The sequence below is a fragment of the Streptomyces aurantiogriseus genome, from assembly GCF_014649375.1.
Classification (GTDB): Bacteria; Actinomycetota; Actinomycetes; order Streptomycetales; family Streptomycetaceae; genus Streptomyces; species Streptomyces aurantiogriseus.
In genome coordinates this window covers 111886-484372 of sequence record NZ_BMSX01000005.1, presented here as the reverse complement: position 1 = coordinate 484372, position 372487 = coordinate 111886, and the positions used below count along the sequence as shown (strand labels likewise).

Here is a 372487-nt window from a genome sequence, read left to right as displayed (position 1 = left end):
CCGCTGCTGGACGTGTTCGGGCGTGGCGGGGCGCTGAAGTCGTCCTGGTACGGCGACTGCCTGCCCTCCCGGGACTTCCCCATGCTGATCGACCTGCATCTGCAAGGCCGCCTGGATCTGGAGGCGTTCGTGACCGAGACCATCCAACTCGACGAGGTGGAGAAGGCGTTCGAGCGGATGCACCACGGCGACGTGCTGCGCTCGGTGGTGGTGCTGTGATGACCGCGCGCATCGAACGCCTCGTCACCTCCGGCCAGTTCAGCCTCGACGGCGGTACCTGGGACGTCGACAACAACGTCTGGATCGTCGGCGACGACCACGAGGTGATCGTCATCGACGCCGCCCATGACGCCGAGGCCATCGCGGCCGCCGTCGGGGACCGCCGGCTGACGGCCATCGTGTGCACCCACGCCCACAACGACCACATCGGCGCCGCTCCCGCCCTCGCGGACCTGACGGGCGCGACGATCTGGCTGCACCCCGACGATCTGCCGCTGTGGAAGCTGACCCACCCCGACCGCGAGCCCGACGCCCATCTGGCCGACGGCCAGGTCATCGAGGCCGCCGGCGCCGACCTCACCGTCCTGCACACGCCCGGGCACGCGCCCGGCGCGGTCTGCCTGCACGACCCCGGCCTCGGCGTGCTCTTCACCGGAGACACCCTCTTCCAGGGCGGCCCCGGCGCCACCGGCCGCTCCTACTCCCACTTCCCGACGATCATCACCTCGATCCGCGAGCGCCTCCTGACCCTCCCGCCCGAGACGAAGGTGCTCACCGGCCACGGCGACGCGACCACCATCGGCGCGGAGGCACCCCACCTGGAGGAGTGGATCGCGCGGGGCCACTAGGCAGGGCCCTTCGGCCGGCCCGACCCGGAGCCGCGGCGGCGGGGGCACCCGGGTGATCCCGCCGGAAAAGGCGACAGGAGATGTCCGGCTTCCGCGCGATCCTCGATGACGGCATCGACGGAACACGCACAGGAGGTCGGACATGTCGGGTCCGCTGGAAGGCAAGGTCGCGCTGGTCGCCGGGGCGACGCGGGGGGCGGGGCGGGGCATCGCCGTGGAGCTGGGGGCGGCCGGCGCCACCGTCTACGTCACCGGCCGCACCACCCGCGCCCGCCGCTCGGAGTACGACCGCCCCGAGACGATCGAGGACACCGCCGACCTGGTCACCGAGGCCGGCGGCCACGGGATCGCCGTACCCACCGACCACCTCGACCCCGCCCAGGTGCGCACGCTCGTCGACCGGATCGCCGACGAGCAGGGCCGTCTGGACGTCCTGGTCAACGACGTCTGGGGCGGTGAGCACCTCTTCGAGTGGGACACCCCCGTCTGGGAGCACGACCTCGACAACGGCCTGCGGCTGCTGCGGCTCGCGGTCGAGACGCACGCGATCACCAGCCACCACGCGCTGCCGCTCCTCCTGCGTCACCCCGGCGGACTGGTCGTCGAGATGACCGACGGCACCGCCGACTACAACCGGGACACCTACCGCAACTCCTTCTTCTACGACCTCGCCAAGGCGTCCGTCCTGCGCATGGCGTTCTCCCTCGGCCACGAACTCGGCCCGCGCGGCGCCACCGCCGTCGCCCTCACCCCCGGCTGGCTGCGCTCGGAGATCATGCTCGACACCTTCGGCGTCACCGAGGACAACTGGCGCGACGCCCTCGACCGCGTCCCGCACTTCGCCATCTCGGAGACACCCCGCTACGTCGGCCGCGCCGTCGCCGCCCTCGCCGCCGACCCCGATGTCTCCCGCTGGAACGGCCGGTCCCTGTCCAGCGGCGGCCTCGCCCCCGTCTACGGCTTCACCGACCTCGACGGCAGCCGCCCCGACGCCTGGCGCTACCTCGTCGAGGTCCAGGACGCGGGCAAGCCGGCGGACACGACGGGATACCGGTGAGGACCGCTCTCCCACCCGAGGCCCCGTCACTGTTCAGAGATACTCAACAGTCCGTGAAGATCTTTTCACTTGTCCTCCGAGGACCCCCTCGGGCAGCGTTCCTCCGTGCAGACCCCGACACCGCCCTCCTCGCCCTGGCACGTCCCCGACTTCCGCGTCCTGTTCTCCGCCACCGCGCTGAGCCAGCTCGGCACACACGTCAGCTACGTCGCCGTGCCCCTCGTCGCGGTGACCGCGCTCGACGCGAGCCCCGGGCAGGTGGGTGCCCTGGCCACGCTCGGCACCGTGGCGTTCCTGCTCATCGGGCTGCCGGCCGGGGTCTGGGTGGACCGGATGCGGCACAGTCGCCTCCTCGTCGGCGCGGACCTGTGCCGCGCCGTCCTGTTCGCGTCCGTGCCCGTGGCCTGGCAGCTCGACGCGCTCACCCTCGGCCACCTGTACGTGGTGGTGCTGCTCAACGGGTGCGCGACCGTGTTCTTCGACGTCGGCTCGCAGAGCTTCTTACCCCAACTGGTCGGCCGCTCGGCCCTCGTGCGGGCCAACGCGGCCGTGGTGGGCCTGCAGGCCATGGGCAACGTCGCCGGACGCGGCGCGGGCGGCGGACTCGTCCAGTTGCTCACCGCGCCCCTGGCCGTGCTCTGCGCGGCGGGCGCGTATCTCGCCTCCGCGCTCCAGCTCCTGGCTGTCCGGCACCAGCAGGCCGCGCCCCGCCCGCCGCGCGAGAGCCGGCTGGGCGAGCAGATCGCGGAGGGCGTCCGGCACGTCCTCGGCGACGCGGAACTGCGCGCGCTGGCGCTCACCGCCGCCCTCACCAACTTCGGCTCGCAGATCGTCACCACCATGCTGCCGATCCTCTTCGTCCGTGAACTCGGCCTCTCCGCAGGTGCGTTGGGCCTTTACTGGGGCGCGGGCGGTCTTGGTCTGCTGCTCGGCGCCTGGTGTGCCCGCCCGCTGGCGGGGCGCCTCGGGCACGGTCGTACGCTCGGCCTGGCCGGGCTGGTGCTGGCGCCCGCGGGACTGCTGGTGCCGCTGATCGGGCAGGGCCCCTGGCTGTGGATCGCGGGGGCGGGCTGGGTGCTGGCCCTGTTCAAGACCGGTGTGGACAACGTCCTCGGCGTGAGCCTGCGCCAGCGGATGACGCCGGACGCCCTGCTCGGCCGTATGAACGCCACGTTCCGGTTCCTGCTGACGGGGGCGCTGGCCGTCGGTGCCGCCGTGTCGGGTCTGCTGGGTGAACTGGTGGGGGTACGGGGGACGTTGTGGGTGGGCGGGGCCGTGCTCGCGGCCGCGTTCCTGCCGGTGTTCCTGTCCCCGGTCCGCACCCGCCGCGAACTCCCGGAACAACGGCAGGCTCACCCTGCGGAAGTGGACCTGGCGGACCGGAAGTTCACCGTTTCGTCACAGCTCGACCAGTACTACAACCGACGCCCCCGCCCGCCTGTCTAAGTTGACGAGACCGCACAACCGTGCCAGGGAGAGGGCGGACATGGGGGACATACGCAGACGAGGGGCAGTCGTGCTCGGGGTCACGGGGCTCGTCGCTCCACTGACACTCGCGCTGGGCGCGGCACCCGCGCAGGCCGCGAGTTGCACGACGCAGGCGGGGCCGTACCAGAAGCAGGTCGAGAAGTTCCTCGGCCGGCCCGTCGACGGCAGGCAGTCGACCGCCGACTGCAAGGCCATCCAGGCCTTCCAGAACAAGCACGGCATCAAGCCGAACATCGGCTACGCGGGGCCCGTCACCTGGGGCGTGATGGATCTCATGAACAAGCAGAAGGCGGTGGGCAACAAGCCCAACAAGGACGGCAGGTGCCCGACCAACAAGGGCCGCATCGCCTGCGTCAACCTCACCCTCCAGATCAGCTGGATCCAGGACGGCAGCAGGCTCGTCTACGGGCCCGTCCCGGTCCGCACCGGCCGCAACGGCTACGAGACCCGCACCGGTCTGAAGAAGATCTACTGGCGCAACATCGACCACGTCTCGAGCATCTACAACGTGCCCATGCCCTACAGCCAGTTCTTCGACGGCGGGCAGGCCTTCCACTCGGTCGGCGTCAGCATGTGGAACCCGCCGGGCTCGCACGGCTGCGTCAACATGACCACGACCGCCGCGAAGAAGTACTGGTCGCTGCTGAAGACCGGCGACGACGTCTTCGTGTACGGCCGCAAGCCGGGCACCTGACAGGGCGCGAACGGCAGATGAGCGGGCAGACGGACGTGATCAGTGACACGTCCGTTTTGTCCATTTAACTAGGGTATTACTCACGTCGCCTTCACCTCCGACATCGTAAGATTCACACCATGTCCACCACTGTTGAACCCCTCTCCGAGCGATCGGCCGAAGAGGTCAACGAGGAGATCCGGGCCCTGTGGCTCCGGTCGGGCGGGACACTGAGCGTCGAGCAGCGCGAGGAATACCAGCGGCTCGTCATGGAGTGGGCCGCCGCGGCCCCGCATCCGGTCGGGGCGGCCTGACAGCCGCCCGCCGGCGGGGCCGATCCGCATCGGAGCTCCGGCCCGGGGCACCCCCCAGCACATGGGTGCCCTTCTCGCACTGACCTCGGCCGTCCTCTACGGCCTCGTCGACTTCGCCGGCGGGATCCTCTCCCGCCGCACCCACTTCGCCACCGTCACCGTTCTCGGCCAGATCGGCGGCCTGCTGCTCGCCGCGGCGGCCGCCCTTCTCGTGCCCGCCGAGGCCGTTCACCGCACCGACCTGCTGTGGGGCGCCCTGTCGGGCGTCGGCAGCGGGGCCGCCATGCACTTCCTCAACCGGGGACTCAGCCGGGGCGCGATGAGCGTGGTCGTGCCCGTGAGCGCGGTCACGTCCGTCGCCCTGTCCGTCCTGTGCGGTGTCCTCCTTCTCGGTGACCGTCCCGGCGCCCTGGCCTGGGCCGGCATCGCCGTCACCGTGCCCGCGCTGTGGCTGGTCGCCGGCGGAGGAGCGGACGGTGCGGCCGGCGGCGGGGTGCGCGACGGGCTCCTCGCCAGCGCGGGCGTCGCCGTGCAGTACCTCGCGCTCGGTCAGGCGGGGACGGTGAGCGGGCTGTGGCCCCTGGCGGCCGGGCGGGTGGCCGCGGTGGCCGCCGTCGCCGTCCTGCTGCCGGGCGCGGTCCGCCGTACGCGATGGCCGGCGCCGCGACTCGGCGTGGCGGCCCTCGCGGTCGGCGCCGGGGCGGCCCTGGGGCTCGCCCTCTTCCAACTCGCCGCCCAACGCGAACTGCTGGCCGTCGCCGTGGTCATCGCCTCGCTCTACCCGGCGCTCCCCGTCGTCCTCGGACTGGCACTGCTGCACGAGCGGGTCACCGCAGGGCAGGCGGTGGGACTGGTGGGTGCGGCGGCGGCCACCGTGCTGCTGGCGGTCGGGTGACGCCACCACCGCCGTACGGCGCCTCACCCCCAGGTCGCCGAGTAGTACCGCTGGTAGGCCTTGCGGTCCTGCTCCGCCCGGATGTACCTGGTCGCGGCGAGCGCCACCAGGCTGCCCGCGATCACCAGCAGACCGGGGCCGACGTTCCGGGGGTCGGTGAGACGGGAGACGAGGGTCGCCCCGTCCACACCGCCCGTCACCGGAGTCGTCGAACCCGGGGTGGCCGCGCCCGGGGCGACCGAGGACTCCGACGGCGAGGACGAGGGCTGGGCGCCGCCGGACGGCGCGGGCGAGGCGCCGTTCTGCGCGATGTCGGACGGCGCGGCCACGATCAGCTGCACACCGAGCTGGGCCAGCGCCTTCGTCACCGGCTGGAAGTACGTCGTACCGCCCGCCGTGCAGTCGCCGCTGCCGCCCGAGGTGATGCCGAGCGCGATGCCTTCGGAGAACATCGGGCCACCGCTGTCGCCGGACTCGGCGCACACGTTCGTCTCGATCAGTCCGGAGACGGTGCCCTCCGGGTAGTTGACCGTCGCGTCGAGGCCCGTGACCTCGCCGTCGCGCAGCCCGGTCGTGCTGCCGCTGCGGAACACCCGCTGGCCGACGGCCGCGTCGCCCACGCCCGTGATCCGCACGCCGTTGCCGTCGCCGATGGCCACGATGTCGGCCCCCTGGCCGGCGTCCCCGCTCGCGTACTCCACCAGGGAGAAGTCACTCCCGGGGAAGGTGGAGTTGACCGTCTGGCCCACCTGCCGGTCGGCCTGGTTGTCCGCGAACCAGGCGGACCCGTTGGGCCCGCAGTGCCCGGCGGTGAGGATGAAGTCGCTCGACCCGTTGGTCACGTTGAAGCCCGCCGAACAGCGCCCGCCCGTCGACAGGATGGGCTGGGCGCCGTTGAGGCGGGTGGTGAAGGTGCCGGAGGTGCGCTCCATGCGGACGAAACTGCCGATGCCCGACGCGACCTTCGTCAGATCGGACCACTCGGCGGCCGACACCGTCTTGTCGCCCCGCACGACGATCTGGTTGGACTTGTAGTCCATCACCCACGCGGTGCCGGGGACCCTGGGCGCCGAACGCAGCGTCGCCGTCGCCGACTTCAGCTCGTTCATGCTGTGCCCGACGACCTTCGCCTCGGCGCCCGCCTCCCGGACCGTAGCGGCGGTCTTCTCGTCCGTGACAGCGACGACCGGACGCCCGTCGGAACCGATCCAGGTGCCCGCCGTCCGGGAGGTGCCGAGCTTCTTCACCAGGTTCACCCCGGTGCCCGCGACGGACTGCGCCGCATCGTCCGGCACCGCCGAGGTGGCGGGCGTCTCGCTCGCCATGGCCGCCTGCGTGACCATGACGCCTCCCAGGAGGAGTCCGCCGACGGCCGCCAGCCGTGTCACTCGCCGGACGATCCGTCGTCGTACGTGCCTCATGCATGGCTCCCGAAAACCCCGAACGCGCGGTCCCAACCCGCGGAGGCGCTCCGGTCGTTGAACGCCCTTACCTCCATACGTGCCGGGACCCCGCCGTGTTCACCCCGGGAGTGATCACCTCATGACTTGCGGGCCACCCCGCCGAACATGGCGACCTCCTCCGGCTCCGCGCCGCCGGTCGCCTCCGGCCGCCAGCGCGAGCAGGACACCACGCCCGGCTCCAGCAGGTCCAGGCCGTCGAAGAAACGGGCCACGTCCGCGGGGGTGCGCTGGGTCAGCTTCGGTGTGCCGTGCTCGTTCCAGAACTTCACGGCCTCGTCCACGTCCGGCATCGCCGGGGAGGTGATGGTGTGCGACAGCACCAGGTGGCTGCCCGAGGGCAGTTCGTCGACCAGCCGGCGCACCAGGCCGTACGGGTCCTCGTCGTCACCGATGAAGATGACCACGCCGAGCAGCATCAGCGCGACCGGCTGGCTGAAGTCCAGGGTCTTCGCGGCGTGCTCGAGGATCGCGTCGACGTTGCGCAGGTCCTCGTCGAGATAGTCGGTACGGCCTTCGGGCGTACTGGTGAGCAGGGCGCGGGCGTGCGCCAGGACCAGCGGGTCGTTGTCGACGTAGACGATCCGGGAGTCCGGGGCGGCCCGCTGGGCCACCTCGTGCGTGTTGTCCGCGGTGGGCAGGCCGGTGCCGATGTCGAGGAACTGGCGTATCCCGACGTCGGCCACCAGGTGGCGCACGGCACGGCCCAGGAAGAGGCGGTCGGCGCGGGCGTACTCACCGATGCCCGGGTGGAGCTGACGGATCTGGTCGCCGGCCGCGCGGTCGACCTCGTAGTTGTCCTTGCCGCCGAGCCAGTAGTTCCAGATGCGGGCGGTGTGCGGCTGGGTGGTGTTGATGCGCTCGCGCAGCGACTGCGCCGCCTCGTCCACGGCCGGCGGATTCTCGGTCACGGATCAGCTCCTGGGATGCCCGGTGCGGTGATGGTTCAGGTCAAGGAGCAATCTAGACGGCCGAGTTGATCCCCGTGCAACGTCCCCCGGTTTCCGTCGCCGGGCCCAGCCGGCCCCAGCTGCGCTCATCGCCCCAGACCGCCCGCGGGCCGGTGTACGGGCGCAGCAGCGTGGTGAGCGCCGGTTCGCCGAGGCCGTTCAGCTCGTCGGAGGCGATCTTGCGGGCGATCCCGGCGAGGAAGTCGGCGAGCTGCACGCGGGCGTCCTCCCGCGCGGCGACCAGGCGCACTCCGGCGAGCGCGATGCCCTGCCGGTGTGCCGTGTCCTCGATCCAGGCGATGCGGTCCGGGGTGAGCATGTTCTGCCGGTCGTGCGCGAGCAGGACCGGACGTCCGCCGGCGCTCCAGTGCGCGGCCGTGCGCACGACGGACGGAAGGAGCGGATTGAGCACCGGAACGAGCGGGGCCCGCCCGTCGTCGATCTCCGACCGGTAGGAAAGCGCGCGGGAACGGGCCGCCGCGAGCCGCTCCAGAATTCCCGCCGGCACCGATCCGGAATGCGCCCGGCGCAGCCGGTCGACCGTATGGAAGAAGTCCTCGACGGGTGCCTGGGCGCCCTCTGCCTGGCGCACCCGCAGCAATCGGTTGGCCGCCGTCAGGAACTCCCGCCATTCCGCGTCCCCGAAAGTCCGCCGGCCCTCGCGGAAAAGCGTCACGGCCGCATCCGGATCATCGAGCAGCAGGTCGACGGCCCGGTCCACGACGAAGAACGCCTTCTCCACGAGATGCACATGGGCGTGCCCGTACAGCGGCCCCTCGGGCGAGAGCAGCCATTCCAGAACGGCCCGGTGTTTCTCCCGCAGCAGATGGTTCGCCTTGTATTCCACGGCCGGTGAACGGATGCGATCGCGGATCTCCTGTACGTGCGCGGCAGCCGTTTCCACCGGCAGTCGCACACTGGCGTGCGCGAACACGAGCGTGTTGCCGCCGGTGAGGTTCTCCCCGTCCGATCCCGACTCGTCGCAGGCGACTTCCGCGATGTCGGTCACCTCCGCCACGGATGTCCCGTTCACGTGATCCCAGGTCACACCACAGCCCCCTATCTTGTGCCCATGACCAGGATCCCGCACGAAACGTCCGGCGAACCGAATCCCCTCCACGCCCTCACCCTCGACCGCCTCCGCTGTCGTACGAGCATGAAGTGGCGCACCTATCCCGAGGACGTCCTGCCGCTGTGGGTCGCGGAGATGGACGTGCCGCTCGCCGAGCCCGTCGTCCGCGCGGTCACCGACGCGCTGGCGCTCGGCGACACCGGCTACCCGGCGGGCACCGCCTACGCGGAGGCGCTGTCGGCGTTCGCCGCCAAGCGGTGGGGCTGGGCCGGGCTCGCGGTCGAGCGGACCGCGATCGTGCCCGATGTGATGCTGGGCGTCGTCGAGATGCTCAAGCTGGTGACCGGGCCCGGCGACCCGGTCGTCGTGAACCCGCCGGTGTATCCGCCGTTCTTCCAGTTCGTCGCGCACATGGACCGCCGGATCGCCGAGGCGCCGCTCGGCCCGGACGGACGGCTCGACCTCGGTGTGCTGGAGGAGACCTACCGGCGGGCCGTCGTGGGTGGCGGGCGCGCCGCCCATCTGCTGTGCAGTCCGCACAACCCGACCGGCACCGTGCACACCGCCGATGAACTCGCCGCCGTGGCGGCCCTCGCCGACCGGTACGGGGTCCGCGTGGTCGCCGACGAGATCCACGCACCGCTCACGGCCGCCGGCGTCGACTTCGTGCCCTACCTCAGCGTGCCCGGCGCGGACAGCGGCCTGTCGCTGATGTCGGCGTCGAAGGCGTGGAACCTGCCCGGCCTCAAGGCCGCTCTCGCCGTCGCGGGCCCCGCGGCCGCCGCCGACCTGGCCCTGCTGCCCGAGGAGGTCGGTCACGGCCCGAGCCACGTCGGGGTCCTCGCCCACACCGCCGCCCTGCGTGACGGCACGGCCTGGCTGGACGCCCTGCTGACCGGCCTGGACACCAACCGCCGCCTGCTCACCGACCTGCTGGCCGAGCACCTGCCCGGTGTCGTGTACCGCCCCGGCGAGGCCACCTACCTGGCCTGGCTCGACTGCCGGGCACTGAACCTCGGTGACGACCCGGCCCAGGTGTTCCTGGAACGCGGCCGGGTTGCCCTCAGCGCCGGGCCGGATTTCGGCACGGGCGGGGCGGGGCACGTACGGCTGAACCTGGCGACCTCGCCGGAGATCCTGACGGAGGGGGTACGACGGATGGCGGCAGCGGTGCGCTGACGTCCGGGGTCAGGTGACGTCGCCCTTCCGGTACGAGCTGTGCCCGCGCAGGTGGTGACCGGGGAGGCACTGCCTAGACTGCCTGACATGGACGCAACGGCGCTCGACACGCTGGCGGCGGGCAAGTACCTGCTGATCACCAGCTACCGCAAGAACGGGACCCCCGTCGCCACCCCGGTGTGGGTGGTGCGGGACGGGGACACGCTCGGGGTCTGGACGGCCGCCGACTCCTGGAAGGTCAAGCGCATCCGAGCCCGTGGCGACGTCCTCGTCGGCCCCTGCGACCTGCGGGGCCGGCCGACCGGCAAGCAGATACCGGCCACCGCCGAGATCTGCGACCCGGAGACCACCGCCCGCTACCGCACGCTCATCGCCCGCAAGTACGGCCTCACCGGACGCCTCACCCTCCTCGGCAGCCGGCTGCGCAGAGGCCTGGACGGGACGGTCGGCATCCGCGTCACGCTGTGACACGACAACGAGCGGACGGAAACGGGGCACGGACCGACCGGCCCGTGCCCCGTCCTCACAGCCGGGTCACGACGCGTCCAGCACCGTGCCCGTCATGACCGGCGTGCCGGGCTTGGGCTCGCCCTCCCAGTCGGTCACCTCCAGCCGCACCGACTCCGCCGGCTCGGTCACCTGGTCGGTCACCGTCGGCACGGTCAGGTCGACACTGCTGTTGCCGGCCCTGATGTCCACCGACAGCCAGAAGTCGAGCGCGGACAGCGCCCGCTCCGGGTCGGGCTTCTCTCCGGTGAACTCGTCCAGCCAGCGCGGGTCGACGTCCTTGGTGGACAGCTCCGCGCCCTCGGTGACGGGCCGCACCGCGACGGGGTACCACAGGTCCACGGCGGGCGCCTCGGACAGCGACACGCGCCAGGTCAGTGCCTGCCCCTCGGTCACCCGGTCCGCGACCGGCGTCACGCTGATCGTGGGCTCGGGGTCGTCGTTCTCCGCGGTGACGCCGCCCCGGTGCGAGCCGACGACGGCGTTGTGCACCGCCTTGACGACGATGTCGTTCTGCACGTCGTACGCGAAGCGCGTGTCGCCCTTCACCTCGACCGGTACGTCGATGGCGTTGCTGCCGGGCCGTACCGTGACCAGCTTGTCCTTGCCGAGCCCGGTGGCCGGGTCGAGGACGTAGACGCGGACCTGGCCGGTGCCCTTCCCGGAGATCCTGACCGGGACCCGGTAGGTGCGGGTGCCGGAGTCGCCCTCCTTGACGGTCGTACGGCCGACGTCGACGCGCGGCAGGGCCGCCGTCTTCACCGCCGGGGTGCCGGGAGCCCAGCCCCAGGCGTCCATCAGCCAGGCCTGGCCGGATCCCGAACGCGGCGTCATTTCCAGGGACTTGACGTGCTTCAGGTCGAGCCTCGCCCGGGTCGCGGCGGTCAGCGGGACGCGGACCTCGCGCGCCCAGTAGGAGGCGGTGCGCTCGCTGCCCGGCAGCCCGTCCACCTGGACCCGGCCGAGCGTGGCCCGGCGTCCGGAGGTGTCGGTGACGGAGACGTCGAGCTTCGTGCCGGTCGTGTTCGGCGGCACGAAGACACGCAGCGCCAGATCCTTGGAACCGGAGAGCGAGAGCGGCTTCGCCGGGCTGACGCGGGCCGCGGTACCCGGAGACGACCACTTCAGCGCGACCGCCCGGCGGCCGGTCTCCCGTTCCGTCTCCCACCACGCGAAGTGCGGTGAGGACCCGCCGGTCTCCCGGTCCAGGCAGGAGACGGCCGGGTCGGGGTCGATCGCCGAGCACAGCTTGGCGCCGCTCACCTTCACCGGGCCGTCCGGCAGGAAGCCGGCACCCCGGCGCGCGCCGACCGCGTGGGTCAGGACCCGGGCCGGGTCCGCGGAGGGGGCCCGCTTGCCCGTGCCGTCGAGCAGCGGACGCACCTTGTCGTCCCCGCCGACGAACAGCCGGGCCGCGGCGGCGATGTAGGTGGCGCCCGCCTTGTGCTGCTGGTCGGCGGTCAACCGGGTCGCGGTGCCCGTCGAGCACACCGGGTCGCGCTGCTCCTCGTCCTCCCAGAAGTCGTCCCAGGAGGGCGCCTCGGACGTGCCCGGGGTCCACTCGCTGTTGAAGAAGTTGTGGTTGGCGCCGACCATGTAGACGGCGCTGTGCAGCGCGGTGCCGTTGCTGATGCCGCGTGTCCCGTCGACGTACACCTCGCCCTGGAGGTCGGAGACGTCGCCGTCGCAGCCCGGCAGGATCGTCGCCGACGGAACGTCGGCGACCGGATTCTGGCCGAAGACCGTCGGTCCGATGAGGACGGTGCCGCGGATCTTCCAGCGGACCGGGCCCTTGTAGCCGTCCTGGGCGGCGGGCGCCGGGTAGAGGCTGTCCATGGCGGCCCGGTTGACGCCCTCACCGCCGCGCGAGTGGCCCACGAGCAGGACACGCGAGAGGTCGGCCTTCGGCGCCTTGCGGACGGCGGCCGGGGCGGAGGCCGGCTGGGAGGCCCAGCCGGCCCAGCGGGCGAGGTGCTGCCGGACCAGCGAGGAGCGGGCCTGGGCACCGCCGTCCTCGGCCGCGAAGTCCTGGCCGTTGATGCCGTTCGCCGAGATCGACACCGTGACATAGCCCTGGGAGGCCAGCAGCTTCTGGTCCTGCAGGTAGCCCTTGTAACTGGGGATGGACTTCGTGCCGGTCGGGCAGGGCCACTCACCGGACGCGTACTCGTCGTCGCCCGGCTTGTAGCAGGTCGAGTGGCGGCCGTGCAGGAACAGCGCGAGCGGCCGCTTGCCGATGGCTCCGGCGGGCGCCACCACGACCGCCTGCATCTCCACGGGGGCGGAGAAACCGGGCAGCTTCACCGGGTCGAGGGTGTACTCGCCGGTGACTGTGCGGTACGAGCCGGGCTTGCCGGGGTCGACCGCGTTCGCCGGGGCCTGGGCCGCGGGCCGGCCGGCGATCGAACTCCGGTCACCGGAAGGGGAGGTGTCGGCGGGCGCGTCCAAACGGCGCCCGCCCGCCCGTACTTGCAGGTCCTTCAGGGGCGCGTTGCCGGCGTCCTCGAGCGCGAGCCGGAAGGTGCGGCCGTCCTTCGCCGCCTTCGGTACGCCGAGCAGGCGGTTCGCCGCGTGGAACTCCACCCGGGCGTCGCCCATGGGCACGGGCGTGGCCGACCGCCACACCAGTTCGCGCGCGTTGCCCTCGCCGGTGACGCGCCACCCCGGCGGCAGCGCGCTGTCGGCGGAGTTGGTCAACGGTCTTGTCTCGGACGGTTGCTGAGCTTGTGCCAGTCCCGGTGTTCCCGCCAGGGCCGCGAGCGCGGCCACGGCGGTGACACCTATTCGCCGGGCACGGATCAAGGGTCCACTCCTCACCACTTGGAGCGCGGGAGCCCCGTCCGTACCGGGAGCCCCTCGCGCTACCAAGGAGGCGAAAGGGGACCTGTGGGTTGCCTGTGGTGGGGAACCGAGTCGGAGGACCGCAAGGATCCGGTCACCGGGACTGGCGCGCGGGCCTTCGGGAAAGGCCACCCCCATGAGCCGAACTCCCCCTCTCCGCACGGCCGTCGTCGGCACCGGACACCGCGCCCAGACCTTCACCCGGGACCTCGCCGCCCGCCCCGGCCACCGCGTCGCCGCCCTCTGCGACCCCAGCCCGACCCGTATGGCCTTCCACAACAGGCTGCTGGCCGAGTCCGGCGAGCCGCCCGCCACCACCTGGGAGCCGGAGCACTTCACCGACCTGCTCGCCAAGGAGGGCATCGACGAGGTCGTCGTCACCACCGTCGACGCCGAGCACGACCGCTACATCGTCCCGGCCCTCGAGGCGGGCTGCCGCGTGGTCACCGAGAAGCCGATGACCGTAGACGCGACCCGCTGCGCCCGCATCCTCGACACCGTCCGCGCGACCGGCAACTCCCTCACCGTGGCCTTCAACTACCGCTTCAACCCGGTCCACGAGAAGGTGCGCGCCCTGCTCGCCGAAGGCGCGGTCGGCGAGATCCTCTCCGTCCACTTCGAGTGGCTGCTCGACACCCGGCACGGCGCCGACTACTTCCGCCGCTGGCACCGCGAGAAGCGGCACAGCGGCGGGCTCATGGTGCACAAGGCGAGCCACCACTTCGACCTCGTCAACTGGTGGCTCGCCGACACACCGGCCGAGGTCTTCGGCTACGGCCGGCTCGCCTTCTACGGCCCCGAGGCGGGCGCCCGGCACGGCCTGCGCCGCGACTACGACCGCGCCCACGGCGCCGAGGCGGCCGCCGACGACCCGTTCGCGCTGGACCTGGCGGCCGACGCGACGCTCAGCGCCCTCTACCTCGACGCCGAGCGGGACGACGGCTACCACCGGGACCGCAACGTCTTCGGCGGCCCCGTCACCATCGAGGACGACATGGCGGTGCTGGTGCGCTACGCACGGGGCGCGACGATGACGTACCACCTCACCGCGTACTCGCCGTGGGAGGGCTACCGGGTCATGGTCAACGGCAGCGCCGGGCGGCTGGAGCTGGAGGTGGAGGAGAGCCGCTGGCAGGCGCCCCGGACCCGGATCACCTCGACGCGCGGCGCGCTGCACGGGGACACGGCGGCCGAGCACGCGGGCGGAGTGCGGCTGACGCTGCGGCCGTTGTGGCAGCCGCCGGTGGACGTCCCGGTCGCCGTCGCGCACGAGGCGCACGGCGGGGGAGACACCCGGATGCTCGACGCGCTCTTCGGCGGGGCCGGGGCGGAAGCCGGGATGGCCGGCCGTCCCACCGCCACCGAACACGACGGCGCGCTCGCCCTGGCCGTCGGCCTCGCCGCCAACCGGTGCTTCGAGACGGGTGAGCCGGTGCGGATCGACGACCTGGTCCCCGGCCTGGGGGCGCAGGTCACCTGACGGCAGATGTCAGTGCCAGGCCCGGTACGGCTCGTCGACGAGCTGGAAGACCGGCTCGCCCCGGACCGGGTCCTTGGCCGTGGACAGCCGGACGCGGTCACCGCTGTGGATGCCGATGGGCGGGCCCATGACCCGGCCGCGCACCACGAACCCCTCCGCCATCTCGATGAGGGACACGTTACGGGCGGAGGGGGTGTTGCGGTGCACCACCGTGGAGTGGCGGACCGTGCCCGTGCCCTCGCTGCGCTCCGTGCGCAGGTCGCTGCCCTGGCACACCGGACACAGCAGCCGGTGGTACATGGCGGTGCCGCACCAGGTGCAGCGCTGGAAGTGGATCGCCTCCGTGTCCGTGGTGCCCCGGTCGAGGACGCCCGCCGGGGAGCCCGCTGCCTGCTGTACGGCGCTTCCTGAGTGGTGGTACACGCTGGTCAACTCCCTGCACTCGGCCGGAATCCCACGTGCGCGGCTCACCCGTGCACGGACGTGCGCGGTTCACCGTGCCACCGTGCACGGCCCCAGGGTATGGCACTCAGTGCCACAGGTAAAGGCACTGCGTACCCCCAAATCTGCGGACGCGGCAAACCGCCGGTGGGACTCGGGTCCGGCCTGTCCGGCTCAGTCCCGCCCGAGCGTCGTCTCGATCTCCTGCACCACCCGCCACAGGGGCGCCCCGCGCCGGGACACGACCACGACCACGTCCTCCGGGTGCTCCTCGGCCGGGGCCGCGGGCGGCGCGCCGAACGCCGACTGCACGTACCCCAGCGCGTGGTCCACCGCCGCGCTCGCGTCGCCCTGACCGTCCGAACGCAGCCAGGAACGCAGGGCGTTGTTGTGCGCGGCGACCACGGCGGCCGCGATGACGTCGGCCCGGAGGTTCCCGTCGCGCCGGCCGGCGAAGCGGCCCCGCAGGTACTCGGCGAGGGCCCGCTCATAGCGCCACACCACCGACAGCTCGTACGCCCGCAGCCCCGGCACCTGCTTGGTGAGCCGGTAGCGCTGCACGGAGAAGGAGGGGTTCTCTGCGTACATCAGCAGCACCAGGCGGGCGGCGTCGCACACCCGGCGCACCGGCTCGTGAGCGGCGTCGCTCGCGGCGAGGAAGGCGGTCATGTCGGCCAGGCACCGCTCGTGGTCGGGGAAGACCACGTCCTCCTTGGACGGGAAGTAGCGGAAGAAGGACCGCCGGCCGACGCCCGCGAGGGCCACGATGTCGTCGACGGTGGTCTGTTCGTAGCCCCGCTCCAGGAACAACTGGAAGGCCGCCGCGACCAGGGCGTCCCGCATCGAGGGCTTCGCGGACGCCGTCTCCGTGCTGTCACTGGAGCTCATGGCAGGGAACGTAACACCTGAGCGGCGGCCGATGGCACTCAGTTCCCTCCGAGCGGGGAACTGAGTGCCTCCTCCTGCCGGCATCAGGCGTGCGGCGGTACCTTCAGGACGTCGTCGGCCGTCAGAGCCGCTCGGCCGCCTCCACCACGTTGGTCAGCAGCATCGCCCGCGTCATCGGGCCCACCCCGCCGATCGGCGGCGCGAACGACCCGGCGACGTCGCTGACGTCCGGGTGGACGTCACCGAGGATGCCCTCGACCGTGCGCGTGAGGCCGACGGACAGCACGGTCGCGCCCGGCTTGATCCAGTCCGGCGTCACCAGGTGCGCCACACCGGCGGCCGCCACGACCACGTCCGCCACGCGTGCGTGCGCGGCCGTGTCCTGGGTGGCCTCGTGGCACAGGGTCACGGTGGCGTGCTCGGTGGCGCGGGTCAGCATCAGGCCCAGAGGACGGCCCACCGTGACACCGCAGCCGATGACACAGAACTGCTGGCCGGTGATCGGGACGTGGTTGCGGCGCAGCAGGTCGATGATGCCGCGCGGGGTGCAGGGCAGCGGCGCCGGGATGCCCAGCACCAGACGGCCCAGGTTCGCCGGGTGCAGACCGTCGGCGTCCTTGACCGGGTCGATCAGCTCCAGCACGGCATGGGTGTCGATGTGGGCGGGCAGCGGCAGCTGCACGATGAACCCCGTGCACGCCGGGTCCGCGTTCAGCCGCAGCACCGCGGCCTCGACATCGGCCTGGGAGGCGTCGGCGGGCAGCTCGACACGGATCGAGGCGATGCCGACCTGGGCGCAGTCACGGTGCTTGCCGCCGACGTAGGAACGGCTGCCCGGGTCGTCGCCGACCAGGATCGTGCCGAGCCCCGGGGTGATGCCGCGCTCCTTCAACGCCTGCACACGGAGGGCGAGTTCGCTCTTGATGTCGGCCGCTGCGGCCTTGCCGTCGAGCAGTGTTGCGGTGGTCACGGGAGTCGCGAGCCCTTCAGGAGAACAGGAGAGGACGACGGTCCGGAACCGGTCGTACGATCCGATCCACGGCCCTGTCATCGTACGTGCCGCCCGTCCCGCGTCCGCCGGGAGTCCCGCCCGCCGCAGATCTCACGTCCGGGGCCGGCGCCCACTGCGGCGCGGCGCCGGTTCCGCGCCGTCGAGCAGGGCGCGGCGGCGCTCCTCGCCGTGCTCCTCGACCTGGAGCACGATCCGGCGCAGCGAGTGCGCGAGGGTGCGGCACTCGTCGTCGGAGAGCTGCGTGGTGTCGGGATCCCGCCGAGCTTCGCCGAGGCGAGCCTCTCGGCCTCGGTGAGGGAACGCCGGCCGGGCACGGGCGGCTCCTTCGCATCGCTTCCCTGGGAGCCCGTCGAGGGCCCGGTCGTTCGGCTTCAAACGGTACGGAGGTCAGGACCTGGCGCGGGATCCGCCCGCACCCGGCTGAACCCCGCCGCCCGTCGGCACGTATCTCTCCCCGGGGACAACGGGACGGAGGGAGACCAGGGTGCCGACACCGGCCGAACCCGGACAACCGCACGAACGCCCGGTCCTGGAACCCATCCGGGTCCTCAGGCCGCGCAACACCGACGCCCTCGCGGAGCTGTTCCGCGAGATGACGCAGGAGACCGGACCCTACGAAGCCGTCCGCCTGCCGACCGGGCAGCCGGGCACCGAGGCGGACACCCAGGAACTTCCGCCGGTCGGCCGCAGGAGGCCGCCCGCGGAACGGGGCGGCGGGGTGCACCGCGTCGCCGTCGCTGCGGTCGCCGTCCTCGCGGCGGCGCTGCTCGGCTTCGCCTGCGCCCTCCTGCTGCCGGGCCGCGGCGGTCAGGCGGCCGCGCAGACACCCCCGGCCACCACCCCCGCTCCGGCCACCACCCCGCCGGCCGCCACGACCGACCCCGACGGCCCCGGCACCCTCCGCGAGGGCGCCACCGGCCCCGAGGTCATCGACCTCCAGCAACGCCTGCGCCGCATCCCCAACGTCTACGACGACGGCGCCACCGACGGCCGCTACGACACCGTCCTCACCGAGGCCGTGGCCCGCTTCCAGCTCTGGTACGGCATCCGGGGCGACGAGACCGGCGTCTACGGCGACGACACGCGCCGCGATCTGGAGTCCCGCACCGGCTGACGGGATGACGCCCAGTGCGTCCAGGGCCTGTCCGGCAGATCACGCTCCTCCACGCTCGAACAACCTCGCACGGGGGCACCCCCACCGCCCCGCTCACCCGCGTCGACGAGTCATCGCCGGTTTCCTGCGGCCTGATCCGCCGGACAGCACACCTAGTCCGTCGCCAGGTCACCGTCGTCGGGGACCTGGATGTCGAGCACGCACACATCGTCCCGCCGCTCGGGCTCCAGCAGCGCGCCGAGCAGCCGGGCCAGGGGAGCCAGGCCGGCCACGGCGGGCTGTGTGGCGGCCCGGGAGAGCCGCTCCAGGCCCCGGTCGATGCTCTCCGCGGGCCGCTCGACCAGCCCGTCGGTGTACAGCACCAGCCGGTCGCCGGGGGCGAGGCGGCACTCCGCCTCCTCGTAGCGCGGGGTGTCCGTGGCGCCGAGCAGCACGCCGAAGGGACGCGCGAGGTAGCGGGCCTCGCCGTCGCGCAGCAGCAGCGGCGGCGGATGGCCCGCCTGCGCCCACACCAGCCGCCGCTCGCGCGGGGTATAGCGGGCCAGGACCATGGTCGCGGTGCCGTGCGGGTCACGGGAGTGCAGCAACAGTGCGTTGAGCCGGACGAGCGCCCCCGTCAGCGACGACCCCGTGATGACCATTCCCTTGGCGGTGAAGCGCAGCAGGGCCATCGCGGCGACGGCGTCCATGCCGTGCCCGGCGACGTCGCCCACCACGAACAGGGCGTCTCCGTCGGGCAGTTCGATGGCGCTGAACCAGTCGCCGCCGACGTTGAGCCCGGACTGCGCCGGCAGGTAGGCGATGTCGACACGCAGCCCGGCCAGCCGGACGGGCTTCTTCGGCAGCGGCAGCAGCGCGTCCTGGAGCCGGGCCGCCACCGTCCGCTCGGCCTGCAGCACACCGTGCTGGGTGAGGATGGCCCGCTCGCTGGCGACGAGGGCGAGTTCGGCGTTGCGCTGCGTGGTCAGGTCCTGGACGAAGCCGTGCACCTCGACGGGCGTGCCGTGGACATCGGCGACCGCCTCGGCGACCGCCCGCAGATGACGGACGCCGGTACGGGTGACGATCCGGAACGGCACGTCGAACGGCCGCCCCTCCCGCACCAGGTCCCCGATGGCGCGGGTGAGCGTCGGAATCTCCTCCGGCAGCGCCAGGCCCGGGAGTTGGGCGAGGGGCACGGCACCCCGCGCGGGATCCCGGTCGAAGATGGCGAAGACCTGGGAGGACCAGTTCGCCTCGCCCGTGACCAGGTTCCAGTTCGCCCAGCCCAGATTGCCCAGCCGCTGCACGTCGGCGAGCCGCTGCTCCTGCCGGTCCGAGGGGTCGTGCCGGATCCAGCTGAGGACCAGCCCGTCACCCAGCCGCGCCACCCGCGCCGAATACGTCGACAACTCGCTGACCCCGTCCACCACTTGCTGCCCGGCGAACGGCTCGCTCTCGTACGGCTGTCCGGAGACCAACGCGGCCAGACAGCCCTGCCACAGCGGCTCGTCGGCCACGGTCGGCCAGCACTCCAGGAAGCGCAGTCCGACCAGTTCACGGCCGGTGCGGCCGACGGTGTCGGACGTGTCGGCGGTCGCGGCGTCGATCCGGAAGTCCTCGACCCGGCCGGAGGCGGTGCGCAGCGGGGTGAGCAGGACCGCGGCGACCGGCAGGCGGTCGAAGACCGTCTGCACGGCGTCCGCGGCCGCGCCGATCGCGGGGTCCTGCCGGGGGCCGAACATGCGCAGCGGGCCCGCGCACAACCGGGCGGCGGCCAGCAGCCGTTGACGGACTTCGGGGGTGAACGGGCCCTCGCGACGCCGGAGTATCCCGAGGGCGACGTCGGCCGGCTTCCCGGTCGTCACCGGCAGCCAGGCCCGGGTCGGCCACTGCTCGGGCGGATTCCCTATCAGCAGATACCGCTTCCCGGCCTCCTGGAGGTCCTCCAGCCAGTACGCCTGCCCGGCATTGAGGGCGTCCAGCGCGGCGATCCCGCTCAGCGGCGGCACGCGGGCCCACTGGTCGGCCAGTGTGTCGTCGATGCCGGCGTGCCCGACGAGTTCCAGGCCGCCGGAGGGCAGCCGCGCGAAGAGCAGCACCGCGTCGGCGCCGGTCTCGGGGGCGAGATGGTCCAGCAGACAGCGGGCCAGGTCCTGCGGACTGCCGACACGCACGAGCGCCTGAGCCAGCCGGCCGAGGGACACGGCATCGGCCTCCGCCGACTCCGGGCGGGCGTCCGGACCGGCGCCGGTGACGACGTACGACGAGGGCGCCTCGGAGGCCGTACGGGCCGGGGAACCCAGGGCGCCGAGGGTGAGCCAGCACTCCTCGAGCAGGGTCCGCCGCGCGTCCTGCGCCCGCTGCTGCAACTCCTCCTGCGCGGCGTCCGGGGGGCACCCGGTCTGCGCCATCACGGCGCCCTTGGCCCGCTCCAGCACGGCCGAGGTGGCCGCCAGGTCCTGCAGCCGGTCCATCTCGGCGCGCTGGCGCGCCACGACTCTGGTCAGGGCGGCCATGTCGGGCACGGCGCCGGACTCCGCGGGCCGGGCGGGTTCGCTCGTCACGCCACGAGCATGGCACACGGGCCCGCGTTTGATCGCGGTCTTGCGGCAACGCCCTCGCCAGCGGCGATGCCCGCCGGGGGCGCGGAACGGAGGACGCCGCTCAGCGCCCGGAGCCGCTGTCCACCAGCGCCTCGGTGACCGCGCGGACGCTGCGGGCGATGTGCTGCAGTTGCAGGACCTCGGCCGCGTACAGCTTGATCGTGTGCTCGATGACCGACTCGGGCATCCCGAGGCGCGGCAGGTCCGCGCGCGCGGTCTGCAGGGCGGTGCGGGCCACCCGGATCTCGTGCTGGACCTGGATCTGCGCATGTCGGGCGAGCAGGACGGGGTGGCGCAGCAGCGCCGGGTAGCTCGCGTAGCGCGCGGGCACCAGCTCGCGCAGCCACTTGGTCGCGGAGCGCTCCCAGTCGTAGCTCCCCGGGGTCTTGACCTGGCACGGCCAGTCCGGGCTGATGCGCGTCGTCGTCAGGGGCATGATCATCGCTTCCGGGTGTGCGGCGTCGTGACGGGTGGTCCGACGTTGTGGGGCGGCCCCGGTCTAGGGGATGACCGGGGCCGCCACGGGCCCTCGCGCCGGCGAGGCCCCGGACACCCTGGGCGCCGACGTGGGTAGGGAACGGCGGCTCGGGTGCCCGTACTCGAGCCCTTGGCGGGCGGGTGCGACCGTGAGCAGTATTTATATATGCCGTCGCCTTTGCAAGACGTATGAAAACATTCATGCGTGAAATGCCTGAATTGCTCCGCCTGTGCGTTTTTGTGGCGGGGGGGGTGCGGGGTAGGTGATGCCGAGGCGGGGCTACTCCCGCAGGAAGAACTGATGCTGCTCGGCTATCTGTTCGTACTCCTCGAGACGCGCCTGGGTGCGCTCGGGGCCGGCGTCCGTCATGGCCTGGAGCAGCGCGGCGGCCATCACGCCGGGGGCGGCGTAGGAGTCGAAGACGAGGCGGGAGCCGGTGCCGGTGGCGAAGGTGACGTCGGCCTCGTCGGCCACCGGTCCCAGCGCCAGGTCCGTCACCAGCGCGACCTGGAGGCCGGCACCGCGCGCGACCCGCACCGCGGTGAGCGTCTCCTGCGCGTGCCGGGGCATCGAGAACGCCAGCACCCACGTCCCGCCCGCCTCCCGGGACTGCAGCAGCGCGTCGTAGGCGACGCTGCCGCCCCGCGTCACCAGCCGCACATCCGGGTGGATGCGGCGCGCGGCGTAGGCGAAGTACTCGGCCAGCGAGGCCGAGATGCGCAGGCCGAGGATGGTCAGCGGGGTCGAGGCCGACAACTGCCGGCCGATGTCGATGACCTGGTCGGGGTCGGCGAAGTCACGGCGCAGGTTCTCCAGGTTCTCGATCTCCGCGTCGACCGCCGCCTGGAGCTCGTTGCTCCGGTTCACCTCGGGCGGCGCCGGCCCGCCGGCCAGCGTGCCGAGCGCGATCGACTGGAGCTTCTCCCGCAGCGCCGGGTAACCGCTGAACCCCACCGCGGCCGCGAACCGGGTCACCGAGGGCTGGCTCACGCCGACGCGGTCGGCGAGATCGGTGATCGACAGGAACGCCGCCTCGGTGATGTGCTCGATCAGGTACTGGGCGATGCGCCGCTGCCCCGGGGACAGCTGGGGCCCGTCGAAGAGCGCCCGGAGCCGGGTGGTCGGGGACACCTCCGCCTCCGGAGCGGTCTTGCCCGAGGTGATCGTGGTCGCCTGTGCGCGTGCCTGCTGAGGCGATGGCACCGGTCCTCCTCCTTTGTCTCCCACGAAGCTCAACATAGCCCACGGACCGTGTCGGACCCCGTGCCCCGAGAGCCCGTACCTGCGCCCACCGCCGGTACGGATGACCGGGGGGACGGCGGGTGGGGCATCGAGGCGGGACGGTGCCCGCGGGATCGCGGGCGAAGGAGAGGACGCTCGCCCGAAGGAGGGGGTGATCGTCATCGTCCGCCCCGCGGTGACACCGCCGGGGCGGTGACGGGAGCCGCTGCGGAAGGGCCCCTCAGCCCGCTCCGGTACCGGCTCCCGCCCCGAGGGCGCTACCGCTTCAGGAGTCGTACCGACAGACCGTCTGCCGTGTGGACGGGTACGGCCCGCAGCGTGTCGGAGTTCAGCTCGACGCGGTCGAACTGGCCGCGCAGGGCCGGGGCGCCGATCACGCGGACGGTGCTCCCGGCGGCCGGGGGCTTCTCCTCGTCGAGGCGCAGGGACAGCACGCTGCCCTTGCCCAGCACGACCCGGCGCGTCACGGTCAGGACCGCCTTGTGCCGGCCCGCGCGCAGCGTCGGCTCCAGCGTGCCGGCCTCCTGCGCGAACACGCCGTGCACCTGCACCGGTTCGTCGATCCGCACGGTGCCGCCCAGGACCCGCACGTCACCGTGGCCCAGCGCGTGGGCCGAGGCCGACACCAGTACGCCGTCCTCCACCACGGTCCCGCCCGTGTACCGGTTGTGCCCGGTCAGGGTGAGCGTGCCGGTGCCCTTCTTCGTCAGACCGCCCCGGCCGTCGATGTCGTTGCGCCAGGCGTCTGCCGCGTGGAAGCCGCCGGCCGCCGCGTCCAGCGTGACCGTCACGTCGGAGTCGAAGGAGCCGTAACCGTCCGCCGCCGCGAACAGGTTGAGGCGGCCCCACTGCTCGAAGCCGTCCAGCAGCACGTACCCGGCGGGCAGCGCGGTCGTGCGCAGCACCTCACGGCGCTGGGCCGCGTCCAGGTACGGCAACCGGGTCTCCAGCAGCACCTCCGCGCCCTTGGGCACGGTCAGGGGCTGGTTGCGGCCCTCCCGCGTGAGTACGTAGGTCAGACGCGGCTCGACGGCACGCGCGTTGGCGCGCCGGTCGGCGTAGCGGTCGGCCGCGTCGGAGTGGGCGTACGTGAACAGGGTGTCGGCGGTCGTGCCGGTCTTCCCGGTGAAGTACGCCAGCGCCTGCGCCCGCGCGGCCTTCTTCAGCTCGGCGTTGGCAGGGTCGGCGAGCGCGGCCGCGGCGAGGGCGGTGGCCATGACGCGGCCGCCGATGACGTCGACGGTGGAGTGCATGCCGGAGACGATCCGGGTGTGGCTGAGCTCGAAGGCGCGGGTCACCAGTTCCTGGAACCGCTCGGGCACCGCGTACGCGAACGCCAGGGCGGCCAGGTGGATGGCGTTGGTGTGCCCGCTGGGATAGCCGCCGTCCTCGGCGGGGGAGGAGCCGCGCTGGCGCAGCAGCTGCGGGGCGACGATCACCTTCGAGTCGTAGACCGGGAAGCCGAACGCGTCGGTCCTGCCGGTGTCGACGACCTGGCTGTCCTCGTTCATGCGCCACGGACGCGGGTACTGGTAGGCGAACTTGCCGGGGTTGCTGGAGGCGAAGGGGCCGCGCACGGTGTCGACCAGCTTGGCGACCTGCCCGAGGTCCGAGGTGTGGGAACCGGCGCCGATCGCCGAACCGGCCGGGGCGCCGGCGGGCACGGCGTCGCTGATCGTGGTCGGGGGCGTGGTGTCCGGAGCGCTGGTGATCGAGGTGACCGCCTTGGCGCCCGCCTTGTAGAGGTCGGCGAGCGGGCCCAGGCCGGCGATCACCGAGTAGCTCTGGTGCTGGCGGTCGTAGAGGAACGCCTCCTTGGCCTGCGCCTCCGTGCGGGCGGAGGTGACGCGGGCGCAGTAGCGCATGTTGGCGCGCAGCACCTCGGGGCGCAGGGGCGCGCCGGTGTTCCAGGCGGAGCCGGTCTTCCAGACCTCGGCCATGCCGCCGAGGATTCGCACCACGGCGTTGGTCTCGGGCGTGAGGTTCGTCAGGACGTTCGTCTTGTAGTCGTCGACGAACGCGAGCGGCGCCGTGGCGGCCTTCGCGTCGGCGGCGCCCAGCCAGGAGACGAGGGTCGGCGCGGCGACCAGCGCGGCCGAACCGCCCAGGGAGGTCTTGAGGAAGCCTCTTCTGTTCACGGCCGAGGGCGTGCGGTGCCCGGCGGGTGACGGCATGGGTGTGCCTCTCTTGAGTTCTTCGGCCGAGCGGCCGGGAGGACGTGGGATCGGAGAAGTGCGATCCGGTGCGACTCTGACGGTTTTTGACGACCAGTGAGTCGAATGGTGCGTACGAGCGAAGATCTACGGCCGAGTTGTGTCCCATTGGCGAGGACTCGGCGACGGCTGGATGTCCTGCGTGTGAACGGGGGGCCGCGGCTACCAGGTAAGCGTCGGCGGGCGTTTCCGAGTGCGCCTGCTGGTGGTGCCAGTGGGCGGATCGGGGTCGGGGTCGGGGTCGTGGTGGTGCGGCGAGCCCGTCGCGTGTGGGGCGTACTGCTGCCTGCTGCCACAGTCCGAGTTGGCTGTGACGAGCTGAGCGACGGGCTCCAGCCGCACCACCACGACCCACTCCCGCCGGAGGGCGGCTGAGGGAGCGTTGTGGCTGGGGTGTGCCGCCGCGGCCTGTTCCCGCTGGAGGGTGGTTGTGGGAGCGTTGTGGCTGGGGTGTGCCGCCGCGGCCCGTTCCCGCTGGAGGGCGGCTGCGGGAGCGTCAGGCCCCGCTCGGGAACCAACGGCCCGCGGTCCCCGGCCGCCGTCACAGCAGCGCCCGCGCGAGGGCCACCGCCCCCTGAACCGGCGGTACTTGCAGGGGCCGTGCCCGTGCTCCGGGTACGGCATCCGCGAGCGCGGTGGTGAACGCCTCGTACAGCGCGGGCTGGGCGAGGATCGTGCCGCCCGCTACGACGACGTCGTCGACCGGGACCCCGCGGGCGTCGAGCCGGGCGACGAGCGCGGCCAGCGCCTCACCCGCCTCGGCGATCACGGTCCGGGCGAGCGCGGAACCGTCGGCGGCGGCCGCGAAGACGGCGGGGGCGTGCCGGCCCCACTCGGCGGAGATGTCGGAGGCGCCCTCAAGCGCCGCGCCGAGCGCCGGCACCTCGGGTACGCCGAGCGCGGCGACGAGCCCGAGCGCGAGGGCGTCGGGCCGCTCCCCGCGGTCGTGCGCGGCCCACACGGCCCGTGCCGCCTCCCGGACCAGACCGGCGGCGCCACCCTCGTCGCCGAGGGCCGCGCCCCAGCCGCCCACCTGGACCCGGGTGCCGTCGGGCAGCCGGCCCACGGCCACCGAGCCGGTGCCGGCGACCAGACCCGCGCCCTTGTCCAGCCCGGCGGCGGGCACGAGGAGTTCGGCGTCGCCCACGACCAGCGCGGGCGCGTCGAAGTGGAGTTGGAGCGCGGTGCGTATCTGCGCGCACTGGCGCGGGGTCTCGCAGGCATGCCCGCCGACGGCCACGGCGGCCGGGCGTGCGCCCGCCGGAAGGGCTTCGGCGACCAGCGCGGCCAGCCATCCGGCGGCGGCCACCGGGTCGTGCGGCCGCCAGCCGCTGCTCGGGCGGACGTGATCGGCCACGGGGGTGTCGCCCGCGAGCGCGCGGAGATGCGACTTGGTGCCGCCCACGTCGATACCGACCACGAGAGGGCAGGAGGAGGGGGAGTCCTGCACGGATCCTCTTTCGTCGTTGCGCTGTGCTGCGACGGCGGGCGAACCGTGCCTGGAGGACGGGCAGTCGAAGAACTCGGGAAGCCCCGGGACGGGCTTCTGGCGGAGTACGGCAGGCGAGTACCGTGATGTTCGTTAGGAAGTTAACTAACGAAGTACAGTGCGTCAAGAGTCGTCGCGCACCGACCGCCGAGGGCGGCCCGTCCGGGCCGCCGCGGGCCGGGCACGCGCGACGCAGGCGCATTCCATCGCCGCATCCCGCAGAGACGATCGACGCGGGAGCGCGGCCCGTGACCTGAGTGGGGGAACTGTGGAACACGACGTGGCAAGAGCCCCCCGCCTGACCGAGAGCGCGAGTGCGGTGTTCGCCGTGCTGGCCGAGGCGGGCAGCGCGACCCGGCCGCAGCTCGCGAGCCTGGCGGGCCTGTCCAAGCCGACGGTGTCCTCCGCCGTCGCGGAACTGGAGAGCGTCCGGCTCGCCGCCCACTCCGGCACCGCCTCCAGCGGCACCGGCCGCTCCGCCGCCGTCTACCGTCTGGGGCCGGCCGCCGGGGCGGTCCTCGCCGTCGACCTCGGCCCGGTCCACACCCGGGTCCGCGGCTGCGCCCTGGACGGCACCCTGCTCGCCGAGGCCACCACCTCCCGGGCGGACGCCGCCGAGGCCGTACGCGAGGCCCTCGCCGCGCTGCCACCGGACGCCCCGCTGCGCACCATCGTCGTCGCCGTGGGAGACGTCACCGCGCGGCAGGGGGAGGGCGCCGGTATGCGCCCCGCGACGGCCAAGGCCGGGCCCCTCTTCGACGCCATGGCGGTCGCGCTGCCCCCGGGCGTCCCCGTCCACCTCGAGAACAACGTCAACTGCGCCGCGCTCGCGGAGCTGCACGAGGGCGCGGCCCGTGGCCGGCGCACCTTCGGCTATCTGCGGATCGGCGTGGGCATCGGCCTCGGCATCGTCGTCGGCGGTCAGGTGCTGAGCGGAGCCAACGGAGCGGCCGGAGAACTGGCCCGGCTGCCCTACCCCTGGGACGACGGCCGCGAGCCGCGCCACGAGGCCCTGGAGGAGTACATCGGCGCCCGCTCCCTCCTGCGGCGGGCCGCCGAGGCGTGGCAGGACGCCGACGGGCCGTGCCCCGACACCGTCGAGCGGCTCTTCGCACTCGCCGCGGAGGGCCGTGCCGCGGCCCGTGCCGTCGTGGGCCGGCATGCCGCGGACGTGGGCCGCCTCGCCGCCGCCGTGACCGCCGTGCTGGACCCGGGGCTGATCGTGCTGGGCGGCATCACGGGCGCGGATCCGCAGCTCCTGCCCGGGGTGCGCGCCGAGCTGGCGCGGCTGAGCTGGCCCACCGAGGTGGTCAGCAGCACGGTGGGGGACTTCGGTACCGTCGTGGGCGCGGCGCGGCTCGCGGTCGCCCGGGGAGTCCAAACCGTGACCCAGGCCGCGGGGACGAAGGATTGACGGCCTCCGACTCGGTCTGCCAATGTCCGGACAAGCGCTTTCTAAGTTGGCCGGGACGCCGACTTGGGGTGAGCGTCCCGCCCGTACGCGAAGTACGGCAGCCGCACGAGGGCGTGCTTGTGCGACGACGGCCCTCATGGCCGGGGATCCCACCCGTGAAGGCGGCGCGGCCGGGCGAGGCCGCGCCCCCCCGGAAAGCGAAATCTCCTGCAAAATGCACCCGTGCCGCCTCGGCTGGCGCCGTGCTCCGTCCAGTACGACGAAAAGGGATCGAAAATGACCAGTGTGGGTGTGCGGCGCTCCCGCCGACTCGGCCGCGGCGGCATACGCCGCGTGGTTCCCCTCGCTGCCGTGGCCACGGCAGGTGCCCTTCTGCTCTCCGCCTGCGGGTCGGATTCCGGCTCGGGCGGAAACTCCAAGTCGCTGACGTTCTGGATCTCCACGGTTCCGGGGCAGGACGCGGGCTGGAAGAAGATGGTGGCGCAGTACAAGAAGGAAGCCGGCGTCGACGTCAAGCTCGTCAACATCCCCTACGACGGCTACGACGCGAAGCTGCGCAACGCCGCGCAGGCGAACTCGCTGCCCGACGTGGCGGCAGTGCCGAAGCTGGACCCGATCTGGTCGAACAAGCTGATCGACCTCAGCTCCATCGCCAACAACAAGAGCAACAAGATCAACGCCAACTTCGTCGCCAAGGACTCGTCCGGGAAGGTGCTGTCCATCCCCTCGGACGTCACGGCGTCCGGCCTGTTCATCAACAAGACGCTGTTCGAGAAGGCCGGCGTCTCCTTCCCGACCTCGCCCCAGAAGACCTGGACCTGGACCGACTTCATCAAGGCGGCGGACGAGGTCCGGGAGAAGACCAAGGCCAAGTACTCCCTGACCTTCGACCAGTCGCCGTCCCGGCTGCGCGCCATGGTGTACGAGATGGGCGGGAAGTACGTCCACGCGGACGACTCCGGCAAGTTCTCGGTGGACGAGGCGACCAAGAAGGCCGTGAACTACTTCGTCGGACTGAACGACGACAAGACCATGCCGAAGTCGGTGTGGACCAGCGGCGCCGACCCGTCGGCCATGTTCCAGAGCGGTGACGTGGTCGCCTACTGGTCCGGCGTGTGGCAGGTTCCCGCCTTCGCGGAGAGCATCAAGAAGTTCGAGTGGGCGAGTGTCCCGACTCCCGCCCAGCCGGTGCAGGCCAGCGACGTCAACAGCGGCGGCATGACGGTGGGCTTCAACAACAACGCCGACGCGGCCACCGCCGCGCAGAAGTTCCTGTCCTGGCTGTACGAGCCGGCCCACTACCAGGCGCTGTGTGAGGCGTCCGGGTTCCTGCCGGTCGAGAGCGGTCTGAACCCGAAGTACCCCTTCACCTCCGAGGCGGCGCAGGCGGCGTTCAAGCTGTACAACGAGTCGATCCCGCTCTACGCCCCGATCTCCGGCTACTTCAACACCGCGCAGACGAACTGGGTGCTGAAGGGCAAGAGCCTCACCGAGGACCCGACCAAGACGGAGCTCGGCAAGGCGATCAACGGCCAGCAGTCGGCCGACAAGGCCCTGCAGAACATCGTGGACGGCTACAACCAGCAGGTCGGCGGCTGATCGTAGGCCGGCAGGCCCGGGCGGCGGGGTCGAGACACCGCCGCCCGGGCCTCAGGACCCCACGTGATGCCGCTCATGGCCTGAGCCCACAGGAACCCATTCCACCAGCACGGAGTCAGGAAGATGACAAAACGCGCCTCGGACGTGTCCGCGAGCCCGCCCAGGAGACGCAGCAAGTACACCGTCGCGCCGCTCGTCCTCATCGCGGCCAATGTCGTGCTCTTCGCGCTGTTCTTCGTCTGGCCGGCGGTGATCGGGCTCGTCTACTCCTTCACGAACTACACGGGCGTAGGGGCGTTCCAGTTCGTCGGACTGGACAACTACAGCAACCTGTTCGGGGACTCCACCTTCTACGGCGCGCTGACCCGGACGCTGCTGTACACCGTGCTCTTCGTTCCGCTGAACTTCGTGTTCTCGCTGCTCATCGCCAACGTGCTGGTGAGCAAGCACGCCAAGGGCGTGTCGGTCGCCCGCGTCTTCTTCTTCATTCCGTGGCTGCTGTCGCCCATCGTCGTGGGTGTCCTGTGGCGGTGGCTGTTCGGTGAGAACTTCGGACTGGTCAACTACCTCATCGAGAAGGTCGGCGGAAGCGCCGTTCCGTGGCAGTCGAACGCGGACCTGTCGCTGCTGGTGGTCGTGGTGGCGGCATCCTGGGCCTGGACGGGCTTCTCCATGCTGCTGTTCATCGCGGCGATCAAGAACGTACCGCAGTCGTACTACGAGGCGGCCGCGCTCGACGGCGCCGGTCCGTGGCGCCAGTTCATCAGCATCACACTGCCGAGCATCGCGCCCACCTCCTTCATCGTCATCCTGCTCAACACGATCCACGGGATGAAGGAATATCCGCTGTTCGCCTCCCTCAACAACGGCGGACCCGGAACGTCGAACAACCTGCTCGTCCAGTACATCTACCAAACCGGCTTCAAATCGGGCCAGATCGGCTACGCGAGCGCCGCGTCGTTCGTGCTCATGCTCATCCTGATGGCCGTCGCGATCATCCAGCTGATGGTCAACCGGCGGGTGGAGAACCGATGACAACCACAGACATGCCGCGCAAGGTCGACGCCGGTTCTGTACGGGCCGCCTCCAAGAAGCGGCCCAGCAGCGGCCGTAGCGGTGGGCTTCGGCGTGCGGTGCCCGCGACGACCCTGCTGTGGGTCCTGGCGGCCCTCTACGGGATTCCGGTGCTGTGGTTCGTCCTCAGCTCCTTCAAACCGGCGGGAGACCTGTTCTCCCTTCCGCTGACGCTGTTTCCGCACGACCCCACCGTGTCGGGTTACCAGGCGGCGTGGGACAGCGCCAACTTCTCCCAGTACTTCATCAACACGACCATCGTGTGTGTGATCGCGACGATCCTCACGGTGGGAGTCAGCTGCTGCACGGGGTACGCGCTGGCGAAGTACGACAACAAGTGGCTCAAGGTCTTTTTCGTCGGCATTCTGGCCACCACGATGCTGCCGTCCGAGGTCATGCTCGCCCCGCAGTTCCTGGTGGTCCGCGACCTCGGCCTCTACAACTCGCTCGCCGGCATCATCCTCCCGGCCGTGCTCACCGCGACCGGGTGCTTCATGTTCCGCCAGTTCTTCCTGACGGTCCCCGACGAGCTCATCGAGGCCGCCCGCATCGACGGCGCGCGTGAGCTGTCGATCTTCCTGAGGATCATGGTGCCGATCTCCCGGCCCATCATGCTGACGCTCGCCATCCTGTCGTTCCAGTGGCGGTGGAACGACTACATCTGGCCGCTGCTGATGCTCAACGACCCCGAGAAGTTCACCGTGCAGATCGGCATCCAGAGCCTCGTCGGGGCGCAGAACATCAACTGGTCGGTGGTGCTCGGCGGATCGGTCATCTCCATGATTCCGCTGATCGTCGTCTTCCTGGTGTTCCAGCGTTACGTCATGAACGCCGACATCAATGCCGGACTGAAGGACTGACCTTGCCCACCCCGCTCGACCAGGAGTTCGTCCGCGCGGCGGCGCGCGCCGCCGACCGGTCGGCCGCCCCGCTGGCGGCCGGCCCCGACGAGGAACCCGCCGGTGTGCCGCACCGTGGTCTGGCGCGCCGGGTGAAGACCCTGGTCGCGGCGTACCGTTCCCCGGACTCGGTACTGCACGGCAGCGGGCAGGCCGTCGCCGCCGCGATGACCCACCTCCGCGCCCTGCGGGCCGCGCAGACACCCACCGGCCTCTTCGCCGGCGGCGACAACGTGCAGTCACCGCCGGACTCCGCGTTCACCGTCAACGACGTGTGCGACGCGCACGTCCTCGCCGTCGGCGCGGGGCCGGAACTGCGCGAGGTCACGGCCGCGCTCGCCGAGATCGCCGGCGCCTCTGCGGGCAGTCTCCTGGCCGGTGGGGTGCACACCCCGAACCACCGCTGGGAGCTGTGCGCGGCGCTGGCCCGGCTGCACCGGTCCTTCCCCGACGACCGGCTGCCCGCCCGCGTCGAGGAGTGGCTCGCCGAGGGCGTCGACATCGACGCGGACGGCCTGTACTCGGAGCGCAGTGCCGTCTACGCGTCCATCGTGACCAACCCGGCGCTGCTGTTGCTGGCCGAGGTGCTCGGGCGTACCGACCTGCTGGACGCCGTCGAACGCAACCTCGCCACGACCCTGGACCTGATCAGGCCGGACGGCACAGTGGAGACCGTCCACTCGCGCCGCCAGGACCAGAAGCTTTCGTTCCCGCTGTGGCCCTACCTGCCGCACTACCGGCTGCTCGCGATCCGCACAGGCCGGGGCGACTTCGCCCGCGCGGCCCGCCTGGCGGCCGCCGACGGCATCGACGACCCCGACCTGCTCGCCCAGACCCTCCTCACCCCGGACCTGTGCCGCGCACTGCCCGACCCCGTCGCGGAGACACTTCCGCGCGACCGGTACCTCACCACCGCGCGCCTCGCCGCACACGCCTCGGCCACCGCGCACACGGTGGTGTACGGCGGCTCCGACGTGCCCGAGCACCGGCGCATCCGCTCGGGCCTCGCCTGCAACCCCACCTTCCTGCGCATGTTCGCCGGTGCCGCCGTCCTCGACGCGGTCCGCCTCTCGCGGGTGTTCTTCGACCTGGGCCCGTTCCGCGCCGCCGACATGGAACAGCTCGCCGACAACCGGTACCGGCTCACCCAAACCCTCACAACCGCCTACTACCAGCCGCTCCCGAAGGACCGGAGGCGCGACGACGGCGCCTACCGCCTGCTGGACGAGGGCCGTTTCTCCGCGGCGATGGCCTTCCCCGACCGCCCCCAGGACGAGGTCTCCCACACGACTCGAGTCGAGGTCGACCTGCGGGAGGACGGGGCCGACCTGCGGATCGACATCGGCGGACCACCGGTGCCCTGGGCCCTCGAACTGACCTTCCGGTCGGGCGGCGAGCCGCAGGGCGCCGTACCGCTCGGCGAGGGACGCTGGTGCCTGACGACCGAGCCGTTGACCTACCGGGCCGGCGACGACGAGATCCGGGTCGAGGCCGCCGTCGAGGCGGGCGAACCGCTCGCTGGACCGGACCGGGGCGACATACTGCGATACGACCCGGGTCAGGACTACACCGTGGCGGGCGGCACCGATGCGACGAGCGGGAACCACGTCTACATCGGTGGACATGGCCCGCACACACTCACTGTCGCGCTGCGCGCCCGCCGGCCCGCACCTGTCGTGTGACCCCGACGACCCATGCCATGGCGACCTCCGGCCTGAAGGGCTGATCCCCTTGCACCTCACGCCCCCTCCCGTGCACCTCACGCACCAGCGCGGCCCGCTGCACGACCTGCCGGACAGCCCGCAGGCATACGACGCCGTCCTCGCGGACGTTGTCGAGCAGGCCCTTGCGCGCCTGACGCCCGAGGGCAACCTCGAACACCCCGACTGCGTCGACGACATCGGTGACACCTCCCTCGGCATCACCTCCCTGCTCGCGCTCGCCTGGCAGCGCACCAAGGACCCGCGGCTGCCGGAGGCGGTCCGCCGCAGCCTCGCCTTCCATCTGCGAGAGCGGGTGTACACCCAGGACAACCCCGGCTACCCCAACCTGCGAGCGCGCAACTCCGGTCTGCCGTATGCCCGTTACACCCTCGCGGCCGGCGCGCACCCCATCGGGGACTGGCCCAGCACGGTCTGGGCGCTGCTCCAGGCGGTCAACCTGCTGGACACGGCGGACGGCCTCGTCGACGACGAACGGCGCGGCGAACTGCTCGAAGTGGCGCGTGGCTACTGGAGCTGGCTGACCGAGGCGACGTTCTTCAACCCCCAGGAGGCGGGCAACCAGGCGATCGGCTGCATCGTCGGCGGGCTGATGCTGGCGAGCCATCTGCCGTCCCCCGAGCGGGAGTCGGTCCGTGCGCGCGCCCTGGAGCTGTACACCGACGAGATCCTGGCCCACCGCGTCCGCGACCGCGGTGCCCTGCTGCCCCCCGAGCACGGCGGCGCCTACGACAACAACTACGGCCCGATCTCGCTCTCCTTCCTCGCCCAGGCCCACCGGGTCAGCGGCGAGGAGGTCTTCGCGCAGGACGGTGACGCGCTCGCCCGCTACATCGACGCCCGGCTGACCAACGGCGGCTTCGACAACGGCGGCCCCCGCTACAGCGAGCAGCACTCCGGCTTCGAGTCGGTCCTGGGCCTGCGCTACTTCAGCCGCCGTATCGGCTCCGACCTGGGCCGCTACCGGGGCGACACCCGCTGGGGCCGGCACGCGGTCAAGGCGGACGGCGGGATCGACGGCCACTTCGCGTGGATGCTGGTCTGGCAGATCCAGGACGCCACCCGCTGGCATCGCGAGCCCTCCAGCACGGCCGCACGGCACCAACTGCGCGCGGGCACCGTCTCGGTGGCCTTCGACGACCGGATGACCCCGTCCCTGGTCGAGGCCGGCGGCACCTACTACCTGCCCGCGGCCGTCGGCCGCCAGCACGGCTTCGGACCGGTCACCGACGGCTTCCTCCTGTGCCGCCCCATGGGCGAGGTCCGCGTCCGCGACGTCCGCGCCGACGGCCTGACCGCCAAACTGGTCACCAAGCCGGTCGTCGGCCGCGACCACGTCCTGCGGCATGTGCGCTCCCTGTACGTCACCGACGGCACGACCCTGTGGACGACGGTGGCCGTGGAACGCCTCGACGGCACGCCCTACCTGCTGGCCGGACTGCCGTACGCCGAGGACGACGGCGACCGGGTGCGGCGCACGGCCGAGGGCGCGGTGGCCTCCGCCGGCGCCCTGCGGCTGACGCACCCCGACGCGCAGGGGCCGGACCACTTCGACGCCCGCGCGGAGACCACCCAGGAGCAGGCCGCCTTCGCCCTCGCCGCCGACCCGCGCGGTTACGGCAACCCCGACGAGGGCTGGCGGCACCTGATCAGCTCCACGGCCCTGGAGGTGGGCCCGGCCCCGGACGCCCCGGACGACCTGCACGTCTTCGCCGTGCGCTACGGCTCGGAGGAGAAGCTCACGGTGTCCGTCGAGCGCGGCGAGGAGGGACTGACCGTACGGACGGCCGCCTTCACCGCCGTGCTCGGCGACGCGGACGCGCAGGGCGAACCGGAACTGGCGCTGCGCGCCGCCTGAGCGCGTGCCGGGTCAGCCGTCGAGGGTCATCCGCGGGGTGCCGCGCACCGCGTAGGCGGGCAGCCGGGCGTCGCGCAGGTACGCGGGGGAGAGGGACAGCCCGAACCTCCGCTCCAGGACGCCCAGGCTGCGGCGGTAACCGGTCTGGTAGTCCTCGTCCTCCGGCGGGAGATATGTCTTCCCGTCGGGGGAGAGGACTCCGGCCGCGACGAGGTCCGGCAGGAGCAGATCGGGCTCCTGCCCCCAGCGCCATATCTCCTCCCGCAACCCGAACCCGCACAGGAACACGCCGTCGCGGGCGTAGTCCACCATGGCGGGCGGATGTTCCTGGATCGGCACGTACCGCACGACCTCGACCCCGTCCCGGGAGACCTCCTCGAGCAGGTCACCGCCGGTCGGGTCCCAGTACTCCAGGGCGAAGGACCATCCGCCGCACTCGCCCACCCGCACCACACCGTCCCCGTCGTCACCCGGCCGGTACCACTCGACCCCGAGGTCCTCCACCTCCCGGTCGGTGATCGGCTCCGTCGCCCCGTCCGGGGCCCCGCCCAGGCGCACGGCGAGTTCCTCGGGGGAGATGCCGCGCGCGAACACGACGCTGGACATCCAGCCCTTGAGGTCGACCAGCCACACGATTCCGTCACTCATGCGGGCGACTGTAACGGGCGCCACTGACAACGGGGTTGAGGCGGCGGCCGCGTTCAGAAGGGCAGCCCGAGGACACCCCAGCCTCGCCGGTCGGCCTCGGTCACGACGACGGACCACTCGCGCACCAGCGCGTCGAACCGGTCGAAGTCCTCGATCCACCCGCCCGGATCCGCCGCATGCCGGCCGTACGGTTCACGCAGCCCCTCCAGCAGGGGCTCCGCTCGCGCCCAGTGAGCGGTCAGCGCGTTCACGGCCGCGGGCGGGCAGGCGACCAGCACGCTGGGCGACGGGGAGTGGACGAGGCCGTCCATGGGCGGTACGAGCGGGTCGTCGTGCCAGAACAGCCCGCGCAGGAAACCGTCCAGGGCTTCCCGCAGCACGGGATCGGCGAAGTCCCGCACGTCCTCCCAGCCCTTCCCGGCCCAGAAGTGCGGCTTGTAGGAGCCGCTGGTGCAGTGGAACGTGTACCGGCCGCTCCAGGGCACCCTCGGTGACGCGGGGACCAGCCAGCCCGGGACCGGCCCCGTGGCCCGGTCGTCGTCCTCGTCCTCGGGCCAGGTGGCCTCCTCCAGCACCGCGAGCCGCTCACCCGCCGGCGTCCGCTCCAACTCCCCCCAGTCCAGCCCCAGCACGGTGATGTCCAGCCCCATACGGCCACCCTACGACGTCCCGGACCACCAGGTCCGCGCGCTCCCGAGTCGTCGCCACCAGCTCGGCGTTGTGCTGGTCCGTGCCCAGCACCCAGGCCACCGCCTCCCGGTGTCCCTTGCCGAACTCCTCGTGCCGGGCGACCAGCCGGCGGACGCGCTCGTCCTCCTCCGCCTCGCAGAACCACACCTCGTCCAGCGCGGGCCGGACACGCGCCCACGCGTCCGTGTCCAGGAGCAGGTAGTTGCCCTCGGTCACGACCAGCCGGGCCGTGGGCGGCACCGGGACGGCACCCGCGAGCGGCTGCTCCAGGACCCTTTCGAAGCCGGGCGCGTACACGATGTCGTCGCCGTCCGTCTCCTCGCGCAACCGGCGCAGCAGGGCCGCGTACCCGGCCGCGTCGAAGGTGTCGGGCGCGCCCTTGCGGTCGCGGCGGCCGAGCCGGTCGAGCTCGACGTCCGCCAGGTGGAAGCCGTCCATCGGGACGTGCGCCACCCAGGGCTCCCCGGTGCCGTTCAGCTCCCGTACCAGGTGCTCGGCGAGGGTCGTCTTGCCGGCGCCGGGGCTGCCGGCGATGCCGAGGAGCGCGCGCCGGCCGCCCGCGGCGAGGGAACGGGCGCGCAGGAGCAGATCGTCGAATGTGAGCACACAGCAGAGTGTCGCAGGCTGGAAGGGGACCCGGACCGGGAGGGCCGAGAGAGGAGGAGGACATGTCCGAGGACGAGACGCGGATCCGCGCCCTGATCACGCGCTGGGCGGACGCGGTGCACCGCGGCGATCTCGACGCCGTCCTCGCCGACCACGCCGAGGACCTCCTCCTGTACTACGTGACGCCGCCCCACGACGGCCTGCGGGGCCTGGGCCCCTACCGGGCGATCTGGCCGCCGTTCTTCGCGTGGCAGGCGCAGGGCGCGCTGTTCGAGATCGACACGCTCGACGTCACCGCCGGCCCCGAGGTCGGCTACGCGCACGCCCTGTTGCGCGTCGGCACGCCGGAGGAGCTGGCCGAGCGGCCCACCCTGCGGCTGCGGCTGACGTTCGGTCTGCGCAAACAGCGCGGCCGGTGGGTCATCGCGCACGAGCACCACTCGTTCCCGCACGACTGACCTCTTGTTCCCGCTGACCGTGTGGCGCGTCGATGTGGCGCGCGCCACTCGGTGGGCACCCCCATGCGGGGGAACGGGACCTGTATGACGACGACGCTCGGTCTCCCGGACACCATCCAGGCCTGCCTCTTCGACCTCGACGGGGTGGTCACCCGGACGGCCGTGGTGCACGCGGCCGCCTGGAAGGAGACGTTCGACGCGTTCCTGCGCGAGCGCGACGGCGAGGACTTCCGGCCGTTCGACACCGCCGACGACTACGACGAGTACGTCGACGGACGCCCGCGCGCCGACGGCGTCCGCACCTTCCTCGCCTCCCGCGGCATCCACCTGCCCGAGGGCCGGCCCGACGACCCACCGGACGCACCGACCGTCCACGGCCTCGGCAACCGCAAGAACGAGCTGCTGCTGGAGAAGATCCGCACCCAGGGCGTCGAGGCCTACGAGGGCACCCTGCGCTACCTGGAGGCCGTCCGTGCCCGGGGTCTGCGCACGGCGATCGTCTCCTCCAGCGCCAACACCCGTGACGTGCTGCGCTCCATCGACGCCGAGGACCTCTTCGAGGTGCGGATCGACGGCGTGGTCGCCGCCGAGCGGGGACTGCCGGGCAAGCCACACCCGGACACCTTCCTCGCCGCCGCCCGCGATCTCGGTGTCGAGCCGTCCCGGGCCGCCGTCTTCGAGGACGCGCTGGCCGGGATGGACGCGGGCCGCGCCGGGCACTTCGGGTACGTCGTGGGCGTTGACCGGGTGGGGCAGACCGACGCCCTGTACGCGCACGGCGCGGACGTCGTCGTCAAGGACCTGGCCGAACTGGGGGGAAACGAGTGATCACCGACCGGTCCTACGCCGTCGAGCCCTGGTGCGTCCGCGAGACCCACCTCGACCTGGACGTCCTCGCCCAGAGCGAGTCGGTGTTCGCCCTGTCCAACGGGCACGTCGGCTGGCGCGGCAACCTCGACGAGGGCGAACCCCACGGCCTGCCCGGCTCCTACCTCAACGGCGTCCACGAACTGCACCCCCTGCCCTACGCCGAGGCGGGCTACGGCTATCCGGAGTCCGGCCAGACGGTCATCAACGTCACCAACGGCAAGATCCTGCGGCTGCTGGTCGACGACGAGCCGTTCGACCTGCGCTACGGGCGGCTGGAATCCCATGAACGCGTGCTGGACCTGCGCCGGGGCGTGTTGGAGCGCACCTGCGAGTGGACCTCACCGGCGGGCTCGACGGTCCGGGTGCGCTCGACCCGGCTGGTCTCCCTCACCCAGCGCGCCATCGGCGCCGTCGCCTACGAGGTCGAGGCCGTCGGCAGCCGCTCCCGGGTGGTCATCCAGTCGGAGCTGGTGGCCAACGAGAGCCTTCCGGAGCCGAACGGCGACCCGCGCGCGGCCCGGGCACTGAAGTCGCCGCTGGAGCCGGAGGAGGACGTGGCCGTCGGCAACCGTCTGCGGCTGGTGCACCGTACGAAGCGCAGCGGTCTGCGCGTCGCCGTGGCCGCCGACCACACCGTCACGGGCCCCGAGCGGACCACCACCAGCAGCGAGAGCAACGCGGACCTGGCCCGTCTGACCGTCACCTCCGTGCTGGAGCCCGGCGAGCAGCTGCGCGTGGAGAAGCTCGTCGCGCACGGCTGGTCCGGCGCCCGCTCCCGGCCCGCGATGAGCGACCAGGTGGAGGCGGCCCTCGCCGCGGCCGGACACAGCGGCTGGCAGGGCCTCCTCGACGACCAGCGGACCTACCTCGACGACTTCTGGGCCCGCGCGGACGTGGAGGTCGACGGCGACGAGGAGATCCAGCAGGCCGTCCGCTTCGCCCTCTTCCACGTCCTCCAGGCCGGCGCCCGCGCCGAACAACGGGCCATCCCCGCCAAGGGCCTGACCGGCTCCGGCTACGACGGCCACGCCTTCTGGGACACCGAGACCTTCGTCCTGCCCCTGCTCACCTACACCGCGCCCGAGGCCGTCTCCGAAGCCCTGCGCTGGCGGAAGAACACCCTGGACGCCGCCCGCGAGCGCGCCGCCCAACTCGGCCTGAGCGGCGCCGCGTTCCCCTGGCGCACCATCGAGGGCTCGGAGGGCTCCGCCTACTGGCCGGCCGGCACCGCCGCCTTCCATGTCAACGCCGACATAGCCGACGCCGTCGTCCGCTACGTCGCGGCGACCGGCGACACCGACTTCGAACGGGACACGGGTGTCGAACTACTGGTGGAGACCGCCCGCCTGTGGCGCTCCCTCGGTCACCACGACGCGCACGGCACCTTCCACATCGACGGCGTCACCGGCCCCGACGAGTACAGCGCGGTCGCCGACGACAACACGTACACCAACCTCATGGCCCGGGCGAACCTCCTCGCCGCCGCCGACGTCGTCGAACGCCACCCGGAGGAGCCCGCCGCGCTCGGCGTCGACGCGGAGGAGAGCGCCGCCTGGCGGGACGCCGCCGCCGCCGTGCACATCCCCTACAACGACGAACTGGGCGTCCACGAACAGCACGCGGGCTTCACCCGCTACCAGCGCTGGGACTTCTCCGGCACCCGCCCCGACCAGTACCCCCTGCTGCTGCACTTCCCCTACTTCGACCTCTACCGCAAGCAGGTCGTCAAACAGGCGGACCTGGTCCTGGCGATGTACACCTGCGGCAGCTTCTTCGACGAGGAGCAGATCGCCCGCAACTTCGCCTACTACGAGCCGCTGACCGTCCGCGACTCCTCGCTGTCGGCGTGCTGCCAGGCCGTCGTCGCCGCCCAGGCCGGCCACATGCGCCTGGCCTACGACTACACGGCCGAGGCCGCCCTGATGGACCTGGCGGACCTGGAGCACAACACCCGCGACGGGCTGCACATCGCCTCCCTCGCCGGTACCTGGATGGCGCTGGTCGCCGGGTTCGGCGGGCTGCGCCGCGACGGCGACAGCCTGCGCTTCGCACCCCGTCTGCCGGAGATGTTCAGCCGCCTCGCTTTCTCCGTCCAGCTCCTCGGCCGTCGTCTGCATGTGGAGGTCGGCCCCGACAAGGCCACCTACACCCTGCTGTCCGGCCCACCCCTGACCATCAGCCATCACGGCACCCCGGTGTCCCTCAACGGCGACGGCCCGGCCGTGCGCACGGTCCCGCCGGTTCCACAGCGCCCGTCACCCGAGCAGCCCCCGCACCGCCGCCCAGGCGCCCGCTGATCGCCTGACCTGTCGGGCACTTGGCCGGTCTTCACCCTGCGTATCCGCCCGAGGCGGGTTACTTTTGCCGTGTTTTCCCGGTTTGTTCCGGTTTTACGGTGAGGGGTGGAGATGGCCCACGGCACGGACGCCCTGCTCGTCGGGGCGAGACGAGGCACATCGGCGGCCGCGCCCGGCCTGTCCTGGCAACGGCGCGGGGAATGGCTCCTCGCCGCCGTGGCCGTCGCCTTCACCGTGGCCCAACTGGTCCTCGTCCGCCCGAGCCTGGGCCTCGGCTGGGACGAGACCGTGTACGTCAGCCAGTCGAGCGCCCAGGCACCCCCGGCCTTCTTCAGCGCACCGCGCGCCCGCGGGGTGGCCCTGCTCGTGGCGCCGGTCACCTCCTGGTCGACCTCCACGGAGCTGCTCCGCGTCTACCTCGCGGTCCTGTCCGGCCTCGGCCTCTACCTGGCCCTGCGCGTCTGGCGCGGCTACTTCCCGGCCCGCGTCCTGGCCGCCGCCGGCGCCCTCTTCGCCTCCCTGTGGGTGACGCTCTTCTACGGCCCGGCGGCCATGCCCAACTACTGGGTCGCGCTCGGTGCCCTGGCCTGCGTCGGCTGCTGCCTGCGGGCCGCCGCCGACCACCGGGACCGGGCCGCGCTGGGGGGCGTCGCGGTGGGCGCCGCGCTGATGGCGTGGATGCGGCCCACCGACGCCGTGTGGATCAGCCTGCCGCTGCTCGTGTGGATGGCGGCCGGCCGGCGGATGCGCCTCGCGCTCGTCCTGCTCGCCGGGCTCGCGACGGGCATCGGGCAGTGGGTGATCGAGGCCCACCTCGCGTACGGCGGCCTCACGCAGCGGCTGTCCGAGGGATCCCGCATCCAGGGCGGACTCGGCTGGAACATCGCCGTCGACGACCAGCTGCGCAGCCTGATCGGCCGGACCCTGTGCCGCCCGTGCACCGGATCGCTGCCGCACCCCGCCGTCATGGCCTGGTGGTTCGTCCTCCCGCTGCTCGCCGCCGTCGGCCTGACGGTCGCGGTCCGCGCGCGGCGCACCGGACCCACCGGCCTCCTGCTCGCCTGCGCCACGACGGCCGCCGTGCCGTACCTGTTCATGATCGGCTACGCGGCACCGCGCTTCCTGCTCCCCGCGTACCTCCTGCTCGCGATCCCGGTCGCCGACGCCCTGTTCCATCTGGTCACCTCGGCGAGCGGCCGGTGGCGCCCGGCCGCGCTCGTGGTGCTCGCGCTGGGACTGGCGGGACACCTGGCGGTGCAGTACGTCGTCCTGGACCGCACCGTGGACCGCACCACCGCCGACCGCCGGAACTGGAGCCGCACCGCCGGCCACCTGCACCGACTGGGCGTCCGCCCGCCCTGTCTGCTCACCGGAGCCAATGCGGTGCCCCTCGCCTTCTACACCGGCTGCTCCTCGGCCAACCCGGGCGGCCACGACGCCAACACCACCGTGGCGGGCATCCTGAGCACCGCCCGCCGGATCCCGACCGCCGCCCTCTCCCGGCCGGGCGTCCCGCCGCCCCCGTACGCCCGCGACTGGAGGACCCACCCGTCCGCCGGTTTGGACCTGCACATCGCGCCCCCGCCCCGCGTGAACGGACCCGCATGACGTCCGAGCAGGTCACCGTCGCGGCGACGCGAAGAGGTGCCTACTGGCAGACCGCCCTCACGCTCGGCGTCCTCGTGGCCGCCGTCCTCCTGGCCCGCCGTCACTGGCCCGTGCTGGAGTCCGGTGCCCTCCGGCTCGTGGTCGCCGACCAGGGGTGGCTGCTCGTCGGTGCGGTCGCCGCGTGCGGGACCTGGCTGTGCGCGGCCCTGGCCCAGCAGGGCGCCGTGCTCAGGCCGCTGCCTCCGGGCCGGCTCGTGGCCGCGCAGTTCGCCGCTTCCGCCGCCAACCACGTTCTGCCGGCCGGGCTCGGTGCCGGCGCCGTCAACCTGCGCTTCCTCATGCGCTGCGGACTGCCGGCCGGGCGCGCGGCGACCGCCGTCGCGGTCAAGGCCACGGCCGGCGGGGTGGCGCGGGCCGCCCTGGTCGTCGTGTTCGCCGCCGTCTGCCCGGGGATCCTGCGGATCCCGCACGACTGGGGCGGTGAAGCGGCCGTCGCCGTCGCGGTGGTGGGAGTGTGCGTCCTGGTGGCCGGCCGGCTGTGGCCACGGTGCCGACGGGCCCTGACCGGGGCGGTCGCGGACATCAGGGCCGTCCACGCACAGCCGCGACGGGCGGCGGCCCTGTGGGGCGGGTCGGCGGCGTTCGCCGGGCTGCACGCGTGCGTGCTGATCGCCGTCAGCCGGGCCGTCGCGCTGCCCCTGCCACCGGCCCGGGTGGCGCTGCTCTATCTCGCCGCGAGCAGTGCGGCCGCCCTGCTGCCCACACCGGGCGGACTCGGCTCGCTCGACGCGGCGCTCGCCCTCGCCCTGGCCGCCGCCGGGGCGCCGGCCGCCGCGGCCGCCTCCGCCGTGCTCGGCTACCGGCTCCTGACGATGTGGCTGCCGCTGCTGCCGGGCCTGCTGGTGCTGGGGATCCTCATCCGCCGCAAGGCGCTGTGACCCGGGCCCGCGTTTCCCGCCCGCCGGCAACTGGTAGGAGTCCGATGGCCGGACCGGGAGACGAGGGGGAGTGTCATGACGTGGAACGAGAACGGCGGGCGGTTGGGGGAGGAGTTCTTCACCCCGGGGACCTCGTCCTTCACCGAGTTCCTTGCGGAACACCGCCCGGAGCTGCTCAGCACGCGCCGGATCCTCCCGGACGGCGTACGGGCCGCGCCCGGCCAGGTGCCGCACGGCACCACCGTCCTCGCTCTCGCCTACCGCGACGGCGTGCTGATCGCCGGCGACCGCAGGGCCACCATGGGCAACCTCATCGCCCAGCGCGACCTGGAGAAGGTGCACCCCGCCGACGACCACACGGCCGTCGCCTTCGCCGGCACCGTCGGACTCGCCCTGGACATGGTGAAGCTCTACCAGGTCGAGCTGGCGCACTTCGAGAAGATCGAGGGCACCGCCATGACCCTCAACGCGAAGGCGCGCCGACTGGCCGGCATGATCCGCGAGAACCTCGGCCAGGCCATGCAGGGCCTCGCCGTCGTCCCCCTCCTCACCGGGTACGACGCCTCCGCCCCCGAGGGCGAGCGCGGCCGCATCTTCAGCTTCGACGTCGCCGGAGGCCTGTACGAGAAGCGGGACTTCCACGCCGAGGGCTCCGGATCCCCGTACGCCCGGGGCGCGTTGAAGAAGCTGTTCCACAAGGGCATGGACCGGCGCGCGGCCGCCCTCGCCGCCCTCCAGGCACTGTGGGACGCGGCGGACGACGACTCCGCGACCGGCGGCCCGGACATCAACCGCCGTATCTTCCCCATCGTGTCGGTCATCACCGAGGACGGCTTCGAGCGGCTGCCCGAGGCGGAGACGGAGGAACTGAGCCGCGAGATGGTCGAGCAGCGCCGCAGCCGGCCGGACGGGCCGAACGCGGCGCCGTGACCCGGGGACCGGGGGCACGGAGGCGTGACGCGGGACGCGGTGACACGGGACGCCTGGCAACGGGCCCCCGTGACCGGGTGCTTTCCGCACTCGTGGTGAAGACCTGTCACGGGCTTTACTGCACATGACTTGCAGGTACCGGAGGATGAAACCAGGCTGCGCAGTGCGGCCGTACGACCCGACAGAAGGATCCTCCGCCCGATGACGGCCGCCCCTGATTCCGCTCCGCCCCTCCTCCCCGCCGCCCCCGACCAGGGGGCGGCCCGGCACCGCGCCCGTGGCTCCCTGACGCGGCAGGAGTGGATCAGGGTGGGCGGGATGGCCGCCGTGATCGTGGCGCTGCATGTGATCGGCTGGTTCACCCTGGTCGCGATCGTCGCCCCGCACCACTACGCCATCGGCACGCAGACCTTCGGCATAGGCGTCGGTGTCACCGCGTACACGCTCGGTCTGCGGCACGCCTTCGACGCCGACCACATCGCGGCGATCGACAACACCACCCGCAAGCTGATGGGGGAGGGGCAGCGGCCGCTGTCGGTCGGCTTCTGGTTCTCCCTCGGCCACTCCAGCGTCGTTTTCGCCCTCGCGCTGCTGCTCTCCCTCGGCGTGAAGACCGTCGCCGGACCGGTCGGCGACGACGACTCCCACCTCCACGACATCACCGGCCTGATCGGTACGACCGTCTCCGGCACCTTCCTCTACCTCATCGCGGCGATCAACCTGGTCGCCCTGGCCGGCATCTGGAAGGTGTTCCGCCAGATGCGCTCGGGTCACTTCGACGAGGCCGCGCTGGAGGAGCAGTTGAACCAGCGAGGCTTCATGAACCGCCTCCTCGGCCGCGTCATGAAGTCGGTCACCAAGCCCTCGCAGATGTACCCGCTCGGCCTGCTCTTCGGCCTCGGCTTCGACACCGCCACCGAGGTCGCCCTCCTCGTCCTCGCGGGCTCGGGCGCCGCCTCCGGCCTGCCCTGGTACGCGATCCTCTGCCTGCCCGTCCTGTTCGCCGCCGGTATGTCCCTCCTCGACACGATCGACGGCTCCTTCATGAACTTCGCCTACGACTGGGCGTTCTCCAGGCCGGTCCGCAAGGTCTACTACAACCTCACCATCACCGGCCTGTCCGTCGCCGTCGCCCTGCTCATCGGAACCGTCGAACTCCTGGGCCTGCTCGCGGACAGGCTCGGCCTGCACGGCCCGTTCTGGGACTGGATCGCCGGCCTCGACCTGAACGCGCTCGGTTACGTCATCGTCGGCCTGTTCGTCGCCACGTGGGTCGTGGCCCTCGTGGTGTGGAAGGCCGGCCGTGTGGAGGAGAGGTGGACGACGGGGCGGGCCGGGCGGACCGACGAGGCGTGAGCACCCCGGTGATCAGGCCTGCAGTCCCCACGTGCGTGGCGGAGGGTCACACGGAGTGTGCGAGGGGTGACCGTGCCGGCTGTTGAGCTTTCAAGATTGACGGGCGGGTCAGCTCCGCAGGGGCCCGTGCGGTGGGCATGTGCCGAGGTTGGGGCGCGCCCGGCGGGGATACCCGGACGAGCAGACGGGGACAACGCAGCGAACTCAGCAGCCCAGGGAGGCATCCATGGGTACGGAGCCCGAGACCATGGGCGACGACGCCTACCAGCCCACCGGCACCAACGAGGAGCAGGAGGACGCCGCTCCCCTCGACCTGCAGGACGCGCTCGACGAACGCACCTATGACGACACCCTGGACGAGGGTTACTCCCCGCCGGAGAAGCCGCTGGGTGTCACCAAGTACGGCACCACCGCGGCCGAACAGCACGACGGCGAGACCCTCGACCAGCGCCTCGCCCAGGAGGTGCCGGACGTGTCCGAGCCCGCCGGGGACGACGTCGGCGACCTCCCGCAGGGCGAGGGCGAGCCGGTCGACCCCGAGGCGGGCGAGGAACGCGCCGGACGCCTGGTCGCCCCCGACGAGGGAGCCCACCCCGATGAGACCAAGGAGGAGATCGCCGAGGACGTCGGCATCGACGCGGGCGCCGCGGGTGCGGAGGAGGCCGCCGTTCATGTCGTCAACGAGGACGACTTGCCGTAGGACCGACTGGGTCGGGGCCGGTTCAGTCCCCGAACCGGCCCTGTTCAGTCCCCGAACCGACCTCGTTCAGTCCCCGATCCGGTCCAACTGCCGTAGCCGGTTGGTGGCGTCGAGGGCGGCGACCTTGTAGGACTCGGCGAGGGTCGGGTAGTTGAAGACCGCGTCGACGAGGTAGTCGACAGTGCCGCCGAGACCCATCACGGACTGGCCGATGTGGATCAGCTCGGTCGCGCCGCTGCCGAAGCAGTGCACGCCGAGCAGGGTGCGGTCCTCGGGCGAGACGAGCAGCTTGAGCATGCCGTGTGCGTCGCCGACGATCTGGCCGCGGGCCAGCTCGCGGTAGCGGGCGATGCCGACCTCGAACGGCACGCGGTCCTCGGTGAGTTGGTCCTCGGTCCGGCCGGCGAAGCTGATCTCCGGGATGGTGTAGATGCCGATCGGCTGGAGGTGGTGCATCCGTCCGACGGGCTCGCCGCAGGCGTGGTAGGCGGCCGCGCGCCCTTGTTCCATCGCCGTCGCGGCCAGCGCCGGGTAGCCGATGACGTCGCCCACGGCGTAGATGTGCGGCACCTGCGTGCGGTAGTGCTCGTCCACCGCGATCCGGCCGCGCGCGTCCGCCGCGAGCCCGGCCTTGTCGAGGTCGAGCCCGTCGGTCAGGCCCTGCCGGCCCGCCGAGTACATCACCACGTCCGCGGGGATCTTCTTGCCGCTCTCCAGCACGGTCAGCGCGCCCCGCGGATGGCGCTCGACGGCGGCCACCGTCTCCCCGAAGCGGAAGGTCACCGCCAGGTCCCGCAGGTGGTACTTGAGCGACTCGATGACCTCGACGTCGCACATGTCGAGCATCCCCGCCCGCTTCTCCACCACCGTCACCTTGCTGCCCAGGGCGGCGAACATGGACGCGTACTCCATGCCGATCACCCCGGCGCCCACGATCACCAGGGACCGGGGAACCCGCTCGATCGTCAGGACGTTGTCGGAGTCGAGGATGGTGCGCCCGTCGAACTCCACGCTGTCGGGCCGCGCGGGCCGGGTGCCGGTGGCGATAACGATGTGCTCGGCGCTCAGCAGCCGCTCCTGACCGCCGGCCGCGCGCAGGGCGACGGTGTGGTCGTCGACGAACCGGCCGGTGCCGATGAACTGGGCGACGTGGTTGCGGGACAACTGGCTGCGGATGACGTCGACTTCACGCCCGACCACGTGCTGCGTGCGCGCGGTCAGGTCGGCGACGGTGATGTCCTCCTTCAGGCGGTAGCTCTGCCCGTAGAGGTCGCGCTGGGTGAGGCCGGTGAGATAGAGCACCGCCTCGCGCAGGGTCTTGGAGGGGATGGTGCCGGTGTGGAGGGAGACCCCGCCGAGCATGTCGGGGCGGTCGACGACGGCGACGCGGCGGCCGAGCTTGGCCGCGGCGATGGCGGCCTTCTGACCGCCCGGACCGGATCCGAGGACGAGCATGTCGAAGTCGGGCACCCTCCGGAGTCTGACAGCCCGGAGGCTCCCTTCGAAAGGGTGGACCGGAGACGACCCGTCACACGGTCACGGCAGCAGCTTCTCGATCGCGTTAGGGCCCTCCTCGTCGAGCTTGCGCCGCGCCCACTCGAGGTTGCGCGGGGTGAGGTCCCGGCCCGCGGCCAGGACCATGTCCTCCGGCGACACCTCGGTGCCGGTGCGGGTGTGGAGCAGGTTGTCCGGGGTGACGCGGTCGGGGGACGGCCGGGAGGCGTCGGGCTGTGAGGTCGACATGGTCTCTGCTCCTCGGTCCGGAGGGCTGCTTCGGACCCGGTGCTTTCATTGGGTCCACTAACACCATTCAACGCGGAAGCGCAGCCTGCATCCGGAGGCGGACGCTCCCTTGCCGCAGGAGTACCGCCCGGAGCCGGAACGTAACCCCCGATGCGTGAGCGGCTCGGGATGCCGGGCCCCGCGCCGGGACGTCTAATGGGCTGCATCGGTGCCTCCCGAATCACTCGGAGCGTTCCCAGCCCCTTGAGGCATCCCGCGCCACTCGGCGACTGTGCGCCCACCACTTCGTGATCGTCATCGGCGACCTTGCCCGCCCGTGCCCTCCGGAGACGACGGAGACGACGGAGACGACGGAGGAGGAGAGCCTCGGGGCCGGGGAGGGGCGGGAAAAACCGGTGGACGGCCCGGGAGCCGCACTCCTACGGTGTGACCGCACGCCCGAAGACTCACGGAAGGAGGCGAGCGCCATGCAGTACACACCCGTCCCGCGCTCCCTCACCGTGACCCCGGCGTGCCGAGTCTGACCGACGTCAGACCGACCGGGAGCGCATCACGCAGTGACGCATCCCGGAGGAATCCGTGACCGATCTGGTCATCCGCGCGCTCGACGAGAGCGACGTCCATCTGTTCGACACCCTGCCCGACCCGTTCGGCCTCCGCGAGAGGCACCGGGGCACCGTGCACCGCCCTGAGTGGAAGCGTGTGGCCCTGCGCGACGGCCGGGTCGTCGCCCGCGCCGCCTGGTGGGGCGGGCCCGACGACACCGAGCCGCTCCTCGTCAACTGGTTCGACTGCGCCGACGGCGAGTCGCGGGCGGGCGCCGAACTCCTGCGCACCGCCCCCTGGCGCGTCGACCTGGAACTGGACCTGCCCCCCGGCTGGCGCGAGGACCCGGTGCGGCGCTCCGCAGCCGAGGACTGCTTCACCGCCGCCCGCGCGGCCGGCCACACCCCGCTGGTGGAACGCTTCCTCTACCGCTGGACACCGGAGTGCGGCCTGCCCGAACGCCCCGGCCGCCTGGAGTTCGCCCCCGAACCGGACGACGCGGTCTTCTTCGACGCGCTGCGCCGCATCCACTCCGTCACCCTCGACGCCCATGCCCGCAAGGCCATCGAGAAGGGCGGCCTCGACCTCGCGGCCCAGGAGGAACTGGACTTCTTCCGCTGGTGCCCGTCCCCGAGGGAGTGGTGGCAGGTCGCGCGCACCCCGGCCGGAGACCTCGCCGGCCTCCACATCCCGGCCCACAATCCCTCCGGCCCCTGCATCGGCTTCATCGGCGTCCTGCCGGAACACCGGGGCCACGGATACGCCTACGACCTGCTCGCCGAGTGCACCCACTATCTCGTCGAACGCGGCGCCGAGTTCATCGCCGGCGCCACGGACCAGGGCAACTTCCCCATGGCCGCCCACTTCACGAAGGCCGGCTATCCGGTCGTCCGGGAGCGGGTGAACTTCTACGCGGTGCCCTGACAAGCTGTCCCCGCGGTGACCGGCCACGAGTGAGCACGGAGGCGTGATGGGGTTCGACGGCGGAATCTGGTACCTCGACTGCGGCGAGGAGCGGGCAGGGGAGATCGTCATCGACGACGGGGACTTCCCCTGGCTGTCGGGACGCTTCCGCCCGGGCCCGGCGTACGGCGCCGTCGAACCCCTCTTCTCCCGTGAACTCGCTTTGCTGAACAACGACCTGGACGCGAACCTGGAGGAGTGGGAGGCCGTGTACGCAGAGATCAGGCGCCGTGTGTCGCTCACTTCGCCCGACGGCCCGGTCCCCGAGTTCCTGCTGCACATCGAGGGGGACCGGGCTTGGTTCCGGTGGAGCGAGGAGTCGTTCAACGACGACTGAGAAAGTGTCGGAAGGTTTGCGGATCCCGTGTCTGTGCATTCGGGAGAAGTACACCTGTTCCGACGGAGATGGGAGGATCCGTGGGCATCATCGCCTGGATTCTGATAGGCCTGCTCGCCGGTGCCATCGCCAAGTTGCTGCTGCCCGGGAAGGACCCGGGCGGCTTCATCGTCACGATGCTCATCGGTATCGCCGGTGGTCTGCTCGGCGGATGGCTGGGCAAGGTGATCTTCGGGGTGGACTCGATCGACGGCTTCTTCGACCTGTCCACCTGGATCGCCGCGATCGTCGGCTCGCTCATCCTGCTGGTCCTCTACCGGGCCGTCGCCGGCAACCGGCACTCGCACTCGCGCCGGCACACGCACCGGCACGCCTGACCGGCCACGACCACCGCGTACTCAGCCGGCGCCGCCGCCCAACAGGGCCTCGGCCTCGGCGAGTACCTCGGTGACCCGCAGGCCGAACGCCGCGTCGCACGCGTGCGGTCGGCCGTCACGGGCCGCGGCGCCCAGCGCGTCCGCGGCCCGGCCGAGGGCGGTGGCGGCGTCCGAGGCGCTCTCGGGAAGCCGGACCACCCCGGCCCCGCCACGGATCTCGACGGCGGCGCCCGCCGCCGAGGGCGGGGCCGTCAGGCTGAGCGTCAGCGTGCTGGAGGCACCGCCGACGTGGTCCAGGACGACGTGCACGGTGTCCCCGGGCCCGCGCCCCGCCGCCGACACCCGGCGGACGTCGCCCAGGACCGGCAGCAGCACGGACAGCGCGTGCGGCCCGACGTCCCACAGGGCGCCCTTCTCCCGGCGCCACGGCGTGGCGAACGGGCTGTCCCCCGTGAACACCGCCCCCAGCCACTGCGCGTGCCCCGTGAACCACCCGCCCGTGGAGGCCTGTTGGGCTATCCACGCCTCCGGCTCGGGCAGGAAGCGGGTGGTGAAGAAGACGACCGAGGCGACCTGCGCCTCCCGCACGGCCCGGGCCACCGCCTGCGCCCCCGCCACCGTCGCCGCGAGCGGCTTGTCGAGCAGCAGATGGCACCCGGCCTCGGCGGCCCGGACGGCGAGCTCCGCCTGCACGTCCGGTGGCAGGGCGACCGCGACCGCGTCCACGTCCGCGAGCAGGGCGTCGACCTCGTCGTACGCCCGGGTGCCGTGACGGTCGGCCAGTTCCTTCGCGGCGGCGGGGCGGCGGCCCCAGACGCCGGCGAAGTCGAGGCCTTCGTGCGCGCCGAGGACAGGGGCGTGGACCATCTGCGCCCAGGGGCCGGTGCCGAGCAGACCGATGCGCATGTCGCTGACTCTCCCTGCTGCCGGTGGAGGTGAGGCCGACGTCATGAGCGGCGCCGTCCGTGTGCGAGCCTCGCACACGGACGGCGCCGAAGGGGAGTCCGGGGTCGGTCAGGCCGCCCGGGGCTCCGACCGGCCCTTGTCCGCGGCCGGTTCCCCGCTCTCGGCGGTGCCCCGGACCAGACGCAGATGCCGCTTGTGCGCGGCATGCCGCGGCCCGGCCGGGGCGGGCGCGGACAGACGATCCTCGACGCGGTCCATGACCACGAGCAGGACGGACAGGATCGGCAACAGTAGTATCGCGACCCACAGCACGGTGTTCTCCTTGTCAGGCGGACAGGAACCGGGTGCTCCGAATCGCGCCGCTGATGCGTGGGAACGCCGTCAGGGCAGTGAAGGAGCTGTGAAACCGCTCAGCAGGGCGTCCGCCTGTGCCAGTCCGCTCTCCATGGAGATCTCCCGCACCGTCTGCGCCCGGCGGACCGTGGCGAACGTGACCCGGTCGTCCCGCTGCAGATACCCGTACACACCCGGCCGGGGCAGGCTGTTGTACGCCCAGGGCGCCGAGAAGTAGTAGGCGCCCGTGTCGTGCAGCACGACCAGGTCTCCCTCGGCGAGTTCGGGCAGCGGGCGCTCGTGCGCCACGACGTCCCCGGCGAAGCAGAGGGGCCCGGCGACGTCCTGGGGCAGCAGGGGCGTCCGCTTCGGCGAGCCGTCCGGCCCGTGGGCGGACACGCGCAGCGGCCAGGCGCCCGGCATGAAGACCGTGCGGGTGGCGACCTGCCCGCCGGCGTGGGTGAGGGCGATACGGCGGCCTCCCGCGTCCTTCACGTACTCCACGCGTGCCGCGAGGAAGCCGTTCTTGGCGAGCAGGGAGCGGCCGAACTCGGTGACCAGCCGGTAGCGGCCGTCCAGCAGGGCCGGTTCGGCGGCGGTGAGCGCGGCGACGTAGTCGGCGTAGGTGGGGGTGACCGTGTCGTCGGTGAAGTTCACCGGGAGGCCGCCGCCCAGGTCGAGGCTGGTGATCTGCCGGCCGCCGACGTGGGCGTTGATCTCCTCGGCGAGGTGGTGGAGGGCGGCGACGCCCTCGGCGATCAGCGGCAGCGGGCAGCCCTGCGAGCCGACGTGCGCGTGCAGCCGGGTCAGCCACGGCCGCCGCGCGAAGGCCTCGACGACCCGCGCGCGGGCGCCCGGATCGCGCAGCGCCACGCCGAACTTGGAGTGCTCCGTCGCGGTGCTCATCGCTCCGATGGCGCCGCTGCCGACCTGTGGGTTGACCCGCAGCCCGACGACGGACGCGCACTCGGCCGGGCGCAGGGCGTCGACGCGTTCGAGTTCGGCGAGGTTGTCGGCGTTGAGGGCGACGCCGAGGGCGAGGGCCTCGCGGATCTCCTGGCGGGTCTTGGCCGGCGAGTCCAGCACGATCCGCGCCGGCTCGAAACCGGCGTCCAGCGCCAGCCGCAGCTCGCCCGGGCTCGCCACCTCGCAGCCCATCCCGGCGTCGGCGAGCAGCCGCAGCACCGGCACCAGCGCGCAGGCCTTGGCCGCGAAGGTGTGCAGCACCTCCGGGACCTGCCCGAACGCCTCGTGCAGGCCGGCGACGCTGTCGCGCACGCCCTGGACGTCGACGAACCCGGCCAGCGGCCGGTCCTCGCCGAGCAGCCCGTCGGCGACGGCCTGGCGGACGACGGGCGCGACGCGCGAGGCGCCGTTCTCGAGGTGGAGCGACACGTCCTGGTCTCCTTCGGTGTGCCGGATGCGAGCGGTCACCTCCAGGTTCGCCGCTGCGAGGCCGTACGTCTTTGGGCGCCCGCACAAAGGCAACCGGAACCTTCGTCGTGGCGCACAACGTCACGGAGCCGTCAGGCGCGCCGCGAGCGTCAGCAGCAGCCGTGTGTCGGGGTCGTCCAGGTCCACCGCGTGGTGGGTGCGCACGCGGCCGAGGCGGTAGCGCAGCGTGTTGGGGTGCACGACGAGCCGCCGGGCCGCCGCTGGGACGTCGCCTCCGCAGTCGAGGTACGCGGCAAGGGTCCGCACGAGGTCCCCGCCGTCGGCGAGGTCCGCGCGGATCAGGTCGTGGACCGGCCCGCTCCCGGACTCCCACACCGGCCGCACCGCGTCCAGGACCCGCAGCACCTCCAGCGCGGGACCCGCACCGGCGGCGTCCGCGTACCGCGCGGGCCGGGCTCTCCCGGCCCGCGCGGTACGCGCCTCCCTTTCCCGCAGCGCCCTGAGGACCAGCACGGCCCGCTCGTGCGACTCCGCAGCCCGCTCCGGCGGCACGACCGGACCCATCCCCAGCCACACCGGAGCACAGTCCGGCAGCGACGAGACCACCGCGTCGAGGCCCCGGACGACGGCCAGGACGGCGGCCTCGTGGTCCGTGGCCGAGGCGTCACCGGTGAGCAGCAGCGTGAGCCGGTCGCCGTCCCGCAGGACGCCCGTGCCGGGACGGTGGGCCGCGAGCTCCAGCACGAGGACGTCCAGGGCCCGGTCGTCCACCCGCCCGGTGGCGTCCCGCTCGGCCACGACGACCGCGCAGGGCGCGTCCGGGGACAGGCCCAGCGACCAGGCGTGGGTGCGGCGGTCCCCGAGCCCGTGCAGCAGGCCCCGCAGCGCGGCCTCCCGTCGGTGCGCCGTACCGCTCTCGCGCAGCCGCTCCCGCACCAGCAGCGGGGCGGCCAGGCCGGCGGCCGTGCGCAGGTGGCGGGCGGCGTCCGGGGCCAGGGCGGTACCGTCCGCGGCGGCCCAGATCGAACCGAGGACCTCCTGCCCGCTGCGGACGGCGACGATCAGCCGCTCGGGCGTGTCGCCGTCGGCGGGCCGGTGGAGGACGTCCCGCGAGGTCCACAGCGCGCGCAGGAGGCCACTGCGGCGCAGCTCCGCGACCCGCCAGTCGGGCACCCGGCCGCCGAGGATGACGGCCCGGCGCACGGGGTCGGCGTCCGGGCCGGTCGCGGAGTGGGCCAGGACGCGCAACTGCGTGTCCTCGATCGTGATCGATCCCTTCACGTACGCCGCGACACGGGCGGCCAGGGCGGCGAGGGACGGGATCGCCTCGGGACCGCGCAACGCGTCGGCGGCATCCGAGTCACCGACGGACAGGTAGCTCAGGGCCGACCTGAGCAGGGCGGCCGCCTCCGCCCAGCCGGTGCCCTCGGCGCGGACGAGCAGGGCGACGCCCGTCTCCCGGGCCGCCGCCACCAGCTCCGTGCCGGCCGCGTCCGCGTCGCCCAGGACCACGGCGCACGCGCCGCGCCGTGCGGCCTCCCGCACGGTGCCGGCCTCCGCTGCCGCCCCCACGGCCAGCAGCAATGTGCCTTCCTGGCGGGGCGTCAGATCGTCCAGGCCGACGGCGATCCGCCGTACGACGGCGTCCGCTGCGGCGGGTGCGCACAGCAGCCGCAGCGCGTTGCCGTCCTCGAAGGCCAGCAGGGACCGCAGCGTCGCGGCCGGGGGGTCGTCCGGTGCCGGGGGATCCTCGTTCACCGGGCCTGCCCCTCCCGCCGTCGGCTGCGACGTGTGTCGCGTGGTCGGCACGAGGATAGGTCCGGCCGCACCACCTCCTGCCGGGATTCAGCGCCCCCACTGCTGAATGTGTTCGCTTTCTTCCATTGGACCTCCGTCGACGACCAAGCCAGGCTGGAACACGTCCGGTGTGCCGCAACCACCCGTCGGCGCAGTGGGCTTCACCGGTTCCCCGTGACAGCCGAAAGAGGTCACAAGGCCATGCACACCCGCCGTATCGGTGACGTCGAGGTCAGCGCGATCGGTCTGGGCGCGATGCCCATGTCCATCGAGGGACGACCCGACGAGGCACGCTCCCTCGCCACCCTGCACGCCGCCCTGGACACCGGCGTGACGCTGATCGACACCGCGGACGCCTACCACCGGGACGCCGACGAGGTCGGCCACAACGAGACCCTGATCGCCAAGGCCCTCGCCACCCACGACCGGGGCGGCGACGTCCTGGTCGCCACCAAGGGCGGCCATCTGCGCCCCGGCGACGGCAGCTGGACCCTCGACGGCAGCCCCCGGCACCTCAAGGAGGCCTGCGAGGCCTCGCTGCGGCGGCTCGGCGTGGAGGCGATCGGCCTGTACCAGTTCCACCGCCCCGACCCGCGCGTCCCGTACGCCGAGTCCGTCGGCGCGGTGCGCGAGCTGCTCGACGAGGGCAAGATCCTCGCGGCCGGCGTCTCCAACGCGAACCCCGAGCAGATCGAGCTGGCGAACGACATCCTGGGCGGCCGGCTGGTCTCCGTACAGAACCAGTTCTCCCCGGCCTTCCGCTCCAGCGAGCCCGAGCTGCGCCTGTGCGACGAGCTCGGCATCGCGTTCCTGCCGTGGAGCCCGCTCGGCGGGATCTCCCGGGCCGGTGAACTGGGCTCCGTCCACGCGCCGTTCGCCCGGATCGCCGAGGCCCACGGAGTGAGTCCGCAGCGGGTCTGCCTGGCCTGGATGCTCGCCAAGTCGCCGGCCGTCGTCCCCATCCCCGGCGCCAGCCGCCCGGAGACGATCCGTGACTCGGCGGCCGCCACCGAACTCGTCCTGACGGCCGAGGAACTGGCGGAGCTGGACGCCGCCTGAGCACGCTCCGTACGGGCCCCCTTCAACCGGCACCCCTGCACCACCGGCATCCGGGAGGACCACCGCCGATGGCGTCGTCGCTCGACAGACCGCTCGACCATCGCTACCGGGACGAACACCCGATCCGCACGCTCGCCTACCTCTTCCGTGCCGACCGGTACCGGCTGGCCGGCGCCGCCGTCGTCTTCACCGTCAAGCACAGCCCCATCTGGCTGCTGCCGCTGATCACCGCGTCCATCATCGACACCGTCGTCCAGCACCAGCCGATCGGCCGCCTCTGGACGAGCACCGGCGTCATCCTGTTCATCCTGATCGTCAACTACCCGCTGCACGTGCTCTACGTCCGCCTCCTGTACGGCAGCGTGCGCCGTATGGGCACCACTCTGCGCTCCGCGCTGTGCACGCGCATGCAGCAACTGTCCATCGGCTACCACTCACGGGTCAGCGCCGGCGTCCTCCAGGCGAAGGTGGTGCGGGACGTCGAGGCCGTGGAGCAGATGGTGCAGCAGACCGCGGAGAACGGGCTCGGCGCGCTCACCGTTCTTACCGGTGGCCTGGTCATCATCGCCGTGCGCACTCCGGAGTTCGTGCCCGTCTTCCTGGTCGTGGTGCCCGCCGCCGCGTTCGTCGTGGCCCGCCTCAGGGCCCGGCTGCGCACCCACAACGAGCACTTCCGTCACGAGGTCGAGACCCTCTCCTCCCGCGTGACGGAGATGACCCGCCTGATCCCGGTCACCCGCGCCCACGGCCTGGAGGGCAAGGCGCTGCGCCGCATGGACGGCACCCTGCACCGGCTGCTGACCTCCGGGATGCGCCTCGACCTCGTCAACGGCCGCTTCGGCTCGATCGCCTGGGTCGTCCTCAACGTGGTCGGTGTGCTCGTCCTGGCCGGCGCGGCGCTCATCTCGTACTACGACGTCTGGGGCGTCACCCCGGGCGACGTCGTCATGCTGAGCGCCTTCCTGACCACCCTCACCAACTCCACCACCACGCTCACCGGCCTCGCCCCGGTCATCACCAAGGGTCTCGAATCGGTCCGCTCGGTCGGCGAGGTGCTCCAGGCGCCCGAGCTGGAGGACAACGAGGGCAAGGCCGAACTCTCCTCGCTGCACGGCACGGTGACCTTCGATCACGTCGGTTACGCGTACGACAGCGGCCGGCCGGCGGTGCGCGACTTCTCGCTGTCCGTCGCCCCGGGCGAGACCGTCGCGCTCGTGGGAGCCTCCGGCGCGGGCAAATCCACCGTGCTCAACCTCGTCATCGGCTTCATCCGGCCGACCTCGGGCCGCCTGCTGCTCGACGGCACCGACATGAACACCCTCGACCTGCGCACCTATCGGCGCTTTGTTTCGGTCGTCCCGCAGGAGTCGATCCTCTTCGACGGCACCGTCCGCGAGAACGTCGCCTACGGCATGGAGGACGAGGCCGACGAGGAGGCGGTCCGCGCGGCTCTGCGCGACGCCAACGCGCTGGAGTTCGTCGACCGGTTGCCCCAGGGCCTGGACACGCTGGTCGGTGAGCGCGGGGCCCGGCTGTCGGGCGGGCAGAAGCAGCGGCTGGCCATCGCCCGTGCTCTGATCAGGGACCCCAAGGTGCTGATCCTGGACGAGGCCACCTCCGCGCTCGACACCCGGTCGGAGGCGCTCGTCCAGCAGGCCCTCGCCCGCCTGCTGCACGGTCGCACCACGTTCGTCGTGGCGCACCGCCTGTCCACCGTGCGCGGTGCCGACCGGATCGTCGTGATGGGGGAGGGCCGCATCCTGGAGACCGGCACCCATGAGGAACTCCTGCACCGCGGCGGGGCGTACACGGCCCTGCACAGCGGACAGGCCGCCTGACGGACCCCAGGGCCGAGTGGCTGAAACCGTGCCCTGGGAGGGTGACATGAGCCTCAAGGTCGCATGAACCGCCCGGGTTCGGGCACACGCTGCGCACCACACTTGGAGAGAGGGGCGCTCGTGATCGTTCCGGACCCGAAGGCCGTCAGGACGCTGCTGACCCGCTATGCGTCACTGAAGATCGCCCAGGCGGAGAGGGAGAGACCTCAGACGGCACGCGAGTTGGAGGACGTCACGTACACCCTGTGCGTCCTGATGGGCACCTCCGACGTCCGGGAGGCGGTCGCCGCGGCGGACGCCCTGCTCGCCTCCGCGGTGCGGCCGCCGACGGCTCGGGTGCCGAAGCAGGACAACGACAGGGACAGGAACAGGGACGGAGAGAGGGACGGGGAGAGCGGACTGTCCCTGGCGGTCTGAGAGCCCTCCCCGGGTCGGCTCAGGGAGCCGCCGAACCGCAGCAGTCCGCGTGCCGGGAATGGTGTTGAGGGCCGGGCCCGGCCAGCCACTCCGCGATGGTGCGGGAGATCGGCTGGCCGGTCTCCACCTCGACGAAGCCGAACTGCCCCGACTGGTTGCACTCCAGGAACCACCACGTCCCGTCAGCGTCCTCCGCGAAGTCGAAGGCACCGTACGCCAGTTCGGCCTCCCGCAGATAGGTGCGCACGGCCTCGGCGAGGCGCGGCGGGACGTCGACCGGGTGCCACGGCGCGGTGGACGGCGCGAAACGCACGTCCACCACGTCGGGGTCCCCGTCCGGGGCCGTGGCCTTGCGGGCGGCCAGCAGCCGGTCGCCCACCGCCGTCAGCCGGATGTCCGCCCGCTTGGCGACACGCCGTTGCAGCAGGGTCGGGCCGTAGGCGACGGCGGCGAAGTCGACGCCCGGCGGGACCCGGGTGGTGGGCACCGCCCGGGGCGGATCCTGCGGATGCGCCCCGGACACCGGCTTGACCACCAGGTCCGGGTAGCGCTCCGCGAAGTCCCGCGCCGCCTGCGGGAACGTCGTGATGAGCGTGGCGGGCACGGGCAGCCCGCTGGACTGGGCCAGCCGCAGCTGCCAGGGCTTGTGCCGGGCCCGCCGGGCCGCGTCCGGATGGTTCATCCAGCGCGCCCCGCTGCCGCGGAGCATCCCGTACAGCGCCTGCGAGGCCTCCTCCGTGAGCCACGCGGACGGTTCGGGTGCCCGGGCCGCCGCCGTACCGGGCCGGCGGACCCAGACGGACCGCAGCGATTCGAGGCTCACCAGCCGTCCGGCGGACGACAGATGGCCCCGGAAGGCGCCGTGCACGTACTCCGCGGAGAGCGCGACGGTGCCGGTGAGGTCGGCGGGATCGAGCCGCACGACGGGGACGCCGGAGGCGTTCAGGTGGACGACCACCATGTCCGCCGTGACGTCCTCCTGGCTGGTCAGGATGAGCACGGTCATCGGTTGTGCCCGGGCTCAGTCGTCGAAGTGCGTCTTGGAACCCGCCGTCGAGGTGGTTGTCCCGAGTTCTCTCAGCAGCGCGTGGTCGCGAGCGGCGATCCGGCCGTCGCCGAGCACGTTCAACTGCAGTCCTGGGTCATACGCGTACGGAGTGGCGAACTCCAACTCCGCCGCAGGGCGTGCGTAGTTGAGCGCAAACGGTTGCATCGTCTCTCCCTCGTCGGTACTGCGTCGATCAAGCGGTGCCGCTGTGCGACGTCACTTGGGCCCGCTGCGTTGGTGCGACCTTCTGTCCGTCACTCGGACCTTCAGTCACTTATACGAATCGAACGGGTGGTTGGTTTCCTTACTCTCCGTGATCAACACGGGTTTGGGGAGCGGCGCAGGGAGCTGAGCAGGGGCGATGTGCCCGGGACGGGTCGAAAACTCGTTACCGGCGGGTTAGTTGACGATCCCGGCGCGGTCGGGCGTGCGGCGCAGGGAGCGCAGGGCGAGAAGCAGGACACCGATGTCGTCGAGGTAGACCGGGTCGGGCAGCACGTCGGTCGGGAGGAGGAAGTACGCGACCGCCCCCCAGAACACCCAGCGCGGGCCGGTCGGCAGACCCGCCCGCTGCAGGTCACGCCGGGCCCGGACCAGCCGTACCAGCACGACGGCGGCCACGGCGAACAGCGCCGCCGCCAGCATCACCGCGACGACGACGAGCGTGGTGGTCGCATCCACGGGCCCTCCCTGTGCGCGGTCCGTCGCGCGGCGTCCGGTGGTTCCCCCGGTCATCGAATTGCCGTTCTCGATTTCCGAATTCCCCCTTTCCAGAGGAAATATCGCACCGGTCGGGTGGACTTGCTCGCCGGCCGCGGGCCCCCTGCCTCCGAGGGCCCGTCTCACACGGACAGTGATCAACGTCACGTCGCGTGCCGCAGTGCGGAGCCGCAGGAGCGACTCCCTCGGCTCAGCGGCCCGCCTCCAGCAGCCCCGCCAGCACCCGGTCCGGGGTGAGGGGCAGTTCGCGGAGGCGGACGCCGGTGGCGTGGTGGACCGCGTTGCCGACGGCGGCGGCCGTGCCCACGATGCCGATCTCGCCGATTCCCTTGCCGCCCAGCGGATTGAGGTGCGGGTCGTCCTCCTCGACCCAGTGCGCCTCGATGTCCGGCACGTCCGCGTGGGCGGGCACGTGGTAGGACGCCAGGTCGGACTCGGTGAAGTCACCGAAGGCGGCGTCCATCGTGCTGCCCTCGGTGAGCGCCATACCCAGGCCCATGGTCATGCCGCCGACGAACTGGGATCGCGCGGTCCGGGAGTTGAGGATGCGCCCCGCCGCGTACACCCCCAGCATCCGCCGCACCCGGACCTCTCCGGTCACGGTGTCCACGGCGACCTCCGCGAAGTGCGCCCCGAACGCGTGCCGCGCGTAGGGGCTGTCGGCGTCCGCCGTGCCGGATGTGTCGGCGTGGACGACCAGGCCCTGTTCCGGCACCGGTCCGGGGAAGTCGGTCAGGCGGTCCGCCAGCCGCGTACAGGCCTCGTGGACCGGCCAGCCCCAGGAAGCCGTGCCCGAGGAGCCGCCCGCCAGCGGCGCCGACGGCAGGTCGGTGCTGCCCACCCGGATGCGGATCCGTTCCAGGGGGACGGCGAGCGCGTCGGCCGCGATCTGCGCGAGCACCGTACGGGCACCCGTGCCGATGTCGGTGGCGTTGGTCTCGACGAGGAAGGTCCCGTCGGGCAGGGCGTGCGCCGCGGCGGTCGACGGCCACACCAGCACCGGGTAGGTGGCGGCGGCGACGCCCGTCCCGAGCAGCAACGGGCCCTCGGCGCGGGAACGCGGGCGCGGATCGCGCTCGGCCCACCCGAACCGGCGCGCACCCTCCCGCAGGCACGCGACGAGGCCCCGGCTGCTGAACGGCCTGCCGGTGTCGGGTTCGGTCTCCGGCTCGTTGCGGATCCGCAGTTCGACCGGGTCCATGCCCAGTTCCTCGGCGAGTTCGTCCACGGCCGACTCCAGGGCGTACATGCCCGGCGCCTCCCCGGGCGCGCGCATCCAGGACGGCGTGGGCACGTCGAGCGGCACCACGCGGTGCACGGTGCGGCTGTGCGGGACGGCGTACATGACACGCGCCGGTGTCGCCGCCTGCTCCACGAACTCCTTCACCCGGGAGGTGTGCGTGGTGACCTCGTGGGCGAGGGACGTCAGCCGGCCGTCGGTGTCCGCGCCGAGGCGCAGCCGGTGCAGGGTGGGCGCCCGGTGCCCGACGACCGCGGGCAGGAAACGGCGCGGCAGGGCGACCGTGACCGGACGCCCGGTGTGCCGCGTGGCCATCACCGCGAGGACCACGTCCGGCCGGGGCGTGCCCTTGGACCCGAAGCCGCCGCCCACATGCTCGGCGACCACCGAGATCTGCTCCTCCTCCAGCCCGAACATCCCGGCGAGCACGGCCCGTACGACCGTGGTGCCCTGACTGGAGGTGTGCACCGTCAGCCGTTCCCCGTCCCAGTGCGCGGTGCTGGCGTGCGGCTCCATGGGGTGGTTGTGCAGGGGCGGCACCCGGTAGCCGACGTCGACCCGGACCGCCGCGTCCGCGAAGGCGTCCTCGGGGTCACCGTGCTCACGGACGGCCGGATACCCGCCGTTGGCCTCCTCGGGGACGTACGCGTCCGGATGCGTCGCGGACAGCGTCACGTCGTGGGGCTCGGCGGCGTACGAGACGTGTACGGCGGCGGCGCCGGCCCGGGCCGCCTCCAGGCTGTCGGCCACCACCAGCGCGACGAACCAGCCACGGTGCGGAACCTCGGGGCCTTGGAGCACGGCGAGGGTGGGGTCGTCCGGCTCGGCGAGCCGCGGCGCGTTCTCGTGGGTGAGGACGGTGACGACACCGGGCAGCGCCAGCGCGTCCGAGACGTCGACGCCCGTCACCCGGCCGCGCGCCACCGCCGCCGGTACGGGACGGGCGAACAGCCGCCCCAGGGAGGGGAGTTCGGCGGCGTAGCGGGCGGTGCCGGTGACCTTCTCCCGGCCTTCCCGGCGCTCGGCGGGAGCGCCGACGACACGGGCCGTCATGAGTCCTCCCCGGGTCGTGCGAGTCGGGTCAGGACGTCGAGGGCGAGGTTGCGGGCGAGGGGCACCTTGTAGGCGTTGTCGCGCAGCGGCCGGGCCGCGGACAGTTCGAGGTCGACGGCCCGCTCGAACGCCGCCGCGGTCGGCGCGGCGCCCACGAGCGCCTCCTCCGCCAGCCGGGCCCGCCACGGCCGGTGCGCCAACGCCCCGAAGGCGATTCCCGCGTGCCGGACGACACCGTCCGCCACCTCCAGCACCACGGCGACGGAGGCCAGCGCGAAGGCGTACGAGGCCCGGTCGCGGGCCTTGCGGTACGCCGAGGGCAGCCCAGCCGTGGCGCTCGGCAGCAGTACGCCGGTGACCAGCTCACCCGGTTCGACGACGGTGTCCCGCTCCGGATGCTCCCCGGGCAGCCGGTGGAAGTCGGCGGCGTGCACCCGGCGCACGCCGGCGAGGCCGTACAGCTCGACCTGCGCGTCCAGCGCGGCGAGAGCCACGGCCATGTCCGACGGGTGGGTCGCGATGCACCGCTCCGAGTACCCGAGCACCGCGTGGTCGCGGTGGACGCCCTCTCGGGCGCCGCAGCCGCTGCCCGGCTCGCGCTTGTTGCACGGCTTGGAGACGTCCTGGAAGTAGGGGCAGCGGGTGCGCTGGAGCAGGTTCCCGCCGGTGGTGGCGGCGTTGCGCAACTGGCCGGAGGCGCCCGCGAGCAGCGCCTGCGACAGAGCGGGGTAGCGGTCGCGGACCCGCGGATGCGCCGCGAGATCGCTGTTGCGCACCAGGGCTCCGACACGCAGCGAACCGTCCGGCAGCTCCGTCACCTCGTCCAGCGGCAGCCGGGTGACGTCGATGAGGGCGGTCGGCTGCTCGACGCCGAGCTTCATCAGGTCGACGAGGTTGGTGCCGCCGCCCAGGTAGCGGGCGCCGGGGTGGGAGGCGTAGGCGTCGGCGGCCTCGGCGAGGCTGCCGGCCCGTACGTAGGCGAAGGATTTCACCGGCTCACGTCCTCGACCGCGTCGACGATACGGGGATACGCGCCGCACCGGCACAGGTTCCCGCTGAGCCGCTCACGGATCTCCTCCCGGCTCAGCGGCACCGGCCCGGAGGGCGCCCGGGCGTCGGTGACGCGTGAGGGATGGCCCGCCTCCGCCTCGGCGACAGCGCCGACCGCCGAGCAGATCTGCCCCGGTGTGCAGTACCCGCACTGGAAGGCGTCGTGCTCCAGGAAGGCCCGCTGGAGCGGGTGCGGCTCCTCGCCGTCGCCGGACAGGCCCTCGACGGTCGTGACGTCGCAGCCGTCCAGGACGACCGCGAACAGCAGACAGCTGTTGACGCGCCGCCCGTCGACCAGGACCGTGCACGCGCCGCACTGCCCGTGGTCGCAGCCCTTCTTGGCGCCGGTGAGGTCGAGATCCTCCCGCAGGAGGTCCAGGAGGACCCGCCGGTGGTCGACGCTGAGGGTGTGCGGCTTGCCGTTGACGCGCAGGGTGAGGTCGGAGCGGTGGGGCGGCGGTGCGGCGGTGCCGCCCGCGGGGCCGAGTTCGCTGCCCATGTCGTGGATCCTTCCGGGAAGATCCGTGATGCCGTGGGGACCGCGTATCCAGCCGGCGCCGCACGACACGTCCCGGGGCAGCGGAAAACGGCTGCGATGACGGTCGGTGACGGTCCGTGGCAGGGTGTCGCCGCGAACTTCCGACGGTCCGGCGGTACGCGGCGGGGGCGGCGAAAACCCCGAGTCGCCCGGCGCGTCCGCCTTCCTGGGCTGCCGTCATGACTGATGCCCAAGTTCCCGAGGCGCAGCAGGTCTTCGTGCTCCGCGAGACCTACGGGGCGCTCACCGCGGTCGTGGAGTCCCTGGGCGACGAGGAGTCCTGGCTGCCCACCGCCTGCACCGGATGGGCGGTGCGCGACCTGCTGTTCCACCACCTCACGGACGCCCAGCGCGCCCTGGTGGCCCTGCACACGCCCGCCTCGGCTCCTCCCGACCGCGACGCCGTCACCTACTGGCAGGACTGGACGCCCGACCCCGCCGGCGCGGCGAACGGCCGGCGCCGGGTCCGGGTGAACGCGAGCATGTTCCTCGACTTCGATCAGTTGCGCGGCCTCTACCTGGAGACCACGGCCGCGACCGTCACGGCAGCGGCCGCGGCCGACCTCGCACGCCCGGTCGCCACCCAGGGCCACGTCCTCACGGCGGGCGACCTGATCACGACCCTCTCCGTCGAGGCCGCCGTCCACCACCTCGACCTCGTCCGGGACCTGCCCGACGCACCCCGCCCCTCACCCGCCGGCCTCGCCGCCGTACGGGAGACGCTGGACGGTCTGCTCGGCCGGCCCGTGCCCGTGGACTGGAGCGACGAGCACTACGCGCGCGCGGCCACCGGGCGGGCGTCGCTCACCTCGGAGGAACGGCGTGCGCTGGGGGCGGACGCCGGGCGGCTGCCGCTGTTCTGCTGACGTACGGACCGGTTCTGCCGACGTACGAGACCGCTGCCGGTCCACGAACGGCATGGCCCGGCTCCGGCTGCCCCGGCTACCGCTCGGTCTTCTCCGGGCCCTCCTCGGAGGCGTCCCGCTCCCGTGAGGCGGCCGCCGCCGAGGACGGAGGCGCCGGGCGCAGGCTCTTCGCCGTCTCCCTGAGCCGTTCCAGGGTCCGGCCCAGCTGCTGGAAGGGGGAGCCGCCCGTCCTGGCCTGCGGCTGCGGCCGCTCGCCGCCGGCCTCGGCCGCCTCCCGGTAGGCCGCCAACGCCTCGTGGGCCTGCTCGGCGGCCTCCCGGTACAGGTCCCGGGACTGGGTCATCGCCTCCAGCGCCTCGCGGTACATCGCCACCATCTCGCGCTCGCGGGCGAGTTCCTCCTCCAGGGTCAGCAGCTGCCACTGCTCCCGCAGAGCGGTCAGCGCGGCCTCGCCGCCCTCGGGGAGCGGCTTGGGCAGGGCGGCGAACCGTGTCACCGCGTCCAGCAGCTCGGTGGGGTGCGTGCCGTCCAGGAACACGCTGCGCACCGAGAAGTCGCCTGCGTCGTACGCCTCCGGAGCGGGCGCGCCGGGCAGCACCAGGGCGCCGCCGCGCGGCACCTCCACGTCGAAGTCCCGCAGCGCCCAGTTCACGGTGCGCAGCTGGTGCGGTGCCGCGCGGTGCTCCACCACCCGGTGGTGCAGCCCGGGCGGCAGAAGCGGGACCAGCGACCGGCGGCCCCGCTCGTCCGGCGTCATCGCCTCGTGCACCACGACGTGCACGGTCCAGGTGTCCCGCAGGGCGTTGCGCAGGGTGCGCCGCAGCTCCTTGTCGTCCGCCGGGAGCGGGTTGATGTCGAGGTACCGCTGGCCGGTGACCGTCTCGTGGCCCCAGGGGGTGTCCTCCTCCCAGGGCCAGAACATCTCGGCGGGCGACGGCCAGCGCAGGTCCCACGGTCGCTCCGCCTCCGCGACCAGCGTCCACTCCTGCCCGCGCCCCGACCACTCCGCGAGCGTCAGCCGGGCCCGCACGGTCACGTCGTCGGGCACGAGCCACCGGGCTTCGAAGGTCAGTTCCCCCTCGGCGGTGTCGGCATCGGGGACCTCCATGAAGTCCTGGATCGTCGCGTCTCCCTTGAGCGACGAGAGGTTCTTGCGCAGGACGTCCGGCGCGGTGGGCCCGGTGTGGCGGCCGCGAGCCGGCCACACGGTCGAGGGAGTCGTGGGCGGGACGGTCGGGGAGGTGAGCATGAGTCCATTCGTGAGAGCGGGGGACGACGGCGGACTGCCAGTATCGTCGTCACGGCGGGTGGGTGATCAAGGGGGTCGGCGCATACCGGGTCGCGGTGCGCCTTCCCCGTCGCGGCATGCGTCACGCGCCCGGATCGGGGCGCCTGGGGGCACGACCAGCGCAGACCGCCGCGCCCCAGGGGAGCGGACCGATGCGGCCGGCCCCCGAAGGACGCACCGCACGGGTGACAACCGGAGTCATCGCCGGTCCCACCCGTACGGAGGGCGGCGAGGATGTGGTCGGCTCCGTGCCGCCGTGGCGACCCGTGTGATCGACGCGCACGGGGTGTGCCCCGTTCACCAAGGTCGCTGCCGCGCACCCATGGCCCCGTCTGCTCGCGGCCCCGAGAATCGACCGGGCGGACAGGGCTCGCCCACCATCCGCGTCGGGGCGGGCCCTGTTCCCGTACCCGGAGCGTTTCCGGGTGGCGCCCGGCCGCACGTCCGGTGGAACATCTGGTGACTGAGCATCTACGCATGTCCGAGCCATGATGATCCAGCCCGGGTCGGCAACACGGCATGACAGCGTCCCCGGTGCCGTGTCGCGGCGCCGTGGCGTCCAGGCGGAGCGCGAGGACGGCCCGGTCGTCGTTGTCGGACGTCGTGGGCCGGCGTGCGGCGTCGGTCCGCCCGGCGCCGCCCCGGCCGGCCGCGGCCCCGTGATGGCCGCGAAGGCCAGGAGGAAGCCGACGACGAGCATCCCGAGCAGCGCCGCCCAGGTCCGCGCCGCCGGCACGGTCCCCAGCGCCACCAGCACCAGGCCCACCGGCAGCGCCCTAAGTATCACCGCGGCCCGTTGCCGCCCGGACCCCGGGACCGAGGACAGCAGCCCGAGAGCGATGGGCGCGAACAGCGCGTACAGCGCCGGCACCGGCTCGTCGAGCCCGTACAGGAAGGCGTGGAAGCCCGTGGACGCCGCGAGGGTCACCCGCGTCGACCGGTGCGGGATCTCGGCCCGCTCGGCCCCGCCCTTCACGGCGGGCCCCCGCAGCCCGTCCCGCGCGAACCGAGTGGCGGCACCCCGCCCGGGACGAGCCGGTGGCGTACGTCCATGACGACGACGGAAGCCGCAGGATCATCGCCCCACCCCTTGTTGCCGCAGACCCCGACGTGCCGGTCACCGCCGCCGGCGCCGGTTTGCCGGTGGTGCGGTGGGTGGTTCCCTCGGCGCGTGGGCACGGGGCCCCGCTGCCCAGGAACCGTCGGGCATGTCGACGGAGTCGAGCACGTCCTCGCCGTAGATGTCCTGCAGCCAGTTGGACTGGTAGATGGTGTCGAGATAGCGCTCGCCGAGATCCGGGGCGATGGCCACCGCGGTGAGTTCACGCCTGTGATGGTCGGCCAGCCAGCGCATCGCGCCGCTGACGACCGTGCCGGTGGAGCCGCCGAACAGGAATCCGCGTCTGGCCAGACGATGGCAGGCACGGATGGTGTCTCGCTCCTCCACCCGTATCACCTCGTCCACGTAGGACTCGTCGAGCAGGGGCGGACGCATGCTCATGCCGAGGCCGGGAATCATACGGCGGCCCGGCTCGCCACCGAAGATCACCGAGCCCGCGCTGTCCACCGCGACGATCCGCACCGGCCGCTGCCACTGGCGGAAGTAGCGTGCGCAGCCCATCAGAGTCCCGGTGGTGCCGACGCCGACGAACAGTACGTCCAGCCGCGGGAAGTGCCGGGCGATCTCCGGTGCCGTCTTGTAGTAGTGCGCCTTCCAGTTGCCCGGATTGGTGTACTGACTGAGCCACACGTACCGGTCATCGGAATCGCACAGTGTGCGGACGTAGTTGATCCGCGCGCCCAGGAAGCCGCCGTTGGCGTCCAGTTCGGCGATGGTGTGCACCCGGCTGCCCAATGCCTCCATCAGCAGTCTGGTCGACAGGTTGCACCGGGAGTCCGTCACGCACAGGAACCGGTAGCCCTTGCTCGCCGCGATCATGCTCAGTGCCACGCCGAGGTTGCCGGAGGAGGACTCGACGAGGATCGAGTCCGGCTTGATGACTCCCTCTCGCTCGGCGGCCTCCACCATCTCGACCGCGGCCTTCAACTTGACCGAGCCGGCGAAGTTGAAGCCCTCACACTTCAGGAACAGGGAGCGCCCGAAGATGGGCTTGAGGTCGACATAGAGCTGTCCTTCGTTGAAGGCGTGGGGAGCGGATATGACGGGCACGACGGCCTCCTCCTCATCTGCAGCAGGACTTTCGCACGGCGCCGGCTCGGCCGGGTTTCGGATGCCGAGGCCGAAGGCGCTCCCGGACGGTCATCCGTACCGGCGCAGTTCGTGGAAGAAGCCGTCGATGACGTGCAGCTCTCCGGAGCGGACCACTTCGTCGTAGACGTACTTGCCGACCGCCAGGTCGAGCACCCCGAGGCCGAAGGGCGAGAACACCACCGGCCGGCCCGTCGGCACCGTCACGCGCCCGGCCAGCACGTCGTCCAACGTGCCCCGCAGGAAGTGCCGGTTGCCCGTGAGCTGCTCGGCCAGATGCGGCGAGGTGCCGGCCTGCAGACAGTGCTCGACGTCATCGACGATGTTGGTGGAGGCGAGAATGATCTCCGGCGCGAGGTCGCGCAGCGACACGTGCAGAACGACAGGATGGTGCGAGAACCATGTCGGGTCGCTGACATGCGGCTCCCCGGCGATGGTGGCGAAGACCACCAGGTCGCTGCCGCGGATCAGTCCCTCGGCGTTGTCGTGCACCGTGATCCGGCCCGTGGTGCCCGACTGCTCGAGGTAGCAGCGGAACCCGGCCGCGCTGTCGGCGGACAGGTCGTGTACGCCGATCTCGTCGAACGACCAGCCGCTTGCGGCCAGGAACGTGTGGATGTAGCGGGCGATCAGGCCGGTCCCGAAGAACCCGACGCGCGTGGGGCGTGAGCGGTCCCGGCTGAGCCGGTCCGCGGCCAGCGCCGCCGACGCGGCCGTCCTGGTGGCGCTGATGATGGAACTCTCCAGACAGGCGAACGGGTAGCCGGTGTCATGGTCGTTGAGGATCAGCACGGCGGACGCCCGCGGGATTCCGGCCTGGACGTTCTCCGGGAAGCTGGAGATCCACTTCACGCCGTCCACCCGTACGGGCCCGCCGATCGAGGCCGGCAGTGCGATGATCCGGGAGGACGGGCGGTCGGGGAAACGCAGGAAGTACGACGGCGGGTTCACCGAGTCACCGGCGCCGTGCAGCCGGTAGGTGGCCTCGACCAACTCGACGATCTGCTTCTCGCGCCCCTCCAGCACCTGCTGGACCTGGGCACCGGAGATCACCGCGAAGGGGCGCACGGTGTGCGGCTCGCCGGCCGCGGACGCCGACACGGCGATGGGGACGGTGGTCGTCGGGCGGTTGCTGGTCATCGGGCGGTCACCTCGAAGGTCGGCGAGCAGTCGGACAGTCGCACCGGGTCGGCCATCGCGACGAGCACCTCGCGCGATCCCTGGAAGGGCTCCCGGCTGTGCGCGGTGCGGATGTTGTCGACGAGCATCAGATCGCCGGCCTGCCAGGGCTCGCGTGCGGTGTGGGTCTCGTAGACCTTGTTGAGCAGCTGCACCACGTCCTCGCCGATCGGGTCGCCGCCTCCGAAACGGGTGTTGAAGGGCAGCCCGTCGGCGCCGTAGACCTCGATGAGGTACTCGCGGACCTCGGGAGCCAGTGTCCATTCGTTGAGGAACGCGATCTGGTTGAACCAGCAGCGTCGGCCGGTGACCGGATGGCGCAGCACGGCACTGCGGCGCTGCCGGGTGCGCAGGGTCCCGTCGGGTTGCCAGTCGAACTCGATGGCGTTGGCGCGGCAGTAACGCTCGACGGCGCCCCGGTCCTCGGTGCCGAACGCCTCGGTGAGGGACGACCCGATCTCGTCGTTGTAGCTGCGCGTGAGCAGCCAGCCCTCCCGCTCGAAGCGGTCGGTCACCTCGGTGGGCAGCTGCTCGAGCACGGTCGACGCGTCGGCCACACCGGTCGCCCCGCCCTTGTCGGGCGCGGTGAGGCAGGCGAACAGCATGAGGCCGGGGACCTCCAGCGTGTAGCTCAGTTCGTGGTGCATGCACATCGGCTGGTTAGGCGGCCACTGCGCCGAGGAGTACACGCCCTCCGCGTAGGTCCGGCGGGGCGCGAAGGCCTCCCTCTCCGTCATCAGCCCGGTGCTCAGCCGCTCGAAGACGGCACGGGCCCCGGCCACATCGCGCAGCCCGAGGCCACGGATCAGGACGCAGCCGTGCTCGGCGACGAGGGCGCGCAGCGCCTCCCGGTGCTCGGCTGCCCAGCCGGGCGCGTCGGCGGGGATCTCGGTCCGCAGTGTCGGAGGCCGGCCGGGTTGGAACTCGACGTCGTCGAGCGGCGACGCCGGGGACGTGGAGGACATCTCGATTTCCTTTCGGTGGGCGGCCGTGTGTGCCGCTCAGGAAGAAGGCAGTAGTTCGGCGGTGCGCAACACGGCCTGTGCTGCCTCGGCCGGACGGGTGCGCAGGAAGTAGTGGCCGCCTTCGGTGAGTTCGTGCAGGTCGACGCGGGCCGCGAGGAGCTCCCAGTCACGGTGGCGGCGCGGGTGATCAGCCGTGATCGGGTCGTCGGCGGCGACGACCACGGTGACCGGCGCGGACAGCTTCACCGCCGGGGGAGTGTCGAGGAGGTCCGCGAAGTAGCGGTGGGCGGACACGCAGTCGTGCCGGTAGGCGGCACCGACATGCTCGGCGCGCCGCGCATCCAGGTCATGGAGCTCCGTGTAGCCGCTGTCCGCGCTCAGCCTCGCGGCGATCTCGGCGTTGCTCTGCCCGGTCAGCTCGGTGACGGCGTCGCGCCGGCCGGCGGCATCGCCGAGCAACTGCGCGCCGACGAAGACCCGTTGGACGTCCACTCCGCGCTCCTCCAGCTGCCTGGCCGTCTCAAGGGCGAAGGCCGCTCCCGAGGAGTGACCCCACAGCAGGACTCCGGGCAGGCCCCGCTCGGTGATCTCGGCGACGACCTGCGCCACCACGTCCGCCAACGGCACGAAGGGCTCGCTCTCGGCGGCCACGTCGTGACCGGGCAGCTCAACGGCGTGGACGGCGATCCCGCTGCCCCGCAGCGCCTTGGCCATCGGCTGGAAGTTCACCGCGTTGCCGCCGGCGTAGGGGAAGCACACCAGGGCACCGGTCGGCGCACCCTCCGGTTCGCACAGCGACTGGAGCAGCCCGGAGCGCCGGTCGGACCTGCCGTCGACCACGGCGGCCAGATCGGCGAGGACCGGATGACGGGTCACGTCCTTGAGCGACACCGCGCGGTCCAGGGTGATCGCCAGCTTCACGGCCGACAGTGATGTGCCGCCCCGGTCGAAGAAATGGTCCCGTCGACCGATCTGATCCTGCGGGACGCCGAGGACCTCCGCCCAGGCGGCCGCCAGCCGCTGCTCGGTCGGCGTACCCGGCGCGTGGTGGTGGCCTTCCTCGGGGTCCTCGACGACGTCGAGTTCTCCCGCGAGCGCCGTCAGCGCCCTCTTGTCGGTCTTGCCGTTGGCGGTCAGCGGCAGCTTCTGCCGCCAGTGGAAGACCGACGGCACCATGTACTCCGGCAGCGACTCACCGAGCCGGTCCCGCAGGTCCTCCAGCGGGAGCGCCCCGGGGCCCGAGTAGAAGGCCACGAGGTGCTTGCTCCGGTCGGGCCGCTCGGCGACCACCACCGCACCGTCGCGGACGCCGGGCACCCGCAGCAGGGTGTTCTCGATCTCGCCGATCTCGATCCTGAAGCCGCGGATCTTGACCTGGGTGTCGCGGCGTCCCAGGAACTCCAGCTTGCCCTCGGGCAGCCAGCGGCCGTGGTCGCCACTGCGGTAGAGCCGGGCTCCCTCGCGGTGCGGATCGGGCATGAAGGCCTGCTGGGTGCGGTCGGGGTCGTTGACGTATCCGCGGCCGACGCAGACGCCGGAGAAGACGATCTCGCCGGGGGCGCCGAGCGGCACGGGTGACAGCTGCTCGTCGACGACATAGACGTGCACGTTGCTGACAGGGGGACCGAGGGGGACCCGTTCGCGGTCCGGCACCCGGTCCATGACCTCGTGGTTGGTGTCGTCGGAGGTCTCGGTCAAGCCGTACGCGTTGACCAGCTTGACGTCGGGCTGGGCCGCGAACCAGCGCTGCGTGAGCTCCTTCTTCAACGCCTCACCGGTGACGGACACGCAGCGCAGGCCGGGCAGCTCGCGCGGGTGCTGCTCCAGATAGGTCAGGACGACGTCGAGGTACGACGGCACGACCTGGAGCACGGCGACCCGACCGTGGACGATCTTGTCGACGAACCGCTGGACGTCCAGGATCACGTCCTGCTCGACCAACAGGGTCCGCCCACCGACCAGGAGCGCGGACACCAGCTGCCACAGCGAGATGTCGAAGCACTGGGGGGCGGTCTGGGCGACCACCTGCCCCTCGCCGATCTCCAGGTCGTCGATCTTGGCGTAGAGGTGGTTGAGCATGCCCGCGTGCTCGCACATCGCGCCCTTGGGCTCTCCCGTGGAACCGGAGGTGAAGTAGATGTAGGCGAGCTGGTCCGGTGCGACGGCCACGCCCAGGTCGTCGTCGGCATGGCCCTCGTCGTACGCCGTGCCGATGAGGAGCTTCTGGACTCCTGGCAGCGAGTCCAGGGCCTGGTCGAGCGAGTCGGTGCTTCCGGGTTCGGTGAGCACGAGCCCGCACTCGGCGCGGGAGAGCATGGCCGCGATGCGGTCGGCCGGGAAGCGCGGCTCGACGGGCAGGTACACGCCTCCGGCCTTGAAGACCGCGAGGACGGCGGCCAACCAGTCCAGGCCTCTCTCGGTCACCACCGCGACGACACCTTCGCGCCGCAGTCCCCGCGCCACCAGGGCTCGGCCCAGCTGGTTGGCACGCGCGTCGAGCTCCTGGTAGGTCCACTGCCGGTCACCGTGCACGGCGGCGACGGCATCCGGGTGCAGCCTCACCCGCTGCTCGAACAGCTCGTGCATCCGGGCGTCCGGCAGAACACGGCGCCGTCCGGACAGCCCGTCGAGCTGGAACCGGAGTTCCTCGGCGGACAGCAGGCTCTGCCGCCCGTGCTCGGCATCCGGATCCGCAGCGATGAGTGCGAGCGCGGTGAGGTGGTAACCGGCGATCCTGGCGGCGCAGTCCGCGTCGAGTGCGTCGGTCCGGTACCGCAGTCGCAGCACGGGCCGGCCACCGTGCTCCGAGAATCCCGCCCACAGCACGGCGTCGCCGGCGAGATCGCCGACGACGCCGGTCGGACGGGGACCGCAGGCCGGATGCGGATCGAAGACGGTCTCGATCGACGGTTCGGCCAAGCCCAGCTCGCGCCTGAGATCGTCGACCGGAAAGTCCTTGTGCGCGAGCAGTTCCGACGCGACGCGACGGGTCTCCACCAGCAGCGCCCGCCAGGACGGCGGTGCGGTCGTCAGCCGGCAGGGCAACGGGCTGCCGCCCTCCTCGGCGACGTACCCGGTCGTGACGTCGTGCTCGCCGGACAGCGCGGCGAGTACCTTGGCGTGCGCGGCCAGCAGCACGGAGTCGAGAGGCATCCCGAGGTCCTCCGCCAACCGGCGCAGGGCGTCCATGACGTCGTCCGGGACGGCGGCCTCGTGTTCGTCGACGCCCGTCATCGGGTGGAGCGTCCACCGGGGGATCGTGGTGGATCCGCCGGCGGCGAGCACGCCGCGCCAGAATGTCCGGTCCGCCTCCACTCGCGTTGCCATCGATCAGTCCCTCTCCGCTCGCCGTGGCCACCGTGTCTGTCGCCGCTGGTCTGCTACTCCTGCCGCACCGGTGCTGTCGGCCGACCGGGGGCCTCGCTCATCTCCGTGGCCGGGTTTCCACCCCACCGCGCGTGCTGCGGGACCTCCTCGCCCTTCATGAGGAAGGAGTCGGGCGCAAGCACCGAGCCGTCACCCATCGCCACGCCGTAGTGGACGTGGGAGCCGACGCCGAGGGTGCATCCGTCGCCGATGGTGCTGCGGTCGGACTTGAAGGTGCCGTCCTCCTGCGAGTGGCATTGGATCTTGCTCCCCGCATTGAGAGTGCAGTCGCTGCCGATGGTGGTGAGCATCCGCTCCGTCAGATAGCAGCCGTCATCGAAGACCCTGCTGCCGAGCCGAACACCCAGGAGCCGCCAGATCACGTTCTTGAAGGGGGTGCCGTTGAAAACGTTGAGGTATTCGTCGGGAACCTTCCACAGACGCTCGTGCCACCAGAAATACGGGTCGTAGATGGAACACAACTGCGGTCGCAGCCCGCGGAAAGCCACGATGGCACGCTCCACCAGTACGAAGTAGAGAGGGGTGAATGCCAGGGTGAACACCAGGAACGCTGCGATCAGTGCTTGTCCGAAGGAGTCATACAGTTCGACATCCGCGAGGGCGAGCACCGTGAGCACGAAGAAGTACACCCACCGCACGAACAGGAAAAGGGCCATCGACCGGATGTTGTAGCGGTTCTTGGCGGCGAGGTTGCGGCGCAACTCGTCCCCGGTCCGCATGTGGTCGAACCGGGAGTCGCGCTCCACCGACCGGGGAATCTCGAAGCACGGTGAGCCGAGCAGACCCACCCCCTCGCGGATCTCGCCGTCGAGCGGAATCATCACCTTCGTAGCGAGGAGACAGTTGTCGCCCGTCTTCGCCCCGGACGGAAAGGCGATGTTGTTCCCGAGGAAGTTGTGCGGCCCGATCGACGCCCGGGAAACCCGGAAGGATGTGCTCGAGAAGTCGGCATTGACGATCGACAGGCCGTCAGCAATCATCGTACCGCTGCCCACAGAGCACAGATACGGCGTCTCGTGCTTCACCTCCGTGCCGAAGTTCGACCCGGTCTGTTCCACACGGGACAGGTCGTATCCGAGGCCGCGCAAATAGTGCACGATGTAGGAGCTGTCACCGAAGAGCCATTTGAAGAACTTCACGTTGGTGATGCGTGTGATCGCCCGGTGCGTCGAGTAGTGAAATCCGTACAGCGGATACACCTTGTCCGGCTTGACGAGCCGATTCAGCAGGCGCGGAACGGTGCACAGAACGACGACGCCCACAACGACGAGGCCGAAGAACAGAACGACGGACACGATCAGCGCGTCGAAGTAGAGCTCCCGCGACATGAGCCCCGCCGCGCCCGGACCCAGGTGGCCGCTCAGCGCCGGGATCTGTCTCAACACTATGTACACGCCCCCGACGGCCAGGGGCACGGAGAGGAAGAACAGCTGACCCAAGGTGGCGAGGCCGAAGCCGACCCGGCGCAGGGTGCCGCATCTGGCGGGAGGGATCCTCACGTAGTCGAGCTCCGTGCGTTGCGCCGGAGATCCGTGCCACCGCTGGTCGCTCGGGACCGCCTGGCCGCTGTGCAGCGAGGACGTGTGACCGAGCTGTGCCCCGTCGCCCATCGACGTGCCGATGTCGAGCACGGTCTTCTCACCGATGAACACGTCCCGGCCCAGGGTGACCGGGCCCGTCTGAATGCGGCCGGCGTGTGCCCGGTAGCAGAGGAAGAACGAGTCCTTGCGGATCACCGTGCCGGCGCCGATCGTCAGCAGGTCGGTGCAGACCGGCACGTAGCGGGAGAGGATCGTGACACCCGGGCCGATTCGTGCGCCGAGTGCCCGGAGGTACAGCACGTAGAGGGGATTGCCGACGAAGAAGACCATCGGGTTGGCGTGGAGCAGCACCTTGACGGTCCAGAAGCGCAGATAGGTCAGACCCCAGACCGGAAACTCGCAGGTTTTCCACCGGCCGACAAGGATCCATTTGGCCACGACCGGGAAGGCGCACATGCCGACGAAGCCGGCGCCACCGAAGGCGACTGACCGCAGGTAGATGTCCACCGAGTTCGAGCCGGCGGATATCCATGCATAGCCGCGGGCGGTGAAGACCGCAGCGAGGTAGGAATATCCCAGGAAAAGCAGGAACTGCATCGCTCCGCAGAGGGTGTACCGCAGCGTGCTGACGGGAGTCCCCGCCTCCGTCGATGGCGGAACCGAGGAGCCGGCGGGGGCGGGTGTGGCAACGGAACCGGTTCCGGCATCGGTACCGTTTTCTGCGAGTGCCGTCGCCAGGCTGCGGATCGTCGGGTAACGGTAGATGTCTTTTATCGACACTGACGGCAGATCCGCCCGCTTCCTGACGCGTGCGCAGAACTGCGCCATCACCAATGAATTACCGCCGAGGTCGTCGAAGAAATTGCTGTCGACCGACACCTGCTCGACGCACACGACGCCGGCGAGTACCTCGGCGAGGTTCCTTTCCGTGTCCGTCGAGGGGCCGTTCCTCCTGCGCTCGGCGGCTCCGGATTCATCCGGCACGGTCGCCAGGGACTTGGCAGGTTTCTCCACCATGCAAGCTCCTTGAGCCCTCACGAAACCATTACGCTCCAGTTTCAGTCGTCCACCGGCGGGGTGCCACTCGACTCGATCGCGGTGACGCCGCACGAAGACTCGTCGTGGGGGAGGAGTCGCTTACAAGGGCCTCGGCGCCGGATACGCAGACCAGGTTCGCGTTACTGCATACGGGTGGCGTGGGCCTGGTCCGTGGGTGAGCCGAGCCGGGACCGGGCCGGGGGCGCGCGACGGGTCACCCGACCGTGATATCCGCCGGTAATGCAGAGCGACAGAGCAAGGGTGAGAGCATTCGGTTCGGCTCCCGAGCCTTCCCCGGGAAAGGGAATTGATATCGACTCGGCCTTCATGCGTGGACGCTTCGTAAATGTCCCTCGGGCGTCTCCCTTCCTCGTGGCGGAGCCGCGCCTGCGCGCGGTGTCCTGCGCGCCGAATCCTTGACCGGCGGTCGGTGCTCCACGATGCTGTGTTGCGGCAAATGAAATACGTGCCGTAATGGGCAACATCTGCTCAGGTCTCGTACCAGTCGAGGAGTGGCCATGACTCACCAGGTCCGTGCTGTCGTCGCGCGGGGCAAGGGCGCCCCCGTCAGCCTGGAAACGATCATCGTGCCCGATCCGGGCCCGGGCGAGGCACTGGTGAAGATCGAAGCCTGCGGGGTCTGCCACACAGATCTGCACTACCGAGAGGGCGGCATCAACGACGACTTCCCCTTCCTGCTGGGGCACGAGGCCGCAGGTGTCGTGGAGTCGGTGGGGGAGGGCGTCACCGATGTCGCGCCCGGCGACTTCGTCATCCTCAACTGGCGGGCGGTGTGCGGCCAGTGCCGCGCCTGTCTGCGGGGACGGCCCTGGTACTGCTTCGACACCCACAACGCCCAGCAGAAGATGACCCTCGCCTCGACCGGGCAGGAGCTGTCCCCGGCCCTGGGTATCGGTGCGTTCGCGGAGAAGACGCTGGTGGCGGCGGGGCAGTGCACGAAGGTCGACCGGGCCGCGTCGGCGGCCGCGGCAGGCCTGCTCGGGTGTGGGGTGATGGCGGGTATCGGCGCGGCCATCAACACCGGGAACGTCGGTCGCGGCGACAGTGTGGCGGTCATCGGCTGCGGTGGTGTCGGGGCCGCGGCGATCGCCGGGTCGAGTGTGGCGGGTGCGGCGAAGGTCATCGCGGTGGACATCGACGACCGCAAGCTGGTCACCGCGAGGAAGCTGGGTGCGACCCACACCGTCAACTCCAAGGAGACGGACGCGGTGGAGGCGATCCGCGAGCTGACCGGCGGCTTCGGTGCCGACGTCGTCATCGAGGCGGTCGGCCGCCCGGAGACGTACCAGCAGGCGTTCTACGCCCGCGACCTCGCCGGTACCGTCGTTCTGGTCGGCGTCCCCACCCCGGAGATGAAGCTGGAACTGCCACTCCTCGATGTCTTCGGCCGGGGCGGATCCCTGAAGTCCTCCTGGTACGGCGACTGCCTGCCCTCCCGCGACTTCCCCATGCTCATCGACCTCCATCTCCAGGGCCGGCTCGACCTGGACGCCTTCGTGACGGAAACCATCGCGCTGGACGAGGTCGAGAAGGCCTTCGAGCGGATGCACGGCGGCGATGTCCTGCGCTCGGTGGTGGTCCTCTGATGGCCGGCGCCCGCATCGAACACCTCGTGACCTCGGGGGCGTTCTCGCTGGACGGTGGCACCTGGGACGTCGACAACAACGTATGGGTCATCGGTGACGACGACGAGGCGATCGTCGTCGACGCCGCGCACGACGCCGAAGCCATCGCCGAAGCCCTCGGCGGGCGCACCCTGCGGGCCATCGTGTGCACCCACGCCCACAACGACCACATCGACGCCGCGCCCGAACTCGCGGCGCGCACCGGAGCCCCGATCCTCCTCCACCCGGACGACCTGCCGCTGTGGAAGCAGACCCACCCGGACCGAACGCCCGACGGAGAACTGGCCGACGGCCGGGTGCTCGCCGTGGCGGGTGTCGAGCTGACCGTGCTGCACACGCCGGGGCACGCCCCTGGCGCGGTCTGTCTGTACGCGCCAGCCCTGACCGCGCTCTTCAGCGGCGACACACTCTTCGCGGGCGGGCCGGGGGCGACCGGGAGGTCGTACAGCGACTTCCCCACCATCGTCGACTCGATCCGGGACCGGCTGCTGACCCTGCCGGGCGACACCGTCGTACACACCGGGCACGGGGAGACGACCACCATCGCCGCCGAGGCTCCGCACCTTCAGGAGTGGATCGACCGGGGCTTCTGACCGCCTGTCGGTGGTGCTGGTACGGCGCCCGTTCCGCCTGTTTGCGCAGGTGGTTCGGGCGCTTCGAGTTGCCCGGGGGGCGACCGGCCGACCCGTCCGAACCAGGCCTTTGGACGCCTTGACAACGGTTCAGAACGGCCCGCAGACTGGCGTTGCGCTCATCGCAATCCGTTTCGCTATACGCACCGAGGTGTCATGATGATTCCCGCGTGCCGTCTCGCGGATCTCCCGCGAGGCGAGGCCTTCCGGCTCGACATCGACCCGCCGGTCTCGGTGTTCCACACCGACGACGGCGAGGTCTTCGCCATCGACGACACCTGCACCCACCAGGACGCCTCGCTCGCCGACGGCTGGCTGGAGGGCTGTGAGGTGGAATGCCCGCTGCACGCCTCGAAGTTCGACCTGAGGACCGGCGCCGTCGACGCCCCGCCGGCCAAGCTCCCGGTCCGGACCCATGAGGTCGTCGTCGAGGACGGCATGATCTACGTGCGGGTGTCCACGGACGCCCCCAACCTGCCGCCCTGCGTCGCATCCCGGCTCGCCGGCGGTCCCGCGTGAGGACCGTGGCCGTGGTGGGTGCCTCGCTGGCCGGTCTGTCGGCGGCGCGCTCGCTGCGGAAGCGGGGCTACGACGGGCGGCTGGTCGTCATCGGTGACGAGCTCCACCGCCCGTACGACAGGCCGCCGTTGTCCAAGGAGTTCCTGGCCGGCACCCTCGGCGAAGCGGACCTCGTGCTGGAGACGGACGGCGAGGACCTGCAGGCGGAGTGGCTGCTGGGCATCCGCGCCACCGGACTGGACCGCAGCGAGCGCGCCGTCCGGCTCGCCGACGGCCGGGAGGTCCGCGCCGATGGCGTCGTCATCGCGACCGGCGCCGCGGCCCGCATGCTGCCGGGCGCCGAGGGCCTCGCCGGAGTGCACACTCTGCGCACCCTGGACGACGCCCGCGCCCTGCGGGACGAACTGGCCCGGGGCGGGCGGCTGGTGGTGATCGGCGGCGGATTCATCGGCGCCGAGGTCGCCTCCACCGCCCACGCCCTCGGTCTCGACGTGACGGTCGTCGAGGTGGCCCCGACGCCGCTCGCCGGACCGCTCGGCGAGACCATGGGCGGCATCGTCTCCGCCCTCCACGCGGACCACGGCGTACGGCTGCTGTGCGGCGTGGGTGTCAAAGGGCTCAGCGGGGAGCGCCGTGTGGACGCCGTCCTGCTCGAGGACGGCCGCAGCATCCCGGCCGACATCGTCGTCGTCGGCGTGGGTGCCCGCCCGTGCGTCGACTGGCTGGAGGGATCCGGCGTCGAGCTCGACAACGGCGTCAAGTGCGGCGCGGACGGCCGCACCAGCCTGGCCGGTGTGGTCGCGGTCGGCGACTGCGCCAACTGGTACGACCCCCGCGCGGGCGCCCACCACCGCGTCGAGCACTGGACCGGTGCCCGGGAACGCCCGGACGCCGCCGTCACCACACTGCTCGCGGGCGGCGTGGTCGAACCGGGCGTGCCCCGGCCGCCGTACTTCTGGTCCGACCAGTACGGCGTCAAGATCCAGTTCGCGGGGCACGCGGCCGGCGCCGACAGCGTGACGGTCGAGGAAGGCGCCCCGGGCGACCGCAACGTCCTGGCCGTCTACCGGCGCGCCGGACATCCCGTCGCCGTGCTCGGGATGAACCAGCCGCGGCTGTTCATGCGCTGGCGCAAGCAGCTCGCCGCCGCGACATCTTGACACCGCCCATCCGGCACCCCAAGCTGCCGTTGCGAATGGCGCGTTACGTTGCGCGATGAAGAACAAAAGCGCACCATCCAGACGCCGTCCGGAGACGCTCTTCCCGGCGCGTGAATGACCCCTCCACGACGTTTCCCGAGGAGTGCACTGTGACCTCGACCAGCCTGCCGGACAGCCTGATCGCCACCCTCCCCGGCTCCTCCTACACGGATCCGGCCGTCTTCGCCCAGGAGCAGGAGCGCATATTCGAGACCATGTGGTTCTGCGTCGCGCGCGCCTCCGAACTGGCGAAGCCCGGCGCCTTCCGCACCGTCGACGTGGGCCGCGAGAGCATCCTCGTCACCCGCGCCCGGGACAACTCGATCCGCGCCTACTTCAACGTCTGCCGGCACCGCGGAGCCAGGATCTGCACGGAGGACAGCGGCGAGGTCAAGCGGGCCTTCCAGTGCCCGTACCACGCCTGGACGTACGACCTGAACGGCAAGCTCGTCGCGGCACCCAACCTCACCAAGATGCCCGACGTCGGCCGCACCGAGTACGGCCTGGTGAGCGTGGCCGTCCGCGAATGGCTCGGCTATGTCTGGGTCTGCCTGGCGGAGAACCCGCCCTCCTTCGAGGAGGACGTCATCGGCGAGATCATCACCCGCCTCGGCGACGTGGAGTCGATCGAGCGCTACGACATCGACAACCTCTCCGTCGGCAAGCGCATCGTCTACGACGTCAAGGCGAACTGGAAGCTCATCATCGAGAACTTCATGGAGTGCTACCACTGCGCCACGATCCACCCGGAACTCACCGAGGTGCTCCCCGAGTTCGCCGACGGCTACGCCGCCCAGTACTACGTCGGCCACGGCGCCGAGTTCGGCGAGGAGGTCCGGGGCTTCACCGTCGACGGCTCCGAGGGGCTGGACCGCATCCCCGGGGTGGCGGAGGATCAGGACCGCCGCTACTACGCGATCACCGTCAAGCCGCAGGTGTTCATCAACCTCGTCCCCGACCATGTGATCTTCCACCGGATGTACCCGGTGGCCGTCGACCGCACGATCGTCGAGTGCGACTGGCTCTATCTCCCGCACGTCGTCGAGAGCGGCAAGGACGTCAGCCGGTCCGTGGAACTCTTCGACCGGGTCAACCGGCAGGACTTCGAGGCATGCGAGCGCACGCAGCCCGGGATGAGCTCCCGGATGTACGCCAAGGGCGGCGTGCTGGTGCCCAGCGAGCACCACATCGGGGCCTTCCACGACTGGGTGAACGAGCGTCTGGCCACCCGCCGGCCGCAGTAGTCGGGCCGGTCAGCCCAGGTAGCCCATCCGGTGGCTGATCTCCTCGGCCCCCTTGATCAGTACCGGGGCGAGTTCGCGCATCCGCTCCTCGGTGAACCGGTACGAGGGACCGGAGGCGGTGACCGCCGCGATGACCTCTCCGTCCCGGTCGAGGATCGGAGCGGCCATGGCGTGGAGTCCGACCTCCAGTTCCTCCAGGGTCCAGGCGTAGCCGGCCTCTCGCGCCTCGGCGAGGTGCTTCTCGAGCTTCGCCTTCGAGGTGATGGTGTGCGGGGTGATCTTCTTGAGGCCCGCCTCGGTCAGCAGTGCGGCGCGCTCGTCGGCGGGCAGGTGCGCCAGCAGGATCTTGCCGCTCGACGTGGCGTGCAACGGCGTCAGCTGGCCGACCCAGTTGTGCGCGGTGACCGCTCCCGGGCCGCGCACCTGGTAGAGGTTGATCGCGTAGTGCTCCTGCATGACCGCGATGTTGACCGTCTCGCCGATCTCCTCGGCGAGGCGCTCACAGACCGGGCGGCCCTGCTGCGTGATGTCGATGCGTCCCGTGACCGCGCCGGCCAGACGTACGATGCCGAAGCCGAGGCGGTACTTGCCGCGCTCGCCCGCCTGCTCCACCAGGCCGCGCGCCTCCAGGGCGCCGAGCAGGCGGAACGCGGTGGACTTGTGAACATCGATCTCCGCGGCCACCTCGCTGACGCCCGCCTCGCCGCGTTGGGCCAGGATCTCCAGGACGCTGATGGCGCGGTCGACCGACTGGACTCCGCCGGCCTGCGAACTCGACGTTTCGGTGTCTTGGCTGTGGTTGCTCACAGCGAAACTATACGCGTAGTAAACAACACCATTGCAAGTAACGGCATGGAAACGAATCCCCTGCAAGTTGCGTTGTTCGCAACCTGGTGCGCATAACGCTACTGGTACTAGCATGCCTCGCGTATCTACGGCGCGAGCGAGACGAGGCATCATGGCTCCTCTGCACTACGACTTCGTCATCGTCGGCGGTGGATCCGCCGGCAGCGCACTGGCGAACAGGCTCTCCGCGGACCCGGCGAACCGGGTGCTGGTGCTGGAGGCCGGCCGGTCCGACTATCCGTGGGACGTCTTCATCCACATGCCCGCGGCGCTGACCTATCCGATCGGCAGCCGGTTCTACGACTGGAAGTACGAGTCCGAGCCCGAGCCCCACATGGGCGGCAGACGCATCTACCACGCGCGCGGCAAGGTGCTGGGCGGTTCCAGCAGCATCAACGGCATGATCTTCCAGCGCGGCAACCCCCTGGACTACGAACGCTGGGCGGCCGACCCCGGCATGGAGAGCTGGGACTACGCGCACTGCCTGCCGTACTTCCGCCGCATGGAGAACTGTCTCGCGGCCGATCCGGACGACGAGTTCCGCGGCCATGACGGCCCTCTCGTCCTCGAACGCGGCCCCGCGACCAATCCGCTCTTCGGCGCCTTCCTCAAGGCCACCCAGGAAGCCGGCTACGCCCCCACGGACGACGTCAACGGCTACCGACAGGAAGGTTTCGCCAAGTTCGACCGAAACGTCCACCGCGGACGTCGTCTCTCGGCCTCGAAGGCATACCTCAAGCCTGCGATGAAGAGGCCGAACCTCACGGTCAGGACCCGCGCCCTGGTCACCCGCGTCCTCTTCGAGGGCAAGCGCGCCGTCGGCGTCGAGTACCGGCGCGGCCGGGGCGCGCTCCAGCAGGTCCGTGCCGAGGAAGTCATCCTCTGTGGCGGCGCCATCAACTCCCCGCAGCTGCTGCAGCTCTCCGGCGTCGGCAACGCCGAGGAGCTGAGCGCCCTCGGTATCGACATCGTCCACGACCTCCCGGGCGTCGGCGAGAACATGCAGGACCACCTCGAGGTCTACGTCCAGTACGCCTGCAGGCAGCCGGTCTCCATGCAGCCGTACATGGCGAAGTGGCGCGCCCCCTTCATCGGACTGCAGTGGCTCTTCCGCAGGGGCCCGGCCGCCACCAACCACTTCGAGGCCGGCGGTTTCGCCCGCAGCAACGAGGACGTGGACTACCCCAACCTGATGTTCCACTTCCTGCCGATCGCCGTCCGCTACGACGGCTCCTCGCCGGCCGGTGGCCACGGCTACCAGGTGCACGTGGGCCCCATGTACTCCGACGCCATCGGCTCGGTGAAGATCAGGAGCAGGGACCCGCGCGAGCACCCGGCGCTGCGCTTCAACTACCTCTCCACCGAGCAGGACCGCCGCGAATGGGTCGAGGCGATCCGCGTGGCCCGCAAGCTCCTCAACCAGCCCGCCCTCGCCCCGTACAACGACGGGGAAGTCTCGCCCGGGCCGACTGTGCAGACGGACGAGGAGATCCTCGCCTGGGTCGCGAAGGAGGGCGAGACCGCCCTGCACCCGTCCTGCACCTGCAAGATGGGCACCGACGAGATGTCCGTCGTCGACCCGGCCAGCATGCGGGTGCACGGCCTGGAGGGCCTGCGTGTCGTGGACGCGTCGGTGATGCCGTACGTCACCAACGGCAACATCTACGCACCGGTGATGATGATCGCCGAGAAGGCCGCCGACCTGATCCTCGGCAAGGAACCGCTCGCGCCGTCGAAGGCCGCGTACTACCGCCACCGTGACGCCCAGAAGCAGGCGGGGTAGACCTTGGGCGCCGCAGGGCTGAGGACGCTGCTGGACAACGTCCGCTACGAGGTGCTGCCCGCGAAGGCGACCGAGGACAAAGTCCTCGCCCATGTCCCGCGCGACGTCGTCGTCACCGTGACGGCGTCGCCGGTCAAGGGCCTGGAACCGACCCTCGCCCTCACCGGCCGGCTCGCGGCGCACGGCTACCGCGTCGTCCCGCACGTGCCCGCGCGGCTGCTGCGGGACGACGCGCACCTGAAGGAGGTTGTCGACCGGCTCCGTGCGGCGGGCGTGGACGACGTCTTCGTCCCGGCGGGCGACGCCGACCCGCCGGCCGGGGCCTACGACGGGGCGCTGCCGGTGCTGCGCCGGCTGAGCGAGCTGGGCAGGCCCTTCGCGCACATCGGCGTCACCGGCTATCCCGAGAGCCATCCCCTCATCCACGACGACGTCACCATCCAGTCGATGTGGGACAAGCGCGAGCACGCCACCTACATCGTGAGCAACCTCTGCTTCGACCCGCGCGTGCTGGGGGAGTGGATCGCCCGGATCCGGCGCCGGGACGTCACCCTGCCTGTCCAGCTCGGCGTTGCGGGGCCCGTGCAGCGGGCGAAGCTGCTGGCGATGGCGACGAGGATCGGCGTGGGGGAGTCGACGCGCTTCCTGACGAAGCACGCGTCGTGGTTCGTGCGGTTCGCTGCGCCCGGGGGTTACTCGCCCGAGAGGCTGCTCACCCGCAGCATCGAGGCGCTCACCGCGCCGTCGGCGGGGGTGGCAGGCCTGCACCTGTTCACCTTCAACCAGATCGCGGAGACGGAACGGTGGCGCCGCGCTGTGCTCGATCGGCTGGAGGGGTGAGCCCGGACCCCCGCTTCGGCCCTGAACGGGCCTCGTCCTCACACTCCCTCAGAGGGGGTGCCCCCGGACGGGCTGGATCGCCCGTCCGGCGTTTGTATACGGATGATGCTCAGCGGAAGACCACCGTACGGTTGCCGTCCACCATCACCCGGCTCTCGCTGTGCCACTTCACCGCGTGCGCGAGCACCTGTGCCTCGACGTCCCGTCCGACCGTGACCAGGTCACCGGGGTCGAGCGAGTGGTCCACCCTGACCACGTCCTGCTCGATGATCTGCCCCTCGTCCAGGTCCGGTGTCACGTAGTGCGCTGTCGCGCCGACGAGCTTCACGCCGCGGGCGTAGGCCTGCTCGTACGGGCGCGCGCCCTTGAAGCTGGGAAGGAAGGAGTGATGGATGTTGATGGCGCGGCCCTCGAGCTGCTTGCACAGGTCGTCGGAGAGGATCTGCATGTAGCGGGCCAGCACCACCAGGTCGATGTCCAGCTCGCGGACCAGCTCCATCAGACGCGCCTCGGCCTCGGCCTTGGTGTCCTTGGTGACAGGAATGTGGTGGAACGGAATGCCGTAGGTCTCCGCCAGCCCCTCGAAGTCCCGGTGGTTGGAGACGATCGCGGGGATGTCGATGTTGAGGGCGCCGGTGCGCCGGCGGAAGAGCAGATCGTTGAGGCAGTGGCCGAACCTGGACACCATGATGAGCGTCCGGGTCGGGGTCGACGCCTCGCTCAGGGTCCAGGTGATGCGGTACGCCTCGGCGACGGGACCGAATCGGTAACGCAGAGTTTTCAGACTCGCGTCCGGATCGGAGACGTCGAAGTGGACCCTCATGAAGAAACGGCCCTGGAGTCGATCATCGAACTGCTGGCTTTCCAGGATGTTGCCCGAGTTCCTGACGAGGAAGCCGCTCACGGCGTGAACCAGTCCGGCGCTGTCGGGACACGAGAGGGTGAGGACGTACTCACGGCCAGGTTGCGGTCGAGGGGACATGGTGGCCTCCGTGGGTGCGTATTGCGCAACTCGGTGAGCAATGCGCAACATGGTTGACGCTGGTGGGGTCCTTGGTCAAGAGAAAAGGGCCGTGGGGCCCCTTGCCGAATCGTCATCCGCCGACCCCTTGACGTAGCTCTGCAGCGTTCGCCATGGTGTTCCACCACAAGCAATTGAATGCACGATGCGCAACGCATTTCGGCTGAAGGGCTTGGCGCGTGGCAGACCTGTATGTGGCTGGGGAATGGCGGGATCCGGTGGCCGGAGGGCGCCGGGAAATCCGCTGTCCCGCTGACGGCACGCTCACCGCGACCGTCTCGGAAGGGACCCGTCCCGACACCGAGGCGGCGATCGCCGCGGCCCGCCGTGCCTTCGACGAGGGACCCTGGCCGCGCACCCCCGAGCGGGAGCGCGGCGCGCTGCTGCTGCGCACCGCCGACCTCATCGAGCGCGACGCCAAGGAGTTCGCCCGCGCCGAATCGCTGGACACCGGCAAGCGGCTGGTGGAAAGCGAGTACGACATCGCCGACGTCGTCTCCTGCTTCCGTTACTACGGCGGGATCGCCGGCACCGATGCGGGCCGGGTGGTCGACACCGGCCGCGAGGACGCCGTCAGCCGCGTCGTCCACGAACCGATCGGTGTGTGCGGGCTGATCACCCCCTGGAACTACCCGCTGCTGCAGGCCAGTTGGAAGGTCGCCCCGGCCCTCCTCGCCGGCAACACGATCGTCCTCAAGCCCAGTGAGCTCACCCCCTCCACCTCGATCCTGCTGATGAAGGCGCTGGAGGAGGCCGGGCTCCCCGCCGGCGCCGCCAACCTCGTCCTGGGCACCGGGCCCGAGGTGGGTGCCCCGCTCTCCGAGGACCCCGCCGTCGACATGGTCTCCTTCACCGGCGGCCTGGAGACCGGCAAACGGATCATGGCCACCGCGGCCGCGACCGTGAAGAAGGTCGCGCTGGAGCTCGGTGGCAAGAACCCCAACGTGATCTTCGCCGACGCCGACTTCGAGACGGCCGTGGACTTCGCCCTCACGGCCGTCTTCCTGCATTCCGGGCAGGTCTGCTCGGCCGGCGCCCGCCTGATCGTCGAGGACTCGATCCACGACCGCCTCGTCGACGAGGTCGTCCGCCGCGCCCGGCGGATCCGCCTGGGCGGCCCCTTCGACCCCGAGGCCGAGACCGGAGCGCTGATCTCGGCCCAGCACCTGGAGAAGGTCGAGGCGTACGTCGCGGCCGGCCTCGCCGAGGGCGCCGTACTGCGCTGCGGAGGCGAGCGCCCCGCCGACCCCGCCCTCGCGAACGGCTACTACTACCCGCCGACCGTCCTCGACGAGTGCCGGCAGGACATGCGCGTGGTGCACGAGGAGTCCTTCGGACCCGTCCTCACCGTGGAGCGCTTCACCGGCGAGGACGACGCCGTACGCATCGCCAACGACACCGAGTACGGACTCGCCGGAGCCGTGTGGACGCAGGACGCCGGCAAGGCCCAGCGGGTCGCCCGGCGGCTGCGCCACGGCACGGTGTGGATCAACGACTACCACCCCTACGTGCCGCAAGCGGAATGGGGTGGCTTCGGGCATTCGGGCGTGGGCCGGGAGCTGGGACCGACCGGCCTGGAGGAGTACCGAGAGCCCAAGCACATCTGGCAGAACATCCAACCCCGGCCGCAACACTGGTTCCGCGGCTGAACGCCGAAAAGAGGTCGATCGTGACCCCCACGCAGACCGAGGTGCCGCAGCGGCGCGGCATGCCCCAGGATTCGGACGGTACTCCAGTCATATCCGTGCGCCGCCTGTGGAAGGTGTTCGGGCCGAAGGCCGACCGAGTGCCGGAGTCCGAGGAGCTGTGCGGCCTCACCCGCCGTGAGCTCATGGACCGTACCGGCTGTACCGCAGCCGTACGCGATGTGAACTTCGATGTCCGCAAGGGCGAGGTGTTCGTCGTCATGGGCCTGTCCGGCTCCGGCAAGTCCACGCTGGTGCGATGTCTGACCCGACTGATCGAACCCACTGCCGGTGAGCTTGTCTTCGAGGGTGAGGACATCCGCGACGCGGACGGCAGACGCCTGCGCGACCTGCGCCGCCGCAAGTTCTCCATGGTCTTCCAGCACTTCGGGCTGCTGCCCCACCGTCGCGTCGTCGACAACGTGGCCTTCGGTCTGGAGATCCGCGGCATGAGCAAGGCCGAACGTACCAAGCAGGCTCTTGAGGTCGTCGAACTCGTCGGCCTCGCCGGTTACGAGAACTCCTACCCCGACCAGCTCTCGGGCGGTATGCAGCAGCGCGTCGGCCTCGCCCGGGCGCTGGCCGGTGATCCGGACGTGCTCTTCTTCGACGAGCCCTTCTCGGCACTCGACCCGCTGATCCGCCGTGACATGCAGAACGAGGTCATCCGGCTGCACCACGAGGTCGGCAAGACGATGGTGTTCATCACCCACGACCTCTCCGAGGCGCTCAAGCTGGGCGACCGCATCCTCATCATGCGCGACGGCAAGATGGTCCAGTGCGGCACCGGCGACGAACTGGTCGGCGCCCCCGCCGACGACTACGTACGCGAGTTCGTCAAGGACGTGCCGCGCGGCGATGTGCTCACCCTGCGGTGGATCATGCGCCCGGCGGAGCCCGACGACGCCCTGGACGGTCCCGAGCTGGGCCCGGACGTCGTGGTGAAGGAGGCCACCCGGGCGGTACTGGCGGCCGACAAGCCGGTCAAGGTCGTCGAGAACGGCGAGTTGCTCGGGATCGTGGGTGACGAGGAGATCCTCGCGGTGGTCGCCGGGCAGGAAGGCGGCGCGTGATGGCCGTCGCCCTGGAGAAGTCCGCACCTCTGACCGGCGTGCGCAAGATCAGCCGACGCGCGGTGGTGGCCGCCATCCTGGTCGCCTGGCTGGTGCTGTTCGCGATCTTCCGGGGAAAGCAGACCCTGACCCTGGCGGCCGCGGACCTCACCGACGTGCACCGGTGGTTCAACGACGTCAACGACTCGATCGGCGCGAACCGTAACTCCAACCCGCTCTTCCTCTACTTCTTCAACGAGATCCGTCTGGTCATCGACAACCTGGTGACCTTCATCCAGGACCTGATCTCACAGCCCTCCGCCGGCCGTCCCGTCCCGCAGATCGGATGGCTGGGCGTCGTCGGCATCGCGGGCTACGTCTCCTGGGCCGTGGGCAACTGGCGGGTGGCTCTGCTGGCCGTGGCGGGCTTCACCTTCCTCGGGCTGCAGGGTCTGTGGCAGGAGAGCATGGACACCCTCGCTCTCACCGTCTCGGCGGTCTTCGTGGCGTTGTTGTTCGCGATCCCGCTGGGTGTGTGGGCGGGGCTGTCCGACCGGGTCAACCGGATCCTGACGCCCTTCCTGGACTTCATGCAGACGATGCCGACCTTCGTCTACCTGGCCCCGCTCACCCTGTTCTTCCTCATCGGTGGGGCCTCCGCCACGATCGCCACCGTGATCTACGCGGCGCCACCCGCGATCCGCATCACCGCGCACGCCATCCGCTCCGTGCCGGAGACCACCGTCGAGGCGGCCGACTCGCTGGGCGCGACACGGCGGCAGGCGCTGCTGAAGGTCCTGCTGCCGATGTCCAAGCGGACCGTGGTGATGGGCGTCAACCAGTCGATCATGGCCGCCCTGGCCATGGTGACCATCGCGGCCCTGATCGACGCGCCCGGCCTCGGCAAGACCGTCGTCCAGGCCCTGCAGTCGCTCGACGTGGGTACGGCCTTCAACGCGGGGCTCGCCATCGTCGTGATGGCGATCGTCCTCGACCGGGTCACCACCGCCGCCAGCGCCCGCGAGGAGGCGGCCCGGCGCTCGGGCAGCCGCTTCCTCACCTGGCGGCGGCCGCTGCTGGCCGCGGGCGGAGTCGTCACGGCGGTCCTCGTCTACCTGTCGCACACCTATGTATGGGCGGCGGAGTTCCCCGGCGAGGGCGGCATCGGCAGTTCCATCGCGAGCACGGCGGACACCGCGACCACATGGGCGCAGGACAACCTCTCGGGCATCACCAACGCCTTCCGTGACGGCATCACCACCGGCCTGCTCAACCCGTTCCAGTCGCTGCTCACCGACTCCCCGTGGTGGCTCGTCGGCGTGGTACTGATCGCGCTCGGTGCGGTGCTCGGCGGCTGGCGCGCCGGGGCCACCGCGGCCGTGTGCGTGGGCCTGCTGGTCGGCACGGGTGTGTGGTCGGACGCCATGACGACGCTGGCGTCGACCGTGGTGGCGACGGTGCTCGTCATGGTGCTCGGTGTCGTCTTCGGGGTGTGGATGGGGCGCAGCCTGCTCGTGGACCGGATGCTGCGGCCCACGCTGGACGCGGCACAGGTCATGCCGCCGTTCGTCTATCTCGTGCCGTTCCTCGCGCTGTTCGGCGCCACCCGCTTCACGGCCATCGTCGCCGCGATCGTCTACGCGGCACCGGTCGCCATCAAGATCATCGCGGACGGGGTCCGGGCCGTGCCCGAGACCACCGTCGAGGCGGCCACCTCCACCGGGTGCAACACCTGGCAAATCATCACCAAGGTTCAACTGCCGATGTCACGCAGTGCCCTGACGCTCGCGACGAACCAGGGCCTGATCTACGTGCTGTCGATGGTTGTGGTGGGCGGCCTGGTAGGAGCGGGCGCCCTCGGCTACGACGTCGTGGCCGGATTCTCGCAGGGACAGCTGTACGGGAAGGGCCTTGCGGCGGGGCTCGCCATCGTCCTTCTCGGCGTCATGTTCGACCGGATCACTCAGGCAGCGGCGCGGCGCGTGAGCGCGTAAGGAGCACTGACCATGGCAACACAGGTACGACAGTGGAGAGCCGGCGCGGCCGGCCTGGCCGTTCTCGGTCTCGCCCTCACCGCCTGCGGCGGCGCGAAGGTCGGTGACGACTCCTCGGCCGCGGACGGCTCGGGCAGCTCCGGCAAGTGCGGCACGTTCAACCTCGCCGTCAACCCGTGGGTTGGCTACGAGGCGAACGCGGCGGTCGTCGCGTACGTCGCGGAGCACGACCTCGGCTGTACGGTCACCAAGAAGGACCTGAAGGAGGAGGTCGCCTGGCAGGGCTTCGGGACGGGCGAGGTCGACGCCGTCATCGAGAACTGGGGTCACGACGACCTGAAGAAGAAGTACATCACCGACCAGAAGACCGCCGTGGAGGCCGGTGTCACCGGCAACGAAGGCCTGATCGGCTGGTATGTGCCGCCGTGGCTGGCGAAGGAACACCCGGACATCACCGACTGGAACAACCTCAACAAGTACGCGGCGAAGTTCAAGACCTCCGAGTCGGGCGGCAAGGGCCAGCTCCTCGACGGCGACCCGTCGTTCGTCACCAACGACGAGGCCCTGGTGAAGAACCTGAAGCTGGACTTCAAGGTGGTGTACGCGGGCAGCGAGACCGCGCTCATCCAGGCCTTCCGGAAGGCGGAGAAGAACAAGGAATGGGTGATCGGCTACTTCTACGAGCCGCAGTGGTTCATATCCGAGGTGCCGCTGGTCAAGGTCAAGCTGCCGGAGTACAAGACGGGCTGTGACGCCGACGCGGAGAAGGTCGCCTGCGACTACCCCGTCTACAAGCTCGACAAGATCGTCAGCGCGAAGTTCGCCAAGTCGGGCAGCCCGGCCTATGACCTGGTGAAGAACTTCACCTGGACGAACGACGACCAGAACACCGTGGCCAAGTACATCGCGGTGGACAAGATGACGCCGGAGGCGGCGGCCGAGAAGTGGGTCGAGGCCAACCGCGACAAGGTCGACGCCTGGATCAAGTAGCCCCTGCTCCGGGGTGGTCGAACACGCCCGGCGGGCGGGGCGCACACGTGCGCTCCGCCCGCCGGGCGTTGCCGTGTGCGGGCCGCGTGTCGGGCTGTTGTCCGACGTCACGGCCCCCTTGACACCCACTCCCCGGGGCAGGCACATTGAGTTGCGCAACCTGAACCATGTTGCGCAGACAGCAACTGAACCGGCTGGACTCGTTTTCAATCGGAGGTGCGGCGATGGCGGGACCCCGAGTGGTGATCATCGGAGCGGGTGTCGTGGGAGCGGCACTCGCGGACGAGATCTCCGCGCGCGGCTGGACCGAAGTGACCGTGGTCGACCAGGGCCCGCTCCCCGCCACCGGGGGCTCCTCGTCGCACGCCCCGGGACTGGTCTTCCAGACGAACTCCTCCAAGACCATGACCGAGCTGGCCCGCTACACCGTCGAGAAGTTCTGCTCCCTCGACGTCGACGGCAAGCCCTGCTTCCTGCAGGTCGGCGGCCTCGAAGTGGCGACCACCCCCGAGCGCCTCGTGGAACTGCACCGCCGCCACGGCTGGATCACCGCCTGGGGCATCGAGTCACGGATCCTGACCCCCGACGAGTGCGTCGAACAGCACCCGCTGGTCAACCGTGACAAGGTCCTCGGCGGCCTCCTGGTGCCGACGGACGGCCTCGCCAAGGCCGTCCTCGCCGTCGAGGCGCAGATCCGCCGGGCCACCGACCGCGGCGTGCGCTTCCTGGCCCGCCACGAAGTCCTCGACGTCCAGCAGAGCGAGGGGCGCGTCACCGGCGTCCTCACCGACCAGGGCGAGATCCCCGCCGACATCGTCGTGTGCTGCGCCGGCATCTGGGGCCCGAAGATCGCCCGCATGGCCGGCATGAACCTCCCGCTCACCCCGCTCGCCCACCAGCTCGCCTGGACCGGCCCGGTCCCGGCGCTGGCCGGCCAGACCGAGGAGGCGGTCCGTCCGATCCTGCGCCACCAGGACGCCGACCTCTACTACCGCGACCGCTTCGACGGCATCGGCATCGGCTACTACGGCCACCGCCCGATGCCCATCTCGGCCGACGACATCCTCTCCGTGGACGAGGCCGACGAGATGCCGTCGGTCCTGAAGTTCACCGAGGACGACTTCGCCGACGCCTGGACCGAGACCCAGTCCCTGCTCCCCGCGACGAAGGAGGCGAAGGTCGAGGAGGGCATCAACGGCCTGTTCTCCTTCACCACCGACAACTTCCCGCTGCTCGGCGAGTCCCCGGACGTCAAGGGCTTCTGGGTCGCCGAGGCCGTCTGGGTCACCCACTCCGCGGGCGTGGGCCGGGCGATGGCCGAATGGCTGGTCGACGGCCACTGCTCGTCCTTCGACCTGCACGAGTGCGACGTCAACCGCTTCGAGCCGCACCAGCTGTCCCCGGAGTACGTCCTGGCCCGCGACTGCCAGAACTTCGTCGAGGTCTACGACATCCTCCACCCGCTCCAGCCGTCGGGCCATCCTCGCCCGATCCGCACGAGCCCCTTCCACGAGCGCCAGCGGCAGCACGGCGCGTTCTTCCTGGAGGCGAACGGCTGGGAGCGCCCGCAGTGGTACGAGGCCAACGCCGGGCTGGTCGAAGGCCGCACCATTCCCACCCCCAACGAGTGGGCCGCGCAGTACTGGTCGCCCATCGTCGGCGCCGAGGCCCAGGCCACCCGCGAGACCGTCGCGATGTACGACATGACGGCCCTCAAGCGCCTGGAGGTCAGCGGCCCCGGTGCCGCGGACTTCCTGGAGCGGCTGGTCACCGGCAAGGTCGCCAAGTCCGTCGGCTCCGTGACGTACACGCTCCTCCTCGACCATGACGGCGGCATCCGCAGCGACATCACCGTCGCCCGGCTGGCCCGCGACCTCTTCCAGGTCGGTGCCAACGGCAACCTGGACCTGGACTGGTTCACCCGCCACCTCCCCGCCGACGGCTCGGTCCAGGTACGCGACATCACCCCCGGCACCTGCTGCGTCGGCCTGTGGGGCCCACTGGCCCGCAAGGTCCTGCAGCCGCTGACGGACGAGGACTTCTCCAACGACGGCCTGAAGTACTTCCGCGCCCAGCGGGCCCACATCGGCTCCGTCCCCGTCACGGCGATGCGCCTGTCGTACGTCGGCGAGCTCGGCTGGGAGCTGTACACCACCGCCGACCTCGGCCAGAAGCTGTGGGACACCCTGTGGCGGGCGGCCGAGCCGCTCGGCGGCATCATCGCCGGCCGCGGCGCCTTCAACAGCCTGCGCCTGGAGAAGGGTTACCGCTCCTTCGGCACCGACATGACCTACGAGCACGACCCCTACGAGGCCGGCGTCGGCTTCGCCGTCAAGCTCGACAAGGGCGACTTCATCGGCAAGGCGGCACTGGAGCGCCGCAAGGCCGACGTACGGCGGAAGCTGACCTGCCTCACCATCGACGACCCGCGGTCGGTCGTCATGGGCAAGGAGCCGGTCTACGACGGCGGCCGCGCCGTCGGCTACGTGACCAGCGCCGCCTACGGCTACACGATCGGCAAGGGCATCGCGTACGCGTGGCTGCCGACGGAACTCACGGCCCCGGGGACCACCTTGCACCTCGGCTACTTCGACCAGCGCGTCGAGGCGGTCGTGGCCGAGGAGCCCCTGTTCGACCCGACCATGTCCCGCCTCCGTGGCTAGGGCCTGTCCGGCGGATCAGTCGACGCCCTCCTCCGCCTTGCAGCTGGACGCACCAAGCCCCGCTCACCTGTGTTGATGAGTCATCGCCGGTTTCCTGCGACCTGATCCGCCGGGCAGGCCCCAGCCCGGGGAAGGAAGACCGCCGGTGACCACACGGCTGCTCGACGGCAAGGCGACCGCAGCCAAGGACATGACCCGGGAGATGCTGCTCGCCAATGTCGTCGAAGCCGCCGAGAGGAACGCAGGGATCGGCAAGCTCGGAGCATGTTCCAGCGGAAAATGCCAAAACCCTCACCTCGGCCCAGTACTTTCCGTAATCTCGGGATCACGCTCTTGGTGCGGCCGTGCGGGGGAGGGCGGTCGAGCATGCGCCGAAGTCCCTTCTCCAGCCTCGTGATGGCGAAAGGAGACCGGTCATGGCCGTCGAGGCCGAGGTCCTGAACGAACTGCACCGGCTGCGTACGCGTATGCCCCAGCTGACGGGGGCGCTGGCGGCCAGCGTCGACGGTCTCGTCCTCGCCCAGGACATGCCCGACGTCCAGCCGGAAGGGCTCGCGGCCCTCACCGCGGCCGCCCTCGGCGTCGGCTACCGCATGGTGGACCTCACGGCCCGCGGCGAGTTCTGTGAACTGCTCGTGCGCGGGGCGGGCGGATACGTCGCCACCTACGCGGCCGGCCCCTCCGCCGTCCTCACCCTGCTCGCCGACGACCGGGCCAACGTCGGTCGCCTGCACCTGGAGGGCCGGCGCAGCGGCGCGCACATCGCTGAACTGATCGCGGTACACCGCTCCTTACCGAAGGACGCACCCCCGCGCCCCACCGGCGCCCCGACCCCCCTCACGGCCCAGGGCAGATCCCTGGGCGCCCTCCCGGTCCGCATACCGCGCCAGTTCCGCCCGCAGCGAGGGCCGGAACTCGGCGGCTGAGCCGCATGCGGCGTCACCAACGGATCGCACGGGAGGCACGGGGGAGTCGTAGGGCGCGGCCTCTGCACACAGGGCCGTCCTGCCTGCACACCGGACCGGTCCCTCGGCCGCCGGAAGCCCCCCTCACACCCCTCCGCCCTCCGCCTCCGCACGCCCGCGCCGCGGTCCGACCCGCCCGCGTCGACGGCCACCGGCCCGGTCCGGTCCCGCACCCGCGTTCGTCCCGGGCGCGCTGAACCCGCCGGGGACGAGGCGCGGCGGTGCCACGGTCGGTGCGGGCGAGGGCGGACGTGCGACCGCCTCCGCAGACGGACGGTCGCCTGTCTCCGGCACACCCGCGTCCCCCGCCGCCGGTGCCGCACGCCCCATCACGCGCGTGTGGGGCATCAACGGGGCGCACGCGGAGCACACTTCGCTGAGGCTCCACACCTGGCCGACGGCCGGGTCGTGGCGCAACACCAGAACGACCGCGCCCGCGCAGGCGACCCGGGTGGCCTCGTGCAGCGCGCACCGCTGGCGACGGCACCAGCAGGCGGCATCGGGCCGCACCGCGGCCGCTCTGGCATGGGCGGCGGCGTGGGCCTCGGCGAAACGGCGCAGGGCCGCGAGGTCGCGCGAGCGCGGCGGCATCGCGCACGCCGAGGAGCAGGTGACGGAAGCGGTGCGGTCCCGGTGCCCGACCACACGGATCGTCCAGCAGCGTCCGGGACGGCGGGCTGACGGGGCGTCAGGGTACGTGAGAGCCAAGACCACATGTCCTTCGTGGGAGGCGAGACGGGCGGAAGAGGCACTCCGGGCTGGTTCCGGCGCCACGCACCGGAAGTGACCTCGTTCACAGCATGCCCATGGCCCCGCGGACCATTCGCGCGGTGCCCCCTCTGGGCGACAGACCGGGGTCGTGACGGTCAACGGCGCGTGAACGCACCCGTTCCGCTTTCGCTCGCGCCCCCTCAGTGCGGAAACGCCCGGGGCTGCCTGAGCCGGGGGAGTTCGTCGCGGAACTCCGCGATGCGGGAGCTGATCTGGCGCATCAGGACCGTGTCCTCGAGGCGGTCCAGATAGAGGTTGCGGCGGGCGAGGGCGGGCGCGTCCACGCAGAAGTACAGCGCCATCAGCGGGTTGACGAACAGTTCGCTGTTCTTCGTCCGCTCGGTGAACCGTACGTCGCCGAAGTCGCCGCGTACGGCGGCCGCGACGGAGCCGTTGACGATGCTCGGGTGGTCCGGGGTGGACTCCTGGGCGTGGGCCACCGCGTCGACGTACAGGGCACCCTCGCGGCTGTCGCGCGGCAGGGAGAACGCGCCGAGGTAGCCGCCCTCCCGGTCCAGCGCGGCCAGGTTCTCCAGCACCAGGGAGTGGTTGACCCCGTGGTAGGAGTCCACACCGAAGCCGAGGCAGGCCACCAGCCGGTGCTCGACCTCGTCGAGGCCGTGCACGGCGGCCAGGCTGGCCATGTCCTCCTCGGGTGTGCCCAGCCCGTGCTCGTCGCCCCGCATGAGGATGTCCGTCCCGCCGTCCACCAGGACCAGGGCGTCCACCCCGCCCAGGTGGTCCAGCAGAGCGCGGTAGGCGGCCCGCAGCGGGGTCACGCCGGTGCGGGCGAACGCGTACACCGTCGAGGGCAGACCGTGCAGGGCGAGCCAGCGGGCCAGGGTGCGTTCGGGGAAGTAGTCGCCCCGGGCGGGGGTGTCCGGGTCGACGGCCGCGACGTCCGGCTCCACCCAGACGTCGATGGGCAGGCCGTACAGGTCGGAGAAGGACAGGTTGGCCAGATGGACGTCCTTGCCCGCCGAGCGCAGGGCGAGCGCCAGTGGCAGGCCCGCGTAGACGTCGAAACCGCCGCCCGCACCGGCGACGAGTATCCGCCGCGCGTCGCGCAGCCGGGTGAAGAGCGGAGGTTCGTGGAGGAAGAACACGCCGGGACGCTAACAGGCGTCGATCATCCGGCCCACCGAATTGCCGAAAGGGGCCCGGAGACGGGTGTCTCCGGGCCCCTTTCGGTGTGCTTACGCGCCGCTCCCGCGGAGCATGTCTTCACGCTCGACGATCTTCACGCGCTCGCGGCCCTGCGGCTCGCCCAGCGCCTTCTCGGCGGCGTCCAGCTTGTACCAGCCCTCCCAGGTGGTGAAGCGGATCTCGCGCTCGGCGAGAAACGCGTCCACGGCCTCCGGGGCGGGCGAGGACGGCGTGTGCAGACGGTCGTTCGCGAAGTCGTCCAGCAGGTTCGACACCGTCTCGTTGGCGTCGCCCTTGGTGTGGCCGATCAGACCGACCGGGCCGCGCCGGATCCAGCCGGTCACGTACGTCGACTGCAGGTGCGCGCCGCTCTCCTCGATGACCCGGCCGCCCTCGTCGGGGACCGTGCCCGAGTCGATGTCCCAGGGCAGCTTGGGCAGCTTCTCGGACAGGTAGCCGACGGCGCGGTAGACCGCCGTGACGTCCCAGTCCTTGAACTCGCCGGTGCCCTTGACATTGCCGGTGCCGTCGAGGGCGGTGCGCTCGGTGCGCAGGCCGACGACCTTGCCGTCCTCGCCGAGGATCTCGGCCGGGGACTCGAAGAAGTGCAGGAACAGCTTGTGCGGGCGGTCGCCGATGTCGCGGATCGCCCAGTTCTCCAGCGTCTTGGCGACCATGTCGGCCTGCTTGTTGCCGCGCCGGGTCGCGATCGAGCCGTCGTCGTAGTCGATGTCCTCGGGGTCGACGATGACCTCGATGTTGGGGGAGTGGTCCAGCTCCCGCAGCTCCATCGGGGAGAACTTCGCCTGCGCCGGGCCACGGCGGCCGAAGACGTGGATCTCCAGCGCCTTGTTGGCCTTCAGGCCCTCGTAGACGTTCGGCGGTATCTCCGTCGGCAGCAGTTCGTCCGCCGTCTTGGCCAGGATGCGGGCCACGTCCAGGGCGACGTTGCCGACACCGAGGACGGCGACCTTCTCCGCCTCCAGCGGCCAGGTGCGCGGCACGTCCGGGTGGCCGTCGTACCAGGACACGAAGTCCGCGGCGCCGTACGAGCCGTCCAGCTCGATGCCGGGGATCGACAGCTCGCGGTCGGCCATCGCGCCGGTCGAGAAGATGACGGCGTCGTAGAAGGCGCGCAGGTCGTCCAGGTTGATGTCGGTCGGGTAGTCGACGTTGCCGAAGAGACGGATCTGCGGCTTGTCGAGGACCTGGTGCAGGGCCGTGATGATGCCCTTGATCCGGGGGTGGTCCGGAGCTACGCCGTAACGGATCAGTCCGAACGGGGCCGGCATGCGCTCGAAGAGGTCGATGGACACACCGGGGTCGGTGGCCACATCGGACTTGAGCAGCGCGTCGGCGGCGTAGATCCCGGCGGGGCCGGCTCCGACAATGGCTACCCGCAGGGGGCGGGGCATGATCAGGTTCCCTTCGAGCGGTGACAGATCGACTCGGAGGGAAGCCTAAACTGAGGCAAACCTAAGTCGGTACGCGGGTCCGGTCTATGGACTCATAAACATCCTTTATGAGCTGGAAGCGGCCCGTGAACCGTGGGAGCGGTCGTCAGGGCAGCGGCTGTTCGGCCCAGATCACCTTTCCGCCAGGTGTGTAACGGGTGCCCCAGCGGTCGGTGAGCTGGGCGACCAGGAACAGGCCGCGGCCGCCCTCGTCCGTCATGGCCGCGTACCGCAGATGGGGCGAGGTGTTGCTGCTGTCGGAGACCTCGCAGATCAGGGTGCGGTCGCGCAGCAGGCGCACACGGACGGGCGGGGCGCCGTAGCGGATCGCGTTGGTGACCAGCTCGCTCAGGATCAGCTCCGTGGTGAAGGACAGGTCCTCCAGCTCCCAGCGCGCGAGCTGCCGGGCGACCGCGGCCCGCACCTCGCCCACCGCGGCCGGGTCCACGGGTACGTCCCACTCGGCGACCTGCTCCGCGCCGAGCGCCCGGGTGCGCGCGACGATCAGGGCGATGTCGTCGTTCGGGCGCGCCGGAAGCAGCGACTCCAGGACGGCCTGGCAGGTCTCCTCCGGCGACGTGTTGGTCCGCTCCAGGGCGTCGCGCAGCCGTTCGAGACCGGTGTCGATGTCCTGTCTGCGGTCCTCGACCAGCCCGTCGGTGTACAGCACCAGCCGACTGCCCTCCGCCAGCTCCAGCTCCGTCGTCTCGAACGGCAGCCCGCCCAGCCCGAGCGGCAGCCCGGCCGGGACGTCCGGGAACTCGACCCGGCCGTCGGGGTGGACCAGGGCGGGCGGCGGATGGCCGGCGCGGGCGACGATGCAGCGCCGGGAGACCGGGTCGTAGATGGCGTACAGACAGGTCGCTCCCGCGACGGGCGCCGCGATGCCGTCGGCCGTCTCGTCCTGGTCGATGCGGGCCACCAGCTCGTCGAGCAGGCCGAGGAGTTCCTCCGGTGCGAGGTCCAGGGCGGAGAAGTTGTGGACGGCGGTGCGCAGCCGGCCCATGGTGGCCGCCGCGTGCAGCCCGTGGCCGACGACGTCGCCGACCACGAGCGCGACGCGGGCGCCGGACAGCGGCAGGACGTCGAACCAGTCGCCGCCGACCCCAGCCTGCGCGGGCAGATAGCGGTAGGCGATGTCCAGGGCGCCCTGCTCGGGCAGGGTGCGCGGCAGCAGGCTGCGCTGGAGCGTGACGGCCATGCCGTGCTCGCGGGTGAAGCGGCGCGCGTTGTCGATGGAGACCGCGGCGCGCGCCACCAGCTCCTCCGCGAGGACGACCTCCTCCGGGTCGAAGGGCTCGGGCCGCTCCGAACGCCAGAAACTGACCACGCCCAGCACCAGGGCCCCCGCGCGCACGGGCACCGTGATCAGCGAGTGGATGCCGAACTCCACGGCCTGCTCGGTCCGCTCCAGGTCCTGCGCCCGCCAGCCCGGGGACTCGGCGAGCCGCGCCTCCAGGACGGGCCGCCCCTCGGCCAGGGTGCGGGCCTGCGGGGCGGACTCGACGAACCGGATCTTCTCGCCGACCGCGTACAGCGGCGCGCCCTTGCGGATCCCGCTCATCGCCGTGCGCCGCAGCGTGGCCCGGGAATCCGGCTCCTCCCCCTCCAGGACGGCGTCGAAGAGGTCCACGGCCGCGAAGTCCGCGAACCGCGGTACGGCCAGCTCCGCCAGCTCCTCCGCCGTCCGGGTCACGTCCAGGCTCGTGCCGATGCCCACTCCGGCCGCGTACAGCATGTCGAGGCGCTCGCGCGCCGCCTCCGCCCGGCCGGACAGAGCGCGCAGCTCCGTGGAGTCGCGCAAGGTGGCGACGCTGCCGGCCGGCCCGCCGGCGACGTCGGTGGTCCGCTGGTTGATCGCCAGCAGCCGTTCCCCGACCAGGTGCACCTCGTCCGTGACCACCCGCCCGGAGGCCAGCAGCTCGGCGGTGCCGGCGTCCAGCCCGAGGTCGAAGACCTTCCGGCGCTCGGCGTCAGCGGGCAGGTCCAGCAGCCGGTGCGCCTCGTCGTTGGCGAGCAGCAGGTCGCCCTCCCCGCCGACGATGATCACCCCTTCGCGCACGGCGTGCAGCACCGCGTCGTGGTGCTCGTACATGCGGGTCATCTCGCGCGGGCCCAGTCCGTGTGTCTGGCGCAGCAGGCGGCGGCTGACCAGCGCCGTACCGCCCGTGGCCAGCGCCAGGGCCGCCGCGGCGGTGGCCAGGACCAGGGGCAGCTGACGGTCCGCGTTCCCGCCGACGCGGTCGGTGGTGATACCGGCCGACACCAGCCCCACGACCTTGCCGTCGGCGTCCTTCACCGGTACGACCGCCTGCACGAGCCGGCCGATCGTCCCGTCGACCTCCTCGACCACCGTGCCGCCCGCCTGCGCCGGCTGCAGCGTCCCGACGAACTTCTTGCCGATGCGGTCCGGCTTGGGATGGGTGTAGCGGACCCCGTCGGTGTTCATCACGACGATGAAGTCGACCTCCGACGCCTCACGGGCGGCCTCGGCCCGCGGCTGCAGCACGGCCGTGGGGTCGGGACTGCGCAACGCCGCCACGATGCCCGGGGAGTTGGCGAAGGTCTCGGCGACGGCCAGGGAGCGGTTGCGGGCCTCCTGGGTGCTGTCGTGCCGCACCTGGAGCACCAGGGCGACCACTGCCGCGACGACCAGCAGCAGCACGATGACGACCTGCAGAACGAACACCTGCGCGGCGAGGCTGCGCCCGCCCAGCGTGCTCTCGGGTGTGCGCCGTGCCCGCAGGCCCCGGGGACGTCGGGCCGGCCGGGCATCCGATCGCCCCAGGAGTCGGACCATGTGCCATGTCTACACTGCCGGGCCCCGTGAGGCGAGGGGCGTTACGGAAGGTGATGGCCCGTAATCGTCGTGCGCCACCCGGGCGAGCCGGGTGGCCAGCAGCAGGGCGATGTCGTCGGGCCGGTCGGCGGCCTGCCGCGCCGTCGCGGTGAGCCGGTCGGCGACGTCCGCCAGGGACCGCTCCGGAGGAGCGCCGGCGTCGGCCAGGACCGCGCGCAGGGCGGTGATGCCGTCGTCGATGTCCTGGCCGGGCCGCTCGACCAGCCCGTCCGTGTACAGGGCCAGGATCGCGCCGGGGTCCAGGCGCAGCTCCGCCACCGGGTAGTGGGCGCTCGGGTCGACACCGAGCACGACCCCGTCCGGCAGGTCCACGATCCGGGTACGTCCGTCGGGATGGCGCAGCAGCGGCGGCGGATGCCCGGCGTTGACCACCCGGGCCAGGCCGGTCGCCGGGTCCAGGCGGACGTAGCAGCAACTGGCGAACTGGCCGGGGTCGAGGTCGATGAGGAGGTGGTTCGTGCCGCCCATGACCTCCTCCGGCGGCCGGTCCCCGAGCGCGAACGCCCGGACCGCGCTGCGCAGTTGCCCCATGGTCGCTGCGGCCTGCACTCCGTGCCCCTGCACATCGCCGATGACCAGGGCCAGACCGTCCCCCGCCTCCACGACGTCGTACCAGTCGCCGCCCACCTCCATGCCCTCGGTGCCGGGCAGATACCGTCCGGCGGTCTCCACGCGCGCGTGCCGCGACAGCCGCCGGGGGAGGAGGGCCTGCTGGAGGCCGCGGGCGAGGGCGGCCTCGGTGTCGTAGCGCTGGGCCTTCTCCATCGCGTGCGCGATCAGGCCGGCGAGGGCGGTCAGGACCGTGCGCTCCTCGGAGCTGAAGCTGCGCGGACGGTCGAAGCCGAGGATGCACGAGCCGACCGGGCGGCCGGAGGCGATCAGCGGCAGGAACGCGCGTGCGCCCTCCGTCGCGTCGAGCGGGATGCCCGGGTAGGCGGCCGTCAACTGCTCCATCGAGTCGAAGAACAGCGGACGGCCCGTGGTGAGCGTCTCCACGCCCGGCAGACGCGCGTCCAGCCCCACGCCCTCGAACGGGGCCAGGAAGCCCTGGGGGAAGCCGGACTCCCACGCCAGGTACAGATGCCGCTCCTGGAGCAGGTAGATGGCCAGCCGGCGGCCGCCGAACGCGGGCAGCAGCTCCTGCATGACCACCGCCGACACCTGGCGGGCGGTCACCGCCTCGGTCAGCGCGATGGCGAGGACGATCGGGCGGTACAGCGGGGTGGTGGAGACGGCGTCCGGTGCGGGGGCCCCGCTCTCGGCGTCGGCCGCCGCGGCGGCCGTGGGCCCGTCCGAGTCGTGTGGCACGCGGCTCGCCGGGACGGCGGTGCACGTGAGGAGGTCCGTGCCGGGGTAGACGGCCATGCTGAGCCAGTCGCCCTCGTACGGCCGCGGATCCGACCCTCCTTCGCCGGCCTCCTGGGGCCGGCGGACGTGGAAGTGCACCGGCTCCGGCGACAGCAGGGCGCCGCGCAGAGGCTCCTCGTAGGCCGGCTGGTTCAGCCACGGCACCGCCTCCCACAGGGACCGGCCGAGCAGCCGGGAGCGCTCCACGCCCAGCAGGTGCGCGGCCCGGGGGTTGGCGTAGACGATCAACCCCAGCCGGTCGAGGCAGAACACGCCCTCGGGCAGCAGGTCGGCGGCTCCGTCGGCCAGGGCGCCGGGCCCCGGGTCGAGGAGGACGCCGGTGACGCCAGGGGCCGGCGTGGCCGTACCGGCGCCGGTGGCCCGCAGCTCCAGCAGCCGCAGACCGCCGTCGGCGGTGCGGACCTGGACCGGCAGCGGCGGCGGTCTGCCCTGGGCGGCCTCGTGCAGCAGAGTGGGGAGCCGGTGGGCGTCCGTCGGGTCGACGGCCCGTGCCAGGGCGTCCAGGCCGGCCGGCCGCTCGTCCGGCGGCAGCCCGAGCAGCGCGCGGGCGGCCTCGTCGGCGGTCACGGTGCCGGTCGCCGGGTCCCACGACAGATGCCCGACACGACCCAGGGCCAGGCCCGCGGCCGGCGGACGGACGCACAACGGCTCGTCGTCCCAGGTGACGGCCTGTCCGTCCGTCTCGTACCGCAGCAGGGCCGCCGCCAGGGCGTCCGCCACACGCCCGATCCCTTCGCACCCCGCCTGCACGTCCCCGGCGTCCGCGGCCGCCGCACGCAGGACGGTCATCACCCCGAAGGTCCGCCCCTCCGCCGCGCAGGGCACGCAGAGCGTCGCGAACTGGAAGGGCAGCCCCGCCGCGAACTGCGGGTAGCGGCGCATGGTCTCGGCGGCGTTCGCCAGGACCACCGGCACGCCGCGCCGGTGGGCGTCGACCACCGGGAACGGCCGGTCCACGCTCACCTGCCACCACGGCCGGAACAGCGGCCCGGGCAGCCCCGAGAGAACCGCGAGCCGCAGCAGTCCGGGCGTACTCGAGCACATGTACACGCCCCCGGCGCGGCCGTCCACGGCACACAGCGCGTCCGCCACGGCCCCGGCCAGCAGTGCGGCCGGCAACCCGGACGGCTCCCGCTCGTCCCCGGCGCTCCCAGTCATCGCCCCTACCTCGTCCGTGCGCCGCCCAGTGGGTGACACAGCAAGAATGCGCCACATCGGGGCCGGTGTGCATCCCGCGGCCCACCGAGCGCGGTCCGTGAGCCGCCCGGACACGGAACCGGCGGGGGCCCGCAAGCCTGCAACATCTCCACACCTCCTGCCCCGGCGCGGCGCCGGGCCGATCACCCACCTCGCCGACCCGCCGCCGCCCGGCCCGAGTCGGGTCCGGCGCACCCGCCCGACGAGAGAGCCCGGAGCAGCGTCTCCGGGAGCCCGACGGGAGTGGTGGCCGGACGGGTCTGCGTCGGGGCGTGGGCCGGGTCGTCCCGGGAGCCCGGTGCGGGTTGACGAGGGGAGGCAGCCGTTGCGGCCGCGCGGGAGGGGGCCGGGGGCCGCTGTGGTCGCCTGCGTGCGCGTCGAGCGCGGCGCGGTGCGGGGCGACGCCGTGCCCATGTCCCCTGCGCGGGCTGAGAGTTCACCTCATGCCCACCGCCGCCCTCATCGTGACCGGCGCCCGGGTCCGCACCCTCGACGCCGCCGCCCGCCCACGGGCCACGTCCGTCGCCGTACGCGACGGGATCGTCGCCGCGGTGGGGGGAGGAGGCCGAGGTACGCGACTGGCGCGGGCCCGGCACGGAGGTCGTACGGCTCGACGGGGCGCACCTCGTGCCCGGGCTGGTGGACGCGCACCGTCACCCCGTGTGGGGCCTGGACATGGTCACCGGCACCGATCTGTCGGCGGTGACGGACCTGGCCGGGCTGCGGGCCGCGCTGATGTCCGCCGAGTGCGTCGACGGCTGGGTGATCGGATACGGCCTCGACCACAACGCCTTCGAGGGCCGGCCCGTCGACCGCGCCCTGGTGGAGGACGTCCTCGCCGGATCACCGGCCGTCGTACGGACCGCCACGCACGCCATCGGAGACGCGGCCGTGCGCCACGTCCTGGACACCCTGGCCGCCCTCGGGCCGGACGGCCGGGGCCGGCACCGGATCGAGCACGTCGAGATGGCTCCCGACGAGCTGCTGCCCCGGTTCGCGCAGGTCGGGGTGACCGCGTCGATGCAGCCCCCGCACACCGCCCACACCCGCTCCGACGGCACTGACGAGTGGTCCCGCCGACTCGGCACCGCCCGGGCCGCCCACGCCTGGCGCCTGCGCGACCTGCGGGACGCGGGCGCCACGCTCGCCCTCGGCTCGGACCGGCCCATCGCCCACCACGACGTCCGGGCCGTCCTCGCGACGGCCCGCAGCCCCCGGGGCGCTGCCTCCAGGCGACCGGGCCTCACGGGCCCGGAGGCGCTGGAGGGCTGCACCACCCACGCGGCCCGTGCCGCGGGGGGAGCAGGACCACGCGGGCCGGATCGCGCCCGGCATCCGGGCCGACCTCACGGCCCTGTCCGTGGACCCGGTCGAGGCCCCCACGGACGAACCGACCGAAGCACCGGTCCGTCTGACGGTGACGGGTGGTCATGTGGTCCACCGCGGAGACTGAGCCGGGAAGGTTCCCGCGGCCGCGGGGTAACCGCCCGTCATGGGCGAGATCGTGGTCGGCACCTGCTCGTGGACGGACCGTGCCCTCGTCGGCAGCGGCTGGTATCCGCCCGGACGGCGGGACGCGGAGGGCCGGTTACGGCACTACGCCGAACGCTTCCCGGTGGTCGAGGTGGACTCGACGTACTACGCGCTGCCCGGCGAGCGCACCAGCCGGCTGTGGGCGGAGCGCACACCCGACGGCTTCGTGTTCGACGTGAAGGCATTCTCCCTGCTGACCGGTCACCCCACCCGGCCCTCCGTGCTCCCGCCGGGGCTTCCCCCGGACGTCCGTTCGCCGAGGGCGCTGGACGAGATGTGGCGGCGGTTCGCGGACGGCATACGGCCGCTGCGGGAGGCGGGACGGCTGGGCGCCGTCCTGTTCCAGTTCCCGCCGTGGCTGCGGCCGGGGCCGCGGGCCGAGGAGTTCCTCGCCCAGTGCGCCGCCCGCACCGCCGGATGGCCGGTCTGCGTCGAGTTCCGGCACCCCGACTGGTGGCGCGGCGAACAGGAGCCCGCGACCGCCGCGTTGCTGCGGTCGTACGGATTCGCCGCCGTGGCCGTCGACATGGAACCGTCGCTGCCGTCCGCGGTTCCTCCCGTCACGCCCGTCACCTCGCCGCGGCTGTCGGTCGTGCGCTTCCACGGCCGTAGCCCCGCCTGGGGGACGGGCAGCAAGGAGGACCGCTTCCGGCACGAGTACACCGAGGACGAACTGCGGGAGTGGCTGCCCCGGGTGCGCGCGCTCGCCCTGCGGGCCGAGCAGGTACACGTGCTGTTCAACAACTGCTGCGCCGACGCGGCCGTCCGGGCCGCGGCACGCATGCGTGACCTGCTCGGAGACTGACGGGTACCGACCTGTCAGGCGGTCGCCTTCAGAGTGCTCTTGGCGAGTTCGTACGCCGGGAGCATCGCCTCGTGCTCCTGGGTGTCCATGCCGCCGAGGTGCAGCACGACCGGACCGTCGGACGTGGTCACGGCCAGGGCGCGCTCCTTCTTCGTCTCCTCCAGCAGCTCGCTCGTGGTGACGTACTCCACCTCGGTTCCGGTGAGGCCGCCCGCCTCGAAGGCGCGGTACTTCGCCCCGCTCGACCCGCTCTCGGCGGTGACGAAGCCCTCCAGCACGGTACGGGCGTCGGCGTCGCCCGGCTTGCCCGTCCAGACACGCAGGAAGCCGACCTTGCCGGCGGGCTTGGCGTCGACCTCGCAGGCCATGGTCACGGGGCCCTGGTGCAGCAACGCGTCGGCGAGCTCGTCGGTCAGTTCGTCACCGGTGTCGCCCTTCTGCGAGGCCGAGTCGACGGCCTCGGCCTCCCAGAACTCGGCGATGTCGAAGGTGACGGGGAGTTCACAGGCGGAACCGTCGGCGCCGATGCTGCCCCCGCTCGCCGCGACCTTGGCCGTCGCGGTCGCCGCCGCCTTGGCCGCGCTCGAGCCCTGCTCGGCGTCCCCGTCCCCGCATCCCGTCGCCACACCCGTCAGCAGGGCCGCCACCGCCAGGCCCCGCCCCATGTTCCCCACCCCGAAGCGCACTGCTGTCTCTCCTCTTCCTCGGTACCGGCGGAGCACTGTATCCGAGGCCACCGACACCGCGGCGCGCGCAGGGTGTCTTCCTACTCGAGCGTGCTCTCCTCGACGTTCTCCATCCGCGCGTACAGCACCTGCTCGTTCACCTCCAGGTTGTTGATCAGCTTGAGGGCGACCGTGATGCCGTGGCCGACGAGCTCGTCGGCGGTCTCGCCGTACTCGACCTGCAGGACGGTGTTGGGGGCGCGGTCGTCGTCGGCGGCGCGCAGCGGGTCCCGCCTGCCGTGGGCGCCGATCTCGGTGGCCGCCTGCAAGACGAACGCGACGGCGTGGGCCTTGGCCCGGGGCATCGTCAGCGTCAGCAGCTCCCGCTCGACCCGGTCGAGCCGCACCCCGGCGTCCCGGTCGCCGAACAGCAGCGCGTACAGCAGGTCCTTGGCCTCGAGCAGCAACAGCTCGCCGGCCCGTGACCGGCAGGCCGGGGCGATCAGGGCCGAGTCCTTCGGCGGTGGGTCGATCAGCAGGCCGTCCCGCTCCAGCGCCTCCCGGGTCAGCGTCCGGTAGCGCTCCACGAACGCCCGCAGCCCGTCCGCGTCCAGGCCCCAGGCCCGCACCCGCGCGATCCGGGCGGCCCGCGCACGACTGTCGTCGACCGCCGTGGCGCCCGGGTCGGCCGGTTCCGTACGCGCCGCCGGTACGGTCGCCGTGCCCAGGGCCAGGTCGAGGAGCTGCTCCACCAGCCAGGCGCGCGGCTGCTGCTCCAGTACCGCCCGCACGCGCCCCCGCAACTGCCCGGCCAGGTCCTCACGTGCCTGTTCGATGATCGCGGCAATGCCGTCGGTCCCGTTCATGAGGGCGACGGTAGGAGCGCCGAGCCGCCTGGCGACGGGGTTTCGGCACCGGTTCAGGCCTTCGGGTGAGGGCGGGAATGCCCCGGCCCGGGCCTCTGTTGTAGGGCGTGACTGACATGCACCACTCAATGATGGAGCCGGTGTGATGTCGGTGAAAGGAGGCCCCCATGGCACGCAGCACCGCGCGCCCCGTCGTCACCCTGAGGTCCACGGCCGGCACCGGCGTCACCTACGTGACGCGCAAGAACCGGCAGAACGACGCCGACCGGCTGGTCCTGCGCAAGTACGACCCCGTCGCCGGACGGCACGTCGCCTTCCGCGAGGAACGATGACCCCGGCGTTCGACCCCAGGAGGCAGTCATGAAGGTGCGCAAGTCCCTGCGCTCGCTGAAGTCCAGGCCCGGCGCCCAGGTGGTGCGCCGCAAGGGCGTGACCTTCGTCATCAACAAGAAGGAACCCCGCTTCAAGGCCCGCCAGGGCTGAGCGGCCGCGACCGGCCCGGTGGGCCCGGCCCCGCTGTGCGGGCCGGGCCCACCGGCCTGTCGTCACCCGCCGCGCACGCACGCCGGGCGGACCCGCCGCGACCGTCCTACGGTGAAGGAGCGGCCGGGGTCCTCCGGGACCACCGTCCGCTCCCGGCCGGTGCCGACTTCTCCCACTGTCAAGCCGGCCGGGACCCGCACCGCCCCGCCGTTCCCCGCCGCGGTCGAGTGACCCCCCCCGTCACACCCGCGCGCCCGCGGGAACCCATGCGGACATGGGCAAGACCGCGCTGATCGTCATCGACATGATCAACACATACGACCATGCGGACGCCGACCTGCTCCTGCCGTCGGCGCGCAGGGTGGTCCCGGTGGCGGCCGCACTCCTGGACCGGGCACGCCGGAGCGGCGTCCCCGTCGTCTACGTCAACGACAACTTCGGCCAGTGGCGGTCCCACCACGGCGAACTCCTCGCCACGGCCCTCGCCGGCCCGCACGCCGACCTCGTCGAGCCGCTGCGGCCCGACGACAGCTCCCTCTTCGTGGTCAAGGCCCGTCACTCGATCTTCTTCGAGACACCGCTGGCCTACCTGCTCGACCAGGAGGGCATCGACCGGCTCGTCCTGTGCGGCCAGGTCACCGAGCAGTGCGTCCTGTACTCCGCCCTCGACGCCCATATCCGCCACCTCGGGGTCACCGTCCCGAGGGACGCCGTGGCCCACATCCACGCCGACCTCGCGGACGCTGCGCTGCGGATGATGGAGCGGAACATGGGGGCACAGGTGTGCGACAGCGGTGAGCTGTGGGAGTGAGCGGCGCCTGACACCCGTCGGCGGCACCACCGTCCCTCGCCTCAGCGGCGCACGGCCGCCTCCGGCGCCGCCGCGCGCGTGGACAGCGGGCTGCCGTCCGGCAGGAAGAACACGGCGCAGATGGCCAGAGTCTCCGTCCCCCGGTTCTCCGCCTTGTGCACGCCCAGCGGTCCCACCGGCTCCACGATGCACTCCCCGGCGGGGGTGACGCACTCGGATCCGTCCGCCAGCGTCCGGGTGAGCGTCCCCGCGGTCACCACGGCGACGACCCGTCCCTCGTGGTAGTGCCAGGGCAACTCACCGCCCGGCGGGATCTCGTACCGCCCCACGACGACCCGGGTGCGCTCCGGCACGGCGAGGGCGAGCCGTTCGGTCAGGAGACCGTCGGCCAGCAGGGCGGGTACGGGGTCGGGTGCGGGCGGGCCTGCGGGTGGGGCTGCCACGGGCGACGGTCCGCTCACGTGGCACGCCTCCGTGACACGAGAGGGCCCAGGGCGCCGGAGCCGGTCCGGGTGGCCTTGCGACGTAACGCGGCCGGTGTCATGTTCCGCTGGTCAGTGCGTTCCACGGGGTGAGATTAACCCACCGGTGTTACGTGGTCGTGACGGGCTGTCAGGTTTTGGTGAACGCCTGTGCCAGTAGGCCGAGGACACTGCCGCCACCGCTTTCCTCCTCGGCCCGGACCCGAGCCTCGCCGGCGGCGCCGACCTCCTCGTCGACGGCGGTGTTCTCGCGGCTCTCCGGTCGGGGCCGGCCCCGGCGTCCGGCCTGATCGGAGGCGGAGTGATCCTCGACGGCCGTCCTGACGTCTATCAGGGCGACTGACCCCGGCGTGCGGTCCGGCCACCTCGGCCGGCACCGCTCGCACGGGTACGGGATTCGGCCGTACGCCCGCGCGTGCGGTGAGCGGTTGGGGAGGACCTTGGGGATCGTGGGTCCAGTGCAGGAACGGCGTCACGGCCGGAGCGAGCGAGGCGGCAGTGCCGCCGGCAGCGGGAAACGGCCGGCCGGCGCGTCGGCCCGTGCGGCGGCCTTCGTCGGGCGCACACTGCGCGCCGAGTGGCACGCCATCGTCGTCGATCCCGTACGACGGCTGCGTCGGCGCGGCTCCGGGGGGCTGCTGCTGGCGTTCGTCGCCTGCGGCGGCGTGATCTTCTTCCACGCCCTCGCGCAACGGCCGGCCGGTGCTGAGGTGGTGCGGGCCGTCGGCGGAGTCCAGGGCGACCTGCCCCTGTGGCTGGCCCTTCTGCGCACCCCGATCTCCCTGTACGTCCCGGCGCTCGACCTGCCGGTGTGGGCGGGCATCACCCAGCTGTTCCTCGCCTTCGCCCTGGCCGAGGTCACCCTCGGCCGGGCCAGGACCCTCGCGGTCGCCTACGCGACCACGCTGGCCGGCACCCTCACGGCACGGGTGATGATCGCGGCGGGGCCCGACCGATTCGGGTTCGGACTGCCGCCGGAGGCGGGGGAGGTGCTCGACACCGGCCCGTCGGCGGCCGTCGTCGGACTCTTCACCTACCTCTCGGTGGTGCGGCGCGCCCCCGTCGTCTTCATCCTCACCGGCGGCTCGATGGTGTGGGAGTCGATCGCGAAGCCCAACCTGGCCGGCCGCGAACACCTGATCGCCGTCGCCGCCGCCGTCGTGCTCGGCCTGTTGCACGGCCAGGGAGACCGGTGGCGGCGGATCCTGTCCCGGACCGCACCCGAGGCGCAACGGGAGGACACCCCCGACACGCCTGCGAAGTCGCAGGACAGGGGGCCCCTTTGAGGGGGCGCTTCTGAGAAGTTGCTATGAATGCGTGGGGCGGTTGAACACTCCTGTGTCCGGCTGCGTATAGGGCCGGGGGATTTTCATGTCCTGGCCGCCGACGACGTTTTGGAGCACTTCGTGGGACACAACAGGCGCAGGCGCCCGACGGGCGGACGGCGCGCGACCTTCGCCGCGGTAGCGCTGATGCTGGGCGGCGGAGGGCTCATGGCCGCGAACGTCTACGCATCCGCCACCGAGGACGACGCGGGCGGGCCCTGGACCTCGGGCTCCGTCACCATCGACTGCCCGGACGTCGGCACCCGGCTGACCGACGTGCCGGAGGAGGCGGGCGCGGAGGTCGACCGTGAACTCGCCCTGCTGGATCAGCAGATCGCCGCCGCTTACCGCCAACTCCAGGACTCCGCACAGGCCGTGCGCCAGGACGTCGGCTTCGCCGACAACGCGGTGATGAAGCCGCTGAAGGAGAAGCGCGGCGCGACGATCGAGCGGATCGCCGTCGCCATCGACCGCGTCGGCGACCGCCCGCAGGGCCTGGAGGAGCTCGCCGCCTGCACCCTGCGCACCGCCGACGACCAGGCCGGCGAGGCGAACACCGGAAACGGCGGCGAGCAGGACCAGGGAGCCGGCCAGGACGACGGCCAGGGCGACAACGGCCAAGGCGACAACGGCCAGGGTGACGGGGGTCAGCAGGGCGACAACGGCCAGCAGGGCAACGGCGGCCAGGCGGGCAACGGCCCCGTGGCCGCCGACTTCACGGACATCACCACCGTCCAGCCCGCCCAGCAGGCCGCGGACCCCGGCGCCGGCCCCTCCAGCGGCACCTTCGCCTCCAGCTGCGGCGTCAACGAGAACGGCCTGTTCAACTCCGACAACGTGATCGTCGCCCCGGGCGTCAGCAACGGCGCCCACCACTTCCACGACTACGTCGGCAACCAGGCCAACGACGCCTTCGCCTCCGACGAGGACCTCGCGAACGGCGACACCAGCTGCGTGGACCAGGGCGACAAGTCCTCGTACTACTGGCCCGTCCTGCGCCTGCAGAACGGCACCCAGGAGCAGGACGCCAACTCTCCCGGCGGCGGCATCGAGGGCAACGCCGGTGAGATCGTCACGCCCAAGGAGGTCACCCTGACCTTCGTCGGCAACCCGCAGTCCAAGGTCACGGCCATGCCCCGGCTGCTGCGCATCATCACCGGCGACGCCAAGGCGTTCGTCAACGGCACCGCCAACGCCAACGCGTCCTGGAGCTGCACCGGCTTCGAGGACCGGCAGCTGAAGGACAAGTACCCGCTCTGCCCGGACGGCAGCGACGTGGTGCGTAGCTTCCGCTTCCAGAGCTGCTGGGACGGCACCAACATCGACAGCGCCAACCACCGCACCCATGTGGCGTTCGCCGCCGCCGACGGCAGCTGCCCGGCCGGCTTCCAGGCCATCCCGCAGCTCGTGCAGCGGATCGTCTACGACGTCGACGCGCCCAGCCTGGAGGACGGCGGCCGCACGACCCCGCTGTTCGCGGTGGACTCCTTCCCCGAGCAGCTGCACAAGCCGGTCACCGACCACGGCGACTTCATCAACGTCTTCGACGAGAACCTGATGAACGAGATGGTCGACTGCATCAACGAGGGCCGCACCTGCGGCGCGGGCTCCGGCGCCGGTGGTGACAACGGCGGTGATGACAACGCCGGCGGTGACAACGGCGGAGGCGCCGACGACGGCGCGAACGACGGCGCCGACGGCGGTGCGGGCGGCGACGGTGCCGACCAGGGTCAGGACCAGGGCGGCCAGGACGGCGGCCAGGGCCAGGACCAGGGCCAGGGCGGTCAGGACGGCGGTCAGGACCAGAACCAGGGTCAGGACCAGGACCAGGGTCAGGACCAGGACCAGGGTCAGGACCAGGGCGACGGCCAGCAGCAGCCGCCCGCCGACAACCCTCAGGCGCCCCAAGGTGAGCCGAACGCGGGCGACGCCGGTTCCGCCGACACCCCCGTCAGCGCGGAACCCCGCGCCGACACCAAGCCGTCGACCAAGTCGACCCAGGCGGCTCCCGCGCCGGACACCGGCGCGGAGGGCGACGTCGGCACCGCCGCGACGGCCCCGCAGCAGTCGCCGCCCCCGGCCGACGCGGGCGACACCGTTCCCGTCCCCGCGCCCCAGGCGCAGGGCGGCCTGGCCGACACCGGCGCCAGCCTGTGGCCCGCGGCCGCCGGAGGGCTCCTGCTGATCGGCGGGTTCGTCCTCCTGCGGCGTGCCTCGAGGCGCCCGTACTGAGTCCGAGTTCCCGTCGAGGGAACCGGGCACGTTCGGGTGCACCCGGACGCGCAAGGCTGCCCCTCCGCCGGGCCGCACGGTATATGTCGCTCGGAGTGACCGGACAGGTCGCTCCGAGCGACACCGGCCCCGGACACCGGGGCGGCCACGCGACCAGGGGAGCACCATGGAAGACATGGAGTACGCCTACGACCTCGGCACCCACGGCCGGCCCGTCACGACCGCCTCGACCGAGGCCCAACGCTGGTTCGACCGGGGTCTGGTCTGGTCGTACGGCTTCCACCACGAGGAGGCGGTCTCCTGCTTCGAGGCCGCGCTCCGGGCCGATCCGGACTGCGCCATGGCCCACTGGGGCATCGCCTACGCGCTCGGCCCCAACTACAACAAACCCTGGGAGTTCTTCGACGACCGGGACCTGGCCGAGACCGTCGAGCGCACCCACGCGGCCGTCGAGCTCGCCCACGAGAAGGCCGCGAACGCCACCCCCGTCGAACGGGCCCTGATCGGCGCCCTGCGCGCCCGCTACCCGCAGGTGCGGCCCGCGAAGGACTGCTCGGTGTGGAACGAGCCCTACGCCGACGCCATGCGCGCCGTGTACGAACTCGCCCCCGACGACCTCGACGTCGCCACCCTCTACGCCGACGCCCTCATGAACCTGACGCCCTGGCAGCTGTGGGACCTGCGCACGGGCGAGCCCGCCGAGGGCGCGCGCACCCGGGAGGCGCAGGCCGTGCTCGAGTCGGCGCTCGCCACGGACGCCGGGGCGTGGCATCCGGGGATCCTGCACATGTACATCCACCTGCTGGAGATGTCACCCTCCCCCGAGACGGCCCTGCCCGCCGCCGACCGGCTGCGCGACCTGGTGCCCGACGCCGGCCACCTCCAGCACATGCCCTCGCACCTGGAGGTGCTGTGCGGCGACTACCGCGCGGTGGTGGCGGACAACACGCGGGCGATCGCCGCCGACGAGAAGTACCGCGAGCGGGCCGGGGCGATGAACTTCTACTCCCTCTACCGGGCCCACAACCGCCACTTCAAGATCTACGGCGCGATGTTCCTCGGCCAGTCGCAGGTCGCGCTGGAGGCCGCCGGCCGCCTGGAGGAGTCCCTGCCGGAGGAACTGCTGCGGGTGGAGAGCCCGCCCATGGCGGACTGGCTGGAGGCCTTCCTCGCCATGCGGGTGCACGTGCTGATCCGCTTCGGCCGCTGGGCCGACATCCTGGACCTCCCCGAGCCCACCGATCCGGAGCTCTACAGCATGACCACCGCGATGCGGCACTACGCCCGCGGCGTCGCGCTCTCCGCGACCGGCCGCGTCCCCGAGGCCGAGGCCGAACGCACCCTGTTCCACGAGGCCGTCGCCCGGGTCCCGGCGACCCGCATGCTCTTCAACAACACCTGCGCCGACATCCTCGCGATCGCCGCCCTGATGCTCGAAGGCGAACTGGAGTACCGCAAGGGCAACCACGACGCCGCCTTCGCCGCCTTGGAACGGTCGATCGAGCTCGACGACAACCTCCCCTACGACGAGCCCTGGGGCTGGATGCAGCCCACCCGGCACGCGTACGGCGCCCTGCTCCTGGAGCAGGGCCGGGTCGCGGAGGCCGAGGCGGTCTACCGCGCCGACCTGGGCCTCGACGACACCCTGCCGCGCCCCTCCCAGCACCCCGGCAACGTCTGGTCCCTGCACGGCCTTCACGAGTGCCTCGTCCGGCTCGGCAAGGAGGGCGAGGCACGGATCGTCGCCCAGCAGCTGAAGCTCGCGAGCGCGCTGACGGACGTACCCGTCGAGTCGTCCTGCTTCTGCCGCCTCGGCACCTCCTCCGGGACCCCCGGCACGAGCGATTGCTGCGGCATGGACAATTGATCGACCGGCCTCCCGGGATGCCGGTCGGCCCTCTCGTCGTGACCATGGACGCAGGGGCCGCGGGCATCCCGGCGCAGGTGGGCCACCGATGGCGCTGTCCGCGCGGAAACAGGGGGACCTCGCAGCATGGCGGGCGCAGGATGAACGAGACACGTACGAAGTGGACCTTGGCCACGACCCACCTGCACGGCGGGGTCGGCCGCGCGCGCGGATGGGCGCGGCTCGCCCTGCTGCTGGTCGCCGGCTGCGCCGCGGTGGTGGCGGGCGGCGCCGGATCCGGCGGCTGGCTGGTCCTGCTCACCGGACTCGCCGGGCTCGCGCTGGCCGGGGCGGGCGTGTGGTGGATGCTGGCGCACCGGGGTGGGGCGAGGCTGCTGGGCGGCCTGCTCGCCGTCACCGCACCCGTCGGGGTGCTGGTGCTGTACGCGGCGTCGGGACTGTGGGTGGTCGCGGTGGGGGCGCTCGCGCTCTGGGCGGGCGCCCTCGCCTCGGCCCGCGCCGCACTGCGCACCCTGCGCCGCCCCAAGGGCATGCACGGGCACAAGGCACTGCCGCCGCTCCGACCGGTCCTGATCATGAACGTGAGGTCGGGCGGCGGAAAGGTCGAGAAGTACGGCCTCGTCGAGCGGGCGGAGGCACTGGGCGCCAAGGTGGTCCTGCTCGGCACCGACGACGGCTGGACCGACCCCGTCGCGGAGGCCCGGCGGGCCGTCGCCGAAGGCGCGGACCTGCTCGGCGTCGCGGGCGGCGACGGCACCCAGGCACTGGTGGCGGCCGTGGCCGCCGAGCACGACCTGCCGTTCGTCGTCATCGCCGCCGGCACCCGCAACCACTTCGCCATGGACCTCGGCCTGGACCGCACCGACCCCGTCCGCAGCCTCGACGCCCTCACCAGCGGCGTCGAGTTCCGCGTCGACCTCGGCGACGTCGACGGGCGGCCCTTCGTCAACACCGTGTCCTTCGGGGCGTACGCGGAGATCGTGCAGAACCCGCAGTACCGCGACGCGAAGGCCACCACCACCCTCGACCACCTGCCCGACCTGCTGCTGGGCGACGGCGGCACCACCCTGGACGTCCGTACCGACGACGCACACGTGCACGCCCCGCAGGCGCTCCTGGTCAGCAACAACGCCTACGCCCGCGCCGATCCGCTCGGCGGCGGCCGCCGCCCCCGGCTGGACACGGGCCAGCTCGGCGTGATCGGGATCCGCGTGGAGGGCGCCGCCCAGGCCGCCGAACTGGCGCTGCTCGGCGAACGGGCGAGCGGCATCACCTCGCTCACCTCCCGCCGCGTGGTCGTCGAGGCCGACCGGGACCGCATCCCGGTCGCCGTCGACGGCGAGGCCCTCGACCTTCCCACCCCGGTCGTGTGCACCGTACGGCCCAGCGTGCTCCGGATGCGGGTGCCCCGCCACCGCCCCGGCGCCGCCTACGCGCCACCGACGGTCGACTGGCGACGCATCGTCCGCCTCGCGCTCGGCCATCCCGACCCCCGCACGATCAAGGATGCGTACGATGTCTGACCGCCAAGAGAAGCTTTCCACCCTGGACCTGGTGCACGACCTGGCCACCCTGGACCAGGCCCTGTACGAGACCGTCACCGTGACCAGGACACCCACCCTGGACACCGCCCTGCGCCGGCTGTCCGCGGCGGCGGACCACTCCAAGCTCTCGTTCGCGGTCGCCGGCCTGCTGGCGCTGCGCGGCGGCCGACCGCGCCGCGCCGCCGCCCTCGGCGTCGCGGCCATCGGAGTGGCCTCGGCGAGCGCCAACCTGCTCGGCAAGCGGCTCGTACGCCGTCCCCGCCCGCACCGCGCCGTGGACTCGCCGTTCCCGCATCGCCACGTGCCGATGCCGGACTCCGCGTCCTTCCCGTCCGGACACACCGCGTCGGCGGTCGCCTTCGCGGCCGCCGTCGGCCCGACCCTCCCGGTCGCCGCGGTCCCGCTGGGCCTGCTCGCCTGCGCGGTGGGCTACTCCCGGGTCCACACCGGCGTGCACTACCCGGGCGACGTCGTGGCCGGCGCGCTCCTCGGCACGGGAGCGGCGGCGCTGGTCCTGGCGACCGTGGGCCGCCAGGACGACTGAGGGCCCGTCACTCCCGCCCGCAGTACAGGAAGAGATGGGGCTCGGGCCCGCCCTCGGGATGGTCCGGGGTGAACAGCACGTTCTCCTCGGCCAGCACCGTCAGGCCGGCCCCGGTCACCACCTCGACGAGATCCTCACCCGCGAAGCTGGTGACCCGCACCGGCTGCCCCATGAAGACGGCGTCGACGCCCTCGATGTCCAGCGGCACCGTGGCCAGCACGAGACTGCCTCCCGGCAGCAGCGCCCGCGCGAGCCGGCCGAGCAGAGCGGCCTGCTCCGCGCGGTCCATCTGGAGCAGCGAGAAGTAGACACAGACCGCGTGGAACGAGCCCTCGTCCAGCGGGAGCTCCCGCACGTCGACGCATCGGAAGGTGGCCCCGGGAACCTGCCGTGAGGCGAGGTCGACCATCACGGGGGAGACGTCCACGCCCAGCACGTCGTGGCCCGCCTCCACCAGGGTCGCGGCGGTCGGCCGGCCCGTGCCGCTGCCGACGTCCAGCACGTGACTGCCCGGCGCGAGCCGTCCGAGCAGCCACTCCAGGGACCGGTGGCGCGCCTGGGAGTGCGCGAACGCCTTCTCGTACGCGGACCCCAGCGCGTCGAACACCGCCGCCGCACGCCGCGCGTCGTCCTTGCCGCCCATGCCGGCCCTCCCGTCGTGGTCAGCGGATCCCGCGCATCCTCGCACTCCTGACGGTGGCTCACAACGGTGGCTGCGTCCGCGTGTACGCCAACGTCTCCCACCGCCGGGTGACCGGAAGCGTCGCGTGCTCCCGGATCAGGTGGCGTGCCTCGTCGGTGAACCGAGGCGCGTCGATCCCGCCGCCCGCCGCATCCGGCACCAGCTCCACCGCCACCTCCGCGGGGGTGAGCCGCTCGGCCGGGTCCGGCCGCAGACAGCCCCGGACCACATGTTCCAGGCCGGCGGGCAGACCCGACAGGTCGGGCATGCCCGTGCGGATGTTCTCGACGACGGTCGGGGCGTCCTCGCCCCACGGCAGGCGGCCGAGCGCGAGCCGGGCCAGCAGGGTGCCCAGGGAGAAGACGTCGCTGGCCGGGGTGAAGTGAGGGTCGGCACGGAGCTGTTCGGGGGAGGCGTACGCGTACGTGCCGGCGAAGCCCTCGCGGGGCTCCGTCAGGCGCTCGATCTGGGCGATGCCGAAGTCGATGACGCGCGGCCCGTCCTCGGTCATCAGCACGTTGGCCGGCTTCAGGTCCAGGTGGACGATTCCCGCCGCGTGGATCGCCGTGAGGGCGGTCGCGATGCCCGCGCCGAGCCGGCGCACAGTCGGCTCGTCCAGCGGGCCGAACCGCTGCACGAACTCCTGCAAGGAGGGCGCGGAGACGTACGGCACGGCCATCCAGGGCACGTCGGCGTCGGTGTCGGCGGCGATCACGGGCACCGTGAACCGCTGCTCACGCACCCGCCGGGCGGCCTGCACCTCGTGGGCGAAGCCCTCCCGGATGTCGGCGTCGGCCGCGTACTCGGCGTGCAGCGTCTTGACGGCGACGAGGATCCCGTCGGTGTCCCGGCACAGGTAGACCCGTCCGAAGCCGCCCGTGCCGATGCGTTGCAGCACCTCGTACGGGCCGAAGGCGGGCGGATCGTCCGCCGCTCGCGCCGCACGCGCCTCCTGGGGCCCCCGCCAGCCGCCGAGGGCCTCGGCCCCTTCGTCGAACACGGTGATCTCGCGTGGCGCCGCGGGGGAGGGCGGCCGGTCCTGCGGCTCCTCCTCCTCGGTCACGAGGATCGGCACCGCGACGGGACCGTCGGGCCCGAAGGAGTACGCCTGCGCGGCGATCCCGGCGCCGCCCTGGGGTTCGACGCACACGGCGAGCAGCCCCAGCCGCCCGCACAGGTCGGTGTCGTCGGGTGTCGGCTGCAGCCCGGGGCGGGAGAAGTACAGCGCGAGCACATCGTGACCCTGCGCCGCCAGATCCTTCAGCAGGGCTTCCCACTGCTCGGCGGAGAGGGCACCCGGGCCGCGCCCGCCGGAGTGCTCCGCCAGGCCGGTCGCCGCCGTGGCCAGGCGGTTGCCGCGCGCGCTCGTCAGCACGCCGAAGGCGGTCGCCGGTGACGCCACCACGTGGTTGGCCATCTGCTGCCCCGCCGTGACGCCGACCCGCAGTACGGTCTCCCGCGCCCGCGCGGCGAGCCCCTCGCGCTGGGCGCGCAGCGTGTCGTACTCGGGCGTGCCGGGGCCCTGGCCGCGCAGTTCCAGGCACTCCAGGATCCTCTGGAAGGCGTCGGTCGCCGCCGCGAACTCCTCCGCGGCGACCGCCGCGCTCGCCTGGGCGACGAGCGCGTCGAGCGTCTGCTCGCTGCCCGCGCCGTACAACCGCTCGCTCGTGTCGGCGATCCGCCCGTACATGCGCATCGCCCGCCGCAGGTCGCCCGCCGCCTCCACCCCGCGGGCCGCCTCCAGGAGGTCCGCCAGACCGTCGTGGCCGCCTTCCTGCCCGAGCGGCAGGCTGCCCGCGAGCCGCGCGTAGTAGTTCCTGGCGACCCTGGTGATCTGGTGGGTCGCGCCCAGGTCCCGTTCGGCGGTCCGCAGCATCTCGGTGAAGGTGCGCAGGGCCGAGGCGGTGTCGCCGGCCTCCAACTGCCAGTAGCCGACGTTGCACTGGAGGTCCAGCGCGGCCTCGGTGCGGCCCTCCGCCTCCGCTGCCCGCTGCATCGCCTCGTACCGGCGTACGGCCTCGTCGTGGCGGCCGGAGCGGCCGTACCAGTGGGCGAGCTGGTGACGGGCCAGGTGGGTGTGCGGATGGGTGGGGCCCTGGTGGGCCTCCTGGTCGGCGAAGAGCCGCGTGAACTGCTCGATCGCGCCCGGGATGTCACCCGACTCGCCGGTCCAGTGGGCGAGTTGGTGCCGCATGCGCAGGGTCTCGGGGGCGTGCGGTCCGAGCGCGAGGGTGGCCTGGCCGACCAGGTCGCCGTACCGGCTGACCGCCTCGGCGAACCGTCCCGCCCGGCCGCTCTCCTCGGCGACGGCCGCCACGGAGTGCAACTCCTCGACCACCTCCGCGCGGTCGGCCTCCCTCTCCGACGCTCCCCCGCGTCGCTTGGCTCCCCACCGCATCGCGCCTCCCCGGCCCGTCAGTCGTCCCGCACTGATCAGTTCACGCCGTATGGGAAGGAGCGGTTCCCGGAAGCGGCCGGAATCAGAGTTTCCACTACCGTCAGTAACATGATCCACTTTCATCCTCAGGTTGCTACTCGCAAGTAGCAACCGGCCCGGCAACCGTCGATTCCGTCTGGAGGACCCCCGATGACCTCTCCCGAGGATGCTCTGCAACAGGCCCGTGCCACCTACGAGGAGCACGTGCGGACCTGCCGCCAGTGCCACTTCGACACCGTCCCGTGCGCGGTCTCGAAGCACCTCCTGCGTATCTACAACAACGCCAGGCGGGCGCAGGCGCGCCCGAACTCGGCGGTCCTCTGAGGTCTCACCGCCTTCCGGCCACCGCCACCGTCAGGTCTCTGATCTCGTAGCCGCCGATGTCGTCCTTGAACGACACGCGCGGCTTACCGGCCATCCGCAGACCGTCGAGCGCGAAGAGCCGGCTGAGCAGGACGTCCGCCTCCAGTACGGCGACGGAGGCGCCCGGACAGCGGTGGGCGCAGTCTCCGAAGGCGAGCCCGGCCGCGCTCGGCCCCAGCGCCGGCACCCGGCCCGGACGCACCCGGTGCGGGTCGGGGCCCATGATCTCCGGGTCGGCGTTGGCCTCGTCGACGAAGACGGTGATCAGCTCACCGGGGCGGACCGTGGCCTCGCCGTCCGCCGTGGGCAGCCGCACAGGAGCGGTGGCTCGTCGCGACAGCCGCCCTACGACGGGTTCCAGCCGCAGGATCTCCTGGAGCAGCCCGAGCCGCTCCGGCTCGTCGGCCGTCCGGTACCGGTCGAGGAGCTCCGGGTCGGTGAACAGGTGCCAGGCGGCGACACAGATGAACTCACGCGTGGTGACCATGCCGGCGGCCGCGTACGTCAGGCACTCGCCGAGGATCTCCGCGTCCGAGCACCCTTCGGACAGCAGGTGGGAGATCAGGTCGTCGCGTGTGCGGGCGCGGTGGGCGCGGATCGCGGGACGCACGTCGGCGAGATGGATGCGGAGCCAGTTCGCGTTCTGACGCACCAGCCAGTACAGGCCACGCGCACTGGTCAGTCCCGGCCGGCCGAACTCCTCGGGGAAGAAGCGTTCCAGCCTGCCCTTCAGGCCCGGACGGCTGTGGCGCAGGCCGATGATGTCGCTCACGACCTCGATCGCCATGGTGAAGCTCAGATCGGACAACTGGGCCCTGCCGGCCGCCCGGAGCGCCGCCACCTGCTCGTCGGCGACCCGCACCATCAGCTCGCGGTAGTGCTCGTCCACACGGCGCGGCGTGAAGAACCGGGCGGTCTGCCGCCGCTGCTCCCGGTGCTGGGCGCCGTCCTGGTACAGCACGGGACGGCGGACCCGGGGCGGCAGTTTCTCCACCGTCTCGATGCCGAGCCCGGCCTGTACCGTCTCCGTACTGCGCAGCACCTCGCGGGCGACCGCGTACCCGTGCACCTGCCAGGACCCGTCCGGCCCACGGCTCACCGGACAGCCGGACCGCTCGCGTCCCCGGTCGACCTTGCGTGCGCTCCCCTGCGCGTCCCCCATCGGGCCACCCTTCCCTTCATGGGCCGGACGCCAGTGTGACGGCCCTGACGCGCACAGGGACCGTCTCTTACCGGCCACGGGCCCGAGCGGGAGCGGGCGGGGCCTCAGGCGGGGCGCACGGCGCCGCGCAGCGCGCCCTCCCCGAGGCTGTGGACCGACTCCTCGCGGATGTACGCGCCGGGGCCCGGGGCGTGGATCATCATGCCGTTGCCCGAGCAGAGCCCGGTGTGGCTCAGGTCGTCGTGGAAGAAGACGAGGTCACCGGGTTGCAGGTCGTCGAGGCCGACCCGGGTGAAGGCCTGCGCCTGGTCGATGGCGGCGCGCGGCAGCGTCACCCCGGCGGCCTTCCAGGCGGCCTGGGTGAGACTGGAGCAGTCGTAGGCCCCGGGCCCCGTGGCGCCCCACACGCACGGCCGCCCGATCTGGGCGCGGGCGAAGGCGAGGGCCTTGTCCGCCTTGCCGAGATACGCGGGTCCGGTGGTGTAGCCGGTGGCCTCGGCGGGAGCAGGAGCAGGGGCGGGAGTCGGCGCAGGAGTCGGGGCCGGGGCAGGAGCCGGAGCAGCGACCTCGGCGGCAGGGAAGGGGAGTTGGGGGGTGGGGAGGGTGAACTCGGAGGTGGGGAGCGTGGCTTGCGGTATGGGGAGGGTGAACTCGTGGGTGGGGAGCGTGGCTTGCGGTGTGGGGAGGGTGAACTCGGGGGTGGGAAGCGTGGCTTGCGGTATGGCGGGTTCCGGCGTCGGCGCCAGGAGGTCGCCGTAACTGGCCGCGAGGATGCCCGTCTCGGGTGCCGGGAAGCCGGACACGGGCGCGGACCGGACCGGTTCGGGTGTCGTGGGGATGGACACGGGGGCGGGCACGACGGGTTCGGGGGACATGACGACGGAGACGAGGGCGGAGGGGCCGGTTCCGGCGGTCGGGGCGAGGCCGGCTCCGCTCATCGGCCCGGACATGTCGGTACCGCGGCCGTCCGTCCGCAGTCCCGACCACGTGTCCGTCGTCGTCCGGTAGGCCGGCACCTCGCCGGTGTCCCAGGTCTGCTCGACCGGCCGTGACTCGATCGCCGGGAGGGACGGCGCCGGCTGCGAGACGGCTCGGGCCAGCACCTCACGGGCCGTCGTGAGCTTGCGCCGGATCTGGTCCTTGTTGGTCCGGAGCGAGGACTGCGGCGCCGCGGGAGCGGCCCCGGGAAGGGCGGCCGGAGCGGAGGCGGGGGCGGGCAGCAGGGCCTTGGGCTCCTCCTGCCGCTGCGCGGGCACCGCCGGCAGCGCGGCCACGGCTCCCGCGGTCAGCTCGGGCACAGCTCGCGCGGTCAGCTCGGGCGCCCGGCGCTCGCCCGCTTCCAGCTCGAGCCGGCCGCCGGCCTCCGGCGCACGTCGGCCGCCCGCCTCCAACTCCCGTACGGCGTCGGAGCCGGCCGGACGCTGCGGCTGAGCCGGACGCTCGGGCAGGCGGTCGGCGGGCAGGGTCGCGGGGGTGGTCGGTCCGATCCGGGTGCGCACCACGTCGAACCACTGCTTGGCGACGGCCTCCACCGACGGATCGGCCGCCCGGCGCCCGCTGTTGGCGACGGAGGTCACGGTCCGGCGGGAGCCGTTCTTCATGGCGCGGGTGGCGTTGAACGTCCCGGAGTCGGTCTCGGCCCGGTTGTAGAGCGAGGTGATTCGCTGCTGGATCTCCGCGCGGCTCGGCTCGCCGGCGTCCTCGAAGCGTGCGGAAGCCGTAGTGCGATCCGTCGCCATGGAAGACGTACTCCTTCCGTGCTCCGCCGGCCGAGTGGGCGGTGGATCCGGGCGATCCCGTCAACAGGATGCCCGAAGCTCGCTGCGCGGTTCGGCAGTTGAGCATCCACCCCGGGACTGGACGGTCCCCGGCTCCGGCCGTACCGCTGGTGCCACGGACTCGGCGGAGGCCGCGCGGCCGGCGGGGTTCGCCGGAGTCGGTCGTGCGGCCTGGGCGTCAACCTAGCCAACATGTGTGGCTCGTGTGAAGATTGAAGCGTTAAATGTCCGATACGTATTCGTGACCTTCGTCTCTTTCGGTCTCAACGAGGTTTACATCGCCCCGACTTGACCGAATCGCCGTGCCGAGGTCACGCCCCGTGCGGTCCGGGCTCGGGATGCCGGGCGCGGTCCACCTCGTCCTGGACCAGCAGGGAGAGCAGGGATGCCACGGTCAGACCTGCCTCGGCCGGGTGGCGGAGTACCTTGCCGGGTTCGATCCGGTAGGTGTTGCCGCGCCCCTCCCGCGTGTGGGACAGGTAGCCGTCCTGCTCGAGGTCGGAGATGATCTTCTGGACGGCGCGTTCGGTGAGCCGGCAGTGCGCGGCGATGTCGCGGATCCGGGCGCTGCGGTTGTCCGCGATGACCGCCAGTACGCGGGCGTGATTGGTCAGGAACGTCCATCCGATATGCGGCTCAGGCACTCCCTCCATGAAGCAATCTTAAGACGACACATTCACGTATACAAACGCCTGAACTCAATTTCATGTATCGGTTGACGTGTGACATGGGTACGGGTGACTCTGGAACCGCGAGGTCGGAGTGACCGGAGGAGGCGGTCATGGCAGAGCCCGCGTACGAAGCGAACCCCGGTGCGGGGGACGACCGGGTACGGGCGGAGACGAGCGGGGCATCGCCCGCCCGGACCGCGGCCGTGCCGGAGATCGCCCTCCGGCCCGACGGTGACCGCGTCGTCGTGGCGATCCGTGGGGAACTCGACCTTGATTCCGCCGAGCAGCTCACGCACGCCCTGCGCGCGGCGCTGGCCGCCGCGGTCGGCGGCGTCGACCTGGAACTCGGCCACGTGGTGTTCTGCGACTGTTCCGCCCTCAACGTGCTGCTCAGCCTGCGGGAGCAGGGCCTCAAGCAGGGCAAGACCCTCGTCATCCGCTCGGCCGGTCCCGTGGTCGAACGGCTGCTCACCCTCACCGGGACCGACGTCCTGTTCGCCGACCTCGGCCCCGACCCCCACCGCGACGACGCGGCGCCCCTCCCGGAGGTACGGGACGGCGACGCGGGCGACATCGAACAGGAGTTGCGCATCGAGGTCGTCCAGCTGCGCCGGGCCATGCAGACCCGCCCGGTCATCGACCTCGCTCGCGGCATCCTCATGGCGTCTTTCGCGCTGAGCGCGCAGGACGCCTGGCGTGTCCTGGTCGAGGCCTCCCAGCACACCAACACCAAGCTGCATCACCTCGCCCGCGACCTGGTCGGCGCCGTGCAGGGCGCGCCACCGGCGGAGGCCGTGCAGGAACAGGTGGCGGCGGCGGTGGCCAAGATCCGGTCGACGCCCGCAGTGGACGAGGACGGCGACCGAATCGATCGCCCCGGCCGTTGAATCGACTGCCACGGCGACCGAATCGCTCGCCCGGGCCACTGAATCGACTGCTGCGGCGATCGATTCGATCGTCATCCCTTGCTCCATCCGCTCTTTCGATCGTAGATTTCGGGCATTCACTCGTTCCTCCGTCCGGGGTGTGCCATGGACCTTGCCCGACTGCGTCACCTGCTGGCCCGCGAGAGCGCCGAGGCCGAACGGCGCAACCCCCGCTCCCGCGCCGCCTACGCGCGCGCCGATCACCTCTTCGGCCGTGTGCCGATGACCTGGATGAACAAGACGGCCGGCGCCTTTCCGCGCTACCTGGAGTCCGCGCGCGGCGCCCGGGTCCGTGACGTCGACGGGCACGAGTACCTCGACTTCTGTCTGGGCGACACCGGCGCCATGGCGGGCCACTCGCCGGCCGCCGTCGCCGAGGCCGTCCAGCACCGCTTCACCGCCCTCGGCGGCGCGACCGCCATGCTGCCCACCGAGGACGCCGAACGGGTCGGCGCGGAACTGACCCGCCGCTTCGGACTCACCCGCTGGAGCTTCTCGCTGACCGCGACCGACGCCAACCGCTGGGCCATCCGCCTCGCCAGAGCGGTCACCGCACGCCCCAGGATCCTGGTGAACAGCTACTGCTACCACGGCAGCGTCGACGAGTCCCTGATCGTGACCGGCCCCGACGGCCAGGGCACCGCACGCCCCGGAAACGTCGGCGCCCCCTGCGACGTCACGCTCACCAGCCGGGTCGCCGAGTTCAACGACCTGGACCACCTGGAGCGCGAACTCGCCCACGGCGACGTGGCCGCCGTCCTCATGGAACCCGCGCTCACCAACATCGGCATCGTCCTGCCCGAACCCGGCTACCTGGCCGGCGTACGCGAGCTCACCCGCCGCCACGGCACGCTCCTCATCAACGACGAGACGCACACCTTCTCGGCAGGCCCCGGCGGTTGCACCGCCGCCTGGGACCTGGAGCCGGACGTACTGACCATCGGCAAGGCCATCGGCGGAGGCATCCCGGCCGGCGCCTACGGCCTCTCCGCCGACCTCGCCGACCGGCTGCTCGGCCGCGACGACCTGGACCTCGTGGACATGGGCGGCGTCGGCGGCACCCTCGCCGGCAACGCCCTGTCCGTCGCCGCGATGCGGGCCACCCTCGAACACGTCCTGACCGACGAGGCGTTCGCCCGCATGCACAAACTGGCCGAGCGCTTCGAGGCCGGCGTGCGCGCGGGCATCGACGCCCACGCCCTGCCCTGGTCCGTCAGCCGCCTCGGCGCCCGCACCGAGTACCGCTTCACCACCCCCGCGCCCCGCACCGGCACCGAGGCCGCGGCCGCCGGCGACACCGAGCTGGAGGACTTCCTCCACCTCTACCTCGCCAACCGGGGCATCCTGCTCACCCCGTTCCACAACATGGCCCTCATGTGCCCCGACACGACCGAACAGGACGTGGACACCCACACCGAGCTGTTCGCGACGGCCCTGGCCGAGCTGGCCGGCTGAGCACCGACGACAGGAAGAGGACACAGACGTGGACGAGATCGACCGGGCCATCCTGCGCGAACTGCAGACCGACGGGCGCATCGCGTACGCCGACCTCGGCCCCAAGGTCGGCCTGTCCGCGTCCGCCGCCCGCCAGCGCCTGCAACGGCTGCTGGACTCCCGGGCCGTCCAGGTCGTCGGCGTCACCGACCCGATGGCCATGGGCGGCCAGGCCATGGCCCTCCTCGGCATCACCGTCGACGGCGACCCGCGCCCCGTCGCCGACGCGCTGGCCGCCCACCCCGAGGTGGTGTACTCGGTGCTCACCTCCGGCGGCTTCGACCTGTTCGCCGAGGTGGTCAGCCCCACCGCGAAGGATCTGCTCGACTTCGTCAACGACACCGTGCGGCAGATCGAGGGCGTCAGCGGCGTCCAGTCCTTCCCCTACTTCGCCATCCACACCCACCGGTTCCTGTGGGAGGTGGGCTGACCCCGCCGATCCATGGGCGGCGGGCCGGGACCCTTCCCCCCGGGTGAGCCCACGGCGGTGGCCACCGCTCAGGGCGGGGTGTCTCAGTCACCCCACTGTTCGGCAGTCAGGCGGGGGTCGTCGGCCAGAATCCGCGCGGCGAACCGCTGCGCCTGCTGCTCGGCGGGTTCGTGCGGGGTGACGAGGAACTCGTACGCGTAGTGGGTGGGCCGCTCATGAGGGGCGCGGGCGTGGCTGAAGTACACGTCGACCCCTTGGGGCTCCTCACGTCGCAGATCCACATCCTCCAGGACGCAGTCCCAGCGTTCGAACCAGCCACTGTCGGCAAAGGTCTGCGTCAGCAGACGGGCGACGGTGTCCACCGGCTGTTCCCAACTGAGATCGGCCACGGCGCGGGACAGTTCGGCGTCGTACCGGGCCGCGTCGAAGCGGACGTCGGCAGGCACCGGCACCCGGCTGTCGTGGGTGTTCTCCCAGGACGACCAGAGCACTCGGTCGCCCTGCCGGTGGATCGTGACGAAGACACCGCCGCAACACCCGGTGTAGCAGTTGTTGTTGGACAGCTCGACCCGACGCGGCACCTCCGTGGCCGCCAACGGCCATCGCTCGGCCGGACCGGCCCATTCCGAACGGCAGCAGCTCGCCACCCCACCGGGGTGAATCTCCTTCAGCACATCCCGGCCATCGATCAGCGGACGCACCTCCGCCCACTGCTCCAGGGCGAGGGGCTCCGGTATGACGTGCCGCAGGCTGAGCGTGCTGATCGGAAGCTGAACGGTCATACGCCCCATGATCGGCCAGGAGCTTGCCTCACCGAGCCGATTTTCGGCGAGGCTCCGGCAGCAGGTCCGGAACCGGACTTCGGCCGGCGAGTGTCCGCGCCCTCAGGTGAACGAGCCGGCACGGACCCACTCGCGCGGGGAGCGTCCGTAGGCCGCGCGGAAGACGCGGCTGAAGTGGGCGGGGTTGGCGAATCCCCATCGCTGGGCCACCGCCGACACCGTGCGCGTCGGCGCGTCAGGGCGCCCCAGTTCACGGGCGCACTCGTGCAGCCGCCGCTGCTGGATCAGCCGGGCGACCGTGATGCCCTCGCCCTCGAACAGACGGTGCAGATAGCGCACCGAGATGTGGTGCGCGGCGGCGACCGTCTGCGGGGTCAGCGCCGGATCGCCCAGGTTCCGGTCGATGTGGTCGCGGATGCGCAGGACGAGGTGCTTGTGCGCGCCCGCCGCCTGCTCCCCGCGCCCCCGTGTCCGTTCCTCCACGAGCGTGGCGAACAGGTCCACGACGCCGTCCGCCAGCCTGGCCGCGACGGACGGGGAGCAGGCCGGGACCGAGGTGGTGAGGGCGGTCAGGAAGGACACCAGCAGGGCAGCGAACCCCTCCGTGGCGCTGATCGCGGTACCGGTGACCCGCCGCAGATCCTCCTCGGGCAGGCCCACGGCCCGGCGGGGCATCCGCACGATCCGGGTGGAGAACGGCTCCGGGTAGTCCAGGGAGTACGGGCGTGTCGTGTCGTAGACCACGAGGTCGCCCTCGCTGGCCCCGGCGTGTCGGCCGTCCTGGACGAGGGTGGCCGTGCCCGCTGTCTGGACGCCGATCGCGATGTAGTCCGCGGGCGCCTGGGCGATGTGCCGGGGTGTGCGGCTGGTGCGTTGCGGGTCGGCCTCGATGGCGGAGACGCGGAGGTGTCCCAGGCGGGCGGTGGAGATCCGGCCCGAGAACGGCCCGTCGCCGCGCGTGGCGACCGTCATCGGGACGAGCGCCGTGCTCAGCGCGTCTCGCCAGTAGGCGAGTTTCTCCCCGTCGGGGACCGAAGCCGTCGTCAGGACCAGGTTCACCCGGTTCTCCTCTCCACCTGTGCGATACCGGCGGAGAGCTCGAAGCCGTGGCGCTGTGGGTCACGCGGGCCAAGAGGGCCCGCTGCTGCCCTTCGCCGGGGCGGGGCCGGCGACACTGCGGCCCCGGTTTCCCCGCCGTTCCCAGCCAAGCAGCGGCACACGGCGGCCTCCAGGCAGGAAGCAGGCAGAAAGCGAGGCACGAGCCCGGTGGGTCATGTGGAGTGCGCGCAGGGAACAGCCCCCGTGCGCTCAAGGGCAAGACGCGGGGAGCCGTTGGGACGAGGATGGGGGCACGACGAGGGGGACTCGCCCGCCGGCGACGCCCGCGCACCGTTCCCTGTCCTCGCGCTGCGGCGGCGCGGGGACAGGGAACGGAGGTCAGTCGGCGTCGAGGCGGGCGAGAAGGTCGCGGGCCTCGGCGACACGCTGGGGGTCGGCGTCGAGGCCCAGCGAGACACACCGGCTGAAGGCCTCCCGTGCCTCGGCGGGCCGTCCGGCGGACAGCAGGACGTTGCCCAGGTGGACCAGGCAACGGCTCAGCATGGCCGCATTGCGGCCGTCGAGGCTGAGGTCGCCGGCGGTTCGGAGATGGGTGACGGCCTCCTCCCAACGTTCCATGAGGGCGTGGGCGCGGCCCATGCCTATGTGCAGGTTGAGCCGGGCCATGGCGGCGATGTGCGGTTCGACGCGGTCGCCGGCCTCGTCCAGAAAGGCGAGCGAGCGCAGGTCACAGGCAAGGGCTTCCTCGGGTCGGCCCGCGTCCAGAAGGACGATGCTCAGGCCGAGCATGGCTTGCAGGGTGCCGTGGAGATCGTCGGCGGACTCGAACAGGCGGGCGGATTCGCGGGTGGCTTCGATGGCCGACGCGTAGTCGCCGAGCAACCGGTGGGCCCAGGCCGCGTAGTTGTGAGCCCACGCCTGCTGAGCGAGGTCGCCGGCGCGCTGGGCCGCCTCCAGCGCCAGGGCGGAGCGGGAGAGGCTGTCGTAGGGGCGGCCTTCGCACAGGAGCACGGCCCAGGCGTGGTAGTTGAGCTGGGTCGCCTCAACGACGGGATCGCCCAGCGCCTGTGCGGAGTCGGCAGCCGTGCCGAACACCTCGGACCAGTGCCCCCAGAAGATCCACTGGTCGGAGAACCAGTGCAGCGCCTCGGCCACCTCCACCACCGCGGCGTGGTTCCCGGCGGCCGCGGCCGCGCGCAGGGCGGCCAGCCAGTTGAGGCCCTCGGCCTGCAGCCACCGGCGCGCCCGGTCGGCGCTCGACAGGTCGACGGTGCCCCGCCAGGTGGGCGGGGGAGCACCGTGGTCGGGCTCGAACCAGCGGCCCGCGACGACCGCCGTCTCCAGCAGCCAGCGGTGCAGCGCGGCCCGCGCCTTTTCGACGTCCCCCGCGCTCTCCTCGGCGTTCAGCCGGGTCCGGGCGAACAGCCGTAGCAGGTCGTGGAGCCGGTAACGGTCTCCGTCCGTCCCCAGCAGCCCGGTCTCGACCAGCTCCTCCAGCGTGTCCTCGGCGTCGAACACCCGCTGCCCGGTCAGCTCCGCCGCGCCGGCGACCCCGACGTCCGGCCCCGGCACCAGCGCCAGCCGCCGGAACAGCCGGGCGGCCGACGGGGTGAGCTGGCGGTACGACAGCTCGAAGGCGGCGTCCACGCGGACGTCCCCGGCGGCCAGCACGTCCAGGCGCCGGTCGTCGGCGGCGAGCCGGTCCGCGAGCCGCCGTACGGTCCAACCGGTGCGGGTTGCCAGCCAGTTGCCCGCCACCCGCAGGGCGAGCGGAAGGTGCCCGCAGCGCTCGGCCACCTCGGCCAGGGCGGCCGGATCGGCCGCGGCCCGCTCGGCCCCGACGAGGCCGGTCAGGAAGACGGCGGCCTCCTGCGGGCTCAACTCCCCGAGCGGCAGCCGGTGCACGCTGTCCAGCCCCGTCAGCATGCGCCGGCTCGTCACCACGACCATGCTCGCGCCGGCGGCCGGAAGCAGCGGACGCACCTGGCCCTCGTCCCGGGCGTTGTCCATCACCAGCAGACAGCGCCGCTCCGCCAACAGCTGCCGGTACAACGCCGCATGGCCCTGCGGACCGGCCTTGACCAGGTCGCGGTCGGCGACCTGGAGGGCCTTGAGCACACCCAGCACGAGCTCGGCCGGGCCCGGCGGGTCGTCGTCCGTGCCGAGCAGGTCCAGGACCAGCTGTCCGTCCGGGAAACGGCCGGCGAGGTCGCGGGCGGCGTGCAGCGCGAGCGTCGTCTTGCCTGTCCCCGGCGGCCCGGACACGGCCACCACCACCGGCTGGGCACGCTCGCCGGCGGCCAGCCCGGTGAGCCGCCCCAACTCCCGTTCCCGGCCCACGAAGTCGTCGATGCCCCGCGGGAACGCCCGCACTCCCAGCGGGCTGTAGCCGGGTGTGCGCCCGGCCCGCGCGGCCGACAGCAGCCGCTCCCGCAGTGTCTCGTCCAGGCCGAGGCCGTCCGCGAGGGCGGCGACCGTCCGCCGCTGCGGAGCCGCCCGCCGGCCCCGCTCCAGATCCCCGATGCCGCGCACACTCACGCCCGACGCCTCCGCCAGGCCCTCGATGGTCTGCGACGCGGACAGCCGCAACTCCCGCAGCAGCGCTCCGAACGCCGCCTGCTCCCCGGTCAATCCCGCCCCTTCGTCTCGCCATGCCCCTGCCGACGCCCCCGAGCATGATCATCCGAATTCTAGAAGAGACGGAGAGGGTTCCCGGGCCCGCTCCGGTCGGCGGCGAGAGCGTTGTCCGATCGGCGGTGAAAGCGCTGTCGGATCGAGGGCGAGGGGCGTTGTCAGTGGTCGCCGGTAGCTTCGTTCTTGTCGCAGCCGCTCTGCCGCGACAGTCCCCCTGTGCTGCGCCGACTCGGCGTGACACGCCTTGTGCTGCAAAGGAGATGGTGCGTTGACGGACTGGGAGAAGTCGAGCACGGCCCGGGTGGTGCCGCCCGCGCGGCCACGCAAGCTCGCCAAGGTCCCCTTCGTCGAACTGGCCGACGGACGCCTCCAGGGTGTGGTCTCCAGCGGCTCGGACATCGAGCGCGTGTACGTCTCGTCGGTCGCCTCCGGCACCTACGCGTTCGCGTGCAGCACCAACAACAACCGCCCCTGCGGCGGCGCCCGCGGCTCGTTCTGCAACCACATCCGCGCCCTGATCACCGAGGCGGTCCTCCAGTACGGCGCCGAGCGCGTCGCCCGCTATCTACGCGTCGAGCCCGAGGGCGGGGAGGCGGACGCCGCCTCCCTCACCGTCGCGATGACCCGCACCCGTCCCGCACAGGCGGACGGCAAGGCAGCGGCGGCCCCCGTCTTCAGCAGGTTCCTGCGCCACCTCGCCTACCTGGAACTCGCCCCCACCACCGCCCCGTTGCCGGAGATGCAGTGGTTCCCGCCGACCCGGTCGGCGGCGACGGAGGCGCCCCCGCACGAGCCCGGTACGAGCGTGGGGGAGGAGGCCGACCTGCTCACCGCGCCCGTCGACGGGCTCGACGAGGCCCTGGCGGCGGTCGACGCCTTCGACCGGGCCCTCGTCGCGGGTCTGCTGCGCCCCCAGGCCGCCCGCGCCGCCGACCTGACGCAACTCGCCCTTGCCGTCGCCGGCTCGCCCCTGGCCGCGCGGGTCGCCGAGGCCGCCGAGAAGGCCGCGGCCGGAGCCGCGAGCGAGGACCACTTCGTCGCCCTCGCCGCCGCCCGCACCGCCCTGCTCGGCGCCGCCCACGACGCGCTGACCGCCCGGGCCGACGAGACGACCGGCCGCATCCGCACCGAGACGACGGTGACGGCACCCGCCGAGCGGCAGGCGGCCAACCTGCTGGTGGCCGCCCGGACCTGGCTCGCGGACCTCGCCCGCACCGGCTGGCAGGGCATCGACCACGAACTCGTCGGCTCAGCGGCACAGATCGTCTCCGCGATGCTCCCCGACCCCGCGCTGCGCCGCCTGGCCACGCTCCTCGACGGATTCGCCGCCGAACTCGCCGCCTCCTGCCCCGGCACCGCCCTGGAGCGGTTCCCGGCGCGCCGCTGGGGCGACCTGTGGGCGCGCGCCCTGCTCCTGACACAACCCGGAGCGGCCGAGCCGCAGGTCGTCGGCACCGCCACCGGCCGTCTGCTGCCACTCGGCGTCGACCTGCACGAACACGCGACCGCCGCACAGGCCCAGGTCCACGCGGTGTTCGAACCCGCGGACGGCGGCGCGCCCCGTCTCGTGCGCGCGAGCGTCTCGGTGCCCAAGCCGGACACCGTCGTGGCGGCCGGCGTCTGGCAACTTCTGCGCCCCCACCTCTCACTGCTGGCCGCCCTCGGCGAAGGCCGGACCATGGACCTCACCGCCATGCCCCTCACCGACGAGGGCGACCTGATCTGGGACGACGAGCGGGCCCGCCCGGGCGACCCGGCGGACCCGTTCGCCACCGCCCGCGTCGCCCTCCCGACCGCGACCGCCGCACCCACCACACCCCTGGACCGCCATCCCGCACGCCTCGCCGAACCGGTGTTCCTGGAGGGCTATGCCACTCAGCAGGACGCCGGCGCTCTCACCCTCACCTTCGCGGGACGCACCCTCGCCGTCGACACCGACCGCATCCCGACCGCCGGCCCCCTCACCACCGAGGCCGTCGCCGGCTCCGGCGCCTGCATCGGCCTGCTCCGCTGGGACGACGGGGAGTTCCGCCTGCAGCCGCTCGCCGTCGAGACGACCGTGCGGAAGAAGACCGTCGCCCTCCAGGCGGGGGCCTGGGCCGGCGGCACCACCGACAAGGCCGGCGTCAAGGCGGAGAAGGCCGCGACGGACGCCGTGACCGTGCTGCGGGAGCGGGCGGGGAGGCTGCTGCGGAAATGAGCGAGCAGATGACCGAGCACACGACTGAGCACACGATCGACCACACGACTGAACGCACTACCGAGCACATGACCGAGCAGGCCCCCGAGGCGGCCGCCCACGACAACCGCCGCCAGGTCCTCTACTGGCGGCTGCTCGCCCGCCTCTTCGACCCCGAGGAGCAGGCCGCGCTGGAGTCCGCGAGCCTCGCCGTCGTCGAGGACCTCGGGCTGCCGCCCGCGCTGCTGGACCCGCAGGCCTCCGTCGACTCCGTCGTGCAGCGCCACCCGGAGCTGGCCGCCGAGTTCGACGGCCTGATGGTCCCCGAGACCGGCGACAGCGACGACGACACGGACGTACGCGACCGTGCCGCCGAGGTGCGGCGTGCGGCGCTGGTCTCCAAGGTGCTGCTCAACGTCTTCGCCACCGGCAGCGGAGCCGTCAGCGCCGGGCAGCTGTCGCGCTGGCAGTCCGACGCCGGCTGGCTGGAGCGCGCGCTCGGCTGCACACCCGGCGAACTGCGCGGCGGACGCGGCACGACACCCGCCGCGGGCAGCCTGATCCCCGCGATCGGCCCCGAACTCGGCGCCATCGAGGCCGACCTCGTCCAGCGGATGCACCTGCGCGAGGTGCTCGCCGACCCCAGGCTCGCCGCGCGGCTCACCCCGAGCATGTCGCTGATCGAGCAGCTGCTGCGCGACAAGAGCAACCTGTCGGGAGTCGCCCTCGCCAACGCCAAGGCCCTGATCCGCCGCTTCGTCGACGAGGTGGCCGACGTGCTGCGCACCCAGGTCGAGAAGGCCACGGTCGGCGCTCCCGACCGCTCCGTTCCGCCCAAGCGGGTCTTCCGTAACCTCGACCTCGACCGCACCATCTGGAAGAACCTCACCAACTACAGCCCGGAAGAGGAACGGCTCTACGTCGACCGCCTCTACTACCGGCACACCGCCCGCAAGACGACACCGCAGAAGCTCATCGTCGTCGTCGACCAGTCGGGCTCGATGGTCGACTCCATGGTCAACTGCACCATCCTGGCGTCGATCTTCGCCGGCCTGCCCAAGGTGGACGTCCATCTCATCGCCTACGACACCCGCGCCATCGACCTCACCCCCTGGGTGAACGACCCCTTCGAGGTGCTGCTGCGCACCAACCTGGGCGGCGGCAACGACGGTCCGGTCGCGATGGCCATGGCCCGACCGAAGATCACCGAACCCCGGAACACCGTCATGGTGTGGATCTCGGACTTCTACGAGTTCGACCGCTCCCAGCCGCTGTTCGAGGGCATCGAGGCGGTCCACCGCTCCGGGGTGAAGTTCATCCCCGTCGGCTCGGTGACCAGCTCAGGGCGCCAGGAGGTCAACCCCTGGTTCCGGGAGCGCTTCAAGGCCCTCGGCACACCGGTGGTCTCCGGTCACGTCCGCAGACTCGTGCACGAGCTCAAGTCGTCCCTCGCCTAGGCATTCGCCCCCCTTGCTCGCGGCATTCGCCGCCCACTCACTTGGAAAGGCCCTGACATGTCCGACCTGTTGCGCGCCCCCGCCGAGATCAAGTACGCCGAGGAGCTGGACTGGCTGGAGTCCGTCGACGACAACCCCAAGCCGTTCTCCTGGCGTCTGTCGCCGAAGATGGTCCGTCTGTTCATCCTCGGTTCCGAGCGCGCCGACGGCCTCGACCGGGAGATCTCCCAGAAGTGGTTCGGTGACCGCAGCTTCGTCGAGCGCTCCATCGTCACCCTCGCCTCCGACCGCGGCCTGCTGCTCATCGGCGACCCCGGCACCGGCAAGAGCTGGCTGGCCGAACTGCTGTCCGCCGCGATCAGCCGCAACTCCACCCTGGTGGTGCAGGGCACGGCCGGCACCACCGAGGACCACATCAAGTACTCGTGGAACGTGTCCATGGTGATCGCCAAGGGCCAGTCCCGGGAGTCGATGATCCCGTCGCCGATCATGACCGCGATGGAGGCCGGCTCGATCGGCCGCTTCGAGGAGCTCACCCGCTCCACCAGCGACGTCCAGGACGCGCTGATCTCCATCCTGTCCGAGAAGTACATCTCCGTCCCCGAACTCGACAGCGACAACATCGTCTTCGCCAAGCCCGGGTTCTCCGTCATCGCCACCGCCAACAGCCGCGACCGGGGCGTCAACGACCTCTCCTCCGCCCTCAAGCGCCGCTTCAACTTCGTCCGCATCCCGGTGGTGACGAACAAGAAGAGCGAGGCGGAGATCGTCCGCTTCCGCACCGAGGAACTGCTGCGCCGCCACCAGATCGACCTGGACGTCCCGCCCACCCTGCTGGACGTGCTGCTGCAGAGCTTCGCCGACCTGCGTGCCTCCGCCGCCGCAGCCGGCAGCGACGACGAGAAGCTGGAGTCCGCGCTGTCCACGGCCGAGCAGATCGGCGTCCTGGAGGACGCGATCCTGCACAGCAACTTCTTCGGCGAGCGAGCCCTCACCGCCCACACCCTCGCCTCCTCCCTGGTCGGCTCGCTGGCCCGACGGGAGCCCGAGGACCTCGCCATCCTCAACAAGTACCTGCACGGCGTCGTCGAACCGCGCAGCAAGGAAGAAGGGGGCTCCTGGCCGGAGTTCCTCGAGGGCGGCCGCGACGCGATCGCGACCCTGTCATGAGCGGCCTGCCCGAGGGCACGTTCACCGCCCTGCGCACCCAACTCCAGGACGCGGCCACCGCGTTCGCCGACGGGCCCGGAGCGCTGGAGGGCATCCTGCGGGGCATCGTCGACGACGTCGAGCGCGCGGTGGCTGAACCGCTGGAGATCTTCCCGGTCTGCCACCACTCCCCGGCCTCCGCCCTCGCCATGGCCCGCCGGCTCCGCGAGAAGCAGCCGAAGGTGATCTACCTCGAGCTGTGCGAGGACATGGCGCCCCTCCTCACCGAACTGCGCAACTGCCGCCTCCCGGTGGCGGTTCAGGCGTTCGCGAGCGAGATCGACGGCTTCCCCGCCGACTGGGCGCCGCTCTCCGTGGTCGCCCCCGTCACCGAGGCCTCGGCCGAATACCAGGCGATCGCCTACGCCCTCGACACCCCCGGCGTCGAACTCGTCCTCGTCGACCGCTCCTCCGACCACGTCTTCCAATGGGAGACGCCCACCCCCGAGGAGGCCGGCCCCGACGCACCGCCCGCCGACGAGGAGACCGCCCTGCACGGCGACGCCGTCGGCGTGGAGATCGGCGACCTCCGCCCGCGCTTCGCGGAACTGGAGGAGCACCTGCTGCGCCACGGCCGCGTACGGCACTGGTCGGAGTGGTGGCACCAGTACGTCGAACTGCCCCTGGGCGACAGCGACCACGACACCTACCGGCAGGTCATGCTGCTCATCGGCAGCCTCTTCAGGCGCCTCGCTCCCGGCGACCCGCGGCGCGTACGGATCGACGAGGACCGCGAGCGGTACATGTGGACCCGGATGCGCGAACACCTCGCCGCCACCGGCACCGACCCCGCCGACTGCCTCTACGTCTGCGGCGCGTTCCATGCGGCCAGCCGCGTCGAGGAGTTCGGCGTGCACGGCAGCGACACCTTCACCATCACGCCGCCCACCGCCACGAAGTGGCGGCACGGTCTGATCCCATCCAGCCACGCGGCCATCGAGGCGCAGTTCGGCCTGGCCGCCGGCTCGGTGTCCATCGCCGCGACGGAATGGGCGAAGAACCTCAGGCGCACCGGCGTCCGCCCGTACCGCCTGGAAGGCCAGGCGGGCACGAAGAAGAGCACGAAGCCGAGGAAGGCCCTGCCCACCCCGGCCTCGGTGCCCCAGGCCCGGCCCGCGGACCGGCTCACCGGCTTCCTGCAACGGCCGCCCGCCCTCGACCCCCTCGACGAGGCCGAACTGCTCGGCTGGTCCGTGGACATCGTGCGGGCCGCACGACGCAACGGCTACCTGGCCTCCACCGCCGACGCCATCGCCGTGTACGAGACGTCGATCCTGCTGGCCGGGATGCGCGACCGTGTCAGGCCGACGCCGTACGACTTCCAGGACGCGGCCGTCACCTGCATCGAGAAGGACACGGTGCCCGGGCGGCGGGACGTGCGCCGGCTGGTCGAGATCATGATGGGCGGCGACCGGGTCGGCCAGGTGGGCTACGACGCGCTGCCGCCCCTCGCGCGGGACGTGCACGACCGGCTCGCACCGCTCGCTCTCAGACTCCAGCAACGCGGCGTCCAGCGGGCCCTCCTGGACATCGCCTCCCGGCCCGAGCTGGAGCGCTGCTCCGACGTGCTGTGGATGCTGCGCCGGCTGCTGCCCCAGGGCGCCGCCCGGCCGATCATGGGTGACCGGCGCCTCGGCGAGCGCCCGATCCAGGAGTCCTGGGACCTGGCCCTCGGCACCCACCAGCGCGCGCTCATCGAACTCGGCTACGAGGGCGTCACCATCGAGCAGGTCCTGGAACAACGGCTGCGCCGTACCGCGTACGCGCCCCAGGCCACGGCGGCCCAGGTGCTGGAGGCCGTCGAGGACGCCATCCGCTACCTGCGCAGCCGCCGCCTCGCCGACGAACTGGGCACCCGCGCCCTGGAAGTCCTGGCGAGCGAACGCACCGTCGACGGCGCACCGGAGGTACTGCGCCGCATCCGCGGCCTGCTGGCCTACTACCGCACCAGCGAACCGCTCCTGCCGTCCTGGATCGAGTCCTTCGTCAAGACCGGCTACGCGCATTACTGCACGCTGCTGCCGACGGCGTTCACCGACGAGGACGCGACGGTCCGCCAGGTCGCGGCCATGCTGGGCTTCCTCTTCAGCATGGAGGGCCTGGCCCTCTCCCTCGGCTGCGACCGCACCCAGCTCGAACTGGCCCTGGCCCAGTCCCACCCCCGGGAACCCTCACGCACCGCCCTGCTGTGGGCGGCACAGACCCACCTGGGCACACTGTCCCGAGCCGCCCTGCGGACCCGCTGCGACGACCTGCTCGCCAACCCCCTGGTCGTCCCCGCCTACCCCCGCTACCTCAGCGGTTTCGTCCACGCCCTGGAACCGGTGCCCGGCCTCGCCGACTTCGTCGTCGAGGCGGTGTCGAACGCCTTCGCCCGTCTCCCGGACCCCGTCCTCCTGCCCTGGCTCCCGACCCTGATCACCACCCTGCGCGCCGGCGGCAGCGAACTGGCCCCCCTGCTGATCCGGGAGGCGGGCCGCGTCTTCCCGGCCCGCCTCCCGGAACTGGACGCCTGGATACCGCCGTGGCACCTGACGCAGGAACCGCCCGCCGTCCACCCCGAGCGATCTCCCGGGGCAGCCGCCGGCGTCGCGCTCCTCGCCACCCACCCGGCGACCTGCGACGCGCTCGCGGACCTGCTCGGCTGTGACGGGACGTGGGAGACCACGGAAACCGCCGCACCCGGCGCGGCGCTCCTCGCCCGGCACCCGCGGACCGCGACGGAACTGGAGGCGCTGCTGGCCGTCACATGACCGGGAGAGCCGCCACCAGCCGCAGGATCGTGTCCCTGTCCAACGCCGGGTTCGCGGCGGCGCAGTGGGCCAGTTCCTCGTCGTCGAGGAGCTCCGTCAGCCGGGCGGGCGGAAGATTCGGGTGCCGTGCCGACGCGGCCCGAACGGCGGGGTCCGGGTCCCGGGTGAGCCGGTCCACGGTGTCCGGCGCGGTCCCGGGGTCCCGTGCGGCCAGTGCGCGGACCTCGGGATCCTCGTCGTCGGCGTAGGTCGCCAGCCCGTCGGTCGGGAAGTTCGGCCGGGTGAGGAGATGCGCGCGGTCGGGTCCGGTGTACTCGAGGAAGCTGCGCAGCAGCAGCGGCGCCGGGGCGTCCGGGTGGTTCTGGGCCAGCAGGACGCGTACGCCGAGGTCGTCGTCGACGGCCAGCCGGGCCACGAGGTCCGGTGGCAGCGAGTGCTCCCGCGCCGCCTCCCGGCGCAGCATCGGGTGGCCCGACAGCGCGTTCCGGCGGACGACTTCAGGGTCCCGGGGCGTCAGGGGCGCGGGGTGGAAGACGAAGAAGTGGTCCAGGGGGACCTCGTAGGAGATCCGGGCCCGTTCCTCCTCGGTCCACGCGGGGTGAACGGACACGGCCAGCCGCACCTTCGGGTCGGGGTCCGCCGCGAGGGCGTGGCGCTCGACGTGGTCGAGGCCCGGCTGACGGGCGACCGCCCGGCGCACGTCCGGATCGGGGTCGGCGACCAGGGCGCGCCGTTCGGTGGGGCCGAGATCCGTGCGGCGCGCGATCTCCGCCCGGACCTCCGGGGCCGGGTCGGCGGCCAGCAGGACCACCACGTCGGGTGGGAGACTGGGGTTGGACGCGATCATCGACCGGTCCTGCGGGCCGGCCGGAGTGGTGAGGACGCTGTCCACCACAGCCCTGCTGAGGGCGTTGTGGAGCAGTATGCCGGTGCGGGCGTGGCAGGAGTGGGCGGGCAGGACGCTCTCCACCCACGCCGGATCCTCGTGGCGCAGGTGGTTCTCCGCCCTCTCCCGCACCTCGTCGTCGGGGTCGGCCAGCAGCGCGGCCCGCGTCTCGGCGGGCAGCCACCCCCACCACATGCCGACCCCCCAGGCGCGGACCTTGGCGTCCGGATGGGTCGCCATGGAGCGGCGCAGTTCGACGGAGAACTGCCGGTAGAAAGTCCCGCCCAGGTGCTCGGGGTCGTACGTGTTCATCATGTGGACGACGGCGGCGTCGGGCAGCGGCCGGGGCTCGGCAGGCGCGGTCACCCGGGGAGCCTCGGCGAGGTGGGCGCGGACGAACCAGTCCGGATCGTCCACCAGCCGCACCCGTTGGGCCGGGTCGACGTGAGGATTGCGGGCGAAGAAGCTCCGGGTGCGGTTGTCGGGATGCTCGACGACGGCGTCGACGACCGCCTCGGGCAGGACCCGGTCCCGGCACAGCACCATCCGTACCGCCAACGGAGCGTCCGCCAGGAGCCGCAGCAGGACGTTGTGCGGAGCGGACGGATTGAGCGCCAGTCCGGCCAGGCGCCGGGTCGGCAGATCGGCGTCCTGCCAGATCTGCTCGGGTGTCGGCATGCTTCGTGTCCCCCCATGCGACGAACGGGCCCCCCGCGGCAGCAGGGGGCCCATGACCTTAACCATCTGGCCCGGTGCCTGACCAGGCGGTTGTTGTTCTAGCGGTGCACTCCCACCTCGACGACGCCGATGACCTTCGCCCCGACGGCGCTGTCGTAGACCACGCCCCCGTCGGACTTCTTCCAGATCCTGATGCGGAAGGTGTCCGGGGCGTCCGTGGCCGTGACGCGGAAGGCGTAGCCGCTCGCGCCGTTGACCGTGCCGGAGCCCTGGAGGACGGCCTGGGAGCCCGTGACGACGAGCCAGTCGGAGCCGGTGGAGCGGAACTTCAGGCGGGCCGGGCCGAAGTCGAAGGTGACCAGGCCGGTCGGCGCGGTGGCGCCCGCCCGGTAGTGGGCGGCCAAGGAGAAGGCCGCCTTGCCCGTCAGGTCCGGCTTCGCCGGGTAGGCGCCGGCCGGGGAGTCGACGAGGCCCGCCCCGGCCGCCGGGCCCGCGGCGCGGTCGTACACGATCAGCTCGGGCAGCGTGGTGCTGTCCGAGGCGCCGTCGTCGTCCTTGACGGTGATCTCCGGACGGTGGATGCCCGCCTTGGTGTAGGTGTGCGCGGCCTCGCAGCGGGAGCCGGTGATCGTTCCGGAGGCCGGCGCGGTGCCGTCCTTCCAGTCGACCTGGCAGGTCTGGCTGTCACCAGTGCCCAGGTCGGTGAACTCGGCGCTGACCGTCGCGCTCCTGCCCGCGGACACCGGGGCCGCGGGGCCCTTGGCCGAGGTGATCACCGGGGCCGCGTTGTCGACGGTGACGGTGAGCGTGTCACTGCTGCCACCGCCGGTCAGCGTGACCTTGTAGATGCCGTCGTCGGCGCAGGTGATCGCGGTCAGGATGGCCTTCGCGTCGGAGAAGGTGCAGGGTGCCCCGTCCTCGACGGTCCACTGGGGACCGCCCGCTCCGGAGATGGTGCCCGTGAGGGAGATGGCGCTGCCCTCGGTTCCGCTCGCGTTCGGGCCGGCGTGGACGATGGTGACCGGGTCGATGCTGGTGAGGGTGGGCACCACCTTCTTCATCAGGCCGTCGCTGTCGAACTCCAGCTTGTCGATGGTCGTTTCACGGTTGGTGCCGTCACCGCCCGGGATGGCGAAGCGGTGGTAGGCGATGTACCAGTCGTCGCTGTTCGGCACGTTCACCACGGAGTGGTGGCCGGGGCCCTTGATACCGAGGCCGAGGCGCTTCTCCAGGACGACGCCCTGCTTGGTCCAGGGGCCCGTGGGCGAGGACCCGGTGGCGTAGGCGACGCGGTAGTTCTCGTCGCGCGTGTCGTTCTCCGACCACATGAAGTAGTAGGTGCCCTTGCGCTTGACGACGAAGGTGCCCTCGTTGTAGCCGGGAGGAGTGATGTCGGTGACCTTCGAGGCGTCGAAGGAGACCATGTCGTCGTTCAGCGGAACGACGTACGCCCGGCCGTTGCCCCAGTAGAGGTACGTCTGCCCGTCGTCGTCGGTGAAGACCGCCGGGTCGATCATCTGGCCGGTGTAGGCGCCACGGGGGATCAGCGGCTTGCCCAGGGGGTCCTTGAACGGACCGGTGGGCGAGTCGGAGACCGCGACGCCGATGTTCGTGTCGGCGGAGTAGTAGAAGTAGTACTTCCCGTTCTTCTCCGCCATCGTGGGCGCCCAGGCCCGGCTGTCCGCCCAGCTGATGTCGGGACCGAGGTCCAGGATGACGCCGTGGTCCTTCCAGTGGACCAGGTCGGTGGAGGAGTACGCCTTGAACTGCGTGCCGCTCCAGCCCGGGAAGCCGTCGGTCGTCGGGTAGATGTAGAAGGTGTCGCCGAACCGCACGATGTTCGGGTCGGCGTTGAGGCCCGGCAGGACCGGGCTGCGCATCCGCTGCGCCTCCACCGTCCAGGTGCGCTTCTTGCCGTCCGAGCCGGTGACCTCGTACGTGACCGGCTCGGTGAAGTCGTGCAGCGAACCGGAGGCGGGGCTGATGGCCGCGCCGTGCGCGAGGATGAACTCGGGGGCGAGGGCGGTGATGTCGGCGGCCTCGGTCACCGGCAGGACGATGCTGCTGTCCTTGTCGTTGATGATCGCGTCGACCTTCAGCGCCGGGTGCGTGGCCGTGGCGATGCCCGTGGTGTTGCCGCTGAGCTCCAGGATCTCGGCGGGCGACAGGGCCCGGTTGTAGATCCGGAAGTCGTCGACCTCACCGCCGAAGTACGGGTCCGGGGAGTACAGGGACCTGCCGATGTAGCCGGAGTAGCCCTTGCTCGCGTCGTACAGCTCGGACGGCTTGACGGTCACGCCGGTCGCGCGGGCGGCCTCGGCGCCGTCCAGGTAGAGGACCGCCGTCTCGGTCGCGCCGTTCACCGTGACGGTGACGTGCTTCCACGCACCGGGGGTGAGCTGCGAACCGCCGATCATCTGCTTCTCACCGGACCAGGTGGCCTTGGTGATCGCGGAGAACAGCTTGCCGCCGCCGTTGGAGGGGGTGGCGAAGAGGTACTTGTTGTTGTCGGGGCCGAGGCCGAACAGCCACTGGAAGTTGTCCCCGCCCTTCCACTTGACGTACGTGGAGACGGTGACGCTGTCGGCACCCTTCAGGACCCCGTTCGGGATCGTGACGTACGGCGAGGTGGTGGAGCTGCTGGAGCCGCCGGACATCTTGAAGGAGCCGTCCTTCACGCCGGTGCCGAAGTCGGGCGTGCGGACGTAGGTGCCGTGGTAGCCGTGGCCGCTGGAGTCCCGGGCGATGTTGCCGCCGGTCTCGTCGAAGTCGTAGCGCACGACCAGGTCGGCGGGCACGTCCGGGCCCTCCTCCGAGACCGTGACCTCGGCGCGGACCTCGATCGCGGCGCCGTCCGGCAGGCTGCCCTTCACGGTGAAGGCACCGGCCTGCGCGTAGGCCGACTCGGGGACGTCGTCCCAGGTGACGGAGACGGGACGCTTGACGCCGTCGGCGTACTCGGCGATGACGGTCGCCGGCAGGACGGGCGCGTCACCGATGCGCGTCTCGACCTTGATGTCCTCGACGCTCTCCACCAGCTGGTCGGGCTGGTAGCTGCGCAGCAGCCGGTCGTACTCCGCCTGCGTCACCGGGAGCACGGTGCCGTGCCGGGGCCTGGCGGGCAGGTCGTAGCCGGTGGACGGGGTCCAGTTCCCGGAGGCGAGGTTCGTCGTCTCGAAGGGGATGTAGCCGCGACCGCCGAACTCGTCCAGGAACGCGTACCACTTCTCCTCGGTGTTGGACTTGAAGACCAGGGGTCCCTCGGCGGCGTTCATCGCGCCCTTGCCGATGCCCTCGGCGACCGCGTCCCAGGACAGGTCGAGGAGCGAGTCGCTCTTCTCCTCGAAGATGAACTTGCTGTTGGGGGTGGAGGAGGTGTTGTTCCGCTCGTCCTTGGACAGGCGGTAGTAGGTCCCGTCGTGCTTGATCACCGTGGAGTCGATGACCGAGTAGCCGCGGTCGATCCAGACCTTGGGCTCGCTGAAGGTGTAGAAGTCGCGGGTGGTCGCGTACATCATGCGGTTGTACGTGTCGCCCGAGTGCTCCGGGTTGTCGTACAGCTTCGACGCCCAGAAGACGACGTACTCGCCGCGCTCCTCGTCGTAGAAGGCCTCCGGTGCCCAGGTGTTGCCGGCGCTGTCGGGAGAGACCTTCACCAGGCGCTGGTTGGTCCAGTTCACCAGGTCGGTGGACTCCCAGACCATGATGGACTTGCTGCCGGTGCGCTGGGAGGCGTCCCAGTTGCCGTTGCCGTAGATCCTGAGGTCGGTGGCGATCTGGTAGAACTTGTCGCCCTCCGGGGAGCGGATGATGAACGGGTCGCGCAGGCCCTTCTCACCGAGCGTGGAGGTGAGGACCGGCTTGCCGTTGTTCAGCTCGCGCCACTTCAGCGGGTCGTTGCCCTTGCTGAGGGCCGCGTAGAGCTGCTCGCCGTCCGCGGTGCCCTCGCCGGTGAAGTAGCTGAACATGTAGCCCTTGAGGGCTTCCTTCTTCGGCAGTTCCGGCACCTGGGCGGTGAACTCACGGGTCGCCTCGGCGTCGCCCTTGGTGACGGTGGCGGTCAGCTTGACGGTGGTGTCGCCGTCGCCGTGTGCGGGGCGGTGGACGACGCCGTCGGCGGAGATGACGTCCGGATTCGCGGAGGACCAGCTGACCTTCGTGCTGAAGGCGCCGCTCGTCGGCAGGGTGAGGTTGCCGCGTACGTCGTCGAGGTTGTGGACGCTGAGCTTCTCGGCGGCCTGCTCGGTTGCGATGGCGTCGTCGAAGTCGGCGGGGACCGTGATGGCGAAGGTCTTGGTGTCGGTGACGGTGCCCTTCTTCAGGGTCGCCGTGAGCGTGGCGTGTCCGTCCGGTTCGCCGGCGGCGGGGCGGGTGACCTTGCCGGTGGCCGAGACGACGGCGGGGTTGTCGCTGGCCCAGCTGATCTTCGAGCCGCCCGCCGTGCCGATCGTCGGCAGGGTCAGGTCGGAGGTGACGGCGCTGGTGTCGCCGAGGGTGAGGGCGGCCTTGTCGTCGGCGACGCCCTGCGTGTCGACGGGGAGGGCGAGCTGCTCCACCTCGGAGCCGGCGAGCGCCCGGTTGTAGACCCGGAAGTCACGCATCCGGCCCTTGAAGAGCCTGTCTCCGGGATAGACCGACTTGCCGACGTAGTTCGCGGTCGTGGTGCCCGAGCCGATGGCGCCGGGGGTGATGGTGACCGCCGTGTTGCGGGCCACCTCCACACCGTCCTCGTAGAGCACGCCCGTGTTGCCGGTCTGGGTGTAGGCGATGTGCTTCCAGACCGAGCGGGTCAGGTTCGGGGAGCCGGCGGGCCGGGTGGTCTGCTCGGTCGACCAGTTGCCGGTGGCGATGGAGGTCCGGAAGCTGTCGCCGGTGGTGAACAGGTAGCCGTTGCCCGCGCTGCCGCTGGTGTTGCCGAAGCCGTAGATGAAGTACGGCGTGGCCTGCGTGGAGTCGATCCGCACGTCCATCGAGACGGTGATCGAGTCCATGCCGCTCATGATGTTGTTCGGCACCTTCACGTAGGTGTCGGTGCCGTTGAAGGCCAGGCCCTGGTCCGACGACCAGTCGGCGGTGCCCTGGACCGCGCCGTCCCGGCCGTGACCGGAGGCGTCCGTGACGCCGGACGGACCGTCGAGCTTGTACCAGAGGGCCAGACCGTCGGTGACGTCGGCAACCTCCGCCGCCTGTAGGGGAGTTGCGGTACCGAGGAGACCCAGCAACAGTGACGCGGCGGTCGTTCCGGCGAGGCGGCCCGCCCAGCGTCTGGAGCGGCTGCGAAGTCGGGGGATGTGCGTCATGTCGGCCCGCCGTTTCAGCTGTGTGACGTGGTGTTGCGAGAGTGTCAAACGGCGTGTGGTGTGCCGTCAAGAGATCTCGAACAATGTCCGACTGGTCGAACGTGGCGGAGTGCCCGTCAACGGTTCCTGCCCGATGACCGTTGACGGCCCACGCACAGGTGTGCGCGTCCGTCCCGCACCGGAGTGGTTGCCGACGCCCCGCGTCCCCGCCGTCGCATGACGGTGGTGGGGGCGGGGATGCCTCGCGCGACGCACCGTGCGCGAGGACGAGGAGGACGCCCGTGACCGACGTCTGCTTCAGAGCCGACTTCGCTTCGCCCCGCCAGTGGATCGCGGGCCGCTCGTGGGCCTATCCGGGGGGCGGGCCGGTGAATCCCGGCGACAACAAGCTGGACCACCTGGTGTCCGATCCCGCGTACGCCCGCAACGGCACCTTCCGGGCCACCCGCCGCTCCGACGGCCTCTGGGACACCGGGCTGCTGACCACGGAGGGCAGCGAGGAGGGCTTCACGGTGAGGGCGGGGGACCGCCTCGACGCCCGGGTCCGGCTGCCGGCCGAGACGGGGGCCTGGCCCGCGATCTGGACCTGGCGGGACGGCGACCAGGAGATCGACGTGTTCGAGTACCACCCCGACCATCCCGATCTGCTGGAGTTCTCCAACCATGTGCGGGAGGCCCACCGCTACCACCGTGACGAAGCCGTCCGACCCGGCGGCTGGATCGACCTGAGCGTCGAGTTCGGCGCGGAGAACGTCGTGTGGGCCCTGAACGGCAGCACCGTCTTCGCCGATCGCCGTGGCGTGGGGGAGGACTGGTACGCCTACCTCATCGTGAACCTGTCCGTGTGCGCCGGCCGCTACCACCCGGCGCCCGAGCCGGACGTGACGGAGATGTCCTTCGCGGTGTCCGCCCTCACCGTGCACCGGGAGACATGACGCTGAGCGGCCCTGCCACGACCGGCGCGTCCCGGCCACCGGGGCTGCGCCGGTCGGGGGCGGATTCCCTCGAACGGCCCAGCCCGACGGGGCGCCGGGCGGGCGTACGCGGTCTGCTGGAGACCAGCCCGGCAGAAGGGAAGAGCCATGTACGAGATGAAGGTGGGACTGGCGTCGGGCGGCGGTGAGCTGGTGTGGCACGTCGTGTCCCGGCACCGGCACGACAGCAGCCTGTGCGGAACCTCTCTGGCCACGGCAGCGTCGGCCGGCCACGACACCGACCGCCACTGTGCTTCGTGCATGCTCCGGCTGCAGGAGCTGCTGGACGCCGCACGCCACTGACGACGGCCGAACACGCCCGTGGCACGCGCTAACCGTCGACCGGCATCACCCTGGTCACCCGGCCCTTGGTGTCGGCCTCCAGGTAGCCGCTCTCGTTGTAGTCGTTGCTCAGGTAGACGGCCATACCGGCAGGGCTGTCGAAGACGGTGCTCGGCTGTCTGACCAGCAGATAGCGGGTGTCCGGGTCGTCCACGTTCAGCTTCTTGTCCGCCTCGGCGAGCAGCGCGGGCACCCGGTCCCAGACGAAGCCGTCCAGGCTGACGGGCTGTTGCCCGCCCATCAACGTGCCCTTGATGATGCCCTTCCGCACGCCCTCGCCGGGGCGGTAGGTGTACGAGTCGTACTTGGTGTCGCTGCCCTCGACCATGAGGTAGGCGGAGATGTACTCGGGATACACCGAGAAGGAGCCGAAGCGGTCCCTGCCGGTCTCCTTCTTGAACGCCGCGATCGCGGTGCGGATGCCCTCGGGCGTCAGCATGTCGGTCGCGGCGGCCTCCTTCGTCTGCTGGGCCGGCCGTCCGGCCGCGCCTGTCCCGGTCGGGGAAGCCGTCGCCGGACCCGTGCTCGCCGTCCTCGCCGTGCTGGGGGAACCGGAGGTCGGTGAGTCCCCGTCCTGCCCCGGCAACAGCGTCCACACGAGCACACCGGCGAGCACCACCCCCGCCCCGGGCAGGCCGACCGTCACCCAGCGCGGGCGCCGCCCCGCCGGCCGTACCGGAACACCCACCGCAGGGGTGGGACCGGTCCCGGCGGCCGGGAACACCGGTGGGGTGGGACCGCCCCACGGCGCCGGAGAAGGGGGCGGAGCGGGGTGGTTCCACGGTGTCGGGGACCCGGACGGCGGCCCGAACGCACTCGGCGCGGTCACCGGTCCATGACTCGGCACCCCCTGCGGAGGAGACAGCGGGTAGGAGGTCGGGGTGCCCTGCGCCGGCCCCGGCTGTCCCTGCCCCCGCGCCACCTCGGCCAGCAAGTGCGCGAACGCCGCCGCGTCCGGCCGCGCCGCGGGATCCCGTACGAGCACACGCATCAGCGCGTCCCCCAGCGCCCCGGCCCGCGTCGGCGGCGGCACCTCCTCGCTGAGGACGGCCGCGAGCGTGGCCAGCGTCGTGGCACGACGCAGGGGGTGCTGTCCCTCGACGGCCGCGTACAGCATCATCGCCAGCGACCACAGGTCCGACGCGGGACCGCCGTCGCGGCCGGACACCCGCTCCGGCGCCATGTAGTCCGGGGTGCCGATGACCGATCCGGTGGCGGTCAGGCCGGTCGCCTCGCGGATCGCGGCTATGCCGAAGTCGGTGAGGACGGGACGTCCGTCGGGGCGCAGCAGCACATTGGCGGGTTTGACGTCCCGGTGCTGGATACCGGCGTCGTGCGCGGCACGCAGCGCGGCCAGGACCTCCAGGCCGATGCGCGCCGCCTCGGCGGGCTCCATCGGCCCGCGGGCGAGACGGTCGGCCAGCGAACCGCCGCTGACCAGCTCCATGACGATCCACGGGTAACTGCCCTCACCCCCGTCGACCACGTGATGGATCGTCACGACGTTGGGATGGTCGATCCGGGCCAGCGCCCTGGCCTCGCGCAGCACCCGCTCCCGCAGCATCCGTGCCGCTTCCGGGTCGTACTCGGCCAGTCCCGGGTCGGGCGGGCGGACTTCCTTGACGGCCACGCTCCGATGGAGCACCAGATCCGTGGCGCGCCACACCGTCCCCATGCCGCCGCCACCGAGTCGTTCCCGGAGCTCGAACCGCCCGTCGACGACCCGTCTGTCGCTGTCCGCCTCACTCATGCGCCGGAGCTTAGTTGCTCCCACCGACAGGAAGTCGCAGGCCGCCGTGGTGAGCGCTTTCCCGGTGGGTACGCGGCTTCTGAGGCTTCTTCCGGGCTCTCTCCGGGCTCTCTCCGGGCTCCTTCCGGGGGAGAACGACCGGTGAGTGGCCCGACTCACATGGCACTCCCGGGACGGCACCGACACGATGGTCCCGTCACCGGGCAGGCTGAAGGGATCCAGGATGTTCCGCAAGGTGCTGGTCGCCAACCGTGGTGAGATCGCGATCCGGGCGTTCCGCGCCGGCTACGAGCTGGGCGCGCGCACCGTCGCCGTCTTCCCGCACGAGGACCGCAACTCGCTGCACCGGCTCAAGGCCGACGAGGCCTACGAGATCGGGGAGCCGGGACATCCGGTGCGCGCGTATCTCTCCGTCGAGGAGATCGTCGGCGCGGCGCGCCGGGCGGGCGCGGACGCGGTGTACCCGGGCTACGGGTTCCTGTCCGAGAACCCCGAACTGGCCCGTGCCTGCGAGGAGGCGGGCATCACGTTCGTCGGCCCCGACGCCCGCACCCTCGAGCTGACCGGCAACAAGGCCCGCGCGGTCGCCGCGGCCCGCGAGGCGGGCGTACCGGTGCTCGGCTCCTCGCAGCCGTCCACCGACGTCGACGAGCTGGTCCGGGCCGCGGACGACATCGGCTTCCCCGTGTTCGTGAAGGCGGTCGCGGGCGGCGGCGGACGCGGCATGCGGCGCGTCGAGGATCCCGCTCAGTTGCGCGAGTCCATCGAGGCCGCGTCCCGGGAGGCGGCGTCCGCGTTCGGCGACCCCACCGTCTTCCTGGAGAAGGCCGTCGTCGACCCCCGCCACATCGAGGTGCAGATCCTCGCCGACGGCCAGGGCGAGGTCATCCACCTGTTCGAACGCGACTGCTCGGTCCAGCGCCGCCACCAGAAGGTCATCGAGCTGGCGCCCGCCCCCAACCTGGACCCGGAGCTGCGCGAGCGCATCTGCGCCGACGCCGTCCGCTTCGCCCGCCAGATCGGCTACCGCAACGCGGGCACCGTCGAGTTCCTCCTCGACCGCGACGGCAACCACGTCTTCATCGAGATGAACCCGCGCATCCAGGTCGAGCACACGGTCACCGAGGAGGTCACCGACGTCGACCTCGTCCAGGCCCAGCTGCGCATCGCCTCCGGCGAGACGCTGGCCGACCTCGGCCTGTCGCAGGACACGGTCACCCTGCGCGGCGCCGCCCTCCAGTGCCGCATCACCACCGAGGACCCGGCCAACGGCTTCCGGCCTGACACCGGCCGCATCAGCGCCTACCGCTCACCGGGCGGCTCCGGTATCCGCCTCGACGGCGGCACCACCCACGCGGGGACTGAGATCAGCGCCCACTTCGACTCCATGCTGGTCAAGCTCACCTGCCGGGGCCGGGACTTCCAGGCCGCGATCGGCCGCGCCCGGCGTGCCGTGGCCGAGTTCCGCATCCGCGGCGTGGCGACGAACATCCCGTTCCTCCAGGCCGTCCTCGACGACCCCGACTTCCAGGCCGGGCGGGTCACGACGTCCTTCATCGAGCAGCGCCCGCACCTGCTCACCGCCCGCCACTCCGCCGACCGCGGCACCAAGCTGCTCACCTACCTGGCCGACGTCACCGTGAACAAGCCGCACGGCGAGCGGCCCGAACTCATCGACCCCACCACCAAGCTGCCCCCGCTGCCCGACGGCGAGCCGCCCGCCGGCTCCCGCCAGCGGCTGGTCGGCCTCGGCCCCGAGGGCTTCGCCCGCTGGCTGCGCGACTCCCCGACCATCGGCGTCACCGACACCACCTTCCGCGACGCCCACCAGTCGCTGCTCGCCACCCGCGTCCGCACCAAGGACCTGCTCGCCGCCGCCCCGGTCGTCGCCCGCACCCTGCCGGAACTGCTCTCCCTGGAGTGCTGGGGCGGCGCCACCTACGACGTCGCCCTCCGCTTCCTCGCCGAGGACCCCTGGGAGCGCCTGGCCGCCCTGCGCGAGGCCGTCCCCAACCTCTGCCTCCAGATGCTGCTGCGCGGCCGCAACACCGTCGGCTACACGCCCTACCCGACCGAGGTGACCGACGCCTTCGTGCAGGAGGCCGCCGCCACCGGCATCGACATCTTCCGCATCTTCGACGCGCTCAACGACGTCGGCCAGATGCGCCCCGCCATCGACGCCGTACGCGAGACGGGCACGGCCGTCGCCGAGGTCGCCCTCTGCTACACCTCCGACCTGTCCGACCCGAACGAGCGTCTGTACACCCTCGACTACTACCTGCGGCTCGCCGAGCAGATCGTGGAGGCCGGCGCCCACGTCCTGGCCGTCAAGGACATGGCCGGCCTGCTGCGCGCCCCGGCCGCCGCCACCCTCGTGTCCGCGCTGCGCCGTGAGTTCGACCTGCCGGTGCACCTGCACACCCACGACACCGCGGGCGGCCAGCTCGCCACCTACCTCGCCGCGATCCAGGCCGGCGCCGACGCCGTCGACGGAGCGGTGGCCTCGATGGCCGGGACGACCTCGCAGCCCTCGCTGTCCGCGCTCGTCGCCGCCACCGACCACTCCGAGCGCCCCACCGGCCTCGACCTCCAGGCCGTCGGCGACCTCGAGCCGTACTGGGAGGGCGTCCGCAGGATCTACGCCCCCTTCGAGGCGGGCCTCGCCTCGCCCACCGGCCGCGTCTACCACCACGAGATCCCCGGCGGGCAGCTCTCCAACCTGCGCACCCAGGCCGTCGCGCTCGGCCTCGGCGACCGCTTCGAGGACATCGAGGCCATGTACGCCGCCGCCGACCGCATCCTGGGCCGCCTGGTGAAGGTCACCCCGTCCTCCAAGGTGGTCGGCGACCTCGCCCTGCACCTGGTCGGCGCCGGCGTCAGCCCCGAGGACTTCGAGACGGCGCCGGACAAGTACGACATCCCCGACTCCGTCATCGGCTTCCTGCGCGGCGAACTCGGCACCCCGCCCGGCGGCTGGCCCGAGCCGTTCCGCACCAAGGCCCTCCAGGGCCGCGCCGAACCCAAGCCCGTGACGGAACTGACCGCCGAGGACCGCAAGGGCCTGGAGAAGACCCGCCGCGCCACCCTCAACCGGCTGCTCTTCCCCGGCCCGACCCGAGAGTTCGACACCCACCGCCAGGCCTACGGCGACACCAGCGTCCTGGACAGCAAGGACTACTTCTACGGACTGCGCCCGGGCAAGGAGTACGCCGTCGACCTCGAGCCGGGCGTGCGGCTCCTGATCGAGCTGCAGGCGATCGGCGAGGCCGACGAACGCGGCATGCGCACCGTGATGTCCTCCCTGAACGGCCAGCTGCGGCCCATCCAGGTCCGCGACAAGGCTGCGGCCTCCGACGTCCCGGTGACCGAGAAGGCCGACCGGTCCAACCCCGGCCATGTCGCGGCGCCGTTCGCGGGGGTGGTGACGCTGGCGGTCGCCGAGGGCGACGAGGTGGAGGCCGGCGCCACGGTGGCCACCATCGAGGCGATGAAGATGGAGGCCACCATCACCGCCCCGAAGGCCGGCCGGGTGAGCAGGCTGGCCATCAACAGGATCCAGCAGGTGGAGGGCGGTGACCTGCTGGTCGAGGTCGGCTAGCCGGCCCCTACTCGCCGGCGGCCACGTACCGTCCCCACTCGTCGTCCGTCTCCCGTTCGTCGAGGTTGACCCGCACGCCGAAGGGCTCCAGCGCTTCGCGCAGGCGGGTCATCATCGGCTCCGACAGGTAGTGGTGGTGAAGGTCCAGTTCCTCGAGATGGGTGAGCGGCTGGCCGCTGAGCAGCGCCTCGGCGCCGACGTCGCCGAGGGTGCCCAGGCTCAGGTCCAGGGAGCTGAGCCGGGCCACGACAGGCGCGCTCGCGACCGCGGCCGCCACCTCGTCCTGCAGGTCGCAGTTCCGCAGGCCGAGCCGGCGCAGCGACGGCAGCCGGCCGCCGTCCAGGACGGGGGCCAGGTCGGCGACGGTGGCGGTGCGGCCGTAGTCCTCCGTGCCGAGCCACAGGTCCAGGTGCTCCAGCCCGGGCAGGTCCGAGGCGGCGAGGCCCTGGGCCACCTCGGTGGGCAGTCCGCCGTTCTCCAGGCGGAGGACCCGCAGATGCTCGTGGCGCAGGGCGTGGAACTCCAGGCCGGGAGCGCCGTCGAAGCCGCCGCCGGAGCCGCGCACCCCGAGTTCCTTCAGGCACGGGTAGGCGGCGAGGACCGGGGTCACGTCGTCCTGCACGATCCAGGAGAGCTCGGACTCCTCGAAGGTGAGGTCGGCCAGGTAGAGGGCCTCCAGCCCGGTGAGGCGGTCCGCGGCCCCGGCCAGCAGCTTCACCGTCTCCCAGGGGCTGGCGGCGTCATTCTCGGTGCCGTAGGCGCCGACGCCCAGCACCAGGGCCCGTACCCGTGCGGGATCGACGGTGTCGAGGAAGCGCTGCCAGCTCTCCTCGAAGGTCTCCCCGAGAACCCGGTCCTCGTCCACCGACAGCCGCCAGGCGACCGTCTCCACCGCCGGTAACGGCGAGGGCGGCTCCTCGAGCCTCGGGAAGTTGTGGACGGGCAGTCCGTGCAGGTGCGATATGTGGTCCAACGCCAAGGCCTTCCATGGTCGGACGGCGGCCGACGCCCTGTGCGCCGGCCCGATGGCCGCCCTTTCTACCAAGGCCCACCGACAGCCCTACGCGCCGGGCGCACCGCGCGGCCGGACCAGCCCGCTCTCGTACGCCAGGATCGTGGCCTGCACCCGGTCCCTCAGCCCCAGCTTGGACAGCAGGGCGTTCACATGGGTCTTCACCGTGCCCGTGGTCACCCCGAGCGCGGCGCCGATCTCGGCGTTGGCCAGCCCCGAGGCGATGTGCAGCAGCACCTCCTTCTCGCGTGGCGTGAGGGAGGAGAGCGCACCGGTGACGGACGGCGGCTGCGGGGCGCCCTGCGCGAAGGTGTCGATGAGCCGGCGGGTCACGGTCGGGGCCAGGATGCCCTCCCCGGCGGCGACGACCCGGATCGCGGACAGCAGGTCCTCGGGTTGGGCGTCCTTGAGCAGGAACCCCGACGCCCCGGCGCGCAACGCCTCGTACACGTACGCGTCCAGGTCGAAGGTGGTCAGGACGAGCACCCGCGGCCGGTGCTCCGACGCGGTGAGCAGACGGGTCGCGGTGAGGCCGTCCATGCCGGGCATACGGATGTCCATCAGCACGACGTCGGGTGTCTCGGTGGCGGCGAGCGACACCGCCGAGGCCCCGTCACCGGCCTCGGCGACCACGGTCAGATCGGGCTCGGCGTCCACGATGGCGGCGAATCCTGCGCGGACCACCGCCTGGTCGTCGACGACCATCACGCGTGTGACGACGGGGACACCTCCTGGACGGGCGCCGGACTCGGCCGGGCCGACAGCAACACCCGTACGATACCGGTCTGTTCGAGCGTGATCCGGCCCGCCCCCGCCTCCACCTGCACCTTCAGGCGTTCGGCCACCGGCCCGGTCACGGCCAGCGGCACGCCCGACACCGTGACCCGCAAGGTGTCGCGCCGCCGCCTCAGCGTGACCCGTGCCGGCCCCTGGTCGCCCGCGCCGAGCGCCGCCTCGACGATCCGGTACGCCGACAGGGCCACCGAGGGCGGCAGGTCCCGCGCGGCCTCGGGCAGGCCTCGCAGGGTCACGTTGCGGCCGGACGCGGTCAGGGTCCGGCACAGTGCGTCGAGGTCCACGGCGGTGGGCGCTGGAGCGAGCCGCCGGCCGGGATCCTCCGACTCGCCCAGACCGTGGAGGAGTTCGCGCATGGCGGCGAGCGCGGAGCGGGCCTCGGCCGCCACCTCCTCCAGCCGCCCCTGCCGGGCCTGCTCGACCATCGCGGCCGTGCGGTGCAGCACGGCGTCACGCAACCGCGCCGCCAGCCGGCGCCGTTCGGCGTCCGCGGCCCGTTCCGCGTGCCACAGCGAGGTGGCGAGCGCGAAGTCGTCCAGGGCCAGGATCCGCAGTCGTCGGCGCCGCACGGCCAGCCCGGCACCCCACAGGGCGACGAACACGGCGGCCAGCATGACGACCAGCGGCAGGAACATCACCACGGCGGAGACCCGCACGGAGCCCGCGCCCGTCAGCTCTCCGTCGGCGGCCGCCGTCGCCACCAGGACCCCGGCGAGCGAGGCCGCCGCCGCGCACCATGCCGGCCAGGTGCGGGCGGCCCCCCGGCCGTACACCCCCACCGCGTACACGGCCAGCAGCTCCGCGAGCGCTCCGGTGGCGAAGAACTGGGACACCCGCGCCGGCATGTCGGCCACGGCGACCGCCACCGGCCACAGCCACGACGTGGCCAGCACGCCGAGCAGAGCCGCCCACGGAGCGCTCCGGCGCCACAGCAGCGGCACCGCGTGGACGGTCACCAGCACGGCCAGGACGAGCAGTGCGGGCACCGCGGCACGCAGGCTCGGGCCCGGCCACTCCTCCGCGGTGACCATGGCGAACACCAGGGGCAGCACCGTCGCGGCGAACACCAGGGCGGGATCGGCCAGCCGCTGCTCCCGCAGCACGTCCCGCCGGCCCGCGGACTGACTCCGCGGCCCCGTGGCATCGGGCAGTGTGGCCCGGACCCGCCAGCCGCCGCCGGGCTCGGGACCGGCCGTGAGCTCCCCGCCGACGGCCGCCGCCCGCTCCTTCATCCCGGCGACGCCGCGCCCCGAGCCGAGGCCGCCGGCACCGTGCGGTGCGGAGCCACGCGGCGGAGCGTTGTCCACGGTCAGCTCCAGGACGCCGTCCCCGCGCCGCACGCTCACGCGCGCGGCGCAGCCCGGGGCGTGCCGCAGGGCGTTCGTCAGGGCCTCGCGGACGATCCCGTGGACGGCCTCGGCCGCCGGACCGGCCAGGTCGTCGGGCAGCTCGGCCTCGATCGGACGCCCCAACCGCCCGAATCCGGCGATGAGTTCCTCGATGCGGGCCGTCATCGGACGCGGGTCCGCGCCGCCGTCGGTGTCCCTCATCAGGCCGACGAGCCGTTGCAGCGAGGTGAGGGTCTCGGTGCCGGTGCGTTCCGCGAACGCCAGCGCGTCGGCCGTCAACTCCGGTCTGCTGTCGCCGAGTCGGCGCGCGGCGTCGGCCGTGATGACGACGGACGTCAGATGGTGGGCGCTCACGTCGTGCAACTCGCGGGCCAAGCGCCGCCGTTCGGTGTCGCCCGCCTGCCGCCGGGCCTCCTCCGCGCCGGCCAGCCGACGGGCCGCGGCCGACCGCCCCTTGAGCCACTGGTGGCGGGCCTCGCCGAGCCCCACGCAGACCGCGTACACCAGGGCGCCGACCGCCCACTCCGAGGCGAGTGCGGGCCGCAGCCCGATGCGGACGAAGGACAGCAGCCACTCGACGCCGAGGCCCGCGGCGACCGCGCGGACGGTCACGGGCACGGGGCAGCGGACCGCCACCGAGTACAGCGCGACCAGCACTCCCCACCCGAAGTATCCCTCGTCCCAGGCCAGTCGACCCAGCAGAAGCGTGCCGAGCGTGCAGGCCAGGGCCCGGACCGGGGCCTGGCGCCGACGGCCCAGCGCGGCCGTCTCGACGGCCAGGGCGGCCAGGACGGCGACGAGTCCCGCCGGGCCGGGCACCGTTTCGCCGGCCAGGCTCGCTCCGGGCCACAGCCAGGCGAGTTGTCCGGCTGCGAGCAGGGCGGGGAGCAGCCAGTTGCGTATCGTTTCCATGTCGGCACGAGCGTAGGACGGCGTACGACCGCCCGGCGCCCCTCCCCGGGACGAGGCCGATCTCTACCCTCCGATGGAGACACCGTTCCTGCCCGGGGTCGATGCCGGGCCACGGGCCGGCGGAGAGGCTTGTCAGCATGACGAACCCGCACGCCGCTGCGACGCCTGCGCACCTCTCCGGCCCGCTCGCCGCCCCGCCGCCCGCGCACCTCGCCGAACCTCTCCGCTACCACCGCCTGGCCCGGATCTCGGCACGTCACCGATGGTGGCGGCCCGTGGTGGGCACCCTGTTCGTGGCGGTGACGTACATGGTCGTGACCGTCCTTCTCTACGGCCTCGTCTCCATCCTGGGAGCCGCGCGGGGCTACCCCGAAGCCCCCGACGGGACGGTGGAGTTCGGCCCCGTGCCGAGCACCGCCGTCGACCTGCTGACGATCGCCGTCGCCATCCCCGTCGTGCTGCTCGCGGTGCGCTGGATCGGCCGCCGCCCGGCCGGCACCGTCTCGTCGGTGACGGGCGGACTGCGGTGGCGCTGGCTGGGCCTGTGCGTCCTGACGGCCCTCCCGGTTCTCGCCGTCACCACCGGGGTGATGCTCCTGCTGCCCGCGGAGGACGAACCGGCGGCGCGGTGGGCGGGCTGGGAGTTCTTCGGCCCCGCGCTGGCCATGCTGGTCGTCCTGGTGCCCCTGCAGGCGGCCGCCGAGGAGTACGTCTTCCGTGGCTGGCTCACGCAGGCGGTCGGCGCCTTCCTCCGCTCGCCCTGGTGGGCGATCGCGCCCCAGGCCGTCCTGTTCGCCGCCGCCCACGGCTGGGGCACCCCGTGGGGCTTCGCCGACCTGGTCGTGTACGGGGCGGTCGCGGGCTGGCTGACCGTGCGCACCGGCGGCCTCGAGGCGGCCATCGGCCTGCACGCCGTGAACAACCTGTTCGCCTTCGGTATCTCGGCCGCCGTCGTCGACGGCCTCAAGAGCGACGACACCGCCGCCGACGCGCCCTGGCAGCTCGTGGCACTCGACCTGGCCGGCATCGCCCTGTACACGGTGGCCGTCCTGTGGCTGGCCCGCCGCCGCCCGCCGGCCCGGACCGCCCCCGCACCGACACCGGTCCCGCCGCCCTTCCCGAGCGGGTACGCCCAGGTCCCGCTCCCGTACACCCCGGTCCCCGGTTTCCCGGTACCGTACGGCGTCCACGCCGACGCGTCAGGCCTGCCCCAGGGGACGGCCCCCTCCGCCTCGCCCGAAGACGGCGACAGCACTCCGCCCCCGCGTCCGGCCGCCGGTACCAGCAACTCCCCGCAACGGCCGGTGGCGTGAGCGACGACGTACGCACCCGGGTCGCGGAAGACCGCCGCCATCCGCGCCGTCGTCGGACGACCGCACCACGCTCAGCGCAGCACCGCCTCCCACGTGTCGACGGCGTAGTGGACGGTCATCCCGTTGCGCGCGTACAGCTCGGGCGCGCCGGTGGCGTTCGAGGTGTCGACGCCCAGCCCCACCATGTCCCGCCCCTGCGCGGCGAAGGCCGCGAAGGCGTGCCGCAGCAGCAGTCCGGCCAGGCCACGCCCCCGGGCCTCGCGCAGGACGCCGATGCTGCGGATCCATCCCATGGCCTCGCGATCGTCGCGCGCCAGCAGGAACCCGGCGTCCGGGAGGTCCTCGGTGCCGATGATCCACACCAGTGACCAGTCGAGCCCCGCGGCGTCGACGTCGTGCAGCCACTGCTCGTAACCGCGTGGCTGGAAATCGAAGTGGTCGGCGAAGCTCGCCTGGTACAGCTCGTGTACGCGGGCCCGGTCCGCCTCGGTGGCACAGGACCGCACCCGTACGCCCTCGGGCAGGGACGGCGCCAGGTCCGTCGCCCGGTCGAGGGGGCGGCGCAACACGTGGTAACGCCGTAGGACGGACCAGCCCCGAGTGCGGATCAGCTCCGTGTCGAGCGTGGGCCGGACGTTCAGGTGCAGGTGCACCACGGCTTGCTCGGCGCCGTTCTCCCGCGCCTTGCCCAGCGCCCTGGCCTCCATCGCCTCCAGGAGGATCCGCCCCGCCTCCTGATGGTCGGTCAGGACGTAGTGGTCGATGTCGATCCGCTCACCGCCCGACTCGTCCCACAGCAGCCCGTAGGCCACCAGCCGGTCCCCGTCGAACGCGAGCCAGGAGTCCCGCTCGAGGTCGGTCTCCGGGTGCTTGAGATCCGCCTCGACGGTGTGCAGGTCCGTCTCGGGACGGCCGATCTCGATGAGGTCGATGGCGTTGAGCAGGTCGGTGACGGCGGGCGCGTCGGCGAGCGTGGCGGGACGCAGGACGTAGGACATGGGGTCAGGTTCCGGCGCAGAAAGGCCTGCCGCAACGGAAATTCGGGGGACGACCACGGCCGCACCCCGACACGAGGGGCGCACGAACCGCAGGCGTGAGCCCTGGTTGCGCCCCCGCAAGCATGGGCAGAATTCGGTCTGTCCAGTGATCATCTGGCGGAGAACCTGTGTTCCTCACGCCAACGTTCCAGGGAAGGCAGGTCGGTTGCCGTGTTGTTGCGTCTTCCCACCTCCATATCCGCGGTGCAGGAGTGTCTCGCCGAGGGAGCCGTACCGATCGGCGGGGCCAGCCTGGTGTGGGCGACCTGGCAACGGGACGGATTCCCCGAACTGGCCGTGTCCCTGCGGGAGGTGCCCGAGGCCAACGTGATCGGGCCCGGGACGCTCGGCGCGGCCGTGGTGCTGAACCGGATCGACGAGCAGGTGCCGGAGGTGCTGCGCCGGGCCGCCGCCACCGTGGGCACGGGCGCCGTGCGCCGGACGGCCACGGTCGGCGGCAACATCGTCGGCAGCACCCTGCGCTGCCTGCTGCCCGCCGCCCTCGTCCTCGACGCCCGGGCCACGGTGCTCGAACCCGACCGCGTCCACGAGACCGATCTCGCCGAGCTCGTCGCGAAGCGCCCCCTGCTGCTCGGCCTCACCTGGCAGGAGCCCCTGGTCAGCGGCTATCGCAAGCTGCCCGCCGAAGCAGGCGGCCCGCCGCCCCTCGTGGTCGCCGCCGCCGTCCACGCCGACGGCGACGGACGCAAGCTGCTGCGCGTGGCCGTCCGCGACGGCTACGAGGTGCTCAGCGCCGGCGTCCCCTGCGACGCCGGAACCGACCAGGTCCTCGACGCCCTGGAACGGACGGACCTCGGCGCGCTGGCCGCGGAGGCCCGCGACGCCGTCCGCCACCAGGTCACCGAGGTCCTCAACCGCCTCTCCGACGGCTGACACCGCACCTCCGCGAGCGCGGCCTCACCACGTCACCGGCAACGCCGCCGGCCCCGTTGACCGTGCCGTGCGGCCGCCGTACCTCCTCGCGGCGACCGCGCCTCTGCGGCCTCCCACGCGTTCCGCCACAGGCCGGCCGTGCCGCGGTGCGGGACGCACAGCGGCAGTTCCTCCGCGGCCCGGGGGAGCAGCGCGGGCTGCGCACGCAGCCGACGGCGCCGCCTCGCGCGGCGCCCGCCCGCCGCGCCCGCGTCCAGCGCAACCCGCCCCACACCGCCCTCGCCTACGTTTCCCGCAGCGGCGCGTACACCTCCGGCTGGAGGCCGAACGTCCAGGCGACCCCCTGCCGGGCCGTCCGTGTCGACGGCGGGACCCGGAGCCAGTACGTGCGCCGGCTCCCGTCCGGCTCCGGCGTGGAGTTGAGGACCTCCACCATCACCACCGGCTCGTCGCCGTCGAGGTCGATCCGCCAGAGCGTGCCCGTCTCGTCCCGGTGGACAGGTCGCGCGCCGGAGTCGGCGAGGTAGCGGTCGTAGCCGTAGTACTCCAGCATCACACGGCGCAGTTCGGCGTTCTCCTCGGAGCGGATCCGCTCCGGCGTCAGCGTGGGCAGTTCCGCGAGGAAGGCGGCCGGGACCGGCATGCCCCGCCAGGCGTGCAGGGCGAAGCCGTCGGGGTAGGCGAGCGCCGGGCCGTCCCCGCGGTCGAGGCGGCCGGCCTCGTCGCGGTGCAGGGCGACGGGGCGTTCGCACACGACCGCCACCTCGGCGAACGGCCACCACCAGCCGGCGCTGCGGCACACCTCGGCCAGACCGGAGAGGGGCCCGCTGTCCGTGGGGAACGCGGCGAGCCACGGCGCGTCGTGCTGCCCCAGCACGGCGTCCAGCAGAAGCAGCCGGATCTCCAGCTCCTCCTCGCGTCCCTCGGCCAGCTCCTCCAGCACGCCCCTGCGGATCCGCTCGACGAGCGCCTGAGTGGACTCCCACAGCCGGCCCCCGGTCGCCGCCCAGTGCGCCGACCAGCCCGCGGCACCCAACTCCTCGTGCAGACGCCGCCGTTCCCACGCCCAGGGCGCGGTCCGCACTGCCTCGCGCACACCGGGACCCCTGTTTGCCAGGCCCCGTATCAGCGTGACCGCCTCACGCGGCGAGCCGGCCCACACCACCCGCTCCGGCTCCGCGAGACCGGCCTGCCGATAGGCCCGCCGGATGCCCTCCTCGGCGGCCGCCCGGTCGGCGGGGACGGCCGCAGTGGCACAGGCCCGCCAGAACCCGACACCGTCACCGGCCGTGTCACCCGCACCCAGCCCGTCCAGCCCGTCCAGCCCGTCCAGCCCGTCCATCGCGTCAGCCGTGGTCATCTGCCCCTCCGTCACCCTCTGCTCCACCCCGCTCAGTCCGCCACGATCCGCACGGACCCCGGCACGTACTCCCGCTGCCGGATCACCCGGTACCACCCGTTCGGCAGGGTGATCGCCGCGTGCTCCTCGTGGACCACACGACCGCCCTGGGGGAGATGCAGCAGCAGCGGCCCGTACGGCCCCGGCTCCCGCACCAGGTCTCCCGGACCGACCACCGCGTGGGCGTGACCGGTGACCTCGCCCAGCGCCAGCACGAGCCGTCCCCGCCCGTCGCGCCGCTCCTTCGGCGCGGTGGCGACATGTGCCGGCACCGCCTCCTCCGCCACGGACACGATCAGCACGTCTCCCTGCCGATACACGGACCCCTCCCGTCCGCCGGTGCACGCCGCACCGGCCTCATGACGTCGACCGTAGGGGCACCCACTGACAACGGCCCGAACCGTGGCCCCACCGCCGCGCGTTGTCAGTGCCTGTTGGTAGAACTGCGGTCATCACAGGAAGCACTCGTTCTCTCCACAGGAGCAGCCGCATGACCATCGGTGACCACCTCCACGCGCTGTACCGGCTGCCCGCCCACCCCTTTCCCGGCCCCGACGCGCGGAAGCAGAACCTGCCCGACGCGGACGCCGTCGCCTGGAGGATCACCAGCGACGTTTACGACGCCCACGAGAACTGGACGGCCGCCTTCGCCCGTTTCTGCGACGCCGTCGACACCACCCGCGTGCGTGCCCTGATCGTCGGCGCCTGGGAGGAGGCGTACGACACCGACCCCTCCGCCGTCATCGAGGCACTGGTGGCCGCCAAGGACCGCTTCCCCGCTCTGCGGGCGCTGTTCCTCGGCGACATGGTGATGGAGGAGTGCGAGATCTCCTGGATCAACCAGACCGATGTCACGCCGCTCCTCGAAGCCTTCCCCGACCTGGAGGAGTTCGGCGTGCGCGGCGGGTCCGGCCTGCGCTTCCCCGCCCTGCGCCACGCCGGCCTGCGCAAGCTGACCATGGAGTCCGGAGGCCTGCCCGCGGAGGTGGTGCGCGGCGTCGCCGCCAGCGACCTGCCCGCGCTGGAGCACCTCGACCTGTGGCTGGGCACCCCGGAGTACGGCGGCGACAGCGAGGCCGCCGACCTGGAGCCGATCCTGTCCGGCGCCCGCCTGCCCCGCCTGCGCCATCTCGCCCTGCGCAACAGCGAGATGCAGGACGCCGTCGCCACCGCCGTCGCCTCCGCCCCGGTGGTCGCGCGCCTCGAGGTGCTGGACCTGTCCATGGGCGTCCTGAGCGACGAGGGCGCCGCCGCCCTGCTCGCCGGCCAGCCGCTCACCCACCTGAAGAAGCTCGACCTCCACCACCACTACCTCAGCGAGCCCCTCCAGGAGCGGATCCGCCAGACCCTGGAACCGGCGGGCGTCGAGGTGGACCTCGACCGCGACGACGCCGACGAGGACCACGACGACGACGGCACGGTGTGGCGCTACGTGGCCGTGGGGGAGTGAGCACACCCTCCATGCGCCCACTCACCCTCACCCCGCGCCCCCACCGCGAACGCCCCGCCAGGAAACGCCGTGCCACGGCCGGCGCCTGACCCCGGGCCCCGCTTCGCGGTGGTGGGCAACCCCGAGAACCGCCGCGTCACCCTCTTCGCGGACGCGGTGCGCGCGGCCGGTCTCCCCGGCCCGCGCGTCGTCTCCTGGAGGGACGTCCTCGGGGCCGGGGGAGCGGAGTTCGGCGACGAGGAGGTCGTCCGCATCGACTCCCCCGGGGAGAACGCCGACGTCGACCGGCAGCTGCGCGGCACCCAGGATCCCACCCGGGTCGAGGGCTCGGCCCGCTGGTACGCCGGGTTCACCGCCGCGCTGCGCGGCCTGCGCGGCGGCATCCGGCTCGACGACCCGGACGACCTCGCCGTGCTGTTCGACAAGCGGCGCTGCCACGCCGTGCTCGACGCGGCGGGCGTACCGGTGCCCGCCTCGCCCACCTCGGGGCCGAGGGCGGCGCCGGTGCGCGGCTGGGACGACGTACGGACGCTGATGCGGGAGCACCGCATGCATCGGCTGTTCGTCAAGCCCGCGCACGGGTCGTCCGCGTCGGGCGTCCTGGCCGTGGAGTCGGGCGGTGCGGGCCGGATCAGGGCCACCACCTCCGTCGAACTCGCCGCGGACGGACGGCTGTTCAACTCCCTCAAGGTGCGCCGCTACGAGCGCGAACAGGACATCGCGACCATCGTCGACACGCTCGCCCCGGACGGACTGCACCTGGAGCGCTGGCTGCCGAAGGCCTCCCAGCAGGGCCGTGCCGCCGACCTGAGGGTCGTCGTCGTGGCCGGCCGGGCCACCCACGCCGTCGTCCGCACCAGCCGCACCCCGCTGACCAACCTCCACCTCGGCGGCAGCCGGGGCGACCTCGACACGGCCCGGGAGGCCGTCGAGGCGGCGGGCGCCCGCTGGGCCGACCTGCTCGACGTGTGCGAACAGGCCGCGGCCTGCTTCCCGCGCACCCTCTGCGTGGGCGTCGACCTGCTGCCGGCCGTCGGCTGGCGCACAGCCGCCGTCGGCGAGGTCAACGCCTTCGGCGACCTCCTGCCCCGCCTCACCGGACTGCCCGGCAGCGGCGCCGAGGGCCTCGACACCTACGCCACCCAGGTCGCCGCCGCCCTGCGCACCCTGGCCCCTTCGCACGACCCGCACGGACACAGAACAGGAAGCACCCATGCCGTCTGAGCCGCTCCCGCCCGCCCCCCTGGCAGCGGGCGAGCCGGACATGAACGAGATCGTCGGCAGCCACGACCTCCTCCTCGTCACCCTCGACACCCTCCGCTTCGACGTCGCCGCCGAACTCGCCGAAGCCGGCCGCACACCCCACATCGCCCGTCACCTCCCCGGCGGCCACTGGGAGAAGCGGCACGCCCCGGGCAGCTTCACCTACGCCTCCCACCAGGCGATCTTCGCCGGCTTCCTGCCCACCCCCGCCGCCCCCGGCCCCCACCCGCGCTTGTTCGCGGCGAGCTTCGCGGGCAGCGAGACCACCGCGGACGGCACCTTCGTCTACGACACCCCGGACCTCGTCTCCGGCCTGGCCGAGGCGGGCTACCACACCGTGTGCATCGGGGGAGTCGGCTTCTTCAACAAGCAGGGCCCGCTGGGCTCGGTCCTGCCCGGCCTCTTCCACGAGTCCCACTGGACACCGGAGTTCGGCGTCACCTCACCCGCCTCCTTCGAGAACCAGGTCGCCCGCGCCGAACAGGTCGTGCGCCAACTCCCGGCAGAACAGCGGCTGTTCCTCTTCGTCAACGTCTCCGCCCTGCACCAGCCCAACTGGTTCCACCTGCCCGGCGCGACCCGCGAGGCCGGCGACACCCGCGCCACGCACGCCGCCGCGCTGGAGTACGTCGACCGGCACATCGGACGGCTCTTCGCCGCGGCGAGCAGCAGACGCCGCTGCTTCGCCATCGTCTGCTCCGACCACGGCACCGCCTACGGCGACGGCGGCTACACCGGCCACCGCCTCGGCCACGAGTCTGTGTGGACCGTGCCCTACGCCCACTTCTTCCTCGACCCCGCCGAGGCCGCCCGATGACCACCACGCCACAGCCCACCCGTACCAGCCCGTACCAGAGCTACGTCTACGCCTACCCCCACAAGACCGCCTACCGCAGACTCCCCGACCGCCCCCGGCTCAGCGCCCTCTGGGCGGCCGAACCCAAGAACGCCCTCTCCCTCTACCTCCACATCCCCTTCTGCGAGGTCCGCTGCGGCTTCTGCAACCTCTTCACCCGCATCGGCGCCCCGGACGGCCTGACCGGCGCCTACCTGGACGCGCTGGAACGCCAGGCGACGGCCGTGCGGCAGGCGCTGGGGGAGACGGACGAGGTCCGCTTCGCCACGGCCGCCTTCGGCGGCGGCACCCCCACCTTCCTCACCGCCCCCGAACTGGAGCGCCTCTGCGACCTCGCGGAGCGCCGCATGGGCGCCGACCTGAGCGCCGTCCCCCTGTCGGTCGAGGCGTCACCGGCCACCGCCACCGCCGACCGGCTCGCGGTCCTCGCCGACCGCGGCGCCACCCGCCTCAGCCTCGGCGTACAGAGCTTCGTCGACTCCGAGGCGCGGGCCGCCGTACGCCCGCAGCGCCGCGCCGACGTCGAGGCGGCCCTCGCCCGCGTCCGTGACGCCCGCATCCCGGTCCTCAACATCGACCTCATCTACGGCATCGACGGCCAGACGGAGGACACCTGGCGGCACTCCCTCGACGCGGCCCTCGCCTGGCGCCCCGAGGAGCTCTACCTCTACCCCCTCTACGTCCGCCCCCTCACCGGGCTCGACCGTCGCCGGCCCGGCCGGCCCGACCCCGCCTGGGACGAGCAGCGGCTGCGCCTGTACCGCGCCGGCCGCGACCATCTCCTCGCGCACGGCTACACCCAGCAGTCCATGCGCATGTTCCGCCGAGCCGACGCCCCGCCCCAGGGCGCCGACGACTACGCCTGCCAGACCGACGGCATGATCGGCCTCGGCTGCGGCGCCCGCTCCTACACGGCCGGACTGCACTACTCCTTCGACTACGCCGTCGACATGCACGAGATCCGCACGATCATCGACGACTACGTCTCCCGCCCCGCCGCCGACTTCGCCCACGCCGAGTACGGGCGCCGTATCGACGCCGACGAGGCGCGCCGCCGCCACCTCCTGCAGTCCCTCCTCCAGGCCGAGGGCCTGCGCCTGGACGACTACCGCGCCCGATTCGGCAGCACCCCCGCCGACGACTTCGGCGCCGAACTCGAACGCTTCGCCGACCGCGGCTGGCTGACCGACGGCGACCCGACGACCCTCACCCTCACCCCCGAGGGCCTCGCCCACTCGGACGCCATAGGCCCCGAGCTGTTCTCCCCGGCCGTCCGGGCCGCCATGACCGCCTACGAGCGGAAGTGACCGGCCCGCCATGGACCTGACTCTCCTCTACCGCGGCCCGCTCGCCTCCTGCGACTACGACTGCCCCTACTGCCCGTTCGCCAAGAGACGCGACACCACTGCCCAACTGCGCGCCGACCGCGCCGCCCTCGAACGGTTCGCGGACTGGGCCACCGACCGGACCGGCGACCGCCTCTCGGTCCTCTTCACCCCCTGGGGCGAGGGCCTGGTCCGCTCCTGGTACCGGCGCACCCTCACCGAGCTGTCCCACCTCCCGCACATCCACCGGGTCGCGATCCAGACCAACCTCAGCTGCCGCACCGACTGGCTCGCCGACGCCGACCCCGACACGCTCGCCCTGTGGTGCACCTACCATCCCGGCCAGACCCCCTACGACCGCTTCCTCGGCAAGTGCCGCGACCTGGCCGAGCGGGGCATCCGCTTCAGCGTCGGCATCGTCGGTCTGCCCGACCACCTCGACGCGGCCCGCCGCCTGCGCACCGACCTCCCCGAGCACGTCTACCTGTGGGTGAACGCCGCCGAAGGCCACACCTACACCGACGCGGACGCCGGCCACTGGACGGCCCTCGACCCCCTCTTCCCGTACAGCCGCCACCCGCACACCAGCGTCGGCCTGCCCTGCCGCACCGGCGAGTCCGTGATCTCCGTCGACGGCGACGGCACCGTCCGCCGCTGCCACTTCGTCCGCACCCCCCTCGGCAACCTCTACGACGGCTCCTACCGCGCCGCCCTGCGTCCCCGCCCCTGCCCGATGACCGTCTGCGACTGTCACATCGGCTACGTCCACCTCGAGACACTGCCCCTGTACGACGTCTTCGCGGGCGGCGTCCTGGAGCGCATCCCGGCGGCCGGTGCCGCGAGGACGGCCGTTGACCTGCCGTATCCCGTGCGGATCGGCGCTCCGGAGGTTTGATTCCGCCCAGCGGGTCAACCGGGAATACATGACGCAGTCGACACGGGAGACGGAACGCAAGTACGAGGTGCCGGCCTCGGGCGACTTCCCGAGCCTCACCGGCCTGACCGGCAAGGGCCAGGGCAAGGCCAAGGACAAGGGCAAGGGCACCTCACTCGTCGACGCGGGCACCCACGACCTGGACGCGGTGTACTACGACACCGCCGACCTGCGCCTGACCCGCACCTCCGCGATCCTGCGCCGCCGCACGGGCGGCTCCGACGCCGGATGGCACCTCAAGCTTCCGCTGGCCGACGACACCCGTGAGGAGATCCGCGCGCCGCTGCAGGAGGAGATCCCCGACAGCCTGAGTGACCTGGCGCTCTCCCGGACCCGCGGCGCCCGCCTCGAGCCGGTCGTCCGGATCCGCTCCAGCAGGGCCGTGCGCGACCTCGTCGACGCCGACGGGGCCCTCCTCGCCGAGGTCGTCCTCGACCAGGTCCGGGCCGACTCCCTGCGCCCCGAGGGCGGCCACGCGTCCTGGGCGGAGCTGGAGGTCGAACTCGCGGCCGACGGCGACACCGCCCTCCTCGAGCGCGTCGACAAGGCGCTCGGCAAGGAGGGCTTCGCCCGGTCGACGGCCCCGTCCAAGCTGACCCGCGCCCTGAAGGAGACGACCCCCGACGCCGAGTCCGCACCGGACGACCCCGCCGACGTGCCCTCCGGCTCCGCGGGCGAGCAGGTACTCGCCTACGTCTCGGAACAGGCCCGCACCATCGTCGACCTCGACCCGGCCGTACGCCGCGACCTGCCCGACTCGGTGCACAGGATGCGGGTCGCCTGCCGGCGCCTGCGCAGTTGCCTGCGTTCCTACCGTTCACTCCTCGACCGCGAGGTCACCGACCCGGTCCGCGCGGACCTGAAGTGGCTCGGCGGTGAACTGGGTGCCGAGCGCGACCAGGAAGTGCTGATGGAGCGTTTGCGCGAGGGGATGGAGGCCCTGCCCCGCGAACTGGTCCTCGGCCCCGCCGCGGCCCGCCTGCAGGCCTGGAACGCCTCCCGGTCGGCCGAGGCCCGCGAACGCTCCCTCGCCGCGCTGTCCTCGCCCCGCTATGTGGCCCTCTTGGAGGCGCTGAACCGGCTGACCACCCACCCGCCCCTGCGCCCCAAGGCCTCCCGGAAGCCGGCGAAGACGCTGCCCCAGGCGATCCTGAAGGAGTACGACCGGCTCGCCGGCCGGGTCGAACGTGCCCGGCGCAAGCCGCCCGGCGCGGAGCGCGACGCCGCCCTCCACGAGGTGCGCAAGGGAGCCAAACGCCTCCGCTACGCCGGCGAGGCGGCCGGCCCCGCCCTCGGCAAGCCCGCGCGACGCCTGGCCAAGCGTGCCAAGGCCGTGCAGAAGGCGCTCGGCGACCACCACGACAGCGTCGTCGCCCGCGACTCCCTGCGCCGCCAGGCGGTGGCCGCCCACGCCGCCGGTGAGCCCGGTTTCACCTGGGGCCTGCTCCATGGCCAGGAGCAGGCGACGGCCGCCGAGCGGGAGCGGCAGTTCCCGCAGCTGTGGAAGCGGGCCTCGAAGCCCCGGCTGCGCAAGGCGCTGCACTCCTGACCGACACCGGCACTGACACCGACACCTGCACCGGCATGGCACCCGACACACCTCCGCCCGCACCGTGACGGACACGGTGCGGGCGGAGGACTTCAGGGCGCCGCCGAAGAAGGTCAGTCCTCGGCGGTCACGTCCGTGACCCTCCAGCGCTGGTTGGCACCGGAGTTGGGCTGCCACGTCGTGACCGCGGCACCCTCGTTCGTGGCCTGGCCTCCGACCTCGAGGACCCGGCCGGTGGCGGCGTTCACCAGCGTCCAGGTGCCGTCACCGGTGGTCGACATGATCCACTCGGTGGCCGCGTCCCGCTCGCCCGTGTCGGGCTCCACCACGGGCACGTTGTCGCGGACGGCCAGGCGCTTGCCCTCCGCCGGGTTGGCGAACACATACCGCTGACGGGCGCCGGTCTTGCCGTACCGGGCGTCCAGCTGCCACTGCTGCGCGGTGGTGCCGTTGCCCGTGCCGATGACCAGGTTGGTGCCGTTCGCGGCGACGGTGACCGCCTTGCCGCTCTGGACGCCGGTCAGCGTGTACGTCTGGCCCTTGCGGATCAGCGGGGCGTCCTTCGCGACGCCGGACACGCCCTTGACGGTGAAGGACGTCACCGACTGGGCGGGCACGGTGAAGGTGGCTTTGCGGTCGGCGACCTTGATCGGCGCCTGCGGCTGGAGCTTGCCGTCGGCGCTGGTGACGACCGGGGTGACGGTCGCGTTCTCGCTGATCTTGCGGAACTTCGACAGGTCGATGGTGACCGTGCGGGCCTCGGTGGTGCTGTTGACGTGGACCAGCGAGGCGCCCTTGCCGTTCGCGGTGACGGCGGCGGCGCTGGAGGTGTCGTTCACCTTGATCAGCTTGTCGCCGGGCTTGATGAAGTGGGTGAAGTTGCGCGCGGTGTCGAACTTCGTGTTCGTGTAGATCGGGCAGGTCTCGAGGGTGTCCGTCGAGGTGCAGCTGAACGGGAGCTGGATGCTGCCCCAGTTGCCGCCCTTGGCGGACTCGCCGCCCGGCTTCATGTTGTCGTAGTCCTCGACCGGCTGCCAGAACACCCAGGCCTTCGGTTCCAGTTCGCGCAGGTCGTCGACGATGCGCTGGGCGAGCCCGAGACCGGGCCGCATGTCGGTGAAGCTTTGCCCGTCGCCCCAGTCGCCCTCGACCTCGCTCATCCACAGCGGCTTGTCGGCGGCCTTGGCCTGGTCCCGCACGGTGGTGCGCTGCCCGGTGCCGTAGGTGTGGACGTTCATCTGCCCGACGACATCGCGGGCCTCCTGCGAGTAGGCGTTCCAGTTCTGCGCGAAGATGCTCGGGTTGGTCTCGTCCATCGCCGAGATCTCCGCCTTGACCTTCGCCTTCTTCAGCGCGGGCGCCAGGGCGGCGAGGACCTTCTGCTGGAGCTCGGGGCCCATGTGGGCGCCCTCCTGACGGCCGCCGACCGGCTCGCCGTCCGCGCCGAGACGGGTGCTCCAGTAGCCGGTGTTGGGCTCGTTGAACGGGTCGACGGTGTCGACCTTGATGCCCTCCGCCTTCTCCAGCAGCTTGGTCGCGCCCGCCATGTAGGCGGCGAAGTCGTCGACCGACTCGGTCTTCAACTGGTCGGCGTTGGCGTTGAATCCGCCGGAGACGTAGCCGCTGACGGTCATGAACCACGGCGGGGAGTTGCTGAACGTCTCCCAGTGGGTGATGTCGTCCTTGATGCGGTTCACCCACCAGCGCTGGGTGGCGTCGGCGTTCTTGTTCCAGTCGGCCGGGTCGTCGGCGCTCCACCAGTCGGTGTCCTCGCGGGTGGTCCCCGCCGGGGCCTTCCACCAGCCCTCGACCGCGCCGCCGGCGCGCAGGTAGTCCTTGACGTCCGGGGCGTTGCCGCCGCCGATGTTGTAGCGGGCGATGTTCAGCGCCAGCCCGTCGTCGTCGAAAAGGAGCTTCGCCAGCTTCTCGCGGATCGCCGGCGGATAGTCGCCGGTCGCGTTGGCGAACCAGACCAGGCTGGTGCCCCAGCCCTCGAACTTCTCCTGCTGGTACGACGGGTCCGGCTGCACGGTGACGGAGGCGGCGGCCTCGGCCTGCGCGGGGACGCTGAGCAGAGCGGCCCCGGTGGCCAGGGCGGTCAGGGTGGCGGCCCCGAGGGACCGTCTGCTGCGGGTACGGCGTGCCATCTGTGCTCCCAACTGCGGTGCGGTCGCTGCGTGGGCCCCTCCCACGGCCAGAGCGGGAGGGGATGGCCCCCGACACGGCTGCGTGCCGTGCCGGGGAGTCGAGGGGGTGGTGCGGGTAGTGCGGTGCGGGCGAAGGTCAGCCGGCCGGCCGGCGCAGGACGGCGACCTCCCTCGGTCCGAGGACGAGGGCACCGTCGGCGTCGGCGCTCCCGAGGAGTACCTCTCCGTCCAGACCGGTCACCGGCACGGTGTCGTCGGTCCGGTTGACCACGAACAGGAAGCGGCCCGTCTCACCGCGCCGGACGGTCAGCTCGACCCGTCCGCGCAGGTCGGCCGGCAGTTCGCTGTGCACACCGGCCGGCTCCAGCAGCCGCGGCAGCAGCGAGACGAGCCCGTCGACGCCGAGACGCGTGGAGACGTAGGAGGCCGAACCGCCGCCCGTGGAACGCCGGGTGACGGCCGGGCGCCCGGCGTGCACGCCCGTGCGGTAGCGGGCCAGGACCTGGGTGTCGGCGTCGGCGACGGTGACCCGGTCGGTCCACAGGGTGCCCGTGGTGGCGTCGTCCAGCTCCACGCTCTCACCGGCCAGGAGCGGCCCGAACTCCTCGACACGGATGCCGAGCAGCTCGCGCAGGGCGCCCGGGTAGCCGCCGAGCCAGACGTGGTCGTTCTCGTCGACGATGCCGGAGAAGTAGGTGGTGACGAGGTGGCCGCCCTGCTCGGCGTAGCGCGTAAACTCCTTGGCCAGCTCGGCGGGGACCACATGCAGCACGGGGGCGATCAGCAGCCCGTACCGGGCGAGATCGGCGCGGGTGGTGATGAGGTCGGCGCGGATGCCCAGGGCGAGGAGCGCCGAGTACCAGTCGAGCGCCTCCTGCCGGTAGTCGAGCAGGGAGGTGGGGTGGGAGTCCTGCTCACTGGCCCACCACGACTCCCAGTCGAAGAGGACGCCGACCCGGGCGGGCTCCCGCTCGGAACCGGCGACCGGGGCGAGCGCCTTCAGCGTCGCGCCGAGGTCGGTCACCGCGCGGAAGAGGTCGCTGTCCGCGCCGGCGTGCGGAACCATCGCCGAGTGGTACTTCTCGGCGCCGGCCGCCGACTGCCGCCACTGGAAGAAGCACACCGCGTCCGCGCCGTGCGCCACGTGCAGCAGCGAGTCGCGGGCCAGGTCGCCGGGCCGCTTCGCCACGTTGACGGGCTGCCAGTTGACGGCGCTGGTCGAGTGCTCCATCAGGAACCAGGGCCGGCCGCCCGCGATGCCGCTGACGAGGTTCGCCGAGAAGGACAGCTCGTCGCGGTCCTGCGGGCCGGGGTGGACGTAGTGGTCGTTGGAGACAAAGTCGATCTCGTCGGCCCAGGCCGGGTAGTTCATGCCCTTCGTGCCGCCCATCACCATGAAGTTGGTGGTGACCGGCACGTCGGGCGTGAGCTCACGGAGGATCTCCCGCTCCGCGCGCAGATGCTCCTTCAGCGCGTCCGAGGAGAATCGCTTGAAGTCCAGCTGCTGGGTCGGGTTGGGGTGCGAGGCGGCGAGCCGCGGCGGCAGGATCTGCTCCCAGTCGCTGTAGTGCTGCGACCAGAAAGCCGTGCCCCAGGCGTGGTTGAGGGCGTCGAGGGTGCCGTAGCGGGCGCGCAGCCAGACACGGAAGGCGCGGGCCGCGTCGTCGGAGTAGTCATAGATGTTGTGGCAGCCCAGCTCGTTGGAGACGTGCCAGGCCACCAGGGCCGGGTGGTCCTTGTAGCGGTTCGCCATCTCCCGGACCAGACGCAGCGCGTGCTCGCGGAAGACGGGCGAGGTGGGCCGCCAGTGCTGCCGCGCCCCCGGCCACACCGTCTCGCCGTTCGCCGTCACCGGGAGGATCTCCGGGTGGGCCGTGGTGAGCCAGGGCGGCGGGGAGGCGGTCGCGGTGGCCAGGTCGACCCCGATGCCGCCCGCGTGCAGCAGGTCCATGACCTCGTCGAGCCAGCCGAAGTCCCATGTGTCCGGGCCCGGTTGGATACGGGCCCAGGAGAAGATCCCCACGGACACGACGGTGACACCGGCCTCGCGCATCAGCCGGACGTCCTCCTCCCACACGTCCCGGGACCACTGCTCGGGGTTGTAGTCGGCGCCGTAGGCCAGACGCGGGGCGGGGTCACCGTCCGCCCCGCGGCGGCGGGACTGGAGGGTGGAGATCATGGCGGTCCTTCCGAATGTGGTGCACGGGGCGGCGCGGATCACCGCGCCGCCCGGCGTTTACTGCTTTCCGACTACTTCTCGACGGTGAAGCCCTGCTCCTCGCCGTACTTGACCGAGGCGTCCTGCCAGGCCTTCAGGCCGTCCGCCAGCTTCGTGCCGGAGACGTAGGCCTTGCCGACCGTGTCGTTGAAGATCGAGTTGGCGTACTGCTGGAAGGGCAGGTACGACCAGTCGTCGGCGACGTTGGCGGCGGAGTCGGCGAAGATCTTGTTCGCCTCCTGCCCGCCGAAGTAGTCGAACTTGGTGCTCTGGAACTCGGTGGACTGCAGCTCCGCGGTGGTCGCCGGGAAGGCACCCTGCTTGACGCGGGTCTGGACGCCGGCGCCGGAGTTCGCGTACTCGACGAAGGCGTAGGCGAGTTCCTTGTTCTTGCCCAGCGCGGGCAGGGCCAGGGAGCTGCCGCCGTTCTCCGCGCTCGCCTTGTCGCCCTTGGTCCAGGCCGGCATCGGGGCCGCACGCCAGTCACCCTTGGCACCCGGCACACCGGTCACGAAGTTGGCGGGCATCCAGGCGCCGGTGGCCAGGGTGGCGATGGTGCCGTCGCCCAGCCCCTTGTACCAGTCGTCGGTCCAGCCGTTGATGGGCGCGAGAAGCTTCTCGTCGATCAGCTTCTGCCAGGTGTCGGTGTACTTCTTGGCGCCCGCGTCGGAGAAGTCGATCTTCACCGTGGTGCCGTCGACCTTGTACGGACGGGAACCGGCCTGCCACAGCATGCTGGTGGTGAAGCCCGCGTCACCGGCGTCGTTGGCGATGTAGACCTTGGGGTCGGCCTTGTGCAGCTTGCGCGCCGCGTCGACGTACTCGTCCCAGGTGGTCGGGACGGCGACCTTGTACTTGTCGAAGACCGTCTTGTTGTAGAACAGCGCCATCGGGCCGGAGTCCATCGGCAGGCCGTAGACGGCCTTGCCCTCGCTCACCGCGTTCCACGGACCCGGGGTGTACTTGGAGGCCAGCTTGTCGGCGCCGTAGGGGGCCAGGTCGGTGAGGCCCTTGGTGAGCGAGTACTGGCTCACCGCGAAGTACTCGACCTGGGCGACGTCGGGCACGCCCTTCTCGGCCGAGATGGCGTTCGACAGGGCGGTGTAGTGCTTGTCGCCGGACCGCTCGCTGACGAGGTTGATCTTGACCTTGGGGTACTTCTTCTCGAAGTCGGCGGCGACCGTCTTCAGCGTGGGCTCCCAGGCCCAGACCGTGACCGAGCCACCCTTCTTCAGGGCCGCCTGGATGTCCGAGGCGGAGACCGCCTTCTGGTCGGAGCCGTCGTCCGAGCCGCCGCAGGCGGTGGCGCCCAGGGCGAGGGTGGACAGGAGGGCTATGCCGCGCAGCAGGCGGCTGGTCTTTCTGCGCATGGAGGTGCTTCCACTTCTTCGTGGGTGGGACAGGGTGAGGGTGGTGGTGCGCAACGTGGGGCTGAAGGGGCGACCGGAGGGCGGCAGGCTCACTCCTTGACGCTTCCGGCGGCGAGACCCGACTGCCAGTACTTCTGCAGCAGCAGGAACGCGGCGATCAGCGGCAGGATGGTGAGCAGCGAACCGGTGATCACCAGGTTGAAGATCACATCGCCGCCGATGGTCTCGGCCTGGGAGTTCCACACGCTCAGACCCAGGGTCAGGGGATACCAGTCCGAGTCCTTGAGCATGATCAGCGGCAGGAAGTAGTTGTTCCAGGTGGCAACCGTGGTGAACAGCAGCACGGTCACGATGCCGGGGGCGAGCAGGGGCAGGGCGACCGTGAAGAAGGTGCGCGCCTCGCCGGCCCCGTCGATGCGGGCGGCCTCGAGGAGTTCGGTGGGAATCGCCTCGCTGGCGAAGACCCACATCAGGTAGAGGCCGAACGGCGAGACCAGCGACGGGATGATCACCGCCCACGGGGTGTCGGTCAGGCCCATCTTGCTGAACATCAGGAAGGTGGGCACCGCCAGGGCCGTACCGGGGACGGCGACGGCGCCGATGACGACCGCGAAGATGCCGCGCTTGCCGGGGAAGTCGAACTTCGCCAGCGCGTAACCGCCCAGGATCGCCAGGAAGGTGGCACCGCCGGCGCCGAGCACCACGTACAGCAGGGTGTTCAGCAGCCAGCGCGTGAACACGCCGTCGTCGTACGTGAACGTGTCACGGATGTTGTCCCACAGGGCGAAGTCGCTGCTGAACCACAGCCCGTTGGAGTCGGCCAGGCCCGCCTGGGTCTTGGTGGCGTTGATGGCCAGCCAGATCAGCGGCACCACGGTGTAGAGGACGACCAGGGAGGTCAGCACCGTCAGCAGCAGGCTGCGCCGGGGCTTCCCCGGAGTGTGCCTGCGCGGGCCGCGCAGACGCGGCGCGTTCCTGGCGGGGGAGGAGGTCTTGGCGGGCGTGGCGGGGGAGTCGGTGGTGAGAGGGCTGCTCATCGGGTCACGCTCCCTTGCGCATGCCGCGCAGCTGCACGACGTAGGCGATCACCATCGTGATCACGCCCATGATGATGGCCACCGTCGCGGAGTAGTTGTGCTGCTGGCCGTTGAAGGACAGCGAGTACGTGTAGTAGTTCGGGGTGTAGTCGGTCGTGATGGCGTTGCGCGCCAACGGCCGCAGGATGTTCGGCTCGTTGAAGAGCTGGAAGCTGCCGATGATGGAGAAGATCGTCGCGATGACGAGGGCGCCGCGGATCGCGGGCAGCTTGATCGCGGTGATCACACGGATCTGTCCGGCGCCGTCGATCTCCGCCGCCTCGTAGAGCGAGTGCGGGATGACGCGCAGCGCCGAGTAGAAGATCAGCATGTTGTAGCCGACGAACTCCCAGGTGACGATGTTGCCGATCGACGCCAGGACCAGGTCGGGCGAGAGAGGATCGGGCAGGGAGACGCCGAACGCCTCGTTGATGTCGCCCACCAGCCCGTACTTCGTGCCGTACATGAAGCCCCACATCAGGGTGGCGACCACGGCGGGCACCGCGTACGGCAGGAAGATCGTGATGCGGAAGAAGCTCTTTCCGTAGAGCCGCCCGCTGTCCAGGACCAGGGCCACCAGCAGGGCGATGCCGAGCATGATCGGGACCTGGACGGCCAGGAAGAGCGACACCCGTCCGAGGGCGGCCCAGAACTGGTCGTCCTTCAGCGCCTGCGTGTAGTTGTCGACGCCGACGAAGGTGGTGCCGCCGATGAGCTGGTCACGGAAGAGGCTGAGATAGATCGAATACGCGATCGGGGCCAGGAAGACCAGGGCGAACACGGCCACGAAGGGACCGATGAACCCCCACCCCGTCCAGGAGCGGCGGTCCCGTCTTGCCGGAGGGGGTGCCGGCCGCGGTTCGGCAGCCGCCGGCGGTTGCAGCGTCGTCATGTCGTTCCTTGCTCGTCCTGTCCCGGAACCGGCGGTGCCGCACCGACGTGCCGTGCCGCGCCGCCACGATGTTTACGCAAACATCAGCCACCGCAGAAGCCCGGTGAGCTGTTATGTTTACGTAAACATCTGATGGCGGCATGTCTACACTGCCCCGATAACCACGGTCAAGGGTCCTCTGGGGAGACCGTGGAACCTGCGGTGAACGAAAGGTGGGGCCTACGCGTGGAGATGGCTGAAAGAGCCCCGGTGAGCGGAGCCGGGGCGGCCGTGGAACCGGCCGGAGGCGCGTCCCGGCCCGGCGGCGCCGCGAAACGCCCCGGGACCCGTGGCCGGGCCACCGCCTCGATGGCGGACGTGGCCCGCCTGGCGGGCGTCTCGTCGCAGACGGTCTCCCGCGTGTCCAACGGTTACGCCGGCGTGAACGAGGAGACCCGCCGGCAGGTGCTGGCCGCCATGAAGGAGCTGGGCTACCGGCCCAACAGCGCCGCCCGTGCCCTCAAGCGCGGGGAGTTCCGCACCATCGGCGTCATCACCTTCACCCTGTCGACGACCGGCAACGTGCGCACCTTGGAGGCGATCGCCACCTCCGCCGCCGCCGAGGGGTACGCGGTGACCCTGCTGCCGGTGGCCGTCCCCACCCAGGACGAGGTGCGCGGCGCCTTCTCCCGGCTGGAGGAGCTCGCCGTCGACGCCGTGATCGTCATCATGGAGGTGCACCTGCTGGACGCGGCGACCGTCATCCTCCCGCCGCACGTCCAGGTCGTGGTCGTCGACTCCGACGCCGGTGACCGCTACACGGTCGTGGACACCGACCAGGCCGGCGGCACCCGCACCGCCGTCCAGCATCTGCTCGGCCTCGGCCACCGCACGGTGTGGCACCTCGGCGGTCCGGAGGACTCCTTCGCCGCGCAGCGCCGCGCCGACGCCTGGCGCGAGGCCCTCGTCGAGGCGGGCCGCACCCCGCCGCCCCTCGTCCGGGGCGACTGGTCGGCGGAGTCCGGCTACCACGCCGGACTCGAACTCGCGGCCCGCGAGGACTGCACCGCCGTCTTCGCGGCCAACGACCAGATGGCCCTGGGCCTGCTGCGCGCCCTCCACGAACGCGGCCGCCGCGTACCCGAGGACGTCAGCGTCATCGGCTTCGACGACATCCCCGAGGCGGGCTCCTTCCTGCCCCCGCTCACCACACTCCACCAGGACTTCGCGGAGGTCGGCCGCCTCTGCGTCCAGGCCGTGCTGCGCAAGATGCGCCGCAACGACCCCGAACACGGGACGACGCTGGTGCCGACACGGCTGGTACACCGGGAGAGCACGGCCCCGCCGCCAGAAGCACGCTGATGTGACCGTGCGGCTCACGTCCCCCAGGCCGCTGCCCCGACGCGTGCCACCCCGTCCGCGGCACCGACGGAGCGCCCGCCCCTCCAGCCGGCCCGGCCGGTGACACCGTCGCAGTTCCTCGACGGCCGGGAAGCGGGCGGCGTAGGCCGTGTGCAGCCGCTCATGGCGACGAGGGCTCGGTCTGGCAGAACATCAAGGTGCGCGAGCACCTGCACGTCGACACCGGCTTCCCGTCGGCCCCTACACCGGTGCGCCCCCGCCGACCGCGGACTGAACACCGGGGTGGGGACATGCGTAGGACAAAGGTGGAGCACAGCGCGCCCACTGATATCGAGGAGTCCGGTCCGTGAGTACTTTCGCCGCCTCCCGCCCGGGCCGCCGGGCGGGAGCCCTCGTCCTGCTGCTGGGAGCGGTCCTCGGCTTGCTGTTCGCGGGCGCGGGACCGGCCGCCGCCCATGCCAAGGTGCGCGACACCAACCCGGCCGAGGGCAGTGTGCTGAAGACCGCGCCCAGCGAGGTCACCATGACCTTCACCGAGTCCATGACCCTCTTCGAGGACTCGATCAAGGTTCTCGACCCCGACGGACGGCGGATCGAGGCGGGCACCACCGAGCACGTCGGCTCCGACCCCGCCACCGCCCGGGTCGCCCTGCCGGCCGGCCTGGCCGACGGCACGTACACCGTGTCGTGGAAGGCGGTCTCGGCCGACAGCCACCCCATCGGCGAGGCGTTCGTGTTCTCTGTGGGCGCGCCGTCTCCGACGAGGGCCGTGGTTTCCGACACCCAGCCCGGCGAGGGTCTGGTCGGCACCCTGTACTCCGGGGCCCGGTTCGTCGCTTACCTGGGCTACGTCCTGATGGTGGGCACGGCGGCCTTCCTGCTGGTGTGCTGGCCGGACGGGGCTCGGCTGCGCCGGATGCGGCGGCTGCTCGTGGCCGGCTGGGTGACCCTGCTGCTGTCCGGTCTCACCCTGCTGACGCTGCGTGCCCCCTACACCTCGGGGGAGAGCCTGGCCGAGGCTGTCGACCCGGCCGCTCTGCGCGACACCCTCGGCACGGAGCCGGGCAGCGCCTTGATGGTCCGCCTCCTGGTGCTGGCGGCCTCGGGACTTTTCCTGGCGGGTGTCGCCGGTGCCGCGAAGGACGCGGCCGACGCCGGGTCGTCACCCGGCAGGCGCCGCCCGGCCCTGATCGCGGCCGGCGCGCTGATCGCGTCGGCTCTGGCATACACCTGGGCCCTCACCGGACACGCCGCAGCCGGAGAGCAGACCAGGCTCGCCATCCCGGCGGACGCCCTCCACCTGGTGACCGTCGCGCTGTGGCTGGGCGGTCTCGTCGCGCTGGTCATCGTCCTGTTCCGTGCACGCGAGGGCGAGGAGGCACCCCCGGAGGCGGTGGCCCGTTTCTCCCGCCTCGCGTTCGTCTCAGTCGTCGTCCTCGCCGCGACGGGCCTTTACCAGTCGTGGCGGCTGGTCGGCTCCTGGGACGCCCTGACCTCCAGTCGCTTCGGCACACTGCTGCTGCTGAAGACCGCGGCCGTGGCGGCCGTGCTGCTGGTGGCGGCGTACTCCCGCCGCTGGACGGCTCGCCTGCGGGAGCCCGCCGAGGAGACGGCGGCCGGGGAGGCCAGGGAACCCGCCCTGGCTGTCGCGGCCGCGCGTGGCTCAGCACAGGGCGGCGCCGACAGTCCCCAGGGCGAGGCGTCCCCGACGGACACCCCGGAGCTCGGCACCGCCTCGGGCGACACCGGCCCGGCCGACCCCGACCCCCGGCACCGGCTGCGGCGCTCGGTCGCTGCCGAGGCCCTTCTCGCGGTCGCGGTCCTCGGGATCACCACCGTCCTGACCGAGACCACCCCGGCCCGGACCGAGGCGAACGCGGCGACCGTCGCGGCGGTGACCGTCCCGGCCCAGCCGAACGCCGTCAGCGTCACCGTCCCCTTCGACACCGGGGCCGAGAACGGCAGCGGCAACGTCCTCATCACCCTCAGCCCCGCGAGCGTCGGCCGCAACGAACTCCAGGCGCTCGTCTACGCCGTCGACGGCGGCATCATCTCCATCCCGGAACTGCGGATCACCTTCACCAGCGCCGACGGCGGTATCGGACCGCTCGACGCCAATCTGCGCAACGTGGGCGGCTACTGGCAGACCGGAAACCTCCAGCTCTCCAAGGCCGGCAAGTGGACGATGGCGGTCACCGTCCGCGTCACGGACATCGACCAGACGACGACCACGAAGTCCATCACGATCAGCTGACGGTCCGCCGAGGCGCCACGCGGCGGAACCCGGCCTCCGGTGGTGCAGCTCGTCCACCACGAAGCCGGTGGCTCTGCCGCCGGCCCGTCCCCACGCGTGTGGCGTCGGCGACCCGTACAACGTCACCCTCTTCGGCGAGTCCGCCGGCGGTCACAGCACCTGCGCCCACCTGGCCGCCCCGTCATCGGCGGGCCTCTTCGACCGGGTCGTCCTGCAGAGCGCCCCGTGCACATCCACCATGGGCAAACGGAACCGGAGGGACGCCCTGGCCGAGGGCGTGGCAACCGCTGCCGATGACTTCGCCCGCACGGGCAGGACGGCCTGGAAGCCCACCACCCCGGCGGCCACGAACGCACAGCAACTCGCCTCGGGCCCGGGCGGCATCAAGCCCGTGGACTTCGCCAAGGACCACCACTACGCCTTCTGGAAGACCCTGCGCTGATCGCGCTGCCGGCGGTCGGTCCGCGGGCCCTTCGGGAGGCGCGGACCGCCGCCGCAGAACCGGTGCTGCGGGACATGGACGTGGGCCGTTGGCGGGGGGTGGACAGCGGTTGGGAGCCGTCTCCACCGCACCGCGCTAGACGGGGGTCGATTCGTAGGAGCTGATCACGTACAGGGCCTCGTCGTCGATGGCGTTCTTCTCCCAGTCCAGAGTGATCCGCAGCGGGCGGCCGTCGGCCGCATATTCCGCTTCCGCAGTGTCCGCGCCGTCGCTGCGGGCCTGGTCCAGCCTCTTCAACAGCTCGGCGATCGTGGGGATCTCACGGGGCAGTTCTTGTACCTGCCGCTGACTGTCCTCGTCGATTCCGACTGCCTCTGTCACCGTGCCGTCCCGGACCTTCACCCGGAAGGTGCCTGCCAGGACCTGGGTGGTCGATGTCAGCGTGTAGGAGTACGCGGCAGGCTCCTCCCAGGTGGTCTTCGGCTTGCGCTCATCAGCGGACTCGGCGGACGTCGAGGAGTCACAGGCGGCTGAGGTGGCTGCACACAGCAGGGCCCCGATCATCGCGGCGGCGGATGCGGAACGGGGACGGAGACGTCCGGCAGTCATGGTGGCTCCCTCTGAGTCGGTTACCGCTGTGACGCCCGCCGACTCAGAAACGTTCACGACAGCTCTGCGGTCCGTCGCCCTGGGAGGCCCCGCCCCTTCCCCACTGAATGCTGAAAATTTTACCCAAATTCTATTGACTCGTGGCATATCTGGAGCAAGGTGATTAGTAGACCACAACACCGAAAGAGTCACAAAGTCGGTGAGGACGTCTAGTCGGCGGAGTGACTTGGACAGGATGTGGTTCAGGCCCCCGGCAAGCCGGCGCGACACCGAGGCAACAGTGACGACTGAAGCTTCAGGACACGCGCAGCACTACCGGGGACTGTTTTTGCCCTGAAGCCTTCGCGCGGGCCTGACGGCGGTGCGAAGGCTTTGCCGCGCCCCGCCGGCCACGCGCCTGGCCTCGCGTATACCCCGGCGTATACATAATCCGCCCAAGTCGTTTCCAGGCGGCACAGCGTCCGCCAGGCAAAAAGCTGCTCTCCGACGTACAGCCGCGCATTCTCATGCCGCGACGAGATCGGCCCACCGGGTCACCCCGCCGGAGTGGACGTGTATGCCGTGCCGAGTCGCCAGCGCGTGAACGATCTGCTCGCCCCGGCCGTGCTCGTCCGGGTCGATCCCCTCGGGCGACTGCCCCCTCGGGCGCACGGGTCCCGCGTCCGTGACCTCGACGCGCAGGGTGCCGAGCCCGTCGTCGCTGACCCAGGCCAGCCGCAGTACCGCCGGGGGCAGGGCGTGGACGATCGCGTTGGTGAGCAACTCCGACACCACCAGGAGCGAGTCCTCGACGATCTGCGGGGACACGTTCCAGAGGTCGAGAATCGCTCGCACCCGTCGGCGCACGCCTGAGACGGCACCGGGGGCGGGCGGCATCGTACACACGTGCTCGACTGTGTCCCGCTGCCTCGTATTGAGCTGTACCGCCATATTGCTCTCCTCCGGTGAGCGCTGTCGGCCTGACGCGGCCTGCAGCGCGTTGTGCCGGGCCACAAGGCACGCTAGGGAGCGAGACCAGGCCGGTCAATGAACGGCGGTCGGCATTACCGAACGCGGTGGTTCGTCCCTTGGTGCACCGTTCACCTGCACGTAACGCGGACTCTCTGTGGCGGTAATAGGCTCGCCTCATGGCCGGCCCAGTCCAGTCGATCGAACGGGCGGCGGCGATTCTGCGTCTGCTCGCCGGTGGACCGCGCCGACTCGGGCTCGGCGAGGTGTCGGCCTCGCTCGGACTCGCGAAGGGCACCACGCACGGCATTCTGCGCACGCTCCAGCACGTGGACTTCGTGGAGCAGGACGCGGCGACCGGAAAGTACCAGCTCGGGGCCGCCCTGCTGCACCTCGGCACCAGTTACCTCGACGTCAACGAGCTGCGGTCGCGCTCCATCAACTGGGCCGACGCCCTGGCCGCCCGTAGTGGGGAAGCGGTCCGCCTGGGCACCCCCCTGGAGGGCAAGGTCCTCGTCGTCCACCACGTGTTCCGGCCGGACGACACGCTGCAGACCCTGGACGTGGGCTCGCTGCTGCCGCTGCATGCCTCCTCGCTCGGCAAGGTCCTGCTCGCCTTCGGCACCGCGCCCCTCGAGCCGGCCCTGGAAACCGGGCTGGAGGCCTACACCCGGCACACCCTGGCCGCGCCGGAGCAACTCAACCAGGCACTCGCCGAGGTCCGGGACGTCGGATGGGCCGCCGAGGTCCAGGAAATGAGCATGGGCGAAGCCAGCGTCGCCGCGCCGATCCGTGGGCACGGCGGCCTCGTGGTGGGCGCCATCGGACTGTCCGGCCCGGTCGAGAGGATCTGCCACGGGCAGGGCCGTCCCCGGCCGAACCTGATCAGCCTGCTCCGTGAGGCGGCACGAGCGATCTCCAGAGACCTGGGAGCGGCTCGCTGGTAGTCCCACCGCCTCCCCGACACATCAGAAGGCAGACCCGATCATGGTTGAACGGTATGTAATGTCCATCGATCAGGGCACCAACTCCACCCGATGCATCCTGTTCGACCATCACGGGCGGCTGGTGTCCGTCGCCCAGCGGCCACACCAGCAGCACTTTCCCAGACCCGGATGGGTCGAGCACGACGCCGTCGAGATCTGGCGCAACCTGCAGCGCGTCATGCCCGAGGCTCTGTCCGATGCCGGTGCCGGGGCGGAAGAGGTCGCCGCCGTCGGTCTCGCCAACCAGCGGGAGACGACGGTGCTCTGGGACCGGCGGACGGGGATCCCGCTGGACAGGGCGATCGTCTGGCAGGACACCCGCACGGCACCGCTCGTCGAGGACCTCAGACACCGCCCCGGAGAGGAGTTCTTCCTCGAACGTTGCAGCCTGCCCCCCTCGACCTACTTCTCGGCGCTGCGGATCCGCTGGCTGTTCGACCATGTCAGCGGGCTGGAACAGCGCGCCAAGGACGGCGAGGTGCTGTTCGGGACGATGGAGAGCTGGCTGATCTGGAATCTCACGGGGGGCGTGGACGGCGGCCTGCACATCACCGACGCCACCAACGCGAGCCGCACCATGCTGATGAACATCCGTACACTCACCTGGGACGAGGAGCTCTTGGCGTTCTTCGGCGTCCCCCGCTCCATGCTGCCCGAGATCCGGTCGTCCGCAGAGCGCTACGGCGAGGCCCGCGCGGTCCTCCCGGGCGTCCGTATCACGGCCGCCCTCGGCGACCAGCAGGCCGCCCTGTTCGGCCAGACCTGCTTCTCCCCGGGCGAGGCGAAGTGCACGTACGGAACGGGCAGCTTCCTGCTGCTCAACACCGGTACCGATGTCGTGCGGTCCCGGCACGGACTCCTCACGACCGTCGCGTACCAGATCGGGGATCAGCCCCCGGTCTACGCCCTGGAGGGTTCGATAGCCGTCACCGGCTCGCTGGTCCAGTGGTTCCGTGACCGTCTGGGACTGATCAGCAGCGCGCCGGAGATCGAGACCCTCGCGCTGACGGTCGAGGACAACGGCGGTTGCTACATCGTCCCCGCCTTCTCCGGCCTGTTCGCACCCCGCTGGCGCAGCGACGCACGCGGTGTCATCGTCGGCCTCACCTCCTACATCACCAAAGGGCATCTGGCCCGGGCCGTGCTGGAGGCCACCGGCTGGCAGACGCGCGAGGTCGTCGACGCCATGAACGCCGACTCCTCGGTCCCCCTGCAGCAGCTCAAGGTGGACGGTGGCATGACAGCGGACAACCTGCTCATGCAGTTCGTGGCCGACGTACTCGACGTGCCCGTGGTGCGGCCCATGGTCGCCGAGACGGTGTCCCTGGGCGCCGCCTACGCCGCAGGGCTTGCCGCCGGCTACTGGCCGGACCTGTCCGTCCTGCGTCGTAACTGGCACCGGGCCGCCCAGTGGCTGCCCGACATGGACCCCGAGCGGCGGGAGTCGGAGTACGACAACTGGCAGCGAGCCGTCGAGCGGTCACTGGGGTGGATCAGACCGCCGCGGTCCCCTTGATCGGGGGCCGAACAGGAGACGGCCGGCGAACCCGCCGAGGACGAAGAACCCGAGGACGAAGAACCCGAGGGCGAAGAACCCGAGGACGAAGCGCCGCAGCAGACCCGCGCGGCTTCAGCCCGGTCCGGCGTCACCTCGGAAAGTGTGGCTGTCGGTTTATGGACCTGGGTTCGGCCTCCCCGCCGCGAGCGATGTGTCGGCCACGACGGCGTCAGGATGGTCGCCGATGTAGTCCCGCACCACCGATTCGAAGCTCGGATTGGGCTCCAGCCCGAGCGCGGCGGCGCGTGTGTTGTCGAAGACGGAGGGCCACGAGCCCACGATGGCCTCGACGTCAGGATCGGGCGCGATCGCCACCAGGTCGGCGACGGCGTCGCCGGCCACTCGCCGCAGCGTGGCCAGCATCTCGGCGACCGAGACCGTGAGTGCCGGAAGGTTGACCGGCAGCCCGCCGTGGAGCCGGCCCTTTCCGGTGCCGCGCTCGACTTCCGCGATGCGCAGGATCGCCTCGACCGTGCGTCGTGGCGAGGCCAGGGCCACACGTAGGGCGGGATCCACGGGGCAGACGGCCGGAAGGCCCGCGAGCGGCTCGCGGATGATGCCGGACAGGAAGCCGGAGGCGGCCGCGTTCGGCTTGCCCGGCCGCACCGACACGGTCATCAGGCGGGCGACGCGTCCGTCGACGAAACCGCGGCGGGTGTAGTCCGCGACCAGCTGCTCGCAGACGAGTTTCTGGATCCCGTAGCTCGATCGTGGCGTGGGCAGGGTCGACTCGCTGACCACAGGCGGGAGCGGGAGCGCCGGGTCGGCACCGTAGACCGCCACGCTGCTGGAGAACACCAAGCGCGGCGTCGGCCCACCGGCGGCCGACTGGGCCCGGGCGGCTTCGAGGAGCGCGCGGGTGGTGTCCAGGTTCGCGCTCATGCCGAGGTCGAAGTCGGCCTCGCACTCGGCCGAGACGGCGGCGGCGAGATGGATCAGTACGTCTACCGGCTCCGCGAACACCTCGTCGAGGCGGTCGATCAGGTCGCCCCGCACGATCTCCACGAGTGGGTCGGCCGCCTCCGGCGACCCGGGCGGCACGAAGCGGTCGGCGAGCACCAGGCGATCGATCGGCGCACCTCGATACGTCCGTGTCCCGAGCAGGGTGCTGGTGACCTGTCGTCCCAGGAAGCCGAAGCCACCCGTGATGACGATCCTCATGCGGTGCCTCCTCTGCAGTCGTTCAGCCGGCCGAGCCCCTCGCTCGTGCCGGCGCGGGGCACGTACTCGCAGCCGATCCACCCGTCGAGACCCGGCTCGGCGATGACGCCGAACGGACGTCTCACAGAGTTGCACCTTGAGGTCTCTGCCTGCCGGCTCAGGCAGTAGCTTGGCGTGTCACGGCCGTTGATCGGCTCGACCAGGATGTCGACGCCCACCGCGGCGGCCCGTTCCGCGGCCCACGCGAGGTCGGCCACGAGAAGGCCGACTTCGACGACGGGGGAACCCGGCCCCCTCGTGACCAAGGGCGCACTCGCGTCGTCGGCGTTCACCACGCGCTCGGCGCCGGCAAGGTCGACGTCCTGACCGGCGCGCCTTCCTGGTTTCCTCCGCCTGAACCTGTGGCTCTCGCCACAATTCCCACCTAATGGGCCCTTTCGTGGCATTGGTCATATCGCAGGACGGGTGGCCTGCTTACGTTCGCAGTCCCGTGCCCTCCCACACGAACCGCGAGGCCCCTTCACCATGCCGCACCGACCGTCCCCCCTGTCGCACCCGCAGAGCGCTCAGAGGCGCTGGCCCCGCGCCAGGCGCTCCGCGGGCCGCGTCGGCGTTCTCGCGGCCTTGCTGGCGACGCTCCTCTCGGCCGCCCCGCACGCCCCGGCACAGGCGGCCACGGCGAGGACGGCGCCCGACGACGCCATGGCCCGCTTCCGTGCGCTGGTGCAGCCACAGGGGAAGGCGCGGGTGACGGCCGCGGTGCTCGACCTGGACGGCACGGGCCGGGAGCCCGTGGTGTACGGCGACGACTCGCCCTACGACACCGCGAGCATCGTCAAGGTCGACATCCTTGCCGCCGCGCTGCTCCAGGCGCAGAACGCCGGGCACGACCTGACCGCGCAGGAGCGCGCCCGCGCGACGGCGATGATCGAGCGCAGCGACAACGCGGCGACGAACGCGATGTGGCGGCGCATCGGCCTGGCGCCGGGCCTGGAGGCGGCGAACAAGCGGCTGGGGCTGACCTCGACGAAGGGCGGCCCCGGCGCCAGGTGGGGACTGACGCAGACGACGGCGAGCGACCAGATACGGCTGCTGCGCGCGGTGTTCGACACTGCCCCGGCTGCACGCGCGACCCCCACGGCGCTCGATGAGTCCTCCCGAACCTACATCCGCACCCTGATGGCTCGCGTCGTAGGCGAGCAGGCATGGGGCGTCTCGGTGGCCTCCGGCTCCGGATGGGCCTTGAAGAACGGCTGGCTGCAGCGCAGCACGACCGGCCTGTGGGACGTCAACAGCATCGGACAGGTCACAACCCGTGGACACCGCTACCTCGTCGCAGTCCTCTCGGACGGCAGCACATCGATGAAGGACGGCGTCGCGCTGGTGGAACGCGCGGCCCGTGCCGCGGTCTCCTCCGCGACCGCGCACTGACGACGCACCCTGTGTCCCGGCCTCGTCCCGCCGCTCAGCGTCCCGGCAACGTCTCCTGCAGCCAGTCGAAGACGACCTCGCAGTGCTCCTGCGGGGCCATGGGGGAGCAGTGCAGCTGCGCGCCGGTGGCGGCGCTGAGCTTCACGTAGTCCTTGGGGGACGTCAGCTTGTCGAACAACTCGCGCGGCTGCCCGGGATAGAACTGCTCGTCGTCGTAGTCCAGGACCAGTGTGGGCGTCTTGATGCGCCGCACGACGTTCGTGATGTCGAGCGACTCGACGAGCTTGGCCGGGGTGTAGAAGTCGGTGAACATCTTCCCCTGGCGGGCGGCGAGCATCGCCGGCACGGAGAACGGTTCGAACCGTTTCTTCAGCGTCGCGGCCTCGGCCGGAGACAGCTCGGGGACGACCTCCTTGTTCCAGATGTTGTTCGTCTCCTCCTTGTCCGGGGTGAGGATCTCCCGGATCTCCGCAGGGAAACCCAGCCAGGGCCTCAGTACCCCGGGCATCGCCACCAGAGCGGCGATCCTGTTCTCGTAGGCCGCGGCCCGGGGAGCCAGCTCGCCTCCCATGCTCAGTCCGGTCAGGGCGATCCGGTCGGTGTCCACGTCGGAACGGGCGGCCAGCCAGTCGACGAGGGGAGTCACCACCGTCTCCCAGCGCGGCGTGAAGACCACCCGGTCCAGGAAGAGCAGCTGGCCCTGGCCCGGTCCGTCGTACACGAGGGCGTTCCAGCCGCGCTCCAGGGCGGCCGACACGCCGTAGGTCCACATGTCGACGTTCTGCCCGTCGCTGCCGTTGGTGAGGATCACGGTGGGGCGTCGCTCGACGGAGTCGTCCGGCCGGAAGAACCAGACCGGAAGCGGCGTGTTCCCGTACGGAACGTTCGCCGTAACCGGGGCCGGGTCGGACAGCTTGCAGAACGTGTCCCAGGCGCCACGCGTGGACTTGTACAGCTGCTCCTCGTTGCCGGGGTCATCGGAGCCGAGGACGAAGAACAGCGCCTGGCTGTAGTACTGCGAGGCCCGCAGCGCACGGAAGCGCGTGGTCCCCGTGCCAGGCTTGTCACCCTCGGGCGCCTTCGACAGTCGGTCGGCCAGCTTCCCGAAGGTCTCCACATACGTCTGCGCGGAGAGCCCGGCCTTGTTGATCGCGTTCACCGCGGTGAGCACTTCGCCTACTTCAGCGGAACCCTGACCGGACCCGCCGAGGGCGAGAAGCGCGTTGAAGTTGAACCCCGGGTCCTTGAAGAGGGTCATCACCCCGGGCGTGGCACCGCCCGCGGAGCCGGTGGCCGACCTTGTGGGACTCGGGGTGATCCCTTGCGCGGAGGTATGGCCCAAAGGCGTACAGCCGGCCGCCAGCACGGACCCGGCGCCGACGACGAGCCCAGTCAGTGCCGTCCGCCGGATGGGGTCGGCGACGTGCTTCGGTAGATGCGTCATATCAGCCGACCGTAGGAGCGGTGCCCCTCGCGTCCCGTTGACCACACCGGCGATTCCCCCGAACAGCCGCCTGCCGACCCGGACGGCTCTGATCAGGGCCGTTCGCGCGCACGTGCGGCAATCCGGTCCGCCAGCACGGACAGAGGCACGCTGGCAGCCCAGCTGCAGATGGCGGCGAGGGGCGAGAAGCGCGCGATCCCTACCGAGGCCAGAAACACGACCGCCTGGGCAGGGAGCGGGACGCTGCGCCAGTTCGCGCCCGCGGAACGGCTGACGTGCAGGTCGAGCCCGTACAGCACCAGTGCGGCCGCGCCGATGACAGCCCCGTACAGACCGGGACCGAGGAAACGGTCGCCGTACATTTCCAGGACATGGGTGGGGAACGGGATCAAGGACACCAGCACCAGGAACGCGACGTTGAGCCAGAACGCGTACAGGTCGATCCCCTCCGCGTTCCGCACCGCCGCATGGTGGGCCCGCCAGAACAGCGCGATCACCACCGCGCTCAGCACGAAGGCGCCCACCTGGGACTGAACCTCGTCGAGCGCCCGGCGCAGCTCGGCCCCGTCGAGCCCCTCGGGCAGCTCGATGTCCAGCACGAGCAGCGTCATGGCGATGGCCGTCACACCGTCGGTGAGGGCGAGCATCCTGTCCTTCGGCACGAGATCCACCTGGGGTCGGACTCGTCGCCGCTCCGGGCTTGCGTTCATGGCACCTGTGGTAGCAGCCCCGCCCCCGCGCGGTCGGCCAACGACGCGCAGGTGTGACAGGGCTCGGGGCCGCAGGCAGGCCGCCCGCCCGGCCGCCTGCTCCGCCTGGCACGGAGGCATGAGCGAGATCGTCGGCGCGTGAGCTCGACAAGCCGGTGCCCCGCGCAGGCCGAACACTTCCTCAACGTGGGACGCGACGGGGCAGCGGGGCGAGCGGCACCGTCAGGGCGTGGTCGGGTACGGCTTGGCCGTGAGGCCGCCCAGCCAGGAGCCCTGGAGGTGTTCGGCGCGCAGTTCGGTGCCGGTGACCGCCTGGGCGGCGAGGAGGGCGAGGGCGCCCTCGCTGGGGGCGGCCGGTACCGGATGTTCCTGGGTCGCGTGGCCGTCGGGGAAGCCCGCCTCGCGCAGGGACTGCCGGGTTCGGTCGGCGAAGTGGCCCCAGCGGCGGTTGGTGCGCGGCTCCAGGCCGCCGACCGGGCTGCCGTACTCCCGGAAGACGACCTGCACCTTGTTCGGATCGGATGTGGCAGTGCACGCGGGTGCCCCCGGCGCGGCGAGCGCCTCGAGGACGTCCGGGTGGGTGCCGACCCAGCCGGTCTGCGCCTCGCTCTCCACCACCACCGACCACCGCTCGTCCAGCACGGCCGCCGCGACCAGCACCGGCGGCCCGTCGAACGGCGAGCGGCGGGCGAACGCCGCGAGCCCGTCCGGCAGCGGCGCGGCCTTGCTCACCCCCATGGCGTCGAGGCAGAACGCGGGCGGCCGGGGCGCAAAGGTGACGGCCCAGCCCTCGCCCCACAGGCGGGTCAGATCCAGCGGTTGTGCGTGCATCGCGTCGGCTCCCTGGTGGCTTTCGGAAACGGGGGCCGCCTCCGGGCAGCGGCCCCCGCAGATACGCCGGTCTAGTCGACGATCTCGACCCAGAACCGGTCGTTGCTGCCGTCCGGGTACGGCAGGGTCGCGTCCCAGGCCAGAATACGGTCGGCGTTGTAGTAGGCGATCAGCTTGCCGCCCGCGGAGGCGTTGTCCGTGATCGGCACCGCCTGCACCGAGAAGTCCCAGTCAGGGCTTGCGGCGCCCTCCAGCGTCGAGGCGAACGGGTACTCGTCGCACTGCTGCGTGGAGGTGTCCGGCGGCGGGTTCAGGCCGAGGCCCGCGTACCTGGAGGCCTGCGGGCCGGTGCCGTAGCAGGCGCCGTCCTTGTGGTCACGGTTGGCCTGGTACTCCGTGGCGTTCAGCGTGGAGTGGATGCGGTGCAGGCCGTAGTGCACCGGCTGCCCGTTGATCGCCTGGCCGGGGATGCTCTTGTCGCGCTGCGCCTCCTCCTCGGCCGGCAGGCGCGGGTAGGTGTACTCGGGGCGCGTCTGCGCGCCGAGGATGTGCTGCGCGACGGCGGCCTCGGTGCCCGACAGGCTGTACCGGAGGATCGGGGTCGCGCCGGGGAACACGCAGCCGTGCGAGCGGTCGGCGCCGAACGGGCCCACGATGTAGGCCGCCGAGTCGCAGCGGATCACCTGCACCGGGGAGGTGCCGGGCGCGTCGGTGCTGAACTCGTCGGTGTCGGTGAAGAACTCCACCCGCCAGAAGCTCGGCATGACCTTGTCGCGGCCGTAGCCGGCTGTCGCCGAGTTGCTGATGTCCCAGTAGGCCCAGCTGGGGTTGTTGTTCCAGTTGTCCCAGGTCAGGGTCGCCGGGCTGCGGGAGGCGCCGCAGTCGAGCTGGTCCGGGGCGCAGGTGCCGAACAGCGACAGCGGCACGCCGGGCGCGGTCCAGATGTTGTCCCACCAGCCCCAGTCGTACGACACGGAGCCCTGCTTGATCTGCGAGAACAGCCGCATGGTGCGCTGGTCCTCGAAGCCCTGGGCGACGATCTCCAGGGTGGCCTTGGTGGTGCCCAGGTGGTCCACCGGGTTGCCCGCGGCGTCCTTCTCCCAGTACTCGGCGGTGATCGGCACCTGCTGGCAGAAGGTGAACCGGTCATACACGCGCCCGGCGTCGGAGGCGGCGTCGGCGGTCATGCAGGAGTCGTAGAGCGCCTGTGACGGCGTCTCGCCGATCGTCGCGGCGGTCGCCTGGGTGGTGAAGCCGCCCTCCGCCAGGGGCGCGGTGCGGACGGTCTGCTGCTGACCGAGGTAGGAGTCGACGCGGCTGTTCATCGGCGCCTTGCGCCGCTCGGCGTCCTGCTCGATGAACTCGGCCGCCTCGGCGAAGGTCAGATCGGCGCGCCCGGCGGCCGACTCGCGCTCGGAGCGATGCTCGGTCTGGAACGGGACGTCCGCCTTCGGCAGCGGTTTGCCGGCCCGCTCGGCGGCCTTGCCGCGCTCGCGCAGCTTCTTCAACTGCGCCGAGGAGATGCCGACTTCGAGCTTGATGGGCTTCAGCGAGTCGGCGAGGAGCGGGGCGGAGCCGCCGGTCCGTTCCCGCTCGGGCCCGTCCGCGACGGCGAACTGCGGGCTGAGCAGCGTAAGACCGATCGCGAGGGCCGCCGCGCGGCGGGATATTCGGAAGATTCTGTGACGGTGCACTGTGCCTCTCTGGGCGACTAGGAGCCTCCGCACCGCAGATGCGCGCGGAGTTGATCACAGAACCTAAAGATCATTTATGGGGAAGGCGGGCGCAGGGCGGTCACGTGCTGTGCAGCACCTGTGCATCTCCTGTGGCAGCCGGCGCTTCCAGTGCCGCGCCGCCGGGGCGGTCCAGCGGTCCATGGGCATCCGCCACAGTTCGTGACGGCGGCCTGCACGGGGTCGGTGTGGACCAGGGATCGCTCGCACACCGTGTCGAGCAGCCGCAAGGCTTCCTCCGGGTGGTCCTCGATCATCGAGCGTGCGCTCCTGGCCGTTCGGCCGCGCCGCCGGCGACGAGGGCGTGCACCCGTCGCGGCTCGACGGGACGCAGTGCCAGGTTGCGGCCGAGAGCGGCGCAGTCGGTGGCGGCCGCCCGGTCCAGGAGGAAGCGCACCGCCGCGCCGCCCGTCACAGCCTGCGACTCCCGCCACGGCCAGCCCTGGATCTGCCCCCTGTGCGTCATGGATCGGCCTCATGCCTGATCGCGCTTCTTCCCCCGACCGTGTAAGCGGTGGCCGGGATTCGACCCGCCGGAGGGCACTCTTCCGGGTTTGCCTGCGGCAGACCTCTGCATGTCGACCAAGGAGAAAACCTGTTGTGTCGGGAGTAGAAATTGGCCTCGCGCAGGAGTACTGTTTCTTTCGTACCCAGGAAGTCGAAGCGGGCACGACAGACACGAACTGCCGTGCATGCAGGTCAAGCAGGACGCAGCCCCACAGGGGCTGCGAGCAGTACCCGCGGTATCCAGTAGTACAGCCGAGTAACCGAACGAGGTAAGGAGCAGACGCCATCAGGATCGCCCGGGCGAGGAAGAAGTCCGCTCGGGTACCGCAGGCCCCGGATTGGAAGGTGGTCCCCGGTCACGCATCCGCGATCCCCGCAGCCCCGCCCTCCCAGGCGGAACCTGCGGAAGAAGAAGGCCGACGCAGTCGGCCGGTAGATGGTGTTGAAAGCTCGGGGCCCGGGTGCCAGTACGGCACCCGGGCCCCCCGACGCGTCCCCTGAAAGAAGAGGTCTATGCCCCCTCGCAGTACCCGTCCCCTCACCCCTCTCGATGATGACGACTACCCCGCCTACACCATGGGCCGGGCCGCCGAGATGCTCGGCACCACCCCCGCCTTCCTCCGCGCCCTCGGCGAGCACCGCCTGATCACTCCCCTGCGCTCCGAAGGCGGCCACCGCCGCTACTCCCGCTACCAGCTGCGCATCGCCGCCCGTGCCCGTGAACTCGTCGACCGGGGCACCCCCATCGAGGCTGCCTGCCGCATCGTCGTCCTCGAAGACCAGCTCGAAGAAGCCCAGCGCATCAACGAGCGACTGCGCACCCAAGGCGGCGAGTCGCAGTCCGATTTCATGTCATCAGCCCGCCGGCAGGGGCCGACCTCTCAGTAGCGCGCGGGCCCTGAGCTCTTCCGGAGACCGAGGTCCCTGCCGGTCGCTGGAGACACGAACGGCTCATGAGATGGCGTGCCTTGAGCACTTCTCTCAGAGCGCTGCGTGCTCCGCATGGAGCTGACCTGCAGCTTGGCTGCACGACGGGAGAGGGAGGACGAGCTTGAGCACGGTCTACTGCGGCATCGACTGGGCGGAAGGCCACCACGACGTCGGTCCCCAGCGGCCGTGCCGTTGCCCGGGCCGCCGCCGACACCCTCAAGCGCGTGCACCTCGAGCCGGGCGGCAAAGCCCCGGTCGTGATCTTCCCGGACGCCGACCTCGCGGCCGCCGCAACCTCCCTTCGTACCACCGGCATCTACAACTCGGGCCAGGAGTGCGGGGCCGCCTGCCGCGTCCTCGTCCACGAGTCGGTCGGCGAGCGGTTCGTCGAGCAACTCGTCGGTGAGATGCGGTCGTTGGTCGTCGGTGAGGCGACCGCCGGCGAGGACGTGGAGGTTCGGTCCCCTGGTGTCGAAGGCCCACTTCGACCGTGTCACGGGCTACTTGGAGCGCGCGAAGACCGAAGGCGTCCGCGTGGCGACCGGTGGTGGAGTCCTCGACGGGCCCGGTTACTTCGTGGCTCGGACCGTGCTGGTCGACGTTCCCGAAGGGGCCGAGGTCGCCCGCGAGGAGATCTTCGGCCCTGTGATCAGGTTCGAGACCTTCGCCGACGAGGAGGAAGCCGTACGGCGAGGCAACGACGTCCCTCTCGGGCTGTCGGCATCGGTGTGGACCGAGAACGCCCGCCGCAGCCACGACATCGCCGCGCGGCTCGACTTCGGCACGGTCTGGGTGAACTCCCATCTCGTGCTGGCCGGCGAAGTTCCCTGGGGCGGTTTCAAGGGATCCGGCTACGGCCGGGACCTGTCGATCTACGTGCTGGACGACTACTCGCGCACCAAGCACCTCATGCACAACCACGGGCGCTGATACCGCACCACCGGTGCCAACGCTCATCCCGGCCGGGGGAAGGACATCCCAGCCAGATGGACCGACACCGGCCAGCACCACGACGAGCGCGGTCTGCAGAACCGCCCGCCGAGGGATACCAGGGTGGTGCCCCTGCCGCCGCAGCTGGCGGCCTTGTGGCGGGAGAGCGTCGAGAGGGGCATCGGTCCGGGCGGACCGATGCCGACGTGCCGGGTGTCGGGGCTGCGCTAGGGGGCCCCGGATGGGTCGTTGTTGTCGTCGTGGTGCCGCTGCCCCGGCTCCTGCCGCACATCCTTCGCTTCGGCTCGCGTACGGTCACGACGGCGGAAGGACGCCTCGACCGCGGCCTTCCAGGCCAGTTCGAACGGCCCCTGCGGGAAACGTCGTAGCCACAGCGAGGCGCCGAGCATCAGTATCGCGCTGATCACCGCCCAGGCGGTGATCGTCCCGATGCTGTCCAACGGGCCCAGACGCAGGCCCCATTCGTAGAAGGCGACGATGCTGATGACGTTCTGCAGTATGTAGCACGACAGAGCGGTTCGGCCCACCGCGGCCAACTGGCGGGAGAGGAAACCACCTCCTCCGCCGCACCGCAGCAGAATCAGGACGAGTCCCAGATAGCCGAAGGCCACGCCCGGAGCGATGGTGTAGCGGGACAGAACGGAGAGCGTTTCCGCACCGGGCAGCCGGAAGTGGGTCCACAGCATCAGGGGTACGCCGACGCCCAAACCGCCCATGGCCAACCAGGTGCTGAATCGGTCACGAGTACCTCTTTGGAGTCCTGGGTGCGGGCGCCGCCGGCTTCGTCCTCAAAGGGGACCCGGCCGCCACCCTCCTGGAGGGCATCCGGGCGGTCGCTCGCGGAGAGGGCTTCGTCTCTCCGGGACCGACCATGAGGCTGATCACCCCGGGTCGCGAGCAACGACACCGGCCCCGTACGCCTGCCCGACGGCCTCACGCCCCGAGAACGGGACGTACTCACGCTCCTGGGGCACGCACTGAGCAACACGCAGATCGCCCGGAGACTGCACATCGAGGAAAGCACGGTCAAAACACATGTCCAGAGCGTTCTCACCAAACTAGGGGTCCGCACCCGGGTCCAAGCCGCCCTCCTGGCCAGCCACGCGGGACTCGTCAACGGTTCCGGACCGACAGACACCCCGCCGACAGCCTCCTGACCGCTTCGTTGACGCATCGCCGCTGCGGCAGTTGGACACCGTCTGCGTCAACGCCGAAGAAGATCCGCACCTACGGCTACCTGCGCGGTCACGACGAGGTACGCATCGCCGAAGGCAGCCTTGCGTAACGCAAGTGCATCTCCGTCTACCGCACCGGCAGTCACATCACCGGGGTCCTGGCCGTCGGCATGCCGCCCAAGAGCATCCTTCCCTGGCAGCGGGCCGTCGCCGCCCGCACCCCCTGGCACCACGCCGTACCCACACTGCCGCCTTCCCCCACAGGAGCGGCGGCATGAGCAGCACCACCATCATCACGAAGATCATGCCCACCGGTGCACACGGAGCCTGCGCTTCCGTTTCCATCGACGGGGGCCGGCCCCCAACATCCCTGCGATGAAGGGGCGCAGCCGGCATGGGCGATCGTTCATCTCGACGGGATGATCATCGCCAACGACATCGGCAATCGTGACGCCACTGCGTTCGACGATCCGGACCGGCTGGACATCCACCGCGATGCCCGGCGCCACATGGCCTTCGGCTTCGGCGTGCACCAGTGCCTGGGACAGCCGCCGGCCCGCGTCGAGCTTGGGGAAGGTCGTGGCGCTCGTGGCGTCGGGCGGCAACGTCGATCCGGCGGTCTACCCCGCCGGGCCCTGCCGGACCGAACCGCCTCAAGACGCTGTCCATATCGTCAGCAATCAGAATCAGACTCTGAGTCCACGGACAGTGTCTGATGGACTCGATGCCATGGCAGTGATGAACGAACGCCTCGACCTGCGGGTCGCCGGCGTGGATCTCGCCGTCGCCGCGGTCCGCCGCGACGGCGACGACGCCCCCGTCGTCTTTCTGCACGGCTTCGGCTCCACCAAGGAGGACTACGCCGACGTCGCCCTGCACGGCGCGTTCGCCGGGAGGCCGTTCCTCGCCTACGACGCGCCGGGCTGTGGAGAGACAGCGTGCGAGGACCTGTCCGCGATCTCGCTCCCGTTCCTGGTGCGAACCGCCCAGGCGGTTCTGGCACGGGCGGGCATCACGCGTTTCCACCTGGTCGGGCACTCCATGGGCGGCCTGACCGCCCTGCTGCTGGCCCACCAGGAGCCCGACCGCGTCCTCAGTTTCGTCGACGTCGAAGGCAACGTGGCCCCGGAGGACTGCTTCCTGAGCAGGCAGATCGTCACGCACCCCGCGGACGATCCTGAGCACTTCCTGGCCGACTTCGCGGAACGGGTACGCCGCTCACCGCAGTTGGCCGGCGCCCTGTACGCGGCGGGCCTGCGCCACAGGGTCCGTCCCGGCGCGGTGCGTGGCATCTTCGAGTCGTGGTCGACATGACCGACCACGGCGACCTGATGACGAAGTTCCTCTCGCTGCCCTTCCCTCGCGTGTTCCTGTACGGCGAGCAGAACTCCTCCCTGTCGTACCTGACGAAACTCGCTGCGAACGGCGTCGAGTTGGCCGAGATCCCGCACAGCGGTCACTGGCCGATGTACTCCAACCCCGTCGCGATGTGGGAACGGATCGCGGACTTCCACGCCCGCACTCGGCGCTGACGATCCCGAAGGCGCCGCCCGCCGCCGGGAAGTCAAAGGCGCGGCGTGCCACCCGTTCAGCAGGCCGGCAGGCCGTAGTACTCGAGCGTCGTCACGCCCGTGCGGATGGCTTGCAGGGCGCGCTGCTCGGCGGTGACCCGGGCGTCGGCCCGGTCGAGGGTCTCGTCGACCGCTTCTGCGGGGACGACCACCACGCCGTCTGCGTCGCCGACGACGAGGTCGCCGGGTCGTACGACGACATCCCCCACACGGACGGGGACGCCGAAGTGGCCGGTGTGGTCCTTGCCGGTGCCGACCACGGTGACGTGGCGGGCGAAGAGGGGGAAGCCCAACTCCGCCTGCTCCGCCGTGTCCCGTACGCCGCCGTCCACGACCAGGCCGAGGATGCCGCGCTGCTGTGCGGCGACGGCGAGGATCTCGCCCCAGTGCCCGTGCCGGGCGCCCTGGAGGTCGGCGACGAGGACGCTGCCGGCGGGGGCGGTGGCCACCGCTCGGTGCAGGGCGAGGTTGTCGCCGCCGATGCCCTGCACGGTGAACGCCGGACCGGCTACACGCGCCCCTGTCCAGGCGGCGTGCAGGGACGGGTCGACGGCGTGCGCTCGCGAGGCGGATGCCTCGTAGAGGGTGGCGGTGCTGTGACCGCGGGCCGCGTCCGTCATGCCTGGGTCCTTGTCTGGAGGGTGTGGTAGCCGAACTTCTCCCGGGCCTCGCGCAGGGTGCTGCCGGCGTGCGCGGCGGCGACGATGTCCGCCTCGACCCGTTCGATGCGCTCGGCGGTCTCGGTGATCCGCTCCGTCTCGACGGCGGGCACGGCGACCACACCGTCGGCGTCGGCGCAGAGGAGATTGCCGGGATGGATCTCGACGCCCGAGACGGTGACCGGCTCGTCGACGGCGACCAGGCGCACCCGGTCCTTGCCGGTACGCATGAACCGGCCGCGGCTGAACAGGGGATAGCTCTGCGCCAGGGAGGCCGACACATCGCGGCAGACGCCGTTGATCACAGTGCCGGCGATGCCGCGGTGGGCGGCGACCTCGGTCATGATGCCGCCCCAGACGGTGACGTCGGTGCGGCCGTCGTTGTCGATGACGACGACCGACCCGGGCGGGACGTCGTCGAGGAAGTCGCCGACCGTGCCGACGCCGCACTCGTTCACGGGCGCGTAGCGGACGGTGAAGGCCGGGCCGACCGCGCGGAAGTCGTTGGACAGAGGGGAGAGGCCGTGCAGCGCGCCCTTGATCCCGGCTCGGTCAAGGGCGTCGGAGATCGCGGCGGTGGGAAGCGCGCCCAGGCGCGCAACGAGGTCATTCATCACTACGCCTCCGTTCCGGCCAGGCGGGCGTCCCGCATCGCATCGGGCAGCGACACTCCGGCCCTCACCTCGGCCTCGATGGCTGCCTCACGGTCGGCGAGCCGCCGGGCGGCCCGAAGGACCTCGTCGGCGCGGTCGCGGGGCACGACCACGACCCCGCCCTCGTCCGCCAGCACCACGTCACCCGGATTGACGGTCACCTCACCCAGCGACACCGGCTCACCGGCTGACTTCTGCCGCAGCCGGCCTCGCGCGGTCACCGGCACCTGGCCACGGGCGAACACGGGAAGGCCGAGTTCGCGAGCCTGTCCCACGTCCCGGCAGACGCCGTCCGTGACGACACCGCGGACGCCCCGCACCGAGGCGCCGAGGCTGACGATGCCGCCCCACGACGACACGTCCGTACGGCCGCCGTTCGCCACCACGACGACGTTCTCGGGACCAGCCTCGGCGATCGCGCTCGTGAGGATGTGGGCACCGCCGTGCTCCCCGGGCAGGGGTGCGAGTTCGACGGTCTGCGCGAACCCGGTCACCTTGGGCGTGCCCCACATCGGACGCAGCCCGCCCTGTCCGGGCGGGAGACCGCAGGCGTCGAGGGCATCGGACACGGTCGCGCTGTCCAGCGCAGCGAACTGTGTCAACAAAGAATCTCCATCTCTTACTGATATGTGGGGCGACTGATGATCGAGGTGCGCCAGGCCCGCTACTTCCTCGCCGTCGCCGAGACGCTCCACTTCGGCCGGGCCGCGGAACAGTTGCGGATGTCGCAGCCGCCGCTGAGTCAGGCGATCCTTCAGCTGGAGCGGCAGCTGGGCGTGCGGCTGTTCGACCGCAGCGAACGGCGGGTCAGGCTGACCGAGACCGGCCGGGCGTTCGCTGAGGAGTGCCGCAAGCTGGTGGCGGCCGCCCGGCACGCCCATGAGGTGGCGGCCCAGGCCGAGGCCGGTCTGGTGGGCACGCTGCGGATCGGGGTGGTGACCTCGGCTCTCAGCGAGCCCCTGCTGGGCACGCTGTCCGCCTTCCGGGACGCCCGGCCCCGCGTCGACCTGCACCTCACGGAGGTCGACACCGGGGAGGGCCAGGAAGCCGTTGCCCGCCACGAGATCGACCTCGCCGTCATCCGGCCCAGCGCGCCGGTGCGCGGCCTGCGCGTGCAACCCTGGCGCCACGATCAGTTCGTGATCGCCCTGCCGGGCAGGCATGTCCTCGCCGGGGACACGGCGGACCCGGTCGACCTCGCACGGTTCGCGGACGAGCCATGGGTGTGGCTTCGTCGTGAGGCGTCCCCCGATTACCACGATCAGCTCATGGCGACCTGCCGCAGAGCCGGGTTCACCCCCGAGACGCGCCACATCGCCAACTCGATCCTGACCCAGCTGGCGATGGTGGCCTGCGGCCTCGGTGTCACCCTCGTACCGAACGTGGCAGTCCGCTCCATCCAGGGACCCATCACCTACCGGCCCCTGACCGACTCCGCCGACATCGTCGAACTCTCCCTGGTCTCCCGGGCAGCCACGCACGAGCCGCTGGTGGAGGAGTTCCTGCGCCACGCGACGACTCACCGGCAAGAGATGGCGTGAGCGCCGCCGCCGTCAGGGGGCCTGTCCCGCCCGGGCCAGGACGGTTCGCGCGCGCGTGAGTACCGGCAGGTCGACCATCTGCCCGTCGACCGTGGTGACGGACTCACCGGCGTCGAGGATGCGGCGGGCCCAGCGCAGTTCGTCCGGGGTGGGCGTGAACCCGTCGGTGGCGGGCGGTACTTGGGCCGGATGGATGCAGAGCTTGCCGGTGAAGCCCAGGCGCCGGGCGTGGGTGATGTCGGTGTCGAGCGCGTCCAGATCTCGTACGGCGGTGGTGACGCCGTCAACGGGCGGGTGGGCACCCGCTGCGGCGGAGGCGAGGACCAGCCGGGAGCGTGCGTGGGTGAGGGCGTGATGGTCGTCGGGGGCGACGCCGAGCTGGGTGGCCAGGTCGACGTTGCCGAAGCCGGCGCGGGCGACTCCCGGGACGGCGCACACCTCGTGGGCCCGCTCGATGCCCAGGGCGGTTTCGACCAGCGGGACCAGCGGGCAGCGCCCGGCCGTGCGGGCGGCGATCTCCGCGAGGAGGTACGGGTCCTCGGCTTTGGGCACCATGAGGGGGCAGCCGTGGTCGGCCGCCTGTGCGAGGTCCGCCTCGAACCAGGGAGTTCCGGGCGGATTGATCCGTACGACGGCCCTGTTGCCGAGGGCCAGCCAGGCGGCGGCGTTGTCGCGGGCGTGGTCCTTGTCGCCGGGGGCGACAGCGTCCTCCAGGTCGATGATGATCAGGTCGGCGCCGGAGGAGGCCGCCTTGGCGAAGCGGTCGGGCCGGTCACCGGGGACGAAGAGCAGGGTCCGTGCGGCGGCGATGCGGTCGCTGTCCGGGTGGTTCACGCGAAGGTCACCTCGGCGGTGGCGTGCCGGGCCTCGCGGTGGGTGGCGATGTGCAGCCGGGCACGGTCGTCAGTGGGCGTGCCGTCGGCGAGGAGGTGCTCGCCCGCGAACGCCGACCGGTGCAGCCGGTAGGACAGCGACCGTACCTGGCGTTCCGGGGCCTTTCTGCGGACCAGGTCCAGCATGAGCAGGGCCAGCAGCGGGCCGTGGACGACGAGGCCGGGATAGCCCTCCACGTCGCGGACGTAGGGGGTGTCGTAGTGGATGCGGTGGGCGTTGGCGGTGAGCGCGCTGAACCGGAACAGCAGGGTCTCGTCCGGCCGCAGCCGCAGCTGCCACGGGCCCTCCGGCTCTGGTACGGCTGAGTCGTCGAGCGCGGTCGGGTGCCGTGGTGCGGAGCCGTCGCCCGACCGGTAGACGATGTCCTGCTCCTCGATCAGGCAGGTGCGGCCGTTCTGCCGGACCTCCTGGCGTTCGGTGACGAACAGCAGCTCGCCGCTGCGGCCTTGCTTGGGGGTGATGGCGGCCAGGCTGCTGACGCGTTCGGCCGGTTCACTGAGGCGCAGGGGCGCGGTGATCTCGCATCGTCCGCCGGCGAACATGCGCCGGCGGTCGGGGATCGGGGGCAGGAAGCGGGCGTCGTGCAGGTGTCCGTCCGGGCCGAGGGCGTGCTGGGGCGGCCAGTGCAGGAAGTACAGCCACTGCCACAGCGGCGGCAGTGGGTCGCCGGACCTGGCGGCGGCGTCGGGAAGGTCCAGCAGCGCCGACAGGGCCGCTGCCGGGCTGGGCGACAGGGCGTCCTCGTCGGTGACTGGTGCGGGATGCCATGACTCGACGTGGGAGGAGAGGGAGGCGGGCATGTCGTGTCCTCGTGGGCAGGTCAGGTCAGCGGGGCGGTCGTCGGCGGGGCGGGCGTCGTGCTGGTCGGTCCGGCCTCCAGCAGGGAGGTGCGGGACGGTTCGCGTACGACGAGGGTGGCCAGGAAGGTCAGGGCGATGCACCCCGTCACGTACCAGAAGAAGGTGGTCTCGTGGCCGCCCTTCTTCAGAGCCAGCGCGATCGGTTCCGTCAGTCCGCCGAACGTGGCGGTGACCAGTGCATGCGGCAGGCCAACGCCCAGGGCCCGGACTTTGGTGGGGAACATCTCCGCCTTGATGATGGCGGCCAGCGCCGAGTACCCGCGCCGATCACGAAGGGGACGCGCCAACCCCAGCTCTGCATCTCGTCGTCGGTGAGCAGGTTCTGCAGGACGATGGCCACCAGCAGGGCGGCGAGCTGGCCGAGCACGATGGAGACGTACTGGAAGCTGGAGTAGAAGCCGCGCCGGCCCGGCGGGGCGACCTCGGCGAGGTAGGAGGCGCTGGAGCCGAACTCGCCGCCCACCGAAAGCCCTTGGACAAGGCGGGCCAGGACCAGCAGGAGGGGAGCCCACAGGCCGATGACGTCATGGCCGGGGGCGAGGGCGATGGTGAGCGATCCGGCGCTCATCAGCGTGACCGACAGGGTCAGTGCGCGGCGGCGGCCGTACCGGTCGGCGTACGCGCCGAGGAGCCAGCCGCCGAGGGGGCGCATCAGGAAGCCGACAGCGAAGACGACGGCCGTGGACAGGAGTTGGGCGGTCGCGTCGCCGTCGGGGAAGAAGGCGGCGGCGAAGTAGATGCTGAAGGTGGCGTAGGCGAACCAGTCGTACCACTCGATCAGATTGCCCAGACAGCCACGTATGACGTTGGCGGTGACGCGGGATCGTCCGGTGGTGGATACGCCGCTCTGCGACATGGGAAGCTCCGTTGCTCTTGTCGCGGTGGGGAATGGTTCGTGCGGGGTCTTCTCAGCGCAGGACGAAGGGGTTGCCGGTGGGCGCGCCGGTGTTGATCCAGACGCTCTTGTCGTCCAGGTAGGCGGTGATGGCGGCGATGCCGTTCTCGCGGCCGAGGCCGGAGTCCTTGAAACCGCCGAAGGGCGCCAGGTAGCTGACCGTGCGGTAGGTGTTGACCCAGACGGTGCCGGAGCGGATGCGGTCGGCCATGCGGAAGGCGCGGCCGATGTCGCTGGTCCACACGCCGGCGCCGAGGCCGTAGCGGCTGTCGTTGGCGATCTCCACCGCCTCGTCCTCGTCCTTGAAGGGGATGACGGCGAGGACAGGTCCGAAGACCTCTTCCTGGGCGATGCGCATGCTGTTGCGTACGCCGGTGAAGACGGTCGGCTCGACGAACCATCCGCCACGGTCGGCGGCCCTGCCGCCGAGGGCGAGCCGGGCGCCCTCCTGCTGCGCGATGCCGATGTAGTCGAGGACCTTGGCATACTGGGCGGGTGTGGTGATCGGACCGACCTGGGTGTTCTCGTCCATCGGATCGCCCATGCGGGCCGTGCCGGCCAGCTCCACCAGGCGGCCCACGACCTTGTCGTGCACGTCCTGCTGCACCAGCAGCCGGGAGCCGGCGATGCAGGTCTGCCCGGTGGCGGCGAAGATGCCGGAGACGGCACCGTTGACAGCGGCCTCCAGATCGGCGTCGGCGAACACGATGTTGGGTGACTTGCCGCCCAGCTCGAGGCTGACGTGCTTGAAGTCGCGGGCGGCGGACTCGTTGATACGGCGGCCGGTGGCGTCCGAGCCGGTGAAGCTGACCTTGCGGACCAGCGGGTGCTCGACGAGTGCGGCACCGACGTCCCGGCCGAAGCCGGTGACGACGTTGAACACCCCTGGGGGCAGCCCCTCCTCGTGGAGGAGCCGGGCCAGTTCCAGGGTGGAGGCGGAGGTGAACTCCGACGGCTTCACCACCACCGTGCAGCCCGCGGCCAGCGCGGGGGCGATCTTCCAGGCCAGCAGCAACAGCGGGGAGTTCCATGGGGTGATGACCGCGACGACCCCGACGGGCTCCTTCTTCGTGTAGGCGAAGTAGCCCTTCTTGTCCAGCGGCGGAACCGTGCCCTCGATCTTGTCGGCGAGACCCCCGTAGTAGTGGAACCACTGTGGAACGTAGGCGACTTGTCCGTGCATCTCGGTGAACAGCTTGCCGTTGTCGCGGACTTCGAGCTCGGCCAGCTCACGGGTGTGGCCGGCGATCGTGTCGCCGAGCCGGTGCAGCAGGGCGCCGCGTGCGCTGGCGGTGAGTTCGGCCCAGGGGCCGGTGTGCAGGGCGCGGTGGGCGGCGCGGACAGCGTCGTCGACGTCCCGCCCGGTGCCCTTGGCGATCTCGGCCCACGGGGTGCCGAGGTAGGGATTGTCGGTGGGGAACCACTCATCGCCGACGGCCTTGCGGCTCTCCCCGTCGATGAACAACTCGTAGCGCTGCATGGAAGGGGATCCCGTCGGCTAGAAGGTGTTCAGACCGAGCGCGGCGCGGAAGGAGTTCTTGTTGGCGACGCCGTCACGTGGCGGCAGGGCGCGGGGCGGCTCGGTGGTGTCGATCAGGACCTGGGCGTACGTCGTCGCCGAGCGCGCGCGGATCCGGGCGGCGAGGTCCTCGGCCTGAGAGAGGTCGGTGATGCGCACCACGTCCGGGATGCCGAAGCCCTGGGCGACCATGACGAGGTCGGTGCCCAGGCCGGTGTGGCTGACCTGCATGCCGGTCTCACCGAAGTGGGCGTTGTCCAGGACGACGAGGGTGAGGTTGGGCGGGAGTCGGGCGCCGATGGTGGCCAGCGTGCCGATGCCCATGAGGTGTTCGCCGTCGCCGGTGACGGCGACGACCGGGCGGTCCGGCCGGGCCAGGGCGAGGCCGAGGGTGAGGGGTGCGGCGGCGCCCATCGCGCCCCAGAGGTAGAAGTGGGTGGGCCGGTCGCCGGCGGCGAACACGTCGTAGCTCGGCGACCCGAGGCCGGTCACCAGCAGGGCGTCCTCGGGGAGGCGGGAGACCAGGTCGGCGACGAAGCGGCGCCGGTCCAGGCGGGGCAGGGTGTCGGTGGCGGTCATCAGTTGCGCTCCCACTTCTTGCGGCCGATCAGCTTCTGTCCGAGGAGCACGGCGACGCGCTCGCCGGCCTCGAACGCCGAGTCAAGTGCGGCCTCGACGGTCTCCTCGACGTCTTCGGGGCGGTCGGCGCGCAGGACGGTGATGCCCATGAGTTCCAGGGCCTGCTGGGTGGAGCGGCCCATGGGGCTCTGCCAGGGGTTGAACTCGGCGTACTCGCCGCGCATCGTCACCAGAGTGAGGAAGGGGAACTGGCACATCTGCAGCAGGGAGAACATGTTGACGCAGTTGCCGACGCCGCTGCTCTGCATGAGCAGCACCGCCTTCTGCCCGCCCAGCCAGGCCCCGCTGACGACGGCGACGCCCTCCTCCTCGGTGGTGAGCACCACGTCGTGGAGGGCGGGGTCGCGCTGCGCCTCACGGATGGTGTGGGAGTGTCCGGAGTCCGGTACATAGGCGATCTGCTGGACGCCGCGCTTCTTCAACGCGGCGAACACGTCCTCCTGCCACGCAGGGGCTGGGGCATGTGTCTGACTCATCCGTAGCGGCTCCGTGCTCGGTCGGCTCAAGGTATCCAGCATCATGAGCGCTGATGGATGAGGTTGAACAATAGAAAGGCGTGATACGTGTATGCGTCGCGCGCATGTCGAGCGGTTGTGACCGTGTGACCTGGGGGGTCGGCTACGAGCCCTCGTTGAGGAACGCCGCGACGAGAGCCCTGGCCTCGGTGCGGCATTCCTCGAAGTACGCGTGCCGGGCGCCGGGGAACAGGTGTGTCCGGGAGTCGGGGATGCGGGCGGCGAGCAGTGGGGCGTTGTCCGGCGGGGTGAGCCGGTCCTGGCCGCCGTGCAGGATCAGGGTGGGCGCGGTGATGAGAGGGAGTGCGTCCCAGGCGTCGTGCCCGTTGCTCGCCTGCAGGTGGCCGCGGCGGGCGTGCGGGGGCATGTCGGGGTCGCCGAGCGTGGTGTAGGGGCCGGGGTGGGCGGCGAGCCAGGCGGGGGTGTACATGAGGTCGGTCAGGGCCCGCCGGACGGCCTGAGGGTCCGCCTGGGCCAGGGTGCGCCGTACCGAGGCGTCGCGCTCCACGGCGTGTGGTCCACCGGGGGAGGTGCAACCCAGGACGAGGCGGCGGACCCGGTCCGGGTGGCGGGCGGCGATCCACTGGGCGACCCGCCCGCCCATGGAGGTCCCGTAGACGTCGGCGTGCTCGATGCCGAGGCCGTCGAGGACGGCGATCACGTCCTCCGCGAACTGCTGTGTGGAATAAGGCCCTTGGGGTTTGTCGCTGGCGCCGGTGCCCCGGTAGTCGAGGGTGATGGAGGAGTGCGTGGCGTGGAAGTCTTCTCGTACGCCGTCCCACCAGTGATGGTTGTTCGCCTGTCCGGCAAGGAGGATCAGCGGATACCCTTCTCCCCGCTGTTGGCAGGCCAGTGCCGTGCCGTCCCGGGTAAGAGCGACGCCGTCGAGCTGGTGACCAGTGTCAGTCATGGGGGTTCCCACAGGTTTCTCGGGTGGTGTTCTTGGGCGTTGCCGCGGGCGAGTCACTCACCCTCGGTGGGCGTGTCGTCTCCCTGGATCTGGGCCGAGGGCCATCTCCCCTGAGCCACCGCGGAGTTGATCTGGCGGACCAGCTCGCGTGCGACGACCTCCACGGCCGGCGGCGTACGCCCGAACCGCGGTGTGGCGAGGACGACCGAGCGCCACACGTCGGGCTCGCTCAGCGGTGCGGCGCTCAGGGCGCCCCGCGCGACATCGTCGGCGATGCCCACACCGGGCAGGACGGTCCAGCCGTGCCCCGCCTGGACGAGCTGCTTCTGCACGCGCATGGAGTTGGTCTGCATGACGACGTCCATGGCAGCCTCGGACCGTACCGCCGCTGCGTCGATCAGCCGGCGCAACGCGTGCCCCGAGGCGGGCATGACGAGCGGGTGCTTCGCCGCCTCCGTGAACGGAACGGGACGGTCGGCGCGGAGGCCGGCTGACCGGGGAGCCACAGCCCACAACCGCTCCCGCACCAGCGGGTGGGCGTTCAGCGAGGGCGTGCTGTCCAGGTTGTAGAGCAGCGTCAGGTCCAGATCGCCGTCGTCGAGCCACTGCTGCAGGTGCCCCGAGTAGGCGGTCATGAGACGAAGCTCGACGCCGGGGCGGTCACGGGCGAGGGCCGTCACGAGCGGCTCTGCCAGCAGGTCACTGGTGCTCTCCAGCAGCCCGAGGGTGACGATGCCGGTCACCACGCCGGGGGTCGGCTGCACCTCGGCGCGGGCCCGCTCCAGCTCGTTCAGTGCGCGCCGCGCCCGGTCCACCATGATCGCCCCCGCCTCGGTGGGACGCATGCCCTGCCCGGTCCGCTCGAAGAGCGGGATGCCGAGTTCCTGCTCCAGGGTGCGGATCTGCCGGGTGACCGCGGGCTGCACCAGATGCAGCAGCTCCGCGGCGCGCGTGACGCTGCCCACCTCGGCGACCGTGACGATCGCCTTCAGCTGCTTGATGTCCAAAGGGGGCTTCCTTCCGCTGCCATCCGAGGCGCGCATGGGGCCATAGCACATTGCTATTTCACCCAGAGGGACATGACCATCAATGATGGTACTCCGGTACGGGACCGCACCCTCTGGAGGTCACTTCATGACCGAGCTCCCCCGAACACTGCCGCTCGCCGGCATCACCGTCATCAGCATCGAGCAGGCGGTGGCCGCCCCCTTCGCCACCCGCCAGCTCGCCGACCTCGGCGCACAGGTGATCAAGGTGGAGCGGCCGGGCGGGGGCGACTTCGCCCGCCGGTACGACACGACGGTGCACGGCCAGTCCAGCTACTTCGTGTGGCTCAACCGGTCGAAGGAGTCCATCACCCTCGACTTGAAGGCGGACGCGGGAAGGCGTGTCCTGGAGCGACTGCTCGCCGGCGCCGATGTGTTCGTGCAGAACCTGGCACCGAACGCGGCCGCGAGGATGGGTCTGGGCGCTGAGGCCCTCACGGAGCGTTTCCCCTCGCTGATCCCGTGCTCGATCTCCGGCTACGGGTCCAGCGGCCCATGGGCCGACCGCAAGGCGTACGACCTGCTGGTGCAGTGCCAGACCGGCCTGGTCTCCCTCACCGGCAACGAGCACGGCGGCGCCCGCGTCGGGGTGTCGATCGCCGACATCGCGGCCGGCATGTACGCCTACTCCGGCATCCTCACCGCCCTGTTCACCCGGGCCACCACGGGCGTCGCCCGCGCCGTGGAGGTCTCCCTGTTCGAGGCACTGGCCGAGTGGATGAACCAACCCGCCTACTACACGCGCTACGGCGGCACCCAGCCGCCCCGCATCGGCACCCAGCACGCCACCATCGCCCCCTACGGTGCCTATCCCGCGGCCGACGGCAAGGACGTGTTGTTCTCCATCCAGAACGAGCGCGAATGGGCGGCCCTGTGTGAACAGTTCCTGGGCCAACCCGGGCTGGTCACGGATCCGCGCTTCGCCACCGGCTCGGCCCGCGTCGCCCACCGCGAGGAGCTGAACGCGATCGTGGCCGAACGGTTCGGCGAGCTGGACAGCCACGAGGTGACGAAGCTGCTGGACGCGGCGGGCATCGCCAACGCCGGGGTGAACGACATGAAGGAGTTCCTGGCGCACCCGGTGCTCAGCGGCCGGGACCGCTGGCGGGACGTACGGATCCCCGGCGGGGCCGTGGTGTCCGCGCTGCTGCCGCCGGTGGACCTGGCCGGTGCGGCCCCGCGCATGGACGCCGTCCCCGCGGCCGGGGAACACACCGACACGATCCTGGCCGGCCTGGGATACAGCCCGGCCGACATCGACGGCCTGAAGGACGAACGCGCCGTCTGAACCGTCCGAGCCGACCGCGGCATCCACGTCACCCAATGAGGAGCGTCACCGCATGAGCACTCTCGACGTCCTGTCCGAGGACGAGCAGTTCATCATCCGTACTGTGCACGACTTCGTCGACAAGGAGGTGAAGCCCGTCGTCCAGGAGCTGGAGCACACCAACACCTACCCCGAGGCCCTGATCGAGCAGATGAAGACTCTCGGCATCTTCGGCCTCGCCGTGCCCGAGGAGTACGGCGGCACCCCGGTCTCCACCCCCTGTTACGTGCTGATCACCGAGGAGCTGGCGCGCGGCTGGATGAGTCTGGCCGGCGCGATGGGCGGCCACACCGTGGTCGCCAAGCTGCTGTTGCTCTTCGGCACGGAGGAGCAGAAGCGCCGGTACCTGCCGAGGATGGCCACCGGCGAGATCCGCGCGACCATGGCCCTGACTGAACCGGGCGGTGGCTCGGACCTGCAGGCGATGCGTACGGTCGCCCGTAAGGACGGCGACGGCGGATACGTGGTCAACGGGGCGAAGACCTGGATCACCAACTCGCGGCGGTCCGGCCTGATTGCCCTGCTGTGCAAGACCGACCCGGACGCCACTCCGGCTCACAAGGGCATCTCCATCCTCCTCGTGGAGCACGGGCCGGGGCTGACCGTCTCCCGTGACCTGCCCAAGCTCGGCTACAAGGGCGTGGAGAGCTGTGAGCTGTCCTTCGAGGACTACCGGGTCCCGGCCCACGCCGTCCTCGGGGGCGTGGAGGGCAAGGGTTTCGCGCAGATGATGAAGGGCCTGGAGACCGGACGCCTCCAGGTCGCGGCCCGTGCGCTCGGGGTCGGCCGGGCGGCCTTCGAGGACGCCCTCGCCTACGCCCAGGAACGCGAGTCGTTCGGCAAGCCGATCTGGAAGCACCAGTCCATCGGGAACTACCTGGCGGACATGGCGACCTCACTGACGGCGGCCCGGCAACTGACCCTGTATGCCGCCCGGGCGGCGGACGCCGGGCGCCGGGTGGACATGGAGGCCGGGATGGCGAAGCTCTTCGCCTCCGAGACGGCCATGCAGATCGCCCTGAACGCCGTGCGCATCCACGGCGGTTACGGGTACTCGACGGAGTTCGACGTCGAGCGCTACTTCCGTGACGCGCCGCTGATGATCGTCGGCGAGGGCACCAACGAGATCCAGCGGAACGTGATCGCGAGCCAGCTGGTCAAGCGAGGAGGACTGGAGGCATGAAGATCGTGGTGCGCGTGAAGCACGTGCCCCACACTGGCGACCGCACTTCGCCGATGACCTGACCGTCGACCGGGATGACGTGGACGGTTTCGCTTTCACCAGGGGTGTCCGGGGCGGTGCTTGGCCAGCCCTTGGTGGCCGACGACCTCGCCTTCGACGGGAGCGGTGCGATCTCTGTCCCTGACTACCAGGGCACGGCTCGGGCTCCGGCTGGCCGGGGTGATCCGGTTCGACCGGGACGGCACACATCCCCACTGTGCTACTGGATGGACTGGCCCAGCCGAACGGTATCTCTCCTTTCGCTCCCGACTACTGAACGTGGGCATGTCCGCGGGGCACTCTGTCCGTCGTCACCTCGCAGGCGATGGCGGCTCCCCAACTGCTCACCGTGAAGCCGACGATCAAGCTCGGAAGCCGTGACGGCGACGGTGGTTTTGGGTGAGCGGTTCGCTCCCCGTCAGATCGTCCTCACGCGGTGCCGCCGTAGAAGGCGGGGCGGGGCTTCATGTCCGTGGTGACGATGCGGCCCGACTGGCGTGCTTCGACCGTGGCGTTGGAGATGATGGTCGCGGCGTAGCCGTACTGGCAGTTGACGAAGACCTCGAGATCGATGCGGACGCCCTTGGCGGTCTCGAAGAGCATGATCTGCGGGTCCTTCAGGTGCGGGTACCGCTGGCCCGTGGAGCGCGGCAGGACCACCTGGGCGGAGACGATCTCGTCGTCGAGGAGCCGGCGCAGCACGTCGATCTCGTGGACCGCCGAGTCGAGCGCGGCCATGTCGGTGTGGTCCGACTCGGGCACGGACGGGTTGCGGTGGGCGCAGTGCACGATCAGTGGTTCGCCGATACGGCCGGAGTCGATCACCTGCTTCATCTGGCGGTAGCCGGCGTCGTAGCGGCGCATGAAGCCGACCTGGACCAGCCGTCGGCCGTGAGCCGTCTCGGCATCGATGATCTTCAGGCAGTCGTCGGCGGTCGTCGCGAGGGGCTTCTCGCAGAACACCGGTTTCCCGGCCGCGATGGCGTTCAGCACATGCTCGGCGTGGGTGGGGCCCCAGGAAGTGACGAGCACCGCGTCCACGTCGTCCGCCGCGATCAGCTCGGCCCCGTCCGCGAACACCGGGGCGCCCACCCGGGCCGCCGCCTCCTCGGCGCGGGCGGCGTCGATGTCGGTCACCGCCGTCACCTGGACGCCGGTCACGGTTTCCGTGAGCCGGCGGATGTGTTCCTGACCGATCCAGCCGGCCCCGATCACTCCTACGCGCACAGCCGTGAGGGTTCCCTAGTTCTTGAGTGGGGCGTCCCGGAAATCCGATGGGACCAGGGGGCGGGAGATGTTGTTCAGGAGCGGGTCTTGAGAGGGCGATAAGTCCGTTTCTGGTAGCGGCCACGTCCGGGCTGGGTGAGGAATCCCTGGCGAGCGAGTCGTCCCAGGCGGGAGCGGGTGACGTTGATCGAGGGCTCGTCGGTGGGTAGGCCGAGCTGTTCGTTCAGGTCGTGGACGCGGAACACCTTCTTGGGGTGCTCGTTGAAGGCAGTCACGATGCGCTGGTAGACGGTGTCGGTCTTTGCGGAGGTCGGTTCGTGGTCGGGCGGAGTGAGGCCGTCGATGACCTTTCGGGTGGCGGCGAGCTCGGTCAGGCGGGCCTCGGCCTCGGCGAGGGCGGTGGTGAGCCGCTCGATCTGCTCGCGCAGGTTGTCGGCTCGTGCGGCGGTCTCGTCGTGTTCGGTCTGCAGCAGCCGCAGGAGTTCGCTGACGTTCACGCGGCCGGCTCCACGTCGTCACGCCATGCGGCGGTGGGGGGAGCGAGGCGGCGGAGCATGCCCGCGGTGGAGGCCCAGTAGACGCGGGAGGCTGCGTTGTCGGGCCGGTGGTCGTAGTCACGGGCGAGGCGGCGATGGAGCATGAGGGTGCCGTTGACCTGCTCGACCACCCACCGCTTCGGCTGCGGAACGAAATTTTTGCCCTGGTCGTCGGGGTTACGTCGGACCACCTCGACGGTGATGTCCTTCACCGCTCCGTGGATGATCACGGCGTCCTTGAAGCCCTGGTCGACCAGGACCTTGAAGGAGGACCGGCAGTGTGCGCGGCCTGCCCCGCCTGCTGTGGTGCTGTGGAAAGGCCCGAGGGCGTGCGAAGGTCGTGTCAGATGGTTCAGATCTCCTGGGGCTTGTAGGAGCTGGGGTCGCGCAGGGTGACACGGCGTAGGAGGTCGACGGACTTGGTCACTCCTTCGACCGGTGCCATGAGCACGTCCTCATGCTCGATGCTCAGGACGTCGTCATAGCCGGCCCGGCGCAGGGCGAGGCAGAAGGCACGCCAGAACGCGTCGTCGTGACCGTAGCCGAGGGTCACGTAGTTCCAGGAGCGGTCTTTGGAGGCCATGACCGGGAGGGTCTCCAGCCTGCTGGTCAGCGCCTGGCGGGAGGACTCCAGCCGGGTGTCCTTGGCGTGCACGTGATAGATCGCGTCGCCCAGGGCCTCGATGGCGGCCAGCGGGTCGGCGCCCATCCACATCAGGTGGCTGGGGTCGAAGTTGGCCCCTACCACGGGCCCGACCTCCTCGCGCAGGCGCAGGAGCGTGGGGACGTTGTAGACCGCCTGGTGAGCGTGCATCTCCAGGGCGAGCTTGGGCACGCCCCGGTCACGGGCGTGGGCGACGAGGTCTCGCCAGTACGGGAGTACGACCTCTGTCCATTGCCAGTCGAGGATCTGTGTGGTCTCCGGAGGCCAGGAGACCGTGATCCAGTTGGGGTTGGCGTCGCCCGGCCCGCCCGGCAGCCCGGACATCATCACCACGCGGTCGACGCCGAGGAGCGGCGCGAGGGTGATCGTCCTGCGCGCGACCTGGTCGTGCTCGCGACCGCTGGGTCCGGGGTGCAGGGGATTGCCCGAGCAGGTGAGGGCGCTGATCGTGAGCCCCCGGTCGGCGACCTTGGCCAGCAGCTCGCGGCGCGCGCCGTCGCTGTGGAGAAGCCGGTCGATGTCGACATGCGGGGCGGTGGACCAGGCGCCGGTGGCGAACTCCACGTGGTCCAGGCCGAGTTCGGCCGCCAGGTCCAGGGTCTCGTCGAGCGTGAGCTGCCCGACACTGTCGGTGTTCAGACCGATCTTCATGATGCGTCCTGTCTGCGGTGTCGTCGGCGGGGGTCGTCGTTCCCCGGTGGTTCGGTGTGGCGGCGGTAGGGGTCAGCTGTAGAAGGCGGGGCGGTCGGCGAGTTCCACCTCGACGCGGCGGCCCTCGGTCTGGGCGCGGATGCCCGCCTCGCAGACCGCGGCCACGGCATAGCCGTCCCAGGCGCTGGGGCCGGTGACCTCGCCGCGCCGGGTGGCGTCGACCCATGCCTGGACCTCGCGGTCGTACGCTTCCTCGAACCGCTCGACGAAGCCGGGGGTGACCGTGCCGCCCCAGCGTCCGCCGGTGCTGACGAGCATGTCGTGTCGGTCTCCGATGCGGGCGGTGCCGTGCTCGCACACCGCCTCGGCCTGGACCTGGTAGCCGTAGCGGGCGTTGACGTAGATCTCGACGTCGACCAGGGCGCCGCCGTCGGTTTCGAAGACGACGAACTGCGGATCGGCCAGCCCTTCGGGCGCGTTCCCGGAGGGCCGCGGCCGCAGCACCGTGACGGACGTGATCTCCTGGCCGAGCAGCCAGCGGGTGATGTCCATCTCGTGGGTCACGGAGTCGTTGATGAGCATGGCGCTGGTGAAGTCCGGCGGGCAGGACGGGTTGCGGTGCCGGTTGTGCAGCATCAGAGGCCGGCCCAGTTCTCCGCTGTCCAGCAGCGCTTTGAGCTTGATGTACTCGTGGTCGTAGCGGCGCATGAAGCCCACCTGCACCCGGCGGTGCCCGAGCCGCTGCTCGGCCTCCAGTACGCGCAGGGCGGAGGCGGCGTCGGGGGTGAGGGGCTTCTCGCACAGGACGGGCAGGTCGTGCTCGAACGCGGTGAGCAGTGCGGCCTCGTGGGCGATGCCCGGGGAGGCGAGCAGCACCGCGTCGACGTCGGGTGAGGCCATCGCTTCGGCGACGTCGCCGTAGGCCGCGCATCCTTCGACGTCGTCGGCGACCGTCTTGGCGCGATCGATGTCGACGTCGACGACGGCGGCCACATGGGCGCCGCTGGTCACCTCGCTGATCCGGCGTACGTGGTCGGCTCCCATGCGACCGGCGCCGATCACGGCGACTCCGATAGAGGCGTGCTGGGTCATGTGATTCCTTGCCTGGGGGTGGGGCGGCGGTGACGGTCAGCCGTGGGCCGGCCGAACCCACATGGGTCCGGCCGTGCCCCGGGTCGTACGCGTCACCGTGTTCCCTTGGCGGCGAACGTGGCGACGGTTGCGACGTTGGACTTGTCGACGAAGGCCGGGCCGGTCAGCACGGGCGCCACGCCGCCGCCGCTGTAGTTGCCGTTGTTCTTGTAGAGCCAGAGGGAGTCGACCGCCAGGTAGCCCTGCAGATAGGGCTGCTGGTCGACGGCGAACTGGATGCTGCCGTCCTGGATCGCCTTCACGAGTTCCTTGTTGAGGTCGAAGGTGGCGACCTTGGCCTTGCTGCCGCCGTCGGACACCGCCTGCGTGGCGGTCAGTGCGACCGGGGCGGCGAGGGTGACGACGTAGTCGATGGAAGGGTCCTGCTTGAGTTTGGCGGTGATGGTCGACTTCACGGACGGCATGTCGGCGCCGTTGACGAACAGGTTTTCCGTCGTGCCCGAGAAGCCCTTCTTGACGCCCGCGCAGCGTGCCTCGAGGGCGACCTGGCCCTGTTCCTGAATGACACAGGCGACTTTCTTGGCACCGAGGGAACTCAGCTTCTTGCCGACCGCCTCGCCCGCGACGGTCTCGTCCTGGCCGAAGTACTCAAGCAGGCCCTGCTTCTTCCAGTCGTCCACACCGGAGTTGAAGCCGACCACGGGTATGCCGGCCTGCACCGCCTTGGCCACGGTGGCCTTCATGGCGTCGGGCTTGGCGAGGGTGACGGCGATGCCGTCGACCTTCTGGTCGATCGCGTTCTGCACCAGGTTGGCCTGGTTCCCTCCGTTTGGGTCCGAGGTGTAGATCAGCTTGACGTTGTCCTTCGCGGCTGCGGCCTGGGCGCCCTTGCGGATGGTGTCCCAGAACGTGTCACCGGGGACGGCGTGGGTGATCATCGCGATGGTCATGCGGGGCGTGGTGGCCTTGCCGGCGGAGACGCCACCGGCGCTCTCCTCCGACTTCTTGCCGCCCGAGTTGCTGGAGCAGCCGGCGAGTGTCAGGACTGTACTGGCGGCCATGGCCACCAGGATGGTGAATCTGCGGGAGCGGGAGGGAAGCGAGCGGTTCATTTCGGCACCTCACTGTGCTGACTTGCGGGAAGGGGAGATCCACCGGCGGGACGCCACACATCCCGTTGCGGGTCGGACGGGGAGCTACTGCGTGGCTGGCTGTGCGGCTCGGGGTGGGGATCAGAGAGTGAACGCGGCGCGGAACCGCTCCATGGCGGTGTGGCTGTCGCCGGAGGGCCATGCCTCCAGGGCGACCGTGCCGTCGTAGCCGAGGTCGGTAAGGGCGCGGGCGACGGCCGGATAGTTGATCTCTCCGGTGCCGGGTTCGCAGCGGCCGGGCACGTCGGCGACCTGGATCTCTCCGATCAGGCCGACGCCGTGCGCGCGGCGGATCAGCTCGATGAGGTTTCCCTCGCCGATCTGGGCGTGGTACAGGTCCAGATTCATCCGCAGGCCGGGCCGATCAACTGCCGCAACCAGGGCGAAGGTGTCGTCGGCCCGCGCGAACGGGACACCGGGGTGGTCGACGGTGGTGTTGAGGTTCTCCAGGGTGAAGGTGACGCCCGCGCTTTCGCCCAGTTCGGCCAGGCGGGTGAGCGTGCGGTGGGCGGTGATCCACATCTCGCCGGTGGCCTCGCCGGTCACCGGCACCACGGGCAGGCCCTCGCCGTCCAGGCCGGTGCCGTGCAGGTTGAGCCGGGGGCAGCCGAGATGCTCGGCGGCCTTGATCGATTCCTCGGCTGTGCGCAGGAGTTCGGCTGCGCCGTCCGGGTCGGTCAGGGTGCCGCGGATGTAGCCGGTCATCGAGGAGAACTCGGCGGGGGTCTGGGCCAGTGCGTTCAGGTCGTGACGGGTCCAGTTCCAGATCTCCACCTGGAAGCCGGCCTCGTGGATGCGCCGGGCCCGCTCCTCGATCGGCAGGTCGCGGTAGACCATCTCGGCACAGACCGCCAACGTGTACATCGCAGCTCCAGGTTTATAACGTTCTAAGAGAACAGGAGCAGTACGCCAGGCGCCGGGCAGCCTGTCAAGGGTTTGTGCGGACATTCGATTTATAACGTTGTAACAACGCTGACCAGTGCGTGTCCTGCTTGGCCCGGTCTACGATCACCTCGGAGAAGACCCTCGATCAGGAAGGCCGACGGTGCCATCGCGCTCTGCCGTCCCGGACGGAAAGCGGCCGACACTCAGCGACCTCGCGGCGCGGGCAGGTGTCTCCGTGCCGCTTGCTTCCATGGTCATGCGCGGTGCCAAGGGCCCCAGCGCGGCAAGTCGCGAGCGGGTGCTGCGGGCCGCGCAGGAAATCGGCTACCGGCCGGACAGCAGGGCCCGCCTCCTGCGCAGCAGCCGCTCGCACCTGGTGGGAGTGCAGTTCGACCTGCGACAGCCCTTCCATGCCGACATGGTTGAGGCGCTCTACGCGGCGGCGGGGGCGGCCGGCTATCAGATCGCGCTCAGTGCCGTCGCCGCGAGCCGCAGCGAACAGGAGGCGGTGGAGACGCTGCTCGCCGACCGCTGCGAGGCGTTGATCCTGCTCAGCCCCCATGCCCCGGCGGCCCGGTTGGCGGAACTCGCGGCGCAGCTGCCCGTCGTCTCCGTGGCCCGCCGGCTGCGTCCGCTCGCCGAGGGCGTCGACGTCGTCCGCGCGGCCGACGACGAGGGCGCCCGCCAGGCGGTCGACCACCTCGTGGCACTGGGCCACCGCGACATCGTCCACATCGACGGGGGCAGGGCGCCGGGCGCGGCCGACCGGCGCCGCGGCTACAAGTCGGCCATGAAGCACCACGGCCTTACCAGCCACGTCCGCCTCGTGCCGGGCGGGCTGACCGAGGACCACGGCGCCGCAGCCGCCCGGACACTCCTCACCGACTCCTCCCGCCCCACCGCCGTCCTCGCCTTCAACGACCACTGCGCCATCGGCGTCCTCGACACCTTCCTGCGCGCACAGATCCCGGTGCCCGACGAGATCTCGGTCGTCGGCTTCGACGACAGCCACCTCGCCCGCCTCGCCCACGTCCAACTCACCACGGTCGGGCAAGAAGCCCGCCAGCTGGCGCGCCGGGCCGTGAGCCGGGTCGTCGCCCGGCTGGAGGGCGGGGCGACGGACGACGAACGAGAAGTCGTCGTCACACCCCACCTCGTCATCCGAAGCACCACCAGGGAGCCTTGCCGCTCCTGACCCGCGCTGCTCCAGTCCCGGCTCGTTCTGGTCGAAGTTCTACCGCGACCCCGAGGACCACCCGCGGCTGTCCGCCGAGGAACCCGCCTGCATCCAGGCGGACGCGCGGTCAAGGAGGCAGGTCAAGCGGACGAGCGCGCGGCCGGCCGTGCCGCGCGGCCCGACGGCGACCCGCGGGAATCCGGGTCCAGCTCGCCTACCAGTCGCGGGCGGCGCTCCGGAAGACGTCACACACCCGGATCACGTCGGGGTTGGCCTCGGCGCCCGGCCGCTGCACGAGGAACAGGGTATTGAGCGGCGCTTCTTCTGCTTCGTGGAGGAGCGTGAGGCGGCCGTCGTCGAGGTAGTCCTGGCACAGCGAACGGGGCAGCACACTGACGTAGGCGCCCGCGTTGACCGGTGATGATGGCCGCCGGCCTCGCGGCGGCCCTGCTGTTCGGCTTCGGCATGACCGCCTGGTACGACCGCAAGGGGCTGCACCGCATCCCGGTCGAGACGAAGCCTGAGAGGGCGTTAAGTCCGTTTCTGGTAGCGGCCACGTCCGGGCTGGGTGAGGAATCCCTGGCCACCACGGTGACGCGTGGCGAGCTATTCCGGGCGCTGCTGCTCCCCACCTGGTTCGCCCACCGCCCTCACCGCCGTCCGCCAGGCCGCCGTGACGGCGAGGTGGGCGGCCGTCGTACCGCTGTCGATCTCGGCGGGGAGACGCAGCGGTGCGCCGAGGTGGACGTGGCAGCGCGGGCGGCGGACGGGTGCCGTGAGGGTGCCGGCCAGCTGCTTCGTGGCGGAACCCGAGGCGATCCGCCGGGCGCCCGCGTGACCGACCGGCACCACCAACGCCCCGGACGTCCGAGCGAGACGGGCAAGCCCGGTGCGGAACGGCTCGGGCGGAGCGCAGGCGGCGTCCTTGCGGCGCGGCAGCCCGCCCTCGCCGTAGAGCAGCACGTGGCGGCCGCCCGCGAGCGCCTCGGCGGCGGCGTCGAGGGCCTGCGCGGCATGTGCCGTACGGCGGTGGACGGGGATGTACCCGGCACGGGTCAGGGCCCGTCCGAGCAGCGGGACGCGCCACAGTCCCGCGGTCGCCAGGACCACCGGCTCCAGGTCGAACCGCCGCAGGGCGGCGATGACGACCGCCGGGTCGGCCAGGGAGTCGTGGTTGGCCACGAAGATGGTCCCGGCGGGCAGGCGGAGCCTGATCTCGCTGGTGACGGTGAGCCGCCCGAAGAGCGGCGTCAGGGCGGTGGCGGCACGGCTGAGCACGGCGAGGCCTCTCTGGGGCGGCGATGGGGCCCTCAGTGTCCGTCGCGACGGGAGGACGGCGCCTGAGTACGGCTACTCAGTTCGGTGCACCGCGGAGCGGTGTCCCCGGCCCGCTCGGGGGCATCCGGACAACAACTACCCCGAAACAACGACGACCCCGAAACAACAACGACCCCGAACGACCCGACTCCCGAAGGGACGGACACCGTGCTGGCCATCATCGCGGCGGTGGCGTTCTTCTTCGCCTTCCTGATCAACGCGGCGGAGATCTCGACCAACGACACCTTCACCTCCACCAACGTCATGCTCCTCGGACTGACCCTGCTCGCCCTCCATGTCGCCGGCATCGGCAGCGGCTGGGGGGTCCGCGGCCGCAGACGCTGACAGCGGCCGGGGGAACCCGCCCCGCGACCTCCGACCACCTCCGGCCCCCCGGACGGTGCGGTCGAATCGCGTCGGACACCCCCGGCCCGTACTCGCGGACGACCCTCGCCACAGGGAAAGATGGGGCCGCAAGCCTTTGGCCAACCGATGTGGAGGAGCGGGCACATGCAGCACGAGCGAGCGGGCGGGCCGGCCGGCCCCGAGGACCTCGTCGACGTCGCCCGGCTGGTCACGGCGTACTACGCGCTGCACCCGGACCCGGCCGACCCGGGGCAGCGGGTGGCGTTCGGCACGTCAGGACACCGCGGTTCGTCCCTGAACACGGCGTTCAACGAGGACCACATCGCCGCCACCAGCCAGGCCATCTGTGAGTACCGCACCGCCCAGGGCACCGACGGCCCCCTCTTCCTCGGCGCCGACACCCACGCCCTGTCCGAGCCCGCGCGGGTCACCGCACTGGAGGTGTTCGCCGCCAACGAGGTGACGGTGCTCATCGACAGCGCCGACGGCTACACCCCCACCCCGGCCGTCTCGCACGCCATCCTCACCCACAACCGCGGCCGCACCACGGGCCTCGCGGACGGCGTCGTCGTCACCCCGTCCCACAATCCGCCCGCCGACGGCGGTTTCAAGTACAACCCGCCCAGCGGCGGCCCGGCCGGCTCCGACGCCACCTCCTGGATCCAGGACCGCGCCAACGAGATCATCGCGACCGGCCTCAAGGACGTACGCCGCATCCCCTGCACCCAGGCCCTCGCCGCCCCCGGCACCGGCCGCTACGACTTCCTCGGCACCTACGTCGCCGACCTCCCGAACGTCCTGGACCTGGACGCCGTCCGCGCGGCCGGCGTCCGCATCGGCGCGGATCCGCTCGGCGGGGCCTCCGTCGCGTACTGGGGCCGTATCGCCGAAGAGCACCGGCTCGACCTGACCGTGGTCAACCCGCTCACCGACCCCACCTGGCGATTCATGACGCTGGACTGGGACGGCAAGATCCGCATGGACTGCTCCTCGCCCTACGCGATGGCCTCCCTCATCGACCAGCGCGACCGCTTCCAGATCGCCACCGGCAACGACGCCGACGCCGACCGGCACGGCATCGTCACCCCGGACGCGGGCCTGATGAACCCCAACCACTACCTGGCGGCCGCCATCGCCTACCTGTACGCCCACCGCGAGCAGTGGCCCGACACCACAGGCATCGGCAAGACCCTGGTGTCGTCCTCCATGATCGACCGCGTCGCCGCCGACCTCGGCCGCCGGCTCGTCGAGGTGCCCGTCGGCTTCAAGTGGTTCGTGGACGGCCTGGTCGACGGCTCGCTCGGCTTCGGCGGCGAGGAGTCGGCCGGCGCGTCCTTCCTGCGCCGCGACGGCTCGGTGTGGACCACCGACAAGGACGGCATCATCCTGGCGCTGCTCGCCTCCGAGATCACCGCCGTCACCGGCAGGACCCCGTCGGAGCACTACGCCGACCTGACCGCCCGCTTCGGCGCACCCGCCTACGCCCGCATCGACGCCCCCGCGACCCGGGAGGAGAAGGCACTGCTCGCCAAGCTCTCGCCCGCCCAGGTCACCGCGGACACCCTCGCCGGGGAAGCGGTCACCGGCGTGCTCACCGAGGCCCCCGGCAACGGGGCGGCCATCGGCGGCATCAAGGTGACCACCGCCAACGCCTGGTTCGCGGCCCGTCCCTCGGGCACCGAGGACGTCTACAAGATCTACGCCGAGTCGTTCCAGGGCCCCGACCACCTCCGCCAGGTGCAGGAGGAGGCCAAGGACGTGGTCATGGCGGCGCTCGGCGGCTGACCCGGGCGGGTCGTCGGAGGTTGTTCAGGCGACGGCGACCCGGAACGCGCCGTCGCCCCCGCCCGCGTCAGCCACACGTACCGCTCCTCTCGCACCAGCCGCAGCGCCACATGCGCGCAGCCGGGGCAGACTGCGGTGAGGCCGGGCTCGGGGCCGTAGACGTGCAGTTCGGCGAGCGGCCCCGAGCGTGCGGGTGGGCCCGCATCATCGCCGCCAGCGGGACGACCCCGGAGCCGCCCGCGACCAGCAGTACCGGTTCGGGCCGCCCGGGCCGCCACACGAACCAGTTCCCGAGCGTCCCCGCACCTCCACCTCCACCCCGACCGGCAGCGCGTCGGCGAGATACGGCGAGACCTCCCCGTCGGGCACCGCCTGCACGCCCAGCTCGATCCGGTGACCGTCGGCGGGCGCGGCGAGGGAGTAGCCGCAGACGGCCTGGTAGCCGTCGTCCGCGGTCAGGCGCACGTCGACGGGCTGGCCGGGCAGATGGCCGGGCCGGCCGGGGACGGTGAGGGCCAGGGTGCGGGCGGTGGCGTTCTGCGGGCGGCGCTCCAGGAGCCGCGCCCGGCGCCGGACGACGACCACGCCCGGCGCCGGACGACGACCACGCCCGGCGCCGGATAACGACCACGCCCGCTCGCCCCAGTCGCATCAACTGCACCAGTGCACCAGTGCGCTGCTCGCGCTACGGGTCGCCGTAGCGGTGGCAGCCGACTCTCTCCCAGAAACCGGTACCACCCAGGCCCCGGCTCGTCGCGAGGCTGGACCGGCCGCGCGGACGCGGATGGCCTGCGCGCGCACGGCCCCTGGTCCGCCGGCGCACGGACCGCGCGGCCGGTGGCCCTGCCTCTCCACCGGCACCGTCAGCCCACCGACTAGGTGGCTATCATCCTCTAAACGTAAAATGTGACGTTCGCCCCGAAGGGGCCATCGTCCTCCCCGGAGTGATCCATGTCCCGCAAGCGCCCCACGGACGACGGCGACGAGCTGCTGGCCAGGCTCGGTTCGCTCACCGCCCAGGCGCGCGAACGCGCGGAACTGCAACGCTCCCGGGTCGAGCTGGCCATCGCCCTGCAGCGCGGCATGCTCCCCAGGGACCTCCCCACGGCCCGCGGATACCACCTCGCCGTCCAGTACGCGCCCGCCTGCCACGGTCTGAACGTGGGCGGCGACTGGTACGACGCCTTCACGATGCCCGACGGCCGCATCGGCCTGTCCGTCGGTGACGTCCAGGGCCACAACATCGAAGCCACCGCCTTCATGGGCCAGGTCCGCGTCGGCCTGCGCGCCCTCGCCTCCGTCACCGGCGAGCCGGGCGAACTCCTCGCCCGGACCAACGATCTGCTGCTGTCGCTCGGCAGCGACCTCTTCGCCACCTGCACCTTCATGCGCCTCGACCCGGTCACCGGCGTCCTGGAGAGCGCCCGGGCCGGCCACATCCCCTGCGTCTGGGCCACCGCGGACGGCAAGTCCGGCGTCGCCGAGGACGAGGGCGGACCGCCCCTCGGCGTCCAGGAGGGGACGGAATACCCCGTCACCCGCTACCGGCTCACCAAGGGCGGGGTGTTCGTCCTGCTCACCGACGGCGTCGTGGAAGGACCCTCCATGAGCGCCGAGGAGGGCCTCGAGGAGGTCGTACGGCTCGCGGGCAGCGCCGCCGTCGCGGGGATGCAGGCCGGCTCGCTCGCCGCCGCCGTGATCCAGGGGGCCGAACGCGTCGGACACGAGGACGACGCGGCCGTCCTCGTCGTGGGACACGACGGGATCCCGGGGGAGTACGGGCGCCGGGTTCAGCCATAGGGCCGGACGCCACGCCTCTCACCTCGCCGACGGCGCCGCGCCGGTGTCTCATGGCTGCTGTGGTGGCTACCAGCGATCTGCGCCGTCCGGCCGTCTTCGCCGTCGAGACGGTGGCTGTCGCCCTCTGCTACTACGCGGCCGGGCGGCTGGGCCTCATGCGGGAACTCGTCGTCGAAGGCGCGGTCTTCACTCCCGTCTGGCCGCCCTCGGGCGTCGCCGTCGCCTGCCTGCTGATCTTCGGACTCCGGTCGGCGGCGGGTATCGCCCTCGGGGCGCTCCTCGTCATCCTGTCGCTCACCGCGTTCCGGCCGGTCGTGCTCTGCACCGTGGCGGGCAACACGGCCGCCCCCGTCTGCGCGTACCTCATGCTGCGCAAGGTGGGCTTCCGCACCGACCTCGCCCGTTTACGGGACGGTCTCGCCCTCGTGTTCCTGGGCGCACTGACCGCCATGCTGCTGAGCTCCACCACCGGCGTCGGCCTTCTCGTCGCCATCGGCAAGCTGGCCACGGACAGCTTCTGGCACGTGTGGCTGGCCTGGTGGGTCGGCGACGCGATGGGCGTCCTGCTCGTCACCCCCGTCCTGCTGCTCCTCCCCGCCCTCCGCCGGCCACCACCCCTGGCCCGCTGGAAGGAGGCCGCGGGTCTGACCCTCATCACCCTCGGCGTCGTCCCCCTGGCCACCCACAGCCCTGTCAGCCTGCTCTTCCTCGTCTACCCGCTGCTGGTCTGGGCGGCCCTGCGCTTCCGGCTCGCGGGCAGCATGCTGTGCGCCCTGTTCACCTCGGTCCTGGCCACCATCGCGGCCACGGACGAGGTCGGCCCCTTCGCCGGGCTGACCCGCGTCGAAGTCATGATCAAGCTACAGGCCTTCAACGGCACCATGGCCCTGACCGCCCTGCTCCTCTCGGCCGTCATCACCGAACAGCGCAACACCAGACGCTCGGTGGAACGCGCCTGCCAGGAACTGGTCGAGGTCCTCGAACACCTCACCGCCGGAGAGCCTGAGCACGGACGGCCGGTGAAGGAAACCGACCGGCTTCACCCGCGGGACAATCCGCGGAGCCCCTGACCCACCGGGCCCGCGAACGGCACGTCGGTCGTGCGCGACGACTTGACGTGTACTTGGCACAGTGGCTTCATGGGAGCGCTCCCATCCCTCTTTCTGATGCCTGAGTTTCTGGCGCTCACTCCCTGGAGTCGCAGTGAGAAGAGCAAGAAGCACGACACGAAAAAGGTTCCTGCCCGCCCTGGCCACCCTGCTCGGACTCGCCGTGGTCGCCGGGCTCTTCGCCCCGGCCACCGCCCAGGCCGCCCCGTCGCCGCGCACCCGCGCCACCGGCCTCCACATCAGCGACGGCCGCCTCCTGGAGGGCAATGGCAACGACTTCATCATGCGGGGCGTCAACCACGCCCACACCTGGTACCCCGGCGAGACGCAGTCGCTGGCCGACGTCAAGGCGCTGGGCGCCAACACCGTCCGCGTCGTTCTCTCCAACGGCCACCGCTGGACGAAGAACAGCCCCGCGGACGTCGCCAACGTCATCGCCCAGTGCAAGGCCAACCGCCTCATCTGCGTCCTGGAGGTCCACGACACCACCGGCTACGGCGAGGAGGCCGCCGCGGGCACCCTCGACCAGGCCGCCGACTACTGGATCGGCCTGAAGGACGTCCTGGCCGGCCAGGAGAACTACGTCATCGTCAACATCGGCAACGAGCCCTGGGGCAACACCAACCCGCAGGGCTGGACCGACCCGACGATCGCCGCGATCAAGACGCTGCGCAATGCCGGCCTCGAGCACACGATCATGGTGGACGCCCCGAACTGGGGCCAGGACTGGCAGGGCGTCATGCGCGCCAACGCCCGGTCCGTCTACGACGCCGACCCCACCGGCAACCTGATCTTCTCGATCCACATGTACAGCGTCTTCGACACAGCCCAGGAGATCACCGACTACCTGAACGCCTTCGTCACCGCCGAACTGCCCCTCCTGATCGGCGAGTTCGGCGGACCCCCCGACCAGTGGGGCGACCCGGACGAGGACACCATGATGGCCGCCGCGCAGCAACTGCGCCTCGGCTACCTGGCCTGGTCCTGGAGCGGCAACACCGACCCGATCCTCGACCTGTCGATCGACTTCGACCCCACACGGCTCAGCTCCTGGGGCCAGCGCATCTTCAACGGCGCCAACGGCATCGCCCAGACCGCCAAGGAGGCCACCGTCTACGGCGGCGGCAGCCCCGGCGACACCCAGGCCCCGACAGCGCCCGGCACCCCCAGCGCCTCCGCCGTGACGGCCACCTCCGCCACCCTGACCTGGGCCGCGGCCACCGACAACGTCGGCGTGGCCGGCTACGACATCGTCCGCGTCAGCGGCGGCACCGAGACCAAGGTCGCCGCAGCCACGACGAACACCGTGACCCTGACCGGCCTCACCGCCGACACCGCGTACACCTTCGCCGTCTACGCCCGAGACGCGGCCGGGAACCGCTCACCCCGCTCGGCCACGGTGAACGTCACCACCGACGAGGGCGGCGGCACACCCGGCGCGTCCTGCTCCGTCGGCTACCGCGTGGTGGGCGAGTGGCCCGGCGGCTTCCAGGGCGAGATCGCCCTGCGCAACACCGGTACCGCACCGGTCAACGGCTGGACGCTCGTCTTCGCCTTCGCCAACGGTCAGACGATCAACAACATGTGGGGCGGGACCCCCACCCAGACCGGCGGCACGGTCAGCGTCATCCCGGCCTCCTACACGTCGACGATCCCGGCGGGTGGCTCGGTGACGCTGGGCTTCATCGCCGCCAAGGGCGCCACGAACACCGCGCCGGCCTCATTCACCCTCAACGGATCCGCCTGCGCCACTGCCTGACGTCCCTCTCCGCTGACCGGCGAGACCACTCGGCCTTCGCCGGTCAGCAGCAGGTCCCGGGTCACCGGCGCACCGTGGTGAGCGTCGCGAAGACGACGACGTTGCCCTGGTAACCGTCGTTCTTGACGTAACCGCCGCCGCAGGTGATGACCCGCAGTTCGGGCCGGGCGGAGCTGCCGTAGACCTTCTCGTCGGGGAAGGTCTCCTTCTTGTAGACCTCCACGGCGTAGACGGTGAACACGGCCGTGCGTCCGTCCGTCCGGTGGATCTCGATCCTGTCGCCCTTGGCCAGGGCGCCGAGCTCGTAGAAGACGCCGGGGCTGCCGGTCGGCATGTCCACATGCCCGGTGATGAGGGCTGTCCCCGCTGAGCCGGGCGCCGTGCCCCCGCTGTACCAGCCCGCGAGGCTGGGGTTGCCGGCGGGCGGGGGCCGCAGCGCCCCTGTGGCGTCGAGCCCCAGCTTTGTGAGAGGGGCGTGCACGTGGATGGCGGGGATCCGCAGCGAGACCGGCTCCGCGCGGGGCAGCTGCGGGACGGCGGGGCGCGTCGCTGAGGCGGTGCGGCTGGGCGTGGGGCCTGGCGGGGCGGAGAAGGACTGGCCGCTCGACGGCTGCGGTGGCTGTCCGTCGTGCCCGTCGTGCATCGCGCCGAGAACCAGCACGGCACCTGTCACGAACGCCATGGTCAGATGCTTGGTCGAAGGGGTGAACGAGGGTGGGGGAGCGCTCGTCCTGTGCCCGGGTTCCATCGCGGTTGAGCCTCCGGCTTGCGGCGGAGTGAGAAGCATCCTCGCGGCCCCCGGAGGTGCATGCGGTCCCGGGGGCCGGTGCGGCGGGAATCGTGCGGTCAGGTCTGATGGCTGTTCGAGCGGTGGCGCATCCTCACCAGCCACCCGGCGCCGGCTGCGGCGATCAGCACGCTGCCCAGAACAAGCTGTGTATCCGAATCCGTGGCGTCTCCGAAGCCGGCTTCGACGGCGCCGTTCGGCTGGCGGCTGGTGATCTCGTAGGTATCAGTGAGCTTGATCCGTGGTGGGCACTTGAGCGTGACCGTGTCGGTGCGGTCCTCGGTCCCTTCCGGGACCGTGAACCGGCCCTTGAGCTCGCCCTTGTGGTCGCCCTCGAAGAGGTGGAACTTCCCTCCCGCCTCCGACTCGCCCTTGCCGTAGGTCACGTCCTTGCCACAGGCCGTGGTGCTGACGGTGACCGTGGAGCCCGGGGAGGCCTTCCCCGGGTGGATGTCGACGCCTGAGTCACCAGCGGCGACAGCGACCGGGGTCTGCAGAGCCAGGACACCGATGATCAGGCCCATACCCACGCCAATATGTGTGTTTCGCAAGAGAATCCTCCAACGGAGCAGTGTCCGGCCTGTCTGCGCGGCGCCTCTGTGGTGCTCCACTGATGAGGCAACCGACACCCCGTCACCTCCGCAACATGACGCACCGACACATGCGTCACTCGGGCAGCCGCAATGACTGCTTCCGCATGAACGTTTACGCAGGTCGCAGGAGCAGAGACGGCCGCAGCCGGAGGAATCGCCGGAGGACAGCGAATGGGCTAACGAGCCCACACACGGTGGGACATGACAGGCCGACAGACGAAGGGGACACAGTGGAAGCGGAGGTGGGCCAGGTGGGCCAGGTGGGGCCCACGACCTCGGCCGACGAGCCGTCCGCAGGCACGACTTTCCGTGGGGTCGGCCCGGCCGGCCGGCCGGGCCGTCGCGGTCGCTGCGGCGTCCCGCACGAGGAGGACTGACGACTCGTCACCTACGGGATCGAGACCTCGGTTCGACCGACGGGGGCGTGGTCGTCCTGCGGCTCGCCCCCGGTCCGGGACGGCGCGTGGTCGCTCATTCGGGCGCCTCCTGCCGGTGCGGACGGTCGGCCGTCGCCGCGAAGGTCTGCCGGCTCTGCTGCGTGTGCAGGCGCTCCAGGGTGCGCAGCTGATCGTGGGCACGGTCCAGCAGGCCGTCCAGCTCTCCGGTGTCGAGGCGTCGGTCCTGGGCGGCCAGGCGGCGCAGCACCTCCCAGACGGCGGCCTTGCCCGTCACGCCCGTGCGCAGCAGCTCCAGCTCCACCAGGGGGGTGAGGGGGGAGCGGCGTATCAGACGGCCGTTGCTCTTGAGCCGGCCCGCCTTCTCGGCCAGGTGGCCCACGACCACCTTGTACCGGCGTACGGGGACGTCGAGCCGTCGCATGATCTCCAGGAGGCTCGCGCGGTCCTGGGCGATCTCGCCCGCCAGCGGGCGTACGGCCGCCGCGAGCGCCGAGTCCTGCTCCGACTCGGCCAGGTAGCGGGCCCGCTCGACACCCGCTGTGGCACCGGCGAGGTGGTCGTTGAGGTAGATACCGAGCAGGTCGGGACGGGTGCCCTGCGTTTCCAGGGTGTGCATCGGGCTGTCCTCTCGTGGACCGGCGCGGCGGCCGGACCCTGTCGGCCGACGGCCATCGGGTGTCTGACACCGGCCGAGTGATCCCGAACGGCTCCGCCACACATCGCCGTCCCCGCTGACGGTCCCGACGCACCCTGCACGTCGTCCGCCCGTACGGGCGCCGCGCCTCGGACGGCTCAGACCGTGCCCGTGATGTTCCGGAAGGACGTCGCCAGCCTGCCCAGGTCGACGCCTTCGAGCCGGTCGAAAAGATGGCGCCGGACGCTGGCGACGTGGACGGACTTGGCCTTCTCCAGACGGGCGAGGCCGGCGTCGGTGAGGATCGCGTGGAAGGAGCGGGCGTCCTCGACGGACTGCTCGCGCGCGACCAGCCCGTCCGCCTCCAGGCGCCGCACGGTCCGGCCGAGCGCGGAGGGGGATTGCTGCACCAGTTCGGCCAGGTCGCTCAGGCGCATGGTCCGCTCCGGTGCCTCGGCCAGGAACATCAGTGTGATGTATTCCGTGTGACTGAGGCCCTCGGCCCGGCGCAGATCCTCGTCGAAGGCGCGCATCAGCGCGGCCATCGCCGGCCGGAGCGCTCTGATCACGGCCTGTTCCTCCGCGGTGAGCGGGGTGGTGTCGTCGCTGTCGGGCATGTCCCCACCCTACGGTTGCTTACTTGTGCACGCAAGTTTATGGTTGCTGGCGCAAGCAAATAATTGCTCGACGCGAGAGGCTCACCATGGCCACCACCCACTCGGGTGCCGCAGCCCGCCCTCACACCCACCACCGCACCCCCGAACTCCACCCCACGGGAGTCCTGATCCTGCTGGCCGGCGCCTTCCTGCCGATCATGGACTTCTTCATCACCAACGTCGCCCTGCCCAGCATCGACACCTCCCTGCACGCCTCGCCGGCCTCCCTGCAACTGGTGATCGCCGGATACGGCGTCGCCTACGCCGCCTTCCTCGTCCTGGGCGGCCGCCTCGGCGACCGCCACGGCCGGCACCGGCTCTTCCTCACCGCCCTCGTCGCCTTCGTCCTGGCCTCACTGGCCTGCGGCCTCGCCCCGAGCGTCGAGGTGCTCATCGCGGCCCGCATCGTCCAGGGAGCCGCGGCCGCACTGCTGGTCCCCCAGGTCCTGGCCACCTTCCACCACGCCCTCGAAGGCGAGCGCAAGGCACGTGCCCTGGCCCTGTACGGCGCGACCTCGGGCATCGCCGCGGTCGTCGGCCAACTCGTGGGCGGCCTCCTCGTCAGCGCGAACATCGCCGGCACCTCCTGGCGGCCGATCTTCCTGGTCAACGTGCCCATCGGGCTGGTCGTCCTGCTGGTCGCGGCCCGCATCGTGCCCGACACCCGCTCGCACCACCCCGTCGGCGTCGACCTGCCCGGCACCGTCCTGTTCGCCGCGACGCTGGTCGCCCTCCTCGTCCCGCTGACCGAGGGGCACGCGCTCGGCTGGCCCTGGTGGACCTGGCTGCTGCTCGCCCTGGCCGCCGTCCTGGGGGTCGTCACCCACCTCGTCGAGAAGCGCGCCGAACAGCGCGGCGAGATCCCGCTCCTGCCGCCGTCGTTGCTCCGCCTGCCCTCCATGTCCCGCGGACTGGTCATGGTGCTGGCGTTCAGCATCGGCTTCGGCGCGTTCATGTTCGTCTTCGCCCTGACGATCCAGGACGGGCTGCACGCCGACGCCCTCCACGGCGGCCTGGCGATCCTCCCGATGGCCCTGCTGTTCTTCGCCGGATCCGTTCTGGCCCCGCGGCTGCTCACCCGCTTCGGACGGGCCGCGATGTCCGCGGGCGCCGTGGCCCAACTCGCAGGCCTGGCCTGGCTGGTCGCCGTGCTCCTGATGGACTGGCCGCACGTCGGCCTGTGGACCATGGCCGCACCGCTCGCCCTCGCCGGAGCCGGCCAGTCCATGCTGTTCGCCGGCCTCTTCCGCAGCGTCCTCGCCGACGTACCCGCCCACCTCGGCGGCATCGGCGGCGGCGTACTGATCACCCTGCAGCAGAGCGGGCTCGCCCTCGGTGTGGCCACCCTCGGCACCCTCTACATCGGCCTCGCCCCGCACGGCGTGTCGCACGCCTTCGCCACCGTCGAGTACGTGCACATGGCCATCGTCGCCCTCCTCGCCGTGGGCGCCGCCGCACTGCCCCGCCTCACCCACGCCACCGTCGACACCCCCGTCGTCGACGCCTGAGGATCGTCCACCGCCGCTCCCACCCTGCCTCCGCCTCTTTGGATCAATCTCGCTGCACAGGGGTTGTCCTGACATTCGACCCGCGCCTAGGGTCGGTGGCGTGCAAGCGCTTTCTGGGCGTCCTGCCCGGGCGCCCCGCCGCTCAGCCACACATGGCCACCACCCCCCACTGGCCCCTAGGAGCGCGCATGAGCATCCGCGTCCGTCACACCCACGGCGACCACATCGCGGTCGAGGCGGCGAACGGCACGGAGATCCTCCGGTACGTCTACCGCCCCGACCCCGACGCCTTCGAGTCCCGCAAGCCGTACGCCCACCCGGTGCGCACCCTCGCCGGGCGCACGGTGACCGGCTACCGCCCGAACGACCACCGCTGGCACAAGGGCCTGCAGATGACGGCGAGCCACCTGTCCGGCCAGAACTTCTGGGGCGGCAACTGCTACGTCCACGGCCAGGGCTATCTGGCCCTGCCCGAGCGGGTCGGCTCCATGCGGCACGACGGCTTCGCCGACCTCACCGTCGAGGACGACCGGCTCGCCTTCACCGAGGAGCTCACCTGGGTGGAGAACGGCGGTGAGGAGTGGGCGCGCGAGGGGCGTGGTCTGACCGTCCACGCGGTCGACGAGGAGGCCGGCGCCTGGACCCTGGACTGGTCGATCCGCCTCACCAACATTCGCGGCCAGCCCCTCACCTTCGGCTCCCCCACCACCGCGGGCCGCGAGCTGGCCGGCTACACCGGCCTGCAGTGGCGCGGCCCGCGCGACTTCACCGGCGGCACCGTCTTCGCCCCCGACAGCGACGCCGACGCCGGGAAACTCATGGGCACCCAAGGTCCCTGGCTGGCCTTCACCACCGAGCACGACGACGTCGACGGCCACTCCACGATCGTCTTCGCGCACGCCCCCGAGAACCTCGACGACAAGGCGGCCATCCACGAGTCGCACTGGTTCGTGCGCTCCGAACCGATCCCCACGGTCGCGTTCTCCTGGGCGTTCTTCGAGGAGTTCGAACTGCCCCCGGGCGAGTCCTTCGCCTACCGCTACCGGGTCGTCTTCGCCGACGGCGCCTGGGACCGCGACCGCGTCGCCACCCACCTGGAGGGCCTGCCGTGGTGAACGAGCCCAAGCCCACCCTTCCCCACCCGCTTCCCGGCGCCGTCGGCCTGTCCCACCTCAGCGCCTACGACTGGGAGGCCGCCGACGGCGTCTGCGGCGGCAGCCCCCACCTGCACCTGGTGTGCACGGAGGCGTACGTCGTCACCGCCGGCCGCGGGGCGGTGCAGACGCTCAGCCCCGACGGCTACCGGGACATCCCCCTCGAACCCGGCTCCATCGCCTGGTTCACCCCGGGCACTGTGCACCGCATGGTGCAGGGCGGAGACCTGCGCATCACCGTCCTGATGCAGAACAGCGGCCTGCCCGAAGCCGGGGACGCCGTCTTCACCTTCCCGCCCGAGGTCCTCGCCGACCCCGAGACGTACGCGGCCGCGGCAACGCTCCCGCCCGGCACCGGCCCGGAGACGGCGGCCGCCGCCCGCCGCCGCCGAGACCTCGCCGTCGAGGGCTACCTCACCCTGCGCGAGGCCCTGGTCGCCGGCGACAACGGCCCGTACCTGGAGTTCCAGCGCGCGGCCGCCCGCCTCGTACGCGACAAGGTGCCCACCTGGCGCGAGCTGTGGCGGGCCGGCGCCCTGGCCACCGCCGAACGCACCGGCGCCCAGCTCGACGCGCTGGCCGACGGCGAACCGTCGTACCTCTCCGAGGCCACCGCGCACGAGGCCGCCCCCACTCGGCTCGGCGGCTTCGGCATGTGCGGCCGCAGAGACGAGTACACGCTGCCCGGCACGACACTGCCGTACCACGGCGCATAGCCCCGCAGCCCGCTCACGGGGGCCCTCCACACACCGTCGAAGAAGTCCGAGGAAGGAAGAGGTGACCTCGGCATGCCCGGACACAGGACAAAGGGGTTCTGCGCGTCGGCCGCCGCACTCGCACTGTGCGCGCTACTGGCCGGCTGCGGGGGACCCGGGGAGTCGGCCGGCGGCGGCAAGGCCGTGCTGCGCTACACGTGGTGGGGCAACCCCGACCGCGCGGAACGCACCGAACAGGCCGTCGCCCTGTTCGAGAAACGGCACCCGGACATCCGGGTGCAGACCTCGTTCGCGGGCTACGACGCCTACAAGCAGAAGCTCGCCACCCAGGCCGCGGGCGGCGACGCCCCCGACGTGATGCAGCTCGACTACCGCCAGATCGACCAGTACGCCTCCGGCGACGTCCTCCTCGACCTCGCCCGGCAGAAGGACGTCCTGCACACCTCGCAGATCGACACCGGCCTGCTCGCCACCGGCCGCGTCGACGGCACCCAGTACGCCGTCCCGCAGGGCCGCGGCACCGAGACCGTCGTCTACGACGTCACGACGTGGAAGGCGTCCGGCGTGCCGCTCCCGCGCGCGGGCTGGACCTGGGACGACTGGGCCGACGCCGTACGCACGCTGGCGAAGACGACCGGAAAGCCCGGCGCCACCGACCCGGGCCAGAGCGAGGACGCCTTCGAGGTGTGGCTGCGCGGCCAGGGCAAGGCGCTCTACACCAAGGACGGCCGACTCGGCTTCACCGCCGACGACCTGACCCGCTGGTGGACCTTCACCGACGAGCTGCGCCGACAGGGCGCGGTCTCGCCGGCCGAGCAGACCACCCAGCTCGACGGTTCCGTCGAGAACACCCCGCTCGGCCGTGGCAAAGCCGTCAGCGACACCAACTGGGACGCCCCCGCCAGCGGCTTCCTCGCCCTCGTCCCGGACGGCATCGCCCTCGCGCCCATGCCTTCCGGCGAGGACGGCACACCCGGCCAGTACTTCAAGCCGTCCATGTTCCTCGGCGTCTCGGCGAACACCGGCCATCCGAAGGAGGCGGCGCAGCTCGTCGACTTCCTCGTCAACGACAGGGAGGCGGCGAAGATCCTCGGCGCCACCCGCGGCATCCCCGTCAACGAGACGATCCGTCAGGAGCTCGGCCCGCAGCTGAAGGACTTCGACAGGACCATCTCCGACTACCAGGCCTCCCTCGAAGGCACCCTGAAGGACCCGCCCCAGGCCCCGCCCTCCGGCGACAACGCCCTGCAGACCACCTTCCAGCGCGACTACGACCAGGTGTCCTACGAGCGCATGTCACCACGCGAAGCGGCCGAGAACTACCTCACCGAGGCGAAGGCGGAGCTGAGGTCATGACCACCACCGACGTCCCCGCACCCGCACGCCCCCACCGCTCCGCCACCACCCCGAAACGCCGCCCCAAGCGCGAACGCGAGGGCGCCGCCTGGGTGTTCCTGTCGCCCTGGGTCCTCGGCGCGACCGTCCTCACCCTGCTGCCGATGGCCGTGTCGCTGTACCTGTCGTTCACCGACTACAACCTCTTCGACCCACCGCACTGGGTGGGCCTGCGCAACTACACCCAGATGTTCACCGAGGACCCCCGCTACTGGCGCTCGGTGGTGACGACCCTGACGTACGTCGTGATCGCCGTGCCCCTGCAACTGGCGCTCGCGCTCGTCGTCGCCCTCGCCCTGAAGTCCATGAAGCACGGCAAGGGCTTCTACCGCTCCGCGTTCTACGCCCCCTCGCTCCTCGGCGCCTCCATGTCCATCGCCCTCGTCTGGCGCGCGATCTTCAACGACGGCGGCACGGTGGACAACCTGCTCGGCACGGGAGGCTGGGTCAACAAGCCCGGCTGGGCACTGCTGGCGGTGGCCCTGCTGACGGTGTGGCAGTTCGGCGCGCCGATGGTCATCTTCCTCGCGGGCCTGCAGCAGATACCCGCGGAACTGTACGAGGCGGCGGCAGTGGACGGAGCGGGCACATGGCGGCAGTTCGTGTCCGTCACCGTGCCGATGCTCTCCCCGGTGCTCTTCTTCAACCTGGTACTGCAGTCGATTCAGGCGTTCCAGGTGTTCACTCCCGCGTTCGCGGTGAGCGCCGGCAAGGGCGGCCCCGCCGACTCCACCCTCGTCTACACGCTCTATCTCTACGACCGCGGCTTCGTGGCGTCCCACATGGGCTACGCCTCCGCCATGGCCTGGGTGCTGCTGCTCGTCATCGGCGTGGTGACGGCCGTGCTGTTCCGCACCTCGCGTTCCTGGGTCTTCTACGCGTCCGAGGGGGACCGATGACATCGACCACCCTTTCCCGCAGGCCGCTTCGCTGGGGCCGGGTCGCCGTGCACGCGGGCTGCCTGGCCGCGCTGCTGGTGATGCTCTACCCGCTGGTGTGGCTGCTGGCCACCTCGCTCAAGCCGGCCGACGAGGTCATCGCCAGCCTCGATCTCCTGCCCGGTCGCCTGGAGTGGTCGAACTACTCCACCGCCCTGGACGGCGTGAACGACGTGTCGGTGTGGCGACTGCTGTCCAACTCGCTGCTGATCGCGGGCGGCGCGGTCCTGGGCAACGTGGTCAGTTGCTCGCTGGCGGCCTACGCCTTCGCCCGCCTGAGGTTCCGTTTCCGTGGCCCGCTGTTCGCGTTCATGATCGCCACGATCATGCTGCCCCACCACGCGGTGCTGATCCCGCAGTACATCATCTTCAACCAGCTGGGCCTGGTGAACACCTACTGGCCGCTGATCCTGCCGAAGTTCCTGGCCACGGAAGCCTTCTTCGTGTTCCTCATCGTGCAGTTCATGCGGGGCCTGCCGCGTGAACTGGAGGAGGCGGCCCGTATCGACGGCTGCGGCCCCTTCCGCAGCTTCTTCAAGGTGGTCCTGCCGCTGACCCGGCCGGCGCTGGTCACGACGGCGATCTTCACCTTCATCTGGACGTGGAACGACTTCTTCACCCAGCTGATCTACCTCTTCGACCCGGAGAAGTTCACGCTCACGCTGGCGCTGCGGTCCTTCGTGGACGCCTCCAGCACCTCGTCGTTCGGCCCCATGTTCGCGATGTCGGTGATCGCGCTGCTGCCGATCGTGCTGTTCTTCCTCGCCTTCCAGCGGTTCCTGGTGGAGGGCATGGCCAGTTCCGGACTGAAGGGGTGAGCGGGATGCCGACACAGGAGCCGGGTGAGGTCTTCGGCCCACGGATGACCCTGCTCGCCGACGTGCTGACCGTCGGCCTCGCCACAGCCGTGGCCTGTCTGCCGCTGGTGACCGTCCCGGCCGCGCTGTCGAGCGCGTGTGGGGTGCTGCGGGGAGCAGGGGAGGACCGGCCCGCCACTGCCGGGCGGTACTTCAGCGTCCTGTGGCGACGGCTGCGCCCCGGCGACCTGCTGGCGGGGACGATCGTCCTGGCGGGAGCACTGCTGTTCGCGGCGGACCTGGCGCTGGCGGGAGCGGGACTGCCGGGGGCGCCGCTGTTCGCGGTCGTGGCAGCCGCGATCAGTACGGGCGCCCTGGTGGTGGGCCTGAGGGCGTGCGCGCGCCCCGAGTCGCTCACCGACTGGCCCGCCGCTGTCCGCGAGGCGGCCCGCGACACCGTACGGGACACGGGCGGCAGCGCGTTGGTGCTCCTCGCGGCGGCGACGGCCACCCTGTGCGCGTGGATGCTGCTGCCGCTCGCCTTCCTCGCCCCCGGCCCGCTGGCGCTGGCACTGACGGCCGTCGAGGTGCGGCGCTCCACGGTGGCACGGTGAGAGCAGCCGGCGCGCCGGACTCGGTGCGCCGGCTGATCCCGCACGGCCAGGACGCCGGTCCGCAGCTGGTGCACCGAGGCCGCGTCGGAGCGGTACGGCCTGCCGGTCCGCCCGGCGAAGCAGGGGCGCCTTGCCGGGCGGATTCCCGACGACCACAAGGTCGTTCAGCCTCGACGAGACGACAGCCGGTCTGACTGCACTGTGACCCCCACTGGACCGACAACACCGACAACCTCGAAAGGCTGGTCGGGGGTAAACCCCCGTGCACACAGGCCGGTTGGCAGGATGTAAGCGACGGGCCAGGCAGGCGAAGCTCGTTCCCATGACGAAGATCAAGCGAAACGCCGCCCTGCTCGCCGCCTCAGCCGCCGTCCTCAGCCTCGCCGTACCGCTCACCACCGCGACCGCTTCGACGACCGACGCTCCCAAGCCGCCGCCCCTCGACTGGACCACGTGCCAAGGGGAAGGGCTCGACCCCCGGCAGGAGTGCGCCACTGTCGAGGTGCCGATGGACTACGCCGCCCCGCACGGCAAGAAGATCACCCTCGCGGTCTCCCGCATCCCCGCCGAAAACCCCGAGGCGCGCCGCGGCGCCCTGCTGATGATCCCCGGCGGACCCGGTGGCGGCAGCCTCAACGACCCGTCGGGCAAGGAACAGAAGCTGCCGCAGGAGGTACGGGACGCCTACGACCTGATCGGCTTCGACCCGCGCGGCTATGGCCGCTCCACTCCGGTCACCTGCGGTCTGGAACACGGTGACCTCGCCCTGACCAAGCTCCGGCCCTGGCCCGCCCCGGACGGCTCCGTCACGGAGAACATGGCCACGGCGCAGCGCATGGCGGACGCCTGCGCCCGCAACGGCGGCGAGCTGATGCGGCACATCAGCACCGCCAACGAGGCCCGCGATCTCGACCGCATCCGCGCGGCACTCGGCGAACGGAAGATCTCCGCGTGGGGCGTCTCGTACGGAACGTATGTCGGCGCCGTCTACAACCAGCTGTTCCCGCACCGCACCGACCGCATCGTGCTCGACAGCAACGACGACCCCGATCACACGCGGGTCGCCCGCGGCTGGCTCGCCGCGTACGAGACCGGCGCCGAGGACAACTTCCCCGAGTTCGCCAAGTGGGCTTCGGCACCGGGCAATCCCGACCGACTGGCCGAGAAGGCCGCCGAGGTGCGCCCGCTCTTCCTCCGCCTCGCCGCACGCCTCGACCGCGAGCCGATTCCCTGGCCCGGCGCCAACCCGGAGGAGCTCAACGGCAACGTGCTGCGTCAGACCATGCTGGACAGCCTCTACGACCCCGACAGGTACCCCGCGCTGGCCCGGCTGATCCTGTCCGCCCGGAAGGGCACGGTGCCGCCCGCGCCCCAGGGACCGCCCGAGGCGGTCCTGCAGAACGTCGTCGCGGTCGGCGCCGCCACCATGTGCAACGACGTCACCTGGCCCGAGTCGCCGGCCGTGTACCAGAAGGGTGTCGCCGAGAGCCGCGCCAAGTACCCGCTGACCGCCGGGATGCCGAGGAACGCGATGGTGTGCGCCGCCTGGCCGTACCAGCCCCAGGAGCCCGCGATACGGATCACCGACCGTGGCCCGTCGACCGTCCTGCTCGTCCAGAACGAGCGCGACGTGGCCACTCCCCTCAGCGGCGCTCTGAAGCTCCGCGCCGCCCTCGGCAGGCGCGCCGTCATGGTGACCGTCGACTCCACCGGCCACGACGCCTACCTCGCCAACGGCAACGCCTGCGGCGACCGGACGGTGTCCCACTTTCTGACGACGGGGGAGCGACCGGCCCGGGACCTCTACTGCGACTCCGGCTCAGGCGGCGCGCAGGACGCCGGGTAAGAGACCGGCACCACCGAGTCCTCCGGGCTCGCCCACCTCAGGGCGGCCCGGACACAGGCTGCTGCCGGAGGCTGATCCCGGCCCCGGCAGCGGCCTCAGCGGTAGTCGTTCTCCTTGAGCTCGATCACCCACGCGCGACGCTCGCAGATCTTCCCGTCACGCATGCGGAACACCTCGGCCATCGACATGCGCATCACCTCCCCCGTCTCGCGCTTCACCGTTCCGGTGAGTTCTGCCATGACCACATCGCCCTCCTCGACCATGCGCACGACCTCCAGCTGCGGCGGCGGGACGAAGCCCGGGCCTTCGATGGCGGCGTCGTACGCCTCCTTGCCGGTCAGGTGGAAGCCGCCGAAGACGGTCCACTCGATGTCGTCGGTCAGGCAGCTCAGGATCTGCGTGTGGTCGTTCTTCCGGAAGCCGTCCAGGTAGGTCTCGATGGTCTGCTTGTTCCGGGACATGGTTCCCGCTCCTCTCCCCTGTGCACTGCTCCATGTGCACTTCGCCATCACTCGGACGTCGACGACAACGCCCTGTCCGCAGGGCCGGCAACCGGCCGCAGGCTGCGGGAACAGCCGGCGGCTGCCGAGAGCCCGCACGCTCACCGCTCCACCTCCGTCCAGAGGCGCCCCACCGCTCAGCGGCACGTGTCACTCTGCAAGGATCCGCCCATGGACCGCGCGGATGCCCTCAATGGACTCGACGACCGCCCCTGGGCGGACCTGCACCACGCCTTCGGAGCAGCCGAGGACCTCCCCACCGTCCTGCGGTCCCTTGCGGGCGACGACCCGGAGGCCGCGGACGAGGCGTTGGACGAGCTCTACGAGAGCATCCTCCACCAGGGCACCGTCTACGCGGCCACGGCCGAGGCGGTGCCTTTCCTGGCGCGTCTGGCGATGGCCGGACACAGACCCGCCGATCTCCTCGTCCTGCTCGGCGGCATAGCCGAGAGCGGCGACGAGCACGAGGTCGCACCGGGCGCCTGCCGCGCGGCGGTGGCCACACAGCTTCCGGCGATTCTGGGTCTGACGGGCGCCGAGGAGGCGCAGGTACGGCGGGCCGCCGTCTGGGCGGCCGGGCACACCGCTGCCCCCGCTGAGGCGTGGCCCGCGCTGGAGCGGCGTTGGGAGGAGGAGCACGACGAGGGCGTACGGGCGGAGCTGGTGACCGCGTTGGTCCGGCTCGACGCGGCGCGCGGCACCGCCGCGGCCGTGGCCTGTCTTGGCCCACAGGCTCCGGCCCGGCTGCGTGTCACCGCTGTCCTTGCCTGTCTGGCGGCGGGAGTTGCGTGGGACGCCGCCCAGCACCAGGCGGTGCTCGGCGCACTCCCGGCCGACGGCCTGGTCTCCGAGTTCGAGGAGTGCGAGCCGCTGCAGGCCGTGGTCGCCGCCCTGCTGCGCCGCGACACGGACGAGGACCGGGAGGCCGCCTTCGCGCTGCTCGAGGACGCCCTGCGGATTCCGGCGCGGGACGTACGGGCCGAAGCCGTGTGGGCGGCGGACCACGCGTGCCGGGTGTCCCGCTCCGCCCCGGCCCGGCTGCTGCCCTCGCTGCTCCCGCTTCTCGACGATCCGGAGTCGGCACACGGCGTGGTGGCGCTGCTCGGCAAGGTCGCGGAGCAGGCGGGTACGGGTGCCGCGGCGCTGGCCCGGCTCGCCTCCGCGGACGGTGACGTGGCGGATCACGCCCTCGCGGCGCTCGCGACGGCTGCTCCCGACCTCGCAGTCCCGCTGCTCGCCGAACACCTGCCGCAGCGCCCCCGGGCCCTGGCCACCGCCTCCGGAGCCCGCGCCCACGGCAAGGCCGCGAGCATCCCTCTCCCGTACGATGCCGCGCTGCTCGACGCGGTCCGACAGCGCCTCGCCGAGCAGGGGCCGAGCGGGAACGAGCCGATCCATCTCGCACTGCTCCTCGCCTCCTGGGGCCGACAGGCCGCCCCCGCCGTTCCCGAACTGCTCGACGCTCTGCCCCGGATTCCGCTCGCCGGCCCCATCGCCCTGGCGGCCGTCTGCCCCGTGGACGGCGAACTCCGGACGCGTACGGAGGACCACCTGCGCGAAGCGGCCCTGCGGGGTCCCGAGGACGGACGTCTGTCCGCAGCGCGTGCCCTGCACGAGCTGACCGGCGACACCGGGCCCCTCCTCACTGTCATCCGGGCCGAACTCGCCGGCGACGGCCGCCGTCTGCGGGAGGCGGCACGGCTGATCGGCACGCTCGGGGAGGCCGCCGGGGAGCTTGAACCCGACGTGCGCGCCGCCCTGCGAGAGCGGCCCGAGGGCCGGTCCTTGCCCCGGGCGGATGCCGACGCGGAACTGGCCGCCGCGCTGTGGGACATCACCGGCGACGCCGCCACAGCCGTTCAGGTGCTCGACGCCGTCATCAGAGCCGACAGCGGTCCCTGGACCCGCTGGACGGCCCTGCGGGCGGCCCGCCTCGCGGCCCGGATGGGCCCCGCGGCGCGGCCCCTGCGCCCGGCTCTGGAACAGCTCCTCGCCACACCCCTGCACGCGCCGGCCGCTGTCCTCGCGCTACTGGCCGCGCTTCCCGAGGAGGACCTGCGCGGCCCGCTCGACCGCACTGCCCTGGCCGGCCCGGTCCTGGACGCGGCGGAGAGCGACATCGACGCCGACAACGCCTTCGAGGCGCTGGCCGCCCTGGGCCCCGCCGCCCTCACCGACGAGCACCTGCACCGGCTCACGGCCCTGGCCAACCGGGACCGGCGAGTCGTCACCGGGGGCATCGAGGACCAGATCATCCGCAACGACGAACACCTGGCGGCCCGGGCCCGCGCGACACTGTCGACCCTGACGAGTCACCCGCCCCTGGCCCCGTGACGCTCTGCATGGTCCGCTGCGACTTCTCCTCCCGCGGAGCACCATGCGCATCGTGCCGTACCCCTTGGACGCGGCGCAGGTGCCGCGTCCAAGGGGTAGGGCACCGTTTCCGCGGCGCCGTTTTTTCCGGGGGCCGGCGGGCAGGGTGGGTTGGTCGGTGAGTTTCGGCTCTGGCACAGCTTTTGTGGTCGAGTTCTGGAGTGGCTCACACCGATAGCCTCGGCCGCGTGATCGATGAAGCAACCCAGTGGCGTCGGTTCGCTGCGCTCCTGCCACCCGCTGACGCCGCGGGGATTGTGGACTGCTGGGACATCGGGGAGCAGGAAGCCGGACTGGACCGGCTCGTTGCCGGCCTTCTGGAACATCAGGTGCCGATCAGCGATACCGTGCGGGCCGAGATCGCTGTGGCGGCCGAGGTCTGGGGCATACGGACGGCGCTCGCTCCCGGCCTCGGCCGATGCCTCGGCGACCACCGGGAGGACACTGGTCTGAGGTTGATCGAGCATGCCGACACCGTCCCGTTGCCCGGCTCCTCGGTCGGCACCGACACGGCACTGGCTGATCTCTTGGTTGTCCCGTGGATTGCCTGTACACGTTGCGGCCGAGTGCTCGCACGTGCGCACAACCGGGAGCCGTGGGGTGACCTGTCCTACCATGCAAGGCACTATGTGCTGTTCGTCCCCGGGCGGAGCACCTCGACGGCGCTGTTCGCTACCGACTCAGCATGGGGCGCCTTGACGGAGTTGCGCATGTCCTGCGTCCAGGCATAGGCACCTGTTTCAGGGTCAATGCGCTGTAAACGCGGTGATCAGCTTGCCGAACTGACGCAGACTCAGCCCGGTGAACGGGGCTGTCCAGGAAGGCTCCGACGCCGTGATCACACCAGTCACGGACAGATCGTTTCACGCGCTGTCCCGTTACGGAGGCGGGAGGAAAGCCCTGGCCGTCCGTGGCTGAACGAGCCACATGCGGGCTGGGTCAATCGAGGTGCCGCGCCTTCAGGCGGCTGGGTAACGTGAACCGCGTGTCGAGTGAGGAAGTGATGCAGGACGGTGCCCATCGTCGGGTGGTGCGGATCGGCGACACTGTCCGCAGGCCCGTCCAGCCGTGGACACCCACCGTCCATGCGTTGCTGCGGCACCTGGCGGAGGTTGGCTTTGCCTATGCGCCGCAGCCGCTGGGAATCGACGACGAGGGGCGTGAGGTCCTTACCTACATCGAGGGTGACTCCGGTCCTTCGGGCTGGGCCAAGGTCGTGGACGGCCAAGGTCTGAGGAACTTCGCCCGGCTGTTGCGCGACTACCACGATGCCTGCAGGAGCTTTTCGCCTCCGCCGGGCGCGAGCTGGTCCACGGACGCAGGCAGCCCAGGCGACGACGAGGTCATCTGCCATGGGGACTTCGGTCCCTGGAACGTCGTCTGGCAGGGTAACCAGCCGATGGGAATCATCGACTGGGACTTCGCCCGCCCGGCACCACGCATGCACGACGTGGCCTACGCCCTGGAGTACGTTGCCCCGTTCCGCAACGATGCAGATTGCCTGCGCTGGCTGCAGTACCCGGCGCCGCCCGACCGCCGTTCGCGGCTGGAGGACTTCTGCAGCGCGTACGGCCTCGACTCGGCCGCGGGGATCGTCGACGCCGTCATCGCCGGACAACAAGACAATGCCGACCTCGTGCGCCGGCTGGCTGAGCAGGGGCACGAGCCCCAGGCCACCTGGGCTGCCGATGGGTTCCTGACCGAACTCGACAACAGGATCGACTGGAGCAAGGCGCACCGGCATCTGTTCGAGTAGCCAATCCGCCTGTCGCCCGGCCTTCTGGCGGCCAGCGCGCAGCGAACCTGACCGTGCCGGCCTCTGTCCAGTCGCGCAGCCTGCGCCAGGCCGTCACTCCAGAGCAGCCCGCAGTCTCCCCGGGAACGTCCCGCCAGGCCACACCGGTCCGCAGCACATACATCACGCCGGCGAGCGCTGCCCGGTCGGGAACGCGCAACCGCCCCGGATGGCGGCGGCGCCGCTCGGGAGCAGGTGGCAGCAGCGGAGCAACCCGCTCCCACAGGTCGTCAGGAACAAGATCAGCACGCACCCCCGACACCCTGCCGATCACGGTCGTCGAGCACGGGCCCACAGCGCAACACGGGCTGAAACGCTCCGTGAGTCGGCCGGCGTGACGCCACTGACCCAGCTCATCAGTTCAGGTAGAAGCCCTCGTCCTCTTCGTTTGGCTCCAGCGGTGCAAACTGCCGCAGTTCATTGCCGCGGATCATCCACATGCGGAAGAACCCTTCCTCCTGGTCCATCATCAAGAGCTGGACCAGGTTCGGCTCTCGCCATGGCGTCTCGAACACCCGCTGTTTGAGGGCGTCGAGATCGGCATGGTTCAAGGCGCCCGCCCACACCTCGCACTCGGGCTGCTTCCAGCCGCCCCACTGGTTGGACTCAGCGCTGGTGAGCAGCTTCAGGAACCCCACCCCACGGGTCTCCGGTTGAGCACGACGAGGGGCTTCCGTACGCAACCACTCGCTCAATGCCTCCACATTTGCGTTGTCGGCCATGTCAACCGAGATCATCACGTTCGCCACCCAACTCATAGCGATCGTTGTACTGGAACGGGCAGCTTCCCGCTAACACTTTCCGAGCAGGAGGCTTCAAGCAGCCGGAGATGCCGCGTCAGCTCCTCCGCCGCCTGCGGATCCCATTCTGAAACGACCAGTACGACAGGGCGTGCGATGTCGACGGCAGCGTCGATACGGCTCTCGCGTCCGTCGTCCGGGAGGAGACGGTGACATGGGACGTGCCGGGCCCGGTGGTGCTGATGGACTCAGCCTGGCCGGGGGACGAGGCGCATGAGGACGAATGCTTGCGGGTCGAGATGGCGGCGGGACGCTACCGGGTGCAAGCGGCGCAGGTAACACCCGGACCGCACACCACGTTTGGCCTGGTCCAGCTCGTCGCGGTGACGTGCTTCGTAGTCAGGGGAGAGCCGGCGGTGGTGCATGAGTCAGCCGAAGGTCCGCTCAAGAGCCTGGTGACGGGCGGGTTGGTGACGGCGATCTGTGACAGCAGGTGGATGCCACCGGTGTCGTCGGAGACGCTGGCGGCAGTGACCCACACGGCCAGCAGAAGTCCCAGGGTGTCCACGCCGACATGGCGCTTGCGGCCCGCCATTTTCTTTCCGGCACCGATGTTTTGGCCGGCGGCGGCCACGTTGGCGAAGGTCATGATGCTCTGTGCGTGCAAGACGCATGCACTCGGCTCGGCGTTGCGACCTTCGCCGCGCGCACGAGACGACGCAGGATCCCATTGAGCTGGTGGGGTGGCCACGAAGCGCCGCAAGGAGTTCCGCTTCAACAAGCCCGAGACGCGGAGAAAGCCGGACGCAGCCAGGGCGCAGGTCACCGACCGACAGGGGACCGCCCGCGCGATGGCCTGGCCCCGCATCCACCCCCGGCTGACCACCCGCTCCGCGTGGATCGACCACGACTGCGAACTCGAACCCGTCGGGCTGCGTGCGCTCAAGCGGTCGGAGCGCGCCGCCGTCAGCGTCGACGAACAACTGCGAGGCGTCCTCGACCCCGGCGACTGGATCGGTGTGTACGCGGCGCCGCGTCGGCTGCGAGCGGTTCGGCCGGGGCGTATGGATTCCTACGGCCTGCTCGCTGAACCTCTGGGCTTGCTCAAGGAAGGCTTGAAGCAGGTATGCCTCCGGGCACCCTCGAAAGCAGCCGGTGCGAAGGCCCGGCGGTTACGGGGGGAGAGATCATGCTGATGACGCTCGTTCTGGTGGGCGCGGCCGTGCTGGGCCTCGTCACCTGGTCCACGTGGATGCTCCGGCGGGCCTGGCGGCGGGCATGGGCGGATCTGGGCCGGCAGGCATCCGTCGGCAGCGTCGGCAGTGGTGGCGCCGGGCGTGGCAACAGGGTCTGGTCGCCGGGGAGCGCGGGAGCAGCGAGGAGTGCCGGTGGCGGGTCGTTCAGCGACTCGTCCTGGTACGTCATGGGGGGCACCTCGTACGACGGCGCGTCGAACAGTTCCTCGTGCGGCAGCGGTTCGTCGTCGTCCTGTGACAGTGGCTCGTCGTCGAGCGGAAGTTCTTCCTCGTGCGGGAGCTCCTCTTCATGCAGCAGCAGCTCATCGTCCTGCGGCAGTTCCTGCTGAGGCAGCAATCAGGTGTCGATCGTGGCCTGGCCGACGCCGAATCGCCGGGCGACTGGTGGACTCTGACACCCCCTCACCTGCAGGCCGGGCGAAGGACCGCAGGGTGGAACTGGGTGAACCGGCGGCAGCACGGGTCGCTTCGCCGGACTGCTGGTACTTGGTGATCCGCCGCGGGTGGTCGGCTCTTCCCCGACGGGCGGATGCTCGTCGGCGGGAACGGCCATGGCGGTTCCCGCGGACGAGACACGATGACCCTGTAAGGGTGATCAGGCGGGGGCTGGGGCGAGGATCGTGTGGGCTGTGCGGTGGGCGATCTTCCAGTGCCCGTTGTCGAGCCGGTAGTGGTCGTTCAGTTCGACGAGGTGTCCGGCGTTCGCGGCCGGATAGAGGGCAGGGCCCTCGCCGTCGGGGGTGGGTCCGCCGTAGGCGATCAGGGAGACGGTGCCCTGTGCGGTTCTGTCCCCGATGCTGTGGAAGTGCTGGTTCGTGACGAGATGACGGACCGTCACCTCGGGACCGGAACGAGCGTGGAGCACGTCCAGGATCTCGGCATGACCGCGCAGCTTGCGTCCACGCACCTCGTACAAGGCGTCGGGGGCAGAACAGTTGGAGCAGTTCGTCGTGCTCGTGGCGGTCGTAGGGGTGGAAGAAGGCCGTGTTCAGCCGGGCCAGCGACCAGGCCGCGGCATCCTCGGGAGTCACGCCTTCTCCTCCTTCCGGGTGATGGTGTCCGGGCTGGTGCGGGTCTTGAGGACGAAGTCGAACTCCATCGTGCGGTACGGGCCCTGGAAACCGTGTCCGGCTATGTCCTCGGGGTCCTCGTGCAACGCGGTGTCCGCCTGCAGGGCGGGGTGGGCCAGCTTCGAGCCCACGAAGTCGACCGGGATGACCGGGTCCCCCTTGAAGTAGATCTCCCCGAACCAGGGGGTGACCAGGTCGGGGTGGTGGACCTCGTAGTGGATGTGGGCCGGACGGTAGAGGCTGCGGCCGAGAGCCGCGGCGGCCTCGACGACGCTGTCGATCTCCATGGCGTAGGCATCGGCGTAGGCGACGGGGGTGACGGTGGTGAAGGCGTAGCGGCCGTCGTCGTCCGTGAACAGGTGCCCACGCAGGTTGTACTTGGGCACTCCGTCGTCGTACAGACCGGAGTAGTTGCCGTTGTTGGCCGCGTGGTAGATCTCCAGCTTGGCGCCCGAAAGCGGCTGACCGTTCCCGTCCAGAACACGGCCGGACACGACCAGCGGGACACCGGGCTCGTCCGGCCGCATCGGCAGGACGCCAGGGTTGTCGATACGCGGGGAGCCAGGGATGACGGTGGGGCTCTTGACATCCTCGGAGGGGGTGTAGCCGTCCCGGCCGCCCTGGAAGAGCTCGCCGTACAGGGGCATGGCGACCAACGCGAGGGGGGCGCCGGTGGCCTTCTGGAGCTGCTGGAACAGCTCGGTGACGGCGTTGATGTCGTCGAAGGTCAGCCCTTCCTCGTCGCGGAGGCGGGCCAGCGCGTCCTTGAACGCCTCGACGAGACGTACCGTGCGGGGGTTGATCAGCGCCGGGTCGACGTAGGACGGATCGGTGGTCGTGGTCATTCCGGTCTACTCCTTCATGGTGGGGGGGATCACTGAGGGCGGGCAGGCGCCTGGGGGGTGAGGGGAGTCGGAGGGGCACGGGCGCGTAAGCCGGTGGCGGAGGTCATCACGCCGCGGTCACTTCGGGCGGCGGGGCGGGTTCCCTGCGGATGGCGGGGGCGACTTCGGTGGCGAGGAGTCCGGCGGGTTGGTTGGCGGTCGGCCTGGGGTTGCACCGCTGGGTCCGCTGGGCCCGCAGACGCCTCAGCAACTGGTCGGGGGCGCGCCGAGCCGACCGTATGGCGGAAAGCGCGAGAGAGCAGGTGGCCGCCGTGGCGGGGACGGCGCCGGCTCATGGTTTCGCCAGTTCGGCGCGGATCTGGGGGAGGACTTTCGTGCCGAGGAGTTCGATGGCGCGCAGGCATTCGCGCTGCGGCATACCGCCGACGTCCATCTGAAGGATCTGGCGGGTGTGGCCGAGGAGTCCGTGCAGGTGGAGGATGCGGTCGGCGATCTCGTCGGGGCTGCCGACGAAGACCATGCCGTCGGGTCCGAGGGCCGCGGCGCGGTCGGCGCGGGACGGGGCGGGACGACCCACTTCGGCTGAGCCCTCGGCCATCATGCGGTGCTCGTAGTCCAGATACGTCGACCGGGCCTGGGTGCCGAACTCGGCGACGAACCCGTGCACGGCGACCGCGATCGCGGCCTGCTCGGCGGGGTGACCGGCCTCGTCCCAGGCGTCGCGGTAGGCGTGCCCGTAACGCGCCCAGTGCTCGGGGGTGCCGCCCAGGACGCCGAGGAACATCGGCAACCCGAGCTCGACGGCGCGGTACACCGAATCCGGGCTGCCCCCGGTGCCCAGCCTCAGAACTGGGGAACCCATTCCAGTTAGATAGAATGCGGGCATGACTTCTTCCGCAGTTCCCGGCGACACCTCGGACCAGCAGCCCGGAGCGGGACTGCGCGCCGACGCCGAACGCAACCGCTGCCGCATCCTGGCCGCCGCCCGCAGCCTCTATGCCCGCGCCGGACTCGGCGTGTCCATGGCCTCCATCGCCCGCGAGGCCGGCGTCGGCCAAGCCACCCTCTCCCGCCGCTTCCCCACCAAGGACGACCTCGTCGCCGCCGTCTTCGCCGAACGCATGGACGCCTACGCCGCCGCCGTCACCGCCGCCCTGGACGATCCCGACCCCTGGCACGGTTTCACCGGCTACCTCCACGCCATCTGCGCCATGCAGGCCGCCGACCGCGGCTTCGCCGACGTCCTCACCATGGCCTTCCCCACGGCCAAGACCCTGGAGGCCCGCCGCGCCGAGGCGTACGACCGGCTGCTCGAACTCATCGCCCGCGCCAAGAACACCGGGCACCTGCGCGACGACTTCACCCACCAGGACGTCGTCATCCTGCTCATCGCCAACGCCGGCGTCATCGCCGCCGCCGGTGATGACGCCCCCGACGCCTGGCGCCGCCTCGTCGGCCACATGATCCGCTCCTACGCCGCCCCCGACGCACCGATCCCCGAGCTGCCCGAAGCCCCCAGGCCCACTGCCCTCTACCGCGCCATGGTCCGCCTCTCACGAACCGGCCCGGGCACCGCCTAGGGTGGCGGCCTTGGCCCGTGGTACGCGTCCATGCCATGGCGGGCGTCCGCCGACAACGGGCGACCGCCCTGCTCCGCCCGCGCGCAGGCTATGGCGCCGTAGCCCCACGGGCCGACTCCGTCGCCACTTCCCTCGCCGCCGCGGCATCGCCGCCGTCCTCACTACCAACGGCAGCGGCATGCAGACCCAGTGCGTCGCCGTCGACCGGTCCACCAACATCGGCACCGTCGAGAAGTAACCCTCGCCCCCGCCCCGTCCCTGCGGCCCCGCCCGAATCTCTCGGGCGGGGCCGGGCCGTCCGCCGGTGTGGACGCGGCGGCAGCTGATAGACGGCATACGGTGGCGGGCCCGCACCGGCGCCCCCTGGCGCGACGTGCCGGAACGCTACGACCCTTGGCACTGCGTCTACGACCTGTTCCGACGTTGGGTACGACAAGCTCGCCGTCCGCTACGAGGCGACCGTGCTGGTCGCAGTCCTCAACGAGTGGCTGTGACCAGCACAGACCCGATATGTCCTAGCCGTCGATGTCGAGCACCGTGCCGTACAGCCGGTCCACATTCAGCCGGATGACCACCCGGCGTTCGGCAACCAGCTCCTCCAGGAACGCGGCTTCGTCCTTGGGCCTCCCGGCCTTCGGGATCATCCCGAGCAGTTCCCGCCCGACCGCGTCCCCAGGAACAGTCGTACTCTCAGAGACCACGGTCTGCCCTTCGGCGACGGCAAACGACCACACGTCGCCGCCCGACACGTGCAGCGCCGCACGTGGATCGCGCCGCAGATGCTGGACTTTGATCCGGTCGGCCGTGGTCGAGAACCGCAAAATGCGGGCTCCGGGGTCCCAGCTGTACGCCATGGTTGTCAGGTGGGGATGGCCGCTGCGCTTGATGGTGGCGAGCGTGCCGAACTGCTGCTGGCCAAGCAAGGTAGAGAGGGCTTCGTCGGATAGTGAGCGAGGCGCTGGTCGTTGACTCATGAAGTGATCAACATCCCTTGCCGGTCAGCTATTTCATTGGACTCGATAAGCCCAACGCCCTCTTTCGCAACAGGCCCTAGCCGCGAGACCCGGTGTGCAAGACAGCGAACAGCCCCCGCGAGCGAGTGCCATCCGGCATGTCCCAGGAGCCGGCGACGTGGCCAGTCGCTTGCGGTGGCAGGAGAGGCGCGTTGTCCGGGGCGGGGCGCAGGACCCGGTGCAAGCGGAGTGTCGTGCCATGCGGAGCAGGCAGCTCAGTGCCCTCTTGGTCGTCGGTGGCACTGGTGGTGAAGTCCGTGGGGGTAAATCCGTCACCGATGTAGGAGCGGGTGACCTCCCGGTCGGGGATGTCGCTGGTGTTTTGGTCCTGGGCCTGGACCCGGCCCTCGATCAGGGCCAGCAACTGGGCAACCAGCACCGGGTCGTGGCAGCCGTCGTAGGCCCAGCGTCGCCCCAGCACTCCGTGCTCCATGGTGCCGACGAGGGCGTGCTCCGCCCCGTCGAGCGGGGCGCCGCGATAGGTGAGCGGCACCAGGTAGGTGGCGGGGGCAGTGCCGGAGGTGTCGGTGACCACCATGAACTCGATCCCGACCTCACCCTGCGGGTCGTCCAGCCGGAAGCCGCCGGCCTTGGCCAATTCTGGTTCGCCCGCGCCGCCGACGTACCACGGTCGGGAGGGCAGCCAGGAGGTGAGCAGTTCCAGCTTGGTCGGCTTGAGAGCAGTGTGGTGGATGACGGCCATACTGAGGGTTCTCTTCCGTTGAGCGGATACGACCTTCACACCTTCCCATCTGCGCGGCGCTGACGGAGCGGTTCTTGATCCGACAAGATCCAGCAGCTCGACAAGCGCGGTGGGGCACCGGCTGCCTTCCTGACGTCCCCTCATCCTTCGCGGGCCGAAACAGCACCGGCGTCGAAGTGACCGGCGTCCGGGCGGACAGTCGCTGCGTCAACGAGGACCGGACCGTTCCCACACCAGGCACAAGTCTGGTCAAGAGCGGCGGCGCCCGGGCGGAAGGCGGGGTCGGCACCGGCGAAGACGCCACCGCCACTCCGCCGCCGCGAAAGACGTCCTCTTCCTCGTCGTCCTGCCCCTGCGGTGGGCCGTTGAGAGGTCGCCGGCGTGGACCCTGCACGCACGTCGGCATGGCCGGGACTACGAACGGCTCGTCCAGCACTCCAAGAGCTTGATCACCCCGCCAGGCGAGACGATCCCGGACAAGCAGCGAACTGCGGACAGCGTGCGCCGACATGCCGCGCATGGCGTAATGAGCCGTTCAGATGTGCTTCCCAGGTCACGTTGTGCAGAGGCGGTGACCGGGACAGGGGCAGGAACGAGGTGGCGAGCGGGGCCATGGGCGAGGAGATCCCGGAGGACCGGTCGGAGGGTTTTGGTGAGCGACTGCTCGGCCTGTTGCTGGACAGGGCGCGGTATTTGCCGCCGCAGCTGATCGCCCCGCTGGTCGCGGAGGAGGTGGGCAGGGTAGGAGGTCGTGACGTCTCTATCCTGCTCCAGGACTACGCGCAGGAACTGCTGGTGCCGCTGCCGGGCAGGAAGCTGCACGTCAGCCAGCCCGAGCCGGTGATCGACTCCCCCGCCGGGCGGTCCTTCCTGCGCGGGGAGGTCGTCGAGGTGGCGCAGGCCCGCGGCGGCGTCCGGATGTACCTGCCGCTGCTGGACGGCAGCGACCAGGTGGGCGTGATGGCCCTCACCCTGGACGCCGTCGGTGAGGACGACCGGAGGCTGCTGAGCCGGCTTGCCGGCCTGGTCGCCGACCTGCTGGTCACCAAGAACGCCTACACCGACCAGTTCTTCCAGGCCCGGCGCCGGGAGCCGATGAGCGTGTCCGCAGAGATCCAGTGGACCCTGCTGCCGCCGCTGTCGATGTCCGTGCCGCAGGTCGAGGTGGCCGGCATCCTGGAGCCCGCCTACCGCGTCGCCGGCGACAGCTTCGACTACGCACTCAACGACAACATCCTGCACGTCGCCCTGATCGACGCGATGGGCCACGGCCTGGACGCCGCCACGATGGCGACCGTGGCCATCGGCGCCTACCGGCATGCTCGGCGCGTGTTCATCGGCCTGGCCGAGAAGTACGCCTTCATGGACGACGCCATCTCCCGGCAGTTCGGCCCCGACCACTTCGTCACGGCACAGCTGATGCACATGAACATCGCCACCGGGGAGATGGAGCTGGTCAACGCGGGCCACCCCGCGCCGCTGCTGATCCGGGACGGCCAGGTCGTCAGGCAGCTGGAGAGCGCAACGACGCTGCCCGTCGGCTTCGGCGGTGAGACGCCCCGGATCAGAGAGCACACGCTCCATCGAGGCGACCGGCTGTTGTACTACACCGACGGCATCATCGAGGAGCACATCGCCGGCGGGGAGCTGTTCGGCGAGGAACGCCTCATCGGCTGCGTCAACCGCCTCGGGGAAGAACCCTCACAGGGGGTGCGGGCGGATCTGCGCCGGCTCTCCCGCATGCTGAAGAACGAACGGGGTGGGCGCACCAGTGACGACGCCACCCTTTTCATGATCGAGTGGCGCGGGGGCGCCGCCGACCACCTTGCGGTTCTTGACTGAGCCTCAAAGACGTTGGCTCCGCGGCAGGCGAACGCGTGGACGGCTTGCTTGTGGTTCTGGCCCTCGGCGCGTTTGCGGTCGTAGTCGGCCCGTGCGGCGGCACAGAACCCGATGCTGGCCGGCCACCTCGACAAGGCCGGCCTCCGACTGCCCGGGCTGACAGGTGCACAACTGGTCATCGCCGCAGCCTCACCGTCGCGGTCATCCGTGCTTCCGCGGTGATTGTGGCACTGCTGGCCGTCGTCCATGTCGCCCTGGCCATCAGCTCGTTCGCCGGCCTCAGACTGGCCGGAGTCCGCGGCAACCGTTCAGCGATCATCATCAGCGCCCACGTGTGGGCCACGATGACCACAGGACACCTCGTGGACTCCACCCCCGGCCCGTGGGAGGCCGTCCTGTGGGTGGCCGTACAGTTCGCCGCCACGACCGGCGCCTCGCTCCTGCAAGCCAGGCTCATGCCCGCCGGCACACAGCCCAGGGAGCGGTCCTCTTGACCCGGCGCCCGGTGAAGATCCTCGTGCTGCGCGCTGTGACGTGGCCGCTCCTCGTCACACTCAATGTCGTCGCCCGTGTGTGGACACTCCTTGGCTCGACCAGCCGCCGCAGAGCCCGCCGCCTCGCAGCCAGTGACACCGCCCGGCAGGCTCGGCAGGATGCCGAGGCCCGGCTGCGTGCCATCGCCGACGCCTATGCGGGGAGCACGCCGCTGGTGTTGCGTCTCCTGGTCGTCGAGGACCACTACACCCGCGGTACGGCCAGCTTGGATCTGTTCACTTCGCTGAGGCCCGCCTATCGGGTGTCCTGCTGGATGCGCCTGACGGCTTACTACAGTTCCCCGCTGCCGCCGGCCGAGACCATCACCCGGATCCTCGACGCGGGGGAGCAGGCCCTGTCCGGTATCCCCTTCACCCACGACATCGCCCACGAGGACAGCGGCGAACTGGCCCATGCAGGACACACCCTCACTGGGATCAGCCGGGCTCGCCGTTTCCCGAGCCCGAACAACCGGCGAACGCCTACCGGTTCGTGTGCGAGCCCCCGGCAGCGAGCGTGGGCGGTATCCGCCGCCGGTACGGCACGGTGTTCGCGCTGACCCTGTCGCCGGACTGCTACTACCGCATCGCACGATGACCAGATCTCACAGGGCCGTGTGGGGGGGACGGTCGCCACCATGGTCGTGTGAGCCGTCTCCGCACGTTCCTCCTGGTACCGCGTCAAGACGCAAATCACTGGCGAGTCCGGGCCGGCACAGACGAACATGGAACGCATGAGTGACCAACCCGCACGATGGAGCAGGGCAACCGTCTACCCCGACATGTGGGCTGACCCGGACGACGACCCCCGCAACAGCGAAGGCGTCAGCCCGGACGGCGAGCTTGCGACGCTGCAGGACTTCCTGACGAACTACCGCATGACCCTACGAATGAAGTGCGAGGGCCTGGATGCGGAGCAACTGGCCCGTCGGTCCGTTGCGCCGTCGACGATGTCGCTGCTCGGCCTGCTTCGGCACCTCGCCGAGGTGGAACGGGACTGGCGCAACTGGATCAGCGACGATGATCCGCTGCCGAAGCTGTACGGCGAGGGTGACGCGGACTTCGACGGAGCTGTCGCCGAGCAGGCCGAGGTCGACGCGGCGTACTCCGCTCTGGAGCGCGAGCAGACCGCTACCGACGCCGCGCTGGCCGAGCACCCGGATCTGGGCGAGCGCCTGGGGAAGGACGGGATCGCAGTTCGGGAGCTGATGGTGCACAGGATCGAGGAGTATGCCCGTCACTGCGGGCACGCCGACCTGTTGCGCGAGTGCATCGACGGACGGGTGGGCCAGTGATGAGGGCCGGGGGTTACATCCGCGGCCGGAGGCGTATGCAGGATTGCGGTGAACGACAATTCGGCTCCGACGCCCTCACAGTCCAGCCAGACCTGCACGGTGTGGACCGGCTCGACGGCGTACAGGTCGAGACAGTCAGCCGCTGACTCGCAAGCCGTCCATGCGCCGGGCCGGGCTTCCCCACAGCCGGAGGGCGAGGTGATGGATCCCTCACGGATCCCCTGCGCAAAGGAGTGGACCGGCCACCTCACCAGAGCCGATCGTGGGCGGCATGAACGATCACCGCATGACACCTGTGGACCCTGCCGGTTCCGTCGAACCCACCCCCGCCCACGGCCCCCCCGTACTGTGCGTGGATCGCCAAGGTCGAGCGCAGCCGCGGGATTGCGAGGGGCCATGAGTGACGTGCCTGTGGGTGAGGAGGCCGGCGAGGTACGCCGTTTCTGGGGCCGGCTCGGTCTTCCCGGGCTGGTCGACGTCCACACGCATTTCATGCCCGAGCGCGTCCTGCGCAAAGTCTGGGACTACTTCGACGCGCTCGGACCGATGACCGGTGGGCTGGAGTGGCCGATCACCTACCGGAAGGAGGAGGCGGAACGGACGGCCCTGCTCCGGGTGTTCGGAGTCCGGGCCTTCACCGCGATGCTCTACCCGCACAAGCCGGGCATGGCCCGGTGGCTGAACGGCTGGGCGGCCGACTTCGCCAGCCGCACCCCCGACTGTCTGCACACCGCCACCCTCTACCCCGAGCCCGGCGTCGAGGCATACGTCCGGGAGGCCGTCGAGGCAGGCGCGCGCGTCTTCAAGGCGCATGTGCAGGTGGGGGCGTACGACCCGGCCGACGAACTCCTCGAGCAGGCATGGGGGTTGCTGGCCGAGGCCGGAATTCCTGTGGTGATCCACTGCGGCTCCGGGCCCGCGCCCGGCAAGCACACCGGTCCCGAGCCGATCGCGCAGGTGCTGGCGCGGCATCCCCGGCTGCGGCTGGTCGTCGCGCATATGGGGATGCCCGAGTACGAGGAGTTTCTCGGCCTCGCCGAGCGGTACGGGGAGGTGCGGCTGGACACGACGATGGCGTTCACCGACTTCACCGAGGAGTTCATGCCGTTCCCCAGCCGGGCCCTGCCCCGGCTGGCCGGGCTCGGCGACCGCATCCTGCTCGGCTCCGACTTTCCCAACATTCCCTATCCGTACGTGCACCAGCTCCACGCCCTGGATCGGCTGGGTCTTGGAGAGGAGTGGCTGCGGGCGGTGTGCCACGACAACGCGGCAGGGCTGTTCGGACTGTGAAGAGGCAAGCTGTCGGGGGAGGGAACGCCTGAAGCACGTCCTGCTCTGCCCGTGGCCCAGGCCTGGACACCCCTGTCCACCATGGCACGAGCAGGGCATATGCCGTGGTGACCGCCGGGTCGTGGTGCGAGAGGGGGGCGGTGTGAAGCTTACGAGGGATGTCATCAGCACCGAGGACAACCTCACGTCCGGATACGTCCTCAAGGAGAACAACTGAGCAAAGAACGGTTGAGAGCGAGCCGCTCGCCCCGCATCGAACAGGAACGCCTCCCGCGGCCGGAGGCCGGACCTGCGGGCACCTTTGCCCTGGAGGACGAACCGGCTCCCACCGCCCCGACTCCCAGTGCACGCCCCCCAGCGTCACGCCGCACACTCGCCTGTTCAAGCAGACGCTCGGGTGGACCAAGCCCCGTCTTCGCAGCTCAGCGGCGGCCGACCGGTGGACATGGCTGGTGATCGCCGCCCATACCCAGCTCCGGCTCGCCCGGCCGCTGGCCACCGACCTCCGCAGGCCCCGGGAGAAGCCAGCCGAGCCGAACAAGCTGACGCCCGCCCGCGTCCGCAGGGGTTCAGGAACCTGCGCACGAAGACCGGCCCCCCGGCAGGTGCACCGAAACCATCCTGTCCCGGGCCCGGCCGCCCACCAGGTTCGAAGAACCGTCGCCGGATCAGGGCCTGTCCGGCGGATCACGGGGGAGTCAGACGGGTGGGCCGTGGTGATCTCGATCAGTGGCTGGCGACGCAGCGGGCCGGACGCTAGCCTTCCGGCGTGATCTCCGCTTTTCTCAACACCGCTGAGGTCGCGTCCGGGCTGCTGCGTTCGCCGGTACTGGCCGAGCGTTGGGAGCGGCCGAGCGCGCTGGCCCAGTTTCGGGTCAGTGGCCTGGCTGGGCATCTGGCCCGAGCGGTCTTCAACGTCGAGCGGTGGCTGGCCGAGCCGCCACCGGCGGGCGGGACATCGATTGATGCTGTCGCGTAATTCCTGGCGGGCGCCGGCCCGGAACCGGATCTGGACGGTGCGGTGCCGCGTCGGATCCGCGAGGTGAGCGAACAGGAGGCGGCCGGTGGATCTGCCGCTCTGGCCAAGGAGTTTGACGCTGCGCGCGCCCGCCTCGCAAAGCAGTTGCCGGCCATGCCACTCGACAGGCCTGTCAGCGTGTTCGCCCACGTACTCCCACTCGACCAGTGCCTGCTCACCCGGCTCGTGGAACTCGTTGTCCACCTCGACGACGTAGCCGTCAGCCTGGAGACCCCCACGCCGTCGGTGCCGGCCGAGGCCGCCGACGCGGTCACCACCTGCCTCACCCGCATCGCCGTGGCCCGTCACGGCTTCCTTCCGGTGATCCGCACCCTGGCCCGCCGCGAACGGGCCATCGATCCGATCACGGTGTTCTAGACCCTCTCGGGCGCACGGCAAGCCTGGACAGCCCCTCTCCTACCAGGAGTCCTTCACCTTCCTGGCGAACCGCCCACCGACCAAGCGCGCGGGGGCCGTTCGCACCGTCCGGAGGTTCCGCCCGGCACCTGACACCTCGTGCCGACGCCGTCGACGAAGGCGCGTCAGTGGTGGTGGCCGTGCCGGCCGAGGGTCTCCACGGGGGTCGCGCCGGGGCGGGTCCACTGCGGCACGGGGCGGCTGGTCGAGCCCCAGGTTGCGTTCCCGTCCGCGTCCGAGCGCCAGGACCAGCACGGGCTGCGTCCCTCGGGCCAGCCCTCGGGGTTGTCCTCCCACGCCTCGCCGCGGCCGTAAGGCGTCATGTCGAGCAGGCCCAAGGACCCGTTGACCCGCTCGTTGCCACGGCCCGTCGTGGAGTAGGTGAGGAACACGCGGTCGCCGTCGCGCAGGAAGCAGGTGAGGTAACCCATGTCGCCGCCGACGGGCGCGTCCACGTCGCGCACCGAGTACCAGGGCTGGGTGTAGCCCATGAACTCGACGTAGGCGGCCACCTCGTCCCAACGGCCCGTGGTCAGGACGGCGAACGAGACGCCGCGGGCGTTGAGGTAGACGGCGTCCTTCAGGTGCCAGGCCGTGGTGGTGCAGCCCTCGCACTGCCCCTGGTGCGGCGCGCCGTCGTACCACATGTGCTTGTAGACCACGAGCTCGTCGCGGCCCTGGAACAGGTCCAGGAACGGGACCGGGCCGTCGGCTCCGACGACCTCGACCGTCCCGTCGAACTCCACCATCGGCAGCCGGCGGCGTGCCGCGGCGAGGGCGTCGCCCTCGCGGGTGTGGGCCTTCTCGCGGACCAGAAGCTCGTCACGGGCGGCCTGCCAGGTGGCCAGGTCAACGACGGGCGGGCGGCCGGGCAGCGCGGTGGTCGGGTCATCCGGCGTGGTCGTCATGGTGTCCTCCGTGGTGTCTCGTGCCGGGCAGCGTCGTACGACGACGTCCTACGACGGTCACCAGAACAGACTCGCGACCCGGCCGGAACTCATCGCGGCAGGGGGCGCCCCGAGGTCAGACCTTGAAGATCAAGTTCAGCGGCTGTTTCTGAACCGTTTGGGAAGGGAGCTCGCTCGTCCGGGCCTGCCGCGCAGGCTGAGGACGCGAGGTCCCGACTGCTGCCCCCCTGAGCGCGCAAATCGGCTGATCAGCCGGTCCGGCTTCGAAGCCACAGGGGCCAGAGAGCTCGCGTACTTGGGTCTGTTGCACTTGTGCCGGTGATGGACATGTAATGGCAGGCGCTACGGAAGGAAGCCATGCCCATCGACACCGAGGCTCAGTTCACGGACGTGTACCGGGCTCACTACGAGGACGTGCCGAGTACGACCCGTCAGCGACACCGGCGGGTGTTGAGCCGGGCGGCCTGGCGCGTCAGGTGGTCGCGTTCGGCGAGAGTGGGTGCCTTCTGGGCCGCCTCGGCGTAGAGCCGTGCCGCCGTCGCCAGGTCGCCGTCGCGCTCGTGGAGGTACGCCGCCACCGCGGTGTGGCGGGGCAGTGAGGCGTCCAGCGCCGCGAGCGCCGCCAGGCCGGCGCGCGGTCCGTCGGCCTCGCCGACGGCCACCGCGCGGTTGAGCCGGACGACCGGGCTGTCGGTCAGGCGCGTGAGTTCGTCGTACCACTCGACGATCTGCACCCAGTCGGTCTCCTCGGCGGTGGGCGCGTCGGCGTGGAGTGCCGCGATGGCGGCCTGGGCCTGGAACTCGCCCAGCCGGTCGCGGGCGAGGGCCGCCTGCAGGATCTCGACGCCCTCGGCGATCGAGCCGGTGTCCCACCGGCCGCGGTCCTGCTCGGCGAGCGGCACCAGGCTGCCGTCGGGCGCTGTCCGGGCGGCGCGCCGGGCGTGGTGGAGCAGCATGAGGGCGAGTAGTCCCGCCACCTCGGGGTGGTCGATCGCGGCCGCGAGCTGCCGGGTGAGCCGTATGGCCTCGGCGGCGAGGTCGACGTCGCCGGAGTAGCCCTCGTTGAAGACCAGGTAGAGGACGCGCAGCACGGTGGCGACGTCGCCGGGCTGGTCGAACCGCACGCCGGAGACGGTGCGCTTGGCCCGGCTGATGCGCTGCGCCATGGTCGCCTCGGGCACAAGGTAGGCCTGGGCGATCTGGCGGGTGGTGAGCCCGCCGACGGCGCGCAGGGTGAGCGCGACGGCGGACGACGGCGTCAGCGACGGGTGGGCGCACAGGAAATAGAGCTGGAGCGTGTCGTCCGCCGCGGGCACGGGCCCGGGCGCCGGCTCCTCCTCGACGAGGTCCTCACGTCGGCGGCGGGCGGTGTCCGCGCGGGTCGCGTCGAGGAACTTGCGCCAGGCCACGGTGACCAGCCAGCCCTTCGCATCCCGCGGCGGGTCGGCCGGCCAGACGCGGACCGCCTCGACCAGCGCGTCCTGCACGGCGTCCTCGGCCGCCGCGAAGTCGGCTCCGCGGCGGACGAGGATGGCGAGCACGCTCGGCGTGAGGCTCCTGAGCAGGGCCTCGTTCATCGATGAGGGCACTCCGTGATGGTGGGCTGCGCGGCCAGGAACGGGCGTACCTCGAGCCACTCGTGGATCGGCTTTCCGCCCGCCCCGGGGGCGGCGGACAGTTCCCCGGCCAGCTCGACGGCGCGCTCGTAGCTGTCGACGTCGATCACCATCCAGCCGGCGATGAGGTCCTTGGTCTCCGCGAACGGGCCGTCGGTGACCGGCGGGCGGCCCTCACCGTCGTACCGGACCCACGCCCCCTCGGGGGCGAGCGCCTGACCGCCGACGAACTCGCCGGTCTTCTCGAGCCGGGCCGCGAAGTCGTTCATGTACTGCACGTGCGCCGAGATCTCCTCCGGCGTCCACTGGTCCATGGGGACGTCGTTGACCGGAGCCGGGGCGCCGCGGTAGTGCTTGAGCAGCAGGTACTTGGCCATCGTGGTTCTCCTCGGTCTCGTGCGACCCATTGTGGTCGCGTTCATCCCGGGGACGGAGCCGGATGCGGGTTCTCGACATCGCCGTCCGGTTTTTTTTGGGCTCTCGTGGATGAGCCTGGGTGAGCCGTCTCGGGGTGCCCGGGTCCACGGCGTGGCGCGAGGGCGAGACGGAGCGAGGCATTCCCTCTTCAAGAGGCTTGCCGCTTGGTGGTGGGGGACTCGTGTGCGCGGGCTGCGGCAGGAGCGTTCCCTCGTCCATGTCCGCGCCGAGGGGCGGCATGGTGAACTCGGCCATGATCAGTCCACCGCCCGGTGGGCGGCCGCGACGATGTCGGCGACCTGGGGCAGGGCGGCCTCCTCCAGCCGCCGGGCGTACGGCATGGGCACCTCCGCGCTGCACACCCGCTCGACGGGCGCGTCCAGGTCGTAGAACGACTCTCGGCGATGCGCGCGGACACCTCGGCGGCGAGGCTTCCCGTCCGCCATGCCTCGTCGATGACCACCGCACGATGCGTTCGGGCCACCGAAGCGGTGACGGCCGCGTCGTCCAGGGGACGCAGCGTGCGCAGGTCGATCACCTCGGCGCTGATGCCCTCGGCGGCCAGTTCGTCCGCCGCCGCGAGAGCCTTGGGCAGTGAACCGCCGTACGTGATCGGGGAGATGTCGGTGCCGGGGCGGCGGATCGCGGCGTGGTCCAGGTTTACGGGTTCGGCGGGGCGCGTTCGCGAAGCGGGCCGTGCGGCGGGCCAATTTCTCGTACGTGACGGTCGAGACCGAGTCGTCCCGGGCGATGCAGCGCAGCGCGACCTTGTCCGCGTGGTCAGAGGCCGTGTGCCGGTCGACGGCCTCGTACGCCATGTTGAGCCCGCCGCCGGGCAGCCCGGCCAGCGCGGCGCGCGCCTGCGACCAGGCGAAGGCGGAGCCCCTCCGGTCGTAGTCGGTGAGACGGGGTGGGACGATCGGTGCGGTGTCCTTGTGGACGGTTTCCCAGTGCATGGGGGCTCCTCCCGGCACTGTCCCCTGATCTCCGGGGTCGCCGAGCACGGCTCTGGCCGCATTTCCGCCGGATGGGCACGGGCCTTTTGGGACGGGCGGCGGTCGCTGTCGGCGTATGTGGAGCCGAGGGCCGCCCGCTTCTTGCGGGCCCGAATTGCACGGTGCGCGGTCTCGCTCCGCTTCGCCGTGTCTCCCATGGCCCCTCGGCTCATTTCCATCGCACTGCCGCTCGTGGGCGAGTTACAGGGCTGGACGGCCCAGGACAGGGGACCGGACGGCCTTTTCGGACTCCTGTCGGCCGGGCCCTTTACTCACGGTGCAGTACGACCTTGAGCGCGCCGGAAGTCGTGCCGTGGGAGAACACCTCGTAGGCGTCCTCCACCCGATCGAGGCCGAATGCGTGGGTGACCAGTTGTGAGACGTGCAGGCGGCCGAACCTCACCAGCTCCATCAGCCACGGTGTGGAGTACGTGTCTACCTGGCCGGTGCTGATCGTCACGTTCTTGCGCCAGGGATTCGAGATGGAGGGTCGCGGGCCTGCCGTGGGTGCCGATGTTGGCGATGTGCCCTCCCGCACGGACGGCGCGGGTGCACAGGACGAAGCCCTCCGGTTCACCCGATGCCTCGATGACGACGTCGGCACCCGGTCCCTCGGACAGATCGGCGATCATCGTCCCCGGTAGTTCGGCGGCATCGGCCCCCACACGGGCGGCGGCTTCCAGCCGGGCGAGCCTGGGACGATGAAGCGGGTGGCGCGCTCATCCACGGGGCGACGGCGGCGCCGGGCGCGGCGGCCGGAGCGCAGCACGCCGGCTTTACGTTCCAGGCCGCCGCGGTGCGGCAGGACAGGTGCTGCGACGAGCCATGAGGCAATGCGCCACGCCGCGAAACCTGGTGGCGCGACCCGGCAACCAGTGGTCGGGCCCGAACACCAGCGGGGACACCCGCTCGTCTAATCCGGCTCCATGTAGGGGCGGCGGAAGACCGGTGCCTGGCCGGTGCCCCACGGCCGTACGGCAGCCAGCGCCTGGGCGACCGCGGACTCCAACGTGCCACTGGTGTCGACCGCGACGGCCTCGGGCCACGGCTGTTCCCTGGCCGCCATCGCGGCGGCGATGCCGAGGTCGGCGTCGGACGCTCCGGGAGCGCGCGTGCTCAGGCGGGTCGCTGACACGTCACCCGGCACGTGGCAGTGCAGGGCCACCAGATCGGCGCTGGTGCGTTCGGACATGCGCAGAGCCGCTTCCCGCTGTGCCGCATCAGACCAGGTGGCGTCCAGGACGACGGACTCGCCGGAGGACAACAAGGCGGACGCACGGTCGAGCAGAGCGGCGTAGGTCCTGGCCGTCCACTCCGGCGTGTACAGGCCCTCGCCGTAGCCGGCCGCCGCGGACTGCTCGGCCGGGATCCCCGCCAACTCCTTGCGGAGGCGGTCGCTGCTGAGCAGCGTGACCCCCAGCCGGTCGGCCAGCGCTCCGGAAAGGGTTGACTTCCCACTGCCCGGCAGCCCGCCGACGAGTGTCAGACCGATGGCGGAGGTACGCAGGTGGCGCAGCGCCGTCGAGACCAGCCGCCGCGACGCCGTCTCCGAGCCAGGCGCGCCCTGGCGTGCCTGGATCAAGGAGACCTTGGCGCGGACGAACGCGCGGTAGGCGACGTAGTGGTGCCACAGGGAAGGCGGTGCGGGGTCGCCGGAGTACTCGCCGTACTGGGCTAGGAAGTACGCCGCGGCCTGAGGGGCGCCGAGCTGTTCCAGATCCATAGCGAGGAAAGCGGCGTCGTCGAGGCCATCGACGTAGCGGAGGTGGTCGTCGAACTCCAGGCAGTCCAGGACGCGGGGCCCGTCGTCGAGGCAGAAGATGTCCTCGGCGAGCAGATCGCCGTGGCCGTCGACCACCCGTCCCTGCTCGATGCGGGAGTCGAACAGACGCTTGCGGCCGGCGAGGTAGCGGCGTACCAGCCGCTCCACCTCCGCCACCTCGTCCGGCACGACGCCGTCGTCGGCCAACGCGCGTACCTGCTGGAAGCCGGCCTCCCAGCGGGAGGACAGGGCGTCCCGCGTGCCTTGCTCGTCCACCTCCCGGCTCCGGGGCGCGTCCGCGTGCCACGCTGCGAGATGCCGGGCGACGGCTCGCAGGACGTCGTCGACGGTGACCCCTTCCCGTACCAGATGGGAAAGGCGGCGGTCCGCAGGCATCCGGCGCATCACGACGAGCGGTTCGGGCGCCTGCGCGTCGGGGCTTCGGATCTCCCCCAGACCCAGATAGACGTCGGGGGTGAAGCGGCGGTTGAGAGCGACTTCGCGTTCGCACGCGGCTCGGCGGGCCGTCACCGTCGTGTAGTCCAGGAATCCCAGATCCACCGGCTTCTTGAGTTTGTAGGCTCGGTCGCCGGCGAAGAAGACGATTGCGGTGTGGGTCTCGCACACCTCCGCGCGCGGCAGCGGATCGCCGTCGTGCCGGTCACTGGACCGGAGCACGGACGCCTCGGCTCGAGGCACCGATCCCGCTGACCTCCCGTTGAGGCCGGGCTCAGTCATGAGGCACGACGGCGACGGGGCAGCGCCCGTGATGAATGGCCGCCTGCGCCACGGGACCCAGGTGGGGCGCCAGACCAGGACGGTGTTCGCGTCGGCCGACGACCAGCAGCGCGGCGCCTTCGGCGGCCCGTACGACGGCCTTGGCAGGGCTTTCGAGACGGATACCGTCGGCCACGTCCACATGCGGGTACTTCTCGCGCCAGGGGCGGAGCGCCTTGCCCAGTTCCTTCAGCGCGTCCCGCGTGATCTCTTCGGTGACGTTGTGGTCCACACCCCAGGGCACACGTGCGTGGAGTGGCACGCTTCGGCCGTGGACGGCTTGGAGGGGAGCGCCTCTGGCGGCAGCGGTGTGGAAGGCGAAGTCGAGCAGGTCGTCGGACGAACCGTGCAGTTTCAGGGCCACGACCACGCGGCCTGCGGATGCCGGGGCTGCCCCTTCCCCGCCGGTTCGGGCGCGGACCAGTACCACCGGCCGCTCCGCCCGTGCCACGACGGGCATGCTTACGTCGCCCAGGAAATAACTCTCGACGGGCTCCAGCCCCCGCGAACCGAGCACGAGCATTTCGGACTCCGACGCCGCTTGGAGCAAGGCGTTCTGGGCATCGTCGGCGACCAGGTTCCCGACGATGGACAGGCCCGGGTGACGTGCCTGGAGTTCGGCCTGCGCGGTGTGGACGAGACGCTTCGCCCAATAGTTCTGATCGACTTCAGAGGGGACGCGGGTCGGTTCCGGTGCCAGCAGCGGCCAGGCGTGCAGCAGGCGGAGGGTGAGCTTGCGCTTCTCGGCCTCGTCGGCGGCCCAGCGGGCAGCGGCAAGACTCTCCGGTGAGCCGTCCAGGCCCACGGTGACGACTGGTTGCATGGCGGCGGCCTCCGTCTCGTACGAAGCTGGAGATGACGGGTGGATGACGGTGAACGAGTCCGGCGGTGTGGATGGTCCGGACGTCGCCGGCGTGCCGGGCGCGGCGGGTTCTCTCATTCGAGGAGTACCCCAATCCCCTCCACGGCGCATGTGGACCGGAGGAGGGGGGCCGGAGATGCGGGATCCGGCCGAGAGGAGATAGGGGCGGTGACGATTCCCCTGGTGGTCGGTATCGACGGGTCCGTGGCGAGCCTGGAGGCGGTGGACTGGGCCGCCGGCGAAGCCGTTCGGCACGGCGTGCCGCTGCACCTCCTGCACGCGGCGGCGCGGGACCACGAGGCGTCCGGCGTGATCGACGCCGCTTCGGAACGTGTCAGGGCGTGTGCTCCCGCGGTGCGGCTGTCGAGCGAGGTGCTGAACGAGGACGCGACCGCCGCCCTGGTGGACAAAGGGCGTAACGCCTTTGCGCTCGTGCTGGGATCCAGAGGGTTCGGAGACCTCGCCGGAATGCTCCTGGGGTCGGTCAGCCTCGCCGTGGCGGCGCGAGCGGACTGTCCGGTCGTCGTGGTGCGCGGCGCGGCAGAGCACCGGGATGGCCGGTTCGGGAGCGTCGTCGTCGGTGTCGAGGAGGGAGAGGGCAGCGGCACGGCCGTGCAGTTCGCGTTCCGCGAGGCCCATGTGCGGCACTGCCGGCTGGTGGCGGTGCACGCCTGGAGCGCACCGTTCGGTGCTTTCCCTACACCTCAAGCCCCGTCGTGGTACGCCCTGGAGGCCCACCGGCGTCCGCCGGCGCAGGTGCTGGACGACGCCCTACGGGACGCGTCGGAGCAGTACCGCGACGCCTCGGTGAGCCGACGGGTGATCGAGGGACCGGCACGCCAGGCCCTGTTGGAGGCGGCCTCCGAGGCGGACTTGCTGGTCGTCGGCGCCCGCAAACGACAGGGGCACCTGGGCCTGCAACTGGGATTGATCAACCATGCGGTACTGCATCACGCGCCATGTCCGATCGCGGTTGTTCCCCGGATATGACCGGACCGGCGGAGACGGACCACGTCGACTGTCGGCCCCTGCGGGGCCGGAAGTCGTCCCCGCAGGGACGTTCGGCCCTGTGACCGGAGGCCGGTGCCGTTCCATGGTGGGACAAGTGGTGGAGGAACGGGTCGGCGACTTGCTGGAGGCCGAGTCATGAGTGCACAGAATTCGCCGCACGCGTCCGGTCCGCTCCCGCCGCGCCAGGAGCGTGCGTCAAAGGGGGCGAACCCTCTGCGACGTACGTCCGACAGGTTCGAGTCCTGGTTCCGCGGCTTGCTGATGCTGGTCCTCGTCCTCGGCCTGCCGGTGGCCGCGCTCAGCGCGGGGGTGACGGCGTACGAGTCGTCGATGCGCACCGTGCAAGCCCAGTCGGCGCAGCGGCAGGAGGTCACCGCCCGACTGACGTCGAACGTCAAGGGCGTCACCACAGAGGGGAAGCAACAGGCGCAGGTCCGCTGGACCGACGACAACGGCACGGTGCGGACGGGGACGACCCTCGTGAAGTCGGGAACGCCGAAGGGCGCCACCGTGCGGGTGTGGGTGGACCGGGACGGCGGCCTCACCAGTCCGCCGATGAGCGAACTCAACGCGACGACCACCGGCTGGTTCGTGGGCGGTATGGCCGCGATCGGTGTGGGCGCCGGGTTCTACGCGGCGCGGGCCGGCATGCGCCGTGTGCTGGACCGGAGAAGGTACGCGCAGTGGGACGCCGAGTGGGACTTGGTCGAGCCCCTGTGGTCCGCGCGCTTCCGCCGCTGACGGGCAGGAAACCCGGACGGGAGACGAGGAGGCGACGCCGATGTCCGACGCGACGACCACCGACCTGTACGAAGTGACGATGGCCATGTCCTACCTCCGGGAGGGAATGAACGGCCCCGCGACGTTCAGCCTCTTCGTCCGCGACCTGCCCACCGAGCGCGGCTTCCTCGTCGCCGCGGGGCTGGAGTCGGCCCTGGACTACCTGTCAGGTCTTCAGGTCGGCCCGGAGGACGTCGACGCCTTCGCGTCCGCGGTGCGTCGGCCGCGACGGGATCTTCAGCCCCTGCTCGGCCTGGAGTTCACCGGCGACGTGCGGGCGGTGCCGGAGGGACGGATCGTGCTGGCGGGAGAGCCCCTGTTGGAGGTGACCGCGCCTCTCCCGCAGGCGCAGCTGGCCGAAACGTACGTGCTCAACCAGCTCAGCCACCAGACCACGATCGCCTCGAAGGCCGCACGGTGCGTCCTCGCGGCGGCGGGGCATCCGGTCGTGGACTTCTCCCTACGGCGCACCCACGGCCCGCAGGCCGGATTCCAGGCCGCCCGCCTCGGCGCGATGGTCGGCTTCGCCGGAACCAGCAACGTGGCCGCGGCCACCGCCCTGGGCATCCCTGCCGTCGGCACGATGGCTCACTCCTTCGTGGAGGCGTTCGCAACGGAGGAAGACGCTTTCCGTGCTTTCGCGCGGTCGCACCCGGGGCCGGTGACCTTGCTGGTGGACACCTACGACACCGAGGAGGGCGTCCGCGTCGCCGCGCGCGTCCTGCGAGACCTCGACCACGCGGCCCGCGGGCCCGGCTCGGCCGTACGGCTGGACAGCGGCGACCTCGGGGCCCTGGCGATACGGGCCAGGTCCGTCCTCGATGACGCGGGTCTGCCCGACGTACGGATCATCGCCAGCGGCGGTCTCGACGAGTACGCGGTGGACGAACTGGTCTGCCGCGGAGTGCCGATCGACACGTACGCCGTCGGCACCCGCGTCGGGGTCTCGGCCGACGCACCGTATCTGGACTCGGCGTACAAGATGGTGGAGTACGACGGACGGCCGGTGATGAAGCTGTCTTCGGCGAAAGTGACGGCACCCGGCCCCAAGCAGGTGTTCCGCTGCCCCGGATACGCCGACGTGATCGGTCTGGCCGACGAGCAGCCACCGGATGGTGGCATGCCGTTGCTGGAAACGGTGATGCGGGGCGGGCAGCGCACAGGCACCAGGCCCACGCTCGACGAGTGCCGGGAGAGATGTACGGCGGACCTGGGCGAGCTGCCGTCGGCAGCCCGACGGATCCGAGCGCCGGTCGCGCCTCGGGCGACGGCCTCCGAGCGGCTGAGCACCCTCGCCGCCCGCGTCCGGCGCCGCATCGAGGAACAGACGGCGGCGGCTTCCGCACGCTCCTCGGTCCCACAACGAACCGTGTCCGGACCGCATGGGTCCGTATCGAGGTGAGGAGAAAGCGATGCCGCACACGGCGGAGTGGAAGGTTCGACTCCACCTCTTCGAGGACGACGACGGAACCACGAAGGCACAGGTGGTGCTGGACACCGGTACCACGGCGCTCAGCGGCCACGGGACCGCGCACCGCCACCCGGCGGACGCCAACGTGCCCGAGATCGGCGACGAGCTGGCGGCGGGCCGGGCCATGGAGGACCTCGCCCAGCAGTTGCTGAACATCGCCGAGCGCGACATCGAGGGCATGGGGGTGCCGCGGCCCAGCACTCGACAGGTCACCGGATGGTCCATGTGACCGACGGTTGGCACAGCAAGTCAAGGAGGATCAGCCATGACACATCCCGTACGACACAGCAGAGGTGGGCTCTCGGCGGCCCTGCACGAGCTGGACGATCTCCGTACCCGGATGGACCAGCTCATGCACGCTGTCTTTCCCGTCGGCGGTTACCCCGAGTTCGGCACGGCCGAGCCGTGGGCGCCGCTGGCCGACGTCGTGGACACCGAGGACGCCTACCTGGTGGAACTGGAGCTTCCCGGCGTGGACAAGGACCAGATCACCGTGGAGGTTGCCGAGGGCGAGCTCGACATCCACGGTGAGATCAAGGAGAAGGAACAAACCGGGGTGGTCCGCAGGCATACCCGCCGCATGGGGCAGTTCGACTACCGCACGACTCTGCCGCCGAACTCCGACACCGAGCACATCAGCGCGGACCTGACGAGCGGAGTCCTCACGGTGCGTGTCCCGAAAACCGAGACGGGGAAGGCACACCGCATCGAGATCACCGGCTGAGCCGGGGTGGGCCGCCCGCCGGACCACGTACCGGGTCCGGCAGGCGGGTGTCCGTTCCCTCCGCGCGAGGCCGACGGCTCCGCCGGCCTCGCGCGGCCACCGTCCCGCGTTTCTCCCAGCCGCCGGCTCCGACTGCCCCCCTCAGGTGGAAGTGGTGGGGGACCGTCGGGCGTCGTCGGTCCGGTACGCGAGGTGCTCGGAGACCGAGACCACCCCGTCGACGCTCCGGCACAGCCGCTCGATGACGGGGACCAGACTGCTGAACTCGACCGAGCCCCTGAGGTCGACCCGCCCCTCGCGTACCTCGACCGTCACCTCTGAGGGAGCAAGCCTCATCGTGCGGCGCAGCACATCCTCGGTGATCTCGTCGCGGATGGCGTCGTCACGGCGCAGAAAGATCCGCAGCAGGTCGCCACGGCTGACGATGCCCAAGAGCCGGTCCGTCTCGTCCACGACGGGCAGCCGCTTGACGTGCTGGGCCTCCATCAGGCGGGCGGCCTCCACCACGCTCCACTCCGGACGTGCGCACACGGCGGGAGCCGACATCAGTTCTTCGGCGCGGGAGCCCTCGGCCTTGGCCCGCTCCCATGCCTCCAGGTGCGGAACAGGCACCCTGCCCGACGGGTCGGCCTGGTCGGCGCTCTTGCGCAGCAGGTCGGCCTCGGACACCACACCCATGGGGCGGTCCAGGTCGTCCACCACGGGCACAGCGGTGACGTCGTTCTCCGCCAGCAGCCTGACGATCTCCTTGAACGGCAGGTCGCGCCGCGCCTTGACGACGTCTCGGGTCATGAGCTCCGCGACCGTTCGGTGCTGCATGTCGCCTCTCCCGTCCGGGTTGTGACCGCTTGACATCCAGTCGGCTCAGCCCGCCCCTGCGGATATGGGCCGGTTGTCCCATGCGGCGGCGTGTCGCACGTGGCACGTTGGATACAGCACCATTCTGAGGAGAGGGCGGCGATCATGCGAGCTCACCTCGGCGACCAACTCGTCATCGAAAGCCAGGAGACCGGCGCCACCAGGCGCGACGGCGAGATCGTCGGACTCCACCACGAGGACGGAACACCCCCCTACGACGTGCGCTGGTCGGACACGGATGAAGTGACGCTCGTGTTCCCCGGGCCCGACGCACACATCAAGCATGTGGAACATGGGCAGCCCGGGACCACCCGCGGGTCTTCCCAGCCGGACACGGGTGAGGCGGAGGCCGTGTCCGCGGTCGCTCCGCCGACCGGGACACCCAACCCCGGCGACATCGGCCGACGCGTGGCCGTCGAACGCCGGAGGCGCGGGCTCAGCCGGGAGGAAACGGCCCGCCGCGCCCGCATCTCGCCGGGATATCTGGCGTACCTGGAGGAACAGCCGGCCGACCCGACCGTGGCGACCCTCCTCAGTCTGGCCACCGCACTGGGCACCACCGCCACGGCCCTGCGCGGGGCAGGCGTCGACCTGCCACCCGGTCAGGGCCACGCACTGCTGCATCCGCAGCTGCGGGACCTCAGCCCGGAAGAGTGCCGCCACCTGCTGTCCACGCACGGCGTGGGGCGCATCGCGGTGTCGACGCCCGACGGGCGCCCCGCGGTCGTCCCGGTCAACTACGAGGTCGTGGAGGACGCGATCGTCTTCCGGACCGCGCCCGACTCCGTACCCGCGGCGGCTGTCGGAACGGAGGTCGCCTTCGAGGTCGACCACGTGGACGAGGCGATGAGCCAGGGCTGGAGTGTGCTCGCAGTCGGCCCCGCGAACGTCGTCACGGAGCCCGACGCCGTGCGTGGGCTCGCCCAGCGCGCACACACCGAGCCATGGGCGGGCGGTGCACGCGAGATGTGGGTGTCGATCCGGCCCACACGCCTCACGGGCCGGCGCATCACTCCAGCCGATCAGTAGGCGCCCACGGGCCGTCGAAGAGCGGCCCCATCCCAGCGGGCCGCCGACTCGCGAGGGGAGGTTCCAGTGAGCCGACAAGCACCAACCGACGGGCAGGTGACGGCCCTGGCCCACGCCGCTGCCGCCGCCCCGTCGATGCACAACGCGCAGCCCTGGCTCTTCCGCTATTTCCGGCGCAGCCGCACGTTCGAAATCCACGCCGACTTCGAGCGCACCATGCCGCACTCCGACCCCGACACCCGCGGCCTGCACATCGGCTGCGGCGCCGCCCTGCTGAACCTGCGAGTCGCCGTGGCCCACGAGGGGTGGTATCCGGAAACTCTCCTGCTGCCCGACCCCACCGACCGGACGCTGCTCACGAGCGTTCGGCTGACCGGCTCCGCAACCGACGAGAGCGAACTCGGCGCGCTGTGTCCCGCGATTCACCAGCGGCGTAGCAGTCGCTTCCCGTTCGAGGAGAGAGAGATCCCCGATCCCGTGCGGGAGGCTCTCAGCGCAGCCGCTCGCGTTGAGGGAGCAGCGCTGACCTTCCCGGCCTCATGGCATCTGCGGGAGGTGCTGGAACTGGTCCAGGAAGCCGAGGCACGCAACATCACCGACCTCGGCAGCGACCAGGACCTGGCGCGGTGGACTCGTATCGACGCCCCGTCGGTGGGCACCGCCGACGACGGAGTCCCGCACTACGCCTTCGGGCCGCGCAAGCGCGGGGGCAAGGCGCCCATACGCGACTTCGCGGGCCCCCGGAGGGTGGCGGGCCGTGACGCCGCGGACTTCGAACGCACTCCTCAGCTGGCCCTCCTCAGTACGAGCCACGACCACCCGGAAGACTGGCTCCGCGCCGGTCAGGCCATGGAACGCGTCCTGCTGCTGGCCACCCTTGAGGGCCTGTCCAGTTCCTTCGCCACCCAACCCATCGAATGGACCGACCTGCGCTGGCCGCTGCGCGACCCGGTGTCCGGGACGGGCTATACCCAGATGCTCCTGCGCCTGGGGTACGGACCCAAAGGCCCCAGAACACCGCGCCGCCCGGTGTCGGACGTACTCGACATCCAGCCCTGACCTGCCATCCAGCCCTGACCCGCCCGAGGGACCGCAGCCGGCCGGCGGCCGGCCTCCACACGGTCACTGTGTTGTCCCGGGCCCGTCCCGACCAGCTGACTCGCCGGTGAGCTGTGGCTCGACATCCACGACGCCCTCCACGGCACGCACGAGGCGCACGGCGACCGATATGAGCGAGGTGTCACGGATGTGCCCGCGCAGCGTGACGACTCCCTCGTGCACGTTCACGTGGATGGCGTGGCTGAAAGCCGGGAAGAGGTAGGACACCACGGTGCGGCGGACCTCCTCCTCGATCTCCTCGTCCGGCCGCAGGAAAACCTTCAGCAGGTCGGCGCGGCTGACGATGCCCTGGAGCATGCCGATGTCGTCGACCACGGGCAGCCGCTTGACGCGCCGGACGGCCATGATCCTGGCCGCCTGTGCCAGGGTGACGTCGGGATGGACCGTGATCGCGGAAGTGCTCATGAGTTCCTCCGCTGTCACCGCCCCGGCCTTGGCGACGTCGGACGGGCGCCGGCGTCGCTCGAAGAGGCTCGGGTCGCTGTCGCGGAACTCCTCCTTGGGCAGCAGGTCGGCCTCGGAGACGACGCCGATGACACGCCCTTCTCCCTCCAGGACCGGCATGGCACTGACCTTCCACTGCTCCATGGTCTGCACGATCTCCTTGAAGGGCGCTTCGCGTCCGACGGCCACGACCGTCTGGGTCATCACATCGCTGACGATGTGCGGGGTCTCAGGCACCGCGATCCTCCTCGTCTCGCCTCGTCAGGGCACCTCGCCGGCGCCGTGGGGTGCGTACAGGTCGAGCAGCCGCACCCGGGCGGACCCGAGCCGGTCCGCGATCACGCCTGCGACATGGGTCAGCAGCGCGTGATCCAGCTCCGGGTCGTTCCCGCACAGCTCACGGACCGCAGCCGCGTCGAACCCGTAGGCGCGCATCGGGCCGGCAGCGCTGTTCCTTGTGGTCAGGGCGCCGAAGACGCCGGTCCTGGCAACCACCATCGCCTTCCCTTCGCCATGACCTCGAAGCGGAAGCAGGCTCGTATCAGGCCGATGCGACGGCCGTGGCGGCGATGCGAGGAATGGAACCCCGGTTCTTTCTCCGGCCGCATGACTCCACGATCGTCGCAAATCGGCGCAGTGCAACCTGGGCCGAGGGCCCCCTTCGAAAGCCGGTCCACGTGTCGCGACGGAACCCGTGCGGTGCGACGGTATTGACAGGGGCTTCCGGCAGCGGCCGGGCAGGAAGGTGGTGGTGACCATGGAGCTCCCGCTGGTCGTGGGAGTCGACGGATCGGATTCCAGCCTGGACGCCGTGGACTGGGCGGTGGACGAGGCGGCGCGCCTCGGACTGTCTCTGCGGCTCGTCTACGCCTCTTTGTGGGAACGGTACGAGGGAGGCCGGCCCTCCTTCAGTATTGACCGTCCGGCCGAAGAGGTCATGGCCCAGCACATCGCAGCGTCCTGCGCGGAACGAGCCCGGCTGCGCAACCCAGAGGTGAAGGTCTCCAGCGACGTACTGCCCGACGATGCCGTGTCCGCTCTCCTGCACGCAGCTCATGAATCCTTCGCCCTGGTCACAGGCTCCCGCGGCCGCGGCGAGGTCGCCGGGATGCTGCTGGGATCGGTCAGCCTCACGGTGGCGGCCCGCGCCGTGTGCCCGGTCATCGTGGTCCGCGGTGGGAAGCGGAACCGGCAGGGCTCCTTCGGCCGTGTAGTGGTCGGCCTCGGCGACTCCGAGGAGGGCTCGGCCGCCGTGCGGTTCGCCTTCCGCGAGGCCGAGACGCGCGGCTGCGCCCTGCACGCCGTACGGGCCTGGCGCCGCCCCGCCCATGAACACGTGGACCATCCCCTGATCGCGGACGATGCCGCCGGTGCCCACGAGGAGCGCGCCTCCGCCCTCCTCACCGACGCGCTGCGCGACGCCGTACGGAACCACCCGCAGGTAGAAGTGCATCGTCAGGCGGCCGAAGGCCCCGCCCACAAGGTCCTCCTGGACGCCTCCTCCGACGCCGACCTGGTGGTCGTGGGTGCTCGCAGGCGCCACGGCCATGTCGGCCTGCAGCTCGGCAGGGTCGCCCACGCCCTGCTGCACCACGCCGAGTGCCCGGTGGCCGTCGTCCCCCAACGGGCCTGACCCGACGCGCGTCTCATACTCCTGCACATCTCGTGAAGGGAGAAGGAGAGGGCGGCGGATGTCGGAGTGGACCTGGGAGTACGAGGGCTACGACCCGGCCGGCGAGCGGCTGCGCGAGTCGTTGTGCACGCTCGGCAACGGCTACTTCGCCACCCGTGGCGCCGTACCCGAGAGCAGGGCGGGCCTGGTGCACTGTCCGGCCACCTACGCAGCCGGGGTCTACAACCGTCTGGAGTCGACCGTGGCGGGGCGGCGGGTGGTGAACGAGGACCTGGTGAATCTTCCGAACTGGCTGCTTCTGCGGTTCCGTCTCCGCTTCGCCGACGGATCGGCGGGTCCATGGTTCTCTCCCGACACGCGGCAACCGCTCGACCACCGGTACAGCCTGGATCTGCGCCGGGCCACCTTGACGCGCACATTCCGGTTCCGGGACGACGAGGCAGGCGAGCTGGGTGTGGAGCAGGTCCGGCTGGTGCACATGGCGGATCCTCACCTGGCCGCACTGCGGACTGTTGTCACAGCCGAGGAGTGGTCCGGAGCGCTTGAGGTGGAGTCCGTGCTCGACGGCGACGTGATCAACAGCAACGTGCACCGTTACCGGTCTCTCAACCGTCGCCACCTGGTCCGTGTGCGGACCGGCGCGTCCGCGACCGACGTGACGTGGCTGAGCTGCCGCACCAGCACTTCCGACATCGGCATCGGCATGGCGGCCCGTACGGTCACCGTCGGGCAGCCGCCCACGTCGTCGGAGCTTCGGCCGTCCCACCGCCGTGCCGTGCACCGGCTGGTGCTCCCTGTCGCTCCTGGCCGACCCGCCGTCGTGGACAAGACCGTGGCCCTGCACACCTCCCGTGACCCGGCGATCAGTGACCCGCTCGGCGCGGCGCTCGAGCGGGTGGCCACGGCTGCGGGCTTCCCGGCGCTTGTGAACTCCCATGTCGCGGCCTGGGCGCGCCTGTGGCGGGGCGCGGACGTCCAGGTGCCCGGGGAGGCGGGCCGTGTCCTGCGCCTGCATCTGTTTCATGTGCTGCAGACGTTGTCGCCGCACACCGCGGACCTGGACGTGGGCGTGCCGGCTCGTGGGCTGCACGGCGAGGCGTACCGGGGCCATGTCTTCTGGGACGAGCTGTTCGTACTGCCCTATCTGAACATGCATTTCCCAGAGGTGTCGCGGGCCCTGCTCAACTACCGTCACCGACGCCTGCCCCAGGCATGCCGCGCGGCCCACGCGGCGGGCCGGGCCGGGGCGATGTACCCGTGGCAGTCCGGTAGCGACGGCCGTGAGGAGAGCCAGGAGCTGCACCTCAACCCCCGTTCCGGCCGGTGGCTGACGGACAACTCCCACCTCCAGCACCACGTCGGCTCGGCGATCGCCTACAACGTGTGGCAGTACTGCGAAGCGAGCGGTGACACCGAGTACCTGCACACCAAGGGCGCGGAGATGCTGTTGCAGATAGCCCGCTTCTGGGCGGACAGCGCGGAGTTCACCCCCGGCCTCGGCCGGTACCGCATCCGTGGCGTGGTCGGCCCCGACGAATACCACGACAGCTACCCCGACGCCGCCCGGCCGGGCCTGGACGACAACGCGTACACCAACGTCACCGCCGTCTGGGTCCTCAGTCGCGCCCTGGACCTGGTGCGGCGCCTCCCGGTATGGCGTCGGCAGGAGCTGTTCGAGCGCATCGAGCTGGACAGTGGTGAACTCCCGAAGTGGGAGGAGGTCTCCCGGCGGCTGCGGGTGCCGTTCCACCAGGGCGTCATCAGCCAGTTCGACGGCTACGGCGACCTCGCCGAGCTGGACTGGGACGCCTACCGCACCCGCTACGACAGCATCCGGCGGCTGGACCGCATCCTGGAGGCCGAGGGCGACTCCGTGAACCGCTACCAAGCCTCCAAACAGGCTGACGTCCTGATGCTCGGCTACCTCTTCTCGCCCTCAGAGCTGCGGGCCCTTTTCCACCGTCTCGGGTACGACGTGGACGACGAGGTCTGGCGCAGGACCGTCGACTACTACCTCCAGCGCACCAGCCACGGCTCCACACTCAGCGGACTCGTCCACGGCCTCGTCCTCGCCCGGGCCAGACGAGCCGAGGCGTGGAGTTACGTCCACGAGGCCCTGGAGGCGGACATCGCCGACATCCAGGGCGGCACGACCGGCGAAGGCATCCACCTCGGCGCCATGGCCGGGACCCTGGATCTGGTGCAACGCGGCTTGACGGGACTGGAGACACGCGAGGACGCGCTCTGGCTGGATCCGGTGCCCCTTCCGGCACTGTCGGAGTACGGGTTCTCCCTGCGCTACCGCGGCCACTGGGGTGTCGGCATACGGCGCCGGAGCGGACAGCTGGAGATCCGGGTGCCCGACTCGGAGGAGTCACCGATCCGAGTGGTGCTGGCCGACCGGGCTGTGACCGTCGCGCCCGGGGAGACGTGCACGCTCGTGCTGCCGGATAGCTGATCCGCGCAGACGGGCGTGCCGACCTCGGCGTCTGCGGCAGGATTTGCCGGACAGGCCATAGGCTCCGAAAGCGGGGTTCCGCTTCTGGCGACAGTGCCGTGGGAGGCGTGGATGAAGTGGTTGGTCTCGCTGGTCGGTGCCGGGCTCGTCATGCTCACCCTGCGGGACCTCTTCCATACCCTCTGGCACCCGACCCGCCACGGCGGCCTGAGCCGCCTCGTCATGACGGCACTGTGGCGCCTGGCCCGGCGCTTCCGTGCGCGCAGGCGTGTGGTCGGGCTCGTCGGGCCGCTCGCCATGGTCACGGTGGTGGGAATGTGGGCCTTCACCGTCGTCCTCGGCTGGGCCATCGTCTACTGGCCGCACATGCCCGGGGCGTTCGCCTTCTCGCCCGGTTCCAAGGCGGCGCAGGAGCCCGCGCTGCTGGACTCCGTGTACCTGTCGCTCGTCACGGTGGCCACCCTGGGGCTGGGGGACATCGCACCCGGCGAGGGCTGGCTCCGCCTGGTCTCACCGTTGGAAGCCCTCGTCGGCTTCGCCCTCCTGACGGCCACCGTCTCCTGGGTACTGGAGATCTACCCGGCACTGACCCGCAGAAGGGTCCTGGCCATCCGGCTGGCCCTGCTGCGCGACTCGGCGCCGACACCACAGCAGATCGACTGCACGGCCGGGGCGCTGCTGCTGGACAGCCTGGCCACCGAAGTCGTACGCGTGCGTATGGACTTCACCCAGTACGCCGAGGCGTACTACTTCCACGACGGGGAGGACCACTCGTCGCTGGCGGCCATGGTCGGCTACGCCGCCACTCTCGCCCAGCGAGGACGGGCAGCCCAGCGGCCGGAGGTGCGCCTGGCAGGTGACTTGCTCGCCGGTGCGCTGAAGGACCTCGCCGCCATCCTTGACCAGCGTTTTCTCCACACCGGTGGCGCGGCGACGAAAGTCTTCGCCGCGTACGCCGCCGACCACGGGCGCAGCCTCGCACAGCCCTGACCAACCGGCCGATGCCCGGTCTTGCATCGCCAGGATCGCCCACACGACGAGTGGTCGGTCATGCCGGTCGGCGTCAGCGTTGGCACCCTGGCGAGCGGACACCGGTATCCGGGGACGGCGGTTCCCTGCATGACGGGAGTTGGGTGGATGGCACACAGCGAACGAGCCGGTCCTGATACCGCCGCTCCGGCACGCCCCGGCGTCCTCGCGGTGCGCGACAGCGGCCTTCGAGCAGTCCGTGGCGCACCCGCGTACAGGACCCCGCCGGGCGCGTGAGCGAGCAGCGGGGTGACCGGGGTTTCGCTGCGGGCACCGACGCACCCCGTTACGACATCTTCCGCGTCTTCCGCGGCGGGTCTGTCGTCGCCCAAGGCCGCGCGCCGACTGACGCGTTACGGGCCCCACGCGATCCCGGCGAAGCCGCGCGCCCCCTGATTCTGCTCGTCATCACGGTGAACACCGCGGTCGGCGTCGCGCCCGGGCAAAGGGGCTCCGCTGAGCTTGGCCTTTCCGCGCTGAGGTGGACAACCACGTCTTCGGTCACAACGGCCCCGGTGCTGTCGGAAGGAGTCATGCGCCTCGCCCGCGTACATCCGGGCGCAGGGCATGGCGCCGGACCACGGTCGCGGTGAAAGCGCAGGTGGCGGCAGCGGTGAGGGCCAGGAGCAGGTATCCCCAGGTGTAGTCGTCGGCGACGCTGTAGACCGCGCCCATGACCAGGGGTGGGAAGAAGCCGCCCAGTCCGCCGGCGGCGCCGACGATACCGGTGACCGATCCGACCTGGTCGGCGGGTACGAGGCGGGCGACGAGGGCGAACACGGCGCCCGATCCGGTTCCCAGGGCTGCGGCCATGCCGAGGAAGGTCAGTGTGGCGATCGGGATCAGGGCGAGTTCGAGGGAGGCGAGGAGGGCGAGTGCGGCGATGGCGGCGTACGCCCCGATGAGCACGGGGACGGGGTGCAGCCGGTCGGAAAGCCAGCCGCCCACCGGGCGCGCGGCGACCGCGAGGACGACGAAGCCGGCGGTGCGCAGGGCGGCGTCGGAGCGCCCGAGATCGTAGGCGGTGGTGAGATAGGTGGGCAGGTAGACGCTGAACGCGACGAACCCGCCGAAGGCCACGGCGTAGAGGAAGGCCAGCTGCCAGGCGGTGGGCATCCGCATGGTGGCGGTGGTGCGCGCGAGCAGCGAGCCGGCCGGGATGGCGCGTTCCGGCCGGTCGCGCAGGAGGAAGTGCGCGGTGACGGCGTAGAGGGCCAGGATGACGGCGACGAGGGTGAAGGGAAAGCTCCGGTCGACGGCATCGGCCAGCTGCACGGTGGTGAACGCCGAGATGGCCGTTCCCCCCGTGCCGATGCCGAAGATGCCGAGCGCCAGACCGCGCCGTTCGGGCGGGTACCAGGCGTTGACGAACGGCACGCCGACGGCGAACGTGGTACCGCCCAACCCGAGGAAGAAGCCGCCGACGAGGAACTCGGCCAGGGAGTCGGCCAGATGGCCCAGGTAGAGCACGGGCAGGACGGTCAGGGCGGTGACGAGGGGAAACACCCGGCGGGCACCGACGCGGTCGGTCAGGGCTCCGACCGGGATCCGGCCGAGCGAGCCCACGAGGACCGGCACAGCCACCACCAGGGACTGCTGGAACGAACTGAGGCCCAAGTCGTCGCGGAGCGTCGGGCCGAGCGGCCCCAGCAGAGCCCACGCCCAGAAGCCCGCCATGAACCCAGCCGTGGCCAGAGCCAGCATGCGCGCCGGCTGCGTGAACCGGCTCACCGGCTCTTCCTCTCTACGAACACCGGTGACGCCCTCACCTTCCCGTACTCGGTGCGGCTGCTGTTGTAGCTGCGGGACGCTCTGCTTCTCCGGACCAGCAGAAATTGGCACATAAAGGCAATTTTGCGGTGTGGGTGTCCGTCAGGCTCTCCCAATGCAGTGAGGTGACGGTCGTGGCGGACAGCGGGGTACGAGCCGCGCGGCTGCCGCAGGGGGGTTGCATTCTCCCTACGCCCGCGGGGTCCTGGTGGAGATGGACCGGGAGCCAGGGCGCGGCTGGGCGACCCGGCGTCGGCGTCGGCCCCACACCGATACGGAGCACCGCCGCTACCAGCGGGCGAGAGGCAAGGGCGGCCATGAACGGGTCACGGGGGACGAGGCGGTCTGCCGCGGATTACGACACAGCCACGCGGACCGCCGTGACCTTGTACTCGGGGCAGGAGGTGACGGTATCTGCCACGTCCGAGGTGAGGCGGTTCACTCCGCTCGAGGGGAAGTGGAAGGAGCAGAAGACCTGGCCGGGGGGTGTCTGGTCACCGACACGAGCGATGAGCCGGGCTTGGCCGTGCCGGCTCTCCACCGTTACCTGCTCGCCATCGCGCACGTCGTACCGGCCGGCGTCGTCGGGGTGGAGGTCAAGGAAGTCAACCGGGTCGAGCGCGAGGTTGCCACCGCGCCGCGTCATGCTTCCGGAGTTGTAGTGAGCCCAGCGCCGCCCGGTGACCAGGACCAGCGGATAGTCGTCGTCCGGTCGTTCGCCCGGGGGGAGATAGGGGGCGGCGGCCAGGTGGGCCCGGCCGTCCGGTGTGGCGAAGCGCTCGGTGTACAGCTTGGCTTCTCCCGGCCGGTCGGGGGCGGTGCAGGGCCATGGCACGGAGCCCTCGCGGTCCAGTCGGTCGTGGGAGAGCCCGGCGAAGACGGGCGCGAGCCGGCCGCATTCGGCGAGGGCGTCGGCGGGAGTCGCGCAGCCCAGGTCGACTCCCATGGCCTCGGCGACGGCCCGCAGGGTGTCGAAGTCGGTGCGGGCCTGTCCCGGTGGGGGCACGGCGGGGCGGACACGCTGGAACCGGCGGTCGAAGTTGACGAAGGTGCCGTCCTTCTCCAGCCAGGAGGCCACCGGCAGTACGACGTCGGCGTGCTGGGCCGTCTCGGACAGGAACAGTTCGTTGCAGACGACGAGCGGGCAGGCGTCCAGGGCGTGGACGACCTGGTTCGCGTCGGGGTCGGTGGCGCAGACGTCCTCGCCGATGACCCACAGCGCTCGCAGATCGCCGGCTCGTGCGGCGGCGAACATGTCCGGGATCCGCAGGCCAGGCCGCCCTGGGACTGGTACGCCCCAGACGTCCTCGGCCCGCGCGCGGGCGGCCGGGTCGGTCACCTTTCCGTACCCGGGCAGGAGGTCCGGCAGGGCGCCCATGTCGGAGGCGCCCTGGACGTTGTTCTGGCCGCGCAGCGGGTTGACCCCGTACCCCCGGTCGGTGCCCACGGCGCCGCGCAGGATCGCCAGGTTGGCCAGGGACCGCACCCCGTCGGTGCCGTGGAGGTGCTCGGTCACGCCCAGGCCGTAGACGATGGCCGGATGCTCGGCGCTGCCGTAAAGGCGGGCGGCGGCGACCAGGTCCGGGGCCGGCACGCCGGTGAGGTCCGCGACCCGGTCCGGCGGGTAGTCGGCCAGCAGTTCGGTCAGCTCCGGCAGTCCGGTGGCCCGTTCACGCAGGAACGCCTCGTCTGCCAGCCCTTCGGCGAGCAGGACATGGGCGAGCCCGTGGAAGAGCGCCACGTTGGTGCCCGGACGCGGACGCAGATGCACGTCGGCGTGCAGGGCGAGACCCACGGCACGCGGGTCGGCGACGAGCAGCCTGGCCCCGTGGAGGACCCGCCTCAGCAGCCGCGCTCCGACCACCGGGTGAGCCTCGACGGGATTGGCCCCGACCACCAGCAGGCAGTCGGCCCGCTCCACGTCGTCGAAAGTGTCGGTGCCGCCGGAGAGCCCGAAGGACGCCGTCAGGCCGGCGGCGGAGGGGGAGTGGCACAGGCGGGAGCAGTTGTCGACGTTGTTGGTTCCGACGACGACCCGCATGAACTTCTGTACGAGGTAGTTCTCCTCGTTCGTGGCACGGGCCGAGGAGATCACCGCCACGGAGTCCGGGCCCCCGGCACCGACGGCGGCCCGCAGTCCCCGGGCGACGTGAGCCAGTGCCTCGTCCCAGCCCACCGGCTCCAGCACGCCGTCGCGTCGCAGCAGGGGCCGGGTGAGCCGCTCCGGTGAGGTGCGGAATCCGTGGGAGAAGCGGCCCTTCACGCACGCGTGGCCGCGATTGACCGGGCCGTCCCGGGCGGGCAGCACCGCCGTGACCTCACCGTCCTGTGCGATCACGTCGAGGGTGCAGCCCACGCCGCAGTAGCCGCATGTGGTGCGCGTCCGGGCCTCCGCGGGGTGGAACGCCGAGGTGAGTCCCCGCGCCGGTCCAGGCTGGGTGATCGCCCCCGTGGGGCAGGTGTCCACGCAGCCGCCGCAGGCCACGCAGTCCGACTCGGCCCAGGGCCCGCCGGTGCCGGGGGCCACGACGGTGTCGCCGCCTCTGCCGACCAGGGTGAGGGCGAAGGTGCCCTGCAACTCGGAGCACATCCGCACGCACCGGCCGCAGGCGATGCACAGGTCCCGGTCCAAGTGGACGTACGGGTGGGACTCGTCCCCGCCACGGCCTCCGGCATCCTGCGCCGCCTCGGGGCCGATGCCCATCGACCGGCAGACATGGGCCAGTTCGCTGGGACTGTCGTCGGCGAGGGCCCGGGGCGGCAGTGCCGAGACGATGACCTCCACCGCGTCCCGGCGCAGCCGCACAACCTCGTCGCCTCTGGTGTCCACGCGCACGCCGGGTGAGGCCGGAGTGACACAGGCCGCCGCGATGCGCCCCTCCGCCCGTACGAGACACGTACGGCATGACCCGGCGGGACTGAGCCGGTCGTCGGAGCACAGCGCGGGCAGCTCGATCCCGGCCGCCCGCACCGCCGTGAGCAGTGACGACTCCTCGGGCACCTCGACGCCGGTGCCGTCGACCTCGATCGTGACTCCGTTCATGGCCCCCATCCCGCCAGTCGGTCCCCGTAGGCGCGGGCCAGGCTGTGCACGGCGGGCGGGATCCGCCGTCCGAAGGCACACAGGCTCGCCTCGGCCAGGACCCGCGACAGCCGCTCCCACTCTCGGCCCGGCGGCGTGTCGGCGGACGCCCATTCCAGGCCGCGGCGCGAGCCGACACGGCAGGGTGAGCACGCGCCGCAGCTCTCGGCCGCGGCGAACTCCCAGACGTGACGCAGCACTTCCTCCGGTGCCACACGCTCGTCGAAGGCGACGAGACCGGCGTGGCCGAGAGCGGCACCCCGGGCCGACAGCCCTGCCTCCGACAGCGGCACGTCCAGCGCGTCGGCAGCGAGGAAGCCGCCCAGCGGCCCGCCGACCTGGAGAGCCATCAGCTCGGCGCCGTCCTTCAGACCGCCGCCCAGCTCGGTGACGATCCGCCGCACCGGCGTGCCGAGCTCGACCTCGTAGCAACCCGGCCGGGCGAACCGCTCCGAGAGACAGACCAGTTTGGTCCCCGTCTCGTCGGGCGTCCCGCGCCGGGCGTACGCCTGGCCGCCGTGCCGGACGATCCACGGGACGGCCGCCAGGGTCTCGACGTTGTTGACCACGGTCGGCGCGTCCCACAGGCCGCGCTCGGTGGGGTACGGCGGGCGGGGCCGGGCGCATCCGCGACTGCCCTCCAACCCCGCGATGAGCGCGGTCTCCTCACCGGCGACGTAGGAGCCGGCGCCCTCGACGATGTGGATGTCCACGGAGGTGGTCGTCCCGTGCACGGACGGTCCGAGATGCCCGTCGGCGTACGCCTGGCGCGCCGCGTCCCTCATCCGTGCCAGAGCGGCCGGGTATTCGGAGCGCACCAGCACGATGCCCTGACGGGCCCCGCACGCGAAACAGGCCAGGGCCAGACCCTCCAGCACGCGCCCCGGGTCGGCCTCCATCAGCAGCCTGTCGGCGTACGAACCCGGATCGCCTTCGTCGCCGTTGGCGACGATCACGCCCCCGGGTGCGCGGCCGACCGCCTCCCACTTCGACGCCACGCGGAATCCGGCGCCGCCACGCCCACGCAGCCCGGACGCCGCCACCTCGCGCTGCACCTCGTCCGGAGTGCCCGACGACACCGTCCTCGACCACACCTGCCACGCCGGCTCACCGGAGAGCACCGCGCTCAGCAGGACCGGGTCATCGGTGTCATCGGCCACCGGGATGTCCGGCGCTCTCGTTGGCTCCCGCCCGGCGAGCTGAGCGGGGAGGGTCGTCCCGGTACAGGGGGTGTCGCCGTCAAGGGCGGCGGGTCCCGCGTAGCAGTAGCCCAGACAGCGGACAGCCTGCAGCGACACGTCACCGCGCGGTGAGGCGGTGTGTGCGGCGACACCCAGCTCACGCTCCACCTCCGCGAGGTGCCCTCCGCCTCCTGCGGCGAAGCACGCTGTCGCGGCGCATACCCGGACATGACGGTCGCCGTGCGGGGCGGCGAGGTCCGCGTAGTAACTGGCAGGTCCCAGCGCGGCGGCGGCAGGCAGACCGACGCGGGCGGCGATCGGTGGTGCCCAGACATCGGGGCTGCCCCCCGTCGTAGCCCTGGCCTTGGCCAGCGACTCCACCAACCTTTCTCCAGGCCGCCCACGCCGGTCCGCCAGCGCCCGGAAAGCGTCGAAAGAGTGAGCGGAACGGACGAGCGCCATGCATTCATCGTGGAGGAAGGCGCACGAGACCGCAGCTGGGGGACCGGCCGGGCCGGAATCGGCATCGAGCACCTGCTGACCAGAGCTGGGACGCCAGGACCGAGGTTGCGGCCCGGACCACCCCGCTGGAGCCTGGAAGTGTCCCGCAGATGTGGCATGGACCGGCTGATTCCTCACCGATCGAGAGGAGGCAGGCCGCTATGACCAGCATCGCCCACCGCATGGCCACCCTGTTCCGGACCAAGGCGAACAAAGCCCTGGACCGGGCTGAAGACCCGCGCGAGGTACTGGACTACTCCTATACCCAGCAGCAGGAAATGCTGCAGAAGGTTCGACGCGGTGTGGCGGACGTGGCCACCAGCCGCAAACGCGTCGAGGTACAGATCAACCAGCTGCAGCAGTCCGGCGGCAAGCTGGAAGGACAGGCCCAGAAGGCACTCGCCGCCGGACGAGAGGACCTCGCCCGCGAAGCCCTGAGTCGGCGCACCGCCGTGGCCTCCCAGGTCACGGACCTTCAGACCCAGCACGCTTCGCTGCAGGCCGAGGAGGAGAAACTCACCCTCGCCGCACAGCGCCTGCAGGCGAAGGTGGACACTTTCCGTACCAGCAAGGAGGCCATCAAGGCCCGCTACACCGCCGCCGAAGCCCAGACCCGCATCACCGAGGCCGTCACCGGCATCGGCGAGGAGCTGGGCGATGTCGGCCTTGCCATGCAGCGTGCCGAGGACAGGACCGAACAGCTGCAGGCCCGCGCCGGAGCACTGGACGAACTGCTCGCCTCCGGTGTCCTGGAGGACGCCACCCTCCCCGCCGGCCGCGACGACATCCAGGCCGAACTCGAGCGCGTCACCGCGGACCAGGACGTGGACAAGGAGCTGGCCCGGATGAAGGCCCAGCTCCCGGCGTCCGCAACCCCGCCGGCCGTAGAGGGCAGGAGCGCCGAGCAGGGCCCGCCGGACCAGGAGGCGACATCATGTGTGGGCGGGCAAGTCTGCGTACGCGTGTGCTCGGTCGGCGATACCTGACGCCTGGAGCACTACGCCTGGAGCACTACGCCTGGGGCGGTCGCCGCAGAGGCCGGGGCTGCTGCGGCGGATGAGGAGGAAGCCGTCGCGGCGCGCGGCGTCCGCGTAGGCGGGCCAGCGGCGGGCGGCGCGGCTCGGTGGTGGTGATCAGGCGGGCGGTGTCGTGGACGATGCCCGCCAGGATCAGTGCCCCGGCCACCGATGCGATCACGGCGGCCATGGCACTCACCCCCTCCCCGAGAGCGGGGCGGTCAGGGCCGCCGCCCGGGCCCGGTGTGGTGGTCGTGCTTGCGCAGCGGGCCCTCGTCCCGGTCGTCGCGGTGCTGATCGTGTCCGCCGTGCATGTCCTGGCCGTGCACGCTGCGCATCATGAAGAACATCATCAGTGGGCAGGCCGCGACCAGGGCGGGCCAGACCAGGCTTTCCAGCGACGCGCCGACGATCAGGGTGCCGACCACGACGATCGCGGCGGCGAGGGCGTACATGCCGTAGTTGCGCTTGTCGTTCATCATGGGCCTCCTTCAGCGGAGGGCCAAGGCCACAGGGAGTGCGGCCGTGTTCAGGATTTGCTGAGAGGGCCGGCGTGCAGGACCTTCAGTCGGCGCTGGTACTCCTCTTCGTCGATCTCCCCGCGCGCGAACCGCTCGCCGAGGATTTGCTCAGGTGTGGGTGCGGCGGGGGTGTGGGTGTGTTCGTGGGGCTGGTTGGCGGCACGGAAGACCAGGACAAGAGCTGTGATGATCAGCGCCCAGAACAGGACCATGCCGACCGACATCCCGAACCAGCCCCAGCCGCTGACATCGTGGTCGTACCAGAACATCATCGCCACTCACCTGCTTCGGCTTGTTTCGGCGACTGGTACGGGCGCGGAGCCCGTCCTCCGGAGCGGGCTGCTGCCCTCACCTCCATTGTTCCCCTGTATGAGTGGCGCTCTTGGGCCGGACGGTCCAGGGACCTGTGGGCCGTTCAGCCCCTACCCGGCGGGGGTACCCGGGCGCAGGCTGGAGAGTGACCTTCCAAGGGAGGCGGGCAGCTCATGGGTGCCCTCGATGTCGTGGTGGTCCTGGCCGCCGTGCTGTTGGTCGCCGGGCTGGGCTGGTTCTTCTTCGGGCCGCGCCGGGCCGGCGCCGCCCGGGTCGAGGGCGGGGTGCAGCGGGTGGAGGTCACGGTGCGGGGCGGCTACAGCCCCGACCTGATCAGAGTCCGTGAGGTGTTCTCTGCGACAGCACATCGGCGCGGAGGGCGAGGCGCCTGGCGACCGAGGGTGAAGGCGGTCCCTACCTGCCGTCGTAGTCCTCGTCGGTGACGTGGTCGCCCCACTCGGTCCCGTTTCTGGGATCACCGCCGGTCGACACCATCGCGAGGTGGGTCATGAAGTGCTCGCGGGCGGCGCCGTGGAAGTGCCACTCGCCCGGCGGCGTGTAGACGGTGTCGCCGGCGCGCATCACGATGAGCTTGCCGCCACGTGCGCGAACCAGCCCGACGCCCTCGGTGACATGCAGGGTCTGTCCGTAGGCATGGCGGTGCCAGGCGGGGCGGGAGCAGGGTGCGAAGCGCACCTCGGCCACGAGGATTCCGGACGGCTCCTCGCCGGCCGTGAGGGTATCGAGCCACACGTCACCGGTGAGCCGCTCGGCCGGCCCCTTGGCGGTCGGCGCCTTCGGCAGCTTCCCCGTGGTGGGGGGAGACCCTGCATTGCCAAGCTCGTCGGCGTAGGCGGTGCCGCCGTTGATGGCCGATCCGGCCAGCGCAGCCGGTGTTGAGAGGGCGGCGGAGGCTCGTAGTACGGATCGGCGGTCCCCGTTGCTGCTCGTTGCTGACATGACTGTGGTCCTTTCTCCTTCGGATGCCGCTACGGCGGTCGCTGCCGCAGCGGTCGTGCGTGGGGAGAGGCAGTTGAAGGTGCGCCGCGTAAACGGCCCCTTCCGCGCAGCCTGCGGGAACGCTGCCGACCGCGTTGCCGTCCGTGTCCACGGCGAGTGCGGTGCCGGTGGCAGGGGGTGCGCTGCCGCTGACGACTTGGCGGTGGTTGGGGGCCTTGCGGCACGAATTGCGAAGCGGGTGGGCCAAGTTGAGCATGGGCGGATTTCCGAGCATGGAGAGGAGCCGGGCGGGGCGCCGCCGGGCCCATGACGGGGGTGGCCCGGCGGCGCCCCGGTGTCCGGCGGCGCTGGCCGCCGGACGGTCCGAGGGCATCGACTTGCGCCGGCCGTCCAGCATCAGACATCGCAGACAACACTCGCCCCACCGCCACTGATCCCGCCGCAGCAGAGAACCGATCAGATCATGTGGGACACGGTCTGTGATGGCGTTGTCAGCGTAGGCGGTTGACGAGGGCGAATGCTTCCTCGGTTTTGGGGTGGGTCTCGCCCAGCTGGGTGTGCATGATCTGTGCACCCCGGCGCGCGAGGTCCGCTGCGGTCGGGTCGTTCAACGTGTGCAGGACTTGGGCCTTGAGCAGCAGGACGTACCCGATGTACAGGTGGTCCGGCGCGTAATGGGCTTCGCGGATCCGCAGCGCACGCGAGATCAGTGGCACGGCCGTGGCGTGATCGCCGAGCTCGACGTGAACGTTCGCCAGTGCTATCAGGTCGAAGCTCACGTACGGGTCGTCCGGTCCGTACGCCACCTCGTCGATCTGTACCGCCCGCTCGGCCAGTGGCTGCGCCGCCCTGTGTTCACCGAGAAGGCACAGTGTCCGCGCCAGCGTGGCCAGATCCGTCGCGATGGCGGGACTGTCCGCCGGCAGGCAGGACTCGTGCAGGCGCAGCGCGCGTTCCGCCAGCGGGCGTGCCCTCTCCGGCGTGTCGAGGTCCCGGTGGATGTGCGCCAGGGTGATCAGGTCGAAGCCGATCTCCGCATCCCGGCCCTCGAGCGACTCGTCAATCGCAAGGGCACGTTCACACAGGGACAGCGCCACCGAGAAATCCCCGATCTGGAGGAGGAACGTCGACGCCAGCCTCAGCAGCACTGCCGTCTCTGCAGCGCACTCGGCCGGTGGGTCGTCCTTGGTCACCGCGATCACGTGCGGGAGCAGCTTCTCCCACCGTGGCCGCGCATCCGGGTCACCGTGGATGTCGTGCGGCACGGCCGTGAGCAGCGCACGACACAGCTGGACCCGAGTGTCGGCGCGCGCCTCGTCCGGCAGCGAGGCCCGGGTGGCGGCCTGGACCAGCCGGTGCAGTACCAGGGACGCCTCCCCGCGCCTTGCGAGACCCAGACCGGCCAGGGCGCCGACCGTCGTGTCCCACGCCAGCGGGTCGGCTGCGGCTACGTTCAGCGTGTCGGGGCTGCCGGTGAACAGGTCCAGCGGGATCGGCTCCGGCGCCAGAAGGGAACAGAGCTTCAGCAGCCGTACCGCCTGGGGCTGTTCTGTCTCCAGCCTTCGCACACTGAGCTGCCACAGGGTCGCGACCACCACCATCGGCCGGTCGGTCAGCTCGCCCTGCGCGATCATGTCCTCCAGTCGCGACGTCAGCAGAGCCAGGTACTCCTCGGGGGCCGTGTGGTTGTACGCCATGTACCCGGCCGCCTGCTCCAACCCCAGCGGCAGGTCCCCCAGTTGCTCGGCGATCCGGTCCGCCACCGCCGCGGTCATGCCGGGCACCCGCCGGACCAGCAGCTCCACCGACTCTCGCCTGGTGAACACATCCAGGTCGATGACGCCGGCGCTGCCCGACCAGTTACTCACCCTGGTCGTGACGATGACATGGCCGTTGCCCGCCAGGCCACCCGACGGCAGCGCGTGCGTGAGCGGGCCCGGTTTCTCCCCGTTGTCGAAGATGATCAGCCAGGGCCTGCGGTCCCGCAGCTTGCCGTACACCCGTGGGATGACCTGGTCGGAGCTCACCTCGGTCAGCCCCAGCTCCCTGGCCAGCGATACGAACTGCGACGCCACCAGGTCCGGGTTCTCGGCGTCCACGAACGCGACGAACCGGTACTTCGACAGGTAGCGGTAGGCGTACTCGACCGCGAGCTGGGTCTTGCCGACGCCACCCAGCCCGTGCACGACCAGCCTCGCGGCGTCGTTCACCGAGGTGAGGCGCTGCCGCACCTCCCGCAGTGTGGCGTCGCGGCCGGTGAAGTTGGTGTTGCGTGGCGGCAGCCGGTACGCCATGGGCGCGAGCGGGGCCTGCGCGTGGTCGCGGCGCGGCGCCTGCCAGAGCCCGATGAGCGACATGGGTATCAGGATGAGGAGCACCACCCACGGGTGGACGCGCACAAAGTCGAGCGGCCCGGGCCAGCGGCTCTGGCCGGACGCCGCGTTGAAGGCAAGACTGCCGACGAACAGCACGAGCAAACCGGCCACCGCGCTGGCCAGTGTTCGCCACATGGCTCCCTCTTCGGTATGACGGTGACCGCGACGATCAACAGCCGCCGTGATCTTATCCCAGGAGCCCCACCGCCCGGGGGGAATCGGCCAACGTCGGCGGACCGGCAGCACCGGATACGGCGCCGGCCGAAGAGACGGGACCTGGTTGCCGGACGCCGGCACGGTGGGCGGCAGCGGTGTGTCGTGACGCCCGAAGGGCTCTCGGAAGAAGCCGGCGACTGCCCGAGGGCCGACCTTCCGGTCGAGCTCATGGCCACGATGTGCCGTACGCGGCCCGGCACCTGCTTCCCGCCGCCGTAGCCGCCAGAGGCGGCCGGCACCGTCGTGACGACGATCGAGGAGTGACGATCAAGTACGAGTGGCGGGGCGACGTCGACAACGCCGCCCTCAACGCCCTGCACGCTGACGGCTTCGGCCACCTGGTCGCTCAGACCGACTGGCGAGAACGACTTGAGCGCCACAGTCTCGGCTGGGTCTGTGCCTGGGAGGACGGCTCGCTGATCGGCTTCGTCAACGTCGCCTGGGACGGCGGAGTTCACGCCTTCCTCCTGGACACGGTGGTCGCCCAGCATCGCCGGGCGAGAGGCATTGGCGCCGCGCTGGTCGCAACCGCGGCTCACGAAGCTCGTGCCGCGAAGTGCGCATGGCTCCACGTCGACTTCGAGGAGCACCTGCGTTCGTTCTATTTCGATGCCTGCGGCTTCAAGGAGACGACAGCCGGTCTGATTGCTCTGTAGCACCGTGGGCCAAGCTCTGGGCCGGGGTGCACAGGACCAGAAGCGGTATCAACCGGCCCCAGCCGGACCCCTGACTCAATCTCGGTCGTCGATGTGCGGCTCCGCCCCGTGGGCCCGCCGCGGGCGCCCGTCTCCGCCTCCGCCCGCGTCCAGGAATAGCTGCGGGCCTGCCTCGGGTTGCCACGATCATGACGACGAATGCTTCGCGGCCCGAGGTGCTGCGCTACACCGCCTTCTCCAGCGCCCCCGACGGCGGAAACCCCGCCGGCGTCGTTCTGGACGCCACCGCCCTGGACGACAGCGACATGCTGGCCATCGCCGCCGAGCTCGGATACTCGGAGTCCGCGTTCCTGACCGCGCCCCCGGAGGGCCTCGGCGGCCCGGAGGGGCGGGCGTACAGCATCCGTTACTTCAGCCCCAAGGCCGAGGTGCCGTTCTGCGGGCACGCCACCGTCGCGACCGCCGTCGCGCTCGCCGAGCGGATAGGCCCCGGGGAGCTGGTGTTCGCGACGCGCGCCGGCACCGTGCCGGTGGAGGTGGCCGAGGAGGGCGGGACGGTCAGGGCCACGCTCACCAGTGTCGAGCCGCACATCGAGGAGATCGCCGACGCCGACCTCGCGGAGGCGCGCGCCGCGCTCGGCTGGCCGGCCGCCGATCTCGATCCGGCCTTCCCGCCCCGTATCGCGTTCGCCGGCGCCCGCCATCTCGTTCTCGCGGCGGCGACCCGCGCTCGCCTCGCAGACCTCGCGTACGACTTCGCGCGCCTCGAAGCCCTGATGCACCGCTTGGACCTGACCACGGTCCAGTTGGTGTGGCGGGAGTCGGCCACCGTCTTCCATGTCCGTGACCCGTTCCCCGTCGGCGGCGTCGTCGAGGACCCGGCGACCGGCGCCGCGGCCGCCGCGTTCGGTGCGTACGCCCGTGAGCTCGGCCTGGTCCCCGAGGACGCCGTCCTCACCCTGCACCAGGGCGAGGACCTGGGCCGCCCCGGCGAGCTCACGGTGACGCTGCGCGCGGGTGACCCGCGCGTCCGTGTCAGCGGCGCGGGAGCCCGCATCGGCTGAGGCGCCAGCCATGACAGCAGTGCAGGCACAGATCCCTGTTCGGGACCACGCACGCCGGGGGGCACCACCTCCGTCTACCCGAGCGGGTTCTGGTACGCATGGGCCGGCTCCGGCACCAACCTGGAGAGGTACCTGGCTGCGCAGGCGGTACGGCGACCAGCAGCCGAAGGTGGGCATCGGGATCCTGTCGTATGCCGAGTACGCCGGACCGGACAACTGGTCCACCCCGACCGACCTCGCCGTCCACACCCTGCCGCCCGGTGTCCGTGCGCAGGTGCCGGGTTTCGAGACCTGGTTCCGCCTGCTCGACGAGAAAGCCCTACTAGGGCGCGTATCGAGTCGTGATCAACTTGCGGGATGTGCCTTCGTGGCACGGTCCGGTCCGATAGACGCTCTTACGTGACGCGAGTGCAATTGACCGATCCGGATTGGGAGTTCATCGAGCCGTACCTGCCGATCGGCGAGTACGGCCCGTACCCCGAGCGACTGCGGCAGCAGTTCGAGGGCGTGATCCGGCGGTTCAAGACGGGCGGGCAGTGGCGGGAGATGCCGACGGAGTTCGGCGCCTGGTCGACCGTCCACAACCGCTTCCGGCAGTGGCGTGACGCCGGCGTCTTCGAGGCCCTGCTGGAGGGCCTGATCACGGAAGCCGCGAAGCGGGGTGAGGTGGACCTGTCCCTGGTCAGCATCGACTCCACCACCGCCCGAGCCCCCCACGACGCGGCCGGGATGCACCTCGACGAGGACGTCGTCACCGCCCTGGAGAAAGCCGCGGCCGAGGAGGAGAAGGCCAGGTCAAAGGGGGCAGCCTCGAAGAGCGAAACGGGCAAGAGACCGAAAGTGATCCCGCGCTGGAAGAACGACGACGCATCCGGCGTCGGCGGAAACTCCGGCTGAAGGCCGCCCTCCTCGGACGTTCCAGAGGCGGGCAGACCAGCAAGGTCCACCTCGCCGCCGACCGCAAGTCCCGCCCGCTGGCGTTCATCCTGACCACAGGCCAGGCAGCGGACAGCCCGCAGTTCATCCCCGTCCTGAAGAAGGTACGGGTACGCGGGCCCGTCGGCCGACCCCGCATCCGGCCGGACGCGGTCGCCGGGGACAAGGCGTACTCGTCCCGGGGAAACCGCGCCCACCTGCGCAAACGCCGTATCAAGGCGGTCATCCCGGAGAAGAAGGACCAGGCCGCCAACCAGAAGAAGGGCTCCAGAGGTGGCCGACCCGTCAGCCACGACGCCGATCTCTACAAGGAGCGGAACACCGTCGAACGCCTGATCAACAAGCTCAAAGCATGGCGAGGCATCGCCACCCGGTACGACAAGACTCCCGACAGCTACCTCGCCGGTCTCCACCTGCGCGCCTCGATGATCTGGATCAAGGACCTCACCAGGACCACCCGATGATCAAGACTCGATATGCCCCTAGGTGACGCGCTGAGGTGCCGGACGCCAAGGGCGGGCAGGAGTTGAGTCAACGGTCGACCAGCCGTGGACGCGGGGCCTCACCCGTGGATTCCGCGTCGGTGTCGTCGGTGCCGACCGGGCCGCGGGGAAGCATCCGGTCCAGCCACTTCGGCAGCCACCAGTTGGTCCGGCCGAGGAGTGTCATGGTCGCCGGTACCAGCACCATGCGTACGACCGTGGCGTCGATGAAGATCGCGGTGGCCAGGCCGAGCCCGAACATTTTGGTGGAGGGGTCGTCGGCGACGGCGAAGGACAGGAAGACCGCCACCATGATGAGGGCGGCCGAGGTGATGATCCGGGCGGTGCGCGAGACGCCCTCAACGATCGCCGTGCCGTTGTCGCCGGTGCGCAGGTACTCCTCGCGTACACGGGAGAGGAGGAACACCTCGTAGTCCATCGACAGGCCGAACAGGATGGCGAAGAGGAACATCGGGATGAACGACACGATCGGAACCGTCGCTTCCAGCCCGATGAGTGCGCCTCCCCAGCCCCACTGGAAGACCGCGACCATGATGCCGTAGGCCGCGCCGATGCTCAGCAGATTCAGCAGTACCGCCTTGAGCGGTACGAGTATCGAGCGGAAGACCAGCATCAGCAGCAGGAACGACATCGCCAGCACGGCGGCGACGAACACCGGCAGGCGTTGGCTGGTGCGTTGGCCCACATCGGACAGGCTCGCGGCGGCGCCGCCGACGTGGGCCCTGGCCGGGCCGTGCCCGATCGCCGTGGGCAGCACGTCGGTGCGCAGCCGGGCGATGGTGTCGGCCGTGGCCTTGTCCTGAGGGCTGGTGGTCGGGAACACCACGAGGGTCGCGATGCCGGTGGCCCGATCGATGTGCGTCGGCGCGACGGATGCGATGCCCGGATCCGCCGCGACCGCCCCGACGAGTCGGTCCAGCACTCCCGGATCACCGGTGGGGTCCGCGGCGATGACGAGGGGACCGTTGGTGCCCGGGCCGAACCCCTCGGCGACGAGGTCGTAGGCCCGGCGCTCGGTACGGCTGTGGGGCAGTGAGCCGTCGTCGGGCAGGCCGACGCGCAGGCCGAGCACGGGCAGCGTCGCGGTCAGCAGCAGCCCCGCCGCGCCGACCGCGTACGGCACCGGGTGCCGGCTGACGTGCCCGATCCAGCGACGCCATCCGGCGGCGGGGACGGCGTCCGGCGCCGCGCCCTGCCGTCGGAAGAGCCGCCCGGCCCGAAGAGCCCGGCCGATCCGACCGGCCCGGCCCAGACGCGGGCCGGCCGCTCCGAGGAAGGCCGGCAGCAGCGTCACCGACGCGAGCACCATCGTCAGGACGACGATCGAGACGGCAACCCCGCCCACCGTCATGAACGGCACGTTCGCGACCGCCAGGCCGAGGATCGACACGACGACGGTGCCGCCGGCGAAGACCACCGGCCGCCCCGCCGTTGCCACCGCTCGTCCGGCCGCCGCCTGCGGATCGAGCCCGCACGCGAGGTACTCCCGGTGCCTGGCGAGCACGAACAGCGCGTAGTCGATGCCCACTCCGAGCCCGACCATGCTGCCCAGGACCGGTGCGAAGGTGGGGACCTCTGTCACCCCCGCCAGTACCGTCATCGTGGCGACCCCGACGGTCAGCCCGAAGACCGCCATGCCGATCGGCAGCGCGGCGGCGACGAGCGAACCGAACGCCAGGAACAGGATCGCGGCCGCGGCGAGGAGGCCGATCAGCTCGCTCGCGCCGCCGTCGGGGTCGGAGAAGGCGTAGAAGAGGTTCCCGCCCATCTCGATGCGCAGCGGCAGCTCGGCGCGCAGCCGGTCGCCGAGATCGACGAGGGCGTCGAGGTCTTCGGCCGACAGCCGGCTCTGGTCGGGGTACTGCACCCGGACGACCGCGATCCGCCCGTCGGCCGAGACAAGGCCGCCGCGCACGGCGGTGTCCCCGCCCGCGTCGAGTGCCCCCGCCGGGTCGCTCGTGCCGAGCACGTGCGGCAGCCGCTTCACCTCGGCCTGCAGCCGCGTGAGAGCGGTGCGCGCGCCGTCGTCGTCGAAGAACGTCGCAGCGCCGTCGAGGGGGGTGACGACCACTTGGGCGGTCATCCCCTCCTGGCCGGTGCCGGCCCGCTCGATCAGTTCCGCGGCCCGTTGGGAGTCCAGTCCCGGAGCGGTCATCGAGTCCGCGGTCCGCCCGCCGAAGGCGACGGCGGCGAGGACGGCGAGCGTGGCGGCGACCAGCCATGCCGCGATCACCCGCCAGGGATGGCGGGCGGCGCTTGCGCCCAGGCGCAACAGGGCTTTCGACAGCATCGGGTCCTCCAACCACCTCGTCGGCCGTCCTTGTACGGCCGCCGATGCCGAGGCTCGTCGCCACGGCGCTCCGCGGCATCGGCCCGTGGGCCGCGGATCCGTCGGCCCCGGGGCGGAGTGACGAACCGTCCTTTCGGCCGATGCGCGGCACGCCGCGGTCCCTACGCTGAGAACCGTGCTCCGAGACGACCTGCGAACCCTGTGGACCGAACCCCGGCCGCCCGACGCGCCCGCCCGGGTGCGGCGGGACTGGGCTCTGCTCGCCGCAGGCCTTGCCGGTGTCGCGCTGGAGGCCACCCTGCGCGAGAACGTCGTGTGGCGGCCGGTGGCGGTGATGTTCGCCGTATGGCTGTGCCTGCTGCCCCTGTGGCGCCGGACCCGCCCCCTGGCGATGGTCACGCTGGCGTTCGGCTCGGTGATCCTGCTTCAGGTGGCCTCGCTCGTCGCCGCACCGCGCGAGCCCGTCGGCCTGTACACCGGCGCGGTCGTGCTCGTGCTGGTGTACGCGCTGCCCCGGTGGGGATCGGGACGCGAGATCGTGCTGGGCAGCGCGGTGATCCTCGCGGCCGGCGCGCTGTGCTCCGTCACGGACGAGACCCCGGTCGTCGAAAATGTCGTGGGCTTCGTCTTCCTGCTGCTGCCCGGCGTGGTCGGGGCTGCCGTGCGGTTCCGGGTGACCGCTCGCGAGCGGCAGTTGGAGCAGGTGCGCTCCCGCGAGCGCGAGCAGCTCGCCCGGGAACTGCACGACACGGTGGCCCACCACGTGTCGGCCATGGTGATCATCTCCCAGGCGGGCCGGGTGCTCGCGGGCACCGACCCGTCCGCCGCCGTCGAGGCGCTGGAGGGGGTCGAGGAGGAAGGGGCACGCACGCTGGAGGAAATGCGCGCCATGGTCGCCGCGCTGCGCGACCGCGGGGTCGGCGCCGAGCTGGCGCCCCCTGCCGGAGTCGCGGATCTGGAGCGCCTGGTGCGCACCCCGGGTGGCCGCCTCAGGGTCGACCTGGGGCTCGACGGCGAACTGGACGCGCTGCCCCCGGCCGTGGACGCGGCCGTCTACCGCATCGTGCAGGAGTCGGTGACCAACGCGCTGCGCCATGCGGTCGACGCGACCGAGCTCGTCGTTCGGGTCGCCGCGGAACGGCACACGGTACGGGTGAGCGTGCGCGACAACGGCCGGCGCACCGGCCGGGGTCGCGACGGATACGGACTTACCGGACTGCGCGAGCGCGCGACCCTGCTCGGCGGCACACTACGAGCCGGCCCGGGTACCGACCGGGGCTGGCATGTCGAAGCCGAACTGCCGAGAGCGAGGAGCGAGAGCGGTGTCCATTCGCGTCCTCGTCGCTGACGACCAGACGATCATCCGCACCGGGTTGCGGATCATGCTGAACGCCCAGCCCGGCATCGAGGTGGTCGGCGAGGCCGCCGACGGGCGGGAAGCGGTACGTCTGGCCCGCGAACTACGCCCCGACGTCTGCCTGTTCGACATCCGCATGCCCGTACTCGACGGGCTCGAGGCCACCCGGCTGGTCGCCGGCCCGGGCGTCGCCGACCCGCTGGCCGTGGTCGTCATCACCACGTTCGACCTCGACGAGTACGTCTACGGCTCACTGCGTGCCGGCGCCCGCGGATTCCTCCTCAAAGACACGGGACCGGACCTTCTGGCGCAGGCCGTACGGTCGGCGTCCGACGGTGAGGCGCTCATCGCGCCAAGCGTCACCGTCCGTCTGCTCCAGGCATTCGCGGACCTGCCCGCCGGCCGGCCCGTGGCCCAGCCGGTCTCCCCCGTCACCGCCCGCGAGGAGCAGGTGCTCGTCGCCGTCGCCCGCGGGCTGACCAACACCGAGATCGCCGACGCGCTGCACATCAGCCTCAGCACGGTGAAGACGCATCTGGCGAGCCTGATGGCCAAACTCGGCGCCCGCAACCGGGTCGAGATCGCGATGTGGGCCTACGAAACGCGCCGTATCCTCCCCGGAACCTGAGCCGGGTGCTGGGCCATGTCCCATGAGTCCCCGCCCGGACATCAGTGCACCGGTCGGCTCACGTCGGCTCCACGTGCCTCACCCGCCCCAGAGCGTGACGTACCAGGAGGCCGGAACTGGGACGGTGAGTCCCCCGATACGACAAGACTCCCGACAGCTACCTCGCCAGTCTCCACCTGCACGCCTCGATGATCTGGATCAAAGACCTCACCAGGACCACCCGATGGTCACGACTCGATACGCGCCCTAGGCCTGTCTCCTCGACCGGTCAGTGATGCGTGGCGGGGCTGGTGAGATCGTACTCATGTACGGAGACCCTCGCTCGGCCGTTCTGTCACCGTTCAGGTGGGAATGACCATGTACGGACCCCAGGGGGTCGAGGTGACTTCTCCTGTACTGCGGTCAACTCCAAGACAGGCATCGGCTCGACGTTCTAGAAGGACCTAGTGGTGGCAACGCTCCCAGAGATCACAGCCTTGTTGGGCGAACCCCGGTTCAACTGGTCGGATCCGGCTCCATGGATCGAACTGGAGCAGGAACTCGGTATCGAATTCCCTGCGGACTTCCGTGAGATCGTGGACGCCTACGGTTCGATCCAGATCAACGGGCAGTTGTATCTGGAGCACCCCGCCGGCCATCTTCTGCACAGTCTGGGAGAAACCATCAGGGGGGACCTCGAGCTCTGGCGCGAGGAGGACATGGCGGAGTTCCTGCCCAGTCCGGTGGGGGCGAACCCCGGGGAACTGATGCCGGTGGCGACGGCCATGACGGGCGAGGCGGTTCTCCTTCGCGTTCCCGACAACCCATCGTCGCCCTGGCGAGTCGTGGTCCAGGAGTTCGACAGTCCGGCCTGGACTCTCTACGAGATGACGTTCAGTGACTGGTTGCTGGCCTACCTCAAGGGTAGGGACGTGACGGTGTGTTCTCGCAACTTCGCTCCTGACGGCCCGTTCTACGAATTCCTGCCCTGAAAAAGCCGCCGCCCTCGTGAGCGCCGCGGCCCCGCCGCAGCGCTCACGGCCGTGTCCCGGTCCGGTTACCGTCTCGGTCCCGCGACGGCGTAGGCCGCGGTGCCGGCGACCGTGAGGACCAGGGCCGTCCAGGTGCCCGCTGCCGTGCCGGGTGGCAGCAGCATCCAGGTCGCCACCTGCATCGGCGCACTCGTCGGGGGCGGGGCGAAGAACGAGAACGAGAGCCAGGAGAACGGCAGCGTCCATGCGTACTGGCCGCCCGAGAGCGCCGCGCCCAGGGCGACCAGTCCCATCAGGCCCGCGCTGTCCCGGACGACGAACGCGGTGGTGGCCATGTCCCCGCCCATCGTCCGCACTGTCAGCAGCGCCGTGCCGACGACCGCGCCGGCGAGCAGCACGTGTGCCGCTCTGCGGGGCACCCAGCGGATCGCGGCCGTCCGGTCCAGCGCGAGGTCCTGCCCGCCGAGCCCGATCGAGGCCGCCATCGCCCCCGTAGCGAGGACGAGCACGGGCAGCCGCGGATCACCGGGCCCCTCGCCCCCGTCCCGGGCGAGTGCCCACACCGCCACCGCGCTGATCACCACCGCGGCGAGCGACGCGGGTACCTGACGCGAGCGCGCGTACAGCGTCAGCCATCTCACCGGGACGCACCGCCGTTCAGCGCGTCGAACGCGTCGCCCTTGCAGGAGAGTGCGGCGGCGCGCATCGCGTTGATCCGTGAGAGCTGCTCGGCGCGCGGCAGCGCCTTGAGTTCCTTCCACACCGGGCGGGCCTCGGCGTCGACCTCGCGGCGCCAGCTTGCTGAGCCTGTGCCGGGCAGCGACCTGAGGTCCCCGAGGACCCAGCCCACGGCGACGGTCTGCGCGATGTCATCTTCCCCCATGCCGCTCCAGCCGACCGGGGAACACCCTGGCACCATGCCTTTGGCGATCAGGGCCCAGGTCAGCTCCTCGCCCTGCGCGGCGGCGATGATGTCGTCGTCGACGTCGAAGAGCACGGTCTTGCGGGACCACTGCGGTATGGAGCCGTCCGGCAGCAAGGAGGTGTTCTCCCGGACGGAGACCGGTGCCTGGCCGCCCAAGGCGTCGTGCAGCAGGCGCAGCGCCTTTTTGCCGGGACCCGCGAGGTCGATGAGTTGTGCCTGGTGCGTCTTCGTCACGCACACTGGGCCGTCGCACACCAGCTCCGCGGCGGCCTCGTCGACGACATACATCCGGCGCGGGTCGGTGGGGAGGACGAGCAGGGCGATCACCGCGCCCGCCAGGGCGGGCGTCAGGGCGATCAGCCGGGCGCGCGGGGTCGCGGCGACCAGCAGCACGAAGCCGGTCGCGGCCAGGCCGAGCAGCCAGATCGTCTGCCCGACGTGCACGGACGCGGAGAGCGTGACAAGCACATCGCGCACCTCCTGCACCGCCGGTGACAGCAGCGAGATCCGGTTCGGCTCCGTGCTCGGGACCCCCGCCGCCGTGGTCGTCTCCGTCCGGCCCAACGACATGTGCATGAGCGCCGTGAACACGAAGGCGCCCATGGCCAGCAAGGGCGGGGTGAGCACGGTCGGCAGGGCCCGCCCGGCCCCCATGCCCAGCACGGCCCCCGCGACGAGAGAGAGTGCCCCCACCAGCGAGATCGGCAGCCATCCGAGGTGCGTGTACTCGGTGTGGGCGAGCACCTGGACCGCGCCCACGAGGATGAGCAGCGCGAAGGCCGAGGCCAGCGTGATCGCCGTCGCGCCCGCCAGCGTGGCCGCGCGGTGCCGGGCGGGCCGCGGCGTACTCGTCAGCAGCTCGGACATCTTCGAGCGGTGGTCGCGCAGACCCTGAAGCGCCCCGAGCCCCACGGCCAGCGGCCATAGGTAGAACAGCAGGGAGCGGGTCCACAGCGCCAGGGATGTCCACTGGGCCGTCCACGCCGTGGTGCCCGTCCACCACCCGGCGTTCAGCAGGTACAGGAACGCCAGCGCCGTCGTCAGGACCACGGCGCCGGCCCCCGGGGCGACGGAGCGCTTCAGCTCGATGCGCAGGACACGCGTGTTCACCAGGCGCCCCGTCCCTGGCCGGGGCCCTGCAGCAGCGCCGAGTAGCCGCGCTCCAGCGGGCTGTCGCCCACGTGCTCGGGGCCGCCCGCCGCGGCCAGCTCGTCCGGGGTGCCCTGGAAGACCAGTCGCCCCTCGGCGAAGAGCACCACGTCGGTACAGGCGGCGGCGACGTCCTCCACCAGATGGGTCGACACGAGCACGCAGGTGTCCGTGCCCAGCTCCTGCAGCAGCTCGCGGAAGCGCAGCCGCTGCGCCGGATCCAGGCCGACCGTCGGCTCGTCCAGCAGCAGGATCGTCGGGTCGTTGACGATGGCCTGGGCGATGCCGACCCTGCGCACCATGCCGCCCGACAGGGCCTTCATCCTCTCGTCGGCGCGGTCCGCCAGACCCACCCGCTCCACGGCACGTTGCACCGCCGCGGGGATCTCCGCCTTGGGCACCTCCTTCAGCCACGCCATGTACTCGACGAACTCGCGCACCGTGAAGCGCTTGTAGTAGCCGAACTCCTGCGGCAGGTAGCCGATCCGGCGGCGCACCGCACGATGCTCGCCCATGCCGCCCACGGACTCGCCGAGCAGCTCCAGGGTGCCCTCGGTGGGGCGCAGTACGGTGGCCAGCGTCCGAATGAGGGTGGTCTTGCCCGCCCCGTTTGGTCCCAGAAGTCCGTGGACGCCGGTGCCCAGCGACAGGTCAAGGCCGTCGACGGCCATCCGTTTCCTGCCGACCCTGACCTTCAGCCCGGCGGCCCGGATCTCCCAGGCGTAGGCCGTCGGTGCGATGTCGGCCGCACTCACCGCGGACGTCATGTGATGGTCCTTTCCGATGGTCATCGATGGGCTCCCAGCACGGAGTACGCGCCTGGACGGGCGATCACGACACCGATGCCGAGTGCGAGGATCAGCCCCCACACAGGCAGCCCGCCCGTCTGCAGGGCGAAGGCCGTACGGCTGGTGGCCAGGGTCGGCGCCACGACCACGGCGACCCACACCGCGGCCAGCACGACGGCGGCGCGGGTCACGCCGACGACACCGCCGAGCGCCAGGGTCGTCGCCGTGAAGGCCAGACAGGGCAGCAGCCACTGGGCCACCATCACCCCCGTCACCCATCCGCCCACCAGCAGCGCGGGGACGACCACGCCGAGCACGGACGCGGTGCGCCGCAGCACCAGATAGAGCCCGGCCCTGGGCACCGAGGCCGTCAGTTCGTACGCCGGGTCCAGACCGCGCGACCAGGACGCCGCGACGCCGAGCACGGGCAGGACCGGCGCGAACAGCAGCACCAGCGACACCTCGCCGGTACCGGTGTCGACCAGGTCGAGCAGCAGCGCCAGCAGGGTCACGCTCACGACCATGGCCAGCCACGGCACCATCGTGGGCGTCATCCACCTCGACAGCCGCGCCCACCAGCGCCGTCGGCGCGGCATCGTGGCGGTGGCGGCCAGGTGGGGTTCGAGGCCGGACCACACGGTGTCGACCAGCGACGCCACGGCCGGCGCCTCGGCATCGACGGCGGCGGACAGCCGGTCACGGCACACCCGGCACGCCTCCAGATGGGCCTCCAGGGCCCACACCTCGTCGGCGGCGAGGTCCGTGCCGCCGCGCGCGTAACCCTCGATGATCCGCATCGACGCATGTTCCACACTCATGCCAGCGCCCTCCGCATCGCGATCCGGGCCCGGCGGGCACGGGTCTTGACCGTGCCCTCGGGCAGCCCGAGCAGGACCGCGGTCTCCCGGACGGACAGCCCGTCGAGCACCATGGCCTGCAGTACCTGTCTCAGCTCCGGCGCGAGGCACCGCAGCGCGTCTCCGACATCACCGCCGACGGTCGCCGCGAGCGCCTCCTCCTCGGCGGCGGGCGCCGCGTCGGGCAGAGCGGCGGCCGGCGGCGGCTCCGCGTGGTGAGCCCTGCGCCGGAACGCGTCGACCAGGCGGCGCGCCGCAATCGTCCACAGCCAACCAAGCGCCGTCCCTCCGACCGCGGCCCCGGCGAACGCACCCGCCGCGCGCCACACCGCCAGATAGGTCTCCTGCATGACCTCCGCGACGATCTGCTCGTCCCCACACCGGCGGCGCAGCCGCACCGCCATCCACGGCGACGTACGCCGGTACAACTCCTCGAACGCGGCACGGTCGCCTTTTGCCACCAGCCGGACGAGACGCTCCTCGTCCAACTCGTGCAGCGCTGCTCTGACTGATCTCACACCCGCTAGACGCCCGAGCCGGGCCGCAGGTTTTCCCCCCAACGTGATCCCCGCCACATGTGGGAAACCCCGTGGGCTCCACTTGATCAAGCATCGCCTTCAGGGCCGTCCGGCCCGGGCTCGAGAGCACGCTCCCGTTGCGCAGACATGCGTGGTGCCGACGGCACGTCTTTTCCACAGCCGACGAGAGGTTCTGGAGGAGATGCCGGCGATCAGCCACTTGCTGGACGTCAGGCGCCGCCTGCTGATGGCCTCGGTGAAAGCCGTCAGGCGATCACGGCACACGATCTCGGCACCGGGGTGCTCGTCAGCCAGGCGGCAACCGAGCCGGTCTCACGGTCGGGTAGGACGTCTGCGGGCTTGGAGGTCTCCACGTCGGCGAGGACAGTGCCGTAGGTCCGCCCCTTGCGGAACGCGAACTCGTCCATGCAGAAAACCCGCGGCGCCCGGGTCGGCACGGGCGGGGTCCGCCGACGGGTAACCCTCACGTCAGCCGAGAGCAAGCGATCGGCGATCGCCACCCTCGCGGGCATCCTCGAAGAACGCCGCGCCCTGATCAAGGAACAGGTCGGCGAGTCCGATGAAGGGGCGCTGTTCGAGATCGCCGACCGCTACGACCTGCGCCACCGCAGGGCCGACCAGCGTGGCGACTACGACGAAGCGTTCCTGTACTGGATCTTCTGGTGGTACCTCGCCACGGTGGAGCTGACCAACCGAGCCAGAGCGGGATGGTCCCTCCTCGGTCGGGCAGCTTCGCCGTACCGGCGTTCTCCAGGGGCCGCCAAGGCTCACGTCGTGACGCTTGCGCTTGGCCTTGGCGGCCCCTGGGGGTTCCTGGGCGGCCCAGCCCAGCGGCCGGCACTTCCGTCGTCCGGCGACCTTGTCCAGCAGTTCGATGCCGGCGGCGTTGTCGCGCACGGACGCGGCGAGCACCACCACCGCGATCACCAGGCCCAACACGTCAACGGCCAGGCCGCGCTTGCGGCCCGGTACTTTTTTGCCGCATCACACCCCGTCGACTCCGCCGGCACCCCGGCCGCCACGTGCACGCTCCGGGTGTCGAGCACCACCAGGCTCAAGTCCGCCTTCCGCCGCGCCTTCTCACGCACCTGCTAACGCAGCAGGTCATGGACGGTCCGGTCGATGCCGTCGTCGCGCCACCTGCTGAAGTAGTACATCACCGCACCACGCGGGGGCGGGTCGTGCGGCAGCAGGTCCCCCTGGCAGCCGGTGCGGCCCTGGTGGAGGAGCGGGGCGTTGACGATCTCCCGCATCTCGTACCGGCCCTGGTGGCCGCTCACCGAGGGGGTGCACGGCCTTCCACGCCGCGATCACCGGCTCGGTCAGCGCCCACAGCTCGTCGGACAGGTCGGTCTTGTAGGGCTTGCGCTCGCTCACGACGTTCAGGCCAGCACGCCCGAGCCCGCCGGCCGGCTGGGATGCCGCAGCCCCACACCTTCAGGTGACGACACAGCAGTCGTCATCCGACAAGACTCGCCCGATTCCCCACCGGCTTGATGTATTCCGATATAGGAATATGATGGCTGCCATGGCACGAGCAGCGACGACGTCGGACGCGTTCAACGCGATCGCCGAGCCGCAGCGTCGGGACATCCTGGCGCTGCTGCGGGCGGGTGAGCGGCCGGTGACCGACCTGGCCCAGGAGCTGGGGATGAGCCAGCCGCGGGCGTCCAAGCACCTGCGGGTGCTCCGGGAGGTGGGGCTGGTGCGGGTCCGCGAGGCGGGCAAGCAGCGCCTCTACGGCCTGGACGCCCGCGGGCTGCAGCCGGTCCACGAGTGGGTCGGCGGATTCGAGCGGTTCTGGAACGAGAGTTTCGACCGGCTGGACACCTACGTGCAGGACCTCAAGCAGACACGGCAGGAGGAATGACCGATGGCAGGGGCAAGGCAAGAATTGCGGGCGGAGCCGGCGACGGCCGACCGGGAGATCGTGATCTCCCGGGTCATCGACGCCCCGCGGGAGCTGGTGTTCGAGGCGTTCACCGAGGTCCGGCACCTGTCGCGGTGGTGGGGTCCGGAGGGGTTCACCACCACCACGCGGTCCTTCGAGTTCCGCGAGGGCGGGGAGTGGGACTTCGTGCTGCACGGGCCGGACGGGACCGACTACTCCGAGTGGATCCGCTGGCTGCGGATCGTCCCGCCGGAGCGGATCGCGCTGCTGCACGGTGAGTCCCGCGACGACCCGAACGCCTTCGAGTCGGTCCTGACCTTCGCGCCGGACGGCGCGGCGACCCGGATCGTGATGCGCACGGTGTTCCCCACCAAGGAACTGCGCGACGAGGCGGTCGAGAAGTACCACGCGATCGAGGGCGGCCGGCAGACCCTGAGCAGCCTGGCGGCCTACGTCACCGACCTCGCGCGGAAGAGGGCGGAGGGCTGATGGCCGGGAAGGTGTTCTTCAGCGTGTCGATGTCGCTGGACGGCTTCATCGCGCCCGAGTCCGTGCCCGTTGAGGACGAGCTCTTCGCACCCGACAAGCAGGACGACCCGGACGTCCAGCGCTGGATGGCGCAGTGGGCGGAGCTGCAGCAGTGGCTGTTCCCGCTGCGGTTCATCCGGGAGAACCTGAAGCTGGGCGAGGGCGGCGAGGAGGGCCGCGACAACGACGTAGCGCGGGAGACGTTCGAGCGCACCGGCGCGAGCGTCATGGGCAAGCGCATGTTCGACCTCGGCGAGCAGTCATGGCCGGAGGAGGCGCCCTTCCACACCCCTGTCTTCGTCGTGACGCACACCAAGCGTGACCCGTGGGAGCGGCCCGGCGGCACCACGTTCCACTTCGTCAACGACGGCATCGAGCACGCCCTCGACCAGGCCCGCGAGGCCGCCGGCGACCGCGACGTCCGCATCGCCGGCGGCGGCGCGACGATCCTGGAGCACCTGAACGCCGGCCTGGTCGACGAGTTCTCGATCGCGCTGTCACCGGTGTTTTTCGGCGCCGGCACCCGCCTGTTCGACGGCGTGGACGCGTCCAGGGTCGCGCTGGAGCCGGTCCGTTCGGAGCCGTCGTCGCGGGTGACGCACCTGACCTACGCCGTGAACCCACGGTAGCCGCGCCACCACTCCACCCTGGCGACCCGAGCACCCACGGCGCACACGCCTGAATCAGCAGGCCACCACGGCCAGCTGCGAATAGCTTGGCCCGTCCCGTCCCGTCCGGCGGTGGTCAGCCGCTCGTCCCATCCGCCGCCCTCGCACAGAGGCCATCCCTGGGTCTGCATCACTCTTGCTCCGGAGGCTGAGCTGTGGCTGACTGGCAACGGCGCCGAGGGGGAGTGAGGGCATGGGCAACTGGGTCGTGATCGCGGAGTACTACAGCGACGTGTACAGGACCGAGTTCATCTGCCGCGGGCAGGAAACGAAGGACCAGGCACTGAAGGCACTCCGCGCTGCCCTCCACACCTATTTGCCGAGCAAAAATATCGTCGAGAAGCGGCGCCGCGTGTACCGCTTCGCCGACCAGGAGTCATACCTGGTGGTGATCAAAGGCAAGCTGTCGGAGTGGGAGTGCACCCTGCGCATCGCGGAGCTGGTCTCGGACTCGAACGACCCGGCCGTGGCCGAGCGGGCGCAGATGGACGACGGCGCTGCAGAGGCGGCTGACGGGCCGCAGGACCGGATCCCGCCCGGCTACTGAGCGACGGACCGGACTCCGCTCGGGTCAGTCGCCCTGCAGAAACCGTGGCCTTGCGTTCAGCCGGGTCAATCGCGGCGCTCAAGCGACCGACTCAAGCACTGCACTCAGCGGCCAGATCAGCCGCTCAGTCACAGCCCAGATGGTGCAGGACTCAAGTAGCTTCCCGATGGAGAAGTCAAGCGGTGTCGCTCCCGCTTCGTGGAGGGTCGGGCGAGCGGGAGGGTCGTCAACCGCGACGGTGGCCCTCGACGCAGAACCGGTTGCCTTCCGGGTCGGCCAGCACCACGTACGGTCGCCCTCCGGGCGGCAGGCTTTCCGGATAGTGCTGCCAGTCGACGCGCCGCGCCCCCAGGGCCACCAGACGGTCCACTTCCTCGTCGAGATCCCGGTCACCGGCGTCCAGATCGAGGTGGATGCGGGGGAACTCCTCCGCAGGACTTTCACTCGTGTCCATGGCGATAGCGACCCCGCACTCACCCGGCGGCGGTTCGAGAACGATCCAGTCATCACCCTCGTAGCGTGGAGGCCGCTGCACGTATCCCAGTGCCTGCCGCCAGAACTTGCCCGCCCTCTTGTCGTCGTTCACGCCCAACGAGACCTGTTTGATCGACGTCATGCCAGCACAGTAGGTGTCCCTTGGACGTCCAAACATCGATTGGCGCAAGTCCGATCGGAACTAGCCGGTGGGCTGGGGCGGGGTGACTTCGTAGAGGCGTCCGTCCCGGATCAGAGCCCACAGGACATTGACTCTGCGGCGGGCGAGGGCGATCACGGCCTGGGTATGGCGTTTCCCCTCGGCGCGCTTGCGGTCGTAAAACGTCCGGGAGTTGGGGTGTAACGAACGCTCATCAAGGCGGACATGTAGAAGATGCGCTGGAGACCTCGGTGATAGCGCCGGGGACGGTGCATGTTGCCGTTCCGCTTCCCGGAATCGTGCGGTGCTGGGGCCAGGCCGGCGAAGGCCGCGAGTCCGTCCGGGCCAGTGAAGTCGGCGAGGTCGTTGCCGATCGCGGCGAGGACCGTTGGTCCGGGGCCGCGCCGGACCCCAGGCCTTCGCCGCGAGGAGCTCGCCACGCTCGCAGGGGTGAGCATCGACTACTACACCCGGCTCGAACGCGGCAAGGAGACCCGGCCCAGCCCGTCCGTCGTCGAGGCCCTCGCCTCCACTCTGCGGCTGGGCGAGACGGAGCGCGCCTACCTGCGCGACCTGGCCGCCAGGACGGCCCGTGGCGGCGACGGGGGCGCGCAGCCGGATCGCGCCGGGCAGCGTCCGGCCGTGGACCGGGGCGTCGAACTGCTGCTCCGGACAATGCGGCCCCACCCCGTCCACGTCGTCAGCCGCACCTACGAACTGCTCGCAGCCACCCCCGGCGGCCTGCGCCTGCTGCCCGGTATGAAGGACGTCGTACGGTGGCTCGCCCTGCATCCGGGGGCCCGCGCCCTGTATCCGGACGACTGGGAGAATCAGATCCGTGGCTGCGTAGCCCGGCTGCGCTCACTCGCCGGCACCGCCCCCGAGACCCCGGGGCTCGGCCGCCTCATTGCTGAACTACGTGACAAGAGCGCGGACTTCGCCGAGTTGTGGGAGCACTACGACGTCCAGGGCCACACCACAGGCACAAAGACCTTCCACCACCCGGAGTTCGGCGTCTTCACGCTCGGATTTCAAGCCCTCGACCTGGACGGCACCGGCAGTCACCGCCTGATTTTCTACTGCGCCGAGCCAGGCACCCCCGCATATGACGTGATGGTGCTCCTCGACATGGACCAGCCCCAGACCGGGACCGGATTGGCCACCGGCACCCCCATGGCCAACCGGTACCGCTGACGGCCACGAACGCGCAGGTGTTCAGGAGGCGGCCGGCCCCCTTGACCTGACCAGCTTGAAACGGCTGACATCGGGCCGCACTGCCTGCACCGGCCGGGTTGGATCCCACCCGATACGGACAGGGTCAGCTCGGCCCGAAGTGGTGTTCAGGCGATCGAGTCCACGTAGGCCAGGTTGCCGCCAAGCTCGCGGGACGCCTCGGCCTGCGCCAGCAGTTCCTGGGCCTTGGCCTTCACGCCCTCGATGGCGTCGGCACCGGCGACGAAGCGCAGCGGCGGTTGCTGCTGGTCGGCGATCGTCAGGAGGGCGCGGGCGAGCTTGGCGGGGTCGCCCGTGTCGGCCAGGGTGGGCAGGCCGTCTGCGGCTGCCTTGTACAACGCGGGCAGGACGTGCAGCCGGGCGGCGGTGAGGTCCGGGGTGGAGCCCGGCTCGACATCGGAGACCCACAGCGGGGTGCCGTCCGGGGCGGACAGGAACTGGACGTTGCCGCCGAAGCTCTTGTGTTTCTGGCTGAACAACAGGTCGTTGCCGTTGTCCCGAGTGCCGGCCAGGCGGTCGCTCTCGATGAGCATGCCGTCGAGGATCACGTGACTCATCTTCTCCTCGCGGCAGCGGTCCAACACCTCGTGCAGATCGGGTGCTTGGGCGGGGAGGATGTCGAGGCCCTCGTGCAGGTAGCGATAGCTGGTGGCCTGGGAGATGCCAGCGTCCCTGGCCAGGCAGTGCACGCAGCCCCGCTCACGGAACCAGCGCAGCACGAGGACCGCCTGCCGGAACGTGCCCAGTGCGCGCGAGACCCGCGGGGTGCCCAGACGACGGCGATGCGCGGCAAGCAGCCGGGAGAGGTGCACCACGATGTGGCGCGGGACATCGAGCGTGGCAGCATAGGTGACCAACCTGAAGCCTCTGGTTCAGCGGACGATCTTGTGGTGAGAACCGTCCTACCAGGGGCTTCACGTCTCCCGACGATCGGGGCCCACCTGCCCCACCTGTCCCGAATCGAGCGGTTCACATAGCTTCGCGAAGATCATTTCTCAGTGACGAGGTCTGGGATTTCCCTGACTTCACGCCCACGCCGGCTCCAAGATGTACGCAACCGTTTCCAGAAGATGCACGCTACTGCTCCCAGCATGTGACACCTCCACCGAGGATGGCCGCGGCGCTGGCAACGGTTCCCGGATGGCCGGCCCCCAATATCCTGCGCGAAGTATGGACTGGAGGTTCCGGTCGGCGGCGGAGACCCAACACTAATGATCACCGGAGTCACCAGGGGGAGCCCGCAGCATGACCGGCACCAGGGAGGCCCTTGGCGGGTCGGCTGCAGTCGACGATGCAGCACGAAGTGTCACGCGCCCGTTCTACGTATACGCCGTGCTCGCCAACACGCTGTTCCAGCGCGGCGTATTCGTCCTCTTCCTTTATCAGCGCGGCTTCTCCGTCGGGCAAGTGGCCCTACTGCAGACACTGCTCTACCTGGTCAGTGGACTTGCGGAGTTGCCGACGGGAGTCATCGCCGACCGAATCGGCAGGCGTGCCGGCATCGTGATCGGCCAGATGCTGATAGCTGGATGTCTGCTCGGTCAGGTGGCGTTCTCCAACTACTGGGTGTTCCTGGCGCTGTTCATCGGGCAGGGCGTGGGCATGGCATGTGTGTCCGGTTCGGACACCGCCCTGCTGTACGACCTGCTCGTGCGTCGTGGTGCAACGGCCGGCTACGTCAAGATCAAGTCCCGGTTCACCATGCTCGGGACGGTCACCTCGGGAGCCGCCATCGTCCTCGGCGGCCAACTGCAGCATATTTCCTGGGGAGTCGTCTACGTCGGTTCGGCGGCGTGCCTCGTCCTGGCCATGGTGGTGCTGATGTCAGGGGTGCCCGAGATCCGCGGCGCGGACGCGGTGGACGAGCAGGACGGAGCCGAGGAGCACGGCGACGCCACAGCATGGCGGGCGATGCTTCGGGTCGCCACGCCGGCGCTCGTGACGCTTGTCGTGGTGTCCGGATTGATGCATGCGACTTTGACGCCGTACATCATTTTTACGCAGAAGACCCTCTCCGATCAGGGAGCGGGCACCGCATTGGTCAGCGTGGTCATAGCGGCGGGATTCTTCGCCGGCGGGCTCACTCCATTGCTGTCGGACCGCGCGGACCGGCGCATCGGGTATCGGGTCATCGTCCCGGTGTCTCTCCTGACGCTCGCCGTGGCGCTCGGCCTGAGCGGCCTCGGCCTTGTCTGGGTCACCATCGCCGCGTTCCTGGTCCTGGCCGGGATTCCCGAGATCACCGCCGTGATCGTGGACAACGTGTTCAACGAGGCAGTGCCGTCGCGCTACCGGGCGAGCCTGCTGTCGGTGATCGCATTCGTGGAGTCGGCGCTCATCGGCATCGGCTATCTCGTCCTCGGCGCGCTCATGGACGGGTTGGGCTCCAGTGTGGGCATGGCCACCTACGCCGCGGTCCCCCTGCTGGCATGTCTCCTGTGGCTCCCGGTGCTCTTCCGAGGGGCACGGGTGACCACCGAGATCGAGAAGCCCGCCGACCAAAAGGCATCCTGAAACAGACCATCTCGCGCAACGTCCTGCCCGATGGCAGGGGCGCTGCTCGTTGACATGTCGCTCCCAGTCAGCGACGGAGCTGTCATCGCGACGAGCAGTGCCAAACGGGATGGGAAGAATCGCGCCACTGAGAAAACCTTACTGGGCTGATTACTCTCCCACCTCTCTGCGTCTGTCGGGACTGTAAATCGTTCGGTGTAACTCCCGATCATGGAAGATGCATCGATGACCAGTGAGAACGTGGCCGAGCACGAGGCTGTCGAGTCGACAGCGACTGTGTCGGCGAAGGCCGTGGACGACCAGCTGATCGACGAGCTGGTGAGCCGGGCCCAGGCGAGGGCCTGCAGCTGACCGGCGGGGGCGGGCTGCTCCAGCAGCTGACCAAACGGCTGCTGGAGTCCGCCCTGGAGGACGAGATCGCCGATCACCTCGGCTATGACAAGCGCGATCCGGCGGGCAAGAACGGCGGCAACTCCCGCAACGGCAAACGCTCCAAGACCGTGCTCACCGACGTGGGACCGGTGGAGATAGCCGTGCCCCGTGACCGGGACGGCTCCTTCGAGCCGAGGATCGTCAAGAAGCGGCAGAAGCGCTTGACCGGCGTGGACGAGATGGTCATCTCGCTGGCCGCAAAGGGACTGACCACCGGTGAGGTTCAGGCCCACCTGGCGGAGGTCTATGGCGCCGAGGTCTCCCGGTTTGAGGGGCCATCCTCTGACGTCAGAGGATGGCCCCTCAAAATTCCCCTCAACAGCCTCCGTCTTTGCGAACTCCAGGAGGCGAGGGGGTCAGCGAGTGGGCGGGACGAACTCGGGCTGGTCGAGCACGCGAAGCCAGCTTCCGTCGGGCTGGCGCCGGACGACCTGCGCCCGCGCGCCGGCACCGTCCTTCGGCGGGGTCGAGGTGAGAGCTATGTCGCCGCTGACCAGCGTCGGCAGGGGTGGTTCCGGCTCGAAGCGGGGAGCGTTGGCCAGCACCTTCTCCCATAGCGCGCGGATCGCATCCCGCCCCACCGTCAGCTCGCCGGGCGGGTAAGCCATCACTGCGTCCTCTTCGTACAGCGCGGCAACCCCGGCCGCGTCACCGGCGTTGGATCGCTCGACGAACAAGCGGGTGATGTCCTCGGGCCGCATGGCCTTCTCGTACTCCGGCATGGGTTCCTCCTGACGTAAGGCTCCGGTGTTTCTCAGCCTGGTCGCCCGCTGACCAGAAGTCCAACAGATGGATTTTCTACGAACTAGAATCTGTAGTCATGGAGCTGAGACAGCTGGAATACCTCGTCGCAGTCGCCGAAGAGCAGAACTTCACCCGTGCGGCCGAGCGGGTGCACATCAGCCAGTCCGGCATCAGCGCCCAGATCCGCCGGCTCGAACGGGAACTCGGCGCCGAGCTGTTCGACCGGTCGGCCCGCACCGTCACCCTCACCGTCGCAGGGAAGGCCGCGCTCGAACACGCCCGCGCCGCACTCGCCGCAGCTGGGGCAGTCGGCCAGGCAGTGGGCGAGGTGACCGAGCTGATCCGGGGTCGGCTCACCGTTGGGATGGTCATCGGCTGCACCGTCACCCCGCTGTTCGACGCTCTCGCCGCATTTCACAAGGCGCACCCCGGTGTAGAGATCTCGCTGCTGGAGGACAGCTCCGACCGGCTCGCCGACGGGGTGCGTACCGGCGCCGTCGACTTGGCACTCATCGGGGCCGCAACAGCCACCCCCGACGGGCTGGACGCGCTGACAATCATCAGCGATCGGCTCATCGCGGCAGTCCCGGCCGGGCACCCCTTGGCGAAACAGCGGCGGGTCACCCTACGCGACCTGATTGCCTACCCGATCGTGTGCATGCCACCGGGCACCGGCCTACGCACGGTATTCGACCAGGCTTGCGCCGCACAGAGCCTCCAGCCCTCGATCGCGCTGCAAGCCAGCGCCGCGGATGCCATTGCCGACCTCGCCGCCCGCGGGCTCGGCGTCGCCATCCTCAGCAACTCGATGGCCGCGAGCTATCGCGACCGGCTCACCGCCCACACCATCGATGATGTCGAAACACCAGCATTGCTCGCCCTGATCTGGAAGAGCGCCCACAACCCCTCGGTACGCGAGCTGCTCGTGCACAGCCGACAAGCATTCACGGACCTTCTGGGGCTGCACCAGTAGAGGCAGACCAGTCCGAGAGAGGGGGACTTCCCATCAGCTCGGCGACCAGGGCAGAAGTTGGACCAGGCCCACGGAGGTGTTCTCGTTTGCTGAGGTGTGGACGGCGCGGACGGTCCAGCGCCCGGGCGGTATCGGTACGTGGGCCTGCTCCGGCAGCCCTCCGCCGATCGGGTACTCGACGTCCAGCTCGGCCCCGGCGGTGACAGAGTCCATGAGCACTGCCGGGCCGTCCGTCTCCCAGACACCACACTCCTCCCACTCGGTAGTGGGGTCGGTGAGGACAGCCCTGGCTGCGGTGACCAGATCGGTCTCCGAGTTGGCTCCGAGCCAACGGACGAAGGCTTGGTGTTCTGGCAGATAGCAGGTGCTGGCGGGTTCGTCCGCCAGGACAAGCCCTCGCGCGCCCTCCCTGCCGACAGCGAGCACTCCTGCCAGACCGTCCACCTCGCAGGCGCGGTCGTAATCGTCCGGGACGTCCCCGTCGCCGATGACCATCCCCGACTCCGTGCAGCCACGCCATCCGTCCAGTGCGGAGACCGGTATGGCGATCAGCGGGCCGCCCATCGACTCGACCCAGGTGAAGGAAGGCTCGGCTGAACCGGCTGCGGTGGACGAGGAAGTCTCCATGGCACCAGTGTCTCCTCAGCCACTGACAACGCTCCGTCGGGCTGCGAGACAGCTTCCCTGACGCTTCGTCCAGGCCAGCCCAACGGAGGGCCTGGAGCGTGCCGGCGCGGTCAAGTACTGACCACTCTTCCGCTGACGGGCGGTGCTCCGGGTGGAGTACTTGCCGCGCCACCTTCGTGCGGGGCGGGCAGGTTTGGATCATGCGCGTACTGTGGTCGGGTCACATCACCTGCGAACTGGTGAATGTGCCGGTGCGCCTATACGCGGCAATGCAGGAGACACGGCCCCAGCTGCACGAGGTCCATGTGACCGACAGTGCCCGCATTCGGCACCGCCGGGTGTGTGAGGCCGACGACCGTGAGGTCGGCGAGGGCGAGATCGGCCGGGGCCGGCAGACACCGTACGGACGCATGGTCGTTCTGCGGGACGAGGATCTGGACCGCCTGCCACTCGCCACGAGGCGCAGGGTGGAGATTCTCGGCTTCGTCGATGACCACGACGTCGACCCGCTGCTGTACGACCGGGCCTACTATGCCGACCCCGACGGCGAGCCAGGCCAGCGTCCCTGCGCCTTGCTGGTGGAGGCACTCGCCCGCACCGGCCGCGTCGGCGTTGCCATCGGAGACGACACCCAGAGGATCAATCTGACTTTCAGTCTCCGCCCGGAGCCGGGGCGGGCCGCTGTGGCCCCCGCCGGGGCTGGGCGCTTGTTCGAGGGGACCCCGACCCTGCCGGATGTGGCCTCGTACTACCGCCACACCTGCCCGCGCCGGCTGGTCGTCACCGGTGCGCCAGGGGCGGGCAAATCCGTGCTGGCACTGGAGTTGATGCTGGCCCTCATCGAGGAGCGGGAGGAGGGGGACCCGGTACCGGTGCGCCTGTCGCTGGCCGAGTGGGACACCGCCACCGCCATCCCTCAGTCGGCGTGGCTCGCCCGCCATCTGGTGGATGTCTACGACTGGCCGGCCAAGATGGCGGGGGAACTCATCCGCCAGCGCCGCGTGCTGCCGGTGCTGGACGTGTTGGACCGTCACCCCACCGGGACGCTGGCCACGGCCTTGTCCACGCCGTGGCGGCTGACCCTGGCCGCCACCGTCTACGCCCAGCACGGCGACCCCTGCGGCCTCGCCCGCCACGCCACCGCCAGCGACCTTGATGAACACCTGTTGGCCCGCTTCATCCCTGCGGCCACCGCCCTCCACCCGCGCGCCCGCCGCCTCTACGCCGTGGGTGATGTCCACTGCTGGCTGGCCCGTCTTGCCGACTATCTGGACACTCCATCCCCCGCTCCGGGGGCACCGGCGGGGGCGGGCATCCGTGCCCATACCGACCTTGTCCTGCACCAGTTGTGGCCAATGGCCGGATCCAAACGGGTCCGCGCCGCCGATGCCGTGCTGACCGCGCTCGCGGTCTTGCTGCCGATCCCCCTGGGATGGGCCACGGCCATTCCAGGGGTGATGATCATGTCCATTGTGGCTGCCGTCGTGGTCGGCTGCCATGCGGCACGGGCTTCGGTGGATCCACCCGCGCGCGTGCGCTGGGGACGCTTGCGCACCAAAGCCGGATGCCGCGACCTTGCGGTGTGGCTCGCGTTGGGGATCCTGTCTGGGCTCGCGGTCGGGCTCTTGGTCGGGCTAGCGGCCGGGCTCGGGCTCGGACTCGTGGTCGGGCTCATGGTCGGGGTCGGGTTCGGTGCTCCATCCGGACGCCGGTACCTGGTCCTCGTGCTGTGCTCCAGGGGAAAGCTGCCATGGAGGCTCGGGGTCTTCCTGGATTGGGCCTGCGCCGCCGGGCGGCTGCGCTTCTCGGGCTCCGCCTACCAGTTCCGGCACCGTGAGCTGCAGCAATGGCTGGCGCGTCATCCCGGCCACCCACCGGTGTAGCCGCCAGCCAGGCGGGCGGGGCTCGTTTCAGACGCCCGCCAGCGTCGGCTCGGAGCCCCCTCCCGTTCGGATAGGTCGAGGGATGGTCGGTGTGGCGGGAGCGACCGGGCACGGTCGGGGCCGCCACCGCTGTGCCAGTGGCTCCGACCCACCGGTCCGGCGACATGCCTTGACGGCTCGCCACTCGGTCGGGTGAAGACATGGCAGCGGCGGAACTCTCCCAGGGGACTTGGGCGTAGTGCCGTACCTGGACCCGTTCCTTGAGAGGCACGTCAGCGAGCCGGGGTTGCTCGTCGTCGACGTCGCGGCCGCCGACGACGCCACCGTGCTCGCCTTCCAGCAGCTGCTCGCCGAACGGTGGGCGACGGCCACAGCGGAGCAGACGACGCGGGACGCCGGTCAGCCCGGCCTACGGCTGCGCTGCTACCTGGACCTGCGCCAGCAGCTCACCGCGGCCGCCGTGGTCGGCCCGAGCATGGAGCCGACCACGGCCCGGCCCTGACTCATGACAGGGCGCTGCCTTCGCCGAACAGCGGCACCTCCTGGACGTCGATGTCCGCGCGGATGCGGTGGGGGCGGGCCGGGTGCCACCACCGTCCGGCGCTGTCGCGGGCGACGTCGACGTCGACTTCCATCACGACATCCAGCTGCACCAGGACGGCATCAAAGGGTCCGCTGCGTTCCGCAGCCTGCCGAGAACCTCCAGCCCGTCCACGGATGCGCGGCGCGCGGCGGGGCCAGTTGGTCGGCCACAGCGCGGCCGGCGGCCCGGGACAGAGTGGTGCTGCGGCCGATGTAGCGCAGGCGGCCCGCCGGGTCGCAGCGGCCCAGCAGCAGCGTGAGAGGCGCGGTAATCGACCCGGTGACCGCGCCGATCACGGCTTCAGTGGTGACCCGTACCACTGGTGAAGTGGCGGTATTGGAAGGATGCGGTATTCCCCTGCTGGAGATGCGGAAGCATCTAGGGGCGGCAACCTTCAACGCAAATCGGCTTGATACCGCTGGGCTGCAGTGAAGCGAGTAGAGGAGCTGAGTTGGTGCCGCATACCTTCAGATGCATGGCTGACGAGTGCTTTGGGCATCCACGGCTCGCCGCGATCTATGACCCGCTTGACCCTGATCGCAGCGATCTCGACGCGTACGTCCGCATAGCGGAAGGGTTCGGAGTACGCCGAGTGCTAGACATCGGCTGCGGGACAGGCGTGTTCGCCCTTCTTTTGGCTGATCGCGGGATCGAGGTTGTCGGGATCGACCCCGCCTATGCGTCGATCGAAGTAGCCGAGGGCAAGCCGGGCAGTGAACGGGTGCGATGGATTTGTGGTGACGTGTCGGCACTCCCGCTGCTGCGGGTCGATCTGGCGACCATGACGGCGAACGTCGCTCAGGCCATCGTGGACCCGAAGATCTGGCAGGAGACCCTGCGAAGGGCGTACGAATCACTGCGGCCAGGCGGACGCCTTGTGTTCGAGACTCGGGATCCAGCCAGGCGTGCATGGGAGGAGTGGAACCGGGAGGATTCGTACCGCGTGGCGGAGATCCCGGGTGTTGGCGAGGTCGAGAGCTGGGTCGAGGTGACCGACGTCAGTTTGCCGCTGGTGACGTTCCGGTGGACCTACGTCTTCGCTGCGGACGGGCAAGTGCTGACGTCGGATTCGACGTTGCGTTTCCGTGAGCGCAAGGAGGTCGAGTCGGACTTGTTCGCGCAGGGGTACGTGGTCGACGATGTGCGTGAAGCTCCTGACCGGCCGGGGCGGGAGTTTGTTTTTCTCGCGCGGCGTCCGGAGGCACGCTGAGCGTGGTGCTGATCGTCCTCGCGCCGATTGGATGTGACGACACATCTGTTCGGGGCGGGAGGTGGGATGGCACAGCTGGTCAGGGTCCGGCGGTTGTCGGACGCGGAGGGGCAGAAGCTGCAGCGGATCGTGCGCCGCGGCAGCACCAACCCGGACAAGGACGCCAAGCTGGACCGGATCGAGCACGCCCTCCACGAGCGCCCCGACCGCACCTTCGCCTTCGACGAGTTCGGCCCACTCGGCATCCGTCCGACCGCCGGGGCCTGCTGGGCCAGGCAGGGCAAGCCCGACCGGCTCCCGGCCACCTTCCACCGCACCCACGGAGTGCGCTACTCAACTTGATTGGGTGATGTCGGGTGGCGTGGGCCATCGGTCACCTGCGCCGGTGGCCGCCGACCCACATGGGCCGGCCCTCGGTGTGCATACTGTGACCGGCAGAGGGGCCGTCGTCCGACCGAACGGCGATGGGCGGGGCCGATAGGCCACGGGCCGGGCCGGACGATCAAGGAGACCAGCGATGGATGAACAGGAAAGCTTGCGCCGCTACGGGCTTCGCCCCGTCGGCGCGGACCTCGACGAGATCCGTGCACTCCTCAGAGAGCACACGGCGCGTGAGCGACGCGCCCAGGGCGACGGCGACACCGTGCTGATGAAGCTCTGCTGCGTCCAGCTGTTCAACAGCGGCGACCTCGACGACGTGCTCCTGGTCTGGAGTGCGAAGCAAGCCAGCTTCGACGCAGCGTGCTCGATCGACATCGAACTCCTGCTTGGGCACGGGCTCGACGCGACGAAGGCCCACCTCTCGGCCAACCGTGCACCTTCTGCGGCGGCGGCACTGGATCGACTGCGCGAGCTTGAGGCGGACGGTGAATTCGAGGACTTCTCAGTGGAGGAGTACTCCGCCGTCTACGACCGGTACTACGTCGACTGACGAATCTGCAGCGCCGCTCAGTCGTCCGTGATGAGGCCGGTGCCCGCAAGGCAGCTATCGACGAAATCCGGGCGGTACTGGATCTGCTTGAGCCTGCGCTTCACGGCCCTGGTGATCTGGCCCAGGTCGGTTGCGGCGAGGTTGCCGATGTCGCGCTTGACCAGCGACCAGATGCCCTCCTGCGGGTTCAGGTCCGGCGCGTAGGTGGGGAGCTGGAACACGGTGAGCCAGGCGGCATTCGCGGCGATGAACTCCCGCATCCCGGCGGTCAGGTGGAGGCGGACGTTGTCCCAGACCAGCACAATCGGTCCGCCGCGCTGGATGCGGGCACGCACCAAGAGGTCGCAGAGGTCCCGCCAGCCGAAGCCCTTCGGCTCGCCCTTACGCCCTCGGTGCTCGCGGATGGCGTAGATCAGCCGGGACCGCTCGCCCGGCTTGTAGCAGGTCATACCCGCCATCGACACCCGTCCGGAGCCCCGGCCGCGAACCCGGACGACTGGGGTCCGGCCGATCCGCCCCCAGGTTCGAGAGCGCGGCGGCGTCATCGACTGGCTGGCCTCATCCTCGAAGACGATCCAGCCGTTACACGCCGTCGCACAGCTCTTACCCGCGGCCAGACCTCCTTCTTCCACAGCTCAACCGCCGCATCGTCGCGTTCGATCGCCCGGCGGGTGGGCTGCTGCCACGACCAGCCGTGCCGCTTCAGCAGCCGCCACGTGCCCTCCACCGTGTACGAAACGTGGAACAGTCGACCGATCAGCGTCTTGACCCGCGCCAGCGTCCACCGCTGATCGGCCCAGCCGTGGACGAGCGGTCCACGCTCCAACTCCCGCTCCAGTCTCGCAATCTGAACCGGGCTGAGTCTGGGGCGTCCCGGCGATCCCTTCGACAGGATCCCGGCCTCGCCTCGCTCGCGCCAGGCCCGGCGCCACCGCTCCACCGACCGCTCGCTCAACCGCAGCGCGGCAGCGATCTCCCGGTTCTTCTCCGCGCCCTCGAAGCGTTCCACGGCCTGCAGCCGGATCCGCTCCCGCGTGGCCCTCTCGGCGTCGGTCAGCCCGCCGCCCTGCGCGTACCTCACAGCCCCACAGCTACCGCAGCCGACAGAACGGCGTCAGGCAAACATCCCCGACATCACCCAATCAAGTTCAGTACTTCCATGGCTGCTACTCGGTCGGCGACGACACGCTCTGGGGTGTCAACCGAGGCCGTTTCGTCGTTCAGGACCCGGCGGGACAGCAGCCGTTCGCCGTCCGCGTTGATCACCACGCAGTGGTTGTGTTCCTTGCCGATGTCCACTCCGGCCCATATCCGGGGCACGGGCACCTCCGCCAGCTCGGACGACCTCGCCGACGTTGCCCTACACAGCGATCGAGTCGCATCTCCCAATTGGCGGTCGAGTCGTCGCGGGGCTCCGGGCGGCCAAGCCTTTCCAGCCATCTCATGGCGAACCGCTGACAGCCATACCCAGAGCCCCTGGGTCCCGCTGATCTTACGAGTGACCAGTTCGGACCACGATCAAGAAAGTAGGGCATCCGCTGGGGCGGCCGCCCTCTCAACCCTGCGGCCTGACCGCCGCGCCGTGACCGTCGGCGATCTGAGACGAGCGGCCTCGCCGCAGGAACGAGCCCCGTCAGGGCTTTTCGGGCTTGCGGGCCAGCAGGCAGGCGTGCGGTCTGTTCACCCGTCCGCCGGGCTCCTGCTCCAGCCTCGCAGTGACGACGAGTCCGGCCTGCTCCAGCAGGCCGATCATGCGGTCCAGGGGCAGGAGATACGACTCGTAGGACACCGGATGGCCATAGCCCTGGGTCGGCTGCAGCCGTTCATCGCCGACATAGTCTCCCCAGAGCAGGTAGCCGCCGGGCGCGAGCGTGCGGTGGAACTCGGCGAACACCGCCGGCAGCCACCGCGGGGGCGTGTGGTGGGTGGAGTACCAGGCCAGGATGCCGCCGAGTTCGTCGTCCCTCATCTCCAGCGCGGTCATCGAGCCCTCGGTGAACCGCAGGTTCGGATAGGCGTGCCGGGCCAGCCCGATCATCTTCGGTGACAGATCGACGCCGAAGGCGGACACTCCCAGCCCGGCCAGGTGCGCCGTCACGCGGCCGGGGCCGCATCCCAGGTCCGCGACCGGCGCCAGACCGGCCGTCCGCACGAGTTCGGCGAACCCCGCCAGCATCGCGCGTGACAGCGGGTCCATCGCGGCCGGAGGCGGGACGCGTTCGACGTAATCGGCGGCGACCGTGTCGTACGACTCGCGGACGGCGGTCAGAAAGGAGGGCTCAGCCATGCGGGCGACCCTAGACCAGAGAACTGACAGGCCGTGTCACGACCTTGAGTTGACCTGCGCGACATCCACCTCCGTAGACACTCGGCCATCACACCACTCCGGTGATCGTTTCCGGTCAGAGCACCTAGGGCGGCGACGGTTCCGGCTCCCACAGCGGCGAGGCCATCGGGCCGATCGGCATGATGTGCCGATGCCGGAACCTCCGGCTCAGAAGTGGCCACCGACGCCGAAGCTGCTCGGCCAAGTGGTGGCGTGCCGGGTCGACGTCCGGTCACCCGACGGCGACGGTTGCTTGGGCGGCCAGGGATCTGGGCGTCCCGCCCGCTCCGCGACGGTCCGGAAATGCTCGTGCTCGTACCGGTAACGCTTCTCGGCGAGGACGGCGCGTAGCCTTGTGCCGTTCGGGTCTTCGCGGTCGTACCGCTCGAACTGCTCAGTGAGGAAGAGCAGCGGGAGCAGCTCCTGGTCGTCGTCTTCGGGCAGGTAGCCCGCGTCGACCACGGCCGCGACCGCCTCCGGCTCGAGCTTGATCGCGCGAGCCAGGATGGTCCTTCGCATACCCCAGCGTCCGACGTCCTCGACCGAGGGGTCGCTCAAGGGACCGAGGTCGCGCAGGGACCGCCGTACGGCTGCGGCCACGTCGTCGGGCAGGTCCGTGTCCAGGATTGCCAGGATCCGGTCGATGATGACGTCATTCCCGATCCTCAACCCGTCGATGGAGCACGTCAGCTGCAGGAGCCGCCCGTTCGGATCGGCCTCGCGATAGGCCGGGAACTGCCGGGTGAGCAGCAGGAAGAGGGGTGTCCAGGCGGGGCTGGCCGGCCGGTACCCGGCGTCGCGGGCCGCGGCAATCGCCTCGGCGTCACCGAGCATGGCCTGGTCACACACCGCCGTGACACCCTCTCGGGCCGACAGGTTACGCAACGCGCGGCGGCACCGGTCGTGGACCTGTTCCGGCAGCCAGGTGCCGAGATACTCCAGCAGCCGCACGGCCAGGGCGCCCTGTTCAAATGCCGGCAGCAGATCGGGCCGGTCCTTCAGAAGCGCGAGCAAAGACAGGTCGATGTCGTCGGGCTGGGCGGGCGGCCGAGGCAGGTTTGGGTTGGCGCAGACGATCTTCAGGAACGAATTCGGCTCGCCTTCAAGCCACAGGCCGCACCGGGTCTCATGGCCGGGCGGTGCCGCGCCGATGTAAGTCGGGCCCAGCCGCGCACGCGGCCGGAAGCCGGTTTCCAGGGCGTCCAGCAGGCCGGGCTGGTCGGTGACGGACAACAGGTCGGCCAACCGTTGGCGCAAGCTGGGATCGGGGAACCTCAGCGCGGCTTCGACTAGCCGCGGAACCTCCGGATCGCCCATGTACACGCCGTTCGGCGGGTCCTCGGCGGTCTGCGGGAGACAGGCGGTCAGCCGGACCTGCGGCCGGTAGGGGGACGTGGGGTCGGCCTCGAGCAGGAACTCCAGCACCGGAACGACCAGCTCCGGCCGCTCGTGGTTGCCGAACCTGAAGTTCGCCGCTGTCAGCAGGAACCACGCGCCGCGCCAGACCTCGTCGCGGTGGGCTCCGCCGGCCGACCACCACCGGTCGATCCGCTCACGGGCCCGGCTGTTGCCCTCGTAGAGGGCAGCAGCCAGCACGTCCTGGCCGCGTTCCTGGGCGCGCCACCGACGGAACTTCATCGTTTCATGATGCATCGCCTGCACGCCGATGGCCATGCCGATGGCTCGTGCCCGCAGCTCCAACTGGACAGGGGCGGCTTGTCGTTGGTCAGGGCGGGCCCGTGTCAGGACCCGGCTGCACGGCTGGGTGCGCGCCGGTCTTGTCCAGCGCCGCCGCGAGCGAGAGACGCAGGAGGAAGCCATCACCGCCGAGCAGCAGGGTGAGGACGGATTCGTCGCCGACTGGCCACCCATAGCCTGGATCGTCTTCTCAACTCTTGACGGCCTCCGCGATCTGCTGGGCGGCCTGGGCGGGTGTGAGGTGCGTGGTGTCGATGACCTCGGCCTCGGCGTGCAGCCAGGTGCGGGCCGCCTCAGCATAGGGCTCAAGGTATTGGAGACGGAACGGGGAGTTGGGGCCAAGAACGGTGTCGCCCGCGATGCGCCCGCGGAGGGTGTCCTGGTCGGCATGGAGGACGAAGTGCCGGACGGGAATGGCGTGCTGGGCAAGGCCCGAGCTGATCTCGCGCCAGTACTGCTCGACCAGGACCGTCATGGGCATCACCAGGGTGCCGCCGGTGTAGTCGAGGACGCGCCGGGCGGTCTCGACTACGAGTGGCCGCCACGGCGGCCAGTGCTGGAAGTTGTCCGTCGCGGGCAGCCCCGGCGTGATGTCCATGAGTGTCTCGCCGACTTTTTCGGCGTCGAACACCCGTGAGTCCGGGATCAGCTGCTGCACGAGCGCACTGGTCGTCGTCTTGCCTGCGCCGTGGGTACCGTTGAGCCATACGATCATGGATTTGACGCTAGCGTCGTGCGGGCCGCGGGGACAGGCAGAGTAGAAAATCCGGCATGGCTTCGGCGTTTCTCAGGGTGGTGCCGACCTGCTAGATCAGGTGCTGCCTGTCCCGAATGGGTGTGGCTCTTCTGCTGGCGGAGGAGGAGCCGGGACTGTTCACGCCGTGCGAGGCCCTGACAGCGGCCGGGGACGCGCCGGAGCAGGCGAGGCCCTCCCGCCATACCCCCTCACAAGGGCCGCACCCATTTCACTTCAGACGAATCGCACGCAACTTTGATCCCCCGTGGTGCGGGGAGCTTCGCAGCTCCACCGTCATCAGATCCCGGCATGCCTCATCCTCGTCTCGGCTTCGTCGCGTCCCAGCGCATCGAAGTTGTCGAGATGGAACTTCTTGGCGTTGAAGGTGCGTACCCACAGGCCCGCTGCCCAGCACAACTGCAGTTCGTTGTTGCTCAGCGCCCGTCTGCGCGCGGTTTGGTACTCCTCCAGGAAGGCCACCGTCCGTTCGACCGAGGCGCCTGCACCAGTGGGGCCGCCCTCGAACATGGCGGCGGCCTGGCCGATGATCACCACCTCGGGCTCGTAGACCACGCTGTCCCAGTCATGGACCGCGAGTGGCCGACCGTCGCGAAACTTCACATTGCGGCCGTCCCAGTCCCCGTGTCCGAGTACGCAGGCAGCGTCGCGGACCTCCTCCAGCCGCTCGCGTACGGCCGCGCCGAGCTCGTCGAGCCACGCCGTGGCAGGGCACCATTCAGCATTGAGGTCGACGTTGCGGTCATCCGGGACCGGCCAGACGCCATCCTCTTTGTGGTACCAGTGGACCCATGCGGGAGCTGGTCGTAGCAGCGGCTGCGGATTCAAATCCTCTGCGCGGGTCACGAAGTCGGCCAGAAGGCCGGCGAACTGTCGGGGAGCATCGGCGGGCGCGGGCTCCCCACCCCCTGGCACGAGAGTCTCGGCGCTGGCGACCTTCCTACCCAGCGGCAACGGACCGGTCAATGGCTCCGGGCATGGGAAGCCCGCCTGCCACATCCGGCGTTGCACCCAGGTACAGGCTCCCAGCCGCGCATCATCGTCGCGGATCTTCAGTACCACCTCGCGACCGTTCGTCAGCCGGAGGCCGTGGACCACGGACAGGTTCCCCGCCGTGAAAGTGCGTTCGGCGACCGGGTAGCCCAGGTGTTCGATGCACCAGTCATTCACTGCTCGATCGTCGGAGTGTTCCAGCATGGCTTTCCTTTGCATGAGTGGCTTGGCCCTCCCGTTCAGGGCCGGGATGGTGGCCTGAAGCCGTGGAATCCGGATGGGCGCCCTCGCGCCGCAGTGCGCTGATCAATTCGGTGAAACTGTCGCGGGTTCAGCCCAGCGAACGGAGCCATCCAGGGCGGCTCCGATGCCGTGAGGCCAGGGCAGAGCTCAGGGAGTGTCGCTGTCTGCCTCTTGCGGTCGCATGAAGTCAAGGTCGTCGCCCCATGCGTCCAGCACCTCGCCGTGTCCGGCCTCTCGGGCCGCCTTCTCGACAAGGGTGAACAGCTGCCGCTGCAGGGATACGTCGCCTGCTGCCGAGATGCGGTCCACAGCACGCAGCAGCACGTCGGTGTCCCAGCCCGGCAGCGGGTACCTGGCGAGCTCCCACTCCAGGTACTTGTTGTAGGGGCGGGGGCGACGGTGGAGAGCGAAGAGCAACTCGAGCAGGAGCCGCATGCTGTCGGCGGCGTCGAGGCGGGCGGCCAGAGCCAGGCCGTCCCGGTGGTTCTTGACCGAGCGGTAGAGGGAGTTGGCGTAGGCGTCGAGCCATCCGCCGGAGTCCCGGAACGCCTCATCGGCATCCAGCCGTGCCCAGTCGGCAAGGATACGGGCGATGCCTCCGTCGAGCCGGTCGAGCACGATCCGAGCACGGGCGAGGGCATAGCGTTCCCAACCGGGCATCCCGGCTCCGCAGAACTCGGTGAGAGTGACGATAATGAGGTCGAGCTCGGCGCTGCGGTGACCCGCGAACCGGGTCAGGTCGGTCATGGCGTCGTCGGCAACGATCACGTACAGGTCGTGGTCGGAGTGCGGGGTGATCATGCCGTCGTGGGCCTGGGAACCTTTGAGGACGAGACCGACGACGGCTGAGTCGGCGACGGCGAGTTCGACGAACGCGTCGTAGGAGAGCGGCTGCTGAGCAGTCATGGTGTGGATCTCCGGTGTGGCGATGACGGGTATGCCTGCTGGGGCGCCCCCGTTACGAGGCGCCCTGCACCGTCCGCGGCTGCACGTGGCTGCCGCCCGGAAGATCAACGCACATGTGGACCCTATCGCCCGGCCGGGCCATGGGGTAGGGCTTTGGGATACGTCAAGATGCTGGTAATGCGACCGACGAGCTCACTTCAGAAGAGGCGCACCGATCCCGAACAGGTGTGGTCAATCGCCTGGGCCAGTTGCTGTGCCTGGCCTTCGAGCAGTGGCTTGAGGGCGCCGTAGTAGGGCTGGTGGTCAGCTTTGCAGAGCCGGTGGAACACGTTGTGTCGCTGCCGGGTCCAGACGGCGCGTAGTTCGGGGTCGAGGGCGATGCGCGGCGGGCAGGGCGCGAAATCGGGCTCGCCTTCGGTGACGCGGGTCCCGATGTAGGCGCTGACGGCCAGGCGTCTGCGGTCGTTCGTTGATGGGCTTTCGATGGCTTGTGAGGACGGGGAGTTGGGTGAGCATGTGCTGCCAGCTCTCCGGTTCCAGCGTCCAGGAAGCGAGGGCCTCGCGTCGGCATTGGTAGTCGATGACGGGTTTTGCGCGGAGCTCGGCGGCGATGGCATCGAGGGCCTGTTCGAAGTCGCGGGCCGTACCGCGGGCGCGAAGGTGGCGGTTCAGGAGGTTCGTGTAGCCGATGGTCCTGTCCGGGGTGCTGATCCCTGTGATGGTGAGCAGGGCGGCCTTGAGGTGGTCCCTTGGTGATCTGCTCGCTGGGTTGGTGCAGGGTCCAGTGGCGGGGCGGCGCGTTCATCGGGAGGACGGCGACGACCGTCTCCAGGGGCGGGCAGCCCGGCTCGCTGAAGGCGAACTAGCGGATCAATCACGACGGCGGTGTCGTCGTCGAGGTCCAGCACGGTGCATATGTCTCCTTCAGCTCCCGCAACCGGGGGCTCGGTGACGCGGGGTTTCCCAGTCCGGACTCCAGGGACATGACGGCAGTTTTCCTTCGCCCGTGGTGGGCTGACAGCCGATGCAGACGCCGGTGAGTTCGACGGTGTGCTCCACCGCCGCGAATCCGGAGTCGGCGGCGATCCGTCCGGCCCACTCTTCGACCACCTCGGAATCCACCGGCCGACTGCTGCCGCAGGCGCGGCAGATCAGGTAATGGCGGTGTCTGCCTGCGGGCCGCCATCGGTAAAGGCGTTCACCGGCGCCGGCTTGGGCGACATCGACCGTGTCCGCGGCCTCCAGGTCGCGTAGCGCGCGGTACACGGTGGTCAGCCCGATCCGTGTGCCGTCTTCTGTCATACGAGCGTGCAGGTCCTGAGCGGAGATGAAGTCTTGGCAGTTCGCGAGCGCTTCCACAAGGGCCGATCGCTGCCGGGTGGGCCGCTGTTTGGGCGTCGGGTCGCTCACATCAGGTTTCCCCAAGTGTAGATGAAAATGAAATCCATTCCATATGAACGATAGCTCATGTGGGGGTGGCTTGCTGCGAGTCAGGGTGTGCGTGCCTCGCTCATCTGGGGGTTCTGATCTCCCGTCCGATGCCGCGTTCGCGGAGGCCGGCGCCGAGAGGCGCCAGGTGCACCACGGATCCGGAGACGCTTGAGCCGGGTACTCTTCAACGTCCCTCCCACCCGCAGCGGCTGCATGGTGAGAGTTGAGCAAGCATCTGTCCCGGCTCTGTGATCGCTATGGAGCCGACGAGGCCCAGGACCGCAAGGGGAACGCCGATAGTCGGCGACACACAGGGGCCGGGTCCGGTAGCGGGCTTGACCGGTAGCCGGTGCCGAGTGCAGGTAGCGTCCCTGCCCGGTATCCGGGGACGCCGGACTGACGGTGTGTGGGATCAGTGCACACGCCGCTCCTCCAGCGGTGCGGCCCGCAGCCGTGTGGCAGTGTCGCTCGGCAGGTGGGGCGTGTGGCCCACCAGTCGGGCGGAATTGGCGACCACGGCGATGCTGCTGGTGTTGTGGAGCAGGGCAGCCAGGACGGGGTTGATGGAGCCGCCGGCGCCCGCGATGAGGCCGGCGAGGTTCACGCCGATGGACAGGGTGTAGTTCTGCCGTACGACGCGCAGGGTGTGCCGGCTGAGTTCCACGACGGCGGCTACTTGGCGCAGGTCGTTTCCGGCCAGGGCGATGTCGGCGGTCTCCAGAGCGACGTGGGAGGAGTGGGCGCCCATGACGATGCCCACGTCGGCGAGGGCCAGTGCGGGTGCGTCGTTGGTGCCGTCGCCGACCATCGCCACGCTGTGACCCTCTGCCTGAAGGTCGCGGATCAGCTGGAGTTTGGCCTCGGGCAGCGCGTGGGCGTGCACCTCCGTGATGCCGAGGGTGTCGGCCACGGCCTGGGCGGTCTCGGGTGCGTCGCCGGTGAGCAGCACGATCCGGGTCACGCCGAGGTCGGTCAGCTGGCGGACGACGATGTCGGCTCCGCCGCGTACTGCGTCGGACAGGCCGAGCATGCCGATGAGCTTGTCGTCGTGGGCGAGGCAGATGACGGTCTCGCCGCCGGCGCGCAGGCGGCTGGTCCATTCCTGGGCCACCTCGGAGAGTTCCAGGCCGTGGCGGCGTAGCAGGGCGGGGCTGCCCACCAGCAGGCGGGTGCCGTCGAGTTCGGCGCGTACGCCCATGCCGAGGACGACCTCGCAGGCTTGGTGGATGGGGATGTGCAGGTGCTGTTCCTCGGTGCGCCGGACGATGGCTTCGGCGAGCGGGTGCCGTGCGTGCAGTTCGCCGGAGGCCGCCAGGCTCAGCACCTCGTCGGCCGTGACGGTCTCGTCGAGTGTGACCACGCTGGTGACCAGGGGGCGACCGAGGGTGAGGGTGCCGGTCTTGTCGAAGACGACGGCGGTGACGCGGCCGATGCCTTCCAGGTGGGTGCCGCCCTTGATGAGGGTGCCCCTGCGGGCGCCGTTGCCGATGGCCGCGCTGATTGCCGTCGGGGTGGCCAGGCCCGCGGCGCAGGGGCAGGCGATCAGCAGCATGGTCATCGCCCGTCGGGCGTCCAGTGTCAGTACGTAAGTGATCCCGGCGAGGGCGAAGGAGACGGGTACGAAGCGGCGGGTGAAGGCGGTGGCGACGGTCTGGATGGGGGCCCGGTCGGCCTGCGCCTCCTCGACCCGGGTGATGATCCGTCCGACGACGGTGTCCTGGCCGACCGAGGTGGCCCGTACGGTCAGGGAGCCGGTGGAGACGAGGGTGCCCGCGTAGACCTCGCTGCCGGGCTGGACGTACACCGGGAGCGCCTCGCCGGTGATGGCGGCCTGGTCGACCAGTGCCTCGCCGGTCTCGGCGGTGCCGTCGACGGGGATGCGGTGGTGTTCGTAGACCGCGACCACGTCCCCGGCCCTGACCTCCGCGAGATCGACCTCCACCTCGACGCCGTCGCGGACCAGCCAGACGCGCTCCTCGCCGACGGAGAGGAGTTCCTCGATGGCGCGCCGGGTCCGTCGCAGGGTGATGGCCTGCAGGAACTCGCCGATGTTGAGCAGCCACAGCACCATCAGCGCAACCACGTTCTCGCGCAGGACGAGCGAGATCACGGTCGCCGTCGTCACCAGCAGATCAGTGCCCGCGTGGCGTCGGCCGCCGAGGGTGTGTGCGGCGCCGCGGAAGAACGGCAGCCCGGTGAAGACCGTGACCGTGCCGAGGAAGCCGGCCGAGCCCGCCGGGGTCCACGGGGGTCGACCGAGCAGTCGCCGCAGTCCCACCAGGGCGAGCACCGCACCGCCGACCACCAGCCGCGCGACCTCCCCGGTGGAGGAATCGGGCACGGACCGGCTGGCCCTGGCGGGCACTCCCGGCGGTGGCGCCTCGTCCAGGGCGGCGACCAGCCGGTCTAGGTCGACCAGGTCGGGCTGTACCCAGACGATCACAGCACCGGTGTGCGGGAAGATTCGCAGCGCCCGGAAACCCGGCAGATCGGTGAACCGCTCATCGACGATCCCCGCGCAGCCCGGACGCGCCCGCAGCCAGGGAACCATCAGCCGTACGCGGCCCGCGGCGGCGGAGCGCACCACCACGCCGCCGCTGGAGCCGGACACCGGGGCGGAGTCGTAACCGGGCACTGGGACGTCGCCGGACGCGGACGGGCCGGACATGGCGACCGCCTCTCAGTGCTGGTGGTCGTGGGCGTGCCCCTCGACACCGACCGCCGAGGGCGGCGGCGCCTCCTCACCCAACTGCTCCCTGGCCTCGGCCAGCAGGTCTCCTGCCTTCAGGCGGGCCTCTTCGGCGGCCTCCCCAAGCCGCCGCCCCGTCGTGATGCCGCCGGCGATACCGCTGACCAGAAGCCTGCGTGCCGCGGGTTTGGCCTTGGGCGCGGCCTTGGCGGCTCCCCGCAGAACCAGGACACCGGCGGTTCCGGACAAGGCGTAGTGCGTGATGCGGCCCACGACCGCACCTGCGAAAGCGGCGGGATGCATCAGGCTCTCCTTCCGCGGAGCGGATGCCTCCGTCTTCGACGCGGTAAGTCCATTCTCGCCCAGTGGCGGGCATCGCGCCCAGTCGGTCTGGGCCGCGCTGTGGCCGGGCAGGCCGAGGCCAGGGGGGTTAAGTTCTTGGTAAGGATTTCCATATCGGATGGCCGAAAGATGGTCTTGATATCCGTTTCCATCTAGCGTGTGCCGCAGCCGGGACAGGCTGAGCTCGGCGGACAACTCACCCTATTGCGGAGGGATCCTCCATGCGTGCGTCCTCGTCCCGGCGTCTGGCGCCGCTGATAACCGGCGTCTCCCTGGCCCTCCTGGCGGGTTGCGGCAACTCGTCCGATTCCGGAAGCGACACCGGCGCCTCGCAGAGCCCCGTCTCCTCGTCCGCCATCCCGGTGGTGGCGTCGACGAACGTCTACGGGGACATCGTCGAGCAGATCGGCGGCGGGAACGTGAAGGTCACCTCGATCATCAGTGACCCCGACCAGGACCCGCACTCCTATGAGGCCAACACGCAGAACCAGTTGGCGCTGTCCAAGGCGAAGGTCGTCATCGAAAACGGCGGCGGTTACGACGACTTCATCGACCGCATGCTGAAGAGCAGCAACTCGTCCGCCGAGGTGATCAACGCGGTCGAAGTCTCCGGGAAGACCGCCCCGGCAGGTGGGGAGCTCAACGAGCACGTCTGGTACGACTTCCCCACGGTCGGCAAGCTCGCCGACAGCATCGCCGTCGCCCTGGGCAAGGCCGACCCCGACGATGCCGCCACCTTCACCAAGAACGCAGAGGACTTCGAGGCGAAGCTGAAGCCGCTGGAGGCGAAGGAAGCGAAGATCAAGACCGACCACGGCGGCGAAGGGGTGGCCATCACCGAGCCCGTACCCCTGTACATGGTCGAGGCGAGCGGGCTCAAGAACGCGACGCCCGAGGAGTTCAGCGAGGCCATCGAGGAGGGCGACGACGTCTCACCGAGGACCCTGCAGGGCACGCTGGCGCTGTTCACCGACAAGATGGTCAAGGCGCTGGTCTACAACGAGCAGACCTCCGGCCCGCAGACCGAGAAGGTCGAGCAGGCGGCCAAGGCCGCCGGGATTCCCGTCGTCCCCGTCACCGAGACCCTGCCCGAGGGCAAGGACTACGTCGGCTGGATGACCGCCAACGTCGACGCGCTCGCGAGCGCGCTGGGCAAGTGAGGCGGCCCGCCGTGGCCTCCTTGCCCCGTGCCCGCGAGGGCAGGACCGAGGACCCGGACCGTGGCGCGGACGCCGCGGTGATCAGCCTGCGCGGCGCGGCCCTGTCCTACGGCGAGCGCGTGCTGTGGCAGGACCTCGATCTCGACGTACGGCCGGGGGAGTTCCTGGCCGTGCTCGGGCCCAACGGGTCGGGCAAGACCAGCTTCGTACGCGCCCTGCTGGGCCAGCGGCAGTTGTCCGCCGGCACGTTGACGGTCCTGGGCCGCCCGCCCCGCAAGGGCAGTCGGCACATCGGCTACGTCCCGCAGCAGGCGACACTGTCCGCGCACGCGATGCTGCGCGCCCGGGACCTGGTCCGCTTCGGCATCGACGGGCACGGCTTTGGACCCCGGCTGCGCACGGGCGCCGTCCGCCGCCGCGTGGACGAGGTCCTTGAGGCGGTCGGGGCAGCTTCGTATGCGGACGTACCCGTCGGCCTGCTCTCCGGCGGGGAGCGGCAGCGCGTACGTATCGGGCAGGCGCTGGCGACCGACCCGCGGATCCTGCTGTGCGACGAACCGCTGCTCTCCCTCGACCTGCATCATCAGCGGGCCGTCACGGAACTGGTCGACGCCCGCCGCCGCTCCCACGGCACGACGGTGGTCTTCGTGACCCACGAGATCAACCCCGTCCTGGGCCTGGTGGACCGTGTGCTGTACCTCGCCCGCGGCGGCTTCCGGGCCGGCGCACCCGACGAAGTACTGACCTCCGAGGCGCTGTCGCGGCTGTACGGCACGCAGGTCGACGTCATCCGCGTCCGGGACCGGATCACGGTCGTGGGCGTGCCCGACGAGGTGGCCGAGCCGCCGCACCACCCCGAACTGCCGCACGGAGTACGGCCATGACGATCGCCGACGGGATCTGGCAGCAGATCTTCAACTTCGACAACTACGGCGAACTCCTCGCCCTCGTCCGCAACTCCCTCATCGCCGGCGTCGCGCTCGGCCTGGTCGGCGGCCTGGTGGGCGTCTTCGTCATCATGCGGGACCTGCCGTTCGCGGTGCACGGGATCAGCGAGTTGTCGTTCGCCGGCGCCTCGGCCGCGCTGCTGCTGGGGATGAACATCGTGGCCGGCTCGATCGTCGGGTCGCTGATCGCGGCCGGGACGATCGGCGTGCTCGGCTCCCGCGCCCGGGACCGCAACTCGGTGATCGGCACCATCATGCCCTTCGGCCTCGGGCTCGGCGTGCTCTTCCTCGCCCTGTACAAGGGCCGCGCGGCGAACAAGTTCGGCATCCTCACCGGGCAGATCGTCGCCGTCGACACCCCACAGATGTCCTGGCTGATCGGCACCTCTGCCGTGGTGCTCGTAGCACTGGCGATCATGTGGCGACCGCTCGCCTTCGCCAGCGCCGACCCGGAGGTGGCCGAGGCACGGGGCGTGCCGGTCCACCCACTGTCGTTCGCCTTCATGATCGTGCTGGGGCTCGCGGTCGCCCTGTCCGTGCAGATCGTCGGTGCGCTGCTGGTGCTCACTCTCGTCGTCACACCCGCGGCCGCCGCGGCTCGGATCACGGCCTCACCGGTGCTGCTGCCCGTACTGAGCGTGGTGTTCGCGGTGGCCTCCATCGAGGGCGGCATCCTGCTGGCCCTGGGCAGCAGCATCCCCATCAGCCCGTACGTCACCACGATCTCGTTCACGATCTACCTCGTGTGCAGACTGACGGGCACCTACCGGACCCGGCAGTGGGGAGCCGCACGAACCGCTGCTGAGCCTGGCTGACCATCAGGCGAGAGCAACCCGGATGGCGGTCTTCCGTGAGGCCGGTACCGCATCCCGCTGGACGGGTCAGGGCAACTCAGGCCGTGAGAGCCAATGTCAGGGTGGTCGCGTCGGCGAACCTGATCTCGCCCCTCAGTCGACCACGGTGCCGGGCGGACAAGGTCCTGCACTGCCGTCAGCGGCGCGGGCTGTATGCCGCCGTGCAGCCGTGCGCGGCGGACCGTAGGCCCAGTGCGCCCGTCGTACGCCTTGGTCCGCTCGTCACCGAGGCCGATGCCGAGGCGGTCGGGGTGTGGCTGCGGGCTGGGATGCCGGATGACGGCACGCTGCCCGACCGGCTGCGGGCGGCCCCCGCGCCGCAGCATGTAGCCCACCTCAACTCATCGCCCTCGACGTCGATGCGGCGGCGGGCTCAGGGTTGTCAGGGCAGCCGGACCAGGTTGAGTCGATACTCCTCGACCTGCACCAGCTGCTGCGTGGCGAGGCTCGCGAGCATCTCCTGGTATGGACTGGGGAGTTCGGCGTGCATCTTCGGGGGCAGGCTGGTGAGGGTGTGGGAGGCGAGCAGCTGTGCCCCGGGGCGCCACGAGGTGATCTCGGCCGGGTCGGCGCAGGCCCACCGCATGCGGGCGTCGACCTTGCTGAGTGCGTCGTGCTGGTCCTGGGTGTCGATGATTCCGGGGCCGGCGGTGTCCAGGGCGAGCAGGGAGCCGGGGAAGCGGTCCGCGAGCAGGTCCACGACGTGCCGTACGTCTGCGTCCGCCAGGAAGGGCAGAACGGCTTCGGCGGCGAAGAAGTACGGGCCGCCGGCCTGCGAGGCCACTGCCGCGGTCCATGTCCCGTCGGTCACCGACGCGGCGATCATCGTCCGGCGCGGGATGTTCTCGAAGAAGGCGCGGCGCAGCTCGATCACGTCGTGCAGGTCGAGGTCGAACCAGTGTGCCTGGCCGTTGTCGACGCGTTCGTAGCGGGTGTTGAGCCCGGTGCCGATCTCCACCACGGTGCCGGTGGGATGGGTGGCGAGGAAGTCCGCCACCCATCGGTCGAACAGGCTCGTACGCAGGACGGTGCCGATCAGGCTGGGCAGGTTGTCGAAGCGGGTGAAGTCGTAGTCGATCGACGCCGCGATCTCCTCGGCCCGAGGGTCGCGCAGGGCGGCGTCCCGCTGACGGTTCTCCACCGCCCGGCCGTACAGGGGGATGAGAAGCGTTTCCTGGACCGTGCCCAGGCGCGCGGTGCGCTCTGCCATGACTGCCTCCCCATCCGGTGGGAGCCTTTGACGCTATATGAAAATGGATCCCATTGTAAGAGCTTGGCTCAGGCCGAGACCGCCTGCCCTGCGCCGGCTGCGAGGCGCGGCCCGGCTGTCAGCGGCCCACGGGATCGCCTTCGGCGCCGTCGGTCTGCGTACGCAGCATCGCGTGGCCGCCGTGGCGCAGGGGCGTGTCCAGCTTCAATCGGGCTGCTTCGCTGCCGGTTCGAGCGTCGAAGATGTGGGCTTCACCGTGGCCGCCGCGGGTGACGGCGACCCAGTCGGAGCCCGGTGAGGCGGCCACCGCACGGCGTTGGACGCCCTCCCAAGGGGTGCCGCCGCGGCGGGGTGCGCCGTCCATGGCGGGAAGCGGGACGCGGCGGGCGGTGTCGGCGGCGTCCAGGAGGATCAGTTCGTCGCCGTCCGGGTGGATGCGAGTGAACGCGGTGTGGTGTTGGGCGAGGGCCAGCCGGAAGACCAGGCCGGGGCCGAGCTCTGTCAGAGTGGTGCGGTTCGTCTCCAGGTCGTGGTGCCATGCCTGGTTGCTCCATTCCGGCCACCGCAGCGGGTCTGCGGGGCCGCCCCGCAGTGTCGACCACAGCGCCCGTCGCCGAGGGTCGAGCCGCAGGTACCAGCCCCGAGCGGGCGAATCCCAGGGAATCGTCTGCTCCGGGACGAGTGTGTCTCCCTCGCGGCGTGCCCGGTGTACGCCGTCGCCCGTGGCAGCGAACACGTGGCCGGAGGACGGGTCTTGAGCGTCCCCGTGTCCGTCGTCCGGCAGCGGAAGGTGGGTGTGCGGCGTGACCGCAGGGCAGCCGGGCGGTGCCGCGAGCAGGTCGGCGAACCGGTGGGCGGCCAGCGTGCCGGGCTCCCGGTGCCGTAGGACGACCAGCGGATCACCGTTGCCCAGAACCGTCACACCCGGTTCGCCGACGCGTGTGCGTACCCGGGCCGCGTCTTCCGTCGTGAGGTCGACGACCGTCAGCAGGTCCGACCACGGCTCGCCGTTCTCGCCCAGGCCCGTCGTGACGGCCGCCCACCGGCCGGACGGGTCGCAGGCCAGGTGCTCGGCCGGCACGGCGACCGGGATCGCGGACTCCACCAGCTCATCGCCGAAGGGGTCGAGCACCAGCAACTCGCCCCTGCGGTCGTCGACGCAGGCCACTCGCCCGTCCGGCAACGCCAGGAACCCGGCGTGCTCCGAGAGGTGACGGCCGGTGAGGCGGTCCGTCTCGGTGCCGTCCGGCACGGTCAGTACGTGGATGGATCCCTCCACGTGGTCGGAGACGAGCAGCAGAGCAAGGGCGGCTGTCATCGATGCCTCCATGAAAAACAGGTCCTGTTGAAAACGATTATCATGTATCTTCGGGGTGTTCCGGGTTCCTGAGAAGAAGCGAGGGCATCGATGCTGCGCTCACCGTCGAGATTCGTCCGAAGCTGGATCACCGCAGCGCTGGTGGGCTCGGTGCTGGTCGGGTGCGGCTCATCCACCGAACCGGCGAGCGAGAAGGCCGCCGCGGCCGGCCCGAAGACCGACGTCACCGTCGAACGCATCAAGGCGACACGGGCGTTGACCGACGCGGGCGGCGTCAAGGTCTCCCTCGAGAAGGAACCCGAGCGCATCGTCTGCCTGTTCGCGCTCTGCGACGACATCCTGACCGAGCTGGGCATCGTCCCCACGGCCACGAACAGCGCACTCCTCGCCCACCCCGAATTCCTGGGTGAGGAGAAGGCGAAGAAGGTCGACATCATTCCCGGAGGCTTCATTGCTCCCGAGGTGGAGGCGATCCTCTCCCACAAGCCCGACCTCGTGATCGGCCTGGAGGACACCCACGGCAAGCTCGCCCCGGCCCTGAAGGACGCCACCACCTTCTGGCCCATGCAGCCCGAGACGTGGGAGGACAGCGTGGGCTACCTGCGTGATGTCGCCGCGCTCACCGGCCGTACCGCCGAGGGTGAGAAGGCCGAGAAGACGTTCCGCACCAAGCTCGCCGAGGCCGAGAAGAGCAGGAGCGACAAGACCGCGCTCATCATCTACGGCAGTGACGAGAACTTCGGCGTCGCCACCCCGGAGACGGACGTGGGCGCCAGCCTGTTCCCGAAGCTCGCCGACTACCCCTGGAAGTCCCGTGGCGTGGAGGGCAGTTACAGCCTCGAAGAGATCCTCGCGGCGGACGTCGACGTGCTGTTCGTCGAGACACTGAGCTTCGGCGAGGCGGACGGCAAGCTGTCGGAGAAGCTGGCGAAGAACCCCCTGTGGGGCAAGCTCCCGGCTGTGAAGAACGGCGGCGTCCACGAGGTGAACTCCGAGGTGTGGGCCAAGGGGCGCGGTACTCGTTCGCTGGGCATCATCCTCGATGAGGCCACGGCCGCACTGCGGTGAGCGCGCCCGTCGCGACGCACACCGCAGCAGGTGACACAACATCGGGCCCACAGCGGTCGGTGCGCTTCGCAGGAGGATGGCAACTGCCCGTCTTGGTCGCGCTGCTGGTAGCCGCCTCGGCTTGCGCGCTGAGCCTGGGTACGCCCTATGTCCCGCTGCACCGGCTGCCCGGTGCGCTGATGGACGCGGACAGCACGCTCGCCGGGATCGTCGTCACCGAGCTGCGCGTGCCCCGGCTGGTTCTGGCGGTTGTCGCCGGGGCGTGTCTCGGTGCGGCGGGGCTCGTGCTGCAGGAGGCGCTGCGCAACCCCTTGGCCGTCCCCGAGATGCTGGGTGTGTCGTCCGGGGCCGCGCTCGGGGTGGCCGCGCCGCTGGTGCTGTCGGTGTCCCTCCCTGCTGCTGTCCAGCCCCTGCTGGCCATCGGCGGGGCCGGGCTCGGGGGCGGGCTCACGCTGCTCGCCGCGGGGCTGGGGCGCAGTCCGTCCGCTGTGCTGCTCACCGGCGCCGCGGTCGCCGCCGCGTTGCAGGCCGCGCTGCTGGTGCTGATGGTGATGGCCGACCAGCTCGACCTCCAGCTGATCTACCGCTACCTGCTCGGCTCGCTCTCTGCCCGCACCTGGGACGACGTCACCGGGCTGTGGCCGTGGCTGCTCGTCGCGGTCCCCGCGCTCGTGCTGTGCGCGCCGGTGCTCTCGGTGCTGCGGCTCGGGGACGAGGACGCCGAGGCACTGGGTGTGCGCGCGCAGCGGGCCCGGCTGGCCGCGCTGGCCATCGCCGTCGTGCTGATCGCGCCCGTGACGGCCGTGTGCGGGCCGGTGGCATGGGTCGGTTTCCTCGCTCCGCACCTGGCGCGGTGGTTCAATCCCGCGGCGGACGCGGTGCGCTGGCTGCCCTGGTCTGCTGCGTGGGGCGCCGTCGTCGTGGCCGTCGCCGATGTCCCGGCCCGCCTTGCGCTGGCGCCCGTGGAGACGCCGGTCGGCGCGTGGACGGCTCTGGTCGGTGTGCCCGCCGGGGTCGCCCTGCTCCGGTCGGGCAGCCGCAGGCCGGCGGCCCGGCGCCGAGCGGCGGGCACCGTTGCCGCGGGCTCGGTGCCGCAAGGTGCCCAAGCCGTGCCCGCCGGCCCTTCGGAGAAGGAGGAGCCTTCCACGGGGGCCCGAGAATGTGTCCGTCGAGCGGCTCCCGGGAGCGACGGCCCTTCCGGTGTTTCCGCTTCACGCGGTGAGGCGACCGGAGCGGAGGAAGTCCGGTGAGCCGGCGTTTCGCGGTACTCGCCGCACTCACCGTCGTATGCGCCGGTGTCGAACTGGTGGCCGGGCGCGGCATGTCCCCAGCCGTGGTCTGGGACGTCCTCGGCGGGGGCGGCGATACGACGGAACGGCACATCCTGTTCCAACTACGGCTGCCCCGCCTCCTGGTGGCCCTCGGTGCGGGGGCGTGCCTCGGTGTGGCGGGCCTGGTCCTGCAGTCGGCGCTGCGCAACCCGCTGGCCGGACCCGAGGTGACGGGTGTGACGCCGGGCGCGGTGCTCGGTGCCGTCGCCGCGACCGGCCTCGGACTCGCGGGATGGGAATCGCCCCTCGCCGTGGTCGTCGCCGCGTGCGTGGGCGGCTGCGCCGGGGCCGCGCTGCTGTGGCTGCTCGCCGGACGCGGCCGCAGCGACCCCGCGCAGACCGCCGTGCACGGGGTGCTGGTGTCGGCGGTGCTCGGCGGGCTCACCGCCATGGTGCTGCTCGTCGCGCCGGGCGAACTCGGCAGCGTCGTGCAGTGGCTCGTCGGCACCACGGAGGGCCGGGTGTGGCAGCACTGGCACCTGCTGTGGCCGTGGGCGCTGGCCTGGGGTGCCGCGGCATGGCTGCTGGCCGGGCCGCTGACCCTGCTGCGCTGCGGGGACGACATCGCCCTCGCCGCCGGGCTGTCCGCCGCCCGCGCCCGGGCGCTCGCCCTGCTGTGCGCGGTGGCGCTGACAGCGGGTGCGGTGGCCGCCGTGGGGGCGCTGGGGTTCGTCGGGCTGCTTGTACCGCACCTCGCCCTGGCCGTCTTCGGCGCCGACCTGCGGGTGACCCTGCCCGGCGCCGCCCTGGTGGGCGCGGCCGTGGTGTGCGGGGCGGACGCGGCGGCGCAGCTGTCCTCGAGGCTGCTGGCGGACGCGCTGGACTCCGGGCGGCTCACGCTGCCGGTCGGGGCCCTCACCGCCTGCCTCGGGGCCGCGCTGCTGCTGCTCGTCGTGCGACGCGCGCCGAGCCGTACGTTCTGATGCCGACTTAAGGACAGAGCATGACCGAGTCCGTGGGGATCCGCGCCGAGGGGGTCCACTTCGGCTACCCCGGCCAACCCGTGTTGCGGGGCGTCGACATGACCGTCGAGCCGGGTGAGCTGACCGCCCTCATCGGCCTCAACGGCTGTGGGAAATCGACCCTGTTGCGGCTCGCCGCCGGGCTGCTGCAACCGGACGAGGGACGCGTCCTGCTCGCCGGGGACGACCTCGCCCGGCTGTCCCGGCGCGCCACCGCCCGACGGGTCGCGCTGCTGCACCAGTCGGCCCCGGCCGTCCCCGGCATGACCGTACGGCAGCTCGTCCGGCAGGGGCGGTACGCGGCGCGCGGCCCGCTCGGCATGCTGCGCGAGGGCGATGACCCCGTCGTACGCCGCGCACTGCGCGACGTCGGTGTGGAGCAGTGGGCCGAGCGTGATGTCGACGCGCTGTCCGGGGGCGAGCGGCAGCGGGTGCGGCTCGCGATGGCGCTCGCCCAGGACACCCGGGTCCTGCTGCTGGACGAGCCGACCACCTACCTGGACCTGCACCACCAGCTCGACGTGCTGCAGACGGTGGTCCGGCTGCGTGAGGAACGCGGCCTCACCGTCGTGATGGTGCTGCACGACCTGGCCCACGCCGCCCGGTTCGCCGAGCGGATCGTCGCGCTGCGCGACGGCCGGGTGGTGGCCGACGGCACGCCGAAGGAGGTCGTCACGCCGGGGCTGCTCGCAGAGGTCCTCCGGGTGGCCGGCCGGGTCGGCCGGGACCCCGAAGGGGGCTGGCCCGTGTGTTACCCAGATCACCCTCTCCCCGCTCTAGAATATGAAAATCATATTCATTAGAGTCCTGGTGTGGCGCTCACCAGAACGCCATATCTCCCCGATGAAGAAGGAGAGTTCATGGACACCGAGAAGGTCTTCGCGCCGATCGCCGACCCGGGTCAGCTGGCTCACGCCTCGGCCACGCACTCCAACGCCCTCGTCGAGAACCCCTTCGAGGACACCGAGGAGTAAGCGAGGGTCCCGCACCCTCGACCGTGGGCCCGTCCGTCACCTCGCGGGCGGGCCCACGCCCTTCCAAGGCCCCTTCCCCATAGGAGGACTGACGTGTCCCGCAGTCGGCTCGTACCCGGTGTCGAGGTTGTCGCCGTGCCTGGGCGGGGTCTCGCCGTCCGTACGGACGAGGGGGAGTTCCTCACTGTCAGGACGGGCGACGCGGACGAGGACGCCCTGCTGTCCCGCCTCTCCGGTACGGCCGCAGGTGAGCCGCACGGCGAACTCGACCGCATCGTCCGGGCCTTCGAGGACGCCGGGTACCTGGCGGACGGACCGCGGCGCCCGCGATGGCCCGCCGATCGCCGTGACATCCGGCTGCTGGGCGACCCGGTCCTGACCGAACCACTGGCCGCGCTCCTGCGCGCCCTGGGTGCCGCGCCGCGAACGGCCGTGCGCAGCAGCACTTCACCGTCACCTGACGACCTGTCTGCCGGAGATCCTGCCGCCGTCGTGTGGTGCCTCGACGGGCCCGTGTCCGAAGGGCTGTGGGACGCCGCCGACCGGCTGCCCGAGCGCGGTATCGCCTGGCTGCGCTGCCACCGCGAGGGTTGGCAGGCATACGTCGAGCCCCTCGCCGCCGCTCCCGGGGACGTCACCTCGGCCCATGTCCGGGCCCGCCGGCTCGCCGCCACACCCGCGCACCGTGAGCTGGCCGCCTACTGGAGCGGGCCTCGTACGTCCGGTGCGCCCGTTCACCTCACCGCGCCCGCTGCGGGTCTGCTGGCCGCCCTGCTCGCCGACGACCTCAGCCGGTGGATCACCGGCGCGCCCGACACGGGCGGCCTCCCCACCCGGCGCCGGCTGCGGCGCGTCGACCTGCGCACGCTGACCGTCACCGAGCACCCCGTGCTGCCCGTGCCCGACGTCGCCCATATGCCGAAGAAGGCCGGATGACGCCGTTCACGGTGGCCGTCGAAGGGCTCGCCACCGACATCCACCTCCCGGACGGCGGCGGCCCCTTCCCGGCTGTCCTCATCCGCACGCCCTACGACCGCAGGCGGCACCGCGCCGAGCTGCGCGGCTGGGCCCGCCGCGGGTTCGCCGCACTGGTCCAGGACGTACGGGGGCGGCACGCGTCGCCGGGGGAGTGGCACCCGTACGAGAACGAGACCGCCGACGGAGCGGCGACCGCCCGCTGGATCCGCCGACAGCCATGGAGCGACGGGCGGTTGGTCGCCGTCGGCGCCTCTTATGCCGCTCACTGCGCCCTCGCGCTCGCGCTCGACGCGCCCACGGACGCCCGGCCCGACGCCGTCATTGCCGCCGTGCCCGCGCTGGGCACTGCCGAGACGGCCCGCGAACCCTCCGGCGTGGAACGGCTGCTGGCCCGCGCCGGATGGTGGGCGGCCCACGGCGACCGGCCGGACTCCGACGAGAACGCCCTGGACAAGGGCCTCGCCGCGGACCCTGGCCTGCTCACCCATCTCCCGCTGACCGGCCTCCCCGAGCGGCTCGGCCGGAGCCTGCCCTCTTGGCCGGGTCTGTGGCGGCACCGCGAACGCGGCCGGCTTCTCTCGGGAGCGGAGTACGCCGGGATGCCCCTGCTCGTGGTGGGCGGCCACCACGACCACTTCACCGGGGACACTGTGACGCTGTGGCGCCGCTGGGGCGGTCCGTCGGCGCGGCTGCTGCTGGGACCCTGGGGGCACGGCCTCGTCGCCGAGCCCGGACCCGACGCTGATCCGGCGCACCGGGTGAGTCTCGGTGAGCTTTACGTGCGATGGGCCCGCCGCGCTCTCGCTGGGGACCTCGCTCCCGGGCAGCGTGGCGTGGTGGGCCTGGGCGGCAGCACCCTGTGGATGCCCGCCGACGCAGAGGGAGAGCCGCGCACGCAGAACGTACGTCTGCTGTACGGCTCCTTCTTCACGGCCGATCCCGAACGCCCCGTGTCGTCCGAGGACCTGGCCGTTCCCAAGAACAGTCCGCCCGACCGCTGTCTGCTGGTCACTCCGCCGCTGCCGCGTCCGCTGGACGTGGTCGGCCCCGCGGAGGTGCGGCTGCGGGCCACCGCCCACACACCGTCCGCCGACTGGGCCGTCCGCCTCGTCGCACTCACCCCCGAGGGGCCGGCTCAGCGGCTCGCCGTCGGGGTCGTCCGGCGCGAGGAACCACCAGGAAGTCAAGCCGAGTTCACCGTAGGGCTCGGCCGGCTCGCGCGGCGGCTGCCCGCGGGCACCCGGCTGCGCCTGGAGATCGCCGGGCACCACTTCCCGGCCCACGCCCGCAACCCCCACACCGGCGACGACCCGATCACGGCCACCCGGCTGCTCCCCTCCCGGCGCGAGGTCGACGCCGGGAGCGTGGCCCTCCGGCTGCCCGTGCTCCTGTCCCGTCCCACTCCCGCCCATCCCGCAGAGGAGATCCCGCGATGACGGCGCTGCCGCTGGAAGCTCTCGTCGACCCCGTCTGCGGCATCGTCCGCGACGTCAAGCCCGTCGATCACCCCGTGGGCGCACCGCCCCGCTACACCGCGCTCACCGCCGAGATCGCCGACGCCCGCCTCCTCGGCCTGTGGCCCGCCGACCGGGTGTCGCTGGGCACCACCTTCGGCGACCCCGAGAGTGCTCGAACAGCCGCGATAGCGGAAGGGATAGAGAGATACTGCGGCAACCGGGTGCCGCCGCCCGGCCATCCCGACGCCCCCCTGCGCGCCACGGCCGCCGAACTGGCCGAGAAGGGGCTGCGGCTGTACGGGCCGGGCGAACTGCCGGCCTACGCAGACTGGCAGTACGCCCGGGAGAAGTTCCCCTACTGCCCCCACACCGCCGACACGCCGTCCCTGTGGACGCGTGGCATTGAACGGCTGCCCGAGGGCCGGACCGCCGAGGTCTGGGCACCCGTCGCACTCACCCACCTCAACTGGCGCCAGGGCGAGTTGCGTTCGCTGCCGCGCACCCACCACCTCAACTACGCGGGCATCGCCACCGGGCAGGGCTTCGACGACGCGGCCGAGCGCGGCCTGCTGGAGATCGTCGAACGCGATGCGCTCGAACTGTGGTGGCACCTCGACGGCCCTACCCGCGGCATCGACCCGGCCAGCGTGCCCGGCCTCACCGACGACCTTGCCGGATCCGCCCTCGACGTCCATCTCGTCGAGATGCCCTCGGAGTTCGCTCCCTGTATGGCCGCGCTCGTCCACGACCCCCGGCTCGGCCTGTATGCCGCCGGGTTCGCCTGCAAGTACGACCCGGCCGAGGCTGCACGCAAGGCTGTCCTCGAAGCTGTCCACACCTGGGTGTTCACCCGGGGTCTCACCGACCCCGACGGCTGGGTGTTCCAGGCCGTCGAGGCCGGGCTGCTCGCCCGCGGGCTGTACCTGGACCACCGCGAGGACGGCCGCTATCTCGACGTGTGCGGCGAACAGTTCCAGCACGTACGGGACCTGGGTGCGCACGTCCAGGTGTGGCTGGACGAACGGATGGCGCCCGAGGCCCGGCGGTTCACCGACCCCGCGCACGGGACCGTCTCCATCGACGCGGTCGAGCCGGGCAGCCGGGACCGGCTGGAACGTGCCCTTCACGAGGGCGGCCACCGCATCATGACGTTCGACCTCACCACCGAGGACGTGGCCGAGACGTCCCTGCGCGTCGCCCGGGTCCTCGTCTCCGGGCTCCTGCCCAACGCCCCCGCTGCCTTCGGCTACTTCGGCTGCCCGCGCCTGGCCGACGCCGCCGTTGCCCGCGGCTGGCGGACGACCGCGCCGAGCGCGCCGGAGGACTTCACGCTGGCTCCTCCGCCGCACATGTGAGGGACCTCCTCCCTGTGGACCTCATGCATGAGCGCGTGGACCTCGTCACCGCCCTCGCCCGCGCCCGTTCGCCCGAGCGGCCCGGCCCGGACACGTCCGCCGGTCCCGCCGTCCGCGCCTGGCCGGGGCCGCCGCACGCCCTGCCGCAGGGTGCCCCGGGGCAGCTGGACCTGGACCGGCTGCTCCGCCTCTCCCTGGCGGCCTCGGACGGCTCCGGGCGGCTGCGGCCCGCCCCCTCCGCCGGCGGGCTGCACCCAGTGGACGCCGAGCTCGTCGTGGGCACCGGCTGCCCGCTGCCGCCCGGGCGCTACGGCTACGACCCGCTGCGCCACCGCGTGCACCGCCTCGGTCCCGAAGCCGACGGCACGCTGCCCGGGGCGACCGTCGAACTGTCCGTCACCCCACGGCGCACGGTCTCCCACTACGGCCACCGCGCCTGGCCGCTGATGCTGCTGGACACCGGGCACGTTGCCGCGGCGCTGTGGCTCGCGGCCCGTGCGCTGGACATGGCAGAGCCTGTACTCCGCTTGGACGGGCTGAGCGAAGGCCCTCCAGCCGCACTGCACCTCACCCTGCCTCAGAGGGCAGGCCGGGTTTCTCAGCCTGAGGGGGCGAGCCCGCCCATGGACGTGCCCGCCCCCGGCGAGCTGCTGGCCCGCCGCAGCGCCGCGCCACCGCTCACAGGCACCCCATCGCGGGACGCTCTGCGTGCGGTGCTCGCCACCGCCGTCCAGGCGAGCGCCGGTGAGCTCGCCTGGTGCGCGGCCGTCGGCGAGCTCGCCTGGTGCGCGGCCGTCGGCGAGCCGCAGCCCGAACTGGTCGAGTCGGCCCCCGACGGCACACTGCGGCGGCTCGCAGCGGGGGAGGCCCGACCGACGCTCGCCGTATGGGCCGCGGGTCAGGCGTGGATCGCGGACGCGGGCGCCGTCCTGATCGCGTACGGCTGCCCGGCAGACGCCGACGCCGCGCTGATCCGCCGAACGCACCTACGGGCCGGCTTCGCCGTCCACCTCGCCCACCTGACCGCCGTACGGCACGGGCTGGCCGCCCGCCCTGTCGGCTCCTGGCAGCAGGCCGACCTGGGCGCTGCCCTCGGCGCCCCACCGGGCCGGGACTGGATCGTCCACGGCCTGGCCCTCGGCACCACCCACCCCGACGAGGAGAAGACCTCGTGATCGTCCACCCCGAGCTGCGCCGCGCCGCACGGCACGCACGGCGCCCCCTGCTCGCGGCCACCTTCCTGCAGGCGGCCGTCACCCTCACCCACCTGGCGCAGGCCGTACTGCTGGCAGTGGCCCTCGCCGACCTGGCCCGCGGTGAAACGGACCGGCTCCCGCTGGTCCTCGGCGCGGTGCTCGGCGTCGTCGCCGCACGCGCCGGACTCGGCAACGGGCAACGGCGCACCGCCACCCGCGCCGGGGCCAGGGTCAGGGTCGCTCTGCGGGACGAACTCCTCGCCCACCTCGGACGGCTGGGCCCCGCGCACCTGACCACCGCCCGCGCCGGGGCCGTCCGCACCACCCTCGTCGACGGCGTGGAGGGCGTCGACGCCTACGTCTCCCGCTACCTGCCCCAGCTCCTGATCACCCTCACCGTGCCGCCCCTGCTGCTCGCAGCCTTGGTGGCCATCGAACCGGCCGCCCTCCTCGGCCTCGTTCCCGCCCTCCTGCTCGCCCTGGTCGGGCCACGCGCCTGGGACCGGCTCCTGGCCCAGCGGGGCAAGGAACACTGGGACACCTACGAGCAACTGGGCGCCGACTACCTCGAAGCACTGCAGGGCATGCCCGCCCTGCGGGCCGCAGGCGCCGTCGGGCGTACCCGGGAGCGGCTGGAGAAGCGGTCGGCGGCGCTGCACCGGGCCACCGTCGCCAAGCTACGCGTGTCCCTCGTCGACACCGGCCTCACCGACCTGGCCATCCAGGGCGGCACCGCGGCCGCCGCGCTCCTCGCCTGCTGGTCGGCCGTCACCGGATCCACCACGGTGACCGGCACCTACCTGGTGCTGCTCCTGGCCTCCGAGTGCTTCCGGCCGGTCCGAGACCTGTCCCGCGAATGGCACGCCGGATACCTGGGCGTGTCGGCCGCCGACGGGCTCACGGTGCTGCGCACCGCCGAACCCGGCGTCCCCGACACGGGAACGGCACCGGCGCACTGGTCGGCCCCGCCCGAACTGCGCTTCGAGAACGTCGAGTTCACCTATGACGGCGCCGAGACGCCCGCGCTCCGCGGCGTCACCTTCACCGCCGAGGCAGGACGTACGACCGCGATCGTCGGCCCGTCCGGCGCCGGCAAGTCCACGCTCCTCGCCCTGCTCCTGCGCCACCACGACCCGCAAGGCGGCCGGATCACCCTCGACGAACACGACGTGACCGAGTACGCGCTCGACTCGCTGCGGCAGGGCATCGCCGTCGTCTCCCAGGAGACGTACCTCTTCCACGCCACCATCGCCGACAACCTGCGCCTGGCCCGGCCGGACGCCACGGACGACGAGCTGACGCGCGCGGCACGCACCGCCGGCATCCACAACGAGATCGCCGCCCTCCCCGACGGCTACGCCACCGTCCTCGGCGAACGGGGCGCCACCCTGTCAGGCGGCCAGCGCCAGCGGCTCGCCCTCGCGCGCGCCCTGCTGGCCGACGCTCCGGTGCTCGTCCTCGACGAGGCCACCAGCGCGGTCGACGAACGCCGCGAGGCGGACATCGTCCGCGAGTTGCTCGACGCCGCAGGCGGCCGGACCGTCCTGGTGGTCGCCCACCGGCTCGCCGCCGTCCGGCACGCCGACCGCATCGTCGTCCTCGACGGCGGACGCGTGGACGCCGTCGGCGAGCACACCGCCCTCGTCGAAGCCGGGGGCGTCTACGCCCATCTCGTCAAGGCGGGCCACGCTCACGAGGAAGGGCTCGCCGCATGAGCACCACCACCGACCGCGGTAGCGCCGACATGCCCGCACGCGGCTCACTGCGCGCCCTGCTCCCCGCCCTCGCCGGGCACCGGATCATGATGGCCCGCACCTGCGGCGCCGCACTCATCGAACAGGGCTCTCTCGTCACGTTGCTGACGCTGGCCGCACACACCGTCGGAAGCGCCGTCATCGAAGACCGCGCCCCCTCGGCCGGTACGATCACCGCGCTCATCGTCCTCGTCCTCGTACGCGCCCTGATGACCTGGCGCGAAATGGACCTCAGCCACGACCTGGCCTACCGGGTGCTGGCCGAACTGCGCGTGCGGGTCTTCGACGGGCTCGCCCGCAGCGCGCCCGCCCGCGTCGCCGGCCGCCGCAGCGGGGACCTTGCCGCCACCGCCATGGCCGACGTCGAGGCACTGGAGTTCTTCTACGCCCACACCACCGCCCAACTCCTCGCATCCGGCATGGTGTTCACTGGCGGCGCCGCTGTTCTGGCCACGGTGGAGCCATGGCTGCTGGCGGCGGTGCTGCCGGTCGCCGCGCTGCTCGCCGCGGCGCCCTTCGCCGACGCGCGCGGACGCGCGGCGCGCGGAGCCCGCACCCGGGCGGCCGCCGCGAAGCTGTCGGCCGACACCGTGGAGACTGTCGACGGGCTGCGTGAGCTGCTCGCCTTCGGAGGGCTGGCCGAGCGGCGCCGCCAACTCGCCGAACAGGGCCGGCAGGTGGGGGAGGCCCAGAGGGCCGAGGCCACCTGGGAGGCCATGGCCGCCGCGGTCCGCGACCTCCTCATCGTGCTCGCGGTCCTCGGCGTGGTGGCCGCCGCGGCACAGTCCGTGACCTCCGGGCGGCTGCACGGCGCGTGGGCCCCGGCGGCGATGGCGCTGGCCCTGTCGGTGCTGGGCCCCGTCGCCGAGTCGGCCAGGGCACTGAGCCAGGCAGTGGGACTGCGCGCCGCGGCCGCCCGCGTCGGCGCGGCCGTGCAGGCCCCCGCTCTCGCCCCGCCGCCCGCCTCACCCCGCCCGCTCCCCTCCGGTCCGCTGGGTGTCCGGATGCACCAGGTGAGCTTCGACTACGGCGGTCAACCTGTGCTGAGCGGAGTCGAACTGACAGTCCGCGCAGGGCAGACCCTCGCCCTGGTCGGTGTCTCGGGGGCCGGCAAGTCGACCTGCGCCCACCTGCTGGCCCGCTTCTGGGACCCGTCCAAGGGCACCGTCCACCTGATACCCGGCGACGGCGACCCCGTCGACGTACGTGACCTGAGCGATGCCGAACTCCGACGAGCCGTCGCCGTGGTGGGCCAGGACACCCCCCTCTTCCACGGCACCCTCGCCGACAACCTGCGGCTCGCCGCACCAGAGGCGGACGACGACCTCCTCGCCGAAACCGCCCGGCTGTGCGGCGTCGACCGCATCGCCCCCATGGACACCCTTGTCGGCGAGCGCGGCTCCACCCTCTCCGGCGGCCAGCGCGCCCGGATCGCCCTCGCTCGCGCGCTGCTCGCGCAGCCCCGAGTCCTCGTCCTCGACGAGACCACCGCCCACCTCGACAACGCCGGCGACGCCCAACTCGCCACCGCTCTCGGCAAGGAAAGCCGCACCACGATCGTCATCGCCCACCGCCCCGCCACCATCCGCCGCGCCGACCGCATCGCCATCCTCGAAGCCGGCCGCATCACGGAGGAAGGCACCTGGGACGAACTCACCACCCGCCCCGACAGCGCACTGGGCCGTGTCCTCGCCGTCACCCCATCCTGAACCCGGACCACACGGCGGCAGAGCTGTCGTCGATGGCGGACGCTGCCACCCCACACACCCGTGCGGTTCTCCGCCGCCCGGTCAGCGGCATCGGAAGCGCTCGTGGACGGTGTCCAGGTACACGGCGCTGCCGCTCATGCCTGCCCTCTCCCGCGCGAAGGCCAGAGGATCAGCCGGGAACACCGACGGCCGTCCGGGGCGGACGGCCGTCGAGGTGGTGCCGACGTTCGGGTGCGGCGCCTATTCCTGTGCGTGGCGGATGGCGTCCAGCACGATGTGCGCGATGTGGTCGTCCGTCAGGCTGTACCGGGTCTCGCGCGCCTGACGCCGGGCGGTGACGATCCGGGAGGTGCGCAGCACCCTCAGGTGCTGGGAGACCAGCGGCTGACTCACACCCAGGGCGGCCACCAGCTCATGGACGTACTTCCCTCCGCCGGACAGTTCGCGCACGATGCCGAGACGCACGGGCGAGGCCAGGGCGCGCAGCAGCTCGCTGGCCGCCTGCAGGTCCTGTGCCGGCTCGTCCATCGGGGGAGGGGAAGTCGTTGTCATATGCATACATTAGCATGTGGCAATGATTTCCAGTCCGGCTGCGATGGTGCTCTCCCGGTGCGGTGTCAGTCGAGCGGGGTCGTCAGTGGTCGTCCCAGTGCCCTTCGTGGGCGGCGTGGCGGTGACCGTCGTGCACGTAGTCGGTGTGGTCGTCGTGCGGCACGGCAACATGGCCGCAGCCCTCGCCGTGCTGGTGGTCATGGCTCTCGTGGACGCCGTGAGCGCCGGCGGTGCACTCGTCGACGTGGTCCTCGTGCACCCGGTGGATGTGGCCGTCGTGGGCGTAGTCGGTGTGGTCGCCGTGCGGGAAGGCGACGTGGCCGCAGCCGTCGCCGTGGCTGTGCGCGTGGTCCGTGTGGGTGCGGTGTTCGGTGGCGGTGGCCATGGGAACTCCTTGCTCGTTCTTGCGACTGCCCTTGCTCTCCCGGCGGGCAATGCATGGTGACATTAACATATAGCGATTCCTGCATGCATTTCAGGGTCCGCCGGTCGTTGGTCGCCACGTCGATCCTCCGTGATAGTCGGTCATGGGCGCACCAATGGGCGGCAATGGCTGTAGAAAGCGGGGGCCTTTGGCAGTCGGATGCCGCACTGTCCGACTGGACGGACCAGGCCCGAATGCGCTGACCCCAGGGCGTGCCGCCCGCGTGGAACCGGTGGACGACGACTGGCAGCCCGGACCAAGCGGCCAGGCGCGGCCCTGACTCTGACCGCTCGACACGCACGGATGGCACCACGGCGGTGCCCGGTGCCAACCGGCCGGGATCATCCGCGCAGGGTCAATGGCGGGGGCGGGGCCCTGACCGGGCGGTCGCCGAGCCCCGCGGACTGTTTCCTGGTCCTGGTGTCAGCGGATCGCGACGAGGACGTGGCTGTCGCCGTACTGCCAGACTGCCCCGGCCTGGCCGAAGCCCGCCTGCCGCAGCAACCGGACATGTGCGGCGAGGGAAAGGGGGGCCGGGGCAGTGGTCGCGGTCGAGGGCTCGCGCTCGCGGCGTTCGGCGAGGAGGTCGGCCAGTTCAGGGTCTTGCGCGACGGCCGTCCACCAGGAGGCCCAGTCTTCGTGGGCGAAGGCCCTCTGCCGCTCGGCTCGGCGGCGTCCGACGCACCCGGCCACCTCGGCGACCCGGGAGTCGTCATGCGGAAGGTGGTCGCCGTTGACGAGGACTCCGCCGGGCCGCATGAGCGCGGCGAGCTGGCGGTAGGTGCGCTGCAGTGCTTCCGGGCTCAGGTAGTGCAGTGCGGTCGTCGATACGGCAGCGTCCAGCGGGCGGTCGAGCCCCAGGGTCTTGGTCCAGCCCGGCTCGCCGATCTCCGCGTCGACGTAGCGGGCCGCGTCCGCGTGATGGGTCCGGGCCAGCTCCAGCAGCAGCGGGTCCCGGTCCACGGCCACGATCTCCGCACCGGGGAGCCGCCGGGACAGCCGGGCCGCCAGTGAGCCGGGGCCACAGCCGACGTCGACAACGAGGGGCCTGCCCGCGTGGTCGGCGGTGACGTGCTCGATGATGTCGGCGATAACCGTGAAGCGCTCCTCGCGGTCGGTGGCGTAGCGCTGCTGCTGGAGTTCCCACCGCTGCACCCACCGCTCTGCCGTCGCCAGGCTCAGTCCCATCCCGGTCGTGCCACCTTGCCGTCTCGCACCTGCTGTCTCTGCTTGGCTCCCGAGCCTACAGGTGGAAACGGTTTCCATTACATTTTTTGCCGTGCCAGGTAAGCGCGGGTGTCATGCGAGCGAGGCGAGGACGGACAGCAGCCGGTCGATCTCCTCAACGGTGTTGTAGACGTGCAGGCTCACGCGTACGGAGCCGGTCTTCTCGCCCGCGCTGCCCTGGCAGTGGTGGTCGGAGCGGACCATGAAGCCGTGGCTGAAGAGGATGAACCCGAGGTCGCCGGAGTCGATGGCGCGGTGCCGGAAGGTGACGATGCCGTGGCGTTGCTGGACGGGGGAGCCGGCGGCCAGACTGGTCTGGCAGCCGAGGATCTCGTAGGCGTCCAGGTGGCGCAGCCCGTCGGTGAGCCGGGCCGCCAGCGCCACCGTCCAACGTTCGATCCGGTCGATGCCTGCGGTGTCCAGCCAGTCCAGGGCGGCCGTCAGGGAGGCGATGCCGACGGTGTTGGGGGTGCCCGACCAGCCGCCGGGGGTGAACGCCGGGCCGCGCGCCTGGCGGGCCCAGACGGCTCCCGTGCCGGGGAGGGCCATGGCCTTGTGCCCGGAGAAGACGACGAAGTCGACGTCGAGTTCGCCCTGTTCTGCCACGGACACCGGCAGGTGGCCGATGCTCTGGGCGGCGTCCAGGCAGAGGACCGCCTCCGGGCCGACCACCTGGCGGATGCGGTGGACGTTCATGTTGCCGCCGTACACGTGGTGGACGTGGGTGAGGGCGACGAATCGGGTACGCGGCCCGGCCAGGTCGGCCAGCGCGGTGTGGTCGTAGTCGCCGGAGCTCTGCTGATAGGGCATCGGGCGGACGTGGACGTGCACGCCCTGGCCGGCCAGCAGCTGCTGGGCTTCCAGCCAGGGTGCGACGTTGGCCTGGTGGTCGCCGGCGGGGACGATGATCTCGTCGCCGTCGGCGAGGAACGCCGGGAGCCAGTCGCGGGCGATGGTGCGCAGCCCTTCGGTGGCGCCGCTGGTGAAGTGGACAGCCGACTGCTCCGGGTCCGGGTCGTGGAGGAACAGCCTGACCCGGTCGCGGGTCTGCTCGACCAGGTCCGTGGTCCGGTTGGCCCAGGTGTAGGTGCCGCGTCCGGCGTTGGCGTTGGTGGCGGTGAGGTAGGTCTGGACGGCGTCGAGGACGGCCTGCGGCTTCTGCGCGGTGGCGGCGCTGTCCAGGTAGGCCAGGTCCGGGTGGCTGGTGATGATCGGGAACTGGGCGCGCAGAGCACGCTGCCATGCCGCCAATTCCTCGAGGGTGGCGCCACCTTGGGTACCCATGCCGGATGCGGTCATGGGGTCAGTCCCGTACCAGGGGTGCGCCCGCGTCGCGCCAGGCGATGATGCCGCCGGCCAGACTGCGGACATCCGGATGCCCCATCCGGGTCAGCAACGCCGCATAGCGGGCGGACTTCTCGCCCACCGGGCAGGCCAGCAGCACCGGTCGGCTGCGGCTGAAGGGCAGGCCGCCACGCAGGAGTTCCTCGAAGACCTCGTCGACGATGTTGACCGAGCCGTCGATGTGCAGCGCGGCGTAGGCGAAGGGGCTGCGCAGGTCCACCACCAGCGGTCGGCCGGTGGCGATCCACGCCTGGGCGTCGGCCACGCCGACGCTCGGGGCCGTGCGTATCTCGGCGTCGGTCAGATCGGCCGGGGAGTTCGGGCGGCGGGGGCGCCCGAACAGGTCGGGACGCCGCTGCCGGACGTAGCTCAGGTAGCTCTCGACCCGGTCGCAGACGATGAACACCGCTGACTGGCGCTGCGTCAGCTCACCGTCGACCGCACGCAAGTGGCGTACGGCGCCGAAATAGGCGGCGCCGCCGGTGGGACCTGCCAGGATGCCGCACCGGCGGTTGAGGGTCAGCATTCCCTCGATGGCCTCGTCGGTGCTGACCGCCTCGATCGTGTCGTACGTCCCGGGGTCGAACAAACCGACCTCGTGCGCCTCGTCGATGGTGCGGATGCCGGGGATGAAATCGGACTTGGCCGCGACCAGCCCGACCACCCGCACCGCAGGATCGTTTTCCCTAAGGACGTGGGCGACGCCGGTGGAGGATCCGGCGGTGCCGACGCAGGCGATGAACCACTCGGGTGCCCGGCCGTCGAGGTCCTTGACGATCTCCGGGCCCGTGCCGGTGAGGTGGGCCTCGGTGTTGCGTGGGTTGAAGTACTGGTCGGTGTGCAGGTACGCGTTGCCCTGCCCGGAGATCGTCCGGTGGAAGAGGGTCAGCGGATCGTCGGTCGCGGTCGGGTCCAGGCATTCGCTCTGGCCCGGCAGTTCCTCGATCTCCGCGCCGAGCAACAGCAGCAGGTCCTTGATCTCCGGCACACGCATCCGGTTGGTGACGCTCTTGAAGGTCAGGCCGTGCATGCCCGCGAGGACGGCGAGGGCCTTGGCGGTGTTGCCGCTGGACAACTCGACGACCTGGCTGCCCAGTTCGGCCGCGTCAGCCAGGTGCGGGCGCGCCATGTTCCACGCGGCCCGGTCCTTGACCGACCCGAACGGGTTCAGCAGCTCCAGCTTGGCGTACAGATCGATGTGCGTCAGACCGTGCACGGCCGGGTCGATGCGCACCAGCGGGGTGTTGCCGATGGCCTCGGTGATGCTGTCGTACCTCACTGAGCTCCCCCCACGGATGTGGTCGGCCAGTACTGATCATCCAGACACCAGCGCCACGAGCCGCCCTCCTGCCAGGCCGCGACCTTGCGTGCGACCGGCTGCTGCTGGGCGCGGGTGGCATGGAAGTCCATGCAGTAGGCGGCGGTGTTGACGAAGGCCAGCAGGTCGCCCGGCTCGGGGCGACGGGGCAGGAAGACCGTACGCCGGGTGATCAGGTCGGTCTCCAGGCACAGGCTGCCGAAGAGATGGACGGCCACGGGCTGGTCAGCAGTGCGTCTGTCCGGCCGGGGGATGAGGACGGGGTCCATCAGCACCCCGTGCTCCTCCAGGCCCACGTCGTCGGCCTTCGCCGCCAGCCGCACGAGGAGCTCCCCGCCGGGCTCCTGCTCGCGCACCTCCAGCACCTTCGCGAGGGTCAGCCCGCACTGGTCCAACAGCGCCCGCCCGGGTTCGGTGTGCAGGTCGTACAGGTGCTCCACCAGCAGCGCGCCCAGCGGGCGGCCGCCCAGCGACGCGGCCGGGTGGGACAGCAACTGGTCGAGGTACCGGGCTCCGGCGACCGGCCGGTGGGCGGGGTACAGCCCGAGACTCCCGCGCAGCGTGCCCCCCTCGTTGCGCAGGCCATAGCCGTGCCCGCCCCAGGTCAGGGGCGGACGCGCGCCCAGGACTGCGGCGGTGAGTTCGGTCGTGTACCGCTCCCACTGTTCGCCGTCGGCCAGGTAGCTGATGCCGAAGCCGCCGCCGATGTCCACGGCACAGGGCCGCAGCCCCCGACTGCGGCACTCCTCCAGAGCCCGCAGGCAGCCTTCGAGCGCGGTCGCCTTCTCGGCGAGACTCGTCGTGTCCAGGTGATACGCCATCCCCACCAGGTCCACCGCGTCACTGTGCCGCTCGGCCGCCTCCAGCAGGGGAACCAGCTCCGCTGCCGGCGTACCGAACCGGCTGCGTCGGCTCAGCACCCGCACGCCGGGCACGTCGAAGCCCGACAGGCGCAACAGGACGTCGGCGCGCGGAAGGCTGCACTTGCGTATGAGCGCGGACAGTTGCTCCAGTTCATCGCGGCTGTCGACGCTGACGGTGACCGAGGTGCGTGCAGCCAGCCACAGGAACTCCGGGTTCTTCGGCCCGGTGGCGAGGATCCGGTCAGGGGTGAAGCCGGCGCCGAGCGCGTGCTGCAGCTCGCCCAACGACGCGACGTCCACGCCGGCGTCCGTGGCGGCCAGCCGCCGCAGCAGGGCACTGGACCGGCTGCCCTTGTGAGCGAAGAACACCTGGCCGGACAGGTGATGCCTGCCGTACACCGACCGGAACTGCTCCAGGTTGGCGGCGATCTGGTCAGGGATCACCACGTGCAGTGGAGACCCGAGGGCATCGGTGAGCGTGTTGAGCACGCCAGGGGATTCCAACAACGAGCCGAGCCGCGGGCCCAGCCGCGGCTTCAGATACAAGGGATGCCCGCCCATGCCCAGCCCCTCCAGCCGCACGTCAGCCCGGCATCCCGGGCGTGCCCGACCACTCCCCAGGTTCGCCGTATAGCCTCTTTCCATTCTTCAGTGGCTTTACGCCCGATACCGCCTGTGCTGCGCCGTGACTGCGCGAGCGCGAAAGGGAGCTGTGGTGCTCGGGACGTAGCCCTGAGCCACCGGGGTGCAGGCTGTCGAGACGCGACGGCGGGCGCTGCCATGGCAGTCTGCGATCAGTCGCCCGAACCGGAGCCGTAGTGTCCAGGCCGAAACGGTAACGACCCACCAAGTCGTACCCGGGCCGGAGCAACGGGAGTTGCCGGCGGAGGACCGGCTGGTGCTGCAGTGGGTGGCGAAGGCGTCCCGGCCGTTGATCGGCCTGCATGACCCGGTCCTGGCGCGCGATGTGCTGGAGTCGCTGCGCCGCAAGCTGGACGGCGGCCAGGCGGCCGTGGAGACGATGCGCCGCAAGCGCAAGGTGCTGGTGCACGCGCTCCACTACGTCGTGGAGAGAGGCGAGCTGGGCAGTCATCCGCTGGAGAAGATCCGGTGGCGGGTGCCCAAGCCGTCGGTCTCGGTGGATCCGCGGGCGGTGGCCAACCCGTACGGGGCACGGGAGCTGCTGAGCGCCGTCTCCTACGTGGGCGGATACCGGCGGGGTCGTGGCCGTCGGCTGGTCGGGTTCTTCGCCGGCATGTACTACGCCGGTCTTCGCCCGGAGGAGGCGGTCGCGGCAGCGCTGCCGGACTGCCGCCTGCCCCGCGCCGGTTGGGGGCGGTTGATCCTGCACCGCAGACCCCGGTTCGGGCGGCCCGGACAACGACTTCACCAACCGCAACACCAGCTTCATGACCTGGAATCTGATGCACCTGGCGGTCCTGCTCAAACGCGCAGGAGGCCTCCCGGCCTACGGCAACCAGCGCTCGGAGTGGGACGCCGGCCGCCGACCGGGGGCGGACAACCCCGAACACCGCTGAATGCGACGGTGCGGCGTAAGGATTCCGTCATCACCTGCGGGGTGTGGGACGGCTGCCCCTTCCGTTGAATGGGGCAGCGGCAGACAAACTCCCAGGAGACGAGGCGGGGATGGAGCGCGTGCGGAAGGTACTGACCAGTCCGTTGGTCATCGCGGTGCTGGTGGTGGCGGTCGGCGGAGTCGGCTTCGGGCTGTACTGGTTCCAGCCGTAGAAGCTGTGGCAGGACGAGACCGTCGAAGAGGCCCTGCCCGGTGTCGTGGAGACTTCGGCTCCTCCTGCCGCGGCGCCCGCAGCGTACCGCTGCTGGAGGTTCTCGCGGCCGCCAACGATGCAGGGTTCCTCACCGAGGGCTCCAGCCCGGCGATCTCGCCGAACTCCATGAACTGCCACGGCGGCAAAGGGCGTTCGTCGCGGACCCGGCGCTCGCCGAGGCCCTGTGTGCGCGGGCCGCCGAGGCCGGGCTGGTCGTCCGGGCGTACCGGCCAGGAAGCCGTGTCGACGAGAGCGGAGAACGGGACGCGGTCAACGTCATGACGTGGGGCGCCCGGGTCAACACCGGGATGGGGAACTGGCTTTCGCCGCGAGCGGTGCACCGGATGCTGCCCGGCTGCGGCCGCCAGGCCGTACGCGAGGTCGCCGCGGCCTGGCAGGTCACGCTCTCCGTCGTCCTTCCATGCTCAGCAGGGCGTTGGAATGGGGTCACCGCGGCCCCCATCGCAGGCAGGGTGTCAAAGCCACCGGTGAGTTCGGCCGCCATCGGCCCGTCCGGAGGGGGGATCATCGCTTCACCAGGTTCAGGATCAGCGTGGCAACAAACAACCTGACGAGAAGGAGGTGACCTCTGTGACAGCCTGCGGCGGTCACCCAGCCCTCACCGCAACCATCCGTTGACGTTCTCGACGCACACGAGGATGGTGATGGCGCCTCAGTGCAGGATCAGGCCGCCGACCGGGACGGCAGCGACGTGGCCGGTTGCCGGAAGCGTCTGAGCCAAGGCGAGGCCAATGTCGACCAGCGATGACCGGCGCAGACAAGCGACATCGGGAATCGGAGTCCAGACCGACTCAGCGATTGCGCCGTTCGGCTCCGGCCGAAGCTGGCCCCCGGTGATACGAACCTGGTAGAAGACGCCAACGTTCTGATGCTCTGGTCCGCCGGGGATGGCACGTTCGGCCGCGGGGATCACCCGGGAGTCCACACCCAACAGGCGTTCGACCACCGCGTCGCAGCCGGTCTCCTCGGCGACCTCCCGGATCACCGCGTCGAACGGATCCTCCGCGTGCTCGACCCTGCCACCCGGAAGGGTCCAGTTGCTCTCGCCCTTCGGCGGCACGTGATGGGCGAGCAGCACCCGCCCGCCCTCGATGCACACGGCGTACGCCGCCAGCCGGAAACTCATTACCCCGCACCTCCCACCGGACCCTATCCCGAGGTCCAAGATCCATGCAGGGCCATGAGGGCAGAGCAGAGTGGAGCCAGATCAACTTCTTACGCCTGGAGCCACTTCAGTTCCGTGCGGTGGAGCCCAAAGAAGTGCTTACAGACACCCGCGTGCCCGGGGATGACGTCTCGTGCAGCTGGAACCTGACCGCCTCATCCGGGCTTCCCCCGCGCCCGCGGGGGAAGCCCGGTGGAACAGGTGGCGGGAAAGCGCTGGCTGACCGCCGTGCCGACGTCTCTTCCGCTTCTCGCCGAGCAGATGGGGGCAAATTCGGTACGCCCCAGGCGAGTTGTGCTGTCCGCTGAGGCGCTGACTCGCCCGCGTATCGCGGTTTCCTCAGGCACACTGGACGAAGGTGGGTCGGGCGAGGGGGCAGGCGTGGAACAAGTGGACGGGACGGAGTTGTCCGAGGCGGTCAAGGCGGTCCGTGCCGGGCTCGCGGCCGCTCAGCAGGAGGGCGCCGACTCGGCGATCCGTTTCACGGTGAAGGAGATCGTCCTCGACCTGGGGATCGAGATTCGCAGGACGGCCTCGGCGGGTGGCGGCGTGAAGGCGTTCGTGGTCTCCGGCGAAGCGCGCGGTGAGCGTGCCGGAACCGCCACCCATCGTATGACCGTCACTTTGGAGGTCGCTGAAGGCGGCGCTGCCGTGGCTGGCACTGGCGCGGGCCGGCAGGTGCTGATCGGTGACCAGGGGCAGGTGGGCGACCTGCCGGGCGGGAGAGCGTTCCAGTAAGAGGGGCGGCGCAGATGGGATGGGACCGTGCGGCATCGGTGGAGTACGCCGGTGGTGTGGGCGCCGGATGTGTCGTCGCGCCGGGCTTGGTTCTGACGGCGTATCACGTGGTCCGGCCGGTTGTGGGGTTGGAGGATGCGCCTGTCGTCGTCCGGGTCATGGATGGTGGGGCTGAAGCGGGTCGGGCGGTGGCCGAGGTGATCTGGCACCGGGGCGACGCGGCTCTGCTTGCATGCCGGCCTCAGGATCTCGGCGGGGAGTTCGCGCCGGTTCGGTGGGGGGAACTCACCTGCGTGCGGCCCGCGATGCCGCCGGAGTGCTCGGCGGTGGGCCGGCCGCTTGCTGGTGTGCGGCGTGTCCAGGGAAGCTGTGTGGGTGAGGATCGCTGGTATCGGGCGGAGCACGTCGTCACCGGCAGGATCAACGTCGTCGACAACGCCTCGCGCACCTACAGCCTCCAGGTCGACCGGCAGCCCCCGCAGGACCTCGAGGGCGCGGCCTCCCCATGGCAGGGGATGTCAGGTGCCGGGGTGTTCTGCGACGACCTGCTGATCGGGCTGGTCACTACTGCGCCGACCGGGTGGGGGCACGGCCGTCTGGACGCCCTTCCCGTCCGTGAGCTGCTGGACGACCGGCAATTCTGCGCACTCGTGCAGCAGGCGTGCGGCACCTGGCCCCGGCTCGAGCCGGCCGATCTCGACCCGCTCTTCGAGGGACATCCGCAGCCTGTGGCCGCCGCCTCCTACTTGCTCTCGCCGCATTCCGAGGTCGTACCCTTCGTCGGCCTGGCCACCGAGCTGACCCGGCTGTCCGACTGGTGCACCACCGGTCCGACGGTCAGCGTGGCCGTCGTGCACGGCCCTGGCGGGGTCGGCAAGACCCGCCTCGCCGTCGAGCTCGCGCGCCGCGTGTCCCAGCGGCGGCCGGAGGCTGAGCACGCAGCGGGCGGCCCCGCCGTGCCCTGGTCGGCAGGGTTCCTGCAGCTCGATCCGCAAGCCCCGTACACCATGCTGCGGCATCTGATCCGGCCCACGCTCGTCGTCGTCGACTACGCCGAGACCCGCCGTGACCAGGTTGAGCAGCTCATGGCCACCCTCGCCAGGCACCGGCCGCCAGGGAAGCCCGTACGGCTGCTGCTGCTCGCCCGTGCCGTGCCGGCCTGGTGGGAGCTGGTCCGGGCCCGGTACGCACCGATGGCTGGCGGACCGGTGATCGCGGTGGCCCCGCGGGACGTCTTCCGGCAGCACGAGGTGAGCGAGGTCCGTGAGCAGGCGGTGCTCGCCTTCGGCCAATGCCTCGCCATGCTGCGCCGGGCCGGTCTGCGCGATGACTGGGATCCGGGCGAGATCACCGACCTGGCCCGCTTGCCCGGCCCGCCGCCGGCCGACGACGGGAGCGGGATCCTCGCCGTTCACATGGACGCCCTCGCCGGGGTTCTCGCGGGCACGTCGGACGGACTGGCCGACAGCTTGACACCCGCTCAGGTGCTGCTCGCCCACGAGGCCAAGTACTGGGACCGTGCCTTTGGGGCGAACGGTCTGGCTCACCTTCCCCAGGACCTGCGCGAGGAGCTGGTCGCGGTTCAGCGCATGGCCTGCGCCGTCGACCGGCGGCAGGCCGGCGCGGCGATCCGCACTGCCTGGGACTTCCACCACCGCGGCTTCCCGCACCCGCTGGACGGGCCCACGGGCCTCGCTCTTCAGCGCACGCTCCGCGAGCTCTACCCCTCCATGGGAAACGGCTTCTGGGGCGGCATCGGTCCCGACGCGCTCATAGCCCACCTCATGGCCGGGGTGGAGGAGGCGTCCGAGGGCGAGTTTGTCAACTGGGCCCTCACCTCACCCCACCTCGACAAGGACCAGGTACGACACGGCCTCACCATGATCGCCCGCGCCGCGCCCCTCCGGCCCCGGCTGCTCAGCGGAGCGGCGCACGTGATCGCCTCTCACCCGTCCGATCTGATGCCGCTCGCGGAGGACATCACACCCCTGCTGCCCAAGGACGAGCGTGACGCCTGGCAGGACGAGATCGCCTCCGCCTCAAAGGTACTGAGCGACGACGGCACCTGAACCGCTGCCGGCCCCGCCGGCCGCGATTCAGGCACGGGGGTCATGCGCGAGACGATCTCGTCGCGCGGCGTGCGGAACGTTCCCGCTCTACTTCGTGGCCGCCGTCGTAGAAGGCCCCTGTTCCCCGGTGACGTGTGAAGCCCTCGTCGAGCGGCGTCTGCGGCTGGGCATCCGATAGCGACGATGGCGACGAACCCTTACGTCACAGCAGGTCCGCCGACGTGGACGGCTGGGGAAACCCGAAGGGATGAATGCTGAGCAAACTCCGACTGCCGCCGCGATCGATTCCCCACACTGCCACATGCGTATTCACATTCGTGCTCTCCGGCGGGCCTGCGCGGCGCATCGCGTACGCGGCGCCGACCCGGCCTCACGAGAGTGCGGGGCTACGGAGGGGGGAAGGTTGGCGCAGTGGTGCAATCGGTTCGGCGACAGAGCCCGTTACTGGTTCGACAGCACGCTGGCTCGCGGTGCGTCCGCTCTCGTCGGCTGGATGGCGCTGTTGTGTCTGTCCATCGTCGTCCCGGCCAGTGCGGTGCTGGTGTGGACCGACCCCCGCGCGCCGGCGTCCCTGGCGGAGCGGCTGGCGCAGGTATGGCACCTCACCGGGGAGACACTGCGGCTGGGCGGTGCGACGGGTACGCCGCTGCGAGTGATGATGTCGGTGCTGCTCGCACTGGTCGCTCTGCTGTACGTCTCGACGCTCGTCGGCCTGATCACGACCGCGCTCACGGAGCGGCTCACCGCGTTGCGACGGGGCCGTTCCACCGTGCTCGAACACGGGCACGCCGTGGTCCTGGGGTGGTCGGAGCAGGTCTTCACGGTGGTGAGCGAGCTGGTGGCCGCCAATGCCAACCAGCGGCGGGCGGCGGTGGCCGTGCTGGCCGACCGGGACAAGACCGCCATGGAGGAGGCCTTGAGCACGAAGGTGGGTCCCGTCGGCCGTACGCGGCTGATCTGCCGCAGCGGCCCCACTACCGACCCGGCCGTGCTCAGCCTGACCAGTCCGGCCACGGCCGGTGTCGTGCTGCTCCTGCCCCACGACGAGCCCGACGCCGACGCCGAGGTGGTCAAGACGCTGCTGGCGCTCAGGGCAGCCCTGGCCGGTGGGGGAACCCGTCCGCCTATCGTCGCCGCCGTCCGGGACGACCGCTACCGCCTGGCCGCCTGTCTCGCCGCCGGACCGGGCGGCGTGGTCCTCGAGAGCGACACCGTCACCGCCCGGCTGATCGTCCAGGCCGCCCGCCGGCCCGGGCTCTCCCTCGTCCACCAGGAACTCCTGGACTTCGCCGGCGACGAGTTCTACCTGATCACCGAGCCGACCCTGGCCGACCGACCGTTCGGCGACGCGATGCTGTCCTACCCGACGTCGAGCGTCGTCGGGATGATGCGAGGAGGCACCCCCCTGCTCAACCCGCCACCGCAGACACCCATGGCCCCGGACGATCTGCTCATCGTCATCTCCCGTGACGACGACACGGCCTGGCTGGAAGACTGCGCTGAGTTGGTCGAGAAGGCGGCGATGGCGTCCGGCCCTGCGACGCCCGCGCGACCGGAGCGGGTTCTCCTGCTGGGCTGGAATCGCCGAGCGCCGCTCATAGTCGACCAGTTGCGCCGCCGCGCTCAGCCCGGATCAGCCGTCGACGTGGTGGCGAACGGTGATGAAGTGACAGTCCGGCAGGTGAGCGAGGCCGACGCACACAGCGGCACCGACCTGACCGTGACACTGCACCACGGGGACGTCACCCGTCCCGAGACCCTGCGACGTCTGGACGTTCACTCCTACGACAGCGTGATCGTGCTGGGCCAGGACCCCGCTCCCGAGCAGCCGCCGGACGACCCCGACAACCGCACGCTCGTCACCCTCCTGCTTCTGCGCCAACTGGAGGAGGCCACTGGGCGCGAACTGCCGGTTGTCACCGAACTGATCGACGACCGCAACCGGGCGCTGGCCCCCATCGGCCCCGGAGCCGACGTGATCATCAGTGGCAAGCTCATCGGCCTGCTCATGGCGCAGATCTCCCAGAACCGGCACTTGGCAGCGGTGTTCGAGGAACTGTTCTCCGCCGACGGCACCGGGGTTCGCCTGCGGCCGGCCACAGACTACGTGTTGCCGGGGCGTGAGACGTCCTTCGCCACAGTCGTGGCCGCGGCACGTCATCGCGGCGAATGCGCCATTGGTTACCGAAGCCACGACGACGCGTCGACGAGTCCCGGCTACGGCGTGCGGATCAACCCGCCCAAAGCCGAGCGGCGCCGCTGGTCGGTCGAGGACGAGGTGGTTGTCGTCGGCAAGGACTGACGGAAGTCTTTGGCATGATGCAGGGGTTCACGCGGCGCGGGGCTCTGGCCCTTCAATGATCCGGCCTTCGTACAGGACGTCCTCGGGACAACCTGAAGATCCTCCGCGCGCCCCGCACCCGCCACTACCAGGACAAGATCGATGCCGCCGAGTCCGGCGGGCAGGGCGGCGACGCGCGTACCCGCGTGTTCTTCACTCTCGCCCTGGCCGGCTGGAGCATCGCCATGCCCCAGCTGCGGCGCATGGTCCTCGGCCCCGACTACAGCCTCGACGACCTCCGCGTGGACGTCGCCCGGGCCGTACAGACCCTGTCGACAGATGTCGGGCCTCCCGGCCCGGCGTAGCAGCCGGGCGGCAGGACCGGTTCGTCTCGTCGGGTATGGAGGGGTTGGCTGGTGCGTTCCCCAGGCCCTCCCTTCCGACCTCCACGTGTGAGTCGCGCAGCTTGGCTTCGAGCAGGCGGGTGCGCGCCAAGCGCCGCCCGTCTGCGTCGGCGTCTGCCCGGGGCCGTCCGGCTGACAGGCGGCCCCAGGCAGGCGACGGGGTACTCAGCTGAGGCGCTCCAGCACCATGGCCATGCCCTGCCCGCCTCCGACGCACATGGTCTCCACGCCCCACTGTGCGTCGCGCGTACGCAGCCCGTTGATCAAGGTGGTCATGATGCGCGCGCCGGTCGCGCCGAACGGATGTCCCAGCGCGATGGCCCCACCGTGCACGTTGAGCCTGTCCAACGGGATGCGGAGTTCGCGCTGAGAGGCGATGACCTGAACGGCGAACGCCTCGTTCATCTCGAACAGGTCGATGTCCCCGACCGACAGGCCGGCGTGCGCGAGAGCCCGTCGTGTGGCCTCGACCGGCCCCAGGCCCATGATCTCGGGGGACAGGGCGGACACGCCGGTGGCCACGATCCTGGCCAGGGGAGTGACGCCGAGCTCTCGCGCCCTGACATCGCTCATGATGACCACGGCGGCGGCTCCGTCGTTCAGCGGGCAGGAGTTTCCGGCGGTGACCGTGCCGCCCGGCCGGAAGGCCGGCGTCAGACCTGTGAGGGCCTCGTACGTCGTGCCGGGGCGCGGGCTGTCGTCGGTGGCGATCACCGTGCCGTCGGGCAGCCGGACAGGGGTGATCTCCCGGGCGTGGAACCCGGACTCGGCGGCCTTGGCGTACAGCTGCTGGCTGCGCAGGGCGTAGTGATCCTGCTCCTGACGGCTGATCTTGTGGAGGCCCGCCACGTTCTCCGCGGTCTGCCCCATGCCTATGTAGACGTCGGGCAGCAGGCCGTCGGAGCGGGGATCGGTCCACAGGCGGTTGGTTCGCGCGTCCTCCGAGGTGCGCTCCCTGGCCTGCTCGAATGCCGGGTTCGAAGCGTTGTCGGCATCCGCTCCGGTGGGTCCGAAGTGCCGGTAGCGCGAGACGCATTCCACACCCGCGCTGACGAAGATGTGGCCTTCTCCCGCCTTGATGGCGTGGTAGGCCATCCGGGCGGTCTGCAACGAGGATGAGCAGAAACGGTTGACCGTGGTACCGGGCACCTCGTCCAGCCCCAGCTGCACGGCCACCCGCCGGGCGATGTTGGCACCGTGCTCGCCGCTCGGCTCGGCGCAGCCGAGATGAAGGTCGTCGATCCGTGTCGGGTCCAGTTCGGGCAGCTGGTCGAGGGCCGCGCGGACCGCCGTCACCGCGAGATCATCGGGGCGGACATCCTTCAGGGAACCCTTGACGGCGCGCCCGATGGGCGTGCGGGCGGCAGCGACTACGACGGCTTCAGGCATGTCATGCACCTCTCAGGGCGGCTGCGTGGGGCGGGCCGACTCGACGGCGGCTCTCCATCGAAGGGAATGCTAAACGGACCGTTTCGTATGAGGCGCGGGGTTGCCCATGCTGTGCGGGGGTTCCGGTGCGCGCACGGAGGGGTGGGGGCGCGCGTCGGAAGCATCATTTCGCCAGGTCAAGTGAGGTTTTATCGGCTGCCGTGCGATCGTGTCGCGGGGCGCTGCGGCCATAAAAAATCACCGGCTGCGATCCTAGACGTTCCGTTTCGATTGACCTAGTGTGTGGGCACCTCGTGCAGAGAGGAGCACTCCAATGACGGCGTGCTTTCGACAGGCGGTGTTCGTTCCGCCGCCCGTATGTGTCGTTGCCGACGAGCTGGGTTTCTTCGCTCACGCCGGCCTTGAGGTCGAGACCGTGCTGATCGAGTCGTCGACGGACCAGCGTGACCGACTGCTGACCGACGACGTCGATGTGGGCGTCACGGCTATCGACAACCTGGTCGTCTGGAACTCCGGCGGAGGCGACCTCCGGGTCGTCGCCGAGATCGAGTCGACGACACCGCTCCGGCTGGTCGCACAGCCCTCGGTGAGGGGGCTGGAAGACCTGCGGGGCGCCGTGCTCGGCGTGGACGCGCCCGACAACGGCTTCGCCGTCGTGTTGCGTCATCTCCTCGGTCACCATGGCCTTCCGCCCGACGCGTACGAGTTCGAGCCGGTGGGCGGAGTGCGCGAGCGCTTCGAGGCCCTGCGCTCACGGTCGATCGATGCGGCGTGGCTGGGGCCGCCGCTGGACGAGCCGGCGCGACAGGAGGGGTTCGTCTCGCTGCTCGCGGTCGAGGACGAGGTGCCGGACTTCCCTGGGCAGGCCGTCGTGGCCGGTCCCACGACGCGGCAGGCGGGGCGGGACAACCTCTCGCTCTACCTCACGGCCCTCGACAGGGCGCGAAAGTGGCTGCACGCCACTGAGGACGAACAGATCCTGGACGTGCTGACGCGAGGCGGGTACGGACCGGCCTCGGCGCAGGCCGCGCTGCGCACGCGCCCCGCCTCGCTGGCTCCTGCTCGTGCCGGTCTGCAGTGCGTCCTCACGATGCGCGACAAGCTCGGCATGATGCCCGACCACGCGCCTGGTGTCGATGACCTGTACGACGGCCGCCCGCTCGGTCTGGAGCTGCGTTCATGACGCCCGACCTGTTCCCGTCCGACGGTCATCGCGACGACGCGGGGCGCGTCACGGACGGTCAGGTGGCCAAGAGCGTGCGCCACATGCTCAGCGAGGACCGTACCCGCGAGCTCCTCGGAATACAGGTCGATTCGGCCGCCGAAGGGCGGGCGCGCGCACGGATGCGGGTCCGGCCGGACATGGTCAACGGTCACGCGATCGTGCACGGAGGGCTCGTGTTCGCGCTGGCCGACACCACCTTCGCGTGTGCCGTCAACAGCTTCGGTCCGCCGGTCGTCACGGCGAGCGCGGACATCGCCTTCCGGCGCCCCGGCCACCTCGGTGACGACCTGATCGCCGAAGCGGTGACCCGCTCCTGGCAGGGCCGCTCAGTGATCTGCGAGGTCACGGTGCGGCGCGGTGACGACGTCATCGCCGAGTTCCGCGGGCGGGGGGTGCGGATCGTGGTGGCGGACGGTAAGCCGGCGGAGGGGAGCGATCCGGTCCCGGGCGGCTTGTCCGGACGAGCCGGCCACGAGGAGCACCGCGCCCGTCCGGCGGGCGCGGACACCGACGCGGTGGACGGACCGGCCGTGCCAGGGCACGCGCCGGGCCGCTAGAGCCGCGGACGCCGAGCGCACAGTCGTCCGGCGGACGCGCGGGGGTGCAGAGACCAAACGGTACGTCCAAGTACCAGAGCCGCTGACGGACCGGCCGTGCCACGGCACACGTCGGGCCGCTAGAGCCGCGGACGCCGAGCGCACAGTCGTCCGGCGGACGCGCAGGGGTGCAGAGACCAAACGGTACGTCCAAGTACCAGAGCCGCTAATGGAGTTCAGGTGTCACAGGACTGTGAAGTCATCGTTGTCGGTGGTGGACCCGTCGGGGTGATGGCCCTTGCGTTGCTGGGCCATGCCGGTGTGCGGGCCGTGGGGATCGAACGCGAGCCCGAGCTGTGGCGACAAGCGCGGGCCGTGCACTTCGACGGTGAGACCGTGCGTTCCTTCCAGGCCATGGGCCTGGGAGAGGAGCTCTCCGCCCGGGTCAAACCGATGTGCGACTACCGTATGGAGAACGAGGCGGGCGAGACTCTGGTGTCCCATGCCACGGGGCAGATGGGTCCGCAGGCATGGCACTCGGAGGTCCTGTTCCATCAGCCTGAGGTCGACGGGCTGCTGCGCGCCGAAGTGGCACGGCTCGCCGATGTGGAACTCCGGGTCGGCACCACGCTGCTGGACATCCAGCAAGGTGATGACTCGGTCCGCTGCACCGTCCGTACACCGGAGGGGACGACACGGACACTCACCGCGCGATGGGTCATCGCCTGTGACGGCGCCACCTCGACCGTCAGGCGCGCGCTCGGGATACCCGGCGAGAACCTCGGCACCGACGATCCGTGGCTCGTCGTCGACGGACACCTGCGAGGGACGGCGGGGATCGAGGGTGACATGGTCTTCCTCGGCCGGCACACCCGTCCCGCGCTCTGGATCAGGCTTCCCGGTGACCGGGTGCGCATGGAGTTCAAAGTCCTCCCCGGAGACGACCCGGAGGAGATCGTCACACCGGCGGGCATCGCCCGGTTGAGCCGAGGTGTTCTCACGCCGCAGAACTTCGAACCCGACCGCAGCGTCATCTACACCTTCCGCGCACGGCTGGCCACGTCATGGCGGGTCGGCAATGTGTTCCTCGCGGGTGACGCCGCTCACCTGGCACCTCCGCTGTTCGGCCAGGGACTGTGCGCCGGCCTGCGGGACGTGGCCAACCTGGTGTGGAAGATCCGGCTCGTCTCACGTGGCAGAGCCCCCGAGTCCCTCCTCGACACCTACGAGTCCGAACGCAAGGACCACGCCAGGTACTGGGTCCAGCAGGCGGCGACGATGGCCGGACTCGTCCAGACCACCGACCCCGTGATGGCTGCCCGGCGGGACGCCCACATCCGCGCCAATCCGGCCGACAGCTACCCGCCGGCACCGGCCCTGGGCCCGGGTGTGCACACGGGCCCCGCCGACCCGCACGGCGGACGTCTCTCGATGCAGCCGATGCTGCCTGACGGGACACGTCTCGACGACCTCGTGGGACGCCGGTTCCTGCTCGCGGCCACGCCCGAACTGCAGGCCGGGCTGCCCGACCCCGTACGCAAGGCGCTGGAGGAGGAGCCCGAGGTCGCCGTACTGACCTCCCCCCAGCACGTCGGCCAACTGCTCACGTCGGTCGAGGCCCCTGCCGTCCTGGTCCGTCCCGACCGCTATGTGCTCGGGACGGCACACACCCCCGAACAGCTCGAAGCGCTGCTCCGGCTCCTGCCCTTCGCGGGCGCCCTGGAACCCCGGCGCGAGATGAGCCCGCCGCGGCAAGAGACCACCGCACAGCACTGACCCGCCCGCGTGCAGACACTGTTTCCCCCACAGGAGTTCACCATGCCCGACCAGCCCATCACCCACCTTCGGCACGTCGACATCGCAGTTCAGGACTACGACAAGCAGGTCGCCTTCTACGAGCAGCAGTGGGGGCTGACCAAGGTCGGTTCCGACGGCGATGTCACCTACTTCGCCGCCGAGGGCTCGCCCGAGCAGTACGTCGTCCGGGTCCGCCGTTCCCAGGACAAGCGCCTCGACCTGGTCTCCTTCGGTGCCGCCGACCGTGCCGCAGTGGACGGTCTCGCCACCCGCCTCGCCACCGACGGCGTGAAGCTGGTCAGCGAGCCGGACACGCTCCAGACGCCCGGCGGCGGCTACGGCTTCCGGTTCTTCGACGTGGAGGGGCGGACCATCGAGATCTCCACCGAGGTGGCCGCCCGCACCCACCGCAGGATCGAGGAGCGCGAGGACATCCCGGTGCGGCTGTCCCACGTCGTGCTCAACTCCCCGGAGCCCGAGCGCATGATGGCCTTCTACGAGAAGTACCTGGACTTCCGGCTCTCGGACACCAATGTGCACCCGCAGCTCGGCGGGATCATGTGGTTCCTGCGCTGCAACCCCCAGCACCACAGCATGGCGATCGCACGCTGTCCCCATGTCTCGCTGCACCACGCGTCCTTCGAGATGCGTGGCCTGGAGGAGTACATGCGCGGCAGCGGGCGCCTGATGCGCGACGGGATCCACAAGGTCTGGGGGCCCGGACGGCATCGCGCCGGGGACAACACCTTCACGTACTTCCACGACCCCAACGGCAACACCATGGAGTACACCACGGAGCTGGAGACCCTCGACGAGGACACCTGGCACCCCCACCTGTACAGCACCGAGGACCCGGAGACCTCGGACGTGTGGGGGACTTCCAACCCGATGAACGACTTCGTGTCCAGGGAGATGTTCAACGACCCGGACCGGGGATTGTTCATCGCACCGCCGGTGTGACCCCCCGGGCCCGAGGTGCCGCGGTGCGCTCGGCACGCCGCCGGGCGGAGGGGCTCAGGACTCCTCGTCCGGCGACGGATGCGCTGCCAGGCCGCGGATCCCCAGGTCCACGAGCTGTTCCGCGAGCGCGTCGTCGAGCGGGACGCCGCCGAAGAGGAGGTGGAAGTAGACCGGGGCGTAGAACATCTGGGCTGCCGACGCCGGATCGAGGTCGGACCGGAAGACGCCCTCGTCGATTCCCCTGCGCATCAGCTTCTCGACGGCCGCGGCGCGCTCCTGCCAGAACCGCGCGCGGAAGTTGGCCATCGTCTCGGGGTCGTACTGCCCCTCGGCGATGATCTGGGCGACCAGCTTGCCCTGCGGGCCGGCGTAGCGGGAGATCAGCGACTTGAGGTGCGTCAGGAGGGCCTCGCGGACCGGCACCCCTTCGGGGATGCGGGTGTGCGCCAGGTGGTTCTCCATGAAGGCGTCGATGACGACCGCGGCCTTGTTCGGCCACCACCGGTAGATCGTCGCCTTGCTGACCTTGGCCCGCTTGGCGATCGCCTCCATGGTCAGTTTCTGCACCGTGATGGCGCGCCTGCCGTCGCGGACAAGGAGGTCCATGGTCGCGTCGAGAATCGCTCGACGACTCGATTCGCTTCGTACAGCCACGAAGTCAAACTACCCCACGCACGGCCTCAATCCCCATGCCAGCAAGGGATCGACAAGGCAATTTGTTCGCCATACGATACGAAACGTTTCGGATAGATAGAGGAGCTGCACACATGAAGCTGGGCCGGATCTCAACACCTTCCCCCGACGGCGAGCAGATCAGGCTCGTCGCCGTGCGGCCCGACGAGGGCAGGGTCGTCGACCTGGCCAGGGCCTATGCCCTGGGCAGGCAGGCACAGCGCGCGACGCCGGAGGCGGCCCGCCGACTGGCCGCGGCCCACTTCCCGTCGAGCATGGCCGCCGCCATCGCCGCCGGGCCGGCGTTCCTCGACGCCGCCCACTGGGCCGTGGACCGGGCCGACGACGACGCTTCGCTGCCGATCGAGGGGCTGTCCTGGGTGGCGGCCGTCGACCCGCCGGTCATCCGTGACGGACTGACCTTCCCAGCGCACATGAAGGGGTTCTCGGAGAAGGTGGGCGGCGGACTGCCCAACCCCCAACTGTTCAAGACGCCCGGCTACTTCAAGGGATCCACCGGAGTGGTCTACGGCCACGACGAGGAGATTCCCTACCCGGGCTACTCCGAATTCGTCGACTACGAACTGGAGATGGGCCTCGTCGTCGCGGCCGCGGGCCGCAACCTGACCCCCGACGACGCCCGCGCCCACCTGTTCGGCGTCACGATCTTCAACGACTTCAGCGCCCGTGACGTCCAGGGGCCCGAGATGGGCATGGGCATGGGCCCGCAGAAGTGCAAGGACTACGCGTATGGCATCGGTCCGTGGATCACGACCGTCGACGAGTTGCCGTCCGTCGACGGACTCAAGGGTGTTGTCCGCGTCAACGGCGAGGTCTGGAGCGAGACCAGTGCCGAGGGAATGATCTACACGCCGGAAGAGCTGCTCGCCTACGTCTCCATCAGCGACAGGCTTCAGCCCGGCGACCTCATAGGCTCCGGCACCCTCCCCAACGGCTCCGGCCTGGAAATCGACCGGCGGCTGTCGCCCGGAGACGTCGTCGAACTCGAGCTGGAAGGCGTCGGTGTCCTGCGCAACCGCATGAGCGCCGAGCCGGACCAGGCCCCCTGGTGGCCCGAGCCCCGCCCGTACCCCTTCGGTACGTCGGCGAACTGACGACGGGACAAGACAGATGACCAACCCGCACGCCATCAAGCCGGTGCGGCGCATCGTGACCGGCCACACCGCCGACGGCCGCTCCACCGTCATCAGCGACGGCCCGGCTCCCCACGTCTTCGCGTCCGACACCGTCGAAGGGTTCGGCGCGATCGTCCCCTGGCAGACCGAACCGGGCGATGTCAGCAACGACGGCAACCAGGACGCGGCCTCCGCCGACGTCCAGGTGCCGATGTACCCCAAGCTCGGAGGAACGGTCTTCCGGATCGCGAGCTTCCCGCCCGACAGCGCCTACACCGACGCCGCCGCCGACTCCCTCTTCGACGCCATCGACGGCGAACACGCCCGCGACGCCGCGCCCCCCTCCGCCGGCGACCGCCACTTCTGGTTCCACCGCACCGACAGCCTGGACTACGCCCTCGTCCTCGAGGGCGAGATATGGCTGCTGACGGACGAGGGAGAGACCCTCGCCAGGGCCGGTGACGTGATCATCCAGCGAGGCACGAGCCACTCCTGGTCCAACCGCGGTGACACGACCTGCCGCGTGGCCTTCGTCCTCATCGGTGCCCTGCCCGTCGACACCGCTGTCTCATGAGCACCGCGCACGACATCCTGTGGACGCCGAGCCGTACCCGGCAGGAGGGTAGCGAACTGGCTCGCTACCGCCGTGGGCTGAAGGACTACGACGGCGGCGGCGACTACCTCGCTCTCTGGCGCTGGTCGACGCGGGACCTGGGCCGGTTCTGGGAGTCGGTCGCCGAGTTCGAGGACGTACGACTCGGTGGTACCCCGACCGGCCCGGTGGCTCCCCGGGAGATGCCCGGAGGCACGTGGTTTCCCGGCCGTACCGTGAACTACGCCGAGCATGTGCTGCGCCGCTGCCCGGGCGAGGCGCTCGTCGTCGTGGACGACGACGGCACGTCCCACAAGGTCTCGCGAGCCGAACTGCGCGGCCAGGTCGCCGCCCTCTCCGCCGCGCTGCGCCGGATGGGCGTGGCCCACGGCGACCGGGTGGCCGCCGTCCTGCCCAACCGTGCGGAGGCGGTCGTGGGGCTCCTCGCCTGTGCCGCGGTGGGGGCCGTGTGGTCGGTGTGCTCCCCGGAGTTCGGCGCGGACGGGGTGCTCTCGCGGTTCGCCCAGCTGGAGCCCAAGGTCCTGATCCTCACGGACGGCTACCACTACGGCGGGCGGAGGCACGAGCGCACGGACGAGATGCGCACCGTGATCGACCGGCTGCCGTCGGTGGAGCACGTGCTCTGGGTCGATCATCTCCACTTCGGAAGCCTGCCCACGGCGGACCGCCCCGTGTCGCTCTGGGGCACGGTCACGGCTGGAGGAGGCGAGCCGGAGTTCGACGAACTGCCCTTCGACCACCCGCTGTGGGTGCTGTTCTCCTCCGGTACCACCGGGGCACCCAAGGGCATCGTGCACGGCCATGGAGGTGTCCTCCTGGAACACCTCAAGGTCCTGCGGCTGCACTCGGACCTACGGGTCGGCGACCGCTTCCTCAACGTCGCCAGTACCAGCTGGGTGGTGTGGAACATGCTGGTCTCCGGGCTCGCGGTCGGCGCCACGATCGTTCTGCTGGACGGGAACCCGGTCCGCCCCGACCTGGGGCGCGTCTTCCGTGTCGCCGACGAACACGACGTCGACACGCTCGGTGTCAGTGCCGGATACCTGCACGCCTGTCTCAAGGCCGGTCTCGCCCCTGAGACCGGGGCACTGCGGACGGTGCAGGTGACCGGATCACCGCTGTCCACCGACGGTTTCCGTTGGGTCCACGACCGGCTCGGCGACGTGTGGCTGACCTCCATGAGCGGCGGCACCGACGTGTGCTCGATCTTCGTCGGCGGAGCCCCCACGCTGCCCGTCCGCGTGGGGCGCATCCAGGCACCGGCCCTGGGCGTCTGTGTCGAAGCCTGGGACGAGGACGGCAAGCCCGTGGTCGGCGAGCGGGGCGAGCTGGTGATCACGCAGCCGATGCCCTCGATGCCGCTCCGCTTCTGGAACGACCCCGACGGCCGGCGCTATCGGGAGAGCTACTTCTCCGTGTACGCCGGAGCCTGGCGGCACGGGGACTTCATCGAGTTCGAGCCTGACGGCAGCAGTGTGATCCACGGCCGCTCGGACTCCACCCTGAACCGGCAGGGCGTGCGCATGGGGCCGGCGGACATCTACCGGGTCGTCGAGGCGCTGCCCGAGGTGCGCGAAGCCCTCGTCGTGGGCGCCGAACTGGGCGAAGACGCCTATTACATGCCGCTGTTCGTCGCCCTCCAGGAGGACGCCGACCCCGAAGCGGTGGCGCGGCGCGTCAACCAGGTGCTCCGGGAGGAGCTGTCACCGCGGCACGTGCCCGACGAGGTCGTGCCCATGCGCGGGATCCCGCACACCCGCACGGGAAAGAAGATAGAGGTGCCGGTCAAGCGCCTGCTGCAGGGAGCCTCCCTGAGCGACGTCGTGGACCTGGGCGCGGTGGACGACAGCGCGCTGCTCCAGGAATACGCGGAGTTCGCCCACACCCGCCGGAAAGCATGAGGAAACCATGAGCCAGACCCCCTTCTCGCTGGGAACGTTCGCCGACGGACAGTCCGGTCCGTTCCCCGGCATCGTCGTGGACGACCGGGTGTACGACACCCGGACCGTCCTGCCCGAAGCCACGACCACGTCGGACCTGCTGGCCGACTGGGACACCTCCCTGGAGGTGCTCCAGTCCCTCGCCGACGCACCCGAGGGCGACGGGCGGCCGGTCGGGGAGCTCACGGTGCTCGCCCCGGTCCAGCCGCCGGGCCAGATCTTCGGCGCCGGGGCCAACTACCGCGAGCACGTCATCCAGATCACCGTGGCGCACCGCCTGGGGAAGGCGGGCGCCACGGAGGAGGAACTGCGCGAGCAGGCCGCCCGGGAGATGGACGAACGTGCCGCGCACGGTGAGCCGTACGTGTGGGTGGGCGTCCCGTCCGCGATCAGCGGCCCGTACGACGACGTCATCCTGCCCTCCATCGGTGAGAACCACGACTGGGAACTCGAGTTGGGCGTGGTCATCGGGCGCGAGACACGCGAGGTGAGCCGTGACGAGGCACTGGACCATGTCGCCGGGTACACCATCTGCAACGACCTGACGACGCGCAGCCTGGTGCCGCGACCGGACATCCCGATGATGGGCACCGACTGGATGCGGGCGAAGAACCAGCCCACGTTCTACCCCACGGGCCCCTACCTCGTGCCGGCGCGCTTCGTGCCCGACCCGCAGGACCTGGACATCACGCTCCGGCTCAACGGCAAGGTCATGCAGAAGGGCAACACCAACGACATGATCTTCGGGGTGGCCGCCCTCATCTCGTACATCTCGCACCGGGTGACGCTGCAGCCGGGCGACATGATCATCACCGGCTCTCCGCAGGGCAACGGCTCGCACTACGGCCGGTTCCTGCGCGCGGGCGATGTGATGGAGAGCGAGATCACCGGACTCGGCACGCAGCGAAACCTCTGCAGGTAGCCGCCGTCACGTCCGTTGCCTGACCTCGAATCGCAGTGAGTGGGCGGTGAGCTTCTCCAGCAGTGCGATGAGCGTTTTCTGTTCGTCCGCGCTGAGAGAGCCCGCCCACTCCTGTTCGCGTTCGTTGTGCGCCTGGAACGCCGTGGTGATCGCGTGCAGACCGCTCTCGGTGAGGCTGAGGCTGACCGCTCGTCCGTCGTGCGGGGCGCGTGTCTTGGTGACGAGACCGTCCCGCTCCAGCGTGTTCACCAGCGCCGACACAGCCGCGCGACTCATGCCGGACAGCTCCGCGACCTTCTTCGCCTCGACGGGGCTCGACAGCCAGATCGCGAACAGTACGCGGAAGCCGGGCCACGACCATCCCCGGGGCCGGTGGACGGTTGATTCCAGGTCGTACACCAGCATGTTCGCGGCCCGGTGGAGGGTGAGCACCAGCCGCATCGCCAGCGGATCGACGCCCGGGAGCTCACGGCTCGCGCGGTTGACCGCATGGTCGATGAACGACCAGAAATGCAGGTCCTCGTTGTCCGGCTGCTCGTGGTTCACACCAGGAGTGTAGGCCGGACGGCCGCCCGGCCTCCGGCGTACTCAACCCGGGGCGGCGGCACGCATCCTGTGCGTGGTCCGTTCCCGGGAGGCACCGAGATGACCACAAGGGGTACGGGCGCGAAGGGGTCCCTGGGGATCTCGCCGGGCGCGAGCTGAGCACTCTGTCTCCCCAGACATGTTCGGTACGTATCGTTTCGTTTGGCGCTCGCTGTAAGAGGCACCGCGCCCTGCGGCGGTGCCGGAAGGCGGCCTCCCGCAGACGACTGCGGGGGACCGCTCCGGGTTCGAGGTGGGCTCGGCGGTAGCGCTCCGGTCAGCTCCCGGATACCTCATGCGCGGTGGTGCTTGTTGCCGGAGGCGCGGACGACCTGCGCTGATGCATCAGGATTCCCACGAAGCCCGCGAGGAATCCGCTGATCAGTCCCGAGACCGCGTGATTGGCCGTGTTGGCGCCGACACCGCTGGGCATGCCGACGGCGGTGTAGTTGACGAGGGCGCTCATCGCGGCGCCGACGACTCCGCCGATGAGGCCGCCGGCGGCCGCGGCACGGCCGCCGGAGGGCTGGGCGATGGCAGGCCGTGACGCCTCGCCGTCACGCGCCGGTCTGGGGCCGGCCGGGGCGTCGCCGCGTTCCAGGCCGATGACACGGTCGACCGCGAGCGGCCCCGGGCCGGCGAGCACGACCACCAGCAGGGCGGCGATGACCACGAGAGGGAAATCCGCTCCGGAGCCGGAGGCCGGACCTGTCTCCGGGGTGAAGAAGCCGACGTCCTCGATCACCAGGGCGATGGCGATGCCGAGCTGCACGGTGAGCAGGGCTGCCGTGAGCCGCGATACCAGGCCGATCAGGAGGAGGGCTCCTCCCACGGCCTCCAGCAGTGCCACGACCCAGGCCATCAGTGCGGGAGCGGGTAGATCGAGCTGGTGCTGCAGGAACGCGGCGAATCCGGAGGTCCCGTCGGTCCCGTCGACGATCTTCTGCAGGCCGTGGAGGAGCAGAACGAGCCCGCTCAGCGTGCGGGCCACCAGTGGGGCGATGCCGTGGTGGCGGTGGATTCGGGCGAGCCCGAAGACCGAGCGGAGCGGCCGGTCGACGTCGGACGAGGCGACTTGGGGGTGAGATGCGGTCATGAGCGGGTGCCTTCCGGGGCGGGGTGGATTGATAAGAGCGCGGATGCGGTGACCGATGCTCAGTGGTCCTCTCCGGCCAGGACGTGATGCGTCCGCGACGCGACGTGCCTGGCTGTTGCGAGTCCGGACGCTGCTTTGCGGAGGGCGTTCTGTGCGTCCCCGGTACGGGCCGCGGATGAAGCGGCCACCGAGACGTGCGTCACAGCGAGCAGAAAAGCATCTCCGAAACGGTACGTCTAGTATCGGGACGCTATAAATTCCGACTCCGTCGAGACGCCCCGGGCTTCCCAAGAGTGGCCGACGCAGGTACCGTCGCTAAATAATCAAAGCTTTGATTACATGCTCTGCCAGGATCTCGCGCGCTTCGTCCCCGGCCTGCCGGACCAGCGCCGTCCCCCCCCCCGGCCTCCGGGGAGCGCACAGCCGGCGATCGACTCAAGGAGTCCTCCTCATGTCCCAAGCCCTCGCCCCTCCCAGCCCCGGCGCCCTGCGCGCCTGCATGTCCCGGTTCGCCACGGGCGTCACCGTCGTGACGTACGCGGGCGAGGACGGTTTCCGGGGCGCGACCATGAACTCCTTCACGTCCGTCTCCGCCGATCCCGCGCTGGTGCTCGTCAGCGTCGCCCGACGCGCCCGCTGCCACGACCAACTGATCGACAGCCCCTTCTGCGTCAACATTCTCGGTGCCGAACAGGAGC

General features: G+C 71.1%; 328 protein-coding genes and 26 pseudogenes (1 of these 354 cut by a window edge). 184 read left to right on the top strand and 170 right to left on the bottom strand.

From position 1 onward, the window contains the following. From IE263_RS14600 to IE263_RS14570, 7 genes and pseudogenes are all read left to right on the top strand, one after another. A pseudogene (locus tag IE263_RS14600) lies at window positions 1-219 on the top strand (S-(hydroxymethyl)mycothiol dehydrogenase); the annotation flags it as partial. Beyond that, on the top strand, window positions 219-848 hold the full coding sequence (locus IE263_RS14595) for an MBL fold metallo-hydrolase (protein WP_189936252.1): 630 nt from the start codon (window positions 219-221) through the stop codon (window positions 846-848). The pseudogene IE263_RS14600 and the gene IE263_RS14595, both read left to right, overlap by 1 nt. A 142-nt stretch (window positions 849-990) precedes the next feature. Then, window positions 991-1905, top strand: coding sequence for an SDR family oxidoreductase (locus IE263_RS14590; protein ID WP_189936250.1), 915 nt, complete (start codon window positions 991-993; stop codon window positions 1903-1905). A 105-nt stretch (window positions 1906-2010) separates the two neighbouring features. Next, window positions 2011-3351, top strand: coding sequence for an MFS transporter (locus IE263_RS14585; RefSeq protein WP_189936248.1), 1341 nt, complete (start codon window positions 2011-2013; stop codon window positions 3349-3351). A gap of 40 nt (window positions 3352-3391) precedes the next feature. Then, entirely contained in the window at window positions 3392-4087 is a 696-nt protein-coding gene (locus IE263_RS14580) for a L,D-transpeptidase family protein (RefSeq protein WP_189936246.1), read from the top strand. A 119-nt stretch (window positions 4088-4206) separates the two neighbouring features. Then, window positions 4207-4380 carry a hypothetical protein gene (locus IE263_RS14575; protein ID WP_189936244.1) on the top strand — a complete coding sequence of 58 codons (174 nt, stop codon included), beginning with the start codon at window positions 4207-4209 and terminating at the stop codon, window positions 4378-4380. A 61-nt stretch (window positions 4381-4441) separates the two neighbouring features. Further along, window positions 4442-5275 (top strand): EamA family transporter, encoded by an 834-nt coding sequence (locus IE263_RS14570; protein ID WP_189936242.1) that lies wholly within the window; start codon window positions 4442-4444, stop codon window positions 5273-5275. A 23-nt stretch (window positions 5276-5298) separates the two neighbouring features. Here IE263_RS14570 and IE263_RS14565 read toward each other — a convergent pair whose 3' ends face one another. The 3 genes from IE263_RS14565 to IE263_RS14555 form a co-directional block, all read right to left on the bottom strand. After that, window positions 5299-6696 (bottom strand): S1 family peptidase, encoded by a 1398-nt coding sequence (locus IE263_RS14565; RefSeq protein WP_189936240.1) that lies wholly within the window; start codon window positions 6694-6696, stop codon window positions 5299-5301. Window positions 6697-6815: 119 nt separating this feature from the next. Further along, on the bottom strand, window positions 6816-7646 hold the full coding sequence (locus IE263_RS14560; protein WP_189936238.1) for an SAM-dependent methyltransferase: 831 nt from the start codon (window positions 7644-7646) through the stop codon (window positions 6816-6818). A gap of 52 nt (window positions 7647-7698) precedes the next feature. Continuing rightward, complete coding sequence (locus tag IE263_RS14555; protein ID WP_229910978.1) at window positions 7699-8718, bottom strand: hypothetical protein; 1020 nt, start codon at window positions 8716-8718, stop codon at window positions 7699-7701. A 39-nt stretch (window positions 8719-8757) separates the two neighbouring features. On the opposite strand from IE263_RS14555, the gene IE263_RS14550 reads away from it, so the two are divergent. Together IE263_RS14550 and IE263_RS14545 are read left to right on the top strand one after the other, a co-directional pair. Then, entirely contained in the window at window positions 8758-9936 is a 1179-nt protein-coding gene (locus IE263_RS14550) for a MalY/PatB family protein (RefSeq protein WP_189936235.1), read from the top strand. A gap of 87 nt (window positions 9937-10023) precedes the next feature. After that, the gene (locus IE263_RS14545) at window positions 10024-10404 is read left to right on the top strand and encodes a PPOX class F420-dependent oxidoreductase (protein WP_189936233.1); all 381 of its coding nucleotides are present in this window, start codon (window positions 10024-10026) and stop codon (window positions 10402-10404) included. Between the two features lie 66 nt (window positions 10405-10470). Here the strand turns inward: IE263_RS14545 and IE263_RS14540 are convergent, their stop codons facing one another. Continuing rightward, window positions 10471-13245 carry a hypothetical protein gene (locus IE263_RS14540; RefSeq protein ID WP_189936231.1) on the bottom strand — a complete coding sequence of 925 codons (2775 nt, stop codon included), beginning with the start codon at window positions 13243-13245 and terminating at the stop codon, window positions 10471-10473. A 175-nt stretch (window positions 13246-13420) separates the two neighbouring features. Here IE263_RS14540 and IE263_RS14535 point away from each other — a divergent pair, with 175 nt between their 5' ends. Then, entirely contained in the window at window positions 13421-14764 is a 1344-nt protein-coding gene (locus tag IE263_RS14535; protein ID WP_189936230.1) for a Gfo/Idh/MocA family protein, read from the top strand. 9 nt (window positions 14765-14773) lie between these two features. Here the strand turns inward: IE263_RS14535 and IE263_RS14530 are convergent, their stop codons facing one another. From IE263_RS14530 to IE263_RS14515, 4 genes and pseudogenes are all read right to left on the bottom strand, one after another. After that, window positions 14774-15187 (bottom strand): Zn-ribbon domain-containing OB-fold protein, encoded by a 414-nt coding sequence (locus tag IE263_RS14530; protein ID WP_189936228.1) that lies wholly within the window; start codon window positions 15185-15187, stop codon window positions 14774-14776. A gap of 192 nt (window positions 15188-15379) precedes the next feature. Next, complete coding sequence (locus tag IE263_RS14525; RefSeq protein ID WP_189936322.1) at window positions 15380-16048, bottom strand: TetR family transcriptional regulator; 669 nt, start codon at window positions 16046-16048, stop codon at window positions 15380-15382. A gap of 166 nt (window positions 16049-16214) precedes the next feature. Continuing rightward, entirely contained in the window at window positions 16215-17063 is an 849-nt protein-coding gene (locus IE263_RS14520) for a bifunctional methylenetetrahydrofolate dehydrogenase/methenyltetrahydrofolate cyclohydrolase (protein WP_189936226.1), read from the bottom strand. 132 nt (window positions 17064-17195) lie between these two features. Next, window positions 17196-17351 (bottom strand): annotated as a pseudogene (locus IE263_RS14515) (MarR family winged helix-turn-helix transcriptional regulator); the annotation flags it as partial. Window positions 17352-17589: 238 nt separating this feature from the next. Here IE263_RS14515 and IE263_RS14510 point away from each other — a divergent pair. Continuing rightward, on the top strand, window positions 17590-18219 hold the full coding sequence (locus tag IE263_RS14510; protein ID WP_189936224.1) for a peptidoglycan-binding domain-containing protein: 630 nt from the start codon (window positions 17590-17592) through the stop codon (window positions 18217-18219). A 152-nt stretch (window positions 18220-18371) separates the two neighbouring features. On the opposite strand, the gene IE263_RS14505 is transcribed toward IE263_RS14510, so the two are convergent. The 5 genes from IE263_RS14505 to IE263_RS14485 form a co-directional block, all read right to left on the bottom strand. Then, a complete protein-coding gene (locus IE263_RS14505) occupies window positions 18372-20717 on the bottom strand; it encodes a SpoIIE family protein phosphatase (RefSeq protein ID WP_189936320.1) in 2346 nt (781 codons plus the stop codon). A 148-nt stretch (window positions 20718-20865) separates the two neighbouring features. After that, window positions 20866-21246 (bottom strand): hypothetical protein, encoded by a 381-nt coding sequence (locus IE263_RS14500; RefSeq protein ID WP_189936222.1) that lies wholly within the window; start codon window positions 21244-21246, stop codon window positions 20866-20868. Window positions 21247-21561: 315 nt separating this feature from the next. Continuing rightward, window positions 21562-22485: a MurR/RpiR family transcriptional regulator gene (locus IE263_RS14495; RefSeq protein WP_189936219.1), complete on the bottom strand. Its 924-nt coding sequence runs from the start codon at window positions 22483-22485 to the stop codon at window positions 21562-21564. Between the two features lie 296 nt (window positions 22486-22781). After that, a complete protein-coding gene (locus IE263_RS14490; protein WP_189936217.1) occupies window positions 22782-24698 on the bottom strand; it encodes a phosphatase PAP2 family protein in 1917 nt (638 codons plus the stop codon). A gap of 580 nt (window positions 24699-25278) precedes the next feature. Then, entirely contained in the window at window positions 25279-26187 is a 909-nt protein-coding gene (locus IE263_RS14485) for a BadF/BadG/BcrA/BcrD ATPase family protein (protein WP_189936215.1), read from the bottom strand. 319 nt (window positions 26188-26506) lie between these two features. Between IE263_RS14485 and IE263_RS14480 the strand changes: the two genes are divergently transcribed. The 6 genes from IE263_RS14480 to IE263_RS14455 all read left to right on the top strand — a co-directional run bounded on the left by IE263_RS14480 (window position 26507) and on the right by IE263_RS14455 (window position 34791). Further along, window positions 26507-27640, top strand: a complete 1134-nt coding sequence (locus IE263_RS14480; RefSeq protein WP_229910977.1) for an ROK family protein — start codon at window positions 26507-26509, stop codon at window positions 27638-27640. 276 nt (window positions 27641-27916) lie between these two features. Continuing rightward, window positions 27917-29239, top strand: a complete 1323-nt coding sequence (locus tag IE263_RS14475) for an extracellular solute-binding protein (RefSeq protein ID WP_189936212.1) — start codon at window positions 27917-27919, stop codon at window positions 29237-29239. A gap of 123 nt (window positions 29240-29362) precedes the next feature. Beyond that, the gene (locus tag IE263_RS14470; RefSeq protein ID WP_189936209.1) at window positions 29363-30274 is read left to right on the top strand and encodes a carbohydrate ABC transporter permease; all 912 of its coding nucleotides are present in this window, start codon (window positions 29363-29365) and stop codon (window positions 30272-30274) included. Then, the gene (locus IE263_RS14465; RefSeq protein ID WP_189936207.1) at window positions 30271-31173 is read left to right on the top strand and encodes a carbohydrate ABC transporter permease; all 903 of its coding nucleotides are present in this window, start codon (window positions 30271-30273) and stop codon (window positions 31171-31173) included. Before IE263_RS14470 ends, IE263_RS14465 begins: the two co-directional genes overlap by 4 nt. Before the next feature lie 2 nt (window positions 31174-31175). Next, the gene (locus IE263_RS14460) at window positions 31176-32894 is read left to right on the top strand and encodes a hypothetical protein (RefSeq protein ID WP_189936205.1); all 1719 of its coding nucleotides are present in this window, start codon (window positions 31176-31178) and stop codon (window positions 32892-32894) included. A 70-nt stretch (window positions 32895-32964) separates the two neighbouring features. Beyond that, window positions 32965-34791, top strand: a complete 1827-nt coding sequence (locus IE263_RS14455) for a hypothetical protein (protein WP_189936203.1) — start codon at window positions 32965-32967, stop codon at window positions 34789-34791. 12 nt (window positions 34792-34803) lie between these two features. On the opposite strand, the gene IE263_RS14450 is transcribed toward IE263_RS14455, so the two are convergent. Genes IE263_RS14450 through IE263_RS14440 form a run of 3 tightly spaced genes read right to left on the bottom strand, consistent with a single transcriptional unit; the run spans window position 34804 to window position 36735 of the window. Then, window positions 34804-35439 (bottom strand): DUF6461 domain-containing protein, encoded by a 636-nt coding sequence (locus IE263_RS14450; RefSeq protein WP_189936201.1) that lies wholly within the window; start codon window positions 35437-35439, stop codon window positions 34804-34806. A gap of 53 nt (window positions 35440-35492) precedes the next feature. Beyond that, entirely contained in the window at window positions 35493-36089 is a 597-nt protein-coding gene (locus IE263_RS14445; protein ID WP_189936199.1) for a hypothetical protein, read from the bottom strand. Then, window positions 36025-36735, bottom strand: a complete 711-nt coding sequence (locus IE263_RS14440) for a nucleoside/nucleotide kinase family protein (protein ID WP_189936197.1) — start codon at window positions 36733-36735, stop codon at window positions 36025-36027. Before IE263_RS14440 ends, IE263_RS14445 begins: the two co-directional genes overlap by 65 nt. A 62-nt stretch (window positions 36736-36797) precedes the next feature. Between IE263_RS14440 and IE263_RS14435 the strand changes: the two genes are divergently transcribed. From IE263_RS14435 to IE263_RS14400, 8 genes are all read left to right on the top strand, one after another. Beyond that, complete coding sequence (locus tag IE263_RS14435) at window positions 36798-37193, top strand: nuclear transport factor 2 family protein (protein WP_189936195.1); 396 nt, start codon at window positions 36798-36800, stop codon at window positions 37191-37193. 84 nt (window positions 37194-37277) lie between these two features. Next, on the top strand, window positions 37278-38021 hold the full coding sequence (locus IE263_RS14430; RefSeq protein ID WP_189936194.1) for an HAD family hydrolase: 744 nt from the start codon (window positions 37278-37280) through the stop codon (window positions 38019-38021). Further along, window positions 38018-40360, top strand: coding sequence for a glycoside hydrolase family 65 protein (locus tag IE263_RS14425; RefSeq protein ID WP_189936193.1), 2343 nt, complete (start codon window positions 38018-38020; stop codon window positions 40358-40360). Before IE263_RS14430 ends, IE263_RS14425 begins: the two co-directional genes overlap by 4 nt. Window positions 40361-40471: 111 nt before the next feature. After that, entirely contained in the window at window positions 40472-41968 is a 1497-nt protein-coding gene (locus IE263_RS14420; protein ID WP_189936191.1) for a hypothetical protein, read from the top strand. Next, window positions 41965-42906 carry a lysylphosphatidylglycerol synthase domain-containing protein gene (locus IE263_RS14415; RefSeq protein WP_189936189.1) on the top strand — a complete coding sequence of 314 codons (942 nt, stop codon included), beginning with the start codon at window positions 41965-41967 and terminating at the stop codon, window positions 42904-42906. The genes IE263_RS14420 and IE263_RS14415 overlap by 4 nt, the downstream gene beginning before the upstream one ends. Window positions 42907-42981: 75 nt before the next feature. Further along, on the top strand, window positions 42982-43836 hold the full coding sequence (gene prcB / locus IE263_RS14410) for a proteasome subunit beta (RefSeq protein ID WP_189936187.1): 855 nt from the start codon (window positions 42982-42984) through the stop codon (window positions 43834-43836). 201 nt (window positions 43837-44037) lie between these two features. After that, window positions 44038-45192, top strand: a complete 1155-nt coding sequence (gene nicT / locus IE263_RS14405; RefSeq protein WP_189936185.1) for a Nickel transporter NicT — start codon at window positions 44038-44040, stop codon at window positions 45190-45192. Between the two features lie 226 nt (window positions 45193-45418). Further along, complete coding sequence (locus tag IE263_RS14400; protein ID WP_189936183.1) at window positions 45419-45892, top strand: DUF5709 domain-containing protein; 474 nt, start codon at window positions 45419-45421, stop codon at window positions 45890-45892. 66 nt (window positions 45893-45958) lie between these two features. Here the strand turns inward: IE263_RS14400 and sthA are convergent, their stop codons facing one another. Together sthA and IE263_RS14390 are read right to left on the bottom strand one after the other, a co-directional pair. Next, window positions 45959-47362 (bottom strand): Si-specific NAD(P)(+) transhydrogenase, encoded by a 1404-nt coding sequence (sthA, locus tag IE263_RS14395; protein WP_189936182.1) that lies wholly within the window; start codon window positions 47360-47362, stop codon window positions 45959-45961. Window positions 47363-47428: 66 nt separating this feature from the next. Continuing rightward, window positions 47429-47635, bottom strand: a complete 207-nt coding sequence (locus IE263_RS14390) for a hypothetical protein (protein WP_189936179.1) — start codon at window positions 47633-47635, stop codon at window positions 47429-47431. A 579-nt stretch (window positions 47636-48214) separates the two neighbouring features. Here IE263_RS14390 and IE263_RS14385 point away from each other — a divergent pair. The 3 genes from IE263_RS14385 (at window position 48215) to IE263_RS14375 (ending at window position 49858) form a co-directional block, all read left to right on the top strand. Further along, window positions 48215-49105 carry a GNAT family N-acetyltransferase gene (locus tag IE263_RS14385; RefSeq protein ID WP_189936178.1) on the top strand — a complete coding sequence of 297 codons (891 nt, stop codon included), beginning with the start codon at window positions 48215-48217 and terminating at the stop codon, window positions 49103-49105. 46 nt (window positions 49106-49151) lie between these two features. After that, the gene (locus tag IE263_RS14380) at window positions 49152-49481 is read left to right on the top strand and encodes a hypothetical protein (RefSeq protein ID WP_189936176.1); all 330 of its coding nucleotides are present in this window, start codon (window positions 49152-49154) and stop codon (window positions 49479-49481) included. Window positions 49482-49561: 80 nt separating this feature from the next. Then, window positions 49562-49858 (top strand): GlsB/YeaQ/YmgE family stress response membrane protein, encoded by a 297-nt coding sequence (locus IE263_RS14375; RefSeq protein WP_189936174.1) that lies wholly within the window; start codon window positions 49562-49564, stop codon window positions 49856-49858. Window positions 49859-49879: 21 nt separating this feature from the next. On the opposite strand, the gene IE263_RS14370 is transcribed toward IE263_RS14375, so the two are convergent. The 4 genes from IE263_RS14370 to IE263_RS14355 form a co-directional block, all read right to left on the bottom strand. Continuing rightward, window positions 49880-50764, bottom strand: a complete 885-nt coding sequence (locus tag IE263_RS14370; RefSeq protein WP_189936172.1) for a Gfo/Idh/MocA family protein — start codon at window positions 50762-50764, stop codon at window positions 49880-49882. A gap of 108 nt (window positions 50765-50872) precedes the next feature. Further along, window positions 50873-51052, bottom strand: a complete 180-nt coding sequence (locus IE263_RS14365) for a hypothetical protein (RefSeq protein ID WP_229910976.1) — start codon at window positions 51050-51052, stop codon at window positions 50873-50875. A 93-nt stretch (window positions 51053-51145) separates the two neighbouring features. Further along, a complete protein-coding gene (locus IE263_RS14360; RefSeq protein WP_229910975.1) occupies window positions 51146-52492 on the bottom strand; it encodes a type III PLP-dependent enzyme domain-containing protein in 1347 nt (448 codons plus the stop codon). A 120-nt stretch (window positions 52493-52612) separates the two neighbouring features. Then, complete coding sequence (locus IE263_RS14355) at window positions 52613-54250, bottom strand: PucR family transcriptional regulator (RefSeq protein WP_189936167.1); 1638 nt, start codon at window positions 54248-54250, stop codon at window positions 52613-52615. A 240-nt stretch (window positions 54251-54490) separates the two neighbouring features. On the opposite strand from IE263_RS14355, the gene IE263_RS14350 reads away from it, so the two are divergent. From IE263_RS14350 to IE263_RS14340, 3 genes are all read left to right on the top strand, one after another. After that, window positions 54491-55348, top strand: a complete 858-nt coding sequence (locus IE263_RS14350; protein ID WP_189936165.1) for an aldo/keto reductase — start codon at window positions 54491-54493, stop codon at window positions 55346-55348. 68 nt (window positions 55349-55416) lie between these two features. Then, on the top strand, window positions 55417-57186 hold the full coding sequence (locus tag IE263_RS14345) for an ABC transporter ATP-binding protein (RefSeq protein WP_189936163.1): 1770 nt from the start codon (window positions 55417-55419) through the stop codon (window positions 57184-57186). Between the two features lie 120 nt (window positions 57187-57306). After that, window positions 57307-57603: a DUF5133 domain-containing protein gene (locus IE263_RS14340; protein ID WP_189936161.1), complete on the top strand. Its 297-nt coding sequence runs from the start codon at window positions 57307-57309 to the stop codon at window positions 57601-57603. A 19-nt stretch (window positions 57604-57622) separates the two neighbouring features. On the opposite strand, the gene tgmB is transcribed toward IE263_RS14340, so the two are convergent. The 6 genes from tgmB to IE263_RS14310 form a co-directional block, all read right to left on the bottom strand. Then, window positions 57623-58609: an ATP-grasp ribosomal peptide maturase gene (gene tgmB / locus IE263_RS14335; protein ID WP_189936159.1), complete on the bottom strand. Its 987-nt coding sequence runs from the start codon at window positions 58607-58609 to the stop codon at window positions 57623-57625. A gap of 15 nt (window positions 58610-58624) precedes the next feature. After that, window positions 58625-58816, bottom strand: a complete 192-nt coding sequence (gene tgmA / locus IE263_RS14330; RefSeq protein WP_189936157.1) for a putative ATP-grasp-modified RiPP — start codon at window positions 58814-58816, stop codon at window positions 58625-58627. A gap of 234 nt (window positions 58817-59050) precedes the next feature. Further along, the gene (locus IE263_RS14325) at window positions 59051-59332 is read right to left on the bottom strand and encodes a DUF1232 domain-containing protein (RefSeq protein ID WP_189936155.1); all 282 of its coding nucleotides are present in this window, start codon (window positions 59330-59332) and stop codon (window positions 59051-59053) included. A 229-nt stretch (window positions 59333-59561) separates the two neighbouring features. Then, entirely contained in the window at window positions 59562-61664 is a 2103-nt protein-coding gene (locus IE263_RS14320) for a xanthine dehydrogenase family protein molybdopterin-binding subunit (protein ID WP_189936153.1), read from the bottom strand. Continuing rightward, window positions 61661-62656: an FAD binding domain-containing protein gene (locus tag IE263_RS14315; protein WP_189936151.1), complete on the bottom strand. Its 996-nt coding sequence runs from the start codon at window positions 62654-62656 to the stop codon at window positions 61661-61663. The genes IE263_RS14320 and IE263_RS14315 overlap by 4 nt, the downstream gene beginning before the upstream one ends. Beyond that, window positions 62653-63213: a (2Fe-2S)-binding protein gene (locus tag IE263_RS14310; RefSeq protein ID WP_189936149.1), complete on the bottom strand. Its 561-nt coding sequence runs from the start codon at window positions 63211-63213 to the stop codon at window positions 62653-62655. Before IE263_RS14310 ends, IE263_RS14315 begins: the two co-directional genes overlap by 4 nt. 218 nt (window positions 63214-63431) lie before the next feature. Here IE263_RS14310 and IE263_RS14305 point away from each other — a divergent pair, with 218 nt between their 5' ends. Beyond that, a complete protein-coding gene (locus tag IE263_RS14305) occupies window positions 63432-64118 on the top strand; it encodes a maleylpyruvate isomerase N-terminal domain-containing protein (RefSeq protein ID WP_189936147.1) in 687 nt (228 codons plus the stop codon). Window positions 64119-64194: 76 nt separating this feature from the next. Here IE263_RS14305 and IE263_RS14300 read toward each other — a convergent pair whose 3' ends face one another. The 7 genes and pseudogenes from IE263_RS14300 to IE263_RS14275 all read right to left on the bottom strand — a co-directional run bounded on the left by IE263_RS14300 (window position 64195) and on the right by IE263_RS14275 (window position 75704). Further along, window positions 64195-65367, bottom strand: coding sequence for a hypothetical protein (locus IE263_RS14300; protein WP_189936145.1), 1173 nt, complete (start codon window positions 65365-65367; stop codon window positions 64195-64197). Between the two features lie 667 nt (window positions 65368-66034). After that, window positions 66035-66382: pseudogene (locus tag IE263_RS48530) on the bottom strand (FUSC family protein); the annotation flags it as partial. Window positions 66383-66523: 141 nt separating this feature from the next. After that, a complete protein-coding gene (sbnA, locus tag IE263_RS14295; protein WP_189936144.1) occupies window positions 66524-67576 on the bottom strand; it encodes a 2,3-diaminopropionate biosynthesis protein SbnA in 1053 nt (350 codons plus the stop codon). Window positions 67577-67666: 90 nt separating this feature from the next. Beyond that, window positions 67667-68755, bottom strand: a complete 1089-nt coding sequence (sbnB, locus tag IE263_RS14290) for a 2,3-diaminopropionate biosynthesis protein SbnB (RefSeq protein ID WP_189936142.1) — start codon at window positions 68753-68755, stop codon at window positions 67667-67669. Next, window positions 68752-69759, bottom strand: a complete 1008-nt coding sequence (locus IE263_RS14285) for a TauD/TfdA family dioxygenase (protein WP_189936140.1) — start codon at window positions 69757-69759, stop codon at window positions 68752-68754. The genes sbnB and IE263_RS14285 overlap by 4 nt, the downstream gene beginning before the upstream one ends. Before the next feature lie 36 nt (window positions 69760-69795). Further along, a complete protein-coding gene (locus IE263_RS14280; protein WP_189936139.1) occupies window positions 69796-73086 on the bottom strand; it encodes a non-ribosomal peptide synthetase in 3291 nt (1096 codons plus the stop codon). A 53-nt stretch (window positions 73087-73139) separates the two neighbouring features. Next, on the bottom strand, window positions 73140-75704 hold the full coding sequence (locus IE263_RS14275; protein WP_189936316.1) for a Pls/PosA family non-ribosomal peptide synthetase: 2565 nt from the start codon (window positions 75702-75704) through the stop codon (window positions 73140-73142). Window positions 75705-76243: 539 nt separating this feature from the next. Between IE263_RS14275 and IE263_RS14270 the strand changes: the two genes are divergently transcribed. The 5 genes from IE263_RS14270 to IE263_RS14250 all read left to right on the top strand — a co-directional run bounded on the left by IE263_RS14270 (window position 76244) and on the right by IE263_RS14250 (window position 80965). After that, on the top strand, window positions 76244-77332 hold the full coding sequence (locus tag IE263_RS14270; RefSeq protein ID WP_189936137.1) for an S-(hydroxymethyl)mycothiol dehydrogenase: 1089 nt from the start codon (window positions 76244-76246) through the stop codon (window positions 77330-77332). Further along, a complete protein-coding gene (locus IE263_RS14265; RefSeq protein ID WP_189936135.1) occupies window positions 77332-77964 on the top strand; it encodes an MBL fold metallo-hydrolase in 633 nt (210 codons plus the stop codon). Before IE263_RS14270 ends, IE263_RS14265 begins: the two co-directional genes overlap by 1 nt. Before the next feature lie 195 nt (window positions 77965-78159). Next, window positions 78160-78522 carry a bifunctional 3-phenylpropionate/cinnamic acid dioxygenase ferredoxin subunit gene (locus IE263_RS14260; RefSeq protein WP_133045065.1) on the top strand — a complete coding sequence of 121 codons (363 nt, stop codon included), beginning with the start codon at window positions 78160-78162 and terminating at the stop codon, window positions 78520-78522. After that, window positions 78519-79682 (top strand): NAD(P)/FAD-dependent oxidoreductase, encoded by a 1164-nt coding sequence (locus IE263_RS14255; RefSeq protein ID WP_189936133.1) that lies wholly within the window; start codon window positions 78519-78521, stop codon window positions 79680-79682. The genes IE263_RS14260 and IE263_RS14255 overlap by 4 nt, the downstream gene beginning before the upstream one ends. 149 nt (window positions 79683-79831) lie before the next feature. Then, window positions 79832-80965, top strand: a complete 1134-nt coding sequence (locus IE263_RS14250; protein WP_189936131.1) for an aromatic ring-hydroxylating oxygenase subunit alpha — start codon at window positions 79832-79834, stop codon at window positions 80963-80965. A 9-nt stretch (window positions 80966-80974) separates the two neighbouring features. Here the strand turns inward: IE263_RS14250 and IE263_RS14245 are convergent, their stop codons facing one another. Further along, window positions 80975-81772: an IclR family transcriptional regulator gene (locus tag IE263_RS14245; protein WP_189936129.1), complete on the bottom strand. Its 798-nt coding sequence runs from the start codon at window positions 81770-81772 to the stop codon at window positions 80975-80977. Between the two features lie 151 nt (window positions 81773-81923). Here IE263_RS14245 and betA point away from each other — a divergent pair, with 151 nt between their 5' ends. Together betA and IE263_RS14235 are read left to right on the top strand one after the other, a co-directional pair. Further along, a complete protein-coding gene (gene betA / locus IE263_RS14240; protein WP_189936127.1) occupies window positions 81924-83594 on the top strand; it encodes a choline dehydrogenase in 1671 nt (556 codons plus the stop codon). 3 nt (window positions 83595-83597) lie between these two features. Further along, entirely contained in the window at window positions 83598-84434 is an 837-nt protein-coding gene (locus IE263_RS14235; protein ID WP_189936125.1) for a methylenetetrahydrofolate reductase, read from the top strand. 109 nt (window positions 84435-84543) lie between these two features. Here IE263_RS14235 and purU read toward each other — a convergent pair whose 3' ends face one another. Next, a complete protein-coding gene (purU, locus tag IE263_RS14230; RefSeq protein WP_189936124.1) occupies window positions 84544-85416 on the bottom strand; it encodes a formyltetrahydrofolate deformylase in 873 nt (290 codons plus the stop codon). A gap of 218 nt (window positions 85417-85634) precedes the next feature. Between purU and IE263_RS14225 the strand changes: the two genes are divergently transcribed. The 6 genes from IE263_RS14225 to IE263_RS14200 all read left to right on the top strand — a co-directional run bounded on the left by IE263_RS14225 (window position 85635) and on the right by IE263_RS14200 (window position 94765). Continuing rightward, complete coding sequence (locus IE263_RS14225; protein ID WP_189936121.1) at window positions 85635-87104, top strand: aldehyde dehydrogenase family protein; 1470 nt, start codon at window positions 85635-85637, stop codon at window positions 87102-87104. 20 nt (window positions 87105-87124) lie between these two features. Continuing rightward, complete coding sequence (locus IE263_RS14220) at window positions 87125-88213, top strand: quaternary amine ABC transporter ATP-binding protein (protein ID WP_229910974.1); 1089 nt, start codon at window positions 87125-87127, stop codon at window positions 88211-88213. After that, window positions 88213-90186, top strand: a complete 1974-nt coding sequence (locus tag IE263_RS14215) for an ABC transporter permease (RefSeq protein ID WP_189936119.1) — start codon at window positions 88213-88215, stop codon at window positions 90184-90186. Before IE263_RS14220 ends, IE263_RS14215 begins: the two co-directional genes overlap by 1 nt. Window positions 90187-90198: 12 nt before the next feature. Next, window positions 90199-91176 (top strand): ABC transporter substrate-binding protein, encoded by a 978-nt coding sequence (locus tag IE263_RS14210; protein ID WP_189936118.1) that lies wholly within the window; start codon window positions 90199-90201, stop codon window positions 91174-91176. A gap of 224 nt (window positions 91177-91400) precedes the next feature. Continuing rightward, window positions 91401-93839 (top strand): GcvT family protein, encoded by a 2439-nt coding sequence (locus IE263_RS14205; protein WP_189936116.1) that lies wholly within the window; start codon window positions 91401-91403, stop codon window positions 93837-93839. Between the two features lie 416 nt (window positions 93840-94255). Further along, entirely contained in the window at window positions 94256-94765 is a 510-nt protein-coding gene (locus IE263_RS14200) for a roadblock/LC7 domain-containing protein (protein WP_189936114.1), read from the top strand. Between the two features lie 123 nt (window positions 94766-94888). Here the strand turns inward: IE263_RS14200 and IE263_RS14195 are convergent, their stop codons facing one another. The 5 genes from IE263_RS14195 to IE263_RS14175 all read right to left on the bottom strand — a co-directional run bounded on the left by IE263_RS14195 (window position 94889) and on the right by IE263_RS14175 (window position 103561). Continuing rightward, window positions 94889-95518 carry a hypothetical protein gene (locus IE263_RS14195; RefSeq protein ID WP_373311973.1) on the bottom strand — a complete coding sequence of 210 codons (630 nt, stop codon included), beginning with the start codon at window positions 95516-95518 and terminating at the stop codon, window positions 94889-94891. Window positions 95519-95715: 197 nt separating this feature from the next. Further along, window positions 95716-96681, bottom strand: a complete 966-nt coding sequence (locus IE263_RS14190) for a DUF1152 domain-containing protein (RefSeq protein WP_189936109.1) — start codon at window positions 96679-96681, stop codon at window positions 95716-95718. A 90-nt stretch (window positions 96682-96771) separates the two neighbouring features. Continuing rightward, window positions 96772-98136, bottom strand: a complete 1365-nt coding sequence (locus IE263_RS14185; RefSeq protein ID WP_189936108.1) for an FAD-dependent oxidoreductase — start codon at window positions 98134-98136, stop codon at window positions 96772-96774. Window positions 98137-98281: 145 nt separating this feature from the next. After that, on the bottom strand, window positions 98282-100975 hold the full coding sequence (locus IE263_RS14180) for a SpoIIE family protein phosphatase (protein ID WP_189936106.1): 2694 nt from the start codon (window positions 100973-100975) through the stop codon (window positions 98282-98284). Window positions 100976-100984: 9 nt separating this feature from the next. After that, window positions 100985-103561, bottom strand: coding sequence for a SpoIIE family protein phosphatase (locus IE263_RS14175; protein WP_189936104.1), 2577 nt, complete (start codon window positions 103559-103561; stop codon window positions 100985-100987). Window positions 103562-104043: 482 nt separating this feature from the next. Between IE263_RS14175 and IE263_RS14170 the strand changes: the two are divergent. Together IE263_RS14170 and IE263_RS14165 are read left to right on the top strand one after the other, a co-directional pair. Beyond that, window positions 104044-105053: pseudogene (locus IE263_RS14170) on the top strand (amidohydrolase family protein). A 39-nt stretch (window positions 105054-105092) separates the two neighbouring features. Then, window positions 105093-105938: a DUF72 domain-containing protein gene (locus IE263_RS14165; protein WP_189936102.1), complete on the top strand. Its 846-nt coding sequence runs from the start codon at window positions 105093-105095 to the stop codon at window positions 105936-105938. Window positions 105939-105952: 14 nt separating this feature from the next. Here IE263_RS14165 and IE263_RS14160 read toward each other — a convergent pair whose 3' ends face one another. Continuing rightward, a complete protein-coding gene (locus IE263_RS14160) occupies window positions 105953-106624 on the bottom strand; it encodes a lipoprotein (protein ID WP_229910973.1) in 672 nt (223 codons plus the stop codon). Between the two features lie 80 nt (window positions 106625-106704). Beyond that, window positions 106705-107469, bottom strand: a complete 765-nt coding sequence (locus tag IE263_RS14155) for a hypothetical protein (RefSeq protein ID WP_189936100.1) — start codon at window positions 107467-107469, stop codon at window positions 106705-106707. Between the two features lie 167 nt (window positions 107470-107636). On the opposite strand from IE263_RS14155, the gene rpmG reads away from it, so the two are divergent. The 3 genes from rpmG to IE263_RS14140 all read left to right on the top strand — a co-directional run bounded on the left by rpmG (window position 107637) and on the right by IE263_RS14140 (window position 108763). Further along, window positions 107637-107801, top strand: a complete 165-nt coding sequence (gene rpmG, locus IE263_RS14150; protein WP_189936098.1) for a 50S ribosomal protein L33 — start codon at window positions 107637-107639, stop codon at window positions 107799-107801. 28 nt (window positions 107802-107829) lie between these two features. Continuing rightward, window positions 107830-107952 carry a type B 50S ribosomal protein L36 gene (ykgO, locus tag IE263_RS14145; RefSeq protein ID WP_189936096.1) on the top strand — a complete coding sequence of 41 codons (123 nt, stop codon included), beginning with the start codon at window positions 107830-107832 and terminating at the stop codon, window positions 107950-107952. 274 nt (window positions 107953-108226) lie between these two features. Further along, window positions 108227-108763: a cysteine hydrolase family protein gene (locus IE263_RS14140; RefSeq protein WP_189936094.1), complete on the top strand. Its 537-nt coding sequence runs from the start codon at window positions 108227-108229 to the stop codon at window positions 108761-108763. Between the two features lie 41 nt (window positions 108764-108804). Here the strand turns inward: IE263_RS14140 and IE263_RS14135 are convergent, their stop codons facing one another. Next, window positions 108805-109224 carry a cupin domain-containing protein gene (locus tag IE263_RS14135; protein ID WP_189936092.1) on the bottom strand — a complete coding sequence of 140 codons (420 nt, stop codon included), beginning with the start codon at window positions 109222-109224 and terminating at the stop codon, window positions 108805-108807. A 587-nt stretch (window positions 109225-109811) separates the two neighbouring features. Between IE263_RS14135 and IE263_RS14130 the strand changes: the two genes are divergently transcribed. The 5 genes from IE263_RS14130 (at window position 109812) to IE263_RS14110 (ending at window position 116757) form a co-directional block, all read left to right on the top strand. Next, entirely contained in the window at window positions 109812-110531 is a 720-nt protein-coding gene (locus IE263_RS14130) for a hypothetical protein (RefSeq protein WP_229910991.1), read from the top strand. Between the two features lie 207 nt (window positions 110532-110738). After that, on the top strand, window positions 110739-112802 hold the full coding sequence (locus IE263_RS14125; RefSeq protein WP_229910990.1) for a DUF1996 domain-containing protein: 2064 nt from the start codon (window positions 110739-110741) through the stop codon (window positions 112800-112802). Between the two features lie 175 nt (window positions 112803-112977). Beyond that, a complete protein-coding gene (locus IE263_RS14120) occupies window positions 112978-114669 on the top strand; it encodes a tetratricopeptide repeat protein (protein ID WP_189936308.1) in 1692 nt (563 codons plus the stop codon). A gap of 140 nt (window positions 114670-114809) precedes the next feature. Continuing rightward, window positions 114810-116192: a diacylglycerol/lipid kinase family protein gene (locus IE263_RS14115; RefSeq protein ID WP_189936088.1), complete on the top strand. Its 1383-nt coding sequence runs from the start codon at window positions 114810-114812 to the stop codon at window positions 116190-116192. Continuing rightward, a complete protein-coding gene (locus tag IE263_RS14110; protein ID WP_189936086.1) occupies window positions 116185-116757 on the top strand; it encodes a phosphatase PAP2 family protein in 573 nt (190 codons plus the stop codon). Before IE263_RS14115 ends, IE263_RS14110 begins: the two co-directional genes overlap by 8 nt. Window positions 116758-116764: 7 nt before the next feature. On the opposite strand, the gene IE263_RS14105 is transcribed toward IE263_RS14110, so the two are convergent. Together IE263_RS14105 and IE263_RS14100 are read right to left on the bottom strand one after the other, a co-directional pair. After that, entirely contained in the window at window positions 116765-117400 is a 636-nt protein-coding gene (locus IE263_RS14105) for a class I SAM-dependent methyltransferase (protein WP_189936084.1), read from the bottom strand. A 58-nt stretch (window positions 117401-117458) separates the two neighbouring features. Continuing rightward, entirely contained in the window at window positions 117459-119837 is a 2379-nt protein-coding gene (locus IE263_RS14100; RefSeq protein ID WP_189936082.1) for a protein kinase domain-containing protein, read from the bottom strand. A gap of 189 nt (window positions 119838-120026) precedes the next feature. On the opposite strand from IE263_RS14100, the gene IE263_RS14095 reads away from it, so the two are divergent. Continuing rightward, the gene (locus IE263_RS14095) at window positions 120027-120200 is read left to right on the top strand and encodes a hypothetical protein (RefSeq protein ID WP_189936080.1); all 174 of its coding nucleotides are present in this window, start codon (window positions 120027-120029) and stop codon (window positions 120198-120200) included. Between the two features lie 4 nt (window positions 120201-120204). Here IE263_RS14095 and IE263_RS14090 read toward each other — a convergent pair whose 3' ends face one another. From IE263_RS14090 to IE263_RS14080, 3 genes are all read right to left on the bottom strand, one after another. Beyond that, the gene (locus IE263_RS14090) at window positions 120205-121401 is read right to left on the bottom strand and encodes a cytochrome P450 (RefSeq protein WP_189936078.1); all 1197 of its coding nucleotides are present in this window, start codon (window positions 121399-121401) and stop codon (window positions 120205-120207) included. Between the two features lie 104 nt (window positions 121402-121505). Beyond that, complete coding sequence (locus IE263_RS48525) at window positions 121506-123140, bottom strand: C40 family peptidase (protein WP_229910972.1); 1635 nt, start codon at window positions 123138-123140, stop codon at window positions 121506-121508. 350 nt (window positions 123141-123490) lie between these two features. Next, entirely contained in the window at window positions 123491-123832 is a 342-nt protein-coding gene (locus IE263_RS14080; RefSeq protein ID WP_189936076.1) for a helix-turn-helix transcriptional regulator, read from the bottom strand. Between the two features lie 128 nt (window positions 123833-123960). Between IE263_RS14080 and IE263_RS14075 the strand changes: the two genes are divergently transcribed. From IE263_RS14075 to IE263_RS14065, 3 genes are all read left to right on the top strand, one after another. Beyond that, window positions 123961-124737, top strand: coding sequence for an ANTAR domain-containing protein (locus tag IE263_RS14075; protein ID WP_189936074.1), 777 nt, complete (start codon window positions 123961-123963; stop codon window positions 124735-124737). A gap of 144 nt (window positions 124738-124881) precedes the next feature. Beyond that, window positions 124882-126231 (top strand): transaminase, encoded by a 1350-nt coding sequence (locus tag IE263_RS14070; protein ID WP_189936072.1) that lies wholly within the window; start codon window positions 124882-124884, stop codon window positions 126229-126231. Window positions 126232-126259: 28 nt separating this feature from the next. Beyond that, a complete protein-coding gene (locus tag IE263_RS14065; protein ID WP_189936070.1) occupies window positions 126260-126700 on the top strand; it encodes an Lrp/AsnC family transcriptional regulator in 441 nt (146 codons plus the stop codon). 83 nt (window positions 126701-126783) lie between these two features. Here the strand turns inward: IE263_RS14065 and IE263_RS14060 are convergent, their stop codons facing one another. The 3 genes from IE263_RS14060 to IE263_RS14050 all read right to left on the bottom strand — a co-directional run bounded on the left by IE263_RS14060 (window position 126784) and on the right by IE263_RS14050 (window position 131172). Further along, window positions 126784-127482, bottom strand: a complete 699-nt coding sequence (locus IE263_RS14060) for a hypothetical protein (protein WP_189936068.1) — start codon at window positions 127480-127482, stop codon at window positions 126784-126786. Window positions 127483-127584: 102 nt separating this feature from the next. Then, window positions 127585-128541, bottom strand: coding sequence for an AraC-like ligand-binding domain-containing protein (locus IE263_RS14055; protein ID WP_189936066.1), 957 nt, complete (start codon window positions 128539-128541; stop codon window positions 127585-127587). 378 nt (window positions 128542-128919) lie between these two features. After that, window positions 128920-131172: an ATP-binding protein gene (locus IE263_RS14050; RefSeq protein WP_189936064.1), complete on the bottom strand. Its 2253-nt coding sequence runs from the start codon at window positions 131170-131172 to the stop codon at window positions 128920-128922. Between the two features lie 271 nt (window positions 131173-131443). On the opposite strand from IE263_RS14050, the pseudogene IE263_RS48520 reads away from it, so the two are divergent. The 5 genes and pseudogenes from IE263_RS48520 to IE263_RS14030 form a co-directional block, all read left to right on the top strand. Beyond that, window positions 131444-131947: pseudogene (locus IE263_RS48520) on the top strand (hypothetical protein); the annotation flags it as partial. A gap of 33 nt (window positions 131948-131980) precedes the next feature. After that, window positions 131981-133375 (top strand): hypothetical protein, encoded by a 1395-nt coding sequence (locus IE263_RS14045; RefSeq protein WP_189936304.1) that lies wholly within the window; start codon window positions 131981-131983, stop codon window positions 133373-133375. A 68-nt stretch (window positions 133376-133443) separates the two neighbouring features. Beyond that, window positions 133444-134811 (top strand): VWA domain-containing protein, encoded by a 1368-nt coding sequence (locus IE263_RS14040; protein WP_189936302.1) that lies wholly within the window; start codon window positions 133444-133446, stop codon window positions 134809-134811. A 57-nt stretch (window positions 134812-134868) separates the two neighbouring features. Further along, window positions 134869-135981: an ATP-binding protein gene (locus tag IE263_RS14035; RefSeq protein WP_189936062.1), complete on the top strand. Its 1113-nt coding sequence runs from the start codon at window positions 134869-134871 to the stop codon at window positions 135979-135981. Continuing rightward, entirely contained in the window at window positions 135978-138773 is a 2796-nt protein-coding gene (locus IE263_RS14030) for a DUF5682 family protein (protein ID WP_189936060.1), read from the top strand. Before IE263_RS14035 ends, IE263_RS14030 begins: the two co-directional genes overlap by 4 nt. Here IE263_RS14030 and IE263_RS14025 read toward each other — a convergent pair. Both IE263_RS14025 and IE263_RS14020 read right to left on the bottom strand, forming a co-directional pair. Then, entirely contained in the window at window positions 138766-140337 is a 1572-nt protein-coding gene (locus IE263_RS14025; RefSeq protein ID WP_189936058.1) for a hypothetical protein, read from the bottom strand. The two genes, IE263_RS14030 and IE263_RS14025, sit on opposite strands and share 8 nt — an antisense overlap. A 98-nt stretch (window positions 140338-140435) precedes the next feature. Beyond that, window positions 140436-145637, bottom strand: coding sequence for a family 43 glycosylhydrolase (locus IE263_RS14020; RefSeq protein WP_189936057.1), 5202 nt, complete (start codon window positions 145635-145637; stop codon window positions 140436-140438). A 281-nt stretch (window positions 145638-145918) separates the two neighbouring features. On the opposite strand from IE263_RS14020, the gene IE263_RS14015 reads away from it, so the two are divergent. Both IE263_RS14015 and IE263_RS14010 read left to right on the top strand, forming a co-directional pair. Beyond that, complete coding sequence (locus tag IE263_RS14015; protein WP_189936055.1) at window positions 145919-146572, top strand: LamG domain-containing protein; 654 nt, start codon at window positions 145919-145921, stop codon at window positions 146570-146572. A 147-nt stretch (window positions 146573-146719) separates the two neighbouring features. Continuing rightward, window positions 146720-146914, top strand: coding sequence for a hypothetical protein (locus IE263_RS14010; RefSeq protein ID WP_189936053.1), 195 nt, complete (start codon window positions 146720-146722; stop codon window positions 146912-146914). A gap of 28 nt (window positions 146915-146942) precedes the next feature. On the opposite strand, the gene IE263_RS14005 is transcribed toward IE263_RS14010, so the two are convergent. Then, window positions 146943-148703 carry a serine/threonine-protein kinase gene (locus tag IE263_RS14005; protein WP_189936051.1) on the bottom strand — a complete coding sequence of 587 codons (1761 nt, stop codon included), beginning with the start codon at window positions 148701-148703 and terminating at the stop codon, window positions 146943-146945. Window positions 148704-148926: 223 nt separating this feature from the next. Here IE263_RS14005 and IE263_RS14000 point away from each other — a divergent pair, with 223 nt between their 5' ends. Beyond that, window positions 148927-152301 (top strand): pyruvate carboxylase, encoded by a 3375-nt coding sequence (locus tag IE263_RS14000; RefSeq protein WP_189936048.1) that lies wholly within the window; start codon window positions 148927-148929, stop codon window positions 152299-152301. A gap of 7 nt (window positions 152302-152308) precedes the next feature. On the opposite strand, the gene IE263_RS13995 is transcribed toward IE263_RS14000, so the two are convergent. The 3 genes from IE263_RS13995 to IE263_RS13985 form a co-directional block, all read right to left on the bottom strand. Then, window positions 152309-153280, bottom strand: coding sequence for an STM4015 family protein (locus IE263_RS13995; protein ID WP_189936046.1), 972 nt, complete (start codon window positions 153278-153280; stop codon window positions 152309-152311). Between the two features lie 81 nt (window positions 153281-153361). Next, a complete protein-coding gene (locus IE263_RS13990; RefSeq protein WP_189936300.1) occupies window positions 153362-154018 on the bottom strand; it encodes a response regulator in 657 nt (218 codons plus the stop codon). After that, entirely contained in the window at window positions 154018-156369 is a 2352-nt protein-coding gene (locus tag IE263_RS13985) for a sensor histidine kinase (RefSeq protein WP_189936044.1), read from the bottom strand. The genes IE263_RS13990 and IE263_RS13985 overlap by 1 nt, the downstream gene beginning before the upstream one ends. Before the next feature lie 137 nt (window positions 156370-156506). Between IE263_RS13985 and IE263_RS13980 the strand changes: the two genes are divergently transcribed. Beyond that, window positions 156507-157682 carry a CPBP family intramembrane glutamic endopeptidase gene (locus IE263_RS13980; RefSeq protein WP_189936042.1) on the top strand — a complete coding sequence of 392 codons (1176 nt, stop codon included), beginning with the start codon at window positions 156507-156509 and terminating at the stop codon, window positions 157680-157682. Window positions 157683-157753: 71 nt separating this feature from the next. Here the strand turns inward: IE263_RS13980 and IE263_RS13975 are convergent, their stop codons facing one another. Continuing rightward, complete coding sequence (locus IE263_RS13975) at window positions 157754-158680, bottom strand: GNAT family N-acetyltransferase (RefSeq protein WP_189936040.1); 927 nt, start codon at window positions 158678-158680, stop codon at window positions 157754-157756. A 210-nt stretch (window positions 158681-158890) separates the two neighbouring features. Between IE263_RS13975 and IE263_RS13970 the strand changes: the two genes are divergently transcribed. Beyond that, the gene (locus tag IE263_RS13970) at window positions 158891-159613 is read left to right on the top strand and encodes an FAD binding domain-containing protein (protein ID WP_189936038.1); all 723 of its coding nucleotides are present in this window, start codon (window positions 158891-158893) and stop codon (window positions 159611-159613) included. Between the two features lie 283 nt (window positions 159614-159896). Here IE263_RS13970 and IE263_RS13965 read toward each other — a convergent pair whose 3' ends face one another. Next, the gene (locus IE263_RS13965; protein ID WP_189936036.1) at window positions 159897-160973 is read right to left on the bottom strand and encodes a DUF6745 domain-containing protein; all 1077 of its coding nucleotides are present in this window, start codon (window positions 160971-160973) and stop codon (window positions 159897-159899) included. Between the two features lie 32 nt (window positions 160974-161005). Further along, the gene (locus IE263_RS13960; protein WP_189936034.1) at window positions 161006-161332 is read right to left on the bottom strand and encodes a DUF8820 family protein; all 327 of its coding nucleotides are present in this window, start codon (window positions 161330-161332) and stop codon (window positions 161006-161008) included. 170 nt (window positions 161333-161502) lie between these two features. Here IE263_RS13960 and IE263_RS13955 point away from each other — a divergent pair, with 170 nt between their 5' ends. The 6 genes from IE263_RS13955 to IE263_RS13930 all read left to right on the top strand — a co-directional run bounded on the left by IE263_RS13955 (window position 161503) and on the right by IE263_RS13930 (window position 168389). After that, window positions 161503-162462 (top strand): STM4015 family protein, encoded by a 960-nt coding sequence (locus IE263_RS13955; RefSeq protein ID WP_189936032.1) that lies wholly within the window; start codon window positions 161503-161505, stop codon window positions 162460-162462. Window positions 162463-162531: 69 nt separating this feature from the next. Further along, the gene (locus IE263_RS13950) at window positions 162532-163686 is read left to right on the top strand and encodes an STM4014 family protein (RefSeq protein WP_189936030.1); all 1155 of its coding nucleotides are present in this window, start codon (window positions 162532-162534) and stop codon (window positions 163684-163686) included. 40 nt (window positions 163687-163726) lie between these two features. After that, window positions 163727-164542, top strand: coding sequence for an STM4013/SEN3800 family hydrolase (locus tag IE263_RS13945; RefSeq protein WP_189936298.1), 816 nt, complete (start codon window positions 163727-163729; stop codon window positions 164540-164542). Further along, window positions 164539-165888, top strand: coding sequence for an STM4012 family radical SAM protein (locus IE263_RS13940; RefSeq protein WP_189936028.1), 1350 nt, complete (start codon window positions 164539-164541; stop codon window positions 165886-165888). Before IE263_RS13945 ends, IE263_RS13940 begins: the two co-directional genes overlap by 4 nt. A gap of 10 nt (window positions 165889-165898) precedes the next feature. Continuing rightward, window positions 165899-166801: an STM4011 family radical SAM protein gene (locus IE263_RS13935; protein WP_189936026.1), complete on the top strand. Its 903-nt coding sequence runs from the start codon at window positions 165899-165901 to the stop codon at window positions 166799-166801. Between the two features lie 28 nt (window positions 166802-166829). Further along, window positions 166830-168389: a CYTH and CHAD domain-containing protein gene (locus IE263_RS13930; RefSeq protein WP_189936024.1), complete on the top strand. Its 1560-nt coding sequence runs from the start codon at window positions 166830-166832 to the stop codon at window positions 168387-168389. Window positions 168390-168502: 113 nt separating this feature from the next. Here the strand turns inward: IE263_RS13930 and IE263_RS13925 are convergent, their stop codons facing one another. The 5 genes from IE263_RS13925 to IE263_RS13905 form a co-directional block, all read right to left on the bottom strand. Beyond that, the gene (locus tag IE263_RS13925) at window positions 168503-170536 is read right to left on the bottom strand and encodes an RICIN domain-containing protein (protein ID WP_189936022.1); all 2034 of its coding nucleotides are present in this window, start codon (window positions 170534-170536) and stop codon (window positions 168503-168505) included. A gap of 136 nt (window positions 170537-170672) precedes the next feature. Next, window positions 170673-172715, bottom strand: coding sequence for a beta-galactosidase (locus IE263_RS13920; RefSeq protein ID WP_189936020.1), 2043 nt, complete (start codon window positions 172713-172715; stop codon window positions 170673-170675). A 71-nt stretch (window positions 172716-172786) separates the two neighbouring features. Then, a complete protein-coding gene (locus IE263_RS13915) occupies window positions 172787-174124 on the bottom strand; it encodes an ABC transporter substrate-binding protein (protein WP_189936018.1) in 1338 nt (445 codons plus the stop codon). Window positions 174125-174213: 89 nt separating this feature from the next. Then, window positions 174214-175161, bottom strand: coding sequence for a carbohydrate ABC transporter permease (locus IE263_RS13910; protein WP_189936016.1), 948 nt, complete (start codon window positions 175159-175161; stop codon window positions 174214-174216). A 4-nt stretch (window positions 175162-175165) separates the two neighbouring features. Then, window positions 175166-176092 carry a carbohydrate ABC transporter permease gene (locus tag IE263_RS13905; protein ID WP_189936014.1) on the bottom strand — a complete coding sequence of 309 codons (927 nt, stop codon included), beginning with the start codon at window positions 176090-176092 and terminating at the stop codon, window positions 175166-175168. A 348-nt stretch (window positions 176093-176440) separates the two neighbouring features. On the opposite strand from IE263_RS13905, the gene IE263_RS13900 reads away from it, so the two are divergent. The 3 genes from IE263_RS13900 to IE263_RS49500 all read left to right on the top strand — a co-directional run bounded on the left by IE263_RS13900 (window position 176441) and on the right by IE263_RS49500 (window position 180129). Further along, entirely contained in the window at window positions 176441-177433 is a 993-nt protein-coding gene (locus tag IE263_RS13900; RefSeq protein ID WP_189936296.1) for a LacI family DNA-binding transcriptional regulator, read from the top strand. 346 nt (window positions 177434-177779) lie between these two features. After that, complete coding sequence (locus IE263_RS13895) at window positions 177780-179687, top strand: copper resistance CopC/CopD family protein (RefSeq protein ID WP_229910971.1); 1908 nt, start codon at window positions 177780-177782, stop codon at window positions 179685-179687. A 67-nt stretch (window positions 179688-179754) separates the two neighbouring features. Further along, the gene (locus IE263_RS49500) at window positions 179755-180129 is read left to right on the top strand and encodes a carboxylesterase family protein (RefSeq protein ID WP_189936012.1); all 375 of its coding nucleotides are present in this window, start codon (window positions 179755-179757) and stop codon (window positions 180127-180129) included. 135 nt (window positions 180130-180264) lie between these two features. On the opposite strand, the gene IE263_RS13885 is transcribed toward IE263_RS49500, so the two are convergent. Beyond that, window positions 180265-180738, bottom strand: coding sequence for a DUF6174 domain-containing protein (locus tag IE263_RS13885; protein ID WP_189936010.1), 474 nt, complete (start codon window positions 180736-180738; stop codon window positions 180265-180267). Window positions 180739-181242: 504 nt separating this feature from the next. Further along, window positions 181243-181614, bottom strand: coding sequence for an ATP-binding protein (locus IE263_RS13880; protein WP_308430616.1), 372 nt, complete (start codon window positions 181612-181614; stop codon window positions 181243-181245). 251 nt (window positions 181615-181865) lie between these two features. Here IE263_RS13880 and IE263_RS13875 point away from each other — a divergent pair, with 251 nt between their 5' ends. Both IE263_RS13875 and glpK read left to right on the top strand, forming a co-directional pair. Continuing rightward, window positions 181866-182633, top strand: coding sequence for an IclR family transcriptional regulator (locus tag IE263_RS13875; RefSeq protein WP_189936006.1), 768 nt, complete (start codon window positions 181866-181868; stop codon window positions 182631-182633). A 40-nt stretch (window positions 182634-182673) separates the two neighbouring features. Further along, window positions 182674-184188, top strand: coding sequence for a glycerol kinase GlpK (gene glpK / locus IE263_RS13870; protein WP_189936004.1), 1515 nt, complete (start codon window positions 182674-182676; stop codon window positions 184186-184188). 156 nt (window positions 184189-184344) lie between these two features. Here glpK and denD read toward each other — a convergent pair whose 3' ends face one another. Both denD and IE263_RS13860 read right to left on the bottom strand, forming a co-directional pair. Beyond that, window positions 184345-185391, bottom strand: a complete 1047-nt coding sequence (denD, locus tag IE263_RS13865; RefSeq protein ID WP_189936002.1) for a D-erythronate dehydrogenase — start codon at window positions 185389-185391, stop codon at window positions 184345-184347. Beyond that, the gene (locus IE263_RS13860; RefSeq protein WP_189935999.1) at window positions 185388-185723 is read right to left on the bottom strand and encodes a hypothetical protein; all 336 of its coding nucleotides are present in this window, start codon (window positions 185721-185723) and stop codon (window positions 185388-185390) included. Before IE263_RS13860 ends, denD begins: the two co-directional genes overlap by 4 nt. A 193-nt stretch (window positions 185724-185916) precedes the next feature. Here IE263_RS13860 and IE263_RS13855 point away from each other — a divergent pair, with 193 nt between their 5' ends. Beyond that, window positions 185917-186822, top strand: coding sequence for a serine hydrolase (locus IE263_RS13855; RefSeq protein WP_189935997.1), 906 nt, complete (start codon window positions 185917-185919; stop codon window positions 186820-186822). A gap of 34 nt (window positions 186823-186856) precedes the next feature. Here IE263_RS13855 and IE263_RS13850 read toward each other — a convergent pair whose 3' ends face one another. The 5 genes from IE263_RS13850 to IE263_RS13830 form a co-directional block, all read right to left on the bottom strand. Continuing rightward, complete coding sequence (locus tag IE263_RS13850) at window positions 186857-188080, bottom strand: alpha/beta hydrolase family protein (RefSeq protein ID WP_229910969.1); 1224 nt, start codon at window positions 188078-188080, stop codon at window positions 186857-186859. 278 nt (window positions 188081-188358) lie between these two features. After that, on the bottom strand, window positions 188359-188937 hold the full coding sequence (locus IE263_RS13845; protein ID WP_189935993.1) for a TMEM175 family protein: 579 nt from the start codon (window positions 188935-188937) through the stop codon (window positions 188359-188361). A gap of 261 nt (window positions 188938-189198) precedes the next feature. Then, window positions 189199-189807, bottom strand: coding sequence for a hypothetical protein (locus tag IE263_RS13840; protein WP_189935991.1), 609 nt, complete (start codon window positions 189805-189807; stop codon window positions 189199-189201). 71 nt (window positions 189808-189878) lie between these two features. Continuing rightward, complete coding sequence (locus tag IE263_RS13835; protein WP_189935988.1) at window positions 189879-191501, bottom strand: NucA/NucB deoxyribonuclease domain-containing protein; 1623 nt, start codon at window positions 191499-191501, stop codon at window positions 189879-189881. Between the two features lie 292 nt (window positions 191502-191793). Next, the gene (locus tag IE263_RS13830) at window positions 191794-192006 is read right to left on the bottom strand and encodes a hypothetical protein (RefSeq protein ID WP_189935986.1); all 213 of its coding nucleotides are present in this window, start codon (window positions 192004-192006) and stop codon (window positions 191794-191796) included. A 554-nt stretch (window positions 192007-192560) separates the two neighbouring features. Here IE263_RS13830 and IE263_RS13825 point away from each other — a divergent pair. From IE263_RS13825 to IE263_RS48505, 3 genes and pseudogenes are all read left to right on the top strand, one after another. After that, window positions 192561-192935, top strand: coding sequence for a helix-turn-helix domain-containing protein (locus tag IE263_RS13825; protein WP_189935984.1), 375 nt, complete (start codon window positions 192561-192563; stop codon window positions 192933-192935). 263 nt (window positions 192936-193198) lie between these two features. Continuing rightward, window positions 193199-193357: pseudogene (locus IE263_RS48510) on the top strand (aldehyde dehydrogenase family protein); the annotation flags it as partial. A gap of 88 nt (window positions 193358-193445) precedes the next feature. Continuing rightward, a complete protein-coding gene (locus tag IE263_RS48505; RefSeq protein ID WP_229910968.1) occupies window positions 193446-193907 on the top strand; it encodes an aldehyde dehydrogenase family protein in 462 nt (153 codons plus the stop codon). A gap of 227 nt (window positions 193908-194134) precedes the next feature. On the opposite strand, the gene IE263_RS13815 is transcribed toward IE263_RS48505, so the two are convergent. Beyond that, on the bottom strand, window positions 194135-194644 hold the full coding sequence (locus IE263_RS13815; protein ID WP_189935982.1) for a DUF418 domain-containing protein: 510 nt from the start codon (window positions 194642-194644) through the stop codon (window positions 194135-194137). Between the two features lie 204 nt (window positions 194645-194848). On the opposite strand from IE263_RS13815, the gene IE263_RS48500 reads away from it, so the two are divergent. The 4 genes and pseudogenes from IE263_RS48500 (at window position 194849) to IE263_RS48490 (ending at window position 196635) form a co-directional block, all read left to right on the top strand. Continuing rightward, window positions 194849-195085, top strand: coding sequence for a response regulator transcription factor (locus IE263_RS48500; RefSeq protein WP_308430615.1), 237 nt, complete (start codon window positions 194849-194851; stop codon window positions 195083-195085). 431 nt (window positions 195086-195516) lie between these two features. Next, window positions 195517-195672: pseudogene (locus tag IE263_RS48495) on the top strand (cytochrome P450); the annotation flags it as partial. 160 nt (window positions 195673-195832) lie between these two features. Further along, window positions 195833-196417, top strand: a complete 585-nt coding sequence (locus tag IE263_RS13800; RefSeq protein ID WP_229910967.1) for an alpha/beta fold hydrolase — start codon at window positions 195833-195835, stop codon at window positions 196415-196417. Continuing rightward, entirely contained in the window at window positions 196405-196635 is a 231-nt protein-coding gene (locus tag IE263_RS48490; protein ID WP_229910966.1) for an alpha/beta fold hydrolase, read from the top strand. Before IE263_RS13800 ends, IE263_RS48490 begins: the two co-directional genes overlap by 13 nt. 56 nt (window positions 196636-196691) lie before the next feature. Here the strand turns inward: IE263_RS48490 and IE263_RS13795 are convergent, their stop codons facing one another. From IE263_RS13795 to IE263_RS13785, 3 genes are read right to left on the bottom strand one after another with little or no spacing between them, the layout of a single operon-like run. Beyond that, a complete protein-coding gene (locus IE263_RS13795; RefSeq protein ID WP_189935977.1) occupies window positions 196692-197294 on the bottom strand; it encodes an RraA family protein in 603 nt (200 codons plus the stop codon). Then, window positions 197291-197947: an RraA family protein gene (locus IE263_RS13790; RefSeq protein ID WP_189935975.1), complete on the bottom strand. Its 657-nt coding sequence runs from the start codon at window positions 197945-197947 to the stop codon at window positions 197291-197293. Before IE263_RS13790 ends, IE263_RS13795 begins: the two co-directional genes overlap by 4 nt. Window positions 197948-197949: 2 nt before the next feature. After that, entirely contained in the window at window positions 197950-198588 is a 639-nt protein-coding gene (locus IE263_RS13785) for an RraA family protein (RefSeq protein ID WP_229910965.1), read from the bottom strand. A gap of 39 nt (window positions 198589-198627) precedes the next feature. Here IE263_RS13785 and IE263_RS13780 point away from each other — a divergent pair, with 39 nt between their 5' ends. After that, a complete protein-coding gene (locus tag IE263_RS13780) occupies window positions 198628-199527 on the top strand; it encodes a LysR family transcriptional regulator (protein ID WP_189935973.1) in 900 nt (299 codons plus the stop codon). Window positions 199528-199539: 12 nt separating this feature from the next. Here IE263_RS13780 and IE263_RS13775 read toward each other — a convergent pair whose 3' ends face one another. The 9 genes from IE263_RS13775 to IE263_RS13740 form a co-directional block, all read right to left on the bottom strand. Then, window positions 199540-200361 carry an HpcH/HpaI aldolase/citrate lyase family protein gene (locus IE263_RS13775; RefSeq protein WP_189935971.1) on the bottom strand — a complete coding sequence of 274 codons (822 nt, stop codon included), beginning with the start codon at window positions 200359-200361 and terminating at the stop codon, window positions 199540-199542. Beyond that, the gene (locus tag IE263_RS13770; protein ID WP_189935969.1) at window positions 200358-201221 is read right to left on the bottom strand and encodes an HTD2 family dehydratase; all 864 of its coding nucleotides are present in this window, start codon (window positions 201219-201221) and stop codon (window positions 200358-200360) included. The genes IE263_RS13775 and IE263_RS13770 overlap by 4 nt, the downstream gene beginning before the upstream one ends. A 20-nt stretch (window positions 201222-201241) precedes the next feature. Next, complete coding sequence (locus IE263_RS48485; protein ID WP_229910964.1) at window positions 201242-201505, bottom strand: hypothetical protein; 264 nt, start codon at window positions 201503-201505, stop codon at window positions 201242-201244. Next, window positions 201430-202137 (bottom strand): MFS transporter, encoded by a 708-nt coding sequence (locus IE263_RS13765; RefSeq protein ID WP_229910963.1) that lies wholly within the window; start codon window positions 202135-202137, stop codon window positions 201430-201432. The genes IE263_RS48485 and IE263_RS13765 overlap by 76 nt, the downstream gene beginning before the upstream one ends. A 52-nt stretch (window positions 202138-202189) precedes the next feature. Beyond that, the gene (locus IE263_RS13760) at window positions 202190-203656 is read right to left on the bottom strand and encodes an aldehyde dehydrogenase (RefSeq protein WP_189935967.1); all 1467 of its coding nucleotides are present in this window, start codon (window positions 203654-203656) and stop codon (window positions 202190-202192) included. 18 nt (window positions 203657-203674) lie between these two features. Beyond that, a complete protein-coding gene (locus IE263_RS13755; RefSeq protein WP_189935965.1) occupies window positions 203675-204274 on the bottom strand; it encodes a thiamine pyrophosphate-dependent enzyme in 600 nt (199 codons plus the stop codon). After that, window positions 204274-204810 carry a thiamine pyrophosphate-binding protein gene (locus IE263_RS13750; RefSeq protein ID WP_189935963.1) on the bottom strand — a complete coding sequence of 179 codons (537 nt, stop codon included), beginning with the start codon at window positions 204808-204810 and terminating at the stop codon, window positions 204274-204276. The genes IE263_RS13755 and IE263_RS13750 overlap by 1 nt, the downstream gene beginning before the upstream one ends. A 142-nt stretch (window positions 204811-204952) precedes the next feature. Beyond that, window positions 204953-205759, bottom strand: coding sequence for an alpha/beta fold hydrolase (locus IE263_RS13745; protein WP_189935960.1), 807 nt, complete (start codon window positions 205757-205759; stop codon window positions 204953-204955). Window positions 205760-205812: 53 nt separating this feature from the next. Next, window positions 205813-206766 carry a LysR family transcriptional regulator gene (locus IE263_RS13740; protein ID WP_189935958.1) on the bottom strand — a complete coding sequence of 318 codons (954 nt, stop codon included), beginning with the start codon at window positions 206764-206766 and terminating at the stop codon, window positions 205813-205815. 127 nt (window positions 206767-206893) lie between these two features. Here IE263_RS13740 and IE263_RS13735 point away from each other — a divergent pair, with 127 nt between their 5' ends. Both IE263_RS13735 and IE263_RS13730 read left to right on the top strand, forming a co-directional pair. Next, window positions 206894-208093, top strand: coding sequence for a CaiB/BaiF CoA transferase family protein (locus tag IE263_RS13735; protein WP_189935956.1), 1200 nt, complete (start codon window positions 206894-206896; stop codon window positions 208091-208093). 52 nt (window positions 208094-208145) lie between these two features. Then, window positions 208146-209315, top strand: coding sequence for an acyl-CoA dehydrogenase family protein (locus tag IE263_RS13730; protein WP_189935953.1), 1170 nt, complete (start codon window positions 208146-208148; stop codon window positions 209313-209315). 468 nt (window positions 209316-209783) lie between these two features. Here IE263_RS13730 and IE263_RS13725 read toward each other — a convergent pair whose 3' ends face one another. The 7 genes and pseudogenes from IE263_RS13725 to IE263_RS13695 all read right to left on the bottom strand — a co-directional run bounded on the left by IE263_RS13725 (window position 209784) and on the right by IE263_RS13695 (window position 215539). Then, window positions 209784-210581: a Gfo/Idh/MocA family protein gene (locus IE263_RS13725; RefSeq protein ID WP_189935950.1), complete on the bottom strand. Its 798-nt coding sequence runs from the start codon at window positions 210579-210581 to the stop codon at window positions 209784-209786. Window positions 210582-210655: 74 nt separating this feature from the next. Continuing rightward, the gene (locus tag IE263_RS13720; protein WP_189935946.1) at window positions 210656-211078 is read right to left on the bottom strand and encodes a PspA/IM30 family protein; all 423 of its coding nucleotides are present in this window, start codon (window positions 211076-211078) and stop codon (window positions 210656-210658) included. Continuing rightward, window positions 211075-211380 (bottom strand): annotated as a pseudogene (locus IE263_RS13715) (IS5/IS1182 family transposase); the annotation flags it as partial. The pseudogene IE263_RS13715 and the gene IE263_RS13720, both read right to left, overlap by 4 nt. A gap of 89 nt (window positions 211381-211469) precedes the next feature. Further along, on the bottom strand, window positions 211470-212432 hold the full coding sequence (locus IE263_RS13710) for a sugar phosphate isomerase/epimerase family protein (RefSeq protein WP_189935944.1): 963 nt from the start codon (window positions 212430-212432) through the stop codon (window positions 211470-211472). Window positions 212433-212504: 72 nt separating this feature from the next. Continuing rightward, window positions 212505-213524 (bottom strand): Gfo/Idh/MocA family protein, encoded by a 1020-nt coding sequence (locus IE263_RS13705; protein WP_189935942.1) that lies wholly within the window; start codon window positions 213522-213524, stop codon window positions 212505-212507. Window positions 213525-213616: 92 nt separating this feature from the next. Beyond that, entirely contained in the window at window positions 213617-214636 is a 1020-nt protein-coding gene (locus tag IE263_RS13700) for a sugar ABC transporter substrate-binding protein (RefSeq protein WP_189935940.1), read from the bottom strand. A 120-nt stretch (window positions 214637-214756) separates the two neighbouring features. Continuing rightward, window positions 214757-215539, bottom strand: coding sequence for a TIM barrel protein (locus IE263_RS13695; RefSeq protein ID WP_189935938.1), 783 nt, complete (start codon window positions 215537-215539; stop codon window positions 214757-214759). Between the two features lie 181 nt (window positions 215540-215720). Between IE263_RS13695 and IE263_RS13690 the strand changes: the two genes are divergently transcribed. Continuing rightward, window positions 215721-216755, top strand: coding sequence for a LacI family DNA-binding transcriptional regulator (locus IE263_RS13690; protein ID WP_189935934.1), 1035 nt, complete (start codon window positions 215721-215723; stop codon window positions 216753-216755). Between the two features lie 196 nt (window positions 216756-216951). Here IE263_RS13690 and IE263_RS13685 read toward each other — a convergent pair whose 3' ends face one another. Beyond that, on the bottom strand, window positions 216952-217128 hold the full coding sequence (locus tag IE263_RS13685; RefSeq protein WP_189935932.1) for a LysR family transcriptional regulator: 177 nt from the start codon (window positions 217126-217128) through the stop codon (window positions 216952-216954). A gap of 215 nt (window positions 217129-217343) precedes the next feature. After that, complete coding sequence (locus IE263_RS13680) at window positions 217344-218015, bottom strand: lysophospholipid acyltransferase family protein (protein WP_189935929.1); 672 nt, start codon at window positions 218013-218015, stop codon at window positions 217344-217346. A gap of 207 nt (window positions 218016-218222) precedes the next feature. On the opposite strand from IE263_RS13680, the gene IE263_RS13675 reads away from it, so the two are divergent. Beyond that, the gene (locus IE263_RS13675) at window positions 218223-218399 is read left to right on the top strand and encodes a hypothetical protein (RefSeq protein ID WP_189935927.1); all 177 of its coding nucleotides are present in this window, start codon (window positions 218223-218225) and stop codon (window positions 218397-218399) included. 165 nt (window positions 218400-218564) lie between these two features. Further along, window positions 218565-220205 carry a phosphoglucomutase (alpha-D-glucose-1,6-bisphosphate-dependent) gene (gene pgm, locus IE263_RS13670; RefSeq protein ID WP_189935924.1) on the top strand — a complete coding sequence of 547 codons (1641 nt, stop codon included), beginning with the start codon at window positions 218565-218567 and terminating at the stop codon, window positions 220203-220205. Here the strand turns inward: pgm and IE263_RS50005 are convergent. Next, window positions 220118-220483, bottom strand: a complete 366-nt coding sequence (locus IE263_RS50005) for a DUF6510 family protein (protein ID WP_373311981.1) — start codon at window positions 220481-220483, stop codon at window positions 220118-220120. The genes pgm and IE263_RS50005 overlap by 88 nt on opposite strands. Next, window positions 220375-220790 (bottom strand): annotated as a pseudogene (locus tag IE263_RS13665) (FAD-binding oxidoreductase); the annotation flags it as partial. The pseudogene IE263_RS13665 and the gene IE263_RS50005, both read right to left, overlap by 109 nt. A gap of 366 nt (window positions 220791-221156) precedes the next feature. On the opposite strand from IE263_RS13665, the gene IE263_RS13660 reads away from it, so the two are divergent. From IE263_RS13660 to IE263_RS13650, 3 genes are all read left to right on the top strand, one after another. Next, the gene (locus IE263_RS13660) at window positions 221157-222005 is read left to right on the top strand and encodes a PP2C family protein-serine/threonine phosphatase (RefSeq protein ID WP_189935922.1); all 849 of its coding nucleotides are present in this window, start codon (window positions 221157-221159) and stop codon (window positions 222003-222005) included. Between the two features lie 50 nt (window positions 222006-222055). Next, window positions 222056-223075 carry an MASE1 domain-containing protein gene (locus IE263_RS13655; protein WP_189935919.1) on the top strand — a complete coding sequence of 340 codons (1020 nt, stop codon included), beginning with the start codon at window positions 222056-222058 and terminating at the stop codon, window positions 223073-223075. Window positions 223076-223208: 133 nt separating this feature from the next. Further along, window positions 223209-224873, top strand: coding sequence for a cellulase family glycosylhydrolase (locus IE263_RS13650; RefSeq protein WP_189935916.1), 1665 nt, complete (start codon window positions 223209-223211; stop codon window positions 224871-224873). A 61-nt stretch (window positions 224874-224934) separates the two neighbouring features. On the opposite strand, the gene IE263_RS13645 is transcribed toward IE263_RS13650, so the two are convergent. The 4 genes from IE263_RS13645 to IE263_RS13630 form a co-directional block, all read right to left on the bottom strand. Further along, a complete protein-coding gene (locus tag IE263_RS13645; protein WP_189935913.1) occupies window positions 224935-225555 on the bottom strand; it encodes a class F sortase in 621 nt (206 codons plus the stop codon). Window positions 225556-225719: 164 nt separating this feature from the next. Continuing rightward, the gene (locus IE263_RS13640) at window positions 225720-226184 is read right to left on the bottom strand and encodes a sortase (protein WP_229910986.1); all 465 of its coding nucleotides are present in this window, start codon (window positions 226182-226184) and stop codon (window positions 225720-225722) included. A 540-nt stretch (window positions 226185-226724) separates the two neighbouring features. Then, window positions 226725-227267 (bottom strand): hypothetical protein, encoded by a 543-nt coding sequence (locus IE263_RS13635; RefSeq protein WP_189935907.1) that lies wholly within the window; start codon window positions 227265-227267, stop codon window positions 226725-226727. Window positions 227268-227443: 176 nt separating this feature from the next. Beyond that, complete coding sequence (locus IE263_RS13630; RefSeq protein ID WP_189935903.1) at window positions 227444-227902, bottom strand: MarR family winged helix-turn-helix transcriptional regulator; 459 nt, start codon at window positions 227900-227902, stop codon at window positions 227444-227446. An 86-nt stretch (window positions 227903-227988) separates the two neighbouring features. On the opposite strand from IE263_RS13630, the gene IE263_RS13625 reads away from it, so the two are divergent. From IE263_RS13625 to IE263_RS13590, 8 genes are all read left to right on the top strand, one after another. Next, window positions 227989-229449, top strand: a complete 1461-nt coding sequence (locus tag IE263_RS13625) for an MFS transporter (protein WP_189935892.1) — start codon at window positions 227989-227991, stop codon at window positions 229447-229449. Window positions 229450-229637: 188 nt separating this feature from the next. Continuing rightward, on the top strand, window positions 229638-230564 hold the full coding sequence (locus IE263_RS13620) for a DUF6807 domain-containing protein (protein WP_189935890.1): 927 nt from the start codon (window positions 229638-229640) through the stop codon (window positions 230562-230564). Next, complete coding sequence (locus tag IE263_RS13615) at window positions 230558-231319, top strand: cupin domain-containing protein (protein ID WP_189935887.1); 762 nt, start codon at window positions 230558-230560, stop codon at window positions 231317-231319. Before IE263_RS13620 ends, IE263_RS13615 begins: the two co-directional genes overlap by 7 nt. A 72-nt stretch (window positions 231320-231391) precedes the next feature. Then, a complete protein-coding gene (locus IE263_RS13610) occupies window positions 231392-232675 on the top strand; it encodes an ABC transporter substrate-binding protein (protein ID WP_189935884.1) in 1284 nt (427 codons plus the stop codon). After that, complete coding sequence (locus IE263_RS13605; protein ID WP_189935881.1) at window positions 232672-233613, top strand: carbohydrate ABC transporter permease; 942 nt, start codon at window positions 232672-232674, stop codon at window positions 233611-233613. The genes IE263_RS13610 and IE263_RS13605 overlap by 4 nt, the downstream gene beginning before the upstream one ends. After that, window positions 233610-234470 (top strand): carbohydrate ABC transporter permease, encoded by an 861-nt coding sequence (locus IE263_RS13600; RefSeq protein WP_189935878.1) that lies wholly within the window; start codon window positions 233610-233612, stop codon window positions 234468-234470. The genes IE263_RS13605 and IE263_RS13600 overlap by 4 nt, the downstream gene beginning before the upstream one ends. A 5-nt stretch (window positions 234471-234475) precedes the next feature. Then, window positions 234476-235063 carry a hypothetical protein gene (locus tag IE263_RS13595; RefSeq protein ID WP_189935876.1) on the top strand — a complete coding sequence of 196 codons (588 nt, stop codon included), beginning with the start codon at window positions 234476-234478 and terminating at the stop codon, window positions 235061-235063. Window positions 235064-235385: 322 nt separating this feature from the next. Then, entirely contained in the window at window positions 235386-236909 is a 1524-nt protein-coding gene (locus IE263_RS13590) for an alpha/beta hydrolase (RefSeq protein ID WP_189935873.1), read from the top strand. Between the two features lie 95 nt (window positions 236910-237004). Here the strand turns inward: IE263_RS13590 and IE263_RS13585 are convergent, their stop codons facing one another. Beyond that, window positions 237005-237370 carry a nuclear transport factor 2 family protein gene (locus IE263_RS13585; protein WP_229910962.1) on the bottom strand — a complete coding sequence of 122 codons (366 nt, stop codon included), beginning with the start codon at window positions 237368-237370 and terminating at the stop codon, window positions 237005-237007. 210 nt (window positions 237371-237580) lie between these two features. On the opposite strand from IE263_RS13585, the gene IE263_RS13580 reads away from it, so the two are divergent. Both IE263_RS13580 and IE263_RS13575 read left to right on the top strand, forming a co-directional pair. Further along, entirely contained in the window at window positions 237581-239743 is a 2163-nt protein-coding gene (locus IE263_RS13580; RefSeq protein ID WP_189935863.1) for a HEAT repeat domain-containing protein, read from the top strand. Between the two features lie 227 nt (window positions 239744-239970). Next, complete coding sequence (locus IE263_RS13575) at window positions 239971-240513, top strand: hypothetical protein (RefSeq protein ID WP_189935859.1); 543 nt, start codon at window positions 239971-239973, stop codon at window positions 240511-240513. Between the two features lie 33 nt (window positions 240514-240546). On the opposite strand, the pseudogene IE263_RS13570 reads toward IE263_RS13575, so the two are convergent. Further along, window positions 240547-240633: pseudogene (locus IE263_RS13570) on the bottom strand (IS5/IS1182 family transposase); the annotation flags it as partial. A gap of 134 nt (window positions 240634-240767) precedes the next feature. On the opposite strand from IE263_RS13570, the gene IE263_RS13565 reads away from it, so the two are divergent. Next, on the top strand, window positions 240768-241538 hold the full coding sequence (locus IE263_RS13565) for an aminoglycoside phosphotransferase family protein (RefSeq protein WP_229910961.1): 771 nt from the start codon (window positions 240768-240770) through the stop codon (window positions 241536-241538). A 28-nt stretch (window positions 241539-241566) separates the two neighbouring features. On the opposite strand, the pseudogene IE263_RS13560 reads toward IE263_RS13565, so the two are convergent. Together IE263_RS13560 and IE263_RS13555 are read right to left on the bottom strand one after the other, a co-directional pair. Beyond that, window positions 241567-241830 (bottom strand): annotated as a pseudogene (locus tag IE263_RS13560) (transposase); the annotation flags it as partial. A gap of 103 nt (window positions 241831-241933) precedes the next feature. Next, the gene (locus tag IE263_RS13555) at window positions 241934-242299 is read right to left on the bottom strand and encodes a squamosa promoter-binding protein 15 (RefSeq protein WP_229910960.1); all 366 of its coding nucleotides are present in this window, start codon (window positions 242297-242299) and stop codon (window positions 241934-241936) included. Window positions 242300-242526: 227 nt separating this feature from the next. On the opposite strand from IE263_RS13555, the pseudogene IE263_RS48475 reads away from it, so the two are divergent. Continuing rightward, window positions 242527-242613, top strand: a pseudogene (locus IE263_RS48475) (hypothetical protein); the annotation flags it as partial. Between the two features lie 155 nt (window positions 242614-242768). Here IE263_RS48475 and IE263_RS50000 read toward each other — a convergent pair. Further along, window positions 242769-243055: pseudogene (locus IE263_RS50000) on the bottom strand (transposase); the annotation flags it as partial. Here IE263_RS50000 and IE263_RS49730 point away from each other — a divergent pair. The 3 genes and pseudogenes from IE263_RS49730 to IE263_RS13530 form a co-directional block, all read left to right on the top strand. Next, window positions 243055-243237: pseudogene (locus tag IE263_RS49730) on the top strand (NF041680 family putative transposase); the annotation flags it as partial. The pseudogenes IE263_RS50000 and IE263_RS49730 sit on opposite strands and share 1 nt — an antisense overlap. Beyond that, window positions 243238-243420, top strand: a pseudogene (locus tag IE263_RS49995) (NAD(+)/NADH kinase); the annotation flags it as partial. 145 nt (window positions 243421-243565) lie between these two features. Continuing rightward, the gene (locus IE263_RS13530; protein ID WP_189935852.1) at window positions 243566-243811 is read left to right on the top strand and encodes a hypothetical protein; all 246 of its coding nucleotides are present in this window, start codon (window positions 243566-243568) and stop codon (window positions 243809-243811) included. Between the two features lie 357 nt (window positions 243812-244168). On the opposite strand, the gene IE263_RS13525 is transcribed toward IE263_RS13530, so the two are convergent. The 3 genes from IE263_RS13525 to IE263_RS13515 all read right to left on the bottom strand — a co-directional run bounded on the left by IE263_RS13525 (window position 244169) and on the right by IE263_RS13515 (window position 246350). Beyond that, window positions 244169-244489, bottom strand: a complete 321-nt coding sequence (locus IE263_RS13525; RefSeq protein ID WP_268256021.1) for a nuclear transport factor 2 family protein — start codon at window positions 244487-244489, stop codon at window positions 244169-244171. Window positions 244490-244600: 111 nt separating this feature from the next. Next, a complete protein-coding gene (locus tag IE263_RS13520) occupies window positions 244601-245488 on the bottom strand; it encodes a dioxygenase family protein (RefSeq protein ID WP_189935846.1) in 888 nt (295 codons plus the stop codon). 331 nt (window positions 245489-245819) lie between these two features. Further along, window positions 245820-246350: an LLM class flavin-dependent oxidoreductase gene (locus IE263_RS13515; RefSeq protein WP_229910959.1), complete on the bottom strand. Its 531-nt coding sequence runs from the start codon at window positions 246348-246350 to the stop codon at window positions 245820-245822. A gap of 22 nt (window positions 246351-246372) precedes the next feature. Here IE263_RS13515 and IE263_RS13510 point away from each other — a divergent pair, with 22 nt between their 5' ends. Next, window positions 246373-247068: a TetR/AcrR family transcriptional regulator gene (locus tag IE263_RS13510; protein WP_189935842.1), complete on the top strand. Its 696-nt coding sequence runs from the start codon at window positions 246373-246375 to the stop codon at window positions 247066-247068. Window positions 247069-247342: 274 nt separating this feature from the next. Continuing rightward, window positions 247343-247639 (top strand): transposase, encoded by a 297-nt coding sequence (locus IE263_RS49990; protein WP_373311979.1) that lies wholly within the window; start codon window positions 247343-247345, stop codon window positions 247637-247639. Here the strand turns inward: IE263_RS49990 and IE263_RS13500 are convergent. Together IE263_RS13500 and IE263_RS13495 are read right to left on the bottom strand one after the other, a co-directional pair. Beyond that, window positions 247584-248042 (bottom strand): TIGR03618 family F420-dependent PPOX class oxidoreductase, encoded by a 459-nt coding sequence (locus IE263_RS13500; RefSeq protein WP_189935838.1) that lies wholly within the window; start codon window positions 248040-248042, stop codon window positions 247584-247586. The genes IE263_RS49990 and IE263_RS13500 overlap by 56 nt on opposite strands. Before the next feature lie 76 nt (window positions 248043-248118). After that, window positions 248119-248784 (bottom strand): maltokinase N-terminal cap-like domain-containing protein, encoded by a 666-nt coding sequence (locus IE263_RS13495; RefSeq protein ID WP_189935836.1) that lies wholly within the window; start codon window positions 248782-248784, stop codon window positions 248119-248121. Between the two features lie 612 nt (window positions 248785-249396). On the opposite strand from IE263_RS13495, the gene IE263_RS13485 reads away from it, so the two are divergent. From IE263_RS13485 to IE263_RS13455, 8 genes and pseudogenes are all read left to right on the top strand, one after another. After that, on the top strand, window positions 249397-250626 hold the full coding sequence (locus tag IE263_RS13485) for a PP2C family protein-serine/threonine phosphatase (protein ID WP_189935834.1): 1230 nt from the start codon (window positions 249397-249399) through the stop codon (window positions 250624-250626). A 218-nt stretch (window positions 250627-250844) separates the two neighbouring features. Next, the gene (locus tag IE263_RS13480; RefSeq protein WP_189935824.1) at window positions 250845-251120 is read left to right on the top strand and encodes a hypothetical protein; all 276 of its coding nucleotides are present in this window, start codon (window positions 250845-250847) and stop codon (window positions 251118-251120) included. Further along, complete coding sequence (locus tag IE263_RS13475; RefSeq protein ID WP_189935821.1) at window positions 251117-251719, top strand: hypothetical protein; 603 nt, start codon at window positions 251117-251119, stop codon at window positions 251717-251719. The genes IE263_RS13480 and IE263_RS13475 overlap by 4 nt, the downstream gene beginning before the upstream one ends. Window positions 251720-251884: 165 nt before the next feature. Next, entirely contained in the window at window positions 251885-252454 is a 570-nt protein-coding gene (locus IE263_RS13470; RefSeq protein WP_189935817.1) for a DinB family protein, read from the top strand. Between the two features lie 396 nt (window positions 252455-252850). Next, a complete protein-coding gene (locus IE263_RS13465) occupies window positions 252851-253744 on the top strand; it encodes an amidohydrolase family protein (protein WP_189935812.1) in 894 nt (297 codons plus the stop codon). A 368-nt stretch (window positions 253745-254112) separates the two neighbouring features. Next, a pseudogene (locus IE263_RS48460) lies at window positions 254113-254504 on the top strand (hypothetical protein); the annotation flags it as partial. A gap of 9 nt (window positions 254505-254513) precedes the next feature. Then, window positions 254514-254723, top strand: coding sequence for a hypothetical protein (locus IE263_RS13460; RefSeq protein ID WP_189935810.1), 210 nt, complete (start codon window positions 254514-254516; stop codon window positions 254721-254723). A 42-nt stretch (window positions 254724-254765) separates the two neighbouring features. Beyond that, window positions 254766-255140, top strand: coding sequence for a maleylpyruvate isomerase N-terminal domain-containing protein (locus IE263_RS13455; protein WP_189935807.1), 375 nt, complete (start codon window positions 254766-254768; stop codon window positions 255138-255140). Between the two features lie 164 nt (window positions 255141-255304). Here IE263_RS13455 and IE263_RS13450 read toward each other — a convergent pair whose 3' ends face one another. The 7 genes and pseudogenes from IE263_RS13450 to IE263_RS13420 all read right to left on the bottom strand — a co-directional run bounded on the left by IE263_RS13450 (window position 255305) and on the right by IE263_RS13420 (window position 262477). Continuing rightward, entirely contained in the window at window positions 255305-256087 is a 783-nt protein-coding gene (locus IE263_RS13450; RefSeq protein WP_189935803.1) for a DUF899 domain-containing protein, read from the bottom strand. A 431-nt stretch (window positions 256088-256518) separates the two neighbouring features. After that, a complete protein-coding gene (locus IE263_RS13445; protein ID WP_189935800.1) occupies window positions 256519-257664 on the bottom strand; it encodes an RNA polymerase sigma factor in 1146 nt (381 codons plus the stop codon). Beyond that, window positions 257661-258080 (bottom strand): YciI family protein, encoded by a 420-nt coding sequence (locus IE263_RS13440; RefSeq protein WP_189935796.1) that lies wholly within the window; start codon window positions 258078-258080, stop codon window positions 257661-257663. The genes IE263_RS13445 and IE263_RS13440 overlap by 4 nt, the downstream gene beginning before the upstream one ends. Window positions 258081-258268: 188 nt before the next feature. Continuing rightward, window positions 258269-259138 carry a transketolase C-terminal domain-containing protein gene (locus tag IE263_RS48455; protein ID WP_229910985.1) on the bottom strand — a complete coding sequence of 290 codons (870 nt, stop codon included), beginning with the start codon at window positions 259136-259138 and terminating at the stop codon, window positions 258269-258271. A gap of 245 nt (window positions 259139-259383) precedes the next feature. Beyond that, window positions 259384-259804, bottom strand: a pseudogene (locus IE263_RS13430) (zinc-binding dehydrogenase); the annotation flags it as partial. Window positions 259805-260028: 224 nt separating this feature from the next. Next, window positions 260029-261504: a bifunctional aminoglycoside phosphotransferase/ATP-binding protein gene (locus IE263_RS13425; RefSeq protein ID WP_189936286.1), complete on the bottom strand. Its 1476-nt coding sequence runs from the start codon at window positions 261502-261504 to the stop codon at window positions 260029-260031. A gap of 103 nt (window positions 261505-261607) precedes the next feature. After that, entirely contained in the window at window positions 261608-262477 is an 870-nt protein-coding gene (locus tag IE263_RS13420; protein ID WP_189935794.1) for a universal stress protein, read from the bottom strand. A 207-nt stretch (window positions 262478-262684) separates the two neighbouring features. Here IE263_RS13420 and IE263_RS13415 point away from each other — a divergent pair, with 207 nt between their 5' ends. The 5 genes from IE263_RS13415 to IE263_RS13395 all read left to right on the top strand — a co-directional run bounded on the left by IE263_RS13415 (window position 262685) and on the right by IE263_RS13395 (window position 266502). After that, a complete protein-coding gene (locus IE263_RS13415; RefSeq protein WP_189935791.1) occupies window positions 262685-263506 on the top strand; it encodes a universal stress protein in 822 nt (273 codons plus the stop codon). A 156-nt stretch (window positions 263507-263662) separates the two neighbouring features. After that, a complete protein-coding gene (locus tag IE263_RS13410) occupies window positions 263663-264268 on the top strand; it encodes an Rv1733c family protein (protein WP_189935788.1) in 606 nt (201 codons plus the stop codon). Between the two features lie 40 nt (window positions 264269-264308). Then, window positions 264309-265709 carry a nicotinate phosphoribosyltransferase gene (locus tag IE263_RS13405; protein ID WP_189935786.1) on the top strand — a complete coding sequence of 467 codons (1401 nt, stop codon included), beginning with the start codon at window positions 264309-264311 and terminating at the stop codon, window positions 265707-265709. A gap of 10 nt (window positions 265710-265719) precedes the next feature. Next, window positions 265720-266007 carry a DUF1876 domain-containing protein gene (locus tag IE263_RS13400; RefSeq protein WP_189935784.1) on the top strand — a complete coding sequence of 96 codons (288 nt, stop codon included), beginning with the start codon at window positions 265720-265722 and terminating at the stop codon, window positions 266005-266007. Window positions 266008-266043: 36 nt separating this feature from the next. Beyond that, window positions 266044-266502 carry an Hsp20/alpha crystallin family protein gene (locus tag IE263_RS13395; RefSeq protein ID WP_189935781.1) on the top strand — a complete coding sequence of 153 codons (459 nt, stop codon included), beginning with the start codon at window positions 266044-266046 and terminating at the stop codon, window positions 266500-266502. A 141-nt stretch (window positions 266503-266643) separates the two neighbouring features. On the opposite strand, the gene IE263_RS13390 is transcribed toward IE263_RS13395, so the two are convergent. Further along, the gene (locus IE263_RS13390; RefSeq protein ID WP_189935777.1) at window positions 266644-267321 is read right to left on the bottom strand and encodes a CBS domain-containing protein; all 678 of its coding nucleotides are present in this window, start codon (window positions 267319-267321) and stop codon (window positions 266644-266646) included. A gap of 144 nt (window positions 267322-267465) precedes the next feature. Between IE263_RS13390 and IE263_RS13385 the strand changes: the two genes are divergently transcribed. Together IE263_RS13385 and IE263_RS13380 are read left to right on the top strand one after the other, a co-directional pair. Then, window positions 267466-268389, top strand: a complete 924-nt coding sequence (locus IE263_RS13385) for a DUF1918 domain-containing protein (protein WP_189935767.1) — start codon at window positions 267466-267468, stop codon at window positions 268387-268389. 66 nt (window positions 268390-268455) lie between these two features. Then, window positions 268456-269448, top strand: a complete 993-nt coding sequence (locus IE263_RS13380; RefSeq protein WP_444545097.1) for an Acg family FMN-binding oxidoreductase — start codon at window positions 268456-268458, stop codon at window positions 269446-269448. 63 nt (window positions 269449-269511) lie between these two features. On the opposite strand, the gene IE263_RS13375 is transcribed toward IE263_RS13380, so the two are convergent. Next, window positions 269512-270189: a CBS domain-containing protein gene (locus IE263_RS13375; RefSeq protein WP_189935765.1), complete on the bottom strand. Its 678-nt coding sequence runs from the start codon at window positions 270187-270189 to the stop codon at window positions 269512-269514. A 24-nt stretch (window positions 270190-270213) separates the two neighbouring features. Then, the gene (locus tag IE263_RS13370; RefSeq protein ID WP_189935762.1) at window positions 270214-270450 is read right to left on the bottom strand and encodes a hypothetical protein; all 237 of its coding nucleotides are present in this window, start codon (window positions 270448-270450) and stop codon (window positions 270214-270216) included. A 259-nt stretch (window positions 270451-270709) separates the two neighbouring features. Between IE263_RS13370 and IE263_RS13365 the strand changes: the two genes are divergently transcribed. The 4 genes from IE263_RS13365 (at window position 270710) to IE263_RS50400 (ending at window position 275468) form a co-directional block, all read left to right on the top strand. Then, a complete protein-coding gene (locus tag IE263_RS13365) occupies window positions 270710-271585 on the top strand; it encodes a universal stress protein (protein WP_189936282.1) in 876 nt (291 codons plus the stop codon). Window positions 271586-271643: 58 nt separating this feature from the next. Next, window positions 271644-274043: a glycoside hydrolase family 65 protein gene (locus tag IE263_RS13360; protein WP_189935760.1), complete on the top strand. Its 2400-nt coding sequence runs from the start codon at window positions 271644-271646 to the stop codon at window positions 274041-274043. 111 nt (window positions 274044-274154) lie between these two features. Next, the gene (locus IE263_RS13355) at window positions 274155-275033 is read left to right on the top strand and encodes a potassium channel family protein (RefSeq protein WP_189935758.1); all 879 of its coding nucleotides are present in this window, start codon (window positions 274155-274157) and stop codon (window positions 275031-275033) included. 288 nt (window positions 275034-275321) lie between these two features. Beyond that, window positions 275322-275468 (top strand): cation-transporting P-type ATPase, encoded by a 147-nt coding sequence (locus IE263_RS50400; RefSeq protein WP_506005093.1) that lies wholly within the window; start codon window positions 275322-275324, stop codon window positions 275466-275468. 135 nt (window positions 275469-275603) lie between these two features. On the opposite strand, the gene IE263_RS13350 is transcribed toward IE263_RS50400, so the two are convergent. The 3 genes from IE263_RS13350 to IE263_RS13340 form a co-directional block, all read right to left on the bottom strand. Continuing rightward, on the bottom strand, window positions 275604-276776 hold the full coding sequence (locus tag IE263_RS13350) for an MFS transporter (protein WP_189936280.1): 1173 nt from the start codon (window positions 276774-276776) through the stop codon (window positions 275604-275606). A 421-nt stretch (window positions 276777-277197) separates the two neighbouring features. Beyond that, entirely contained in the window at window positions 277198-279885 is a 2688-nt protein-coding gene (gene fdhF / locus IE263_RS13345; protein WP_189935757.1) for a formate dehydrogenase subunit alpha, read from the bottom strand. Then, complete coding sequence (locus tag IE263_RS13340) at window positions 279882-281567, bottom strand: NAD(P)H-dependent oxidoreductase subunit E (protein WP_189935755.1); 1686 nt, start codon at window positions 281565-281567, stop codon at window positions 279882-279884. The genes fdhF and IE263_RS13340 overlap by 4 nt, the downstream gene beginning before the upstream one ends. A 200-nt stretch (window positions 281568-281767) precedes the next feature. On the opposite strand from IE263_RS13340, the gene IE263_RS13335 reads away from it, so the two are divergent. Continuing rightward, entirely contained in the window at window positions 281768-282592 is an 825-nt protein-coding gene (locus tag IE263_RS13335) for a PspA/IM30 family protein (RefSeq protein WP_189935753.1), read from the top strand. Between the two features lie 25 nt (window positions 282593-282617). Here the strand turns inward: IE263_RS13335 and IE263_RS13330 are convergent, their stop codons facing one another. From IE263_RS13330 to IE263_RS13320, 3 genes are read right to left on the bottom strand one after another with little or no spacing between them, the layout of a single operon-like run. Beyond that, window positions 282618-282812, bottom strand: a complete 195-nt coding sequence (locus tag IE263_RS13330; RefSeq protein ID WP_189935751.1) for a hypothetical protein — start codon at window positions 282810-282812, stop codon at window positions 282618-282620. Between the two features lie 31 nt (window positions 282813-282843). Continuing rightward, complete coding sequence (locus IE263_RS13325) at window positions 282844-283104, bottom strand: DUF2933 domain-containing protein (protein WP_189935749.1); 261 nt, start codon at window positions 283102-283104, stop codon at window positions 282844-282846. Between the two features lie 47 nt (window positions 283105-283151). Then, window positions 283152-283415, bottom strand: coding sequence for an SHOCT domain-containing protein (locus IE263_RS13320; RefSeq protein ID WP_189935747.1), 264 nt, complete (start codon window positions 283413-283415; stop codon window positions 283152-283154). A gap of 213 nt (window positions 283416-283628) precedes the next feature. Between IE263_RS13320 and IE263_RS13315 the strand changes: the two genes are divergently transcribed. Continuing rightward, window positions 283629-283898 carry a hypothetical protein gene (locus IE263_RS13315; protein WP_189936330.1) on the top strand — a complete coding sequence of 90 codons (270 nt, stop codon included), beginning with the start codon at window positions 283629-283631 and terminating at the stop codon, window positions 283896-283898. On the opposite strand, the gene IE263_RS13310 is transcribed toward IE263_RS13315, so the two are convergent. The 3 genes and pseudogenes from IE263_RS13310 to fxsT all read right to left on the bottom strand — a co-directional run bounded on the left by IE263_RS13310 (window position 283870) and on the right by fxsT (window position 286925). Next, window positions 283870-284415: a (R)-mandelonitrile lyase gene (locus IE263_RS13310; RefSeq protein WP_189935745.1), complete on the bottom strand. Its 546-nt coding sequence runs from the start codon at window positions 284413-284415 to the stop codon at window positions 283870-283872. The genes IE263_RS13315 and IE263_RS13310 overlap by 29 nt on opposite strands. A gap of 88 nt (window positions 284416-284503) precedes the next feature. Beyond that, window positions 284504-284671 (bottom strand): annotated as a pseudogene (locus IE263_RS49725) (XdhC family protein); the annotation flags it as partial. 235 nt (window positions 284672-284906) lie between these two features. Beyond that, complete coding sequence (fxsT, locus tag IE263_RS13305) at window positions 284907-286925, bottom strand: FxSxx-COOH system tetratricopeptide repeat protein (protein WP_189935743.1); 2019 nt, start codon at window positions 286923-286925, stop codon at window positions 284907-284909. A gap of 341 nt (window positions 286926-287266) precedes the next feature. Here fxsT and IE263_RS13300 point away from each other — a divergent pair, with 341 nt between their 5' ends. From IE263_RS13300 to IE263_RS13290, 3 genes and pseudogenes are all read left to right on the top strand, one after another. After that, window positions 287267-287662, top strand: a complete 396-nt coding sequence (locus IE263_RS13300) for a GNAT family N-acetyltransferase (RefSeq protein WP_189935721.1) — start codon at window positions 287267-287269, stop codon at window positions 287660-287662. 188 nt (window positions 287663-287850) lie between these two features. Next, window positions 287851-288726, top strand: a complete 876-nt coding sequence (locus tag IE263_RS13295; protein ID WP_189935719.1) for a PhzF family phenazine biosynthesis protein — start codon at window positions 287851-287853, stop codon at window positions 288724-288726. A 399-nt stretch (window positions 288727-289125) separates the two neighbouring features. Next, window positions 289126-290126: pseudogene (locus IE263_RS13290) on the top strand (IS5 family transposase). Window positions 290127-290193: 67 nt separating this feature from the next. Here the strand turns inward: IE263_RS13290 and IE263_RS13285 are convergent. Next, window positions 290194-292455: an MMPL family transporter gene (locus IE263_RS13285; protein WP_189935717.1), complete on the bottom strand. Its 2262-nt coding sequence runs from the start codon at window positions 292453-292455 to the stop codon at window positions 290194-290196. Between the two features lie 175 nt (window positions 292456-292630). On the opposite strand from IE263_RS13285, the gene IE263_RS13280 reads away from it, so the two are divergent. The 3 genes from IE263_RS13280 to IE263_RS13270 all read left to right on the top strand — a co-directional run bounded on the left by IE263_RS13280 (window position 292631) and on the right by IE263_RS13270 (window position 295411). After that, window positions 292631-293803, top strand: a complete 1173-nt coding sequence (locus IE263_RS13280) for a sensor histidine kinase (RefSeq protein WP_189935715.1) — start codon at window positions 292631-292633, stop codon at window positions 293801-293803. Beyond that, on the top strand, window positions 293778-294440 hold the full coding sequence (locus tag IE263_RS13275; protein ID WP_189935713.1) for a response regulator: 663 nt from the start codon (window positions 293778-293780) through the stop codon (window positions 294438-294440). The genes IE263_RS13280 and IE263_RS13275 overlap by 26 nt, the downstream gene beginning before the upstream one ends. Window positions 294441-294889: 449 nt before the next feature. Continuing rightward, complete coding sequence (locus IE263_RS13270; protein WP_229910957.1) at window positions 294890-295411, top strand: SMI1/KNR4 family protein; 522 nt, start codon at window positions 294890-294892, stop codon at window positions 295409-295411. Window positions 295412-295476: 65 nt separating this feature from the next. Here IE263_RS13270 and IE263_RS13265 read toward each other — a convergent pair whose 3' ends face one another. The 6 genes from IE263_RS13265 to IE263_RS13240 all read right to left on the bottom strand — a co-directional run bounded on the left by IE263_RS13265 (window position 295477) and on the right by IE263_RS13240 (window position 300076). Next, on the bottom strand, window positions 295477-296052 hold the full coding sequence (locus IE263_RS13265; RefSeq protein ID WP_189935709.1) for a hypothetical protein: 576 nt from the start codon (window positions 296050-296052) through the stop codon (window positions 295477-295479). After that, entirely contained in the window at window positions 296049-297446 is a 1398-nt protein-coding gene (locus IE263_RS13260) for a hypothetical protein (RefSeq protein WP_189935707.1), read from the bottom strand. The genes IE263_RS13265 and IE263_RS13260 overlap by 4 nt, the downstream gene beginning before the upstream one ends. Next, a complete protein-coding gene (locus IE263_RS13255) occupies window positions 297443-298276 on the bottom strand; it encodes an ABC transporter ATP-binding protein (RefSeq protein WP_189935705.1) in 834 nt (277 codons plus the stop codon). The genes IE263_RS13260 and IE263_RS13255 overlap by 4 nt, the downstream gene beginning before the upstream one ends. Further along, a complete protein-coding gene (locus IE263_RS13250; protein ID WP_189935703.1) occupies window positions 298273-299091 on the bottom strand; it encodes a zf-HC2 domain-containing protein in 819 nt (272 codons plus the stop codon). The genes IE263_RS13255 and IE263_RS13250 overlap by 4 nt, the downstream gene beginning before the upstream one ends. Continuing rightward, complete coding sequence (locus IE263_RS13245) at window positions 299088-299648, bottom strand: RNA polymerase sigma factor (RefSeq protein ID WP_189935701.1); 561 nt, start codon at window positions 299646-299648, stop codon at window positions 299088-299090. Before IE263_RS13245 ends, IE263_RS13250 begins: the two co-directional genes overlap by 4 nt. Window positions 299649-299914: 266 nt before the next feature. Then, entirely contained in the window at window positions 299915-300076 is a 162-nt protein-coding gene (locus IE263_RS13240) for a transposase (RefSeq protein ID WP_189935699.1), read from the bottom strand. Window positions 300077-300134: 58 nt separating this feature from the next. Here IE263_RS13240 and IE263_RS49720 point away from each other — a divergent pair. Then, window positions 300135-300365: pseudogene (locus tag IE263_RS49720) on the top strand (hypothetical protein); the annotation flags it as partial. Between the two features lie 156 nt (window positions 300366-300521). On the opposite strand, the pseudogene IE263_RS13230 reads toward IE263_RS49720, so the two are convergent. Beyond that, window positions 300522-301046: pseudogene (locus tag IE263_RS13230) on the bottom strand (transposase); the annotation flags it as partial. A 151-nt stretch (window positions 301047-301197) separates the two neighbouring features. On the opposite strand from IE263_RS13230, the gene IE263_RS13225 reads away from it, so the two are divergent. From IE263_RS13225 to IE263_RS13210, 4 genes are all read left to right on the top strand, one after another. Next, complete coding sequence (locus IE263_RS13225) at window positions 301198-301539, top strand: ArsR/SmtB family transcription factor (protein ID WP_189935697.1); 342 nt, start codon at window positions 301198-301200, stop codon at window positions 301537-301539. Between the two features lie 3 nt (window positions 301540-301542). After that, the gene (locus IE263_RS13220; RefSeq protein WP_189935696.1) at window positions 301543-302049 is read left to right on the top strand and encodes an SRPBCC family protein; all 507 of its coding nucleotides are present in this window, start codon (window positions 301543-301545) and stop codon (window positions 302047-302049) included. Continuing rightward, window positions 302049-302717, top strand: coding sequence for a dihydrofolate reductase family protein (locus tag IE263_RS13215; protein WP_189935694.1), 669 nt, complete (start codon window positions 302049-302051; stop codon window positions 302715-302717). Before IE263_RS13220 ends, IE263_RS13215 begins: the two co-directional genes overlap by 1 nt. Window positions 302718-302949: 232 nt before the next feature. After that, window positions 302950-303303 (top strand): hypothetical protein, encoded by a 354-nt coding sequence (locus IE263_RS13210; RefSeq protein WP_189935692.1) that lies wholly within the window; start codon window positions 302950-302952, stop codon window positions 303301-303303. 226 nt (window positions 303304-303529) lie between these two features. On the opposite strand, the gene IE263_RS13205 is transcribed toward IE263_RS13210, so the two are convergent. Both IE263_RS13205 and IE263_RS48445 read right to left on the bottom strand, forming a co-directional pair. Beyond that, on the bottom strand, window positions 303530-303919 hold the full coding sequence (locus tag IE263_RS13205; protein ID WP_189935690.1) for a VOC family protein: 390 nt from the start codon (window positions 303917-303919) through the stop codon (window positions 303530-303532). Between the two features lie 60 nt (window positions 303920-303979). Beyond that, window positions 303980-304320 (bottom strand): annotated as a pseudogene (locus IE263_RS48445) (transposase); the annotation flags it as partial. A gap of 67 nt (window positions 304321-304387) precedes the next feature. On the opposite strand from IE263_RS48445, the gene IE263_RS13200 reads away from it, so the two are divergent. Beyond that, the gene (locus tag IE263_RS13200; RefSeq protein WP_229910956.1) at window positions 304388-305131 is read left to right on the top strand and encodes a helix-turn-helix transcriptional regulator; all 744 of its coding nucleotides are present in this window, start codon (window positions 304388-304390) and stop codon (window positions 305129-305131) included. A gap of 146 nt (window positions 305132-305277) precedes the next feature. Here IE263_RS13200 and IE263_RS13195 read toward each other — a convergent pair whose 3' ends face one another. Continuing rightward, window positions 305278-306027 (bottom strand): transposase family protein, encoded by a 750-nt coding sequence (locus IE263_RS13195; RefSeq protein ID WP_189935686.1) that lies wholly within the window; start codon window positions 306025-306027, stop codon window positions 305278-305280. A 388-nt stretch (window positions 306028-306415) separates the two neighbouring features. Between IE263_RS13195 and IE263_RS13190 the strand changes: the two genes are divergently transcribed. Together IE263_RS13190 and IE263_RS13185 are read left to right on the top strand one after the other, a co-directional pair. After that, window positions 306416-307684: an MFS transporter gene (locus IE263_RS13190; RefSeq protein WP_189935684.1), complete on the top strand. Its 1269-nt coding sequence runs from the start codon at window positions 306416-306418 to the stop codon at window positions 307682-307684. A gap of 225 nt (window positions 307685-307909) precedes the next feature. Further along, window positions 307910-308382, top strand: a pseudogene (locus IE263_RS13185) (transposase); the annotation flags it as partial. Window positions 308383-308472: 90 nt separating this feature from the next. Here IE263_RS13185 and IE263_RS13180 read toward each other — a convergent pair. After that, window positions 308473-308838, bottom strand: coding sequence for a YybH family protein (locus IE263_RS13180; RefSeq protein WP_189935678.1), 366 nt, complete (start codon window positions 308836-308838; stop codon window positions 308473-308475). Between the two features lie 98 nt (window positions 308839-308936). On the opposite strand from IE263_RS13180, the gene IE263_RS13175 reads away from it, so the two are divergent. Continuing rightward, window positions 308937-309833: a LysR family transcriptional regulator gene (locus tag IE263_RS13175; protein ID WP_189935676.1), complete on the top strand. Its 897-nt coding sequence runs from the start codon at window positions 308937-308939 to the stop codon at window positions 309831-309833. Between the two features lie 33 nt (window positions 309834-309866). Here IE263_RS13175 and IE263_RS13170 read toward each other — a convergent pair whose 3' ends face one another. Next, window positions 309867-310460 (bottom strand): immunity 21 family protein, encoded by a 594-nt coding sequence (locus tag IE263_RS13170; protein WP_189935674.1) that lies wholly within the window; start codon window positions 310458-310460, stop codon window positions 309867-309869. 200 nt (window positions 310461-310660) lie between these two features. Here IE263_RS13170 and IE263_RS13165 point away from each other — a divergent pair, with 200 nt between their 5' ends. Together IE263_RS13165 and IE263_RS13160 are read left to right on the top strand one after the other, a co-directional pair. Then, entirely contained in the window at window positions 310661-312343 is a 1683-nt protein-coding gene (locus IE263_RS13165; RefSeq protein ID WP_189935672.1) for a Ku protein, read from the top strand. Between the two features lie 238 nt (window positions 312344-312581). Further along, a complete protein-coding gene (locus IE263_RS13160; RefSeq protein WP_189936279.1) occupies window positions 312582-312845 on the top strand; it encodes a DUF6207 family protein in 264 nt (87 codons plus the stop codon). 1 nt (window position 312846) lies between these two features. On the opposite strand, the gene IE263_RS48440 is transcribed toward IE263_RS13160, so the two are convergent. After that, on the bottom strand, window positions 312847-312978 hold the full coding sequence (locus IE263_RS48440) for an ATP-dependent DNA ligase (RefSeq protein WP_229910955.1): 132 nt from the start codon (window positions 312976-312978) through the stop codon (window positions 312847-312849). A gap of 423 nt (window positions 312979-313401) precedes the next feature. Here IE263_RS48440 and IE263_RS13150 point away from each other — a divergent pair, with 423 nt between their 5' ends. The 3 genes and pseudogenes from IE263_RS13150 to IE263_RS13140 all read left to right on the top strand — a co-directional run bounded on the left by IE263_RS13150 (window position 313402) and on the right by IE263_RS13140 (window position 315067). Further along, complete coding sequence (locus IE263_RS13150) at window positions 313402-314136, top strand: class I SAM-dependent methyltransferase (RefSeq protein ID WP_189935670.1); 735 nt, start codon at window positions 313402-313404, stop codon at window positions 314134-314136. A gap of 156 nt (window positions 314137-314292) precedes the next feature. Next, a pseudogene (locus IE263_RS13145) lies at window positions 314293-314469 on the top strand (IS630 family transposase); the annotation flags it as partial. A gap of 184 nt (window positions 314470-314653) precedes the next feature. Further along, a complete protein-coding gene (locus IE263_RS13140) occupies window positions 314654-315067 on the top strand; it encodes a hypothetical protein (protein ID WP_189935668.1) in 414 nt (137 codons plus the stop codon). 17 nt (window positions 315068-315084) lie between these two features. Here the strand turns inward: IE263_RS13140 and IE263_RS50340 are convergent. The 10 genes and pseudogenes from IE263_RS50340 to IE263_RS13085 form a co-directional block, all read right to left on the bottom strand. Further along, a protein-coding gene (locus IE263_RS50340) for an IS630 family transposase (RefSeq protein ID WP_444545096.1) occupies window positions 315085-316148 on the bottom strand; the annotation gives its coding sequence in 2 pieces (ribosomal slippage) (window positions 315085-315701 and window positions 315701-316148; 1065 coding nt in all). Between the two features lie 128 nt (window positions 316149-316276). Further along, a pseudogene (locus IE263_RS13125) lies at window positions 316277-316387 on the bottom strand (IS110 family transposase); the annotation flags it as partial. A gap of 313 nt (window positions 316388-316700) precedes the next feature. Continuing rightward, the gene (locus tag IE263_RS13120) at window positions 316701-317354 is read right to left on the bottom strand and encodes a class I SAM-dependent methyltransferase (RefSeq protein WP_189935663.1); all 654 of its coding nucleotides are present in this window, start codon (window positions 317352-317354) and stop codon (window positions 316701-316703) included. A gap of 207 nt (window positions 317355-317561) precedes the next feature. Next, window positions 317562-319067: a hypothetical protein gene (locus IE263_RS13115; protein WP_189935661.1), complete on the bottom strand. Its 1506-nt coding sequence runs from the start codon at window positions 319065-319067 to the stop codon at window positions 317562-317564. Window positions 319068-319281: 214 nt separating this feature from the next. After that, the gene (locus IE263_RS13110; protein ID WP_189935659.1) at window positions 319282-319806 is read right to left on the bottom strand and encodes a P-loop nucleotide/nucleoside kinase family protein; all 525 of its coding nucleotides are present in this window, start codon (window positions 319804-319806) and stop codon (window positions 319282-319284) included. Between the two features lie 318 nt (window positions 319807-320124). Further along, window positions 320125-321042: an aminoglycoside phosphotransferase/kinase family protein gene (locus tag IE263_RS48435; protein ID WP_229910953.1), complete on the bottom strand. Its 918-nt coding sequence runs from the start codon at window positions 321040-321042 to the stop codon at window positions 320125-320127. 186 nt (window positions 321043-321228) lie between these two features. Beyond that, on the bottom strand, window positions 321229-321987 hold the full coding sequence (locus IE263_RS13100) for a hypothetical protein (RefSeq protein WP_189935658.1): 759 nt from the start codon (window positions 321985-321987) through the stop codon (window positions 321229-321231). A 924-nt stretch (window positions 321988-322911) separates the two neighbouring features. Further along, on the bottom strand, window positions 322912-323397 hold the full coding sequence (locus IE263_RS13095) for a Fur family transcriptional regulator (protein ID WP_189935656.1): 486 nt from the start codon (window positions 323395-323397) through the stop codon (window positions 322912-322914). 433 nt (window positions 323398-323830) lie between these two features. Next, a complete protein-coding gene (locus tag IE263_RS13090; protein WP_189935654.1) occupies window positions 323831-326086 on the bottom strand; it encodes a heavy metal translocating P-type ATPase in 2256 nt (751 codons plus the stop codon). A 12-nt stretch (window positions 326087-326098) separates the two neighbouring features. Next, on the bottom strand, window positions 326099-326410 hold the full coding sequence (locus IE263_RS13085; RefSeq protein WP_189935652.1) for a DUF1490 family protein: 312 nt from the start codon (window positions 326408-326410) through the stop codon (window positions 326099-326101). A 260-nt stretch (window positions 326411-326670) separates the two neighbouring features. On the opposite strand from IE263_RS13085, the gene IE263_RS13080 reads away from it, so the two are divergent. From IE263_RS13080 to IE263_RS13070, 3 genes are read left to right on the top strand one after another with little or no spacing between them, the layout of a single operon-like run. Further along, window positions 326671-327609 (top strand): metal ABC transporter solute-binding protein, Zn/Mn family, encoded by a 939-nt coding sequence (locus IE263_RS13080; protein WP_189935650.1) that lies wholly within the window; start codon window positions 326671-326673, stop codon window positions 327607-327609. A 20-nt stretch (window positions 327610-327629) separates the two neighbouring features. Next, window positions 327630-328493 carry a metal ABC transporter ATP-binding protein gene (locus IE263_RS13075; protein ID WP_373311977.1) on the top strand — a complete coding sequence of 288 codons (864 nt, stop codon included), beginning with the start codon at window positions 327630-327632 and terminating at the stop codon, window positions 328491-328493. Beyond that, entirely contained in the window at window positions 328490-329371 is an 882-nt protein-coding gene (locus IE263_RS13070; RefSeq protein WP_189935648.1) for a metal ABC transporter permease, read from the top strand. Before IE263_RS13075 ends, IE263_RS13070 begins: the two co-directional genes overlap by 4 nt. A gap of 421 nt (window positions 329372-329792) precedes the next feature. On the opposite strand, the gene IE263_RS13065 is transcribed toward IE263_RS13070, so the two are convergent. Together IE263_RS13065 and IE263_RS13060 are read right to left on the bottom strand one after the other, a co-directional pair. Beyond that, on the bottom strand, window positions 329793-330620 hold the full coding sequence (locus IE263_RS13065; RefSeq protein ID WP_189935647.1) for a class I SAM-dependent methyltransferase: 828 nt from the start codon (window positions 330618-330620) through the stop codon (window positions 329793-329795). A 118-nt stretch (window positions 330621-330738) separates the two neighbouring features. Then, on the bottom strand, window positions 330739-331938 hold the full coding sequence (locus tag IE263_RS13060) for a hypothetical protein (RefSeq protein WP_189935645.1): 1200 nt from the start codon (window positions 331936-331938) through the stop codon (window positions 330739-330741). Between the two features lie 90 nt (window positions 331939-332028). Between IE263_RS13060 and IE263_RS13055 the strand changes: the two genes are divergently transcribed. The 11 genes from IE263_RS13055 (at window position 332029) to IE263_RS13010 (ending at window position 344722) form a co-directional block, all read left to right on the top strand. Continuing rightward, complete coding sequence (locus tag IE263_RS13055; protein WP_189935643.1) at window positions 332029-333006, top strand: ABC transporter substrate-binding protein; 978 nt, start codon at window positions 332029-332031, stop codon at window positions 333004-333006. Between the two features lie 92 nt (window positions 333007-333098). Next, entirely contained in the window at window positions 333099-334256 is a 1158-nt protein-coding gene (locus IE263_RS13050; RefSeq protein ID WP_229910952.1) for a FecCD family ABC transporter permease, read from the top strand. Continuing rightward, on the top strand, window positions 334253-335260 hold the full coding sequence (locus IE263_RS13045) for a FecCD family ABC transporter permease (RefSeq protein ID WP_189935641.1): 1008 nt from the start codon (window positions 334253-334255) through the stop codon (window positions 335258-335260). Before IE263_RS13050 ends, IE263_RS13045 begins: the two co-directional genes overlap by 4 nt. Window positions 335261-335280: 20 nt before the next feature. Continuing rightward, window positions 335281-336102: an ABC transporter ATP-binding protein gene (locus IE263_RS13040; RefSeq protein ID WP_189935639.1), complete on the top strand. Its 822-nt coding sequence runs from the start codon at window positions 335281-335283 to the stop codon at window positions 336100-336102. 57 nt (window positions 336103-336159) lie between these two features. Continuing rightward, window positions 336160-336273: a streptamidine family RiPP gene (gene amiA / locus IE263_RS49490; RefSeq protein WP_268256018.1), complete on the top strand. Its 114-nt coding sequence runs from the start codon at window positions 336160-336162 to the stop codon at window positions 336271-336273. 93 nt (window positions 336274-336366) lie between these two features. Further along, window positions 336367-337209: a hypothetical protein gene (locus IE263_RS13035; RefSeq protein ID WP_189935637.1), complete on the top strand. Its 843-nt coding sequence runs from the start codon at window positions 336367-336369 to the stop codon at window positions 337207-337209. Continuing rightward, window positions 337206-338687, top strand: coding sequence for a CocE/NonD family hydrolase (locus IE263_RS13030; protein WP_189935635.1), 1482 nt, complete (start codon window positions 337206-337208; stop codon window positions 338685-338687). The genes IE263_RS13035 and IE263_RS13030 overlap by 4 nt, the downstream gene beginning before the upstream one ends. After that, complete coding sequence (locus IE263_RS13025; RefSeq protein WP_189935633.1) at window positions 338684-340063, top strand: YcaO-like family protein; 1380 nt, start codon at window positions 338684-338686, stop codon at window positions 340061-340063. Before IE263_RS13030 ends, IE263_RS13025 begins: the two co-directional genes overlap by 4 nt. 23 nt (window positions 340064-340086) lie before the next feature. Next, window positions 340087-341238: a nitroreductase family protein gene (locus IE263_RS13020; protein WP_189936272.1), complete on the top strand. Its 1152-nt coding sequence runs from the start codon at window positions 340087-340089 to the stop codon at window positions 341236-341238. Beyond that, window positions 341235-342974, top strand: coding sequence for an ABC transporter ATP-binding protein/permease (locus tag IE263_RS13015; protein ID WP_189935631.1), 1740 nt, complete (start codon window positions 341235-341237; stop codon window positions 342972-342974). The genes IE263_RS13020 and IE263_RS13015 overlap by 4 nt, the downstream gene beginning before the upstream one ends. Beyond that, window positions 342971-344722, top strand: a complete 1752-nt coding sequence (locus IE263_RS13010; protein ID WP_189935629.1) for an ABC transporter ATP-binding protein — start codon at window positions 342971-342973, stop codon at window positions 344720-344722. The genes IE263_RS13015 and IE263_RS13010 overlap by 4 nt, the downstream gene beginning before the upstream one ends. A gap of 240 nt (window positions 344723-344962) precedes the next feature. On the opposite strand, the gene IE263_RS13005 is transcribed toward IE263_RS13010, so the two are convergent. From IE263_RS13005 to IE263_RS12980, 6 genes are all read right to left on the bottom strand, one after another. Next, window positions 344963-345274, bottom strand: coding sequence for an ArsR/SmtB family transcription factor (locus IE263_RS13005; RefSeq protein WP_189935627.1), 312 nt, complete (start codon window positions 345272-345274; stop codon window positions 344963-344965). Between the two features lie 82 nt (window positions 345275-345356). Then, the gene (locus IE263_RS13000; protein ID WP_189935625.1) at window positions 345357-345659 is read right to left on the bottom strand and encodes a hypothetical protein; all 303 of its coding nucleotides are present in this window, start codon (window positions 345657-345659) and stop codon (window positions 345357-345359) included. 462 nt (window positions 345660-346121) lie between these two features. Next, complete coding sequence (locus IE263_RS12995) at window positions 346122-346886, bottom strand: class I SAM-dependent methyltransferase (RefSeq protein ID WP_189935623.1); 765 nt, start codon at window positions 346884-346886, stop codon at window positions 346122-346124. Between the two features lie 111 nt (window positions 346887-346997). Further along, window positions 346998-348209, bottom strand: a complete 1212-nt coding sequence (locus IE263_RS12990; protein WP_229910951.1) for an aminotransferase class V-fold PLP-dependent enzyme — start codon at window positions 348207-348209, stop codon at window positions 346998-347000. 19 nt (window positions 348210-348228) lie between these two features. Continuing rightward, on the bottom strand, window positions 348229-349548 hold the full coding sequence (locus IE263_RS12985; RefSeq protein ID WP_189935619.1) for a pyridoxal-phosphate dependent enzyme: 1320 nt from the start codon (window positions 349546-349548) through the stop codon (window positions 348229-348231). Further along, window positions 349545-351011: a Y4yA family PLP-dependent enzyme gene (locus IE263_RS12980; RefSeq protein WP_189935617.1), complete on the bottom strand. Its 1467-nt coding sequence runs from the start codon at window positions 351009-351011 to the stop codon at window positions 349545-349547. The genes IE263_RS12985 and IE263_RS12980 overlap by 4 nt, the downstream gene beginning before the upstream one ends. 794 nt (window positions 351012-351805) lie before the next feature. Between IE263_RS12980 and IE263_RS48430 the strand changes: the two are divergent. Beyond that, a pseudogene (locus IE263_RS48430) lies at window positions 351806-351988 on the top strand (flavodoxin family protein); the annotation flags it as partial. A gap of 251 nt (window positions 351989-352239) precedes the next feature. After that, window positions 352240-352812: a DUF6919 domain-containing protein gene (locus IE263_RS49985; protein WP_373311967.1), complete on the top strand. Its 573-nt coding sequence runs from the start codon at window positions 352240-352242 to the stop codon at window positions 352810-352812. Between the two features lie 101 nt (window positions 352813-352913). On the opposite strand, the gene IE263_RS12965 is transcribed toward IE263_RS49985, so the two are convergent. After that, entirely contained in the window at window positions 352914-353387 is a 474-nt protein-coding gene (locus IE263_RS12965; RefSeq protein WP_189935615.1) for an NUDIX hydrolase, read from the bottom strand. Between the two features lie 231 nt (window positions 353388-353618). Between IE263_RS12965 and IE263_RS12960 the strand changes: the two genes are divergently transcribed. The 4 genes from IE263_RS12960 to IE263_RS12945 all read left to right on the top strand — a co-directional run bounded on the left by IE263_RS12960 (window position 353619) and on the right by IE263_RS12945 (window position 358879). Continuing rightward, a complete protein-coding gene (locus IE263_RS12960; protein WP_189935614.1) occupies window positions 353619-354164 on the top strand; it encodes a trypco2 family protein in 546 nt (181 codons plus the stop codon). Between the two features lie 14 nt (window positions 354165-354178). Beyond that, entirely contained in the window at window positions 354179-356233 is a 2055-nt protein-coding gene (locus IE263_RS12955; protein ID WP_189935612.1) for a trypsin-like peptidase domain-containing protein, read from the top strand. A gap of 403 nt (window positions 356234-356636) precedes the next feature. Further along, window positions 356637-358535, top strand: coding sequence for a CASTOR/POLLUX-related putative ion channel (locus tag IE263_RS12950; protein ID WP_189935610.1), 1899 nt, complete (start codon window positions 356637-356639; stop codon window positions 358533-358535). Window positions 358536-358720: 185 nt separating this feature from the next. Beyond that, window positions 358721-358879: a hypothetical protein gene (locus tag IE263_RS12945; RefSeq protein ID WP_229910950.1), complete on the top strand. Its 159-nt coding sequence runs from the start codon at window positions 358721-358723 to the stop codon at window positions 358877-358879. Window positions 358880-359083: 204 nt separating this feature from the next. Here IE263_RS12945 and IE263_RS12940 read toward each other — a convergent pair whose 3' ends face one another. Then, on the bottom strand, window positions 359084-360307 hold the full coding sequence (locus IE263_RS12940) for an acetyl-CoA C-acetyltransferase (protein WP_189935608.1): 1224 nt from the start codon (window positions 360305-360307) through the stop codon (window positions 359084-359086). 313 nt (window positions 360308-360620) lie between these two features. Here IE263_RS12940 and IE263_RS12935 point away from each other — a divergent pair, with 313 nt between their 5' ends. The 4 genes from IE263_RS12935 (at window position 360621) to IE263_RS12920 (ending at window position 364825) form a co-directional block, all read left to right on the top strand. Continuing rightward, the gene (locus tag IE263_RS12935; protein ID WP_189935606.1) at window positions 360621-361490 is read left to right on the top strand and encodes an ABC transporter substrate-binding protein; all 870 of its coding nucleotides are present in this window, start codon (window positions 360621-360623) and stop codon (window positions 361488-361490) included. Next, window positions 361487-362089, top strand: a complete 603-nt coding sequence (locus IE263_RS12930) for a hotdog fold thioesterase (protein ID WP_229910949.1) — start codon at window positions 361487-361489, stop codon at window positions 362087-362089. Before IE263_RS12935 ends, IE263_RS12930 begins: the two co-directional genes overlap by 4 nt. A 219-nt stretch (window positions 362090-362308) precedes the next feature. Then, entirely contained in the window at window positions 362309-363844 is a 1536-nt protein-coding gene (locus tag IE263_RS12925) for a bifunctional 3-(3-hydroxy-phenyl)propionate/3-hydroxycinnamic acid hydroxylase (protein ID WP_189935604.1), read from the top strand. Between the two features lie 42 nt (window positions 363845-363886). Beyond that, window positions 363887-364825 (top strand): VOC family protein, encoded by a 939-nt coding sequence (locus IE263_RS12920; RefSeq protein ID WP_189935602.1) that lies wholly within the window; start codon window positions 363887-363889, stop codon window positions 364823-364825. Between the two features lie 54 nt (window positions 364826-364879). Here IE263_RS12920 and IE263_RS12915 read toward each other — a convergent pair whose 3' ends face one another. Next, on the bottom strand, window positions 364880-365479 hold the full coding sequence (locus IE263_RS12915; protein ID WP_268256017.1) for a TetR/AcrR family transcriptional regulator: 600 nt from the start codon (window positions 365477-365479) through the stop codon (window positions 364880-364882). 113 nt (window positions 365480-365592) lie between these two features. Between IE263_RS12915 and IE263_RS12910 the strand changes: the two genes are divergently transcribed. From IE263_RS12910 to IE263_RS12895, 4 genes are read left to right on the top strand one after another with little or no spacing between them, the layout of a single operon-like run. Beyond that, the gene (locus IE263_RS12910; protein ID WP_189935598.1) at window positions 365593-366612 is read left to right on the top strand and encodes a fumarylacetoacetate hydrolase family protein; all 1020 of its coding nucleotides are present in this window, start codon (window positions 365593-365595) and stop codon (window positions 366610-366612) included. A gap of 16 nt (window positions 366613-366628) precedes the next feature. Then, entirely contained in the window at window positions 366629-367207 is a 579-nt protein-coding gene (locus IE263_RS12905) for a cupin domain-containing protein (protein ID WP_189935596.1), read from the top strand. Continuing rightward, window positions 367204-369147, top strand: a complete 1944-nt coding sequence (locus tag IE263_RS12900; RefSeq protein ID WP_189935594.1) for an acetoacetate--CoA ligase — start codon at window positions 367204-367206, stop codon at window positions 369145-369147. The genes IE263_RS12905 and IE263_RS12900 overlap by 4 nt, the downstream gene beginning before the upstream one ends. Window positions 369148-369154: 7 nt before the next feature. Further along, complete coding sequence (locus IE263_RS12895) at window positions 369155-370108, top strand: fumarylacetoacetate hydrolase family protein (RefSeq protein WP_189935592.1); 954 nt, start codon at window positions 369155-369157, stop codon at window positions 370106-370108. Between the two features lie 6 nt (window positions 370109-370114). On the opposite strand, the gene IE263_RS12890 is transcribed toward IE263_RS12895, so the two are convergent. Both IE263_RS12890 and IE263_RS12885 read right to left on the bottom strand, forming a co-directional pair. Further along, a complete protein-coding gene (locus tag IE263_RS12890) occupies window positions 370115-370654 on the bottom strand; it encodes a MarR family winged helix-turn-helix transcriptional regulator (protein WP_229910947.1) in 540 nt (179 codons plus the stop codon). Window positions 370655-370970: 316 nt separating this feature from the next. Beyond that, window positions 370971-371789 carry a DoxX family protein gene (locus IE263_RS12885; RefSeq protein WP_189935590.1) on the bottom strand — a complete coding sequence of 273 codons (819 nt, stop codon included), beginning with the start codon at window positions 371787-371789 and terminating at the stop codon, window positions 370971-370973. A 451-nt stretch (window positions 371790-372240) separates the two neighbouring features. On the opposite strand from IE263_RS12885, the gene IE263_RS12880 reads away from it, so the two are divergent. Further along, a protein-coding gene (locus IE263_RS12880) for a flavin reductase family protein (protein ID WP_189935588.1) crosses the window boundary here: on the top strand, window positions 372241-372487 show its 5' portion. It continues 257 nt past the right edge of the window; 247 of the gene's 504 nt are visible here — the first part of the coding sequence; its start codon is at window positions 372241-372243; the stop codon falls past the right edge of the window.

Excerpts from the sequence above, each read along its gene's own strand:
- IE263_RS13620 (WP_189935890.1), top strand. The coding sequence starts at position 229,638 with ATGAGCATCCGCGTCCGTCACACCCACGGCGACCACATCGCGGTCGAG.
- IE263_RS14000 (WP_189936048.1), top strand. The coding sequence starts at position 148,927 with ATGTTCCGCAAGGTGCTGGTCGCCAACCGTGGTGAGATCGCGATCCGG.
- IE263_RS13465 (WP_189935812.1), top strand. The coding sequence starts at position 252,851 with ATGAGTGACGTGCCTGTGGGTGAGGAGGCCGGCGAGGTACGCCGTTTC.
- IE263_RS13830 (WP_189935986.1), bottom strand. The coding sequence starts at position 192,006 with ATGACGCACAGGGGGCAGATCCAGGGCTGGCCGTGGCGGGAGTCGCAG.
- IE263_RS13005 (WP_189935627.1), bottom strand. The coding sequence starts at position 345,274 with ATGACAACGACTTCCCCTCCCCCGATGGACGAGCCGGCACAGGACCTG.
- IE263_RS14400 (WP_189936183.1), top strand. The coding sequence starts at position 45,419 with ATGGGTACGGAGCCCGAGACCATGGGCGACGACGCCTACCAGCCCACC.
- IE263_RS14300 (WP_189936145.1), bottom strand. The coding sequence starts at position 65,367 with ATGCTCACCTCCCCGACCGTCCCGCCCACGACTCCCTCGACCGTGTGG.
- IE263_RS14550 (WP_189936235.1), top strand. The coding sequence starts at position 8,758 with ATGACCAGGATCCCGCACGAAACGTCCGGCGAACCGAATCCCCTCCAC.
- IE263_RS13120 (WP_189935663.1), bottom strand. The coding sequence starts at position 317,354 with ATGGCTGAGCCCTCCTTTCTGACCGCCGTCCGCGAGTCGTACGACACG.
- IE263_RS48485 (WP_229910964.1), bottom strand. The coding sequence starts at position 201,505 with ATGTTCCCCACCAAAGTCCGGGCCCTGGGCGTTGGCCTGCCGCATGCA.
- IE263_RS14505 (WP_189936320.1), bottom strand. The coding sequence starts at position 20,717 with ATGGCCGCCCTGACCAGAGTCGTGGCGCGCCAGCGCGCCGAGATGGAC.
- IE263_RS13440 (WP_189935796.1), bottom strand. The coding sequence starts at position 258,080 with ATGGCCAAGTACCTGCTGCTCAAGCACTACCGCGGCGCCCCGGCTCCG.
- IE263_RS14595 (WP_189936252.1), top strand. The coding sequence starts at position 219 with ATGACCGCGCGCATCGAACGCCTCGTCACCTCCGGCCAGTTCAGCCTC.
- IE263_RS12905 (WP_189935596.1), top strand. The coding sequence starts at position 366,629 with ATGACCAACCCGCACGCCATCAAGCCGGTGCGGCGCATCGTGACCGGC.
- IE263_RS13510 (WP_189935842.1), top strand. The coding sequence starts at position 246,373 with ATGACTTCTTCCGCAGTTCCCGGCGACACCTCGGACCAGCAGCCCGGA.
- IE263_RS13410 (WP_189935788.1), top strand. The coding sequence starts at position 263,663 with ATGAGTGCACAGAATTCGCCGCACGCGTCCGGTCCGCTCCCGCCGCGC.
- IE263_RS14090 (WP_189936078.1), bottom strand. The coding sequence starts at position 121,401 with ATGGGGGACGCGCAGGGGAGCGCACGCAAGGTCGACCGGGGACGCGAG.
- IE263_RS13660 (WP_189935922.1), top strand. The coding sequence starts at position 221,157 with ATGTCCCGCAAGCGCCCCACGGACGACGGCGACGAGCTGCTGGCCAGG.
- IE263_RS13495 (WP_189935836.1), bottom strand. The coding sequence starts at position 248,784 with ATGGCCGTCATCCACCACACTGCTCTCAAGCCGACCAAGCTGGAACTG.
- IE263_RS13910 (WP_189936016.1), bottom strand. The coding sequence starts at position 175,161 with ATGAGCAGCCCTCTCACCACCGACTCCCCCGCCACGCCCGCCAAGACC.
- IE263_RS13355 (WP_189935758.1), top strand. The coding sequence starts at position 274,155 with ATGAAGTGGTTGGTCTCGCTGGTCGGTGCCGGGCTCGTCATGCTCACC.
- IE263_RS13760 (WP_189935967.1), bottom strand. The coding sequence starts at position 203,656 with ATGCAGCGCTACGAGTTGTTCATCGACGGGGAGAGCCGCAAGGCCGTC.
- IE263_RS13595 (WP_189935876.1), top strand. The coding sequence starts at position 234,476 with ATGCCGACACAGGAGCCGGGTGAGGTCTTCGGCCCACGGATGACCCTG.
- IE263_RS13205 (WP_189935690.1), bottom strand. The coding sequence starts at position 303,919 with ATGACGTCGATCAAACAGGTCTCGTTGGGCGTGAACGACGACAAGAGG.
- IE263_RS14260 (WP_133045065.1), top strand. The coding sequence starts at position 78,160 with ATGATGATTCCCGCGTGCCGTCTCGCGGATCTCCCGCGAGGCGAGGCC.
- IE263_RS13140 (WP_189935668.1), top strand. The coding sequence starts at position 314,654 with ATGGATGAACAGGAAAGCTTGCGCCGCTACGGGCTTCGCCCCGTCGGC.
- IE263_RS13295 (WP_189935719.1), top strand. The coding sequence starts at position 287,851 with ATGACGACGAATGCTTCGCGGCCCGAGGTGCTGCGCTACACCGCCTTC.
- IE263_RS13515 (WP_229910959.1), bottom strand. The coding sequence starts at position 246,350 with ATGGGTTCCCCAGTTCTGAGGCTGGGCACCGGGGGCAGCCCGGATTCG.
- IE263_RS14420 (WP_189936191.1), top strand. The coding sequence starts at position 40,472 with ATGGCCCACGGCACGGACGCCCTGCTCGTCGGGGCGAGACGAGGCACA.
- IE263_RS14565 (WP_189936240.1), bottom strand. The coding sequence starts at position 6,696 with ATGAGGCACGTACGACGACGGATCGTCCGGCGAGTGACACGGCTGGCG.
- IE263_RS13170 (WP_189935674.1), bottom strand. The coding sequence starts at position 310,460 with ATGGAGACTTCCTCGTCCACCGCAGCCGGTTCAGCCGAGCCTTCCTTC.
- IE263_RS12895 (WP_189935592.1), top strand. The coding sequence starts at position 369,155 with ATGAGCCAGACCCCCTTCTCGCTGGGAACGTTCGCCGACGGACAGTCC.
- IE263_RS13330 (WP_189935751.1), bottom strand. The coding sequence starts at position 282,812 with ATGGCCGCCGTGATCGCATCGGTGGCCGGGGCACTGATCCTGGCGGGC.
- IE263_RS13325 (WP_189935749.1), bottom strand. The coding sequence starts at position 283,104 with ATGATGAACGACAAGCGCAACTACGGCATGTACGCCCTCGCCGCCGCG.
- IE263_RS13745 (WP_189935960.1), bottom strand. The coding sequence starts at position 205,759 with ATGACTGACACTGGTCACCAGCTCGACGGCGTCGCTCTTACCCGGGAC.
- IE263_RS14010 (WP_189936053.1), top strand. The coding sequence starts at position 146,720 with ATGTACGAGATGAAGGTGGGACTGGCGTCGGGCGGCGGTGAGCTGGTG.
- IE263_RS12930 (WP_229910949.1), top strand. The coding sequence starts at position 361,487 with ATGACGCCCGACCTGTTCCCGTCCGACGGTCATCGCGACGACGCGGGG.
- IE263_RS13585 (WP_229910962.1), bottom strand. The coding sequence starts at position 237,370 with ATGTCCCGGAACAAGCAGACCATCGAGACCTACCTGGACGGCTTCCGG.
- fdhF (WP_189935757.1), bottom strand. The coding sequence starts at position 279,885 with ATGAACGGAGTCACGATCGAGGTCGACGGCACCGGCGTCGAGGTGCCC.
- IE263_RS12935 (WP_189935606.1), top strand. The coding sequence starts at position 360,621 with ATGACGGCGTGCTTTCGACAGGCGGTGTTCGTTCCGCCGCCCGTATGT.
- IE263_RS13520 (WP_189935846.1), bottom strand. The coding sequence starts at position 245,488 with ATGACCACGACCACCGATCCGTCCTACGTCGACCCGGCGCTGATCAAC.
- IE263_RS13630 (WP_189935903.1), bottom strand. The coding sequence starts at position 227,902 with ATGCCCGACAGCGACGACACCACCCCGCTCACCGCGGAGGAACAGGCC.
- IE263_RS13400 (WP_189935784.1), top strand. The coding sequence starts at position 265,720 with ATGCCGCACACGGCGGAGTGGAAGGTTCGACTCCACCTCTTCGAGGAC.
- IE263_RS14590 (WP_189936250.1), top strand. The coding sequence starts at position 991 with ATGTCGGGTCCGCTGGAAGGCAAGGTCGCGCTGGTCGCCGGGGCGACG.
- IE263_RS12940 (WP_189935608.1), bottom strand. The coding sequence starts at position 360,307 with ATGCCTGAAGCCGTCGTAGTCGCTGCCGCCCGCACGCCCATCGGGCGC.
- IE263_RS13250 (WP_189935703.1), bottom strand. The coding sequence starts at position 299,091 with ATGAGTGTGGAACATGCGTCGATGCGGATCATCGAGGGTTACGCGCGC.
- IE263_RS13060 (WP_189935645.1), bottom strand. The coding sequence starts at position 331,938 with ATGACAGCCGCCCTTGCTCTGCTGCTCGTCTCCGACCACGTGGAGGGA.
- IE263_RS13955 (WP_189936032.1), top strand. The coding sequence starts at position 161,503 with ATGACCATCGGTGACCACCTCCACGCGCTGTACCGGCTGCCCGCCCAC.
- IE263_RS13975 (WP_189936040.1), bottom strand. The coding sequence starts at position 158,680 with ATGTCCTACGTCCTGCGTCCCGCCACGCTCGCCGACGCGCCCGCCGTC.
- IE263_RS13080 (WP_189935650.1), top strand. The coding sequence starts at position 326,671 with ATGCGTGCGTCCTCGTCCCGGCGTCTGGCGCCGCTGATAACCGGCGTC.
- IE263_RS13980 (WP_189936042.1), top strand. The coding sequence starts at position 156,507 with ATGACGAACCCGCACGCCGCTGCGACGCCTGCGCACCTCTCCGGCCCG.
- IE263_RS14165 (WP_189936102.1), top strand. The coding sequence starts at position 105,093 with ATGGGCGAGATCGTGGTCGGCACCTGCTCGTGGACGGACCGTGCCCTC.
- IE263_RS14575 (WP_189936244.1), top strand. The coding sequence starts at position 4,207 with ATGTCCACCACTGTTGAACCCCTCTCCGAGCGATCGGCCGAAGAGGTC.
- IE263_RS12965 (WP_189935615.1), bottom strand. The coding sequence starts at position 353,387 with ATGAGTTTCCGGCTGGCGGCGTACGCCGTGTGCATCGAGGGCGGGCGG.
- IE263_RS13215 (WP_189935694.1), top strand. The coding sequence starts at position 302,049 with ATGGCCGGGAAGGTGTTCTTCAGCGTGTCGATGTCGCTGGACGGCTTC.
- IE263_RS14450 (WP_189936201.1), bottom strand. The coding sequence starts at position 35,439 with ATGAGTGACGGAATCGTGTGGCTGGTCGACCTCAAGGGCTGGATGTCC.
- IE263_RS13470 (WP_189935817.1), top strand. The coding sequence starts at position 251,885 with ATGGAACGCATGAGTGACCAACCCGCACGATGGAGCAGGGCAACCGTC.
- IE263_RS13285 (WP_189935717.1), bottom strand. The coding sequence starts at position 292,455 with ATGCTGTCGAAAGCCCTGTTGCGCCTGGGCGCAAGCGCCGCCCGCCAT.
- IE263_RS13940 (WP_189936028.1), top strand. The coding sequence starts at position 164,539 with ATGACCACCACGCCACAGCCCACCCGTACCAGCCCGTACCAGAGCTAC.
- IE263_RS14350 (WP_189936165.1), top strand. The coding sequence starts at position 54,491 with ATGCACACCCGCCGTATCGGTGACGTCGAGGTCAGCGCGATCGGTCTG.
- IE263_RS13750 (WP_189935963.1), bottom strand. The coding sequence starts at position 204,810 with ATGAGTCAGACACATGCCCCAGCCCCTGCGTGGCAGGAGGACGTGTTC.
- IE263_RS12995 (WP_189935623.1), bottom strand. The coding sequence starts at position 346,886 with ATGGGACTGAGCCTGGCGACGGCAGAGCGGTGGGTGCAGCGGTGGGAA.
- IE263_RS14205 (WP_189936116.1), top strand. The coding sequence starts at position 91,401 with ATGGCGGGACCCCGAGTGGTGATCATCGGAGCGGGTGTCGTGGGAGCG.
- amiA (WP_268256018.1), top strand. The coding sequence starts at position 336,160 with ATGGACACCGAGAAGGTCTTCGCGCCGATCGCCGACCCGGGTCAGCTG.
- IE263_RS13175 (WP_189935676.1), top strand. The coding sequence starts at position 308,937 with ATGGAGCTGAGACAGCTGGAATACCTCGTCGCAGTCGCCGAAGAGCAG.
- IE263_RS13405 (WP_189935786.1), top strand. The coding sequence starts at position 264,309 with ATGTCCGACGCGACGACCACCGACCTGTACGAAGTGACGATGGCCATG.
- IE263_RS14370 (WP_189936172.1), bottom strand. The coding sequence starts at position 50,764 with ATGCGCATCGGTCTGCTCGGCACCGGCCCCTGGGCGCAGATGGTCCAC.
- IE263_RS13605 (WP_189935881.1), top strand. The coding sequence starts at position 232,672 with ATGACCACCACCGACGTCCCCGCACCCGCACGCCCCCACCGCTCCGCC.
- IE263_RS48435 (WP_229910953.1), bottom strand. The coding sequence starts at position 321,042 with ATGCTGGAACACTCCGACGATCGAGCAGTGAATGACTGGTGCATCGAA.
- IE263_RS13190 (WP_189935684.1), top strand. The coding sequence starts at position 306,416 with ATGACCGGCACCAGGGAGGCCCTTGGCGGGTCGGCTGCAGTCGACGAT.
- fxsT (WP_189935743.1), bottom strand. The coding sequence starts at position 286,925 with ATGTGGCGAACACTGGCCAGCGCGGTGGCCGGTTTGCTCGTGCTGTTC.
- IE263_RS13965 (WP_189936036.1), bottom strand. The coding sequence starts at position 160,973 with ATGACCACGGCTGACGCGATGGACGGGCTGGACGGGCTGGACGGGCTG.
- IE263_RS13600 (WP_189935878.1), top strand. The coding sequence starts at position 233,610 with ATGACATCGACCACCCTTTCCCGCAGGCCGCTTCGCTGGGGCCGGGTC.
- IE263_RS12955 (WP_189935612.1), top strand. The coding sequence starts at position 354,179 with ATGGGATGGGACCGTGCGGCATCGGTGGAGTACGCCGGTGGTGTGGGC.
- IE263_RS13655 (WP_189935919.1), top strand. The coding sequence starts at position 222,056 with ATGGCTGCTGTGGTGGCTACCAGCGATCTGCGCCGTCCGGCCGTCTTC.
- IE263_RS13370 (WP_189935762.1), bottom strand. The coding sequence starts at position 270,450 with ATGGTGGTTGCCAGGACCGGCGTCTTCGGCGCCCTGACCACAAGGAAC.
- IE263_RS13485 (WP_189935834.1), top strand. The coding sequence starts at position 249,397 with ATGGGCGAGGAGATCCCGGAGGACCGGTCGGAGGGTTTTGGTGAGCGA.
- IE263_RS14500 (WP_189936222.1), bottom strand. The coding sequence starts at position 21,246 with ATGATCATGCCCCTGACGACGACGCGCATCAGCCCGGACTGGCCGTGC.
- IE263_RS13165 (WP_189935672.1), top strand. The coding sequence starts at position 310,661 with ATGCGCGTACTGTGGTCGGGTCACATCACCTGCGAACTGGTGAATGTG.
- IE263_RS13335 (WP_189935753.1), top strand. The coding sequence starts at position 281,768 with ATGACCAGCATCGCCCACCGCATGGCCACCCTGTTCCGGACCAAGGCG.
- IE263_RS14270 (WP_189936137.1), top strand. The coding sequence starts at position 76,244 with ATGACTCACCAGGTCCGTGCTGTCGTCGCGCGGGGCAAGGGCGCCCCC.
- IE263_RS14180 (WP_189936106.1), bottom strand. The coding sequence starts at position 100,975 with ATGGTCCGACTCCTGGGGCGATCGGATGCCCGGCCGGCCCGACGTCCC.
- IE263_RS14525 (WP_189936322.1), bottom strand. The coding sequence starts at position 16,048 with ATGCGGGACGCCCTGGTCGCGGCGGCCTTCCAGTTGTTCCTGGAGCGG.
- IE263_RS14275 (WP_189936316.1), bottom strand. The coding sequence starts at position 75,704 with ATGGTGGAGAAACCTGCCAAGTCCCTGGCGACCGTGCCGGATGAATCC.
- IE263_RS13610 (WP_189935884.1), top strand. The coding sequence starts at position 231,392 with ATGCCCGGACACAGGACAAAGGGGTTCTGCGCGTCGGCCGCCGCACTC.
- IE263_RS13420 (WP_189935794.1), bottom strand. The coding sequence starts at position 262,477 with ATGCAACCAGTCGTCACCGTGGGCCTGGACGGCTCACCGGAGAGTCTT.
- IE263_RS13065 (WP_189935647.1), bottom strand. The coding sequence starts at position 330,620 with ATGGCAGAGCGCACCGCGCGCCTGGGCACGGTCCAGGAAACGCTTCTC.
- IE263_RS12980 (WP_189935617.1), bottom strand. The coding sequence starts at position 351,011 with ATGGGCGGGCATCCCTTGTATCTGAAGCCGCGGCTGGGCCCGCGGCTC.
- IE263_RS13800 (WP_229910967.1), top strand. The coding sequence starts at position 195,833 with ATGGCAGTGATGAACGAACGCCTCGACCTGCGGGTCGCCGGCGTGGAT.
- IE263_RS14470 (WP_189936209.1), top strand. The coding sequence starts at position 29,363 with ATGACAAAACGCGCCTCGGACGTGTCCGCGAGCCCGCCCAGGAGACGC.
- IE263_RS14380 (WP_189936176.1), top strand. The coding sequence starts at position 49,152 with ATGGGGTTCGACGGCGGAATCTGGTACCTCGACTGCGGCGAGGAGCGG.
- IE263_RS14320 (WP_189936153.1), bottom strand. The coding sequence starts at position 61,664 with ATGACGGCCCGTGTCGTCGGCGCTCCCGCCGAGCGCCGGGAAGGCCGG.
- IE263_RS13240 (WP_189935699.1), bottom strand. The coding sequence starts at position 300,076 with ATGGACGAGTTCGCGTTCCGCAAGGGGCGGACCTACGGCACTGTCCTC.
- IE263_RS13025 (WP_189935633.1), top strand. The coding sequence starts at position 338,684 with ATGACGGCGCTGCCGCTGGAAGCTCTCGTCGACCCCGTCTGCGGCATC.
- IE263_RS13770 (WP_189935969.1), bottom strand. The coding sequence starts at position 201,221 with ATGCCCGCCTCCCTCTCCTCCCACGTCGAGTCATGGCATCCCGCACCA.
- IE263_RS13115 (WP_189935661.1), bottom strand. The coding sequence starts at position 319,067 with ATGGCCATCGGCGTGCAGGCGATGCATCATGAAACGATGAAGTTCCGT.
- IE263_RS13945 (WP_189936298.1), top strand. The coding sequence starts at position 163,727 with ATGAACGAGATCGTCGGCAGCCACGACCTCCTCCTCGTCACCCTCGAC.
- IE263_RS14140 (WP_189936094.1), top strand. The coding sequence starts at position 108,227 with ATGGGCAAGACCGCGCTGATCGTCATCGACATGATCAACACATACGAC.
- IE263_RS13100 (WP_189935658.1), bottom strand. The coding sequence starts at position 321,987 with ATGACTGCTCAGCAGCCGCTCTCCTACGACGCGTTCGTCGAACTCGCC.
- IE263_RS13625 (WP_189935892.1), top strand. The coding sequence starts at position 227,989 with ATGGCCACCACCCACTCGGGTGCCGCAGCCCGCCCTCACACCCACCAC.
- betA (WP_189936127.1), top strand. The coding sequence starts at position 81,924 with ATGGCTCCTCTGCACTACGACTTCGTCATCGTCGGCGGTGGATCCGCC.
- IE263_RS14185 (WP_189936108.1), bottom strand. The coding sequence starts at position 98,136 with ATGCCCCGCCCCCTGCGGGTAGCCATTGTCGGAGCCGGCCCCGCCGGG.
- prcB (WP_189936187.1), top strand. The coding sequence starts at position 42,982 with ATGACGTGGAACGAGAACGGCGGGCGGTTGGGGGAGGAGTTCTTCACC.
- IE263_RS12920 (WP_189935602.1), top strand. The coding sequence starts at position 363,887 with ATGCCCGACCAGCCCATCACCCACCTTCGGCACGTCGACATCGCAGTT.
- IE263_RS14465 (WP_189936207.1), top strand. The coding sequence starts at position 30,271 with ATGACAACCACAGACATGCCGCGCAAGGTCGACGCCGGTTCTGTACGG.
- IE263_RS13930 (WP_189936024.1), top strand. The coding sequence starts at position 166,830 with ATGACGCAGTCGACACGGGAGACGGAACGCAAGTACGAGGTGCCGGCC.
- IE263_RS14570 (WP_189936242.1), top strand. The coding sequence starts at position 4,442 with ATGGGTGCCCTTCTCGCACTGACCTCGGCCGTCCTCTACGGCCTCGTC.
- IE263_RS14280 (WP_189936139.1), bottom strand. The coding sequence starts at position 73,086 with ATGGCAACGCGAGTGGAGGCGGACCGGACATTCTGGCGCGGCGTGCTC.
- IE263_RS14435 (WP_189936195.1), top strand. The coding sequence starts at position 36,798 with ATGTCCGAGGACGAGACGCGGATCCGCGCCCTGATCACGCGCTGGGCG.
- pgm (WP_189935924.1), top strand. The coding sequence starts at position 218,565 with ATGCAGCACGAGCGAGCGGGCGGGCCGGCCGGCCCCGAGGACCTCGTC.
- IE263_RS14580 (WP_189936246.1), top strand. The coding sequence starts at position 3,392 with ATGGGGGACATACGCAGACGAGGGGCAGTCGTGCTCGGGGTCACGGGG.
- IE263_RS13450 (WP_189935803.1), bottom strand. The coding sequence starts at position 256,087 with ATGACGACCACGCCGGATGACCCGACCACCGCGCTGCCCGGCCGCCCG.
- IE263_RS14110 (WP_189936086.1), top strand. The coding sequence starts at position 116,185 with ATGTCTGACCGCCAAGAGAAGCTTTCCACCCTGGACCTGGTGCACGAC.
- IE263_RS13340 (WP_189935755.1), bottom strand. The coding sequence starts at position 281,567 with ATGGCGCTCGTCCGTTCCGCTCACTCTTTCGACGCTTTCCGGGCGCTG.
- IE263_RS13055 (WP_189935643.1), top strand. The coding sequence starts at position 332,029 with ATGCTGCGCTCACCGTCGAGATTCGTCCGAAGCTGGATCACCGCAGCG.
- IE263_RS13780 (WP_189935973.1), top strand. The coding sequence starts at position 198,628 with ATGATCGAGGTGCGCCAGGCCCGCTACTTCCTCGCCGTCGCCGAGACG.
- sbnB (WP_189936142.1), bottom strand. The coding sequence starts at position 68,755 with ATGACCAGCAACCGCCCGACGACCACCGTCCCCATCGCCGTGTCGGCG.
- denD (WP_189936002.1), bottom strand. The coding sequence starts at position 185,391 with ATGAGGATCGTCATCACGGGTGGCTTCGGCTTCCTGGGACGACAGGTC.
- IE263_RS13920 (WP_189936020.1), bottom strand. The coding sequence starts at position 172,715 with ATGATCTCCACCCTCCAGTCCCGCCGCCGCGGGGCGGACGGTGACCCC.
- tgmA (WP_189936157.1), bottom strand. The coding sequence starts at position 58,816 with ATGCAACCGTTTGCGCTCAACTACGCACGCCCTGCGGCGGAGTTGGAG.
- IE263_RS13815 (WP_189935982.1), bottom strand. The coding sequence starts at position 194,644 with ATGGGCGGTTTGGGCGTCGGCGTACCCCTGATGCTGTGGACCCACTTC.
- IE263_RS14310 (WP_189936149.1), bottom strand. The coding sequence starts at position 63,213 with ATGGGCAGCGAACTCGGCCCCGCGGGCGGCACCGCCGCACCGCCGCCC.
- IE263_RS13090 (WP_189935654.1), bottom strand. The coding sequence starts at position 326,086 with ATGTCCGGCCCGTCCGCGTCCGGCGACGTCCCAGTGCCCGGTTACGAC.
- IE263_RS13590 (WP_189935873.1), top strand. The coding sequence starts at position 235,386 with ATGACGAAGATCAAGCGAAACGCCGCCCTGCTCGCCGCCTCAGCCGCC.
- IE263_RS13700 (WP_189935940.1), bottom strand. The coding sequence starts at position 214,636 with ATGAACCGCTCGCTTCCCTCCCGCTCCCGCAGATTCACCATCCTGGTG.
- IE263_RS13795 (WP_189935977.1), bottom strand. The coding sequence starts at position 197,294 with ATGACGGACGCGGCCCGCGGTCACAGCACCGCCACCCTCTACGAGGCA.
- purU (WP_189936124.1), bottom strand. The coding sequence starts at position 85,416 with ATGTCCCCTCGACCGCAACCTGGCCGTGAGTACGTCCTCACCCTCTCG.
- IE263_RS13085 (WP_189935652.1), bottom strand. The coding sequence starts at position 326,410 with ATGCATCCCGCCGCTTTCGCAGGTGCGGTCGTGGGCCGCATCACGCAC.
- IE263_RS13360 (WP_189935760.1), top strand. The coding sequence starts at position 271,644 with ATGTCGGAGTGGACCTGGGAGTACGAGGGCTACGACCCGGCCGGCGAG.
- IE263_RS14075 (WP_189936074.1), top strand. The coding sequence starts at position 123,961 with ATGGCAGAGCCCGCGTACGAAGCGAACCCCGGTGCGGGGGACGACCGG.
- IE263_RS13645 (WP_189935913.1), bottom strand. The coding sequence starts at position 225,555 with ATGGCGTTCGTGACAGGTGCCGTGCTGGTTCTCGGCGCGATGCACGAC.
- IE263_RS48440 (WP_229910955.1), bottom strand. The coding sequence starts at position 312,978 with ATGGAAGTCGACGTCGACGTCGCCCGCGACAGCGCCGGACGGTGGTGG.
- IE263_RS14445 (WP_189936199.1), bottom strand. The coding sequence starts at position 36,089 with ATGGGGCTGGACATCACCGTGCTGGGGCTGGACTGGGGGGAGTTGGAG.
- IE263_RS12910 (WP_189935598.1), top strand. The coding sequence starts at position 365,593 with ATGAAGCTGGGCCGGATCTCAACACCTTCCCCCGACGGCGAGCAGATC.
- IE263_RS14125 (WP_229910990.1), top strand. The coding sequence starts at position 110,739 with ATGGCCGCGAACGTCTACGCATCCGCCACCGAGGACGACGCGGGCGGG.
- IE263_RS14020 (WP_189936057.1), bottom strand. The coding sequence starts at position 145,637 with ATGACGCACATCCCCCGACTTCGCAGCCGCTCCAGACGCTGGGCGGGC.
- IE263_RS14545 (WP_189936233.1), top strand. The coding sequence starts at position 10,024 with ATGGACGCAACGGCGCTCGACACGCTGGCGGCGGGCAAGTACCTGCTG.
- glpK (WP_189936004.1), top strand. The coding sequence starts at position 182,674 with ATGGTTGAACGGTATGTAATGTCCATCGATCAGGGCACCAACTCCACC.
- IE263_RS13635 (WP_189935907.1), bottom strand. The coding sequence starts at position 227,267 with ATGCACACCCTGGAAACGCAGGGCACCCGTCCCGACCTGCTCGGTATC.
- IE263_RS13875 (WP_189936006.1), top strand. The coding sequence starts at position 181,866 with ATGGCCGGCCCAGTCCAGTCGATCGAACGGGCGGCGGCGATTCTGCGT.
- IE263_RS14005 (WP_189936051.1), bottom strand. The coding sequence starts at position 148,703 with ATGAGTGAGGCGGACAGCGACAGACGGGTCGTCGACGGGCGGTTCGAG.
- IE263_RS13390 (WP_189935777.1), bottom strand. The coding sequence starts at position 267,321 with ATGCAGCACCGAACGGTCGCGGAGCTCATGACCCGAGACGTCGTCAAG.
- IE263_RS13040 (WP_189935639.1), top strand. The coding sequence starts at position 335,281 with ATGACCGAGTCCGTGGGGATCCGCGCCGAGGGGGTCCACTTCGGCTAC.
- IE263_RS13315 (WP_189936330.1), top strand. The coding sequence starts at position 283,629 with ATGGGTGCCCTCGATGTCGTGGTGGTCCTGGCCGCCGTGCTGTTGGTC.
- IE263_RS14210 (WP_189936118.1), top strand. The coding sequence starts at position 90,199 with ATGGCAACACAGGTACGACAGTGGAGAGCCGGCGCGGCCGGCCTGGCC.
- IE263_RS13320 (WP_189935747.1), bottom strand. The coding sequence starts at position 283,415 with ATGATGTTCTGGTACGACCACGATGTCAGCGGCTGGGGCTGGTTCGGG.
- IE263_RS14155 (WP_189936100.1), bottom strand. The coding sequence starts at position 107,469 with ATGAACGGGACCGACGGCATTGCCGCGATCATCGAACAGGCACGTGAG.
- IE263_RS13765 (WP_229910963.1), bottom strand. The coding sequence starts at position 202,137 with ATGTCGCAGAGCGGCGTATCCACCACCGGACGATCCCGCGTCACCGCC.
- IE263_RS14415 (WP_189936189.1), top strand. The coding sequence starts at position 41,965 with ATGACGTCCGAGCAGGTCACCGTCGCGGCGACGCGAAGAGGTGCCTAC.
- IE263_RS14490 (WP_189936217.1), bottom strand. The coding sequence starts at position 24,698 with ATGCCGTCACCCGCCGGGCACCGCACGCCCTCGGCCGTGAACAGAAGA.
- IE263_RS13985 (WP_189936044.1), bottom strand. The coding sequence starts at position 156,369 with ATGGAAACGATACGCAACTGGCTGCTCCCCGCCCTGCTCGCAGCCGGA.
- rpmG (WP_189936098.1), top strand. The coding sequence starts at position 107,637 with ATGGCACGCAGCACCGCGCGCCCCGTCGTCACCCTGAGGTCCACGGCC.
- IE263_RS14025 (WP_189936058.1), bottom strand. The coding sequence starts at position 140,337 with ATGCCGACACCCGAGCAGATCTGGCAGGACGCCGATCTGCCGACCCGG.
- IE263_RS13255 (WP_189935705.1), bottom strand. The coding sequence starts at position 298,276 with ATGACCATCGGAAAGGACCATCACATGACGTCCGCGGTGAGTGCGGCC.
- IE263_RS13110 (WP_189935659.1), bottom strand. The coding sequence starts at position 319,806 with ATGATCGTATGGCTCAACGGTACCCACGGCGCAGGCAAGACGACGACC.
- IE263_RS14080 (WP_189936076.1), bottom strand. The coding sequence starts at position 123,832 with ATGGAGGGAGTGCCTGAGCCGCATATCGGATGGACGTTCCTGACCAAT.
- IE263_RS14115 (WP_189936088.1), top strand. The coding sequence starts at position 114,810 with ATGAACGAGACACGTACGAAGTGGACCTTGGCCACGACCCACCTGCAC.
- IE263_RS13915 (WP_189936018.1), bottom strand. The coding sequence starts at position 174,124 with ATGCGCAGAAAGACCAGCCGCCTGCTGCGCGGCATAGCCCTCCTGTCC.
- IE263_RS13180 (WP_189935678.1), bottom strand. The coding sequence starts at position 308,838 with ATGCCGGAGTACGAGAAGGCCATGCGGCCCGAGGACATCACCCGCTTG.
- IE263_RS14305 (WP_189936147.1), top strand. The coding sequence starts at position 63,432 with ATGACTGATGCCCAAGTTCCCGAGGCGCAGCAGGTCTTCGTGCTCCGC.
- IE263_RS14475 (WP_189936212.1), top strand. The coding sequence starts at position 27,917 with ATGACCAGTGTGGGTGTGCGGCGCTCCCGCCGACTCGGCCGCGGCGGC.
- IE263_RS13220 (WP_189935696.1), top strand. The coding sequence starts at position 301,543 with ATGGCAGGGGCAAGGCAAGAATTGCGGGCGGAGCCGGCGACGGCCGAC.
- IE263_RS14040 (WP_189936302.1), top strand. The coding sequence starts at position 133,444 with ATGACCGAGCAGGCCCCCGAGGCGGCCGCCCACGACAACCGCCGCCAG.
- IE263_RS13710 (WP_189935944.1), bottom strand. The coding sequence starts at position 212,432 with ATGAAGATCGGTCTGAACACCGACAGTGTCGGGCAGCTCACGCTCGAC.
- IE263_RS13385 (WP_189935767.1), top strand. The coding sequence starts at position 267,466 with ATGCGAGCTCACCTCGGCGACCAACTCGTCATCGAAAGCCAGGAGACC.
- IE263_RS14175 (WP_189936104.1), bottom strand. The coding sequence starts at position 103,561 with ATGACTGGGAGCGCCGGGGACGAGCGGGAGCCGTCCGGGTTGCCGGCC.
- IE263_RS14120 (WP_189936308.1), top strand. The coding sequence starts at position 112,978 with ATGGAGTACGCCTACGACCTCGGCACCCACGGCCGGCCCGTCACGACC.
- IE263_RS13225 (WP_189935697.1), top strand. The coding sequence starts at position 301,198 with ATGGCACGAGCAGCGACGACGTCGGACGCGTTCAACGCGATCGCCGAG.
- IE263_RS14285 (WP_189936140.1), bottom strand. The coding sequence starts at position 69,759 with ATGTCCTCCACGTCCCCGGCGTCGCCGCTCGACGACGTCGAGTTCCAA.
- IE263_RS13350 (WP_189936280.1), bottom strand. The coding sequence starts at position 276,776 with ATGCTGGCTCTGGCCACGGCTGGGTTCATGGCGGGCTTCTGGGCGTGG.
- IE263_RS13935 (WP_189936026.1), top strand. The coding sequence starts at position 165,899 with ATGGACCTGACTCTCCTCTACCGCGGCCCGCTCGCCTCCTGCGACTAC.
- IE263_RS13840 (WP_189935991.1), bottom strand. The coding sequence starts at position 189,807 with ATGCACGCACAACCGCTGGATCTGACCCGCCTGTGGGGCGAGGGCTGG.
- IE263_RS14265 (WP_189936135.1), top strand. The coding sequence starts at position 77,332 with ATGGCCGGCGCCCGCATCGAACACCTCGTGACCTCGGGGGCGTTCTCG.
- IE263_RS14200 (WP_189936114.1), top strand. The coding sequence starts at position 94,256 with ATGGCCGTCGAGGCCGAGGTCCTGAACGAACTGCACCGGCTGCGTACG.
- IE263_RS14215 (WP_189936119.1), top strand. The coding sequence starts at position 88,213 with ATGGCCGTCGCCCTGGAGAAGTCCGCACCTCTGACCGGCGTGCGCAAG.
- IE263_RS14345 (WP_189936163.1), top strand. The coding sequence starts at position 55,417 with ATGGCGTCGTCGCTCGACAGACCGCTCGACCATCGCTACCGGGACGAA.
- IE263_RS14105 (WP_189936084.1), bottom strand. The coding sequence starts at position 117,400 with ATGGGCGGCAAGGACGACGCGCGGCGTGCGGCGGCGGTGTTCGACGCG.
- IE263_RS13445 (WP_189935800.1), bottom strand. The coding sequence starts at position 257,664 with ATGAACGAGGCCCTGCTCAGGAGCCTCACGCCGAGCGTGCTCGCCATC.
- IE263_RS14095 (WP_189936080.1), top strand. The coding sequence starts at position 120,027 with ATGACCTCTCCCGAGGATGCTCTGCAACAGGCCCGTGCCACCTACGAG.
- ykgO (WP_189936096.1), top strand. The coding sequence starts at position 107,830 with ATGAAGGTGCGCAAGTCCCTGCGCTCGCTGAAGTCCAGGCCCGGCGCC.
- IE263_RS13850 (WP_229910969.1), bottom strand. The coding sequence starts at position 188,080 with ATGACCCTCTTCAAGGACCCGGGGTTCAACTTCAACGCGCTTCTCGCC.
- IE263_RS13030 (WP_189935635.1), top strand. The coding sequence starts at position 337,206 with ATGACGCCGTTCACGGTGGCCGTCGAAGGGCTCGCCACCGACATCCAC.
- IE263_RS14535 (WP_189936230.1), top strand. The coding sequence starts at position 13,421 with ATGAGCCGAACTCCCCCTCTCCGCACGGCCGTCGTCGGCACCGGACAC.
- IE263_RS13755 (WP_189935965.1), bottom strand. The coding sequence starts at position 204,274 with ATGACCGCCACCGACACCCTGCCCCGCCTGGACCGGCGCCGCTTCGTC.
- IE263_RS13825 (WP_189935984.1), top strand. The coding sequence starts at position 192,561 with ATGCCCCCTCGCAGTACCCGTCCCCTCACCCCTCTCGATGATGACGAC.
- IE263_RS14430 (WP_189936194.1), top strand. The coding sequence starts at position 37,278 with ATGACGACGACGCTCGGTCTCCCGGACACCATCCAGGCCTGCCTCTTC.
- IE263_RS13735 (WP_189935956.1), top strand. The coding sequence starts at position 206,894 with ATGACCGAGCTCCCCCGAACACTGCCGCTCGCCGGCATCACCGTCATC.
- IE263_RS13000 (WP_189935625.1), bottom strand. The coding sequence starts at position 345,659 with ATGGCCACCGCCACCGAACACCGCACCCACACGGACCACGCGCACAGC.
- IE263_RS14100 (WP_189936082.1), bottom strand. The coding sequence starts at position 119,837 with ATGCGGTGGGGAGCCAAGCGACGCGGGGGAGCGTCGGAGAGGGAGGCC.
- IE263_RS14060 (WP_189936068.1), bottom strand. The coding sequence starts at position 127,482 with ATGACCGTTCAGCTTCCGATCAGCACGCTCAGCCTGCGGCACGTCATA.
- IE263_RS13730 (WP_189935953.1), top strand. The coding sequence starts at position 208,146 with ATGAGCACTCTCGACGTCCTGTCCGAGGACGAGCAGTTCATCATCCGT.
- IE263_RS13210 (WP_189935692.1), top strand. The coding sequence starts at position 302,950 with ATGGGCAACTGGGTCGTGATCGCGGAGTACTACAGCGACGTGTACAGG.
- IE263_RS13500 (WP_189935838.1), bottom strand. The coding sequence starts at position 248,042 with ATGAGTCAACGACCAGCGCCTCGCTCACTATCCGACGAAGCCCTCTCT.
- IE263_RS48455 (WP_229910985.1), bottom strand. The coding sequence starts at position 259,138 with ATGCGGCCAGAGCCGTGCTCGGCGACCCCGGAGATCAGGGGACAGTGC.
- tgmB (WP_189936159.1), bottom strand. The coding sequence starts at position 58,609 with ATGACCGTGCTCATCCTGACCAGCCAGGAGGACGTCACGGCGGACATG.
- IE263_RS12885 (WP_189935590.1), bottom strand. The coding sequence starts at position 371,789 with ATGACCGCATCTCACCCCCAAGTCGCCTCGTCCGACGTCGACCGGCCG.
- IE263_RS13395 (WP_189935781.1), top strand. The coding sequence starts at position 266,044 with ATGACACATCCCGTACGACACAGCAGAGGTGGGCTCTCGGCGGCCCTG.
- IE263_RS13695 (WP_189935938.1), bottom strand. The coding sequence starts at position 215,539 with ATGTACACGTTGGCGGTCTGTGCCGAGATGGTCTACCGCGACCTGCCG.
- IE263_RS13555 (WP_229910960.1), bottom strand. The coding sequence starts at position 242,299 with ATGGCCGACAACGCAAATGTGGAGGCATTGAGCGAGTGGTTGCGTACG.
- IE263_RS14030 (WP_189936060.1), top strand. The coding sequence starts at position 135,978 with ATGAGCGGCCTGCCCGAGGGCACGTTCACCGCCCTGCGCACCCAACTC.
- IE263_RS13365 (WP_189936282.1), top strand. The coding sequence starts at position 270,710 with ATGGAGCTCCCGCTGGTCGTGGGAGTCGACGGATCGGATTCCAGCCTG.
- IE263_RS13640 (WP_229910986.1), bottom strand. The coding sequence starts at position 226,184 with ATGGGCCTGATCATCGGTGTCCTGGCTCTGCAGACCCCGGTCGCTGTC.
- IE263_RS13990 (WP_189936300.1), bottom strand. The coding sequence starts at position 154,018 with ATGGTCGTCGACGACCAGGCGGTGGTCCGCGCAGGATTCGCCGCCATC.
- IE263_RS12990 (WP_229910951.1), bottom strand. The coding sequence starts at position 348,209 with ATGGGTACCCAAGGTGGCGCCACCCTCGAGGAATTGGCGGCATGGCAG.
- IE263_RS13580 (WP_189935863.1), top strand. The coding sequence starts at position 237,581 with ATGGACCGCGCGGATGCCCTCAATGGACTCGACGACCGCCCCTGGGCG.
- IE263_RS13880 (WP_308430616.1), bottom strand. The coding sequence starts at position 181,614 with ATGCCGCCCGCCCCCGGTGCCGTCTCAGGCGTGCGCCGACGGGTGCGA.
- IE263_RS13705 (WP_189935942.1), bottom strand. The coding sequence starts at position 213,524 with ATGACCCAGCACGCCTCTATCGGAGTCGCCGTGATCGGCGCCGGTCGC.
- IE263_RS13885 (WP_189936010.1), bottom strand. The coding sequence starts at position 180,738 with ATGACTGCCGGACGTCTCCGTCCCCGTTCCGCATCCGCCGCCGCGATG.
- IE263_RS14070 (WP_189936072.1), top strand. The coding sequence starts at position 124,882 with ATGGACCTTGCCCGACTGCGTCACCTGCTGGCCCGCGAGAGCGCCGAG.
- IE263_RS13855 (WP_189935997.1), top strand. The coding sequence starts at position 185,917 with ATGCCGCACCGACCGTCCCCCCTGTCGCACCCGCAGAGCGCTCAGAGG.
- IE263_RS48525 (WP_229910972.1), bottom strand. The coding sequence starts at position 123,140 with ATGGCGACGGATCGCACTACGGCTTCCGCACGCTTCGAGGACGCCGGC.
- IE263_RS13900 (WP_189936296.1), top strand. The coding sequence starts at position 176,441 with ATGGCGGACGTGGCCCGCCTGGCGGGCGTCTCGTCGCAGACGGTCTCC.
- IE263_RS14390 (WP_189936179.1), bottom strand. The coding sequence starts at position 47,635 with ATGTCGACCTCACAGCCCGACGCCTCCCGGCCGTCCCCCGACCGCGTC.
- IE263_RS13310 (WP_189935745.1), bottom strand. The coding sequence starts at position 284,415 with ATGTCAGCAACGAGCAGCAACGGGGACCGCCGATCCGTACTACGAGCC.
- IE263_RS13790 (WP_189935975.1), bottom strand. The coding sequence starts at position 197,947 with ATGAATGACCTCGTTGCGCGCCTGGGCGCGCTTCCCACCGCCGCGATC.
- IE263_RS14035 (WP_189936062.1), top strand. The coding sequence starts at position 134,869 with ATGTCCGACCTGTTGCGCGCCCCCGCCGAGATCAAGTACGCCGAGGAG.
- IE263_RS13925 (WP_189936022.1), bottom strand. The coding sequence starts at position 170,536 with ATGGCACGCCGTACCCGCAGCAGACGGTCCCTCGGGGCCGCCACCCTG.
- nicT (WP_189936185.1), top strand. The coding sequence starts at position 44,038 with ATGACGGCCGCCCCTGATTCCGCTCCGCCCCTCCTCCCCGCCGCCCCC.
- IE263_RS13070 (WP_189935648.1), top strand. The coding sequence starts at position 328,490 with ATGACGATCGCCGACGGGATCTGGCAGCAGATCTTCAACTTCGACAAC.
- IE263_RS13905 (WP_189936014.1), bottom strand. The coding sequence starts at position 176,092 with ATGACGACGCTGCAACCGCCGGCGGCTGCCGAACCGCGGCCGGCACCC.
- IE263_RS13010 (WP_189935629.1), top strand. The coding sequence starts at position 342,971 with ATGAGCACCACCACCGACCGCGGTAGCGCCGACATGCCCGCACGCGGC.
- IE263_RS13150 (WP_189935670.1), top strand. The coding sequence starts at position 313,402 with ATGGCTGACGAGTGCTTTGGGCATCCACGGCTCGCCGCGATCTATGAC.
- IE263_RS12900 (WP_189935594.1), top strand. The coding sequence starts at position 367,204 with ATGAGCACCGCGCACGACATCCTGTGGACGCCGAGCCGTACCCGGCAG.
- IE263_RS13020 (WP_189936272.1), top strand. The coding sequence starts at position 340,087 with ATGCATGAGCGCGTGGACCTCGTCACCGCCCTCGCCCGCGCCCGTTCG.